The organism is Sorangium sp. So ce726 (assembly GCF_051521405.1).
GTDB lineage: Bacteria > Myxococcota_A > Polyangia > Polyangiales > Polyangiaceae > Sorangium.
Genome location: NZ_CP150349.1, coordinates 7541641 through 8003013, shown reverse-complemented (window position 1 = coordinate 8003013; position 461373 = coordinate 7541641). Strand labels below are relative to the sequence as shown.

General features: G+C 71.1%; 315 protein-coding genes (2 of these 315 cut by a window edge). 177 read left to right on the top strand and 138 right to left on the bottom strand.

All coding sequences use genetic code 11. The features are described from left to right. Window positions 1-128, top strand: partial view of a helix-turn-helix domain-containing protein gene (locus tag WME79_RS29660; RefSeq protein WP_437521675.1) — the 3' portion only. It extends 772 nt beyond the left edge of the window; the window shows 128 of its 900 coding nt (coding positions 773-900); the start codon falls outside the window, past its left edge; the stop codon is at window positions 126-128. On the opposite strand, the gene WME79_RS29655 is transcribed toward WME79_RS29660, so the two are convergent. After that, window positions 94-834, bottom strand: a complete 741-nt coding sequence (locus WME79_RS29655) for a methyltransferase domain-containing protein (protein ID WP_437539979.1) — start codon at window positions 832-834, stop codon at window positions 94-96. The two genes, WME79_RS29660 and WME79_RS29655, sit on opposite strands and share 35 nt — an antisense overlap. A 560-nt stretch (window positions 835-1394) precedes the next feature. Between WME79_RS29655 and WME79_RS29650 the strand changes: the two genes are divergently transcribed. The 3 genes from WME79_RS29650 (at window position 1395) to WME79_RS29640 (ending at window position 8997) form a co-directional block, all read left to right on the top strand. After that, entirely contained in the window at window positions 1395-2705 is a 1311-nt protein-coding gene (locus tag WME79_RS29650; protein WP_437521673.1) for an efflux RND transporter periplasmic adaptor subunit, read from the top strand. Beyond that, a complete protein-coding gene (locus tag WME79_RS29645; RefSeq protein ID WP_437521670.1) occupies window positions 2702-5884 on the top strand; it encodes an efflux RND transporter permease subunit in 3183 nt (1060 codons plus the stop codon). The genes WME79_RS29650 and WME79_RS29645 overlap by 4 nt, the downstream gene beginning before the upstream one ends. Before the next feature lie 113 nt (window positions 5885-5997). After that, on the top strand, window positions 5998-8997 hold the full coding sequence (locus WME79_RS29640) for a myxococcus cysteine-rich repeat containing protein (RefSeq protein ID WP_437521667.1): 3000 nt from the start codon (window positions 5998-6000) through the stop codon (window positions 8995-8997). A gap of 131 nt (window positions 8998-9128) precedes the next feature. On the opposite strand, the gene WME79_RS29635 is transcribed toward WME79_RS29640, so the two are convergent. Continuing rightward, the gene (locus WME79_RS29635; RefSeq protein ID WP_437521664.1) at window positions 9129-10490 is read right to left on the bottom strand and encodes a Vgb family protein; all 1362 of its coding nucleotides are present in this window, start codon (window positions 10488-10490) and stop codon (window positions 9129-9131) included. On the opposite strand from WME79_RS29635, the gene WME79_RS29630 reads away from it, so the two are divergent. After that, window positions 10489-10626: a hypothetical protein gene (locus WME79_RS29630; RefSeq protein WP_437540120.1), complete on the top strand. Its 138-nt coding sequence runs from the start codon at window positions 10489-10491 to the stop codon at window positions 10624-10626. The two genes, WME79_RS29635 and WME79_RS29630, sit on opposite strands and share 2 nt — an antisense overlap. Here WME79_RS29630 and WME79_RS29625 read toward each other — a convergent pair. Next, window positions 10610-12118, bottom strand: coding sequence for a DUF1552 domain-containing protein (locus WME79_RS29625; protein WP_437521661.1), 1509 nt, complete (start codon window positions 12116-12118; stop codon window positions 10610-10612). The two genes, WME79_RS29630 and WME79_RS29625, sit on opposite strands and share 17 nt — an antisense overlap. Window positions 12119-12674: 556 nt before the next feature. On the opposite strand from WME79_RS29625, the gene WME79_RS29620 reads away from it, so the two are divergent. Both WME79_RS29620 and ribA read left to right on the top strand, forming a co-directional pair. After that, on the top strand, window positions 12675-14477 hold the full coding sequence (locus tag WME79_RS29620; protein WP_437521658.1) for an acyl-CoA dehydrogenase: 1803 nt from the start codon (window positions 12675-12677) through the stop codon (window positions 14475-14477). Between the two features lie 392 nt (window positions 14478-14869). Continuing rightward, a complete protein-coding gene (gene ribA / locus WME79_RS29615; protein ID WP_437521655.1) occupies window positions 14870-15547 on the top strand; it encodes a GTP cyclohydrolase II in 678 nt (225 codons plus the stop codon). A 17-nt stretch (window positions 15548-15564) separates the two neighbouring features. Here the strand turns inward: ribA and WME79_RS29610 are convergent, their stop codons facing one another. The 4 genes from WME79_RS29610 to glmU form a co-directional block, all read right to left on the bottom strand. Continuing rightward, window positions 15565-16368, bottom strand: coding sequence for a family 1 encapsulin nanocompartment shell protein (locus WME79_RS29610; protein WP_437521652.1), 804 nt, complete (start codon window positions 16366-16368; stop codon window positions 15565-15567). A 2-nt stretch (window positions 16369-16370) separates the two neighbouring features. After that, a complete protein-coding gene (locus WME79_RS29605; protein WP_437521649.1) occupies window positions 16371-16754 on the bottom strand; it encodes an encapsulin-associated ferritin-like protein in 384 nt (127 codons plus the stop codon). 18 nt (window positions 16755-16772) lie between these two features. Continuing rightward, complete coding sequence (locus WME79_RS29600) at window positions 16773-16952, bottom strand: FmdB family zinc ribbon protein (protein WP_437293213.1); 180 nt, start codon at window positions 16950-16952, stop codon at window positions 16773-16775. 301 nt (window positions 16953-17253) lie between these two features. Continuing rightward, complete coding sequence (gene glmU / locus WME79_RS29595; protein WP_437521646.1) at window positions 17254-18675, bottom strand: bifunctional UDP-N-acetylglucosamine diphosphorylase/glucosamine-1-phosphate N-acetyltransferase GlmU; 1422 nt, start codon at window positions 18673-18675, stop codon at window positions 17254-17256. 168 nt (window positions 18676-18843) lie between these two features. Between glmU and WME79_RS29590 the strand changes: the two genes are divergently transcribed. After that, window positions 18844-22710, top strand: a complete 3867-nt coding sequence (locus WME79_RS29590; RefSeq protein ID WP_437521644.1) for a hypothetical protein — start codon at window positions 18844-18846, stop codon at window positions 22708-22710. A gap of 5 nt (window positions 22711-22715) precedes the next feature. Beyond that, the gene (locus WME79_RS29585; protein WP_437521641.1) at window positions 22716-24212 is read left to right on the top strand and encodes an OmpP1/FadL family transporter; all 1497 of its coding nucleotides are present in this window, start codon (window positions 22716-22718) and stop codon (window positions 24210-24212) included. Here WME79_RS29585 and WME79_RS29580 read toward each other — a convergent pair. The 3 genes from WME79_RS29580 to WME79_RS29570 all read right to left on the bottom strand — a co-directional run bounded on the left by WME79_RS29580 (window position 24178) and on the right by WME79_RS29570 (window position 27872). Beyond that, entirely contained in the window at window positions 24178-24678 is a 501-nt protein-coding gene (locus WME79_RS29580; protein ID WP_437521638.1) for a host attachment protein, read from the bottom strand. The two genes, WME79_RS29585 and WME79_RS29580, sit on opposite strands and share 35 nt — an antisense overlap. Before the next feature lie 284 nt (window positions 24679-24962). Further along, entirely contained in the window at window positions 24963-25925 is a 963-nt protein-coding gene (pip, locus tag WME79_RS29575) for a prolyl aminopeptidase (RefSeq protein ID WP_437521635.1), read from the bottom strand. A gap of 111 nt (window positions 25926-26036) precedes the next feature. After that, window positions 26037-27872 (bottom strand): AMP-dependent synthetase/ligase, encoded by a 1836-nt coding sequence (locus tag WME79_RS29570; RefSeq protein WP_437521632.1) that lies wholly within the window; start codon window positions 27870-27872, stop codon window positions 26037-26039. A 260-nt stretch (window positions 27873-28132) separates the two neighbouring features. On the opposite strand from WME79_RS29570, the gene miaB reads away from it, so the two are divergent. From miaB to WME79_RS29545, 5 genes are all read left to right on the top strand, one after another. After that, window positions 28133-29629 carry a tRNA (N6-isopentenyl adenosine(37)-C2)-methylthiotransferase MiaB gene (gene miaB, locus WME79_RS29565; protein ID WP_437521629.1) on the top strand — a complete coding sequence of 499 codons (1497 nt, stop codon included), beginning with the start codon at window positions 28133-28135 and terminating at the stop codon, window positions 29627-29629. 1 nt (window position 29630) lies between these two features. Continuing rightward, entirely contained in the window at window positions 29631-30215 is a 585-nt protein-coding gene (locus WME79_RS29560; protein ID WP_437521626.1) for a gamma carbonic anhydrase family protein, read from the top strand. Next, entirely contained in the window at window positions 30212-30412 is a 201-nt protein-coding gene (gene thiS / locus WME79_RS29555; RefSeq protein ID WP_437521623.1) for a sulfur carrier protein ThiS, read from the top strand. Before WME79_RS29560 ends, thiS begins: the two co-directional genes overlap by 4 nt. 278 nt (window positions 30413-30690) lie before the next feature. After that, window positions 30691-32130, top strand: coding sequence for a VanW family protein (locus WME79_RS29550; RefSeq protein WP_437521620.1), 1440 nt, complete (start codon window positions 30691-30693; stop codon window positions 32128-32130). A gap of 453 nt (window positions 32131-32583) precedes the next feature. Further along, a complete protein-coding gene (locus tag WME79_RS29545; protein WP_437521618.1) occupies window positions 32584-33192 on the top strand; it encodes a transposase in 609 nt (202 codons plus the stop codon). A gap of 118 nt (window positions 33193-33310) precedes the next feature. Here WME79_RS29545 and phhA read toward each other — a convergent pair whose 3' ends face one another. The 6 genes from phhA to WME79_RS29515 all read right to left on the bottom strand — a co-directional run bounded on the left by phhA (window position 33311) and on the right by WME79_RS29515 (window position 39537). Further along, complete coding sequence (gene phhA, locus WME79_RS29540; RefSeq protein ID WP_437521615.1) at window positions 33311-34189, bottom strand: phenylalanine 4-monooxygenase; 879 nt, start codon at window positions 34187-34189, stop codon at window positions 33311-33313. Between the two features lie 158 nt (window positions 34190-34347). Further along, complete coding sequence (locus WME79_RS29535; RefSeq protein WP_437521612.1) at window positions 34348-34749, bottom strand: hypothetical protein; 402 nt, start codon at window positions 34747-34749, stop codon at window positions 34348-34350. A 22-nt stretch (window positions 34750-34771) separates the two neighbouring features. Further along, window positions 34772-35989: an MFS transporter gene (locus WME79_RS29530; protein WP_437521609.1), complete on the bottom strand. Its 1218-nt coding sequence runs from the start codon at window positions 35987-35989 to the stop codon at window positions 34772-34774. A gap of 44 nt (window positions 35990-36033) precedes the next feature. Then, window positions 36034-36240, bottom strand: a complete 207-nt coding sequence (locus WME79_RS29525) for an SDR family oxidoreductase (RefSeq protein ID WP_437521607.1) — start codon at window positions 36238-36240, stop codon at window positions 36034-36036. A gap of 456 nt (window positions 36241-36696) precedes the next feature. After that, complete coding sequence (locus tag WME79_RS29520; RefSeq protein ID WP_437521604.1) at window positions 36697-38280, bottom strand: DHA2 family efflux MFS transporter permease subunit; 1584 nt, start codon at window positions 38278-38280, stop codon at window positions 36697-36699. A 15-nt stretch (window positions 38281-38295) separates the two neighbouring features. Continuing rightward, window positions 38296-39537: an HlyD family secretion protein gene (locus WME79_RS29515; protein WP_437521601.1), complete on the bottom strand. Its 1242-nt coding sequence runs from the start codon at window positions 39535-39537 to the stop codon at window positions 38296-38298. Window positions 39538-39717: 180 nt separating this feature from the next. Between WME79_RS29515 and WME79_RS29510 the strand changes: the two genes are divergently transcribed. Beyond that, window positions 39718-40449 carry a TetR/AcrR family transcriptional regulator gene (locus tag WME79_RS29510; protein ID WP_437521598.1) on the top strand — a complete coding sequence of 244 codons (732 nt, stop codon included), beginning with the start codon at window positions 39718-39720 and terminating at the stop codon, window positions 40447-40449. Between the two features lie 492 nt (window positions 40450-40941). Here WME79_RS29510 and WME79_RS29505 read toward each other — a convergent pair whose 3' ends face one another. After that, window positions 40942-41904 (bottom strand): MBL fold metallo-hydrolase, encoded by a 963-nt coding sequence (locus WME79_RS29505; RefSeq protein WP_437521595.1) that lies wholly within the window; start codon window positions 41902-41904, stop codon window positions 40942-40944. A gap of 280 nt (window positions 41905-42184) precedes the next feature. Further along, window positions 42185-43156: an aldo/keto reductase gene (locus WME79_RS29500; RefSeq protein WP_437521592.1), complete on the bottom strand. Its 972-nt coding sequence runs from the start codon at window positions 43154-43156 to the stop codon at window positions 42185-42187. Between the two features lie 262 nt (window positions 43157-43418). Between WME79_RS29500 and WME79_RS29495 the strand changes: the two genes are divergently transcribed. Then, complete coding sequence (locus tag WME79_RS29495; RefSeq protein ID WP_437521589.1) at window positions 43419-43988, top strand: hypothetical protein; 570 nt, start codon at window positions 43419-43421, stop codon at window positions 43986-43988. A gap of 54 nt (window positions 43989-44042) precedes the next feature. Here WME79_RS29495 and WME79_RS29490 read toward each other — a convergent pair whose 3' ends face one another. After that, complete coding sequence (locus WME79_RS29490; RefSeq protein ID WP_437521586.1) at window positions 44043-45002, bottom strand: LysR family transcriptional regulator; 960 nt, start codon at window positions 45000-45002, stop codon at window positions 44043-44045. 252 nt (window positions 45003-45254) lie between these two features. Between WME79_RS29490 and WME79_RS29485 the strand changes: the two genes are divergently transcribed. Continuing rightward, window positions 45255-45803, top strand: a complete 549-nt coding sequence (locus tag WME79_RS29485; protein WP_437521584.1) for an ester cyclase — start codon at window positions 45255-45257, stop codon at window positions 45801-45803. Window positions 45804-45824: 21 nt separating this feature from the next. Here the strand turns inward: WME79_RS29485 and WME79_RS29480 are convergent, their stop codons facing one another. The 3 genes from WME79_RS29480 to WME79_RS29470 form a co-directional block, all read right to left on the bottom strand. Further along, on the bottom strand, window positions 45825-46859 hold the full coding sequence (locus WME79_RS29480) for a methyltransferase (protein ID WP_437521581.1): 1035 nt from the start codon (window positions 46857-46859) through the stop codon (window positions 45825-45827). Window positions 46860-47032: 173 nt separating this feature from the next. After that, window positions 47033-48019, bottom strand: a complete 987-nt coding sequence (locus WME79_RS29475; RefSeq protein ID WP_437521579.1) for a serine/threonine-protein kinase — start codon at window positions 48017-48019, stop codon at window positions 47033-47035. Window positions 48020-48538: 519 nt separating this feature from the next. Next, window positions 48539-49834: a hypothetical protein gene (locus tag WME79_RS29470; protein ID WP_437521577.1), complete on the bottom strand. Its 1296-nt coding sequence runs from the start codon at window positions 49832-49834 to the stop codon at window positions 48539-48541. 316 nt (window positions 49835-50150) lie between these two features. Between WME79_RS29470 and WME79_RS29465 the strand changes: the two genes are divergently transcribed. Further along, entirely contained in the window at window positions 50151-50834 is a 684-nt protein-coding gene (locus WME79_RS29465) for a hypothetical protein (RefSeq protein WP_437521574.1), read from the top strand. A 191-nt stretch (window positions 50835-51025) separates the two neighbouring features. Here WME79_RS29465 and WME79_RS29460 read toward each other — a convergent pair whose 3' ends face one another. Then, window positions 51026-52345 (bottom strand): expansin EXLX1 family cellulose-binding protein, encoded by a 1320-nt coding sequence (locus tag WME79_RS29460; protein WP_437521571.1) that lies wholly within the window; start codon window positions 52343-52345, stop codon window positions 51026-51028. Window positions 52346-52729: 384 nt separating this feature from the next. Then, window positions 52730-53473, bottom strand: a complete 744-nt coding sequence (locus tag WME79_RS29455; protein WP_437521569.1) for a formylglycine-generating enzyme family protein — start codon at window positions 53471-53473, stop codon at window positions 52730-52732. Window positions 53474-53598: 125 nt separating this feature from the next. Here WME79_RS29455 and WME79_RS29450 point away from each other — a divergent pair, with 125 nt between their 5' ends. The 3 genes from WME79_RS29450 (at window position 53599) to WME79_RS29440 (ending at window position 57183) form a co-directional block, all read left to right on the top strand. Then, window positions 53599-54402 carry a hypothetical protein gene (locus WME79_RS29450; protein WP_437521566.1) on the top strand — a complete coding sequence of 268 codons (804 nt, stop codon included), beginning with the start codon at window positions 53599-53601 and terminating at the stop codon, window positions 54400-54402. A 216-nt stretch (window positions 54403-54618) separates the two neighbouring features. Next, on the top strand, window positions 54619-55437 hold the full coding sequence (locus WME79_RS29445; protein ID WP_437521563.1) for a hypothetical protein: 819 nt from the start codon (window positions 54619-54621) through the stop codon (window positions 55435-55437). Between the two features lie 678 nt (window positions 55438-56115). After that, on the top strand, window positions 56116-57183 hold the full coding sequence (locus WME79_RS29440; RefSeq protein ID WP_437521560.1) for an NFACT RNA binding domain-containing protein: 1068 nt from the start codon (window positions 56116-56118) through the stop codon (window positions 57181-57183). An 85-nt stretch (window positions 57184-57268) separates the two neighbouring features. Here the strand turns inward: WME79_RS29440 and WME79_RS29435 are convergent, their stop codons facing one another. From WME79_RS29435 to WME79_RS29415, 5 genes are all read right to left on the bottom strand, one after another. Next, entirely contained in the window at window positions 57269-57727 is a 459-nt protein-coding gene (locus WME79_RS29435; RefSeq protein ID WP_012237886.1) for a tellurite resistance TerB family protein, read from the bottom strand. A gap of 25 nt (window positions 57728-57752) precedes the next feature. After that, complete coding sequence (locus tag WME79_RS29430; RefSeq protein ID WP_437521557.1) at window positions 57753-58532, bottom strand: sensor histidine kinase; 780 nt, start codon at window positions 58530-58532, stop codon at window positions 57753-57755. Between the two features lie 477 nt (window positions 58533-59009). After that, window positions 59010-60272, bottom strand: a complete 1263-nt coding sequence (locus WME79_RS29425) for a lamin tail domain-containing protein (RefSeq protein ID WP_437521554.1) — start codon at window positions 60270-60272, stop codon at window positions 59010-59012. Next, complete coding sequence (locus tag WME79_RS29420) at window positions 60269-62125, bottom strand: HEAT repeat domain-containing protein (RefSeq protein WP_437521551.1); 1857 nt, start codon at window positions 62123-62125, stop codon at window positions 60269-60271. The genes WME79_RS29425 and WME79_RS29420 overlap by 4 nt, the downstream gene beginning before the upstream one ends. Window positions 62126-62262: 137 nt before the next feature. After that, window positions 62263-63957 (bottom strand): hypothetical protein, encoded by a 1695-nt coding sequence (locus WME79_RS29415; RefSeq protein ID WP_437521548.1) that lies wholly within the window; start codon window positions 63955-63957, stop codon window positions 62263-62265. Between the two features lie 696 nt (window positions 63958-64653). Here WME79_RS29415 and WME79_RS29410 point away from each other — a divergent pair. From WME79_RS29410 to WME79_RS29400, 3 genes are read left to right on the top strand one after another with little or no spacing between them, the layout of a single operon-like run. Next, window positions 64654-64905: an MAPEG family protein gene (locus WME79_RS29410; protein WP_437521545.1), complete on the top strand. Its 252-nt coding sequence runs from the start codon at window positions 64654-64656 to the stop codon at window positions 64903-64905. After that, window positions 64902-65591 carry an SDR family NAD(P)-dependent oxidoreductase gene (locus WME79_RS29405; protein ID WP_437521542.1) on the top strand — a complete coding sequence of 230 codons (690 nt, stop codon included), beginning with the start codon at window positions 64902-64904 and terminating at the stop codon, window positions 65589-65591. Before WME79_RS29410 ends, WME79_RS29405 begins: the two co-directional genes overlap by 4 nt. Before the next feature lie 2 nt (window positions 65592-65593). Next, window positions 65594-66244, top strand: a complete 651-nt coding sequence (locus WME79_RS29400) for a cupin domain-containing protein (RefSeq protein ID WP_437521540.1) — start codon at window positions 65594-65596, stop codon at window positions 66242-66244. A gap of 19 nt (window positions 66245-66263) precedes the next feature. On the opposite strand, the gene WME79_RS29395 is transcribed toward WME79_RS29400, so the two are convergent. The 4 genes from WME79_RS29395 to WME79_RS29380 form a co-directional block, all read right to left on the bottom strand. Continuing rightward, the gene (locus tag WME79_RS29395) at window positions 66264-66917 is read right to left on the bottom strand and encodes a Crp/Fnr family transcriptional regulator (RefSeq protein ID WP_437521538.1); all 654 of its coding nucleotides are present in this window, start codon (window positions 66915-66917) and stop codon (window positions 66264-66266) included. Between the two features lie 175 nt (window positions 66918-67092). Then, window positions 67093-67779, bottom strand: coding sequence for a translation initiation factor IF-2 (locus WME79_RS29390; protein ID WP_437521535.1), 687 nt, complete (start codon window positions 67777-67779; stop codon window positions 67093-67095). Window positions 67780-68486: 707 nt separating this feature from the next. After that, a complete protein-coding gene (locus WME79_RS29385) occupies window positions 68487-68990 on the bottom strand; it encodes a DUF1801 domain-containing protein (RefSeq protein ID WP_437521532.1) in 504 nt (167 codons plus the stop codon). 306 nt (window positions 68991-69296) lie between these two features. Further along, window positions 69297-70607, bottom strand: a complete 1311-nt coding sequence (locus WME79_RS29380; protein ID WP_437521529.1) for a cytochrome P450 — start codon at window positions 70605-70607, stop codon at window positions 69297-69299. 423 nt (window positions 70608-71030) lie between these two features. Between WME79_RS29380 and WME79_RS29375 the strand changes: the two genes are divergently transcribed. Beyond that, window positions 71031-71405 (top strand): molecular chaperone DnaJ, encoded by a 375-nt coding sequence (locus tag WME79_RS29375; RefSeq protein ID WP_437521527.1) that lies wholly within the window; start codon window positions 71031-71033, stop codon window positions 71403-71405. A gap of 25 nt (window positions 71406-71430) precedes the next feature. Further along, window positions 71431-71790 (top strand): hypothetical protein, encoded by a 360-nt coding sequence (locus WME79_RS29370; RefSeq protein ID WP_437521524.1) that lies wholly within the window; start codon window positions 71431-71433, stop codon window positions 71788-71790. Window positions 71791-71864: 74 nt separating this feature from the next. Here WME79_RS29370 and WME79_RS29365 read toward each other — a convergent pair whose 3' ends face one another. Next, complete coding sequence (locus WME79_RS29365; RefSeq protein ID WP_437521521.1) at window positions 71865-72902, bottom strand: PA0069 family radical SAM protein; 1038 nt, start codon at window positions 72900-72902, stop codon at window positions 71865-71867. 221 nt (window positions 72903-73123) lie between these two features. Here WME79_RS29365 and WME79_RS29360 point away from each other — a divergent pair, with 221 nt between their 5' ends. Further along, window positions 73124-73546, top strand: coding sequence for a cupin domain-containing protein (locus WME79_RS29360; RefSeq protein ID WP_437521519.1), 423 nt, complete (start codon window positions 73124-73126; stop codon window positions 73544-73546). A gap of 104 nt (window positions 73547-73650) precedes the next feature. Here WME79_RS29360 and WME79_RS29355 read toward each other — a convergent pair whose 3' ends face one another. Both WME79_RS29355 and WME79_RS29350 read right to left on the bottom strand, forming a co-directional pair. After that, a complete protein-coding gene (locus WME79_RS29355; protein ID WP_437521516.1) occupies window positions 73651-75687 on the bottom strand; it encodes a M57 family metalloprotease in 2037 nt (678 codons plus the stop codon). Between the two features lie 697 nt (window positions 75688-76384). Beyond that, window positions 76385-76831: a CoA-binding protein gene (locus WME79_RS29350; protein WP_437521514.1), complete on the bottom strand. Its 447-nt coding sequence runs from the start codon at window positions 76829-76831 to the stop codon at window positions 76385-76387. An 83-nt stretch (window positions 76832-76914) separates the two neighbouring features. Between WME79_RS29350 and WME79_RS29345 the strand changes: the two genes are divergently transcribed. Beyond that, window positions 76915-78123 carry a mechanosensitive ion channel family protein gene (locus tag WME79_RS29345; protein WP_437521511.1) on the top strand — a complete coding sequence of 403 codons (1209 nt, stop codon included), beginning with the start codon at window positions 76915-76917 and terminating at the stop codon, window positions 78121-78123. A 65-nt stretch (window positions 78124-78188) separates the two neighbouring features. Next, window positions 78189-79151, top strand: a complete 963-nt coding sequence (locus WME79_RS29340; protein WP_437521508.1) for an L-lactate dehydrogenase — start codon at window positions 78189-78191, stop codon at window positions 79149-79151. A 60-nt stretch (window positions 79152-79211) separates the two neighbouring features. On the opposite strand, the gene WME79_RS29335 is transcribed toward WME79_RS29340, so the two are convergent. The 3 genes from WME79_RS29335 to WME79_RS29325 form a co-directional block, all read right to left on the bottom strand. Further along, window positions 79212-80600, bottom strand: a complete 1389-nt coding sequence (locus WME79_RS29335) for a hypothetical protein (protein WP_437521506.1) — start codon at window positions 80598-80600, stop codon at window positions 79212-79214. Between the two features lie 925 nt (window positions 80601-81525). After that, the gene (locus tag WME79_RS29330; protein WP_437521504.1) at window positions 81526-82728 is read right to left on the bottom strand and encodes an FIST signal transduction protein; all 1203 of its coding nucleotides are present in this window, start codon (window positions 82726-82728) and stop codon (window positions 81526-81528) included. 272 nt (window positions 82729-83000) lie between these two features. Beyond that, a complete protein-coding gene (locus WME79_RS29325) occupies window positions 83001-88607 on the bottom strand; it encodes a DNA repair ATPase (protein ID WP_437521501.1) in 5607 nt (1868 codons plus the stop codon). A 592-nt stretch (window positions 88608-89199) separates the two neighbouring features. Here WME79_RS29325 and WME79_RS29320 point away from each other — a divergent pair. Both WME79_RS29320 and WME79_RS29315 read left to right on the top strand, forming a co-directional pair. After that, on the top strand, window positions 89200-92133 hold the full coding sequence (locus WME79_RS29320) for a DUF4215 domain-containing protein (RefSeq protein ID WP_437521498.1): 2934 nt from the start codon (window positions 89200-89202) through the stop codon (window positions 92131-92133). A 429-nt stretch (window positions 92134-92562) separates the two neighbouring features. Then, complete coding sequence (locus tag WME79_RS29315; protein WP_437521496.1) at window positions 92563-93954, top strand: hypothetical protein; 1392 nt, start codon at window positions 92563-92565, stop codon at window positions 93952-93954. A 190-nt stretch (window positions 93955-94144) separates the two neighbouring features. Here the strand turns inward: WME79_RS29315 and WME79_RS29310 are convergent, their stop codons facing one another. The 5 genes from WME79_RS29310 to WME79_RS29290 all read right to left on the bottom strand — a co-directional run bounded on the left by WME79_RS29310 (window position 94145) and on the right by WME79_RS29290 (window position 103676). Beyond that, window positions 94145-96358 (bottom strand): hypothetical protein, encoded by a 2214-nt coding sequence (locus tag WME79_RS29310; RefSeq protein WP_437521493.1) that lies wholly within the window; start codon window positions 96356-96358, stop codon window positions 94145-94147. Window positions 96359-96541: 183 nt separating this feature from the next. Beyond that, window positions 96542-97411, bottom strand: a complete 870-nt coding sequence (locus WME79_RS29305) for a glycine zipper family protein (RefSeq protein WP_437521490.1) — start codon at window positions 97409-97411, stop codon at window positions 96542-96544. 251 nt (window positions 97412-97662) lie between these two features. Then, a complete protein-coding gene (locus WME79_RS29300) occupies window positions 97663-98628 on the bottom strand; it encodes a hypothetical protein (RefSeq protein WP_437521487.1) in 966 nt (321 codons plus the stop codon). Then, window positions 98625-99896 carry a radical SAM protein gene (locus tag WME79_RS29295; protein WP_437521484.1) on the bottom strand — a complete coding sequence of 424 codons (1272 nt, stop codon included), beginning with the start codon at window positions 99894-99896 and terminating at the stop codon, window positions 98625-98627. The genes WME79_RS29300 and WME79_RS29295 overlap by 4 nt, the downstream gene beginning before the upstream one ends. A 189-nt stretch (window positions 99897-100085) precedes the next feature. Further along, window positions 100086-103676, bottom strand: coding sequence for a Kelch repeat-containing protein (locus WME79_RS29290; RefSeq protein ID WP_437521481.1), 3591 nt, complete (start codon window positions 103674-103676; stop codon window positions 100086-100088). A gap of 369 nt (window positions 103677-104045) precedes the next feature. Here WME79_RS29290 and WME79_RS29285 point away from each other — a divergent pair, with 369 nt between their 5' ends. Next, window positions 104046-104630, top strand: coding sequence for a hypothetical protein (locus tag WME79_RS29285; protein WP_437521478.1), 585 nt, complete (start codon window positions 104046-104048; stop codon window positions 104628-104630). Window positions 104631-104730: 100 nt separating this feature from the next. Here WME79_RS29285 and WME79_RS29280 read toward each other — a convergent pair whose 3' ends face one another. Further along, the gene (locus WME79_RS29280) at window positions 104731-105084 is read right to left on the bottom strand and encodes a BON domain-containing protein (protein ID WP_437539977.1); all 354 of its coding nucleotides are present in this window, start codon (window positions 105082-105084) and stop codon (window positions 104731-104733) included. A 141-nt stretch (window positions 105085-105225) separates the two neighbouring features. On the opposite strand from WME79_RS29280, the gene WME79_RS29275 reads away from it, so the two are divergent. Together WME79_RS29275 and WME79_RS29270 are read left to right on the top strand one after the other, a co-directional pair. Then, window positions 105226-106407 (top strand): hypothetical protein, encoded by a 1182-nt coding sequence (locus tag WME79_RS29275; protein ID WP_437540118.1) that lies wholly within the window; start codon window positions 105226-105228, stop codon window positions 106405-106407. An 894-nt stretch (window positions 106408-107301) separates the two neighbouring features. Further along, the gene (locus WME79_RS29270) at window positions 107302-108621 is read left to right on the top strand and encodes a DUF5690 family protein (RefSeq protein ID WP_437521475.1); all 1320 of its coding nucleotides are present in this window, start codon (window positions 107302-107304) and stop codon (window positions 108619-108621) included. Window positions 108622-108694: 73 nt separating this feature from the next. Here WME79_RS29270 and WME79_RS29265 read toward each other — a convergent pair whose 3' ends face one another. Together WME79_RS29265 and WME79_RS29260 are read right to left on the bottom strand one after the other, a co-directional pair. Further along, window positions 108695-110182, bottom strand: coding sequence for a hypothetical protein (locus tag WME79_RS29265; RefSeq protein WP_437521473.1), 1488 nt, complete (start codon window positions 110180-110182; stop codon window positions 108695-108697). Window positions 110183-110517: 335 nt separating this feature from the next. Beyond that, on the bottom strand, window positions 110518-111030 hold the full coding sequence (locus tag WME79_RS29260; RefSeq protein ID WP_437521470.1) for a hotdog fold domain-containing protein: 513 nt from the start codon (window positions 111028-111030) through the stop codon (window positions 110518-110520). A 426-nt stretch (window positions 111031-111456) separates the two neighbouring features. Between WME79_RS29260 and WME79_RS29255 the strand changes: the two genes are divergently transcribed. Further along, window positions 111457-112770: an RNA polymerase sigma factor gene (locus WME79_RS29255; RefSeq protein ID WP_437521468.1), complete on the top strand. Its 1314-nt coding sequence runs from the start codon at window positions 111457-111459 to the stop codon at window positions 112768-112770. 44 nt (window positions 112771-112814) lie between these two features. On the opposite strand, the gene WME79_RS29250 is transcribed toward WME79_RS29255, so the two are convergent. The 6 genes from WME79_RS29250 to WME79_RS29225 form a co-directional block, all read right to left on the bottom strand. Continuing rightward, window positions 112815-115061, bottom strand: coding sequence for a hypothetical protein (locus tag WME79_RS29250; protein WP_437521465.1), 2247 nt, complete (start codon window positions 115059-115061; stop codon window positions 112815-112817). Beyond that, a complete protein-coding gene (locus WME79_RS29245) occupies window positions 115058-116443 on the bottom strand; it encodes a hypothetical protein (protein WP_437521462.1) in 1386 nt (461 codons plus the stop codon). The genes WME79_RS29250 and WME79_RS29245 overlap by 4 nt, the downstream gene beginning before the upstream one ends. Further along, window positions 116440-116754 carry a hypothetical protein gene (locus tag WME79_RS29240; RefSeq protein WP_012237857.1) on the bottom strand — a complete coding sequence of 105 codons (315 nt, stop codon included), beginning with the start codon at window positions 116752-116754 and terminating at the stop codon, window positions 116440-116442. The genes WME79_RS29245 and WME79_RS29240 overlap by 4 nt, the downstream gene beginning before the upstream one ends. A 176-nt stretch (window positions 116755-116930) precedes the next feature. Next, window positions 116931-117314: a hypothetical protein gene (locus tag WME79_RS29235; RefSeq protein WP_437521459.1), complete on the bottom strand. Its 384-nt coding sequence runs from the start codon at window positions 117312-117314 to the stop codon at window positions 116931-116933. Beyond that, window positions 117311-118018 (bottom strand): SCO family protein, encoded by a 708-nt coding sequence (locus tag WME79_RS29230; RefSeq protein WP_437521456.1) that lies wholly within the window; start codon window positions 118016-118018, stop codon window positions 117311-117313. Before WME79_RS29230 ends, WME79_RS29235 begins: the two co-directional genes overlap by 4 nt. Before the next feature lie 19 nt (window positions 118019-118037). Continuing rightward, the gene (locus WME79_RS29225) at window positions 118038-119759 is read right to left on the bottom strand and encodes a multicopper oxidase family protein (RefSeq protein WP_437521453.1); all 1722 of its coding nucleotides are present in this window, start codon (window positions 119757-119759) and stop codon (window positions 118038-118040) included. Window positions 119760-120289: 530 nt separating this feature from the next. On the opposite strand from WME79_RS29225, the gene WME79_RS29220 reads away from it, so the two are divergent. Next, window positions 120290-123754, top strand: coding sequence for a protein kinase domain-containing protein (locus tag WME79_RS29220; protein WP_437521450.1), 3465 nt, complete (start codon window positions 120290-120292; stop codon window positions 123752-123754). A gap of 179 nt (window positions 123755-123933) precedes the next feature. Further along, on the top strand, window positions 123934-124569 hold the full coding sequence (locus tag WME79_RS29215) for a hypothetical protein (RefSeq protein WP_437521447.1): 636 nt from the start codon (window positions 123934-123936) through the stop codon (window positions 124567-124569). A gap of 251 nt (window positions 124570-124820) precedes the next feature. On the opposite strand, the gene WME79_RS29210 is transcribed toward WME79_RS29215, so the two are convergent. Continuing rightward, on the bottom strand, window positions 124821-125810 hold the full coding sequence (locus WME79_RS29210; RefSeq protein WP_437521445.1) for a helix-turn-helix transcriptional regulator: 990 nt from the start codon (window positions 125808-125810) through the stop codon (window positions 124821-124823). A gap of 135 nt (window positions 125811-125945) precedes the next feature. Between WME79_RS29210 and WME79_RS29205 the strand changes: the two genes are divergently transcribed. Continuing rightward, window positions 125946-126401, top strand: a complete 456-nt coding sequence (locus WME79_RS29205) for a GFA family protein (protein ID WP_437521442.1) — start codon at window positions 125946-125948, stop codon at window positions 126399-126401. A gap of 66 nt (window positions 126402-126467) precedes the next feature. Here WME79_RS29205 and WME79_RS29200 read toward each other — a convergent pair whose 3' ends face one another. The 3 genes from WME79_RS29200 to WME79_RS29190 all read right to left on the bottom strand — a co-directional run bounded on the left by WME79_RS29200 (window position 126468) and on the right by WME79_RS29190 (window position 131938). Beyond that, window positions 126468-128393, bottom strand: a complete 1926-nt coding sequence (locus WME79_RS29200) for a PAS domain-containing hybrid sensor histidine kinase/response regulator (protein WP_437521439.1) — start codon at window positions 128391-128393, stop codon at window positions 126468-126470. A 353-nt stretch (window positions 128394-128746) separates the two neighbouring features. Continuing rightward, window positions 128747-130108, bottom strand: a complete 1362-nt coding sequence (locus WME79_RS29195) for an SGNH/GDSL hydrolase family protein (RefSeq protein ID WP_437521437.1) — start codon at window positions 130106-130108, stop codon at window positions 128747-128749. A gap of 279 nt (window positions 130109-130387) precedes the next feature. After that, a complete protein-coding gene (locus WME79_RS29190) occupies window positions 130388-131938 on the bottom strand; it encodes a serine/threonine protein kinase (RefSeq protein ID WP_437521435.1) in 1551 nt (516 codons plus the stop codon). Window positions 131939-132411: 473 nt separating this feature from the next. Between WME79_RS29190 and WME79_RS29185 the strand changes: the two genes are divergently transcribed. After that, window positions 132412-134757 (top strand): hypothetical protein, encoded by a 2346-nt coding sequence (locus WME79_RS29185; protein WP_437521432.1) that lies wholly within the window; start codon window positions 132412-132414, stop codon window positions 134755-134757. A gap of 109 nt (window positions 134758-134866) precedes the next feature. Here WME79_RS29185 and WME79_RS29180 read toward each other — a convergent pair whose 3' ends face one another. Beyond that, window positions 134867-135349, bottom strand: coding sequence for a hypothetical protein (locus WME79_RS29180; RefSeq protein WP_437521430.1), 483 nt, complete (start codon window positions 135347-135349; stop codon window positions 134867-134869). 1062 nt (window positions 135350-136411) lie between these two features. Between WME79_RS29180 and WME79_RS29175 the strand changes: the two genes are divergently transcribed. The 4 genes from WME79_RS29175 (at window position 136412) to WME79_RS29160 (ending at window position 146112) form a co-directional block, all read left to right on the top strand. Beyond that, a complete protein-coding gene (locus WME79_RS29175; RefSeq protein WP_437521428.1) occupies window positions 136412-137065 on the top strand; it encodes a Uma2 family endonuclease in 654 nt (217 codons plus the stop codon). 555 nt (window positions 137066-137620) lie between these two features. Beyond that, entirely contained in the window at window positions 137621-140155 is a 2535-nt protein-coding gene (locus tag WME79_RS29170) for a DNRLRE domain-containing protein (protein ID WP_437521425.1), read from the top strand. A 139-nt stretch (window positions 140156-140294) separates the two neighbouring features. Continuing rightward, the gene (locus WME79_RS29165) at window positions 140295-144629 is read left to right on the top strand and encodes a protein kinase domain-containing protein (protein WP_437521423.1); all 4335 of its coding nucleotides are present in this window, start codon (window positions 140295-140297) and stop codon (window positions 144627-144629) included. Between the two features lie 67 nt (window positions 144630-144696). Continuing rightward, the gene (locus WME79_RS29160; RefSeq protein WP_437521421.1) at window positions 144697-146112 is read left to right on the top strand and encodes a right-handed parallel beta-helix repeat-containing protein; all 1416 of its coding nucleotides are present in this window, start codon (window positions 144697-144699) and stop codon (window positions 146110-146112) included. Between the two features lie 86 nt (window positions 146113-146198). Here the strand turns inward: WME79_RS29160 and WME79_RS29155 are convergent, their stop codons facing one another. The 3 genes from WME79_RS29155 to WME79_RS29145 all read right to left on the bottom strand — a co-directional run bounded on the left by WME79_RS29155 (window position 146199) and on the right by WME79_RS29145 (window position 155093). After that, entirely contained in the window at window positions 146199-148739 is a 2541-nt protein-coding gene (locus WME79_RS29155; protein ID WP_437521418.1) for a right-handed parallel beta-helix repeat-containing protein, read from the bottom strand. 118 nt (window positions 148740-148857) lie between these two features. Next, window positions 148858-151710: a right-handed parallel beta-helix repeat-containing protein gene (locus WME79_RS29150; protein ID WP_437521417.1), complete on the bottom strand. Its 2853-nt coding sequence runs from the start codon at window positions 151708-151710 to the stop codon at window positions 148858-148860. Between the two features lie 143 nt (window positions 151711-151853). Continuing rightward, complete coding sequence (locus WME79_RS29145) at window positions 151854-155093, bottom strand: right-handed parallel beta-helix repeat-containing protein (protein ID WP_437521414.1); 3240 nt, start codon at window positions 155091-155093, stop codon at window positions 151854-151856. A 681-nt stretch (window positions 155094-155774) separates the two neighbouring features. Between WME79_RS29145 and WME79_RS29140 the strand changes: the two genes are divergently transcribed. Further along, on the top strand, window positions 155775-157013 hold the full coding sequence (locus tag WME79_RS29140; RefSeq protein WP_437521411.1) for a hypothetical protein: 1239 nt from the start codon (window positions 155775-155777) through the stop codon (window positions 157011-157013). Window positions 157014-157238: 225 nt separating this feature from the next. Here WME79_RS29140 and WME79_RS29135 read toward each other — a convergent pair whose 3' ends face one another. Continuing rightward, entirely contained in the window at window positions 157239-158750 is a 1512-nt protein-coding gene (locus tag WME79_RS29135) for a sigma 54-interacting transcriptional regulator (RefSeq protein WP_437521408.1), read from the bottom strand. Between the two features lie 871 nt (window positions 158751-159621). Here WME79_RS29135 and WME79_RS29130 point away from each other — a divergent pair. Beyond that, window positions 159622-159891 carry a hypothetical protein gene (locus WME79_RS29130; protein ID WP_437521405.1) on the top strand — a complete coding sequence of 90 codons (270 nt, stop codon included), beginning with the start codon at window positions 159622-159624 and terminating at the stop codon, window positions 159889-159891. Between the two features lie 40 nt (window positions 159892-159931). On the opposite strand, the gene WME79_RS29125 is transcribed toward WME79_RS29130, so the two are convergent. Continuing rightward, a complete protein-coding gene (locus tag WME79_RS29125; RefSeq protein WP_437521402.1) occupies window positions 159932-162748 on the bottom strand; it encodes a protein kinase domain-containing protein in 2817 nt (938 codons plus the stop codon). Between the two features lie 304 nt (window positions 162749-163052). Continuing rightward, window positions 163053-163541: a hypothetical protein gene (locus WME79_RS29120; RefSeq protein WP_437521399.1), complete on the bottom strand. Its 489-nt coding sequence runs from the start codon at window positions 163539-163541 to the stop codon at window positions 163053-163055. 206 nt (window positions 163542-163747) lie between these two features. On the opposite strand from WME79_RS29120, the gene WME79_RS29115 reads away from it, so the two are divergent. From WME79_RS29115 to WME79_RS29080, 8 genes are all read left to right on the top strand, one after another. After that, entirely contained in the window at window positions 163748-163873 is a 126-nt protein-coding gene (locus tag WME79_RS29115) for a hypothetical protein (RefSeq protein ID WP_437521397.1), read from the top strand. 404 nt (window positions 163874-164277) lie between these two features. Beyond that, entirely contained in the window at window positions 164278-165339 is a 1062-nt protein-coding gene (locus tag WME79_RS29110; protein ID WP_437521395.1) for a hypothetical protein, read from the top strand. 211 nt (window positions 165340-165550) lie between these two features. Then, window positions 165551-167377 carry a sigma 54-interacting transcriptional regulator gene (locus tag WME79_RS29105; protein WP_437521392.1) on the top strand — a complete coding sequence of 609 codons (1827 nt, stop codon included), beginning with the start codon at window positions 165551-165553 and terminating at the stop codon, window positions 167375-167377. A gap of 311 nt (window positions 167378-167688) precedes the next feature. After that, window positions 167689-167817: a hypothetical protein gene (locus WME79_RS29100; protein ID WP_437521389.1), complete on the top strand. Its 129-nt coding sequence runs from the start codon at window positions 167689-167691 to the stop codon at window positions 167815-167817. Window positions 167818-168335: 518 nt separating this feature from the next. After that, a complete protein-coding gene (locus WME79_RS29095; RefSeq protein ID WP_437521387.1) occupies window positions 168336-173840 on the top strand; it encodes a CHAT domain-containing protein in 5505 nt (1834 codons plus the stop codon). Between the two features lie 42 nt (window positions 173841-173882). Continuing rightward, entirely contained in the window at window positions 173883-175520 is a 1638-nt protein-coding gene (locus WME79_RS29090) for a serine/threonine-protein kinase (RefSeq protein ID WP_437521384.1), read from the top strand. A 655-nt stretch (window positions 175521-176175) separates the two neighbouring features. Continuing rightward, complete coding sequence (locus WME79_RS29085) at window positions 176176-177957, top strand: DUF1592 domain-containing protein (RefSeq protein ID WP_437521381.1); 1782 nt, start codon at window positions 176176-176178, stop codon at window positions 177955-177957. Beyond that, complete coding sequence (locus WME79_RS29080; RefSeq protein ID WP_437521379.1) at window positions 177954-179564, top strand: DUF1552 domain-containing protein; 1611 nt, start codon at window positions 177954-177956, stop codon at window positions 179562-179564. Before WME79_RS29085 ends, WME79_RS29080 begins: the two co-directional genes overlap by 4 nt. Before the next feature lie 101 nt (window positions 179565-179665). On the opposite strand, the gene WME79_RS29075 is transcribed toward WME79_RS29080, so the two are convergent. Together WME79_RS29075 and WME79_RS29070 are read right to left on the bottom strand one after the other, a co-directional pair. After that, complete coding sequence (locus WME79_RS29075; protein ID WP_437521377.1) at window positions 179666-184801, bottom strand: AAA family ATPase; 5136 nt, start codon at window positions 184799-184801, stop codon at window positions 179666-179668. A 334-nt stretch (window positions 184802-185135) separates the two neighbouring features. After that, the gene (locus WME79_RS29070) at window positions 185136-185717 is read right to left on the bottom strand and encodes a Uma2 family endonuclease (protein WP_437521375.1); all 582 of its coding nucleotides are present in this window, start codon (window positions 185715-185717) and stop codon (window positions 185136-185138) included. A 111-nt stretch (window positions 185718-185828) separates the two neighbouring features. Between WME79_RS29070 and WME79_RS29065 the strand changes: the two genes are divergently transcribed. The 11 genes from WME79_RS29065 (at window position 185829) to WME79_RS29015 (ending at window position 202715) form a co-directional block, all read left to right on the top strand. After that, entirely contained in the window at window positions 185829-190412 is a 4584-nt protein-coding gene (locus tag WME79_RS29065; protein ID WP_437521373.1) for an nSTAND1 domain-containing NTPase, read from the top strand. A 138-nt stretch (window positions 190413-190550) separates the two neighbouring features. Continuing rightward, on the top strand, window positions 190551-191084 hold the full coding sequence (locus WME79_RS29060) for a hypothetical protein (protein ID WP_437521370.1): 534 nt from the start codon (window positions 190551-190553) through the stop codon (window positions 191082-191084). Then, window positions 191065-191442 (top strand): hypothetical protein, encoded by a 378-nt coding sequence (locus tag WME79_RS29055; protein ID WP_437521367.1) that lies wholly within the window; start codon window positions 191065-191067, stop codon window positions 191440-191442. The genes WME79_RS29060 and WME79_RS29055 overlap by 20 nt, the downstream gene beginning before the upstream one ends. Window positions 191443-191458: 16 nt before the next feature. Then, window positions 191459-193939, top strand: coding sequence for a SpoIIE family protein phosphatase (locus WME79_RS29050; RefSeq protein ID WP_437521364.1), 2481 nt, complete (start codon window positions 191459-191461; stop codon window positions 193937-193939). A gap of 183 nt (window positions 193940-194122) precedes the next feature. Further along, the gene (locus WME79_RS29045) at window positions 194123-194578 is read left to right on the top strand and encodes a hypothetical protein (protein ID WP_437521361.1); all 456 of its coding nucleotides are present in this window, start codon (window positions 194123-194125) and stop codon (window positions 194576-194578) included. Continuing rightward, window positions 194559-194936 (top strand): hypothetical protein, encoded by a 378-nt coding sequence (locus tag WME79_RS29040; RefSeq protein WP_437521359.1) that lies wholly within the window; start codon window positions 194559-194561, stop codon window positions 194934-194936. Before WME79_RS29045 ends, WME79_RS29040 begins: the two co-directional genes overlap by 20 nt. Window positions 194937-194953: 17 nt before the next feature. Next, on the top strand, window positions 194954-197443 hold the full coding sequence (locus WME79_RS29035) for a SpoIIE family protein phosphatase (protein WP_437521357.1): 2490 nt from the start codon (window positions 194954-194956) through the stop codon (window positions 197441-197443). 283 nt (window positions 197444-197726) lie between these two features. Next, complete coding sequence (locus WME79_RS29030; RefSeq protein WP_437521354.1) at window positions 197727-198140, top strand: hypothetical protein; 414 nt, start codon at window positions 197727-197729, stop codon at window positions 198138-198140. Then, window positions 198121-198498: a hypothetical protein gene (locus WME79_RS29025; protein WP_437521351.1), complete on the top strand. Its 378-nt coding sequence runs from the start codon at window positions 198121-198123 to the stop codon at window positions 198496-198498. Before WME79_RS29030 ends, WME79_RS29025 begins: the two co-directional genes overlap by 20 nt. Before the next feature lie 20 nt (window positions 198499-198518). Beyond that, window positions 198519-200987 (top strand): SpoIIE family protein phosphatase, encoded by a 2469-nt coding sequence (locus WME79_RS29020; protein WP_437521348.1) that lies wholly within the window; start codon window positions 198519-198521, stop codon window positions 200985-200987. A 225-nt stretch (window positions 200988-201212) separates the two neighbouring features. Beyond that, window positions 201213-202715, top strand: coding sequence for a pyruvate kinase (locus tag WME79_RS29015; RefSeq protein ID WP_437521345.1), 1503 nt, complete (start codon window positions 201213-201215; stop codon window positions 202713-202715). 446 nt (window positions 202716-203161) lie between these two features. Here WME79_RS29015 and WME79_RS29010 read toward each other — a convergent pair whose 3' ends face one another. After that, on the bottom strand, window positions 203162-203836 hold the full coding sequence (locus WME79_RS29010; RefSeq protein WP_437521342.1) for a hypothetical protein: 675 nt from the start codon (window positions 203834-203836) through the stop codon (window positions 203162-203164). A gap of 18 nt (window positions 203837-203854) precedes the next feature. Between WME79_RS29010 and WME79_RS29005 the strand changes: the two genes are divergently transcribed. Further along, window positions 203855-205879, top strand: a complete 2025-nt coding sequence (locus tag WME79_RS29005; protein ID WP_437521340.1) for an ATP-binding cassette domain-containing protein — start codon at window positions 203855-203857, stop codon at window positions 205877-205879. A 37-nt stretch (window positions 205880-205916) separates the two neighbouring features. Here WME79_RS29005 and WME79_RS29000 read toward each other — a convergent pair whose 3' ends face one another. Further along, entirely contained in the window at window positions 205917-206522 is a 606-nt protein-coding gene (locus WME79_RS29000) for a hypothetical protein (RefSeq protein WP_437521337.1), read from the bottom strand. Between the two features lie 206 nt (window positions 206523-206728). Between WME79_RS29000 and WME79_RS28995 the strand changes: the two genes are divergently transcribed. From WME79_RS28995 to WME79_RS28985, 3 genes are all read left to right on the top strand, one after another. Next, window positions 206729-207679, top strand: coding sequence for a hypothetical protein (locus WME79_RS28995; RefSeq protein ID WP_437521334.1), 951 nt, complete (start codon window positions 206729-206731; stop codon window positions 207677-207679). 74 nt (window positions 207680-207753) lie between these two features. Then, window positions 207754-208503, top strand: a complete 750-nt coding sequence (locus WME79_RS28990) for a S8 family peptidase (protein WP_437521331.1) — start codon at window positions 207754-207756, stop codon at window positions 208501-208503. Beyond that, complete coding sequence (locus tag WME79_RS28985) at window positions 208490-210277, top strand: hypothetical protein (RefSeq protein ID WP_437521328.1); 1788 nt, start codon at window positions 208490-208492, stop codon at window positions 210275-210277. The genes WME79_RS28990 and WME79_RS28985 overlap by 14 nt, the downstream gene beginning before the upstream one ends. A gap of 60 nt (window positions 210278-210337) precedes the next feature. Here WME79_RS28985 and WME79_RS28980 read toward each other — a convergent pair whose 3' ends face one another. After that, window positions 210338-211258, bottom strand: coding sequence for a transposase (locus tag WME79_RS28980; protein WP_437521325.1), 921 nt, complete (start codon window positions 211256-211258; stop codon window positions 210338-210340). Window positions 211259-211377: 119 nt separating this feature from the next. Continuing rightward, entirely contained in the window at window positions 211378-212358 is a 981-nt protein-coding gene (locus WME79_RS28975; RefSeq protein ID WP_437521322.1) for a LysR family transcriptional regulator, read from the bottom strand. 124 nt (window positions 212359-212482) lie between these two features. Between WME79_RS28975 and WME79_RS28970 the strand changes: the two genes are divergently transcribed. Next, window positions 212483-213703 (top strand): Acg family FMN-binding oxidoreductase, encoded by a 1221-nt coding sequence (locus tag WME79_RS28970; RefSeq protein WP_437521319.1) that lies wholly within the window; start codon window positions 212483-212485, stop codon window positions 213701-213703. A 63-nt stretch (window positions 213704-213766) separates the two neighbouring features. Here the strand turns inward: WME79_RS28970 and WME79_RS28965 are convergent, their stop codons facing one another. Together WME79_RS28965 and WME79_RS28960 are read right to left on the bottom strand one after the other, a co-directional pair. Further along, window positions 213767-214942, bottom strand: a complete 1176-nt coding sequence (locus tag WME79_RS28965; RefSeq protein WP_437521316.1) for a lactonase family protein — start codon at window positions 214940-214942, stop codon at window positions 213767-213769. A gap of 222 nt (window positions 214943-215164) precedes the next feature. Further along, a complete protein-coding gene (locus tag WME79_RS28960; protein WP_437521313.1) occupies window positions 215165-215935 on the bottom strand; it encodes a MerR family transcriptional regulator in 771 nt (256 codons plus the stop codon). 75 nt (window positions 215936-216010) lie between these two features. Between WME79_RS28960 and WME79_RS28955 the strand changes: the two genes are divergently transcribed. The 4 genes from WME79_RS28955 (at window position 216011) to WME79_RS28940 (ending at window position 221472) form a co-directional block, all read left to right on the top strand. Then, window positions 216011-216499 carry a GyrI-like domain-containing protein gene (locus tag WME79_RS28955; protein WP_437521310.1) on the top strand — a complete coding sequence of 163 codons (489 nt, stop codon included), beginning with the start codon at window positions 216011-216013 and terminating at the stop codon, window positions 216497-216499. A gap of 651 nt (window positions 216500-217150) precedes the next feature. Further along, window positions 217151-217948 carry a sensor histidine kinase gene (locus WME79_RS28950; RefSeq protein ID WP_437521307.1) on the top strand — a complete coding sequence of 266 codons (798 nt, stop codon included), beginning with the start codon at window positions 217151-217153 and terminating at the stop codon, window positions 217946-217948. Window positions 217949-218464: 516 nt separating this feature from the next. Beyond that, window positions 218465-219913, top strand: a complete 1449-nt coding sequence (locus WME79_RS28945) for a hypothetical protein (RefSeq protein WP_437521304.1) — start codon at window positions 218465-218467, stop codon at window positions 219911-219913. A gap of 65 nt (window positions 219914-219978) precedes the next feature. Continuing rightward, on the top strand, window positions 219979-221472 hold the full coding sequence (locus WME79_RS28940) for a flavin monoamine oxidase family protein (RefSeq protein WP_437521301.1): 1494 nt from the start codon (window positions 219979-219981) through the stop codon (window positions 221470-221472). 18 nt (window positions 221473-221490) lie between these two features. Here WME79_RS28940 and WME79_RS28935 read toward each other — a convergent pair whose 3' ends face one another. After that, window positions 221491-223344, bottom strand: coding sequence for a sigma 54-interacting transcriptional regulator (locus WME79_RS28935; RefSeq protein WP_437521298.1), 1854 nt, complete (start codon window positions 223342-223344; stop codon window positions 221491-221493). 259 nt (window positions 223345-223603) lie between these two features. Here WME79_RS28935 and WME79_RS28930 point away from each other — a divergent pair, with 259 nt between their 5' ends. Both WME79_RS28930 and WME79_RS28925 read left to right on the top strand, forming a co-directional pair. Next, the gene (locus WME79_RS28930) at window positions 223604-225859 is read left to right on the top strand and encodes a TOMM precursor leader peptide-binding protein (RefSeq protein ID WP_437521295.1); all 2256 of its coding nucleotides are present in this window, start codon (window positions 223604-223606) and stop codon (window positions 225857-225859) included. A gap of 232 nt (window positions 225860-226091) precedes the next feature. Continuing rightward, window positions 226092-227264, top strand: a complete 1173-nt coding sequence (locus WME79_RS28925; RefSeq protein ID WP_437521292.1) for an amidohydrolase family protein — start codon at window positions 226092-226094, stop codon at window positions 227262-227264. A 1-nt stretch (window position 227265) separates the two neighbouring features. Here the strand turns inward: WME79_RS28925 and WME79_RS28920 are convergent, their stop codons facing one another. Next, entirely contained in the window at window positions 227266-227715 is a 450-nt protein-coding gene (locus tag WME79_RS28920; RefSeq protein ID WP_437521290.1) for a BMA_0021/BMA_0022 family TOMM bacteriocin, read from the bottom strand. A gap of 145 nt (window positions 227716-227860) precedes the next feature. After that, the gene (locus WME79_RS28915; RefSeq protein ID WP_437521287.1) at window positions 227861-232090 is read right to left on the bottom strand and encodes a TOMM system kinase/cyclase fusion protein; all 4230 of its coding nucleotides are present in this window, start codon (window positions 232088-232090) and stop codon (window positions 227861-227863) included. Window positions 232091-232651: 561 nt separating this feature from the next. Between WME79_RS28915 and WME79_RS28910 the strand changes: the two genes are divergently transcribed. Beyond that, complete coding sequence (locus WME79_RS28910; protein ID WP_437521284.1) at window positions 232652-233530, top strand: hypothetical protein; 879 nt, start codon at window positions 232652-232654, stop codon at window positions 233528-233530. Between the two features lie 103 nt (window positions 233531-233633). Here WME79_RS28910 and WME79_RS28905 read toward each other — a convergent pair whose 3' ends face one another. Further along, window positions 233634-234509 (bottom strand): hypothetical protein, encoded by an 876-nt coding sequence (locus WME79_RS28905; protein WP_437521281.1) that lies wholly within the window; start codon window positions 234507-234509, stop codon window positions 233634-233636. A 122-nt stretch (window positions 234510-234631) separates the two neighbouring features. On the opposite strand from WME79_RS28905, the gene WME79_RS28900 reads away from it, so the two are divergent. Further along, complete coding sequence (locus WME79_RS28900; RefSeq protein WP_437521279.1) at window positions 234632-237370, top strand: pentapeptide repeat-containing protein; 2739 nt, start codon at window positions 234632-234634, stop codon at window positions 237368-237370. Between the two features lie 152 nt (window positions 237371-237522). Further along, window positions 237523-238419: a LysR family transcriptional regulator gene (locus WME79_RS28895; RefSeq protein WP_437521277.1), complete on the top strand. Its 897-nt coding sequence runs from the start codon at window positions 237523-237525 to the stop codon at window positions 238417-238419. Window positions 238420-238660: 241 nt separating this feature from the next. On the opposite strand, the gene WME79_RS28890 is transcribed toward WME79_RS28895, so the two are convergent. Beyond that, window positions 238661-239740, bottom strand: coding sequence for a GDSL-type esterase/lipase family protein (locus WME79_RS28890; RefSeq protein WP_437521274.1), 1080 nt, complete (start codon window positions 239738-239740; stop codon window positions 238661-238663). Between the two features lie 1001 nt (window positions 239741-240741). On the opposite strand from WME79_RS28890, the gene WME79_RS28885 reads away from it, so the two are divergent. The 4 genes from WME79_RS28885 (at window position 240742) to WME79_RS28870 (ending at window position 244686) form a co-directional block, all read left to right on the top strand. After that, window positions 240742-241473: a sensor histidine kinase gene (locus tag WME79_RS28885; RefSeq protein WP_437521273.1), complete on the top strand. Its 732-nt coding sequence runs from the start codon at window positions 240742-240744 to the stop codon at window positions 241471-241473. 80 nt (window positions 241474-241553) lie between these two features. Beyond that, window positions 241554-242378 carry a hypothetical protein gene (locus WME79_RS28880; protein ID WP_437521271.1) on the top strand — a complete coding sequence of 275 codons (825 nt, stop codon included), beginning with the start codon at window positions 241554-241556 and terminating at the stop codon, window positions 242376-242378. After that, window positions 242375-243910, top strand: a complete 1536-nt coding sequence (locus WME79_RS28875) for a sensor histidine kinase (protein WP_437521268.1) — start codon at window positions 242375-242377, stop codon at window positions 243908-243910. Before WME79_RS28880 ends, WME79_RS28875 begins: the two co-directional genes overlap by 4 nt. Next, window positions 243907-244686, top strand: coding sequence for a response regulator (locus WME79_RS28870; protein WP_437521265.1), 780 nt, complete (start codon window positions 243907-243909; stop codon window positions 244684-244686). The genes WME79_RS28875 and WME79_RS28870 overlap by 4 nt, the downstream gene beginning before the upstream one ends. 27 nt (window positions 244687-244713) lie before the next feature. On the opposite strand, the gene WME79_RS28865 is transcribed toward WME79_RS28870, so the two are convergent. The 3 genes from WME79_RS28865 to WME79_RS28855 all read right to left on the bottom strand — a co-directional run bounded on the left by WME79_RS28865 (window position 244714) and on the right by WME79_RS28855 (window position 250213). After that, window positions 244714-248658, bottom strand: coding sequence for a protein kinase domain-containing protein (locus WME79_RS28865; protein WP_437521262.1), 3945 nt, complete (start codon window positions 248656-248658; stop codon window positions 244714-244716). Window positions 248659-248878: 220 nt separating this feature from the next. Then, window positions 248879-249565, bottom strand: coding sequence for a GNAT family N-acetyltransferase (locus tag WME79_RS28860; protein ID WP_437521259.1), 687 nt, complete (start codon window positions 249563-249565; stop codon window positions 248879-248881). Window positions 249566-249676: 111 nt separating this feature from the next. Next, window positions 249677-250213 (bottom strand): GNAT family N-acetyltransferase, encoded by a 537-nt coding sequence (locus WME79_RS28855; protein WP_437521256.1) that lies wholly within the window; start codon window positions 250211-250213, stop codon window positions 249677-249679. A gap of 271 nt (window positions 250214-250484) precedes the next feature. On the opposite strand from WME79_RS28855, the gene WME79_RS28850 reads away from it, so the two are divergent. Then, a complete protein-coding gene (locus WME79_RS28850; RefSeq protein WP_437521253.1) occupies window positions 250485-250925 on the top strand; it encodes a hypothetical protein in 441 nt (146 codons plus the stop codon). A 56-nt stretch (window positions 250926-250981) separates the two neighbouring features. Beyond that, window positions 250982-251593: an antibiotic biosynthesis monooxygenase family protein gene (locus WME79_RS28845; RefSeq protein WP_437521250.1), complete on the top strand. Its 612-nt coding sequence runs from the start codon at window positions 250982-250984 to the stop codon at window positions 251591-251593. 90 nt (window positions 251594-251683) lie between these two features. Here the strand turns inward: WME79_RS28845 and WME79_RS28840 are convergent, their stop codons facing one another. Then, window positions 251684-252544: a PAS domain-containing protein gene (locus WME79_RS28840; protein WP_437521247.1), complete on the bottom strand. Its 861-nt coding sequence runs from the start codon at window positions 252542-252544 to the stop codon at window positions 251684-251686. Between the two features lie 390 nt (window positions 252545-252934). On the opposite strand from WME79_RS28840, the gene WME79_RS28835 reads away from it, so the two are divergent. From WME79_RS28835 to WME79_RS28775, 13 genes are all read left to right on the top strand, one after another. Continuing rightward, on the top strand, window positions 252935-253225 hold the full coding sequence (locus tag WME79_RS28835; RefSeq protein WP_437521244.1) for an aldo/keto reductase: 291 nt from the start codon (window positions 252935-252937) through the stop codon (window positions 253223-253225). A 320-nt stretch (window positions 253226-253545) separates the two neighbouring features. Beyond that, on the top strand, window positions 253546-254787 hold the full coding sequence (locus WME79_RS28830; RefSeq protein ID WP_437521241.1) for an enolase C-terminal domain-like protein: 1242 nt from the start codon (window positions 253546-253548) through the stop codon (window positions 254785-254787). Then, a complete protein-coding gene (locus tag WME79_RS28825) occupies window positions 254784-255902 on the top strand; it encodes a hypothetical protein (RefSeq protein ID WP_437521238.1) in 1119 nt (372 codons plus the stop codon). The genes WME79_RS28830 and WME79_RS28825 overlap by 4 nt, the downstream gene beginning before the upstream one ends. Beyond that, window positions 255899-256672: an SDR family NAD(P)-dependent oxidoreductase gene (locus tag WME79_RS28820; RefSeq protein WP_437521236.1), complete on the top strand. Its 774-nt coding sequence runs from the start codon at window positions 255899-255901 to the stop codon at window positions 256670-256672. The genes WME79_RS28825 and WME79_RS28820 overlap by 4 nt, the downstream gene beginning before the upstream one ends. Before the next feature lie 38 nt (window positions 256673-256710). Further along, window positions 256711-258333, top strand: coding sequence for an MFS transporter (locus tag WME79_RS28815; protein ID WP_437521234.1), 1623 nt, complete (start codon window positions 256711-256713; stop codon window positions 258331-258333). Window positions 258334-258443: 110 nt separating this feature from the next. Beyond that, window positions 258444-259541 (top strand): PfkB family carbohydrate kinase, encoded by a 1098-nt coding sequence (locus WME79_RS28810; protein ID WP_437521231.1) that lies wholly within the window; start codon window positions 258444-258446, stop codon window positions 259539-259541. Then, window positions 259538-260179, top strand: a complete 642-nt coding sequence (locus WME79_RS28805) for a bifunctional 4-hydroxy-2-oxoglutarate aldolase/2-dehydro-3-deoxy-phosphogluconate aldolase (protein WP_437521228.1) — start codon at window positions 259538-259540, stop codon at window positions 260177-260179. Before WME79_RS28810 ends, WME79_RS28805 begins: the two co-directional genes overlap by 4 nt. 179 nt (window positions 260180-260358) lie before the next feature. Continuing rightward, a complete protein-coding gene (locus WME79_RS28800; RefSeq protein ID WP_437521225.1) occupies window positions 260359-261822 on the top strand; it encodes a hypothetical protein in 1464 nt (487 codons plus the stop codon). Between the two features lie 44 nt (window positions 261823-261866). Further along, window positions 261867-262793 (top strand): type I pantothenate kinase, encoded by a 927-nt coding sequence (coaA, locus tag WME79_RS28795; RefSeq protein WP_437521223.1) that lies wholly within the window; start codon window positions 261867-261869, stop codon window positions 262791-262793. Window positions 262794-262814: 21 nt separating this feature from the next. After that, a complete protein-coding gene (locus WME79_RS28790) occupies window positions 262815-263684 on the top strand; it encodes a hypothetical protein (RefSeq protein ID WP_437521220.1) in 870 nt (289 codons plus the stop codon). A gap of 126 nt (window positions 263685-263810) precedes the next feature. Further along, window positions 263811-265130, top strand: a complete 1320-nt coding sequence (locus WME79_RS28785; RefSeq protein ID WP_437521217.1) for a cytochrome P450 — start codon at window positions 263811-263813, stop codon at window positions 265128-265130. A gap of 307 nt (window positions 265131-265437) precedes the next feature. Further along, on the top strand, window positions 265438-265887 hold the full coding sequence (locus WME79_RS28780; protein WP_437521215.1) for a hypothetical protein: 450 nt from the start codon (window positions 265438-265440) through the stop codon (window positions 265885-265887). Window positions 265888-265932: 45 nt separating this feature from the next. Beyond that, the gene (locus WME79_RS28775) at window positions 265933-266526 is read left to right on the top strand and encodes a hypothetical protein (protein ID WP_437521213.1); all 594 of its coding nucleotides are present in this window, start codon (window positions 265933-265935) and stop codon (window positions 266524-266526) included. Between the two features lie 63 nt (window positions 266527-266589). Here WME79_RS28775 and WME79_RS28770 read toward each other — a convergent pair whose 3' ends face one another. Together WME79_RS28770 and WME79_RS28765 are read right to left on the bottom strand one after the other, a co-directional pair. Next, entirely contained in the window at window positions 266590-267672 is a 1083-nt protein-coding gene (locus WME79_RS28770; protein WP_437521210.1) for an AraC family transcriptional regulator, read from the bottom strand. A gap of 15 nt (window positions 267673-267687) precedes the next feature. Continuing rightward, on the bottom strand, window positions 267688-268662 hold the full coding sequence (locus WME79_RS28765; protein ID WP_437521207.1) for a sigma-54 interaction domain-containing protein: 975 nt from the start codon (window positions 268660-268662) through the stop codon (window positions 267688-267690). A gap of 209 nt (window positions 268663-268871) precedes the next feature. On the opposite strand from WME79_RS28765, the gene dauA reads away from it, so the two are divergent. Then, window positions 268872-270665, top strand: a complete 1794-nt coding sequence (dauA, locus tag WME79_RS28760) for a C4-dicarboxylic acid transporter DauA (RefSeq protein WP_437521204.1) — start codon at window positions 268872-268874, stop codon at window positions 270663-270665. A gap of 105 nt (window positions 270666-270770) precedes the next feature. Here dauA and WME79_RS28755 read toward each other — a convergent pair whose 3' ends face one another. Further along, on the bottom strand, window positions 270771-272033 hold the full coding sequence (locus WME79_RS28755) for an RNA polymerase sigma factor (RefSeq protein ID WP_437521201.1): 1263 nt from the start codon (window positions 272031-272033) through the stop codon (window positions 270771-270773). Next, window positions 272033-272425, bottom strand: a complete 393-nt coding sequence (locus WME79_RS28750; protein ID WP_437521198.1) for a YciI family protein — start codon at window positions 272423-272425, stop codon at window positions 272033-272035. The genes WME79_RS28755 and WME79_RS28750 overlap by 1 nt, the downstream gene beginning before the upstream one ends. Before the next feature lie 511 nt (window positions 272426-272936). Between WME79_RS28750 and WME79_RS28745 the strand changes: the two genes are divergently transcribed. The 3 genes from WME79_RS28745 to WME79_RS28735 all read left to right on the top strand — a co-directional run bounded on the left by WME79_RS28745 (window position 272937) and on the right by WME79_RS28735 (window position 276059). Continuing rightward, window positions 272937-273869: a DUF2935 domain-containing protein gene (locus tag WME79_RS28745; RefSeq protein ID WP_437521195.1), complete on the top strand. Its 933-nt coding sequence runs from the start codon at window positions 272937-272939 to the stop codon at window positions 273867-273869. 157 nt (window positions 273870-274026) lie between these two features. Next, complete coding sequence (locus WME79_RS28740) at window positions 274027-274392, top strand: DUF4180 domain-containing protein (protein ID WP_437521192.1); 366 nt, start codon at window positions 274027-274029, stop codon at window positions 274390-274392. A gap of 2 nt (window positions 274393-274394) precedes the next feature. After that, window positions 274395-276059, top strand: coding sequence for a hypothetical protein (locus WME79_RS28735; RefSeq protein ID WP_437521189.1), 1665 nt, complete (start codon window positions 274395-274397; stop codon window positions 276057-276059). A gap of 62 nt (window positions 276060-276121) precedes the next feature. Here the strand turns inward: WME79_RS28735 and WME79_RS28730 are convergent, their stop codons facing one another. Then, entirely contained in the window at window positions 276122-277330 is a 1209-nt protein-coding gene (locus WME79_RS28730) for an endo-1,4-beta-xylanase (protein ID WP_437521187.1), read from the bottom strand. A 91-nt stretch (window positions 277331-277421) separates the two neighbouring features. Further along, window positions 277422-277688 (bottom strand): DUF6289 family protein, encoded by a 267-nt coding sequence (locus tag WME79_RS28725; RefSeq protein WP_437521185.1) that lies wholly within the window; start codon window positions 277686-277688, stop codon window positions 277422-277424. Between the two features lie 386 nt (window positions 277689-278074). On the opposite strand from WME79_RS28725, the gene WME79_RS28720 reads away from it, so the two are divergent. Then, window positions 278075-282007 carry an ATP-binding protein gene (locus tag WME79_RS28720; RefSeq protein WP_437521183.1) on the top strand — a complete coding sequence of 1311 codons (3933 nt, stop codon included), beginning with the start codon at window positions 278075-278077 and terminating at the stop codon, window positions 282005-282007. Window positions 282008-282056: 49 nt separating this feature from the next. Here the strand turns inward: WME79_RS28720 and WME79_RS28715 are convergent, their stop codons facing one another. The 3 genes from WME79_RS28715 to WME79_RS28705 all read right to left on the bottom strand — a co-directional run bounded on the left by WME79_RS28715 (window position 282057) and on the right by WME79_RS28705 (window position 284125). After that, on the bottom strand, window positions 282057-282560 hold the full coding sequence (locus tag WME79_RS28715; RefSeq protein ID WP_437521181.1) for an SRPBCC family protein: 504 nt from the start codon (window positions 282558-282560) through the stop codon (window positions 282057-282059). 33 nt (window positions 282561-282593) lie between these two features. Continuing rightward, entirely contained in the window at window positions 282594-283010 is a 417-nt protein-coding gene (locus WME79_RS28710) for a VOC family protein (protein ID WP_437521179.1), read from the bottom strand. A gap of 164 nt (window positions 283011-283174) precedes the next feature. Further along, on the bottom strand, window positions 283175-284125 hold the full coding sequence (locus WME79_RS28705) for a sigma-70 family RNA polymerase sigma factor (protein ID WP_437521176.1): 951 nt from the start codon (window positions 284123-284125) through the stop codon (window positions 283175-283177). Between the two features lie 223 nt (window positions 284126-284348). Between WME79_RS28705 and WME79_RS28700 the strand changes: the two genes are divergently transcribed. After that, entirely contained in the window at window positions 284349-286013 is a 1665-nt protein-coding gene (locus WME79_RS28700; RefSeq protein ID WP_437521173.1) for a serine/threonine protein kinase, read from the top strand. A 20-nt stretch (window positions 286014-286033) separates the two neighbouring features. On the opposite strand, the gene WME79_RS28695 is transcribed toward WME79_RS28700, so the two are convergent. Then, window positions 286034-287167: a serine/threonine-protein kinase gene (locus tag WME79_RS28695; protein ID WP_437521171.1), complete on the bottom strand. Its 1134-nt coding sequence runs from the start codon at window positions 287165-287167 to the stop codon at window positions 286034-286036. A gap of 421 nt (window positions 287168-287588) precedes the next feature. Next, window positions 287589-289058 carry a serine/threonine protein kinase gene (locus WME79_RS28690; RefSeq protein WP_437521169.1) on the bottom strand — a complete coding sequence of 490 codons (1470 nt, stop codon included), beginning with the start codon at window positions 289056-289058 and terminating at the stop codon, window positions 287589-287591. 268 nt (window positions 289059-289326) lie between these two features. On the opposite strand from WME79_RS28690, the gene WME79_RS28685 reads away from it, so the two are divergent. From WME79_RS28685 to WME79_RS28650, 8 genes are all read left to right on the top strand, one after another. Then, window positions 289327-290652, top strand: a complete 1326-nt coding sequence (locus WME79_RS28685) for a flavohemoglobin expression-modulating QEGLA motif protein (protein WP_437521167.1) — start codon at window positions 289327-289329, stop codon at window positions 290650-290652. A gap of 134 nt (window positions 290653-290786) precedes the next feature. Further along, complete coding sequence (locus WME79_RS28680) at window positions 290787-291491, top strand: hypothetical protein (protein ID WP_437521165.1); 705 nt, start codon at window positions 290787-290789, stop codon at window positions 291489-291491. 779 nt (window positions 291492-292270) lie between these two features. After that, window positions 292271-292480: a hypothetical protein gene (locus WME79_RS28675; RefSeq protein ID WP_437521162.1), complete on the top strand. Its 210-nt coding sequence runs from the start codon at window positions 292271-292273 to the stop codon at window positions 292478-292480. A gap of 214 nt (window positions 292481-292694) precedes the next feature. Further along, window positions 292695-293429 (top strand): ferredoxin--NADP reductase, encoded by a 735-nt coding sequence (locus WME79_RS28670; protein ID WP_437521161.1) that lies wholly within the window; start codon window positions 292695-292697, stop codon window positions 293427-293429. A gap of 202 nt (window positions 293430-293631) precedes the next feature. Further along, the gene (gene valS, locus WME79_RS28665; RefSeq protein ID WP_437521158.1) at window positions 293632-296337 is read left to right on the top strand and encodes a valine--tRNA ligase; all 2706 of its coding nucleotides are present in this window, start codon (window positions 293632-293634) and stop codon (window positions 296335-296337) included. 357 nt (window positions 296338-296694) lie between these two features. Continuing rightward, complete coding sequence (locus WME79_RS28660) at window positions 296695-300561, top strand: protein kinase domain-containing protein (RefSeq protein ID WP_437521155.1); 3867 nt, start codon at window positions 296695-296697, stop codon at window positions 300559-300561. Between the two features lie 81 nt (window positions 300562-300642). Beyond that, a complete protein-coding gene (locus WME79_RS28655; protein ID WP_437521152.1) occupies window positions 300643-301008 on the top strand; it encodes a hypothetical protein in 366 nt (121 codons plus the stop codon). 164 nt (window positions 301009-301172) lie between these two features. Next, entirely contained in the window at window positions 301173-305054 is a 3882-nt protein-coding gene (locus WME79_RS28650; protein WP_437521150.1) for a protein kinase domain-containing protein, read from the top strand. Window positions 305055-305513: 459 nt separating this feature from the next. Here the strand turns inward: WME79_RS28650 and WME79_RS28645 are convergent, their stop codons facing one another. Further along, window positions 305514-307214 carry an ATP-binding protein gene (locus WME79_RS28645; protein ID WP_437521147.1) on the bottom strand — a complete coding sequence of 567 codons (1701 nt, stop codon included), beginning with the start codon at window positions 307212-307214 and terminating at the stop codon, window positions 305514-305516. A gap of 106 nt (window positions 307215-307320) precedes the next feature. Beyond that, window positions 307321-308199 (bottom strand): response regulator, encoded by an 879-nt coding sequence (locus WME79_RS28640; RefSeq protein WP_437521144.1) that lies wholly within the window; start codon window positions 308197-308199, stop codon window positions 307321-307323. 885 nt (window positions 308200-309084) lie between these two features. On the opposite strand from WME79_RS28640, the gene WME79_RS28635 reads away from it, so the two are divergent. After that, on the top strand, window positions 309085-312012 hold the full coding sequence (locus tag WME79_RS28635; RefSeq protein WP_437521141.1) for a protein kinase domain-containing protein: 2928 nt from the start codon (window positions 309085-309087) through the stop codon (window positions 312010-312012). Here WME79_RS28635 and WME79_RS28630 read toward each other — a convergent pair. The 4 genes from WME79_RS28630 to WME79_RS28615 all read right to left on the bottom strand — a co-directional run bounded on the left by WME79_RS28630 (window position 312009) and on the right by WME79_RS28615 (window position 314605). Continuing rightward, window positions 312009-312593: an IS630 family transposase gene (locus WME79_RS28630; RefSeq protein ID WP_437521138.1), complete on the bottom strand. Its 585-nt coding sequence runs from the start codon at window positions 312591-312593 to the stop codon at window positions 312009-312011. The two genes, WME79_RS28635 and WME79_RS28630, sit on opposite strands and share 4 nt — an antisense overlap. Then, window positions 312590-312976 carry a helix-turn-helix domain-containing protein gene (locus WME79_RS28625; RefSeq protein ID WP_437521135.1) on the bottom strand — a complete coding sequence of 129 codons (387 nt, stop codon included), beginning with the start codon at window positions 312974-312976 and terminating at the stop codon, window positions 312590-312592. The genes WME79_RS28630 and WME79_RS28625 overlap by 4 nt, the downstream gene beginning before the upstream one ends. Window positions 312977-313348: 372 nt before the next feature. Further along, complete coding sequence (locus WME79_RS28620) at window positions 313349-314140, bottom strand: OmpA family protein (protein ID WP_012237759.1); 792 nt, start codon at window positions 314138-314140, stop codon at window positions 313349-313351. Window positions 314141-314278: 138 nt separating this feature from the next. Next, window positions 314279-314605 carry a hypothetical protein gene (locus WME79_RS28615; RefSeq protein WP_437521131.1) on the bottom strand — a complete coding sequence of 109 codons (327 nt, stop codon included), beginning with the start codon at window positions 314603-314605 and terminating at the stop codon, window positions 314279-314281. A gap of 337 nt (window positions 314606-314942) precedes the next feature. Here WME79_RS28615 and WME79_RS28610 point away from each other — a divergent pair, with 337 nt between their 5' ends. The 3 genes from WME79_RS28610 (at window position 314943) to alaS (ending at window position 321215) form a co-directional block, all read left to right on the top strand. Then, a complete protein-coding gene (locus WME79_RS28610; RefSeq protein ID WP_437521129.1) occupies window positions 314943-317138 on the top strand; it encodes a TIGR04551 family protein in 2196 nt (731 codons plus the stop codon). 303 nt (window positions 317139-317441) lie between these two features. Beyond that, window positions 317442-318281: a HEAT repeat domain-containing protein gene (locus WME79_RS28605; protein ID WP_437521127.1), complete on the top strand. Its 840-nt coding sequence runs from the start codon at window positions 317442-317444 to the stop codon at window positions 318279-318281. 180 nt (window positions 318282-318461) lie between these two features. After that, window positions 318462-321215: an alanine--tRNA ligase gene (gene alaS / locus WME79_RS28600; RefSeq protein WP_437521124.1), complete on the top strand. Its 2754-nt coding sequence runs from the start codon at window positions 318462-318464 to the stop codon at window positions 321213-321215. Between the two features lie 33 nt (window positions 321216-321248). On the opposite strand, the gene WME79_RS28595 is transcribed toward alaS, so the two are convergent. Continuing rightward, the gene (locus WME79_RS28595) at window positions 321249-321641 is read right to left on the bottom strand and encodes a hypothetical protein (protein WP_272094039.1); all 393 of its coding nucleotides are present in this window, start codon (window positions 321639-321641) and stop codon (window positions 321249-321251) included. Window positions 321642-322502: 861 nt separating this feature from the next. On the opposite strand from WME79_RS28595, the gene WME79_RS28590 reads away from it, so the two are divergent. The 3 genes from WME79_RS28590 (at window position 322503) to WME79_RS28580 (ending at window position 327138) form a co-directional block, all read left to right on the top strand. Next, on the top strand, window positions 322503-324413 hold the full coding sequence (locus WME79_RS28590) for an HTH domain-containing protein (protein ID WP_437521121.1): 1911 nt from the start codon (window positions 322503-322505) through the stop codon (window positions 324411-324413). Between the two features lie 197 nt (window positions 324414-324610). Beyond that, the gene (locus WME79_RS28585; RefSeq protein WP_437521118.1) at window positions 324611-325498 is read left to right on the top strand and encodes a LolA family protein; all 888 of its coding nucleotides are present in this window, start codon (window positions 324611-324613) and stop codon (window positions 325496-325498) included. A gap of 161 nt (window positions 325499-325659) precedes the next feature. After that, complete coding sequence (locus tag WME79_RS28580; protein ID WP_437521116.1) at window positions 325660-327138, top strand: protein kinase domain-containing protein; 1479 nt, start codon at window positions 325660-325662, stop codon at window positions 327136-327138. Between the two features lie 26 nt (window positions 327139-327164). On the opposite strand, the gene WME79_RS28575 is transcribed toward WME79_RS28580, so the two are convergent. Both WME79_RS28575 and WME79_RS28570 read right to left on the bottom strand, forming a co-directional pair. Beyond that, on the bottom strand, window positions 327165-327971 hold the full coding sequence (locus WME79_RS28575) for a glycerophosphodiester phosphodiesterase (RefSeq protein WP_437521114.1): 807 nt from the start codon (window positions 327969-327971) through the stop codon (window positions 327165-327167). Continuing rightward, window positions 327968-328972 carry a hypothetical protein gene (locus tag WME79_RS28570; RefSeq protein WP_437521111.1) on the bottom strand — a complete coding sequence of 335 codons (1005 nt, stop codon included), beginning with the start codon at window positions 328970-328972 and terminating at the stop codon, window positions 327968-327970. The genes WME79_RS28575 and WME79_RS28570 overlap by 4 nt, the downstream gene beginning before the upstream one ends. Window positions 328973-329051: 79 nt before the next feature. On the opposite strand from WME79_RS28570, the gene WME79_RS28565 reads away from it, so the two are divergent. From WME79_RS28565 to WME79_RS28545, 5 genes are all read left to right on the top strand, one after another. Then, window positions 329052-329816: a hypothetical protein gene (locus WME79_RS28565; protein ID WP_437521109.1), complete on the top strand. Its 765-nt coding sequence runs from the start codon at window positions 329052-329054 to the stop codon at window positions 329814-329816. Between the two features lie 96 nt (window positions 329817-329912). Beyond that, entirely contained in the window at window positions 329913-330884 is a 972-nt protein-coding gene (locus WME79_RS28560) for a DNA-processing protein DprA (RefSeq protein ID WP_437521106.1), read from the top strand. A 127-nt stretch (window positions 330885-331011) separates the two neighbouring features. Beyond that, a complete protein-coding gene (topA, locus tag WME79_RS28555) occupies window positions 331012-333600 on the top strand; it encodes a type I DNA topoisomerase (RefSeq protein WP_437521103.1) in 2589 nt (862 codons plus the stop codon). Window positions 333601-333637: 37 nt separating this feature from the next. Beyond that, window positions 333638-335071 (top strand): methylenetetrahydrofolate--tRNA-(uracil(54)-C(5))-methyltransferase (FADH(2)-oxidizing) TrmFO, encoded by a 1434-nt coding sequence (gene trmFO, locus WME79_RS28550; RefSeq protein ID WP_437521100.1) that lies wholly within the window; start codon window positions 333638-333640, stop codon window positions 335069-335071. 150 nt (window positions 335072-335221) lie between these two features. After that, entirely contained in the window at window positions 335222-336709 is a 1488-nt protein-coding gene (locus tag WME79_RS28545) for a DUF2330 domain-containing protein (protein WP_437521098.1), read from the top strand. A 7-nt stretch (window positions 336710-336716) separates the two neighbouring features. Here the strand turns inward: WME79_RS28545 and WME79_RS28540 are convergent, their stop codons facing one another. Together WME79_RS28540 and WME79_RS28535 are read right to left on the bottom strand one after the other, a co-directional pair. After that, window positions 336717-337202, bottom strand: a complete 486-nt coding sequence (locus WME79_RS28540) for a DUF421 domain-containing protein (RefSeq protein ID WP_437521095.1) — start codon at window positions 337200-337202, stop codon at window positions 336717-336719. A 7-nt stretch (window positions 337203-337209) separates the two neighbouring features. After that, a complete protein-coding gene (locus tag WME79_RS28535) occupies window positions 337210-337908 on the bottom strand; it encodes a hypothetical protein (protein WP_437521092.1) in 699 nt (232 codons plus the stop codon). A 242-nt stretch (window positions 337909-338150) separates the two neighbouring features. Between WME79_RS28535 and WME79_RS28530 the strand changes: the two genes are divergently transcribed. Further along, window positions 338151-339284, top strand: a complete 1134-nt coding sequence (locus WME79_RS28530) for a phospholipase D-like domain-containing protein (RefSeq protein ID WP_437521090.1) — start codon at window positions 338151-338153, stop codon at window positions 339282-339284. Between the two features lie 30 nt (window positions 339285-339314). On the opposite strand, the gene WME79_RS28525 is transcribed toward WME79_RS28530, so the two are convergent. From WME79_RS28525 to WME79_RS28510, 4 genes are all read right to left on the bottom strand, one after another. Further along, complete coding sequence (locus WME79_RS28525) at window positions 339315-341219, bottom strand: serine/threonine-protein kinase (protein WP_437521087.1); 1905 nt, start codon at window positions 341217-341219, stop codon at window positions 339315-339317. A gap of 185 nt (window positions 341220-341404) precedes the next feature. Further along, complete coding sequence (locus tag WME79_RS28520; RefSeq protein WP_437521084.1) at window positions 341405-341932, bottom strand: hypothetical protein; 528 nt, start codon at window positions 341930-341932, stop codon at window positions 341405-341407. Between the two features lie 273 nt (window positions 341933-342205). Next, complete coding sequence (locus WME79_RS28515; protein WP_437521081.1) at window positions 342206-347233, bottom strand: HAMP domain-containing protein; 5028 nt, start codon at window positions 347231-347233, stop codon at window positions 342206-342208. A gap of 532 nt (window positions 347234-347765) precedes the next feature. Then, window positions 347766-348362, bottom strand: a complete 597-nt coding sequence (locus WME79_RS28510; protein WP_437521078.1) for a hypothetical protein — start codon at window positions 348360-348362, stop codon at window positions 347766-347768. Window positions 348363-348769: 407 nt separating this feature from the next. On the opposite strand from WME79_RS28510, the gene WME79_RS28505 reads away from it, so the two are divergent. Continuing rightward, a complete protein-coding gene (locus WME79_RS28505; protein WP_437521075.1) occupies window positions 348770-349951 on the top strand; it encodes a mechanosensitive ion channel family protein in 1182 nt (393 codons plus the stop codon). Between the two features lie 434 nt (window positions 349952-350385). Continuing rightward, a complete protein-coding gene (locus WME79_RS28500) occupies window positions 350386-351504 on the top strand; it encodes a CBS domain-containing protein (protein ID WP_437521072.1) in 1119 nt (372 codons plus the stop codon). 422 nt (window positions 351505-351926) lie between these two features. On the opposite strand, the gene WME79_RS28495 is transcribed toward WME79_RS28500, so the two are convergent. The 4 genes from WME79_RS28495 to WME79_RS28480 form a co-directional block, all read right to left on the bottom strand. Further along, window positions 351927-352475, bottom strand: a complete 549-nt coding sequence (locus tag WME79_RS28495) for a hypothetical protein (RefSeq protein WP_437521069.1) — start codon at window positions 352473-352475, stop codon at window positions 351927-351929. Window positions 352476-352485: 10 nt separating this feature from the next. Then, complete coding sequence (locus WME79_RS28490; protein WP_437521066.1) at window positions 352486-352992, bottom strand: YtxH domain-containing protein; 507 nt, start codon at window positions 352990-352992, stop codon at window positions 352486-352488. Window positions 352993-353344: 352 nt separating this feature from the next. Continuing rightward, a complete protein-coding gene (locus WME79_RS28485) occupies window positions 353345-353917 on the bottom strand; it encodes an OmpA family protein (protein WP_437521063.1) in 573 nt (190 codons plus the stop codon). Between the two features lie 129 nt (window positions 353918-354046). Further along, entirely contained in the window at window positions 354047-356500 is a 2454-nt protein-coding gene (locus tag WME79_RS28480; protein ID WP_437521061.1) for a PAS domain S-box protein, read from the bottom strand. Between the two features lie 380 nt (window positions 356501-356880). Between WME79_RS28480 and WME79_RS28475 the strand changes: the two genes are divergently transcribed. Then, the gene (locus WME79_RS28475) at window positions 356881-357387 is read left to right on the top strand and encodes a hypothetical protein (RefSeq protein WP_437521059.1); all 507 of its coding nucleotides are present in this window, start codon (window positions 356881-356883) and stop codon (window positions 357385-357387) included. A 176-nt stretch (window positions 357388-357563) separates the two neighbouring features. Here the strand turns inward: WME79_RS28475 and mug are convergent, their stop codons facing one another. Beyond that, window positions 357564-358076, bottom strand: coding sequence for a G/U mismatch-specific DNA glycosylase (mug, locus tag WME79_RS28470; protein ID WP_437539975.1), 513 nt, complete (start codon window positions 358074-358076; stop codon window positions 357564-357566). A 250-nt stretch (window positions 358077-358326) separates the two neighbouring features. Here mug and WME79_RS28465 point away from each other — a divergent pair, with 250 nt between their 5' ends. The 9 genes from WME79_RS28465 (at window position 358327) to WME79_RS28425 (ending at window position 374779) form a co-directional block, all read left to right on the top strand. Then, window positions 358327-361512, top strand: a complete 3186-nt coding sequence (locus WME79_RS28465) for a hypothetical protein (protein WP_437521056.1) — start codon at window positions 358327-358329, stop codon at window positions 361510-361512. 161 nt (window positions 361513-361673) lie between these two features. Then, window positions 361674-363116 (top strand): sigma 54-interacting transcriptional regulator, encoded by a 1443-nt coding sequence (locus WME79_RS28460; protein WP_437521054.1) that lies wholly within the window; start codon window positions 361674-361676, stop codon window positions 363114-363116. Window positions 363117-363175: 59 nt separating this feature from the next. After that, entirely contained in the window at window positions 363176-363829 is a 654-nt protein-coding gene (locus tag WME79_RS28455; protein ID WP_437521051.1) for a YdeI/OmpD-associated family protein, read from the top strand. A 66-nt stretch (window positions 363830-363895) separates the two neighbouring features. Further along, window positions 363896-367063: a hypothetical protein gene (locus tag WME79_RS28450; protein ID WP_437521049.1), complete on the top strand. Its 3168-nt coding sequence runs from the start codon at window positions 363896-363898 to the stop codon at window positions 367061-367063. Between the two features lie 147 nt (window positions 367064-367210). Continuing rightward, window positions 367211-370519: a hypothetical protein gene (locus tag WME79_RS28445; RefSeq protein WP_437521046.1), complete on the top strand. Its 3309-nt coding sequence runs from the start codon at window positions 367211-367213 to the stop codon at window positions 370517-370519. 58 nt (window positions 370520-370577) lie between these two features. Then, the gene (locus tag WME79_RS28440) at window positions 370578-371180 is read left to right on the top strand and encodes a hypothetical protein (RefSeq protein ID WP_437521043.1); all 603 of its coding nucleotides are present in this window, start codon (window positions 370578-370580) and stop codon (window positions 371178-371180) included. A 139-nt stretch (window positions 371181-371319) separates the two neighbouring features. Continuing rightward, window positions 371320-372231: an MYXO-CTERM sorting domain-containing protein gene (locus tag WME79_RS28435; RefSeq protein ID WP_437521040.1), complete on the top strand. Its 912-nt coding sequence runs from the start codon at window positions 371320-371322 to the stop codon at window positions 372229-372231. A 193-nt stretch (window positions 372232-372424) separates the two neighbouring features. Continuing rightward, complete coding sequence (locus WME79_RS28430; protein ID WP_437521037.1) at window positions 372425-373894, top strand: alpha-amylase family glycosyl hydrolase; 1470 nt, start codon at window positions 372425-372427, stop codon at window positions 373892-373894. Window positions 373895-373936: 42 nt separating this feature from the next. After that, window positions 373937-374779: a glutathione S-transferase family protein gene (locus WME79_RS28425; protein ID WP_437521034.1), complete on the top strand. Its 843-nt coding sequence runs from the start codon at window positions 373937-373939 to the stop codon at window positions 374777-374779. A gap of 83 nt (window positions 374780-374862) precedes the next feature. On the opposite strand, the gene WME79_RS28420 is transcribed toward WME79_RS28425, so the two are convergent. After that, entirely contained in the window at window positions 374863-375903 is a 1041-nt protein-coding gene (locus WME79_RS28420) for a phosphatase domain-containing protein (RefSeq protein ID WP_437521031.1), read from the bottom strand. A gap of 529 nt (window positions 375904-376432) precedes the next feature. Here WME79_RS28420 and WME79_RS28415 point away from each other — a divergent pair. Together WME79_RS28415 and thpR are read left to right on the top strand one after the other, a co-directional pair. Then, a complete protein-coding gene (locus tag WME79_RS28415) occupies window positions 376433-378370 on the top strand; it encodes a M2 family metallopeptidase (protein ID WP_437539973.1) in 1938 nt (645 codons plus the stop codon). A gap of 27 nt (window positions 378371-378397) precedes the next feature. Continuing rightward, a complete protein-coding gene (gene thpR / locus WME79_RS28410) occupies window positions 378398-378985 on the top strand; it encodes an RNA 2',3'-cyclic phosphodiesterase (protein WP_437521029.1) in 588 nt (195 codons plus the stop codon). A gap of 64 nt (window positions 378986-379049) precedes the next feature. Here the strand turns inward: thpR and norR are convergent, their stop codons facing one another. Then, window positions 379050-380627: a nitric oxide reductase transcriptional regulator NorR gene (gene norR / locus WME79_RS28405; protein ID WP_437521026.1), complete on the bottom strand. Its 1578-nt coding sequence runs from the start codon at window positions 380625-380627 to the stop codon at window positions 379050-379052. Window positions 380628-380954: 327 nt separating this feature from the next. On the opposite strand from norR, the gene WME79_RS28400 reads away from it, so the two are divergent. After that, the gene (locus tag WME79_RS28400) at window positions 380955-381413 is read left to right on the top strand and encodes a globin domain-containing protein (protein ID WP_437521023.1); all 459 of its coding nucleotides are present in this window, start codon (window positions 380955-380957) and stop codon (window positions 381411-381413) included. A 53-nt stretch (window positions 381414-381466) separates the two neighbouring features. Here the strand turns inward: WME79_RS28400 and WME79_RS28395 are convergent, their stop codons facing one another. Next, the gene (locus tag WME79_RS28395; RefSeq protein ID WP_437521020.1) at window positions 381467-381880 is read right to left on the bottom strand and encodes a secondary thiamine-phosphate synthase enzyme YjbQ; all 414 of its coding nucleotides are present in this window, start codon (window positions 381878-381880) and stop codon (window positions 381467-381469) included. Window positions 381881-382030: 150 nt separating this feature from the next. On the opposite strand from WME79_RS28395, the gene WME79_RS28390 reads away from it, so the two are divergent. After that, entirely contained in the window at window positions 382031-382405 is a 375-nt protein-coding gene (locus WME79_RS28390) for an HNH endonuclease (RefSeq protein ID WP_437521017.1), read from the top strand. Between the two features lie 89 nt (window positions 382406-382494). Here WME79_RS28390 and pdxH read toward each other — a convergent pair whose 3' ends face one another. Beyond that, on the bottom strand, window positions 382495-383115 hold the full coding sequence (gene pdxH, locus WME79_RS28385; RefSeq protein ID WP_437521014.1) for a pyridoxamine 5'-phosphate oxidase: 621 nt from the start codon (window positions 383113-383115) through the stop codon (window positions 382495-382497). Window positions 383116-383301: 186 nt separating this feature from the next. Between pdxH and WME79_RS28380 the strand changes: the two genes are divergently transcribed. Together WME79_RS28380 and WME79_RS28375 are read left to right on the top strand one after the other, a co-directional pair. Then, a complete protein-coding gene (locus WME79_RS28380; RefSeq protein ID WP_437521012.1) occupies window positions 383302-384849 on the top strand; it encodes a protein kinase domain-containing protein in 1548 nt (515 codons plus the stop codon). Window positions 384850-384878: 29 nt separating this feature from the next. Continuing rightward, on the top strand, window positions 384879-386039 hold the full coding sequence (locus tag WME79_RS28375) for a hypothetical protein (protein ID WP_437521009.1): 1161 nt from the start codon (window positions 384879-384881) through the stop codon (window positions 386037-386039). A 517-nt stretch (window positions 386040-386556) separates the two neighbouring features. Here WME79_RS28375 and WME79_RS28370 read toward each other — a convergent pair. Then, window positions 386557-386817 (bottom strand): hypothetical protein, encoded by a 261-nt coding sequence (locus WME79_RS28370; protein WP_437521007.1) that lies wholly within the window; start codon window positions 386815-386817, stop codon window positions 386557-386559. A 133-nt stretch (window positions 386818-386950) separates the two neighbouring features. Between WME79_RS28370 and WME79_RS28365 the strand changes: the two genes are divergently transcribed. The 7 genes from WME79_RS28365 (at window position 386951) to WME79_RS28335 (ending at window position 396269) form a co-directional block, all read left to right on the top strand. Continuing rightward, a complete protein-coding gene (locus WME79_RS28365; RefSeq protein ID WP_437521004.1) occupies window positions 386951-388459 on the top strand; it encodes a PQQ-dependent sugar dehydrogenase in 1509 nt (502 codons plus the stop codon). Between the two features lie 234 nt (window positions 388460-388693). Continuing rightward, window positions 388694-388885: a hypothetical protein gene (locus WME79_RS28360; protein ID WP_437521001.1), complete on the top strand. Its 192-nt coding sequence runs from the start codon at window positions 388694-388696 to the stop codon at window positions 388883-388885. Between the two features lie 41 nt (window positions 388886-388926). Continuing rightward, window positions 388927-391101 carry a hypothetical protein gene (locus WME79_RS28355; protein WP_437520998.1) on the top strand — a complete coding sequence of 725 codons (2175 nt, stop codon included), beginning with the start codon at window positions 388927-388929 and terminating at the stop codon, window positions 391099-391101. Between the two features lie 157 nt (window positions 391102-391258). Next, on the top strand, window positions 391259-392767 hold the full coding sequence (locus WME79_RS28350) for an FAD-binding oxidoreductase (protein WP_044969192.1): 1509 nt from the start codon (window positions 391259-391261) through the stop codon (window positions 392765-392767). Between the two features lie 4 nt (window positions 392768-392771). Beyond that, window positions 392772-393311 carry a crossover junction endodeoxyribonuclease RuvC gene (gene ruvC, locus WME79_RS28345; protein WP_437292967.1) on the top strand — a complete coding sequence of 180 codons (540 nt, stop codon included), beginning with the start codon at window positions 392772-392774 and terminating at the stop codon, window positions 393309-393311. A gap of 296 nt (window positions 393312-393607) precedes the next feature. Further along, window positions 393608-394306 carry a LolA family protein gene (locus tag WME79_RS28340; protein WP_437520994.1) on the top strand — a complete coding sequence of 233 codons (699 nt, stop codon included), beginning with the start codon at window positions 393608-393610 and terminating at the stop codon, window positions 394304-394306. Between the two features lie 469 nt (window positions 394307-394775). Beyond that, window positions 394776-396269 carry a PrsW family glutamic-type intramembrane protease gene (locus WME79_RS28335; protein ID WP_437520991.1) on the top strand — a complete coding sequence of 498 codons (1494 nt, stop codon included), beginning with the start codon at window positions 394776-394778 and terminating at the stop codon, window positions 396267-396269. 153 nt (window positions 396270-396422) lie between these two features. Here WME79_RS28335 and WME79_RS28330 read toward each other — a convergent pair whose 3' ends face one another. Continuing rightward, a complete protein-coding gene (locus WME79_RS28330) occupies window positions 396423-397004 on the bottom strand; it encodes a serine O-acetyltransferase (protein ID WP_437520988.1) in 582 nt (193 codons plus the stop codon). Between the two features lie 264 nt (window positions 397005-397268). Between WME79_RS28330 and WME79_RS28325 the strand changes: the two genes are divergently transcribed. The 7 genes from WME79_RS28325 to WME79_RS28295 all read left to right on the top strand — a co-directional run bounded on the left by WME79_RS28325 (window position 397269) and on the right by WME79_RS28295 (window position 405198). Beyond that, window positions 397269-397976, top strand: a complete 708-nt coding sequence (locus WME79_RS28325; RefSeq protein ID WP_437520985.1) for a response regulator — start codon at window positions 397269-397271, stop codon at window positions 397974-397976. Between the two features lie 177 nt (window positions 397977-398153). Further along, window positions 398154-398927 (top strand): energy transducer TonB, encoded by a 774-nt coding sequence (locus tag WME79_RS28320; RefSeq protein ID WP_437520982.1) that lies wholly within the window; start codon window positions 398154-398156, stop codon window positions 398925-398927. Between the two features lie 57 nt (window positions 398928-398984). Continuing rightward, window positions 398985-399695 carry a MotA/TolQ/ExbB proton channel family protein gene (locus tag WME79_RS28315; protein WP_437323078.1) on the top strand — a complete coding sequence of 237 codons (711 nt, stop codon included), beginning with the start codon at window positions 398985-398987 and terminating at the stop codon, window positions 399693-399695. Further along, the gene (locus WME79_RS28310; protein WP_437520979.1) at window positions 399646-400107 is read left to right on the top strand and encodes an ExbD/TolR family protein; all 462 of its coding nucleotides are present in this window, start codon (window positions 399646-399648) and stop codon (window positions 400105-400107) included. Before WME79_RS28315 ends, WME79_RS28310 begins: the two co-directional genes overlap by 50 nt. A 10-nt stretch (window positions 400108-400117) precedes the next feature. Next, on the top strand, window positions 400118-400549 hold the full coding sequence (locus WME79_RS28305; protein ID WP_437520976.1) for an ExbD/TolR family protein: 432 nt from the start codon (window positions 400118-400120) through the stop codon (window positions 400547-400549). A gap of 198 nt (window positions 400550-400747) precedes the next feature. Beyond that, window positions 400748-403684, top strand: a complete 2937-nt coding sequence (locus WME79_RS28300; protein ID WP_437520973.1) for a carboxypeptidase regulatory-like domain-containing protein — start codon at window positions 400748-400750, stop codon at window positions 403682-403684. 101 nt (window positions 403685-403785) lie between these two features. Continuing rightward, complete coding sequence (locus WME79_RS28295; RefSeq protein ID WP_437520971.1) at window positions 403786-405198, top strand: hypothetical protein; 1413 nt, start codon at window positions 403786-403788, stop codon at window positions 405196-405198. Window positions 405199-405326: 128 nt separating this feature from the next. Here WME79_RS28295 and WME79_RS28290 read toward each other — a convergent pair whose 3' ends face one another. Then, a complete protein-coding gene (locus tag WME79_RS28290) occupies window positions 405327-405923 on the bottom strand; it encodes a hypothetical protein (RefSeq protein ID WP_437520968.1) in 597 nt (198 codons plus the stop codon). A 257-nt stretch (window positions 405924-406180) separates the two neighbouring features. Between WME79_RS28290 and WME79_RS28285 the strand changes: the two genes are divergently transcribed. Together WME79_RS28285 and WME79_RS28280 are read left to right on the top strand one after the other, a co-directional pair. Beyond that, on the top strand, window positions 406181-407569 hold the full coding sequence (locus WME79_RS28285; protein WP_437520965.1) for a sigma 54-interacting transcriptional regulator: 1389 nt from the start codon (window positions 406181-406183) through the stop codon (window positions 407567-407569). Between the two features lie 958 nt (window positions 407570-408527). Further along, a complete protein-coding gene (locus tag WME79_RS28280; RefSeq protein WP_437520963.1) occupies window positions 408528-409832 on the top strand; it encodes a GRAS family protein in 1305 nt (434 codons plus the stop codon). Between the two features lie 105 nt (window positions 409833-409937). On the opposite strand, the gene WME79_RS28275 is transcribed toward WME79_RS28280, so the two are convergent. The 4 genes from WME79_RS28275 to gltB all read right to left on the bottom strand — a co-directional run bounded on the left by WME79_RS28275 (window position 409938) and on the right by gltB (window position 417544). Next, window positions 409938-410348, bottom strand: coding sequence for a hypothetical protein (locus tag WME79_RS28275; RefSeq protein ID WP_437520960.1), 411 nt, complete (start codon window positions 410346-410348; stop codon window positions 409938-409940). A 151-nt stretch (window positions 410349-410499) separates the two neighbouring features. Further along, complete coding sequence (locus WME79_RS28270; RefSeq protein ID WP_437520957.1) at window positions 410500-411495, bottom strand: MDR/zinc-dependent alcohol dehydrogenase-like family protein; 996 nt, start codon at window positions 411493-411495, stop codon at window positions 410500-410502. Between the two features lie 9 nt (window positions 411496-411504). Further along, window positions 411505-412944: a glutamate synthase subunit beta gene (locus WME79_RS28265; protein ID WP_437520954.1), complete on the bottom strand. Its 1440-nt coding sequence runs from the start codon at window positions 412942-412944 to the stop codon at window positions 411505-411507. Next, window positions 412937-417544 carry a glutamate synthase large subunit gene (gene gltB / locus WME79_RS28260; RefSeq protein ID WP_437520952.1) on the bottom strand — a complete coding sequence of 1536 codons (4608 nt, stop codon included), beginning with the start codon at window positions 417542-417544 and terminating at the stop codon, window positions 412937-412939. The genes WME79_RS28265 and gltB overlap by 8 nt, the downstream gene beginning before the upstream one ends. A 230-nt stretch (window positions 417545-417774) precedes the next feature. Here gltB and WME79_RS28255 point away from each other — a divergent pair, with 230 nt between their 5' ends. Next, complete coding sequence (locus tag WME79_RS28255) at window positions 417775-418614, top strand: metallophosphoesterase family protein (protein WP_437520949.1); 840 nt, start codon at window positions 417775-417777, stop codon at window positions 418612-418614. Then, window positions 418615-419355 carry a 4'-phosphopantetheinyl transferase family protein gene (locus tag WME79_RS28250; RefSeq protein WP_437520946.1) on the top strand — a complete coding sequence of 247 codons (741 nt, stop codon included), beginning with the start codon at window positions 418615-418617 and terminating at the stop codon, window positions 419353-419355. Window positions 419356-419491: 136 nt separating this feature from the next. On the opposite strand, the gene WME79_RS28245 is transcribed toward WME79_RS28250, so the two are convergent. Then, the gene (locus WME79_RS28245) at window positions 419492-421111 is read right to left on the bottom strand and encodes a metallophosphoesterase (RefSeq protein ID WP_437520943.1); all 1620 of its coding nucleotides are present in this window, start codon (window positions 421109-421111) and stop codon (window positions 419492-419494) included. Window positions 421112-421377: 266 nt separating this feature from the next. Here WME79_RS28245 and WME79_RS28240 point away from each other — a divergent pair, with 266 nt between their 5' ends. From WME79_RS28240 to WME79_RS28220, 5 genes are all read left to right on the top strand, one after another. Beyond that, on the top strand, window positions 421378-422616 hold the full coding sequence (locus tag WME79_RS28240; RefSeq protein WP_437520941.1) for a YncE family protein: 1239 nt from the start codon (window positions 421378-421380) through the stop codon (window positions 422614-422616). After that, entirely contained in the window at window positions 422613-423368 is a 756-nt protein-coding gene (locus WME79_RS28235) for a c-type cytochrome (RefSeq protein ID WP_437520938.1), read from the top strand. The genes WME79_RS28240 and WME79_RS28235 overlap by 4 nt, the downstream gene beginning before the upstream one ends. Further along, entirely contained in the window at window positions 423365-423991 is a 627-nt protein-coding gene (locus WME79_RS28230) for an endonuclease III domain-containing protein (protein WP_437520935.1), read from the top strand. Before WME79_RS28235 ends, WME79_RS28230 begins: the two co-directional genes overlap by 4 nt. Window positions 423992-424217: 226 nt before the next feature. After that, window positions 424218-425279: a 3-oxoacyl-ACP synthase III family protein gene (locus tag WME79_RS28225; RefSeq protein WP_437520933.1), complete on the top strand. Its 1062-nt coding sequence runs from the start codon at window positions 424218-424220 to the stop codon at window positions 425277-425279. A 552-nt stretch (window positions 425280-425831) separates the two neighbouring features. After that, complete coding sequence (locus WME79_RS28220) at window positions 425832-427487, top strand: protein kinase domain-containing protein (RefSeq protein ID WP_437520930.1); 1656 nt, start codon at window positions 425832-425834, stop codon at window positions 427485-427487. 228 nt (window positions 427488-427715) lie between these two features. On the opposite strand, the gene WME79_RS28215 is transcribed toward WME79_RS28220, so the two are convergent. Beyond that, window positions 427716-428624 carry a BON domain-containing protein gene (locus WME79_RS28215; RefSeq protein ID WP_437520928.1) on the bottom strand — a complete coding sequence of 303 codons (909 nt, stop codon included), beginning with the start codon at window positions 428622-428624 and terminating at the stop codon, window positions 427716-427718. Window positions 428625-428814: 190 nt separating this feature from the next. Between WME79_RS28215 and WME79_RS28210 the strand changes: the two genes are divergently transcribed. Together WME79_RS28210 and WME79_RS28205 are read left to right on the top strand one after the other, a co-directional pair. Further along, window positions 428815-430530 carry a MutS-related protein gene (locus tag WME79_RS28210; protein ID WP_437520925.1) on the top strand — a complete coding sequence of 572 codons (1716 nt, stop codon included), beginning with the start codon at window positions 428815-428817 and terminating at the stop codon, window positions 430528-430530. 49 nt (window positions 430531-430579) lie between these two features. Next, window positions 430580-431563, top strand: a complete 984-nt coding sequence (locus tag WME79_RS28205; RefSeq protein ID WP_437520922.1) for an aldo/keto reductase — start codon at window positions 430580-430582, stop codon at window positions 431561-431563. Between the two features lie 16 nt (window positions 431564-431579). On the opposite strand, the gene WME79_RS28200 is transcribed toward WME79_RS28205, so the two are convergent. Both WME79_RS28200 and argG read right to left on the bottom strand, forming a co-directional pair. Further along, window positions 431580-431939 carry a phage holin family protein gene (locus WME79_RS28200; RefSeq protein WP_437520919.1) on the bottom strand — a complete coding sequence of 120 codons (360 nt, stop codon included), beginning with the start codon at window positions 431937-431939 and terminating at the stop codon, window positions 431580-431582. 110 nt (window positions 431940-432049) lie between these two features. Beyond that, a complete protein-coding gene (gene argG / locus WME79_RS28195) occupies window positions 432050-433402 on the bottom strand; it encodes an argininosuccinate synthase (RefSeq protein ID WP_437274770.1) in 1353 nt (450 codons plus the stop codon). A 289-nt stretch (window positions 433403-433691) separates the two neighbouring features. Here argG and WME79_RS28190 point away from each other — a divergent pair, with 289 nt between their 5' ends. Then, a complete protein-coding gene (locus tag WME79_RS28190) occupies window positions 433692-434519 on the top strand; it encodes a GNAT family N-acetyltransferase (RefSeq protein ID WP_437520915.1) in 828 nt (275 codons plus the stop codon). A gap of 488 nt (window positions 434520-435007) precedes the next feature. On the opposite strand, the gene WME79_RS28185 is transcribed toward WME79_RS28190, so the two are convergent. From WME79_RS28185 to WME79_RS28175, 3 genes are all read right to left on the bottom strand, one after another. After that, the gene (locus tag WME79_RS28185) at window positions 435008-437221 is read right to left on the bottom strand and encodes an anthranilate synthase component I (protein ID WP_437520912.1); all 2214 of its coding nucleotides are present in this window, start codon (window positions 437219-437221) and stop codon (window positions 435008-435010) included. 31 nt (window positions 437222-437252) lie between these two features. After that, window positions 437253-439445 carry a chorismate-binding protein gene (locus tag WME79_RS28180; RefSeq protein WP_437520909.1) on the bottom strand — a complete coding sequence of 731 codons (2193 nt, stop codon included), beginning with the start codon at window positions 439443-439445 and terminating at the stop codon, window positions 437253-437255. A gap of 95 nt (window positions 439446-439540) precedes the next feature. Further along, on the bottom strand, window positions 439541-440821 hold the full coding sequence (locus tag WME79_RS28175) for an isochorismate synthase (protein ID WP_437520907.1): 1281 nt from the start codon (window positions 440819-440821) through the stop codon (window positions 439541-439543). Window positions 440822-441559: 738 nt separating this feature from the next. Between WME79_RS28175 and WME79_RS28170 the strand changes: the two genes are divergently transcribed. The 3 genes from WME79_RS28170 (at window position 441560) to WME79_RS28160 (ending at window position 444884) form a co-directional block, all read left to right on the top strand. Beyond that, window positions 441560-442963, top strand: coding sequence for an ABC transporter substrate-binding protein (locus tag WME79_RS28170; protein WP_437520905.1), 1404 nt, complete (start codon window positions 441560-441562; stop codon window positions 442961-442963). A gap of 108 nt (window positions 442964-443071) precedes the next feature. Beyond that, window positions 443072-444004: a carbohydrate ABC transporter permease gene (locus WME79_RS28165; protein ID WP_437520903.1), complete on the top strand. Its 933-nt coding sequence runs from the start codon at window positions 443072-443074 to the stop codon at window positions 444002-444004. Window position 444005: 1 nt separating this feature from the next. Beyond that, the gene (locus WME79_RS28160) at window positions 444006-444884 is read left to right on the top strand and encodes a carbohydrate ABC transporter permease (protein WP_437520900.1); all 879 of its coding nucleotides are present in this window, start codon (window positions 444006-444008) and stop codon (window positions 444882-444884) included. A 28-nt stretch (window positions 444885-444912) separates the two neighbouring features. On the opposite strand, the gene WME79_RS28155 is transcribed toward WME79_RS28160, so the two are convergent. From WME79_RS28155 to WME79_RS28145, 3 genes are read right to left on the bottom strand one after another with little or no spacing between them, the layout of a single operon-like run. Then, window positions 444913-445449 carry a hypothetical protein gene (locus tag WME79_RS28155; RefSeq protein ID WP_437520897.1) on the bottom strand — a complete coding sequence of 179 codons (537 nt, stop codon included), beginning with the start codon at window positions 445447-445449 and terminating at the stop codon, window positions 444913-444915. Further along, window positions 445446-446138: a DUF4166 domain-containing protein gene (locus WME79_RS28150; protein ID WP_437520894.1), complete on the bottom strand. Its 693-nt coding sequence runs from the start codon at window positions 446136-446138 to the stop codon at window positions 445446-445448. The genes WME79_RS28155 and WME79_RS28150 overlap by 4 nt, the downstream gene beginning before the upstream one ends. Further along, on the bottom strand, window positions 446138-446515 hold the full coding sequence (locus WME79_RS28145) for a hypothetical protein (protein ID WP_437520892.1): 378 nt from the start codon (window positions 446513-446515) through the stop codon (window positions 446138-446140). The genes WME79_RS28150 and WME79_RS28145 overlap by 1 nt, the downstream gene beginning before the upstream one ends. A gap of 273 nt (window positions 446516-446788) precedes the next feature. Here WME79_RS28145 and WME79_RS28140 point away from each other — a divergent pair, with 273 nt between their 5' ends. The 5 genes from WME79_RS28140 (at window position 446789) to WME79_RS28120 (ending at window position 453152) form a co-directional block, all read left to right on the top strand. Continuing rightward, window positions 446789-447973: a hypothetical protein gene (locus WME79_RS28140; protein ID WP_437520890.1), complete on the top strand. Its 1185-nt coding sequence runs from the start codon at window positions 446789-446791 to the stop codon at window positions 447971-447973. Beyond that, window positions 447973-448698, top strand: coding sequence for an RNA polymerase sigma factor (locus tag WME79_RS28135; protein ID WP_437520887.1), 726 nt, complete (start codon window positions 447973-447975; stop codon window positions 448696-448698). The genes WME79_RS28140 and WME79_RS28135 overlap by 1 nt, the downstream gene beginning before the upstream one ends. Continuing rightward, window positions 448695-449831: a hypothetical protein gene (locus tag WME79_RS28130; RefSeq protein ID WP_437520884.1), complete on the top strand. Its 1137-nt coding sequence runs from the start codon at window positions 448695-448697 to the stop codon at window positions 449829-449831. Before WME79_RS28135 ends, WME79_RS28130 begins: the two co-directional genes overlap by 4 nt. Window positions 449832-450285: 454 nt before the next feature. Beyond that, window positions 450286-452259 carry a hypothetical protein gene (locus tag WME79_RS28125; RefSeq protein WP_437520882.1) on the top strand — a complete coding sequence of 658 codons (1974 nt, stop codon included), beginning with the start codon at window positions 450286-450288 and terminating at the stop codon, window positions 452257-452259. A 278-nt stretch (window positions 452260-452537) separates the two neighbouring features. Next, window positions 452538-453152 (top strand): hypothetical protein, encoded by a 615-nt coding sequence (locus WME79_RS28120; protein ID WP_437520879.1) that lies wholly within the window; start codon window positions 452538-452540, stop codon window positions 453150-453152. A 71-nt stretch (window positions 453153-453223) separates the two neighbouring features. Here the strand turns inward: WME79_RS28120 and WME79_RS28115 are convergent, their stop codons facing one another. The 3 genes from WME79_RS28115 to WME79_RS28105 are packed head-to-tail and all read right to left on the bottom strand — an operon-like array spanning window position 453224 to window position 458669. After that, entirely contained in the window at window positions 453224-458140 is a 4917-nt protein-coding gene (locus tag WME79_RS28115) for a translocation/assembly module TamB domain-containing protein (RefSeq protein WP_437520876.1), read from the bottom strand. A 5-nt stretch (window positions 458141-458145) separates the two neighbouring features. After that, window positions 458146-458484: a hypothetical protein gene (locus WME79_RS28110; protein ID WP_437520873.1), complete on the bottom strand. Its 339-nt coding sequence runs from the start codon at window positions 458482-458484 to the stop codon at window positions 458146-458148. Window positions 458485-458504: 20 nt separating this feature from the next. Beyond that, window positions 458505-458669, bottom strand: a complete 165-nt coding sequence (locus WME79_RS28105; RefSeq protein WP_012237660.1) for a DUF1328 family protein — start codon at window positions 458667-458669, stop codon at window positions 458505-458507. A 451-nt stretch (window positions 458670-459120) separates the two neighbouring features. Between WME79_RS28105 and WME79_RS28100 the strand changes: the two genes are divergently transcribed. Continuing rightward, complete coding sequence (locus WME79_RS28100) at window positions 459121-460428, top strand: DUF362 domain-containing protein (RefSeq protein WP_437520870.1); 1308 nt, start codon at window positions 459121-459123, stop codon at window positions 460426-460428. A gap of 47 nt (window positions 460429-460475) precedes the next feature. Here the strand turns inward: WME79_RS28100 and WME79_RS28095 are convergent, their stop codons facing one another. Both WME79_RS28095 and WME79_RS28090 read right to left on the bottom strand, forming a co-directional pair. Beyond that, the gene (locus WME79_RS28095) at window positions 460476-461060 is read right to left on the bottom strand and encodes a Uma2 family endonuclease (protein ID WP_437520866.1); all 585 of its coding nucleotides are present in this window, start codon (window positions 461058-461060) and stop codon (window positions 460476-460478) included. A gap of 123 nt (window positions 461061-461183) precedes the next feature. Further along, a protein-coding gene (locus WME79_RS28090; protein ID WP_437520864.1) for a hypothetical protein crosses the window boundary here: on the bottom strand, window positions 461184-461373 show its 3' end. 245 nt of this gene lie beyond the right edge of the window; the window shows 190 of its 435 coding nt (coding positions 246-435); its start codon lies off the right edge, out of view; it ends in the stop codon at window positions 461184-461186.

The following is a 461373-nucleotide window of genomic DNA, read 5'->3' as shown; positions in this document are numbered from 1 at the left end:
CGGACGCGACGCACTTCATCCGCATGTTCCGTAGAGAACACGGGGCGACGCCGGCGGCGTGGCGCGCCGAAGCGCGGAGCAAGGGCCGCGCGCTCAACCAGGAGACGGTGTTCGACCGCACACGCTGAAGACGAGGTCGCCGACGAAGGTGGTATTGGCCTTCGTCCATTCGCCGGCGAGACGTTCTTCCAGGGTGTCCACGTCGACCTCGGCCTCCGACGCCACGCCTTGCTGCACGATGCGCGGGAGCATCACGCGAACGATGAACGCGAGCTGATGATGGATCTTCGGCGTCTGCACGATGGCCTCTGCCCTGACGAACTGCACGGTCAGGCCCGCTTCTTCGAATACGCCCGGCATCTGGAATCCCATGTGGAGGCTCGCGCCCTCACGCTCGACGGTCCGCCAGATCCACTGGTGCACCTGGCGGTGCAGCTCCATGGGGTTAAGGCTGCCCTGGCCCATCGTCGGGTCGTTCTCCTGAAGCAGGATCAGGCCGCCGGCGCGCACGGCGCCGGCCATGGCACGGACCGCAGCGACAGGATCCGGCTGGTACATGAGCACCCTCCGGCCGACGGCGGCATCGAAGCGCTCGGCGGTGGGGGAGAGCGCGCCGAGGTCCCGCTCTTCGAAGGCGACTCGGTGGAGTCCCAGCTCGGCGGCTCGCCGGCGAGCGATCGCGATGGGCGCCGGATCACGGTCTACCCCGAGCACACAACCCCCTTCGCCGACGATGCGGGCGACCATGAAGCTCACGTCGCCTCGGCCGCACCCCACGTCGAGGACGCGCATGCCGGGAGCGATGCCGGCATCGCGCAGAAATCGTTCGGTCATGTCGTTGACCAGGTCTGTCATCGTCGTCTCCGCCAGCTCGTGTCAGCTCGCCCGCCGCTGCTGGTTTCACGCCGGGCTCGTGGCTCAGCATCCTTGCTGTCTGCGATCCCGAGGACATCGCAGAACATCTCGATGCCCTTCCTCGGACCAGGCGCGTTCTGACCGACGCCTCGCGCGCCCTCGGCGGTCGCATACCGAGAGTGACGGCTGAGCTTGGGTACTCTCGTCCAGCGATGTTGGTCGAGCCGCGCATCGGCGCGGCACGCCAGGAATGTACGTCCTGTCCGTCCTGTGCGGCAGTGCGCGTCTTTGTGCTGGATCGGCGGGCTTTGCGATCGGTGGGCAGCGGAAGTCATGGGCGCCCGTCGCGAGCTCGGCGGTGCGCGCAGGCGGCGAGATCGGGCCGCGCGTACCCTGCTCCCCGGCGCCGCGCCGCTACGCCCCACAGGCCCCGCCGCGCGCACGCCCCGCTGCTCGGCCTGTGGCCGGCGTGACGCTGCCCGGTGACCCCCGCTCGGGCCCGCGCACAGCGGCTCAAGTTGCGCTACTCCTCCACCTAGATGGTGCTCCAACCGATTCGCGTGGCCGCGCTCGCCCTGGTGGCGGGGCTTGTCTTCCTCGGATCTCCGGCATGCAAGAAGGGCGAGGAGGCCTCGCCCGAGCAGGGGCGCAAGCCCGCGAAGCAGGGGCTCAGCTTCCCGGTCGAGGTCGTGCCCGTCGCGGCGGAGCGGGTCGAGTATGCCGTGCCGGCCGTCGGCGCGGTCGAGGCGTTCGAGCAGGTGCAGCTCACCGCGCGCGTCGCGGGCGTCGTCGAGGCAGTGCGGTTCATGGAGGGCGCCGAGGTCAAGGCGGGGCAGGTGCTCGTCGAGATCGATCCGGCCCGGTACAACCTCGCCGTCCGCGCGGCGCGCGCGACGCTCGAGCGGATGACCGCCACCCAGGCCGAGGCCGCCGCGGGGCTCGAGCGGCGCGAGGCCGAGGGCGCCGACGGCGTCTTCAGCAAGGAAGACGTCGCGTCCTGGCGATCGAGGGCGGCGACGACCGCCGCGCAGGTCGCCGAGGCCAAGGTCGCCGTCGACCAGGCGCTCCTGAACCTCCGCGACGCCTACGTGCGCGCCCCCATCCAGGGAAAGATCCAGACGCGCACCGTGCAGACTGGCCAGCACGTGCCTGTCGGCACCGTGCTCGCGACGCTCCTGCGCCGCGACCCGCTCCTGCTCCGCTTCCAGATCCCCGCCGCCGACGCACCGCGGGTCAGGCCCGACATGGAGGCGCGCTTCACCGTGAAGGGCGACGCGCGGACCTACAGCGCCAGGCTGACGCACGTCGCCGACGCGGCGGATCCGGCGACGCGCATGGTCGCCGTGACCGGCGAGGTGCAGGGCGAGGGCAAGGAGCTGCTCCGCCCCGGCACCTTCGCCGAGGTGACCGTGCCTGTGGGTGCGAGCGGCGACGCTCCCGTGATCCCACTCACGTCCGTGCGGCCGAGCGAGCGGGGGTTCCTCGCGTACGTGATCGACGGCACCGCCGCGCGTGAGCGCGTGCTCTCGCTGGGGCTGCGCACGCCCGACGGGCGCGTCGAGGTCAAGTCGGGCCTCTCTGTGGGAGAGCTGCTCGTGGTGCGCGGCGCGGAGGCGCTGCGCGAGGGGGCGCAGGTCCGCATCGCGGCGCCCGGCAGCGTGCCGGGAGGCCAGGCTACGGGGCACCGCTCCGAGGGAGGCGCAGACGCCAGCGCGTCCGCGGCCGGCGCGTCGCCGCCCGCTGCCTCGACCGGCGCGTCACCGCCAGCCTCTGCCGGCGCGTCACCACCCGCCTCGGCCGGCGCGTCGCCGCTGACCTCTCCCGCCAGCTCGTCGCGGAGCGTGCCGTGAGCCTCACCGAAGCCTGCCTCAGGAAGCCGGTCTTCGCCTGGATGCTGATGGCCGCGACCATCGTCTTCGGCCTCGTCGCCGTGTCGCGCATCGGCATCAGCCAGTTCCCCGACGTCGACTTCCCCACCATCACCATCTCCGCCACGCTGGAGGGCGCCGCCCCCGAGATCATGGAGCACGACGTGGTCGAGCCGCTCGAGGAGGCGGCCGTTCAGGTCGAGGGGATCCGATCGATCACGTCGACGTCGCGCCAGGGGAGCGCCTCGGTCACCATCGAGCTCGACCTGTCGCGCGACGTCGACGTCGCGCTCCAGGACGTTCAGACGAAGATCTCCCAGGCGCAGCGGCGGCTGCCGCTCGACCTCGACCCGCCCGTCGTCTCCAAGACGAACCCGGAGGACCAGCCGATCATGTGGGTCGGGCTCTCCGGCCCGTTCTCTCCCCAGCTCGTCGCCGACATCGCGCGTTACCGGCTGAAGGAGAAGCTCCAGACGGTGCCCGGCGTCGGAGAGCTCACGCTCGGCGGCTACCTCGAGCGCAACGTCCGCATCTGGCTCGACGCCGATCGACTCGCCGAGAAGGGGCTCACCGTCGCCGAGGTCACCGAGGCCCTGCGCCGCCAGCACATCGAGCTCCCCGCGGGCCGCATCGAGACCGAAGGTCGGGAGCTCAACGTGCGGGTGATGGGGGAGGCGCTCGATCTCGCGACCTTCAAGCGGATCGTCCTCCGCGAGGGCAACCCAGGCGCGGCCGCCCAGCCGGGCGCGGCCGCTCAGGCGGCGGGGCCGCCGTCGTCGGCGCGCGCCACGGTGTACCTGGAGGACGTCGCGCTCGTCGAGGACGGCTTCGAGGACGTCCGACGGCTCGCCCGGGTGAACGGGGAGCCGGCCCAGGGCCTCGGCGTGAGGAAGCAGCGCGGCTCGAACGCGGTCGAGGTCGCCCGGGGAGTCCGGGCCGCGCTCGCCGAGGTCCAGAAGTCCCTGCCCGAGGGGATGGAGGTCGGCGTCAACTTTGACTCGACGAGGTTTATCGAAGAGTCGGTGCACGAGATCGAGCTCGAGCTCGGCATGGCCATCGCGCTCACGGCCCTCGTCTGCTGGATGTTCCTCGGCTCGCTCTCGAGCACGATCAACGTCGTCCTGGCCATCCCGATGTCGCTGCTCGGCACGGTCGCCGCGATCTACTTCCTCGGCTTCACGCTGAACACCTTCACGCTGCTCGGGCTCTCGCTCGCCGTCGGCATCGTCGTCGACGACGCGATCATGGTGCTCGAGAACATCCACCGGCACGCCGAAGGGGGAAAGGACCGCGTCCGCGCCGCCCGCGAGGGCACGGCCGAGATCACCTTCGCGGCGCTTGCCGCGACGCTCGCCGTCGTCGCGATCTTCCTCCCGATCATCTTCATGGAGGGGGTCGTCGGCCGGTTCTTCCTCCAGTTCGGCGTGACCCTCTGCATCGCCGTGCTCCTCTCGTACCTGGAGGCGATCACCCTCGCGCCCGCCCGCTGCGCGCAGATCCTCGACGTCTCCCGCGAGGGCCGGGGCCGCCTCGGGCGGCTCGTCGATCGCGGCTTCGAGGCGCTCTCCCGCGGCTATGGCTGGCTGCTCGCCCGGGCGCTCCGGTTCCCGGTCGCGGTCGTGCTGCTCGGCGCGATCCTCTTCGCTGGCGCGATCGTCGCCATGCAGCGCCTCCCGACGGAGTTCGTTCCGTCGCAGGACCAGGGGAGGCTCCTTGTCCGCCTGCAGACCGCGGTCGGCTCGGACATCGAGGAGACCGACCGGCTCTTCCGCCGCGCCGAGGCGGCCGTGGGCGCGAACCCGGCGGTGGCGCGGGTGTTCGCCGTGGTCGGCGGCTTCGGCGGAGGGGGCGGCGTGAACACGGGCATCCTGTTCGTCACGATGAAGCCGGCAGAGGAGCGGGCGCTCTCGCAGGCCGACCTCCAGGGCGTGCTCCGCAAGGAGCTGAACGGCTACCCCGGCTTGCGCGCCGTGGTCCAGGACCTCTCGCAGTCGGGCTTCACGGCCCAGCGCGGGTTCCCTGTCGAGTTCTCGATCCGCGGCCCCGATTGGGACGAGCTCACGAAGCACAGCGAGCGCATCCGGGCCGAGCTCGCGCAGAGCGGCCTCGTCGTGGATCTCGACTCTGACTATCAGCTCGGCATGCCCGAGCTCCGCATCGTGCCCGACCGGGCGCGCGCGGCGGATCTCGGCGTGAGCGTCGAGGCCATCGCGACGACGCTGAACACGCTGATCGGCGGCGGGCGCGTCGCCAAGTACAACGACAGCGGGCGCCGCGTGGACGTGCGCGCGCGGCTCCTGGCGGAGCAGCGGAGCCGGCCCGAGGATCTCGCGCGCATCCAGGTGAGGAGCGCGTCGGGCGCGCTGGTCCCGCTGACGTCGGTCGTCACCTACGAGGAGCGCCCCGCGCTCCAGGCGATCACGCGCCGCGACCGCGAGCGCGCGATCTCGGTCTTCGGCAACGTCGCGCCGGGGCGCTCGCAGGGCGAGGCGGTGGCCCGCGTCGAGGAGCTCGGCCGGGATCTGCCCGCTGGCTACCGCCTGGTGCTGGGCGGCGCGAGCGTGACGTTCCGCGAGTCGATGGGCGGCCTCCTGTTCGCGCTGGTGCTCGGGATCCTGGTCGCCTACATGGTGCTCGCGTCTCAGTTCAACTCGTTCCTGCACCCGGTCACGGTGCTGACGATCCTGCCGCTGTCGATCGCGGGCGCCGCCTTCGCGCTGCTGCTGACGGGGCACACGCTCAACATCTTCAGCATGATCGGGATCCTCCTGCTGATGGGGATCGTGAAGAAGAACTCGATCATCCTCGTGGATCATGCGATCGAGGTGAGGCGCGGGCACGGCGAGGGGGAAGGGGAGGGGATGGACGCCCGCGAGGCGATGCTCCGCGCCGGTCCGGTGCGGCTGCGCCCTATCCTGATGACCTCGATCGCGACGCTGATGGCCGCTGTCCCGTCGGCGCTGGCGCTCGGCCCCGGCGCCGAGATCCGAGCCCCGATGGCCGCGGCGGTGATCGGCGGCCTCGTCGTCTCGACGGCGCTCAGCCTCCTCGTCGTGCCGGCGTTCTACGTGGTCGCGGACGACCTGCGGGCGCGCCTTGCGCGGCTCCGGCGGTCTGGCTCCACGGCCCCCACATCGACCAGATCGTCGGCCCTGCCCTGAGGGCCTCTCACCGGGCCACGCAGGCACCGCAACCCGCGTGAGCGCGCCGGCTCACGACCGTTCAGGCCTTGCGTTGTGGGACAATCGGCAGCTCAGCTGGAGACTGGACGATCATGTCGACCAAACATCGCGCCACGTTGGCCATCGTCGTTGCCGCGTCGATCCTCATTGCGTGTGGGGATGACGAGGATTCCTCGAACCCGCCGTCGGGTGCTTCCACCAGCGCGGGTGCGAGCGGAGGGGTTGGCGCCTCGGGCGGCGACGGTGGCTCGGGTGGGAACGGCGGCGCTGGTGGCGAAGGAGGCGCGGGCGGCAGCGAAGGAAGCGCGGTCTCTTCGGGCGGCGCAGGCGGCGAGGGCGGTGCAGGCGGTGCCGGCGGCACGGGCGGCGCAAACGGCACGGGCGGCGAGGGCGGTGCAGGCGGCACGGGCGGTGCTGGCGGCACAGGCGGCGCAAACGGCACGGGCGGCGAGGGCGGCGTGGGCGGCGCGGGCGGTGCCAGCGGCACGGGCGGCGCAAACGGCGCAGGCGGCGAGGGCGGTGCAGGCGGCACGGGCGGCGCAGGCGGCGAGGGCGGTGCAGGCGGCGAGGGCGGTGCAGGCGGCACGGGCGGCGTAGGCGGCGCAGGCGGACAGGGCGGCGCAGTACCTGCGTGTGGCGACGGCGAATTCGACGGCGCCGAAGAGTGCGACGACGACAACACGACCCCAGGCGACGGTTGTGACGATGGTTGCTTCGTCGAGCCCGGGTTCTCGTGCGCCGGCGTTCCTAGCGTCTGCACGGCGATCTGCGGCGACGGCATCGTCGTGGGGGCCGAGGGCTGCGACGACAGCGACACCCTCGGGGGCGACGGATGCAGCGCCGCTTGCATGCCCGAGCTCGGCTACGCGTGCTCGGGGCAGCCGAGCGCGTGCGCCACCGTGTGCGGCGACAGCATCATCGCGGGGCTCGAAGCGTGCGACGACGGCAACATCGTGAGCGGCGACGGGTGCAGCGACGCGTGCACGCCCAACACCGGCGAGAGCTGCGACGATCCGCTCGTCATCTCGCAGGCCGCGCAGGCCGGGCCCGACCACGTGTGGAGCATCGACGCGGGCAGCGTCACGCAGGCCGAAGGCACCTTCGCGTGCGACGTGAACACGCTGGGTCCCGACGTGGTGTTGCGCTTCGTGAAATCGAGCGACACCGTCGAGAACGGGGGCAAGCTCCTGCACGTGAGAGCCGACACCGCGAGCACGGCCACGGCCGACTACCTGAACGTCGAGGTGGTGGGCGGAGACTGCGCGGTGAGCCCGGGGACGTCGCTGAAGTGCCTCTGGTACAAGCAGGACTGGGACGTGTACCTCGACGTGCCCGCGGGCACCTACCACGTGTGGGTGGGAAAGAACTCGCCGGCGACCGCGCAGTTCCCGTTCCCGGCGACGACCGTCACCATCGCGGAGATCGACGCGGACGACGCCGAAGGCGAAGGGTGCTTCTCGCCGTACACCGAGGCGAGCGCCATCTACGTGCCGTCCGCCGGGCCGGGCATGCCGCACACGTGGAACGTACCGGCCGAGATCAACTCGTTCGACATGGCTCCCGCCTGGGGCGAGCCGGGCTCGATCTCGTGCGACAACACCGCGCCGTACGGCGACATCCACGGCGTGGACACGGTCATCGAATACGAGAAGGCCTCCGCCTCGAGCGTGCTCAAGGTCGACGTGCAGAACATCGGCCCCTCGGCCTCCGACCTCGACGTGGAGCTGCTCAGCGTGTGCGATCCGACGAGCGCCGCGAAGGTGTCGCGCAACTGCCGCGCGAACAAGGACGTCATCTCGTTCACCGCGCCGTCGCCCGCGGGTCCCGTCTGGTTGTGGGTGAGCACGGAGGCCACGGGCGAGGAGTTCGGCGGCGCACAGGTCCAGGTGACGGAGATCTTCCCCGGCCCAGGCGAGAGCTGGCCCACGGCAGAGCCGATCGCGAGCTCGAGCGCGATCGCGCCCTCGTCGGGCCAGCGCCTGGACGCGCCGAGCTGCTTCGCGGCGGCCGGCAACATCCACTGGTACGCGTACACGGTCGTCCACGATGTCGTATCGATCCAGGCGAACGCCGCCGGCACCTTCGCGGTCTACGACGAAGGCGGGCAGGAGCTCGCCTGCTCCACGGATGCGTTCGCGTCGCCGTTCGGCAAGGTCGTCCCTTCGGGCACGACGCTCTACCTGGCGGTCCCGGTCGGCGGCGCCATCACGGCGCTCAGCATCAACGACGTCGTGTACGACGGCGTCGCGGGGAACGTGACGGATCTCGCGGTGACGTTCCCGACGAGCGCGGTCGGTGATCAGGGCATGGCCATCAACGACGGCGAGCTCTTCCTCGGGACGACGACGAAGGTGTTCTCGTTCGCCAAGGCGACCGGCGCGCTCGCCGTCGAGCACGGGGCGGCGGACGGGATCACGGGCACGCACCTCGGCTACGACCTCGTGCACGCGGGCGATCGGCTGTTCAGCGTCGACAACGTGACGACGACGGACGCAACGCGTCTCTTCTCGATCTACGACGGCGCGACCTGGGCGCCGACCTCGTGGGACCTCGGGCCCGCCTACCCCGCGTCGTCGCCGTCGCACGCGATCGCGACCGACGGCACCCTCCTCTTCATGTCGACGCGGCGGACCAGCGAGAGCGCCAGCTTCTACGCCTTCGATGCGAACGCTCCGGGGGCGCCCGTGCTGCTCGGCACGAACACGGGCGTCTGGTACGTGACCGGCCTCGCCGCCGACGATCAGTTCCTCTACGTCGCGTCGAACGGCGCCGCGGGGGAAGGCGTCTATCGACTCTCGCGTGCGTCGATCGCGTCGCCCGCGGTCAAGCTCGCGAGCATCGACGTGCATACGTTGACGACGAACATCGAAATCGACGCGTTCGTGAGCCCGAACCACCTCTACGTGCGCGACGCGCTCGGCGACGTGCACGCGGTCGTCGCTCCGGCCTCAGGCAGCTTCGCCCACCTCGGGGCGATCAGCACGCTCGGCACGACGGGCGACTTCGCGATGACCTACGACAAGACGACGCGCGTCATCTACTTGTTCGAGACCGAGACGGACGCGGCCGGGCGCGTGGTGATGCTCGACTGAGCGCCGGGCAATGCGACGAAGGCGCGCGATCCTCGACGGCGCTCAGCCTCCTCGTCGTGCCGGCGCTCCACGTGGTCGCGGGCGGCGCCAGGGCGCGCCTTGCGCGGCTCCGGCGGCCGGGGCCCACGGGCTCACTGGGGGCCGTAGATCGGTGACCAGTCGGGGGGCGGGTTGAAGGCGAGGTCGATGAGCGATCCGAACGCCTCGCTCGTCAGGACGGTGGCTCCCGCTTCCACGTCTCCGCCCGCGACGAGCTCGGCCTTGGCGATCGCCGCCGCCGAACCGACCTGCGAGGGCAACCACAGGTTCCCCTGCTGATCGAAGGCGATGCTCTCCGGAAGCGCCAGCACCCCCACTTCGAGTTGAACCTCGGGGGTGAGCTCCGCTGAAGCTGCGAGATCGCCCGGCTCGAACCTGGCGATGGTGTTCGAGCCCCAGTAACCCACCCAGAGCGCGCCCTGCTCGTCGAACGCGAGCCCCGTCGGGTGGCCCAGCGGCCCGATCACCGGCTCGGGGGTGAGCGCCTTCAGCACCACGTCGGCAGGATCCCCGTCATCTGCGGCGAGCCGCTCGGCCGCGTACATCAGCACCGCGTCCTGCTCGGCGCTCGCCACCCACAGGTTGCCCGACTCGTCGAACGCAAGCGCTTGAACGTCCTCGATCTCGTCGCCGGTGATGGTCACGGAGGGCTCCACCACGCCGGAGCCTTCGAGATCGGCCGCGTCGATCCTCAGCAAATGGTCGCGGATCCCGACCCAGAGGTTGCCGGCGGCGTCGAACGCCAGACCGCCCGCGGCGCAGGGGGTGACGCCCGCGCACGCCTCGGACACGTCGAGCACGCGATCAGGGGCGGCCTCGCTGCTCTCGCCCAGCGTGTCGACGAGCCGCACGGTGATCTGGCCCGCGTTGGCCGAAACCCACAGGTTGCCGGCCCCGTCGAAGGCGATCGCGCCCTGGTTGATGATCTCGGCGCTCCCCTGGAACGCGACGCTTGGAGAGACCTCGCCCGACTCGAGCAGCGCCTCGCCGTCGAGCGCGCCGACCAGCTGGTCGCCGTTCTGCGCGGTGAACCAGAGCTGGTGGCTCCCGGGCGTGAGCTCGTAGTTGAAGGTGACCTCGGTGGTCGCGCCGTCGGCGACGCAGGCGCTCTGCTCCGGGTCTTCGGGCCGATAGACGAAGCCGACGCGTTCGTCGCTCGGGTAGTCGGCCACGCTGCCTGCGCGCAGCGTGTACTCACCCGCCGGCGTGTCGAGGGACGCGCTCGAGATCACGCGCTCGTCCGGCACTCCCGGCGAGGTCACGGCGACGTCGCCGGTGTCGTTCGGGCTCACGATCTCGACGTCGAGCGTGCCGTCGCCTTCGGCTTCGCAAGCCGCGCCACCACCTGCGCCGCCGCCGCCGTCACCGCCCGAACCCGTCTCCGACGGGTCGTCGTTGTCCCCACAGCCCACGGAAACCAACGCCGCGAGCAGCACCCAGGAAAGTCGTTTCATGGGGTACGAGTCTATCCTGCACCCGGTCACGGTGCTGGCGATCCTGCCGCTGTCGATCGCGGGCGCGGCCTTCGCGCTGCTGCTGACGGGGCACACGCTCAACATCTTCAGCACGATCGTCAGGCGCTCGCTCTGAGTTCTTTGAACTCGCCCGGGTTGTGGATTGTCGCGTCGGCGACAGCGCCCTTTCCGCCGATGAAATCTTCCGTCTTGTCGGAATAGCCGTACCTGGTCACCTCCGCGGAGCCCCCCTTCGCGGGGTAGCCATCCGCCCCCGCCTTCACGCCCATGGCGTTCATGATGTTGCAGTAGTACTTGTTGATCGGCGCGTTGCCCATCTCCGGATCGCTCCCGGTGGCTTGCGTGACCCCATCGGCCTTGCCGGTCCCGTCGGCGCACTGCGCCAGGCTGTTGCCGTTCGTGAGGGCGGTGGTCGACGCGCTGTCGAGGTTGATGATCTGACCGGTCTTGAAGTAGCCGCCGGCGCTGCCTGCTTGAAGGATCGGAGCGTTGTTGAGGTTGTGCGCGTTGCCGTCCGACATTTCGTTGAACCAGATAGCCGCGCTGTTGTCGAGGGCCGTCGTCCCATTCCCCTCGGGGATGCTGTCGAGCATCTGGACGAGGTTCGCGAACTTCTGTGCGTAATAAGCGTCAATCTGCAGGAGCATCGCGATCGCGTCGGGCAGGCAGGGGCCCTGCATGCCTGCATTGTCAAGGCGGTGAGAGAGGGAATGCGCCTCGGTATTGATGCCAAGCCCCTTGAAAATGTAATTCCCAGGGTACTTCATGAAAATCACGGGGTTTTGGTTGCAGGTGACCGAGAGCGCTGCGATGGCCGAATAGATGTCCGCTCCGTCCAGCGCGCCGCTGACCTTGGTCGTGAGGATGTCCGTGCCCAGGCCTCCCGCCCCCGCTTTTTGAGCGTTCGCCTGCGTCGCACCGAGCACCGCGCCGAAATCCGCGCTGCACTGCGCGGAGACCATCACATTGGATGTGGAGTCGAGGAGCTCCTTCCAGGCAGAGAGCTTCAGCTTGTCGTCCTTGCTCATGTCGAACCGCTCGAGCGTGCTCAGATCATCCTTGACGAGGTCGAGGATGCTCTTGCCGCGCACCGCCGCGTAGGTGTCCGGAGACATCGGGGCCCCCGTCTGGAAGAGGCCCGTGAGACCGCTGAACGCCTGCGAAGCGTTGAGGCCCCTGTAGAGGGTCTCGGAGGCGGAGTAGGAAATCGCCGACTGAGCGCTGTCATTCTGGCCAGCCGTGTTCAAGAGTAACGGAGCGCCGTTCGGGCTGATCTGCTGGGCCATGACGTGATCCAGCGAAGGACCGACCGCCTTGGGTGTGAACCTGGTGGACGTCTGGAAGCTGAACGGCTCGTTTTTGTTCGGAGTGACCGGCTGACAGGTGAAGTACGACGCCACGACCTGCAGGTGGGGGTCGTTCCCCTGCCCGCGCTTCAGGTTGGCGGTCCACTCGTTCATCGTGCGGATGCCGCGCGGCATGAGGAGCTTCCTTGCGTACGGCGCGAGGGGCGCGAGGCTCGTCGGCGTGAGGTCTGCCGCCGTGAGCTCTCCCTGCGTCTTCGTGGGAAACCACCTGTTCGTGATGCACCCATAGTGCGTGAACATCACAATCAGTGATTTCCCGCCTGCAGCGGAGGTCTGGGCCTTTGCGCCGCGTTCCCACATGGAGCTGAGGAACGGCGCAGCCAGGACGGCTCCCCCCAGGCCACGGAGGAAAATTCTTCGGTTCAACGGCTTGCTCATGTTCGGATCCCCTTTGGACGGGCTCCCGCAGGCTGCGGTTGTGGAGTGACGGCGGCGGATTCAATGCGTGGATAATAAGCAGGTGTCGAGGATCTCATTCACGCGCGGGCCGAGCAAGTTCGATCCACACCCGTGGGGCGCCGCGAGGTGGCCCAGCACGGTTCCGGCAGCGAGGCGCGAAGGGGGGTAGTGCTCAACCTTGCCCCGAGAGAGCTCACATGAAGGCGGGAGGGTAGGAAGGTAATTTTCTCTTCCCGCCTTCCCCCCCTTGCCGCCTTCATGTTCAGAGCTGCGTCCGGGAAGCGGGCGGCTGCGGCCAGGAGCGCCGGAACTCGGGGGATCCCACCTCGCGTGACCCGCGCTATCCTCGGGCGAGGGCCTCACCCCAGCGTACCGGACGGATCCGGCGAAGCACTCCATGACCCCTGCGCAGAACCCCCTCATCAACGACCGCGACGTCGAATTCCTCCTCTACGAGGTGCTCGACGCGCCGCGCCTCTGCGAGCTCCCCTATTTCGCCGATCACTCGCGCGACACGTTCGACCTCTACCTCCAGAGCTGCCGGCGCTTCGCGCGGGAGGTGCTGTTCCCGACCTACAGGTCGGTCGACGAGGCGCCGCCGCGCTTCCAGGCGGGCGCCATCACGGTGCACCCTGCCGTCAAGCGGGTCTTCCGGCCGATGGTCGAGCTCGGGGTGCTCACCGCGGCGCGGCCGGCCGCGGTGGGGGGCCAGCAGCTCCCGCTCGTCGTCGCCACGCTCGCCGGCGCCTACCTGCAGGCGGCGAACCTGAGCGCGTGCGGCTACCTGAGCCTGACGGCCGGCGCCGCGCACCTCATCGAGACGTTCGGCGACGACGCCCTGCGGTCCGCCTTCATGACCCGGATGTACGCCGGCGAGTGGACCGGGACGATGGCGCTCACCGAGCCCCAGGCCGGATCGAGCCTCGCCGACGTGCAGGCGAGCGCCGTGAAGACCGACGCGGGCCACTACCTCGTCCGCGGGTCGAAGATCTTCATCTCGGGCGGCGACCACGACCTCACCGAGAACATCGTCCACCTCACGCTCGCGCGCATCGAGGGCGCGCCTCGGGGCATCAAGGGCGTGAGCCTGTTCGCCGTCCCCAAGCGGCGGATCGAGGACGGGCAGCTCGTCCCGAACGACGTCGAGGTCGCCGGCATGATCCACAAGCTCGGCTGGCGCGGGCTCCCCAGCCTGTCGCTCAGCTTCGGCGAGAAGGGGGACTGCCACGGTTACCTCGTGGGCAGCCCCCACCAGGGCGTCGCCTGCATGTTCCAGATGATGAACGAGGCCCGCATCCTGGTCGGCGCGAACGCGGTGGCGACCGCCTCCGCGGCCTACCACGAGGCGCTCGGCTACGCGCTCGTCCGGCCGCAGGGCCGGCCGCTCGGCGCCAGGGACCCGGGGGCGCCGCAGGTGCCGATCATCGAGCACGCCGACGTGCGCCGGATGCTGCTCCGGCAGAAGGCCATCGTCGAGGGGGGCCTCGCGCTCGTCTCCACGACCGCGCTGTACGCCGATCTCGCGGCGCACGCCGCGGACGCGGCGGATCGAGAGCGCGCGCAGCGGCTCCTCGACCTGCTCACCCCCATCGCCAAGACCTTCCCCGCCGAGAAGGGCTTCGAGTCGAACGCCCTCGCGCTCCAGGTCCACGGCGGCTACGGCTACTCGAGCGAGTACCTCCCGGAAGCCTGGCTCCGGGATCAGAAGCTCAACTCGATCCACGAGGGCACGACGGGGATCCAGGGCATGGACCTCCTCGGCCGCAAGGTCGTGGCCGGGAACGGCGCCGCGCTCATCGCGCTCGGCGGCGAGATCCAGCAGACGATCGTCCGGGCGCAGCGGGCCGGCGTCGAGCCCGAGTGGGGCGAGCGCTTCGGTGCGGCGCTCGCGCTGCTCGGCGAGGTGACGGTGCAGCTCGCCGAGGTGGGGATACGCGGCGACACCGAGCGGATGCTGCGGCACAGCGCGGATTACATGGAGCTCGTCTCCGTGGTCGTGGTGGCCTGGCAATGGCTCGCGATGGCCGCGGCCGCCCGCGAAGGGCTGGCCAGGGGCGCCGCTCCGGCCGGCTTCTACGAAGGCAAGCTCTGCGCGGCGCAGTACTGGCTCTCGACGGAGCTGCCCCGGGTCGAGGCGCTCGCAGCGCTCTGCCGCTCCGGCGAGGACTCGTACGCCAGGATGCAACCCGGGTGGTTCTGAGGCGGGCGCGGCGGCTCTGGTGTCGCCGGCGCGTTCGGGGGCTTCCGAGGCGAGCGCCGCAGCTCACCGGCTTCCTCAGCGCTCCGCAGCCCGCCGGCTTCCTCGCCGCTCCGGCGGTCCGACGGCGTCTCGATGGTGAGTTCGCTCACGGCCGGCGGTCCCGGCGGATCGCGCGGGGACGAAGCAGATCGGCCGCTCCAGACAGCTGATCGGCTGCTCCAGGTATGTCCTAGGAGCAACATCTTGGAGAGCTTACCTTGTTCCTGCCGGGTGCTTACGCTACCTGATTGACGCCACCTTCAGGGGTGGCCGGACAAGGGCAGGGCAGCGGGTTACCCAGGCGCGCTCCTTGCTTGACAGGCGACCCAGGATTCCTCCACCAGGAGAGCGAGATGCACGTCCCGACGACGGCGATCCGGCCTCAGCTCGATATTCGCGCCCAGGCGCCCGTGCCCACGAAGCACGGCGTCTTTCAGATGTTGGTGTTCCACTTCGGTGGGACGACGAGCCCCGAGCAGGGGCTCTCTCCCGATCACGTCGCGCTCGTCATGGGCGACGTGCGCGGCCGGTCGGACGTGACCCTCCGCGTCCACTCCGAGTGCCTGACGAGCGAGGTGTTCGGCTCCCTCAAGTGCGACTGCCGCGAGCAGCTCGAGGCGGCCCAGGCCGAGATCGGGCGCCGCGGGCTCGGCGTGGTGCTCTACCTCCGGCAGGAGGGGCGCGGCATCGGGCTCGCCAACAAGATCCGGGCGTACCAGCTCCAGGCGTTCGGCCACGACACGGTCGACGCGAACCGCATCCTCGGCCTGCCCGACGACGCCCGCGGCTACGAGCCCGCGGCCGCGATGATCGAGCACCTCGGCATCGAGTCGATCCGGCTCCTCACGAACAACCCGGACAAGGTCGACGCGCTCCGCGCGCTCGGCGTCCGGATCGCCTCGCGCTCGGCGGCCATCGTCCCGGCCAACCCGTTCTCCGCGCCCTACCTCGAGGCGAAGCGCCTCCGGATGGGCCACGCCATCCCGTCGCTGCGCGACGGCGAGGGCGCCGCGGTCGGCGACGCCGAGTAGCCCCACTGGGGCTGATCTCAGCCCCGCCGCAGCGCCACGGCCGCGGCGCGCTCGAGCACGCGGAACGTGAAGCTCTCGGTGAGGAAGAGCTCGACGACCTGTCTGTCGTGCCCGTCGTAGCCGATGGACAGGTCCTCCCCGACGGTCAGCTCGAAGTCGCCGCCTCGCGTGCTCAGGAGCACGCCGCCTTCGAGCGCGGGCGCCCACACGATCGGCCCGTCGACGAGCTGGCGCTCGATGTGCTTGAGGAGCGGATAGCCGTCCTCCGCGGCCGCGGACACCTCGTCGTACGCCTTCGGGCCGAGCGCGAGCGCATAAGGACCGTCGATACCCGCAGCGCGGAGCACCTCCTTCGCCTCCACCACGGCGCGCGGCCACGCCTCTGGCGCGGGGATCCCCACGGGCTTGTGCGGCGCGACCTCCAGGACCCCTTCGATCCCGGCGGCCGCGAGCCCGTTGAAGATGGCGCCGTCCTCGAAGCGCGCGGCGTGCTCGGCGGCGCGCACGACGTCCTCGATGTTGGGCTCCTGCGCGCCGCGCCCGACGGCGTCGAGCTCCGCGAGATCGAGGCGGATGGGCGCGCGGAACTCGACGAGCGGCCGCACGAGGCGGACGCCCGCGCTCACCGAGGACGCCTCCTTCCGCTCGATCGCGCGCAGGCGGCCCGTGTTGACGGCGGCGACCTCCCAGCCGAACGGACCGCGGAAGTCGACGACCTTGCGGCCGGCGAGGTGGAGCTTGAGCACGCGCGTCGCCTCGCGATCGATGAGGTCCCAGGCGGCGGGGAGGATGGGAGCGAGCTCGCGCTTGAGAAGATCCATGATCATGCCCCCTTCAGGCTCCCGATGCCGAGCGCACCGCTCGGCGCCATGGCGCCGGTCTTCGCCGTGGCGCCGATCTTCGCCGCCTCCTCGGCCGCTTCCACCTCGGTGATCGGTCCCTGGCTGTTGAGATAGATGTCGATCTTCTCCTGGAAGACGCGATCATTCCGGCGGAGCCACTCGAGGTTCATCATCGCGTGCTCCACCTCCTCCTCCATGTGGTGGAGCAGCACGGCTCGCAGCTCCGCGTCCGAGCACGCCTCGGCGCGCTGCTGGTACCAGTCGATCGCCTCGAGCTCCTCGATCAACGAGACGATCGCGCGGTGCCGTTCCTTGGTCGCCTCTGACAGGAGCTCCGGCAGCTCGTGGTAGTTCTCGCTCGACACGCTGCTGTGTCCTTCTGCCTAGGCGCTCTTTCGCGCCGTTTGCACCTGGAACGCCACGATCTCCGGCTCGACGTTCGAGCGGCCGCAGGCCGTGCACTGGACCGTGCGCTCCCGCTTCAGGCGCTCGAACTCGGAGAGCGACGCGACCACCTCGAACTCAGCGCCGCAGTCGTTGCACTTGAACTCGTACGTCGGCATGGAACCCTTGCCTTGCAAATGTGAACTGAATCACATACGCGGGCACAGGCGAGATCCGTGCCCTCCCGGGATTCGAGCCGACCCAGGTTGCAGCCGGGCGACCGCGGCTGCCTTCGGCGTCACGCGAAAATGACCCTGCGCGGTCGTTGTTGGAGGCCGAGCTGCAGCCGCGGCCGGGAGGCCCGGGCGGGAGCGCCGATGCGCCCGCCGCATGCCTCCCGGCGCTGGGAGGTGTGATCTCGACGGGTCGGCCGGTCGCCTCGCTACTGCCCCCTACCGTGCGTGAACAGCACGGCGCTCGCTACTTCTTCGCCGCGTCCTTCAGCCGCGCCTTGAGTCGCGTCGCGTAGCCTTCCTTGTTCTCCTGCTTCACCCGGCCGATCGCCAGCGCCTCGTCCGGCACGTCGCGGGTCACGGTCGTGCCCGTCGCCACGTAGGCGCCCGCGCCGATCTTCACCGGGGCGACGATCTGCGAGTCGCTGCCGATGAAGGCGCCGGCGCCGATCTCGGTCCGGTGCTTCCGGAAGCCGTCGTAGTTGCAGAAGATCGTCCCGGCGCCGACGTTCGCGCCCTCGCCGATGTCGCCGTCGCCGAGGTAGGCGAGGTGGTTCGCCTTCGCGCCCTTCCGGACCACCGTCTTCTTGGTCTCGACGAAGTTGCCGATGTGCGCGTCGGCCTCGATCTGGCTCTCCGGGCGGAGGTGCGAGAACGGCCCGATCTGCGCGCCGGCGCCGATCGACGACTGCGAGGCGACCGTGTACGGCTTCACGGAGGCGCCCGCCTCGACGACCACGTCGGTGAGTACCGAGCCCACGTCGATCCGCGCCCCCGCGCCCACGCGCGTCCGGCCCCGCAGGACCACGGCGTGCTCGATCACCGCGTCCGGCTCGACGGCCACGCCCGCGTCGATGCGGGCGCTCGTGCGGATCGTGACCCCGCTCTTGCGCAGCCGGTCGGCGATGCGGCCGTAGAGCACCTCCTCGGCGGCGGCGAGCTGCGCTCGGTCGTTGATGCCTACGAGCGAGCCGACGTCCCTGGCCACGACCGCCGCGGCGCCGCCGGCCTTCGCCGCCTGCGCGACGATGTCGGTCAGGTAGAGCTCTCCCTGCGCGTTGTCCGTCGTCAGCCCGGCCAGCGCGCGCCCGAGGAACCCGCTGCGGGCGAGGTACACGCCGGGGTTCACCTCGGTGATCGCGCGCTCCTCGGGGGTCGCGTCCTTGTGCTCGCGGATGCCGATCACGCGGCCCGACGCGTCGCGCAGGATCCTGCCGTAGCCCGTCGGATCGGAGACCTCCGCGGTGAGCATCGCGATCGGCGCGTCGCCCGCGCGGTCGAGCGCCCCGCGGAGCTGCGTGAGCTGCTCCGGATCGAGCAGCGGTGTGTCGCCGCACAGGATCAGGATCGCCTCGGAGGTCGCGTCGATGTGCGGCATGGCGCAGCGCACCGCGTCGCCCGTGCCACGCTGCTGGGGCTGGAGCGCGGTGCGGACCTTCTTCCCCTGGGCGCCGAACGCCTTGTCCAGGGCCGCCGAGACCTCGTCGCGGCCGTGGCCGACGACGACCACGACGTCCGAGGCGCCGGCGGCCAGCGCCGCGTCGACGACGTAATGGAGCATCGGCCGGCCGCAGAGCTCGTGGAGCACCTTCGGTCGGGCGCTCTTCATCCGAGTCCCTTGTCCAGCAGCGAGAACGACAGCGGTGAGCGGGGTGGGTTGGGTCGCCATCGCTCCGCAGCCTATACCCACGAGCCCGCCGCCGTCCCTGTCGCAGCGCAGTGAGCCTGGAGAACACGCGCTCCGGCGTCGCCCACCTAACCCTCGCAGGGGCGCCAAGCCCCTACGCACCTGGAGTGGAATCGTCTACCCTGGGGGCAACTGGGGGAGGTTGTCGTCATGCGCATGCGCGCGCTGGATTCCTCGGCCGCTGTCGTGCTCCGGCTGGTCGCGCTCGTCGCGGCCGGCGGGGCGATCGCTTCGTGTCACGAGCCGCTCGACACGACGCGGATGGCGCCTCCCAAGGTCACGGAGGGCGGCGGGCTGGGCGACGACGTCTTCGGCATGCTCTGCGACCGCGTGGGCGCGTCGAGCCTTCACGAGGACCACACGGGCGCCTCGTACCAGCGCGTCTGTCACTACGACCGCGAGGGCCGGTACGAGGACGAGGTCGACGTCTCGCTCCTCCCACCGGTCTCGGGCGAGCGGGCGGAGCAGGCGCGCAGGCTGGGCGTGGCGAAGGTGGAGGCCATGGCGCGGTGGCGCAACGCCCTCATCGACGCCGTCAACGCCGCGGTGCCGGACATCGAGATCGACAACGTCGCGCCCGGCGAGGGGGGCGGCAAGATCCGGCTGCACGATGCCGTCCTGAGCCTCTCGCAGACCCTCGCGCCGCTCTACGAGACGAACCCGTTCGACGCGGCGGGGCCGGCGGTCCTGCCCGCGTCGACCCGGGGGATCGCGCGGCTCCTGGATGCGCTCATCCACGGCGGCGAGGAGAGCGCGAGCCTGCAGGAGGGCGACCAGAAGAGGCAGCGGGAGCGGGCGCCGATCGCCTGCGACCGGGCAGAGGGGCAGGGAGCGCCGGTCTGTGCCCTCGCGAGCATCTGGGGGCGCCAGGGCTATCGCCCGGCGGAGGTGGGGCTCGGCATGGTGGGCGCGGCGCTCGCGTACCCCGGGCTGCGCCCGATGACCGTGGCGGCGCTCGACGCGCTCGGCCCCGGCGGCCCGGGGGCGCCCGCGCTCCAGGCGCTGCTCGCGGCCGGCGAGCAGGAGCTGGCCACGCTCTCGCTGCCGGAGCGGGCGCCGCTCGCGGTCGACGCCGCCACCGCGCAGCCGAGCCGCCCGCGCACCACCCTGGAGCTCGCGCAGGCGGCGCTGCTCGCAGAGCACCCCGAGCTCGCCGCGCCGCCGTCGATCTTCATCGCCCGCCGCGATGGGCGCGGGTGGGTCCTCCCCCAGGGCGAGGGGGTCCCCGCGCCGTTCGCCGACGCCGACCGCGACGGCCTCGCCGACGTCGACGCGTCCGGCAGGTTCGTGGACCGGAGCGGCGCGCCGCTCGCGATCGAACCGCCGTTCGCCATCCCCGGCGTCACCGAACCGCCGCGGGACCAGTTCGGGGGCCTCTCGCCGGAGCTCTACGCCTACGTCGACACCTCCCGCACCGTCCTCGGCGCGGCGCTGCGGTCGATCGTGCCGCTCGTCGATGGGACCCGGTACGCAGGCAAGGGCGATCCGGAGCCGTGGAAGACCGAGCACGAAGGGCTCATGTACGCGCTCTCCGGCGCGTACCTGCTCTTCGGCGACCGCGAGGAGGCCCGCTACGACGTCCGCCGGGGCAGGATCGTGCCCGCGGACGAGCGGTGCGACGGCTGCCTGTCGTACCGCCGCTTCCGTGGCGAGGACTCGCCGCTCGCCGACCTCGCGCACGCGGTCGGCCAGGTGCTCGCCGACAAGGACTCGGACGTCCTCCTGCTCACGCTCATCGATCTGCTCGAGAACCGCGAGGCGGAGCTCGCCCGCATGACCGCCGCAGCGCTGCGCATCCGGGATGTCGCGCGCGAGCACGACCGGCTGGCCTCCCAGGGCAAGGAGGCGCCTGCGCAGATCGACGACAAGGCGCCGCTCTGGGACGAGCTCTCGGCGGTGCTCGGCAGGGCCGTCGAGCAGCCGGGGCTCGTGGCGCGCTTGCTCGAGGCGCTCGGGAGCGACGCGCTCCTCGCCTCGCGCGGCGGCGCGCGGCACGCGGGCGACGCGATCGCGGCGATGCTCACGAGCCGCGACCAGTACGCGTACAACCCGTCGGACCTGAACGGCCCAGCGATCAACCTCACGGTCGGGGCGCCGTCGACGGCGGCCCCGAAGACGCCCGTGGACCAGAAGAAGCCCAAGGTTGGCGACAACCGCTCGGGCATGGAGCGGCTGATGCAGCTCATGCACGACACCGCCGGCGTCAGGCAGTGCAACAAGGAGGGCGCGGTGGTCAGCGTCTTCGAGGTCACGGTGCCCTTCGTCGAGTACGCCGAGTGCGAGCTGTTCCAGATCGACAACCTGGCGGCCTTCTACCTCGACTCCCTCCTCCCGGAGGGGCACGACAAGAAGGCGGTGCTCGAGGTCAAGCCCACGGTCCTCGCGCTCGCCGTGACGGACTCGGTGCTCGAGTCCTCGAGCGGCATCCACGGCTTGACGAGCCACCCCACCCCGGCCGCGCTGAACCGCCTCATCTATTTCGGAGCCGACTCGGACAGGTTCCCGGCGCTGCAGGATCTGGATCCCTTCCGTGCGCTGTCGGGAACGGGCGGGAACCTGACAACGAACCTGTTCATCTCGGGGACGCTCGAGCCGGCCGGCACGATCCATTGCCCGAGGAACGCGCTGGGCGTGAACGAGTGCAGCTCCCCCGAGGGCCTGATCCGGGTGCGCCATCCGGGGACGGCCTTCTTGCTGGAGCAGCGCGGGCTCGGCGAGTACCTGAGCCCCATCGTGACGGCGTTCGCCGACGTCGCCCCGGATTCCACGGGGGAGGACATCCTGATCGATCTCTTCAGCACGGCGTACCGTCACTGGCCGGGCAAGCAGCACGGACCGGAGTGCATCAAGGCCGGCTCGCCCAAGACCAACACCGCATACTGCTCGGAGGCAGGGGCCAACGCCTACGAGCCGCTCATGGCCGACGCGCTCCGGGCCGAGGACGTCCTCGCGTCGTCGGTGGCGTTCGCCCGGATGGCGCGCGACTCGTCCGTGACCGTGCGGCGCGGCCCCGCGGCAGATCAGCCGCTGACGAAGGCCCAGGTCCTCGAGAAGCTCGCACGCATCCTCTTCAGCACCCGCTACGCCGCTGGCGTGGGCATGGTCGACCGCTGGGGGAAGAAGAAGACCACGTGGGCGGATGGTCGGGTCCAGGACCAGCTCACCGTGTTCACTCTCCTCGCCGGCGCTCTGAACAGCATCGACGCACGCTTTGCGCAGCGCAATGCGCCCGACGCCGCCGAGCGAGAGGGCCAGTGGAAGCGCGGCGTGGACGAGCTCGTCGATGCGCTGCTCGCGGTCGAGGGGTCGGGGCCTGAGGCCCGGTTCAAGAACCGCGCGCTCCCGAGGATGGGCGCCCTCGTCCTGCGCGTCCTCCGCGAGCAGCTGAACGCCCACTGCCCCGATCGCGAGACGACGAGGCGGTGCGCCTGGGCGCAGAAGGAGCTCGGCGCGACGGTGAGCGACCTCCTGAGCCACCCGCTGTTCGCCGCCGCCGTCGACGTCATGGAGGCGGTCCGCGCCCACGAGCCGGCGCGGCGGGAGATCGAGCGGTTCCTCACCTACCTGCTCGACACGGACGCAGCCGGCGCCCCGCTCCAGGCGCTGCCGACGACGCTCGCCGACGGCCTCCAGCTCCTCGCCGACGACGACGCCTTGCGCCGGATCCTGAAGGCCGCGTCGACCGCGCTGACCCCGGCGGGGGGCGCCGGCGGCCCAGGCGCCGCCGACGCGGGGCTCAAGGCGCTGAAGGCGCTCAACGACGATCGCTACGACAGATACCACGCGATGGATCGCGTGCTCCCGGCGCTCGTGACGCCGATGGCGGACGGCCGAGCGCCGCTCGACGTGTTCCTCGACGCGTTCGCGGACGTGAACCGCATCGAGGCCGGGAGCGGCGCGCCGCTGACGGCCGAGGACTACCGGCAGCTGTTTGTCTCGGCCAGGGACTTCCTGACGGACGAGACCCGCGGGCTCGAGCAGATCTACGCCATCGTCAAGAACCGGCCGCACGAGTGATCCACGTGCAAAAGCCCACGATCTGCGCCGTGCTCTCCGTGGCGTCCGCCGCGGGGGCGCTCCTCCTGTCCGCGGGCGACGCCGGCGCCGCCGGGCTGTACTTCACCGATCGCGGCGTCCGCCCGTCGTCCCGCGGCGGGGCGTACATCGCCGGCGGCGACGATCTCGGGGCGATCGCCTACAACCCCGCGGGCGTCTACGAGGCCGGCACCCAGGTCCTGTTCGACGTCGGGCTCTTCGAGTGGCGCAGCCGGCACACGCGCCAGGCGATCGTACGGCAGGTCGACCCGAACACCGGCGAGCCGACGGGCGCGAGCTTCGTGCAGACGATGGATCCGGTGACCGGCAGCGCGCCGGTGCTGCCGATCCCCACGCTGGCGGCGTCGTTCAAGGTCGACCCGCGATGGGTCGTCTGGGGCGGGATGTGGGCGCCGTACGCGGCCCTCTCCAGCTATCCGGAGCAGGTGAACGGCACGCCGGCGCCCCAGCGCTACGCGCTGCTCACGCTCGAGGGCTCCGCGCTCGCGCTCCTTGGGGTCGGGGCGGCGTACGCGCCGTCGCCCGAGTGGCGCTTCGGCGCCGGGCTCAGCGCGCTGGTCGGCACATTCAACAGCCGGATGGTGGTCTCCGGGTGCCTCCCGGAGCGGATGTTCTGCGCGCCCGAAGATCCGGAGTGGGACATCCATTCCGAGCTCAGCGTCGCGCCCATCGTCGCGCCCACGGGCCAGCTCGGGGCGCTCTTCGTCCCGACGCCGCGCTGGCGCGTCGGCCTGGCCTTCCAGCTGCCCATCTGGGTGCGCGCGCCGGCCAAATTCAGGGCGCGGCTCCCCGCGGCGCCCGTCTTCGAGCGCGCCGTCCAGGAGGGCGAGGACGCCGACGTCGCGTTCGACCTGCCGTGGGTCCTCCGCGCCGGCGTGGAGGCGCGGATCGTCGACGACCTGCGCGTGGAGCTCGGGCTCGGCGTCGAGGGCTGGAGCATGCACGACGACATCCTTGTCGAGCCCGACGGCGTGGTGCTCCGGAACGTCGCCGGCTTCCCGGAGGAGTTCCGCGTGCCAGCCGTCTCGTTCCCGCGGCGCTTCGAGAGCTCGCTCTCGGCGAGGCTCGGGGGCGAGTATTCCTTCGATCTCGCGGGCGCGCGGTGGGATCTGCGCGCCGGCGTGAGCCTCGAGCAGAGCGCCGTCCCGCCCGAGTACCTGTCGGTCCTCACGATCGACGCGACGAAGCTGACGACGGCGGCCGGCCTCGGCGTCCACCTCGGCCGGTGGCGCCTCGACGCGAGCTACGCGCACGCCTTCGCTGCGGACGTGAGGGTCGATCCGAGGGAAGCGCGGCTCCCGCAGGTGAGCCCGGTGCGGGCCAATCCGCCGGAGAGCCCGAACACGATCAACGGCGGCGCCTACAGCGCCCGGGCGAACGTCGTCGGGCTCGGCGTCGCTTACACGTTCGAGGCAGCCGGGAGCGGCGTTATCCGGCCCGCAGCTCGCGCAGCCGCTCGGTGAGCCGTGGGCCGTCCAGCCAGCTCAGGTCCTTGTCCACGCTCGTCTCGATGTGGTTACTGACCTGCTTGCTCACCGTGCCGCGGAGCAGGCCGAGGAAGTGCGGCGGCGCGATGAGCACCAGCGTCTCGTAGGCGTGCTCGTTCAGCCCCTTCTCCAGCACCTCCGCGAGCTCCTGGGCGAACTTCTGCTTCTCGACCTCCTTGGGATCGGTGTCCGGGGCCGCGCCGGGACGGCCCAGGTTCTGACCCCCCGCGGCGCTGCCGAGGCTGCCGTTCCCGTTGGAGGTGCCGTTCGGCTTGCGGCCGTGCGCGTCGGCCATCAGATCCCGCACGCGCGCCCTACTCTCGTCGTGGTTGTACGACTCGAGCAGGGTGAAGCCCTTGCCCGCAGGCTCTTCTCGATAGAGCTGGGCACGGCTTGCGTCGGAGACCAGGATCCATGTCTTCCGTGCTGCCTTTTTCGCCATAAGCCTCCACGGGGGGAATCAACCCTTCCCTTGGTTTACGTTAAAGACCGACCCCACGCGGCGCAAGCGGCCGGAGAGCCAAGTCCGACGCAATTCGGCCGGATCGCACCCCGAGAGGCAGGCTCCAGCAGACTCGACAACCTGCGCGCGGCCTGAATTCGTGGAGAGCGAGAGGGGGCGAGCGGCGCTCGGGAGGTGGTTGACTGCGAAATACGGTGTTTGGTGTACCGGGCGTATCCACCGAGCTCGGCCGCGCCGCCGCGGCCGCGCTCGTTGACCGACGGTCAACGGAACCGGTCGGTCGCCTCGACCAGCTCGTGCAGGATGCCCGGCTCCATCGCCGAGTGCCCTGCGTCTGCCACGATGCGCAGATCGGACTCGGGGAACGCGCGGTGGAGCGCCCACGCGCTCTCCGGCGGACAGACGACATCGTAGCGGCCCTGCACGATGACGGTCGGGATATGGCGGATCCGGTGCACGTCGTCGAGCAGCTGCGTCTCCGCCGTGAAGAACCCCTTGTTCATGAAATAGTGGCACTCGATCCGGGCGAACGCGAGGGCGAACTCATCACCTGATGTCTTCGCGACGAGCTCATGGTTCGTGAACAGGCAGCTCGTCCGCCCTTCCCAGACGCTCCACGCGCGCGCCGCCCGCTGCTGCAGCCCGGGGTCCGGGCTCGTGAGGCGCCGGTGGTACGCCGTGAGCAGGTCTTCCCGCTCGGCCTCGGGGATGAACGCGAGGTACTCCTCCCACGCGTCGGGGAAGATGGCGCTCGCGCCCCGCTGATAGAACCAGTCGAGCTCCTGCTTCCGCAGGAGGAAGATGCCGCGCAGCACGAGCTCCGTCACCCGCTCCGGGTGCCGCTCGGCGTAGGCCAGCGACAGCGTGCTCCCCCACGAGCCGCCGAACACCAGCCAGCGCTCGATCCCGAGGTGCTCGCGGAGCGCCTCCATGTCCGCGACGAGGTGCCAGGTGGTGTTCTCCTCCAGGCTCGCGTACGGCGTGCTCCTGCCGCAGCCCCGCTGGTCGAAGAGCACGATCCGGTAGGCGGCCGGGTCGAAGAAGCGCCGCTGCTTCGGCTCCGTGCCGCCCCCGGGGCCGCCGTGCACGAAGACCGCCGGTTTGCCGCGCGGATTGCCTGACTCCTCGAAATAGATCTCGTGAAGATCGGAGACGCGCAGCCTCCCGGCGCGGTACGGCTCGATCTCGGGATACAGCGTTCGCCTCTGGGTGCCTATTGTTGTCATGCCGCTCCCGTTCGTCGGTCGACGTCGCGCGTCGCGCGCGCCGGCGCGTCCAGGCTACGCGAAGGCGCGCCGGGAGGGGAGAGGGACCGCCGGGCGGGAGGCGCGGGAGGCTCAGCCGGGCTGCGCTGCCTCGCGCGCCGCGGTCTTCCCCACGCCGCCGTAGAGCGCCTCGATCGCGGGCCCGTACTTCTGGAGCGCCACGCGCCGCTTCAGCTTCAGGGTCGGCGTCAGCATCCCGTTCTCCGCCGTGAAATCCTCGGCCGCGAGGGCGATCTGCTTGATCTTCTCGAAGGACTTGAAATCAGACGCGTACCTGTCGACCTCTGCCTGGACGTGCGCGACCACCCGCGGGTGCTTCAGCATCGCGTCCGTCGACTCGAACGAGATCCCCTCGGCCCGCGCCCATTCCGTGAGCGCCGCCATCTCGGGCGCGATCACCGCCACGTTGAAGGGGCGGTTGTCGCCGTAGATCATCGCGCCGTTGATCAGCGGAGACAGCTTGATCTTCTCCTCGAGCGGGGCCGGCGCGACGTACTTGCCGTTCTCCAGCTTGTACTGCTCCTTGATGCGGCCCGTGACGAAGAGGTAGCCGTCGTCGTCGAGGTAGCCCAGATCGCCTGTGCGGAAGCCGCCATCCTCCGTGAAGACGGCCTTGTTCTCCTCGTCGCGCTTGTAATAGCCCACCATGACGTTCGGGCCGTAGACCACGATTTCCCCCTGCTTCGGGTCGTGCGTCTCCGACCTGTCGATGACGATCTTCACGCCTGGGATCGGCTTGCCCACGCTGCCGAGGCGGCGGGCTCCCGGGTAGTTCACGGTGGCGACGGGCGATGTCTCCGTGAGGCCGTAGCCCTCGAAGACGGTGATGCCGAGCGCGTCGACGAACTCGGCCACCTGATAGGCGAGCGCCGCCCCGCCGCTGATGGCGTACTTCAGCTTGCCGCCGAACTTGGCGCGAATCTTCGAGAAGATGACGCGGTCCGCCACGGCGAGCGCGAGCCGCTCGACGAGGCCGAGGGGCTCGCCCTTCTGCTTCTTCGTCGCGGCGCGCATCCCGGCGCGGAACAGCGCCTGGATGACGGCGGGCTTCTCCGCCATCTGCTTCTGCACGCCCTCGTAGATGCGGTTGAAGATCCGCGGGACGCTCATCAGCACGGTGGGGTGCACCTCGGCGAGGTTCGCGACGATCTTGTCGACCGACTCGCTCAGCGCCATCGACGCGCCCACCGTGATCATCACGTGGAGCTCGCCGGTGTGGCCGAACGAGTGGGCCCACGGGAGGAACGACAGGCTCCGATCGCCGCCCCCGAAGGGGATGAGATCCAGCACCGCGCAGACGTTGGAGGCGATGTTGGCGTGCGACAGGATCACCCCCTTGGGGTTGCCGGTCGTGCCCGACGTGTAGATGAGGCACGCCGTGTCCTTCGATGCCGGCATGATGGCCGGGGCCGGGCTCCGCTCGCCCGCGGCGAGGAGCTCCTTGTACGAGCTGGTCTTCGCCCCGGGGACGCCGTCACTCGCCCCGTCGGGGTCGAACAGACAGACAACGTGCTTCAGCGAGGGCGCCTTCCCGGGGAGATCTTTGCATTTACCGTAGATCTGCGGTGTCGCGACGATCGCTGCCACGGCCTCGCAATCGTTGATGATGAACGCCCACTCGCTCGGGAGCTGCGCCTCGTACATCGGCACGACGGCGACTCCCATGCTGAAGCAGGCGTACGCCGAGACCGCCCACTCGACGCGGTTGTTGGAGATGAGGGCCACCCGATCCCCCCGCTGGACGCCGAGCGACGCCAGCCCACCGCGGAATCTGGCGACGAGCTGCCCGAACTCTGCGTACGTGATCCAGTCCCAGCGGCCATCGGTCTTCGTGCCGAACAGCGGCCGGTGGCCATGAAGCTTCAGCGCGCGATCGAGCAGGTCTACCAGGTTTTCCAGTTTCGCCATCGGTCTCCTCCCGAGCCGATTGTTAACATGGTACTGCGCCGCGTCAGCGTCCTTTTGGCGGTGCGTGGCGCCGCTTGTTGTCGCGCCGACGCCGGGGCTGCTGGAGACGGAGGGCGACCGTGGGGCGGGGGCGGCGGCTGGAGAGGGCGAGGGGAGCGGCGCGCGGCGCGCGGCGTGCGGCGTGCGCCGTCGATGAGCGGGGCTCCTGGCGCGCGAGGTGGCGGCCTCGGGCCCCTTCTGTTAGAGCGTGCATCGCTTCAATGCCCCGGTATTCGATCACGACGTTCGGCTGCCAGATGAACGTGCACGACTCCGAGCGGATGCACGACGTGCTCCGCTGCGCCGGCTACACGGAGGCCGGCAGCGCCGACGAGGCGGACGTGCTCGTGCTCAACACGTGCAGCGTGCGGGAGAAGGCCGAGCAGAAGCTGCGGAGCGAGGTCGGTCGGCTCGCGCGCTGGAAGCGGGAGCGCGCGGACCGGGTGCTCGTCGTGGCGGGCTGCGTGGCGCAGCAGGAGGGGGAGCGCCTCCTCAAGCAGATGCGCGCGATCGACGTCGTGGTGGGGCCCGACAACATCCCCGAGCTGCCCGGCCTGCTCGGCGACCTCGCGATCGGCGGGCTGCCGATCGCGCGCACGGTGTTCGACCTCGACGCGCCCCGGTTCCTCGTCGCGTCGCCGCCGTCGCCCTCGTCCTCCTCCTCGCCGCGCGCCGCGCCGACGGCGTTCGTGACCGTCATGAAGGGCTGCGACGAGCGCTGCTCGTTCTGCATCGTCCCTCACACCCGCGGGCCGGAGCGGTACCGGCCGAGCGACGAGATCGTGGCCGAGATCGCGGCGCTCGTGGCCGCGGGGACGCGCGAGGTCACGCTGCTCGGCCAGACGGTGAACAGCTACCGCGACCCGCTCGGCGCGCTGCCGCGGGCCCCGGGCGCGAGCGCGGACGACCCGGACGAGAGCGAGTTCGCGGCGCTGCTCCGGCGCGTCGCGGCCGACGTCCCCGGCCTCGCGCGCCTGCGCTACACGAGCCCGCACCCGCGGCACCTCACGCCCTCGCTCGTCCTCGCCCACGCCGAGCTCCCGGTGCTGCCGCGCCACGTGCACATGCCGGTGCAGTCGGGCAGCGATCGGGTCCTCCGGCGGATGATCCGCCGCTACACGCGCGCCGAGTACGTCGCGAGGACGCGGGCGCTCGTGGAGGCGGTCCCGGGGCTGACGCTCTCGACCGACATCATCGTCGGCTTCCCGGGCGAGACGGAGGACGACTTCGCGGCGACGCTGTCGCTCGTGCGCGAGGTGGGGTTCAAGGGGCTGTTCGGCTTCAAGTACTCGCGCCGGCCGCACACGCCTGCGCTGAAGCTGCCGGACGACGTGCCCGAGGGCGTGAAGGGCGAGCGGCTCGCGCGCCTGTTCGAGGAGAGCGAGGCGCTGCTCGCCGCCCACCTGTCGGCCCTCGTGGGGACGACGCAGGAGGTGCTCGTCGAGGGGCGTGACAAGGAGCGGGGTCACGGCGGACCCGGCGGCGCGCTCTGGTCCGGCCGGACGGGGCGCCACGAGATCGCGCACATCGACGGCGCCGGGGAGCTCGATCTGCTCGGCGAGGTCGTCGAGGTCTCGATCGCGCGGGCGAACAAGCACTCGCTGCAGGCCGAGCTCACCGAGGCGGCGCGCGCCGCGGCCCGGCCGCGGCAGCGGGGCGGCCTGGAGGCGCGGCCCGCCCGGCGCTCGCTGCCGGTGGTCGCCGCCGAGGGCGGCTGAGGTGGCGCTCATCCTGGACCTCGGCGGGGTGTCCCCGCGGCTCGGGCGCGACGTGTTCCTCGCGCCGAACGCGACGGTGATCGGCGACGTCGAGCTCGGCGACGAGGCGAGCGTGTGGTTCGGCGCGGTGCTGCGCGGGGACATCGGCGCGATCCGCGTCGGCCCGCGGACCAACGTGCAGGATCTCGCGTGCCTGCACCTGACGGGCGGCGTCTCGCAGACGATCGTCGGCGCCGACGTGACCATCGGGCACAGCGCGATCCTGCACGGCTGCCTCGTCGGGGACGGGTGCCTGATCGGGATGGGCAGCATCGTGCTCGACAACGTCGAGATCGGCGAGTGCTCGGTGATCGCGGCGGGCGCGGTGGTGCCGCCGGGGCGTGTGATCCCGCCGCGGTCGATGGTGCGCGGCAACCCGGCCCGGGTGGTGGGCGAGGTGCGGCCGGACCAGGCCGAGCTCGGGAAGCTGGGCGCCGCGGGCTACGTGGAGAACGCGCGGCGCTTCCGGGCGGCGCTCGCCGGCGAGGCCGTCGAGCCGCCGGAGGTCGCGGCGCGCTTGGTGATGCGAGAGGTGAGGAAGCCATGAACATCACGGTGAACGGGGAAGCGCGCGACGTGCCGGCGGCGCTCACGGTGCGGAGGCTCGTCGAGCTGCTCGGGCTGACCGAGGGGCCGGTGGCGGTGGAGCGCAACGGCCAGGTGGTGCCGCGCGCCGAGCACACGGCCGCCGAGCTCGCCGAGGGGGACGTGGTCGAGATCGTCCATTTCGTCGGCGGCGGTTGAGGCTGTTCGGCTTGCGGCGCGGCTGCTGAAGCAGAGAAGAAACGCAAAGGCGCGAAGGCGCAAAGGCGCAAAAAGGCGCGAGAAAAGGGAAGAAAATCTCCCTGCATTTTTGCGACTTTGCGCCTTCGCGCCTTTGCGTTTTTTTCTTCTCTTTTCTCACGGCGCCCTTGGCGTCCTTGGCGTCCTTGGCGTCCTTGGCGCCATGGCGGTTTTTTCTCTTCTCGACGGTTTAGCGATCTTCCAGATCGTTCGCGATCCGGCTACCATGGCCAGCTGCCGTGGATACGAGGGCCCTCGTTCTGGTCTTGGCGCTCGGCGGGTCGGCCGGCGTGGGCGCCGCCATCGGGGTGCGCCATGCGCTGCCGGCCTCTCCGGTGGTCCGCGGCCTCTCGGTCGGCGAGCGCTTCCTGCCGGACGGCGCCGCGCCCGCGGCCTGGCTCACGGCGCGGCGTGACGCGCTTCGCGAGCGCATGGTCCGGCTGCGCCACGACGACGTGGAGCTCACCGCGACGCTCGGTGAGGCGGGCGTCGAGGTCGACGTCGACGAGACGCTCGCGGCGGCGCAGCGCGTCGGCCACGAGGGGCCCTGGGCGCGGCGGCTCCGCGAGGCCCGGGGGGCGCGGCGCGGCGAGATCGACGTGCCGCTCACCTGGGCCGTCGACGAGCAGCGGGCGCGGGCGTTCCTCGAGCGGCTCGCTCCGCAGATCTACCGGGCGCCGGTGGATGCGCGGCTCGACCTCGCGAACCGGCGCAAGATCCCGGAGCAGGCTGGCCGGGCGCTCGACGTCGACGCCTCGATCGCGGCGCTGCGGGCCGGGGAGCACGGCGACGAGGAGCTCATCGAGCTCGCCGTCCGGCAGATCTTGCCGCACGTCGTCGTCGCCGACCTGGTGAGCGTCGACGTCACCAGGGTCGTCGCGGCCTACGAGACGAAGTTCAAGCAGCACGGCAAGGAGGCGGGGCGCGCCCGCAACATCAGGAACGCGGCGTCCAAGATCGACGGCACCATCCTGGCTCCGGGCGATACCTTCTCGTTCAACGCCCATGTCGGCCCCCGGACGGCCAAGAACGGGTTCACGATCGCCCCGGAGATCCTGGGTGACGAGACTGTCCCCGGCTACGGCGGGGGGACGTGTCAGGTCTCGAGCACGCTCTACGCCGCGTCGCTCTTCGGCGCGCTCGACACGCCGGACCGCCAGAGCCACTCCCGCCCGAGCGCCTACATCCCCATGGGGCTCGACGCGATGGTGACCTACCCGGAGTCGGACCTGAAGATCAAGAACACGCTCCCGTTCCCGATCATGATCCACGCATATCTCCCCGAGCCGACGGTGCTCCGCGTCGAGATCCTGGGCGGAGACCCCGTGGCGGACGTCGAACACCACATCTCGGCCGAGCACACCGACGATTTCATCCGGCGCATCTACGTGAAGTCCGAGCTCGCCGAGGGCAAGGTGAAGCGCCACCAGAAGGGCTCGTGCGGATACGACGTGAGGTCCTTTGTCTCGGTCCGTTACAAGGACGGCAGGGCCTCGGAGCGCAGCTATTCGAGCGAGTACAGGCCCGCGCCAGAGGTCTTCTGGGTCGCGCCCGACTACGACCCGCAGGCGCTGCCGGCGCTCCCCGAGCACGCGAAGGCGGTGGAAGAGTTCCGCGAGGGCGAGTCCCCCGCCGAGGCCCCCGCTGCGACGGGGCAGGGCGGCGCCTACTCGATGTGAGCCCGGTCGAGGGCGCCGGACCCGTGGGCGAGCGCTGGCTCGGAGGCGCCCTCCCTGCTGGGTGCAGACGAGGCGGCAGGCCTCCTCGAACATCAAGCGTGGCCCCCGCGGGCGGAGGTTCGTGGCGTCGCCGTACCCGAGGGTGCAGATGAAGTTCGAGCGCCAGCTGCTGCCTTTGAAGAAGGCCTCGTCGAGGACCTGGTTGTCGAAGCCCGACACGGGGCACACGTCCAGGCCCAGGGCGCGCGCCGCGATGATCAGGTAAGCCCCTTGCATGGAGCTGTTCCGAAACGCCGTGTCGTAGCTCAGCCGCGCGTTCTGCGCGAACAGAGGCTTCGCGTTGTATGCCGGGAAGAGCCTGGGCATGATGGAGCAGGCCGTACGCGATGGGATTGCCGGAGACCTCCTGCTGGCCGACAGCGGCTACGGTGATCGCATGCGTTCCGCGACGCAGTGCGCCTGGTCGGCTTCGACTATGCCGTCGGGCTCCACGGGCCCACCCAGGTGTGGCTTCTGGACACGCAGGAACGCCGGCGCGGAGTCGCTATCGGCGTTCAGGAGCTCGGCGTGCAGCTCGGCCCGCGAGCGTTTCGACGCGTGACCTGGCGGGAGGGTACCGGCGGCAAGCTCTCCTCGCGTTTCTGCTTTCGACGCGTGAAAACAGCGCAGGACGATGGGCTGACGCCTGCGGCCAAGGAACCCGTAGGGCTCATGATGGAATGGCTCGACGGAGAATCGAAACCTACGAAGTTTATCCTGACGACGCTGCTGCGAAGAATGAGCAAGAAGCAAATCGTCCGCGTCGCCAAGGAGCGTTGGGGAACGGAACGTGTCTACGAAGAGCTCAAGGGGGAGCTGGGCCTCGACCACTTCGAAGGTTGCTCCTTGGTGGGTTGGCACCATCACGTCTCCGTTGTCCTCTGCTGCTACGCGTTCGTCGTCGCCGAACGTGTGCGGCATTTTCGCCCCCTCGCAAGGATGGCGAGCTGCAGCCCACGCGATCGACGTCGCGGCCTGAGCGGCACTTCGTCGATTCATTCAATACGGTCCGACTCGCTATAGCGCGCATTCTCGTTCGGTGGCTACCCCGCTGCCCTTGCTGTTATCGACCCCATCGAAACCGTCGTCACCGGAGCGGCGCAAGCTCTGGCGTCTCGGAGGGAAATCTGCGGCAGTAGTGCTAACCGGACGCCCTTGCCGCCACCGCTTTCTCGAGCGCGTAGGCCTGCGTGCCGCGTGTGTAGATCCGATCCTCGGGCAGCACGTCGGCCGGCACAAGGTCCGTCAGCTGGGCGACCTGTTCGTAGAGGGGCGCGAAGTCGGTCTCGAGTGTCTGGCGGAGCACATCCTCGAAGCTGTCGATCACGAAATAGCTCTGCTGGTAATCGTCGATTCGATAGCCGGTGCGCATCAGCCGCAGCAGATCGAAGCCGATCCGATTGGGCGAGGGATCGTCGAGCGCAAAGATCGATTCGCCGTGCGAGGAAACGATCCCTGCGCCATAGATGCGCAGGCCCTCTGCGCTCCGCACCAGCCCGAACTCGACGGTGTACCAGTAGAGCCGCGCCAGCCGCTGGATCGCGCCGAGCGCGTTCGCCCGCTGGCCGCCCTGGCCATAGGCCTGCATGTAATCGGCGAAGACGGGGTTCGCGAGCAGGGGGACATGGCCGAACACGTCGTGGAAGACGTCCGGCTCCTGCAGATAGTCGAGCTGCTCGGGCGTGCGGATGAAGTTGCCGGCGACGAAGCGGCGGTTCGCCAGATGTTCGAAGAACACATCGTCGGGAATCAGGCCCGGCACCGCCACCACCTGCCAGCCGGTCGCCTTCATCAGGCGATCGGAGAGCGCATCGAAGTTCGGGATTCCGCCGTCGCCTATACGCAACCCATCGAGCCCGGCCAGGAACTCGGGCGCGGCGCGGGCCGGGAGTAGCTTGGCCTGCCGATCGAACAGCCGGTCCCACATCGCGTGCTCGGCCGCGCTGTAATGCTCCCAACGCTGGGGAGTCGTCCAATCCGCTGCCGCGCCTTCGGGCGGGCAGCCGTCTGCATAGCTCATGGTGGGGGAGAGGGAAGTCCAAACGTTTCGGGGGAGAAGGAAATCCAAACGTTTCGGCAACGTCAAGCCCCAACTGCACGACCTGCCGCGGGTTGACAGAATCGTCTCTTTTGTGCGATCCGCCCATGCTCCGGGAAAAGGGACGCCATATCAACGACTTACCTACCCATCGAACGGGCCACCTCAACGCCACGGCCTGCGGGGTGTTGGGACGGGCACCAGGACAGAAACACCGTGTTCAACCCGAAGCCCATCACCACCAGCACTGCGAAGGTCAGGGACAGACGCAGCGGTCCGACCTGCGTCCACACGGCAAACAGTCCGGCCGACGCCGTCCTGCGTGGTCGCCGCGGGACCCGTGGCAGAAGCATGCCTGCCGCGGCCAGCACAGCGAACAGGACCATGTGCAGGAGGTAGCTGCCCCGCCAGTGCCCGGTGCCGGCAAAGCGTGCCGCCATCAGCAGACCCAGCGCGATACCCACCGGGGTGTATCTGGACCAGAAAGCCACCACGCCAAACAGGTAGATCCGCGCGATGGACGGCCAGCTGCCCGGCTTCATGGGCTGGGCGCGATACGTGCGCTCATGCGGCGGGCTTGCACCGCGCCAGCGCAGCGGGGGCCGTTTCCCGCAGGAGCTGCGCCAGAACGATGATTGCGAGGGTGATCCCGGTGAGTATCCAAAGCGTGGCTTCCAGTCCCTGCGCATCGGCCAGTCGTCCGGCAATTCCGGGCGCGAACACGCCGCCGACGATCTCGCTGATACCCATGGTCAGCGACATCGCCGTGGTGGTGCCGGCGGGTCCCGCGACTTCCGATGGAATGGTGGCCATGACCATGGGGAACACCCCGCTCAGCGAGGCTCCCAGCGCGATGCAGGCCATGGTGGCCGACCTCGACATGCCGGCCACGAACAACATTCCCAGCGGCATGCCCAGCCCGATCAGCGACGCGATGATGATGACCGGCTTGCGGCCGAAGTGGTCCGAGGAACCCGGCACCAGGAAGGCTACTGCCATGGACGCGATGCCGAATGAGGACATGATGACGCTCATCTGGTGCGGGCGGAAGCCGCGCACGTTCAGCAGGTAGAGCGGAGTGAAGGTGAAGAAGACCAGCAGGAACGCCACCAGCAGCGTCGAAATGAGTATGCACAGCACGATGTTCCGGTCGCGCAGCATGCGCCCGACAGCGCCGGGCTCGGGCCTGGCACGTACCGCCTCGATGGCCGGCTCGCGCACCAGCCATGCGATGAGCGCGGCAGTGATCACGCCGGGGATGGCCGACAGAAAGAATGCGTTGCGCCATCCGTAGCGCGTGCCCATCCAGACGATGACCAGGGGCCCGAGGAAATTGGCGAGCAGGTTGGTGCCGAGATTCTGCGCCAAGCCCTGGGCGAGGCCGCGGCGCTCGTGCGGCACGTCGGAGGCGATGAGGGTCTGGGTGATCGGTATGATGCCGCCCTCGGCCACGCCCATCAGCAGGCGCGCACCCAGCAGCGCCACGAAACCCGAGGCGAAACCGGAGAGCACGGAGGCGAGCGAAAATACCAGGGTGGTGATGACCAGCATCAGCTTGCGCCGGCCGAAGCGGTCCACCAGCATGCCCATGAGCACGCCTGCAATCGCCCAGGCGAAGGAGAGCGCGGCGGCGATGTCGCCGATCTGCGTGTTGGTCAGCCCCAGATCCTGCTGGATGAACGAGGCCAGGTAGCTCATGGCGTTCCGGTCGAAGAACACGACGCCGAAATTGGCGCTGAGCAGCGCGATCAGCAGCCACTGGTAGCGGGTCATCTTCGTCATGCCTTACCCCTGCGGATTGCTGTTGTGCGTCAGGAAGCCGGACGTCAGTGACGGATGGTGCACAATGCGCCGCCGTCCATTGCCCAGACGGCACCATCGGCGAAGCTGGCGGCGTCGGACAGCAGGAAGGCCACCACCTCGCTCACGTCGCGCGGCAGGCCTATACGCTTCTGCGGAGCCACCACCTTCACGTCGAGGCGACCCTTCTCGAGATCGAGTGTGCCAGTCGTCAAGGCGTCGTCCAGCTTCATGCCCCGGCAGAGGCGCTTGTCGCCGCGGACGCACGGACGCGACGGATGCGCGGGTCGTCCCCACGATCGCGAAATGAACGCATGGAATGGAAGCGGCCCGGCGCGCCGTCCGCCTCGATCGCGCGATCGAGCTGCTCGACGAGCGCCGGATGATCGGGCGAGGTCTTGCGCGAGGCGTCTAGTTCCGCCCGCTCGAAGTCCGGCCATGGATGGCCGAACTTCGGCGCCGCTTCGCGCGGGCGGCCCTGGCTTTGTTTCCTCGGGGCTCCGCCCCGAACCCCCGCGTCCGCTTCGCGACCGCGCTGAAGGGGCTTCGTTGCTCGCCCCTCAACGCCGCACGCGCGCCAGGCGAACCGCCTGCGCTGGCGGGGCGGCGGCGGAACACTGGTGCAGGTGCCGCGACAGCGTCGTCTCGTGGAAGCCGTGCTCTCTCGCGAAGGCACGACCGGTCTTGGCTCAGTGCCCCGCGGACGCGGGGCCGCCCCGCCCCTTCCCCAGCAGGAGCACCAGGGGGAGCGTGGCGATGACGAGCACCGCCGTGACCCAGAACGTGTCGTTGAACGACATGACGGCGGCCTGCAGGTTCACGATCCCGTCGAGGACGTGGAGCGCCTTGTCGCGCGCGTCCGCCAGATCGAACCCCTTCGCGGCGAAGCCCGCAGTGTACGCGGCGACGCGCTCCAGGGTCTTCGGGTCGCTCGCCCCCATGTCGCTCACCAGGACCGCCCGGTGAAACGCTTGCCGGTCGGCGAGCACGGTGGTGAGCAAGGCGACCCCGACGCTGCCCCCGAGCTGCCGCGTCAGGCTGTAGAGGCCGGTCGCGGCGGCGATGTCCTTCTTGGGGAGCGGCCCCAGCGTGGCCATGCTCAGCGGCAGGAACATCAGCGTCGTGCCGAACGACCGGATGATCAGCGGCCAGAACAGGTCGCCCGAGCCCGTCATCGGGGTGAGCGTCTGGAGCTGGAAGAGCGCGGCGAGCAGGATGAGCCCCCCGACCACGAGGAGGACGCGCGGGTCGAACCGGTTCAGGAGCCGCGCCACGAGCGGCATCGAGAAGGCGGAGGCCAGCGCGCCGGGGAGCAGGAGCAGGCCGGTCTGCTGCGACGTGTAGCCAAGGATCGACTGGGCGAAGATGGGCACCGCGAAGAGCGCGCCGTAGAGGCCCATGCCGATGACCGCGGACAGGAGGCTCCCCGCCCAGAGCGAGCGGTACCGGAGCACGCGCAGGTCGACGATCGGGCTCTTCGACGAGAGCTCGCGGTGGATGAACAGGGCGAGGCTCACGACCGCCACCGCGGAGAACACGAGGATGAACGGCGAGTCGAACCACCCTTCGGAGTGCCCCTCCTCGAGCACCGTCTGAAGCGAGCCGACGCCGGCCGCGAGCAGGGCGATCGCGAGCCAGTCGACGCCGCCGCGCTCCCGCTCGCCCGCGGCGTCCGGCGGCAGGAAGGCCAGGCACATGAGCACGGCCGCGATGCCGAGCGGGACGTTGATGAAGAAGATCCAGCGCCAGTCGATGTTCGTGACGATGTAGCCGCCGAGCGTCGGCCCGATCGTGGGGCCGGCGATGACGATGGCGGAGAAGAAGCCCTGCGCCATCGCCTGCTCGTGCTTCGGGAACGTCTCGAACAGGATCGACTGCGCCTTCGCGAGCAGGCCGCCGCCGCCGAGCCCCTGGAGCACGCGGGCGACGATGAGCATCGGGAGGCTGTGAGCGACGCCGCAGAGCACCGACGCCGCGGTGAAGGCGATGAGCGAGAAGACGAAATAACGCTTCTTGCCGAAGCGGTGCCCGAGCCACGCGGTGAGCGGCAGGATGATGACGTTCGCGATGGCGTAGCTGGAGACGACCCAGCTCACCTGGGTGAGCGTGGCGCCGAGCGAGTTCTGCATCTCCGTGAGCGCCACGTTGACGATGCTCGTATCGACGATCTCGAGGAGCGCGCCGAGGGCCACCGCCACGGCCACGAGCCACCTGTTCGCGTTGGCGGGCGCGTCGGCGTACGCCGGCGGGGCCGCGATAGCCACCTCTGCCATGGCTCCCTCCTCATCCTATTGGCTCGTGTCGACCGCCAGCTCGACGCTCATCCCCGGGCGCAGCACGACGTCGGGCGGCGCGTCGTGGACGTGGATCCGCACCGGCACCCGCTGGACGACCTTCGTGAAGTTGCCGGTCGCGTTGTCCGGCGGCAGCAGGCTGAAGCGCGCGCCCGTGGCGGCGGAGAAGCTCTCGACCTCGCCGTGCACGGTCACGCCAGGGTAGGCGTCGATCGACACACGCGCGGGCTGCCCGACGTGCATGTGCGCGAGCTGCGTCTCCTTGAAGTTGCCGGTCACCCAGACCTGCCGCGCCGGGACCAGCACGCCCACGGCCTGGCCCGCCGAGACCATCTGCCCGACCGAGAGGGTCTTCTTCGACACGGCGCCGTCCTGGGGCGCGACGATGCGCGTGTACGAGAGCTCGAGCGCGGCCAGGTCCCGCGCGGCCTGCGCGGTCTCCACCTGGGCGTGGGCCACGCGAGCGCGGGCGCGCGCTTGCGCGATGAACGCGTCGACGTTGCTGGCTTGCTGGACCTTCGCGTTCGCCTCCTCGACCCGGCTCCACGCCTGCGTGGTCGTCGCCCGGAGCGCCGCGAGGCGCGCCTTCGCCTGCTCGAGCGACGCGCGGGCGACGTCGACGGACGCCTGCAGCTGGTCGAGCTGGGCCTGCGCGAGCGCCCCGGTCTCCACGAGCTTCCTCGCGCGGTCCCGCTCGAGCGTCGCCTGCTCCAGGGTCGCCGTCGTCGAGGCGACCTGCGCCTCGCCCTCGGCGATCTGCTGCTTCGACGCGCTCGCGCTGCTCGCCGCGCCGTGCAGCGAGGCCTCGGCCACCGACTTGTTGCTGCGTGCGTTGGTCTCGGCGATGCGCTCGTCGGCGTCGGCCGCGTCGGCGCTCGCCCTGGCCGCCGAGAGGCTCGCCTCCGCCTGCACGAGCCGCGCGCGCGCAGGCTCGGCGTCGAGCTCGGCGAGCACGTCGCCCGCCTTCACCGCCTGGTTCTCCGAGAAGAGGACCTTCACCACCACGCCGGCCGCGCGCGCGGGGACCGACACCACCTCCGCGTCGATCTGCGCGTCGTCCGTCGCCTCGACCCCGCGGTGGGTGACGTACCAGCCCGCGCCCGCCGCGACCGCGAGCGCGGCGACCGCCGCCGTGATGCCGGCCGCCTTGCTCGGCTTCCCCGCCTTGACCGCCCCGGAGATCGCCTCCGGGGCCGCCCCCGGTTCTCGAGGGAGAGCGCTCGTCGTCGTGGACATGGTCGCCGCCAGCTCCTCGTCGCCCCCGACAGCGGCGATCGATCGCCGCGTCTCTAAGGCAACCTATTGTTGCGATAGTGGTACCACGGGGGCTACCAAAGGCAACCGATTGTTGCCATAGTTCCGTCGAAGCCTCCGCCACCCACCTGCGTGGTCGTGGTTCAATGGAGCGCCCTCCCGATGCGGAGCGTGATGCCGGTCACCCCGAGAGAACCGTCGCCGGCCGAGCCGGTCCCTGAACTGGAGCGCCGTCGCACCGGCGCGCGTGGCGCGCGGCGCGGCGGCCGGAGCGAGCGCGTCGTGCGCGCCGTGATGCACGCGGCCGCCGCGGAGATCGCGCGCGCGGGCTACGCGGCGCTCCGGGTGGAGGACGTGGCCGCGCGGGCGGGCGTGAACAAGACGACGATCTACCGCCGCTGGCCGACCAAGGCCGAGCTCGTCAAGGCGACGCTGCGCTCGCTCCTCGACGATGGCGGCGCGCCGCCGGACACCGGGGCGGTGCGGCTCGACCTGCTCGAGCTCGTGCGTCGCTTCGTCGCCTCCGCGTCCACGCCGGAGGGGCAGGGCATCTACCGCATGCTCCTCGCCGAGCTGCACGTGCCCGAGGTCGGCGCGTTCGCTCGCGCGCTCCGCGACGAGCGCCTCGCCCCGTGGCGGGAGGTGCTCGAGCGCGGCGTCGCGCGCGGCGAGCTGCCGCCGGGCTCCGACCTCGACCTCCTGGTGGAGATGATCCGCGGCGTCGTGACGAACCGCCTGTTCCGCCTGCGCGGGCCCGTCGACGACGGGGTCCTGGAGGCTGTCGTCGACATCGTGGTGCTCGGCGCGAAGGGCGGCGGCGCTCTCCGTCGCGCCGCCAGCTCGCCGGCCGCGCCGCAGGCGACCGCGCGGCCGCGCCGTCCGGCCCCGCGTTGACCGGGGCGCGCCCGCGCGCGCGCCGAGGCGCCAGGCGTGCCGGCCTGTCGCGACTCACCCTCTTGGCGCGCCCGTGTCGCCGATGATCCCGTGTCCTTGGTGACCCGATGGATCAACTCTCTCCCTCATCAACAGAAGAGAAGGGGATGAGCGCTAGAAAATTGTACTGCCTCTGTCGGCTTCGCTCCGGGGCGCCGCTCGCATCGGCCTGAAGGGGTGTTCGGCGTCACGACGGGGATGTCCTGCCGAATGGAGAATGCCGGCGCGACGGCAAGGACATTGGCTGTCCGCGCGCCCCTGGCGTCGCTTGACCAGGAATCGTCCTCAGGGGAAACTCTGTGTCCATGACGGCGGGCGGCGCCCCTCTGTGCGCGGCCGAGGCGCCGAGGATCGCCTGCTGCCAGGGATGACGACGGGCGTTGTCTTGGCTTAGCTTAACTTCGCTGCTCGCGACGACAGACTCATGATGACCGTCATCTTCTTCTGGCTCGCTCAACGTGGCCGGCGCGCGAGCTCGGCCATGAGGCCGAAGAGCTCGATCGGGCCCGGCAGGGCGAGCTGCCCGCCGCTGAACTCGCGGTAGAGCGTGTGCACGTTGACGACGATGCGCTCGGCATCGCCCCAGCTCGCGTAGTCGTTGAGCGCGATGTCGCGGGCGGCGTCCACCGGGGGCATGCCGGCGTCGTAGCGGCGCCGGGCCTCGTCGCGGATGTACACGAGGTAGTCGCGGACCGCGCGCACGCCCGCGCGATCCGTGATGGATCCGTGTCCCGGTACGATGACGTCGGCGTCGGCCGCGAGGAGGATGTCGCAGGCCTTGAGCCAGTTGCCGACGGGCCCAGCCCACATGATCGGCGTCACGTCGATGAAGAGGACGTCTCCCGTGTAGATCACCCGGTCCGCCGGTATGTGCACGAGCAGATCGCCCTTCGTGTGCGAGGGGCCCACCTCGATGAGGCGGACCTCCTTGCCCCCCACCGCGACGGTCAGCTCCCCGTCGAACACCCGGGTCGGCGGCGTGGGGGCGATCCCGTCGAAGTCGAAGGCGCCGAAGCAATGCACGAGGTACTCGCCCAGCGCGCCGGCGGCGCCGCTGCGCGCCTGTCGCATCAGCATGGCCAGCATCGGCGCGGGGACCTCGTCCATCTCGGCGGCGCCGGCGCGCGTGGCGATGATGGTCGCGCCCTCGACGAGCGCATTGCCGTAGCAATGGTCGCCGTTCGCGTGGGTGTTCACGACGGTGCCTATCCGCGCCGCGGCGGGGGTCGCCGCGCGCATGGCGTCGAGCATCTCGCGCGTGCGCTTCAGGTCGAAGAGCGTGTCGACGAGCAGGGCCTCGCCGTCCGAGGTGACGAGCCCCGCGTTGCTGAGCCCCCAGGTGCCGGCCGGCTGGAGATAGGCAAAGCAGCCATTGCCGATGTCCTCCAGCCCTCGTTCATACCGCCATCGGCCCATGTCCACTCCCTTGTTCCCGGGCGCTGCCGGGGGTGTGGGGGAATTCCCCCACCTTACCAGAGTGATGGAACCGCCAAGGCACCATAAGACGCCAAGATTTTTTTGTGTTTTTCTTGGCGTCTTATGGCGCCTTGGCGGTTCAAAAGACCCCACCTTCTCGCAGGGCGCGTCTCCGAGCCTCGAAGGCTAGGCCATCCGCTGGCCGCCATGGAATCGAAATCAACCCCCGCACGCCGCCGCAAGCGAGGGGCCCGGGGGATCTGTCAGGAGGTGGGCGCAGTCACCACGCGTAGGCCTCCGGCGCCTCGCCGCCGGGGCCGGGGAACATCGCGTCGAGCCGCCCGAGGTGCTCCGGCGTCAGCGTGATCTCGAGGGCGCGCAGGCTCCCGTCGAGCTGCTCGGCGGTGCGCGGGCCGAGGATGGGCGACGTCACGACGGGGTTCCGGAGCAGCCAGGCCACGGCCACGTCGGCGGGCCGCTCTCCGATCTCGGCGCAGAACGCTTCGTACGCCTCCAGCTTGGCGCGGTTCTTCTCGATGCGCGCCTGCGCGTCGGCGGAGGAGCGCCGGCCCTCGCGCGCCTTCTGGAGGGCGCCGCCGAGCAGCCCGCCTGCGAGCGGACTCCAGGGCAGGACGCCGAGGCCGAGCGCGCGGCACGCGGGGAGGACCTCCAGCTCGACGGTGCGCGCATTGAGGTTGTACAGGCTCTGCTCCGAGACGAGGCCGAGGAAGCGCCGCTGCGCGGCGAGGCCGTTCGCCTGCGCGATCTGCCATCCAGCGAAGTTGCTGCTGCCGACATAGAGGACCTTCCCCTCGCGGACGAGCTGCTCCATCGCCTGCCAGATCTCGTCCCAGGGCGTCTCGCGGTCGATGTGGTGCATCTGGTAGAGGTCGATATGGTCTGTCTGCAGGCGGCGCAGGCTCGCCTCGCAGGCGCGCCGGATGTGATAGGCCGAGAGCCTCCTGTCGTTCGGCCCTTCGCCCATGAGGCCGTAGACCTTCGTGGCGAGCACGATGCGGTCCCGGCGCCCATCGCCCTGGGCGAGCCAGCGCCCGACGATCTGCTCGGTGATCCCCTCACCGCGCTTCCGCCCGTAGACGTTGGCTGTGTCGAAGAAGTTGATCCCGTGTCCGAGCGCTCGGTCCATGATGGCGAAGCTGTCGGGCTCGCTGGTCTCCGGGCCGAAGTTCATCGTGCCGAGGCACAGGGGGCTGACCTTCAGGCCGGTGCGTCCGAGATTGCGGTAGTTCATGGCGCCGGGGAGGGTAGCAACGCGCTCCGCGGGCCGTCCACGCCCCAGGGCTGAACGCGTCGTAGGGTTTCGCCGGAGTCGCGCCGTCATGAGCCGGCCCGGCGGGCGGCGGCGCGCGGCGCGTGGCGCGCGACAGGCACCGCGCGCCGCACCGGGGGCCTTGTCGCGGTGTGGCGGCGGCGCGGATCCAGCGCGGAGGGCCGCTTCCTTGATGCGCAACGGTGCTTCACTTATGCTCGCTCGCCGGGGCGAGGAGACGACCATGTGGCAGCAAGAAGACACGGAGATCGCGCACGCCGAGAGCGTCCACGACGAGGCGCGAGGCATGCGCGGCGTCCGATTCGTCATCGATATCGGGGACATCGACCCGCTCGACGCTGCCGCCGTGTGGTGGGATCAGCAGGGCTGCGCGCGGGAGCTCTTCCCCGGGACCGCGTGCGAGATGCAGTCAGGATCGTACCGCGAGCCGCGCTTCGTCGTCCGGATGAGCGTGCCTCTCCCGGGCGTCGGGCATTTCACGCAGACGTTGCGCTTCTCTGCAGAGCGCGTCTCACCCGAGGTCTTCATCCTCGTCGTCGATGCGTTCGAGGAGAACGTGCTGTGGACGCGGGGGCTCGGGACTTACCGTTTCTCGCCGGGCTCGGGCGGCACGACGCTGATCGAGGTGACGAGCCTGTATGCGCCCAAGGTGCCGATAACAGTCCTGAATCAGGCGTCGCTGGCGGCGGCCCGCGCGCACCAGCGGCGCTACCTCTCGGGCCGGCGCCCGACGGACGAGGAGAGAGAGCAGTTCCTGTCGGCGATCGGCGCTGGCCCGCAGGCCGACGCCTGAAGCGCGCCGCTCATCTCGGCAGCGGCCCCGCCGTGCCCGCCGCGGGGGGGCTCCTCAGGCGCGTTGCTTGCCACGAGGCGATGGCGGCTCCGCGCGCGGCGCCGACGCGGCCAGCACCGCGGCCTCGTGCGCGGCGAAGCGCTGCTGGAGGAAGTCGACGAACAGCCGCGCCCTTGCGGGCAGGAAGCGCCGGCTGGGGTAGATGACGTTCACGGCCGAGCCCGGCGCGGGCAGGTCGGTGAGCAGCGGGACGAGGCGCCCGGCGTCGAGGTCGGCGGCGACGTCCCAGATCGACTTGAAGGCGAGGCCATGGCCGGCCACGGCCCAGTCGCGCACCAGGTCGCCGCTGTCGGCCACGAGCCGTCCGGAGGGCCGGACGGTGTGGAGCCCCTGCTCGGTGCGGAAGGTCCACGAGAGGGCGCGCATGCCCGGGCGCTGCAGCACGATGCACTCGTGGTCGGCCAGGTCTGCGATCGTGCGCGGCCGCCCGCGCCGCGAGAGGTAGGCCGGCGCGCCGCAGACCACGCGGCGGCTCCGGGCCAGCCGGCGCGAGACGAGGCGGGAGTCGGCCAGCGCGCCGATGCGCACGGCCACGTCGACGCCGGCCTCGAACAGGTCCACCACGCGGTCCGAGAGGCTGACGCGCACGCTGAGCCGCGGGTGCGCCGCCGCGAAGTCGGCCGCGGCCGGCCCCACCCACTGGCGGCCGAGATCCACCGGCGCCGACACGTGCAGGACGCCGCGCGCCTCGGCCTTTCCGGCGGTCACCGCGAGCTCCGCCTCGCTCACGTCGGCGAGGATGGCCATGCAGCGCTCGTGGTACGTCGCGCCCTCGCTGGTGAGCGTGAGCCGCCGCGAGCTGCGCTGCAGGAGGCGCACGCCGAGCGCCGCCTCCAGCCGTGTCATGCGCTTGCTCGCCACCGCCGGCGAGAACCCGAGCTCGCGCCCCGCCGCCGACAGGCTGCCGCTCGCGACGGCGCACACGAACAGCTGCATGTCCTCGAGCTCGACCATCGCGCGCGCCCTCGGCGAAGCCCGGAAGGGTAGGCGCGCCGGCGAGCATCTTCAACTTTTTCGAAAAGCTGGTTCCGTCAATGCCGTCATTCTCCTTCGTGGAGGAAAGGATCAAGGTGTCCCTGTCGCCGCGCCAGGGCGGGCCCCGGGCCCGCCGCGCTCGGCGCTGCGCCCCGCCGTGCCGGCGGCGCCTCCGGTCGGCTCGTGCGCGCTGACCGGCTGCCCGAGATCGCCGTTCGAAGGAGACACATCATGAGAAAGCCCTTGTTGATCAGCGCCCTCTCCCTCTCGCTCTTCGCCGCCGCGAGCGCCTGCTACGTGCAGGGCGCCGGCGCGGAGGACCTGCCTGCGCCGCGGTCGACGGTCGTCGACGCGAGCCTGCCCAGGGCGCAGGCCGACGCGGAGATCCTCGCGGCGCGCCGCTTTTACGCGTTCTGGAGCACCGGCGACACGCGCTACCTCGACGCGGCGATCGCGCCGACGTTCACCGACCGCACCTTGCCCAAGGGGCGCCCGCAGGGCCCCGAGGGCCCGGCGTTCGCGTCGAAGAGCTTCCGCGCCGCGGTGCCGGACCTGAGCTGCGAGGTGGAGCAGCTGATCGTCGCCGGCGATCGCGTGGTCGCGCACCTGCGCTTTCGAGGCCACTTCACCGGCGCCTTCGGCGACAGGAAGGGCGCCGGGCAGGCCGTGGACTTCATCGCCACAGACATCCTGCGCGTGCAGGACGGTCGCATCACCGACAACTGGCACATCGAGGACAACCTGACGCTGTTCCAGCAGCTCGGCGTCGTGGCGCAGTGACCGCTGAGGGGGGAGCGGGTCTCAGCGATCGAGGGGCTTCCTCGCGCTGATGAGCGAGTATCCGGCGTACGACGGCGTGACCGATACGTCGTCGAATCCGCACCCGCGGAGGAGCTCGTCGAGCTCGCCGGCCGTGAACTGCTTGCCGGGGGTCAGAGCCACCATGTTCATGGAGCTCAACGCCGCCGTGAGCGGGCCGTCCTGCGCGTCCGAGAGCAAGAGCTCGAAGACGAGGACGCGGCCGCCCGGCGGCAGCGCCTCGAAGCTGTGCCGGATCAGCTGCTGCCGGCGCGCGCTGTCCCAGTCATGGAGGACGTTGGCGAAGAAGATCACGTCGTGACCCGGAGGCCACATGTCGCGGAACATGTCGAGCTCCAGCACGTCGACGCGATGCTCGAGGCTGTGCTCCGCGACGTACTGCCTCGTCGCCTTGCACACGGGCGGCAGCTCGGCGACCGTGAACCGCACCTCCGGGTTGCGCCGCGCCAGGGCGATGCTGAAGCAGCCGGAGCCGCCGGCGACGTCGAGCAGGCGGCGGGCGCCCGTGAGGTCCGCCCTCTGCGCGAGCCCGACCGCGGTCGCGAAGGAGTGGCTGTGCATCGCGCGGGTGAAGGCGAACGCCTGCTCCTCCGGCAGGTCCGCCTGCGCCCACTCGTCCGTGATGACCTTGCCCTGGTCCCACGCGAACGCCCCGTCCCGCCGCAGGATCTCCAGCAAGGCGCCGTGCGAGAGCGGGGCGTGGCCGAGCAGCCGCACCATGTGACCCCAGTAGAACGGCTTCGTCGGGAGCAAGAAGTTGCGGGACACCTCGGTGAGATGGAAGGTGCCCCGAGACTGCACAAGGAGCCCCATCCCGGCCAGGGAGGCCAGGAGGGCCTCGGTCGCGCGGAGGCTGAGAGACAGCTTTCCGGCAAGCGCCGCGATGCTCGCGGGCTCTCGTTCGAGGAGCGGAAACACACCGAGCTCGTCGGCGACGCTGATGATGGGCAGCTGATAGGCGGATAGACAGAGCTGCCGCATCAGCGAGTCGTCACAGGTGGGTTTCTCGAGATCCATGGGCATCGATGGTTCCTCCTCTCTGTTCGAAAAGGGATGCGCACGCCGGCGCGGCCTGCGATCGAGCTCCCATCCATAGCCGAGCTCGGTCGCTCCTGCCCAGGTGTCGCGTCTCTCTGAACCCTGGATCCGCCCTTTCTCGCCGGTCAAGACGAGCGCACGCCCTCCGGGGGTCACCGGGCCGAGCTGCTCTGCGGCTGCTCGGCGGCTCGCCACCCCATGGCCTCGTTCGGCACGGTGGGCGCCACGGCGTGCAGCGGAGCGCCCTCGGGCTCGCCGCGCGCCTCCGCCAGCGGCGGCGGTGGCCGCCAGGATACCTTGGCGAGCGCCACGAACGCCCGGGCCAGCTCGTCGGCCGTCTGAAATCTCAGCGCGGGATCCACCTTCAGCGCGTAGTCGAAGAAGCCATCCAGGTCGGCGGGCAGGTGCGGCGCGATCTCGGCGATGCGGGGCGCTTTGCCGTCGAAGAGCACCATCAGGTGCTCTCCCACGGTCTTCCCCTGGAACGGGAGCCGCCCCGTGAGCGCGCGGTAGATCACGAGGCCGAGCGACCAGAGATCGGTGCGGTGATCCAGCGGCTTGCCGTCGAGCTGCTCCGGGCTCATGTACCAGAGCGTGCCGAGGATCTTGCCGGACGTGGAGATCGCCCCCGGCCCGAGCTCCTTCACGATGCCGAGATCCAGGAGCTTGATCCTCTCCTCCTCGTCCCGGGAGGAGATGAAGATGTTCGCCGGCTTGATGTCCCGGTGCACGAGCCTGATCGCGTGCGCCTTCCGCAGCGCACAGGCGATCTGGGGCAGGAACGCGGCCACCTCCTGAACGGACAGCGTGCCGCGCCGCTCGAGCCGCGCTTCGAGATCTTCCCCGTTCAGGAGCTCCATCACGATGTACGGCGTCGCGGCGTCGACGCCGAAATCCAGGATCCGCACGACATAGTCCGTCTCCGTGCCGAGCCGAACCGCCGCCCTCGCCTCGCGCGCGAAGCGCTCGCGCGCGCCTGCGTCCGAGGCATAGGTATCCAGCATCAACTTCAGGGCTACCGGGCGCTCCAGGGCGAGATCCTGAGCTTGCCAGATGGTCCCCATGCCGCCTGCCGAGATCCGTCGCTCCATCCTGTAGCGGCCGGCGACGAGTCCTGGAATCACGCTGTTACGGGTCATGGTGCCTCTCTCTCGCTCTGGCGAACAACTCGAGCCAGATGCATGTGAACCAAAGCCACGGGCGCCTGCGCGCGGCAGGCGCAAGGAAAGCAAAGCAGCGCCATCGAAGGGGTGTGCGTTCTGTTCTCGGACGTGATGGCATGGATGCGCCTCAGCGCGCTCCACGCCGCTCGAGGGGGCGAGTTCGCCGCCTCTGTCGTGGAGAGCGCGCTGGGCCGGGGAGGATCGGCGGGGGATGGAGAGCTGGTGATTCCGTCGCGCCGACCGATGCGAGAGATTCGGAGCGAGCCGAATCGGTGGTCGCCGTCGATATCAGCAAGGAACAGCAAGGAGTGTGCCCCGGCGCGCGCGTGGCGGCCGAGGGCATGGTTCTACCTACGTGGGATCCTTAGGCCGTTGAGGAGCTTCGCATGTGGCGCGTCGGCGTGAGGATGGTGTGCGGCGCGGCTACGAGGTATTTCGTCACATCGTGGCAAAACCATCGTGGCAACTTCGCCGGGAGCGCGATCGGGGCGCGGCTCACTTGGCCAGCTTGATCACCGACGCTGGCCACTCGTCGGTGGCCCAGGTCGTCCAGTAGAGGGCGCCGCAGTCCTGGGCGAGATCTCGAATGTCCGCGCTGTCGGCGAGCGGCTCTGGGGCGCCGCCCGAGGTGCGCACCCGCTGGAGCTGCCCCTCGCGGCTGTACCAATAGACAAAGGTGGAGTCTGCCAGCAGGCGCGTGGGGAAGTCCGTCGCCACGAGCGCCCCTGCGTCGGTACCGTCCTTGTTCACGGCGTAGATGGCGTAGCCGCTGATCCAGAAGATCCGCTCGCCGACCGCGATGTCTCCGGGGAGATCGCCGTCGTGGATGGGGATCGACGCGACGATCTCGTTCTGGCCGGGCTCTCCGAGCGCCATCCGCCGAACGGTGGTGTGCGTCCCGCCGGGCTCCAGCTCGGTCCAGTAGAGATGGGTGGCGTCGAGCGCGAGGCCTCCGACGTACGTGTCCCGGTCGAAGACGGAGAGGCCTGTCTGAGCGGTCGCGTCGTCCCGCGCCGCCCAGATGCGCTTCGGTACATCGCGCGCGTCGGGATCTTGCTCCGGATCCTCGATCATTCCGGTGATCCAGTAGACCCAGCCGCCGCCGGCCACGGGCCGCCGGTAGCCCGCCGCTCCCTGGGCGCTGGCGACCGTCGAGACGGTGACGTTCCCCGTGAGCGGCATCCGGTACACGTCCGGCTCGGTCTCGTCGGTGATGAGCAGCGAGCTCTCCGAGCGCGCGAGCAAGGTCGCGAGCGAGTCGAGCACCACCAGCGGCTCGGTCGAGCCGGAAGCCGCCTTCTCGGTCGCGAAGATCGTGTTCCCGTAGCCGCTCGCCCAGAGCACGCGCCCATCGTCCCCGTCCCCGTCCACCACGAGGCCGATCGCTTCGTGCTCCTCGTCGTTGGCCGTGGTGAGGACGACCGGCAGACACCTGCCCTCCTCGCAGGCGCCGCCGAGGCAGCTCCTGCCGGGCACACAGCAGTTCTCCGGATCGGAGAGGTAATCGTGGGCGCCGTCGGCGGCCTGGCACGCGCCCGGCGCGCGCCCTGTGAACGGCTCGATCGGGCACTCCGCGGAGGGCCAGCCGCCTGCGCCACCCCCGCCCCCGCCGGCCCCTGAGCCTGCGCTTGCGGTGGCCCCTGCGCCCCCTGAGCTCCCCGAGCTCCCTGCGCCGCTTGCCGCGGGATCCCCGCTGGCTTCTCCGTCGGGGATCCCCCAGATCGCGTTGCAGCCAGGCGCCGTGCTCAGGGCGGCGCACACCGCCAGGCCGGTCCAATAGGTTTGTCGCATCGCGGTACTCTAGCGCCGCGTGCTTCCGGTGGAGAAGCCGGACGCGCGCGCGCTGTCGGTTTCTGATCGACACGCGTCGACTCCCATCGGCTGGCAGACGCTCAAGGCGCCAGCCCCGCTGCCACGGTTGGAATTTCGCGACCACCTCGTCCACCATCACGCGATTGCGTCGCGTGCGTTCACATGCTTTCTAGTCTCCTCGTGAATCGCTCGCGCGGCGAACGCCGCGTGACCAACACCATCATGAAGAGGTACCTTGCTTCATCACAACAATTCACTTCGATTGGTTCTTTGCCTGGCTCTCGGGCTCTCGGCGGTGGCTTGCTCCGATGACGATTCCACGGGCACTGGCGGCGGCGCCGCCTCCAGCACGAACAGCAGCGGCAGCGGCTCCAGCCCGGCCAGCAGCGGCAGCGGCTCCAACCAGGGTGGCGGCGGCGCTGGCGAGGGCGGCGGCGGTGCGCCGGCCGGCACCGGGGGCGAGGGCGGCGGCGGCGCGCCGGCCGGCACCGGGGGCGAGGGCGGCGGCGGTGCGCCGGCTGGCACCGGGGGCGAGGGCGGCGGCGGTACGCCGGCTGGCACCGGAGGCGAGGGCGGCGGCGGTGCGGCGGCCGGGACGGGGGGCGAGGGCGGCAGCGCGCCTCCGAGCGATCCCGCCTGCGGCGCGGCCACGGCGACGTTCGCCGATGTGGAGCCCATCCTGACGAGGAGCTGCGCAAACCAGTACTGCCATGGCAGCGCCGGCGCGCCGTCCGGCGGGCTCGACCTCCGCGCGAGCGCGGCCGCGGGCAAGCTCGTGAATCAGGACAGCGCGTCCTGCTCCCGCGAGCAGGCGCTCGTCGTGCCGTTCAAGCCGAGCAGCAGCTATCTCATGAACAAGCTGAAGGACGTCAGCCTGTGCGACCCTGACGAGAGCAGGATGCCGCCGGGGGCGCCGCTGCCCGAGGCCGATATCAAGAAGATCAACGACTGGATCTGCGCGGGCGCTCCCTCCCGCTGATCTCTGCCTCGTTCAGCGCACGTTGGTCCAGCCCTCCCGGCAATCGTCCGGGAGGGCTCAGCAGCTACAGCCGCAGTCCAGGAGCCTCGCAGCAGCGAAGCCCGATCTCGCGGAACCGGAGATCGAGCTCGCTGCCACGGAGCGCCCTCGTCAAGATCGTTGATGCGACCGCGCCTGCCGAGCCGCGCCGATCACTGGCAGACCGGGAACTGCGATGAGGTGAATTGCTCGGCGGTGGTGGTATTGATCGAGGTCTCGATCGTCTTGCCGAGGACGTCGGTCACACGGACACGCCAGGGCCCTTGCCCCATGTTGCCGCTGCCGACGCGCCAGTAGTTGTACGGCTGCCGCGTGGCCTCCGTCCAGCGCCCGCCGACGTACACCTCGAGCTTGCGCACCGGGGTGCGATGGCCTTGCACGCGGAACTCGTTCCACCAGGCGTTGCCCGGCTCCTTCAACACGATGGATACGTTCTCCTCAACGGGACACGGGACGTATTTCCACGAGATCTTGCCCTTGACTCCGCCGTTGCCGGTCCCCAGATACCCCTCGTCGAGCGAGCCGATCTGCGCAAAGGCGTCCTTGCTCAGATCGATGTGCCCGGCCTTGCATTTGGGGTTGCTCGCCGTCGGGCATTGATCGACGACCGTCGCCACGACCTTGCGCCCATCGTCGCGGCTCACCTCGACGCAGGCGCCGCACGCGGCCGCGGTGTTGTAGTCCGCGGTGTTCAGGGCGGCGAAATACCGCCCTCCGCCGGTCGCGACGTGGCCGATCTTGTCCGGATTGCGCTGCTGGATGGGCAAGCTGCAGTTCACCTGCGCGCTGCCCTGGTCGAGGGAGTACCAGGTCGTCGAGCCGTTGCCGCTCGTGTAGCTCGGCAGCGGCATCGAGCAGGTAGCGCTGCTTCCGCCGGCGCCCGTGGATCCTCCGCTGCCGCCGGTTCCACCGGCCCCGGTGCCACCACTGCCGCCGCTTCCACCTGCACCGCCAGCGCCGCCGGCGCTGCCGGTGCTGCTTGAGCTGCTCGAAGTGCTCGAAGTGCTCGAAGTGCTCGAAGTGCTCGATCCCCCTCCTGTCTTGGTCACCGACACCAGCGTCGGCCGGTAGTTGCCTCCGGTCCCGTTCGCGCAGAACCCGAAGCTGACAGAGCCTCCCACCGGGATCGAGGGGCTGCCGGAGCGCGGGCTCACCGTCAGGGTCGAGCCGCTCTGGCTCGACGTCGCGTTCCACAAACTGCTCACGGCGGACTGATTGAGATTGATCACGACGGTCCACGACGTCACCGGGGCGGTCCCATCGTTCGCGACGATCACGTTGGCGCAGTAGCCGCTCCCCCAGTCCGACGACATCGCCAGCGCTGCAGGCGTGAGCCCGTCGGTCGTCACCACAGCCCCGTACAGCGCGTCGGCCTCCTCCTCCTCCTCGCCCCCTGTCGCGACGGTGCACGCGGCGGCGACCAGACCGAAGAAAGATAGCGCAACAGCGGAACGATAAGCTCCCAATCGCATCCTGACTCTCCAAGTCATCGGGGCGCCGAGAGGGCGCACCTGACGATGTAATAGACACGGATTGGCCATCTGGCTATCGCCTGATGGTCAATCAGATCGTTTTGACAGACAATAACTCTGAAATGTTCGTCTGCGACCGGAGAGCACCCGCAGATCTGTCGAACATTTCACCTCAAGCACAACTGCCTGCGCTGGCGCCAATTGTCTACATCAGGCGCCATGTACTCCCACGATGCCACCAGTGCGACAAGTGTGCATGCATCGAAGGGGCCGCGTTCGCTCCACAGCAAACGGGGCTTCGCCCGGCGTGACCTCCATCCGGTCTCCTCCGCTCTGCGCAATTCGGCGACCGATCTCTCGCCGATCGCCCTCGGGGACCCTGTGTTACGGCCCTGGCCGCGGATCCTTGCAGCAGCGAAACCCGATCTCGTAGAACCGGAACATCGGTCCATGCGAGTCGTTGGTCCCTCGGCACCCCGCCCACGGCTTGGACCAGTAGCCGCCCTTCAGCGACGAGCGGTGTGGCCACTCGGGGCGCGAGGTCGACACCCACTCTTCGACGTTGCCGACCAGGTCGACCACGCCGTACGGGCTCACACACGCCGGATACGAGCCCGACGGCTCCCCCTGCCAGAGCCGCTGCGTCTCGGCGGCCCGCACCGCCGGGTCGTCGGACGCGAGCCGCCGCTCGCTGATCCCTCGGTACGGCTTGCTGACGTTGCAGGCGGCCGGATCGTGCGCGTGACCGTAGGGGAAGGGGAGCGCGGAAGGCCCCTCGCAGGCGAGCTCCCACTCGAACTCGGTGCAGAGGCGCTTGCCGACGGCGGCGCACTCCCGCTCGGCCTCGATGAAGCGGAGCATCACGACCGGCAGCGCGCCGGCCCGGTTCGGCCACTCGTGGCGGTCCATGCACGTGCGCACCGGCGTGAAGCGCGGCTCGGCGGCGAACAGGCCGGGGAAGAAGTCGAAGCAGTGGGCGCCGCGGTAGCTCGTGCAGATCCGCTGCACGTTCTCGGCGTGGGTGCCCTCGACGAGCACCATGTCGGGCGGGCAGGACGCGGCGGATCCGGGCCGGGGCGGCGCGTCGGCCTGGGCGAGCAGCGGGGCGAGCAGGAGGTCGAGGAGCACGCGGCGGGTCTCTATCGCAAAGCCGCGCGGCGGACGAGAGGTCGCGCGGCGGCTCGCCTCGATCCGCCCGTCGCGCTCGTGCCGCGCTCGCGCTGAGGCGCGGACCTGGGGTATTCTCGCGGTCCATGAGAATGGCGCTGCTCAGGATGCGCGCCGCTGCGCTCGCCGCCCTGGCCTGGGGAAGCGCTTGCGGTGGTAACGTCGTCGTCGATGGGATGCCCGACGGGTCAGGAGGCGCCGGCGCGACGAGCTCCAGCGCGGTCACCTCAGGCGTGACGACCAACGGCGCGACCGGCGTCGGCGCTGTCGGCGTCGGCGGGAGCAGCGGGAGCGCCGTCGGCGTCGGCGGTAGCAGCGTGAGCGCTGTCAGCGTCGGCGTGACCGGCGTGAGCGCTGTCAGCGTCGGCTCGACCACCGCCGGCGGGGGCGGGATGGGCACATCCGGGAGCTCGTCCACCGGCGCGGGCGGCAGCGACGTCTGGTCGAAGTGCGTGGGCTTCTGCGAGCGCTACGAGGAGGCGTGCGGGGGGCTGGAGCCGGGCCAGTGCGGGACGATGTGTGACACGGAGCTCGACCGGGCGCCCCGGTGCAACGAGCGGCTCATCCCGTACTTCGACTGCATGAACGACAGGTTCGACTGCGACCTCGACGCGCCCCGGTGCCAGCGGTTCCTGAACGAGTTCAACGCGTGCGTGGACCGCGACGGCTGCGCGGAGGTCGAGTGCGCCGGCGATCCCAACGGGGCCTGCACTTGCAAGGGAGCGTGCCAGGGCTTCGTCGTCACGGCCGAGTGCCGCTCCCAGGGCTTTGGCAGGACCCTGTGCTCCTGCTTCGTCAACGGTGAAGAGATGGCCTCGTGCGAGGACCGCGGCGAGACGTGCGAGCTCGGGCTTCGCTGCTGCGGGGCGTACTTCGAAGCGTTGCGCTGAGGGGCACGAGCGGCGTTCGCCATGGAGGACCACCCGGGGGGCGCAGGGCGGGGCGTCGGCGTGGGTGAGCTGCGGGGCGAGCAGGAGGTCGAGGAGCAGGCGGCGGCTCTCTGTCGCAAAGCCGCGCGGCGCACGAGAGGCCCCGCGTCGATTCGTGCCCGTCGCGTCCGTGCCGCGCTCGCGTTGGGGCGCGCACCTGGGGTATTCTCGCGGTCCATGAGAATGGCGCTGCTCAGGATGCGCGCCGCTGCGCTTGCCGCCCTGGCCTGGGGAAGCGCTTGCGGTGGGAACGTCGTCGTCGACGGGATGCCCGACGGGTCAGGAGGCGCCGGCGCGACGAGCTCCGTCGCCATCACCACGGGCGCGTTCGGCTCCAGTGCGATCAGCACGGGCACGTCCGCTACAAGCGCGGTCAGCGTGGGCGTGGGCGTGGGCGGCTCCAGCGCGGTCGGCACCGGCGTGGGCGGCTCCAGCGCGGTCGGCACCGGCGTGGGCGGCTCCAGCGCGGTCAGCAGCAGCGCGACCTCGATGGCCACGTCGGGGATAGGGAGCTCCTCCTCCGGAGCGGGCGGCGGCGATGCCTGGTCGAGGTGCGTGGGCTTCTGCGAGCGCTATGAGGAGGCGTGCGGGGCGTTTGGACCGGGGCAGTGCGAGGCGAGCTGTGAGGCGCAGCTGAGCGAGGCGCCCCAGTGCAACGACCTGCTCGCCCAGTTCTTCGACTGCGCGACGCACGGCAGCATCGACTGCACCTTCGGCTTTCAACGGTGCCAGCCGTTCCTGGACAAGTACGACGAGTGCTGGGTCAACACCGGCTGTACGGGGCTTGAGTGCGTCGAGGATCGCGACCGGGCCTGCTCCTGCAAAGGCTCGTGCCCGAACGCGGCGTTCGCGGTCGAGTGCCGCCCCGACAGGAGGGGCAACACGATCTCCTGCTCCTGCTTCGTCAACGGCGAGCTGCTGTCCACGTGCCAGGATGTCGGTCCGGCGTGCGACCTCGCCTATGGCTGTTGCGGGCCGCTCTTCGAGTTTCGCTGAAGGGCATCCGCGGCGTTCGCCATGGAGGATCACCCGGGGAGCGCGGCGCAGGGCGGTGCGCTCGCCGAGGCGCTCGCGCGCTGCGTGGGGGCGCGGATCGACGCGGCGCACGCGAATCCGGCGACGGGGCTCGTCGCGCTCGCCGTCTATGACGGGACGCGGCGCGTGCTCGGCGCCGGCATCGGGCCGCGCGTTTCAGGGGCAGGGATCCTGCCGCGGTTGCCGCGGCTCCGCGCCGGCGCGTCGCACCCGCTCGTCGCCGCCATGAGGGCGCACCTGGTCGGCCGCCGCGTGCTGGCGATCGAGGTGCGGGGCGACGGCATCGTGATCGTCGCGGGGGATGACGATGCGGTCACGGTGGAAAATGACCGAGGGGGTGCGTGGGGCGCACCCAGGTTGGGGTTGGCCGCATCCGAACCCGGGTTGAGGCCGGCGGCTGCACCCGAACCCGGGTTGGGGTTGGCCGCATCCGAACCCGGGTTGGGGTTGGCCGTACCCGAACCCGGGTTGGGGCCGGCGGCTGCACCCGAACCCGGCGGCACCGCATCCGAACCCGGGTTGGGGTTGGCGGCAGTACCCGAACCCGGGTTGGGGCCGACGGCCGCAGCCGAACCCGGGTTGGGGCCGGTGGCGCCCCCACCCAGGTTGGGGTCATCCCCGGGGGCGCGGCTGGAGCTCATGCCGGGACGCCGCGGCGAGGCGCGGCTGCTCGACGCCGCCGGCCACCTGATCCTCCGCTGGCCGCCTCAGGGGGGCGCTCCACCGGCAGCCATCGCCTACCCGGCGGATCCGCTGGCCGCCGGCGCAGCGCTGGTCGAGGCGAGCGACGATGCCGCCGCCGGGCAGGAGAAGGCGGCGCTCGCGCGCGCGGTGAAGGCGCGGCGCGCGGCGCTCGAGCGCAGGGCCGAAGCGGTGCGCGGTGATCTCGGGCGGCTGGGCAGCGTCGCGCGCCTGCAGAAGACGGGGCAGCTCCTGCTCGCGCAGGGCGCCCGTGTGCCGCGGGGCGCCGCGAAGGCGCTCCTCGACGACTGGGAGACCGGCGGCAAGATCGAGGTCGCCCTCGACCCGGCGCGCCCCGCCAAGGCGCAGGCCGAGGCCTTCTTCACCAAGGCGCGGCGCTACCAGCGCGGCGAGGCGGTGATGCGCGCGCGCCTCGCCGAGACCGAGCGCGCCCTCTCGGCGATCGCCGCGCTCGAGGCGGACGTCGCCGCGGCCGAGGCGCGGCCCGAGTCGCTCGATCCGCTCGCGCAGCGCGCCCGCGCCCTCGGCGTCTCGCGCGCGGAGCCCGCCGGCGCCGGCGAGCCCGGGACGTCCGGCGCCCGCGCCCTCGGGGCCGGGCGGCCCGCGCCGCGGCGGCCGTTCCACGCGTACCGCAGCGCGGCCGGCGCGGCGATCCTCGTCGGCCGGGGCGCCGAGGACAACGACGCGCTCACGACGAAGCACGCGCGGCCGCACGACCTCTGGCTTCACGCGAAGGGCGTCACGGGCTCGCACGTCGTCGTGCCGCTCGCGAAGGGGGCGAGCTGCCCCGCGGACGTGCTGGTGGACGCCGCGACCCTGGCGGCGCACTTCAGCGACGCGCGCGGCGAGGCCGTGTGCGAGGTGAGCTACGTCCAGCGCCGCTACGTGCGCAAGCCGCGCGGCGCGGCCCCGGGCGCGGTGCTCTTCGACCGGGAGAAGGTCATCGCCGTCCGCATCGAGGAAGGCCGCCTCTCGCGGCTGCTCGCGACCAAGGAAGAGGGTTGACGCCGCGCACGGCCGGCGGAGGCCACGCCCGGCGGCGCAGGTCTTCGCCCGCCGGTGGAGCCCGCACCGCCGGTGGAGGCCGCCGTCAGGTCGCGAACGCCGCCCGGACCTGCTCGTTCAGCTGATCGAGCCGGCGCGCAGGGAGCTCGGCCGCGCGGGCGAGCGACTCGATGACCGCGCGCTCCGCGTCGGAGATCCCCTCGCTCGCGTGGGCGACCGCCAGCGCGATGATGATGCCCTCCTCCACCGCGTCGCAGTCCATGAGGATCTCCGCGAGCAGGCGCACCCGCGGCTCGACGCCCGCCGCGGCGATCACCTTCAGGCTCGCCTCGATGAGGTAGCGGACGAGCTCGACGTTGAGCTGGGCGCCGAGCATCGGCTCGATGAGCTGGCGCAGGGCGTCGATCTCCTCGGCGTCGACGGTGCCATCGGCGTTCGCCACGAGCGCGCCGAGGTCGACGATCGGGGTCGGGTTGTACTCGTTGAGATCGAAGCGGGCGCGGAGCAATCCGGCCGCCTGCTGGACCAGCTCGGGAGGCTTCATGTCCCCACCGCCCCGGCGATTCGCCTCATGACTCACCACCTTTCGGGCCGCGGCGCCGCACCGTCTCGGATTCGCTGAGTCCGAGGCAGAGCTGCGCCCGGAGCGCGCGCAGCCGCGCGAGCACCTCGGCCGAGGCGGACTCGGCCTCGGCTCGCTCGATGGTCGCGTCGAGCGTCGCGAGCCTGCCTGTCTGGAGCGCCTTGAGCGAGTAGGTCATCTGCACGAATGTGTCGAACAGGTCCCCTAGCTCATCGCCCTTCCGCAGCCCGTCTCCGATGGTGAGCCGTGTCGTGCCGACCTGGCGGCACAGGCGCTTCAGCTGGTGGACCGGCCCCACGATGCGCTGGGTGATGAAGACCCCGAGCACGCCGAGGACGGCGAGGAGGAACGCGCCGCCTCCGACGAGGATGCCGAGGAGGCGACCTTGCAGCGCCTCGACGTCGGCGCGCCGCTTGGCGACCTCTGCCAGGTTGCGCTCGTACTCGCGGTTCGTCTTCTCGAGCTCCTCGTCGAGGGTGCTGCCGAGGTCGGCGCCGTCGCCGCCCAGGGCGGCGGTGCTCATCCTGAGGATCTTGGCGCTGTTCGCCGCCTCTTTGAGCGCGAGCTCCGCCTGGGTCGCCGCGTAACGCGCCTGTTCGTTCGCGACGCTCGCGGTCTGCCAGATGACGAGTCCGAGCGCCACCATGACGGCGAGCACCACCGAGACGAGGAGCCCGGTGTATTTGAGCTGGAATCGCGGGTTCAGGAGCAGCTTGCGGCGGGATGCCGGGCGGGCCGTGGCGCGATCCTGGGCAGGTGAGGTCATGAGGGCTCGTCAGCGGGCGCGCGGCGTCGCCGCGTGTCCAGGATAGACCAGGAGCGGGCCGCGCCGGTGCGACCCCCCACGAAAACGCACTGCGGTCTCCGTGGTACAGCATTCCGTGCGCCGGTCGCAAGGCCCAATCCGCGGGCGGGGCTCCGACGCGGGTCGCGGCTTGTGAGGGCCATGAGGCCGCGGCGCTGGTTATCCGGGGCCGGCGCGGCACCGTCGCAGCGGCGCGCGTGATGGCGGCGCACCCGGCCGGGGTGTCGTGTGCGCTCCTGTCGGGCCCAGTCGGGGCACAGGAGGGCGTCGGAGTCACGCAAGGCGTCGTTTGGCCCCGCCCAGCTCAGGGAGAGCAGCGGCGCGGGTGCCCCGGTGACTCTCCATCTCATCGTCATGAGCGATGAGCTCGACAGCGACTCAGGGGGCGTTCGTTCCGGCGCCCGAGGCGCTGCCGCTCTACCACACGGCCTTCAGTCGCTAGAGGCACCCGCAAGCGAGCGAGCCTTCGCGCACCGAAAACCCGTCGGCGTCGGCGTCGTCGGTCCAGAAGAACGGCTTGACGCCCCCGCTGCACTCCGCGTCCGGCGCGAGCGCGATGCCTTCGTTGTTGGAGTCCGGCAGGCCGCTGGGGGGCGTGAAACGCCGCTCCAACACGAAGCGCCCGAGCGCGTCGTCGATACCGAACACGGCGGATTGGTTGTCGCACGTATTGTCGCAGGTTGCCCACAAGCTCCCGGTGTCACGGTCGAGCTCGAGCCCCATCACGCCCGCGAGCGGCGTCGAGATGCTGGCCACCAACGTGGCCGCGCCGCTCTCGTGGTTCAGCGCGAAAGCGTACACCTTCCCGGTCTCTTCCACGCCCACCAGAAACAGGCCGGCGCCGTGCTCGCCGTAGTCGCTCGGGGCGTAAGATCGAGCCTTGCTCTCGTCGAAGAAGTGGTGCGCCGTGAGCAAGCTGTCAGCCGCCCACGTGACCGCTTCCAGACCCGCGTTCGCGTCGACCTCGGGCAAGAGGGCGGTGAGGTTCCACTCGTGAGTCGCGATCAGAGTCGCTCCGGCGGCCGTCACGTCGTAGCGCAACACGGACAGCCGGCTCACAGACGAATCGTCCGTGTCGCGCTCGGCGCACACGTAGACGCCCGCGGCGCTCGTGGCGGCGAGCGTCACTCCCTCCGCGTCGGGCGTGCCCCTGCCGTTCGGGTAACGTAGCCGTTTGCCGGAGGCCCAGTCACTGGACGTGTCCGGCGCGTAGCTCCCTCCGCTCTTCAACAACCGAAACAGCTTGGCGGAGAGGTTGTTGGTCGCCCACAGCACGCCGGGCGCCTCGTAGGTCAGCCCGCTCAGATCGCTCTCGAACGCGTCCTCGCTGTCGAGCGTGCGCACCTCGGCCTTGCCGGGCCACGGTGACAGCTGCGTCGAGCCCGCCGGGCACGCGCCGGCACCGCCCGCCCCCGCGCTCGAACCACCGGCTCCGGCACCGTCGGCGCCGCCAGCGTTCGGGGTGCCGGCCACGCCGGTCGAGCCCGCGACAGCCGCAGCGCCGCCGCCCGCTCCCGCACCGCCTGCTTGTGCTGCGCTCCCGCCTGAGCCTCCTGCCGCGGACGAGGTGCCGGCCGCCGACGTACCGCTTGCCCCGCCCGACGGCGTTGGCAGAGGCGGCTCGCTCGAGCCGCTGCCGCACGCGGCCAGCCATACCATTGCGACGACGGTCGCGTGAGACCGGAGGTTCATCGCGCTCACGGCGCTTTCTTCTGAGGCGCCTGCAGCCGAGAGCCGAGCTCGTCGAGCGCCTTGGCCACGGCGTATCGCACCTCGGCACGTTCGTCCGTCAGCAGCGCCCTGACAGGTTCCATCGCACGCGCATCTCCGAGCCGCCCCAGCGCGTTCACGACGGACGGCCGTACATCCAGCCGCTCCCACTGGAGCGCGGAGATCAGCGGTTCCACCGCCCTGGCATCGCCCAGCTGCGCCAATGCATTCGCGGCATAAGCTATTTTCCAGCCCCCGGACCGAACGAGGGCGATGAGCGGTTCCACCGCGCGCGCGTCGTTGAGCTGCGCCAGCGCGCTGGCGGCGGCGTCGGCCTCCTTCCGGCTCGTGCAGGAGTGAATCGCGATGATGAGAGGTTTGAGCGCTGGTGCCTCGTCAAGCGCACCTAATTGGGCAGCCGTCGCCCAGTCTCCGTGTTCGATGGCATGGCTCAGCGCGCTTTCACTTCGCTTTTCGGCATGCTTCTGGATGGCTGCCTCGAACCGGTTGGCCTGCTCATGCCCAAGCAATCCACTGAGAGTGTCCATGAGATGTCCATCTCCCGCGATCCTCTGACCGCTGATGCTCGCCAGGATCCCCAGGACGTCGTCAGGAACTCCTTCCAGCTTCAAATCGATCAGTGACTGCTTGGTTATCTCGAATTCTTTTTGTCCCTCGGAGCGAGGTTCGCCCAGATCGCCCCTGATTCGATCCGAGCGATATGTTTGCAACTCGATCCGTGAATCCCATCGCTCGGGCCAGATAGCGGTAGACAGCTCGTGTAACGGCAATGCAATATTGACCGGCTTGGATCCCGGGTAAACTCCGGCATATCTTTCAGGCATGTCAAGGGGACGCCTGTAGCTGGCTCCGCGGTCGGCTTGCGATGCCCAGAATATGTCTCCGTGCTGGATCCATAGCAACGTATGTATATCTTTGACCAATTCGTGGGCAAATGTCAGCTGTCCGCGTCCAATGGCTCGGATGTGTTCTTCGTGCAGCTCCAGGAACTTCTGCCGGATAGCGCCGAGCCGCTCCAGCAGCTCGGCTTCGGATGAATAGCCCTTACCGGATCGTATGGAGGCCAGGCCCTCTCGCTTCTGGTCTTCCATGTGTTCCAGGACACGCGCGGCGCGTTGCTTCAGGAGAGAGAGCAGCTCCTCGGTGGAGTCGATGAGGCGAGATTCGGATCTCTCCGATGCTCTGTCGCCCTCTCCGTGGGTTTCAAAGGTATCGCCCTTCGACCGACGAGCAGCCGACAGCAGCGTCTCGCGGCCCTCGACCCCCTCTCGCAACAGGAGCCGCGGTGCGTCAGCGTTCTTCATCCCGGCCAAGTCGATCTGTAGGCACCCGAGGTCAAACGCGGTCCGTACGTCCTCGCCATAGCCGAGCGCCTGATAGAATGCGCCTGCAAATGCGATCGCGGAGTCGTCGTTGATCGCCGTGTTCATCCCGATCACGCAGTCGATATGCGTCGAGATGGCGCGCGCCTGCGCTTCCGAGAAGCACGCGTTGAGCACGACGCAGCGGATGTCGCGGCGCAGGACGTGAAATAGCCGGGTGAGCACCTCGTTCTTGACGGGCGTCGCTTGCCCAGCAGCGTTGTCCAGGCACAGCTCACCTAGAGAGCTTCCGTGTCCACTGAAATGGACGATGGTCGGGCGATATCGGAGAAGGCATTCTTGAAGATCTGTCGCACGAACCGCCCATGCCTGTTCGAGCCGAAACGCATCACGCAGCTCGGAGGCGCGAAGGCGCTGTCCTATCTCGCGTGCCTCCCGGTCGAGCGCGAGGCGTGTGGTGCTCGAAGGATTCGCTCCGAGGAAAAGTAGGGTTGCGGGCATGGAACGCCGACCAGTCGACAGGAGAAGCTAGAACTTCGTCTGAGTCAAGGCCGGCGTGGGCACGGGAGGACGCCCGGCGAGGGCGGCTTCGCCTGCGTTGGAGACCGAGCTGGTCGTCACCGACCCACGAAGCAGCGTCATGGCAGCTCTTCGCCGCCGCCACCGTCCTCGCTGCCGCTGCTCGCCGGCGGATTGAACACGGCGACGAAGAAATCCATGCCTCCTGCAAAGGCGATCGGGCCGGTCCCCAAGTCCACCGGTCCAATCATGACGCCGGTGGCCGCGACCGCGCCGTTCGGGGAGATGGCGATATTCCATACGCCGGCCCCGGAGTGTGGGACCTCCCAGCGCGGCGTGCCGTCACGGTCAAGCATGGTGAGCATGCCCCCGTGGACGAAGATGTTGCCGGCAGGGTCGACGACGGGGTCGCTGCCGCCATAGAGGTGGCGGCTGAAGACAGGCTTGCCGTCCTCATTTAGCCTCGTGAATGTGGAGTCCATATCACCGTGGGTCGTCACGACGATCTCGTCCGCTGGGGTGACCGCCACCCCGACATAATGCGCTCCTTCGAACATGCGCCGCCTCCATAACAGATCACCCGCCGGAGAGAACTTGGAGAGGATCACCGCGTCAACGTCGTAGGTACCTAGGGTTGCCGTCACCACGTTGCCGGCGCTGTCGAGCGCGAGGTCCGCGCCGGAGCTCTTGACCGCGTCCACCTCCAGATTGCGTTGCCAGGCGGCGTGGCCCGCGGCGTCCACCTTCATGACGCTGGTGTCCTCGTCGTAAGGCGTGTCGTCGATGTCGATGGCGATGTACGCGCTGCCGAGCGCATCGACGGCCAGCTCCCACACGGCGAGGTAACCCCACGGGAAGCCAAGGCTGAACCCATCGCTCCAGATGTGGTTGCCGTCCGCGTCGAGCTTGGCCACGAATATCGCCTGGTCGCCGTCCGGATCGCGGATTGCGCCCCCGCCGAAGTCCATGCCTGTGGCCCCGTCCAACGGCCTGTCGTAGGTGCCGACGAGCAGGACGTCACCGTTCCCATCGACGGCCACGGCCCATCCGATCTCGTTGAAGGGGGTGCCGAAGCGCTTGCTCCAGAGCAACGCGCCCGAGGGGTCGAGCTTGAGAAGGAAGACGTCCTGTCCACCCGCGCTCGTCAGAGGGCCGGTGCCGAAGTCGGCCGTTTCGACGAAGGAGCCGGTGACGTAATAGTTTCCCATGGCGTCGCTGGCGATGGCCCGTCCGTCATCGTGGCCGGGGCCGCCGAACCCGCGCGCCCAGGGCGCCGGCCTCGGGCAATGGGGGTCGCCGTCGCAGCTCTCGTCCTCCGGTGTGGCGCAGACCTCCGCTGCAGGGGTCACCTCACCCGTGCAGGGCCCGTAGCCGGAGCCGTCGGGACGACAGGTCTGCGCTCCGGCCGCGCAGCGCCCGACGCCGCTTGTCCCCGCGGGGCCGGAGTAGCACGCGATGACCGAGTCCGGCACGCAGGTCCCTGGCGAGCCGCCGCTCCCGGTCGAGGTGCTATCACCGCCGCCGTCGCCCGCGGAACCACCGCTGCCGGTCGCGCTGCCGCTGCCGCCGTCGCCAGCGGAACCACCGCTGCCGGTCGCGCCGCCGCTGCCGCCGCTACCGGTCGCGCCGCCGCTGCCGCCGTCGCCAGCGGAGCCGCCGCTGCCGGTCACGCCGCCGCTGCCGCCGTCGCCAGCGGAGCCGCCGCTGCCGGTCGCGCCGCCGCTGCCGCCGCTGCCGGTCGCGCCGCCGCTACCGGTCGCGCCGCCGCTGCCGCCGCTGCCGCCATCGCGCTCGATGGGGTCGCACGCGGTCATGGGAATGAGAACCGCGAGTGAGCAGGCGGTATGAGCCCACTGGCGGAGCCTGGATGCTGAAACGAGCACCTCCGAGGATCTGGCCATGGCCCCTCCGATGCACGGCACGGTCGCGGCATTCAGCGCGCGACCGTGTGACCGCTCGCGAGCAGCACCTTGCCCCGGTAGTAACCGACCATGGCGGGCAACCGCCCCCCTCGGGGTATGGGCGACCTCGGCAACCTCGGCAACCACGGCGCCCCGAGGCGACGGGTCGGCCGTCAATCCATAGCCACCGCCAGACTCTACATTCCAAGCCCGACCGGCGGAGTCCCAACGCTGCAGTTCGAGGGCTTTATCGTAACACCGTAGGCGTGTTGTGAGAGGAAGGGCGGCGAAGCGCGCGCGCAAGGCCGCCGAGCGAGCGAAGCACGAAGCATGGAAGGCGGCAGGACAGAACACGAAGAGCCGGCGCGCGAAGCTCCGAGCGAGGCGGCCGCGAAAGGCGACCGTCTCTCGAGTCGCGCCGGTGAGCTGGTCCCGGGACGAAGCGCGGCGCGGTCCGAAAGTCGCCGCGAAAAGTCCCCACAAAGTGACTCCGGTTCCAGAAGGCCGGAGGCGCGCCGCCTAGGTTTCAAGCACGCGACGACGCGTCGGCCCGTTCGCGCCGCCCGCGCGGCGGCCACGTGGGAGCTCGCGAACTCGAGGAGTGCACGAATGAACACGATCTTCTGGCTATTTGCGACCGTGGCGCTCACAGCGTGTCTGTGGGTGCCGTATGTCCTGGACCGCATGGTGCGCTTGGGACCTGCGCGCACGTTCGCCAATCCGGCGCCCGGCAACGACGCCGAGCAATCCGCGTGGGCGCTCCGGGCCAGAGCCGCGCACGCCAGCGCGGTCGAGGGCCTGGTGCTGTTTGCGCCGCTCGCGCTGCTGCTCGCGGCCGTGAACGCGGGAGCGCTCGCGTGACGCGCGCGCGGGCACTCATCGCGGGCGGCGGGGGCGCCGTGGGCGTCGCGCTCGGCCGCGAGCTCCGCGCGCGCGGCTACCAGGTCGTGAGCGCGGCGCGCGATCGGGCAGGGCTCGAAGCCGAGCTCGGAGCCACGGGATGCGAGCTGCTCGAGGTCGAGCTCACGTCGGAAGAGTCCGTTCGCGAGCGCTTCGGTCCGCTCGAAGACGTGGAGGTGTTCGTCTACAACGCCGGTCGCATCGAGCTCGCGCCGCTCGCGGAGACGACCGCCGCGATGTTCCTCGCGAGCCTCCAGGTCAACGCGCTGGGGGCGTTTCATTGCGCGCGGGTCGTCGCTTCCTCCATGCTGGCGCGGGGCCGTGGCACCATGATCTTCATGGGAGCGACGGCCTCGGTGCGCGGTGGCGCACGCACCTCTGCGTTCGCGGCGGGAAAACACGCCTTGCGCGGCCTCGCGGCGTCGCTCGCCAAGGAGCTCGGCCCGCAGGGGGTCCACGTGGCTCACCTCGTCCTCGACGGCAAGGTCTGGGGCGAGCGCACACGCCAGCGCTTTCCGGACGCACGGCGCGATGCGTGCCTGGAAGCGGACGCCGTGGCAAGAACGGTCATTGGGTTGATCGAGCAGCCGCGCTCGGCTTGGACATTCGAGCTGGATCTGCGGCCGTTCACGGAGCGGTGGAGTTGAGCATGAAGGTCCGCGCCAATCTGAACGAACGCGCGCTCGTCGATACGACCACGGCTCCGTGGGTGGCGAGCCCCGAGCCAGGCGTGGAGCGTATCCTCCTGGACCGCGAGGGCGGTGAGGTCGCGCGCGCCACCTCCGTGGTGCGCTACGCAGCAGGATCGCGCTTCGGCCTGCACGTCCACGAGCGCGGCGAGGAGTTCTTGGTGCTCGAGGGCGACTTCCGCGACGCGCACGGCGTGTACCCGCGCGGCACGTACGTGCGCAATCCCTGGGGGACCTCGCACGCGCCTGAGTCGCTCGGCGGATGCCGGTTGTTCGTGAAGCTACGCCAGATCCCGGAAGAGGACGCGGCGCGCGTGTGCGTGCCGTCCGCGCTCGACGCGTGCCAGCTCTCGAGCGACGAGCCGGAGCGCACGGTCGTGGTTCACGCGACGGACGCGGAGTGGGTCGCGCTCGTTCGGCTGCGCGCCGGCCACGACGGCGCTCTCCACGCGCACCCGCGTGGCGAGGAGATCTTCGTGATCGAGGGCGAGCTCCGCGACGAACACGGCGTGTATCCCGCGGGGACGTGGCTACGCCAACCGCCCGGGAGCCAGCACCGCCCGCGATCCACGCTGGGCTGCCTGTTCTACGTGAAGCGCGGGCTGCTCTGAAGGGACGCGGGGACAGCCATCACGCGCGGGCGACGTCCGCGAGCGCGCGCGCGTCGACGATGCGCACGCGCCCGCGCGCGGTCGTGATCAAGCCGCGCGCCGCAAGCGTCCGCAGGGCGCGGAAGATCACCTCGCGCGCAGTGCCGAGCTCCGAGGCGATCCCGATCTGCGTGGCAGCGACCTCGCCGGCCGCGTCGGCGTGGCGGACGAGGTACGCGGACACGCGCTGTATCATCGTCGAGGTCGCGAGCCGCTCGAGCGTGGCCATGAGCTCGAAGATGCGCTCCGTCATGGAGCTCAACACGAAGTCGCGAAACGCCGGCTCCGCGTCCATCAGGCGCTGGAAGGCCGGGTTCAAGACGCGCGTGAACGTGGCGCCGACCCCGGCCGCCTGCACCCACGCCGGGTACGGGTGGGCGCGCAGCGCCGAGCTCATGGCCAGCACGCAGGTCTCACCAGCCTCCACGCGATAGAGCGTTGCCTCGCGTCCGTCGTCCGTGACGTAGTAGACGCGCAGCGCACCCTGTAGGATGAGATACGCCCCGGCGGCCGTATCGCCGCGACGCAGCAGCTGCTCGTGCGCCGCGACGTGCGTGGCCGGGAGCGCGCCGAGCTCCGCGCGGCCGCGATCGGAGAGAGCGGCGATGAACGGAAAGAGCTTGGCGGGGTTCATGGCCGAAGCATAGTTGCGGCGCTTCGGCGGAGCACAGAAAGCCGAACGCCCCAGCGCAGGCGCACCGCGAGCCCGGCGACGCCGCGCCCGCTCACGGCGCACGATCGCGGACAGGCCGGTCCTCGTCGAGGCAAGGATGTCGGCGATCTTCACGAGAAAAGCGCCCAAGTCGAGACTAGCGCAGCGGGGCCATGTCCCGCATCAGATAGTCGATGCAGGACTTCCAGGTGGAGGGCTCGAGGAGCTGCGCGAGCTCGTCGGATGAGCCGTCGAGCGCCGCTTCTTCAGTCGTGCCCATCGCATCCATGAGCCTCCGCAACCTGGCGTTGTCGCCGCGAACGAAGCAGCGGACCATGCTGGCCGCTTGAACATAGAACATCAGGGCATCGTCCGTACGGAGCGTGTATGGGACCGCCTGCTCCATCACCTGCAGGGGCATCGGAGCGTCCCCCACCTGCTCGAGCCTGAGCGGGTCGAGCCACCATGTCTCTTGCGCGACATACATAGCAATGCCCTCTTGCGCCCAGGCCGGCCCCAGCATGCCATGGCTCATCAGCACGTGATGCGTGTACTCGTGCAGGACGCTGGCCCGAATGTCCGCGCGCGTCGTGACCACGTGCAGCGCGCCGTCGTAATAGGCGACCACGCCGCGGTTGGTGCAGGCAGCAGCCACGAGCAGCTCCGTATCGAGGTACGCGAAGACGTCAGGGCGCTGGGCTTTGAGCTCCAGCCGGTAGAACACCTCCCGTTCCGCATGCTCGAGGTGATCGAGGAGGGGCAGGTGCGCGTTGTCTGGCAGCCTGGGGTCGACGTACAGGCGCCCGGCATCTCCCCACGTCTCGTCGCGGAAGCGGGAGATCAACGTCTCTCGCGCTCGGGCTGCCTCTCTGGGGTCCGTGCACAGCCCGGGCTGCAACCTTCGCCGGAACGCGGACTGCTCGCGCCGGCGCGCGCGGCGCGGCGCGGCGGCTGGCTTCGTGGGGGCATCGTCGCGCGGCTCCTCTTCGAGGCGGGGATGCGGGGGCTCCTGGGCGGCTTGGTCTTCCGGACCGCGCGCCGGCGCCCGCAGCGATGTCGGCTCGGTGGGAGGCCTGCCGGGCGCCGGCCGGCTCGGGACGGAGATGGCGCTGGGCTGGAGCGCGCGAGGGGAGGGTGGCTCGGGCGCGGAGGTGCCAGCTGGGACCGCCGGCGGGCGCGGCCGCTGCGGGGTGGGGGTGCCCACGATACCCGAGCGCTGCGCCATCCACGCGATCCCCGCAATGACCATCACCAGCCCGAGGCCGAGCGCGAGGCGGCGAGTAAGTGTCACGGTGCGGTGATAGCAATCATTGCGCCGTGTAGATTCACGTGATTCGAGGTACTGCACGCGGCTCGTGCTGCGTTATGGTGGACAAATCGTCGAACGCAAGCAGCATTATCGACGAACTGTCGCGACCCACCCTGGTTTGCGCATCGCTACTGGGTCAGTAGCGGCGGCCGAGACCGCTCGCCGGTCATCCAGGGGGCTCTCGCGCTGCACCGCTGCGGACAGACACGCTCGGCCACGCTCGCCCGCTATCAGCGCAGCGGTCAGATCCATCGGAGCCACGCGCGCAGCACGGACTCCAGCGCCGCCCGCTTCGCCAGGACGTCCTCTCCGTCGCTGAACGTCACGAGGCAACGATCCTTGGCAAGCCACTCCAGCAGGCCAGCCGGGTCCGCGATCTCGAGCCCCTTCGCCGGTGTGTCCTTCACCTTGGCTCCGAGGTGAAGGATGAGCCGGACGCGGTCCTTTGCGCGCAAGTTGAACGTGGCGAAATGCTCGGTTGTCCGGAAGCTCGGCGCGTTCCACTTGATCTCCTCGCGGATCGCCGGGCTGACGCCGAGGATGATCTGCCGGAGGGCCACGATCGCCTCCTTCAGCGGATGATCCAGCTCGCGCAGGAACGCGACGACGGCCGGGCTCTCCTGCGCGTCGGCGGGCGTGGCGGGCGCGGCGGGCGCTCCGGGGGCCTCCCGAGGCTCGCGCCTTTCGGGCGACCCCTTCTGCGCCTTCGCGCGCGGCTTGCTCGGCTTCTCGGTTGTGCGCTTCATGATGTGTTGTACTCCTGACTCGACGGCCCGAGCTCCAGCGCCCTTTCACGGGATCTCGCGTGACCGGACAGCCATGATCGGACGCGCTCAGGGTTAGAAAAGACGAGCCGACTCGAGGATGTCAAGGTGAAACCGCCGCACCATTGTCCAAGGAGAACCAGAGAAGGAGGCTCGCAGTGTCAAGGAAGACCCGCAATGTCACGTCGTTCCGCTGCGCGCTCGCGCTCGGCCTGGCTGCGTCGGCGCAGCCTCTCCCCGCGGTGAGAGGGACGTCGGCGCAACTCAGTAGAATTCGCTGCGCATGAATCAACGGACGATCACGCGCACCGGAGAGCCGGGCAGACCCTGCAGCCCCACCCGCACCGGCTTCTTGGACACGAGCTCGAAGCTGTAGCGCCGCAGCAGCGTGCCCAGGATCAGCTTCATCTCGTACAGCGCAAAGGCGGCCCCGATGCAGCGCCGATTCCCGCCGCCGAACGGCAGGAATTCGAAGGGGGAATAGGTCCGTTCCAGGAATCGCTCGGGACGAAACACCGCCGACTCCGGAAATACCGCAGGATCGTGGTGGGCCCAGATGATTTGCGCGAACACGCCTGCTCCGGCCGGCAACTCGCAGCCCGCGATCTGCATCGGCGCATTCAGCTTGCGCCCCACCCCCGGGCTGGGCGGGCGCAGGCGCAGCGTCTCGTTACACACCGCTTCCAGATACGGCGCCTTGGCCAGCGCCTCGGGGTCCGGATCCGCGCCCAGCGCCGTCAGCTCGTCCTGCAGCCGGCGCAACACGGCTGGCGCGTGTCCGAGAAAATCGAGCGCCCAGGTGAGCGCGCCCGCGGTCGTGCTGTACCCCGCGAAGAGCAGCGTGTGCAGCTGCTCGAAGATCTCCTGGTCGTTGAGCGCCGTCCCGTCTTCCTGGCGGGCTTCCAGGAGCAGACTCAGGACATCGGTGCGCTCGGCGGGGTCGGCGCGGCGGCGGGCGAGCTCCGGATCGAGGAAGCTGCGCAGGTTCCGGGTCGCGTGCTGCCTGCGCGCCCACGGGCCGAAGCCCCGGAACTCCCGGCGCAGCCACGGAATCATGAGGGTGACGGTCAGGCCGAGGGAGAAGCTCTTGCGCAGATCCTCGAGCAGCTTCTCGAGGCGCGCCGCTTCCGCCGGCGCAGTGACTCCGAACACGAGGTGGATGATCGTCTGCAGCGAGATCGTCTGCATGAGGTCCTGCGCCACCAGCTCCAGACCCGGCTTGAGGTCCCGGGAGTGCTGCAGGGCCAGGTCGCAGATCTGCTTCCCATACAGGCGCATGCGCTGCCCGTGAAACGGCGGCATGAGCAGCTTGCGCATGGCCGTGTGCCGCGCGCCCGAGAGCGCGAACAGCGACGACTCTCCCATCGCCGCGGTGAAGCTCTTGCTCAGCATCTGGTCCAGGGTCTCCGGCGGCACCGCGAACAGGGCGCGCAGACCCTCCACGCTGCCGGTGGCCAGCACCGGTTTGCCGTCCATCTTCGGGAGCGACATCGGATCGCCGTAGCGCTCCCGCATGCGCAGCGTGTAGCCGATCGGGTCGAGGAGCCCCTGCACGTTCATCAGGATGCTGTTGGTGGGGCCTTTGGGCAACGTGGTCATGGGGCGGGTTCCTTCGATTGCACTGCGAGCTTGGGCTCTCTAAATTGGCATGGTTGTGTGGGGATAGGACATCCAAACGGCTTCGCAGATGGCAAGTCTCTCGTGGCCCGTTCCATTCGAGTCGACGTGATCGGCGCGCCACGCAGGCGCAGGTGGCCGAGCGGCTGGGCAAGGATAGCCCGCGCAAAGCCATTCCGACCTGTCAGGAATTTCCCTTCAACGACCGGCGGTTGACATAACGCACAAAAGTACGATCCGCTGATCAAACGACGCGGATCACGCTCACGCCGCGCGACGCGGCGCACAGCCGCGACGCACAAAATGGAGGACAGCCCCAGGCGAAGCTTCCACGAGCCACGATCGGCTGTATGCTCTCGGGCATGAAGGACCCGAAGCACCTGGCCCGACCCGAGGGCCAGGCTCATGGCTGGTGAATCCTGCGGCATCTGCGGCGGCGACGGCCGCATCGCCAACTCGTTCTCCGGCACCACCGCCACCTGCCCGGGCTGCCACGGCACCGGCCGGCGCTCGGACGACACCGGCTTCCGCGACGTCACCAAGACGAAGCCTTCCCACTTCCGGCAGCCGAACAAGCCGGCGGCCGTCGAGAAGCCGCAGGGACCCGTGTCGCTGGAAGGCATCCAACTCGCCAGGGAGGTGAGCTCGGCCGCACATCTCTCCAGCGGGACGAAGGCCAAGCTCACGCTCGAGATCATGGAGCATGAGGCCACCCACGGAAAGTGCACCCAGACCTTCATCAAGAAGGTCCGCAAGCAGCTCCGTCCGCCCGGATCGTGATCGGCGAAGGGCAGCCGCGTGCACCATGTCATGCATCTGGTGTCGCGATCATTCGGTAGGAGTTTTTCCGGCGCAGAACCTGATCGACAAGACCAACGGTCTCGACGAAAACGGCGCTCAGGTCCCCGGCCGCGGCGACATGCCGAATCAGCACGACATCCTCACCGGCTCTGACGTCAACGGCATGTCGATGGGGCTGCATTGCAACAACTGGACAAGCTCCGCCGAGACGGGCGCGACCGCTCGGGTCGGCCACCACGACCGCATGGGCGGCGGCGAGATGCCGACCTCGTGGGTCTCGGCTCACACCACCAGCGGATGCTCTGCCGAACGCTTCGTCCAGACCGGCGGCGCCGGTCGGATCTACTGCTTCGTGGCGCGCTGAGCGTCAGCAGCGAATCCGTCGGCAAGCACCGCGCTGCTCGTGGTGCACGATCACGACGAGCCCGCAGGCTACGCTCAGAGGTCGAACAACGTCCCCTGCCGGCTCGGCCTCCTGAACGTCGACTCGCCCTCTCCCTCGCGCGCCTCGTCGCCCACGCGCGCCCGGTTCAGCCCGAGCCGCTGGCAGTGGACCTCGAACAGCCGCTGGATCGCCGCCCAGCGCGGGCCCGCGCCCTGGAAGCGCGCCCCGAAGGCGGCCTCGTTCATCTTGCCGCCGCGCATCTCCTGGATGCCGCGGCGGACCTTGGCGGCGCGGTCCGGGAAGGCCTCCTCGAGGCGCTCGTCGAAGACCGGGAGCACCTCGCGCGGCAGGCGCAGCGGCATCATGAACGCGCTCTCCGCGCCGGCGTCCCGGGCGCGCTCCAGGAGCTCCGGGACATCGCTGTCGTTCAGGCCGGGGATCATCGGCGACAGCGAGATCCCCGTCGGCACCCCCGCGTCGGAGAGCGCCCGCATCGCCGCGAAGCGCAGCGACGAGCGGCTCGCATACGGCTCCATCTTGCGCGCTACCCCGTCGTCGGCGAACGGGATGCTGAAGTGGACCCGAGCGCGGGCCCGGCGCGCCAGCTCACCGAGCAACGCGGCGTCGCGCTGCACGAGCGCGCCCTTCGTGATGAGCCCGACCGGGTTCCTGAACGCGAGGCACACCTCGAGGCAGCGGCGGGTGAGCTCGTAGCTCGCCTCGAGCGGCTGGTAGCAATCGACGTTGCCGGAGAACACGATCGTGTCTCCCTGCCAGCTCGGCTTGTTGAGCTCCTTCTCGAGCAGCTCGGGCGCATTCGCCTTGACCACGATCTTGCGGTCGAAATCTGTCCCGGCGCCCCACCCGAGGTACTGGTGCGACGGCCGGGCATAGCAGTAGGCGCACGCGTGGAGGCAGCCCCGGTACGGGTTGACGCTGTACCGGAATGGAAGATCGGGGCTGTCGTTCGCGGTCACGATGGAGCGGGCCTGCTCCTCGAAGATCTGCAGCGTCGCCGCGGGCGCCTCTTCGAGGTACTCCACCTGCGTCGATGACCACGGGTTCGGAGGGTTGTTCACGGGGCGCGGCATGGTGCGGAGTGCTCCGGGCGAAGGGGCGAACGCTGCGAGCGCAGTGTAGCGCGTCCCGGTCAGGATGGGAGCATTTGTTCAGTAGAGCCCGGCGGGCTCCGTCGGGGCGCCTGGGACGCACCGGCCGCGTCGGCGGGCGGCGACAGCGGGAAGAGCGGATTGACGCGGTAGGGGAGCCCTGCTGGCATGGATGGCCTCCGTCGAGACGTGGGGAGGGCAAGATGGCCGAGTCGAGACAGCCTGGGTTTGATCTCCGCAGCACCTACCTGCACCTCGCGGACGGGGGGGATGCGCTGCCGATCGAGGTGAAGCCGACGTTCTGGCAAGAGCTGATGTCCGACGCGCCTACGGACGCGGAGATCCAGCGGGTCAAGCACGTGGATGGCTGGCTCGTGACGAGATTTCACATGGCCGAGGACACGCTCCGGTGGGAGATGCACCCGGCCGGAGACGAGATCCTGTATCTCCTCTCGGGCGCGGTCGACGTCGTGCTGTACGAGCATGGAGGCGAGCGAGCCGTCTCGCTGCGCGCAGGGACGGCGTGCAAGGTGCCGCAAGGGGCGTGGCACCGGATGGTCGTCCACGAGCCGGGGGATTTCCTGGCGATCACCTACGGCAAGGGGACACAGCACCGAGCGGTGTAGTCGCCGCACGGCGGGCCCGCCGTCCGACATGCCGGACGAGCTCATCCGGCCTGGCCGGAACGGCGGGCGCCTGTAGCTGAACGAACTCCAGCCCGTCCGGCCCGCTAGGGGTTGGCGAGCGAAACGTAAGTGCCGGCGTTACCGAACCCGACGATATCCTGGAAGCCGTCGTTGTTGACGTCCGCCATGATGCGGGGGTGCCGCTCGACGCGCCAGCCCCCGGCGCTGACATCGTAGCCGAAGTTGTCCATCCAGAGCTCGACTCGGCCGAACGACGTACCCGTCGAGAGCGACGTGTAGGCCCCTGCATTGCCGAAGCCGACGATGTCCTGACGACCGTCGCCGTTCACGTCCGCCATGAGGCGGGGGTGTTGTGTGACGCGCCAGCCCCCGGCGTCGTAGCCGAAATTGGCGACCCACAGCGAGGGCGCCGAGAAACTCGACCCGGTGGAGAGCGACACGTAAGCGCCTGCGTTGCCGAAGCCGACCACGTCATCGCGGCCGTCGTTGTTGACGTCCGCCATGAAGCGCGGATGCTGCTCGACGCGCCAGCCCCCGGCGTTGTAGCCGAAGTTGGCGACCCACAGCGAGGGCGCCGAGAAGCTCGACCCGGTGGAGAGCGACACGTAGGCGCCTGCGTTGCCGAAGCCGACCACGTCATCGCGGCCGTCGTTGTTGACGTCTGCCATGAGGCGCGGGTGCTGCTCGACGCGCCAGCCCCCGGCGTTGTAGCCGAAGTTGGCGACCCACAGAGAGGGCGCCGAGAAGCCCGACCCGGTGGAGAGCGACACGTAGACGCCGGCATTGCCGAAGCCAACCACGTCGGCGCGGCCATCGTTGTTGACGTCCGCCATGAAGCGCGGGTGCTGCTCGACGCGCCAGCCCCCGGCGCTGGCGTCGTAGCCGAAATTGGTGACCCACAGAGAGGGCGCGGAGAAGCTCGACCCCGTGGAGAGCGACACATAGACGCCGGCGTTGCCGAAGCCGACCACGTCGGCGCGGCCGTCGTTGTTGACGTCCGCCATGAAGCGCGGGTGCTGTGTGACGCGCCAGCCCCCGGCGCCGGCGTCGTAGCCGAAGTTGTTGACCCACAGAGAGGGAGCCGAGAAGCCCGACCCGGTGGAGAGCGACACGGAGGCGCCTGAATTGCCGAAGCCGATCACGTCATCGCGGCCGTCGTTGTTGACGTCGGCCATGAAGCGCGGATGCTGCTCGACGCGCCAGCCCCCGGCGCTGGCGTCGTAGCCGAAGTTGTTGACCCACAGGCTCGGTGCGCTGAAATTGGGGCCGTACAGCTTGCGGGCGCCCAGCGCATCGTACGCGGTGACACGCAGATCGGAGGTGAGCACCCCGTTGCACCACGGGTAGTGCATCGTGGAGCCCGCATCGTACGTGGTCAGCGCGCGCCAGGAGCTGTCCTCGAAGCAAGTTCCGCTCTCCGGACGCGTATGCTCGTGGCGCATGCCGAGCACATGCCCGAGCTCGTGCGTGAGGACGCCGGTGGTGGTCATGTTGGGCGCGTTGGTGTCGTACGCCGGGTTGGTGTCAAGGTCGTTGTAGTCGATGACCACGGTTCGCGCGATGCAGGCGCCGCCCGAAGGGAAGAACCCGCAAGCGCCCCCGCTGTTCCAGGGCCTCACCGCGAACACGACGTTCGCGTTCGCGTTGCTGCAGCTGCCGTTCTGCGCCGGAACATAGACGAAGTCGACGTCCGCTTCCGTCTCCCAGGCGGCGGCCGCCGCCGCCATCTCCGCGATGGCTCGCGCCTGGTTCGCGCCGAAGGCGTCGCTCACACAATAGGTGAGGTTCGTCTGCTGACCCGTCCAGATGTCGTCCCGCGAACCCACGGTGTTGACGGTGCTCTTCGGCTCGATGCGGATCTCGTTCGTGGAGATGCCGTGAGCCACATGCTCGTCGTAATAGACCCTGAGCTCCGCTTCGCTCAGCGCGAGGTCCCACTCGACGACATGGATGGCCTTGCCATCGACGACCTTCGTTGTCCTCTGCTTGAACTCCTCCCAGCTGACGGTCGGACGAGACATCTCGTCGGTGTCTGCAACCTCCGAGGTGCACGCTTGCCCTGCGAGGGCGAGCGCCGCCAGGGTGAACATGTAAACCAGGTCATGACGCGATGAAAGCATGAACCGTTGCCTCCGTGATGTTCCTGTAGACGAAGCGATGAGAAGACCGAGCGTGAGGACGAGCGGCGACTCCGGCTTCGCCGCTCGCGTGCACGTGCACGTGCGCTCGCGCGCCCGCGCGGATCGCTGCTCGTGGCCGAGACGCAGGTCGCCTGAGCCCCACGTCGATGGGACATGAAAAGGAAACTATGAATTCGTGATCTGTGAGCTCATGTGCCGCTGATTCATCTCAGGCCGCGACCACGCCGCGCTGGGGAGACGGCGCTCCGCGAGCGTGGGACCGGCGATGGTTGTCAAGCCGAATCGGCCAGCGCGCGAGCCGGCGCGCGGGAGAATGAAATGAATCGTTGCAGCCAGCGTGCCACGGCTCCTCGGGGTCACGAGGCGAGTCGATTGTTTGCACGATGACGCCTGCTGGGCGCGATTCTGTGGTTGATAGGGGGCACGTGTGGCCTCGCACCCCAGGGCGCGCGTTGTTCGTGGGCGCTCCCTCGCGCAACGGGTTGCTTCGTTGAGCAATGCGCGCTGGGCGCTCACACGGCGATCGTGGGCGCGGTCACCGCGGTCGCCGCGCGCCGCTGCTCAGAGGCGCCGAGCTAGCCGAAGACTCTTGAGGAGCATGAGGGCGATTCCCCCCGGAGCGCCCTCATGACCGCCGCCGGGGGATGACCGGACCGCCGGGCGCCTGCGCGGCGCCTCAGCCCCGCCCTGCGTGGCGGCGGTGCTCCACCATCAGGCAGCGGTCCTGCACGACCAGGATGCCTGCCTCGACCAGCCGCTCGGCCACCTGGTCGTTCCGGATGCCGCTCTGGAGCCAGACGGCGCGCGGCCGGGCGGCGAGCAGGTCGTCGAGGTGCCCGGTGACGTCCTGGCCCCGCCGGAAGACATCGACGATGTCGATGGGGCCCGGGACGTCGGCCACCCGGCGATAGACCTGCTGGCCGAGGATGGTCTTCACGTCAGGGTAGTAGACAGGGACCGGGATCACCTCCACACCCGCGCCCTGCAGATAGCTGGGCACGTAGAACGCTGGTTGATCCGACTGCGCCTCGGTCTTGATGCCGAGCACGGCGACGCGCCGCGCCGAGCGCACCAGCTCCGCCACCCGGGCCTCGTCGTCGCTGATATCGCGAATGTCGTCCATGGAGGGAGTCTACGCCCCCGGGCGCCGCTCGGCGACAGATCCCCGCGCTCGGATTGTGGCAGAGTTGTGGCAGACTCGGCCGCGTGAACCTCGACCGGCTCCCCGCGCTCTGGGCCGACCTCATCCGCTCTCCTGCCTCGCTGCCCGTCGCGCTGGCGATCTCGGCCTCCGTCCTCGCGCTCGGCTTCTTCGCCTACCGCCTGGTCTTCGCCTCGCTCTCGCGCCTCGCGCGCGCCACGCACACGTCGCTGGACGACCTCCTGGTCCGCCGCATGCGGCTGCCGGCGCGCATGCTCGTCGCGCTGCTCGCGCTGCACGCGTTCATCTCCCTTCGCGGGGGAGAGCTGCCCACGCTCCACAAGGGCGTGCTCCTCCTGGAGCTCGCCCTCGCCGCGTACCTCGCCATCGAGATCGCCGAGACCCTGGTCATCGACTACTGGCTCGCCGAGCGCCGGAAGGTGCTGCTCCCGGCGCTGGTGCGGCACCTCCTGCTGACGATCCTCTACCTGGTCGCCGGCCTCTCGATCGTCGGCGCGGTCACCGGGGTCGACCTCGTGCCGCTGCTCGCGACCTCGACCGTCATCACGGTGGTCCTCGGCCTCGCGCTGCAGGACACGCTGGGCAACCTCTTCGCCGGGCTCGCCCTGCACTCCGAGCGCTCGTTCGGCGTCGGGGACTGGATCCTCGTCGACGGGGTCGAGGGGCAGGTGATCTACGTGGGATGGCGCTCCACGCGCATGAGGACGTTCTCCGGAGACGTCGTGATCCTGCCGAACTCGATCATCGCCAAGGCGCGCGTCCAGAACTTCTGCGCGCCGGACCGGAACTGCGCGCGCAACATCGAGATGCTCGTCGCGCTCGCCGCCGCCCCCGAGGCCGTGGAGCGCGCCGCCCAGCGCGCCTGCAGCGAGGTGCCCGAGGTGCTCCGCGAGCCCGCGCCCAGGCTCTGGCTCGCCGCCGTCACGCCGCTCTTCCAGCGCTACGTCATCAAGTTCTGGATCGCCGACTTCGAGCGCCACGATCTGCTGGAGTCCGAGGTCATGAAGGCGTTCTTCCGCGCGTGCCGCGACGAGGGCGTGGCGCTCAGCCCCGCCGCGGCGCACCCGGCCCTCGCCGTCGAGATACGGCCCCCCGCTGGCGCCCCAGGGCCCGCCGAGGGCACCGCAGGGCCCGCCGGCGCCGCAGGGCCCGCCGGCGCCGCAGGACCCGCCGCCGACCCGAGGGCGGCGCCGGCGGTCCTGCCAGCGATCATCGTGGCGCCGGCTGCCCCGCCGCCGGACGGTCACGGCTGACCTCGCGCGGGCCAAGCGGCCCGATTTGCCTTGGTGCAGCCGTCCCGCCGCGGTACCCCGGCGGTATGCCTGATCACCCGTCCGTCTCTCCCAGCAAGGTCGCGATCGTGGGTGCTGGCAGCGTCGGCGCGACGATCGCCTATGCGTGCCTGCTCCGCGGCGTGGGGAAGCAGATCGCCCTGTTCGACGTGAACCGGGCCAAGGTCGACGCCGAGGTGCTCGACCTCAACCATGGGCTGCAGTTCGTCCCGGCGGCCACGCTCGACGGCAGCGATGATGTCGAGGTCTGTCGCGGGGCGGACGTTGTCGTGATCACCGCCGGTGCGAAGCAGAAGCCCGGGCAGAGCAGGATGGACCTCGCCACCGCGAACGTCGCGATATGCCGCGAGCTCCTGCCGAGGCTCCAGGCCGTCGCGCCGGACGCGCTCTACCTGCTCGTCACCAACCCGGTTGACGTGATCACGTATGTCACGCTCAAGCTGACAGGCCTCCCGCCCGCCCGCGTGATCGGCAGCGGCACGGTGCTCGACAGCAGCCGGTTCAGGTTCCTCATCGCAAGGCGGCTCGACGTGGCCGTGCAGAACGTCCACGCGTACATCGCGGGAGAGCACGGGGACAGCGAGGTGCCGCTGTGGAGCAGCGCCAGCGTGGCGAACATCCCGCTCGACGCGTGGTCCGTGCCCGGCCACGGCGCGCTCGGCGCGAGCGACCGGGCGGAGATCTTCTCCAGTGTGAAGAACGCCGCCGCCCAGGTGATCTCCGGCAAGGGCGCGACGAACTACGCTATCGGCCTCGCGACCGCCAAGATCCTGGAAGCCCTGCTCCGCGACGAGAACCGCGTGCTGCCCGTCAGCAGCCTGCTGAGCGGCTATCGCGGGATCGACGATGTCTGCCTGAGCGTGCCGTGCATCGTGAACCGGTCCGGCGTCGAATCGCGGCTGCCCATACCGATGAGCCCCGAGGAGGAGGCCGGCGTCCGGGCCAGCGCGGACACGATCCGCAAGGCGATCCGATCGCTCGGATTCTGAGGCGACCCCATCTTCAAACAGGCCTTCCTCGAGGTGTGCTGCGTGGCGACAGGCCGCGGCTCACGGCGCGCAGCGCGTCCCTGTCTTGAAGCTCCAGCATGCGGCGTTGACGCCGGCGTGGCCTGCGTTGGATGAAGACTCAAGTCCTCCCAGACCGCCTTCACCCGGCGCTCCAGGGATGAACTCCTTCAACGACGGCACGGCAGCAGGGGCGGCGTCGTAGGCGATGCCGATCGCATGTCCGCCGCGCCCGCCGCCTCCGGGGCCGCCATTGCCGCCACGACCGCCCTTCCCACCAGCCCCGTTATCGGACGCACTCGCGTCGTTCCGGTTCGTGCCGCCCGGTGCACCTTGCCCCCCTTCTCCGCCGCTCTGTCCTGCGGCGCCGATTCCTCCATTGCCGCCATGACCCACCGTGACGGTCACATCGGCCAGGCCCAGCCTCGTCCCGATGCTCACGATTCCGAGGCTGGACCCGCCGGCTCTCCCGCCTGCGCCGCCCTTGCCGCCGCATCCCCCTGCGCCTCCACCCCCACCGCCCGGGGCAGCGCCGTCTGCCGGACGTCCGTCGACGAAGGTACAAACGATGCCCAGCACGCGTGCGCCAGCTCCCCCTCCGCCTCCCTGGCCCGGCTTGCCAGCCTGGCCGGGGGCGCCGTCGCCGTCCGTGATGCCGGCGAGGGTCAGCCTCCCGTCATGGCCGCCGTCGCCAGGCGTCCCGCTGGCGCCAGTGGCACCGGCGATGCCTGCTTGGCGGCTCCCCGTGGCGTCGACCGTGCCTCCATACCCGTCCGGGGGTGTGCTCGCGAGCGGCTTGCCGCCCTCACCGGGTTGCGCGGGCGTGGAGGGCAGACTCACGGAAAGGGGCGACGTCTCCCCGATCCCGCCCGCGCCACCATCGGTGACCACGTCACCGCACGTCATCCGTCCGGACTCACCACCGCGCGCGGGAACTGCGCAGGCATTCGTCGGCGCGTCCGCGCCCTCTGCCGGAGCGTCCCCCCCAGCGTCTGCCGCGGTCGCCTCCGGCTCACCGTCGGTGCCGGGCATGCCGTCGCCGGCGCGCACATCGAGGTGGCTCAGCTCGGCGGCGATGTCCGCCACGGCGACCGCGATGGACGACCCGCCGGGCTCCGTCGCGCTCGCCGCGGAGATCACGAATCCATGCACCTTCGCCCCGTCCGCGTCGCCGGTCAGGGTCAGCGCGACCTGTCCCGCCGGCCCCGCGATCGTGCTCTTCGCATCCGAGCTCTGCTTCCACTCTCCATCGCACGTGAAGTCCCCGCGCACCTCGATCCCCGCGGGCAGCGTCACGGCCTCGGCGAACGGCTGGCTGGCGCATGCGCACACCGTCCCGCCCTTCGCGTTGTCGATCGCATCTTGCAGGCGCGCGTAGGGAGCGTCGCGCGTCCCGGCGCCTCCAGACGCAGCGCGCGAGCTCGCGAACACGTCGCATCCGACGACCGGCCTCGGTCCTACAGGCTCCTCGTACAGTCGCGCCTGCTGGCACGCGCTCGCGCACAATGCCACCGCGAGCACAGCGGCGCATCGGAATCGATGAGTCTTCTCCAACGGATTGCATCGCATGAAGTCACTCCTCCGTGTCACTGTCGTAGGCTCAGCGAACGACGTGCGCCGGGCTCATGCACGACGAGGACCCGACGCTCCGCTCGGTAGGATGGGGGGGTAACTTCGACAGGGGCGTCGCTCGCGGCGTGATGACGGGACGAGCGTCCAGATATCGGTGCGATGGCCGATATCGCTGTCCGCCCTGGCCTGTTCCGGGCTCATGTACAGCGGAGACCCGACCGCCCCGCCTGGCATTGTGTGGAATCCGTCGTTGATCGAGAGGTTCTCCAGAAACGGCTCGCCGTCGGCCGTCTTGACCATGTCGTAGACGTCGACGACGTTCCGGTGCCGAAGGGTAGGCCGCGCCGGACGCAGCTCGACGTCCAGCGGTGTTGTTCCCCTGCAGGTCTCTCGCGATCGATGGTGGTCCGGTGCCACGCTCGCCGCGGTGCAAACATGCCGCGTGCCACGAACGGCCGTGCATCGACATCGCACCTTCGTGAACGTCGAGGGCGTCTATCGTCCGTCCGCTGGCCAAACCCAGCTCGTCTGCCCATCCGTGGCAAACCAGCGCGTTTGCCCCCATGGGCAAGGCCGTAGGCCCGAGGAGAGGCAGCTCGTTGCGCGGTGTGGGGGACGGGCCGATGTTCGAGCCCAATGGCCATCTTTCATCCGGCTTCGCCGGATGAAAGATGGCTCAGGCGAGTTCGGCGGGGCCCCCACACCGCGCAACGAGCTGCCTCTCCTCGGGCCGGTCAGTTCAGCAAAGCCCCCGCACCGAGCGACACACCGCCTCTTCCAAAGCTCACCCGCCAGCCGTCGCCTGGTCCGACTCCCCCCACGCCACCATGACCGCGCTCGTGTTGTAGAAGCCCTCGACGCTCCCCCCGAACTTCGCGATCTGCCCGTAGCACGCCATCCCGAACATCGGGTTCGACGCCGCGTTCGGCGAGAGGAACGCCCGCACCTCCTCGCGGTACCGCTCGCCCAGCATCCGGAACCGCGCCGCGCAGTCGAACACCAGCGAGCCGGCCACCCCGGGCAGCGGCCCCAGCACCTTCGTCGACAGGCTCTTCGCCGCCTGGAGCACCGCGTCGGTCGCCGCGTTCACGACGCGCACCACCTGCCCGCGCGCCAGCCCCCCGGTCAGCACCACCGCGCCGTCCCCACGGATCGCGATCGGCGACCTGATCTTCAGCGACTCGCCGAACGGCGTCTTCGCCCCGAGCGCGTGCTTCGCCATCGTCTGGAGGAGCCCCTCGCCGCTCGACCGGAAGCCGAGCCGCGAGAGCTCCTCCTCGTACACCCGCGCCGCCGGCTGCCCGTCCAGCGTCCTGAGCACGTTCCGCTCGATGTCCGTGATCGTGAAATCCCGCCCGCCCTCGGCGGCGCGGAACCCGTGCACCACGTCGATGTTCACCCGCTGCCGGTGCGTCAGGCGCACGAGGACCGCCGCGTCCGTCAGCACCTTGCGGCCGAGGAACACCCGCGCCCCCTCGAACGTCCACCCGTCGCCCGCCGTCCCGCCGAAGACGCGCGTGTGCGGCGGCACGCCCTGGCGGAGCGCGGCCACCAGATCGTCGCCGTCACACGCGAACGCGTCCGCCAGCACCAGGATCGAGCTCGTCGCCCCGCTCCGGCCGCTGCCGCTCGAGACGGCCTCGTCCATGTCGCTCAGCGCCGCCCTGATGCTCTTGCCGTGATCCGAGCGCAGCTCGCGCGCCGCTGTGCACGCCACCTCGACGTTCGCTCCCCCGAGGAACGCGCACGACACCCCGCTCCTGCTGAAGCCGCGCTCCGTGAACGACGCCCCGCCGGTGGTGGCTCCGACCACCGGAACGCCCGTCGCGTCCTCGACCGCGGCGAGGTACTCCTCGTGCTTCGTCCCGCTCGGCATGGCCACGATCGCGAGCCGCGCGGGCTCCTTCCACTCCGCGACCGTTCGCTCGATCTTCCGGCCGAGCAGCCACGCGTTCCCGTCAAAGGGTCCGAGGGTCATCATCTTCATGCGCTGAAGCTCCTGCGTGCCCGGTGCCGGAGCGCGGGCTTCGGATCCAGGCCATCGCCGACGAACCGCGTCGTGACGGTGATATCACGCACGAGGGAGGCCGCTCTACTCCTCATAGAGGGACGCCCGCCGCGCGCGACCGCTCGCTCGGGTGACGCGCATCGCGCAGCATCGGCTCAGCTCGGATGCTGTGTTCGGGCCGCATACCTCCGCGCCGGAGCACCGCGCCCTGCTCCGCCCTGCGCGCGCGAGCGCCGTCTCTGCAAGCACGCTCACATGCCGAGCAGCATCGGCTCCCGCTGCCGCACGAACCCCTCCACGAGCTCCCGCTGCTCGCCGGAGAGCCGCACGAAGCGCGCCCCGAACCCAGGCGGGCCCTCCTCCTCTGCCTCGCGCGTCCATTCGACCACCCCCACCGCGTCGATCTCGCCGCCCTCCGCGAACGGGATCTTGAGCGCCACCGTCGTCCCGCGCGCCGGCGGCGGCCGGAAGGTCGGCACGAAGATGCCGCCGTGGTCGACGACGTCGGCCGCGGGCGCCGTCCGGTAGAAGTTCGCCGGCGACGCCGCCCCGACCCGCGCCTCGAAGCGCGGCGGCGGCGGCTGGCTCTGCGGGCGCGCCGCCGCGCGGACCTTCTCCTCGAGCGACCGGAGCGCCTGCGCGAGCTCCGAGACCTGCGCCTCGATCGCCCGGATGCCGAACGCGCTCTGCGTCGTCGCCTTCGCGAGCGGCGCCACGAGCCGCTCCACCAGCGACAGGTGGTGCCCCACGAACTCCGACACCGAGCGGTCCGTCTCGACCTTCACGTCGACCCTCGGCTGCGCCACCCCCTTGAGCGCCGTGGAGAGCCGCTCCATCTCGGGCGCGAGCCACTGCTTCATCTCCCGCGCCCGCGCGTCCCCCGCCTGCGCCACCGCGGCCGCCTTCCCGATCGCACCGCGGATGCCCTCCAGCTGCTCGCCCAGCATCGACAGCGTGCCGGTCACGCGCACGACCGGGTCGTCCTCCTTGCCGCCCATGCGCTTGATCCGCACGAAGCCCTTCTTGATGTCGTCCCACCGCGCCGCTTGCTCCGGCGTCATCCGGCCGCGCAGCTCGGCGAGCTTGAGGAGGTTCTGCTCGGCGCCCGTCGTCAGCGTCTGCGACTCGCTCACGTAGTGATCGTCGATGAGCCGATCGACCTCGTCGGGCGTGTGCGCCGCCACGACCTTCTCGGCCAGCTTGTTCATGTTCCGGTAGCTGCCCTGCAGCTTGAACGGCGGCTCCGTCCGGAAGCTGTCGTCTTGCGACGCGCTCCGGATGTACTCGAGGTTCACGGACAGGAGCACCTTCTGCACCCGGAAGAGCCGCTCGAACACGGCGACGATCTCCGAGACCTCCGCCGCGGAGTAGGCGTGCTCGAGCTCCGTCGCCGCGATGGCCTCGCCCTGCGCCATCCGGATGAGCTTGTGCGTGTCGCCCGGTGCCCGCCCGGAGAGCGGCGCGAGCGTCGGGTTCGACGTGAGCGCGTTCTCCAGGTAGCTCAGCGCGAACAGCGCCTCCTTGCCATCGAGGACGTCGCCGAGGTTGTACGTGTCGGCCCGGTTCGACAGCATGTCGGGGATCTGGAACCGCGCGCCCGACTCCGTGTACGGGTTGCCCGCCATCACCACGCAGAACTTCTTGCCGCGCAGGTCGTACGTCCTCGTCCGGCCTCGCCACACGCCCTCGATCCGGCGCTGCCCGTCGCAGAGCGAGATGAACTTCTGGAGCAGCTCCGTGTTCGTGTGCTGGATGTCGTCCAGGTACAGCATCACGTTGTTGCCCATCTCGAACGCCAGGTTGATCTTCTCGACCTCCTGGCGCGCCGTCGCGTTCGGGGCCTCGGCCGGGTCGAGCGACGTCACCTCGTGGCCGAGCGACGGCCCGTTCACCTTCATGAACACGAGGCCGAGCTTGCTCGCGACGTACTCCATGAGCGTCGTCTTGCCGTAGCCCGGCGGCGAGATGAGCAGCAGCATGCCCATCAGGTCGGTGCGCTTCACGTCGCCCGCCGCGCCGAGCTGCTTCGCCAGGTTCGCGCCGACGAGGTGGAGGTACACCTCGTCGATGAGCCGGTTGCGCACGAACGACGTGAGCACCCGCGGCGCGAACTCCTCGAGGCGCAGCCGCTTCCGCTCCCGCTCCGCGATCTCGCTCCGCACCTTCCTGTAGGCGCGGTAACGCGGCGCCCTCTCGTGCAGGAAGTCCTCGATCCTGCTCAGGAATTCGTCGAGCCGGAGCGCGATCGCGCGCTCCTTGATGCGCGGGTGCTGCCCGAGCAGCCCCTCCACGCGGGCCTCGGTGACGGCCCCGCTCGGCTCCCGCTCGATGTGCCGCTCCGTCACGACGACGACCGCCGCCTCGAGCGCGAGGTGGGCCTGCGCGGCATTTTTTGATGCGAACCCCCTCAGCCATGCGAGCGCGAGCTCCAGCCGCTCGGCCGGGTGCTTCTCGAGCTGGCGCAGGTCCTCCTCGAACGCCGCGCGGCCCCCCGCGAGGTCGAGGCGCGCGAGCAGCGCGTCGCGCAGCGCGAGCGCCGCGTCGCTCGTCACGAACCGGGGGCGCTCCGCCGCCAGCTCCTCCACGAGGTACCGCGCCGCGACGCGAACGTCCGCCGCGCTCGCCTCGATCCGGTGCGCCGCCGCCGCCGCGGCCACGCCCTGCGCGAGCTCGGCCGCGAGCGCCGCCCGCGCCTCGCTCTCGCCGAGCTGCGCCGCGAGCCGGCCGAGGCTCCGCGACCGCCGGTGCGCGAGGTCCCGGGCGCGCGCTTCGAGCCCCGCCCAGTACAGGCACGCGAGGGCCCGCGGCGCGCTCCCGAAGCGCAGGAGCCCCGCCGTGGACCGCAGCGCGAGCAGCTTGTCCAGGAGCAGCGCGGCGTCCGCGTCGTGGACGCCGCGCTCGTAGCCCTCGTCGTGCCGGCCCTCCGCGTAGGCGCGCACCGCGCCGAGCAGCCCGCCCGGGCCGAGCGACGCCTCGCGCAGCCGCTCGATCGAGAGCCCGCCCCGCCCCGCCTCCGCGTCCGCGAGCATCGAGCCCGCGAGGAACTCGCCCCGGTAGACCTCGGCGGTCTCGCTCGCGAGCTCCTGGCCCCAGAGATCGCGCGCGCTCTCGAGCGCCGGGTCCTCGATCGGCTCGAAGAAGTCGGTCCCGGTGAGGTGCAGCGCGAGCCCCTCGCCGCGCGGGACCAGCGTGAGCTCCAGGGCCTGCGTGCTCACGTTGAAGCGGTGGCGGCCGAGCTTGATGACGTCGCCGCCGCCCTCGAACAGGTCCTCGCGGTCGCGCAGCGCCCGGAGCGCGTCCTGCCGCGCCGACTTGAGCCGCGCCTCGACCTCGTCCCCCTTCACGCTGTCGCCGAGCGCGTGGAGATCGGCCGCGAGATCGCGGAGCTTCGCGACCATGGCGTCGGACGCGAAGTACGTGTTGAGCTCGTCCACGCCCGCGAAGGTGCGCGCCCGCCGCGCCACCCCCTGGACGATCCGGTCCGCCGCGGCGACGAGGTTCGAGACGCGCCGCTGCCGCTCGTCGAGCAGCGCCTGTCTACGCGCCGCGATCGCGTCGTTCACCTCCTCGCGCTTGGCCGCGAGCTCGCCCAAGAACTCGTCGAACTCGCCGAACTTCCCCTCGAGCTCCTCGAGCTGGACGAGCAGCTTCGACAGCTCGGCGTCGCAGCGCTCGGGCGTGTCGCACACCGCGATCGCGCTCGAGACGCTCTGGCCGAACACCTTGAACTGCGCGCCGAACTCGGCGCGCCCCTCCGCGCCCCGCAGGTCCTTGCCGCGGGCGCTCAGCGTCGCGCGCGCGCGGTTCAGCTGCGCGTAGACCTCGCTGATCCCCTCCAGGATCCGGGTCCGCGCCGTGGGGTCGTCGACCTTGAGGCTCGCCACGATCTCGGCGAGGACCGAGAGCCCCTCGTTCACGGCGTCGAGATCCGCGGCGAACGGCGCGAGCTCGGGCGACTTCGCGACGGCCTCGATCTTCGCGATGAGGCCCGCGAGCCGGTCGGCCAGCGGGCGGAACGCCTGCTCGCCGAGGAGGAACGTCACGCACGCCTGGCTCACCTCGTCGGCGCGCGCGACGATCTCGGCCTCGAGCGCGTCGACGCGGCCGAGGTCCATGTACTTGAGCTCGCGGAGCGTGATGAGGTGCCCCCGCTGCCGCCGCAGCGCGGTCAGGGCCTTCAGGAACGCGTCGACGCTCGCCGCGTCCTCGGGCCGCACCCCGGAGAGCAGCTGCCGCTGCGCCGCCTCGGCCTCCGCGAGCGCGGCCCCGGCGCGCGCCTTGATGCCCTCGACCTTCTCGAACTCGTCGACGATGCTCTCGGAGACGCCCCGGAGCTCGTTCACGATCGACAGCAGATCGCCCGCCTCGGCGTGGCCGAGCCAGTAGTAGGCGTCGGTCATCCGCTCGGCGGTCTTGATGAGATCCTCGTACGTCTGCCGGGTCGGCGACCCGTCCAGCGCCGCGCGCCGCATGCTGAGCGCGTCCGAGATCCCCCGGACGAGGTCGGCGTTGCCCACCTTCGCGAGGTACGAGCCGTCGGTCGGCGCCGACGCCGCGAACTCCGCGGTCATGAACGGCGTCTGCCAGATCTGCATCGGGTGGACGCGGGTCGCCTCGTCGCTCGACGCCCGGAAGATCACCATCTTGCCGTCGTCGAAGAGGCTGTACCCGTGGCACTGGATCGGCGTCGCGATCTCCTTGCGGATCAGGTTGTACGGGAAGAGCACGTAGCGCCCCTCCACGACCTGGTGGAACACGTAGAGCACGTCTTCGCCGTTCGGAGAGCGGATGACCCGCTCGAAGACGAGGCTCTCGGTGCTGCCCTCGAAGCGCTTCGTCTCGCCGGTGATGAGGTAGTAGCCGTTCGGGAAGACGATGCCCTGGTCCTCGGGGAGGCTCAGGCAGGCGAGGCCGATCGCGTCGATGCGCGTGACCTTCCGGGTGCGGCCGTTGTAGACGAGGTAGCGGTACGCGGGCTCGCGGAACGGCTTGATCTTGAGCAGGATGAGCGGCCCGAGCCGGGCGTACTGGATGTCGGCGTCGTCGAGCGCCTGGCCCGCGTCGTCGACCGGCTCGCGGTAGATGCCGAGCCCTGTTGTCGTGTTGTTCTCGATCTTGACCGTGAGATCGCCGCCGACCGTCTCGACGAAGATCTCGCCGAGGATCGCGACGTGCGGGTGCTTGCCCTGCACGTGGTTGTCGCGGGTGGCCTGGGTCCAGGCGAAGTCGTGGGCGCGCGGCCGGACGTTGTCCTCATCGCCGCGCGCGTCGAGGTACCGGATGCGCCCGGTCGCGTCGATGCTCCACCGGAACACCTTGGTGTCGCGCTCGGTCGCGCCGACCTGGAAGATGGCGAGCAGCCGCGTGTCGCTGCTGCGCCGCAGCTGGAGCAGCCGGGGCTCCTTGACGTAGCGGTGGAGATCCTTGAATTCCTTGACGAAGTTGGGGTCACCGAGGAACGCGTCGCCCTCGTCGAGCGGTACGTGGGACAGGTCGAAGGCGCCGCCGTCCTTCGCGAAGCGGTGGAGGCTGAAGACGTCGCCGACGTTGACCTCCTTCAGCCCCATGAACACGAGGTAGCCGACGAGCAGCTTGCCCCGGATGCTCACGATGTCGCGCGGCACGCAGTTGTTCTCGGTCCTGACGCGGGCGTTCTCGAGGAGCGCGAGGTCCGTGCCGCCGAACACCTCTTTTCGCCGCGCGTTGAGCGCTTCGGCGCGGCGGGCGAGCTCCTCGGCGCGCTCGACGAGCCTCCGCCGGATGACCTCGTAATTCCCCCCATCCAGCGGCTCCGCCGCCTGCGGCGGGGACGCCCCCGCCGCCCGGGCCGCGCCGTCCAAGGCCCCTGTCGACACCATGCATGCTCCGTGTGGTCAGCCGAAAGGCCCGCCCCCGCGTCGAATCCGCGCGGGCCTCGGCCTGCCCGCGGCCAGGTTACAGCCGTTCGCCGCGTCCGGGGGGCGAGATGGCGACCGCGCGGCGAAGCGGCGCGGGGCTGGGATCTGAAGCTTCCCCTCGAGCTTTTCGGGAAGATTCACAGGGAGGCGGGGAGACGGGGAGTGAAATCCCACCAAATCTCCCCGTCTCCCCGCCTCCCTGTTCAATTTCTCGCCAAAAATGCCGACCAAATCGGAGCATCTGTCAGGGCCGGGATGTCAAGCCCGAGCGCCACCGCCGCCTTCGCGTGCCGCCGCGCCGCCCGCAGATTCGTCGCGCCTCGACGGGCGGCGCGTCGGGAACCCGCTATAGACGCGAAATCCGCTTGCTCCACGGGGGTGGTTGCGTTGCGATGGGTCGGGAACGAGGGCGACCCACATGTCGATGCAAGCGCGTGCCTGTGTGACGCGCGCTCACGTCGCCTCCAGCGGCGCACCTCGTTGCTCGAGGCGCCTCGCGGCGTGGCTTGGACAGCGTGACGACCTTCTGAAGGAAGTTGGGATGGTGGCGTCGATGGGCTTGGGCAAGAGACTTACTTCCGTGCTCCTCGTCGTGCTCGCCGGTCCGCTCGTCGCCTGCGGCGGTGGCGGCGAGGGGGGCGGCGGCGAGGGCGGCACGGGCAGCGGCGTGGGCGGCGAGGGCGGGGCGGGCGGCGGCGGGGCTGCGGGCACCGGCGGCGAGGACAGCAGCGGGGGCTTCGGCGGGTTCATGACGGTCGGCTCGGGCGGGAGCGGGGGCGCCGGGGGTGATCCCTGCGAATCGCCGGATCCTCCGCCGGAGTGCGACGCGGTGGAGCCGGCGTGCGGCGACGGCGAGATCAACCAGGGGAGCGAGCAGTGCGACGACGGGAACAGCCTTCCCGGGGACTGCTGCTCTGGCGCCTGCAAGGTGGAGCCGTACTGCGTCTGCGAGCCCGGGGAGCTCTGTCACACGACGATCGCCTGCGGCAACGGGGCGGTGGAGCCCGGCGAGAGCTGCGAGGACGGGAACACCGCCTCGGGCGACGGCTGCGACGATCGGTGCCAGAGGGAGCCGGGCGACTGGGTCTGCCGGACGCCGGGGGAGCCGTGTTACCGGCTCCACTCGTGCGGCGACGCGCGCGTCTCGGGCGGGGAGAGCTGCGACGACGGGAACGCCGTGTCCGGAGACGGGTGCTCCGAGGTCTGCGCGCTGGAGGACCCCGGCAGCGTCACGTGCCCTGTCCCCGGGCAGCCTTGCAAGCCGGTCGAGCGTTGCGGCGATGGCCGCCTGCGGCCGACCGAGCGGTGCGACGACGGGAACACGGAGCCGGGCGACGGCTGCTCGCCGAGCTGCCTTGTGGAGGCCGGCTGGATATGCCCGGACGGCGTGCACTGCACGTTCACGGTCGTGTGCGGCGACGGCCAGATCGGGGTGGGTGAGGCGTGCGACGACCGCAACACGGTCTCGGGCGACGGCTGCTCGTCGACCTGCGGGCTCGAGGCCGGGTTCGACTGCGCGCGCGCGGGGAGCCGCTGCACGGCGGTCTGCGGTGACGGGCGCGTCGTCGCGAGCGAGGACTGCGACGACGGCGATACGAGGAATGGCGACGGGTGCGACGCCAGCTGCAAGTGGGAGCCTGGCCTCGTGTGCCAGTCCGCGCCTGGCGGCTACATCTGCCGCGATACCCTCTGCAACGACGGCAAGAGGGAGGGCTCGGAGCCGTGTGATGACGGCAATGCCAACCTCGGCGACGGCTGCACGCCGTTCTGCCAGGTCGAGCCGGATTGCGACGACAGCGGGTGCTCGTCGGCCTGCGGTGACGGGCTGCGCCTCGGCGACGAGGCGTGCGACGACGGCAACACGAGGAGCGGCGACGGCTGCTCGAGCGCGTGCACGATCGAGCCGGGGTACAGCTGCAGGAACGATTCGGCCCTGGGCGACGAGCTCCGCGTGCCGATCGTGTTCCGCGACTTCAAGGAGGACGCGCCCAATTTCGAGCCCGGGACCAACCCCCCGGACGCCATCGTCACGGGCATCGTGCAGAACGCGCTCGGGGCCAACGGCAAGCCCCAGTTCGCGGCGGCGCGGCCGAACGCCTTCCTCACGAACGCCACGGATTTCAACCGCTGGTACAACGACTCGTCCCTCTCGAAGACGGTCGTGGACTGGCTCCCGCTCGCGCGTGTCGGGACGTCGGACGTCTTCCTCTTCGAGGATCACCTGTTCTTCCCGCTCGACGGCAAGGGCTGGCAGGACCCATCGGTGCCGGCGGCGCAGCGCGAGGCGAGCCACGAGGCCCTCGACCCGTTCAACGACTGGGCCGTGGCGGGCAATCACAACTTCTACTTCACGAGCGAGGTCCGCACCTGGTTCGAGTACCACGGCGGTGAGCGGCTCGATTTCTACGGGGACGACGACGTCTGGGTGTTCATCAACAACCGGCTCCGCATCGACCTCGGCGGCATCCACACCCCGATGGGGACCGGCGAGGTCGACGGCATCGAGGACGATCGCGGGACGGTGCTCATGGATGACCTCGGCCTCACGGCGGGGCGCGTCTACGAGGTCGTCGTGTTCCAGGCGGAGCGCCACACCACGGCGTCGAGCTACAAGCTGACGCTCGGCGGCTTCAACGCGGCCTCGTCCGTCTGCGAGCCCGTGTGCGGCGACGGCATCGTCACGCCCGACGAGCAGTGCGACGACGAGGACGACAACGGCTCGGGGTACGGGAAATGCTCCACGAGCTGCACGCTGGGGCTCTACTGCGGCGACGGGGTGCCGACCTCGCCGTACGAGATCTGCGACGACGGCACCAACCTGGGCGGCTATGGCTCCGAGGCTTGCGCGCCGGGCTGCGTGGCGGCTCCACGCTGCGGGGACGAGGAGATCGACAGCCAGTTCGGCGAGGAGTGCGACGACGGCGTGAACGACGGCCGCTACGGCGGGTGCACGTCGGAGTGCCTGATCGGGCCGCGGTGCGGCGACGCGGTCGTCCAGGAGCCCAACGAGACGTGCGACGACGGCGTGAACGACGGCCGCTACGGCGGGTGCACGCCGGAGTGCGGCGACGCGGCGAAGTGCGGTGACGGGGTCACCCAGGACGCGTGGGGCGAGGAGTGCGATGACGGCGTGAACGACGGCAGCATGGGCTGCCTCGGTTGCCGGATCGGCGCCGTCTGCGGCGACGGGAGCGTGCAGCGGGAGCTCGGCGAGGAGTGCGACGACGGCGAGAACGACGGCGGCTACGGCGAGTGCGCTCCGGGCTGCGTGTACGGCCCGCGCTGCGGTGACGGCGTGACCCAGGCGCCGCCCGAGCAGTGCGACGACGGCGAGAACGACGGCGGCTACGGCGAGTGCGCTCCGGGCTGCGTGTTCGGCCCGCACTGCGGCGACGGCGTGCGGCAGATGGCGTTCGAGGAGTGCGACGACGGCAACACCGCGAGCGGCGACGACTGCAGCGCCACGTGCCACAACGAGGTCCACTGATCCAGCGCGAGCCCTGACGGCGTCGGGAGCGCGGCGGCTCGCCTGGGCCGTCGCGGTCCGCCTGGGCCGTCGCGCGTCACCACGGCGGCCCGCCTGGGTCGCCGCGCTTGCGCGGGGCCCGATGGGGGCGCCGCGCTGCCCTCTCGACAGATCCGAATACGTTGCCCGAGGCGCCCGCCGAGCCGGCGTCGCCCAGGGCGGTACCGCCCGGGCCCCGGGCCGTGCGCGACGACGTTGCCCGTGAGCGACACCGACGTGCTGACCCTCCACCTCCGGACACCTGTGCTGTAGGGTGAACCGTGTTACCGTATCTTTGTGATCATGCTGTCGGTGCCTGGCGAGCCGTGTTGCGCCGGGGCATTCGTGCTCTCGGCGCCGCGTCGGCGCGACGGGGGCTATTGAACACGCGGGCTATCGAAAAGGGGTACCATGCGAAATTCGACATCTGGCGTGCTCACGTTGCTTGTGCTCCTTCCGGGGTTCCTTCTCGGGTGCTCCGGTGAGGAAGCGCCGGGCTCCACGGCGGCATCTCCGACGTTCCATCGAGACGTCGAGCCGCTGCTGCAGAAGCACTGCATGAGCTGCCATTCTCCCGGCAACATCGCCCCGTTCAGCCTGACGGCGTACGACGCTGCGCACAGCGTGGCCAGCCTGCTCGCGCGCTCGGCGCGAGAGCGCACGATGCCGCCGTGGGGTGCGATGGAGACGGACGAGTGCCAGCCTCCTCACAGCTGGAAGGACGATCTCCGGTTGACGGAGGAGGAGATAGCGGTCTTCGAGGCGTGGGCCGCCTCGGGCGCTCCCGAGGGGGATCCGGCGGACGCGCCGCCCCCGTTCGTCGCCGAGGCGCCGGGGCTGCCCGGCGTCGAGCTGGAGGTCGCGCCGAAGGAGCCGTTCATCGCGAGCGGCGATGCCGACCAGTTCCGGTGTTTCGTGATGGATCCTGGGCTCACGGAGGCGCGGTACATCAACGGCGTGCACCTCATGCCGGGCAACCGCAAGGTCGTGCACCACGCGCTCGTGTTCATCGACAAGGATGGCGCGACCGATGCGCTCGTGGATGAGCACGGCGGATACGACTGCTTTGGCGGCCCCGGGTTCTCGGGCGAGCTCGTCGCCGCGTGGGCGCCGGGGGGCGTCCCCATCGAGCTCGAACCGAACATCGGCGCTGAGCTCCCCGCGGGGGCGCGGCTGGTGATGCAGGTCCACTATCACCCGGCCGGGACGACCGCCGAGCCCGACGCGACGCGCCTCCAGCTGCGCTTCACCCAGGGCGTGCCGGAGTGGCTCATGGGTATCGCGCTGATCGGCAACTTCGAGTCTCCCTTCGCCCAGGGGCGCGGCCTCCTCCCCGGGCCGAACGACGCGGATGGCGTGGAGTTCATGATCCCCGCCGGGGTGCCGGATCATGTCGAGACCATGCAGTTCAGGCTGCCCGCTGCGGTGTCTCTCTCGGAGACGTACCTCTATGGCGCCGGCACGCACATGCACTATGTCGGCACGGACATGAAGGTCACCCTCGAGCGCGAGGAGGGCGCCGCCGGCGCGCCTGAGGACCAGTGCCTGGTGCAGACGCCGAGGTGGGACTTCTCGTGGCAGCGCGGGTTCTACTACGACGCTCCCATCGAGCAGCTCCCGCGCCTCCGCGGCGGCGATCTGCTGACGATGCGCTGCACGTACGACAACTCGAACAGCAATCCATTCCTCGCGAAGGCGCTCAAGGAGCAGCACCTCCCCGCGCCGGTGGACGTGCACCTCGGCGAGAGCACCCTCGACGAGATGTGCCTCGCCGCCGTGATCCACGTGACGAGGAAGCAGTAGCGATCATGGCTCGATGACCTCGGGAGATCGGTAGCGATCGACGACTCCCGAGCATCTCACCGTCTCCGAGCGGTGCTCTCCCGCACAGGAGACGGGCCCAGATCGGCGTTTTCGGCGCGCAGGCGTACTCAAGTACGCCGAGCACCGAAAACGTCGAGATGGGCCCGTATCCGAAGCGGGAGAGCGCCGCTCAGGCGCGAGGGGGGCGGGACTTTACGAGCTCGTCGATGCCGAGCTCACGCGCCTTCTGGGCCAGCGCCTCGATCTTCTTCTTCCCGTCGGCGTCGGCGCTCGGCAGGAGCGACGTCAAGAGCCCTGAAAGCGTGCCGTCCGAGGGCTTTCCTCCGGGCGTGACGAGCTGCTTCAGGTCCTCCGTGACGCTCGCGTTGCCGTTCAGGTAGTCGCCGGCCAGGGCGCGCACCGTCGCGCTCTGGTCGACAAGCCCGTCGAGCGACTGGCCCAGGGTGACCGCCTTGACGAAGCGATCGAAGAACGCCCCGTCGCCGCCGACGATGTTGATCTTCGCGTGCTCGAACGCCCCGTGCAGGATCTCGGCCTGCGCCTTGGCGATCTCGGCCCGGATGCGCAGCGACTCGAGCTCCACCGCCCGCTCCTTCTCGAGCCGGAGGCGGAACTCCTCGTGCTCGCGCCCGACGCCGTCGAGCGCCTTCATCGCCGCCGCCTTCTCCGCCGTGCCGGCCGCCTCGGCCAGGAGCCGCTGCTTGATCGCGGTCGCCTCGGCGAGGCCCGTCTTCTCCAGGGCGAGCGCCTCGGCCTCGCGCGTCCGCGCGACCGCGAGCCCCTTCTGCTCGATGCCCGCCGCCTCGGCGAGGAGCCGCTCCTTCGCGACCGTCGCCTCGGCGCGCCCCTGCTTCTCGATCGCCATCGCCTCGGCCTCCTTGACCATCACCCGCGCGAGGCCCTGCTTCTCCTCGCCGGCGGCGGCGGCGTTCATCTTCTCGAGCGCCACGCGCGCCTCGGCGAAGCCCTGCTTCTCGATCGCCTGCGCGTCGGCCTCCTTCACCCGGATGCGCGCCAGCCCCTCGGCCGCGGACTCGGCCTGGTGGCCCTCGGCGAGGCGGATCTTCGCGCGCGCCGCCTTGTCGCTCGCCTCGAGCTCGGCGTCGGCCGTGATGAGCTTCTCCCGCGCCCGGAACTTCGCCGCCTCCTCGCTCGCCTCGGCGCCCTTGAGCTGCTTGACGAGCTGCTCCTGCGCCTCGGCCTCCGCGTTGATGCGCGTCACGTCCTTGAGGCGCGTCGCCTCGGCCACAGCGCGCACGTCCTTGATGCGCTCCTCCTCCTCGGCCACCGTCTTCTCGACCGCGATCCGCGCCCGGACCACGTCGGCGATGTCCTTCCTCTGGACCTCGAGCTCCTTCTCGCGCGCGATCTGCTGGAGCGTCACATCGCGCTCGCGGCTCACGATCTCGAGCTGACGCGCCTTCTCGACGCGCTCGGTCTCGACCGCGACCTCCCGCTCCTTGTTCTTCTGGGCGACCGAGACGCCGCGCTCCTTCGCCTCGCGGGCGACGAAGGCCTCCTCATCGTTCTTCTCCTGGAGGAGCACCGTCTTCTTGCGCTCGTCGCTCAGGATGCGCGCGGCCTCGTTCTGCTCGCGCGCCTGCGCCACCGCGATCTCCTTGGCCTTCTTCGCCTCGGCCTCGGCCCGGCGCTGCTCGAAGCGGAAGATGGCCTCGTCGGAGTTCAGGTTCTGGCTGCCGATCTCCATCCGCTCCTTCTGGCGGAGCTCGTTCGTCAGCACGTTCTGCGCGACCGTGAGCTCGGTGATCTTCCGGATGCCCTCGGCATCCATGATGTTGTCCTTGTCGAGCAGCTCGATGGGCGTCTGCTCCAGGTAATCGATCGCCGCGTCGGCCAGCACGAACCCGCTCAGGTCCTTGCCGATGACGTCGATGATGTCGTCCTTGAACTTCTGACGCTCCTTGTAGAGGTCCTCGAAGTTCAGGCGCTTGCCGACCGTCTTGAGCGCCTCGGAGAACTTCGCGGCGAAGAGCTGCTCGAGCGTCTCCGGGTTCGACGCGCGGGCGCAGCCGATGGTCCGCCCGACCGTGCGCACGTCGTCCTGCGTCTTGTTCACCTGCACGAAGAAGGTGACCTTGATGTCCGCGCGGATGTTGTCCTTGCAGATGAGGCCTTCCTTGCCGCGCCGGTCGATCTCGATCGTCTTGACCGAGATATCCATGTACTCGGCGCGGTGGATGATCGGCAGCACCAGCGTCCCTGTGAAGGTGACGATGGGGTCCTGCCCTCTCGTGTTGATGATCAGCGCCTTGCCCTGATCCACCTGGCGGTAGAACTTGGCGTACATCACCAGCATCCCGAGGGCGACGAAGGCGAGGACGCCGACGAGGACGATGACTAGGGGGACGGTCACAGGGGGCACGCGGAGCTCCTTCGCGTTTCGGTGGAGGGGAGAGCGCCGGCCCCCGCGTTTGCGTCGGTGAGGGTCGGACGCCCAGGCCCGCTCAGAGCCGGGTCGGGGGCCGAATGACGCCCCCTCGGGGACGAGCGTACACGAAACCGCCCGCCCGACAGCGGTGTTCAGCCGCGGCGCCCGCGCCGGCGTTCAGCTGCGGCGCTGCCGCTCGTCCGCTGCGCGCGCCGCGGGCGCGTCGTCCTCCTCGACATCGGCCGGGCGTGCTTCCACGCGGGACGCACCCCGCTCCGCCAGGGGAGGGGGAGGGCCCAGGAGGGCGTCGAGCGGCTCGACGCTGAAGACCTCTCGGTCCGGGTCCCAGCTCACGAGCAGCGCGCGGTCGCCCCGGCGGAGCGCGCCGGGCGTGTCGCATCGGACGTCGAGGATGTGGCTCGCCCCGCCCTCGTCGATCGTCGCCTGACCGAAGCGGTCGTCGACGCGCCCGGTGGAGATGACGCACACGCGGCCCACGAGATCCTTCTTCGACTGGGCGTGCCGGGTCACGAACAGGGGGCCGAGCGGCCGTACCGCGAGCGAGGTCGAGAGCACTGCCACGACGAGCGAGCCGGCGAGCACCGCGGCGCCGAGCGTCCAGTGAGGCAGCCCCGAGCCGAGCCAGAGCGGCTCGACGAGCACCGTCGACAGGGCGCTCGTGAACCAGCCGAACGCCGCGATCAGCGTGAGCGACACGGTCGCCGGCACGCGGTGGAGCTGGAGCGCGGCGAGGAGCGAGCCGGCATCCTCCGCGCCGTCGGCCCCGTCCGCCGTGCCCTTGGCAGCCCCTTCGAGCGAACCCTTGGCGGCGCCTTCGAGCGAGCCCTTGACGGCGCCTTCAAGGGCGCCCTTGGCAGCGCCTTCGAGCCCGCCGAGGTGGGGCGCCGCGTCGCCATGGGCGCCGCCGAGCAGATCGAGGTCGACCGCGCCCAGGAGGACGAAGAGCCAGTAGATGAGCGCGAGCGCGAGCGCGACCGTGAAGATCACGGCAGGGAACGCGAGCGATGCGGCGAGCACCTCGGCCATAGGCAGACGCGGGCAGGGCGCAGGATGCGGCGCCCGCGACAGGTGTCTCCGATAGGATCACAAGGAGGGGAGGGATGGGGCCAAATTCGGTCGCACAGGATGTTGCCGAAAAGACTTGACAGGCACGGACTGGCGCCTGTCGCGAGGTGCCCTACAGGAGGCCTACCGGGATCGCACAACCAAGATGCGATCAGCCCCTCATGAAAAGGCGACGCCAACTCAATAAGTGTTCATGCACCGAGCGCCGTGGCTCAGCGAGCTTCTTGGCTTTCGAGGCTCGAGAGCACGCTGAGGTCCTCGGGACCGCCGAAGACCGGCGCAGGCACGCCGAGGATCCCGAGCTCCAGCAATTCGCCGAACGACCTCGCCGAGATCGCGAAGTAGCCGCTGCACCGGGAGGCTTTCAGATCGGGCCTCGCGCTCGTCAGCGCGTCGAGCCTGCGCGCGCGGTCGCTCAAGATCGCGCCGACCTCCCGCGGGCGCGAGGCATGTTCGGTGAGCGCCGCGTACCCGATTTGGACCCGCGGCTCGTCCTTCGGCAGCTTCGCGAAGGCGTCCCGCGCCTCCTTCTGAAAACGCTCGGGCACGATGCAGAGCCCCGCGTGATCCGGGATGAGCCAGCCCTTCGACAGCGAGGCGAGGAGAATCGCGCTCTCGTCGTCGAGCAGCGCCCGCGCCTGCTCTGTCGGCGGCGTCGCATAGGCCGAATCGAGGATCAGCATCCGCCGCTCGTCCGCGCGCGCCCAGCGCCGGAGCTGGGCCGCTTCGAGAGGCGACAGGTGCGAGCCCCACGGCTTGAGGGGCTCGCAGATCAACACCGCGTCGAGCTCGTCGAGGACAGGTAACCCGAGGCGCGCATTCCACGGGACGAGGGTCGCTCCCGCCTCGGCCGCGAGCTGCTGGTAGACGGGGTAGACGTCGGCGGGGACACCGACGCGCGCGTCCCGCTTCGCGAGGAGCTCGAACAACGCGCGAAGCGAGCGACGGATACCGTGGCTGACCTGCGTGCGCGGCTTGAATGCCTGCGGTAGCTCGAGGTGCGCGAGGAACCGCTCCGCGAGGTGACAGCGATACGACGCCTCCGGGTGGGTCGAGGGCGCGATGGCCGGGAAGAAACGCGCGAGGCTCCGGTAAACGTTGAGCTCCGAGAGATCGACGAGCGAAGGACGCGTGGCCCTGAGCTCCGCGCGGCGCGCGAGAAATGCTTCGTGCTTCATAAGGTGGAGCTCGGATCTTCCAGGGAGGCGAGGCAAGACCCGTCAGCCATCACGTTCCACGAGCGGACGAGACCATGAGTCCGTTCCCAGCCGACCGATGGCTCGGTGTAGGCGGCCACGCGGAGCATGCGGCCGCCCATGGTTCCTTCGAACACCGGGCTCCCCCAGGGGAGCTCAGCGCATCTCTCGAAGCCGAGGTCCGCGAGCGTGTGGAGCACGAGCGAGAGGGGTACCTGGTTTGCCTCGCAATACCGGTTGGCCGCGCTCGGCGCCCACGGGTTCTCCGAGAGGCTCGAGATGTAGAGCTCCTTGAAGCACACCTCCTGAAACCCCTCTTCGGCGCTCCGTTCGAGGTAGGCGCGCACCTTCGCGGCGTCATCGACGCCGCCGCGCTGGAGGACGCAAATGGCCCGCGTGCGAAGGCCCGCCGCGCTCCCCAGCGCGCCGGAGTCGACCTCGATTCCCATGATGCGCGCGTCGTCTTCGCGCGTCACGCCGTGTCGGCTCACCGCGAGGGTGGTGAGCCCTGCGTCCCGGAGCTCTTCGACCTGCGCGAGGTCGAGGCGCGCGCCGTTCGTGATGAGGAGGGACCTCGGGAAGAGCTCGGAGAGGCCACGAACGAGCGCGCGGAGTCGTTCGGGCTCGAGCAACGTCGGCTCGCCGCCGCCGGTGATGACGGCGCGCTCGGCGCCGCGCTCCTTCGCGCGCTTCGCCCAGTCGAGGTAGCGCTCCAGCGTGGCGCCCCGCTGGCGCGCGAGATCGGAGACGCTCGCCTTCGAGAAGCAGAATGCGCAATGCGCCTGGCAAGCATTCGCGACGGGCAGCACCGAGATGCTCCGCGGCCGGCAACTCGCCCAGTCGATGAGGCCGGCGCCATCGAGGCGAAAGGCCTCCGCGGTGATCTCCTCGTGCCGGGTGGGCACGAGGGCGCCATGCGCATCGACCCACGCCACGCCGCTCAAGGGGATCTCGCTCGACGGCCAGCGCCAGCCGATGCCCGTGCCCGTCACGTCGTTCGGGCGCATCGCGTCGGGCCCGACGGGGAGCCGCGCCCGCAGCGCCACGACGCGATCCTTCGGCCGCCCGAGCCTCGTCACGAGCCTCCGCGCCTTCTCGAGCCCGGGCGCAAAGGGCTCGTCTTCCTTCATCATGTAGAAAGCGTCCGGGAAGGTCGATTCGCGGATCAACGCCTTCGAGTAACGCATCCCGTAGCGGTCGAAGCCCCGCAGCCAGTTCGACAGGGGAATGAAGGCAACGAAGGGGACCATGGACGACATGGTCGATGAGTCACAGAGTCGAGTCAACCGGACTCGAGGGGGCCGACGCGAGGCTCACGACCCTGCGGGCGCGTGCCCGAGATCGGCCCTCGCCACGCCCCTGGCTCTTGCGAGGACGAAATGATCCGCGAGCGTGGTGACGAGCCAGGGGGGGCGATTGGCAGACGTGCTCTCGAGAACTTAGGCGTTGCGGCGGGGCCTTACGAGGCGCCGGCGCAGCCGCGCGGCGGCGAGCGCTCCGAGGGCGAGCAGCCAGGCCGGTGTCTCTTGCGGGCCATTCGCCGTGCGGCAGGCGCAGCCCCCTGCTGCGCTCGGGAGATCGCCTCCACTGCTGCTCTGCGTGCCCGTCGTGCTGGCGCCGGTGGTCGTGGGGTCATCTCCGCCCGCGCTGGTCGTGGTGGATGTGGCGCCTCCTTGATGGCTGGCGTCACCGCCGTTGCCGCCTGCGGCCGTGCCGCCAGCGCCCCCGTTGTCCCCGCCGCTGGTTCCGCCGCCTGCGTTGCCACCGGTGCCACTGCCAGCGTCGCCGCCGCCGGCGCCTGGATTGCCACCAACACCACTGCTGGCATCGCCGCCGCCGCCGTCCGGATGACCACCGACACCGCTGCTGGCGCCGCCGCCGATGCCACTGCTGGTGTCGCCGCCGCCTGGATTGCCACCGACACCGGCGCCGCCGATGCCGCTGCTGGCGTTGCCACCGATGCCACTGCTGGTATCGCCGCCGCCTGGATTGCCACCGACACCGGCGCTGGCGTCGCCACCGATGCCACTGCTGGCATTGCCACCGATGCCACTGCTGGCATCGCCGCCGCCGCCGTCCGGATGACCACCGACACCGCTGCTGGCGGCGCCGCCGATGCCACTGCTGGTGTCGCCGCCGCCTACGCCGTTGCTGGCGCCTCCGATGCCACTACTGGTGTCGCCGCCGCCTACGCCGTTGCTGGCGGCGCCGCCGATGCCACTGCTGGTGTCGCCGCCGCCGTGGCCGCCCGCCGCCGTGCCGTCTGCACCGCCGCTGCCGCTCACGGCCCCGCCGCCTTCGCCCGTGGTGCTGCCGCCGACGCCGTCGCTGCCGCCCCCCGCGCCAGCGCTCTCGCTCCCGCCTCCGCCCGGCACGCAGGCGCCACTCTGGCACATCCCGGGCGACGCCGGCTGCGCTGTGACATAGAGCCACGCATTGTCGAGACGTTGATACGTCGTACCGCCGCCGGCGATCAGGATACGGCCGTCGTGGAGCCGCTCCATCACGGCGCTCTGATCCCTCACGTCCAGCGCCGGCGCGAGCGTCCAGGTGTCGCTCGCTGGGTCGTAGATCTCGGCCGTGAAGGCACCGTCATTGGCTCTGGATGCGGACGGGAGGCCCGTCACCAGGACCCTGCCATCGGGGAGGAGCGCCGCGCTGGGGGAGTTCCGTGGCTCGACCGTCTCTCTCGTCGAGGTCCAGGTGTCGCTCGCCGGATCGTAGATCTCGGCCATCTCCGTGTTGCTTCTGCTGCTCCCTCCTCGTCCCCCGACGACGAGCACCCGGCCGTCCAGAAGCCGCGTTGCCGCGTGCTGGTGGCGGCTCCAGTGCATCGAGGCGACGCGCGTCCACGTGTTGGTCGCCGCGTCGTAGATCTCCGCGCTCACCTCCGGGGAATCCTCGTCTCCGCCCGCGACGAGGACCCTGCCGTCCTGCAGCAATGTCGCCGTGGCGAGGCTTCGCGGGACGTTCATGGGCGCCGCCTGGGTCCACGTGTTCGTGACGGAGTCGTAGATCTCGACCATTTCTCCGCCGGCGTCGATGATGTTGTCGCCGCCGGCGACGAGTAGCCGGCCGTCTGCGAGCGGCGTGATCGTCGCGCGGGCCATAAGGCGCGGCCCGATGCTGGTCGCAGCCGGCGTCCACACGCCCGCCTCAGGGTCGAATCGCATCGTCGGCGAGGGGCGCCGGCGCGGGCGATCGGGGAGCCCCAGGGCCGTCCCGTCAGGAAGCGATGCGAGCCTCGACGGCAGCTTCAGCCCGTCCAGCTTCTCGGGGGGCTGCCACGAGCCCGTGCTCGGGTCGTAGCGGAGCCAGACACTGCCCGCCTGCGGCGGATTGCCTGTCTCGCCGAACCCGATCATGAGCAGCGTTCCATCCTGGAGCAGGGTGGCCGCAGGCTGGTTGAGGAGGACGCCCATCCGCCCCGTCGCCTCCCAACCCTCTGCGGAACCGGCGAAGTCGCAGGGCGTACCGTCCGGCTTCGCGGACGCGGGCGCCGCACACCCCGCCGCGGGGTCACACACCGGCGCTTCATGGCAGTCATCGACGGGCAAGCACACCGCGAGGCTCGACCCCGTACAGGCGCCTCCTACGCACGCGCTCGCCGCCGAGCAGACGTCGCCGTCGCTGCACGGGGTCCCGTCCGGCGCAGCCGCGCCGTCGACGCACGCGCCCGCCTCGCAAACACCTCCGACGACGCACGCGTCCGCGTCGTCGCAGGCGACGCCGGAGAGCGGGGTGCAGGCGCCATCCTGCGACGCTCCCGAGGCCGCCGCGCAGGCGTCGCAAGGCCCGGCGCAGGGCGCGTCGCAGCAGACCGAATCCGCGCAGGAGCCGCTCCCGCAGTCGCTGTCCGTCTCGCAGGCCGCGCCGAGCTGCGAGCGCTCGCGGAAGAGCACCGCCGATGCCGTCGCGGTCGAGGCATCGATGTAACCGCCGGCGATCAGCACGCTCCCGTCGTTGAGCCGCGTCGACGAATGGTGGGCGCGCGCCATGGTGGCGGGCGGCTCCAGCGCGAGGCTCGACCAGGAGAGCGTCGCCTCGTCGAAGATCGCCCGGGTCGCGTGGAAGGGAAAGATGAGGTCTGTCGTCCCCTGCGCAAAACAGGGCTCCACACCTCCCGTGAGCAGCACCTTTCCGCTCGGGAGCAGCGATGTGCGCATTCCCTGGCTGCCCGAGCTGCCCGCAGCGCACGGCGTCGAGGCCGGAGCATACGACCCGGAAGTCGGCGCCCATCGATCGTCCTGCGGGAAATAGACCTGCGAGAAGGCAGGATCAGCCGGGCCCGGACCGGCGGAGATGCCTCCCAGGACCAGGACCCCGCCGCCCGGGAGCGTCGTCGCGCTGGGAGCCTCGTATTCGGTCGTCGGCCTTACGGCCCCGTTCTCCCAGGTCCAGATCTGGGTCTCCAGATCATAGAGGCTGCAGCCGGCTCCGGTCACCATGACCCGGCCGTCCTGGAGCAGCGTTGCGCTCAGGGGATTGGGCCCGTACGTCGTGTACCGGTCCACGGATTTGCAGAACGGCAATTCCGTCCAGCCGCGCGACTCCGGGTTGTAGATGGCCGAATTCATGTAATAGCGCAGCTCGGCCACGCCGTCCATATTGCGATCCGCGTAGTCCCAGCCCTGGCCGAAGAGCACCGGTCTGCCGCCGGCGAGCATCATCGAGGGCGCGGGATGGGGTATCGACAGCGATCCTGCAGGCGTCCAGGTGTCGCTCATCGGGTCGTAGATCTCGGCCGAAGGCAGGGACGTTCCCAGCGCCGCTGCGTTCCTCGTCCTGCCGCCGGCCACGAGGACATGGCCGTCTGGCAGAAGGACGGCCGCGTGTCCGCTGCGGGCCTGGAGGAGCGGCGCCGCCGGCGTCCATGTCCTGGTCGCCGGGTCGTAGATCTCGACTGCCTGGAGGCTCGTCGCCTCGCTGTTCGTGAGCGGTGGTCTGTCCAGCTCCGGGTATCCACCCGCGACGAGCACCCTGCCGTCCTGGAGCACCGTGGCCGTATGCTCGCCCCGCGGGGTGATCATGGGCGGCACGCTCTCCCACGACGGCGCGCTGGCTGCCGACGCAACGCCCGCGCACAGCGTCACGAACCCGCAGGCAGCGGCGCTCCCTAGCCTTCCGATCGATCGCATGTCCTGATGGCCTCCGCCGCCTTCCGTTGCCTACGGTGGCGCGAGCATTCAGCGTCCTGCGCGCCGAGGACCGGCGTACGGGGCACGGCGTCGAGTTCTCCCACGTTTGCGCCGCGGTCCGGATGCGCGGGGGCGAGGCACAGGATGCGCCATGCCTGTGTGCCGATGACGGAATGGGGTGCGGCTCACTCTGGCGCACATCATCGTTTCGCGCTCAAAAATCCGCTGTTGTGCTGGCACATCCGTTGCTGAGGGGGCGGCATGAAGACCTTTATCCGATGGCTCATTCCCGTCGCGCTCGTTCCTGTGTTCGCTTGCTCGGACGCGGTCGAGCCGCCTTCCGGCGGCGGTTCGGGGGGCAGCACGCCCGACGAGACCCTGTCATCCAGCGTATCGAGCGGTACTGGCGACACGCCCGAGGAGACCACGTCGTCCAGCGCATCGACCGGTGGCAACGCCCCCGTCGCATGTGATTCCTTCGGAGGGGGCGCTCCGCCGGGAGCGCCCTGCGCAGTTGAGGGCGAGTCTTGCGACTACGCCTGCACCTCCTGCGGCGTCGTCTGTACCGACGGCGTGTGGGTCGAGCGCTGCACCGCGTGTCCCGTGGTGGAAGTGCCTGAGAACGGAACGGACTGCAGTGCCTATTACGGCGTGGGGCCGTGCAGTTATAAGCTCGAATGCGGCACAGTGAGCGCCACTTGCGACGGACCGACCGGGTTGTGGGAGGTCAGCTGCGGTAACGAGAGCGACGGGAGCGGCGGGGCCAACGAAGGCGGCGGCGGGGGCAACGAAGGCGGCGGCGGGGACGCCGAGGGGGGCGGCGAGCACGAAGGCGGTTGCGGCTAGGCGTGGCTGGGGCGGCTCCCGCCGCCCCATGGGCCACGCGCTCGGCCTGCAATCGACCGCTGCGCGGCGGTCCGCCCACCTCGGCCATTCGCGCCGGAGCTCAGGAGGCGTTCCGGCGCGACTCGTTGTTCTTTGTCTCCGGGGGCGACGTCGCGCCGATGGAGGTCGCGGAGCCCGCCGCAACGCCGGTCGTGCTCGCGGCGGCGCGCTCGCTCGACGACAGCCCCGCGCTCGTCCTCGCCTCGCCCTGCTGCTGCTCGCGATAGAGTCGGATCTCGTTCCGCACGTCGCTCACGCCCGAGATCCGCTCGGCGAGCACCTCCAGCTGGTGCTTGAAGCGACGCTCGCGGACGGTCCCGGAGAGGATGACCTCGCCGTTCTGCACCTTCACCTCGACGTCGCTCGCGTCGAGGTCCGGCTGATCGGAGATCTGGTCGCAGATATCCTCGCGGATCCGCTCGTCCGAGCGCTTGTACCCCTTGGGCGGGCGGCCACGCGAGCCGCTGAGCCCACCGCCCTGTCGAACGGTCTGGAGGAAGCTGCGGCCGCCTGAGGCCTGTCCGGCGAACCCCTGTCCTCCGTAGGGGGAAGGGCCTTGATCGCCGCCGGAGGACGACTCGTGCCCTTCGTACCCGCGTTGCTGTCCTGGCCGCTCGTTCCAGCCGCGTTCGTCGTCGGCCCACTGCCGGAGGCCGCCGCGGGCTCCGTATCCTTCGTGCTGGCCTCCGTCCAGGCCTCCCGGGCGACCGAAGCGGCCCTGGCCGCCACCAGATCCACCCTGGCCACCGAATCCACCCTGGCCTCCGAAGCCGCCCTCACTGCCCTGGCCGCCGCCGAATCCACCCTGGCCACCGAAGCTGCCCTGGCTGCCCTGGCCGCCGCCGAATCCACCCTGGCCACCGAAGCTGCCCTGGCCGCCGCCGAATCCACCCTGGCCACCGAAGCTGCCCTGGCCGCCGCCGAATCCACCCTGGCCACCGAAGTGGCCCTGACCGGCGCCATAACCGCCCTGGCTGCCACCGAAGCCACCCTGTCCGCCGAAGTGGCCCTGTCCGCCGAAGCCACCCTGTTCGCCCAAGCGGCCCTGTCCGCCGAAGCGGCCCTGTCCGCCCTCATCGCCATAGACGCCCTGGCCACCGGCGAAACCGACACGGCCGCTGCCGAATCCCTCTCCGCCGTAGCCGCCGAGTCGACTCTGTCCACCGAAGCCGCCCTGGCCGCCACCGAAGCCGCCCTGGCCGCCGCCGAATCCGCCCTGGCCGCCGCCGTAACCGCCTTGGCCGCCGCCGAAGCCGCCTTGGCCGCCGTAGCCGCCCTGGCCGCCGCCGAAGTGACCTTGGCCGCCGTGACCGCCCTGGCCGCCACCGAAGCCGCCCTGGCCGCCGCCGAAGCCGCCCTGGCCGCCGCCGTAGCCGCGCCTGGCGTCAAGATCGTCGCGACCTCCTCGCTGGAAGTCATCACGCTGGCCGCCCGAGGCCTGGCGCTGGGCGTCTTCGCGCTGCCCCCAGCCGCGATCCTGTCGGCCATCCCAGCCGCGTTCGCCGCCGTGGCCGCGCCAGCTCGGGTCGCCCTCGCCGCCGCTCTCGCCCTCGTGGCCGCGTCCGACAGACTCTCGCTGATCGGAGCGACCGCGGAAATCATCGTGACCTCCGCGGGAATGGCGCCGATCGTCTCGCTGGAGGACTTGCTCGTAGTTGCCACGATGCCCGTAACTAGCATCCCCGCTGGCTCCGCGCTCGCCACGATATCGCTCATCGCCTCGCTGCCCCTGGGTTGACCCAAAACGCTCGTCGTCGCGCCCCGGCCCGTCGTTATGTTCCTCGTCGATCCATCCCTGACGATTCGGCATGACTCCTCCGCCTTTCTTGCGAGGAGAGCGGCACGGCAGCGAAACTGGGCCGCTCCTCTCCGGTGATCCAGCCGACGCTCGGTCCACATTCGGGCGACGTTCGGGCGACGCACGAGCGTGCGAGAAGACAGCCGTATCGAGCCGCCTGTCGTGCGTGCCTGTCCGGCGCCGCGTGGCCTGAAGATCCAGGGCCCCGACGCCCCGGCGCGATCCGGCATCGCAAGGGGTGTTCCAGGACGGCGAGGGCGGTATTTCGCTCCGTTTTCAGGGAGATTTCGCCTCGTCAGGCCCGCTGCGAGGTGCAATGCGCCCCAGGCCGGAGCGACCAAAGCGTCTCACAGAGACGTTGTGCCACAGTGACGACATCATGACTTAGGGCCTCCCCTGAGCGTGGCTCGGGAGCCGACGGACGAGCTCACATGACTTTCCGGGCCGCGCGCCGGCGTTGCTCACCGAGGTGTTGACTTCCGGACATCCGATCTCGACCATGGCCACGCGGATGAGCCCGCCTCATCGATTGCCGATGAGCTTCCCCGAACGCCGCACGCTCGCGGGCGCCCCACGAAAGGCGCGAGAGGCGAAGAGCGAGGACCGAAAAACGGAGCGACGAGGGGCGAGTCGCGACACGAGCCGGGAGAAGAGAGCGGGGCGGAAGGCGAAAAATGTGACCATCGCGGTATACCGGCCGGACGCTCGGCAGGGCACGGCGAGATCCGCGGTTCGCGTGTTCGTGTGCGGGCGGTCGCCCGGCCCGCTCCTCACCGAAAATCCATGCGCGCGCCGCGCGGCCGCGATTACCCTCGCGCCTTCCTCGGAGCTCCCATGCCGGCCCAGCGAAGCGTGACGAAATGGCTCGAGCGAGCCCCTCCGCCGGTGTTCACGGCCTTCGCCGTGATCGCCGCGTTCGCGACCTACTTCTGCATGTACGCCTTCCGCAAGCCGTTCGCGGTCGGCTCCTTCAAGGGGATGGTCGCGCTGCCGCTGCTCCCCGCGCTCGATCTGAAGAGCCTCTACATCATCGCCCAGGTGCTCGGGTACTGCGCCTCCAAGTTCCTTGGCATCAAGGTCGTCTCCGAGATGCCGCCCGAGCGGCGCGCGCTCGCCATCCTCGCGTGCATCGGGGTGAGCGAGGTCGCGCTCATCCTGTTCGGGCTCGCCCCGGCACCCTACGCCGCCGTCTTCCTGGTGCTGAACGGCCTGCCGCTCGGCATGGTCTGGGGGCTCGTCTTCGGCTTCCTCGAGGGGCGCCGCGTGAGCGATCTGCTCGGCGCCGGCCTCTGCGCCAGCTTCATCGTCGCGAGCGGCTTCGTGAAGACCGTTGGCAAAATCACGCTCGGCTGGGGGGTCCCGGAGGTCTGGATGCCCGCGGTGACAGGCGCCCTCTTCTTCCCGCCGCTGCTCCTCTCGGTGTGGATGCTCGCGCAGATCCCGCCGCCCTCGGTGGACGATGAAGCGCTCCGGACCCGGCGCGCGCCGATGGACCGCGCCGCGCGGCGCGCGTTCGTCCTCGCGAACGCGGGCGGGCTCGCGACCCTCGTCCTCGGCTACGTCGTCCTCACCGCCTACCGCGATTTCCGGGACAACTTTGCCCGCGAGATCTGGGACGCCCTCGGCTACACCGACCAGCCGGCCATCCTGACCACGGCCGAGATCCCGGTGGCCGTCGGCGCGCTCCTCTCGGTCGCGGTGATGATCGGCATCCGCAACAACCGCACGGCGCTCGTCGCGATCCACGGGGTCATGATCGCCGGGGCGGCGCTCGCGGGGCTGAGCACCGCGCTCTACCAGGCGGGCGTCATCGGCCCTGTCGCCTGGATGATCAGCGTCGGGCTCGGGCTCTATGTGGGGTACGTCCCGTACAACTGCGTCCTCTTCGACCGGCTCATCGCGGCCGTGGGCTCGGTGGCGACGGCGGGCTTCCTGATCACCGCGGCCGACGCCTTCGGCTATCTCGGGAGCGTGGCGCTCCTGCTCTACAAGAGCTTTGGCCACGCGAAGCGCTCGTGGCTCGAGTTCTTCCTCGGCTTCAGCTACGCGACCGCGTTCGTTTGCGGGGCCCTCTTCGCTGTATCCGGAGCGTACTTCTGGCTGCGCACCCGCGGACCGTCCGCCGCCGCGCGGCCCGCGGCGCTCGACGCCTGACGCGCGGCGCGCCGCCGGCCGCGCGGGCGAGCCATGGGGGGCGCGCGGCGCCGGCGGGCGTGGGGGGAAGGGCTCAGTTGATCGGCGGGATCTCGGTCTTGCAGCCGACCTGGAGCTGGACCTGCCCGCCCGCCTGGAAGTGGGTGCAGGTCGCGGGGCACATCACGATCTTCGTCGGCGTGCCGCCGGTCGTGGGGTCGACGTCGTAGTACCAGCCGCCGGCGGTCGCGTCGCAGCGCGCCTCGCTGGCCACGTAGAAGATGGTCGACGGGTCGCTGCTCTGCGGCGGCGTGTGCTGGACGTTGAGCGTCCCGTAATCGAGCGTCTGCCCGGCGGACGGCGCCGGGACCTGGTACTCGCACGCGAGGCTCGTCCCGCGGATCTCGCTGAGCGCGTCGAGGAACGCCTGCGTGACGTCGGAGTTCGTGTCGATGAAGTAGGCCGTCGTCGTCCCGCCGCCCTCGGCGATGCGGTTCATCGTGTCCTGGGCGCCGTCGTCGTCCCTGCCGAAGACACCGATGACGAAGGTCGAGATGCTCGGCGAGCCGCTCAGCCCCGCCGCCGCGATCTCCGCGATGCCGTCGGCGGACGTGGGATTGCACTCCGTGGGCATCCCGTCGGTGGCCAGCACGGTGACGACCCTGTGGGTCGGATTCGCCTGGGCGTGGGCCTGGGCCTGGGCGATCGCGCCGGACAGGGCGCCGGCGGTGGGCGTGCCCCCGTCGGGGAAGGTCTGGCCGATCGACCCGATGAGCTCGTCGGCCCAGGCGGCGTCGAGCGGCGCGATCGAGACGGCGGGCGTCGCGTAGTCCTCGGTGACGCACGAGTACGGGTGAGCGCAGGTGCTCCGGGACAGCTTGTTGCACGTGCCCGCGCGGTTGGGACAGCGCTCGCCGATGTCACCGCAGATGGTGTTGCTGCTCTGGGAGCACACGCCGATGTCGATGCACGCGTCGCCGTCCGGGCAGTCCGCGTCGGCGACGCAGACCTGGATGCCCGTGCGGGCGTCGAACGAGTCGCGACAGGCCCGGAGCGCGCACGGCCCGCTGACGCCGCACTCCTCGTTGGTCCTGCAGCTCGTGGGCAGGTCGGCGTTCAGCAGAGGGAAGTACTGGAGCCCGACGCCGAGCCCCTCCGACTTGGGGTCGGTGAAGAAGGCCTCGAGCGCGTCGGTCACGGCGTCCCACTTGGTGCCGCCCGTCGCGAGGCGATCTCTCATCGACCCCGACGAGTCGAGCATGATGTAGAGGTCGAGCGGCACGAGCTCCGCCGTTTTCGTCTCCCCGGCGCACGACGCCTCGCCGCCGGCGCCTTCGCCGGCGCCGCTGCTGGGCCCGGTGGTGATCTCTCCAGGCCCGTCGGTGCCATATCCGGTGCTCGTCGCTCCGCCTGTCCCCGTGCCATTCCCCGAGCCCGTCCCCGGGCCTGTCCCCGAGCCGGCCCCGGCACCCGCTCCGCCGGCTCCGCCGGCGGAGACCGAGCCATCGGACCCCCCGCACGCCGCGAAGATCACGCTGATCCCCGTCGCGGCGAGCGCCACCATCGTTGACCGGTTCCTCATGAGAAGAATCGAAACACCCTGGAAGCGCTTTGTCGAGCGTGTTGACTCGAACCCTCTGTCCGCGCTCTGGCTCGATGTGGGACGGGGTGAGACGCTTCAAGGAGGTCAGGCGATAGCTGAGCTCCCCGTGTGCTTGCGGGTACAGGATTGCGCCGAAGCACAGGATTGCTCCGGACCACAAGGTGCTTTGGAGCACAGGGCTGCTCCGGAGCGTAGGGCTCCGCCGGAGCGCTGGGGGCTTTGGAGTACAGGGGGAGGCTCCGGCGCGTGGAGCTTTGCCGGAATGCAGGGGGCGGGAGCGCCCGGGGGCTCCGGGGGGCGGCGCGTCGCCGAGCTCAGGGCTGCTTCTTCGGACCGACGAGGCTGCGGAGGACGGCGCGGGCGACCTCGGCCCCCGTCGCGTCGCGCAGGCTCACCGGGATATCGTACTCCCTGCGCTCGCTGGTCTCCGGGAGGGGGCACTCGCAGACGGCGCGGATCGTCCCGCGGGCCTTCTTCACGTACTCGATCGAGAGGCCCGCGACGATGAACCGGGCATCATCGGGCAGCGCATAAGACAGCGCCGTGTTGCCGGTGAGCTCGGCGAGGTTGACGAGCGCGACGGCGTGCACCGAGCGGAGGTGGTTGCGCAGCCCCGGCCGGTCGCGCATCGACACCTCCGCGCGGCCGCGCTCGAGGACCTCGACCTCGGCGCGGATCGTCCCCGTGTAGGGGGCCATCGAGCCGATGAGCCGGCTGAACAGGCGCTTGCCCCCTGGCAAGGGGCTCAGCTTGTCCCAGACGTCGCGGATGGTGTTGCGGCGCGAGGTCGCCGCGAGCGATGCGAGTGAGAAGTCGGTGAGCTTCATGCGCTGGATCCGCGGGGCGGGGGCGGCAGCCTGCCTCGAGTCGCGCGCGGGCGCACCCGGAATCCCCGGCCAGCCGGTGCGTCCCGGCGCCTCCTCAGAGCCGCAACCTGGGTGCAGAACGATTCATTCTCCGTATGAATTGTACTTGAGAATGACATTCGAAATTCGGATGGGACCGGAGCGCCCGCGCGCCCCGTTCTCGCGAGGATTTCGCGGCATTTCCGGCCTCCAGGCGCCCGCGAGCGGCCGTCCGGCCCCCCGTCCGTCGCGCGTGGCCTGCCTCGGCCGGCAATCTCGCGTCCGTGCCCGGAACTGGACTTGTGTATGACAAGACCTCGACGCCCGGGCCAAGGCGGTCCACCCGAGAAAGAGCGCGCTTTCGAGCTTCTCTTTCGTGAGAAAACATCCGCGCTCGTAGGGCGCTGGTTGACGGGCCTGGGGGTCCCGCTGCGCGATCGCAAGGACCTCGCGCAGGAGGTCCTGTTCGCGGCGTACCTGAGCTTCAACAAATACAATCCCGAGATCTCCCGGCCCGAGCGCTGGCTGAACAGGATCACGGTCCACACGGCCTCGCACTACCTGCAGAAGGCCCAGCACCGCTACGAAGAGCTCCTGCCCGACGAGGAGATCCCTCCCCTCGTCGACCCCGCCAAGACCTCGGAAGAGCTGCTGATCTCGGATCAGGAGCGGCTCGTCGTGCTGGAGCTCATGCAACAGCTCGACGCCGATGCGCACTGGATCCTGGTCGGGCACGATCTCCACAGCACTCCGATGGCGGATCTCGCGCAGCAGCGCGGCATTCCGCTGTCCACGGCGTACAAGTGGCGCGCGCGCGCCCTCCGCCTGTTCCACGACATCGTCGTGAAGCGCCGGCGCGAGGACCGGAAGAGGGAGGGCTCGCGCCTCGTGCTGCCCCTGGATCTGGCGGCGCTCCTCGCCACCGCGCGGATCTCGCCGCGCGTGCCCGACGACGTCCGGGTCTCGATCCTCCGCGGCGTGCAGGAGTCGGTGGGGGCGCTCAAGGCGGGCAGCGCCGGGAATGCCGTCGGCGGCGTCGGCCAGGCGCTGAGCGACGCCGCGACGTGGCTCAAGGGCCTCGTGAAGCTCGTCCAGGCGCCGGCCCTGGGCGCCGCGCGCCTCGTCGCCGCGCCCGCCGCGGCCACGGCGGCGGCGGCCACGGGGGCGGCCTGGCTCGCGCTCCAGGCCCCAGAGCCGCCGCCTCCGCCGGAGGTGAGGCACGTCGTGCCCGCCCTCGTCGCCGCCATGCCGCCGCGCCGGCCCGCCGAGCCGCCGGCGCCGCTCGTCGAGCCGCCGGCGCCGCCGGAGGCCCCGGCGCCCGTCGAGGCGCCGCGGCGGAGCCCCCCGGCCCAGCGGCGCGCGCGCGTGCCGGCGCCCGACCGGGGGGAGCGCGCGCCGGCGCCGGTCGCGGCCGAGACGATCGAGAAGCTCAAGATCGAGATCGACGGGCCCGGCAGCAACCACGACATCGCCCTGTTCGACGCGGTCACCGAGGCGCTGCAGGCGCGCGATCCGGACCGGGCGATCGCGGCGCTCCAGCGCTACGAGCGCGAGATGCCGAACAGCCTCTTCGCGTCGGAGCGCAAGGTGCTCTGGATCCGGGCGTTCGTGATCGCGAGGCGCTACCCCGAGGCGCGCGCCCTGCTCGAGGAGGCGCGGCTCGATACCGTGATCGATCCGCGGTTGATCAAGGAGCTGGAGACGATCCTGAACCGCCGGTGAGCGGGCGGCCGGCCGCCGCGCGCCCCGCGCCGCGGCGGCTCGGCTCAGTCGCCGGCGTAGGTGCCGAAGCTCGCCCGGCCGCTCGTGGAGACCTGCGGGGCGGCCTGGCCCACCTGCACGACCGCGGACACGAACGCGGCGGGCTTGAGCCCCTCGTCGGGCCCCGCCTCGTTGGTGATGTACTCCAGCCCGAGCCCCGCCAGGAAGCCGAACGACGTGGTGTTGCCGCCCGAGCCGAGGATGGGGATCGTCGGCGCGACGCCGACGTAGCCGAGGAGGCCGACCCGCCCCTCGCCGAGCGTCTGCACGAAGCCGCCGAGCTGCGCCGCGATCGGGAAGGCCCGGCGCTCCACCGGGTCATAGCGGTCGATCGCGAGCGCGACGCCGACGGCGCTGAGCACGCTCCGCGTGACGAGGGGCTTCTCCACCCACGGCGCGCGGGTGACCTGCAGCGTCGCCAGCATCGCCGGGACGGTGAGGTACGCGCGGAAGCAGGTCCCCGCGGCCTCGAGCGTCTGGAAGTTGTCCTCGCCGCACAGCGGGACCGAGTGGATCGCCACCGATCCGACGAGGCGCCGGGCGCGCTCCGGCTCGCCGGGCTCGTTCGAGCGCAGCGAGCTCGCGACGCGGCCCGCGTCGGAGACGAGCACCACCTTGCCCTGCGGGCTCAGCGGATCGCTGTAGACGGCCAGCCGGAGCCGCGCGTCCCCGTCGAAGTCCTCCGCGAGCGGCGGGAGCGGGAACTCCGCGCTGCTCGGCGTGACGATCCACGTGCCGTTCTGGAGGAGCTCGATCGGCGTGCCGCCCCGCATCTGATCGGTGCGCGTCAGCGAGACGTAGAGCGCGAGCGGCGCGACGAGCCGGTGCTTGGCCTGGCCCGTCAGCCGGATCCGGCAGTTGCCCAGCCGGAGCGGCGCCGGCGAGATGACGACCGCGCCGTGCGCGAGCGGTTGCGGCCCGGGGCGCGATGGATCCACGTCGGGCGCCCGGCGAGGAGGCGGCAGCGCGGGCGGCTGCGGGGCCTGCGCCGCCGCGCCGGGCTGCGCCGTCGGACCTGCCTGCGCCGCCGTCGGGGGCCGCCGGCCGGCGCCTGCGCCGCCCTGGACTTGTCCGGCCGCGCGGGGAGGGGTTCGGCCGCCCGGCGGGGCAGGGGACGGCGCCCGCGGCCCGGGCGAACGGGCGCTCCCGGGCGGCGGGATGCTCCCGGCATCGGTGCGGGGCGCGATCGGCGTGGGGCCGCAGTCGACCTTCAGGTCGTCGGCGAGCGGATCGGGGAAGAGGAGCCGCGCGGGGTTCGACTCGACAAGGTTCTCGAGCGGCGGGACGGTGACCCGGTACGTCGCGTTGACGACGTTGCCCGCCGCGGGCGCGTGGAGGTTGAAGGCGGTGACCCGGAGCCAGCCGCCGCCCGGGAAGACGCGGAGGATCTTGCCATCGGGGCGCCCGCAGCCGCCCGAGGCGACCTCGAGGACCGGCACGGTGAACGTGCGCTGGAACGGCTGTACCCGCGCGTTGCCGCAGCTGTCGACGATGGCGAGGTAGTGGAAATCGGCCATCTCCGACTGCTTCGGCCACTGCATGCCCAGCGTGAGCTCGCCCGCGTCGGCCGGCGGCGGCTCGGGCCGGCCGTCGCGGCAGACGTCCACGCGCTCGGGTGATAGCGGCGACGGCGCGGCGGGGGCGGACGGCGCGCCCACGGGAGACCGCGGGGTGTCGGCGACCGGGCGGTAGGCGCAGACGTGCCGGTACGAGCGGCGGCCGAGCAGCACCGGGTCGAAGTCGAGCAGGCGCTGGCCGTCCTCGGTGAGCCGCCCCCACACCGTGAGCGGCAGGGGCAGCGTCGGGGTCTGGAGCTTGATCGAGCGCAGCATCTGGTCGCCGATCGGGCTCTGCCCGGGATCGCCGGTCTGCGCGGCGCAGCCGCCGCCGCTGCACAGCCAGCGACCGCCGCGGCGCGCGGCCTCGATCGGGACCGGATCGGTGTCGCGGACGCTCATCCAGACGCGGCGCGCGTCCGGGAAGATCTCCGGCCCGCCGGCCGACGACGCGGCGGCGCTGGCCGTGCCCGCCGGCGCGCGCACGACCTGCAGGCTGCCGCCGAAGTCGGCGGGGACGGCCATCGGCGCCGCGTCGGTCGGGCGCCTCAGGGTGGTGGCCGGCTCCGGCGTCTCTTCTTCGGTCTCCCCGGTCTCCGTCTCGGGATCGTCCTGCGCCGGCGCGGTGGCGGGCGCGGCGATCGCGAGCGCGAGCGCCACGGCCGACAGGAACATGGCGGATCTGCGTGCGCTCACGGCGAGCCTCCCCCTCCTCCGGCGCCCGGCTCAGGCTCCGGCTCTGTCTCCGTTTCGGTGTCCGCGTCCGGCTCTGGCTCCGGCGTGACCCTGATGGGCTCGGAGGAACACTCCGGGCTCGCGAGCAGGCGGGGCGTCACACGGAGCGTGGTCGTCCCCGGCGCGACCGCGACGCCCTGGATGATCGTCGCCTCGCTGTCCTCGCCGCGCAGGGTCACGGAGGCCTCGCCGAGCGCGATCACCTGGTCGTCACCGACGGTCAGGTCGACGGGGACGGCGATGCGCACGCGCTCGGCGTTGTAGGCGCTCACCTCGAAGAGATCGCCGGGCGTCCCCGCGGCGACGACGCTCCGGAGGGCGCGCACGCGGAGCAGGCGCGGCTCGGGGTCGACGGTGAGCGAGGGGATCGGCTCGAGCGCCTTCTGCCCTGAGCTCACGGCGATCTTCACCTCGCCGCCGAGATCGCTGAAGCACAGGATGAAGGGCGGGCTCTCCCCGGTCGCGCCGAGCAGCACGCGCAGGCGTGAGGTCCGCTCGAGGCAATCGGGGGTGAGCGAGAGGGCGGCCTCGCTGTGCAGCGACTCGATGATCACGGGCGCGTGCTCCACGACGCCCGGCGCGTCCAGAGGAGGCGACGCGCGGACGCGCGCCTCGCGCGCCCGGATCGCGCCCGGCCGCCAGGTGGCGCCGAGATCGTCCGGCAGGGGGCCGATCGTGCACATGAGGGGGACGTAGGTCGCGAGGACCCTGTCGCTGTCGCCGAGGCCCCCCGCGATGAGCGCGAAGTTGGTGGCGTCCTCCGGCAAGCCTGCGGGGAGGACCGTGATCGGGAGCTCCTCGGTGCGGTCGGCCCACGAGACGACGAGCCGCGCCTCGCCGGACCAGTCGCCCTCCGAGGCGGCGGTGAAGCGGGCGTAGCCCTGGGTTCCGGCGGTGCAGCGGAACGCGCCGTCCTTCACGCCGCACGAGGCCCCATTTTCCTGGTCGCGTTCCACGGGGTGCAGCGCGAGCGCCTCGCTCGGGACGGCGCGGACCTCGACGTAGCCGCCGTACGCCGGCTCGTTCGCCTCGGTGAGCTTGAGCGAGACCGCGGTGTGCCAGGGGCTCTGGCGGGGCAGCACCGGCTTGCCCGCCTCGTCGAGCGTGTCGGCGGCGAACAGCGGCCCGGCGACGTCGGCGCGGAGCTCGACCTGCCCGCTCCCGGCGAGCGGGTAGCCGCGCTCGATGCACGCCGAGGCGAGCGAGGCGAGGAGGAGCGCGCCGGCGACCGCCGCGAGGAGCGGCGCACTCCGTCGGCGCGGGCGGCGCGGGCGAGCTTTCGCGTGGAGCGCGCGCGGCGCGCGCGGGCAGGAGAGGGGCACGGCCGGCCGGGGCGCGCTCACTTCTGGTAGATCTCGGTGTACTCGGTCCCGAGCGGGTGGCGGTGCCAGGCGTAGGCGCTCTGCGGGAACCCGCTCTCGTCGGTGTAGTCGCAAGGGCCGAGCTCCCATTCGGTGTGCCAGACGCTCGCGCCCGTCGCGGGGTCGACGGACATCCCATGGGCGGTCACGTCGCTCTCCGGCTCGGCCGGGTCGTGCACGACGCGCGTGGCCTCGTCGAGGTAGCGCTCGAGGACCGCGACGGGGATGCGCGCCACGCGCTTGCCGGGCATCGGGATGAGGAACACGTCGCTCTTGTCAACGGTGCTGGTCATGGAGCTCTCTCCTGGCGAGCAGCGGGGGGCGGCGTTCCGGGCCGCGGAGCGCCGGCTCCGTGGCCGCGGGTCGCGCCGGAGCGCGGGCTCTCGCTGGTGCTCGGCGCCATCCCTCCAACGCGGCGCCGAGCATACCTGCTTCCCGCAACGCGAGGGAGCGCTTCGCGCGGCGCATGTCAGGGAGGCGATGTCTGCAGCGGCGTGCCGGGCGGCAGCTCCTTGAGGTCGGTGACGAGCGACGTCGGGTACCGCTCCCAGTCGACGACGAACGTGAACTCGATGGTGTCGTCGAGCGCCAGGCCATCGAGCGACACCTCTCGGGCGACGCCGAACGGCATCGCCATCGAGGCCATGCCCTTCTTGCGGCCGTCGCGGCTCACGAAGTCGGGGATCGGCTCGTGATGGATGAGCAAGACCCGCTGACCGTCTGGATGCGCGATGTTGCGGAGCACGCCCCGGCTGTGATAGCGGGCGCCGTCCTCGCCTCCGCCGCGGCAGGCGAGGACGGTCATCAGCGGGGCGAGCGCGAGCCTCGCGAGCGCGCGTCGGGGCGGCGTCACGGGTGGACCGGCGGCAGCTGGCTGACCTCGGCGGGCGCGCGGGGCGCGACGCCGATGCCGGGGCGCTTTTCTTGCGGGAGCATCCAGAGGATCTGCTCCAGCATGACGTCGGGGTTCGTCAGGCAGGGGCACGCGGCCCACTGCTGGTGAGCCACGTTCCCGTACAGGACCACGCCGATATGCGACGATGCGCTCCCGTCGATCTCCGGATCGGGGTCGACGAAGCCGAGCTTGCGCCGCACGAGCTCGAGATCGCTGGCGCTCCCTGTCAGGAAGAGCCAGCCTGGCTTGACGCCGTGGGCCGCCGCGTACGTGCGCAGCACGTCGGGCGTGTCTTCTTCGGGCTTGAGGGTGAACGAGTACATGAAGACGTCGCGGCCGACCGCGCCCCCGAGCCTGTTTTGCACCCTGCGCAGGTTGGCGGTGGTGCCCGGGCAGATCCCCTCGCAGCGCGCATACATGAAGTTGATGACGACGACTTTGTCCTTGAGGAGGTCGTCATAGAGGCGAACCTCCTTTCCCTCGTGGGTGCGCAGCGTCACGTCGGGAAAGTAGTCGGCGCCGAAGCCGCCCGGGCTCGGCGCGAAGCGCGCCGCCGCCCGCGGCTTCGCAGGGAGCCCCTCGCTCGCCATGACATAGGCCGCCGGGGCGAGCGCGCACAGCGCATACAGGCCCCAGCGGAGCATCCGGACACGGTTCGACATACGGCGTCTCCGGCTCCGGTCAGGGGATGATGTCCCAGCGGAGCATCATCGCGTGGTCCTCGTGGAGCGTGTTGTGACAGTGCATCACGTAACGCCCGACATAGTCGCGGAACCGCAGGAAGATCTGGATCTCTGAGCCCGTGAGTCGACCCACGTCGATGACGTCCTTCCGTCCGGCGAGGCGCGGCGGCGGTGGCGCGCCGTCGATGCTGAGGATCCGGAACTCTTCGTGGTGAATGTGGAGCGGGTGCGACCATCCGCCCGACGAGTTTCTCAGGGTCCAGATCTCGGCGGTGCCTCGGGTCGGGTTCGCCCGGACGACGTTCGGGTCGTAGAACTGGCCGTTGATGGCCCACGCGCCGTTCGTTCGCTCCAGCTCCCAGGTGCGCGTCGCGGCGACCTCGCTCAGGGTGACAGGCGGCAGCTGGCGCAGCGTGGCGGGCACCTGGCTCGGGTCGGGGGCGTTGCGGTCGACCTCGAAGCGCAGGACGGCATTGCCCTGTCCTGCGGGCAGGATGTCTTCATCCGGCCCGCGCCCGTCGTCCTGCTCCTGGCGGTTCTCGAGGATGATCTTGTCGCCTATGGCCGTGTTCGTGAAATCGATGATGACGTCGACCCGCTCTGCCACGGCGAGCAGCACGCTCTGCGCGGTGATGGGCGCCGGCAGCAGGTTGCCGTCGCTCGAGATGATCTTGAAGCTGGCCCCGTTGCTCAGAAAGAACCGGTAGTAACGCGACGGCCCGCCGTTGAGCAGGCGGAATCGGTACTTCCGCCGGGCCACCTTGAAGAATGGCTGAACCTTGCCATTGACGAGGAACTTGTCGCCCAGGATGCCGTCGAAGTTGAACATATCGAAGTAGATCTGGCCGTCCTCGTCGAAGACCCGATCGGTGAACAGGAGCGGCACGTCGTACTCGCCGCTCGGGAGCCGGAGCGCCGTCGGGCTCGTGTCTCCCTCGTCGCCCGAGTCGACGTCGTCGAAGAGCAGATAGAAGCCGGCGAGGCCACGGTAGACGTTCTGCGACGTGAAATCGGCGCGGTGGTCGTGGTACCAGAGCGTGCCGAGCGCCTCGCGCGGGTCGCCGAGCGGGAAGTACGCGGGCGTGTCGAAGCCGGCGTACGCGTTGATGTAATGGTGATCCTTGAACAGGCCCGTGGCGTAGAAATCGTTGGGGAAGCCGTCGCTCGGCGGCGCCGTGTGCAGGTTGTGCAGGTGGGTCGAGACCTCGGGCCGGCCGAAACCTGAGTGCGCCGAGAGCGCCGGCAATTCGTTGCGAAAGCGCACGGAGATCGGCTCGCCATAACGCGCCATGATCGTCGTGCCCGGCAGCGTGCCGCCCCAACCCCACGCCGTGTTCAAGGGCAGCTCAGGGTGGTAGCTGTGCTGGAACACCTGGGCCCGGAGCTCATGCTTCTTCTGGGGCAAGAAGCGGGTCCAGAACGGGTGCGCCGCCCGCGGCGCCTCCCCGGTCACGGCGAGCTCCGCCGGCGCCGGCGTCAAGGTGACGTTGGAGGCAGCGGGCGGAACGACCAGCGGCTGAGACCAAGGCGTCGTGGGCGGGCTCTCGGGCTCGTCGCTGGCGCGCGCGCTCAGCCCGCTCTTGGTGACCAGGTAACCGCTGCCCGCCATGAGCCCCATCTTGACGAGATCGCGCCGGGTGAGCCCGGCCTGGATGAGCTCCTGTCGGTTCCTCCGGGCGGTGACGGCCAGCTTGCTAGGTTTGTATTTCAGCAGTCGCATCCATTTCTCCTGAGCGGATGACACGAGCGATCCACGCGCTGCCGCAGATCCCGGCCAGGCGCGGCGATGACGGGCCAGGAGCGCGCAGCGGCGCACGCCCGGCGGCCGAGCGCGGGCCCGCCAGCGTGCGAATGCGATCGCCCCGCCTCCTCGTGATTCGACGCTTTGAAGCGCGCGCTTCCTATACCGCCAATCGATGCTCCTGGAGAAGCGTTATTCGCAATCTGATTGCAGATAACATTCAAGTGACACAAGTGTGCGGCGCTGATGAAATGACGCGATGCGTTGCTGTGGGACTTGCGCCGATCCGAAGGAACGGCTTTGCCCAAGCCGGTCTCCGCCGCGGAGACCACGTGAGAGCCCCGGGCGAACATGCCGAGCGGGAGCTCGGGCGCCGCTCTCTCTCCCGAGGACACCCGCGGACATGTCACGGTGGGACGGAAGCCGCCGATGGCGGGGCGTTGGCGCCCCCTGTGGTAAGCTGCCGCCGCCGTGGCCCCTCCCGAGCTCGTCCCGGTCGCGGCCGCCTCATGCTCTCTCCGGATTGCCCGCTCGTCCTTGGTGGCCGCTACCGTCTCCTGAGCGAGATCGGCCGCGGCGGCGCGGGCGTGGTGTACATGGCTGACGACCTCGACGGAGGCGGTCAGGTCGCGGTGAAGGTCCTGCTCCGGACGCACGCGGCCGGCACGGCGGCAGCCTCCCGGTTCGAGCGCGAGATCCGGGCCATGCGGCTCCTCGACGCGCCCGGGTTCGTGCGCATGCTCGACGCCGGCTTCGCCCGCGAGCTCGACGACGCCCCCTTCCTGGTGATGGAGCTGCTCCGGGGGCACGACCTGGAGCAGCTCGTCATCACCCAGGGCAGGCGCTCGCCCGGCGAGGTGCAGCGCTGGCTCGGCGAGGTCGCCGAGACCCTCGAGCTCGCCCACACTCGGGGCCTCTCCCACCGCGATCTCAAGCCCGCGAACCTCTTCCTCGCGATCGGCGACGACGGGCGGGAGCGCGTGAAGATCCTCGACCTCGGCCTGGTCAAGGCGGTCGACCCGGGCGCGCTCGGCGCGTCGGGCGGGATCACCGCCACGGGCACGGCGATCGGCACGCCCATCTACATGGCCCCCGAGCAGGCGCGCGGGCGCTCGGACCAGATCGGGCCCGCCGCGGACATATGGGCGATCGGCCTCATCGCCGTCCGCCTCCTGACCGGCGACATCTACTGGACCGCGAACAGCATGGCCGAGCTGATGGCGGCGCTCCTCGTGATGCGGCTCTACCCGCCGTCGACGCGCTGGCGGTGGCTCCCGCCCGCGTTCGACGCGTGGTTCTTGCGGTCGTGCGACCGCGACCCGGCCGGGCGTTTCCCTTCGGTCCGCCAGCAGAGCCTCGCGCTGCGCGCAGCGCTGGAGGGCTCCTCGGCGGCCGCCGAGCCGCCCGGCGCCGGCCTGCCAGCGTCGCCCGGGGGCGGCGTGCCCGTGGACATGCTCAGCACCGACACCATCGAGCTCGCAGGCACGGTCGAGGCCCCGCCCCAGGCGCTCCCCGGCGGCGCGCACCGCGACTCGGACCGCTTCTTGCCGCCGCTCGGCCCCCACGGCACCTCGCCGCCCGGCCTCCACGGCGCTCCGCCGCTCGGCCCCCACGGCACCTCGCCGGCCGGCACCTCGCCGGCCGGCACCTCGCCGCCGCTCGGTTCCTACAGCACGCCGCCGCGCGGCACCTCGCCGCCGCCGCCCGGCTCCTACAGCACGCCGCCGCTCGGCCTGTTCGGCTCGCCGGAGGCCGAGCGGCCGCGCCACAACCTGCCGGTCCAGCGCACGCCGTTCGTGGGCCGCGCCCGCGAGCGCGCCGAGATCGCCGCGCTCCTGCTCGAACCCAACGCCGGCCTGCTCACGCTCACCGGCGTCGGCGGCACCGGCAAGACCCGGCTCGCGCTCCAGGTCGCCGAGGAGCTCGTCCCCGCGTTCCCCGGCGGCGTCTGCTTCGTGCCCCTCGCATCGCTGCGCGAGGCGGCGCTGGTGCCCTCGGCGATCGCGCAGGCGCTCTGCCTCGGTGAGGGCGGCGCGCGGCCGGAGCTCGAGCGCGTTGTCCAGTTCCTCCGCGACCGCCGCCTGCTGCTCCTGCTCGACAACCTCGAGCACCTGACGGCCGCGGCGCCGGCGATCGCGCACCTCGCCGCGAGCTGTCCGCACCTCTCGCTCCTCGTGACGAGCCGCGCCGCGCTGAACCTCTCGGGCGAGCGGCGCTACGTCGTGCCGCCGCTGGAGGTGCCAGAGCCGCGCGAGGTCACGGTCTCTGCCGCGCTGGCGAGCTCGGCGGTGAGCCTGTTCTGCCGCCGTGCCGCCGCGATCAAGCCCGGCTTCCAGCTCGGCCCCGACAACGCCGCGGAGATCGTGGAGATCTGCGCGCGCCTCGACGGCCTGCCGCTCGCGATCGAGCTCGCCGCGTCGCGCCTCCGGGTCCTCACCCCCGCGGCGCTGCTCTCGCGCTTCGGCGACCGCGGGGCCGCCGGGCGCGCCTCCGCGCCCGCGGGCTCATTCCGCCTGCTCACGGGCGGCGCGCGCGATCTGCCCGAGCGCCAGCAGACCATGCGCGCCGCCATCGACTGGAGCTACGGCCTCCTCGATCCGGAGGAGCAGCTCGCCTTCCGCACGCTCGCCGTGTTCGCGGGCGGCTTCTCCCTGGCCATGGCGGACCAGCTGTGCGCCTTCCGCGATCCGGCGCTCGACACGCTCGGGATCCTCGAATCGCTGATCGACAAGAGCCTCCTGCTCCAGGTCGCGGGCGAGGAGCCGCGGTTCCAGATGCTCACGATCCTCCGCGAGTACGGCCTCGATCGGCTCGTGGAGGAGGGCGCCGCCGAGGCGTGCAACCGGCGGTTCGTGGAGCTCTCGCTGGAGCTCGCCGATCGCGCGGCCGAGGCGCTCCGCGGGCCCGAGCAGGCCGCGTGGCTCGCGGCGCTCGATCTCGAGCACGACAACCTCCGCCTCGCCCTGGAGCTCGCGCTCGCGGGCGCCGACGCGGGCGCCGCGGTGCGCCTCGCCGCCGCGCTCTCGCGGTTCTGGTACATCCACGGGCACTACCAGGAAGGCCGCGCGTGGCTGGGCCGGGCGCTCGCGGGCGCCGCGGGCGTGGCGCCCGAGCACGTGGCCTCGGCGCTCCGGGGCGCGGGGAGGCTCGCGCTCCTCCAGTGCGACTACCGCGAGGCGCGCGCGCTGCTCGAGCGGGGCGCGACGCTCTACCGCGAGCTCGGGGACGAGGGCGGGCTCGCCTCGGTGATCCAGATCCTCGGGAGCGTCGCCCGCGAGCAGGGCGACTACGAGCGCGCGCTGACGCTGCACGGCGAGAGCCTCGCGCTGGCCACGCGCCGCGGCGACACGCTCGAGGCGGCGCGCGCGCTCGGCTATTCGGGCTTCGCGGCGTGGCTCTCGGGCGACACAGCGCGCGCGGAGGGCGCGTGCCGCCTCGCCCTGCCGGAGCTCCGCCGCGCGGGCGATCGTGAGGGGACCGCGACGGCGCTGCTCTACCTCGGCTGCGCGGCGCTCTACCGCGGGGAGCTCGGCGAGGCGGTCCGCCTCTGCGAGGAGAGCGAGGGCCTGTCGCGGCAGGTCAAATTCAAGGAGGGGATCGCCTGGACGAGCAACATCCTGGGCCTCATCGCGATCGAGCGCGGCGATCTCGCCCTCGCGGAGCGGCGCCTGCGGGCGAGCCTGCGGCTGCACCGGGAGCTCGGCGATCTCTGGCGCTCCGCGAGCGTCCTGGAGGCGCTGGCGCGCGCGTCGGTGCGGGCGGGTAAAGCGGAGCGCGGCGCGCGCCTGCTCGGCGGCGCCGCGGCGCTCCGCGAGGCCATCGGCACGCCGGTGCCGCCCATCGAGCTGCCGGCGCTCGAGGCGTGCGTCGAGGCCGCGCGCGCGGCGCTGGGAGAGGCGGTCGACAATGCGCGCTTCCTCGAGGGCCGGGGCGCTGGGCTCGACGCGACGATCGCGGCGGCGCTCTCGGAGTGAGCCCGTTCGCGTCGCGTGAGGGAACAGGTCTTCAACATGAGTGAACGGGGCGGATCGAGCAGGATTTCGCGCCCTGGAAACAGTGCGGTTCGCTTCCGTTGTCGAGCGCGCTGTGCTCGATAGTGGATATGAAGAGCGCACGATGGTTGTTCGCAGGGGTGGTTGCAATGATGCTGGCCTTGCCCGCATGCTCCGATGACGAGCAGGAAGGCTCGGGCGGCAGCACGGGAGAGGGCGGTGGCGGCAGCGCGGGAGAGGGGGGTGGTGGTAGCGCGGGAGAGGGCGGCGGCGGCAGCACGGGAGAGGGCGGCGGCGGGACAGGTGGATTCACGGTCACCGGACCGATCACCGGGGAGACGGCTCCAGAGGACGCCGTGGTGGCCGTCGTCTGGGTGGTGAGCTCGTCCAGCCCCGACTACGGCTTCAACTTCGGCGATGGAAGCGTCTCCGGCGCGACGTTCACCGTCGGCTTCGGGTCGGCGCCGCCGCGCGAGGCGATCAACAGCAACGGTGTCGGCATGGGCTTCGTCATGCTCCTCGCGCCGGGCACCCAGATGTCCGAGGGCGAGATCGACTCCGATGCGCTCGATGCAGCGCTCCTCGGGGTGAGCTCGCGACACGTCATCGTCTGGCACGAGATCTCCGGCCAGGGATTCGGCTGGTCCGAGAGCTTCCCGGCCGGCTTCGGCTGCGGCAAGTGCGTCGCGGCGCCGCAGGGCGAGGGGTTCGACTCCTACGAGCCGGTCGACTGCTCTGAAGTGGAAGTTCAGGTCGCATCGGACCCGGATTCGCTCGAGTTCTGCAACTGGACCTGACGTCGCGACCCTGAGGCATCCCCTCAAATTCTTCGGAAAATTCACAGGGAGGCGGGGAGGCGGGGAGGGAAATCTTCAAATACTCCCTGTCTCCCCGCCTCCCTTTTTAAATTTATTTTCCCTGAAAAGGGCTGCAAAATAAGGGGATTCCTTAGGTCGCGGCCTGCTCGCGGCGCGCTTCGCCGCCGGAAGATCCCGCCTCTTCAGGAGGCCTCTCGCCCGCGCAGGCGCGGCGTGGCGACTCCGGTCGTTCACCGCGCGCCTGAGCCTTCTCCCGCCGTCCCGCTCCGCCCCGCGGCCCGGCCGAGGCGCTCGGCCAGGCGGCGGAGCTGCTCGATGAGCTCCTCGGGCTCGTGCACCTCGAACTCGAACCCCATGAACCCGAGGTGGAACGCGAGCGCATCGAGGCTCCCGCCGCCGGTGTGGACCACACAGCGGTCCGGCGCCAGCGCCTCGATGCGCCCCGCCACGCCCGAGAGCCGCTCCGAGACGGCCTGCGCGGGGGCGTGCACGGTCACGCGCGCGCGGATCGGGTAGGCGTCCGTGGAGACCGATTTCGACACGTAGGCGGCCACGTCCTCCGCGGGCAGCGGGCGCGGCTTGAAGCGGCCCGCGGCCTTCGGCCTGCCCTGGATGCGATCGACGCGGAACGTCCGCCAGGCGTCTCGGTGGAGATCGTACGCGAGCAGGTACCAGCGGCGGCTCGTGTGCACGAGCCGGTACGGCTCGACGGCGCGCGTGCTCGCGGCGCCGCTGTGGCTGCTGTAGTCGAAGCGCAGGACCTCGGCGTCGCGGCACGCGTTCGCCATGGCGGCGAGCGCGTCCGCGTCGACGGTGGGGCCGCCGTCACCCAGCCGCACGCTCACGGCGCCCAGCGCGGTCACCTTGCGCCGGAGCCGCTTGGGGAGCACCTGCTCGAGCTTCCCGAGCGCGCGGACCGACGCCTCCTCCAGCCCCCTCACGGGTCCGGTCGCCGCCGCGCGCAGCCCCACGGCGACGGCGACGGCCTCGTCGTCCTCGAGCGGCAGCGGCGGCAGCTCCTTCCCGGCGCCGAGCTGGTATCCGCCGCCGATGCCGGTGGCCGCGTGGACCGGGTACCCGAGGCTCCGGAGCCGGTCCACGTCGCGCCGGACGCTGCGCTCGGTGATCGCGAGCTCGCGGGCCAGCTCGCCGCCCGTCCAGAAGCGCCGGGATTGCAGCAGCGACAGGAGCCTCAGCAGCCGCGCGGACGTCTGGACCATGTGCCGCCTCTCTCCTTGCGGACCGAATCTGTCCGCAATCCAGTCTAGCTTCCTCTCATCCCGCGGGCGAGGCGCCCGAAGGCGCGTCTCGACGAGCCCTACGGCCCCCGCCCCCAATCCCTGGAGCCACCGCCCATGAGCAACGCCGCTACCGAGCACACAACGACGACCCCCGGCCTCCGGACCTACAAGGGCAGCTGCGCTTGCCGCGCCGTCCGCTTCGAGGCCGACTTGGACCCGAGCGCCGGGACGGGGCAGTGCAACTGCACGATCTGCGCGAAGACAAGGTGGTGGGGCATCATCGTGAAGCCGAGCGCCGTCCGTCTGCTCGCCGGCGAGGAGGTCCTCGGCGACCACTCGCGATCGGAGGCCGGCCATGCCCGGTTCTGCAAGACCTGCGGCGTCCGCGTGTTCGCGCACGGGCACCTCCCGATGCTCGGCGGCGATTACTGCTCCGTGAACCTGAACTGCCTCGACGACGCGGACCTCACCGGCGTTCCGGTGGCGTACCTCGACGGGCTCCACAACACGTGGGCGCCGATCGGCTCCACGACGTACGTCAGTCCGTTCTCCGCCGCCAAGGGGGCTTGAGCCGGAGCACGCCGCGGTTCGGCCTCGCCGCCGCGATGGCGACGGCGCTCTCGGTGTGAGCGGCGCTCAGCGCCCGCCGGCGTCGTCGGGGAGCCCGTCGAGCAGCGGAACGAGCACCCTGGCGTCGATCGGCTTGACGAGGTGCAGCCGGAAGCCCGCTGCGTCGCTGCTGCGCTTGTCGCTGTCCTGGCCGTAACCGCTCAGGGCGATCAGGATCGGCGGGGCGTCCTGGAGGCGCGTGTGGAGCTCGCGCCCGAGCGTGTAGCCATCCATCACGGGCAAGCCGATGTCGAGGATGGCGACCTGGGGCCGGAAAGCGTCCACGAGCGACAGCGCGCGTGACGCGTCGTGCGCGATGCGCACCTCGTGGCCGCTCTTGCTCAACATCTCGGCGATCAGCTCGGCGCCGTCTCGGTTGTCGTCCACGACAAGGACGCGCCGGCGCCGCGTCTGCGGCGGCCGCGATTGAGGTGGGCGAGCCTCGGGCGCCGCCGAGGGCGGGGCCGCCGCCGCCGGGAGACGCACCGTGAACTCGCTGCCTCGACCGACGCCGGCGCTCTTCGCGCTCACGACGCCCCCGTGCATCATCGTCAGCGTTCGCACGAGGGACAGCCCGAGACCGAGCCCGCCCAGGGCTCGGTCCGAGCCACGCTCTCCTTGCACGAACATCTCGAACACGTGGGGCAGCAGGTTCGAATCGATACCCTCGCCGTCGTCCCGGACGCGCAGCACGACGTCGCCGCCCTCGCGGCGGGCGGTCACCTCGATGTGGCCTCCGGGCGGGGTGTAGCGCGCGGCGTTCGTGAGCAGGTTGTTGACCACCTGGGTGAGGCGGACCTCGTCGCCCTCGATCGCGAGGCCCTCGGTGGGCACCGACAAGGTGAGCGTGTGCCTTCGCTGCGCCAGGAGCGGCTCCGTCGCCTCGACCGCCTGCTCCACGACCCTCGCCAGCTCGAGCCACTTCTTCGAGAGCGTGACCTTGCCGCGCGCCACCCGCGCGACGTCGAGCAGGTCGTCGACGAGCCGTATCAGGTGCTGCGCCTGGCGCGCGATCACCTCGCGTTCGCGCGGCGTCGCGACGTTGCCGCGCAGCTCCATCAGCTGGACCGCCGTGAGGATGGGGGCGAGCGGATTGCGGAGCTCGTGCGACAGGAGCGCCAGGAACTCGTCCTTCTGGCGCGCCACCTCGTGGAGCTGGGCCTCTGTCTCCTTGAGCCGCGTCACGTCGACGAGCGCGCCGATAGCGCCCCGCGGCTCGCCGCTCGGCTCGCGCAGCGTCACCGCCCCGCCGTACAGGTGGATCGCGCGCCCGTCCGGGAACTCGAGCACGATCTCGTGGTGCTTCACGTCGTCGCCGCGCGCCGCCCGCTGGAGGGGCAGCTCCCCCGGGGGCACGTTCACGCCGTCGACCAGCACCTTGAACCTGCGATCGTCTCCCGCGCCCAGGGCCGTCTGTGCCAGGTTCTGCCCCGGATCGCTCCCGAGGAGCGCGTGCAAGGCGCGGTTGCCGTGCAGCTCCTGGCAGCCAGGGTCGCGGGCGACGAGCACCGCGGCCGGCACGGCATCCATGAGGACCGAGAGATCGTCCGCGCGCGCTCGCGCGAGCGCTTCGGCCTCCTTTCGATCATGCATGTCGAACACGGCGGCCACCCATCGCGTGACCTTGCCGTCGTCGCCCCGAATTGGCGCCACCCGGCCGAGGTGGAAGCGATAGACACCCGCCCGGGTGCGGAGCCTGTATTCCATCTCGCAGGTGCTGGAGGTGGAGAGGGCCTCGGCGAAGCTCCGCTGCACGTGCTCCCGATCGTCGGGGTGCACGGCGGCGAGCGCGCCCTTGTCCCGGAGCGACTCCTCGCGACCGAGGCCGGTGAGCTCCGTCCATCGATCGTTGACCCAATCCAGGCGTCCCTCGGCGTCGCACGTCCAGATGATCTGAGGCAGCGCGTTGGCGAGCTTCCTGTAGTCCCCTTGATCGCCGTCGTCAGAGCTCATATTCCCTCGCCTTCCTCGACGCGTGGGACCGGCCTTTCACGCCCAGATGACCTCCGACCAGGACAATCTCGTTCGTCTCGGGCGGCTTGATCGGCGTGCGGACGGGCATGATAAGGCCACTTATCATTTGTAGGACCGACAGACAATCATCGCATCTTCAATGCCCGCCCCGGCGAAGGCACGGGCGCGCGGGGGCTCGAATGCGTGCGTGCCGGAGGCGTCGGGTATGCGCACCTTGGGCGGATTCGCCGCGCTCGGCGTGCCAGCGGAGGACGGCGGCGGAGCGACGAGCCACCGCGAGCTCCGCGGTGCGCACGCGATCGCGACGGATCGCCGCCGCCCTTGGTTCTTGGTTACGGGGAGGTCGCTTTGACGGCGGCGTTGATGATCGCGTCCAGGTCCACGGCGTTCGCCATCGCCTGGTACCCGGCGTCGTTCGGGTGCAGCTTGTCCGCGTCGTACGCCGGGAGAAGGCGGCTCGGATCGGCCGGATCGCGCAGGGCCTTGTCGAAGTCGATCACCCCGTCGAAGGCGCCGCTCGTGCGGATCCAGGTGTTCAGCTTCTGCCGCTCCTGCTCGCCCTTGGCCGTCCCGTAGTCGCCCTTGTAGGTGCCGTTTGAGCCGGCGAACGGCACCAGGGTGCCGCCGTAGATCTTGAGCCCGGCGGCGCGGGCAGACTGGATGATCTGCTGGATCGCCGGGATCAGATCCGCTGCCTTGGCGGAGCGATCGCCGATGTCGTTGATGCCTGCGAGCAAGATGATCGCGCGGGCGCCGGGCTGGGTCAGCACGTCGCGCGCGATGCGGGCAGGGACCGGATACCCGAACTGGAGCTGGGGACGGACGGTGAGCAGCTCGTTCCCGATGATCCCGGCGTTCGCCACGGCGAGGGTCGGCCCCTTCCGGCTGGCGAGGCGCTGCGCGAGGTAATCGGGGTAGCGATGGTTATCGTTCTTGGTCGACAGATATCCATCCGTGATCGAATCACCGAGCGTGATCAGGGTGCCGACGACGTCCGGCGAGGCCTTGACGTCGACGCCTGACACCGCCATCCAGCACGAGATCTTCCGTGTGAACTGCTTGTCGGCGCCGTTCCCTGTCTGGTTGCCCGAAGCGAGGAAGTTGTCCTGCGCCGCAAAGTAGTGTTGCGTGATCGGTCCTGTCTTGACCGGGAGGTAGACGTTCACCGCCAGCGTCTGCAGCGGCGGGACCTTCAGCGCCACGGGGTCGCTCACCGCCTCGCCGCCCGCGGCGATGACGATCGATGTCTGGCCTCCGAAGCGCAGCGGCAGTGAGCTCCCCGCGACCGTGGCGGCTCCGCCCGCCGAGAGCGCGACCGACGCCGAGCCCACCTTGAGCGGCTCGCCGCCGCCGGCGTTGGAGATGCGCACGCGCACCGAGCTCCCGCCGGCGCTCACGCGGACGATGTTCCGGACCGTCTGGTCGGCGAGGCCGACATCCGAGGGACAATCCTGCGAGTTGAACGTGCCGCCGGGCGTCGGGCTGCTGTGCCATCCAGCGACCCATCGCCCCTCAGGCGCCTTGTCGGCGGCCAGCGCGGGGCGCCCCAGCGCGGCGGTCATCAGCGTGATCACCGCGGCGAGGAGGGGAATTCGCGGTGAGCGACCGTGCTTCGGCTTGGGCGACTCGAGCAAGGAGCGCAGGGCGCCACGGCGCCCTGCGGTGATTCCGTGAGGTCTCTGGTTCTTTGCCATCGGTTCTCTCCGAGTTGTTCGCGCGGAACGCGGAAAAATCGCCTGGCTCTCGGGGGCTGCGCGCTCGTTTCGCCCGAGTCTGTCCTCGAATCTGCACAGGCTGAATCGTCGCTTTCGCCATGGGTGCGCCCGGGGGCAGGATGCCAGCGCGGGGCGAAGGAAATGCAAACGTTTCGGAGGAGTCAAGCCCGGGCTGCGCGCTGCTTTGCGTGGACCGCGTATTTTTCTACGAACCGGCCTCCCTTCCGGGAAGCTGGCCGTGGGGCCGGCGCCGCCGTTTCACGGGTGGTCCAAGGCGTGGCGCAGCCCGTCGAGCGATGCGGTGAACATGTCGTCGCTCACGTCGATGCCTGTCGCGGTGGGCAAGATCTCGGCGAACATCAGCTCGGCCTCCCGCAAGTCGCAGACCTTGTGCGGGTATCGCTGGCGGGCGACGAGGGAGAGCCCTGTCACGACGCTGCGCACCGCCGCCGCTCGGAAGCCTGTTCCTTCGACGACGACCGCCGAGCACCTGGTGAACGCGCTCGCGTCCGCGAGGAAGGCCGAGAGCGCATCGCGCACATGTCCCGGGGGCAACGACGCCCGGCTCTCGATGATGGTGAGCAGCCCTATGCCGCGCGGATGCTGCTTTGCGAACTCCGTGCACGAGTCGCCTATGCGACGCACGCCGTCATCGGTCGTCTCCTGGCGCCAGATGATGCAGAAGATCTGGCGCCAGCTCGCCAAGACGTAGTCCGGTTGCTTGACGATCAGCTGCCACGGTTCGAGGAGCGAAGTCGTGCCGGCGTCAGGGCGGGGGGCCTCCGTGGGGATCGTCTCCTCTGTGTCGCCGAGCTCCCCTTGCACGACGGTGGTCGCGGGCGGCCGGTGAGCGCCGTTCACCGCATCGACCATCGGCAGCGTCGCCGCCATCGTGGCGCGGGTCGCCGCGCTGACGGGGACCAGGAGCTCGTCGCGGAGGGCAAAGCCGTCGGGCAGGAGCGGGCGGATGGCGTCGAGCATCGCCGCCGCGCTGGAGAATCGCTCGCCAGCGTCGCGCCTGAGCGCGCCATGCACCACGGCCGCCGCCTCCGGCGGGATCCAGGGCGCGAGCGCCTGGATGGAGCGCGGCGGCTGCGAGCAGATCGCGATGATCAAGTCACCGAAGCCGGCGATGTGCTCGTACGGGAGCTTCCCCGCGAGCGCGCGATAGAGCACCATGCCGAGCGACCAGAGATCGGTCCGGTGGTCGATGTCGCTGAGTCCCCGGGCCTGCTCGGGCGACATGTAGAGCGGCGAGCCAAGGATCCCGCCGGTATGGGTGAGGCCCGAGGTCGGGCCGTCCTGGCTCGGCTCTGGCTTGATCTTGGCGATCCCGAAATCGAGGATCTTGACGACGAGCCCGCCCTCCCTGCGCCGGGCGAGGAAGAGGTTGGCCGGCTTGATGTCCCGGTGCACGACGCGCGCTTCGTGCGCCTTCTGGAGGCCTATGCAGGCCTGCGCCGCGATCCGAAGGGCGGTGTCGGGCTCGAGGCTGCCGATCCTGTCGAACAGCTGCTGGAGGTCTTCGCCTTCCAGGAGCTCCATGACGATGTAGGGCGCCTTGGTCTCCGAATCCGTTCCTGCGTCGAGCACCCGGACCATGTGATCGGTATCGATTGCACCCATGGCCTTCGCCTCGCGGTGGAAGCGCGCCGTGCTTCTCCTGCCCGGAGCCAGGGATGCACTCATGCACTTCAGCGCCACATACCCACCGGCCTCGACGTGCTCGGCCTCGTAGACGGCGCCCATCCCCCCTTGCCCGAGCAAGCGGATGACCCGGTACTTGCCGTCGTAGAGGTGTCCGATCAAGGCATCGAGAGCGTAGAGGAGGCGGGCGGCCCGGCGCAACATCGCTCCGCCCTGGCCAGGTCCGCGTCCGCTGACCTTGCTGCTCTACAGCGGCTCCTGCTTCCTTGTACATCCACGTTCAAATCCAGGCCGACAGAACGCCTGCGGCGCACCGGCACGGCGAGTCGCCGAGATGGGCGTGGGCTCCCTGCGGCCGGTCGGCTTGCACCGTGGGGGCGTCCTGGCCCTGCGAGGCCGCGTCGGGGAGGTCGTCGGGGCGCTGCCGGCCGCGTGTGGCCGTCGACCGACGACCGGGGACGACGCGGGGCGAGGCGAGGCGAGGCGGGAGAGGCGCGAAGGGGCGGCCGGCGCGCGAGGAATGCGCCCCAGCGCATTTGCGTTGAATTTGCTGTGGCGCGGTGCGGTAATCGCCCAAGGAGCCCCCCGGATGCTCGGGGGACGCGGCTCGCAGGCATCAGCATGGACAGGGACGCGTGACGGGCGGACGAGACAGCGGCGGGGACCTTCCGGCGGGCGAGAGCGTCCCGCCCGCGCCGGTCGAGCCGGGCGGCTGCGAGGGCGCGCCCGGGGCCGAGCTGCGGTCGGTCGCGGCGGGCGGCGCCACGCTCTGGCTCACGCAGGCGCCCGGGTTCTCGCTGTGGCGAGGCGAGGTGGCCGCGCCGGATCGGCTGCGGATCGAGGGGCGCGACGGCTACCTCCACGAGCTCCGGCTCGAGCCGGTCGGCGCGCTGCGGCTCGGCCGCGTGGAGCGCGTGGGCGACGAGCGGAACGAGCTCGTCTACCCCGACGTGGCGTCGCGGCTGGCGGCCTCGCTGCGCCACGACGGCGTGCGCTGGTGGCTGCGCCGCCGCGAGGAGTGCAGCGTGCCCGTGCAGGTCGGCGCGCGGCACCTGGCGCGCGGGGAGGAGTCGCCGCTCGTGCACGGCACCTTCGTCTGCGTCGGCGGCATGCGCGCGACGTTCTTCGACCGCCGCTACGCCGCGCTGTCGGTCCCTGCCGGGGCGGTGGACCCGGCGACGGGCCTGCTCGCGCGCGCCGGGCTGGAGCAGGAGTGCGCGTCGCTCCTCGCGCGGAAGGGCCAGGGCGCGCTCGTCTTGCTGCGGCCGATCGAGGCGGGCGCGCCCTCGCGCGCGGCGGCCGCGCTGGTCGCTGTGCACCGGCTGTGGCCGGATCTGCCGGTCGGCGACGCGGACGGCACGGCGGTGGTGCTCGTGCGGGGCGGCGCCGCGGAGGCGGCCGCCGCGGCCCGGCAGGCCCTGGAGGCCGCGGAGGCGGCGGGGCTCGGGGCGTTCGCGTGCGGCTACTTCACGGTCGCCGGCGAGGCGGACGTCGCCGGCCGCGAGGTCGAGCTCGGCCTGCACGCGATCGCGTCGCTCGCGGCGGAGCGCGAGCGGGGCGCCTCGCTGGCGGCGGAGCGCGAGCGCGGCGCGGCGGGCGCGGACGGCGCGTCCACCCCCGTGGCGGAGCTCCGCGATGGGGCGGCCAGCGCGCGCTTCGCAGCGCCGTTCGAGGTGCTCGAGGCGTCGCGGAGCGGGCGCCGGGCGACGATCCTGTTCGGCATCGAGGAGCAGAGCGCGCTCGGCGGCGTCGGGCCGCACGTCATCGGGGCGCTCGCGCAGGAGCTCGCGGCGGTCGTCGCGACCCACGCGGGCGCCGGCGCGCTGATCGCGCCGCTCGCGCACGGCGTCGTCGCCGCGTGTGTGCCCCGCAAGGCGGATCCGGCGGTGATGGCGAGCGCGGTGCAGTGCGACTGGCACGGCCGGCCGCCCATCCTGGACGGGAGGGTCGAGCACGCGCGGACCCTGTCGTGGGAGCTCCTGCACGACGCCGACGCGGGCGCGCGGGCGGCGGAGATCTCGCGCGAGTGCGGCGATCCGCACGGGGTGCTCTCGGCGCTGAGCGGCGGCCTGCCCTATCCCATCGCGGGGAGGGTGCGGGCGGCGATCGGGGCGTCGAGCGCGATCGAGCGGGTGAAGATGCTGTTCGACGTGCTCGAGGGCACGTGGCGCTTCATCGCGACGGTGCTCGTCTCGGCCTTCTTCAGCGGCGGCAGCGCGTCCCCGACCTCGGCGCGCAGCGGCGTCGCGAGCGGTCCGGGCGCGGGCGGTCCGGGCGCTGGCGGGGCGCCTCCCGGGTGGGGCGCGTTGCTCGATTTCCACGGCCGCACGCGCACGCGCGACGGCCTGGCGCTCGGCGCGTGGCGCGAGCTCGCGCGCACGGCGGCGCGGGCGTTCGGCGATCGCGACGATCCGATCGGCTCGATGGCGAGGGAGGTGCTCGACGTCAAGCTGTCGCACAACCAGACGTTCGAGACGCTCTCGAACCTGATGCAGGCCGAGCGCAACCAGTTCGCGCATGGCCACTACACCGAGGCGCGGGCGGCCGCCGATCTGCCCGACTTCGAGCAGATGACGCGCGCGCTCCTGCGGGCGCAGCGGCCGCTCTGCGCGTGGACGCTGGTGACGGTCGAGAAGACGGAGCCGGACCTTTACGGCGATCTCCAGACGGTGGAGTTCATCGATCACACGGGCCCGTACGCGTCCGGGACGCGGCGGCGCATCGGGCTGAACTCTCCTGTTCGCCTGTCGAACGTGGTCTATCTGGCCCGCTTCCGCGAGGGGCTGATGCTGCCGCTCGAGCCGATGGTGCGGCGGCTCGCGCCCGACGACCGGTTCGATCTCTACTGGATGGATCACCTGCCGCGGCCGGGGACATGCCATATGAGCGCGGTCGTCGCGGGCCGGGCGGTGAAGGCGCCTTGCGATCCGCGGCGCACGCCGCCGCTCCTGCGGGCGATGCTGGACGCCGCGGGCGGCTGAGGGGTTGAGCGCAGCGCGGTCGCGCAGCGCGCTTTGATGTCGGCCGCTCCTATCCACCGCGCGCGCCTCCGTGCGCGTGCTCGTCCCCCCATCTACCTGCCTCGGCGCTCTACTTCCTCGTGGCGGAGCCGAGCACGACGAAGTTCGGCTGCGGGATATCAGGCACCGGCGTACGAATGAAGAGAACCCCGTTCCCCTGGCGTTCCAGGACGAAATCGTACAATTCTCTCATCCCATCGTTGGTGGTGCAGTCGGCGCTGCCGGTGCCATCGGGTTCGACGTCATACGTACACATGAACGTCTGTCGAAGAATGGTCCCCCCGACGCTGCTCGTTCGCCTCGCCAAGGTGATGTTCCCAGTGCCGTCGGCGACGAAGAATCCCTCGGCCGCGACCTGAAAGGGGCCGGCCTGTCCCTGGAAAGAGGCCGCATAGCGTCCTCGGAAATCGGCGTTCGTGAACCTGAACCTCGGATTGTCTTCGTCGTGGTCGGCGCTCGCCCTGGACGCGAAGGCGAGAGCCCCCGCGACGAGAAGGATGCTCGTGATCGCCAGACGACGAGGCCCCGGCCTCTTCCATGCGTGTTGCTCCACGTCGTTCCTCCTTGTCCGTCCCACCTACTCGCGGACCTTGAAGCGTGTCAGCGTCTTGAAGCGCGCATGGTAGCCAGGAGTATCCTTCGGGCAAGCCAATCCCCGTAGTGGCTCATCCCCCTCCGAGCGTTGGATGGAGGCCCGATACAGCCCATCGCGCGGGCCGCTGTTGTTCCCGCTCCGTGCGGGTCACTTTGGGGCTCGCCTCATCCCGGGCGAGGTCTATCGTGTCCTCCGCCGGGGCGTGATGAGGCCGGCGTACGGAGATAGACGCCGCGCGCACCCTGGCGGTCTTCCGTCGCAACACCATCGTCCAGCGGGCGGGCGTGCGAGGCGGATCGGGAGCGACGCTCGCGCGCGCGACGGCATGGAATACTCGTCACCTCATGACGCTGTCCGCAGCTTTCATCAACCGAGAAGTGAACCGCCAAGCGCGCCAAGGACGCGAAGAAGATGACAAAGGCTTGGCGTCCTTGGCGCGCTTGGCGGTTCGAAGTTCTGCCCTATTCAGGAGGCTTCGATCCGTTTGTCACCCCAGGTCTCTGGCGCCACCTCAGGGAAAGAGGACGAGCCGCGCGCCGAGGCTCAGCCATGCGTGAAGCGCTGTCTCGGGGATCAGGCCGCTTGCGCGGAGTACCTCCACGCCAATCAGCGGTCCGCGCACCAGCGCTTCACGCCAGGGCCACGTCGAGAGGGTCGCCCGGCTGTCGCCGCGTCGCGCGGACGCGTGGACGCGCGGGGGGGCCCAAAGGGCCGATGAGCTCACCGTCAGGCGCGCCCTCTTCCTTCGAGGGGTTACTTCCACCGCTCGCTCGGTTCACGCCAGGGTTCGACGGAGCCGCGGGGCGCGTTCCCTCGCCTGGCAGCCGCTGCCTCGGCCTGTCGATGTCACAGCGGTGGCGGCCGTGGTATCCTCCGACGCAGGCCATGTCAGCCGTCGAATCCACGGCCCGTCCGCCCGCTGCACCTCGTCCGGGCGTCGCACCCCGCCGCCGGATTGGAGCCCACGTCTACAGCCGCCCGCCCGAGCCGGTGTACTTCCCAGAGGCGGAAGAAGTGCCCGTGACGAACCGCCACCTGGAGCTCCGCACGGCGCTGTACCTCATCCTCAAGCGCGAGCTCGCGCACTCGGCGACCCTCGGGTCGAACCAGTTCGTCTACTGGGACCCGAGGACCTCGAAGAAGCGCCTCGCCCCCGACGCCTTCGTCCGGCTGGGTATGCCTCATCGGACCTTCCGCACCTGGAAGATCTGGCTGCACGGGGCGCCTGACCTCGGGGTCGAGATCGTGAGCGACTCGGACGAGGGCGAGCCCGACTGGGACGAGAAGCTCGAGCGCTACCGCGCCGCGGGCATCCCGGAGGTCGTGCGCTTCGATCCCGAGGATCGAGAGCGACCGATCCGCATCTGGGACGCCCTGGAGGGCGATCTCGTGGAGCGGGCGTCCGACGACCCCGATCTGCGCGCTTGCGAGACGCTGGGCCTCTGGTGGACCGTCGTGCAGGACCCGTCGCTCGGCCCCATGCTCCGGCTGGCGCGCGACCGCGAAGGCCACGATCTGCTGCCGACGCCGGACGAGGCGGAGGCCAAGGCGCGCGAGGCGGAGGCCAAGACGCGCGAAGCGAACGGAAAGCTGGAGGCTGAGGTGCAGGCGCTGCGGGAAGAGCTGGCGCAAGCCCTAGGGAAGCGGAAGACGCGGCGACGCTCCCCGGGATGAGGCGCCCGCTCGGCCGGAAGGCGTCCAGGGCCATCTCGAAAGCCCGGCAGACCGCGCCGGAGGTGGTCCAGGACCATCCCGCTCCATCGCCGGCGAGTCGCCGCTAGAGGCGCGTCCCCCGGCCCGCAGCCCGCTGAAATATCCTCGGTTTTTCCGGGGATTTCGCCGCCTTTCCCGTGGCACGCGCCTCGGACCCTCCGCGTCCAGGCTCGCGGCGGCCTCTGGTACGGCGCGCGCGATATCCGCTCCGAGCGCGTGGCCCGCCGGTAGCGGCGCGGCAGGCGCTCTGTCGCCCCGCGGCACAGGAAACGGCACCGGATGTCGCGTGGCTCGCGGGATTGGATCGTTTGATCAAAGGGATCGATCCGTTCGATCGAGACGCCTGGACTGCTCGACCGTGAGCCCACCGCGCGCAGGCCGGACAGGATGCCTTCCGGAACGCCGTTCGCTCCTGCCCATCTCCCAGCGGCAGGGGCGGCGGCCACGCCTCGGCGCGGGTCACCTGCGGCGGCTGAGTGGGGCTGGCTCGCCGGTTGCTCTCCTCTGCGCCATCGTATGAGAAACAAGACAACCCTCTTCAAGACCATATGCGCTGGAGTTGCCCTCACCTCAGTCGCCGGCTGCGGCGTCGATCTCGGCGGCGCTGCCCCCGAGGGCGCTGACGGCGCCGGCCGCGCCGCGCAGGCGCTTTCACCCGGCGAACCGGTGTGCATCACCGTGCAGCGCGGCGCTGACCCGGGGGGCGTGGCCGACGCGGTGCTCTGGCGCCGCGCGCCCCGCTGGAACGACGGCTCGAACACGAACCTCAGCACGGGGACGAGCGCGGCCGGGGGGCTCCGGCGCAGCGTGCTCCGGTTCGATCTCCCGGTGATCCCCGCGGGCGCCGAGGTGGTGTCAGCGAGCCTGTCGCTCGCCCAGACGTACAAGACGGTGGACAGCACGGTCCGCGTCCACCGCGTAACGGCCGCATGGGACGAGTTGACGGTGACCTGGTCGAGCTTCGGCGATGCCTTCGACCCCACGGTCGCCGCGTCGTTCACCGCCGGCGCGGGCGTCGGCCTCCGCTCCGCCGACATCACGGCGCTCGCGCAGGCGTGGGTGAGCGGAGAGTCCGCCAACCACGGTGTGCTCCTCGAGGAGGATCCGGTCCAGAGCACCGACTACCGGAGCAGCGAGAAGCCCCTCATCGAGCAGCGCCCGCGGCTGGACCTCTGCTACGTGCCGCGCGACGACGCTGGCGGCGGCGATGCGGGCTCTGGCGGCGGCGGTGCGGGCGCGCCGGTGGTTGTCACCACGCCAGCGGCCGGCGCCGAGAGCAGCTATCGCAGGTCGACCATCCGCTGGGAGCCCATCGCCGGCGCGTCGTCGTACCACCTCGAGATCGACGACGATCCGAACTTCCGCTCTCCCGAGGTCGACACGCTGGTGACTGGCACATCGTTCGCGCTGGGCGGCACGGCGCTCGCGCTGAACGGCGAGCGCTCCTGGCCGGCCTATGTGCGCATCAACGGCGAGCGCTGGAATGCCGGGACCTTCGCGCCCGCGACCGTGCGCTGGTCGAACGACAACTCGAGCCTCGCAGTGGGCAGCAACGGCACCGTCTACTGGGCCCTCGTCGACGAGGGGGCGATGAGCCTCCGCACGTCCGACGACTGGGGCGCGTCCCGCCGGCTCTCCTGGCCCGGGTCCTTCAACCCGGGTCAATCGGCCCTCGGGCTCGCGCCGGACGGCGAGCCGTGGGTGGTGTGGACCGAGCAGATCGACTTCGCATGGGGAGGCTTCTACGCCCGGCAGGACGACGGCTATGCGCCTCATCTGATCCAGGACCAGCGCGATTACTGGTGGTCCACGCCGCCGCTCTTCCCCGCCGACGGGACGGTGCGCTGGGCCGCGGCGAACGTCGGGTCGAGGAGCGGTTACCTCTACACGCTCGACGGCGTGGGCGGAGCTGTCGAGGAGGTGATCGACGACCCCTGGGACGGGAGGATCGTTGGTCTCGACGTGGCGGTCGGCCTTGACGGTGGGCTGCTCGCTGTCTTCGCGCTCTACACCGGCTGGCCAGAGCAGGCCATCGTGCTCGTGGACCTTGACGACCCGGGCGCCGCTCCGACGACGGTCGGTACCGGATACCGCCCTTCCCTCGACGTCGCGCCCGACGGGACGATCCACGTCCTCTGGAGCTCTGACCAGGAGCAGTTCCACGCCAGCTCCGCGGACGGCTTCACGACGGTCACGACGCTGCCCTGCCATGACGAGGGGGTCGCATACCGCAAGGCCTCTCGCGTCGACGCCCACGGGACGCTGTGGTTCCTCGGTGGCGGCGAATCCGAGGTCCGCCTTTGCAAGAGCACCGACGCGGGGCGGACGTGGACCTACTCGGCGCTGCCTATCGGCAACTTCTTCGCGCTGGCCGTCGGCCCAGATGACCTGGTCCACATCGCGTACGGGCGCACCGGCGGGGGCGGGGGCTCCTATGCGAACTCCCTGGGAGCGTTCCTCGCGACGAACTTGACCCCCGCGGTCTCCCTTGGATCGCCCGCGATCACCGGCCAGGAGGTCATCATTCCCGCAGGCGCTGATGATCCTGACGGCGACGAGCTCTCCGGCGAGGCCGTCATCGGCTCTTACCGGCCGGGCGCGATGGTCGAGGCTGGCGGGTCGTTCGATGTGCTCGACTCACCGGTCTACAACAGCTGGGGATCCCTCGTCTCGGGGTGGGGAAACCTCTCGTTCCGGCTCGCGGGAGAGGATAGCTGGAGCGGGTATATCAGCTGGTATAGCGTGTCACAGCTGACGTTTCCGGTGACCGTCGAGGTCCACGCCTGGCAGGGCGCGTACGATGCGTTCGTCATCGACGCGTGGGACTCCCCGGATGCCCCCGCGCAGATCCGGGTCTTCGAGGAGGCCGCGCGCGCATCCTGGACCGGCCAGCCGGCGCTCTCGATCCCGCTCACGGGCGTTCCGTCGGACGTCTCCGCCGTCCTCCGGCTCAGCGCGACCGACGGGACGAACACTATCAGCCGAGAGCAAAGCTTCGGGCATACCGGGCAGCAAACGCTCGTCCTCGGCGCGCCGGGCGCGCCGGACTGAGGCGCGAGACCGGGCGAGCGCCGGGACATGCTCCTCCGAGAGGAGCGCGTGCACGGCGAACTCCACCGCATCGAACGGCCCGGCCGGGAGCACGGCCTCGTCCACTTCGGCCGGGTTCGGGGATACGCTGTCCGCTGGAATGCAACCGACCGATCCGTTCGGCTGGGTGGGAGCGACCCTCGACCACAAGGTCGCGATCGAATCCGTCGCGGGGGAGGGCGGCTTCGGCGTCGTCTACCGCGGCGTGCACCTCGGCTTCGAGCTCCCGGTCGCGGTCAAGTGCCTCCGGATCCCTCCGGGCGTCGGCGCTGAGGAGCGAAAGCGGCTCCTCTCGCAGTTCCGCGCGGAAGCGCGGCTCCTGCACCGGCTCTCGCAACGGACCGCGAGCATCGTCCAGGCGCTCGACATCGGGGCCGCCACCGCGCCGAGCGGCCAGTGGACGCCGTACATCGTGATGGAGTGGCTGGAGGGCGAGACGCTCGCCAGCGATCTCAGGCGCCGCTACACCGCTGGCGAGGGGCCGCGGGGTGTCGGTGAGGCGATCCGCCTCCTCGCGCCCGCCGCGGCCGCGCTCGCGATCGCCCACGAAGAGAAGGTGTCCCACCGGGACGTCAAGCCGGCCAACCTGTTCCTCGCGCGCTCCGGGAGCAGCGCCACCCTCAAGATCCTCGATTTCGGGATCGCCAAGGTGATCTCGGAAGCCACCCTGCAGGGCGGCCTGGGCACGCAGCCCGGCACGGCGATGCCGCCGTTCACCCCGCAGTACGGCGCCCCCGAGCAGTTCAGCGGGCGCTTCGGCCCCACCGGGCCGTGGACCGACGTCTTCGCGATGGCGCTGGTCTTCCTCGAGGTCGCCTCGGGGCAGGCGGGCCTCGCCGGCGACGACGTGATCCAGCTCTACACCGCCGCCGTCGAGGCGAGCAGCCGGCCGAGCCTCGCGGCGCGTGGCGTGGGCGCGAGCCCCGCCCTGGAGGCCGTCCTCTCGCGCGCGCTCGCGCCCAGCCCGAGGCTCCGGTTCCGCGACGTGGGCGAGATGTGGGCTGCCCTCACGGCCGCGCTCGGCGCGCAGGCATCTCCCTCCGGGGCGGCCTCGGCGCCGGGCGAGCCGCCGAGCTGGGAGCTGCAGCGCACGGCGCTCGCCGCGCCCGCGGCGGGCGAGAACCGCGTCTGCACCGTGATGTTCGTCGATCTGGCGGAAGCGACCGCGCTCTCGGCGCGCCTCGCCCCGGAGGACGTCAAAGAGATCGTCGACCGCTGCTTCGCCGCGGTGAGGGAGCAGGTGGAGGCCATGGGCGGCCTCGTCGAGGAGCTGCCCGGCGGCGACAGGGCGATGGCGCTCTTCGGCGTCCCGCGCGCCACCGACAACGACGCCGAGCGCGCCGTCCACGCCGCGCTGCGCGTGCAAGCCGCGATCGGGCGCGTCGCGCTCCCGAGGGCGCTCCGGGGCGCGCGGCTCTCGGCGCGGATCGGGATCACGACCGGGCGCGTCTTCGCCGAGCCGGCGGGCGGCGGGACGCGCCCGCGGTTCACGGTGCTCGGCGAGGCCGTCAACACCGCGAGGAGCCTCCAGCAGACGGCGCCGAAGGGGGCGATCGCGATCGGGCGGGACACGTACCGGCAGGTGGTGAACCTGTTCGAGGTCGAGCCGCTCGCACCGATCGAGGTCGCAGGTCGGGGCGAGATGCTCCCTGTCTACAAGGTGCGCGGCGCCGTCGCCTTCCGGCCGGTCATGGCGCTCTCGGATTTCCACGGGGTCGACACGAAGCTCGTGGGTCGCGCCGCCGAGATGCAGCGGCTCAACGACGCGCTCGAGACGATGCTCTCCGAGCGCAGGGCCTGCCTCGTGACGCTGATCGGCGCCCCCGGGGTCGGCCGGAGCCGGATGCTCGCGGGCCTGTTCTCGAGCGTGATCCTCCGCCGAGAAGAGGACTTCGTGGTGATGGTGGCGCAGTCCTCGCCGCTCCTCAGGAGCACGAGCTACGGGCTCGTCGCGTCGATGATCCGGCGGCGCTTCGAGATCGCGGAGACCGACGCGCCCGCCGCGGTGATGCGCAAGCTCCGCCGCGGCATGCGGTGGCTCCGGAGGCGCGGGGCGATGCGGAGGAGCGGGGAGGGGCAGGAGAGGGGGCGCGAGCGGGAGATGGCCTGGGAGGCGCCGCCGGCCCGCGCCTTCACGGAGGGGCTCGATGCCGCGGACCTCGAGGACGCGCTGCGCCAGGTCGCGGCCATCCTCGGGGCGCGCTCGGCGGACGAGACCGCGCCGGTGGGGCTCGACGACGCGGGCAACCCGGCGAGGCAGCGCATCTTCGCGGCCGTCGCGCGGCTGCTCCGCTTCGTGGCGGACGCGGCGCCGATCGTGATCCTCTGCGACGACATCCAGTGGGCGGACGGCGCGAGCCTCGATCTGATGGACGAGCTGCTCGTCCGCGCGGAGGACCTGCCGGTGCTGGCGGTGTGCGCGGCGCGGCCAGAGCTCCTCGAGCGCCTGCCCGCCTGGGGGCAGGGGAAGGCGGGGCACCTCCGCGTCGACCTGGCGCCGCTGGCGCGCCGGCACACGGAGGAGATGGTCCGCGACTGGCTCCGGCGCGCGCCGGCGCTGTCGACGTCCATGCTACGCACGCTGGCCGACCGGGCCGAGGGGCACCCGCTGACGCTCGCGGAGACGCTCCACCTGCTGGTGGACGCGGGCGTGATCGAGCCGCGCGGCGAGGAGGCGTGGTTCGTCCGGGAGGAGCAGCTCGGCGAGCTCGCGCTGCCGGCGACGGTGCAGGGGATCGTCCAGGCGCGCCTCGATCGGCTCGAGGCGGAGCCGCGCAGCATGCTGGCGCAGGCCGCCGTTGTCGGGCGGACCTTCTGGGAGGGGGCGCTCGAGCGCCTGCATCGGCCGGAGCCGAGCGGCGCGCCGGGGAGCGCGCCAGAGGCGGCGCCGGCCGAGCTGCTCGCGCAGCTGCGACACCGGCAGCTCATCCGGCCGCGCGAGTCGGCGATGTTCCCGGGAGAGCGGGAGTACGTCTTCGCCGAGTCGGCGATGTACGAGGTGGCGTACGAGATGCTGAGCGTGAAGGTGCGGCGGCCGCTGCACCTCGTGATCGCGCGGTGGCTCGAGGAGCGCGCGTCCGGCAGCGCGGGGGACGCGCTCTTGGCGCTGCACTACGACCGCGGCGGGGACGCGAGGAGGGCCGCGGCGGCGTACGCGCGGGCGGCCGCGCACGCGGCGTCGCTCGGGGAGAACGCCGAGGCGCTGCGGCAGCTGGAGAGGGCGCGTGAGCTGCACGACGAGGTGCTGGAGGAGTGCGCCGCGGCAGGCAGCGGGCGCGGCGGGGGCGAGGAGACCCAGGCAGAGAGGGAGGGGGCGGGGATCCCCTGGCGGGAGAGCGCGCGCCTGCGGCTCGACCTCGGCGATGTGCTGCGGCGGCTCGGGCGGCTCGACGAGGCGGAGCGCGCGTACGAGGAGGCGCGGGCGAGGATCGCGCGGCCGGCAGGGCGGGGCGGCGGCGCGGGGGCGCAGGCCGAGCGGGCCGACGCGCTGCGGTTCGAGGCGCGCGTGGATCACCGGCTCGCGCTCGTGCAGAAGGTGCGGGGGGCGACGAAGGCGGCGCGGCCGCTCGTTGAGCGCGCGATCGCGCGCGCCACGGAGGCTGGAGCCCTGGAGGAGACGCCGGCGATGTACGCGCTCTTGGCGTTCCTGCACCGGCGCGAGCGGCGGCCGGACGAGAGCTGGAAGGCCGCACGAGAAGGGCTGCGGGTGTGCCGCAGGATCGAGCGGCACGACGAGCGGTGGCAGGAGAACGTGACGCAGCTGTTGTTCGGGGTGGCGGCGGCGCTGTTCGGGCGCGGCAGAATGGTGGGCGCGGAGCGGAGCTACCGGCAGGCGTCGCGGATGATCTCGGAGAGCGCGAGCCCGTACCTCGCGGGGATTGCCCTGAACGGCGTGGGGGCCATGCGCTTCATGAGGGGCGACGCGACCGGCTCGCGGGCGATCTACCTCCGGGCGCTGCGGCTCAAGGAGCGCGCCGGCGATCTGCACCAGATCGCGGTCACGTGCAGCAACCTGGCGGAGGTGGAGCTCCTGTTGAAAGAGTTCCCCGCGGCGCTGGAGCACGCCAGACGGGCCGTGCGCCTGAGCGAGCAGGCTGGCGCTGGATCGGACCTTGCAGCGATGTACCGCAACTTGGCGGACGTCTTGCTTGCCGCCGGGGAGCTCGAGGAGGCTCTCACTGCAGGGAGCAAGGCGCTCGCGACCGCGGAGGTCTCCGGGCGCGTCTATCTTGGCGAGGCAGCGTTGACCTTCGCCCGAGCCTGCGCGCGCGCGGCGAATGACCCTTCGTCGGACGCCGCCCTGCGCACCCGGGCCGTGGAGGCTACGGAGGCGCTGCGAGCGTCGCTGTCAGCGCACTTCACCGAGGGAGATCTCCGCCAGAAGGCGGAGGAGTGCGGGCGGATCCTCGCGCAGGGGCTCGCGAGAGCCGAGTAGGCAGAACGGTCGTGTCAACAGGCGGTTGCCGGCCGTGGGCAGGCAATCCATGGAGAGGACTGTCATCATGCAGTGCTGTGCTTTGGTTGCGAGGGGTATGGTGCTCGTCGGGTTGCTCGGCGTCCTGGCCGGCTGCGGCGATGATGGGCCGAAGGGGTGTCCGACCGAGGACGAGATCCGAGGCGTTTGCGCCGGCGTGCCCCAGGCTGCGGTCTGCGATGACGATCTGTGCGTGGACGATGTCACCTGTGCAGGGATCGAGCGCGTGGGCAGCGACGCGGAGCTCCAGGCGGCCGCCGCCGCGGCTGTGCCCGGAACGTGCATCGCGCTCGCGCCGGGCACGTACGGCGCGGTGGCGCTCCCTGGCGGCGTGAGCCTCCTGGGGAGGGCGGCCGGCAGCGTCACGGTCCGGGAGGTCGCGCTCGAGGCGGGGGAGGGCGCCGTCGTTCGAGGACTGACCACCTCGATGATTCGCGTCCGGGGTGCCACTGGCGCGAAGGTCGAGTCGGTTCGCGTGCGGGGCAGCGCGGAGAGCGGCATGCTCGTGGACCCGGGATCCTCCGTCGCCGTGAGCGCCTCGCGCATCGAGGGGGCGGCCATTTATGGCCTCTTCGCGACAGACCCGCTCGCGGTGACTCTCGAACGGGTCGTGATCGCCGGCTCGGGCGGGCCGGGGCTCTGGGTCGAGAGCAGCGCCGACTGCGCCGAACCATCCGTGCAGCCCGCGCTCGAGGTGAAGCGCTCGATCGTGCGCGGCAGCCACATCGTGGGCGTCGCCCTGTTCGGTGCCAGGGCGGCGATCTCGGGGCTCGACATCCTCGCGACGCGCCCTGGCGATGAATTCCAGACCGGCCGGTATGGCGGCGGCCTCTCCATCGCGAGCTGCTCGGACGTGGAGGCGAAGGGGCTGCGCGTGCACGACAGCAAGTCGTACGGCGTGCTGGTCGACGGGTCGAAGGCGACGATCGGCGGCAACGGTCCCGACGAGGACATCGAGATCCACCGCAACGTGATCGGGGTGTCGATCCAAAATGTGCCGGAGTCGTTCCGGCTCGAGAACGCGCGGCTCGACGAGAATCAGGGGCTCGGGATCGGGCTCGCCGGCGAGTCGAGGGGCGTCATCATCTGTCGAACGAGCGTGACGAGGACCAGGGGCAGGACGCTGCCCACGCTCGGCGCCGGCGCCGAGGACGTCGGGCACGGGATCGCGTGGACCGACGGGGCCGAGGCGACGATCACGGACGCCAGCCTCAGCGGCAACGCGCTCGCCAGCGTGCTCATCGACGGTGAGGCCACTGGCACGCTCCATCACATCACCTTGAGCGACGGCGATGAGGCGCTCGGGATCGTCCAGCAGAACTTCACGGGTGGCATGCAGCCCACGGTGGAGGCCGGCACGCCAGCGCTGCGGGCGGACGAGGCGGCGCTATACCCGGTGCCGGCGGCGCCGGACGTGCTCCCGAAGGACGTGGTGGAGCGCTGAGCGGATGGCGCGGCGCGCGGCGTCCGGAAGGATCGGTTGAGCCACACGAGTCTCCCCTCCGCACGCCGCCGAATTGAGTCGTTGCATCATCGCCCAGATCGGATAGGGGCGATGGGCTCAGGCGGGCTGAGGTCCGCGCTCAGCACCGAGCAGACGGTGTCTGGGGCCTCACAGCCGAACACGTTTCCTCTGGTGCAGTCGAAGGTGAACGGCTGGGCCTTCACTTCGTCCTCGCCGTTGAGATCGATGCGATTGCACTGGACGGTGCTCGAGACGAGCGTGACGGCCGCGCTGAAGTTCGAGATGCCGGCGCGGCCGTTGCCTTCGACCCTGGTCCAGGCGATGGTGGCCGAGGTCGGCTCGCCGTGGGACGTGACCACGATCCCGTCGCCGCGCTTGCCGTCGCCGTCCGTCCGCGTGTCGCGCACGACCGTCGACGCGATCGTCGCGTCCGAAGCCAGGACGAGCACGCCGGCCTCGCGGTTCTCCTCCAGGAGCGAGCTGCGGAGCGTCAGCGCCCCGTGCTCTTGGGTCGCGAAGTTAGCTTCCACGCTGATGCCAACTCCGCCCGTTCTGTCGCTCCCCGACCGGGTGTCGCGTACGACGGTCGACTCGATCGTCGCGTCCGAGCCGACGACGACCAGGCCGGTATTGCGATTTTGCTCCACGAGCGCGGCGCGAAGCGCGAGCCGCGCGCGCTCGCGCGCCGTGGGGATGCCGGTGATCGTGACTCCCTCGTCCTGAACGACCATCCCCATCCCGCCGTACCCCTCGCTGTTCGGCTGGGTGCCGCGCACGACTATCCCCTCGATCGTCGCTTCGGATGCCTGAATCAACACGCCGGCCTCATGGTTCCGCTCGACGAGCGAGCTGCGAAGCGAGAGCTTGGCGTGCCCGGCCGCGCCCTCCGTCCCGATGATCTCAACCCCCTCGCCACCGGTCCCGTGGCTGTTCGGCTGGGTGCCGCGCACGACGGTCCCCTCGATCGTCGCTTCGGAGGCCCGGACATACACGCCGGCCTGGTGATTTCGCTCGATGAGCGACGCGCGCAGCGATAGCGACCCACGCTCGTGCGTGGTACCGTTCCCGCTAACGGCGACGCCAGAGCCATTGACACCATCGCCAGTGGGCTGCGTATCGCGCACGATGGTCGCCTCGATCGTCGCGTCCGAACGCTGGACAAACACACCTGTGAAATGATTGTCTTCGACGAGCGAGGCTCGGAGCAGCAGCGTACCACGCTCGTGCCTCGCGTCATCATCCTGAACTTGGATACCTTTCCCTGTCATCCCGTGGCTGCGACTCTGGGTGGTGCGCACGACGGTGGACTCCACCGTCGCGTCCGAGCCGACGACGAGCAGGCCGGCGTCGTGGTTCCGCTCCAGGAGGGAGGCGCGCAGCCGGAGCGTCGCACCTCTGTTCGCCTCGCGCTCGCCTGCGGCTGAAACCTGGATCCCGAGGCCCGAGTTCCCGTCGCCGTAGGGTCGGGTGTCGCGCACGACGGTGGACTCGACCCTCGCGTCCGAGCCGACCACGTCCAGGCCGACTCCGAGGTTCTGATCGAGGAGCGAGGTGTCGAGCGAGAGCGTCCCACGCCTGTGCGTGTCGCGACCCTCCGCGACCCGGACGCCGAACCCACCCATCCCATTGCTGTGAGGCTGGGTGTCGCGCACGACGGTCGCCTCGATCGTCACGTCCGCGCCCCAGATGAATACGCCGAATTCGCTGGCTCCCTCGATGAGGGAAGCGTTCATCCTGAGGCTCGTCGGGCCGAGCAGGTCATCCGCCCCAAGCCCCCAGCCCGTCGGAACATATACCCACACGCGATCGATGAGCAGCTCGCTGGCCCCGCTCGCGCCGATGCCCACGGCTGGCCCCGTGATCGCCAGCCCATGAACCTCGGACCGGCTCGCATCCCCCCGCAGGATGTCGATCGTCGCGGTCGCTGCCCCGATGCCCACCACGTAGACCAAGGCCGGGCACCTTCCCCATAGCCGGACGGGCTTCCCCAGGATCAGGACGTTCTCGACGTAGCGCCCGGCCGCCACGGCCACGATCGCCCCCGGGAGGGCGTGGTCGACGCCTTCCTGGATGCGCTTCCAGGGCCTCGCCATCGTTCCGTCGCTGTCCGTCCCTGGATAGGATCCATTCACGAACTGCGTCATCGGGTTGACCGGAATCGCCCCGTAATCACCGTTGCCGCACGGCGCCACGTCGTGGCACTCGGTGTCGCCAGGGACGGCCGTCTGCCCGGTCGGGCACCGGCCCTCGGGAAGGATCGGCTCGCAGCCGCCTCGCCCGTCAGGCTCAAAGCCCCGGCCGCACGCGTCTGGCGGCACGCCCGCCGGCTGGCACGCGCTGTCGTCGAGCGGCGTCTCTCCGGGAGGACACTGCATGTCCGGCGGCAGCCCCGCCGTGACCCCCGGCGGTAGCCCGGCCGGCTGACAGCCGCCGCCTGGGAGCGGCATCTCCCCGGGACGACACGCCTCTGGTTCGAGGGCCGTGAGCTCGGCGCCGGGCGCGCTCTCGTCGGCTCTGCAGCCGGCGATCACGAGGGCGAGCGCGAGCCCCGCGAGCGCGCTCCGGGAACGTCGACGATCTCGCAGAGAGGAGGAGAGCGGTTGCATGGCGCCTTTCAGGGTCTCGCGAGCGCGCGCAGGTGAGGGCGCCACGCCGGCGCAGGGGCCGGCGCGGCCGCTGAGAGGCGACGTGCGCCGGGCGAGAGGGGGCGAGCAACGACGGCCATCACCGAGGCTCGACAGGGTGGATCGGCTCCGGCGGGCTGAGAAGGGCGCCCAGCACCGGGCACGTGGGCTCTGGCGTGTCGCCGCAGCCGCAGATGTTTCCCGTGCTGCCATCGAAGGAGAACGGTTGATCAGCCAGGAACGACTCGCCCACGAGGTCGATCCTGTTGCACTGAACGGTGCTCGAGGTGAGGAGGACCTGCGCGCTGAAGTTCGCGACACCAGCGCGGGCGTTGGATTCGACGTGCGTCGAGGTGATCGTCGCCGCGCTCGGACCCTCGCGCGAGATCAAGACGATGCCGTCACCGAACGTCCCGTCGCGCCTGTTTGGGCGGGTGTCATGCACGACGGCCGTTTCGACCGTCGCGTCTGAGCTGAAGGCGATCACGCCGGCGATATGGTTCCGCTCCACGAGCGAGCGCCGGAGTGTCATGCCTGCACGCTCATCCGTGGCGGGATCGTCTTCGACGTAGATGCCGTACCCGCCCCTCTCATCGCTCACCGGCTGGGTTTCGCTCACGACGGTATCCTCCACCGTCGCGTCCGAATCGAAGACGACCATGCCGGCCATGTGGTTCTGCTCGAGGCGACAGCCTCGCAGCGCCACGCTAGCCGGATCGCGTGTCTCAGTGATATTTTCGACCAGGATGCCGTAGCCTGCCAGTCCATCGCTCTCTCTTGACTCGGTATCACGAATGATGGTCGTCTCGATCGTCGCATCCGAGGAGGACACGCTGATGCCCATGTCCCGATTCCGCTCAAGGATCGAGGCGCGGACGGTGACGCTCGCCCGCTCGTGCGTGGTGAGGTTCCGGTCGAGCGCAATGCCGCGTCCCGCGATGCCCTTGCCCCGGCGCGGCTGGGTGTCGCGCACCACGGTCGCCTCGACCGTCGCGTCCGAGCCCACCAGCAGCACCCCGGCGTCATGGTTGCGTTCGATGAGCGAGCTACGGAGCGTCACGTTCGCCCGCTCGTGCAGGTCCTGCACAGCGAGGCCGTGTCCGCTCACTCCGTCGGTCCTGAGCGGCTGGGTGTCGCGCACGACGGTCGACTCGATCGTCGCGTCCGAGCCGAGGACGAGCACGCCAGCGCTGTGGTTCCGATCCACGAGCGACGCGCGGAGCGCAAGCGTCGCGCGCGACTGCGCCTCGACATCCGCCCAATCGGCAGCAATGCCGTACCCTCTCGAGCCGTCGAGCTGCGGTTGGGTGTCGCGCACGACGGTCCCCTCGATCGCCGCATCCGAGGCGGAGACGAACACGCCGACGTCGTGGTTTTCTATGACGAGCGAGGAGCGGAGCGTCATGTTCGCTCGCTCGTGCGTGTCGAGGTCATCTTGAACCACGACGCCGTGTCCGTTCGTCCCATCGCTGGTGGGCTGGGTGCCGCGCACGACGGTCGCCTCGACCGTCGCGTCCGAGCCCCGGACGATCATGCCAATGCCGCGATTTTGCTCCAGCAGCGACGAGCGGAGCGCGACGCTCGCCCGTTCGCCGTCATCCTGGATCGCGACGCCGGCTCCTGAGGTCCCGTCGCCGTTCTCTCGGGTGTCGCGCACCACCGTGGCTTCGATCGTCGCATCCGACCCGTGCACCGCCACGCCGTGGACGTGGTTCCCTTCCAGGAACGAGGAGTGGAGCGTCACGTCGGAGCGTTCTCTCGTGGCGTGATCGTACTCGATCGAGATACCGTATCCGTGCAGCGCATCGCTCTGTCTCGGTTGGGTGTCGCGCACGACGGTCGCCTCGATCGTGGCGTCTGAACCGAGGACGACCATGCCGGCATCGTGGTTTCGCTCCAGGAGCGTGGTGCGCAGGGTCAGCGCCGATCGTCGATGGTCGCTGTGCTCGACCTGGATGCCGCGCCCGAACATTCCATCGACATTCGGCTGGGTGTCGCGCACGACGGTGGCCTCGATCGTCGCTTCCGTGGCGAAGAGCGTCACGCCTATGTCCGTCGCCGCCTCGATCAGCGAACCAAAGACCGTGAAGGTCGTGGTGCCGAGGTCGCTCGCCGAGTCGATTCCTCGTCCCTGCGTGTCGTGGATCCAGACGCGATCGATGACCGTGTCGATGGCGCCGCTCGTCCCGATACCGATGCTCGCCCCGGTGATCGCGATCGCGTGGATCTCGGACGCGTTCGCGCTGCGCCCGAGGATCAGGACCGTCGCGAGCTCCGCTCCGGTGCCGACCACCTCGACCAGCCCCGGGCATCTGCCCCAGAGCCGCACCGGTCTCCGCTGGATCAGGATGTCCTCCGCGTAGGTCCCCGCGGCCACCGCGACGATCGCTCCTGTCGCGGCGTGGTCGATCCCTTCCTGGATGCGCTTCCAGGGCCTCGCGCCTGTCCCATCGCTGTCGCTTCCGGGATAGGCTCCGTTCACGAACTGCGTCGTCGCCTCCACCGGAATCGACCCGTAGTCGCCGCTGCCGCAGGGGGCGACCTCATAGCACCGGGTGTCTCCGGGCGCCGCCATCCGACCCGGAGGGCACGTGTCCTCGGGGAGGATGGGAGTACAGCCACCTCGCCCATCCGGACCGAAGCTCTGGCCACACGCTTCGGGCGGCACCCCTGCTGGTTGGCAGCCGCCGCCGTCGAGCGGCATCTCCCCCGGCGCGCACGGCATGTCCGGCGGGAGCCCCGCCGTGTGGCCTGGAGGCAGCCCGGCCGGCTGGCAGCCGCCGCCGTCGAGTGGCATCTCGCCTGGTGCGCACGCCTCGGTTGGACCGGGGTCCGGCGGCACCGGCGCGCGGTCGTCGGCTCCACAGCCCGCCGTCGTGAAGGCGAGCGCGAGGAGCGCGAGCGCGCTCCGACAACACAGAAGATGTCGCACGGAGAGGCAGGGAGGGTGCATGAGTTCCTCTTTTTGCCCGGCAAGCGCGCCATGGTGGGCACACCACGCAGGGATTGGGAGCCGAGAGAGCGCGAGATCGCGGTACCGCTGGCGAGGACGATCCGCGGCGCGGGCGCCCTCCCCGCGCTTCAGGGGCCGGCGTCTCATCTCGACGGGTCGACGGGAGAGATGGGCTCAGGCGGGCTCAGATTCCGGCTCAGCACCGCGCAGGTGGGATCTGCCTCACCCCCGCAGCCGCAGCGGTTCTCCGTGCTGCCGTCGAACGAGAAAGGCTGGCCCTCTACCAAGTCCTCGCCGTTCAGGTCGATTCGATTGCACTGGACGGTGCTCGACACGAGGACGACGGCCGCGCTGAAGTTCGAGATGCCGGCGCGGGCGTTTGCTTCCACGGCTGTCGAGGTGATGGTGGCCGTCGCTGGCTGAGTGTCGAACTGCACGGCGATCCCGTCGCCTCGCGTCCCGTCGCCGCCCGCCTGGGTATCGCGCACGACGCTCGCCTCGATCGTCGCGTCTGAGCTGAAGACGGTCACGCCGAAGGCATGATTTTGCTCCACGAGCACGCTGCGGAGCGTCGCCGTCGCCCGCTGGAGCGTCTCGTCGTTGTCCTGGATATGGATACCGTGTCCCCTCCACCCTTTGCGGGACGGCTGCGTGTCGCGCACGACGGTGGCCTCGACGGTTGCGTCCGAGCCGAGGACCAGGACGCCAGAATTATGGTTGCGTTCCACGAGCGAGGCGCGGAGCATCACGTTCGCCCGCTCGCGCGTGTCGCCGTTGTCCTGGATGGCGATGCCGCTCCCATCTTCATCATCGCCTGGTTGTGTGTCGCGTACGACCGTCGCCTCGATCGTCGTGTCCGAGCCGGACATGAGCACGCCGATCTCGTGGTTGCGCTCCACGACCGAGCTGCGGAGTGTCATTTTCGCCCGTTCGCCCGTGTCGCCATCGTTATGAATCTCGATACCATATCCTGCGCCTCCATTGCTCGCGGGTCGGGTATCGCGCACGATGGTCGCCTCGAACGTGGCATCTGAGCCCGAGACGAGCGCACCGAGGTCATGATTTCGATCGAGGAGCGAGGTGCGGAGCGTCACGTTCGACCGCTCCTGCGTGTCGGGGTCCACGAAAGCGGCCATGCCGCGTCCGAACGCCCCATCGCGGTTGGGCTGTGTGTCGCGCACGACGGTCGCCTCGAGCGTCGCGTCCGAGCCGACGACGCTGATGCCGAACGCTCGGTTCTTCTCCACGACCGAGCTGCGGAGCGTCACGTTCGACCGCCCGTGCTGATGCTCAATCGCGATGCCAAATCCCATTGTGCCGTCGCGGTTCTGCTGTGTGTCGCGCACGACGGTCGCCTCGAGCGTGGCGTCGGAGCCGTCCACGAGCACGCCGAGCTCATGGTTCTGCGAGAGGAGCACGGCGCGGAGCGAGGCGTTCGCCCGCTCACGCAGGTACTCTTGAATCACGATGCCGTCTCCTCCTATCCCCTCGCTATCCGGCTGTGTATCGCGCACGATGGTCGTCTCGATCGTCGCGTCCGAGCCGAGGATAAACGCGCCGACGTATTGGTTCTGTTCCAGCAGCGATGCTCGGAGCGCCAGCTGGGCCCGTTCGCCGGTGTCGGCGTCGCCGGCGACCGTGATCCCGACCGCGTCCCGCGCCTGATCCTCCGGTTGAGTGCCGCGCAGCGTGGTCGCCTCGATGTCGGCGATCGCGCCCACGATCACCACCCCAGAGTTGTGATTGTTCTCCACAAGCGACGCTCGCAGCGCTAGCGTCGCTTGTTCTTTTCTCGCGTTGAAGACCTCGACGCCACGCCCAGGTGTTGCGTCGCTGGTTGGCTTTGTGCCGCGCACGGCCGTCGCCTCGACCGTCGCATCGGAACCCTCGACACGCAGCCCTACCCCGTGGTTGTTCTCCAGGAGCGAAGCGCGCAGCGCGAGCGTGGCGCGCGCTCCACGACCATCGTTCTCGATCTCGATCCCTGCTCCGCCCGTCCCATCGCTCTCGGGTTGGGTGTCCCGCACGACGGTGGCCTCGATCGTCGTTTCCGAGCCGGTGACCAGTATGCCGAACTCGTGGTTGTGCGAGAGGAAGGAGGCAAGAACCGTCACGTTCGATCGCTCCAGCGTATCGGGATCGTCTCCGATCGAGAGGCCACGTCCGAACCTCCCGCGACCGTCCGGCTGCGTGTCGCGCACGACGGTGGCCTCGATCGTCGCGTCCGAGCCGGTCACGATCACGCCGGTGTCATGGTTGTGCTCCACGACCGAGCGCCGCAGCGTGAGGGTCGCGCGCTTCCGGGCGCTGTTCTGGGCGATGATGCCAGCGCCGTACTCCCCCCCGCTGTCTGGCTGGGTGCCGCGCACGACGGTCGTGTCGATCGTCGCTTCCGCGCTGATGACGAAGACGGCGATTCTCTTCGTGGCCTCAATCAGCGAGGCTTTCACCTCGACGCTCGTCGGACCCAGCGAGTCTTCGACGAGGATCCCCTCGCTCTGGGTATCGTGGATCCAGGCATGATCGACGAGCACATCGCTGGCTCCGCTCATGCCTATGCCGAAGCCCGGCCCCGTGATCGCCAGCGCCCGGACCTCGGAGCCGCTCGCATTTCCGTCGAGGATCGCGAGCGTCTCGACCCTTGCCCCGGTTCCGATCACCTCGACGAGAGCAGGACAGCGGCCCCAGAGTCGTACTCGCCTCGATCGGATCACGAGATCCTCTGCATAACGCCCCGCCGCGACAGCCACGATCGCGCCCAATCGAGCGCGGTCGATGCCGTCCTGAATGCGCTTCCAGGGCTTGTCCCGCGTGCCGTCGCTGTCCGTTCCGGTATAGGCCGCGTTGACGAACTGCGTCGTCTCGTCGACGGGGATCGGCCCGTAATCGCCTTCGCCGCACGGCGCCACCTCATGGCACTCGGACTCACCCGGAATCGCCATCTGTCCTGGCGGACAAGGGCCTTCGGGGAGGACGGGCGTGCATCCGCGTTGCCCATCCGGCTCGAACCCCTGGCCACAGGCCACCGGCGGCACGCCGGCGCGCTGGCAGCTGCCGCCCGGGAGCGGCATCTCGCCGGGGGCGCACGGCATGTCCGGCGGCAGCCCCGCCGGCTGGCATCCGCCGCCTTCGAGCGGCATCTCGCCGGGGGCGCAGGGCATGTCCGGTGGTAGCCCGGCCGGCTGGCAGCCGCCGCCCTCGAGCGGCATCTCGCCGGGAGGACACGGCATGTCCAGCGGCAGGCCGGCTGGCTGGCAGCGTCCGTCGTCGAGCGGCATCTCCCCGGGAGCACAGTTGGCCTCGCTGGTGCTTGTAGTTGAAGCGTCGAGCCCGCCGTCGTCGGCGCCGCACCCTGCCACCACCAAGGCGAGCGCGAAGAGCACGAGCGCGCTCGGGGAACATAGACGAGCTCGTGCCGAGGTGGAGAGAGGATGCATAGTACCTTTCATGACCCACGAGTATGTTGGTGAAGAGAGCACCTCACCCGGGGACGGGGGACCGAGACGGCTCGTTCTCTGAGCGCGCGACGTCTGGCGCCGACGGGCAGGCCTCGTCGACGAGCGGACGCCGTCACAGAGGAATCAAGTTTGAGGCCAGGCTACGTACCCGTGCTGGAGCCCCGCGGAGCACGAGCCGCGCCCCTGGGGCGGCCGTGGATCCGTTGATACCATCGTCAGGAGGCGATTGGAACCCGATCGAGGTGAAGCCGCCGAGCTCGCTGACGGCAGTCTGGATCGCGCGCAGCAACGTTGGTGCTTCCCGGGGCGGCCGCTGACCGAGCGTCCGTGGCGTGGACGTCGAGGGAGCTCCTGGATGTGATCGTCTGATCAAACGGATCGATCCGTTCGATCCATCCGCGCAGGGGCGCGCGGCCGCGATCCCGGTTCAGCCACGGGCTTCCCGCCGCTGCCCGGGCGACGCCGCCCTGGTACGCGCCGTGCTGAAGCTCGGAGATCGGAGAGGCTCACGGCAGCCGCACAGCGCACCAGCAGCGATCGAGCCCGAAGAGCGGATGTCAGGAGGTGGCGATGCGTCCAGGGATCTTGTCCACATCATGTGTGATTGTGCTCTGCGCTCTGTGCGCAACCGCTTGCGCGAGCTCTGCGTCGAACCTCAGGCCGGGAGCGCTCGACAAGGGGCAGGGGGCCATCTTCGGGCGCGTCCTCGTCGCCAACAGAGGAAAAGACATCACCAGCGACTGTGAGATCTACATCGGCGGTGACGACAGCGCCCAGGGGGCTCAGGCGGGCCAGGGCTCAGGGAGCAACGGCTCCTCCGGGGGGCGCGGCTACAGCTCCGCCAATCCCTACGCGTCTCCCGGGGACACCAGTTCTTCGAGGGTCGTTTCGCTCGACGAGACGGGCTGGATCTTCACCGCCGTCCGTGTCGGGCAGGTTTACCTCAAGCAAGTCTCTTGCTCGCTCGGCGGCGTCGCCAAAACTCCTGTTTACATCGCCAAAGATCTCGGATTTTCTGTCCATGGCGGGGACGAGATCGCTTACTTTGGCGATATCGTTATTGAGTCCGACCACGAGGACCGATCGGGCGCCGTCGCTGCGGGCGTGCTGCTCGGTGGCGCCATCGGCGGCTTGATCGCCGGCATCGCAGTCACGAGCGAGCAGAAGCCCGCAGAGGTGGAGGTGGCCAACCGCTTCGACGAGGCCCTGCGCGAGTACCAGACCCGGTATGGCAGGGAGGGTGGGGCGCTCAGGCCCTATTTTTCGCTCGCCGGCATGGGTTCGTTCGGGGTTGAGGACTCCCGCCCGAGCCCACCACCTGGCGCCGACCCGCCCGCGGCCGCGGCCGGATTCACGCTTGGCGAGGACATCGGAGCAGCGCAGGGGCGTTGCAGCGGTGCCGGCTTCGAGTGGCAAGACCTCGGCGAGGGGCGGTTCTCGTGCAGCGGCGCGCCGGCCGACGTCGGCGCGCCGGCCACGGTGAAGGTCACCGCGTGCACGGGGACCGTTTGCGAGATCGCCGTGAACGCGAGCTCCGACAGCGCGGCGTGGAGCACGCTCGCTCAGCGGTTCAACCGGCTCTCCCGGATCTTCGACGCCACCTACGGGAGCCCGTCTCAGCGCCGGCTCGAGCCGCTCGGCGACTGCACCGATGGGATCAAGGCATGCTTCGATGCCGGCCGCGCGCGCCGGCGCGTGATATGGTACTGGCCAGGCGGGCGGATCGTCGCGCTTTCGCTCGACGGCGGCGCACCTGGGGACGCGCCGCGGCTCCGCGTCGTCTACGGCACGGCCACGCCTCCCGAGGGGCAGCAGCAAGAGCCACGAGCGCAGCCCGTCCCGTGAACGCGGTCCAGGTCCACGATGGCGGAGCGCCCGACTTGGACACAGCTGCCTGACACCGGACAGCTGTGCCCAAGTCGAGACTAGGACACCGATCACGTTGATCGAGCGAGAAATGAACCGCCAAGACACCAAGGACGCCAAGATAATTCTCCGTTCTTGGCGTCCTTGGCGACTTGGCGGTTCGAAATTCTGCGCTTTTCAGGCAGTTTCAACCCGTTTGTCGCTCTAGCGGGTCTCTTTTGGCTTTCGCGGCCGTGGGAGGTTGTACTTCTCGATCTTGCTGACGAGCGTGCGCCGCGAGATGCCGAGCATCTTCGCGGCATACGTCTGGTTCCCCACGCACTTCTCGAGCGCCTCGACGATGCGCTGCCTCTCGTCCGGATCCGACGCGAGCGCCTGCGGCGCGCTCCGCTCTTTCCCGCGTGGAACCATCGGCTCCTCTGGGTGCCTCTTTGCCTCGCGGTCCTGCATGGCTGCGCCCGGCGCAGGGGCCGCAGGTGCGGCGGGGGCCGTCATCTTGGGCGGCAGGTGCTCCGGGAGCAGGCGATCGCCGGCGCAGAGCATGACGGCGCGCTCCATCACATTGCGCAGCTCCCGGATGTTGCCCGGCCAAGCATATCGCTCGAGCAGCGCGATGGCCTCGCCCGAGAGCGCGGGGATCTGCGATCGCTCGAACGCTTTGCAGGCCCTCGCCGCGAAGAGCTCGGCGAGAGGGGCGATGTCGGCGGCGCGCTGGCGCAGCGGCGGAATCGTGAGCGTCACCCCGTTGAGCCGAAAATAGAGATCTTGCCGGAAAGCCCCGCGCGCGACGTCGGCCTCGAGATCGCGGTGGGTGGCGGAGAGGAAGCGGACATCGATGCTGCGCGGGACCCGGCCGCCGACGCGGAGCACCTGGTGCTCTTCGAGCACGCGCAGGAGCTTGACCTGAATCGTCTGCGGCAGCTCGCCCACCTCGTCGAGGAACACCGTGCCCCCGTCGGCCGCCTCGAACAACCCCGGCCGCGCCTGCACCGCCCCGGTGAAGGCGCCCTTCTCGTGACCGAAGAGCTCGCTCTCCAGGAGCGACTCCGACAGAGCAGCGCAGTTGAGCCCGAGGAAGGGCCCTCGCGCACGGGCGGCGGAAGAGCGGCGATGGATGGCCTGAGCCAGCACCTCCTTGCCAGTGCCGGTCTCCCCGAGCAGGAGGACGCTGATGCGGCCCGGGGCGGCAAGATAGGCCTGCTCGTAGAGAGCCCGCATGGCGGGATCCCGCAGGACGACATCGCTGCTCCCGTGAGATGCGGAGGGCAAGCGCCCGCCGGCGGAAGGCGCGCCCTCGGCGGGCTCGGTCCGGCGGACAACCACGAAGACAGAACCCAGGGTGATGTATTCGCCGGGCGCGATATCGATGATCTGCTTCGAGACCTGCCGCAGCTCTTCTGTCTTCACCGTGTCGACGGTCATGCCCGAAGCCCGGACGAAGGTCGCGTTCGTGCCGCCGAGGTCTTCGAGCCGCAGCTGGGGTCCGACGTGCAGGATCGCGTGCCGGCGCGAGACGGAACGGTGGTTGATGCAGATGTCGTTGTCGGAAGCGCGGCCGATCGAGACGGAGCCGCTCTCGGGCAGGGGATGGGCCACGACCCCGTCGCTGGCGAACACCGCGAGCTCTCGGATCACCTTCGCCCCGGAGAGGCGTGCCTCGGCGTGACCATTCGGGGGCACCTCCCTGGCCGGCTGGATCCTGTGTGAACGATCCATGCTCACCGATCCTTTCTACACCTCGAGGGTGCTCCCAGGGAAGGTGCGTGCGCGGAGCTCAACGCGCTCGAGTGCCCCACGTGCAACGCCAGGATGGAGCTCGTCGCCGTGGCCACGGAGCCGGAGAGCCGTCGCCAGCTCTTTCGGCGCCCTCGGCGGGCCGGTCAACGCTCCAGAACGCTCGCTCGTCATGGGGTAGTGGGGTGAAAAAATGCTGTTGTGCTGGATGAGTGCCGGCCTGCTCTGCGGGACGCTCGGTCACACGCCCCGGCAGCGCGCTGCGCTCCGCCGGTGGCGGTGAACCACGTTCCCTCCACATCGAGGGCCATCACGGCGACGGGGCTCCCCTCGGGATCTCGTGGAGCCGCGCTCCGTGGCTCTACATCACCCTCTCTCTCGCTCACTCCCCTGACGAGGAGCGCGCACGGTCGCGTGCGCAGCGGTGCTTCTCACTTTGTGCAAGTCGTTAGCTCAGTTTGTGCACGGCTTGTGTAACAGCCTCTCTCCGCAGTCGGCGAGTCGCCGGCGGATTCGCCTCTCCCGGTCCGCAGCCCGCTGAAAGATCCTCGTTTTTTCCGAGGATCTCGCCGCTCTTCCCGTGACACGCACCTCGGAAGCTCCGCGCCCGGGGCCCGCGGCGACCCCTGGTACGGCGCGTGCGATATCCCCCTGGCGAACGGACGACGCCGCTCTCACGAGGGGTCCGGCGAGCGCTCACGAGGAGCCCATCCTCGATGACGCTCGCCGACGGCCAGCGTGGGTCCTGATTGCCACTCATGATCTCATGAGCGGCAGTCCGGCCATCGAGCGGATCGCCCGCGGAAATCCCTGCAAGAGCAGCTCTCCGGCTGCTCGATGGAGAGGTGCGATCATGGCTCGTCACATCCTGAAGTCTCTTGGTCTGTCTTCGCTCTTCCTCGCTGGCCTCCTCTCGATGCTGTCCGCGACCGCGTGTGTTGCGTCGAGCGAGGACAGCCCCTGTGGGCTCGGCGATGGGGCCGGCAGCGAGCACGGCGAGGGCGCCTGTGATGAGGAGGGCGCGGACGAGGAGGCGCCCGCAGGCGAGGAGGACGCCCCGAGCGTGAAGGCGCCCTCGATCACGCCTCAGGTGATGTGCCAGCCGTTCTGCGGTCGCATCTGACGCGGAGGGCGAGGAGACCGGTACGCGCGCGCCGCCGCGCTCAGAGGGACAGCTGCGATCGCAGCCACGTCGCGCAGGTTCGCTCCCACTGCTCCGACGGCGCGCGTGTCTCCAGCGACGCGCGCGCCGCGGCGTGCTTGCCAGCCATCCGGTAGGCGAGCGCGCGCTGAAACGCCTCCGTGAACGAGCCCGGGGCGCCCACCTTCCCGAGCCAGCCCACGGCGGCGTCGGGATCCGTCCACAGGTACGCGCCGGCCACCGCGGTGGCCACGTACGGGTTCTTCTCCGCGCCCTCCTGGAACTGCCGCTCCAGCACGGCGAGGCGCTGCTCCAGCCGGGCGTTGCCCGGCTCCCCCTTCTGACGCGCGATGCGCAGGAGCCCCCGGATCGAGGTGGCCTCGAACGGCCTGTCGGCCTTCGCCCCGGTGTCGGCGGCGAGCTCCTCCGAGAGCTCCTGCCGCGCCTCGTCCAGCCGATCCTGGCGCAGCAGGACCGCGGCGCGGAGCAGGTGGGCGCCCGGCTCCGGCAGCACCCCCATCCGCCGCGTGATGCCGCGCGCTCCGAGCGCCCGCTGCTCCTCCTCGAAGGCGAGGAGTCGGAGCGACACCCGATCTGCGACCTCCCACCTGTCCTCTTGCATGGCGAGCATGATGCGATGTCGCAGGACCCTGCCCGACAGGCTGCGATCCAGCTCGATCGCCTGCTCGGCGACCTGATCGACCAGGTCGCTCTGGCACGTGTCGTCATAGAGCCGCGCGAACACGAGGAGCACGTCCGCCGACCCGGGATCGGCGTGGCGCGCGGCCTCGCAGGCGTCGAGCGCGGCCTTGTTGTCGGCGTCCGTCGCGTGGTCCTGGGCCTGGCGCTTCACCTGGAGGACGCGGCAGCGCATGACCAGCGCCTGCGCGTCGTCCGGCGCGCGCGAGAGGGCGCGATCCAGGTCGCCGAGCGCCGACGCGTACAGCGAGGGCTCGTCCTGCGCGTAGGCGTGCAACGACTGGAGATAGGCCCGCTCCGCGAGCGCCGGCACGTAGCCGGGATCGGCGGCGAGCGCCTCGTCGAGCAGGCGCTCGCCTTCCGCGTGGTGCTGCGGGCGCGGCGCGGGGCCGATCAGCTTGTAGTACTGGAGCAGCCTCGCGCTGGCCGTGGCGTCGCTCGTCCCGCGGACCGCGCGATCCCGGCGGTGATGGTCCCGGAAGAGGAGGCGGACCTCGTCGATGGCGCGATCCCGCAGCGCCTCGAGCAGCCGCGGCAGAGCGCTCGGGTCGCCGTCGATGTCGATCGGCTCGCCCGCGACCGGGCCGTCGGTCGCTCGGAGCTGCGCCGAGAGACGGAGGCTCGCCCCCACGCGCTGAAGGGTGCCCGTGAGGACCCAGGTCGCGCCGCGCCGCGTCGCCTCGGCCGCCGGATCGCCGGGCCGAGCCGAGCCGACCGCGCGCACCTGCGGCATGGTGCGGAGCCCGCCGAGGATCGCCTCCGCCGCCCCCTGGCCGAGCCCATCCCACGCGGCGTCCTCGGTGAGGTTGTCGAAGGGCATCACCACGACCGAGGGGCGAGCGTCCTCGGGAGGCGCCGAGAGCGCGCTCTGCGCCCGCTCCTCGGGCGCGGTGAGCTGAAGGGAGGCCGCCTGCCCGCCGCCGGCGGCGCGCCAGGCGATGGCGGCGAGCCCGATCGCCGACGCCGCAGCGACGGCCGCGCTCCACCGCCGCCTGCGGGGCGGCTGCGACCTCCCGCCGCCGGGGGGCGTCCCGCCGACCGCCGCCGGCAACGGGACGCCTGGCGTCGTCGCGTCGAGCGTGGTCGACAGCGATGCGCGGGCGTCCGGGAGCGTCGCGTCCATCGCGGCGCCAGCCGGCATCGACGGGCCGCGGCTCGGGATCGCCTCGCCCGTCGCGCTGGCCTTGTCGTTCGCCCTGCCCAGGTCGGCGATGATCGCCGCGAGCGCGGCCTCGAAGCCGACAGCCGAGGGGAATCGCTCGTCCGGGCGCTTGGCCATGGCGCGCGCGAGCAGCGCGTCGAGCGCGCCGACGGTGCTCGCTGGCAGCGCCGGCAGCTCGAGGCGCTGCGGCGGATCTTGCAGGATGCCGCTCGCGATCACGAGGGGGGCGCCGCTGCCGAAGGGGGAGCGGCCGGTGAGCAGCTCGAAGCCGAGGATGCCGAGCGCGAAGATGTCGCTGGCCGGGCTCAGGGGTTCGCCGCGCAGCTGCTCCGGAGACATGTACGCGGGCGTGCCGGCGATGCTGTCGACGGTCGACGCCTGGGCGAGCGCGCCCCGCGCCAGGCCGAAATCCGCGACGATCGCCCGCCCATCGCGCCGCACCAGCACGTTCTCCGGCTTGAGATCGCGGTGGATGATCCCCTGCTCGTGCACCGCGGCGAGCCCGCTCGCCACCTCGTGGAGGAGCGAGAGCGCCCGCTTCGGATCGAGCGTGCGCTCGAGGAGGACGGCCCGCAGCGTCTGGCCCTCGACGAGCTCCATGGTCAGGAAGCGCAGCCCGTCGGCCTCGCCCAGGTCGTAGACGCGGCAGACGTTGGGATGGGAGATCTTGCGCGCGAGCTTCAGCTCACGGCGGAAGCGCGCCACCATGATCGGCTCGTTCGACCAGTCGGCGAGGAGGACCTTGACGGCGATCTCCTCGCCTTCCACCTCGCGATCCACGGCGCGCCACACGGAGCCCATACCGCCCGTGCCGAGCCGAGAGAGGATCTCGTACCGGCCGGCGATGACGCGCCCCGGGCCGAGGTCGGCGCCGGTGCAGGCGCGCAGGACGGGGGGCGCCTGGGGGGAAGTCGACGCACTGAGGACCCGCGGTGCGTCGGGCGCCGTCGGGATGTCTGGCGACTCGTGCTGCGTCATGCTCGACAACGCAGATTACCCGAAAAGCGAGCTGGACCGGCAATCGTCGCGCACCGCAGCGTGAAGCGCTGGGGACCGGGCGAGGCGGGGGAAGGAGTGAGAGGTGGGGTGAGCTGATGAACCTGGATCCATCGCTCCCCCGGGAGTGAGCCGTGTCCGGTCGGGGGCTGACCGGCCGCCGCCGCTGCACCGGTGCGCCGCTTGCGGGGTGCTGAGCCGGGGGCGACCTCGCTGCGCGGCGATTCGCGCGGACCGGGGGCGTTCCGGCGCGGGCGCGCTCGATGGGAAGAGCGGCGCTGGAGGGTCAGAACGCGCCGCCGACCGAGAGCCCCGGGGTGTCTGGCCGCCCTGCGAACTGGTGGGTGGGGGCGACGAAGAGGCTCCCTCGCAGGTCGTTCGACGGGCTCTTGTCCAGCGCTCCGCGCGATCCGGAGTTCGTCGCGATGCCCCAGAGCATGATCGGGAGGCCGATGCCCATCGGGAGAAAGACGCCTGTGCAGAAGGCCGCGCCCTCGGTCTCGCACTTCGGGAGCCCCACCGCGAGGTTGAGGGCGCCGTACGCGGTGACGATGCCGCCGAGCACGCCGGCGGTGGAGCCGGGATGATCGATGTCCTGGATGTCGCTTCGGGCGATGGTCGCCTGTTCGCCCGAAGGCGTCTCGACGTACACGTCGTAGCGGTCGCCGCCGACGATCTTGGCCTCCACCGCGGGGCCGCTGGCGCGCGTGATGGTGGCGGTGGTGCCGCAGCCGGTCAGGAACACGAGCCCGAGCATCGACAACTTGATCGTCATGAACAACTCCTTCGGTTGAGGGGCGGTTGAAGGGGTGGCATCCGAGCGCCGCTCTGCTGCGCTCTCCGGGAGAGGACCCATTCAACGATTCTGCTCGAGGGATTCAGCAATCCCCGGGCCACCGCGCTCGGAGGCCGGAGGCGGCCTGATCCCGGCCGACCGCGGCGCCGGGCTGGCGCGCGGATGGATCGATTGGATCAACCTGCTTGATCAAACGATCAACCCCGGCATCCTGCGCGATGTCGGCCGTCGTGTTCCTCGTCCTGCTCCGGAACGTCCTCGGCGGCAGCCCGCACACGGAGATCGAGGTCGTCCCGCTCGACGAGCTCTGAAAGTGATCGTTCGATCTGGGCGATCGATCGTTCGATCGATCGCCCGGCCCGCTGGACGCCACCACGCGGGGGCGAAGGCCCAGCGCAGCAGCGGGCGCCGGTGCTCGCCATCTCCCGCGGAGCCCTGCAAGCGCACGGCACGGGATCCCCGGGCCACTCCGCCGCGAAGACCGGCGCGTCCGCGATGGCATGGGCGTTGCGATGACGAGGACGAGGACGATGACGCCGACGCGCGACGCTCACGCGCATGTCGGCAGACGCCGCGGCGCACAGCGCGACCGCGGGCATCGACCACCACACGCAGGCCTGGCAGCGAGGAAGATGCCGCCGTCTCGACCGGCGCGATCAACCTCGACGCCAGGCTGCGCCCCCCGCGCCGAGCACGCAGAAGGATGGATGAACAGATGAAATTCAGGTGGTTTCCTCTCGGATTGGCGCTCCTCTTCTCCGCCGGAGCGATGACGACGATCGGCTGTACGTCGCCCGTGGGCTCGCAGGACGAGCAGGCGGTCGGGATGGTCAGCCTGCCTCTCGTGACGTCGGCGGGAGGCGAGTTCCGCCTCCACAACGCCGTGTTTGCCATCCACTCGACGAACGGCGCTCACGCTGCCACCCTCGATTCCGAGGGCGATCCCGGCGCGGAGATGCTGACGGCGGCCCTGTTCCAGGGGCCTTACACGGTCCGCCTGGCGGACGGCTGGGAGCTCGCCAAGATCGAGCCGGACGGCACGGAGTCTCCCGTCTCCGCGGCGCTGCTCTCGCCGAATCCCCAGGCGTTCGAGGTCAGCGCGTCCGCGACGACGGAACTCTCGTTCACGTTCACGACCGGACAGGGATCCATCACCCTCGGCGATGGCTCGGTCGGCATCAGCTTCGATGTCGCCCCGAACGAGGATCGGGGGGAGTGCAACCTGGTCCCTTCCTATTATTATTATAACTACTGCCCGTCGGGGCAGACGTGCCTCCTCGCGGACTCGAGCGGCCGTACCTTCTGTGCGTCCCCGGGATCGCTGCCGGTGGGCTCTCCGTGCACCTCGGATCAGTGCGTCGCGGGCGCTCAGTGCCTCAAGGTGGATCAGGCCAACCCGGACCAAGGCTCGTGCGTCAAGTTCTGCCGCGTGAGCAGCTCGGCGTTCGGCGTTAACTGCCTGAGCCTCGGCCTCCCGGACAGCGACATCGGCTTCGAGGGGCCCGCGCCCGAGGGCACGTGCGATCTCCTGACCCAGACGGGCTGCGCCGCGGGCGAAGCGTGCCAGTACGCCGGCGGCAGCTTCGCGAGCTGCGGCCAGCCGGGCTCGACACCTCCGGGCGGGGCCTGCTCCGGGGAGACCTGCGGGGCCGGATACCAGTGTTATGGCGGCACGTGCAGGAAGATCTGTGACGCGCGCACGTGGTATGTCGGCCAGCCGGGCTGCTACTACTGCGACAACGTGGGGACCGGCAACGCCGGGCGCTGCTACAACTAAGGCGTCTCGGCTTCATCGGCGCCGCGCCGCGCGTGCTCCGCGGCCGCCGACCGGCACGAGCGCCCCGCGAGGCCTCTCGTCGCCGGACGGCGAGCCGCGGGAGCCCCCCGGCGCGGTCAGGCCAAGGTCAGCGCGAGCGCGCCCCTCCCCGGGTCGTTGCGCCGCTCCGCCCTCGTGGGCGACAATGCCGCGGGCTCCGACGCCCGCGCCCATGCCCTACCTCGTCGTCCGTGAACCCGGCCAGGTGTCGTACACGCTCCCGCTCCGCGAAGGCCTGCGCCTCGGCCGGAGTGAGCAGAACGACGTCGTGCTCGACGATCATCAGGTCTCGCGCTTCCACGCCCGGTTCACCCGATTGGAGCAGGGCTGGCTCGTCGAGGACCTCGGGTCGACGCACGGCACGCTGGTCAACACCGTCAGGATCACGACCCACCTCCTCAACGCCGGCGACCGCATCCAGGCGGGCAACACCCTGCTCGCGTTCCGCGAGGACGGGGAGCCGGAGCTGGTCCACCAGCAGGCCACGGCGGCCTTCGCGCCCTTGCGCCACGACAGCGATCGCCGCCTCGAGCTCGTCTACGAGCTGAGCCGCGCCGCCTTCGGCCTCGCGGACCGCGACGAGCTGCTCGGCAGGATGCTCCAGTCCATCCTCGACGCGCTCGGCTGCGAGCGCGCCCTGGTCGGCCTCGCAGAGCCGGGCGCGCGCGGCTTTCGCCGCGTCGCGCGGACGCGCGCGGGCGTCCCGGGGGCCGACGACATCGCCGTGAGCCGAACGCTCCTCGAGGCGGTCACCGTGCGGCGCGAGGGCGTCATCTTCCACAACACCGGGGAGCGCGGCGCCCCGAAAACCCTCGTGCGGGAGGGGATCCTGACGGCGATGGCGGTCCCGCTCCAGGCGGGCTCGCTCCTCCTCGGCTTCCTCTACGTCGACGCGCGGCAGCGGCCGGCGCTCTTCACGCCGCAGGATCTCGATTTTCTCCTGGCGCTCGGGCACCTCGCCGCGGCGGCGCTCGAGAGCGCGCAGCGCTACCGGCAGATGGAAGCGCTCGCCGAGGCGCTCGGGCCAGGCGGCCCGGCCAGCGAGCTGATCGGCGCGAGCGAGCCGATGCAGCGGCTCAAGATCCAGATCCAGAAGTACGGCGCGTCCACGGCCCACGTGCTCATCCAGGGCGAGAGCGGGACGGGCAAGGAGCTCGTCGCGCGCACGCTCCACAGCGTATCCCCGCGCGCGGCGGGCCCGTTTGTGGCGCTGAACTGCGCCGCGATCCCGGAGTCGATGGTCGAGAGCGAGCTCTTCGGCCACGAGAAGGGCGCGTACACGGGCGCCGCCGCGAAGAAGCGCGGCAAATTCGCGCTGGCCGACGGCGGGACGCTGTTCCTCGACGAGATAGGCGATCTCCACCTCGCGGCGCAGGCCAAGGTCCTTCGCGCGCTCCAGGAGGGGGAGATCCACCCGCTCGGCGCCGAGAAGCCGGTGCACGTCAGCGTGCGTGTCGTGTCGGCCACGCACAAGGACCTCTCCGAGGAGATCGCGCACAAGCGATTCCGCGAGGACCTCTACTATCGGCTCAACGTGGTGGAGCTGTCGGTGCCCCCGCTGCGCGAGCGCGGCGACGACATCGAGCTCCTGGCGCGGGCGCTGCTCCGGGCGGCGGCGTCGGGCATGGGCAAGCGGGAGCTGGAGTTCACGCCGGCCGCCCTCGCGGCCCTGAAGGCCCACAGCTGGCCTGGCAACGTCCGGGAGCTCCGCAACGAGATGGAGCGCGCGGCCATCGAGGCCGAGCTCCCGATCGTCGACCTGTACCACCTGAGCGCGCGGATCCAGAAGGGGCGCCAGGGTGCGCCGGGGGCGGCGCGCGAGGGCATGTCGCTCGTCGAGCGGTACGCGGCGCTCGAGCCGATGGAGCGGCAGCTCGTCGAGGAGGCGCTCAAGGCGGCGTCCGGCAACCTGAGCGAGGCGGCGCGGCAGCTCGGGATCACCCGGGTCATGATCAAGCGGCGCATCGATCGGTTCGGGCTCGGCTTCCGCGACGAGTGAGCGGGAGCAGCTCTCCGACCGCGCCGCTCTGGTCGCGTCAGAGGGCCTCCATCTCGGGCGGGGCTCCTGCAGGGCTGCTTCGTCGCGCTCCAGCGAAGGTGCTCGCGGTTCGTCACGGTCCGAGCGTGGATGATGGCAGGCGGATGATGGCATGCGAAGTGCAGCGTGCGAGCTCGGCGCGCAGGCTCGCGTGAAAGGGCGCCGCGGCGAGCGGCGGATCGGTCAGGCGTGTTCGACGCGGCCGACCGCCGTGGCAGCGGCTGCCCGTCCGGATCGCGGTCGTATCGCGAGCAGCGCAGCGGAGGGAAGCCATGATCGATCGTTACGAGCCGTCGATTCACGATGTCGATGAGGAGCAGCTGGGCACCACCGAGGGGAAGCAGCTGGCCCAGGGCCAGAAGCGCCTGATACTCTCGATCGTGATAAGCTACGCAGGTTAGCGCGAAGGGGCAGAGATCTCCCCGGGGGTGCTCATGTGTGTGGCGACAGTCTCCGTGGTGCTCATGGTGGACGGTGTGCTGAAAATCGGGAAAGCCCTGCGCTGGCCGACGTCCACCACCGCCATCAGCCTCGCCCTCATGCTCATTCCCCTCGTGAACCTGATCACGCTTCTCTGGGTGAACTCGAAGGCTACCAGGGCGCTCCGGCGGGCCGGGTACAGGGTCGGTCTGTTCGGGGCATCCAGGTAGAGGCCCCGAGGAGGGCGCGCAACGGGGAGCGCGAGCCGCCGGGCGAGCTGACATGGCCAACACAGGGGCTGAAGTGATGGTGCGGTCATCGATTCTGCCGAGCGGCCGCGAGGGGAGCTGAGGACATGGATCGAGAGTGCGGATACGCGGAATCCATCGAGCTTGTCTGCGCGCGTTGCGGGCCGGTGAACGCATCGAGGCAACAACGGACATCGGGCTTGGACGAGTCCCCCGCGGAGCTCCTGGTGCCGCCGTCGATCCCGGAGCTCATGGAGGAATCCAAGCGCGCCGAGCAAGCCTATTTCAGCACAGGAGAGACCGAGGCGCTGGACAGCGTCTCGGCGCATTGGGAGCACCTGCTGTTCCATACCGAGCTGCCGATCGATCGCAGGGGTGATCATGGAACGCACGTCAGGGAGGACTGGCGGCTCAGCGTCCGGGATCTCGCAGGCCGCTTGTTTCTCTGCAGGTACTTGGCACGCGGCAGTACGGGTGACCTGGAGAGGGCCCTGACGCTGTGGGCACAGGTGCTGGAAGAGGTCCCGATGGACTCTCCAGCCCGGCCGGAGCACCTGTTCAACCTGGGCGTCGCTTACCGCAAGCGGCACGATCGCACCGGTCAGATGACGGATCTGGAGGAAGCGATCACGCTCTACCGCGAGGCCCTCAGCGCCACCTCCCCGGAGTCGCCAGGCGCTACAGCATTTCTCAGCGATCTGGGCGCTGCCATCCACATACGGTACGAGCGCACAGGGCGGATGGAGGATCTGGAGGAAGCGATCGCGCTTTATCGCAAAGCATTCGATGCTGTCTCTCCCGACGCACCGAACCGGTGGGACACCCTCACCGCACTCTGCGTGTGCCTTTTTGAGCGGTACGGCCGCACCGGGCGAATGGAGTGCCTGGACGAGACCATCGTGCTTTGCCGCGAAGTCCTTGATGCGATCCTTCCGGACTCCCCGGATTGGCATGGGATGGTCGACCGCTTGGGCGTCGGCCTCCTCACACGGCATCGGCGCACCGATCGAACGGAAGATCTGGAGGAAGCCATCGCCGTACTCCGTAAAGCTACCGAGGCACCTACGGATGACACCAGCTTGCTGGTACACTGCGGCCACCTCGGCACCTGCCTTCGTGTGCGATACGCGCGCACCGGGCGAATGGAGGACCTTGAAGAGGCCATTGCGCTCTTCCAGCGCGTTCGCGCTACCATCGCAATCGACGCGCCGCAGCGGGCGATGATCCTGAATAACCTGGCCGTTGCTCTTCGCAATCGGCACGAGCAGACCGGGCGGATGGAAGACCTGCAGGAGAGCATCGCCCTCTATCGGTACAACATCGAGGCGACTGCGCCAGACTCTCCCGACTTCCCCACTTGCGTCTTCAACCTGGGCTACAGCCTTGGCGCGCGGTACATGCAGAGCCGGCAGATGGAGGATCTGCAAGAGGCCATCGCGATCACGCGTCAAGCTCTGGACGCCATACCTGTGGATTCCCCGGTGAGGCCGGCGTGGCTGAAGGAGCTGGGCCGCTGGCTGGAGCTGCGATACGAGGCCACGGATCGGGTCGAGGACCTCATGGACGCCAACGCTGTCCACCGCGAGGCTGCCAGGCTGCAACGCGAGTTGGATTCGGCAGCGGGGATGGATTCCGCGGTGGGGATTCATAGTGGATACACCGTCCCCAGAGAGGTTGCCTGCGCGCGATGCGGGCCGGCGACCGTGAGCATCCAGTTGATCTTCGACCTCGAGGCCATCCAGCAGCGGCCCGAGGTGGTGGACGCGATCCGAGACGGCACGATCCACCAGGTGGTCTGTCCTACGTGCGGGATCGTCCTCGGAGCGTTCGATGAGCCGCTCCTGCTCTACTGCGCCAGACCGGAGCCGACGCTCATCTTTTCGCCCGCACAGCGGGGCGCTGCGGGTGACCAGTCAACGGATGAGCGCAATCAAGAGGTGGCCGAAGCGCTGGTTTCATGGTGGCGCACGTCCGCGGGGGAGCGCGCGGCGGGCGCGAACCCAAGCATGGTCGAGATGCCACGGCCGCTTCTTCCCGTGGTTGTGGACGACGGTGTGGAGGTCGCACGGGCCAGGCTCGCCGAGGCGCCCGTCGACCCTGTGGCGGCCGCGGTGTTGCGGCTCTTGGATGCATGCTCGCCGGAGCATTGTTATCGAGTTCTCCTGGAGCATCCCGAGCTCGCGGGCGAGCGAGCCGAAGCGTTGCTCGTCGCGCGGCGGGACCGGCTACTCGAAGACGGTGACGAGCGAGTCGCCAGGGCATACGACAACGTCATTCGACTGCTTCGCCGCTGCCGCGAAATCGGTATTGGGGCTGCGATCCAGGAAATGTTCGGCTCGACGCCGGATGACGTGGAAGAACTCGACGCGATGATACAGGCGCCCCAGTCCATTCGGGACGGTGTCCGCGAAGCCGAGAGGCAGAAACGGCGCTATGCCCGTACAGGGGACATGGAGGCGCTGGACATGGCTGCCGCCTGCTGGGAGCGCGTGTTGTCCGATCCCGGGCTGGATCAGGTTTCCTTGCACGTGAAGATGTTGCTTTCGTTCGATGCGCACTTTCTCTTTCTCAGGAGGGGCGAGGCACGCGGAGAGAGAGCCGATCTGGATCGCGCGGTGACCGGGTTGCGCCACATGCTGTTAGCGCTGCCGTCGGACTCCTCGGTCAGGCCCCTGGTTCTCGCGATTTTGCCTGCCGGCCTGAAGTCACGATACACCAGGACAGCGCAGTCAGAGGATCTCGAGGAGGCCATCGCGCTCTGCCGTCAGGCCATTGCCACCAGCACCCCGGGCTCTCCGTATCTGGCAAGATTCCTTTACAACCTGAGCGAAGGGTTGCTCATGCGGCGCGCGCGTACGGGCCAGGTGGAGGATCTCGAGGAGGCCGTCGCCGTTTGTCGCCGGTCCCTCGATATGAACCCCACGCATCCCCGCGCGGTCGCCGGTCTGGCCGGGGCTCTTCACATTCGTCACGATCAGACGGGCAATCTGGAGGATCTCGAGGAGAGCATCTCGATCACCCGTCAGGCCCGGGACCCCTCCTCGCCGGATCGAGCTGCTTGCCTCAGTACTCTGGGCACCGGTCTGGTCACGCGGTACAACCGGCTCGGGAAAGTCGAGGATCTCGAGGAGGCCATCGCGGTCTTTCGGCAGGACCTGGACGCCATCTCTCGGGACTCTCCGGAGGTCGCCAACCGCCTCAGCAATCTGGGCGGCGCCCTTCAAGTTTGGTACGAGTGGACGTGGAGGATCGAGGATCTGCAGGAGGCCGTCGCGCTCTTGCGCCGTGCCGTGGACGCGAACCCCCTCGACGCCTCGGCCCTCAGCGCCCTGGGCGCTGCCCTTCGCAAGCGGGCTGAACGCACCGGCCGGAGGGAGGATCTGCACGAACGCGTCGCGCTCTTTCGCCGGGCCCTCGCCGCCAGCACCCCGGACTCTCCGCAGCACGACGCGTTCCAGCACGCGGTGCTCCTCAGCAATCTGAGCGTCGCCCTCGCCGACCGACACGAGGACACCCACCGGAGGGAGGACCTGGACGAGGCCGTCACATGCTTCGTTCGGGCCCTGGAGGCCGTCCCCCAGAATTCCCCGTATCGACCGAAACTGCTCAGCAAGCTGGCTAATTGCCTGAACGCCGTATACGTGCACTCGGGCAGGACGGACGCCGTTGCCCTTCAAGTGGCCATCGATGGCGGCCGTCAAGCTGTGAACAGCGCGTCCATGGGTGACCCGAAGCGCACGCGAATTCTGGGAACGCTGGGCAACAGCCTCAGGCACCAGTACAATCATACGGGGAGGATGGAGGATCTGGAGGAAGCCATCGCCGTATACCGCCAAGCCTTGGCTGTCACGTCGCCGGATCGCCTTCACCGGCCGGAAGCCCTTCTGAGTCTGGCTCGGGCTCTTCATACACGCCATGAGGCCACCGGGAGTATGGAGGATCTGCAGGAGGCCGTCACCGTCTGCCGCGAGGCGCTGGAGCTGAGTCGCACGCGCGACCCCGGCATAGGCGTATACAGCGCGTGCGACCTCGGGCGCTGGGCATTCCAGCGGTCGGCCTGGGAGGAAGCGGTAGCCGCCTACGGCGAGGCCATGACGATCATGGATACGCTGTGCGAGGCTCAGCTGCTGCGCTCCGACAAGTACCGTTGGTTGAGCTCGGTACAGATGCTCTACACAGACGCCGCATACAGCAAGGCACGGCTGGGCGATCTCCCGGGAGCGGTGCTGGCCATGGAGACCGGCCGCGCGCGCGTCCTCACCGAGATGCTCGATCGCACTCGCTCCGATCTCGAAGAGATCGAGAAACGGGCCCCAGAGCTCGTCCACCGCTATCGACAGATGTTGGCCCAGCTCCGCCACCTGGAGGGGGTGGCGGCCAGCGAAGCGATCGAGCAGACATCGGCGAAGCCAGAGCACGATGGACGCCTTCCAGAGCAGCTCCGCGCGGCCCGTGTCGAGCTGCACGCGACGGTCGAGGCGATCCGGGCGGCTCCTGGCGGCGCATCGTTTCTGGCCCGGCCTTCCTTGGAGGCCCTCTCCGCGGCGCTCGAGCCGGGCGTGCCCGTGATCTACCTCGCGACGACGTGGATGGGCGGGATCGCGCTGGTGGTGTCTGACGTGGCCGGTGCGCTGGACGTGACGCCGCTTTGGCTCGACTCGCTGTCCACGCCGGCCCTGGTTGAGATGCTTCGGGGCTCCAGAGACGAGCCCACGCCCGGGAGCTGGCTCGGGGATTACATGCAATGGCAGCAACGTCCGGACGACCCGCATGCCCGCGGTGCGTGGCACGAGCGGATCGAGCGAACGGCTCGCGCGTTATGGGACATGGCCATGGGCCCCCTGGTCGGGCTGCTCAAAGAACGCTTTCCCGAGAGCGAGCGTGCCGTGCTCGTCCCGAATGGGCTCTTGGCGCTCTTGCCGCTCCACGCCGCATGGACCGACGAGGACGGCGATCGGCGTCGTTGGGCGCTCGACGCGATGGCGTTTCACTACGCGCCGTCGCTGCGCACGCTCGCGCACGCACGCGACCTCGCCGGGACGAGCGGGCAGACGAAGCTCCTCGTGGTGGACGAACCGAGACCCACGTCGGCCTCGCCGTTGCCGAACAGTCGATATGAGGTCGATGCGGCCGCTGCTCGCTTCGCTGAAGGCGACGTGACGCGAATGGCCGGCGAGCTATGCCGCAGAGACGACGTGCTGGCAGCGATCGCAGACGCACAGGTATGCCATTTCTCGTGTCACGGGAAGAACGATTGGAGCAATCCACTCCAGAGTGGGCTTTTGATGGCAGACGACGAGCTGCTCACGGTGAAGGATCTTCTGGCGTTACGAGGCAGGCAGGCACGGCTCGCTGTGCTATCGGCGTGCGAGACCGGGATCGTGGGCACCGAAGTGCCCGACGAGGTGGTGGCGCTGCCCGCGGCGTTCCTGCAGGCCGGCTTCGCATGTGCCGTTGCGTCGCTCTGGTCGGTCTACGATATCAGCGCTTCGCTCCTGATGGCGCGGTTCTACGAGTTCTGGCTCAAAGAGCACCTGACGCCCGCCGTCGCGCTGCGGCGCGCCCAGATTTGGCTTCGCGAGCTGACCTCTCGCGAGCTGGCGGCGCACCTGGAGCAGCTCGTGCCCGAACTCGCGCCGCGGATGTCGCTGGATACCGCGGCGGCGCTGCACCTCCGGGCGCTCTTGCAGGACCCGGGCACCCGCCCGTTCGCGGCGCCGGTGCACTGGGCAGCGTTTTATCTCACGGGATCGTGAAAGGAGAACCATGTTGACTCTTCGCGACTGCGAGGTGGCCAAGTGAGCGCCAAGCCCATGGAAGACGGACTGCCTGTTTCCGGCGACCATGTCGCGCATTACACCATTCTCCGCGAGCTGGGGCGCGGTGGCATGGGCGCCGTGTTTCTGGCCCGCGATACCAAGCTAGATCGTCTGGTCGCGATCAAGCTCATGCTGCAGACCCGGCCCGATTTCGTCCGCCGTTTCATGATCGAGGCCCGCGCCATGGCGCGCTGCCGCCACGAGAACATCGCCGTGGTCCACGCGGCGGATGAGCACCATGGGAATCCCTATATGGTGCTGGAGTACCACGAGGGGCAGACGCTGCGGGCGTGGATGCAGGAGCGGACCCTGCCGCTGCGGCCCGATCAGGCCATGACGATGATCTTGCCGGTGACGCGAGCTCTCGAGTACGCCCATGGCCGCGGGATCATCCACCGCGATCTCAAACCCGAGAACATCATGGTCACCGAGTCGGGGGCGGTAAAGATCCTCGATTTCGGCATCGCGAAGCTCTTGGCCGATGAATATGGGACGACCGAGCAGGTCCAGACGGACGCGCCAGAGCTCTCCGCGGAGACGCAGCCGGTACACATCATGGGTAGTGCGCCCTACATGTCCCCCGAGCAGTGGGGAGCCGACGCGATCGACCATCGTAGCGACCTGTGGGCGGTCGGCATCATGCTGTTTGAGCTGGTGGTCGGCCGGCACCCGCTCGCGCCGCTCAGCCCGGCCGCGTTGGGCATGGTGCGCGCGCTGCACGTACCCATGCCAAGCGCACGCGCCGCCGATCCGAGCCTCGGCGCTCTCGCAGACATCATCGACCTCTGCCTGCGCAAGCACAAGCTCGACCGCATTCCGACCGCTCGTGACCTCTCGTCTCGACTCGAGCAGCTCGGGATACGCGACTGCGCCACGATCGACCGGCCCGACGCCGCGATCACCGCAGCCGCACGAGAGAGCGCGGACGCTGGCGGTCGCGGGACCAGCGTTGTCGCGGGCGAGCTGGAGTTCGCGAGCGTCGGCCTGGCGCGGGGCGCGGCCCCGTGGAAGGTGGTACCCGACCGGCCGGACACGTCGCCGTTCCAGAGGCGTTGCTGTCTCCATCTCCAGCTGGAGGGGACCGCCACGGAGGCCGACCTGGCGTTCGACGTGACCGTGCTCAACCTGGCGAGCCGTCCGGTAACGCTGACTCACGTCGGCATCGAGATCGTCGAGATCCTACCGAGCTTCGAGCGGATATCGGAGGTCCTCATGCGTTCGAGCACGCGAGGCATCCCAGCGGCGCACAAGGTGACGAAGCAGGATGTGTACGTCGTCGAGGGGCAGCAGATATTCAATGTGCTCAGGACCCATGTCGTGAAAGCGCTGAGACAGTCGACCGTGCGCGGGGGCACGACCGTGCAGGAGGTGGGGGGTGCCGTGGACGGAGGCGCCGCTTCGAACAAGCTCGGCGTGGGGAACGTCACGATTGGAGAGACCGTGTGGTGCCAGCTGGAGGACCCGGTCTACCTCGAGTCTGGCGCGCCCTACCGGTTTGGCATGACTGTTGACAATGTCCGGGAGCATCTGCCGAAGAACCTGATCGTCCGTCTCGCGACCCGCACGCAGCTGGGTATCTATCATTCAAACCCAATCGAGACGTGCGTGCCTTTCTGAGGCGACGGCACCGCCGTTCGTCCTCGTGAGCCCGGCGCTCACTGGAGGTTCGGCGGCGTCCACGTCATCCACCGACCGAGGTCGGCCTTCGCACCGTCGCTCTCGAGCAGGTTGGTGTCGTCGGTGCCGCCCCCGACGAGGAGCTTGTTCACGTACGCCTCCAGAATCGCCCTCTGCTGCGCGGGGAACTGGCAGTGCTCATGGCCGCCGAGTGATGATCCAACGGGAGCGTCGTCACCTTGTTGCCGAAGTTCGAGCCGAAGCTCTCACGGAACCACGAAGAGCGCATGGGCTCGGGCGGCGCTGCCCGCAGCAAGACGCTACCCAGGAGATCGCGCGTTGATGCCATGCCCCTCACGCGCGATAATTACTGTACCACGAGATTGTTCGAAATTCTACTCTCCGTCGGGAGTTTTCCGTTCCGATCCATCACGCTGTGAAGTTCTCAACTGGTCGTTCCAGCCGTACGAGGGAGTTGCAGGCTACCCGGCTTCCAACGCCTTCAGGCGTCGGTCCCAACCCAACGAATTGCGGGGCGAAAGCAATCTTGCGCCAGCACGAAAATACGAGAAAACTCGTGATCTGCGGCCCATAACAAGGCATCCTATGTCTGGGCGATGTCCGATGTAAGAGCCCCTCGGATGAGGTGAGTGTTATGAACACGTGGGCGAGACGGTTCATCGTTCCTGCGCTGCTCACGGCGAGTTACGCAGCCATGGGCGGTTGCACCGCGATGATTGGCGGCGATGACCCGGAGGCGAGCAGCGGGTCTGGCGACGGGCCTGGGAGCGGCGCTGGCAACGGATCCGGCAACGGATCTGGAAGCGGGTCTGGAAGCGGAGCCGGCGCCGGAGGGAACGGCTCGGCGGGGGGCGGCCCCGGCGTGGAGCCGACGGAGTGCATTCCGGGCATCCCGCAAACGTCGGCGCTGCCGCGTCTGACGAGGGCGCAATACGACAACACGATTCGCGATCTGGTCGGCATCGACACCCAGCCGTCGTCGATGCTCGCACCGGACGGGGTCGGGAGCGTCGATCAGCGCGCGTGGGACGGGTACAAGACCGCCGCAGCGACGGTGGCGGCGGCGGTCATGGCAGACGCCAAGGCGCGCGCCAAGACCATCCCGTGCACGCCGGCAGGCGACGGCACCGCGTGCGCGAACCAGCTCATCGATACGCTGGGACGGCGCGCCTTCCGGCGCCCGCTCACCGACGAGGAGAGAGGGCTCTTCCAGGCCCTCTACACCCGCCGCCAGGCGCTCACGCCGACCGGCTCGTTCGAGGACGGCGCCCAGCTGATCATCGAAGGGTTCTTGCTCTCGCCCTCCTTCCTGATGCGCGCCGAGATCAGCGAGAAACCCGAGGGGGAGTACTTCGTGCTGAACAGCCACGAAGTGGCGTCGCGCCTCTCGTACCTGATCTGGGGAACCATGCCGGACGACGCGCTGTTCGCCGCAGCAGACGCCGACGCGCTGCAGACGCCGGAGCAGATCCTCGCGCAGGCGCAGCGAATGCTGGCGGATCCCAAGAGCCGGGGGATGGTCAAGGCCTTCCACGAGCTCTACCTCCACATGGGCCCCGGCACGCGATGGTCGGACATCCAGCGTGATCCGGCTGCCTTCCCGGACTTCAAAGCGTCGATGATCCCGTTGCTGTCGGAGGAGACCGATCGCTTCATCGAGCACGTGGTCTTCGACCAGGCCGGGACGTTCCAGGATCTGGTCACCACGCCGGTGGGCTTCGTCAACGCCTCGCTGGCGCCGCTCTATGGCCTGGATCCTGCGGATTTCAACGGCGCGGCGCTCGTGCCGGTCGAACTCGACCCGACGCAGCGCTCTGGTCTCTTCACTCGCCTGGGCTTCCTGGTGTCGCACTCGGGGTACGACCGGACGTCGCCCATCCTGCGCGGGGCGTTCTTGCAGAAGGAGGTCCTCTGCGCGGCCATCCCGCCGCCGCCGCCGATGGTGGAAGGCACGCCGCTGCCCACGGATGCCAACCTCACGACCAACCGCGCTCGGGTCGACGCGCAGACGGCGGGAGACTCCTGCAAGTTCTGCCATCACACGTACATCAACCCGGCAGGCTTCGCGTTCGAGTCGTACGACGCCGTGGGCGCCTACCAGCAGACCGAATCGTTCTCGGGCGCGCCCATCGACACACGGGTGGACGTCGGCGTGGGCGAGGACGTCGTGGCGGTCGACGGCCCGGTGGCGCTCTCCGAGGCCATCGCGAGCTCCCCGGAAGCGCAGAAGTGCTACGTGCAAAAGTGGGTCTCGTTCGCCTACCAGCGCGAGCTGAACAACGAGGACTCCTGCACCGTGGACGAGCTGACCGCCAAGCTCACCCAGGGCGGCTACACGGTGCTCGACCTCATCGCAGACCTCACACAGAGTCAATCGTTCCGAGTTCGTGCACTGCAGGCGGAGGTGGAGCCGTGAACCGAAGACTGTTCCTGCGTGGAATTGGTGGCGCGGCGCTCGCCGTCCCGTTGTTGAATTCGCTCGGCCGCTCCGCGCGAGCGCAGGAAGCGCCGTCGCCGCGCCGCCTGGTGATCTTCTACACCAACAACGGTTGCCTGACGAACCGGTGGTTCCCGACGGGGATCGAGAACGGGGCCGGGAACGTCACCGCGGCGTCCCTGGAGACGACGCAGACGGACGGGAAGCCCCGGACCCTCGCCGCGCTCGCGCCCTTCGCGTCGAAGCTGCTCTTCCCGCGCGGGCTCGCGATGCCGCTGAACGGCTTCAACAACAAGGTGGACGGCACGGCCTATTTCGATCCCCACGATCAGGGCATGGGCAGCAAGCTGACCTGCGCGCCCCTCGATCCCGCCGGAGATCACTGGGCGCTGTCGCACTCGCTCGACCACGAGATCGCGCAGCGCTTCAATCAGGGCACCAACAAGGTCCCGCTCGTGCTCTCCGTCGGCAATGCCTTCACGAACGTCAAGGGCATCGTGTCGTACTCGGCGCCGAAGACGCCGTACGCGCCCGTGACCAACGCGCGCACGGTGTACAGCAGCCTGACCGGGCTCTTCACGAGCGGCTCCCAGACCGAAGCCGATTATCGCGTGGCTCGCGGCGAGAGCATCATCGATCTGGTGAGCCGTGACCTGAACGCCTACAAGGCCCGCAAGATGAGCGGCGGCGATCGGAAGAAGATCGACGACTGGCTCGCCCTGCTCCGTGAGACCGAGCAGCGGGTCGTCCCCTCTGCGTGCACCGCGGAGTCGGCGACCGCCCTCGGCATCACGGACGCCGCCCTCACGCAGGCGGGCTACCCCGCTCGCGGCGGCTTCCCCAACAACGAGACGGTGTACACGCTCGGCAGCGAGATGATGATCCGACTCATCGCCCTCACGATGATGTGCGACAACAACCGCTCCATCGTGCTCCAGTGGCCGGGCTTCGTGACGTTCAAGTGGGACGGCATCGCGCACACCCACGATCATCACGGGCTCTCGCACCGGAACGGGAGCGCCGCCGTCGGCGGCCAGTGCGTGAGCGGCGTCATCGATCAGATCCACGAGATCGACCGCTGGTATGCGGGGCGCTACGCCAAGCTGGTGAAGACCATCGACAGCATCGAGGAGGGTGGCGGCACCATGCTCGATAACTGCGCGGTCATGTGGCTGCCGGAGCTCGCCGACGGCAACGCGCACAACAACAACAACCTGCCCATCGTGATCGCCGGCAGCGCCGGCGGTTACCTCAAGCAGGGCGTCTCGGTGAACGTCGCGGGCGGGAAGCTCGAGGCAGGCAACAGCGAAGCCTCCTGCTCGAGCGGAACAGAGGGCGAGGACAACAGCGGCAACACCGGCTCGTCGGGCGGGACCGTCCCGCTGAACAAGCTCTACACGACGTTGATCAACGCGCTCGGCGCCGGGATGCCCGACTGGGTTCCTGTCGATCGCTTCGGCGTCTCGGATGCGGTCGCGGTTGGCTTCGGTGGCAGCGGGCCGTCATTCACCACCGATGGCGCAGGCAAGGTCACCGACGGGCCTGGCATCAGCAATCCGGGAGAGCTCAGCGCCATCAAGGCGTGAGGCGACCGAAAGTACGCCGCAAGGCCGGGCCAGCACATGCACGAGAGCGCCGTCGGCGCTCTCTGACTCCCACGATCGGCTCGAGCGTACCCGCCTGGCCATCACCTCGCCGGCGGGCGCGTGCGGGCTGGCGCTGAGGACAGCTGTGCGCTGGTCCCGGTCGCCTGCCCGGCGCGGCGGAGCGCATAGGCGATACCGCTCTGAAGGGTGCCCATGGTGACGATGGACTTCAGCTCGATGTCCAGGCCCACCATCGCCTGGGCGACCTCGGCGCGTGTGCCGGTGAGCACGGCCTCCGTGCCGAGCAGCCGCAGCGCATTGGCGGTCCCCACGAGCGTCTGCGCGATCTGGGTATCGATGTGCTTCATCCCGGTGATGTCCAGGATCACGACGCGCGCCTGGTGGCGCTGGGCGCCGTCGAGCGCGACCTCCAGCACCTGGGCCGCCCGCGCGGCGTCCATGGTGCCGATGAGCGGCATCACCATGATCCGGTCGGTGATCGGGATGAGCGGCGTCGAGAGCTCCGCCAGCCTCGACTGCTGCGCCTCGAACATCTGCCGCTGCAGCGCGGCCCGCTCCCGCTCCGCCTGCTCGCGCTGCTCGAGCTCGATCTTCAGGCGCTCGTTGCTCGCGCTGAGCTGCATGTTGGAGCGCTGGAGCTCGTCGGTGCGCTGCTCGACCTCGGCCTCGAGCCGCCGGTTGGCGTGCAGGACCTGCTCCTTCACCACCCGCATGCCCGAGAGGAGCAACGCGTTCTCGATGGATATCGCGGCCTGGGACGACAGGAGGCCGAGCAGCTCCACGCGGCTCGCGTTGAAGGCCCTGCTCGCGGCGTTGTTCTCCAGGTAAAGGACGCCGTTCATGCGGCCCTGATGGAGCAGCGGCAGGCACAGCACAGATCGCGTGCCCTGACCGAGGATGCAGGGATCGTCGGAGAACCGGGCATCGGCGCTGGCGTCGTCGAGGACCAGCGGCTCGCGGGTGCGAGCGACGAACAGCGCCACTTTATGCGGCAGGTCGGGGCGTGCCTCGAGCGGCTCGCTCGGCCCGAGCGCGAGCGTCCCGGGCTCGACCCCGAAGGTCGCCTCGACGAAGAGCCGCCCGTCCCGCTCCAGGACCAGCGCCCCCCGCTGCGCGCCGGAGTTCCCGAGCACGAGCGTCACAAGGCGTTCGATCACCCGCTCGAGCTCCGTCTCGCCGGCGATGCCCTGCACGGCGCGCACGATCAGCGCAGCATCCCGCAGGTTGCCGACCGTCGTCCGGCCGAGGATGGTCCCCGCGTGCGCCGCGCCCGACGTCGCCGAGGGGATGGACGAGATCGGCACGCTGTCGCTCGAAGAGGGCAGCAGCGCGGCGTGCTCGCGCGCGAGCGCGTCCGCCTTGGCCGTCGCTCCCCAGTGCCGGTAGCCGAGGTACGCGTCGACCATGTACGCGCGCGCCACCTTCGGCCTGCCCTCGTGGAGGTGCAGCTTCGCGCACAGCTCGTTCGCGAGCGCCTCGTCGTGAGGAAACTCGTTCTCCCGGGCCAGGGAGATCGCCCGGTCGTAAAGGCCCATGGCCACGAGCTGATCGCCGGCGACGCGCGCCTCCTCGGCCTGGATGAGCAGCAGCAGGTGCTCGAAGTTCATGGGAGCGCTCGCCGCGAGGCCCGCGATCCGCTCCTTGTGGCGGGCGATGGTCCGCGCGCGGCGCTCCGCCTCGTCGGGCGAGGCCGCGGCGGGCAGCGCGAGGAACGCCATGCAAGCGTAGAAATGCAGCTTCGTCGGTTGATACAAACCGAGCATGCCCGCGCCGTAGGCCTCGGCGTCCGCGGCGTTCGCCGCGGCCTCCTCGAAGTCGCCGTACAGATAGGGAAGCTGCAGCTTGAGCAGCGCGTGAATGAAGAGGCCTGCGATCAAGTCCTTCTCTTTGAGGCGCGCGACGAACTCGTCCTCGTCGAAATGGTCGTCGCTGAGGCTGTCGGGGGCCCGCGTCCGCCCCTGAAGGCTCGCGATCGCCTGCCTCATGAGCGTCAGCACGGTCGTGCCGACGACGTCCCCGGTTCGCCGAAACACGACGAGGCCTCGCTCCGTCTCCTCGCGCAGCTCTTCGAGCGGATAGCCCGCGGTGAACATGTTGCTGATCACGCAGGTCCATGCGTTGCTGAGATGGGCGAAGTCGCCTGATTCCAGCAGTCCTTGCCGCGCCGTCAGGAAGCGAGAAATCCCGTCGCGCACGTCGTAGAACAGGTGGGAGTACGTGGCGAAGACGTAGTTCACCCTGGCGGCCAGGGCGGCGTTCGAGAACTTGTCGCTCAAGGTGATGGCGAGACGGCCGAACGCATGGCCATCCGCGGGTCGCCCCTGCAAGACCGCGAGCAGGAATCCGTACGACGTGTACGCGAGGGCGGACACGTCAGCGTGGCCGTACCGCAGGGAGATGTTGACCTGCTTGAGGACGATCAACGGGTAAAGCTCCGGCCTCAGGCAGAAGAGCGGCCCCATCATATCGCTGATGAGCTGCACCAGCGCCCTTTGCTCCGGGTCGTCCATCGCCGGCGCGTCGATCAGGTCCTCTATGCGCCGGCCCGCCAGGTTCGCGTCCACCTCTGCGAGCTCGGCCCCGACGCGCGCCTGCAGCTCCGCCTCGCTGCTCGGCAGCGTGAGGCCGAGGATGCCGATGCCCTCGCTGCCCAGGCGCACCACGTCCGCGAAGTTCCCCAGCGTCACGTGGAGCAGCACGCGGAGGCTGTAGATCTGCGCCCGCTCCACGTTCGATCGCGCTCGGGGCATGAGGGACGTGAAGAGCTCCTCGGCCCGCTCGGGCGCGCCGCTCAGGTACACGCACTCCGCGTTCTCGCGGCTGAGCGTGAAGCAGAGCTCCTCGTGGCGCGTCCAGCGCGCGTCCCCGAGGAGCTCGATCCCCGCGCTGAAGTGGTCTGCGGCCGCCTGATAGGCTGTCCTGAGCTTGGCCGCCCTGCCCGCCCGCTGGTTGAGCCGGGCCAGGGCCAGCCGCCCGGCCTCGTCGGCGATGCCCCGCGCGCCCAGGTTCAGGTGGCGGACGATCTCGATCAGGTCCTCGTCCGGCGGCGTCTCGCCGGCTCGCGCCCAGAGCAGCCGGCCGATCGCCAGGTGCAGCGCTTCCCTGCGCGAGGGCTCGACGAGCGAGTAGGCCGCGTGGCGCACCCGGTCGTGCAGGAACCGGTACGATACCTTGATCTCCTGGGGGGCCGAGGGCTCCGTGTCCGCGCTCTCCTCGAAGAAGCGATAATCGCTGTCACGCGGCACGATCAGGCCTCCGCGCAGCGCGTCCCACAGGTCGGCGGCCGTCGCGGCGGGCGATTTCTCGTGGACGGCCGCCAGCGTGGTGAGATCGAACGCGTGGCCCAGGCACGCGGCGAGCCTCAGCGCGCGCTGCGTCGCCGGCGGGAGGCGGTGCAGCCTGTCGAGCATGAGGTCGACCACGTTGTCTGCGGCGACCGCCTCCCGGACGCGCGCCACGTCCCATGCCCAGGCCTCCGAGGGCGCGTCGAACCACAGCGCCCCTGCGTCGTGGAGCACGCCGAGGAGCTGGCCCAGGAAGAACGGGTTGCCCTCGGTCTTCTCGAAGACCAGCGTCGCGAGCGGCGCGACCGCATCCGGCCGCGCGCTCAGCGTGTCGGCGATGACCTGTGTGACCGTGGGCATGTCGAGGGGCTTGAGCGTGAGCTCGGCGATCGCCACGCCCGCCTTGCGAAGCTCACCCAGCGTCGCGTGCAGCGGGTGGGCGGCGTCCACCTCGTTGTCCCGATAGGCGCCGACGATCAGGAGATGGTTGCCCTCCACGTCCGTGAGGAGGCGATCGAGGACCCTGAGCGACGCCGGATCGGCCCACTGCAGATCGTCGAGGAAGAGGGTCAGCGGGTGCGTCGAGGCAGCGAAGACCCGCACGAAGCGCTGCACCAGCAGATCGAAGCGGTTCCTGGCCTCGGTCGGCGCGAGCTCCGGCACGTCCGGCTGAGGCCCGAGGAGCAGCTCGAGCTCCGGGATCAGCTCGATGAGGAGCTGCCCGTTCGCGCCGACCGCGGCGAGCAGCTTGCGTTTCCACTCCTCGACGGCCGCCGCCGACTCCGTCAGGACCTGCCGGATGAGCTCGCGGAAGGCCTGCGCCACCGACGCGAGCGCGACATCCCGGTTGATCGGATCGAACTTCCCTTTCGCGAAATACCCCCCATGACGGGCGATGGGCTTGTGGATCTCGTTCACCAGCGTGGTCTTGCCGACGCCGGAGTAGCCCGAGATGAGCACCAGCCCGGCCGCGCCCCGGCGAGCCCGCTGAAAGGCGGACAGGAGCGCGTTCACCTCGTGATCCCGGCCATAGAGCCGCTGGGGAACGCGCAGATCCAGCGGCCGATCGTGCTGGCCCAGCGGAAACGGATCGGCGCGGCCCGTCGCCTCCCACCGCCGGAGGCACTCCTCCAGGTCGAGCTTGACCCCGCGCGCGCTCTGGTATCGGTCCTCCGGCATCTTGGCCAGGAGCTTCACGATCACCTCGGACAGCGCCTGGGGCACCCCCGGCGCGCGCTCGTGCGGCGGCGCCGGTATGCGCGCCATGTGGCTGTGAATGAGCGCGGTGGGGTCGCCCTCCTGGAAGGGGAGGGCCCCTGTCACCATCTCGTAGAGCGTGACGCCGAACGAGTAGAGATCGGCGCGCAGATCCACGCTCCGGTTCATGCGGCCAGTCTGCTCAGGGGCGATATACGACAAGGTGCCTTCGAGCGCGTCCGGCGGGACCGTCTCGGGTGTCTCCCTCGAGAGGCGCGCCGCGATGCCGAAGTCGACGAGCCGCGGGCTCTGCGTCTTCTCGTCGATCAGGATATTGTGCGGCTTGATGTCCTTGTGAATGATCCGGAGTCCGTGGAGCGTGTCGAGGGTGCCCGCGAGCGCGATGGCGGTGCGGAGCGCCGTGCCTACGTCGAGCCTGCGCGCCTTCAGCACGGCGTGCAGCGAGGAGGGGCCGAGGTCCTCCATGATGAGCGCGAGGCCTCTGCCGCACTTCTCGATGGCGTGCGCCTTGACGACGCCGGCCACCTCGCCCGCGTCCCGCAGGATGGCGAACTCGCGCCGCAGCCGCGCGAGATCCCTGGCGGTCGGGAACTCGGACCGAGGCACCTTGACCGCGACCGGGGCGCCGTCTTCATTCCGGCGGCCGCGGTACAGCACGCTCTCGGAGCCTTCGTATACCCTCTCGAACAGCGTATGACCTGATAGATCGATCATTGCAGCAAGGTTCCGTATTCCGCGTCAGCCATCCAAAGGAGCGTGGCGCCCCCCACACATCAGCTCGAGCATCCGCCGTCCCCCGGTCGGACAGAGACTCGCCCGCCGGCAGAATACGCGGCAAGGCATGGAAGTCCAGCCTGCCGGCGCTCAGCGCGCTCCGCACTCCTCGCGACCTCGGGCGGCCTCCTCGGGGCGTCTCCCCGGGCATTCCGTGGGGGAATAGAGTGAATTGGCGAACCTGGCGCCATGACAGTCTTCGTCCTGAACCGGGGCGACTCCCCGCTACAGCGCTGGTGGACCGGTTCGATGCGGTGTCGCTGAAACCGCGGATTCAGAGGTTGGCGGCCGCGAGCACGCCCCGGTACACGTCGTCCACGCCGATGTCGCACCCCACCGACGACAGCGCAGCCCGAGCGCCGGGGCCATAGATCCGGAGCACCCAGCTCCCGTCGTCCTGGCGCGCGAACACCTCGATGCGAGGCGCCTTCTGTGACGCCAGGACGACCTCTCGGATCGACGCCACGGTCTGGTAATGCGCGAACTTATCGCCGCGATCGTACGCCTCGCTTGAATCGGAGAGCACCTCGATCACGAGGACTGGGTTCAGGAGGGTGTCGCGCCGCTCGTCCTCGAATTCGGGGCGGCCGCAGACGACCGAGCCGTCCGGATACACGTAGCGATCCGCGGCGGGGATCTTGATGCGCATGTCGGAGTTGAGCGCCACGCATCCGCGCTCGCCCAGCGCGTTGCCGAGCTGTCGGCCGATGTTCGCGGCGATGGCGCTGTGCTCGAACGTGCCGCCAGACATCGCGAAGAGCTCGCCGCCGGCGTACTCGTGCCTCGCCTCCGATCCGCGCTCGAGATCGAGGTATTCTGCCGGCGAGAGCTTCCGTCGCGGCGCCGCTTCTCCCATGTGCGGCAGTGTCGCGCGCCGGGCTTCCGATGTCCACGCGGAGCCGGGCGAACTGCCGCGGCTTCGGGGACCGTCCACCTCTCGCCGCGCCGGTGATACCGTCGTTTCGCGATGGACCGCACGCTCGTCGACGAGGGGAGCTCCTCCCGCGATCCGGGCCCGGTGCCCATGCCCGCGGGCGGGCTCGCGCACGCGCCCGGCGACGTGCTCGACCGCCGCTACCGGCTCCGCGTCCGCCTCGGCCGCGGCGGCTTCGGCGACGTGTGGCGCGCCGAGGAGCTCCTGCCCGACGGCGCGCCGTTCCGCGAGGTCGCCCTCAAGCTCCTCGTCTCGGACTTCGCTGACGCCGCCGACTGGGCCGACGAGGCCAAGCTCCTCGCCTCGTTCCGCCACCCGTCGCTCGTCACCATCTACGCCGCGGGCATCCTCCACGGCGCGCCGAGGACCCCGTTCGTCTCGATGGAGCTCCTCGAGGGCCGGAACCTCGCCGACCTGATCCGCTTCCGCCGCCGCATCCCCTGGCGCCGCGTGGTCGCCTGGGCCCGCGACGTCGCCGGCGCGCTCGACGTCATCCACGCGCGCAGCGTCGTTCACCTCGACCTCAAGCCCGCCAACCTGTTCCTCACCCAGGACGGCGCCCTCAAGGTCCTCGATTTCGGCATCTCGCGGCGCGCAGGCGCCCCCGTCTCCTGCGCCCCCACGGTCGCGGTCGGCGGCGGCCATGACAGCGGCGGGAGCGACCTTGGCACCGCCGCCTTCCTCGCCGAGCGCGACGTCTACGCCTCCACGCGCCGCGCCTTCGCCGGCGCGGACAGCCCCGCCGTCGCGCGCAACGTCATCGGAACACCAGGCTTCATGGCGCCGGAGGTGCTCGAGATGGCCGAGCCGACCGCCGCCACCGACGCCTACGCGCTCGCCGTCTGCATCGCGCAGCTCGCCACCGGGCGCCTCCCGCACGCCGTGCCCGACGAGCCGGACGACTGCTCCGACCCCGCGAGCGTCTCCGCCTGGTGGACCGAGCTCCGCGCCGCGACCCTGCGCGGCACCATGCGCGACCTCGAGCGCGACCCCGCGCGGCTGCCGCGCGGCCTCATCGCGCTCCTCCAGCGGCTCCTGTCCGTCGATCCCGCGCACCGGCGCGTCACGCCAGGGAAGCTGACGCAGCTGCTCGACGAGGTCTGGGAGCGGCCCCACGGCGTCCCCGACCGGCCGTACAGGGGCTTCGCGCCGCTCTCGTCCACCGACGAGGGGCTCCTGTTCGGGCGCGACGACGACATCACGCGCCTCGGGCGCGAGCTCGAGTTCGAGCCGTGCATCGTGCTCCAGGGGCCGCGCGGTTCGGGCAAGACCTCGCTCGCCTCCGCGGGGCTCGTGCCCCACCTCGCGCGCCGCCACGTCGACCAGAAAGACGACTGGGTCGAGGCCCGCCTCACCCCCGGCGACGACCCCGACGGCGCCCTCGCCCGCGCGCTCGCCGCCGTCTCGCCGGAGCTCGAGTCCGCGGACCTCGACGCCCTCACCAGGTTCTGCATGGCGTCGGCCGTCGGCGTCGCGCTGATCGTCGACCCCATCGCGCCCCTCGGCGACGGGCGCCTCGCCGCCCTCGTGGGCGCGCTCGCGACCGGCGAGCCGCGGCGAGGCCTCCGGCTCATCGGCGTGCTCGACGAGGCGGACGACCGCACCGCGGCCCTCCTCGCCACCCCGGCCGGCGAGGGCCTCCGGGCCGCGCTGCGCTACGTGGGGCTGCCCGCCGCCGCCGCCGTGAAGGACCTCGTCGCAGGCCCGGCGAAGCTCGCCGGCGCTGAGGTGCGCGGGCTCTCCCAGGTCGCGGCCGAGGCGCAGCGCGAGCTCCGGAGCGGCGGGGCGGCGCTCTCGTTCATCGCGCTCGCCCTCGCGGAATGGTGGGAGCGCGCGCGCGACCCGCGCCGCGCGCTGACCGGCGAGGCCTGGCAGGAGCTCGGCGGCGTGCGCGGCGCCCTCGCGCGGCACGCCGACGCCGCCGTCGCCGCCCTCACCCCGGAGGACCGCGCGATCGCCGACGAGGCGCTGCTCCGGCTCGGCGCGATGGACGGGTCGCGCCTCCGCTGGGCCGAGGCAGAGCTCGCCGAGGCCGTCGCCGCGCCGCCCGACGACGTCGACCGCGTCCTCGGCGCCCTCGAGCGCGCGCGCCTCCTCGTCCGCCGCGACAGGTCCGTGGAGCTCGCCCACGAGTCGCTCGTCTCGAGCTGGCCGCACGCCGCCGCCACCCGCGCGCTGCACATGGAGCGGCTCATCCTGCTCGAGCGGCTCCGCGAGGCCGCCGACGTGTGGGATCGCTCCGGCGAGAGCCGCGATCTCCTCCTGCGGCGCGACCTGCTCGAGCAGGTGAGCAGGAGCGCGGCCTTCGCTTCGCGGCTGCCGCGGCGCGAGCAGGCGCTCGTGCGCGAGAGCCTCCGGCGCGCCCGCGCCCAGCGCGCCAAGAAGATCGGCGCGGCCGTGGCGCTCGGGCTCACCGTCGCCTCGGCGTTCGTGGCCGAGCGGTGGGTCGCGGCGCGCCAGGCGCAGACCGAGGCCAAGGCGCGCGAGGCCGAGGAGCGCGCCGAGCTCGCCGAGCTCATCGGCAAGGCGCGCCGCACGGAGGACCCGTACCACCGCGCCGCGTGGATCGCCGCGGCCCTCGCGCGGCGCGCGGACGACGCGGCGCTGCCGCTCGATCTCGCGTCCGCCGCGGTGGGCCTGCCGCGCGCGCGCTTCCTGACCGTCGACGGCGTGGTGGGGCCGGCGCTGCCGTGGGACGATCGGTGGGTCATCGCCGGCGGCCCCGGGGGCTCGCTGCTCGTCGCCGACCTGCGCCCGCCCGACCCGGAGGTCATCGACGACGTGGCCCTCGACGCCGATCCGGAGAGCATCGAGCGCGCCAAATCGCCGCGGGTCCTCGCGCTGCGGCCGCACGACGCCCCGCACGTGGAGCGCGTGCCGTTCGCGTTCGACACGGCGCTCGCGACGCGCTCGGTCACCGGCGAGGTCCGCGTCTTCCGGCTGCGCGAGGGCGGCACCGTCGCGCTGGCCGCGGTCGCGCCGGTGCGCTGCAGCAGCGCCGTCCACGCGGCCGAGGCGGCGCCCGTCCTTGCCTGCTCGACCGACGGCGGGATCGCGCGCTGGGACATGCGGCGCGGCGGCGGCGCCGAGGCGGTCGATCGGCACCCGTTCCGCGGCAACGTGCTCGGCGTCTCGCCCGACGGCGGGCACGTCGCAGCGGTGCTCGGGCGCAGGGCGCTGCTCTGGGGGCCCGGCGGCGGCGCGGGCGCCGAGATCACCCTCGGCGCGCCCGCCGTGCTCGGCCGCTTCAGCCCGCGCGATCCCGTGATCGCGCTCGTGCAGCAGAGCAGGACGGCGATCTACGCCCTCGACCGGCCCGAGGCGCCGCTCTTCGAGCTCGACACGGATCCGGCGCCCGCGTCGGCGCGCTGGGACGCGGGCGGGCTCGATCTGGGCGTGTGCGGCAGCGGCGGCAGCGTCTGGCACTACCTGCGGAAGGGCGGTCGCGCCGCGGGCGATCCGCCGCCCGAGGGCTCGCCGTGCGAGGCGACCCCGGGCAAGGGCGCGCCGCGGCCGCTGCGTACGCGCGGCGAGATGGCCGACATCGCCGAGCGCGACGTCGGCCCGCACGCGCTCCTCGGCGGGTGGCGGCTGCCGGACCGGCGCGTGCTCACGCGCGACCTCGTCCTGTTCAGCCCGGGCGCGCCCGCCGCGGAGCGCCTCCTCGGGTTCGAGGGGCTCGATCCGGAGGGGGCGCCTGAGGTGCGCGACGTGGCCGCCTCGGCCGCGGCCGCGCTGCGGCGCGGGGGCGTCGTGGCCTTCGAGGTCGGCGGCGAGGTGCGCCTGTACGACGAGGGCTCGCGGCGCCGCACGGCCGCGCGGCGGGGCCACCTGCTGCGCGCCTGCGACGACGGCCGGCTCATGGCGTACCGCCGGGACCAAGGGGTGTGGACGCTGTTCGACGCGACGACCGGCGCGACGGTGGAGGTGGTGCCGAGGGCGCCGGCGCTCGTGCTCGGCGTCGACGCCGCCTGCCGGACGCTGTTCACGCAAGAGCTCGACGGAAACCTCGTCGCGACGTCGCTCCGCGACCTGTCGTCCCGCACGATCGCGGTGACCGACGGCTATGTCTACGAGGCGCGCCCGAGCGCCGCGCGCGGCGACGTCGGCCCCGGGCTGTGGCTCGCGTTCAGCTCGGGCGCCCTGGCGCGCATCGACGAGGCGCGGGGTGAGGTGCGGGTCCTAGGGTACGCCACGCCGCGCGCGACCGCGATCGCGGACGGCCCCCTGCCGGGCGACGCGGCCTTCGCGGACGCGACGGGCGTGGTCGTGATCCGCCGCGCCGGCCTCACCGAGCGGGTGCTCGAGGGCGTGAGCGGGGCGGAATGGGAGGACATCGCCGCCGCGCCCGACGGCAAGACGTTGCTGCTCTCGTCGGCGGACCGGATCGCGGCGCTCGACCTGGAGCGCCACGAGCTCGTCGGCGCCATGCCGTCCGACGGCCGCGAGCGGCTCGCGCCGTGGGACGCCGACGGCTCGGTGCTCTCATGGTCCTTCGGCCGCGTGGGCGGCGCGACCGGCCTCGTGGTGCCCCGGGGGCTGCCGCTCGCCCAGCGCGTTGGAGAGGCGGTGTCGAACCTGAGGGCCCAGGGGAAGCGGCTCGTCCCGCGGCTGTGAGGCCGCGGCCGACGCGGGAGGTCAAAGCCAAAGCCCGCCGTCGCGCCGTATTGTAGGGTCCGCCCTCACCCGCGCGCTCGCGACCGCGCTCGCGCGAGAGCAGAAGGCGTTGGCTCCGCTGCGGGAACGACGTAGGCTGTGGCAATCGTGCCCGCGTCCGAACCGAACCTGAATGCATCGCTGTTCCTGTGCATCACGTTCTTCCCGAGCGACCGCATGGCGACCGCGGTGCTGAGGCTCGTGTCCAGTTTCTGCGCGATGATCCTGGACGACGCGAATGTGAGCTCGCGGTTCTACATGGCCGCGCACGAGCTCGCCGAGAACATCACCAAGTATTCGACGGGCCCCAAGGTCAGCCTGGAGCTCGCGCTGGAGGAGGCCGAGAGCTCCTGTATCCTGAAGATCCGCGCGCGAAACGAGGCCTCTGCCGATCGCCTACGCGAGGTGGAGAGGCGGCTGCTCGAGCTGAAGACGACGAGCGATCCGGTGAAGCACTACGACGAGCTTATCCATGAGACGGCGATGGTAGAAGGGGTGTCGGGGCTCGGCCTCGCGCGGCTGTGCGCGGAGGGCGGGCTCGACGTGGACTACAAGATCGAGGGGAACGAGCTGACGATCATCGCGCACGCGCCGGTTGGGAGGTGGAGGGGAGATGAGCAGCTTAAGGGTTGAGTCCGTCGTCACGGACAGCTTCGGGATCGAGCCGACCCTGAGGGAGGACACCCTCAGCGTCAAGCTCACCGGCACGGGCGACATGGCGGCGGCCGCGCCGCTCGGCTCCTATTGCAGGGCCCTCCAGGCAGAGGTGGTGCGCCTCTCCGTGAGCGCCGTCGAGTTCGACGTAAGGTCTCTTTACTTTCTCAACTCAAGCTGCCTGAAGGCATTCATCAGCTTCATTTGCGGTCTAGCCGCGCAGGGGCTGAAATGCAAGATACAGTTCGTCACGGACGCCAGGCTTGGGTGGCAACGGCGGAGCTTGACGGCGCTGGAGCGCATGTCCCCCGAGCTGGTCTCCATCGCTGACGCTTGAGCAGGAGCCGCAGGAGATGAGCAAGAGACGCCGGACGATCGCCCTCTTGATGGACTACGTACGAGGCGAGTACCAGTCCGAGGTGCGTTTCGGCGTCGAGCGCGCCGCCGAGGCGCACGACGTCAACCTCGTCATCGCCTTCGGGGAGACGCTCGCCCTCCCCGGGGCCGCCAGCACGGCCCAGAACAGCATCTATCACCTCATCGGCGCGGAGACGGTCGACGGCATCATCGTCGCCTCGACGACGCTCTGCCACCACGTCGGCATCGAGGGGATGAAGCGGTTCTGCCGGTCCTACGCGCCGCTGCCGATCTGCAGCCTCGGGATGGCGATCGACGGCATCCCGAGCCTCGTCGTCGACAACGGCCTCGGGCTCGATCTCTCGGTCGGGCACATCGTCGACGACCACGGGCGCCAGCGCGTCGCGTACATCGGCGGGCCGCCGAACAACGAGGAGGCGGAGGTCCGCGCCGACGCCTACAGGCGGGCGCTCGCGGACCGCTCGCTCCGCTTCGACGAGCGCCTCGTCGCGTTCGGCAGCTTCACGATCGACACCGGGCGCGCCGCGATGCGAGAGATCATCGGGCGCGGGGTCGCGTTTGACGCCGTGGTCGCCGCCAACGACAACATGGCGCTCGGGGCCATGGAGGAGCTCAAGGCGCACGGCCTGAGCGTCCCGAAGGACCTCCCCGTGTGCGGCTTCGACGACGCCGTCATCGCGCGCTTCGCGAAGCCGTCGCTGTCCACCATCCGCCAGCCCATCAAGCGCATCGGCGCGCGCGCCGTGGACTTGATCGTGCGCATGATCGAGGGCGAGCCGGTGCCCGAGTACAACCTGTTCCCGGTCGAGCTCACGCTGCGCGAGTCCTGCGGCTGCGGCTACCAGGTGGAGCCCGCGGGCGCGCCCCCGAGCAAGGCGTGGAGCGCGGCGCTCCCGTCCGCTGGCCAGCGGGACGACCTGGAGCGCCTGGTCGAGAAGAGCGTCGCGATCCCCGCCGGCTCGCTCGACGGCTGGGCCAGCATGCTCCTGTCGGCGCTGGAGGAGGAGCTGGAGGGGACCGAGGGCCGCTTCCTGCGCGCGATCGAGTCGCTCCTCGACGCGGCGGGGCGCGAGGGCGCGATCCTCGAGCACTTCCAGGGCATGATCACGCTGCTCCGCGAGCAGTTCCGCCGGGGCCACGGGGCCCTCCGGGACGCGGTCCTCGACGAGGCGCTCGAGCGGATCTGGCACGCCTCGCGCATCGTCATCGGGAGCGCGTCCGTGCGCGCCGAGGGGCAGCAGCGGCTCAACGTGGAGCTCGCGTCGCTCTACCTGAGCTGGAGCGCGCGGAGCTTCTCGACCTGCCTGAGCCTGCCCATCCTGCGGCGCATGATGGCGTCGGAGCTGCCGCGGATGCAGTTCTCGCGGGTCGCGGTGTCGCTCTATGACACCGCGCACGACCCGCAGCGCACCACCATGAAGGCGCTCTTCCTGATGGAGGACGGCCGCGAGATCGAGCCGCCGGCGGAGAGCTTCCCGGCGCGCCGCCTCGCGCCCGACGGGTTCCTGGAAGGCCGGGAGCGCAGGAGCGTGATCGCGCTCCCGGTCGCGTTCGGCGACGAGGAGAAATTCGGTGTCGCGGTGCTCAACAGCGGCGCCAACGAGATGGTCTATGACGCCCTCCGCCTCCAGATCGGCTCCGCGGTCAAGGCCGCGGCGCTGCACTGGGAGGTCGTGCGGCAGGTGGAGCTGCGCGAGCGGCTGGAGCAGGAGAAGGTCCGCCAGGAGAGCGTCGTCGCGGCGCGCATCCAGACGACGCTGGTGCCGGCGCAGCTCTCGGTCGAAGGCCTCGAGCTCTCCGCCGTCATGAAGCCGGCCGCGGAGGTCGGCGGCGATTACTACGACGTGCTCGCGACAGACGAGGGCGGGTGGCTCGGGATCGGCGACGTCGCGGGGCACGGGCTCGCGGCGGGGCTCGTGATGCTGATGATCCAGAGCATGATCTCGGCCCTGACGCGCAACGACCCGCGCTCCAGCCCGGGGGACATCCTCTCCGCGGTGAACGGGGCGGTGTACGAGAATGTCCGCAGTCGGCTGAAGCGGGACGAGCACGCGACGCTGCTCCTGCTCCGGTACGAGCGGAGCGGGCGGGTGACGTTCGCGGGAGCGCACGACGACATCATCGTATGCCGCGCGCGCACCCGCCGCTGCGTGTGCATCCCGAGCTCGGGCGTCTGGATCGGCGCGCTGCCCGCCATCGAGGCGATGACGCGAGACGCCGAGTTCGTCCTGGAGGACGGGGACGTCCTCGTGCTCTACAGCGACGGCGTGACGGAGGCGCGCAACGCGCACCATGAGCAGTTCGGCCTCGAGCGGCTGTGCGCCACCATCGAGTCCTCCCAGGGCGCGCCCGCCGAGGCGATCCGGGACCGGATCCTCAGGGAGGTCGAGGCCTGGTGCCCGAGCCCCGATGACGACATCACGGTCGTCGTGGCGAGGTACAGCGCGCCTCGATAACTGTAACTGTGGCAACTGTGGCCCGAGCCCGCCCGCTTTCCTACATGAGCGCTATCGCCGGTGTCAGCAGAAGGGATTGGATCCGGGTTGAGAACCACGTACGCTCCGCCAATCGTGTCAGTGTCCGAACCGAGTCAGAACGGGTCACTGTTTCTGTGCATCTCGTTCCACCCGAGCGAGCGTATGGCCAACAGCGTGCTTCGGCTGGTGTCCAGCTTCTGCAGCATGGTGCTGGATGACGCCAACGTGAGCTCGCGGTTCTACATGGCCGCGCACGAGCTCGCCGAGAACATCATCAAGTACTCCTCGGGCCCCAAGGTCAGCCTCGAGCTCGCGCTGGAGGAGCGCGAGAGTTCCTGCATCATGAAGATCTCCGCGCGGAACGAGGCGTCGCCGGAGCGGCTGCGCGAGGTGGAGAGGCGGCTCTTCGAGCTGAAGACGGCGAGCGATCCTGTGAAGCACTATGACGAACTCATCTGTGAGACAGCGATGGTAGAAGGGGTGTCGGGGCTCGGCCTCGCGCGGGTGCGCGCGGAGGGCGGGCTCGACGTGGACTACACGATCGAGGGCAACGAGCTGACGATCATCGCGCACGCGCCGGTGGGGAGGTGGAAGGTCGATGAGCAGCTTAAGGGTTGAGCCCGTCGTCACGGACAGCTTCGGGATCGAGCCGGCCCTGAGGGAGGACACCCTCAGCGTCAAGCTCACCGGCACGGGCGATATGGCGGCGGTCGCGCCGCTCGGTCTGTTCCTCAAGGACCTCCACGCCGAGGCGGCGCGCCTCCGCGTGAGCGCCATCGAGTTCGACGTGAGGGCCCTCTACTTCCTGAACTCGAGCTGCCTGAAGGCGTTCATCAGCTTCATCGCCAGCCTCATGAGCCAGGGGCCGAAGTGCAAGGTGGAGTTCCTCACCGACACGCGGCTGGGATGGCAACGGCGGAGCCTGACGGCCATCGAGCGCATGTCTCCGGAGCTGGTCTCCATCGCCGACGCCTGACGCGAGAGCCGCGGGCCATGAGCGAGAAGCGCCGGACGATCGCCTTCCTGATGGACTACGTCGGGGGAGACTACCAGTCCGAGGTGCGCTTCGGCATCGAGCGCGCCGCGGAGGCCCACGACGTCAATCTCGTGATCGCCTTCGGAGAGACGCTCGCGCTGCCCGGCGAGGGGGGGGCGGCCCAGAACAGCGTTTATCAGCTCATCGGCCCGGAGACGGTCGACGGCATCATCGTGGCGTCGGCGACCCTCTGCCACCACATCGGCATCGAGGGGATGCGGGAGTTCTTCCGGGCTTACGCGCCGCTGCCCGTCTTCAGCATCGGAATGGCGATCGACGGTCTCCCGAGCCTCATCGTGAACAACGGCCTCGGGATCGAGCTCTCGGTCGGGCACATGATCGATGTCCACGGGCGCCGGAACATCGCGTACGTCGGCGGACCGGCGAACAACGAAGAGGCCAAGGCGCGCGCCGACGCCTACTGGGGGGCGCTCGCGGCGCGCGGCCTCCCGCTCGACGAGCGCCTCTTCGCGGTGGGCGCGTTCACGATCGACAGCGGTCGCGTCGCGATACGCGACATCCTGGACCGCGGGGTCGAGGTCGACGCCGTGGTCGCCGCCAACGACAAGATGGCCCTCGGGGTGATCGAGCTGCTCGCGGAGCGGGGGATCCGCGTCCCGCAGGACATCCTCGTGTCCGGCTTCGACGACGCCTTCATCGCGCGCTTCTCCAAGCCTTCGCTGACCACCGTTCGCCAGCCGATGAAGCGGCTCGGGGCCCAGGCGATGGACACGATGATGCGCATGCTCGACGGCGAGGTCGTCCAGGACGTGGCGCTCCTCGACGTCGAGCTCACGTGCCGTGAGTCGTGCGGCTGCCGGGTTCAGGCGAGCGCCTCGCTCGCGCCGTCGGCCTCGGCGACGCGCGACGGGCCGTCCCTGGTCGCGGCGCGGCGGGAGTCGCTGGAGACCGCGCTCAGGAGGAGCGTGGCCATCCCGACGGGCTCGCTCGACGGCTGGCCTGGCGAGCTACTCTCGGCGCTGGAGGACGAGCTCGCGGGGCGGGAGGGCCGCTTCCGGCACGCGCTCGAGGCGCTCCTCGACGCGGCGGGGCGCGCGGGCGCGATCCTCGATCACTTCCAGGGCGTGATCGATGTGCTCCGGGAGCGGCTCGGCCGGCCGCCGTCGGGCGGCGGGGGCGTCGCTCTCTACGATGCCCTCGAGCGGCTCTGGCACGTGTCGCGGATCGTCATTTCGAGCGCGTCGATGCGCGTCGAGGGGGAGCGGCGGCTGACCGTGGAGCTCGCGGCGACGTACCTCAGCTGGAGCGCGCAGAGCTTCTCGACGTGCCTGAGCCTGCCCAGCCTGAAGCGCGTGCTCGCGTCGGAGCTGCCGGTCCTCGGGATATCGCGGGCCGCGGTGTCGCTGTATGACGACGCTCCCGAGGCGCCGCGAGGTGTCATGAGGTCGCTCTTCCTGATGGAGGACGGCCGCGAGGTGGACCCGCCGGCGGCGAGCTTCCCGGCGCGCCGCCTCGCGCCCGACGGGTTCCTGGAAGGCCGGGAGCGCACGACCATGATCGCGCTCCCCGCCGCGTTCGGCGATGAGGAGAAGTTTGGTGTCGCGGTGTTCAACAGCGGCGCGCACGAGCTGATCTACGACGCGCTCCGCCTCCAGATCGGCTCCGCGATCAAGGCCGCGGCGCTGCACCGGGAGATGGTCCGTCAGGTGGAGGCGCGCGAGCGGCTGGAGCAGGAGAGGGTCCGCCAGGAGAGCGTCGTCGCGGCGCGCATCCAGACGACGCTGGTCCCGGAGCGGCTGTCGGTCGCGGGCCTCTCGCTCTGCGCCGTCATGAAGCCGGCCGCCGAGGTGGGCGGCGACTACTACGACGTGCTCGCGACCGCCGACGGCGGTTGGCTCGGGATCGGCGACGTCGCGGGGCACGGGCTCGCGGCGGGGCTCGTGATGCTGATGATCCAGAGCATGGTCTCGGCGCTGACGCGCAGGGACCCGAGGGCGAGCCCCGCCAGGGTGATCTCGGCGATCAACGCGGCGCTGTACGAGAACGTCCGCGGCCGCCTGAAGCGGGACGAGCACGCGACGCTGCTCCTGCTCCGGTACGAGCGGAGCGGGCGGGTGACGTTCGCCGGGGCGCACGACGACATCCTCGTGTGCCGCGCGAAGACGCGCCGCTGCGTGTGCATCCCGAGCTCGGGGGTCTGGATCGGCGCGATGCCATCCATCCAGGAGATGACGCGAGACGACGAGTTCGTCCTGGAGGACGGCGACGTCCTCGTGCTCTACAGCGATGGAGTGACCGAGGCGCGCGACGCCCACCATGAGCAGTTCGGCCTCGAGCGGCTCTGCACCACCATCGAGGCCGTCCAGGCCGAATCCGTCGTGGTCATTCGTGACAGGATCCTGAAGGAGGTCGAGGGGTGGTGCCCGAGCCCTGACGACGACATCACGATCGTCGTGGCGAGGTACCGCGCCCCCCGGCAGCCCTGACGCATCGGTCGAGGCGCGGCCGACGCGCTCGGCGAAGCGGCGAGCGCGCGGTCGTGACGGACGGCGTGAACAGCGCGCCGGCGCGCTCACGATCGTTCGCTCGCCTACATGAGCACACGGCCGACCAAGGGGGATTGGATCCGGTGCAAGAATTACGTACGCTGCGTGAACCGTGTTAGCTTCCGGACTGAGCCAGGACGCTTCACCGTTCTTGTGCATCACGTTTTTTCCGAGTGAACGGATGGCTAGCGCGGTGTTACGGCTGGTGTCCAGCTTCTGTGGGATGGTGCTGGACGATGAGAGTGCGAGCTCGCGGTTCTACATGGCCGCGCACGAGCTCGTCGAGAACCTCATCAAGTACTCGTCCGGCCCGGAGGTCAGCCTCGAGCTCGCGCTGGAGGAGGGCGAGGGCGCGCGGGTCCTCGTGATTCGCGCGCGGAACGAGGCGTCGCCGGAGCGGCTGCGCGAGGTGGAGCGACGGCTCTCCGCGCTGAAGTCGGCGAGCGATCCTGTGAAGCACTATGACGAACTCATCTGTGAGACGGCGATGGTAGAAGGGGTATCCGGGCTCGGCCTCGCGCGGGTGCGCGCGGAGGGCGGGCTCGACGTGGACTACACGATCGAGGGGAACAGGCTGACGATCATCGCGCAGGCGCCGGTTGCGGGATGGAGGGGAGATGAGCGGTTTAAGGGTTGAGCCTGTCGTCACGGACAGCTTCGGGATCGAGCCGACACTGAGGGACGACACCCTCGGCGTCAAGCTCACCGGCACGGGCGACATGGCGGCGGCGCCGCCGCTCGGCCTTTGCCTCAAGGCCCTCCAGGGAGAGGTCCTGCGCCTCTCCATCAGCGCGGTGCAGTTCGATATAAGGGCTCTTTACTTTCTCAACTCGAGCTGCCTGAAAGCGTTCATCAGCTTCATCTGCGGGCTCGCAGGCCAGGGGCTGAAGTGCAAGGTGCAGTTCCGCACGGACGCGCGGCTAGGATGGCAAAGACGGAGCCTGGTGGCGCTCGAGCGCATGTCTCCGGAGCTGGTCTCGATCGAGGACACCTGACCGGAGAGCCGCAGGACAAGATGAAGAAGCGCCGGACGATCGCCCTCGTGATGGACTATGTGCGCGGCGAGTACCAATCCGCGGTGCGGATCGGGGTCGAGCGCGCCGCGGAGGCGCACGACGTCAACCTCGTGATCGCCGTCGGGGAGACGCTCTCTGCCCACGGCCCCTCCGAGGCCGCTCAGAACAGCATCTACCGCCTCGTCAGCGCGGACGCGGTCGACGGGATCGTGATCGCGTCGGCGACGCTGTGCAATTTCGTCGGCGCCGAGGGGGTGCAGCGCTTCTGCCGGGACTACGCGCCGATGCCCCTGTGCAGCATCGGGATCCCGCTGGAGGGCATCCCGAGCATCCTCGTGGACAACGGTCTCGGGATCGAGATGGCGACCGGCCACCTGCTCGACGATCACGCGTGCCGGCGCGTCGCGTACATCGGCGGGCCGGTCAACAACGGGGAGGCGAGGATCCGCGCCGACGCGTTCCGCAAGGCGCTCGACGCGCGCGCGATCCCGTACGACGAGCGCCTCGTCGCGAGCGGCCAGTTCACGATCGACACGGGCCGGACCGCGATGGCCGAGATCCTGGACCGCGGGGTCGAGATCGACGCCGTGGTCGCGGCGAACGACAACATGGCCCTCGGCGCGATCGAGCTCTTGAAGGCGCGGGGCCTCCACGTGCCGAGGGACATCCTGGTGTGCGGCTTCGACGACGTGGGCGTGGCGCGCTACGCGAAGCCGTCCTTGACCACGGTTCGCCAGCCGATCAAGCGGCTCGGGGAGATCGCGCTCGAGACGGTCGTGCGCATGCTCGACGGCGAGGCCGTCCCCGATCTGAACATGCAGCAGATCGAGCTCACGCGGCGCGAGTCCTGCGGCTGCGCGTACCAGGCGGTCGCGATGCGGCCGCTCACGAACCCGCCGCGCCTCGGGGCGATGTCGCTCGGCGGCCGGCGCGACGAGCTGGAGCGCGCGCTCGAGCACGCCGTGGGGATCCCGGCCGCGTCGCTCGACGGCTGGGCCAGCGGGCTCCTGTCGGCGCTGGAAGAGGAGCTCGAGGGCCACGAGGGGTGCTTCCTGCACGTGCTGGAGCGCGTGCTCGACACGGCCGGGCGCGAGGGGGTGTTCCTCGATCTGTTCCAGGGCGTGGTGACGCTCCTGCGCGCGAGGCTCCGGCGGCCGGTCGAGGAGGGGGGCGACGCCGCCGTCAACGAGGCCCTGGAGCAGCTGTGGCATGCGTGCCGCGTCCTCATCGGGAGCGCGTCCGTGCGCGTCGAGGGGCGGCAGCGCCTCGACGTCGAGGTCGCCTCGATCGACCTGAGCTGGAGCGGGCGGTGGTTCTCGACGTGCCTGAGCTTGCCCCTCTTCCAGCGCATGCTGGCCTCGGAGATGCCCAGGCTGCACTTCACGCGCGCCGCCGTCTCGCTCTACGACGACGCCCAGCGAGCGACCCTGAAGACGCTGTTTCTGATGGAGAACGGCAGCGAGGTCACACCGCCCACCGAGAGCTTCCCGTCGCGCTCCCTGGCGCCTCCCGGGTTCCTGAGCTCGAGCGAGCGCAGGAGCGTCGTCGTGATGCCCCTCACGTTCGGTGACACCGAGTATTTCGGGGTGATGGCGCTGAACAGCGGCATGAACGAGATGGTCTACGACGCGCTGCGGCTCCAGATCGGCTCCGCGGTGAAGACGGTGGCGCTGCACCGGGAGATGGTGCGGCAGGTGGAGCTGCGCGAGCGGCTGGAGCAGGAGAGCGAGCGGCAGGAGACGGTGCTCGCGGCGCGCCTCCAGACGACGCTGGTGCCGGAGCAGCTGCACATCGAGGGGCTCGAGCTCTCCGCGGCCATGACGCCGGCGGCCGAGGTGGGCGGCGACTACTACGATGTCATCGCGACGCCCGAGGGGGGGTGGCTCGGGATCGGCGACGTGGCGGGGCACGGGCTCGCTGCGGGGCTCGTGATGCTGATGATCCAGAGCATGGTGTCGGCGCTGACGAGCAGGGACCCGGGCGCGAGCCCGAGCGAGCTGCTCGCGGCGCTCAACAAGGCGCTCTACAAGAACGTGCGCAGCCGCCTGAAGCGGGACGAGCACGCGACGCTGCTCCTGCTCCGGTACGAGCGGGGCGGGCGGGTGACGTTCGCCGGGGCGCACGACGACATCATCGTGTGCTCGGCGCGCACGCGGCGGTGCGTGTGCATCCCGAGCTCGGGCGTCTGGATCGGCGTGCTGCCCGTCATCGACGAGGTGACACGAGACGCCCAGTTCGTCCTGGAGGACGGGGATGTGCTCGTGCTCTACAGCGACGGGGTGACGGAGTCGCGCAACGCGCACCGCGAGCAGTTCGGGCTGGAGCGGCTCTGCACCGCCATCGAGGCCGTGCAGACCGCGCCGGTCGACGCGATCCGCGACCGGATCCTGAGGGAGGTCGAGGGGTGGTGCCCGAGCCCGGACGACGACATCACGGTCGTCGTGTCGCGGTACCGCGCGCCGGCGTAGCGCGCGAGGCTCGAGGCTGCCCTTGCCGTCGCGTTGTCTCAGCAGGGCGGCGCTCGATGACGCCGCTGTGGAGGAATGGAGACGTTCTGTCCTCGCCGGCGATCTTCCGGCGTGGGGCGCTGGACTGGCCTTGCGCGCGGTGCTGGACTCGTCGGCGCGCGCCGCGCGCGGCGGGGCGCTGCGGCGGATGCGAGGGTCCGCGCGCCGGAGCCCGGAGATCGCGCCATGGTTTACCCCGACCTGCAGGTTGTCGAGCGCGCCCTCGCCGCCGTCGAGGCGCTGCGGGCCAGCGCCATCGAGCACGAGCAGCGCAACCGGCAGCTGATCGATGCGGTGCACCCGAAGCACCGGGCGGGAGCGACGAACCTGCTGCATTACCTCGCTGTCCGGCAGCAGGACATCCGCGAGCTGCAACGGCAGCTCGCCTCGCTCGGGCTGAGCTCGCTGGGGCGCCTGGAGCCCTGTGCGCTGGCCTCCCTCGACGCCGTGCGCGGCGCGCTCGACGCGCTCGCGCGGCGCGCCGAGGTGCGGCCTCCTGGCGAGTCGCCCACCACGTTCGCGTCGGGGGGCGCGCTGCTCGAGGAGCACGCGCGGGCGCTGCTCGGGGAGGGGCGCCAGGGGCGAACGACGCGGGTGATGGTGACGCTGCCCGGGGACGCGCGGAAGGGGGAGCTGAAGCGGCTGCTCGAGGGAGGGATGGACGTCGCGCGGATCAACTGCGCGAAGGAGGACGCGGGCGCGTGGGCCGGGCTCATCGAGCGGCTCCGGGAGGCGGGACGGGAGACCGGGGTCCGGTGCAAGGTCCTCTGCGACATCGCCGGGCCCAACCCGCGCGTGAGCAAGATCGACGGGGATTCGGCGCGCGTCACGCTGTCCGAGTCGGGTGAGCGGCCCTGGCTCTGGCTCTGCAAGGACGTGAAGCGGGCGCGCCCCTCGGCTGGCAGCACCGGCGCAGGGGAGGTGCTCGCGCTCGGTTGCACCATCCCGGAGATCGTCGACGACCTCCGGCCCGGGCACCGGGTGTTCTACGACGACGGGCGGCTCGGCGGCACGGTCAAGCTCGTGGCCGGAGGCGCTGCGCTCGTGGAGGTGGATTTCGCGCGCCAGGGCTCCGTGAAGCTGAAGCCAGGAAAGGGCCTGAACTTTCCGGACACCGAGCTCGGGATTCCGTCGCTCACGCCGAAGGATCTCGAGGATCTGGACTTCATCGCGCGCCACGCGGACATGGTGGGGCTCTCGTTCGTTCGGTCTCCTTCCGATGTGGAGCGCCTCCAGGCGGAGCTCGCCGCGCGCGAGGCCGGGCACCTCGGGATCGTCCTCAAGATCGAGACGACGCCTGCGTTCGCGCGGTTTCCGAGGCTGCTGCTCACGGCGATGCGCAGCGAGCATGTGGGGGTGATGCTCGCGCGCGGCGATATGGCGGTCGAGATGGGGTTCATGCGGCTGGCGGAGGTCCAGGAGGAGCTCCTGTGGCTCTGCGAGGCCGGGCTGGTCCCCGCGATCTGGGCGACACAGGTGCTCGAGAGCCTGAACAAGACCGGCGTGCCGACCCGCGGGGAGGTGACGGACGCGGCGATGAGCTCGCGCGCGGAGTGCGTGATGCTCAACCAGGGTGAGAACATCGTCGCGACGGTCGCGTTCGTGGTCGACGTCCTCCGCCGGATGCACGAGCACCAGGACAAGAAGCGGGCGCTCATGCGATCGCTCGGGGTCTCACGCCTGGACTGAGGCGTCGACCCAACCTCGGTCGACCCAACCCCGGTCGACCCAACCCCGGTCGACCCAACCCCGGTCGACCCAACCCCGGTCGGTCGAGCCAACCTACCCAACCCGGGTGGGCGGCCCGGATGACCCAACCCGGGTGGGTAGCCGCGGATGACCCAACCCGGGTGGGTAGCCGGATGACCCAACCCGGGTGGGTAGCCGGATGACCCAACCCGGGTGGGTAGCCGGATGACCCAACCCGGGTGGGTAGCCGGATGACCCAACCCGGGTGGGTAGCCGGATGACCCAACCCGGGTGGGTAGCCGGATGACCCAACCCGGGTGGGTAGCCGGATGACCCAACCCGGGTGGGTAGCCGGTGACCCAACCCGGGTATGCAGCCCGGGTTGGCGCCCCCCGAGTGGGCAGCACGGAGTTGGCAGGCAGCACGCCCGCCGAATCCGCTCCGGCTCAGTCGACCGAGGGGACGGTGGCGTCGACCCGGGTTGGGAGCCCGCGCGCGCCCGCCGGTGCGCGGAACGCTGCGCCCGACAGCTCTCGCCGCATGCAGGTGGCCGCCTCGTCGTAGCGGGGGTCGGACGCGCTCCCGATGATCGTCGGCACCACGATATAGCCCTCGGCGTCGACGTTGAACTCCACCCGGATGGCGTCAGGCGGCAGCAGGCTCCCGCCCGGGCCGCGGCAGCGCTGAACGAGGTCCCAGTAGAGCTGCGCCCGCGCCGCCTTCTCGATCGCCGGGCTCGACATGTTGGCCTGCACCATGGGCGCGCCGATCTCGACGCGCGAGCGGGGGGCAGGGGCGGGGGCGGGGGCGGGCTCCGGCGGGAGCGCGGAGGGCGCCGGGAGGCCGGTGCTCGTGCCGATCTTCGCGACGCTCACGCCATCGGCCGGCCTGGGGGCGGCCTCCCGCGCGGCGGCGAGGATCTCCTCGAGCGCATCGGGCTCGACGGAGCCCACCGCCGGCGCGCTGTCCGTCCGGAGGCGGGCGCCGCGGTCGTCCAGCGACGCGGCGCCGCCGCGCGCCCAGGGGGTGAGCGCCCCGGCGTCGACCCCCACTGGCGGCGCAGGCGGCGGGCGCTCGCAGGTCACGAGCAGCGGGAGCAGGGCCACGAGCGCGGTGCGCACGAGGAGAGGGTCGATCGAATGCGCGTCGCGCGCAACGGCGTTGGCAGTGTACCGTGGCATCGCACGTCGATGCGCGCGCTCCTCGCGATCCTGCGGATCGGTCTTCGCTCGCTGCGCGAGGGGGGCGTGTCGCCCATGTCGTCGTCATCGGGAGGCCTGCGCGGCGGCTCTTCCAGCGCCGCCGCGCGCCTCGCCCTCGTCGTGGCGTTGTCGTCGCTCGCGGGCGCGCTGTCCGGCCTGCTCCCGGCGATCGCCGGCGTGGCCCTCGGCGCCGTCTCCGGGCGCGAGGCGCCGCCCTCGGCTGGCATCGGCGGCGTGCTCGCCCGGCTGCTCGTGGGAGCACCTCCGGCGGCCGTGGTCCTCGCCGCGCTCGGCGCTACGCTCGTGTCCGCCTCCCTGGCGGTGCTCTCGGGCCGGAAGAGCTCGGAGCTCGGCGGCGACCTCACCGCCGCGCTCCGCGTCGCGCTCTTCCGGGCGGCGCTCTCCGCCTCGCCCCGCGACGTGGACGCCGCCGGGCGTGCGCTCATCGCGGCGCAGGCGGCGGGGCCCGCGCCGCGGCCGCCGAGCGCCGGGCCCGCGCCGCCCGTCCGGGGCGCGGAGGTCGTGCGGCTCGCGATCGCGCGCGACGCAGGCCTCGTCGCCGATTTCGCGATCGCCGTCGCGACCGGCTTGCCCCAGGCGCTCGCGACGCTCGTGGTCCTCGCCGGGTCGCTGGTCTCGAGCGGCATGGCGCTCGTCCTCGCGGGCGGCGCCGCGCTGTTCGCGGCCTCGCGCCTCGCGGCGGACAGGGCCTCGGGCCGCGTGGCGCGCGCGATGCGGGAGATGCAGCACGCCGACACGGCCGTCTTCGGCGCGGTGGGCGAGGCGCTGGCGGGCGCGGAGGACCTTCGCCTGCTCGGCGCGCGCGCCCAGGCCGAGGGAGAGCTCGCTGTGGCCGCGCGCCGGGTCGCGGACGCGCGCCGCCGCTTCGGCCAGGCGCTCGCCGTCTCCGGCCAGATCAAGGGCACGCTCGCGGCGCTCTCGCCGCTCGTCATCGTCGCCGCGCTCGCGGCCTCTCGCGGGGGCGCCGGCGCGGGCGAGGTCGGAGAGCTCCTGCTCGTGGTGCCGCTGCTGATGGCGCGCCTCGAGGCGCTCGACGCCCTCCGCGCCGGCTTCATCGAGCGCGCCCCCCTGCTGCGCGCGACGCTCGCGCTGCTGCGCCTGCCCGAGCACCCGCCGCGCCCCTCCGGCGGCCTCGCGGTGCACCTGGACGGCGAGGCGAGGCGCCCCCTGTCGATCGCCTTCGAGGGGGTCACGTTCACGCCGCCGGGCGCGAGCCGCCCCGTCCTCGATGGCGTGTCGCTCTCGATCCCCGCCGGAGCGGTGGTCGGCGTCTGCGGTCGCTCCGGCAGCGGCAAGTCGATGCTCCTGCGCCTGCTCCTGCGCCTCGATGAGCCGTCGTCGGGCGCGATCGCCGTGGGCGGCGTGGATCTGCGGCAGATCCCGCCCGAGGAGCTCCCGGGGCTGTTCGGGGTGGTGGGGCAGTCGGCGCGGCTGTTCGAGCGGAGCATCGCGGACAACCTGGCGCTCGGCCTCGAGCCCGCGCCCACGGAGGAGCGCATGCGCGAGGCGCTCCGCCGTGTGGAGCTCGACGAGCTCGCAGGCGCGCCGCCGGCGGAGGGCGAGGCGCGGCCCGCGCGCGGCCTCGCGACGGAGGTGCGCGCGTCACCGCCGAGCCTGTCGGGCGGTGAGGCGCGGCGGCTGCTGCTCGCGCGGGTGCTGCTGCGCGAGCCGCGGGTCTTCGTGCTGGACGAGCCGGAGGCGGGCCTGCCGGGCGCCACCGCCGAGGCGGTCCTCCGCACGGCGTGCGAGGTCGCTGCCGGGCGCACGGCCATCGTCGTGACCCACGCGCCGCACCTCCTCAGCTCGACGTTCAACGTGTTGCTCGACGGCGGTCGGGTCGCGGCGGTGGGCACGCACGAATCCCTCCGCGAGAGCTCGCCGCTCTATCGGTCGCTTCTGGCCGAGGCGCTGCAGCGATCCGCGAAGTCGGCGGCGGGCTGACGACGACGCGCGCGCGGTCGCCCCGCTCGCGCGGAGATCACGGATCGCAGGGACCGCCTGCCCGCGCGGCCTGGCGGGCGAGATGCTCGGCGTCGATGGCAGCGCGGTGCGCCTCCTCGGGCACGTCCGCCGAGATTCCCGGCGGGCGGCCCGCGAGCCCCCGCGCGAGGCAGACGAGGATGGATACGGCCCCCCAGGCGAGCGCGAAGGCGACGCCTGCGTCGACGATCGCGCGGTAGGGCGGGGGCATCTGCCGCACGAGCAGGATGAGCGCCACGATGCCTGCGACGAGCGCCCACGTCGCGATCAGCCGGCGGCGCGTCGCGTGGAGGAGCGCCATGCAGTAGAGCGGCGCCAGCGCCACGTGGAGGGGCCGCCCGTGCTCGGCGAGGTGGAGCGCGCGCGCGACGACCCGCGGCGAGAAGCGCTGCTGAAAGCCGCGGTACCCCTCGAAGTAGGCGATCGTGACCGTCCAGGCCGCGAGCAGGACCAGCTGTCCCGTCGTGAGCGTGTGCCCCGTCAAGATGCGCGCCGCCGTCGCACCGAGACGACAGATCGCCTCGACCAGGACGGCCACGACACCAAGGACACCCCACAGGACGACGGCGAGGCGACGCCGCCCCTCGCGGACGGGCGGGCTCATCGCGCCCGCGCCGGATCGAGGGGCCTCGCGGCCGTGGATCGCGCTCGATCGGCCGCGCGCACGGACGAACGCTTCGGACGGTGCGCCGGACAGCCGAATCGCCGCATGTCGCTGCATGCTAGGAGAGGAGCTGGGTACGTCAACCGGATCTCACGGGCGTCATGGCGGTTCGCTCCGGCGCGGTCCGGCGGTAGCATCGGCGGCCCATGCCGCTCGCCGACCGCTCCGCGCCGGGTGTCCCGCCCGCCCCGGCGCGGGCCCTCCCGCCCCACCCGCACGCGCTGCGCTCGCCGCTCGCGCCCTTCACAGCGCGCCTCCGCGACCTGCTCTCGACCGTCGAGTCGGCGGCGCTCCTCGGCGCGGTGGAGGCGCGGGTGCGCGGGCTCGGGGAGCACCTGCGCTTCGCGTGCCTCGCGATGCCGTGCTCGGAGGCGCTCGTCGCGCTCGAGATGGAAACGCTCGGGCGGCTCACGGTCCCTGTCGTCGCTGATGCGGTCGGCTTCCGCGCCTCGGGCGCGGAGCTGCCGCCGAGCGGTACCCCGTTCGCGTACCTGCTCGGTGGCGGCGGTGGACACGCGGTGGAGCTGTACGACGGCGATCCGATGATCGCGCCGCTCCGGCCGCTCCTGGCCGCCGCGCCAGTGTCCGCGATCTTCGTGCCGATCCGCGTCGGCGCAGTGATCGTGGGCGGCGCCGCGCTGTTCTCGCACGAGGCGCCCCTCGCAGGGCGGGAGCTCGACCTCGCCGAGCGGCTCGCCGAGGTCCTCGCGCTCACCGTAGAGTCGTTCCGCACCGAGCGCGTCGTGTTCGAGCTCTTCGCGCGCGCGATGCCGGACCTACTCGCGCAGGCGCCAGGCCAGACGGCGGCGGATGCGGGCCGGCGGGCAGCATCGGGCGCGGAACCTCCTATCGCGGAAGGAGCGGCCCCGCCGCCGACCTCGCTCCGCGCCGCGCTGGAGCGGCACATCCACGCGCTGCGCCTCACGCCCGAGTACCGCCGCCGCCTGGAGCTCGCTGCGGTGGTGGGGAGGCTCGCCGAGCGCGGCGAGGCGGAGGCCCGCTTGGCCCTCGACCTCCTCGCGCGGATCGACGCCTATGCGAGCGGCGCCGGCGATGCAGGGGAGCCGGCCTCTGCAGGAGAGGGGAGCTCCGCGTGACCACGGATTCTCCGGGAGGACCGGGCGGCGAACTCCACGGTGCGCCACGCCCGAGCGCGCGAAGCGGCGCCGGTGTGCGCGTCGCGCTGATCGACTCCGGCGTTGATGCCTCGCACCCAGCGCTGCGCGCAGCGGCGCTGCGGCACGTCGCCCTGGTTCAGCGCGGCGCGTACGGGGTCGCGCCATGCGCGCCGGGAGATCTCAGCGGGCACGGGACGGCGTGCGCGGGGATCGTCCACCGCATGGCGCCCGCGGCCGAGATCACGAGCGTCCGCGCGCTCGGCGACGACGGGCGGTGCTCGCGTGACGGGCTCGTCGCCGCGCTGCGCTTCTGCGTCCGCGAGCGATTCTCCGTGGTCAACCTGAGCCTCGGCATCGACATCCCGAAGAACGCGCCGCTCCGCCCGGGCGACTACCGCTCGCTGGTCGAGCTCTACGAGGTCGCGGACGCCGCCTACACCGCGGAGGTCGTGCTCGTGGCCGCCGGCCCGAACGCGGCGGCGTTCCGCACCTATCCAGGGCGCTTCAAGTCGTTGATCGGCGTCGGCAGAGGCGCCTTCCAGGACCCGGAGGCGCTCCGGAGCGAGCTCACGCTCGACCACGAGATCCTCGCGCCCGGCGACGACGTGCTCGCGCCCGCGCCCGGCGGCGGCGAGCGGCGCTGGACCGGCACGTCGTTCGCGGCGCCCCATGTGACCGCGCACATCGCGCGGATCCGCGCCGCCTGGCCGGAGCTCTCGATCGAGGCGGTGAAGGCGGCGCTGCACGGGCTCGCGCGCGGGGCGCGCGGCGAGGGGGTGGAGGAGCGCGGTGCTCCCGCTTGATCCGATCGACAGCGTGTCGCCGCTGTCGCGGCTGCTGCGGAGCGCGCCGGGCGCGGAGGTCCGCGCCGAGCTCGACCGCGTCGAGGCGCTCCTCGGTGTCGGCCGCGATCCTGCGGCGGTGGCGCTTCCTGGCGGCCCGCTCGTCGCGGCGGCGCTCGGCTTTGGGCGCGGCGCGCTCGCGTTGCGCGAGGGGGCGCTGGACGCCGCCGTGCTGCACCTCGAGGGCGCTGTCGCCGCGTTCGACCGGGAAGGTGCCACCGAGGCCCGGGACCTCGCGCGGTGCGAAGCGGCGCTCGCGCGCTTGCGCCGCGACGTGCGATCGGCCTGTGCGTCCGCCATCGCGGAGCTCGACGCCATCGCCGCCGCAGGCGATCCCGGGCGCCGCGCCGCCGTTGTCGCCGCCCACTACCGCGGTACAGCCGAGCGGCTCCTCGGCGATGCAGCGGCTGCGCAGCGCACGCTGCTGTCCGCGCTGCGCCGCTCGGAGCCGTTCCTCGGCGAGCGCGCGCAGATCCTGAACTCGCTCGGCACACTCTACGTGACGCTCGGCGCGCACGGCGCGGCCGAGGCGCTGCTCGAGCACGCGGCCGAGCTCCACCGCCGCCGTGGCGACTCCGTGGGCGAGGCGATTGCCTGCGGCCAGCTCGGCGCGGCGGCGCTCGGCCTCGGCGCCCTGGAGCGCGCCCGAGCCCCGCTCCAGCGACAGGAGTGGCTGTGCGCGCGCCTCGGCGACGCGTTCGGCCGCGCGCGCGCCCTCACGTTCCTCTCCGAGCTCGCGCTCGAGCTCGGCCGCGCCGACGACGCCCTCGCGCTCGCGACGTCCGCCCGTGACATTGCCGAGCGCGCCGCGCCGCCACTCCGAACCTGGGTCGCTTACGCTTCTAGGGCGATCGGGCGCGCGCGGCGGGATCTCGGCGATCCGGGAGCGGCGGCGGCGCTCGACGAGGCGGGCGCGCTCTTCCGCGCGCTCGGCCTTCCGCTCGGAGAGGCGCTTGCCGCCTGGGATCGCGCCTCGGCCGAGGCGCTCGCGCTCGCGGAGCCGGCGGACTGGTTCTCCGCCGCCTGGTCGCTCGGCTCCCTGGGTCTGTCCTCGAGGGTGGCGCAGCTCCTCCGGGAGCGTCTGGAAATCGAGAAAGCCGCCCCGCTCCCGGAGAAGGGAGGGCCAACGTGGGACGGCGAGGCCCGCGAGCGGGCGCTTGCCGCGGCGGCGCAGACCTCGCCTCACGTGGCAATGCAGCGCGAGGTCGAGCTCGTTTACGATCGTCCCGACCACCTTGCCGCGATCGCCGCTCGCCGGACGGCGGCTCAGCGCAACCTCGGTCGGCTTGCGGCGTTGACGCTCGCCCGGCCGGGGCTCATCGTCGCCGCGATCGCGGCATCGCCCCTCGGCGCCCGTGGCCGCGCGCTCCCCCCCGAGCGCGCGATGGCGGTCTGCGTGGCCGACCTGCCCGGCCTCACCGTATGGATCTGGCCGGCGACCGCCACGCCTGCCGCCATCGGCAACGATCTAGCCGTGCTGCGCGCGACGCTGGGCGAGCCGCTGCGCGCAGCGCTGGCGCTTGCGCCGGCAGGGCGCGTGCTGTGTCCGCCGTTCGCGGGCGACACTGGCGCGGAGCTCGAAGCGGTCGAGCTCGTTGGTCTGATGGCGCTGCCCGCCGTGCTCGCGCCGGGTGAGCTTCGCCTGGATCCGCAGCTCGCCTGGGACGGCGACGCTCGCGCGAGCGTGGAGGCACTGGGATTTGTCGTCACGAACAGCCCGTGCCACCCAGGTTGACCCGCGAGCTGTGCGCGCTACCTCACCGAGGTTGTCCCTACCTTCTTGCCCTCGAAGTACCTATACCGTGAGCACGACATCGGCCATGTTGGCGCCGTGAAACGTGCGCATCCACCACGTCCCTGCCGGGAATACCACGCTGCGCACACCGGCACGCCACCGCTCGAGCGCCGCGCGGTACAAGGCGCGAAACCCGCGTACAGCGGCACGAGCCGCGCGCCACGCGTCACCCTGCTTGCGGCCGACAGCGAACGTCGGATTACCAGAGCGCGCCGCCTCGAGGCTCGTGACACGCTCATGGGGCGAGACCTTGCCGGCTTGCTCGGCGCCAAGGAAGCGGCGCCCTTGCTGCTTCACCTCCGCTTGCGCCTGCAATTCTTGCCTCTCGAGCTCGGCGGCGATGGCATGGCGAAAGTCCTCCGCGCTGTCATGCTCGATGGTCGGCGGCAGCGCGAGTGACAGTGTTGCTTCCTCCGGCCACTGTGGATTTTTCGGGTCGAAGTATGCGGCGGGACGTGCCGCGCACAACACGCCCCGGCCGATCTCGCGCACCTTCACCTTGGCGCCCGGCCACTCATGCGCATGCGGGACGAGCCCAGCGGCCACAGGGTTTGCGAGGACATAGGCGATCTTCTCCACGACCGCCGCGCGTGTCAGCAGCCGCACCACGCTCGTGGCTTCATGATCCCATACCGGCCCTTCCCATGCACGGAGCACCTTCGTGCCGAGCGCGACGATGCGATGGAAGAACTGCAGGAAGCGCGGAAGAACGCCGTTCGTGTCGGTCACGACGAGGTGCAGGTGCGTCGACATCGCGCAAAGCGCATGGACCTCGATGCTGTAGCGGCGGGTCGAGACCGCGAGGGCGTAGACCAAAAGCTGAGTGATGGCTGCATCCGGGCGGAAGAGGAGATGCCGACGCAGGACGCGACGGGTGATCAGGTAGGTCGCGCCGGGCGCGATCTGGCGGGGCTGGCTCATGGCCGGGCAGAATTCCAAATGCCGTGCCGGCGATCGTGGTGAACGATCTCAAGTACTTACCCGTGCCTGCAGGTGGCGGCGCCATGGCGGACCGTGCTCCCTCACCCCTGCGGGTCGGGTCAACCTGGTGGGTCGAGTTCCCCCTTCCGGTCAACCTGGGTCGGGTCAACCTGGTTGGGTTGGTCGGGTGGGGTCCTCGCGCCCGCGCGGATCGCCTTGCTGAGCCAGGAGCGCAGCCAGCGATGGCCTGGATCGTCGTGCACGCGCTCGTGCCAGACAGCCGAAGATCGGTCCACGCCGAGCTCGACGGGGGGCCGGACCGCGCGTAGGCCGAAGGGCGTCGACAATGCCGCGACCGTCGCTGGACACGTCACCACGAGATCCGAGGCCGCGATCAGGAAAGGCACCGTCACGAAGTGCTGGACCTGCGCGACGATCCGCCGGCGCCGCCCACGAGCTTCCAGCGCGCGATCGACCAGGCTGCCCGGCATGCCGTGCGGAGCGATCAAAACGTGCCCGAGCTCCAGATAGCGCTCCAGGGTCAGCCGCTGTGACGCTGCAGGGTGGCCCCTGCGCATCAGCGTCACGAATCGCTCCTCCGGCAAGCGCAGCTGTCGTGACGACGGGGGCACGAGGAACTCCGGGACGAACGCCAGATCCGCCGTTCCCCGCTCGAGCCGCCTCACGAAGTCCGCGTCGGCGCGGTCGACCTGAACCGTGACGTACGGCGCCTCGCGCGCCAGCATGGGCAAGAGCCGCGGCAGCGCAACCGCCTCCAGCAGGTCGTTGCCGAGCAGCACGAAGCGGCGCTCGGACGTCGCTGGGTCGAACGGCGCGCCGGCCTGGACCGCCGCTCGCAAGCTCGCGAGCGCCTGAGCCAGCGGATCGGCGAGCGCCTCGGCGCGCGGCGTGAGGGCGAGCAGCGGCCGCCCCGGAGCGAGCAGCGCATCGCCGAAGAACTCGCGCAGCCGTCCGAGCCGCTGGCTCGCGGCCGACTGCGTGATGCCGAGCCGCTTCGCCGCGCGCGTCACGTGCCGCTCGCGCAGCAGCACGTCAAGCGCGAGCAGGAGATTCAGGTCGTCGGGGAGAGCCTCGAGCATTAGCTATAATAATACATCATATTAGAGAGATATCCTGTACTAATCGTTAGAACCGCCTCAATCTCTGCGCATGGCCGTCGCTCGCGGAGCACGGTCAGACGTCCTCTGGAGGATGGAGCGCATCATGGAGAGGAAACTCAAGGTCTCGCGGCGGCGCCTGCTGGAAGGCGTCGCGACGCTCGCCGTGGCCGCGGGCGCTGGCTGGTACGCTGCCGGCCGGGGTGTGTTCGACGCTCGGACGGGCGAGCCGTTCGCGCCTTGGACCGCGTTCCGCGGGCAGCGCGGCGGCGAGCTCGCCGAGCTCGTGCGCGCGGCGGTGCTCGCCGCGAGCCCGCACAACACGCAACCCTGGCTCTTCGAGGTCCACCCGGATCGCATTGACGTGTTCTCGGACAGGTCCCGATCGCTCGGCACCATGGATCCGTTCCTGCGTGAGATGCACATCGGGCTCGGTTGCGCGATAGAGAACCTGGCGCTCGCGGCGGGTTCGATGGGATGGGCGCCCCGCGTTGAGCTCGAAGCCGGTACGCTGCTGGGCTCCGACCCGGCGGGATCTCGCGCTCTCGAGCGCGCCTCGCCGCGGGCGATCCGGGTGGCGAGCCTCCGGATCGGGCCAGGCGCAGCGGAGTCCCCGCTCGCGGAGGTCATCGCGCGGCGACACACGAACCGCGGCCCGTACCTGGCGCAGCGCGTGCCTGCGTCGGCGCTCCAGGAGCTCTCGCGCCTGAGCGAACCGGGCTCGGATGTCGACGTCGTCTGGCTGGAGCACCCGGGCCAGCGCGAGAGCTTCGCCGCTCATACGCTGCGCGCCACCGAGACCATCGTCCGCGACGCGGCGATGGTGAGGGACAGCGACGCGTGGTTCCGGCTGGCGCCGGAGGCGGTACCGAGCCATCGGGACGGGCTGACCCTCGATGTGATGGGGCTCGGTCCGCTGCTCACCGCGGCGGTCAAGCTGCTGCCGCGCCCGTCGGCGGAACAGATGCACGACGACTGGCTCCGCGTCACCCGCGAGGTCCATCTCGCCGGCGATCCCGCCATCGGCGTCATCGCGGTTCGCGACCGCTACGATCTGGGCGCGACGCTCCGCGCTGGGCGCCTGTGGCAACGCATGCATCTCTGGGCGACCGCGCGCGGCATCGCGATGCACCCGCTGAACCAGGTGCCGGAGGTCATCGACCGAGAGCGCATGCTTGGACGAGCGCCGGCGATGGAGCGTTCGTTCACCGAGGCGCTCGGTCTGGGCGACCGGCAGGTCACCTTCGCGTTCCGACTGGGCTTCCCGGAGCGAGAGGGCGTGTGCGGCCCGCGCCGCGCCGCGGAGGAAGTGATTCGCGCCGTGTGAGCGCCGCGCTTCTGCTCGCGTGCTGGCCGCGGGCGCCAAACCCTGGATGCCGAGGAACGAGCATTACCGCACGGCGATGCCCTGGGCGCCGCCGCCGGGCGTCAATCCACCCGCCTCCCCGCGTGGGATCAAGCTGCCGTCGTGGCTCACCTGGAATGCCGCGATCGTCCCGGTGCCGGCGTTGAGGGTGTACAGAAACCGGCCGTCGCGCGTCATCGTGAGGTCGATCGGCGCCGTTCCGGTGGGGAACGAGGCGGACACGCCGTCGTCGAGCAGCGTCAGCGCGCCACGCGCGTCGACCTGGAGCCCGGAGAGCGTGTTGCTGCCCGTGTTGGCCGTGAAGACATAGCGGCTCCCAGGGGCGCCGGCGATCCAGCAGGTCGCTCGCTGGAAGGTGTCGACCGTGTCGCTGATGACAGCGAGGCTCCCGTCGTGACCGATTTTGTACGAGGACACCACGCTCGTGTCGCCGGTCGCGGGCATGCCGTCGCCGCCGACCTCCGCCACGATGAGATGGCCGCGACGATCGAAGGCGAAATCGAACGGGACAAGGCCCCTGGAGATCGTCGTGACCGGCGAGTCGCTGGGCAGTCCGCGGCCGCTCATGGGGAACACATGGAGCTGATTGGACCCCTTGCCCGCCACGACCAGCACCTCGCCGTCGGGAGAAAATCCGATCTGACCCGGCGTCGCGCCGAGCGACGGTGGCGTCGTGCCGCCGAGGCCGAGACCGCGGCTCGACCGGTCGAGCGGGACGAGCTCGCCGCACGGGTTCACTTCAAAGCCGGCGATGTTGCCTTCTCCACCCACGTTGAGGACATAGAGAAGGTCGCCGTGCGAGGCGACGCTCACCGGGAAGTCGCCGCCCGAGTCGACCACGTCGAGCAGCGTCAGGCCGTGCGGGCCGACGCGGAACATCGACACCTCGCTGCTGCCCGCGTTCACGGCGAACAGGAGCTTCCCGTCCTCGCTGAGGACGAGCGAGCCCTGGGATCCGAGCGCGTTGATCGGCCGGGTCGGCGCGCCGAGCCCTCCGGTCGCGTACGTGCCGGCGTACGAGAGCGAGCCGTCCGCCGCCCGGTCATACGCCATCACAGAATTGCCGTCTCCGGCGTTGGTCATGACGAAGATCTGGCCGTGCCGGTGGACGCCGCTGCCGTGCGCCATGGCGTCGCCGGGCGCGCCCGCTGCGAAGAGACCGAAGCTCAGGGCCGTGATGCTCATCGTGCTGCGAAACATGAGAAAGCTCCTGGGGAATGGCGCCGCGAACCCAGCGGCGCGGGCTTGTCGGTGCGTCGATCGTCGAGGCGCATCTCCGTCGTGACGACGGGCACGGCGCGCCCCGAGCTCGCGGGCGTGCGGCTCTGCGCGCTCCGTCGGGCGGGTTCATCCGCTGCTACGCGGAAGCCCCTCCGCGGTTTCGCTGCAGTCGGCCGGTCCGCTCCAGCGCGCCTCAGCCCTTCACCCGGCCGCTGCGGCTGGCTGGATGCGCCGGACGGCGATCATCAGCAGGTAGCGGTCCGGGGCACCAGGCAGGTAGCGCTCCAGGTGGAGCTCCCCGGGCCGGAAGCCGAGTCCATGCAGCAGGCGGAACACGCGGTGTGCGGCCTTCTCGTCGCGAACGGAGCACTCGAGGGTAGCGAACACCGTCGGCGGCACATCCTGGCGCCGCGCCCCCTGGGGCAGCCGGCGCCCAGGTCGGATCCGGAACCCGACCTCTCCATGAAGATGACCGTCCACGAGGTCCAGCGTGCGGACGTACCCGCTGGTCAGCACCGGAACGCGCCTGCGAGCCAGCTCTCGCTTGCGCGCCGCCACGTCAGCGCGAAAGGCCAGCGGGCCCTCCGGCGCCGTCGCCGGGAACCAGAGCAGCGCCGAGGGCTCCTTCCAGTGCTCGAGGTGGATCGGGATCTGCGTCGACGTCACGCCGCGCAGATACTGATCCGCGATCTGGAGCGAGAGCAGGCGGGCCGTCATGTCCTGCTGCCACGTCGCGAGCATCGCCTCCCGCGCCCGGCCGCTCATGCGCAGGAACTCGCGGATCTCTGCGATGGGGAGCCCCGCCGCGCGCAGGCTGCTGATGAAGCGGGCCTCTTCGACCTGCCCTTCCGCGTACACGCGGTAGCCGTTCGCGCGCCGGCCGGCGGGCAGAAGGAGGCCCCTGCGTTGATAGAAGCGAAGCGCGCTCGGCGATAGCCCGCTGCGGTCCGCGAACTGGGAAATCGTGAGCATGCGGTGGATTTTTCCTTGAGCTTCAACCTGGTTCAAGGTGCAGGGTTCGGGCGTCGTTTCCAAGGAGAAGAGCGCGTGAACGTTTCCGTCGTGAGCCAGGGCGAGCTCCGGATGGCTGGCATCAAGGTGGTCGGTCGTCGCAGTGAGCTCAGTCACCGCGTGCCGCTCGCATGGCTCGAGCTCGTCGATCGCCTCGAATCTGCCCCCCACCGGCTCGACCGGAGCGTGCTGTACGGAGCCTTTCCGGAGAGCGATCACCAGAGGGCGAGCAACGACGGCGTTTACACGTACTGGGTGTGCATCGAGGTGAGCGCGGGCGGGGCGTGTCCGGAGGGGTTGCAGCCGCTGGTGATCCCGGCGCGGACCTACGCGATGGCCCGGGTCGAGGGGACCGCGGAGGCCATCGAAGCGACCTACCTGGGGCTGTCGCGCTGGATCGAGGCGCAGGGCAAGCGCGTCGATGCTGGGGCCTGGTGCCTCGAGCGCTACGACGAGCGTCGGCAAAGGGTGACACCCCCCTACGAGCGGTTCGACTACGAGGTGTGGAAACCGCTGGACGCATGACGCGCTGGACCGACGCGGCGCGCCGGATGGCTCAACCTCGGATTGGATTTCCCCAACCTTGGATTTCCCCACCCTGGGTAACCTGGGTCGAGGCCGGATTTCCCCCACCTGGGTCGTGGTGCGCGTCGCTGGATCGCCCAACCTGGGTCGGCATGCCGGTTGCCAACCCGAGTCGTAGCGCGCAATCCGGCTCGCTCGTTGCTCCAATCCCCGGTCGCCAGCCCCAGCCACCTCAACCTGGGTCGGGGTCGCCTGCCGCCCAACCTGGGTCGGGTCGCTGCCTCAACCTGGGTCGCTCCGCTCCGCTGCCTCAACCTGGGTCGCTCCGCTCCGCTGCCTCAACCTGGGTCGGGTCGCTGCCCCAACCTGGGTCGGGTCGCTGCTGCCCCAACCTGGGTCGGGTCGCTCCAGGGTCGGGTAGCTCCACCCCGGACGGGCGAGCCTGGCGTTGCCGCTCGCGGGCATCGGCTCTGCTTCTTGCGCACCTGAGCAACCGTTCGCCGGGCGCCACGACACACCCGCCCTCGGCGGCCCGGATCCTGCGCGAGATGCTGCGGAAACCGCGCTTTTCCGAGGGCGATGACGCGTGGCATCGCCGATGCTTCGGACGCGATCGCGAAAGTCCATCCACTCTCCAACGGGAGTTGAATCATGTCCGTCTCGAACGCCCCTCTCACTGGAACCCCCGAAGCTCGCCGGCTCGCCCGCGCCTGCGAGCCCGACGCAGGCGCCAGTGTTCGGGACGAGTTCCTCACGCTCGCGTCGCACGAGCTCCTGACGCCGCTGACCTCGCTCAACTTGCAGGTACAGCGGATGAAGCGGCTGAGCGAGCAGCGGGCGGAGGACGGATCAACCTGGGTCGCCTCGCTCGAGGTCGTCGGCCGGCAGGTCAACCGGCTCACCCGGCTCTGCGATGACATGCTCCAGGCGATCAGGCTCCGATCGGGCCCGCTCGATCCCGAGCGCGAGACCGTCGATCTCGGGGCGCTCGTCCGGGAGGTGATCGCCGGGCTCCCGGTAGAGCTCCGCTCCCCGTCCTCCACGATCTCCATCGACGCGCCGGAGGGCATCGTCGGCCGCTGGGACCGCGAGCAGATGGGGCGCCTCGTGTTCCACCTCGTCAAGAACGCCATCCAGTTCGGCGCGGGCCGGCCGATAGCCATCGAGGTGAAGGCCTGTCCCGGCGGGGCGGAGCTCCTCGTCCACGATCAGGGCGCGGGCATCGCGGAGGAGGACCAGGCCCGCATCTTCAGGTGCTTCGAGCGCGTGGGCGGCGTTGTGCACTTCGGCGGCCTCGGGCTCGGCCTCTACATCGCGCGCGAGATCGTGCGCGCTCACGGCGGAACCATCGGTGTGGAGAGCTCGCCGGGCTGCGGCTCGACGTTCATGGTCGAGCTCCCCCTCGAGCCCGAGCCCGCCAGTCGGGCCGCCATCTCGCTCGCTCCCTGATTCCGTCGCTCTGCGACGCCCGCCCACACGCCGTCACCCTCCCCATCCCCTCGTGGAGCGCCCTCCCACACCGCGAGGCGCCGTCTATCCCCCACCCTCAACGTGAGCTCACCGGTCACGCGCGGCGCGCCCGACGCTCGCCGCCACGCGAGGTCCGCCGCCGCCACGCGAGGTCCGCCGCGCGAGCACACGACGGCGCGAGTTGGCCGCTCGCCGCGAGATCTCGTGATCTCCCGCCTCGTCGAGGACTCCATCACCCGTCGACACGGGGCGCGCCCTCCCTGGTACGCAATCCCTTGCTCGATCGCGTAGCGGTCCGCGCGCTTCATCCCCGCTCGCGCGGCCAGCGCGCCGATCTCCCGGCGAATCTGCGTGGGCGCGGCCGGCACGAGGTGTGCTCTGGCTCACATGAGAGCTAGGGCCAGATAGGCAGTCCGCGTTCGACGAATGCTCGATCGAAGCGGAGCCGATCGATCGATGGGGCGTCATCGTGGCGCCCGCGTCGCAGGGAGAACCATGAAGATCGAAGCGACCAGCGACCTCATCAGCATTGTGCTCGGCAAAGGTCCCTCCACCATCGTCTCGGAGGCTGCGAAGAACACCGAGGCTCACAGCGGGCATCATCCGATGAGCGCGCGACCCGCCGCCCTCGCGGAGCTCGACGGAGAGAGGGAGGCTTCTGGCGGCACCGCCGCCCCTCGCTACCAGAGCGCCGTGACCCAGCCGGCCGCCGGCCTCGCGAAGGCGCCGGAGCTCCTCGCCGCGAAGCAGCGCGTGCTGTCCGGCAGCAGGCTACCTGAGGCCTCGGTCCGCTTCGCCGGGCCTGCCGAGATCGACGTCTTCCTCGGTGAGCTCGATCAGGCGATCCGTCCTTTCGAGGACTGCTTGCGAAAGGCAGGGGCCCGACACAACGACAGGGCCGCTCAGCTCAAGGCCATCATCAAGAAGGCCTCGATCCAGACCAGCAAGACCCGGTTCGAGTGCCCCCGGGAGATGGCGGAGTTCGACGCCCGGCTCGAGCGGATTGTGCGGACGGGTGAGCCCATTGTGCTGGCCATGCCGGAGGGCGGCGGCAAGGTGCCAGTGCCGCTCAAGACAGGCAGGTTCGGCAGGGGGCCCGATTTCGCGGAGTTCCTCGGCATCAAGATGCGCGCGGCGCTGGCGCGCGTCCTGCGCGAGTTCCACCCTGGCGGCGCCCACGTCATCGTCGTGCCGGATACGTGCCTTCACACCCGCGACATGGGCTTCTGCGCGGACGAGGTCCGGAGCCACCTCGAGCAGCTCTGGCGCGATCTACCCCGCCTCGGCATCCGTGACGAGGTGATCGTGGCCGATACGCTCGCGTACCTCCCCGCGGACTGGGGCAGCGTCATCGAGCGCAGCGTCGCGGAGGTGGTCGCCTCGATCGCGGAGGATGATGCGGTGAGGGAGGCGGCGGCCGCCCAGTCGAGGTCGCTGATGTTCATCAAGGATTGCGGCCTCTCCGACGAGGACGAGGCGGTGCTGTTCTATGCCGCCGTGGCCGGGCACCCGGACGGGATCCCCACCCGGCTCGCCGCCCAGGCCAGGGCCTTCCAGGCAGCGACAGACGAGGTGACGCCCCTCTACATGGCCATCAACCATCATGGCATCCGGGGCCTCGGCCTGATCGAGCGGGTGGTCGACGGGCTCGGCTTCTCGAGCGCGAGCTACCTCCGCGCGAGCGTCCACGCCAAGCCCGGCTGTCCGCGGCCCGCCCTCAGCGTCTTCCACGCCCTGGCGCCGGTCGCCCTCTTGCCGATGCACGCCCTCGGCGTGCGCGTGATCGACGAGACGCCTCGCTGGGGACTCTCGTTCGATGTCGTCGGGCGGATGCGTGGCTGGCAGGCCGTTTGCGAGACGACCACAGGGCGCTTCCTGTTCTATGAAACGACGCAGGAAGGTGTGGAGATGGGCGGCGCCTGTGCCGAGCGGGCAGCCGCGTGACAGCGCCGCGGAGGCCGGCGGGGGCGCCGGCCTCAACCCCTGTCCAGGAACCGAGGAGGACCCGCGTGCAAGAGTTCGATACGATCGTGGTCGGCGCCGGCATCACCGGCCTCTACTGCAGCTTTCGCCTGGCCCAGCGGGACCCCCGCCGCACCGTCGGGCTCTTCGAAGCCTCGGACCGGTTCGGGGGCCGGATCGAGACGGTCGACCTCGATGGGTTCCTCGCCGAGTGCGGCCCCATGCGCTTCGAGAAGCGCCGGCAGCGCTTGCTGATGGGGCTGCTCGACGAGCTCGACCTGAAGACCAGGCCGTTCACCCCGTATTCGGCCGAGCCCGTCCAGGGGCCGCGGTTCTCCCTCGCCCCCGACGAGGCCGGACCCGCTCATCGCCCCCATACGACGCTCGAGCTGATGAAGCTCGGTATCCTGAGGATCTTGAAGGACACCCGGTGGGCGAGCCCTGGTAACCCGGACGACCCCAGGGACGAGAAGCACCGGGAGTGGCTGAGGAGCCTCGCGGAGGACGACTATGCCAGCATGCGCCGCGGCGCCAGGCTGGGAGGCGCCTTCCTCTACGAACAGGGGTTCTGGAACGCGCTGAGCGACGTCCTCAGCCACGGTGCCGTGCTCGCGATCCGGGATCAGGGCACGTTCTTCCACCTGATTCCCGAGAACCCCAACGCCATGGACTGGATCGTCTTCTGGCTTCGCGCGCTGTCCAGCGAAGGGGAGGGGGAGGCCTCGCTCGTCAGCATCGAAGGCGGCTCCCGGGCGCTACCGCTCGCCCTGGTGCGGGAGCTCGAGCGGCGCCCCGAGCAGGTCGCCATCCACCTTCGCCACGCGCTCACGTCGCTCTCGGCAGCGGAAGGAGGGAAGATCCGCCTGCAGTTCGCCCGCGGCGAGGAGACGGTGGAGGCCGTCGCCAAGCACGTGATCCTCGCCTTGCCCCGCAGCCCCCTGATGCGGCTCGCCGGCTGCTTCCCCCGGGAGATCCAGCGGGATCTCGACGCGGTCTTCGGGTTTCCGCTCCTCAAGTGCTTCCTGGTCACGGACGCGCCGTGGTGGACGGGGCGCACGCCGCCCCACAGGAACGCGTCGCTGATGCCCGCCAGGGAGGTCCACACCACCTACCGCGAGAGCGACGGCAAGGGCATGATCATGCTCTACACCGATCGACCGGCCACGGAGTTCTGGAAGGTCTATGTCCAGGGCGAGGCCCACGATCGCGCGGAGATCGACGGCAGCGAGGCGCTGAAGCGGCAGCTCCTGAAATACCTCGGCGTGGACCTCCAGGATCCGGCCGGGCGGCAGCGCGCCGCCGGCACCGTGACGACGTGGGCCATCCGCGACTGGAGCCGGGAGCCCTACGGGGCGGGGGCCCATACCTGGCGGCCAGGCATCAGGTCGTGGGAGGTCCTCGAGAGGCTGAGGGCGTTCAACCTCCCCGGCAGCAACGCGCCTGTCGGCAGCGTCCATGTCTGCGGCGAGGCCTACTGCGATTATCAAGGGATCGAGGGCGCGCTCCGCTCGGCCGAGAGCGCGCTCCAGACCGTGCCCTGATCCTCGATGCGGCGCGCGCTACGGCTCCCGGGGGGGCGCGTACCCGAGCCGCTTGATGCCGAGCGCCTTGAGCTTGTACACGAGCGTGCGCAGCGGCATGCCGAGCGCGCGCGCCGCCTCCGTCTGGTTCCCGCTCGCCTTGCGGAGCGCCTCGACGATCAGCTCGGCCTCGCAGCGCTGCAGCCGCGTCTTCAGGTAGTCCCCGCCCGCGGGCGCGGCGGTGAGCTCTCCGACCTGGTACGGCAGCTCCCCCTCCACCGCCGGCTCGGAGGTGGGCGCCGCCCGGGCGCGCTCAGGCAGATCCTCCTCGGCGATCCACTCGCCCTCGGCGATGACCACGGCCCGCTCGATCGCGTTCCGCAGCTCCCGCGCGTTTCCCGGCCAGGAGTACGCCCGGAGCCGCGCCAGCGACTCGGCGTCGAAGCCGCGGATCGACCGGCCGTTCGCCTGGTTCGCCTGGTCGAGGAAGCGCAGCGCGAGCGGCTCGATGTCCTCCGGGCGCGCCCGGAGCGGCGGGATCGTCATCGTCATCGTGTTCAGGCGGTAGAACAGATCGCTGCGGAACGCGCCGGACGCGCACATGGCCTCGACGTCGCGGTGGGTCGCCGCGACGACGCGCGCGTCGACGTCGATCGGCTTGTTCGAGCCGACGCGGGTCACCTGCCGCGTCTCGAGGACGCGCAGGAGCGCGGCCTGCACCGCGGCCGGCAGCTCGCCGATCTCGTCGAGGAAGACCGTCCCGCCGTCCGCCCCCTCGAACACCCCTCGCTGCTGCTGCCACGCGCCGGTGAACGAGCCGCGCTCGTGGCCGAACAGCGTGCTCTCGACGAGCTGCTGCGGGATCGCCCCGCAGTTGACGCACACCATCGGCTTGCCGCTCCGCGGGCCGCTGTCGTGGATCGCCCGCGCCACGACCTCTTTGCCCGTCCCCGTCTCGCCCAGCAAGAGGACCGGGATCGACGAGCGCGAGACCCGCTTGACGATCTCGAAGACGCGGCGCATCGCGGAGCTCACGACGACCGGCTCGAAATTGCAGGCGCCCGGGCTGCTCTTCCAGGTCCCGCCCGGCGCCGAGCGCACCGGCTGCTCCACCGTCGCGCTGCGCACGGCGCTCCAGCACCGATCGAGCAGCTCCTCCGCGACGGTCCCCGCCTCCGGGAACGTCGCGAACCCCGCGAGAACAACGGGCGACCCGCCCCCTGGCGGCGCGGCGAGCGCGCGCGCCACGTCGAGCGCCACCTCTGTCCCGGCCTCGAGCAGCAGCGCCGCCACCACGTCCGAGCTGTAGAGCGCGATCCGATCCACGGGGCGCAGCAGCGCCCGCACGCGCGGGAACAGGTGGCTCACGTGGGCGCCGGGCTGGCGGGCGACCCGGGCCATCACGACGGCGAAGCTCCGCCCGAAGTACCGCGCGCGCTTCACCTCCTCTTCGAGGGCGACGCGGAGTTGCTCGTGGCTCATCAGCCCTGGCAGCTCGTCCTCGGCCGCCGTGATCGAGCGGACGGCGACCACGACCTTGCCGAGGATCACCTCCTCGCCCGGCTTCACCTCGCCTCGCGTGATGCGCTCGCCGCCGAGCCAGGTGCCGTTGGTCGAGCGCAGATCCTCGATGACGACCTTGTCGCCGGACTGGGTGAAGCGGGCGTGCTCGCGCGAGAGGCTGACGTCGCCGATCTGGACCTGCGACGGCGGCGCCCGGCCGATCACGACCGGCACGCCAGGGCTCAGCACGGCGCGCTCGGCGCCGTCGCGGTGGTAGACGAGCAGGGCGACGCGTCGATCGTCCTGCCTGACACCCTGGATCGCATCGATGAAGCTGCTGGACAGCGGCGTTGTCTCCGGGCCGATGTCCGTCTCGCGAATGACTGCCACGCTGCTCACCCCCTTCTCACACGACCTCGCCCCCGGGCTCGCGGGCGGCGCGTCGCGCGCGTCCGCGCGCTCCCGCGGCGTGCGCCGGCGAGCCCGCTCGCCCGCGTTCCAGGCAGGCGCTCGCTGACGCTGAATTGCGCACCAGCACGGGCGTCTCCGGCGGGCGGCGACGCACCAGCTTGTCCATCAGGGTCCGGTGTTCATGAAGCGCATCCCACGCACCCCGCGCCTCCAACGCGTCCAATGCACCCGGCGCACCTTGCAATTCAAGCACCACCTGGGCGTCGAGCTCGCTGGTGACAAGGAGACCGTGTTCCTGATCAGCGAGCGTGAGCGCACCATGCTCCGCGGCCGTGTCGTTCACCTCCTGGGGCCGCTCCTCGACGGCCGGCGGACGGCAGACGAGCTCGTCGCTGCGCTCGACGGCGAGGTCTCCGCGGCCGAGGTCCGCTACGCCCTGAGACGGCTGGAGCAGCGAGGCTACGTCACCGAGACCGCGCCTGCTCCCGAGGACGCGGGCTTCTGGCAGGCGCCGGGGGCGGACGCCGCGCGCGCCGCGCAGTGCCTGGCGTCGGCGCCCGAGGTTGAGGGCTTCTGGCAGGCGCTGGGGGCGGACGCCGCGCGCGCCGCGCAGCGCCTCGCGTCGACGCCCGTCGCCGTGCGGGCGGTGGGGGGCGAGGACCCGCAGGCGCTCGCCGGCGCGCTCGCCGAGGCGGGCATCGTTGTGCAGCCGGAGGCCGCGCTCGTCGTCCTGGCGACCGACGATTACCTGGACACCGCGCTCGACGCGTGGAACCGGCGCGCGCTCCGGGAGGCGCTCCGCTGGCTGCCGATCAAGCCTGGCGGGGTCGAGCCGTGGATCGGCCCGGTGTTCCGCCCGGGCGCTGGGCCGTGCTGGGCCTGCCTCGCGCACCGTGTACGGCACAACCGGCCGGTCGAGGTGTACCTGGAGCGGCGGCGTGGCGGTCGCGAGCCGCTCCTGCCGCCGCTCGTCGGCCTGCCTGCGGGCCGGCACGCGGCGCTCGGGCTCGCCGCCGTGCTCGTCTCGAGCTGGATCGCCGCGGGAGGCGCGGGGCCGCTCGACGATCGGCTCTATAGCCTCGACCTCTCGCGCGCGCGGATCGCGGAGCACCCGGTGGAGCGGCGGCCCCAGTGCCCGGCCTGCGGCGACCCCGAGGGCGCGCGGGCGCGCGCGCTCGCGCCTGTGGTGCTGGAGCCTCGCCCGAAGCGCTTCACCGACGACGGCGGCCACCGCGCCGTTCCGCCCGAGGAGACCCTGGAGCGCGTCCTCCGCCACGTGAGCCCGTCGACCGGGCTCGTCGCGAGCCTGGGCCCCGTGGAGGGGCGCGATCACCCGCTCCGTCCCGTCTACGGGGCCATCCACCGCGTCTGCCCGGCGGGAGACGCCCCTGCGTTCGGCGACTTCCACCGGGCGAGCGGCGGCAAGGGCCGCTCCCCCGCCCAGGCCAGGGCGAGCGCGCTGTGCGAGGCGATCGAGCGCTACAGCGCGACCTACCAGGGCGACGAGCCCCTGCGTCGCGCGCGCCTGGCCGAGCTCGGCGGCGACGGCATCCCTCCGGACGCCCTGCACCATTTCAGCGCGGCGCAGCTCGGCGCGAGGGAGGCCGGCGCCCCGCCGGGCGATCCCAGGCTGGCTGTCCCCCTGCCGTACGACCCGGGCGCCGTCATCGACTGGGCTCCTGCGTGGTCGCTGACCCACGGGAGGCGGCGCTACCTCCCGGCCGCGGCCTGTTATCTCCACGTGCCGGCGGCGTCCGGCGAGCCGTTCTGCTCGTTCAACCCGAGCGGGCACGCGGCGGGCAACTGCCTCGAGGAGGCGATCCTGCAAGGCTTCCTGGAGCTCGTGGAGCGGGATGCGGTCGCGCTCTGGTGGTACAACCGCGCCCGCCGCCCCGCGGTCGATCTCAAGAGCTTCGGAGATCCGTATTTCGACGCGCTCGAGGGGCACTACCGCGGTCTCGGCTGGCGCCTCTGGGTCCTCGACGTCACGAGCGATCTCGGCCTCCCGGCGTTCGCCGCCGTGGCGCGGGCGGCGGACTCCGCCCGGCTCACGCTCGGCTTCGGCTGTCATCACGACGCCCGCCTCGGCGTGCAGCGGGCGCTGACCGAGCTCAATCAGCTCTTTGACCCCCGCGACCTCGCACCGGCCCGCGGCTGGGATCGCGCCGCCCTGACCGCCGAGGCCTACCTGTTCCCCGACGGCGGGGCCCCGGCGCGGGCGCTCGGCGACTACCCCGTTGTCCGGAGCGACGACCTGCGAGACGACGTGATCGACTGCGTGGAGCGCGCGGCGCGCGTCGGCCTGGAGACCGTGGTGCTCGACCAGACGCGGCCCGATACCGGTCTGTGCGCCGTGAAGGTGGCGGTTCCCGGCCTCCGGCATTTCTGGCCCCGCTTCGGGCCGGGGCGCCTCTACGACGTTCCGGTCCGCCTCGGGTGGCTCGATCGGGCGAACCGGGAAGAAGACCTGAACCCGGTGCCGCTGGTCGTCTGATTCCGTTCCGTTCGCCAGAGATCCGGAGAGAGAGATTTTAACGCAAAGGCGCAAAGGCGCAAAGACGCAAAAGAAAGAATCAATATTTTAATTTTTTTTGCGCCTTTGCGTCTTTGCGTCTTTGCGTTGAAATCTCTCTCCGGATCCCTGGCAAGATTTCTAACCCGCGGCACCAGACCAGGTCCGGAGGATTCGGCAGCAGCAGAAGCAGCAGCAGAAGAGGAGATGTCCCGTGCGCGACGGCTATCGCATCCTCGACGCGGATCGTCACGTGATCGAGCCGCTCGATCTGTGGAAGACTCACCTCGATCCGGAGCTCCGCGCTCACGCGCCCTACCTCGCGTACGCCGGCGAGGGCGAACCCCTGGCCGACCGCGTGGCGCACCTCGGGCCGGAGGGGTTGCTCCGGCTCCCACCGCAGCCGATGGTGGATGGCCGGCCGGTCCATCACCGGATGAGCGCGCGGACCTGGCGCGCGATCGCCGCTGCCGGCCGCCGGCGGCTCGGAGCGCTCGCGTCGCTCGGGCCGCTCGAACAACCGCGGGCGCAGCTCGACGACATGGATCGCGAGGGCATCGACGTGGCGTTCCTCTACCCGACGCTCGCGCTGGCGCTCCTCGGCATGACCCCGCTGGATCCCGCGTTGGCGAGCGCATTTGCCAGCGCGTACAATACCTGGTTACGGGGCTTCTGCGATCACGACCCCTCGCGCCTCCGGGGCGTGGCCCTGATGAGCCCGCACGATCCGGCGCAGATGGTGCCCGAGCTCGCCCGCGCGGCCGCGCTCGGCTTCCGCGCCGTCGTGCTCCGGCCGAACCCCGTCGCGGGGCGGACGCTGGGCGACCCTGCTTATGAAGCGTTCTGGGCCGAGTGTGAGCGGCGTTCGATCGCTGTCGCCATCCACGAGGGCGCGCACGCCTCCCTGCCGGCGGCCGGCGCCGATCGCTTCCGCAGCCGCTTCGCCCTGCACGCCTGCTCGCACCCGATGGAGCAGATGATGGCCTTGCTCGCGCTCATCGAGGGCGGCGTGCTCGAGCGCCACCCCGGCCTGCGGGTGGCCTTCCTCGAGGCCGGCTGCGGGTGGCTGCCCTACTGGCTCTGGCGCCTCGACGAGATCGAGTACCGGGGCCTGGCCGAGGAGGTCGCGCCGCACGTCCTCCGCGAACCGTCCGCGTATTTCCGCCGCCAGTGCTTCGTCGAGATCGAGCCGGACGAGCCGTGTCTGGAGCAGGCGATCCCGTGGATCGGCGAGGACAGGGCGATCTTCGGGACGGACTTCCCCCACATCGATCACGACGCCGGCATGGTGGAGCGGGCGCTCGCGCTCCGCCGCAGGCTCCCCGGCGAGTGCCTCCGCAAGATCCTTTGGGACAACGCTGCCAGCTTCTACGGCATCGATGGATGACTCAGCAGATGACGCCGAACGACCCGGGGTCGCTCGCGAGCTCGGCCAGCGCGACGGGCTGATCGTCCAGCGCCGGCGGCGGTGGTACATAGAGCGTGATGGCGCCCGCCGAAGGGTCCCAGCCCCTGCGCTGCTCGCAGAAGCGCAGCGCGTCGCCGCCCGGCGAGCCTGGCTCCGGCGCGTCGCGGATGGTGAGGTCGAGCCCCGGCGGCAGCCCATAGCCGCAGCGAGCCATCAAGAAGCCCCGCGGATCGCGCTTCAGCCGATCGAGCTGCGTCGGATCTTCCCAGCAGATCGCGACGGCGCAGAGCCACGCTCCCTCCAGCTCCAAGAGACCTTCCGCCATCGCGCCTCGTTCGGGCGGGGGGCGCGCTTCCTCGTCGAGATGCGCGGGATGGCTGTCGGCCTCCGGCATCCTGGACATGTACTTGGATGACTGATGGGAAAACATGGCTACCTCCAATTGCCGGTGCCGCAGGCGCTGGCATGGGATATAGAGCTCATTGGACCGGCGCCGCGCGCCGTCGAGCCCCTCGCGCATCCAATGCAAAGCAACGCAAGCGCGATGAAAGCGCCCGAGGTGGCGCCGAGGCAGATCAATCGATCATCTCCTGGAGCAGCGCTCGCGCCTCGGCAAAATCGGGAAGATCGGTGCACTCTACAGGCCAGTCGGTGATCTCCCCGAGCAGACGGCGCGCCTCGTCGCGCCGGCCCTGCTGCGCCAGCATTCGGCAGAGCGCCAGCGTCGAGCGCAGCTCGAACATTCGCGCGCCCTGCTCGCGCGCGATAGCGATCGATCGCCGCAAGCACCGCTCGCTCTCCTGCTCAGCGTCGGCGCCGGAGGCGCGGAGAGACAGCGCCTTCAGGCGGTAGAGCTCCGGGAGGTAGTACACGTCTCCCGACTCCTCGGCGAGCAGCAGACAGCCCGCGAGCTGCTCGATTGCGGCCTCGTGCTGCCCGCGCTCGGCCTCGAGCTCCGCCACGAGGGAGAGCCAGTACGACAGGCCTGTCTGCTGGCCGGCGTCCCGGATCGCCTCCACGTGCTGCTTCAGCTGCTCGAGATCGCGCTGCGCCCAGCAGCGCAGGGCCCAGCAGTGCACCCTGAACCAGAGCTGCTGATGCTCCGTCAGCTGAAGGACGGAGTCGGTCACCGCGGCGACCTGCCCCCGTTCGCGGCCATAGTGGTAGACGCCGGCCAGGTGGAGCAGCGCCATCCCGAGGCTGCTCAGGTGATCGAGCTCGCGCGCCCACGCCACCGCGGCCTGCCCGTGGGCGAGGGCCTGGGCGGGACAGCCCATCAGATAGAGCACCACCGCGAGCGTGTACTGGCCCCAGACCTTGACATCGACGCCGTAGAAGAAAGCCTGCTCCCGATGTGCCTGAGGGTCGTAGAGCGCGATGCCGCTATCGAATTGCTGGCGGGCCTCTGCGAGCTTTCCTTCAAAGAACGAACACTGTCCCAGCAGCACCGTCGACGCGACCAGCTGCGCGGTGTCCTGCGACCGCCTGGCCAGGTCGAGCCACCGCTCTGCGATCGCCCGCGCCTCGCGGCGATGGCTCCGCATGTGGTGGTACCAGAACATCGCCCACAGCGTCGGCCGGGTCATCGAGCTCTCCCCGAGCTCGTCGCTCAGCTCCTCACAGCGGTGGACCGCGGCCTCGAGCTCCTTCGGCATGTACCCGCGCCGGACGATGAGCGCCAGGATCAGCAGGCTGTTCAGGCGCAGCTCCGCCAGCGCGCGCTCCCGCGCGTCCGGGATCGCTGACAGCCAGCCGAGCGCCTGCGTCACGTGGACGATCGCCTCGGTGTCGTCGGCGTTCGCGGGCCGCTTCAGCGCGCGCTCCGCCGCGATCTCCGCGTAGGCGATCGCCCGCTCCAGCTGCTCGGCGGCCGCGTGGTGGTGCGCGAGCAGGTTGGGCCGCGCCGCGACGATCTCGGGGAAGCGCGCCTCGAGCGTCCGGGCGATGATGGCGTGCACCTTCCGCCGGCTCCGCTTCGAGAGCGACTCGTAGGCCGCGTCCCGGAGGAGCACGTGCTTGAACTGGTACGTCGGGTTGTTCAGCCGCCGCTTCCTGTGGATGAGATCCGCGGCCAGCAGCCGATCGAGGTCCTCCTGGACCTGCTCCCCGTCGAGCGCGGACACGGCGCAGAGCACGTCCTGGCAGAACTCCCGGCCGAGCGCCGCGGCGATGCGGGCCGTCTCCTTCGCCCTGCCGAGCCGGTCGAGGCGCGCCACCAGGAGGCCCCGCAGCGTCGTGGGGATCGCGAGCGCCGAGAGCGGCTCGGCGAGGCGGTAGTGGTCCCCCTCCTCCACGAGCGCCCCGGACTCGAGCACCATCCGCGTCAGCTCCTCGACGTAGAGCGGGACGCCGTCGGTCCGGTCGACCACCTGCGCCAGCACGGGCCCAGGCAGGGCCCGGCCGCCGGCGAGGCGCGCCACCAGGTGCTCGACGTGCGATCGATCCAGGCGGCTCAGCTGGATCTGGAGCATGCCCGACATCGACCATGGCGGCGAGAACTCGGGCCGGGCGGTGAAGACCGCCATCAGCCGCGCCGAGGGCACGTCGGCGATCATCACGCCCAGCCACTCGAGGGTCGTCGGATCGGCCCACTGCAGATCCTCGACCAGGAACAGGACGGGCTGCTCCTCGGCCATGTCGAAGAGCATCGTCACGAGCGCGTTGAGCGTCCGCTCCTTCTGCCGCAGCGGCGGGCCCAGCGGGGCGGCGTAGCGCCCGTCGAGGGGGATCGACAGCAGCGCCGCCAGCAGCGGTACCATCTCCGAAAGGTCGAAGCCGCGGCGCGAGAGGAGCGCCTCGAGCCGGGCGAGCCGGCGCCCCGGCGCGTCGTCCCGGCCGGTCTCGATCAACCGCTCCAGGAGCTCGATCAACGGGTAGAGCGCGCTGCTCCGCTGATCGGGCACGCAGCGGCACTCCAGGCAGCTGTGCCGCTCGCCGTGGAGCCGCCGGACGAGCTCCCCGGTGAGGCGCGACTTGCCGATCCCGGGGCCGCCGGTGATGAGGATGCTCTGCCCGATGCCCTGCCGGACCTGGCCCCAGCGCTGGAGCAAGAGATCGAGCTCCTGGCTCCGCCCGATCAGCGGCTCGGTGTCGCGGCCGGCGATGTCCTGGTCCTGGGCCGGGGGAGGGATCTCCTGCCCCATGCGGTAAATCGCGAGCGGGCGCGCGACGGACGAGAGAGCGGGCGGCGCCATCGGCTCGAGCGCGAACCGGCTCCGGAGGAGCCGGAAGGTCTCTCCGCTGACCACGACGGTGCCCGGCGCCGCGACCGCGCTCAGCCGGGCCGCGATCTGCGGTGTCGTCCCGAGGTGCTGCGTGTACCGATGGAGCTGGCCGGCGACCACGAGGCCGGTGTGGAGCCCGATCCGGACCTCGAGCGCCACGCCCCGCGCCGCCGTGAGCTGCGCGCTGCGCGCCTTCACGTCCGCCACGACCTCCAGCGCCGCGCGGGCGGCGCGCCGGGCGTCGTCCTCCTGCGCGGAGGGATAGCCGAAGTGCAGCAGGACCTGATCCCCCAGCGCGCCCGCGAAGCGCCCTCGGTGGCGGCGGGCGATCTCGGCGCAGGCGTCCTGTTGCTCGTCGAGCAGATCGTCGATCTCCTCGACGTCGGTGGTCTTCAGCCCCGGGCCCGACGCCGTGAAGGTGCAGCAGACGACGGTGAGGGGCCGCCGTTCACCGTCGGGTCGCTCCAGCGCCGGTCCCTCTGTCCCCGGCGGGGCCGGCGCGTCCACGCGCCGGGGCGTGGCCGGAGACGGCATCGTCTCGGCCGCCGCGTGGTCGCTGGGCAGCGCCCGGGGCTCTTGCGGGGACGCGTCGAGCGGCGCCGTCTCGCTCGCGACGCGGCGCCACGGGCTCGCGTCCGCCGCGCTCTGGGTCGGGGCGGGCGGCGAGCGCGGCTCTCGCGCGGGCTCGGCGAGGTCCTCGACGCTCAGCGCATCCACGTCGCAGGCCTCGAGCTCGCGCAGCAGGCCCGAGGCCGTGACGACGCGCGCGGACATGTCCTTGAGGGTCGCGCGCCGGAGGAGGGCGCCGAGCGGGTGCCCGAGGAGCGCCGGAGGGATCGGGATCGGCTCGGGGCTGGCCTGCCGGAAGAGCACCTCTTGCACCGACCTGCCGGTGATCGACGGCCTGCCGGTGAGGCACTCGAGGAAGACGAGCCCCCAGGCGTACAGGTCCGAACGCACGCTCACCGGCTGCCCGAGGAGCTGCTCTGGCGCCGCATAAGCGGGCGTGCAGAGGATCTCGTTGCTCGGGGTGAGCTTGGGGTCCACGCCCTCCATGGCGCCGGCGATGACCGCGCCGATGCCGAAGTCGAGCACCAGCGCGTTTCTCCGCGCGCCGGTCGAGACGATCATGATGTTGCTGGGCTTGAGATCGCGGTGGACGACGTTCTGCCCGTGGGCGCAGCCGAGGGCGTCGAGGACCTGGAGCATCAGGTACCGCGCCTCGCGCGGATCGAGGGCGATCTCTTTGGCCAGCACCTCCGCCAGGTTGTGGCCGGGCACGAACTCGAAGATGGTGTAGAGGGTGCCGTCGTCCGTCTGTCCGGCGTCGATGAGCCGGACGATGTTGGGGTGGTGGAGCTGCGCGCAGAACCGCGCCTCCTGGTGGAAGCGGGCGCAGCGCCGCGCGACGTCGGCGGACTTGCTGCCCCGGATCGGGTGCATGACCTTGATGGCCACCGCCTGTCCGGTGGCGAGCTGACGCCCCTTGTAGACGTCGGCGAAGCCGCTCTCGCGCAGCGCGGAGACGATCTCGTACCGCTCCTGGAACACGGCGCCCGAGGCGATCGCGCTGTGGCTCATCCCATCTCCCTCCGCCGGGCGGCCCGGCGCGACCGAAGGAGCGGGCGTGATCCGGGGAGGGCGGCGCGCCGCGCCGATCGGCCCACCTCATCGAGGAAGCGTTTGGACAGAGCGGCTGTCGATCTCGTCAGCAGAGCTTGTCCACGGCCGACCTCGCTGCTCACGTTGGTGCATATAGGGTGGTACTCCGTCGACGTCCGTCGATGCCGAGCGAGTTCCGGCGCCATCGGCGAAGAAACCCCGGAAGACGCTCGCGTCCGGTCGGCTCCGTGGGGATCAGCTGCAGGGAGCCGGGCAGGCGTGCGCGGGCGCGCCTCTCGCGGGGCGGCGGCCGAGCTCCGCCTGCGTGTTCGATTCAGTTACAATCTTCTATCGTGGCTGGTGGCGCGACGACCGAGCAAGTCGCGGTGAACAGCAGCGAGTTGACCTCTGGCACGGCCGGTGAGAGGGCGGTGATGCGGACTTCGTCGGCGCTCGCCGCGCGCGGGGAGCCGAGAGCGTTCCTTGGGCGGTGCGCGACGATTCAATGCTTTTCAATCCTTTGTGGAAGGAGCACGAAACATGCTGAGGCAACTGGCGACCCACATCGTTCTGCTCGCGCTTGCGGCGGCTGGTCCGGTCGCGTGCGCGGGCTCGGATGACAGCCCCGCGGACGCCGGCAGCGTCGCCAGCGGGAGCGGCGGCGCCGCGGCTTCCGGCGGACACACCTCGGGAGGCGGCGCGACCGGCGGAGGCGGAGACGGTGGAACGGGCGGCAGCGCCTCGGGGAGCGGCGGCGCGGGCGCGGGCGAAACGGGCACCGGCGGCGCTGGCACCGGCGGCACGGGCGGCACGGGCGACGGCGGCGCGGGCGCGGGCGAAGCGGGCACGGGTGGCGCGGGCGCGGGCGAAGCGGGCACGGGTGGCGCGGGCGACGGCGGCGCGGGTGGCGCGGGCGCCGGCTGCCCGGGGACGGGGGGAATCACCTACACGCTCGCGAAGGTCGCCTCGCCGACAGCGGAGCAGCAGTCTGCGTACGACAAGATCACGAGCGCGATGGATGAGGCGCTGTCGTACTACAACTGTCAAACGAGCATCGAGAAGCGCCTGTCGGTGTCCTACGTGCCGTCGGTCGCGACGGCGGACGGCAACGTCAATGGCTCCATCAGGTTCGGCGCGACGAGCTCCATGAACTACATCACCGCGATGCACGAGATCGGTCACACCGTGGGGGTCGGCAGCCGCGAGTTCGGCGCGCTTGTGGTGGACGGCGTCTTCACGGGCGAGGCGGCGACGCGCCAGCTCAGGGCCATCACGGGCAACGAGAGCGACGTCGTGCACACGGACTCGACGCACTTCTGGCCGTATGGCCTCAACTACACGACCGAGGTCAAGACGACGGACGATCTCGTGAACCACTGCAAGATGGTGGTTGCCATCCGCGAGGACATCGGGTTCTGACGGAACGATTCTGCGGGAGCGAACCGTTGCGATCCGTCGGATCGCAAGAGCTCTCGCACCTGACACATGAGAAGAGCGCGTCCTCGGCGCAAGCGCGGGCGGGTCAGTACGTGAGCGAGGGCGTCGTGCAGCCCAGGCCGAAGGCGCCGATGGCTCCGCCCTCGACGACGGTCTGAACGAGGTTCGCGACCTGGTCTGCGCCGCAGAAGGTGTCCGGGAACTCGCTGCCGCCGTCGCCGCCCACGCCGTCCGGCCACGTGACGGGGCCGACCTCGACGCGGAGATCGCCGGGACGTCCCGTCACGAGGAGCGGCGCACAAGCGATGAAGAGGACATCGATGTACCTGCCAGACCAACCGCTGAAGCCCACCACCACCTCGTTCTCGGGGCACAGCATCTCCCAGGGCTCGGTTCCCTCGCTGCCCCGGAAAGGGGTCACGTCGCCGGGCATCCTGGTGATGGTGTACGGGCCGTCTCCCGTGAGCTCCAGGTGGCCGCACTGCGCCTGGATCTTGGCATGGATGAACGACTCCCCCAGCGGTCCCAGGGACCCTCGAAACCCGAGGAGCACCTGGCTCTCCGGGCACCTGTCCATGGCCGGGGTGGCCGTACCGGGGCTGCCGCGCAGCTCGGTGTAGGTCTGCCCCACGACGTCGACGCCTGTCGGCGTCGGGCACGGCTCCCCGTCGCACTCACCGCCGCCGCCCGCGCCGCCGGCCTCACCGCCACCGCCGGCCTCACCGCCGCCGCCCGCGCCGCCGGCCTCACCGCCGCCGCCCGCGCCGCCGGCCTCACCGCCGCCGCCCGCCTCACCGCCGTCGCCGCCCGACCCGCCACCCCCATCGCCAGGCGGGGCGCCGCCCCCTCCGCTCGCGCCCACGCCGTCGAAGGTCAGGCTGCCGATACCCGAGATCGCATTGCATCCGGCAAGGACGAGGCCGGAAATCAGCGCGGAGAGGCCGAGCAGATGGCGCGTCACCGAGACCAAGTACTCGATCCGCGGCCGGACCGGTAGCTGGTCGCCCGAATACCGCTTCGTCCTCGATCGCGGTGGGCTCGGCGGCGACATCAACGCCAGTCAAGCTCCGATGGCCACCCCATGTGCGCGCGCCGGCTTGCACGTCCGAAAATGACGGCCGGTGGAGCGCTGAAAGGCAACGGATTCGAATAAGATTCGATTCGATGATCCGACAGGTCTTCGGCGCCACCCGCTTCAACGCGCCCGGCAACTTCACTGGTCTCGATTTTTCTCCGGACTCAAAAACGCTCGTGGCTCTCGTGACCGGCGAGAAGCGCACGAAGGTGCATCGCTTCGCCGTCGACGACGGTCGCGCCCTCGACGAGCAGACGGTGACCGGTTGCTTCACTGGCGTCTTCGCGTTGCCTGACGGCGACCTTCTCCTGTGGGCGCGTGGCTCCATCGCGCGCCTCGGCCAGGACGGCGAGCTCTCGTGGAAGCTCGGAGAGAAGGCGACGAAGGAGTTCGCCTTCGCGACCGTGAGCGCCGACGGCGCGAGCGTCGCGACCTACGGCGGAGACTCCGTCGCCAACGTCTTCGACGCGCGTACCGGCAAACGACTTCACGACCTGAGCGAGCCTGCAGGCGAGATCTTCGCGTTCGCCTTCTCACCCGACGGAGCGACGTTCGCGACCGGCGGACAGAAGGGCATCGTCCGCGTCTTCGATCGCAAGTCGAAGAAGGAGCTCGCCCAACGAAAGAGCTCCAAGATCCTCGCACTCGCGTTCTCACCCGAGGGCAGCGTGCTCGCCGGCGGCCACGGACAAGGCGACGTCCACCTCTGGGACGGCGCATCGCTCGAGCCCGTCCGCCTCCTGGGCTCGCATCGCTTCCAGGAAGATTACGGCTCGGGCGAGCAGGACGCGGGGCCGGCCGGTTGTCGCTGGCTCGCGTTCCTGGCCGACGGCAAGACGGTGGTCTCGCAAGGCAACGATCGCTACTTTCGCTGGTGGAAGCGCAGCGGCGCGGAGATCCGTCGCGTCCGCACGCCTCGCCACCACGCGTACGGCCAGGGCCCCGCGATGGCGCTCTCGCGCGACGGGAAGTGGCTCGCCGCAGGCTCGACGGCGTCTGGCATCGGCATCTGGACCTCGGACGGTGAGCCGGCTTCGAGCGAGCTCGGGATCAACGCGCCACACGCGATCGCGCTGGGCCGCGAGCGCGTCGTCGTCGCCGGCTCGTCGGGGATCTGGTCCTGGCGAAGGACCGACGGCACAGTCAGCGAGCGGCGCGCGCGCGGCACCGCGGCGCTCGCGAACCTCCCGCAGGGAGAGCTGCTCATCGTCGAGCCCGAAAACGCCGTCGTGGTGCGCGAGATCACCGACAAGAGCGAGGCGATCTTCGCGAACGACGCGATCTCTCCCCAGGGCGTGGTGGCGGTCTCGCGCGACGGAAAGACGGTGATGCTCCCCGTCGGGTCAAACGTCGAGCTCTGGGACCGTGCGCGCGGCGTCCGCGCCGCGACGCTCTCGCACGACGCCAAGGTGTCGGCCTGCACGTTCGGGTCCGACGACACCTGGGCCGTTTCGGTGTCCGACGCGGTCCGGATCTGGCGGCTCGACGATCCGGAGACACCCGTCCATACGATCGAGCTGGAGAGCGGTGCGCCCGAGTACTGCGGCGGCGTCGCCGTCTCGCGCGTCGGATGGATCGCCGTCAGCATCGATCGTGTCATCAGCAATCATTCGTCGGACAGCGCGCTCGTCTTCATCGATCCGCGTTCGGGTGAGGTGACAGCTACCCTCTCCCATCCAGACAAGCGCCTCGGTCAGGTCGCGTTCATGGACGATGCCCGCGCGGTCGTCGTCGACTCCGCCGGTCGTACGAGGACGGCCGACGCCGAGAAGGGCAAATGGCTCGACGAGCCCGAGGCTCCGGAAGACGTTGAGTTCCACGGCTTCGAGATCCTCCCGCTCACCGCGTCCGAGGACGGGACCGAGATCGCGCACATCGACGGGCACGGCAACCTCGCCATCCGCACGATCGAAGGCACGAAGGAGCGTGTCGCTCCCTTCGATCTCGGCTTCACCCCGCTGGCGGAGAAGAAGCCGCAGGGCATGTTCGAGGAGCGCCTCGCCGGGAGTTGCATCCTCTACGCAGGCAAATTCCAGAGCTCGGCGATGGATGTGCGCACGTCGCGCGAGTTCCGCGAAGACATGCTGCTCGAGCTCGGCGGCGCGGTCGCGAAGAAGGCGAAGGACGCGACGCACTTCGTCGGCGCGCGTATTCCGTACGCGAAGCACGTCCCGTCGAAGGCGGAGACCGAGATCGACGCGCGCATCGCCAAGGGCGACAAAGTCATCAAGCTGAGCGAGAAGAAGCTCATCGAGATGCTGCTCCCTACGTTCGAAGAGTCGCGCGCGATGCTGCGAGGTGAGGTCAAAGACGGCATCGAGCGCTGGAACCGCTGGCGGTCGCGCTGGCGCACGTTGAGCGGCGGGTTCGTGCAGCTCTCGGGCATCGATCTCACGGGAGCCGACCTGCGAAAGGCAGACCTCATGGTGATCCCGTTCGAAGAGGCGAAGCTCTCGAACGCGCGCCTCGAGGGGGTCGATCTCTACGACTGCGTCTTCCGCCGCGCCGACCTCCGCGGGGCGGATCTCGAAGGCGCTCGCTGCGGCCGCGTCGTCTTCTCGAACGCCGACCTCCGCGAAGCGAAGTTGGCCGGCGCCGCGTTCTCCGGCGCCGAGTTCGACGGCGCCGACCTCCGCGGCGCCGACCTGCGCGACGCGGACCTGCAGTACGCGAAGCTCACTGGCGCCAAGCTCGACGGCGCCAAGCTCGACGGCGCCAAGCTCCCGCAGGGCTCCAAGCGCCCGTAGCAGCCTTTACTTCGGGCGGTGATGGCCCAGGCTCGAATGCGCGTGGCGCTCGTCTGCATCGTGGAAGTGAACCAGCTGGTACTGGTCGATAGCGGGTCGTCCGCATTCAAGTGCTGATTGAACTGGCAGACTCGCTGTGCAACGGTGCACAGGTGGACTGGGACGACCTGCGGCATGTGCTCGCCCTCTCGCGGCATCGGACGCTGAGCCGAGCTGGCGTCGCGCTGCGGACGACCCACACGACGGTGGCGCGCCGCATCAAAGCGCTCGAGGAGCGCCTGGGGGTTCGGCTCTTCGCGCAGATGCCCGACGGCTATGAGCCCACGGCGGCGGGCCAGGACGTGGTGGAGGTCGCCGAGCGGACCGAGGCCGAGCTGCTTGCGCTCGAGGCGCGGGTGCTCGGCCGGGACGCGCAGCTCCAGGGAAAGCTTCGCGTGTCCACGATGGACATGCTCTTTCGCGCGTACCAGCCGGCGTTCTCGTCGTTTACCGAGCGCTACCCGGGCATCGAGCTGACGGTCGCCGCCGGCGACAGCGAGGTCAGCCTGCCGCGCCGCGAGGCGGACGTCGTGCTGCGCATGACGAGCTCGCCCCCCGAGCACCTCGTGGGACGCAAGGTCGGCCGCATCCAGTTCGCGGTGTACGCGAGCAAGGCCCTCGTCGAGCGCGCGGGACCGCAGGCGAGCTACTCCGACTTCCCTTGGATTCACTGGGACGAGCGGCTCGACCCGCGCTGGCTCGACGCGTGGCTGGCGGCGAACGTTCCGGCCGCGCGCATCGCGATGCGGGTGGATTTCAGCTCGATGGCGATCCAGGAGGCGGTCGCCGCGGGCGTGGGCGCGCACTTCCTCGCCTGCATCGCGGCGGACAGCGACCCGCGGCTTTCGCGCGTCGGTCCGATCGACCCCGCGTACGACCGCGACCTCTGGCTCCTCACGCTCCCCGAAGTGAGGAACGTGAACCGCGTCCGCGCGTTCATGGATCACATGACCGAGGCCCTGTCGGTCTGCGCTTCCACCCCGCAAACTGACGGGGCGGCAAGGAAGTAGACATGGAGTTCAGGCATCCTGCGAGCTCAAAGAAGGTCGTGGAAGCCTTCGACAATTGGATCCCCTGGATCGGGAGGCGGGGAAACGGGGAGTAAAATCCCACCAATCTCCCCGTCTCCCCGCCTCCCTGTTCAATTTCTTTTCTCGCCAAAGCGCCAACAAAATGAGGGGATGTGTCAGGTCCTGAGGGGGCCCGCACCGCGAGGGCGGTGCGGCTCTGGCCGGCGCGCGCCGGCGCGGATCACTCGAGGTACGCGGCCAGGCCGAGCTTCTGATCGCGGACGGCGCCGGCCATGACCTTCGCGATCTGCTCGGCGCCGGAGCGCGAGAAGTGCGTGTGATCATCGCAGAAGAAATCGCCGACGGGGCCGCTGGTCGTCGCGCTGACGTCGCCCCCGGGGACCGGGCAGAAGCCCAGGGTGTCGTAGAGCGCGACGCTGAGCTCGTGCAGGTCGATCACCGGCGCGCCGTACTCCTCGCCCGCCTCGTGGGTCGCGGTCACGTAGCCGCCGCGCGTCCCCCGGGCCGTGCTCCCGCTGCAGGAGATCGCGCTCACAGGGGTCACGAACACGGGCTGGGCGCCTCGCTCCTCCGCGGCGCGGGCCATCATCCCGTAGCTCGACTTGAAGGCGTCGAGCCCCACGTGCCGATCGCACGTGCGCGAGCCGTCGTTGATGCCGAACTGGATGAACAGGTAATCGCCCCGCTTCATGCCGTCGAGCATCTGGACCCAGCGGGCCTGCAGCACCGGCTCGCCGCTCGAGTCGCGCGCGAGCTCGCACTCCCCCGCGCTATCCATGGTGGTCTGCACGTTGTAGAGCCACGTGCGCACGCTGCGGCCCCCGACGGCGCTGTTCACCACGGTGACCCGGTCGTCGAAGAGCGCCGCGAACTGGCCGCCCCAGCCCGCCGGGCAGGGGGTCTGCCCGTTGGCGACCGTCGAGTCTCCCGCGATCCAGATCGTGATGTCCGGCAGCGGCCCCGCGCCTCCCGCGCCGCCACCGCCGCCGTCGCCCGCGCCGCCGCTGCCGCTCGGCCCACCTGAAGCGCTCTCCGAGCCTCCCGAGCCGGCGGGCGCGTCGCCCCCGGCCCCCGCGCCGCCGGTGGAGCCCGCCGAGACCGCGGTGCTACCCGCGCTCGCGCTCGAGCTGCTCCCTTCTGGTTGCGAGCTCCCGCCCGCGCCGCCCGTCCCCCCGCCTCCGCCGGCGCCCCCCGCGGCCGCCTCCGGATCGGCGGAACAGGCGGCGGTGAGCAGCGCGAGACAGGACACCCGGGCAACCATCCGGCGCGCGGCCGATCGAACGTTCCAGTCCATCAACATGCCTTTCCTCCAGTCACGACATGAGCGTCAGCCCATCCACGCCGGATGGCGCTGGCCCTTCGCCTCCCGGTCCCGCAGGCCGTCAGGGCACGTCCGGTCGAGGTGCCGGGCCGGCGGCACGACGAGCGCGCACCGCTGCAGGGCGCAGGGCGCACCGCGAGCGGCAAGGCAACGCCGGCGAGGCGAGCGGCGGGGGCGACGGGGAGCGAGCACGGCTCGCGTCACTGTGTCGGGAACGGCTCCCAACCAATCACGGACAGGCGCTTTTTTTTTCGGATCTGCTTGCCGGGTGCGCTCCGAAGCACACCCATCGTAAATCTGAAGCAGTGGCAGAATCGAGGCCCACGCGAGCACTGGCGCGAGCGGCCGTCGCTTGGAGGCGTGGCGCTCGGCGCCCGCTCCTGGCCGCGTCACCCCGGGACGCGCCGTCGAGCGCGCCCGCCTGTCCACCCACCGCACCGACGCCACGCTCGTGGAGAGGAGACCCGCGGCGGTTCGTTCACGACACACGGCGATGTCCGGCGACGGATTGGCCAGCTGGCTGGGCAACCACGGCAATCACGGCAAGGCAGCGCAAGGAGCACGAGGACGGAAGGTGGACGGAAATCCGTTGAACGGAGATGTGGTGTGGAGGGCATTATTATGCCGTTGACTGACACAAACTTTGTCACGTATGTTTATCAAGGGTGACGCTGGTTGAGGGGTGGCGTCGCACCAGGCGTACAGGCGTTCAGACGTGCAGACGTGCAGACGTGGCCGATGGCACGGATCAGCCAGGCGTGCTCTTGTGCGCCCGCGACGCAGCGGCGCGAGGCTCGGGCGCGCGATGGCTTCAGGGAGACGGCGCTTGTGTCAGAGTCTTTAAGAACTCATCCCAAGCTCTCACACGGTCGAGGCGACGGCGGCGTCGGCGCGATGGTGCAGAGAAGGTATCGAGTGCTCCTCGTTGGCGGCGACAGGCGAGCCGCGCTGCTCGCGAGGGCCGAGGAGCGAGGAACGGCATGAACAGCTGGGATCCCCTGGGTGCGGCGGAGCAGGCCGCGGTCGCGGACGAGATCCTGTCCGTGCTGCGTCACGACCTGCGCAACCGCTTTGCGATCGTCCGGAATGCGTCGTTCTATATCAAGCGGAAGGTCGCGCGTGACGCGGCCTACACGGCGGATCCGAGGATCGAGGAGTTCTTCGGGATCATCGACGAGGAGGTGGTCGTGGCGAGCGCGCGGCTCGAGGAGTCGGTCGACGCCGCGAGGCTCTTCACCCGCAGGAGCGTGTGCGTGAGCGCGGCGGGCTGCGTGCGCCGCGCGGCGGCGTGCGCGCGCATCGGCGCGTCCGGGGCCCGCATCGTCCTCTCGGCTCAGGACGGCGACGTCGAGGCCGATCCGATCGAGCTCGCCGTCGCGGTGCGGTGCCTGATCGAGAGCGCCGTGGAGTCGACGCCGGGGGACGGCGTGGTCACGGTGCGGGGCACCGCGGGCAGCGCGCGGTACTGCATCGAGGTCACGGACGCGGCGGGTGTCCCCTGCGAGGCGGACAGAGAGGCGATCCTGCAGCCGTTCTACACGACCAAGGCGGGGCACCCCGGCCTGGGGCTGAACATCGCGAGGCGGGTCGCCCGTCGCTACAGCGGGACGCTCGCCGTCGAGCCTCGGGCGCACGGCAGGTCGGTCATCATCGCGCTGCCGCTCGCCGCCACGGCGGTGCTCAGCGACGCCGGATCGGAGCCGGCGCCGTGAGCGCGGGCGGTCAGCCCGCGGGGCGCTCGCGGTGCGCGCCGGCGGCTCGGGAGCCAGCGGCCGGGACCTCCGCGCGGCGTGTGCGCCCCCGGGCCTCGCTGGTCTCGCTCCTTGTCGCGTCGACGGCGGCCGCCCCCGCGGAGCCGGAGCGGACGGAGGCAGAGGACGAGCCGGCGCGGCCGCCGATCGAGGAGCTGTTCCTTGGCGAGACGGCCTTTCCGCAGGAGGCGCTCGAGCTGCAGATCACGAGCGCGCCGAGGTGGGAGCGCGACGGGCGCCAGGTCGGCTTCCGCATCCCGCTGCTGCTGGAGCTCGGTATCACCGATCGCCTGCAGCTCGGGGGAGAGCTTCCCCTGGAGCTCGCGCGCCAGGACAGCGGCGTTGTGGCAGGGCTCGGCTCTGTCGAGCTGGAGGCCCTGTACAACCTCGTCAACGAGCGGGGGCTCGGGCTCGCGCTGTCCGCGGGGCTCGGGGCCGGGTTCCCCGCCGGCGCGCGCGAGCTCGGCGCGCCGGGGTACGCGCTGGAGCCGTTCGTGAGCCTCGACAAGGCGATCGGGGGCGTCCACGTCGGCATCTCCGCGTCGGCCGAGATCCGGCTCCCAACCGCGGGGCGCGACGCCACGGAGCTCAGCCCCGGCGCCTCGCTGGGCGTGATCTTGCCGCTCGGCGACGTGGTCCCGACCGTGGAGCTCGCCGCCGAGCTCGAGGACACCACGTCGCTGCTCATCGCGCCCGGCGTGCTCTGGCACCCGACGCCCGGCCTGGAGCTCGGCGCCGCGCTCGAGCTCGGCCTCGCGGGGGAGACGCCCGACGCCGGGCTCATGCTCCTCGTCACGAGGGAGATCGAGCTCGCGGGCGACGGCGACGACCACGTGAAGCACGCAAGCAGGAGCCGCTCCCCATGAGCATTCGAGCCACACTGGCCGCCATCTTCGGCGTCGCGCTGGCGGCGGTCCTCGTCGCCGGCGGCGCCTTCTACGTCGCCATCGCGGAGATGCTCGTCTTTCAGCGGCGCGCCGAGGCGTCCTACGAGGACCTGAAGCTGCACGTCACCCTCGCCAGCAACGCCAGCCGCTACATGAACGAGGCGATCAAGTCGGTGCTCCACGGCAGCGCCAGCGCGGAGCTCACGAGCGCGGCCGAGGACACGGCGCGCGATCTGACCGCGATCGAGGCGCGCAAGAGGGAGATGATCGCCGACGAGGAGATCAGGGAGAGCGACGAGGAATCGGCGGAGGAGATCGAGCACATCCACTTCATGCGAGAGAGCTTCGAGCGCATCGCCGAAGGCGTGGCGACCACGATCCAGGTCGAGCGCGAGCGCACGAACGAGCGACACGAGATGTTCGTGCAGCTCTCCGACCGCGAGTACAAGGCGAGGTTCCTCCCGCACATCAGCGCGGCCGTGCACGACGCGGAGCGCGACGTCGCCAGGATCCTCGACGACGAGCGTCAGCTCCGGGCGCGGGTGGCGCTGCTCGGCGCGGCGGCGACCGGCGGCGCGCTGATCGTCCTCGTCGTGCTCCTCGGGCGGCTCCTCCGCTCGGTGGACCGCGGCTTCAACGCGCTGATCGAAGGCTCGCGGCGGATCGCCCAGGGGGATCTCGAGCTGCGCCTCTCGGTGCTCGATGATCACGAGTTCGGCCGCATGAGCGCGGCGTTCAACCACATGGCGTCCAGCCTCCGCGACGCCCAGGAGTCCAAGATGCGCATGGAGAAGCTCGCGGCGGTGGGGCAGCTCGCGGCGAGCGTCGGTCACGACCTGAGGAACCCGCTGGGCGCCGTCCGGAACGCGAACCATTACCTCAAGAAGCGCCTCGCCGGGACCGAGCTCGGGGCGGAGCCCCGCGTGACGCAGTTCCTCTCGATCATCGAGAAAGAGCTCGCGGCCTGCACCAAGATCATCGGCAACCTGCTCGACTTTGCGCGCGAGCGGCGGCCGCGCTTCGCTGCGTGCGCGCTGAGGCCCCTCGTGGACGACGCCATCTCGGTCGTCGAGATCCCGCCGCGCGTGCGCGTCGACAACGACGTACCGGACACGCTCCCTGTCGTGGAGATCGACAAGGACCAGTTCCGGCAGGTGCTCGTGAACCTGATCCAGAACGCGGCCGAGGCGATCCCGGCCGAGCGCGAGGGGCGCGTGCGCATCGCCGCGGAGCGGACGAGCGACGGGGTGACGCTCTCGGTCGTCGACGATGGGACGGGCATCTCCGAGGAGACGCTCGCGCGGATCTTCGAGCCGCTGTTCAGCACCAAGCTGAAGGGGACAGGCCTCGGCCTGGCGATCAGCGCCGGGATCGTGGAGCGGCACGGCGGCACCATCAAGGCGACGAGCGCGCTCGGCAACGGCACGACCTTCGTCGTGGGGCTGCCGGTGCGCGAGGAGCCGGAGGCCGCAGAGCCATCCCTTTCGCCGACCGGAACTCAGGGCTCATGACGGGGGGGCAAGCCATGCAGGTGCAGGAGCCCGCGCAGCGGGGCAAGCGGGTGCTCGTGATCGACGACGAGGAGGGCATGCGCATCACGCTCGCCGCCAGCCTCGAGCTCGAGGGCTACGAGGTGGTGGAGGCGAGGGACGGCATCCACGCGCTCGAGCTCGTCCGGCAGCAGGCGTTCACGCTGGTCATCAGCGACATCCGCATGCCCGGGCTCAACGGCGTCGAGACGTTCCGGGAGCTCAAGAGGATCCAGCCGGAGCTCACCGTCGTGCTGATGACCGCGTTCGCGCTCGAGAGGCTCATCGAGGAGGCGATCGCCGAGGGCGTGTACACGGTGATCCACAAGCCGTTCTCGATGGACCACCTCGCGCGCATCGTCGCCCGCGCGGTGGACTCGCCGGCCGTCCTCGTGGTGGACGACATCCCGAAGGTCGCCGACTCGATCGTGGCGGTGCTCCGGGCCGCGGGGCTGTCGGCCCTCGCCGTCCACGATGGGCGGGCCGCCGTCCAGCACGTCATCGAGCGGGGCGAGCGGGGGATCGACGTCTGCGTGCTCGATCTCGTCATGCCCGATCAGGACGGCGTGACGACGTGCGCGCAGATGCGGGGGCTGAAGAAGCGCGTCACGGTGATCGCCATGACCGGCCACGCGGTCCCGGAGATGGTCAGCGCGATCATGAGCAAGGGCGGGTACGCGTGCCTGCACAAGCCGTTCGACGCGCGCGAGCTCATCCACACGATTGCCCGCGCGCGCGGGGACGCGGCGCAGGGATGAGGGGCGGTCTTCGCCTGGGCATGAGCCCTACCAGCGCTGGGGTCGAGCCGAGGAGGGGCCTTCCACGAGCCACGCGCGGGCGAGCGCGAGCGTGTGGGCGTTGGCGGACACGTTCTCCAGGAAGCTCTTCCTGAACGCGGGATCGCCGATCTTGTCGGCTCTCGCGAGCAGCTCGTCGCGCGCCTCGCGGATGACCGCGTGGGCGGCCTCGACGTGGCCGCTCGCGTGGAGCGCCTCGGCATAGGTCGCGGCGAGCGCCCTCTGGCGAGGCGCGAAGACCGCGCCGGCGCGCCGGTCCCATGCGAGCGCCTCGCGGGCGAGCGCGGCGGCCTCTCCCGGGCGCCCCTGGCGGAGCCGGATCTCGGCCATCGAGGCCAGGTGCGTCGTCCGGAGCAGCGGCACCAGCGCGGCCGGGTCTCCCACCGCGCGGAGCTCCTCCTCCGCGTCGGCGAGCTCGCCCAGGAGGCAGTGCGCCTCGACGCGGAGCAGGCGCGTCGTCGCGCTGCGGCTCGCGGCGACGTGCCTCTCCGCTTCCTCCCGCAGCGCGGTGTCGGTCTGCTCGAGCGCCTCCGTGAGCCTCCGCCGCTCGAGGCGCGAGACGATCCGGAACGTGATCGCGGCGCGCAGGGCGAAGGCGGGCGTGGATTCGGAGGCGAGCACGCGCTCGATGCGCGCCTCGGCGGCGTCGAAGGCGCCGAGCCACACGCAGGTGATGGCCACGCGCTCCGACGCCAGGAGCGCGAAGATGCGATGACCGGAGGCCTCGAGGTGCCGTTCCGCGGCGAGGTGCGCGTTGAGCGCTCCCCAGGGATCTCGCGCTGCGTGGCACAGCCAGATGCCCCGGGCCATCTGCACACAGGTCTCGACGTAGGGATCCGCCTGCGGCGCTCTCTCGAGCTCGCCCTCGAGCCGCCTCAGGTAGCGCTCTGCCAGCGCTGGCACCCCTTCCCACAGCAGGGTGTTGATGAGCCGGCAAGCGAGCTCTGCCCCCTGGGCGTCGACGGGGAGATCCGCTGGATCGAGCTGCGGGAGCAGCGCGTCGAGCGCCCGCCGGTCGTCGGAGTTCGCGATGCAGCTCAGCGCGCCGGTCAGGGCGCGCCGGTAGGTGTGACTGCCGGGGGCGGCGGCCTCGATCGCCCGGAGCGCGGCCCTGTAGGCCTCGCCGCGGGCGTCGCTCCAGATGAGTCCGTCCATCCGGTGGACGTGGAGCGCGGCCAGCGTCTCCCCCGTGGCCCCGCAGTCGAGCCCCTTCTGCGCGCGCGTGAGCACCGCGGGCACGTCGGCGCCGCGCAGCGCCAGCTCGGCCGCGCGCAGGTACTGCTCCGCGGCGCGCGCGGGGTCGTCGCCCCGCGCCAAGTGGTCGGCCAGCACCATCGGATCCTGCTCGCCGGCCGCGAGCAGCCACTCGCCGGCGAGCCGGTGGCCGAGCGCCCGGTCGCGATCCGTCAGCATCGCGTAGGCCGCCTCCCGCAAGAGCGGGTGGCAGAAGGCGATCTCCTCCTCGCCCGCGAACCGGGAGCCCGGCCGGCGCTCGATGATCTCGCGCTCGACCAGCTCGGCCCACGCGTCGCGCTCGCTCGTCTCCGACGTCCAGGCGCCGAGCAGCGCGCGCACGCCGCCCACCCAGGCGACCTCCCCGAAGACGCTCGCCGCCCGCAGCTGCCGCCGCGCCTCGAGCCCGAGCGCCGCGAGGCGCGCCTCCGCCATGCCCAGCACCGTCTCCGGCAGCGCGCCGCCGCGCCCTTCCGCCAGGGCCCGGATGAGCTCCTCGAGATAGAAGGCGTTGCCCCCGGCCCGCTGGATGAGCGCGGAGATCTCCCCGGGCGCGAGCTGCCCGCCCGCGCCGCCGAGCGCGCTCCGCACGAGCTGCTCGGCCGCGCGGGCGGGCAGCTCGCGGAGCCGGAGCTCCGAGAGGCCCCGCTCGGCCCAGAGCCTCGGGAAGACCGAGTGAACCTCGGGCCGCGCGAAGGCGAGCAGCGCGTACGGCCGGTCGCCGAGCTCCCGCAGCGCCCGGTCGAAGATCCCCATCGAGGGCGCGTCTCCCCAGTGGAGATCCTCGAGCACGACGAGCACGGGGCGCGCGCCCGTCACGGCCCGCGCGTAGTCGAGGTACGCGCGCTGGATCCCCTCGGCCATCAGCGCCGGATTGTGCCGCGCGGCCCGCAGCGCCGGCAGGTCCTCGTCGGGGAGGGGGGCGACGCCGAGCAGCTCGCCCAGGAACCCGGCCACCCGTCGCCCTTCCTCGCCCGAGAAGAGCGGCGCGAGGGCCTGCGCGAGCTTCCGTCGCCGCACGTCGACGGCCTCGCCCGCGGCGATCCCGAGCGTGCCCCGCAGCGATCCGGCGAGCATCGCGAACGCGGCGCCCGTGCCGATGGAGTCGCCGCGGACGACGCTCAGGCTCACGTCGGGGTGGCGCTGGCGCAGCACCTCGACGGCCTCGTGGCGCAGGCGCGATTTGCCCATGCCCGCCGCGGCGGTCACCAGCGCCACCGCGGCGCGCCGCTCGGCGAAGCTCTCGTCGACGAGGTCGAGCAGGTGGCGCAGCTCCCGCTCGCGCCCGACATGGGGGCTCGGCTTGCCCAGGAGCTTGCGCGGCCCCTCGCCGATCTCGCGCTCCGCCCTGAGCCAGGAGAGCCCGCCCCGCTCCACGACCTCGAAGCGCACGTCGAGCAGGGCGCGCGTCACCGCGTCGACGTGGACGCCCTCGCTCCGGCGCTCCGCGCGGCCGGGCGCGGCGGCCTCGTCCAGCAGGGCGGCCGCCCTGTCCAGCACCTCGCTGAGCGGCGATCGACCCATCGGCTCGCCCCACCCGGTCACCAGCACGACCGCCGCGCTGGGGAGCTGCGCGCAGATCTGCAGCGCGCAGCGCGCCACGAGCGCCGCCTGGTCGGTCGCGCTGCCCGCGCTCACCACGAGCGTCACCACCATCCCGTCGCCGAGCTCCTCCACCTGCGCGCTCAGCGGCATGGCCGCGCGGCGCACCACGGCGAGCGTGTTCGGCGCTGACGCGTGCAGATCCAGCGACTCTGTCGACTCGAAGAACGACGCTTGCGCCGGCCGGACCGCCACGATCGAGACCAGGCGCTTCTCGCCCGTGGTGATGACCGCGCCGGGAAGGGGAGCCGAGGACACCTTGCTCCTCTTCCAGGCGCCGAGCGTGTCCAGGGTGCGCGCCACGGCCGCGCCGTCCTCGGGCCGCGCCGAGGGATCCTTGGCGAGCATCTGCGCGACAAGCTCGTCGAGCGCGTGAGGCACGTCGGGCCGCAGCTCCCGCACCCTCGGCGGCTCCTCCAGGAGCAGCTTCCACACGAGCGCCATCGGGTGTTGCTTGCGGAACGCCGGCTTCCCGGTCAGGCACTCGTACAACACACATCCGAGCGAGAAGATGTCCGCGCGCGCGTCCAGGCTGTCCCGCTCGCCCCGCGCCTGCTCCGGCGCCATGTAGCCCAGCGTGCCCAGCACCGCCTCCGTCCGCGTCAGCCGCGTCGAGGCGTCCGCCAGCTGCGCGATGCCGAAGTCGAGGAGCTTGACCCGATCGAGCGCGCCTTCGACCAGGAACAGGTTGCTGGGCTTGATGTCGCGGTGCACGATCCCGCGCGCGTGCGCCGCGCCGAGCGCATCTGCCACCGTCCTCACGAGGGCGATCGACTCGTCGATGCGCAGCTCCTGCCGCGGTAACCGATCCGAGAGGCTCTCGCCGGAGAGCCACTCCATCGCGAGGTACAGCTCCCCCGTCGGCGACATGCCGTGCGTCGCGTAGCGCACGATGTGGGGGTGCTCCAGCCGGGAGAGCGTCGCTGCCTCGCGGAGAAAGCGCGCCTGCGCGCGCGCGTCCGCCGCCTTGCGCAGCAGCTTGACGGCGACGACCGTCCCGCTCGAGCGATCGAAGGCCCGGTAAACGGTGCCCATGCCTCCGGATCCGGCGATCTCCGCCAGCTCGAAGCGGCCGTCCAGCAGCCTGCCAGGCAGCATGCGCGTGAAGGATGCACCGTCACTGGAGCATGAGGCAAGGCGGACAGACGGCGCGAATGTGCCGTGGCGCGCGCACGATGTGCGAAGGCGAGCTCGGCCTGCGCGGATGCGCGTCGTTCCGATTTCGACCGATTCCGAGCTCCGCGAGGACCCTGGCCCGATCTCGCTCTCTCGTTCACGACGCAGCCGGCCTGTCAGGAGGCTGGGTTGTCTCGATGCGTTATGTCTTCGGGTCGGCGCCCGACCCGCGCCGGAGCTGCTCCAGCAACAGCGGCATCGCGCCGGTGCCGGCCGCGAGGAGGCGCTCGTCGAGCGTGGCCAGGCCGCAGCGGAACTCATAGACCCTGAGGTGCGCCTCGTTGTGAAAATACCTGAGGTTCAGGCTGGTGCCCGTGGCGGCGTCGACATCCATGGCGACGATGCGGAACCCTGCTTTCAGCTTGGCGATGAGCACCGCGTTGTTGCCAGGGGCGTGCTCGCTGACCACGTAGTCGAAGCCGAGCTCTCGCGTGTAGGCGAGGACCCGGCGGAGAAAATCCCGGTACAGGCCGCGCCGGCGGTAGTCGGGGTGAACGGCCGAGTGCCACATGCGGTAGGTCTCTGCGTCCATCTGATGGCCCGAGAACATGGCCACGATCGCCTCGCCGTCGCGCACCGCCCAGAAGTCTGCGAGGCGTTGGGCCCCCTCCGACGCCGTGAGGCGGGCGCGGGCGCGCTCCCCCTCCTCGCCGGACAGCGCCCGGAGGTTGAAGAAGACCTCGGGCGGGAAATGGCGGAGCAGCTCGGCTTTGTGCAGCGCCCAGTAGGCCTCGCCGTCGGCGAGGCGCTCGAGCGGGTAGAGGCCTGCGAGCGGCTCGCCGAAGTGCTTCTGTCGAATCGGAACGACCCAGTCCCACGCGGTGCTCATGGGATCGAGCCCTATCATGGCGGCTCGCTCCACCCCAAGAAGGCTGTTTGCGGAGGCGCTCAGTCCGTTCAAAGGCCCGATCGCGGCGTGGACCGAGCTGGACAGGAGCCGTTACGAAGCGCTGTCACCGCGATGGAGGTCGAGCCGCATGGCGCAGCGCTGCGCCGGGTCGAGGCCATGGCGCGCCTCGCCCTCGAGGATCTCCGCGAGCCGCGGGGACGCCTCGGCCGGCGACAGCTCGCGGAAGCCCATGGAGGCGTAGAACGGCCCGTTCCAGGGGATGGTCCGAAAGGTGGTCAGCGTCAGCGCCTTCAGCCTCGCGGCCCGCGCCCACGCGATGACGTGGGCGAGCAGGCGTCGCCCCAGCCCTTGCCCCTGGCGGTCGAGGACGACGTCGAGCTCGCGGATGTGGAGCTCGTCGCCGGCCGCCTCGGCGCCCAGGAACGCGATCGGCTCGCCGGCGCCGTCGTCCATCACCCAGAGCGTCCCGGCCCGGAGCGCGCCGCGCCAGCCCTCCGCCGGCGTCACGTTCGCCAGGGCCTCGACGTCGAGGTCCGTCCTCCGGAACGCGTCGCTCGCCGAGCGCTCGATCTCGGGCAGGCGAGGCAGGTCGGACTCGATGGCAGGTCGAATGAACGTGGATGTCATCGGGGCTGCGCAGGCTAGGCAGCCACGGGCGCACCCGCAACCTCGGGGCGCGACGGCGCTCCGGGGGAGGGCGACCCCGGGGGGGGCTCGTCGACGCCGCACGCCGCACGCCGCACGCCGCACGCCGCACGCCGCGGCTGCTCGGGCCGTCGCGGACGAAAGAGCGGCGTCGATTGAACGTTCCGCGAGCGTCCGGGAACTGAGGTCCATCCAGTCACGCTGCGGCGCCCCCACGGAGGGAGGCCCGAGGCGTGCTCGCAAGGAGCCACAGATGACGCTCGTCTCCTCGGCCCGCGCGGCGCGGGGCTCCGCGCCGCGATCCGCCCGGCGCCGGCTCGTGAAGCCGCTCCTCGGCCTCGCGGTCTTCGCGGCGCTCTTCCTCGTGCTCGCGTGGCGCCTCGACAGGCCCTCTGTGGCCGCCGGTCCGCTCGACGCGGCCGCCGGGAACCCTCTCGGCCAGCTCTCCCGCGCCGCCGCCGACCGGGCGCCCATCGCCGGCCTCGTCGAGGAGCGACTCCCGGCCGGCTCGTACACCTATGTCGCCGTGCGCAGCGGCGAGAACCTCACATGGGCTGTCACCGTCGGCGACGCGCCGCCGCCCGGCACCCCGGTGCAGGTGCGGAGCATGGGTCGCAAGGCGAATTTCCACTCACGCCGCCTCGCGCGGACGTTCCCGGAGCTCGTCTTCGGGATCGTCTCGCGCGCCGACTGAGCCCCCGATAACGGACAGAGTCCCCGACAACGGACAGAGCAGAGAGGACCATGACCATGACGACACGTGGATTCGACAAGATGCTGAGCGCGACGATCGATCGCTCCTCGGGCGCGCTCGCCGCCGCCGTCATCGCGGCGCTCGGCGCGATCCTGTCGGGGTGCAGCTCCGATTCCGACGGGAAGACGACCGACACTCCCCTCGCCGAGTGCGCGGGGGGCGTGCTCGAAGCCGATCTGGAGGCAGACCCGCTGAGCGGGCCCGGCGTCGATCCGGAGACCGGAAAGCTCCGGCCGCCTCCGGAGGGGTCGTCGTACACGGTCAGCGCGACGTATGGGGTTCCACGGCCGGGCGACGCCGTGATGGAGCGATACGTGCCGATCTTCGGGGCGATCCAGGCGGATCTCGCGTCGCAGCCCGGCCTCCTGGCCCTCCAGCTGGGCACGTCGCCCTCCTGCGGCTCCGGGCGCACGCTGGCCGTGTGGGCCTCGACCGACGCGATGTACGAGTTCGTCATGGGCCCGGCCCACCTCGCGGCGATCGACGCCGCGAACGAGCTGCTCGAGCCCACCTATGTGGTCACCCACTGGGAGACGGCCGAGAGCGATGGCATCACGCTGGCCGACTCGGTCCGTCGCATCCGGGCGCTCGAAGCTGGGGCGCCATGAGCCGACGCGGCGGCGGCCGCGCCCTGTCCCTGTATACGCCGGCGACGCCAGCGCCGGCGACGCCTGAGCCGGCGGGGCGTGCCCCCGGGCTCAGCGGGCGGCTGCGCGCTGCGCGCTGAGGCGGCTCATCGCGTAAGCGAGCCCGCTCTGGAGCGTGCCTTGCGTGGTGATCCGGCCGAAGTCGATGCCCAGCCCGACCAGCGTCCTGGCGATCTCCGGGCCGATGCCCACCATCACGCTCCGGCAGCCGAGCAGCTCTGCCGCTTGCACGGCGCGCACCAGGTGGCGCGCCACGGCGGAGTCGATCACCGGCACGCCGGTGATGTCGAGGATCACGAACTCCGCGCGCCGCTGCCCGATGGCCGCGAGCAGGCTCTCCAGCGCCTGGGCCGCGCGCCGATCGCTCATCTCGCCGACCAGCGGGATGAGCAGGATCCCCTCCCAGACCTGGATGACCGGCATGGCCACGCGATCGAGCAGCTCCGCCTGCATCTGGATGATCGCGCGCTGCTCCCGGTTCTCGGCCGCCATCCGCTCGGCCTCCGTGTGCCGCTGTTTCAGGTCGGTGATGTCCGTGATGAGCCCGCAAAGGCCGACCACCTCCCCCTGAGCGTTCTTCATGGGGAACTTGCGCGTCCAGATCGTGCGCGCCACCCCGTCCGAGCCCGTGGCGCTCTCCTCGTTCTCGCTCGGCTCACCCGAGTTGAAGACGACGTCGTCGTAGCTCCAGAAGATCTCGGCCTGCTCCTTCGGCCAGTAATCCGGGTCGCTGCGGCCGATCAGATCCTCGTAGCGCTGTCCGATCAACCTGCAGAAGCCCGGGTTGCAGGCGATCCAGCGATGTTGTCGATCTTTGACGAAGATGGGATCCGGGATGGTGTCGATCACGAGCTGGAGCAGCCCGAAGGTCTTCCAGTCCGAGACGTCGATACAGCGGAGTGTGAACGCCATGCAGCCAATCCCATCTCCCCCGACCCCGACCAGCCTCCCTTTATCAGCCATCGTGGATGGCCATGCAAGGGCAGAAATGCGGGGGATCACCGCGGAGACCCGGAGACGTGCGCCCCGCTCCACGGAGCGCCCGAGTGTGCCTCGCCTTGCTAACTACCGTTACATGATGACGCGTGGGTTCGACGGGAGGCGCGCGCGAACTCGATGTCTATTCCGTGTCCGTGTGCTCGTTTGCTTCGTCTGCTGCTGCGCGCGTCGCGCGGCCGAGGGGCGACCCTGCCGGTGTCCTCTCGCGGAGTCTCCTCGCCGGCAGCAAGCCGAAGGGGGCGGCGACCTCCGCGCCCACCCCCCCGCTTCACCGGCGAGAACCGAGAGAAGAACGAGGACGCCGTGGTCGCCCTCCGGCGGGTCGCGGAGGAGCGCGTCATGACGGCCGGGCAGCTCGCGATCGCGTGGGCGCTCGCGCGGCAGCCGGCGTTCGTCCCCGTGATCGGCGCGAAGACCCCTGCGCAGCTCGACGATGCCCTTGCCGCGCTCGACCGTCCGCTCTCGAGGGACGACCTGGCGCCGCTCGAGGCGCTGGCGGCGATCTCCGACGATCGTCACGGCGCGGAGCCGATGCGGCAGCTGGACAGCGGACAGCGAGCGGCGGTGAGCCCCTCCAGCGCCGCTCAGGCGTGACAGCGCGGTGCGGCAGCGACCTTGGCGCGCCCTCCTGGAGGTCCCTCGTGCCGTCGTCGACGAAATCGAGCTCTCCGTCCAGATTCGACCGCGAGGCGTGATCAGTCCGGCACGGTCCGGGAATTCATCGAGGCCGTTCGGCAAGCCTCTTTCCAAAGGCGGCCTCTACATATAAAACTCGCCACCTCGCCGATCCATTCCCCGCGCTCTGCAAAAGGAAAGATCGAGCGACGGCGCCCCGAGGGCAGGTGTCACTGCCCGGTGGGATGCCTTTGTCAAGGCACATTGGACCGCTGGGGGCCCCTGGAGTCCCGTCCTGCATGAGAATCGTCGATATCCGCGCCACCACCGTCACCGTGCCGCTGGAGGCGCCCCTGCGCCACGCCAACGGCTGTCACTGGGGCCGCTTCGTGCGCACGATCGTCGAGATCGAGGCGGATAACGGGCTGATCGGCCTCGGTGAGATGGGCGGCGGCGGCGAGTCGGCCGAGGCCGTGTTCCGGGCGATGAAGGGCTACCTCGTCGGCCACGACCCCGCCCGCCTCGAGGAGATGCGGTTCAAGATCGCGAACCCGACGGCCTCTCTTTACAACAACCGCACCCAGGTCCTCGCCGCGCTGGAGTTCGCGTGCCTCGACCTGCTCGGACAGGCCTTCGGCGTGCCGGTCCACGATCTCCTCGGCGGGAAGCTGCAGGACGAGGTGCCGTTCGCGTCCTACCTCTTCTTCCGCTACGCGAACGCCGACGGGTCAGGCGAGGTGCGGACGCCGAAGCAGCTCGTCGAGCAGGCGAAGGCGCTGAAGAAGAAGTACGGGTTCACCTCGCACAAGCTCAAGGGCGGCGTGTTCCACCCGGACTACGAGCTCGAGTGTTACCGCGCGGTCGCCGACGCGGTCGGCGAGGATCGCGTCCGCTTCGATCCGAACGCGGTCTGGTCGACGGAGCAGGGCATCCGCTTCGGGCAGGCGATCGAGGACCTGAACAACGACTACCTCGAAGACCCCGTCTTCGGCCTCCACGCGATGCGGCGCACCCGCGAGAAGGTGCGGATGCCGCTCGCGACGAACACCGTCGTCGTGGGCTTCGAGCAGCTCGCCGCGAACGTCCTCGACACGGCGGTGGACGTCATCCTGCTCGACACGACGTTCTGGGGCGGCATCCGGCCGTGCGTGAAGGCGGCGGGGATCTGCGAGACGTTCGGCCTCGGCGTCGCCGTCCACTCCTCGGGCGAGCTCGGCGTGCAGCTCGCGACGATGCTGCACCTCGGCGCCGTCATCCCGAACCTCTCGTTCGCCGCTGACGCGCACTACCACCACCTGCGCGACGACGTGATCCAGGGCGGCCCGCTCCCGTACCGGAACGGCCGCATCCGCGTCCCCGCCGGTCCCGGCCTGGGCGTCCGCCTCGATCGCGACAAGCTCGCTCACTACGCCGAGGAGTACCGCCGGCTGGGCTCCTATCCCTACGACAAGGACCCGCTGCGACCGACCTGGTGCGCGACCGTGCCAAACGACCGCTGGGCCGATCCGAAGGACGACCGAATCCCGGAGGTGCCGAGATGACCCTCGCCGAGCGCGTGGCCGCGGCCGTCAACGCCGCGCCCATCATCGATCTTCACACCCACCTCTTCGCGCCCCAGTTCCCGGAGCTGAACCTCTGGGGTGTCGACGAGCTCCTGACGTACCATTACCTCGTCGCCGAGACGCTGCGCGCCGAGCCGAAGGTCACGCCCGAGGCGTTCTTCGCGCTCGACAAGAAGGCGCAGGCCGATCTCGTGTGGGCGTCGCTCTTCGTCCGCCGATCGCCGCTGTCCGAGGCCACCGCGGGCGTCGCGACGGTGCTCGCCGCGTTCGGGCTCGACCCCGCCGCGCCGGATCTTCGCGAGGCCCGCGCCTTCTTTGCCGAGCGCCGGGTCGAGGATCACCTGGAGGACGTGCTGCGGCTCTCGGGCGTGAGCGCGCTCGCGATGACGAACGATCCGACCGATCCGGTGGAGCGCGCGATCTGGGAGTCGGGCGCCACGCCCGATCCGCGGTTCTACACGGCGCTGCGCCTGGACCGGCTCATCCACACGAAGGATCTCGCGTCCGAGCTCGAGCGGTGGATCGCCCGCATGCGGCCGCGCTACCTGGCGATCTCGGTCAACGAGGTCTCGGCGCCGCCCCGGGCCGTGCTGAACGCGTGCCGCGACCACGGGCTGCCGTTCGCCATGATGATCGGCGTCCGGCGCGCGGTGAACCCCCGCCTCGGCGTGGCCGGCGACGGCGTGAGCACGGTCGACCTGACCCCGCTCGAGCGGCTCGCCGCGGAGAACCCCGACGTGCGCTTCCTCGTCACGACGCTCGCGCGCGAGAACACGCACCCTCTCTGCGTCGTGGCGCGCAAGTTCGCCAACGTCCTGCCGTTCGGCTGCTGGTGGTTCATGAACAACCCGAGCCTCATCGAGGAGACGACGATGATGCGCCTGGAGATGCTCGGGCCGACGTTCGTGCCGCAGCACTCCGACGCGCGCGTCCTCGATCAGCTGATCTACAAGTGGCGCCACTCGCGGCGGTCGATCGCTAACGCGCTGACCCGGCGCTACGGGGCGATGCCCGTCCCGCCGACCGACGCGCAGATCGAGCGCGACGCGCGGGCGCTCCTCGGGGGCATCGCGAAGGACTGGCTGGGAGCATGACGAACCGTTTCGACATCTCGGGCCGCACGGCCGTCGTGGTCGGTGGCACCTCGGGTATCGGGCGCGCGATCGCCCTCGGCCTCGCCGAGGCGGGCGCACACACCGTCGCCACGGGCACCCGCGCGGACCGCGTGCAGGCGGTCGCCGCCGAGATCCGTGAGCGCGGCGTGCGCTCGCTCGAGGCGGCGTGCGACGTCAGCGATCGCGCGACGCTCGACGCCCTGCGCGACCGCGTGCTCGAGGCGTTCGGCCGCGTCGACATCCTCGTCAACTGCGCCGGTCGGACCTTCCGGAAGCCCACCGCCGAGGTGGGAGAAGCCGAGTGGGCCAGCCTGCTCGACACGAACGTCACCGGCATGCTGCGCGCCTGCCAGGCCTTCCATGGCCCGTTGAAGGACAGCGGCCGGGGCCGCATCGTCAACATCGCCTCGCTGTCGAGCTTCGTCGCGTTCCACGAGGTCGCGGCCTACGGAGCGTCGAAAGCGGCGGTGCTGGCGCTCACCCGGAGCCTCGGCGCCGAGTGGGCGAAGCACGGTATCCGGACGAACGCGCTCGTGCCGGGCGTGTTCGTGACAGATCTCAACCGCGCCCTCCTCAACGGCACAGGGCGCGGGCAGGAGCTGCTCGCTCGCACGCCCCTCGGCCGCTTCGGCGACACGCAGGAGCTGGTCGGCGCGGCCCTCTTTCTCTGCTCTGACGCGGTGAGCTTCATCACCGGCACGAGCATCACAGTCGACGGTGGATTCCTCGCCTCCGGGGTGAACCAATGACCGCAGCGTCTCCCGCGGCCCCGGCTACCGCCGGCGCCATGTCCCGCACTCGCTGGACCATCTGTGCGCTCCTCTTTTTTGCGACGACGATCAACTACCTTGATCGGCAGCTGTTCTCCCTGCTGATCCCGTTCTTCGAGAACGAGCTGAAGCTCGGGCCGACGGACCTCGCGCTCATCAACGTGAGCTTCCTGCTCGCCTACGGCTTCGGCATGGTGTTCGTCGGTCGCTGGATCGACCGCGTCGGGCCGCGCAAGGGGCTCAGCGCGACGTTCCTGCTCTGGAACATCGCCTCGGCCGGCCACGCCATCGTCGGCAGCTTCGCCGGCTTCGCCGGCATTCGCTTCCTGCTCGGGGTCGGCGAGGCCGGCAACTTCCCGGCCGCCGTCCGCACCGTGGCCGAGTGGTTCCCCAAGAAGGAGAGGGCGCTCGCGACCGGGCTGTTCAACTGCGGCTCGAACGTCGGCGCCATCCTGGCCCCGCTGCTCGCGGTGCGCATCGCGGAGGCGTACGGATGGCGGACCTGCTTCCTCATCCTGGGCGGCGTCGGCGTCGTGTGGATCTTCTTCTGGACGCGCCTCTACCGGCGGCCCGAGGAGCACCCGAAGGTATCGCCCGAGGAGCTCGCGCACATCCGCTCCGATCCGAAGGAGGCGACAGAGTCCCTCGGCGTCGGCGAGGTGTTCGGGATGCGGCCCGTGTACGCGGTCGCGGCGGCGAAGTTCTTCACCGACGCCCCGTGGTGGTTCTACCTCACCTGGCTGCCGAAGTTCCTTGTCAGCGAGTTCAACCTGAAGCCGACCTTCATGGCCTACGCCATCCCCGTCGTGTTCCTCGTGGCCGACGGCGGCGCGATCGGCGGCGGCTGGTTGTCCTCCAGGCTCATCGCGAGCGGCCGGTCGGTCGGCACGGCGCGGAAGCTCGCGATGCTGGCGTGTGCGCTCTCCGCGGTGCCCGTCATGTCCGTCGGGCTCCTCGTCGATGTCCCGAGCGTCGCGGGCATCCCCACGATCTACGTCGCGGTCGCGATCCTGTCGCTCGCCGCGGCAGCGCACCAGGGCTGGAGCAGCAACCTCTACACGCTCGTCTCGGATGCCCTCCCGCGCCCGGCGATGGCCACGGTGGTCGGCGTCATGACCGCGTTCGGCGTCGTCGGCGGAGCGCTCTTCCAGGTCTTCGTCGGCTGGGCGCTCACGGCCACCGGCTCGTATGTCCTGCCGTTCCTGCTCGCGGGGACGCTGTACCTCGTCGGCCTGCTCGCGCTGCACGTCATCCTGCCGCGCGTCGAGCCGGTCGCGCCGAAGCGGCGCGTGCCGAACGCGGCGATCATCGCCGGCGGCCTGGCGATGCTCGCCAGCATCGCGGGGCTGCAATTCGCCCTCAACCGTCCTGCGTACACCTCTGTCGACCAGTACCGAACGACGCGGCCGGCCCAGCTGAAAGCGACGGGCGCGCCGGTCGAGGGCCCCGCCGCCCACGTGGGCTGGATGGACGCGCGCTGGTACCTCTGGCCGACGGCCGCGGGGACCAAGGCGGAGCTCGTCAAGTTCGACCGCGATGGGCGGCCCATCGTCGAGGGGAAGGGCGCTGCCGCCAAGGGCTACACAGGCCCATCTGCCGCGGAGGTCGAGTCGTCCCGCGCGCCAGGAGGCGATCGGTAATCACCGCCATCGGGGCGCCTCATCGCATCTCCGCGATGGCGGCTGCCCCTTTGAGCCCTGCTTGTCCACCAGCTCTTCGGCCATGCGGCCCGTACCCCTGCAAGTCATCCATGTCCTTCACGCTCCGTGATCCTTCCACCTGTCGCTGGGATCTCGTGTCCCTCGGCGAGGTCATGCTGCGCCTCGATCCCGGCGACGGGCGGATCTCCACCGCCCGCAGCTTCCACGCCTGGGAGGGAGGCGGCGAGTACAACGTCGCCCGCGGCCTGCGCCGCTGTTTCCGGCTCAGGTCGGCCATCGTGACCGCCCTCGCGGACAACCCCGTCGGCCGCCTGCTCGAGGACCTCATGCTGCAGGGCGGCGTGGACCTCACGCACGTTCGCTGGGCGACGCACGACGGCGTGGGGCGCCTCGTGCGCAACGGCCTGAACTTCACCGAGCGAGGCTTCGGCATTCGCGGTGCGGTCGGCCTCTCGGACCGTGGCCACACGGCCGCGTCGCAGCTGAAGCCCGGCGAGATCGACTGGGATGCGATCTTCGGCGCCGAGGGCGCGAGGTGGTTCCATACCGGCGGCATCTTCGCCGCGCTCTCCGAGACCACGCCTGGCGTGGCGAAGGAGGCGATGGAGGCGGCCAGGCGGCACGGCGTCGTCGTCTCCTACGATCTCAACTACCGTCCGTCGCTCTGGAAGTCGATCGGCGGTCAGGCCCGCGCGCAGGAGGTCAATCGAGCGCTCGCGCCGTACGTCGATGTGATGCTGGGCAACGAGGAAGATTTCACGGCTGCCCTGGGCTTCGAGGTCGAGGGCGTCGACGATGGGCACGCCAACCTGCGCGTCGGCGCGTTCGAGAGCATGATCGAGCGCGTCATCGGGGTGTTTCCGAACATCCAGGCGGTGGCGACGACGCTCCGTGTGGCGACCTCGGCGACGCGCAACGACTGGAGCGCGGTGCTGTACCAGGGCGGCCAGCTCTACAAGGCACCGGAGCGCAAGGATCTGGAGATCTTCGATCGCGTGGGCGGCGGCGACTCGTTCGCCTCGGGGCTCATCTACGGCTTCCTGACGGGCAAGGGGCCGCAGTGGGCGGTCGATTGCGGCGCGGCGCACGGGGCGCTCGCGATGACGACGCCCGGCGACACGACGATGGCGACCCTCGACGAGGTGCTCAAGGCGATGAAGATGGGCACGGCCCGGGTGGACCGATGAACAAGCAATCTGTGCTCGAGTGGATCGCGCGTGGGCGCATCGTCCCTGTGGTGCGCGCCGGCTCGGCCGACGAGGCGCTGCAGGCGGTCGAGGCCCTTCTCGAGGGGGGGATCGACGTGCTCGAGATCACGATGACCGTGCCCGGCGCGGTCGAGGTCGTGCGCGAGGTCGCCGCGCGCCACGGCGAGCGGGCGCTCGTCGGCGCGGGGACGGTGCTCGACGCCCGCACCGCCGAGGCGTGCGTCGAGGCCGGGGCGCGCTTCGTCGTCAGCCCTGCGCTCGACGAGGGGACGGTGAGGGCGTGCGTCGCGATGAACGTCGTCCACGCCCCTGGCGCGCTCACGCCCACCGAGGTCGTGGCGGCGCACCGGGCGGGCGGAGACGTCGTGAAGGTGTTCCCGTGCGACGCCCTCGGCGGCGCCTCGTACCTCAAGGCGCTCAAGGCGCCTCTGCCCCATATCCCGCTCATGCCCACGGGCGGCGTGACGCTGCAGAACGTGGGCGCCTTCTTCGCGGCGGGCGCGGTGGCGGTCGGCGTTGGTGGCAACCTCGTGGATCTCAAGCTCCTGCGCGACGGGCGGCGCGACGAGCTCGTCGCCCGCGCCCGTGCCTTCTGCGACGCGGGCCGCGCATCTTGAAGAAGCGCGCAGGCGGCGCGGACGCCGTTCGCCGCCTCGACCCCGGCTGCTCTGCCGGGGAGACGGCTGCGGCGCCCGGGCTGTGAGCTGCGCGGTGCGACGTAAAACTTGGCTGAACTCACAATTTGCGGCGTTTGCAGGGGATTCCCGGCGCCATGGATAACCCAGGGGCTTCGAACATGAATCAATCGAAGGTTGCGAACCTAGTCGGTGCGTCGATTTTCTTCGTGGCGGCGGTCGCGCACGCCCAGACTCCCCCGCCGGCGCCGGCGCCGGCGCCGGACGCGGCCGCTCCGCAGGCCGCTGCGCCGGCCCAGCCGGCGGACGCGCAGGCGCCGGCCACGCCGCCTGCGGACGTGGCTGCTCCGGCGGCTCCGCCGGTGGAGGCCGTCAAGAAGGATCCCGTTCCGGTGACCTCCAAGTGGAAGGCCACGATCTACGGGATGGCGGAGTTCGACATCATGCACGACTCCACCCAGAGCTTCGGCGAGTCGGTGGGTGCCACGGTGATCCAGCGCGATGACACCTACGCTGGCTCGCACGGCCGCACGCACTTCACGGCGCGGAACTCGCGGTTCGGCGTCAAGGTGAGCGCGCCCGAGGTGTCCGGCATCAAGGCCACGGCCATGCTGGAGCTCGACTTCTTCGGCAATCAGCCGCCCACCGTCTCGGAGGCCTCGCTGGTCAGCAGCGGCACCTTCCGTTTGCGTCAGGCCAACATCAAGGTCGAAACGGACTACGTCGACCTGTTGATTGGACAGGGCTATCACCTGTTCGGGTGGCAGCCGTACTTCTTCCCGGCCACGACGTCCTTCTTCCCGGTGATGAACCAGGTGTTCGGGCGGATGCCGCAGCTGCGCGTCGGCCACAACTTCAAGGGCGACGCCGCCAACGTGGAGCTCGCCGCTGCCGTCCTCAAGCCGCCGCAGCGCGACTCCGAGGTGCCGGACATGCAGGCGGGGTTGAAGGTCGGCTTCAACGGCTGGAAGGGGATCCACACGCTCGGCGCAGGCGGGATGCTGCACGATCCGCTGACGCTCGGCGTCTCGGGCATTTTCCGCAAGTTCAGGGTCAACGAGCACACCGCGGCCCCGGTCGAGTCGAGCTCGGCCAACGGCTACGGCATCTCCGTCGATGCGCTGCTCCCGATCATCCCGGCCAAGTCGCTGGAGGAGTCCGGCAACGCGCTGACGTTGACCGGCTCGTTCTTCACGGGCACGGGCATCTCGGACGTGGTCGGCGTCGCGAGCAACGTGCCGCACCCGGCGCTCCCTGAGGAGGGAGCGACCTATACGCCGAACATCGACAACGGCCTCGCGGTGTACGACGCGAACAACAACCTGAAGACGATCGGTTGGACGGGGTTCATGGTCGGGCTCCAGTACTACCTGCCGCCCTCGGGGCGCTTCTCCATCTCCGGCAACTACACCCAGGGTTCGAACGACCGGGTGACCGAGGAGAACGGCTACGGCGCGCTCCGCACGGCCTACCACAAGTCGCGCTACATCGACGCGAACCTGTTCGCCGACATCACGCCGGCCATCCGCGCGGGCCTCTCCTTCCAGCGCTCGGAGCAGACCTTCGCGGACGACGTGACCGCGACCAACGAGCGCATCAAGCTGTCCCTCTACAGCTTCTTCTGAGCGACGACGGTGGGCGGGAGGCGTACTATCGCTCCCGACCGACCATGGATGCCGTCACGACCTACGAGGTCTTCTCCGCCGCGCAGTGGGCCGGCCTGCGCGCGGCCACGCCGCTCCCCCTCACCGAGGCCGACCTCGTGGTCCTTCGGGGCCTCAACGATCGGCTCTCGCTCGACGAGGTCGCGACGATCTACTTGCCGCTCTCACGGCTGCTCAACCTGCACGTCGGCGCGGCGCAGCAGCTCCGCCGCGTGAAGGACACATTCCTCGGCCGCCCCGTCGGGCGGCGGCCTTTTGTGATCGGCATCGCGGGCTCAGTCGCGGTGGGCAAGAGCACGACCGCGCGCGTGCTGCAGGCGCTGCTAGCGCGGTGGCCCGATCACCCACGGGTGGATCTGGTGACCACCGACGGCTTCCTGTACCCCAACGCGGTGCTCGCCTCGCGCGCTGGCCTGCACCGCAAGGGCTTTCCCGAGAGCTATGATCTGCGGCGGCTCGTGCAGTTCCTCGCCGACCTGGAGGCCGGCGTCGAAGCGATTGACGTGCCGGTGTACTCGCACGCCACCTACGACGTGATCGCAGGGAACGTGCAGACCGTGAGGCAGCCCGACATCGTGATCCTCGAGGGGCTGAACGTCCTGCAGGGCCCCGACCGCGCCGCGGCGATCGCCGTCAGCGACTTCTTCGACCTCGGGATCTACGTCCACGCGGACGAGGCCGACCTCGAACGCTGGTACATCGAGCGCTTCCTCACGCTGCGGGCCACGGCGTTTCGCGACCCGTCCTCCTATTTTCACCGCTATGCCGCGATGGGCGACGACGAGGCGCGCGCCTTCGCGCTCCAGATCTGGCGCACGATCAACGGCCCCAACCTCACCGAGAACATCCTGCCGACGCGCGCGCGCGCGGACGTCGTGCTCGAGAAGGGGCCTGACCACACGGTGCGCGCCGTGCAGCTCCGCCGACTCTGATCCAAGAAGAGGATTGTTGCCATGGACTGGAAAGAGAGTTGTCGCTCCCGCCTTCGTCAGCACCTCGACGTGCACGGTGACATCGCTCCGCCGTGGGAGCGCTTCCCCGACTACGAGCGCTACACGATCGGCTGGCGCATGGGCTCTGGTGAAGACTGGTTGGGGATGTGGGGCGTCTTTCTCGAACAACTCGCGCCGGACCGCGAAACACGCATCGCCTACCTGCGACGCCACCCTCCCGCGCCGATCACCTGGGCAGAGGCCGTTCACAAGGTGTTGCACCCGACGGATGATCGGGCAGATGACGAGGACGGCGACGGGGAGGACGACGACGAGGAGGACGGCGACGAGGAGGACCCGATCGCGGCCGCCTCGCGTCGCTCGGCGCTTCTGGAGCAGGGGTTCATCGCGGTCGACGTCTCCTTCACCATCTGGCTCAGCCAGCAGGACGGCGTGCGTTGGCCATGGGAATCGTACGAGACGCCCGAGAAGGCGGCCCGCTACAACACCCGCGAATTCTGGTTCTGGTCGCGCCAGGTCGTCGAGCTCCGACGAGGCGACGGATGGATGCCTCCCGCCGTGCCGGAGGGTTGGCGAGCGTGCGCGACCGCGCTCGCGAGCGGCGACGCAGGTCCGATCGAGCCTCGCGACGGGCTCCTTTCGCTGGCTCGACTGCTCTGCGCCGGGTACGTCAAGGCGCCTTGGCAGCTCGGCCTGGAGCTCGCCGATTTCGCCGATTCTTTTGAGGACGACATGGGTTATGTCGACGCGTTTCGCTTGTGGGGAATGTCCGCCTTCGACGACGCCCACCAGCTGCGTCGCTACCTGGAGGCCACCCAAGTCCCGCCGGGCTGGGAGGCCTGGATCGCGGAACATTTCCCCGTGGATTGAGCGGCGGCGCCGGTCTGGCTGACTCGACCTGGATCCGCCGACCTGACAAATCCTCTCATTACGTTGTCATTCAGCGGAAAATTGAACAGGTAGGCGGGGAGACAGGGAGACTGGTATCCTCCGCCCATGCCCACCTTACCGCCGGGACCGCGCAGCCGGTTATGGAGCCTGATCGGCTACCTCCGGGATCCCATTGGCTGCATGGTGCCACTCGCGCGGAGGTACGGCGATCCCTTCTCGTTTCCCGGCAAGCCACCGATGGTGTGCACCGGGGATCCCGCCGGCATCAAGGCCATCTACGCGGCGGAACCCGACGCGTTCGCCCCTCTGTCGAAGCACATGGCCGTGTTCCTCGGCCGCACGTCGCTTCTCCTGATCGACGGCGCCGAGCACCGCCGGCTGCGCAAGCTCATGATGCCGCCGTTCCATGGGGCGCGCATGCGTGCCTACGGCGAGGCGATATGCCACCTGGCCGAGCGGCGCACCGCGGGCTGGGGGCCGGGCCAGCAGGTCACGGCGTACGAGGTCGCGCAGGAGATCTCGCTCGACGTCATTCTACAGGCCGTCTTCGGCGTGAGCGAGCCGGCGCGCAAGGCCGCGCTCGCCAGCCTGCTGCTGGAGCTCATCGACGGGCTCTCTCCTCTCCTCGTGCTCTTCCCGTCGTTACGGCGCGAGCTCCGTGGGGTCGGCCCCTTCGCGGCGTTCCTGCGGCGGCAGCGCCTCCTGCACGAGCAGCTCCGCGCTCTCATTGCGGCGGCGCGCGCGGCCGGGCCGCGCGAGGACATCCTGAGCCTGCTGGTCCAGGCGCGCGACGAAGACGGCCAGCCCATGACCGACGAGGAGGTCATGGATCAGCTGATCTTGCTGGTGATTGCCGGGCACGAGACCACGGCCATCTCGATCGCGTGGGCCCTCTATGCGTTGCACCGGCCCGAGAATGCCGCCGCTCTCGAGCGGCTTCGCGCCGAGCTGGGGGCGCTCGGGCCCGACCCGGAGGTAGAGAAGCTCGACAAGCAGCCGTACCTCGAGGCCGTATGCCATGAGACCCTGCGGCGCTTTCCGCTTGCGCCGGCGCCGAGCCCGCGCAGGCTGCTGCGTCCGCTGGAGCTGATGGGTTACACATTGCCAGCTGGCGTGGGGGTGAGCGTGGCCATCGGAGTCGCGCACTTCCGCGAGGACCTCTACCCCGAGCCACTGCGCTTCCGTCCCGAGCGTTTTCTTGAGCGCAAGTTCACGCCCTTCGAGTTTGTGCCGTTCGGCGGCGGGGCGCGGCGCTGTCTTGGCGCAGCTCTGGCTGGCTATGAGATGCGGTTGGTGCTCGGGACGATCCTGCGGCGCTTCCGGCTGCGGCTCGCGTCGCTGCGACCCGACACAGGGAAGGTGCGCGCCGCCAACGTCGGGCCGGCGCACGGAGTGCGGATGATCGTCGAGGAGCGGCTAGCGTAGGTCCCCGGAGCGGACCGGGGTAGCTGCAACCCGGGTCGGGTCGGCCAACCTGGGTCGGGTCGGCCAACCTGGGTCGGGCTGGCTCCAACCTGGGTCGGGCTGGCTCCAACCTGGGTCGGGCTGGCTCCAACCTGGGTCGGGTCGGCCAACCTGGGTCGGGTCGGCCAACCTGGGTCGGGTCGGCCAACCTGGGTCGGGTCGGCCAACCTGGGTCGGGTCGGTGGCGGCCGGCGGCGTGGCCGAGCGGGCCAACAACTTGGCCGTACGGGCAAAGGCCGGCGCCAGCCGCGGCGCGTAGCTTCCCGGCATGTTGCTCGCCGCTCACCGCACCTCGCGCTTCCTTCAGACCCGCGCCCTCGTGGCTGCTGCCCTGCTGGTCGGGCTCGTGGCCGCCGGCGGCTGGCTCGTAGTCCACCCCGCCGCGCATCCTCGGACGCACGCTGACCGGAACGTCGCGGGAGACGCGCCGCCCGGCAGCCCGCTCGGCGACCTATCGAGATCCCTCGGCGACCTCGCGCCCGTGGTCGGCATCGTCGAGGAGCGGCTCGCGGCAGGGAGTTACACCTACCTCGCCGTGCGGCCGGACGGCGGCAGCCCGATGTGGGCCGTGACCCTTGGCAGCGGACAGCCGGTGGGCGCGCGCGTCTCGGTCAGGAGCTTCGGCCGGCGCACGGAGTTCACGTCTCGCCGCCTGCAGCGGACCTTCCCCGTGCTCGTCTTCGGCGTCGTCTCGCCCGCGCGCGTCGACGAGCGCTGATTCGCACCCGACAACATCACCCTCTTTCCTGTCATGAGGTCCATCATGTCTCGAATCGACTTCTCCCTCTCTCGCGTCGCGCTTGTCCCGTTCCTCGTTGCGGTCGCCGCCCTCGTCCCGGCTTGCGGCGCGGACGACCAGGAAGCGACACAGGGCAACACGAGCGGCGGCTCGGGCACGCAGACCGCCGCCTCCGAGTTCACGTGCACCGATGACGATCTGCAGAGCGCGCCGTTCGGGGGGCCCGGGTTCGCGGACGGCGCGCTCACGGGCGCCGCGCAGGACGCCTATGTTGTCTCGTCGACCCTGCTCTGGCTCAAGCCCGACGAGGCGGCGCAGCGGAGGTTCGGCGAGCTCATGGGGCCCCTCCTCACCCAGCTGCCCGCGCAGGAAGGGCTGATCGGCTTCACGCTGGGAACGTCGGCGAAGTGCGGCTATGCGCGGACCATCACGGTGTGGAAGGACGAAGAGGCGATGGGGAAGTTCGTGATGTCGGACGCCCACCTCTCGGCGATGAGCGCGTCGAGCGCGGTCAGCGTCCACGGCGTCGTGACCCAGTGGACCGTCGGCGCTGCCGATCTCCCGCTGTCGTGGGAAGCGGCGAGAGAGAAGGTCGCCGCCGCCGAGATATCGTACTGAGGCCGGGCGCGCTGGACGGCCGCGGCCCCAGGCCCCGGGCCAGGTGGGCTATCGCCTCGGCGGTCACCCGTCGTCCACCTCGCCGTCCACGCCAGCTGCGGCGCGGCGCCCCCGGCCGCCGCGCGCCTCCTCACGGAACCGGCCGGGCGTCCTCCCTGACCAGCGCTTGAAGGCCCGCGCGAAGGCCGTCACCTCCGAGAACCCCAGCAAAAAGGCGATCTCCGACATCGACGTGTCGCTCTCGCGGAGCAGCTCCTCGGCGGTCTGACGGCGCACCTCGCTGACGATCTGCCGTAACGTCGTCCCCTCGTCCTCGAGGTGCCGCCGCAGCGTGCGCTCGCTCGCCCCGAGCCGCCGCGCGACGGCGGTCGCCGAAGGCTCGCCCGAGGCGAGGAGGTGCGCGATGACGTCACGCACCCGATCGGACATGGGCGACGCGTCGGCGACGCGACGGCGGCGGAGCTCCTCCGCGTGCTGGTGGAAGAACGCGCTCAGGGCAGGGTTCGCGTCGCGAGGCACGAGATCCAGCAACGACGCTGGGAAGGCGAAGCCATCGCGGGGCGCGTCGAACTCGACAGGACAGCGGAAGAAGTCCCGGTGCGCGGCGAGATCGCGCGGCGCTGCATGGCGGAAGTTGACCCGGAGCGGCGAGAACTCGACGCCAGCGCACTGGCGGAAGCAACGGAGGTGCACCGCCAGGCTGCACTCGGTCGCGATGCGTGCGCCGAGCGTGAAGCGGGGTGACCGGTGCAGCTCCGCAAACGGCGCGTCCCGGTCCGTCGCGTAATCGATCACCCAGCGCGGTGTATCCGCCAGGAGCACCATGTAGCGCTCGACTCGGTCGAGCGACTCACGGGCGCTCGTGCTCGTCATGACCGCGAAGCCCATGACGTGCATTTCCTCCATGCGCGTCCGCGCGGCGAGGTGGATGGGCGCTCCGGCATCGTCGAGCGCGCGTACCACGTGCGCCCACAGGGCGTCGAACGACGTCACCGGCAAGCGGCTGTCCGCGTCGCGCAGCGACTCGGCGGAGATGCCGGCGACCTCGAGAAGATCGCTGTGGCGGAGGCCGCGAGATGCGGCATACGAGACCACCCGGCCGGCGATGGCCGTGGACACCGTGGGCCGCGACGGGGAAGACGACATGGCCGAGCGACTCTATCACCCGACGTGGCCCGCGAGACGAGCGGGGTGAGCCCAGCGGGCGAGGTGCCGCTGGATCGTGCGAAGGCTGATACCGAGCCTCTCCGCCGCCCTGGAACGGTTGCCACGCTCCAGCGCCAGCGCCGCGTCAAGGATCTTCCGGATGGACTCGTCCAGCGTGGCGTCGAGCGAGATCTCCAGCACGTGATCACCTCCGGTCACCGACGCCGAGGGAGCTTCGCTGACCGGAGCCACCTCCCTGATCGGCCTTGGGAGGTCGCGCACCCGGACCTGCTTCCCCGCGCGCAGGAGCGTGACCAGCTCGATGACGCTCCGGAGCTCGCGGACATTGCCCGGCCAGTCGTGTCGGCGCAAGGCGTCCATCGCCGCCCTCGTCATCCGTGCCGGCGGCGTCCCGTGCTTGGCAGCGAGCTGCTTCAGGAACAGGCGGACGAGCGGCGGAAAATCCGCCTGTCGCTCCCGGAGGGGCGGCACATCGAGCGTGACGCCCTGGATACGATAATAGACATCGGCCCGGAAGCGCCCGGCCTTCACCTCCTCCTCCAGCGGCCGCAGCGTCGCGCAGACGATGCGCGCATCGACAGAGATCTTCTCGGTCCCACCCACGCGCATGAACTTTCGGTTCTCCAGGAAGCGCAGGAGCTTTGCCTGGACCGATATGGGCATCTCGCCGATCTCGTCGAGGAAGAGCGTACCGCCGTCCGCCGCCTGCAGCTTTCCGCGCGTCTTCTCGACCGCCCCGGTGAAGGCGCCTCTCTCGTGACCGAACAGCTCGCTCTCGAAGAGCGGCTCCGGCACGGCAGCGCAGTTGATGGGGATGAAGGGACCCGAGCGCCGGAGCGATAGATCATGAAGCTGGCGAGCGAGCACCTCCTTGCCAGTCCCGCTCTCTCCGACAAGCGAGATCCCCACCTCCCTCGGAGCGACCATCCGAAGAACGCGGCCGAGCTCCCGCATCGCAGATGAGCGCATGACGGGCTCGATGACCGCGTCAAGTTGTCGAGATCGCCTGGGCACAAGAATTTTATAGCGACAATTTGTCGTGAATCCAGTTCCATCCCGCAGTTCACCGTGAAACGGCGCGAATTGCGCGACCAACAGAGGACATCGTCGCGTGGCATCGATGTTGCTCATCATCCGATGTTGCTCAGCATCCAGGAGCATTCGATGGAGGTATGACGATGTCGTTCAGGTCCGAGCGCGTCGCTCCAGCGATCGACCGGCCGGGCCAGGGCGGCGACGCGCCCCGGCCGCCCGCCTCGCAGCCGGCTCCGGCGCGGCATCGGATCCCGGTGGCGTCGGCGCTCCGGCGCTGCCTTGGCAAGGGGTACGGCCTCGGGGATCTCCAGGCCGACCTCCTGGCAGGCACCGTCGTCGGCGTCGTGGCGCTCCCTCTCTCGATGGCCCTCGCCATCGCGGTGGGGGCTCCCCCTCAGCACGGGCTCTACACGGCGATCGTGGCCGGCGCGCTGGTGGCGCTGCTGGGCGGTTGCAAGTTCCAGGTGACCGGCCCGACGGCGGCCTTCGTGGTGATCCTCGCGCCGATCGTAACGGAGCATGGGCTGGCCGGCCTGATGACAGCGGGGCTCCTGGCCGGCGTGCTGCTCGTGATCATGGGGCTCGTGCGGCTCGGCCGGCTCATCGAATACATCCCGCATCCGGTGACCACGGGCTTCACCGCCGGGATAGCCACCGTGATCGCGACGCTTCAAGTGAAGGACGTCCTGGGCCTCCAGGCCGGGCCGCTCCCGGAGCACTACACCGCCAAGGTGGCGGCCTTGTGGGCGGCGCGCGGGACGGCCGATCTCTTCGAGCTGGCCGTCGCCGCCTCGACGCTCGCCCTGCTCTTGCTTGTCCCCCGCGTCATCAAGAAGGTGCCGGCGCCGCTCATCGCCATCACCGTCGTGTCGCTCGCCGCGGCGGTCGTCGACGCGGTTTACCCCGCGTTCTCCGTGGCGACGATCGGCAGCCGCTTTCGCTCCACCGTCGGTGGCGTGGAGATCGCCGGGATCCCGTCGATCCTCCCGACGCCCTCGCTGCCGTGGGGCGATGGGCTCTCGCTCGAGCTCGTGAGGGAGCTGCTCCCCGCCGCCTTCGCTATCGCCATGCTCGGCGCCATCGAATCGCTGCTGTCGGCGGTCATCGCCGACGGCATGACAGGGACCAAGCACGATCCGGATTCGGAGCTCATTGGCCTTGGTATCGGGAACATCGTTGCGCCGATCTTCGGTGGTATCGCGGCGACCGGAGCGCTCGCGCGGACGGCCACGAACATCCGGGCAGGCGCGCGCTCCCCGATCGCGTCCGCGACCCACGCCATGGTCGTCCTCCTGTCGATCCTCGTCTTCGCCCCGCTCGTGACCTACGTCCCCATGGCGTCGCTGGCGGCGCTGCTGCTGCTCGTCGCGTGGAACATGTCCGAGCTCCACCATTTCATTCGCATCGTGAAGCTCGCGCCGAGGAGCGATGTGTTCGTACTCCTGACCTGTTATGGGCTCACCGTCATCCTGGACATGGTGATCGCGGTGTCGGCCGGCGTGATCCTCGCTGCCATCCTCTTCATGCGCCGGATGGCCGAGCTGACGGGGAGCCGAACGGTGCTGGACGCCGCCGGCGGTTCGAGCGAAGTCGAGCTCCCGAGGCGGGTCGCCCTCTACGAGATCAATGGCCCGCTGTTCTTCGGCGCCGCCCAGAAGGCGATGGCGGCGCTGCACGCCATCCGTGGGGACAGCTACGAGGTGATGATCCTCCACCTCGGCAAGGTGCCGTTCATCGACAGCACAGGGTTCATCGCCCTCGAGAACGCGCTCGACGGGCTCGCGCGGCGCCAGAAGGCGGTGATCCTGGCCGGTCCGTTGCCCAGGCCTCGCGAGATCTTCGACAAGGCGCGCCTCCCGGAGCGGTCCCAGCGCGTGTACGTCACGGAGGATCTGGCGGCGGCGATCCGCCTCGCCGGCGAGCTGGTGAGCGGCTGAGCGGTCGCCCGGGCGTCACCTGCTGTCAGGCTTGCGGCATCTCTCCTTGTCTTGTCTTGATCTCGCTGCCCACGTTCGCGGCTCTTGCGCGCGTCGCGCGACTCGCTACTTCAGCGCGTCGTTCAGCCGGGCCGCCTGCGTCGTCAGGTAGTTCTGCTCCGGGATGCTCGTCGTGCGGCTGGCCGCACGCCTGTAGTGCGCGATCGCCGCCTCGCGATCACCGGCCCGCTCCAGGAGGTGCGCCCGGGCGGCGTCGAGGCGGTGATGACCCGAGAGGCGCGCGTCGGCGTCGAGCGCGTTCAGGAGATCGAGCCCCGCCTGAGGGCCGTGCACCATGGCCGTCGCGATCGCGTGGCTGAGCGCCACCATCGGGTTGTCGGACATCCGCATCAGCACGCCGTACAGCGCCAGGATCTGCGGCCAGTCCGTGTCCTCGGCCCGCGCCGCCTCGTCATGCACCGCCGCGATCGCGGCTTGCACCTGGTAGGCGCCGATCGAGCCCCGGGACAGCGCCGCCGTGACGAGCGCGACGCCCTCGGCGATCGCGCGCTGATCCCACAGGCGTCGATCCTGCTCCGCGAGCGGGATCAGCTCGCCCAGAGGCCCTGTCCGCGCCGCGCGCCGCGCGTCGGTCAGGAGCATGAGCGCGAGGAGGCCCGCGACCTCGCCGTCGTCCGGGAGCAGCGCCTGCACGGCGCGCGTCAGGCGGATCGCCTCGCCCGACAGATCGTCGCGGTGCAGCGCGGGGCCGGAGCTCGAGGTGTAACCCTCGTTGAAGATCAGGTAGAGCACGTGCAGGACGGCGCCGAGGCGCTCCGCGCGCGCCTCGGGCGTCGGCCGCTCGAACGGCACGCCGGACGCCTTGATGCTCTGCTTGGCCCGGCTGATCCGCTGCGCCATGGTCGCCTCCGGGACCAGGAACGCTCTTGCGATCTCGGCCGTCGTCAGGCCGCCGACGGCGCGCAGGGTCAGCGCGATCGCGGACGGCGCGGACAGCGCGGGGTGGCAGCACATGAACAGCAAGGTGAGCGTGTCGTCCTCGAGCGACGCCTCGTCGCTGTCGGCGGCGAGGGCGATCTGCAGCTCGGGCGGCACGAGGCTGACCACGATCGCCTCGCGGCGGCGGCGCGCCGCCTCGCTCCGGACGTGATCGGCGATGCGCCGCGACGCCACGTGGATCAGCCAGGCGCGCGGCTCGTCGGGCACGCCCTCGCGCGGCCACTGCGTGGCCGCCGCGATCAGCGCCTCCTGGACCGCGTCCTCCGCAGCGCCGAAATCTCGGAATCGCCGCATGACGGCGCCGAGCACCTGCGGCGCGAGGTCGCGCAGCAGGCGCTCGGCCGTGGCGCTGTGGGACGGAGAGGTCACTAGCGATCGACGGGCGGCGCGCTCATCACCTCTCGCACCTCGATCCCCATGTTGAGCGGCGCGCCGCCGGGGCCGGGCGCGGCGGACGCCTGCGCGGCGATCTCGTACGCGCGCTCGGGGCTCTCGACGTCCACGATCCAGTACCCGGCGAGGAACTCCTTGGTCTCCGGGAACACCCCGTCGGTGATCGGCTTGCCGTCCTTGCCAGCGCGCACGAGCTTGGCCTGGTCGGGCCCCGCCAGGCCCTCGGCCGCCACGAGCTCGCCCGACGCGCTGAGCTTCGTGTGGAAGCTCTTCATGAACGCGATGTGCGCCTGGAAGTCCTTCTGCTGCCAGTTGGCGACCTGGTACGGCCCCGCGCACGGGGTGTTCATCATCAGGATGTACTTCATGATCGGCTCCTTCTCTTCGCTGTCGCCCCGGGATCGGGCGCGCGTTCGTGGGGTTGTCGGAGCCGAGGGCGGGTCCTCGACATCCCGGGCGACGATAGCGAAGAAATCCGAAGCCCGACACAAGGGACGGCTGTATGTGGGTGTAGGTGCGCTCGCGGCGCCAGCGCGAGGTGTGCAGGTCTGTCGTCGCGGGCGTGTGTCCTCCGCGGTGCGATGTGCTCCGTGGTCGCAGGTGGTCGGTGGAGGAGGGTGAATGTGCGCTATCTTCGCAGGCCGGCGATCGCGGGGCGGCCCATCACGGGCGGATTCCGCGGGTGACGTCCGGCGCGCCCCCACGCGACCTCTCTGCTGACGAAGCGCTCGGGCGTGGTGATTCCGCGCGTCGCCGGCCGTCGTGATCGGTGAGGCGCGCGCCGGCGGACCGCCCTGCGAATCGACTCTTTGGCTCAGGCGCGGGACATGCACCTTCGCGCTCCGATTCTCACGGATGCATGAACCTGGAGGAGCGTCGATGGAGAAGCGTGTTCCGCAAGGGAAACTTGGACGCCGGCAATTCGCCGGCAGCGCGGTGGCCACCGCGGGTGTCTCGCTGCTCGCCACACCGAGCCTCGCGCTGCCCGACAAGAGCTACGCGATGTGCGAGTCGATCGGGCCCCTCGCACTACCGGAAGGGGCCGCCTATACGCCCGGCATCGCCGTCGACCGGCGCTCGAGGAAGCCGATCTTCCTGCCCGCCCCGGGCGCCGGCTATGCAGCGCACGCCGTCTCGGAGGTCCTCTTCTGGACGGACCAGATGATGGAACATGCGTTGTTCATGACGCTGCTCATGCCCGGCGATCACCTCCGCGGGCCCCGGGACGAGGCGCGGCAGTACCAGAACCTCTTCGCCAGGCACTTCCTCGCGGCGCGCGACCAGGGGTATGGCGATTACGGGATCTCCTCGCTCCTCGCCTCGACGCGGTCGAGCGTCCAGCGCTTCATCGAGTACAAGCGCCGCATGCAGCGCGCGCAGGAGAGCGGCTCGCTCCGGAGCCTCGTCTGGCCGCTCTTCTTCGACCACATCGCGCGGGAGGCCGAGCGCTTCGTCGCCCGGCTCGATCGGCTCGCGTACGGCGACATCGCGCTCCAGAGCGACGAAGTCTCGGCGTTCTGGACGAGGATCATGGCGGAGCACCTCGAGTTCATCGCGCACCTGCTCGACCCGCAGGAGCGCGCGCTCATCGACCAGGCGACCGCGCGCGCCGGGCAGATGTACCAGGCGCACGAGTTCCGCGTCGACAGCGGGCAGCTCGCGACGATGGCCGATGAGGTCATCGACTTCAAGACGGCCGCGGAACAGGGCATCGAGACGGGACAGATCAAGAGCATCATCGAGCCGACGCTCGCCGATCACGTGCTCCGCGAGGCGGTGAGGTTCTCCGACGAGGTCAGGCGCGCCCTGTGACGCCCTGGGCGCGGCGCGGCGGGGGGTGAGCCCGGCGCCTCCTCCGGCTCGCCGCGCGCTGCCTGTACAGCGGCCGCTCGCCGGGATTACCCTGGTCGCGGGTCGAGCGGAGCGCTCCGCCGAGCCCGCGGCGCAGAGGCCGTGTCGGAGGGAAGCCATGGATCTGGCGGTTGTCGATGAGGGGGGTGTGCAGTTCGTGGAAGGGCCGCCGGATCACGGGTTCATGTCGAGCGTCCGCGACGTCGACCGCGTGATCGAGGCCTGTTTCTCGAGCGGCGTGCGGTGTGCTCTCCTCCACCCGGCGAACCTGACGGCGGCCTTCTTCGACCTCAGCTCAGGGGAGGCAGGGGAGATCCTGCAGAAGCTGAGAAACTACTGGATCCGGCTGGCGGTGGTGTGCCCTCCGGGGGCCGCTGATTTCAGCAGCCGGTTCGGGGAGATGGTGATCGAGGAGCGCCGCGGCCAGCATTTCGGCGTGTTCGAGGCGCGTCACGCCGCGATCGAGTGGCTCCGCGGGGAGTAGCCGTGGCGGTCTGGCCGACAGCGCCTTTTGCGCCATCGCCGCCTCCGACGCAGGCAGACCTCGAGCGTTCGCTCGATGGGGTCACGGCGGCGTGGATCGTCGGCGAGGACCAGCGCCGCGTCCGCGTCGGCCGCTCCGCGCTCGGCCCGCTCCGCCAGCTGCTCCGCATCCGCGACGGGGCGCGCGCTGGTCTCGGGGCCTCTGCGCGGCCGGTGACCCTGGTGTTCGAGCGCGCTTGCCGGCCGTCTGGCGCGCTCCGGATCGACGGCGATTGCTCCGTGCAGCTGCTCTCGTGGAGCGACGCTGTCGACGTCGAGGAGCCGGCTGCGCTCGCGGCGTGGCTGGCCGCGCACGGCGCCGGGGAGCCGCTGCGGGCGCTTTCGCGGAGCCGCGCGCCGGACGCCGCGTTGGCCCTGAGCGCATGGCGCGCCGCCGCGCCGCCCGAGGTGGGCCCGCACGTGGACGCGCTTTCGCCCGGCGGGCGCGCCGTGCTCGACGCCGAGCGGCTCGACGCGGCCCTCTCGGCCGTACGCGCAGCGCGCGGCGGCGTGGCCGAGGCGGCCTGGGCGCTCGGCGCCTGGCACGGCGCGCGGCGAGGTCCGTGGGACGAGGCGTATGCCTTCGAGGCTGTGACCGACGCGATGCTCCGCCGCCTCGGCATCCACGAGGTGTTCGAGGCGGCGCTCGCGGGTGTGCCCGCCGCGTCGGTCGCCGGGATCGCGCGGTTTCTTGTCGAGCACATCACCTGGCGCGCGCGATGGGGGATAGAGCAGCGCATGCCCCTCCTCGCGCGCGAGGCGCTCCTGGCTGCGGCGCGGGACTCCGGCGCTCAGGAGAACGCCGTGCGCGCGCGGCGCCTGCTGTTCGGCGAGGGCGACCTCGCCCCGCCGGGAACGGAGCTCGTCGCCGCCTCGTCGGGGGGGCGGTTCAACCGCCTTTGCACGGATGGCGTCCACGCGTTCGGCGTCGACGGTCATGAGCTCATGCGGCTCACGCGGGGCCGCGGCGCGACAGCGCTGACCCAGCTCGTCGCCCCCGGGAGCCCGCTCGCCGCGCGCGCTGGCAGCCTGTTCTTTCTCAAGCGGAGCGGCGCGCACAGGGTCTCGGTCGAGGGCGGCGAGGTCCGCTCCGGCGCCGGCCCGCTCTTCCACCTGGCCCCCGGCCGCCTGCGCCGCGCGCTCTCGCGCTTCGTGGCGGCGCGCGACGCGGCGCTCGCCCGCCTTGTCCCGAGCGACGCCGACCTGCTCCCGCTCGACCCCGGCCACGACGCCTGCGACGCGTACGAGGCCTTCGGCGGCGCGCTGCCGGCCGCGCTGCGGCTGCGCTCGTTCTGGGGCTGCGACGCCGCCCGGGGGCTGCTGCACGAGGCGCCGGCGCGCGGCGCTGCCCGGACGATCGCGCTCGGCGGCCGCCCTGCATGGCTTGGCGCGACCGACACCGGCGTGCTCGCCGTGGTGGCCCGCGAGGCCGGAGAGGCGGCCGTGCTCGCGGTCGACGAGGGCGGCCCGGCTCGCCTGCTTGGCGTGTTCCGCGGCAGCGCGGGCGACGTGCTCGCCGCGCTGCGCGTGGGCAGCGGGGCGTGGCTCCGCCTCGCGGCGCCGCTCGGCGACGTCGTTGTGGCGCTGGCGGGGGCTGCGGAGGGAGATCGAGCGCCTTTGGCGACGTGAGGGCCCGAGATCTGCCCAGGATCACGCGCGAGCGCTCGCGAGCGCTCACCACGCAGGAGGGATCACTGGCCGCGACCGAGGAAGTCCATCAGCCAGGCCATGGCCGGCCGCATCGTGCTGTCCGGGTGCATGAGGCCCGTGTTGCTCCGCCAGGTGGAGCCGACGATGTAACCGTAGAAGGTGATGCCTTTGACGGCGGTGTGGTTGTAGAGCATCGTGAACTGCTCCTCCATCACCCTGCGCTGCTCGTCGTCGTCCGCGAGATCGATGTCGAGCTCTGTGATGTACACGGGCAGGCCCATGGCGGCGAACCTGTCGAGGAAGCCCTTCACGGTGCCGGCGTCCTTCTTGTACACGTCGTGGGCCTCCGCGCCGACGGCGTCGATCGGGGCGCCCGCTTTCAGCGCCGCGTTCAGCATCACCACGAAACGGTCGTGTTCGCTCTCGTACTCGATGATGTTGTAGTCGTTGAGGATCAGGGTCGCGCCCGGGCAGAACTCGCGAGCCCACTTGAAGGAGTTGACGATCCAGTCATGGCCGCTCTCGCCGTCGCCGCCGATCGCGTTCTTGAAGGAAGGCGTGGAGTTGGGCGGCGGCTCGTTCACGACGACGATGTACTTCGTTGCGGGGTACCGCTGACAGAACCCCTGCATCCAGTCCCTCACGGCCTGCCGTTGCTCCTCCGCGGGGAGACGCCCTAGCCAGCTCGGGGGCGTGGCTCCCCACACGAAGGAGGACTGCGTGAACGGGATGTCGTTGTCCTGTGCGTACTTGTAGATTGCGTCGAGCCTGCTCCAGTCTCGCTCGCCGCGGGACGCCTCGACGGCGCTCCACCTGCCCTCGATCTCGGGCGTGATCTGGTTCCAGTACCGGACGAAGCCGTCGCGCACGGCGCGGTCCGTCGTGATGTTGCCGACGAACTTGCCGGTGCTCGTGCTGCTCGATCCGCCCGACCCGTCGCCAGAGCCGCCGACCCCGGCGCTGATCGTCCCAGAGCCTCCGGAGCCGCCGTCACCTGAGCCGCCCGCGCTCGACGAGCTGCCTGCACCAGAGCCAACGGCGCTCGTGCTGCCCGTGCCAGCTCCGCCGGCGCCCGTCGTTCCAGCGTTGCCGCCATGGCCGCCCGCGCTCGACGAGCCGCCAGCGCTCGACGAGCCGCTCGGTGCATCGTCGCCCCCGTCCACTCGGCCAGAGCAGCCGGGGAGGGCCACGATTCCGAGCGCGATCCAGGCGGTGCCGTACAGCCATCGAGAAGAACGGTTCTTGTTCATGCCGACCTGAAGCATCCTCTCGGATCGATCACGGGCCGTGACATGGATAAGGCGGCCGTCGAGCCGGCCGCCCATCACCGGCGCGCTTCCCTCAGCGAGGAGGCGGGGTACAGCTGAAGCACCCGCCGCACTCGTAGTGCTGCGTCGTGGTGCCCCACGCGATCCGGTTGTTGCAGCAGTCGCGGCCGTACTGGCCGACGACGGTGGTGTAGCTCTCGTCGCTGTAATAGGTGCAGTTCCCCCCGGGCGCCGCCTCGCTCGAGGGGACTAGCAGGGCAGTGGTGCCCAACATCGCTGCGCCAGCGGTCAGGGCAGCGAAGAAGTACCGAACGCGGGCAGCAGGGCTGAGACGACGCATGGACGCTCCTTTTGCAATGGGAGGCCGGTTTCGGCCTCCGAAGTTATGCGAGATAGCTTAGACCGATTGTTTGGCTCGGGCAAGCGCTCCCGCCGGAGTTGCCTTTGCGGAGTTCTGTAAATATTCATTCGGCCATCGGAGGGCCGCGCATGATTTCAGAAGATGGTGAAAGCGGGCGCGAGCTTCTGCGAGGGGGCCACGGAGATGTCCCGCAGGCGGTGGAGTGATTGACGTGTCAAGGAAATTCACTCGCCCCGATGGGGCTGGGCCGGCGTATCTACGCGGTACGCATCGAGAGGGTCGTTGAGCCGAGCGGGCGACCGTCCCCAGCATGGCGGCGCGCAGGATGGCTGGACTCGGCTGTGGTAAGAAAGCAGGTGTTCGCCATGACGAGACAGCGCACCGGCCAGCGCGACCGCGTCAAGGAGCGGACCGGCGTGGGGCGCGTCGAGGAAGCGAGCGCCGGGGCTGGGCCGGATCCGGCCGGCGGCGCGCTCGCGGGCGGCGGGGAGATGGGGGCGCTGATACGCTCGATCGACTGGTCGCAGACGGCGCTCGGCCCGGTCGAAGCATGGCCCCAGTCGCTGCGGACGGCGCTGTCCATCCTGCTCTCGTCCGAACACCCCATGTTCCTCTGGTGGGGTCGGGAGCTGATCCAGTTTTACAACGACGCCTACCGCCCGATCCTCGGGTCCAAGAAGCACCCGGCCGCCATGGGCCAAGCGGGCCGCGAGTGCTGGAAGGAGATCTGGGAGATCATCGAGCCGATGATCGAGAAGGTCTTCGCGGGAGGGGCCACCTACGTCCGCGATGGCCTGCTCGTCCTCGATCGGCACGGCTTCATGGAGGAGTGCTACTTCAGCTACGGTCAGAGCCCCATCCGGGACGAGAGGGGCGCTGTCGCGGGTATCCTCGTCGCGTGCTCCGAGAGCACAGGGTACATCCTTGGACAGCGACGGCTGCAGGTCCTCGGGACGCTGGCGGCCAGGGCGGCTGATGCCAGGAGCGTTCAGGATGTCTGTCGGGTGATGATGGAGACGCTGGCAGAGGCCGGGCGCGACGTGCCCTTCGCCCTGCTCTATCTCGTCGACAACGGCGCGCCCGCGCGCCTCGCAGGGACCGCCGGGCTCGACCCAGGCCACGCGGCGGCGCCGGCGGTGGTGGGGCTCGGCGCGGCGGCCGGCGCGGTGTGGCCGCTGCACCGCGCGCTGCGCGAGGACGTGGAGGTGGATCTGTCGGAGCTGCCCGCAGGTATCGGCTCCCTTCCAGGAGGGCCATGGCCGGACGCCCCTCGCCAGGCGGTGGTGCTGCCGCTCCCCCGCGCCGGCGCCGGCGGCCGGCCGGCAGGCTTCCTCATCGCGGGCGCCAGCCCCCGGCTGGTGCTGGACGACGACTACCGCCGCTTCCTGCGGCTCCTGGCCGGCCACGGCGCGGCGGCCCTCCAGAACGCCCGGGCCAGCGAGGAGGAGCGGCACAGGCTGGATGCGCTCGCCGAGCTCGACCGCGCCAAGACGGTGTTCTTCAGCAACATCAGCCACGAGTTCCGCACGCCGCTCACGCTGATCCTGGGCCCCGTCGAGGACGGCCTCTCGGACGCCGAGCACCCCTTGCCCGCGCCGCAGCGCGACCGCCTCGCGATCATCCACCGCAACAGCCTCCGGCTCCTCCGGCTCGTCAACACGCTGCTCGACTTCTCGCGCATCGAGGCGGGCCGCATCCAGGCGAGCTACCAGCCTACCGACCTCGGCTCCTTCACCGCGGAGCTCGCGAGCTCGTTCCGCTCGCTCATGGATCGGGCCGGCCTCGCCCTCACGGTGGAGTGCCCGCCCCTCTCCGAGCCGGCCTACGTCGACCGCGAGCTCTGGGAGAAGATCGTGCTCAACCTCATCTCGAACGCCTACAAGTTCACCTTCGCGGGGGGCGTCCGGGTAACGCTGGAAGACGCCGGCGGGCGGGTCGTCCTGTCGGTCGAGGACACGGGCACCGGCATCCCGGAGGCGGAGCTGCCGCGCGTGTTCGATCGGTTCTACCGCGTCGAGGGGGCCAGGGGCCGCAGCTACGAGGGCAGCGGCATCGGCCTCGCGCTGGTGCGGGAGCTCGCGAAGCTCCACGGCGGCAGCGTGGCCGTGGAGAGCCGCCTCGGCGCGGGCAGCCGCTTCTCGGTCGCGATCCCGCTCGGGAAGGCGCACCTGCCCGCGGATCGCATCGACCTCGCCCCCGCGCCGGCCACGGAGGCGCGCGGCGCGGCGCCCTTCCTCGACGAGGCCGCGCAGTGGGGGCGCGACGGGCGGGCGCCGGATGCGCTGCCGGCGGAGGAGCGCCCGGCCCCGAAGCAGCCAGGGCACATCCTCGTCGCGGACGACAACGCGGACATGCGCGACTACGTGCTTCGGCTGCTCCTCGCCGAGGGGTGGACGGTGGAGACCGTGGCCGACGGTCAGTCCGCGCTGGAGAGCGCCCGCGCCCACGTCCCGGACCTCGTGCTCACCGACGTGATGATGCCGCGGCTCGACGGCTTCGGCCTGCTCAAGGCGCTGCGCGCCGACGAGCGCACCCGCGGCGTCGCCGTGATGATGCTCTCCGCGCGCGCGGGCGAGGAGGTGCGCGTCGACAGCCTCGGGGCCGGCGCCGACGACTTCCTCGTGAAGCCGTTCTCCGCGAAGGAGCTCCTCGCGCGGGTCCGCATCCACGTGGAGCTCGCGCGCCGGCGGCGGGAAGCCGAGGGGCAGCGCCAGTACCTGAACGACCTCTTCATGCAGGCCCCGGGTCCCATCGCCATCCTCCGCGGGCCGGAGCACGTCTTCGAGGTGGTCAACCCGCTCTACCAGCAGCTCGTCGGCGGGCGAGCGCAAGTGGGCAAGCCCATCCTGGCCGCCCTGCCCGAGCTCGAGGGTCAATCCATCCCGGATCTCCTCGACACCGTGACCCGCACCGGTGAGCCCTTCGTGGGAAAGGAGCTCGCCGTGCGGCTCGACCGCCAGGGCAATGGCACGACGGAGGAGTGCTTCTTCAACTTCGTCTTCCAGCCGATGCGCGACCGCGACAGGGCGATCGAGGGCATCTTCGTGTTCGCCTTCGAGGTGACCGACCAGGTGAGCGCCCGCCGGCGCGTGGAGGCGCTCGTCAAGGCGCTGAGGCTCGCCGATCAGCGCAAGGACGAGTTCCTCGCGATGCTCGCGCACGAGCTCCGCAACCCCCTGGCCGCCATCAGCCTGTCGCTCACGCTGCTCGGCGATCTGGCGGGCGAAGCGCCCAGATCGGCGCGTTACCGCGAGATCGCCCGGCGGCAGGTGGGCAACCTCGTGCGCCTGGTGGACGATCTCCTCGACGTGTCGCGCATCACGCGCGGCACGGTGGAGCTGCGCCTGGAGGACGTCGATCTCGCGGCGGCGGTGCGGAACGCCGCCGCCGCGGTGAGACCGGCCGTGGAGGCGCGGCGCCACGCGCTCTCGGTCGAGGTCGGGCCGGGGGACTTCGGCATGCAGGCCGACGCCACGCGGCTGGAGCAGGTGGTCACGAACCTCCTGACGAACGCCGCGAAGTACACGCCGCCGGAGGGGGCCATCGCGGTGCGGCTGACCCGCGAGGCGGCGGGCGGCGCGCCCGAGGCCGTGCTGCGGGTGCGCGACACGGGCCGCGGCATCCCGGCGGCGATGCTCGAGCGGGTGTTCGAGCTCTTCACGCAGGTCGATCAGACCATCGACCGCAGCACGGGCGGGCTGGGCCTCGGGCTCACGCTGGTGCGGCGGCTGGTGGAGATGCACGGCGGCAGCGTCGTCGCGGAGAGCGCCGGACCGGGCCAGGGCAGCGAGTTCATCGTGCGCCTTCCGCTCGGCCGGGGCGCGGCGCTGCCGCTCGCGCCGGGCGCGGCGCCCCCGCTCGCGCCGGCCGCGGCGCTGCCGCTCGCGCCGGGCGCCGGGCCGCCCGCCGCCCCGCCGCCAGCGGAGACCGCCGAGCGGCGCCGGGTGCTCGTCGTGGAGGACGTGGAGGACGTGCGCCGGGTGATGTGCGAGTTCATCGAGGCCCTGGGGCACGAGGTGACGGTGGCGGTGGACGGGCTGGACGGCGTGACGAAGCTGCTGGAGCTGCGCCCCGATGTGGCCTTCATTGACATCGGCTTGCCGGGCATCGATGGCCACGAGGTCGCCCGCCGGGCGCGGGCCGCGCCCGGGGGCGACGCGCTCTACCTGGTGGCGATCTCGGGCTACGGTGGACCCGAGGACCAGGCCAGGTCGAGGCAGGCCGGCTTCGACCTGCACCTCACGAAGCCCGTGGGCGGCGCGACGCTGCGGCAGGTGCTCGCCGAGCGCCGCGCGTGAGCGAGCGCAGGCTGGCAGCGCCGCGCCCGCTCACCGCCGGCCGGTCGGCTCATCGCTGCTGCAGCTGCGCAACGAGCGCTTCGAGGCGGTCGTAGCTGATGCCCGCGCCCTTGGGCATCCCGGACGCGAGGACGATGTCGCGCACTTCCGTCGACGGATAGCGCACCGTGGCCGTGAGCCGCGTCTTTTCGCCCTCGTCGGTGAAGACCGCCGTCACCACCGAGACGGTGTCCGGAAACTGCTCGAAGATCTCGGTGAACACGAGCCGGCTCGCCGGCGAGATCTCCTGGTTCTCGCCGTGGAAGGCGGCCTCGCCCCCGGGGTGGCGGTTCACGAAGCGCCACTTGCCGCCCGGCCGGAGGTCCATCTCGCAGACGGGCACCGAGTAGCCCTCGCCCAGACAGCCCCACCACCGCTTGATGTGCTCGGGCTTCGTCATCGCCTCGAACACGAGGTGCCTCGGCGCGTTGAACAGGCGCGTCATGCGGACCTCGTCCGCCGACGGCGTCGTGACCTGGAAGCTATCGCTGTTCGCTGTTTGGCTCTCGACCATGGCTCTCCTCCTTCTCCTTCGTCGAGGCGCCGGCTACGACTGGATCGCCTCGGGGGCCATCCAGACGACCTCCCAGTGGTGACCATCGATGTCGTAGAAGCTCCAGCCGTACATGAAGCCGTGATCCTGCGGATCCATGGCGTGCGACCCGCCCGCCGCGATCGCCTTCTTCACGATCTCGTCGACCTCGGCCCGGCTGCTGCACGAGAGCGCGAACATCCCCTCCGTGTGCGTGCTCGTGTTGCAGATCTCCCTCTTCGTGAAACCCTTGAAGAACGGCTCCACGAGGAGCATCACGAAGGCTTCCTGGCTGACGATCATGCAGGCGGCGTTGTTGTCCGTGAACTGCGGGTTGAACTCGAAGCCGAGCTTCGCGAAGAACTCCATCGACCGCTTCAGGTCGCGGACGGCCAGGTTGACGAAGATCTTGCGAGCGCTGTTCGTTGTCATGGTCCTCTTCTCCTGTTCGAGCATGGACATCGGGTGATGCCGGCCACGATCGCGTCCATGAGGGCCGTCGTGCCGGAGTTCACCCCATAGACCCCCGCCTGCGCCGGGACTCATCGGTCGACCGGAAAAAAAGATCGCCGCCCCGATCCGGCCGGGCGCGGGGGCTACGCGGGGAGCTCGAGAGGCAGGCCGAACCGCGGGAAGAGCGTCTCGGTGTCGAGGAAGGACGTCATGCTGGCGATGCGGTCCCCCGTGAGCTCGAGCACGATGAGCGCCCAGGCCCGGTGGCCGCCCTCCGGCGCTGGGCGGTACTGGCCGAACGCCGGCGAGCCGCAGGCGGCCGTCGGCACGAGCCGCGACCCGCGGCAGCCCGCGCCCCGGCCCAGCAGCCACGCGCGGATGGCGTCGGGGCCGCGGAGCCAGAGGGTGAACGGCGGCATCGACAGGGTCGCGTCCTCGTGCAGCAGCGCCGCGAGCCGGTCCACGTCGTACTGCTCGAAGGCGGTGACGTAGCGGTCGACCAGCGCCGACTGCGGCTCCGGCAGCGTGGCGCGCACGTCGTCGAGATCGCGGCTCGCGAGCGTCGCCCGCGCGCGCTGGAGCGCGCTGTTGATCGCGGCGACCGAGGTGCTGAGGCTGTCGGCGACCTCCGCGGCGGACCACCCGAGCACCTCCGTGAGCAGCAGCGCGGCGCGCTGCTTCGGCGGCAGGTGCTGGAGCGCCGCGACGAACGCGAGGCGGATGCTCTGGCGGAGCACCACCCGCTCCGCGGCGTCGATGTCCGCCGGGAGGGCGTGCGCGTCGGGGACGGGCTCCAGCCAGTGCGCGCGCGGGCGCGTCTGGAGCTCGTCGTCCACGGTGCCGACAGGGCCTTCCTCGAGCGGGCGCGCCCGGCGCGCGCGATCGGCCCGCGCGTCGAGGCAGACGTTCGTCGCGATGCGGTACAGCCAGGTGCGCAGCGACGATCGCCCGTCGAACTTGTCGAGGCTCCGCCAGGCGCGCACCATGGTCTCCTGGACGGCGTCGTCGGCGTCGACCACGGAACCGAGCATCCTGTAGCAGTGCCCGGTGAGCGCCGCGCGGTGTTCCTCGAGCTGGTCCACGCTCCCCGACATCGCGGCGACGGTACCATCGGCTTTCGGGCGGATCCACGGTCACGCTCCCTCGCGGCGCGGCACGCGCGGCGAGGGCAGGGCGCTGGTGTCGACTCGGGCACGTTGGGTCGGCCTGGTCGGTCTGCGGCCGAGCTCGGCCGGCGACACACCCGGGACGGCACGCCGAGTGTCGCGCGGTCACGACAACGTCGCGCGGTCACGACGCCACGGCCCATCGGATAGGATGGGCGACGGGCGGTGCTGGGGCGCCGCGAGGACTCCGTTCGGCGAATTAGCAAACCTGAACCCGGATATGGACGACCAGGAACTGCAGCGCAGAGTCGGCACAGTGCTGTGCGGGAAGTGGACGATCGAGCGGTTGTTGGGCTCGGGCGGCATGGCCGCTGTCTACGTCGGCGCGCACAAGATCGGGCGGCGAGATGCCATCAAGATCCTCCACCCCGAGATCGCGCGCATGCCCGAGCTGCGTGCGCGGTTCGATCAGGAAGCGCAAGCCGTCAATCGATTCGTCCATCCCGGCGCGGTGGAAATACGCGATATCGACACGACAGCGGACGGCTGCCCGTTCCTCGTCATGGAGCTGCTCGATGGTGAGTCGCTCGCCTCGTACGCCAGGCGCCTGGGCAGGATGGACATGGCCGAGCTGCTGGCCATGGTGGACGGGCTGCTGGACGTGCTGGTCGCGGCCCATGCGCACGGCATCATCCACCGCGACATCAAGCCAGACAACCTGTTCCGCCTCCGCGACGGGCGCCTGAAGGTGCTCGACTTCGGCGTCGCCCGTGTCAGGCAGGCCGCGGCCGACTACGTTCGGACGCGCACGGGAACGACGCTCGGCACGGTCGCCTACATGCCACCGGAGCAAGTCAGAGGCGACGAGATCGATGCGCGTGCCGACCTGTTCGCGGTCGGAGCGACGATGTTTCGCCTGATCACGAAGCGGCGCATCCATGACGCGAGCTCTGACACCGATCTGGTCGTCAAGATGGCCACGCTGCCTGCGCCGCCGCTCGCGAGCGTCGCTCCGGAGACCCCGCAGTGGGTGTGCGCCGTCGTCGATCGCGCGCTCGCGTTCGATCGAGGCGAGCGCTACCCGAGCGCGACGGTCATGCAGCAGGACGTGCGCGCGGTCCTGGCCGGTCAACCGCCCGCTTTTGCCCTGCGGTTCGGCGCGGCCGGGGCCCCCGCGGCAGATCCGCTCAGCACCGCCACGACGGTGTGGATGCCCCAGGGGCTCGCCCCTTCCTCGGCCGCATCGGCGTTCACCCAGGCGACGCAGTGGACGGCGACCACGGTACGTGGACGGAGGCTGCGGTGGGCCGTGCTGGCGTTCCCGCTGCTCGCCGCAGGCGTGCTCGCCGCCGTGGTTCTCCGTGCGGTGCACGTCGAGCCCGACGCGAGATCGCCGGGGGCGACCGGCGCGCAGCGACCGGCGGCCTCACCGCCCGCCAAGGCTCCCGGTGGCCCGGCGGCGGATCGCCTCCTGGCAAAGGCTCCGGATCCCGGCCCCGAGAAGAAGGGCGACACAAGAGCTCGCCTCCCTGGCCCATCGAGCCGCGGCCCCGAGGAAGGGCGCGGCGCGTCGCAGCGGACCAGCTGCATGCAGACAAACGACTGCGATCACGTGTGCGATGAACCGTGCCAGATCGCTTGTCAGGAGGGAAGCGTCTGCGACATCGGGGCGCGCCGAGACGCGCTGGTGAACTGCATGGGATCGGGGATGCACAAGATCTGGTGCGAAGGTGATTGCTCGGTCAATTGCATGACGAGCGCTCCCTGTTTGGTGTACTGCACGCCTGGCTCCGATTGCGTCATCGGCACGTGTCTCGGGCCGATAGAAGCCTGTCCTGGCAACGTCATGGCGTGCGGAGCCCCTTGCCCCGGCTGAGTGGCCTTTTTGAGTCTCTGTCAGCTGAGCAGGATGGCGATCAAGAGCGCGACGCTGAGCAAGAGCGATACGACGATGGACGCAATGAGCCACGGCTTCATCGCCGGCGAGGTCCACCTGGACGCGAGCGATGTCGCGCTCGTCTGGTGCCCCGGAGCACCGGGGTGCATCGCAACGGTCGGCTCGATCTGCCTCGACGCACCCTCCATCACCGCAATGGCCCCGTCGATGGCCGCGATCACGCTGGTAGCCGTCGGATAGCGTTGGATCGGGTCTCGCTGGACGAGCCGCATCACGAACGCCTCCACTTCGGGGCGGATACCTGATCCCGGAGCACGCTGGCGGAGCGGGGGCGCATCCTCGATGAGCCGCCGCCGGAAGGAAGATTGGCCGTCGCTCGCGTCGAACGGGCTTCTCCCGGACAGCATTTCGTACAAGATGATTCCAAGCGCATAAAGATCTGCGCGAGCATCGACGGCATCCATGCCGCGCACGGCCTCCGGCGCGAGATAACTGAGCGTGCCGAGGACCTGGTCGGCAGCGGTGAGGTCCTGGCCTTTGCCCGCGGCCTCGCGGCTTTCGGTGGACAGGAGCTCTACGTTCACCTTGGCGAGGCCGAAATCGATGAGCTTCACCTGATCACGGGCGCCGAGGAGGATGTTCTGCGGCTTCACATCGCGGTGCACGATCCCCTTCGCGTGCACCGCCTCCAGGGCAGACGCGATCTGCCTCGCGATGTGGAGCGCGCGTCGCGCGGGGAGCGGTGCCGAGGCGAGCACGTCCTGGAGCGGGGTGCCCTCGACATACTCGAGGACGAGAAAATGCGACCGATCCGCGAGCTGACCGAAGTCGCTTGCCGAGACCACGTTCGGATGCTGGATATGCGCCCCCGCGATCGCCTCCCGCTCGAACCGCGCCACGATCTGGGGGAGGTTCCGGGCGCTCGGCTGGAGGACTTTGATCGCGACCTGCTTGCGGAGGTGCACCTGCTCGCCGCGGTACACGGCTCCCATGCCGCCCTCCCCGATGAGCTCGTGGACGCGGTACCGCTCCGAGATCAAGCTCCCGATCAGCGCTGGCGCATTGTTGTCCGAGCGCACCAACGTGGGTGCGTCGTCCGACCACGGCCGCGCCGCAGTCTCGATTTCTTCCACCAGCGCTGAGCTTGTCAGCTCAACGACGGATGCGTCGCGTTGTTTCCCGAGCATCGGCACCGTGACGTCGTCGGTGCTCGCGCGCCCCTTGGGAGGGATTGTCCCTGGCATGCCGAGGAGTGTACACGCACGAAGGTGCTGAGAGCGGAGGAACCGCACCGCCGTCCGAGTGGACATCCTGCTCAATCCACCCTCCGCACGGAAAAACTGTGCAATTTCGCGATGTTCGTGGATCTGGATCCGTGCGCCGACCTCAGCCTACAAGGATGTCCACAGCGCATTGAGCCATAGCTCGCTAACCTCCAGCCCCGCCCCGAAGGCGCGATGACGGCATCGAGGGCGGGTGATCGAAGAGTCGGGCGGCGGCGTGCTCTTCGGCATGCCGGCACCGTACAAGATAGGGCCGCAGCTCCTCACAGAGCTATTGCCATTGAAGCTCGGAGGGGTGGTAGGCTTTGAGGCCGTCAATCGGAATGGGCCCATCGGGGGTGCCGCTGCACACTTTGACGCCCTCGTCATTCGTGCGTACGGGATAGGCATGTTTCAGCTTTGACGTGACGCAAAATGGATATTTGCCGTCTTTGATGAGGAGGCGATACTTGCCATCGGAGGCGGGCCGGCGCGTCGATGGGGGCGCAGCGGTCGAGGATGGCGTGGATGGCGTGGATGGCGTGCTGGTACTGGAAGACGTGGCCATCGTGAGAGAGCTGCCGCTCGCCTTGCCCTCTTGAGATGCCTCAGCGTCCGCGCGCTCACGAGTGTCTTCGGCGGAGTCTTGCGAGCGAACAACGAAGAAGACGGCGGCGAGGCAAACGGCGACAGCAAACGAGCCAATCACTGCAATTATCAAAAGTGGCGAATTCGAGCTCGCTCGTGGGCTGGTTGCAGCAGATTGAGGCGGCACGGGTACGACCATCGGTGCCTGCATCGCTCGGCCGGGAGCAGGAGCGGCCATCGTCGGGGCATCGACGCTGATTGGAGACGACACGTCGGCTCGGATCGACACTGGGGCTGGCGCGTGGGGGGTAGCATTGGCGCCCAAGACTCGCTCGATGTCTTCGCGCATGGCGCGGGCCGTTGGATAGCGGCGCGGTAGATCGAAGGCGAGCGCGCGATCGACGATGGCGCAAACCTCGGGGCTGACGGAGGGGGCAACGGTGCGCAGGGCCGGCGCAGGCTGTGTCGCCATTTTGATGAGGAGGTCGCTCTCCGTGGAGCCCTCGTGCACATGGCGTTTTGCAAGGATTCGAAACATCGTCGCGCCGACGGCGAAGACGTCAGCCCGCCCATCGATCTGGCCACCAACGATTTGCTCGGGCGGCATGTAAGGTGTAGTCCCGAGCATCGCGCCGGTGCGTGTATGAACATTGGAGCCGCCCTGCTTCATTCGAGCGATCCCGAAGTCGAGGACTTTGACGCCGCCTGGAGAGGTCAAGAACAGATTGTCAGGCTTGATGTCTCGATGGACGATGCCGAGCCCGTGCGCGACATCGAGCACTTCGAGCACGGTTGAGATAATGCGGAGCAGCTCGCGCTCCTCGATGCCGCCGGAGCCGCGGGCGCGCTTGCCGAGCGATTCACCATCGAGCAGCTCCATCACCAAGAACGGCGAGCCATCTTCGCTCGTATCGATGTCGAGGACATTGACGGCCGCGGGGTGACCGAGCTGGTTCACTGCGAGCGCCTCTTGCTCGAACCTGGCTCGAAGCTCCTTCGAGACCGCGATTTCCGGATGGAGGATCTTGATCGCGCAGCGCCGGCCGATCCTGTGTGTCGCCTCGTAAACCGCTGCCATCCCGCCGACGCCGATGAGCGAATCGATGCGCCATTTGCCCCGGAGGACCGTTCCGATTCGTGCTGTACAGTGTGCTAGCTGGGGATCATCATTCATCGAGGTTCAGGCTCCAATGTATCCCGGATGCGAGGAGCTGAACAACATGCTCGGCGTGGCCACGGGGAGCGCCGGCGCACGCCCTCGCGCTTGCCTCCCCGGCACAGGCCTGCTGGTTGCCGACAACACGTTGCCGGAGGCCTCCGGGGCGCTTCGGCACGCAACCACTGCGCACGGGCGATCTCAGCAGAGCCCGCGGGCGCTGGCGAGCCGCAAGTTCCCGAGCCGGCTGCTTCCCGCGCCCCGCGGTTCGCGCGAGCATCGCGCCATGAGCATCGACCGCGCCGTGCTGGAGCAGCTCGATCGGGTGGGCGCCCGCCTCTCCGAGGGCAAGGCGCTCCGGCTGCTCGAGGACATCGCCTGGCCTCGCGAGGTCGAGGAGCGCTTCTTCGCCGCCGGCGAGGATCACCTCCCCGAGGTCGAGCACCGCGTCGACCGCGACGGGCTCGCGCGGCGCATCGCCGAGCTGCGCGAGCTCCTCGGCTCGATCGACGGCGACGCGCCCGCGCTCGACTGGCTGCGGGACAACGTCCGCGCGCAGATCCAGGCCGCGGAGCTGCTCGAGGCGGCGGGGACCCGCGAGTTCGCCGAGCGGTCGCGGGCGCTCTACGGCGGCGCGCGCTCGCGGTTCTTCGGCGGCGAGCTCAGCAACATCGACCTCGCCGAGCACCTCACCGCGCGCCTGCGCGTCCACGGCTGGGACGAGGCCAGCGATCCCGAAGAGGAGCCGCTCGACGCCGGCGCGCTCCGGGATCTGCTCGCCGCCCGCGTCGCCGCGCGGACGCCGCCGCTCGACATCGAGATCGTGCTCGACCCGCGGATCACGGCCAAGGTGGTGGCGGGCATGAGCCGCGTCCGCATCCGCCCGGAGGCCACGTTCGCGTCCTGGGAGGCCGAGGGGCTGTGGCACCACGAGGTGGAGACGCACGCGCTCACCGCGCACAACGGCGCGGCGCAGCCGCGGTGCGCGTTCCTGCGGTCGGGCGGCCCCCGCACCACCCGCACGCAGGAGGGACTCGCGATCTTCGCCGAGCTGTACAGCCGCTCGCTCTCCATCGCCCGCCTCACCCGGCTCGCGGAGCGGGTGCGGCTCGTGGACATGGCCGAGCAGGGCGCGAGCTTCCTCGATCTCTACCGGTACCTGCGCGAGCGCGGCGCCGGGCGCCGCGACGCCTATTTCGACGCCCAGCGCGTCTGCCGCGGCGGGCTCGTCGAGGGCGGCGCGCCCTTTACCAAGGACGCCTGTTACCTGGCCGGCCTGCTCGAGGTCTATGCCTTCCTGGCCGCGGTCCTGCGCGGCGGCCTGCGCGACGAGGTGGAGCTGCTCGTCTGCGGCCGGATCGCGCTCGACGACATCGCGGTGCTGGCGGAGCTGCGCGCGGCGGGCGTGCTGGAGCGGCCGCGCTACCTGCCGGGCTGGCTGCGCGCCTGGCAGACGCTGCTGCCCTATTTCGCGTTCACCTCGTTCATGGATGGCATCGACCTCGGCCCGGTGGAGCGGCACTTCCAGGAGCTGCTCCGCGTGGCCGCCGAGGCGCGGCCGGTCGGGGACGGGGAGGGGAGCAAGCGCGAACGCCAGCCGCGGGAGGGGTGAGCGCGCCGCGATCGTGCGCGTACGCCGGACGAGCGGGACGCGACGGATGTCCCTGCGCCACGGTTGAGGTATGTCGCTCGCTGATGGGACGAGTCCATTCCCGTTTCGCGCATCCCCCCGCGCCCCTGGCGCGCGTGTCTTCCACCTCCGCGGCCGCGGTGCGTCGCCGCCTCGTCGCGTGGGCGCTCGCCCTTGCCGGCGCGGTGCTCGCCTCGAGCGCGGCCGCGCAGACGCCGGCGGAGGGCGCGGCGCACACGCCGCCCCCGCCGTTCGCTCCCCCCGCGCCCCCTGCCGCGCCGGCCGTGGAGAGGCTCCCGCCGGAGGCGATGTGGGAGGCGACTGTCGCTGCGTACGAGGCGAGGATCGAGGCACTCAAGTACGAGGCGGACTCCATCCACGATTTCGTTGACTCCGAGGACATGCGAGACGCCCACGGGCGCCAGATCGAGCTGGAGATCGAGGCGACGAAGAGAGAGCTCCGCGACTTCGTGGAGCGGACGACCGAGCGGAAGAGCACTGTCATGATGGTCTCGGGGATCGTCCTCGCGAGCCTCGGAGCAGCCGCCCTCGTCACCGGCGCCGTGCTGATCCCCGCGAACCACGACGAGGCCGCCACGAAGCACCGTGACACGTACACGGCGGCCCTGGCGACGGCGGCCGGGGGCGTGGTCGCCGTTGGCGTCGGCCTGCCGCTCTATGTGATCGGCAAGAAGCGGGTGCTGCGGAAAGGACTCGATCCGCGCGGGCCGGCCGCCGCGCGCCTCCTCGTCGGTCCGGGCGCCGTCGCCGCGTCGCCTGGAGCGATCCCCCTCGGCGTGGGGCTGCGCATCGCGTTCTGAGCTGCGGCTCGGCGCCTCGGCGCGCCCGCATGAGCTCCTGTGGCTCGTGAGGCGGAGAAGAAGCGGAAGCAAAAGAGGACACGAACGCTCTGCCAGGACAGCGCGAGATCAGCACGCGTACGGCTCTCCTCCACAGACGCAGAAAGTGCTGGGCGACCTCTGGCTCCGGTGCTAGCGTTGCTGTCGACGCGTCGCCCGCGTCAATCATGGACACTTTCGTCTGATACCACCGCTCCGTCACGCGGCCCCGTGGGGTGAGCGCCTGATGCCCAGGTAGGCACGGCGCCCCTCTGCTGCCGCGCGTGAGCAGCCACGACGGCCGCCCGTAGCCTTTCCGCGCGGGCGTGGGTCGTGTGCTCGTGGGACGGAGCGTGGCCAAACTGCGAACGAGTCCGATGCGCTGGAGGTCGTTGACCTCGCGGTCGCAGCCCCTCGCTCGCTGGCCGCTCGCGCGAAGCACCGAGCCGGATGGTTCGTGGCGCGGCGGGCCGACTCGCCATCTCTCCTGACGGCGAGGCGCTGAGGCGCCTCGCGAGGGGGCGTGTGGCGATGCGGACCGCCCTGCCCCGGCGATGCGTGGAGGTGCGTCCATCGCTCGAGAGCGCCAGTCGAGCGGCCTTTGGGCGGCGTCCGGAGCCAGCGTCCGTCGCGGCATCGGTGTGCCTGCAATCCTGGGTCGTACGATGAATGGAGGGTGTATGAGAGCCGGTTCTTCGAAGGGTTCGTTCAGCCTTGGTGCTCTTTCTGCTGTGGTGATGAGTGATCGAATGGAGGATTCTATGACGGAGCGACCCGCGCCTCTCCCCGAGCGCACACTGCAGCTCGGCTCGGCCAAGGCGCCCGAGCGGCGCCCGCCGCAGACGGGGCCTGTCCCTGCGCCGAAGCCCGCGCACCGGGAGCCTCGCCCGCCGAGCAAGCTCCCCCACCAGGACCGCTCCCGGCCGGCGCTGAACATCCCGCAGCGCCGACGCATGGGTGTGCAGCGGTAGATCCGCCGCCGTTCCGGCGCCGGGGCGCCGTGAACGGGCGGCGGCCCGGCCGTGCGCGCCGGCGGCGTGGAGCCGGAAGGCCTAGACTTCCGCGACTCCACGCCGTCCGGCTGCGCCATGACGGCTCCGATCGTGATTGGGCCAGGGCGAGGGCTGCGGTAAGACCTCGCCACCCGCGCGGCCCAGCAGCTGCTGGCCCCGCAGAGGCCCGATCATGATCCAAGCCGAACCGTTCGAAGCCCGCCTCGTCGCCGTCCGGCCTCTCAGCCCCTTCGTGCGAGAGCTCTCGTTCGAGCGCGCTGACGGCAGGGCGTTCCTGTTCGAGGCCGGGCAATGGGTCAACCTCGTCCTCCCGCTCCCGGGTGGTGAGGTGAAGCGCGCCTACTCGATCGCTTCTGCCCCCGACGGCTCGCCTCGCTTCGATCTGGCGGTCACCCGGGTGGAGGGCGGGGCCGGCTCGGAGTACCTGCACCGGCTGGAGCCCGGCGCGACGCTCCGCGCCGTCGGCCCGCACGGGCTCTTCACGCGCGATCCCGAGAGCCCTGCGCCCTCGCTGTTCGTCGCCACCGGCACCGGCGTCACGCCGCTCCGGAGCATGCTGCACGCGTCGCTGCGCGCCGGGGTAGCCGCGCACCTGTGGATCCTGTTCGGCGCGCGCTTCGAGGAGGACATCATCTACCGCGACGAGCTCGAGGCGCTCGCGCGCGGCTCGGACCGGATCCGCTACGAGATCACGCTCTCGCGCGGCGGCCCGTCCTGGTCGGGCCGCCGCGGCTACGTGCAGGCGCACGTGCCCGAGCTCTACCGGGAGCTGGCCGGGGTGAGCGGGGATCCGGCCCCGCACGTCTTCATCTGCGGCCTCGATCGGATGGTCTCGCTCGTGCGCGAGCTCGCCCGTGGCGAGCTCGGCGTCCCCCGCAAGCACGTCCACGTCGAGCGCTACGACTGACCCGCCGCCCCGGCGAGCGCGTCCACGTCGAGCGCCGCGGCGGAGCCGGCGGCCTCTCCAGGACGGAGCCGCCGATCTCTGGCGGACGCGAGCGCCGATCGCCCTCCGGTGACGCGGCGCGCCTTGAGCGTTACCCTGGGTACGACGTAGGATGCGCGCCCCCGCGGGCGGTACCTGCGGGGTCAGTTCTGCAGGTGATCACGTGACGACCAAGAAGACGTTCCGCACCATCGATCCAGCGACGCTCCCGAAGCATTTCGACTCGCCCGTCGCCGAGCAGCGCCTGGCCGACGCGTGGGAGGCCGACGGGACGTACCGTTATGACCCCTCGCGCCCCCGCGAGGAGACCTTCGTGGTCGACACGCCTCCGCCGACCGCCTCGGGCTCGCTGCACATCGGCCACGTCTTCAGCTACACGCACACGGACGTCATCGTCCGGCAGCGCCGGATGCTCGGGTTCAACATCTTCTACCCCATGGGCTGGGACGACAACGGCCTGCCCACCGAGCGGCGCGTGCAGAACTATTTCCACGTCCGCACGGACGTGCGCACGCCGTACGAGCGCGGCCTCTCGCTGCCGCAGGCGGCGCCGGAGGCGCTCAAGAAGGAGCAGCCGCGCATCGTGTCGCGGCCGAACTTCATCGAGCTCTGCCACAAGGTCACGCGCGAGGACGAGCAGGTCTTCAAGGCGCTCTTCCGCCGGGTGGGCCTCTCGGTCGACTGGCAGTACGAGTATGCCACCATCGATGATCACTGCCGCAGGACGGCGCAGCTGTCGTTCCTGGATCTGCACGAGAAGGGCCACCTCTACTCGGTCTTCGCGCCCACGATGTGGGACGTCGATTTCCAGACCGCGGTCGCCCAGGCGGAGGTCGAGGATCGCCCGCAGTCCGGCGCGTTCCACGACATCGCGTTCGCGGTGGAGGGCACGGGCGAGCAGCTCGTCATCGCGACGACGCGCCCGGAGCTGCTCGCGGCCTGCGTGGGCGTGACGGCGCACCCCGAGGATCCGCGGTATCAGCACCTCTTCGGCAAGACGGCGCTCACGCCGATCTTCCGCGCGCCGGTGCCCATCTTCCCGAGCACGCTCGTGGATCGCGAGAAGGGCACGGGCATCCTGATGGTCTGTACCTTCGGCGACGCGACGGACGTGATCTGGTGGCGGGAGCAGAAGCTCCCGCTCCGGCAGATGCTCGGCAAGAACGGCCGTATCCTCCCCGTGACGTTCGGGGAGGGCGACTTTCAGAGCCGCGATCCGGCCGCCGCGAACGCCGCGTATGCCCCGCTCCAGGGCAAGGGGGTGAAGCAGGCGCGCACGGCCGTGGTCGAGCTCCTCCGCCGCGAGGAGCACGCGGCGGTGGTGGGCACAGGCCCGGCGCTGCGGGGCGAGCCGAAGCCGATCGAGCGGGCGGTGAAGTTCTTCGAGAAGGGCGATCAGCCGCTCGAGTTCGTGCCCACGCGGCAGTGGTTCGTCCGGCTCGCCGACAAGAAGGAGAAGCTCCTCGAGTTCGGCGACAAGATCGAGTGGCACCCGGATTTCATGCGCCTCAGGTACCGCAACTGGACCGAGGGGCTCCAGGGCGACTGGTGCATCAGCCGCCAGCGGTATTTCGGCGTGCAGTTCCCGGTCTGGTATCCGCTCGACGCCGAGGGCAACCCGGATCACGGTCGGCCGCTGCTCGCGACGCGCGAGATGCTCCCGGTCGATCCGACGGTCGACGTGCCGCCCGGGTACGATGCGTCTCAGCGGGACAAGCCGGGCGGCTTCACGGCGGAGTCCGACGTGTTCGACACGTGGTTCACGAGCTCGCTCACGCCGCAGATCAGCTCGCACTGGGGCCTCGACGAGGGGCGCCACGCGCGGCTGTTCCCGGCCGATCTGCGCCCGCAGGCGCACGACATCATCCGGACGTGGGCGTTCTACACGATCGCGAAGGCGATGCTGCACGAGGCGTCGGTGCCGTGGCGTCATATCGCGATCTCGGGGTGGATCCTCGACCCCGATCGCAAGAAGATGTCGAAGAGCAAGGGCAATGTCGTGACGCCGATGCACCTGCTGGACAACTACTCGTCGGATGCGGTCCGCTACTGGTCGGCGAGCGCGCGGCTCGGCACGGACACGGCCTTTGACGAGAAGGTGCTGAAGATCGGCAAGCGCCTGGTGACGAAGATCTGGAATGCGGGCAAGTACGTGCTCAGCCAGTCTGCGGAGGTCCATCCGGTCTCCGAGGAGCTGGATCGGGCGTTCTTGCACAAGCTGTCGGCGGTGGTGGCGGACGCGACGCGCTCGTTCGAGGCGCAGGAGTTCGCGGCGGCGCTCGAGCGGACGGAGGATTTCTTCTGGCGCTGGTTCACCGACGCTTATCTGGAGCTGGCAAAGGCGCGGGCGCGCGGCGAGGGCGGTGCTGGTGATGCGGCGCGGGGCTCGGCGGTGGCTGCGCTGAGGCTCGGGCTCTCGGTGCTGCTGCGGTTGTTCGCGCCGGTGCTTCCGTACATCACCGACGAGGTCTGGGCCTGGGTGTATGCGGAGGAGACGGGGCAGCGGTCGATTCACCGGGCGAAGTGGCCGGCGGCGGGGGATTTCGCGGAGATCGCGGCGCCGGCGGACGCGGGGCTCCTGGAGCTTGCGGCTGCGGCGATGGCGGCGGTCAACAAGCGAAAGAGCGAGCTCGGCGCGAGCGTGGGGCGCGTGGTGACGGATCTGGCGTTCGGCGCGAATGCGGCGACGCTGGCGCGGCTGAAGCCGGCGCTGGGGGATGTGCTCGCGGCGGTGCGGGCGGGGGGGGCGCACGAGCTCGTGGAGCGGGCGGAGCTCGCGGACGGTGAGGTCCAGGTGGTGCGCTGCGAGCTGGAGGCGGTGGCGGCGCCGGCGGCGGCCGGGGCAGGGGAGGCGGCGGCCACGGAGTAACACGGCATCGAGATCGGCCCGGCCCTCGTGGAGGGAGCACGCCGCGCGGCGCGCGCACGGGCTGAACTCGCCGGAGACGTCCTGTGCCCGTCGCGCTGCGCGCGCCGGACACAGGACGTTAATTGGGCTCAGACAACAGCCCGTGCGCACGCCGCGCGGCGTGCTCCCTCCACGAGGGCCTACGGCTTTGCTGAGGGGATGAGAGTGCGTCGTGGCATCAGGGCACGCGGACCCCGGGGCATCGCGGGGAACCCAACGCTCAGATGATGGAAATCACCTCGCTTTTGTGGTGATCTGTTCCGGTCGCGCGCGAGAAGCAGGCACCCCGGGGTTCGCGCGAAGTACATAGGAACGGTGATGCGCGCTTCGGACGTGGTCGAGGATCGGTTCGAGATCGAGCGGCTCGCCGGATCCGGTGGGATGGGCGACGTCTACCGTGCGCGTGACCTGCGGTCGGGGGAGGCGGTCGCGCTGAAGGTGCTGCAGAGCACGAACGTACGCGACCTGACCCGGCTCTCGCGGGAGGCAGAGGCGCTCGTCACGCTCCGGCTGCCAGGGGTCGTGCAGTACGTGGCGCACGGAATGACCGCCACCGGGCGACCCTACCTTGCCATGGAGTGGCTCGACGGCATTACCCTGGAAGAGAGGCTCGCTCAAGGACCTCTCTCGATGGCCGAGAGCGTGATCCTGGCAGCACGGGTGGCGACAACGCTCGGCGCGGTCCACCAGCTCGGCATCGTTCACCGCGACCTCAAGCCGAGCAACCTGATGCTGGTAGATGGCGCCGTCGAGCGCGCCACGCTCCTCGACTTCGGCATTGCTCGGGATATCCGGCTCGCGCGGAGCCTCACGGCGCCCGGCGCGGTCCTCGGCACACCCGGGTACATGGCCCCCGAGCAGGCGCGCGGCGAGTCGACGGTCGACGCCCGCGCCGATGTATTCGCGCTCGGCTGCATGCTGTTCGAATGCATCGCGGGGCGCCCGCCGTTCCTTGGCGATAACGCGCTCTCGCTCCTCGTGAAGGTCGTCCTGGAAGATCCGCCACGGCTCGGGGAGCTCCGCGACGGTCTTCCGGAGCCTCTGGAGCGCCTCGTGGCCCGGATGTTGTCGAAGTCGGCGGAGCGCCGGCCGCGCGACGGCACCGCTGTCGCCGAGGAGCTTGCAACTCTGGCGCGCGCAGCGCTCCCCAGCGGAGAGGGCGAGACCGCGGACCCGCCTGCGCCGAGCGTGGAGATCACGACGGCTGAGCGCCGGGTTATGTGCGTCATCCTGGCCGCTGATGGAAGCGCGGACGCGGACGCCACGCTTTCCGAGGCCGAGTGCGCCTCTCGCACCGAGGCGTTGCGTCAGATTGCCGCGCGTCACGGTGGGCGCCTCGAACTTCTTCAGTCGAACTGGCTGCTCATCGCGTTGTTCGGCGCCGAGGCCCCGACCGATCTGGCCGCGCGTGCGGCCCACTGCGCGTTTGCGCTGCGGGATGAGCTCGGTGGCGTGCCCATGGCCATCGCCACGGGAATGGCCGAGGTCGCCGGGCGGCTGCCGGTCGGGGCGCTGATCGATCGCGTCGTGCAGCTTTTCCCGCAGCGCGCTCGGTTGCCAGAGTCGGGCATCCGGCTCGACAGCGCGACGGCAGGCCTGCTCGCCAGGTCCTTCGAGATCGCGCAGGCGGACGACGGTGCCTGGCTCCGCGGCTCGAAGGAGGAGCCGGACACCGTCCCCCGGCTCCTCGGCAAACCGACGCCGTGCGTGGGCCGCGAGCGCGAGCTTTTGCAGCTCGCGGCCGAGTGGCGCCATTGCGTGGACGAGCCCGCCGCGAGCGCCGTGGTCGTCGTTGGCGCCCCCGGTCTTGGCAAATCGCGCCTCGCCTGGGAGTTCCTCCATGAGAGGAGCGAGGCCGCCGAGATCTGGATTGGCAGGGCCGATCCGATGGCGGCGGGCTCTGCGTTCGGCCTCCTCGCCCAGGCGCTGCGCCGCGCGATGGGCATCCTCGACGGCGAGCCGCTGGAGGTGCGGCGTCGCAAGGTGCTCGCCCGGGTGGAGCGGCTCGGCGAACTCGGGGCCAAGGCCCCACACGTCGCGGCGTTCCTCGGCGAGCTGGTGGGGGCGCCCTTCCCCGACGAGGGCGATGTGCAGCTCCAGGCGGCGCGCCAGAGCCCCGTGCTGATGGGGGACCGCCTCCGCGAGGCGTTCGAGGATTTCGTACAGGCCGAGTGCCAACAGCAGCCGGTGCTCCTCGTGCTCGAGGATCTGCACTGGGGCGACCTGCCCACGGTGACACTCATCGACGCCGCGCTCCAGCGTGCCGGGAATCTGCCGTTCTTCGTGCTGGCGCTCGCCCGCCCGGAGGTCCACGAGCTCTTCCCGACGCTCTGGAGCGAGCGTCACGGGCTCCGGATCCGCCTTGCGCCGCTGTCCCGGCGTGAGAGCGAGCGGCTCGTGCGGGAGGTGCTCGGCGATGGCGTCGGGCCCGAGCAGGTGGAAGCGCTTGTCGCGCGCGCCGAGGGCAATGCGTTCGTGCTGGAGGAGCAGATTCGTGCCGTGGCCGAGGGCAGGGGTGAGGGCATGCCCGAGACGGCGCTCGCGCTGGTGCAGGCGCGGCTCGCGGCGCTAGGCGTCGAGGAGCGTCGCGTGTTGCGCGCGGCGAGCGTCTTTGGCGAGACGTTCTGGGAAGGCGGGGTAGTCGCTCTGGTGGGTGGTGCGCCCGTGGCGCGGCAGCTCACCGAGCTCGCCCGTCGAGAGCTCATCCGGCGGCAGCGCGAGGCGCGCGTCGCGGGTGAGGTGGAGTACGAGTTCCGGCACGCGCTGGTGCGAGAAGCAGCTTACGAGATGCTCACCGAGCGCGACCGCCGCGTCGGACACGGCCTTGCGGGCGACTGGCTGGATCGAGGTGGAGCTGCGGACGCCATGGCGTTGGCGGAGCACTTCGAGATGGGCGGCGCGCCGTCGCGAGCGGCCGATGCCTACCTGCGCGCGGCCGAGGAGGCGCTCCGGGGCGGCGACCTCCCTGCGGTGATCGAGCGGGCCGAGCGTGGTATCGGCTGCGGGGCGGCTCCGGAAGTCGCCGGCAGGCTTCGCCGGGTTCAGGCTGAGGCACACCTCTGGCGCGGTGACGTCTCCAAGGCACTGGAGCGGGGTCTCGAAGCGATTGAGCGGCTCGAGTACGGTTCGACGGAATGGTACTCGGCGACCTCGCACGTGGTCTTCGCGTCATTCAAGCTGGGCCGGTTCGATGAAACCGTGCGCTGGACCAATGTGGCAGCGGGCACTGTGCCCATGGTCGACGCGCAAAGCGTCAAGCTTATCTGTCTTGCTGGCGCCGCAACTGTACTGACGCTGGTGGGTCGCTATGCAGAGGGGCGCGCTCTGATCGAAACTGTCGAGCGCGGCTATGGGAACACCGATACGCTCGACGTCGAGGCGGTCGCGCACCTTCACGAGGCGCGCGCTACTCATGCCGTCTGCACGGGCGATCTGGTCGCTGGTTTGGATGGCATGGAAGCCGCAAACCGCGCCTACGAGCAGGCCGGTGATCGTCGTAACGCTTGCAGTACACGCGTCGGCATGGGCGTCATCTACGCAGAGCTCGGCGATTTCACGATGTCGCACTCGATGCTGCGCGCCGCGCTGGTGGAGGCTGACCGGATGCATTTGCAGGATCTGAAGCTCGGCACTGGAGCTAACCTCGCGCATGTCCTGGCGTCTCGTGGTCAGTTGACCGAGGCGCGGGCGCTCGCCGAGTCCGCTGCGTCGGCGAGCCGGTCAGCGGGCCTGGTACACGTGGAGCTATTTGCTCGCAGCTATCTTGCAAAGATCGTCCTCACCGCCGGCGAGTTCGATGCCGCCGAGCGCGAGGCGCGCGCCGCAGTGACGCTCTCGCAGAGCGCCCCGACGCTCGGCGTACTCGCCTCTGCTGTCCTCGCCCGTGCGCTGCTCGGGCTCGGACGTATCGACGAGGCGATGCGGGCTGCCGCCGAGGCGAGCTTGCAGCTGGCAGAGTTCGGTACGCTGGAAGCAGGTGAGTCATTCGTCCGGCTGACCTATGCCGAGGTGCTCGCCGCGAGTGGAAGGCGCGCCGAGGCTACCGCCGCGATCGCGTCAGCCAGGACGGCGCTGCTCACGCGCGCCGAGAAGCTCAGTGACCCGACCTGGCGCGAGCGCTTCCTCCGCGACGTGCCGGACAACGCCCGCACGCTCGAACTCGCGTGGCAGTGGCTCGGTAGCTGAGCGATCGGGTGATGGCCGAGATGGATGCACCCTGCTCACATGCCATGTCCCGGTGCACCACGAACGTCATCGGACCCGCCGGTGCTTCCGCACATCACCGATGAGGTCTGGGCCTGGGTGTACGCGGAGGGGACGGGGCAGCGGTCGATCCACCGGGCGAAGTGGCCTGCGGCGGGGGATTTCGCGGAGGTCGCGGCGCCGGCGGACGCGGGGCTCCTGGAGCTGGCGGCTGCGGCGATGGCGGCAGTCAACAAACGGAAGAGCGAGCTCGGCGCGAGCGTGGGGCGCGTGGTGACGGATCTGGCGCTGGGGGCGAACGCGGCGACGCTGGCGCGGCTGAAGCCGGCGCTGGGGGACGTGCTCGCGGCGGTGCGGGCGGGGGCGCACGAGCTCGTGGAGCGGGCGGTGCTGGCGGACGGTGGGGGCCAGGTGGTGCGCTTTTGCTGAGGGACGTGAGAGCGTTGCGGTATCCCGGGACATGCGGCGTCTGGGGCATCGACAGGAATCCAACGCTCGGATGATGAAAATTACCTCGGTTTTGTGGTGACCTGCGCCGGTCGCGCGCGAGAAGCAGGCACCCCGGGGCTCGCGTGAACTACATTGCAGCTGCAATGCGCGATTTGGACGTGCTCGAGGAACGGTTCGAGATCGAGCGGTTCGCCGGAAGTGGCGGGATGGGGGAGGTCTATCGCGCGCGGGACCGGCGGTCGGGGGAGGCGGTCGCGCTCAAGGTGCTGCACAGCGCGAGCGAGGGCGATCTGCGCCGGTTTGCACGGGAGGCGGAGGTTCTGGTCACGCTCCGGCTGCCCGGGGTGGTGCGGTACGTGGCGCACGGGACGACGGGCGCAGGACAGCCATACCTGGCGATGGAGTGGCTGGACGGCGTGACGCTGGAAGAGAGGCTCGCTCAAGGACCGCTGTCCATGGCGGAGAGCGTGACCCTGGCGGCGCAGGTGGCGACGACGCTCGGCGCGGTCCACCAGCAGGGCATCATCCACCGCGACCTGAAGCCGAGCAACCTGATGCTGGTGGGCGGCGCGGTGGAGCGAGCGACGCTGCTCGACTTCGGCGTCGCGCACGAGATCTGGCTCACACGGAGCCTGACGGCGCCCGGAGCGATCCTTGGAACGCCCGGGTACATGGCCCCCGAGCAGGCGCGCGGTGACTCGGCCATCGACGCCCGTGTCGACGTGTTCGCGCTCGGATGCGTGCTGTTCGAGTGCCTCGCGGGGCGCCAGCCGTTCCTGGGCGACAACGTGCTGTCGCTCCTCGTGAAGGTCGTGCTGGAAGAGCCGCCGCGGCTCGGGGAGCTGCGTGACGGCATCCCCGAGCCGCTCGATCGCCTCGTGGCCCGGATGCTGTCGAAGTCGGCGGAGCACCGGCCGCGCGACGGCGCCGCCGTCGCAGCGGAGCTCGCCGCCTTCGCCGGCGCCGACGAGGGGCTCGCCGCAGGAAGGAGCGCGGTTGCGGCGCCGCGCGCGCCCGGCGAGGAGATCACGACGTCGGAGCGGCGGGTCATGTGCGTCATCCTGGCCGCCAGCGGCAGCGAGGAGACCGACGCCACGCTGTCGGAGGCCGATGGCGCCGCGCGGGCCCAGGCGCTGCGGGACATCGCTGCGCGCCACGGCGGGAGCCTCGATTTCCTGCAGTCGAAGTGGCTGCTCATCGCGCTGTCGGGCGCCGAGTCGCCGACGGACCTCGCGGTGCGAGCGGCCCATTGCGCGCTCGCGCTCCGGACGGTGCTTGGCGGCGCACCCATGTCGGTCGCGACAGGGCTGGCGGAGATCGAGGGGAGGCTGCCAGTCGGCGAGCTCGTCGATCGCGTGGCCCAGCTGATCGTCGGGCGCGACGGCCCAGCATCCAGGGGTATCCGGCTCGACAGCGCGACGGCAAGCCTGCTCGCGAGCCGCTTCGAGACCGTCCAGGGGTTGGACGGGTGCTGGCTTCGCGGCCGGAAGGAGGAGCCGGACACGGTGCCGAGGCTGCTCGGGAAGCCGACGCCGTGCGTGGGGCGCGAGCGCGAGCTCTCCCAGCTCGCGGCCGAGTGGCGCCATTGCGTGGACGAGCCCGCCGCGAGCGCGGTGGTCGTCGTGGGGGCCGCGGGCATGGGCAAGTCGCGCCTCGCGTGGGAGTTCTTGCGCGCCATCAAGGAGCAGCGCGAGGCCGCCGAGGTCTGGATCGGCAGGGCGGATCCGATGGCGGCCGGCTCCGCGTTCGGCCTCGTTGCCCAGGCGCTCCGCCGCGCCATGCACATCCTCGACGGCGAGGCGCTGGAGGTGCGGCGGAGCAAGGTGCTGGCCCGGGTCGAACGGCTCGACGGGCTCGGGAGCAAGGGGTCGCACGTCGCGGCGTTCCTCGGTGAGCTGGTGGGGGCGCCCTTCCCCGACGAGGGCGATGTGCAGTTGCAGGCGGCTCGCCAGAGCCCGGTGCTGATGGGGGATCGGATCCGCCAGGCGTTCGAGGACTTCGTTCGGGCCGAGTGCCAGCGGCAGCCAGTGCTGCTGGTGCTGGAGGATCTGCACTGGGGCGACCTGCCGACGGTGCGGCTGATCGACGCGGCGCTCCAGCACGCGAGGGACTTGCCGCTGCTGGTGCTGGCGCTCGCGCGCCCCGAGGTGGACGAGCTGTTTCCAGAGCTCTGGCGCCAGCGGGTCGGGCTTCGGCTGCGGCTCGGGGCGCTGCCCCGGCGCGCGAGTGAGCGGCTCGTGCGGGAGGTGCTGGGCGACGGCGTGAGCGCAGCGCAGGTGGACGAGCTGCTGGCGCGCGCCGAGGGCAACGCGTTCGTACTGGAGGAGCAGATCCGCGCGGTAGCCGAGGGCCGTGGTGAGGGCATGCCGGAGACGGCGCTTGCGATGGTGCAGGCGCGGCTGGAGGCGCTGGGCGTGGAGGAGCGGCGGGTGCTGCGCGCGGCGAGCGTGTTCGGCGAGACGTCGTGGGAAGGTGCGGTGGCTGCGCTGGTGGGCAACACGCCTGTGGCGCAGCCGCTCGCGGAGCTGGCGCGGCGGGAGCTGCTGGTGCGGCGGCGCGAGGCGCGGATCGCGGGCGAGGTGGAATACGAGTTCCGGCACGCGCTGGTGCGGGAAGCGGCCTATGGCATGCTGACCGAGCGCGACCGCCGCGTTGGGCACAGCCTTGCGGGCGATTGGCTGGCGCGGGCCGGCGGGGCGGACGCGATGGTGCTGGCGGAGCACTTCGAGATCGGCGGGGCTCCAGCGCGTGCGGCGGAGGCGTACCTGCGCGCGGCGGAGGGGGCGCTCCGCGGTGGCGATCTCGAAGCGGCGATCGCGCGCGCCGACCGGGGTATCGGCTGCGACGTGGCCGGCGAGGCCGCGGGCAGGCTGCGCTGGGTCCAGGCGGAGGCCCATGTGTGGCGCGGCGATCTCGCGCTCTCCGTGGAGCGGGGGAGCGAGGCGCTGGCCCTGGTGGAGCGCGGCTCGGCAGCGTGGTTCTCGGCCATGACCCCCCTGGTATGGGCCGCGTCCAAGCTGGGGCGGCTGGACGAGGTCGAACGCTGGATGACCGAGGCGGTGGACATGGCCGCTTCGGACGACGCGCAGAGCGCGAAGCTCCGCTGCCTGTCTGCGGGTACGATCGTGCTGTCGGTGGGGGGGCGGTACACCCAAGGCGCCGCGTTGCTCGATGGGGTCCAGCGCGCCCTCGCGGACATGGAAGCGCGAGAGTTCGAGGTGGTCGCGCACCTCCATGAAGCGCGCTCGGCTTACGCGATCTGCACCGGCGATCTAGGCGCCGGCGCTGTCAGCCTGGAAGCCGCGTTGCTCGCCTTCGAGCAGGCTGGCGATCGTCGCAACGCGTGCAGCATCCGGGCGTGCCTGGGCTCCACGTGCACGGAGCTCGGCGATTTCGAGACGGCCCAATCGATGCTGCGGACAGCTGTGGAGGCGGCCGACCGGATGCACCTGGACGAGGCGAAGTTCAGCGCGCAGGCCAACCTCGCGCAGGTCCTCGGGTACCGCGGGCGGCTCGCCGAGGGGCGCGTGCTCGCCGAGGAGGCGGTCGCGTCGAGCCAGGGAGCGGGCATGGTGCGCACGGAGCTCTTCGCTCGCTGCTACCTGGCGAAGATCGCCCTCGCCATGGACGATGTCGAGGCCGCCGAGCGCGAGGCGCGCGCCTCCATCGCGCTCTTCGAGAGCGCGCCGACGCTCGGCGTGCAGGCCTTCTCCGTCCTCGCGCGCACGCTGCTCCGGCTCGGGCGCACCGACGAGGCGATGCGGGCTGCTGCCGAGGCGAGCTCGCGGTTGGCAGAGTTCGGCACGCTGGAAGAGGGCGAGTCGCTCGTCCGCTTGACCTATGCCGAGGCGCTCGCTGCGAGCAACAGGCGCTCCGAGGCCGAGGTCGCGATCGCGTCGGCCAGGGCTGCGTTGCTCGCGCGCGCCGAGAAGCTCAGCGACTCGACCTGGCGCGAGCGCTTCCTCCGCGACGTGCCGGACAACGCCCGCACGCTCGAGCTCGCGCGGCAGTGGCTCGGCAGCTGATGATCGTGTGCTGGCCGAGACGGATGCACCCTGCTCACATGTCATGTCCCGGTGCACCATGAACGTCATCGGAGCGCCAGCGGTGCCCCGCGCAGCAGTACGACGGCGACTCGGTGGCGCGATGGGGCGTACGGGCGTGGAGAAAGACGCAGGGCGCCGCTGGCGCGCAACTCTTCGGAGCCGACTCGCCGGTTGAGGTCGAGGCCAAGCGGGGTGCGTTCCGCGGGGCTCGGGCGTTGACCGCGCGGCCATCTGGACATGCGCGGGGGCCATCTGGACAGGTGCGGCGGTCATCTGGACATCCTCGGGGCCATCAGGACATGCCAGGCGCCCATCAGGACATGCAGGCGCCCATCAGGACATGCCAGCCTCCCATCAGGACACGCCGGCGCCCATCGGGACACGCTGATGCCCATCTGGACACCTCGCGCGTTCCTCTGCGCGGGGGACGCCTGCCGCTCAGGCCTCGGACGAGGGCTCGTCGTCGCGCAGCGGCACCACCGCGGGCAGCTCGATGACGAAACGCGAGCCGCCGCCCTCGGGGTCTTCGAGCTCGATGCGCCCCTTCAGCACGTTGACGACGATGTTGTGGACGATGGCCAGCCCGAGCCCCGTGCCACCCTGGCCGATGCCGGTGGTGACGAAGGGCTGGAAGAGCCTCTTGCGCACCGCAGGCGCCACGCCCGGCCCATGATCGCGCACCGCGATCCGCAGGAAGATCCCCCGGTTGTCCACGACACGCTCGACGCGGACGTCGATCGTGCCCCCTTGGACGTCGGGGTAGGCGTAGCGCGCGGAGTTCTGGAACAGGTTGATCAACACCTGCGATAGGTGCCCGGGGAAGCCGTCCCAGGTGAGCTCTTCGCCGGCCGTCGCGGTGGTCGTCACCTCGATCTTCTTGGCCCGGAACTCGGGCGACAAGCTGTCGATGCAGTCGCGCACCACCGTGGTCACGTCGACCTTCACGCGCCGGTCGGTCAGCTGTCCCACCGAGAGCTGCTTGAAGCTCTTGATCAGGTTGTGGGCCCGGAGGATGTTCTTCGAGAGCAGCGCGCAGGCCTCGTTGAGGTCGGCGTCGAGGCCCTCGGCCTCTGCGCCCTCGGCCGAGCGCAGCTGTCTCACCAGCATCTGGATCATCGAGTTGGCGGCGGTGGCGACGCCGAGGGGCGTGTTGATCTCGTGCGACATGCTCGCGACCATGTGGGCGATGCCCTCGAGCCGCTCGACGTACATTTTCTCGCGGAGTATCCGATCGGCGGCCACCTGCTGCTGCAGCCGGAGGGTGCTGTGGGCGATGACCCAGTTCTCGAGGAAGATGCGCGCGTCGCTGGCGATGTCGACCGACGCCGTGGCCGAGAGCGCGCCCGCGCTCATCGCCATGTAAAGCCCGCCCTGCACCGTCGGCAAATCGGCCTGGGCCGGCAGGCTGAAGGACATCAGCGCGGTGTTCGGCGGCAGGCCGAGCTCGTCGCCACGCTGCAGCGTGAACGAGGGCACCCCGCGCGCGAACATCGCCTCGATCGCGGCGAGCACCGGGGGCGGCGCGGCGCCGTGCCGCAGCGACGTGTCCACGCCCTGCGGCTCGGCCGCCCGCATGTCGTGCACGAACACGATGCCGGCGTCGTGCTTCGCCTCGAGGAAGCCCAACGCTTCGTCCATGAACACGAGCAGATCGCGCACCGACGTGACGCTTTGCAGCGCCCGGGTGAAGTTGCGCAGCTGCCGGCCGAACGCCATCAAGGTCGAGATGTCCTGCGAGCTGCGCAGGCAAGCCCGTATCACCGCGAAGAGCTTCTCGGCGGTGACCTCGGGCTTGGACAGGTAGTAGTCGATGTCGTACTCGTTGAGCACCGAGTCTTCGAACGCCGAGCCGGGCTGGCCCGTGCGCAGCACGATGCGCAGTGAGCTCGGGCAGTTCGCGCGGATGTACCGGCACAGCTCGAGCCCAGCGGTCGGGGTCTCCATGACCACGTCGATCAGGGCCACATTGAAGGACGGGCAGTCGGGCGAGCGCAGCGTCGCGAGCGCCTGCGCGGCGCTGCGCGTGCTCGTCAAGTGGAAGGGCCTCTGGCGCCAGAGCCTCCGCTTGAGCGCTATCTGCGTGATTGTGTGCACATCCTCTTCATCATCGACGACAAGGATGTTCCAACCGGTGCTCATGGCGATCCTTCACGCGAAGGGGGGCGGGGGCTCGGTCCAACCTCGAGAGCCGGCCGAGCCTCCGGACGCCGCGCCGGGACGCTCGGCCGGCACACCGGCGCGCGGCTCAGCGCCGCCTTTCGGCCACGAGGATCAGGTCGGAGATGCATTGGGCGAACGTGGCCCACATGCGCACCGTGTAGTCGGGCATGGGATTGTAGTTGGTCTCGCCGACCAGGTCGAAGGCCGGTGTGTCGGCGGTGGCGGCGCGCGATATGAGCACGTGATTGCCCGCGTGCATGAACCGGTCGCCGTTGTGGTTGATCACCTGCGAGGGCTCCCTGGACAGCCGATCGCGCAAGGCGCGCGCCTCGGCCTCCTGGCCGGCGAATTTGCCAATGGCGATCGCGTCGCCATCGATCAGGAGGCAGAAGTGGCACCCATAGTATTCCAGGGGCGAGCCGTCGCGGCGGCGCAGGACCGAGCTGATGACCTCCGGGACGCCGCGTACGATGCGCTCACGGGTCTCGCTCACCGGGATGAACTGGGCCATGAACATGAAGAAGCCCTCGTTGAAGCGAACGAACTCGTGGTGGCGCACGGCGTTGACCACCGTCGCGTGCAGCTTCTCGTTCGTCGCCTCGACCTTGGTCAGGTACGTCGAGATGTCGTAGCGCTCGATCACCTCGCGCTCCGGCGCCTTGCCCGGCTGGCCCGTGCGCACCACGATCGGGGTGACCCGGTTGTTCATGTCCTCACGGATGAACTTGCAGACGTCGAGGCCCGCGTGCTCGGTCTCCATGACCACGTCGATGAGCGCGACCGACAGGTCCGAGAGCTCGGCGGTCGCCTTCAGAAATTTGATGGCGTCGGCCTTGTTCGTGCACTCGTGAACCTTGAGCGGGATGCCGAAGACCCGGACGTGCTTGAGGGCGAGGCGCGAGATGGCCAGCATGTCGGGGTCATCGTCGACAATCAACACATCCCAATGCGTTCGTACCATCATAGGTGATTCTCCGTGAAGAAAGACCGCGGTTGCGGCGTGGGGGACGTGAGGCTCTCGTCCATGTCAAGCCCCTCATGGAGCGCTTCCAGCGTCATCGAGGGTTGATGGGAAGCGAGCTTTTCACGAATTCAAAGCTCGATCCGCCACGCGCACGTCGTACAACCGGCGTGGTGCCGCTTCGATCGGGTGCTGGATGGTAATCCACGGGAACTGCAGACGTTGACGACTGCGAGATCGACGAGATCGGGTCCGTCAGGTGGCTCGGGTAGAGACAGCCAGATGCGATCCGGTGCGGGGCATCTGGTCACCGACATAGGGTTGAAGGCCGGACGGAAGCAAGAGCCCTCGGCCGCTGACGTCGAAACGTAACTGCTGCGTAAACACCGTCTCGCGCGGCGGTCACCGCATCGGCAGACTCGCTCCGTGTCCACGCTCGAGCACCACGGTGCGGAGTCGAGGCTGGGTTTCATGGAGATCGGCAGACGGAAACGGAAACCCCCTGAGTGAGCCATGTGCTCGAAGCCAGCGCTGTGATGTCCGCTGCGTTCGCCCGGCGGCGGCGACCGTCGATGAGACAGGGGGCACAGCGGATTCGTCATGGACTGCGCGTTCCTGCCCGACGGGCGCGGCGTGGTGAGCGGCGGCGCGGCTCTGCGCGGTGGACGAGGAGCTCGGGGCCCGGGCACCAGAACGCGCTGCTCGCGAATGTCCCCGGACGCCCGGGCATCAGAACGCGTCGTGGTCGCTCGGCGATCCAGGCGCCCAAGGTAGACCGCACGCTGGGTTTAAAGTGGTGTAAATTCTATTTTTTCTTCCGGCGGGGCACCGTGATCCTGCGGGTGAGGGCCGTGGCCAGTGGCCCGTGTGAACGACATCGCTGACCCAATGCGCGCTTTGGACGTGGTCGAGGATCGGTTCGAGATCGAGCGGCTCGCCGGATCCGGCGGGATGGGGGACGTCTATCGCGCGCGGGACCGGCGGTCGGGGGAGGCGGTGGCGCTCAAGGTGCTGCAGAGCGCGAGCGTGCGCGACCTGCGCCGGTTCGCGCGGGAGGCGGAGGCGCTGCTGATGCTCCGGCTACCCGGGGTCGTGCAGTACGTGGCGCACGGGACGACGGGAGCAGGACAGCCGTACCTGGCGATGGAGTGGCTCGAGGGCGTCACGCTGGAGCAGCGGCTCGCCGACGGACCGCTCTCCGTCGCCGAGAGCGTGACCCTGGTGGCGCAGGTGGCGACGACGCTGGGCGCGGTCCACCGGCATGGCATCGTCCACCGTGACCTGAAGCCTGGCAACCTGATGCTGGTGGGCGGCGCGGTCGAGCGAGCCACGCTGCTCGACTTCGGCATCGCGCGCGATATCCAGCTCACGCGGAGCCTGACGGCGCCCGGAGCGATCCTCGGAACGCCCGGGTACATGGCCCCGGAGCAGGCGAGCGGCGAGGCGCCTGTCGATGCCCGTGCGGATGTGTTCGCGCTCGGGTGCATCCTGTTCGCGTGCCTCGCGGGGCGCCGGCCATTCCTGGGCAACAACGTGCTGTCGCTCCTCGTGAAGGTCGTGCTGGAAGAGCCGCCGCGGCTCGGGGAGCTGCGCGGCGACATCCCCGCGCCGCTCGATCGCCTCGTGGCCCGGATGCTGTCGAAGTCGGCGGAGCGCCGGCCGCGCGACGGTGCCGCCGTCGCAGCGGAGCTCGTCGCCTTCGTCGGCGAGGGCCTCGCCGCGGTAGGGGGCGCGGTCGCGGCGCCGCGCGCGCCCGGCGAGGAGATCACGACGTCGGAGCGGCGGGTCATGTGCGTCATCCTGGCCGCCAACGGCAGCGATGAGGCCGGCGCCACGCTGTCGGAGGCCGACGGCGTCGCGCGGGCCCAGGCGCTGCGGGACATCGCGGCGTGCCACGGCGGGAGCCTCGATCTGCTGCAATCGCGCTGGCTGCTCGTCGCGCTGTCGGGCGCCGAGTCGCCGACGGACCTCGCGGTGCGAGCGGCCCATTGCGCGTTCGCGCTCCGGACGGTGCTTGGCGGCGCGCCCATGGCGGTCGCGACAGGGCTGGCGGAGATCGAGGGGAGGCTGCCAGTCGGCGAGCTCGTCGATCGCGTGGCCCAGCTCATCGCCGGGCGCGACGGCCCGCCGTCCGGGGGTATCCGGCTCGACAGCGCGACGGCCAGCCTGCTCGCGAGCCGCTTCGAGACCGTCTCGGGTCTGGATGGGTGCTGGCTGCTCGGCCGGAAGGAGGAGCCGGACACGGTGCCGAGGCTCCTTGGGAAGCCGACGCCGTGCGTGGGGCGCGAGCGAGAGCTCTCGCAGCTCGCGGCCGAGTGGCGTCATTGCGTGGACGAGCCTTCGGCGAGCGCCGTGGTCGTCGTGGGGGCCGCGGGCGTGGGCAAGTCGCGCCTCGCCTGGGAGTTCCTCCGCACCGTGAAGGAGCAGCGCGAGGGCGCCGAGATCTGGATCGGCAGGGCCGATCCGATGGCCGCCGGCTCGGCCTTCGGCCTGCTCGCGCAGGCGCTGCGCCGTGCCATGGGCATTCTTGATGGCGAGGCGCTGGAGGTGCGGCGGAGCAAGGTGCTGGCCCGGGTCGAGCGGCTCGACGGGCTCGGGAGCAAGGGGCCGCACGTCGCGGCGTTCCTCGGCGAGCTGGTGGGGGCGCCCTTCCCTGACGAAGGCGATGTGCCGCTGAAGGCGGCGCGGCAGAGCCCGGTGCTGATGGGGGACCGCATCCGCCAGGCGTTCGAGGACTTTGTTCGGGCCGAGTGCCAGCGGCAGCCGGTGCTGCTGGTGCTGGAGGATCTGCACTGGGGCGACCTGCCGACGGTGAGGCTGATCGACGCGGCGCTCCAGCACGCGAGGGACCTGCCGCTGCTGGTGCTGGCGCTCGCGCGTCCCGAGGTGGACGAGCTGTTTCCCGAGCTCTGGGGCCGGCGGATCGGGCTGCGGCTACGGCTGCGCCTGGCGCCGCTGCCCCGGCGCGCGAGCGAGCGGCTGGTGCGAGAGGTGCTCGGCGAAAGCGTGAGCGCGGTGCAGGTGGACGAGCTGCTTGCGCGCGCCGAGGGCAACGCGTTCGTGCTGGAGGAGCAGATCCGCGCGGTGGCCGAGGGCCGGAGCGAGGGCATCCCGGAGACGGTGCTCGCGATGGTGCAGGCGCGGCTGGAGGCGCTGGGCGTGGAGGAGCGGCGGGTGCTGCGTGCGGCGAGCGTGTTCGGCGAGACATCGTGGGAGGGCGCAGTCGCGGCCCTGGTGGGCGGCGCGCCGGTGGCGCAGCCGCTCGCCGAGCTGACGCGGCAGGAGCTCCTGGTGCGGCGGCGCGAGGCGCGGATCGCGGGCGAAGTGGAGTACGAGTTCCGGCACGCGCTGGTGCGGGAGGCCGCCTACGGCATGCTGACCGAGCGCGACCGCCGCGTCGGGCACGGCCTTGCGGGCGACTGGCTGGCGCGGGCCGGCGGGGCGGACGCGATGGTGCTGGCGGAGCACTTCGAGATCGGCGGGGCTCCAGCGCGTGCGGCGGAGGCGTACCTGCGTGCGGCGGAGGAGGCGCTGCGCGGCGGAGAGCTCGGCGTGGCGATCATGCGGGCTGACCGGGGCATCGGCTGCGGCGCGGCCGGGGACACCGCCGGCAGGCTGCGCTGGGTCCAGGCGGAGGCCCAGGTGTGGCGCGGCGATCTCGCGCTCTCCGTGGAGCGGGGGAGCGAGGCGCTGGCCCTGGTCGAGCGCGGCTCGGCCGCATGGTTCTCGGCCATCATCCGGGACGGTACGCCGGAGGCGCCGCGCTGCTCGACGCTGCGCAGCGCGCCATCGCGGGCATGGAAGCGCCCCATCTAGAGCGGGGAGCAGGTCCGAGGGATACAGTACCCGCAGTGGTTGAACCAGCCGCGAGCGTCCACCGGAGTGATCGCGCCGATCGCATGTCCCATCGACTTGTAGACGGCTGAGGGCGATCGAGGCGCATCCGCTCGGATCGACTCTTTGATCTTGGAACCACAATTCTCGACCGGAGAAAAGTCCGGGGAGTAGGGCGGCAGGTACATCAGCTTCGCGCCAGCACCTTCGATCGCTTCGCGAACGCCCCGCGTGCGGTGCGACCCGAGGTTGTCTGCGATGACGACTTGGCCTGGCCTCAGCGCCGGGACGAGCTGTCCCTCGACGTACGCGCGGAAGGCTACGCCGTCCGTCGTGCCTTCGAACGCGAAGGGAGCGACGGCACCATCGAGGGCCAGCCCGATCGTGAGCGTGATCGTGGGGTCGGTGTTGATCGGCACCGCACCGTGGGCACGGACTCCCCGTGGCGCCCATGCGTACCTCCGTGTCATACCCAGATTGGTCCCAAATTCGTCAATAAAAACCAGCTCTTGTGGATCGAGTCGAGCGAGCTTCTTCGCGAAGGCCTTGCGAGCCGCTGTCACACCTTCCGTGTCGCGCTCGGCTGCGTGGAGCGCTTTTTTTTCCGGGTGATGTTCAGCCGCCGCAACGCCCGGCCGACGGTATGGCGGCTGGCTACGATGTGATCACGGCGCGCGAGCTGGTCAGCCAAATCGTCCAGGGTCGCGTCGGAGGACGTCGCCACGAGCGACCTCAGGTCATCCAGGGCTTGCCCGTCGATCCTCGGTCGCGGCCCGTTGGCGCGAGGACGCGGCGCAACGCTGCCGGTCGTCCGGTAGAGCGTGAGATAGGACTGCACGGTTTTCGGTGCGACTTCGAACTGCTCGGCCAGGTCGCGTACCGATCCTGCCCCATTCTCGTACGCCTTGACGATGCGCTCTCGAAGGTCGAGTCCGCAGGGTCGCATCCTTGCTGCCCTCCCGCCATGGGGATGCAAGCAGCGTGCACCTCGGACCTGCTCCCCGCTCTAGAGCGGCGGTCACCCGCTTCGGATACGGGCCCACCTCGACGTTTTCGGTGCTCAGCGCACCGGAGTGCGCTTGCGCGCCGAAAACGTCGATCTGGGCCCGTCTCCTGTGCGGGTGACCGCCGCTCTGCTCGGCATGGTGCAGAGGTGGGCGGAAACCGCTGTAGAGGGGGTCGCGCACCTTGCGCGGGGCGGGTGAGGCGTACGCGAAAGGCGAACGTACGCCGCGGAACGCCGGACGATGCGGGTGAGCCCGTCGCGCACGACGAGGCACCCCGCTGTCGGCGTCCCGGGTCCGTCGCTTGTCGGCGCTTACTTCGTGGCGAGCTTCGTCAGGTCGAGCATTTCGTCGACGTCCGGCAGCACGATCAGGTCGCACCGGCGGTTCTTCTGCTTGCCGGCCGGCGTGTTGTTGCTCGCGATCGGGTCCGTGTCCGCGAACCCTGCCGCGCTCCAGTGCCTCGTCGGCAGCTGGCCCTCCTTGCCGATCAGGAACAGCAGCACGGCGCGGGCGCGCATCAGCGACAGCCCCCAGTTGTCCTGGAACGGGCCGCTCTTGTACGGCTGGCTGTCGGTGTGCCCGGCGACCTGGTAGTCGCGGTCCACGAGCGATTTGTCGCCCCGGATGACGTCCGAGATCTTCTTCAGGATCTGCTGGCCGTCCTTGCTGAGCGTGTCCTTGCCCGAGTCGAACAGGACGTCGCCGGGCAGCGAGATGACCATCCGGTTCCTGCGGACCTGGACCTCCAGGCCGAGCTTGACGAGCTCCTCGAGCTTCTTCCGGAGCAGGTCGAACCGCGCCTGGATCGCCTCGAGCTGCTTCGCGCGCGCCTTGTACTCGGCCAGCGCCTTCTCGCGGTCCTCCAGCGTCGAGCTCATCTTCGAGATGTCGGCGCCCTGGTCCGCGAGCTTCTTCTCGAGCTCCTCGACGCGCTGCTTCGCGTCGGCGAGCTCCTTCTCGAGCTCGGCCTCCCTCTTCTGGCTCCGGTTCTGGAGCTGGTTGTACTTGTCGAGCTGCGACTTCCACTCCTGCTCGGAGTGGCCGCAGCCCGCGGCGAGCAGCGACGACAGCGCGAGGGGTAGTGCAATGAGTGTCCGGTTCATGAGCGCTTTCTCCATGGCTCCGTCGGCGGGAGCGGGATGCTGCGGGCGAGAGCGTCGCTCAGCTCGGGCGAGAGATCCAGAGGGGAGGACGGCGAGATCCGCCCGTCGGCGCGGCCGTGCGCTGCAGGTGAGGAGGGATCAGGGCATCGGCGGCGCGGGCGAGAGCGGCCGCGGCGCGGCCGGCGACGCCGCTGGCGGGGCCTGGGCGGCCGGGGACGCCGGCGGCGGCGCTGCCGCCGGCGATGGCGCGGGACCCGCGGGCGTTGCAGGCGCATGTTGCGGCTTCTTCAGCGAGTGCACGATGATGAACTCGACGCGCCGGTTCTTCTGGCGCGCCAGGGCGCGCTTGTTGTCGTCGATCGGCCTGTCCGGCCCGTCGCCCCTCGCTGCCAGCTGCTTCGCGTCGATGCCCTTGCTTGAGGTTGCCCACCCCGACCGAGGTTGAGGTGGCCGAGGTGGCCTCATCACCCCGACCGCCCTGACCGAGGTTGAGGCGGCCCCGACCGAGGTTGAGGCGGCCCCGACCGAGGTTGAGGCGGCCCCGACCGAGGTTGAGGCGGCCCCGACCGAGGTTGAGGCGGCACCGTCCCCGCCCTGCCAGCCGACCGAGGTTGAGGTGGCCCCTGCTCCGATGCGTCCCGGGTGTGTATCCGTGACCGGGTTCCAGGGCCCGGGGCCGAGCGGTGCCTTGACCACACAGGCCGGGCGTGAGACATCGGCCCCCGGCCTCCGGGCCACCGAGAGCTCGGATCTTCAACCTCTTCCTGCGCGCGGGGCGAAACGCGCGAACGAAACCAAGCAGATGCCCATCTCGTCGCGGTCTCCGGGTACGTCGTGCCGCCCTGGCACCCCTCGCCGTCGCCTCCGGTCGGGCCTCGCGCTCGCGCTCGTGCTGGGCGCGTCTTCCGCGTCCGCCCAGCCGGTACGCCGGCCGGCCCAGCCGCCGGCGGCCCCAGCGCAGCCGCCCGCCGGGCAGGCCGGCGCCCCCGCTGCGCAGCCCGCCGCGCCGGCCCAGCCCGGCGCAGCGCCCGCCGCTCCGGCCCAACCCGCCGCGACGCCCGCGCAGCCCGGCGCGGCGCCGGCCGGCGCCGAGACGCCCGAACCCCCGGCGGCGCGCGAGCCGCTCCTGCCGCCGGCCGACACGGCCGCTTCCTCCGCCCCGCAGCCGGCCACGCCCGCGGCCTCGGAAGGGCCCGCAGCCGCTGCGGCGGCCGAGCAGCCCGAGCGGCAGGCGATCCAGGCGGAGATCGGCGCCCGGCCCAGCGAGGTCTATGCCGAGGACTGGTGGTCCCACGCGCGACCGACGTTCGAGTTCCACGGCTACTACCGGCTCCGTTGGGAGCTCTTCAACAGCTTCGCCCTCGGCCGCAACGACCTGCGCAATGAGGCGCTCTGGCCGCAGCCGGCCGACAACTCCTACCAGCGGAGCGTGCTCTCGCTCTGCAACCCGAGCGAGACCACGAGCGGCGGCACCCGCTCGTTCGAGTCGTGCAAGAACGACACCCAGGCCGGCGCGAACATGCGGTTCCGGCTCAATCCCGAGCTGCACATCAGCGACAACCTGCGCATCCTCACCCAGGTCGATCTCCTCGACAACGTGGTGCTCGGCTCGACCCCGGACGGCTACGCGAACCAGCCGGCGGCGGGCGGCGGCTACCAGGTCGCCCGCCGGGGCGGCTACTCGCCGCTCGGGGCCTTCTCCAGCACCCAGTGGGCGCCCAGCGCCGGCATCAACTCGACGAAGGACTCGATCTCCGTCAAGCGGATCTGGGGAGAGTACATGACCCCCGTCGGTCTCCTCCGCTTCGGCCGCATGCCGAACCACTGGGGCCTCGGTATGGTGGCGAACAGCGGTGACGGGTACGATTCCGACTACCAGTCGACCGTCGACCGGCTGATGTTCGTCACGGGCATCAAGAAATACGACATCTACTTCGCCGGTGCGTGGGACTGGGCCAACGAGGGCGCGACGAGCGCATCGATCCAGGACCTCGAGGGCCAGCCGTACGACCTCGCCCAGTCCGATGACGTCGATCAGTACGTGTTCGTCGCCGTCCGCCGCAAGAATCCCGAGCTCCAGAAGCTCGAGCTCGCCCGCGGCAACATGGTCATGAACGGCGGCGTCTACTTCGCTTACCGGCAGCAGACGCTGGCGAACGACCTCACAGCCGGCGACACCAACGACGACTTGTCCGCGTCGCTCGGCCAGAGCGCCGACAACGTCGCGGCGGGGTACGTGCATCGGGGGGCGGAGATGATCATCCCCGACGTGTGGTTCCAGCTCCTTTACAAGAAGTTCCGCTTCGAGCTCGAGGCGGCGATGATCTACGGATCCCTCGATCTGCGCGGGCAGAACGAGAGCGATTATACGAACGTCCTCTCGCCGAAGGACACCGGCTGGGGCGTCCGGCAGTTCGGGCTCGCCACGCAGGCCGAGCTCACCGAGATGGAGGGCCGGCTGCGCGTCCATTTCGGCTTCGGGTACGCGACCGGCGACGACGACGCGCCCGGCCTCGAGCCGCAGGGGACGACGCTCGGGGCCATGGATCCCCAGAACTCGACCGATCGCACCTACTCGACATTCCGCTTCCACCCCGATTACCGGGTCGACCAGATCCTCTTCAGGAACATCCTCTCTCGGGTCCAGGGCGCGTATTATTTCCGCCCTGGCGTCGACTGGGACTTCGCCCGCGACAAGAACGGCCAGCGCGCCGGCGTCGGCGCCGCGGCCATCTGGAGCCGCGCCTCCGAGTTCCTCCAGGCACCCGGCAACTCCCGGGATCTCGGCATCGAGCTGAACGGGCAGCTGTACTTCCAGTCCAAGGACGGGACGCTCAACGACGACCCCGACAAGATGGGCGGCTTCTACACGGCGGTGCAGTACGGCGTGCTGTTTCCTCTCGGCGGGCTCGGCCAGCTCAGGGGTGAAGACGCGGTCCATAAGATCGACCTCGAGACCGCACAGACGGTGCGCTGGTATCTCGGTATCCTCTTCTGAGCCGAACCCGCCCGACGCTCAGCCAGCCTCGCGCGCCGCCGCGTGTCTGGAAATGAGCGCTCGGGGCGGCGAAGCGGTGCGAAACCGTGCGCGACGGCGCGCAACAGCGCGCAACAGCGCGAAACGGCGACGTCGTCGCTCTCGTCATGAGTCCTGCATGAGCCATCCGGGGCCAAACAGCCCTTGATCTCGCGACCGTCCTGGCCAAGGATAGGATTGTCTGGACGCCAAGCGCGTCGCGATACTTCCGTGGTTCACCGAGGAGAATGGGTGGCGTGAGCCGCCGTTCTCCGGAGGGACGTGATGGTTCGTCGTCTCTTTATTGCGATGTTCTTGGCGGCGTCGATGGTGCTCGGGTCGACCGCCCTGTCCGTCGCCGAGGACGGAGACACGTCCGCGTTCCGCGACATCGCGGTCGGCAAGGACTATCGGCTCCGTGTCGCGGCGGCGCTGTCGCTCAGCAGGTCGAAGAGCCCCGGCGCCCGCCCTGCCCTCGAGAAGGCGCTCAGGGATCCGCACCCGGCGGTGCGCGCGTCGGCCGCGGCGGCGCTCGGCGCGCTGGGTAACCCCGCGGCGGTCCCGGCGCTCAGGGCGGCGCTCAACCTCGAGCCTGCCCCCAACCTGAAGCGCCCGATCGAGGCCGCCATCGAGAAGCTGTCGCGCTCGTCGTCCAAGGCGCGCTTCCTGGTCAGCCTGGGCAAGTTCGAGAACCGCTCCAGCGTGAAGGACGCGAAGCTCGGACTGCAGCTGAAGCAGCAGACGCGCAACCGCGTGGCGCAGTTCGCCGACATCGAAATCGTGGCCGACGGCATGGACGTGGCGGCGGAAGGCAAGACCCGCAAGCTGCCGGCCTTCACGCTGGACGGCTCGGTCACGCACCTGAGCAAGCGCCATGGGACGGAGGGGGTCGGCTTCGCCGCCAAGGTCGAGTACGTGATCCGCGAGATGCCGAGCCAGACGCTGAAGGGCTCGATGACCGGCTCGGCCCAGGCGCTCGCCGAGGCGAAGCGCGCCCAGGGCCTGAGGGAGCTCGCCCAGCTGCAGAGCGACGCCGTCGCGGGCGCGATCGAGAGCGCGCTCCAGAGGGCACCGCTCGCCCTCGAGGCCGCCTCCGGCACCAGCGTCGTCGCCTCCGGCCGCTGACCCCGCGCTCCGGTCTCGCCGGCGTGAGCCGGCGCGCCCAGCGGGCCCGGCGCGAGCCGGCTCGCACACCGGCCCGGCGCAAACCGGCCCGACGCGCGCGTCTTCCGCGGCCGGGCGTCGCGGGCGCGCGTCGAGCAGGCGGAAGCCGCTCTCCGGTCGTGCTAGACCGCGCGTCCTCCTATGTCCATCGCAACGCCTGCCAGCTCCGACCTGCTCCGCCGCACATTCCTCGAGTTCTTCGCCCAGCGCGGGCACGAGATCGTCCCGAGCGCGCCGCTCGTGCCTCAGAACGATCCGACGCTGATGTTCGTGAACGCGGGCATGGTGCAGTTCAAGGACGTCTTCACGGGCAAGGACAGGCGCCCGTACCAGCGCGCTGCCTCGAGCCAGAAGTGCATCCGGATCAGCGGCAAGCACAACGATCTCGAGAACGTCGGCGTCACCGCGCGCCACCAGACGTTCTTCGAGATGCTCGGCAACTTCAGCTTTGGCGATTACTTCAAGGAAGACGCGATCGCCTTCGCCTGGGAGCTCCTGACGAAGGTCTACGATATCTCGCCGTCGCGGCTCGTGGTCACCATCTACAACGGTGAGGGGGGCTTCCCGGCCGACGACGAGGCCGCGGCGATCTGGCGCAAGGTCACGGGCTTCGGCGACGACCGCATCCTCCGGCTCGGCCTGGCCGACAACTTCTGGACGATGGGTGACGTCGGCCCGTGCGGCCCCTGCTCGGAGATCCACTTCTTCCACGGGAAGGAGCCCGACGTCGCGCGCTTCGGCGAGGAGCCGCGCATCGACGGCACGGGCTGGACCGAGATCTGGAACAACGTGTTCATGCAGTACGAGCGCGCCGAGAAGGACGGCCCGGTCGTGCCGCTGCCGGCGCCGAGCATCGACACCGGCATGGGCCTGGAGCGGCTCGCGAGCGTGCTCCAGGGCGTGACGTCGAACTACGACACGGACCTGCTCCGCGGGCTCGTCGACAAGGCCGCCGAGCTCAGCGGCAAGCCGTACACGGGAGGCGGCGCTGACGACGACGTGTCGATGCGGGTCATCGCGGATCACGCGCGGACGGCCGCGTTCCTGATCGCCGAGGGCGTGATGCCCGAGAAGCAGCGGCGCGAGTACGTGCTCCGCCGGGTGATGCGCCGCGCGATCCGCCACGGACACCGGCTCGGGATCGATCGGCCCTTCCTGCACGAGATCGCGCTCGAGGTGGTCCGCCGGATGGGTGAGACGTACCCGGAGCTCCGCGATCGGCGAGAGCTCATCGCCCGCGTCACCGAGGACGAGGAGGTCCGCTTCCGCGCCACGCTGAAGCGCGGGATGAAGATCCTCGACGAGCGCTTCGACGAGATGCGCTCGTCCGGCGAGCGGACGCTCCCGGCCGCCGCCGCGGCCGATCTCTACACCACCTATGGCTTCCCGCTCGATCTGACCCAGGTCATCTCCGCCGAGTCGAACTTCGGCGTCGACGTCCAGGGGGCCGAGGCGATCATCAAGGGCGCTGGCGAGGCGGACGGCCCGATCGATCCGACCGCCGCGGTGGACCCCGCGCACCGCGAGGCCCGCGCCAAGCTCGCGCAGCCGGTGGTGTTCAGGGGCTACGAGCACGAGGAAGGTGACAGCGAGATCGTCGCGATCGTCCGGGTCGAGGTCCAGGGCGAAGGCGACCGGGCGCGCAAGGTCCGGGCGCTGGTCGAGCGCGCGGAGGCGGGGGCGACGGTCGAGATCGTCGTGCGCGAGACGCCGTTCTACGCCGAGTCGGGCGGTCAGGTCGGCGACGTCGGCGAGGTGACGGCGGACGGGGCGCGCGTCGAGGTGAAGGACACGCAGAAGCCGCTCGCCGGGCTGGTCGTGCACGAGGGCGTGGTCCGCGAGGGGGCGCTCGCCGTGGGGCAGCGCGTCCACCTGGCGGTGGACCACGCGGCGCGCTCGGCGACGCGGCGCAACCACTCGGCCACGCACGTCCTGCACTGGGCGCTGCGCAAGGTGCTCGGCGAGCACGCGCAGCAGAAGGGCTCGCGGGTCGGCCCGGACGTCCTCCGCTTCGACTTCACGCACAACCGGCCCCTCACCCGCGAGGAGATCTCGCGGATCGAGGATCTGGTGAACGAGAAGGTCCTGACGAACGCGAAGGTGACGACCGAGATCCTGCCGATGGACGAGGCGCGGCGGCGGGGCGCGATGGCGATCTTCGAGGAGAAGTACGGCGACACGGTGCGGATGCTCACGATGACGCCCGAGGTGGTGGAGCTCTGCGGCGGCACACACGCGTGCGCGCTGGGGGACATCGGGCTGTTCAAGATCACGAGCGAAGGCGGCGTGGCCGCGGGCGTGCGGCGGCTCCTTGCGTCGACGGGGCTGAACGCGCTCGCGTACACGCGGGGCGTCGAGGCCGAGCTCGCCCGGGCGCGCCAGGTCGCGAAGGCGCAGGGCGGCGATCTCGCAGAGAAGATCGGGAAGATCGTGGCGCACGAGCGGGAGCTCGAGAAGAAGGTCACGGATCTCGAGCGGCGGATCCTGGAGGGGGCGGGCCCCGCACAGGGCGGCGGTGGCGGCGGCATCGACGCGATGCTGGACGGCGCCCGGGAGATCGGCGGGATCAAGGTGCTCGCGCGCCGGGTGCCGGACGGCACCAACCCGGGCGCGCTGCGCGATCTCGCGGAGAAGCTGCGCGACAAGCTCGGCGATCGCTCGGCGGTGCTGCTCGGCGCGGCCGTGGGCGACAAGGCGCAGCTCGCCGTGATGCTCTCGAAGTCGGCCACCGAGCGGCTCAAGGCCGGCGAGCTCATCAAGCCGATCGCCCGCATCGTGGGCGGCTCCGGCGGCGGCCGCCCGGACATGGCGCAGGCCGGCGGGACCGACGTGGCGCAGCTCGACGCGGCGATCGCGGCTCTCTACACCGAGGTCGAGCGAACGCTCGCGTCGTAGCGCGCGCTGCCTGCGCCCTTCCGGGACAGTCGTTCAGGCGTCACGCCACTTGGTGCGGGCGAGCGGGAGCAGCTTCGGGGCCTTCCCGCCCCGCGCGGGGCGCGCTGGCAGCCGCGCTGGTTCGCCCGGCGCGGCCGCCCGGGGCCGCGCGCCGCGGGCGTGAGCGCCGATGGTCGCGCGCACGATCGGCGGCAGGAACACGGACTCCAGGTCGACGCGCGCGAGCGCGCCCGCCACCGTCGCGATGCGATCCGGCAGCGACGCGTTGGCGTCGACCAGGATGATCCGCCGGCCGAGCACCGTGCAGAGCCCGCCCCGCGGATTGCGCGCGTCCGACAGGTGCGGATCGAACGCTTCCATCCTGACGGCGATGCCGACCTTGTCCGCCGCCAGGGTGAGCTCGTCGAGCAACCGCGAAAGCTCCACCCACAGAGCGTAACCCTCCTGTCCGGCAGATGGCAAAGCGCAAAAGCGCTGTTCCCCGCGCCGCGCCGCGCAACCGCTGGCCGGGCGAGCCGCGGCCGTGACGACCGCGTGACGACCGCGGCGCGCCGTCCGGGAGCGCCCTTCCGCGCCCGGTTACACGCGGTTACGGGCGATTGCGCATGATTACGCGTGATTACACGTGGTTACGCGTGGTTACGGATGATTGCGCGTGGTTACGCACGGTGATGCCCGGTCCGTCCGGCGCGCTCCGGCCAATCGCGTCTTCCATCCTCGTATAGCGCTCCTCGGCCGCGCGGTGGTGGTGCGGTCGTGCGGCGATGCCGTGAGTTGAGGGAGAGCCTTCGACTCCTGGACTCCCGGACATATCGACGCACTCACCACCTCAACAGACCAGCGCATCAACGCATCTTCCCCCTTCGTCTTCTCCCGTGCTTCGGACTGGCCGACATCCGCTCACGAGCCACATCGATGCTCGTGCAGGGGCCCGCGCGCCGTTGGCTGCGCGCCGCGCGTTCATCCAGGCTGCTGTTGTCGGCCGCCGTGCGCTCGCCTCGGCGCGGCGCGCGGTCGATCCGGGCCTCGCGCCGCACGCCCCCCGGTTCCGTGCCCTAGAGGTCGGTCAGCGGCTTCTCTTGAGCCGGATCGCGCGTTCCGTTGACCGCCGTTTCCGAGCATGCTACGAGCAGGCCGTTCCGCGCGTCGTGGCCGAGTGGGAGCGAATGTGCGTTTCCCGGCTGCGGTGGGGTATCCCGCGCGCTTCGTCAGCCACTTTGGACGGGGCGGCCGCGATGGGGACGACGAGGGCGCCCGCCGGGCGGCGCGCCCGAAGGGCGAACAAAGATGACGTTCACGGATGCAGCCGCCGAGGTGCTTCGCCTCATCGGTAGACCGCTTCACTATAAAGAGATCACCGATATCGCGATCGAGAAGAACCTCCTTAGCCACGTTGGAAAGAGCCCAGAGGTGACGATGGGCGCCCGCCTGGCGGCGACGTTGAAGAAGGACACGGCGGACAACCCCCTGGTGCGGGTGAAGCCGGGCGTGTTCGCGCTGCGCGAGTGGGACGAGAAGACCATCAAGTCTGGGCTCGACGGCAAGAAGGCGAAGCGCGGCGGAAAGCCCGAGGCGGCCAAGGCGCGCAAGGACGAGGAGCAGGCGACCCTCTTCGATGCGAGCGCCGACGAGGACGCGGTGGAGGAGAGCGAGCTTGGCGCTCCCGCGGAGCTCGAGGCGGAGAGCGGAGCGGTCGAGGTCGGAGCCGCAGACGAGGCGGCGCAGGCCGCGCCTGCGATCGACGATGAGGACGAGGACGACGAGGAGGTCGTGGCCGGCGCGACGAGCGCGGCGGGGCTGAACGGCGTGGAGATCGCGGCAGCGCGCGAGCCCGTGCCGCCGCCGACGCCGTCGTCCCCGCGCGCCGCGAGCACCTACGTCGAAGAGGAAGAGGGCGAGCTCGACGACGCGGAGCCGCCGGGCCCGGACGAGGCGATGCGGGCCGAGGCCGTGGCCGGCGCCGCGGAGCTCTTCGACGAAGAGGACGACGACGATCAGCCGATCCTCGGCGGCGAGGACCGCGCGACGCCCGGCTCGTCGGGCGAGCAGGGCGAGGGCCGTCGTCGCCGCCGCCGGCGCCGCCGCGGCCGCGGGACCGCGGAGGCCAACCCGAGCACCGGTGGGCTGCCTTCCTATGTCGCGACGCCTGTGTTCGAGGCGCGGCGCGAGAACGGCCGCGAGCCGCCGCGCTCCGACCGGACCGAGCGCTTCGATCGTCCCGAGCGTGGCGAGCGCACCGACCGGGTCGAGCGCACCGACCGGGTCGAGCGCACCGACCGGGCTGAGCGCACCGACCGGGCTGAGCGCACCGACCGAGCGGACCGTCCCGACAGCTTCGGCGCCGAGCCGGTCTACCGCGGTCCGCAGGTGATCGAGCTCACGGGCGGCGAAGGGCACGCGCTCGACGACCTGGCCGGCCGTGATCTCGCCGATGCGGTCGCCGGCATCCTGTCGACCTTCGATCGGAACGCGGGCGCGGTCTCGCTCCGGCAGATCGCGGAGACGGCGCAGCGCCGCGGCCGCCTCGCCGGCGACGTGCAGCTCGTGCAGTCCCAGGTCGCGGCCGCCGTGCGCGCCGACAACGCGCGCCGCACCGCCGCGGGGCAGCGGCCTCGCTTCCGCTTCGCCGGCGGCAGGATCGCGCTGACGGACTGGCTGCTGCCGGGCGATCTGGCGCGGCTGGAGCAGGAGGCGCTCGCCGCGGTGGAGCGCTACCGCGACGCCGCGCGGCGCGCCTTCGTGCGCAAGCTCTCCGAGCTCCCGGGCCATGCCTTCGTCGAGATCTGCGTCCTCGCCCTCGAGCGCATCGGCATCGGCCAGCTGCGCGCGGTGCGCCGCGCCGGGGCGCCGGGCGGCGAGAGCCACTTCTCCGGCGCGCTCCGCACGGCGGGTGATGAGATCAAGATCGCGCTGGTCATCCGGCGGGACGGCCGCGAGGTCGGCCGCGAGCGGGTCACCGAGCTGCGCGGCTCGCTCCACCACTACGGCCCCGCGACCGCTGGCTGGATCCTGACCGCCGGTCAGATGCTCTCCGGTGCGCGCGAAGAGGCCGCGATCGTGGGGACCGCGCCCATCTCCCTCTTTGACGGGCTCGCGGTGGCTCGCCTCTGCGAGGACAACGACGTCGCCGTCCTCCGCGCCCGCCTCCCGGTCGCGATCCCCGACGTCGATCTGCTCGAGGCGCTCCGGGCGTCCTGATCCCGCTCGCGCGCGTCCGGCCGGGGGCTCGCTCCGGGCCGGACGCGCGGCTCTCCGCGCCGCCGTCTCCTGGCCCTAGGCCCTCCCTCGACAGCCCTCCTCCACGGCCACGCTCCTCACGCCGCTCCGGCGGTGGATGGGCTCGGCGCCGCTTCCGCGGTTGACGGGCTCGGCGATCCTTGCCAGCGTCCGCGCCCATGCGCCATCGCGCGATCGCCTGGGCCGCGCCCCTCGCCGTGCTCGTGACCGGCTGTGCCTCCGTGGATCCGCCCGCGTCCCGGTTCCCGACCGCCGACGCGGCGCTCGACCGGATGAAGGCCTCCTATGCCTGCGTGAACGGCGTCCAGGGCACCGCCAAGGTCGACCATTTCTCGCGCCAGGGGCGGCTCCGCGGGGACATGTACATCCTCGCCGTCAATCCGGATCGGGTGCGCTTCGACGTGGTGAGCCCGTTCGGCGCGACGCTCTTCACGCTCACGTCGAATGGCACCCAGTTCCAGATGCTCGATGTCGGGGAGAAGCAGCTCCTGCACGGGCCCGCGAGCGCGTGCAACCTGGCGCGGCTCACCCAGGTGCCCATCCCCGGGCACGCCCTTGTCTCGCTGCTCCGCGGCGAGGCGCCGGTGCTCGCTCACGAGCCGCACGGCGCCTCGATCACCTGGGACGGCGACGGGTTCTACCGTGTGCTGATCCAGGGCTCCCGCGACGCGGTGGAGGAGATCCACCTCGAGCCACACCCCCGCGACTTTCTCGCGCCGTGGAGCCAGCAGCGCATGCGCGTCCGCGAGGTCCGCGTCGCGCAGCGCGGGACAGACCTCTATCACGTGGAGCTGAGCCATCACGAGGCCATCCGCACCGCGCCGCCGCGCGTCGATCCGGAGGGGATCGACGATCCGATCCCGCCGAGCGGCGGCGCCTGCCTGGCCGAGATCCCCCGATCGATCCGCATGCGGGTGCCCAACACCGCGGACGACGTGATCTTTCAGTACAAAGAGGCGAAGTGGAATCCGCCCCTCATCTCCGGGGCGTTCACGCAGCCGGTCCCGGGCGGCGTCGTCCGCCGTCATGTCGACTGCCAGGACTAAGGTGCTCTGAGCAGGCGCGCTCAGGCGGCTCCTGAAAGGGCAAAGGCCATCTCGGGTGGCCCCGGCTGGCGTACGGCAGCGCTCGCCTGATGGCGTGGACGCCGCTCGCTCGAACGTCTAGACAGACGCAATCCACCTCGCCGTGGCGGGAGGAGTCGGCGATGGACGTCGAGCCGGGAACGATCGTCGGCGATAAATACCGCCTGGAGGGGCCGCTCTCGCGGGGCGGGATGGGCTCGGTGTGGCTGGCCCGGCACCTCCAGCTGGGGGCGCCGGCGGCGATCAAGTTCATGGATCCGGAGCACGCGGCCTCGCCGGAGTTCCGCGCGCGCTTCTACCGCGAGGCGCGGACCGCGGCGAACCTCGATAGCCCGCACGTGGTGAGCGTGCAGGACTACGGGATCTGGGGGACCGTCCCGTACCTCGTCATGGAGCTGCTGCGGGGCGAGGATCTCAGCCGTCGCCTGAGGCGGGTCCGCCGCATCTCCCTCACCGAGGCGGCGCGCATCGCGATCCAGACCGGCAAGGCGCTGCGCCGCGCGCACGAGTCCGGGCTCGTCCACCGCGATCTCAAGCCCGGCAACCTGTTCCTCTCGCGCGTCGACGAGGACGAGGAGATCGTCAAGGTCCTCGACTTCGGCATCGCCAAGCAGCTCACCGGCAAGCTCCTCACCGACGAGACCACGAGGACCGGCGAGCTCCTGGGCTCGCCGTTCTACATGAGCCCGGAGCAGGCGCGCGGCGACAGGAACCTCGACGCGCGGAGCGATCTGTGGTCGCTCGGGGTGATCCTCTTCCGCGCGGTCACGGGCAAGCTCCCGTTCGAGGGCGACGTGCTCGGCGCGGTCCTGTCGCGCATCCTCGTCGAGCCGATCCCGCTCGCGACGCACCTCGCGCCCGACGTGCCGGCCGATCTCGACGGCTTCTTCCTGCGCGCGCTCTCGCGCGACAGGGCCCAGCGGTTCCAGTCGGCGCAGGAGATGGTGCACGCCTTCGTCGTCGCGGCGGGCGATCCGGGCATCCCGCTGCCCGTGCCCTCGGCGCCGGCGCCCGTGACATCGAGGCCCCCGCCTGTGACGTCGCGCACGGGGACGCTGCTCGGGCTGTCGCCGGGAGGCACCGGCGAGTTCGAGGGCTCAGGGGAGCTCGCCCTGCTCTCCCGATCCGGGGACGAGGGCCCGCGCCCGCGGCAGGACACGCTCGCCTCGCTGGCCGAGCCGTCCCAGCCCGGCACGCTGACGGCGGCAGCGGCCGGCGAGGTCCGCGCCGACCGCAGGCCTCACGCGAGCGCGACGCTGCGCTGGCTCGTGGCGTGCGGCGCGCTGGCCGCGATCAGCGGGACGGTCGCGGTCACGGCGCTACGGCCCGTCGGCGAGGAGGACGCTGCCCCCGTGGCCGCGCCGATCGAGCCCGAGAGCGTGAGCTCGGCTGCGCCGGCGCTGGAGGTGGTCCGCGCCGCGACCCCCGTGGTGGCACGCCTGCCCTTGCCCGAGGACGTGCCCGCCGCGGACGCCGCGCTGCCCGCGGCCACGGCGGAGCCGACGGCGTCCGCCGAGCGAAAGGCCCCGCCGGCTTCGTCTGCCCCGCGCCGGAGCCCGCGCCGCTCGCGCGAGATTATCGACCCCTGGAAGCGACGGTAGCCCCAGGTCGCGCCGGGCGACGCTGGCTACTCGAGCGCGTCGCGGATGCGGCGTGGCGCGTCGGTGATGAGCCCGTCGACGCCGAGCGCCGCGAGGTCCTGCGCTTCCCGCGGGTCGTTCACGGTCCACACGTTGATCACGCGGCCCTGCCGCTTCAGGAGCGCGATGCGCTCGGGGGACGCGATCGTCCGCTCGATGTGCGCGGCGAGCGCCCCGAGCGCCGGCGCGAGGCGCACGGCCGCGTCGTGGTAGCGGCTCCGGTGCACGAGGAGCGCGCGCGGGACGGCCGGCACCATGGCGCCGAAGGAGGCGATCATGACCGGATCGAACGACGAGACGAGCAAGGCGTGGCGGGGATCCCAGGCGCGCACGAGGCGCGCTGTCGCGAGCACGACGGCGGTGCGATCGGGTACGTCCCGCTTCATCTCGATGTTGACGGCGAGCCGAAGGCCGCGCGCGAACGCGAGCACCTCGGACAGGAGCGGCACCCGGTCGCCGCGGAGGTCGACCCGCCGGAGCTCGTCCCAGGGGAGCGCCGCGGCGGCGCGCGGGTCCGCGCCCTCGGTCACCCGCGCGAGGTCCGGGTCGTGCAGCGCCACGAGCTCGCCCGAGCCGCACACCCGCACGTCGAGCTCGATCCCGTCGGCCCCCTGCGCCGCGGCTTCCTCGAAGGCGGCGAGGGTGTTCTCCGCGGGGGCGCCCTCGCCGCGCACGCCCCGGTGCCCGAAGAGGAGCGGCGCGCGCGTGGCCGCCGCCCCGGCCTGCGCGCGTGATGACGCTGCCCGCCCCGGCTCGCGCGCGCTCCTGCGGAAGCGCTGCTCGGCCCAGGTCACCGCGCGGGCTCCCCGTCGAGCTCCTCGGCGACGGCGCGGGCCGCCTCGCGCGCGCGCTCCAGCGCGGAGAGCGGGAAGGACGCCGCGCCGACCGCAGGGTGCCCGCCCCCCTCGTAGCGGCGGCAGATGGGGGCGATGTCGCGATCGCGGGGGACGCCGCACCAGGGGTTGTAGCCGACCGAGAGCTTGTAGTGCTGCTTCTGCCGGGAGAGCGTGACCGAGTACACGCAGTCCGGGTACATCGCGTACGTCATGAACTTGCCGACCGCCTCGAGCGGTGCGTCGGAGAGGTCGACAAGCACCACGCGGCCGAGCTTCCGCGCGCCGCGCTCGATGCGCGTGACGAACGTCTGCCGCGAGACGGAGAGGGGACGCCAGAGCTCCTGGATGTCGGTCTCGCGCGCCACCTCGCTCACGGGACGCTCGACGAGGCGGGGCACCACGGAGGCGAGGAACGGCCCGTCCCCGTGGTGCTCCACCACGGAGGCGAGCTGCATGATCGGCTCCTCCCGGCTCACGGCGGCTTCGGCCGAGGGGAAGCGCGCGGTGTCGATGAGGTCGGCCCACCGGATGAGCTCATCGGCGCCGGGCATCTCGACGCCAAAGTGATCGCGGGCGACGTCCGCGATGAGCTTCGTGCACGAGCCGTACGCGGCGTCGTAGAAGACCTGGGGCGTGTCGCCCGCGACCTTCGCGCGCGACGCGCCGGCGAGCGCCGCGTCGCGCTCCTCGTCCGATCCGAACCCGGTGACGTGGTGGTCGAAGTACCAGGTCAGCTTCTTCGTCGGCGTGTAGCGGAAGTCGAGGATCGCGTTCTCGTCGCCGTCGAGCCACGAAGGCGGGATCATCGTCATGCCCGGGCCGTACCCGCAGGAGCGGTACCGCAGCGCGAGCGGCTCGCCGGGGCGGAGCGCCTGCATCAGGCGGGTGAACAGCGCCGCGCTCGCCATGCCGTCGAAGCAGTGACCGTGCGTCGCGACGACGATGTCCCTGGGTTTCATCGGGCGAGGGGGTAGCACGACCCACGGCCGGCCGCTCGCAGACCGAGCGCGGCGTGGCGGTTCTGGTAGGCTCCGCGCGGTGCGGCGCGCTCTCGCTCTCGTCGAACTGCATCCGTTCGGGCCGGCGCGCCGCCTGCTCGCTACGTCGCTCGCGCTTGCGGTGGCGGCTTGCGGCGGAGGCGGCGCCGAGGTCCTGCACCCTAGCCCGCCGCCTCCGCCGGCCTCCGCGCCCGCGCCCGACATGCCGCGGAACCCGCCGCCTCCGCGCGATGCGCCCGAGCCGGACCCGGAGGCGTCGCGCCTGTTCCTGAGCCGCGCGGCGCAGCAGCGGCCCGCGGCGAGCGCGCCGGTGCCGCGCGTGACGGCGCTCGCGCTCGCCAACACCGCGCGCGGGGAGGCGACGGGCATGGCGCCCCTCGGCGACGTCGTGTCGCTCGCGATCGCGGAAGGGGAGAGCGCCGCGATCCCCGTGCGCGTCCCGCGCGGTGTTGACGAGTGCGCGGTGTTCATCGCGCAGGGCGGGCTCGGCGTGATCGAGGTCGACCTCTTCGTCACGAAGGGCGCGCCGCCCGCGCTCGAGATCGTCGACCAGGACGCGGATCGCGGCCCCGTCGCGGTGATCGGCGGGCGCGGAGCGTGCCTCTCCGCGCCCGCCGCCGCGCCGCTCGCCGTGGAGCTCCACGCGCAGGTGCGGCGCGGCGCGGGCGTCGTGCTCGTCCAGGGCTTCCGGGGCGCGCGCCCCGCCGCGCCGCCCGGCGCCGCGCCGCCCGGCGCGACCCCGCCAGACACGGCGCCGCCGAGCGCCGCGCCGCCCGGCGCCCCGCATCGCGTGCCGCCCCGGTAGCGCGGCGACCGCGCCGGGAGCGGGCGGCCGCGCGCTCCTCGTGTCGCGGTCCTCATTTCGCGCAACTCGTCCCGGGCGTCGGTCGACACGCCGCGTATGGCGTCGATCGAGATCCAGCCCGCAGATCCCTCCTACCCCGCGCAGCTCTGGGCCCTCGTGACGGAGACCGAGGCCGCGCCGCCGACGCTCTACCTGCGCGGCGCGCTCCCGGCGTGCCCGGGCGTCGCGATCGTCGGGACGCGCGCCGCGAGCGACGAGGCGCTCCGGTTCACCCGCGCGCTCGCCGCGGCGCTCGGCGAGGCGGGCTTCTCGATCTGGTCGGGCGGCGCGCGCGGAATCGACGCGGCCGCGCACGAGGGCGCGCTCGACGCGCGCGCGCCGACGGTCGTCGTCGGCGGCGGCGGCCACGCGCACCCGTACCCGCGCGAGCACGCGGGGCTGTTCGCGCGCGTCCTCGCCGCGGGCGGCGCGCTGCTCGCGCGCGTCCCCGACGACACGCCGCCGCTGCCGGCGCTGTTCCTCCAGCGCAACGCAGTCCTCGCTGCGCTCACGCTCGCGACCGTCGTGGTCGAGGCGGGCGTCGAGAGCGGCGCCCGCTCCGCCGCGGCGGCCGCCCGCCGCCTCGGCCGCCACCTCTGCGTCGTCCCCCACGCCCCGTGGAGCCCGCGCGGCGTGGGCTGCGCGCTGGAGCTCGTTTCCGGCGCGCGCCCCATCACGCGCGCGGCCGACGTCGTCGAGGTCCTCGGCGGGCAGGCGCCGCCGCCCCGCCGGCGAGCTCGGCGCTCGGCGCGGAGCAGGTCGCCCGGCGGCGGGACGCTGCCGCTCCCGGAGGCCGCCTTCGGGGCGCGGACGAGCGCTTTGCCCGAGAAAAGCGAGCCATCGCCGTCGATGAGCGCGGCCGAATGCGCCGTCCTCGACGCCCTGGACGCCCGGCCGGCGCACGTGGATGAGGTCTGCGAGAGGACGGGGCTTCCGCCCAGACGCGCCGTGGAGGCACTCTTGACGTTGACGCTCCAGGCCGTAGTAGTAGAGGGGCCCGCCGGGTTGTTTCGGCGGGCTCTTCGTTGAAGGGGCGCGCCGGCTCACCCTGCCCAGTGCGGTTTCGGGTGGCCGCCTCCTCGCGGGGGGGCCTCCCCCGCACCGAAGGGCGCCCTTCAATCCACACAAGCCCGATCTCGTTGCTCAGAAGGTGGTGATGGCCAAGACGCTCGTCATCGTGGAGTCGCCGGCGAAGGCGAAGACCATCAAGAAATATCTCGGCAACGGGTACGAGGTGTTCGCCTCGAAGGGGCACGTCAAAGACCTGCCCAAGAAGCAGAACGCCGTCGACGTGCAGAACGATTTTGCCGAGACCTACGAGGTCATCGAGGGCAAGGAGAAGGTCCTGGAGGAGCTGAAGTCCGCCGCGAAGAAGGCGGACGAGGTGCTCCTGGCGACCGACCCCGATCGCGAAGGGGAGGCGATCGCGTTCCACATCTCGGAGGAGATCAAGAACCCGAAGCTGAAGGTGGCGCGGGTCGAGTTCCACGAGATCACGAAGAAGGGGGTCGACCACGGCGTCCACAACCCCCGCAAGCTCGACGAGAACCTGTACGACGCGCAGCGGGCGCGGCGCGTGCTCGACCGTATCGTCGGCTACGACGTCTCGGCGCTCGTCTGGTCGAAGCTCGCGTTCGGCCTGTCGGCGGGGCGGGTGCAGTCGGTCGCGCTGCGGCTCATCGTGGACCGCGAGCGCGAGGTCGAGGCGTTCGTCCCGGAGGAGTACTGGAACATCGCGGTCGGCCTCGGCGCCGCGAGCCCGCCGCAGCGCGCCCCGTTCGTCGCGAAGCTCGCGTCCGCCGACGGCAAGAAGCTCGAGGTGACGAACGGCGAGGTCGCCGGGAAGGTGCGCGCCGACCTCGAGACCGCCCGCTACAAGGTGGCGAAGGTCGTGCGGCGCGAGCAGAAGCGCAACCCGCCGGCCCCGTACACCACCTCGAAGCTCCAGCAGGACGCGACGAACTACCTGCACTTCGGCGCCAAGCGGACGATGCAGATCGCCCAGGCGCTCTACGAGGGCATCGACCTCAAGCGCGACGGCGGCCCGGTCGGCCTCATCACGTACATGCGTACCGACTCGACGCGCGTCAGCGACGACGCGATCGCCGAGGTGCGCGGCGTGGTCGCGAAGCGGTACGGCAAGGAGTTCGTCCCCGAGCGCCCGAACATCTTCAAGTCGAAGAAGAACGCGCAGGACGCGCACGAGGCGATCCGGCCGACGAGCGTCGAGATCCACCCGGACTCGATCAAGAAGCACCTCAAGGACGAGCAGTACAAGCTGTACAAGCTCATCTGGAACCGCTTCGTCGCCTCGCAGATGACCCCGGCGGTGTACGACCGCACGACGGTCGAGATCGACGTCGCGCCGACGGTCGCGGCGCCCGCGTACCGGAGCTACCTCGCCCGGGCGACCGGGCGGATCCTCAAGTTCGCCGGCTGGCTGCAGGTGACCGAAGGCCAGCAGGAGTTCGCCGGCGAGGAGGAGAGCGCAGGCGCAGCCGCGGACGGCGGCGCCGCCGCGCCGGCGCCCGAGGCGACCGCCGCCGAGGCGGAGCGCGCGGCGCCGGGGCCCTCGGCCGAGGAGGACTCGGAGGCGCTCCTGCCCGACATGAAGGAGGGCGAGGCGCTCTCCGTGTCGCCCCCGGGGGTCATCACCGACCAGAAGTTCACGCAGCCGCCGCCCCGCTACAACGAGGGCTCGCTCGTGCGTGAGCTGGAGAAGCGCGGCATCGGCCGCCCGTCGACGTACGCGGAGATCATCAGCAAGGTGCAGCAGCGCGCCTACGTCGAGAAGCGGGACGGCGGCGCGTTCCAGCCGACGCTCCTCGGGAAATTCGTGGTCGACGGCCTCGTCCGGTCGAACCTCGACATCATGGATCCGAACTTCACGGCCCAGATGGAGGAGGAGCTCGACGCGGTCGGCGCCGGCAGCCTGAAGCGCGAGCAGCTGCTCAAGAGCTTCTACAAGAAGTTCAGGGAGCAGCTCGACAAGTCGAAGAAGCTCGCGCCGTGGAAGCCCGAGGCCGAGAAGACCGACATCGTCTGCGACGAGTGCGGCTCGATGATGCTCAAGAAGTGGGGCAAGAACGGCTGGTTCTTGAGCTGCGAGCGCTACCCGAAGTGCAAGGCGACGCGCGACCTGTCCGACGCGCGGGGGACCGCCGCCGTCCGCGAGACCGACATCTCGTGCGACAAGTGCGGGAAGCCGATGATCATCAAGACGGGCCGCTTCGGCGACTTCCTGTCGTGCACCGGGTACCCGGCCTGCAAGAACACGCGCCCGGTGCCGCTCGGCGTCGCGTGCCCGAGCTGCGGCGGCGATCTCATCGAGATCCGGCCCCGCAAGAAGGGCGGGCGCACCTTCTACGGCTGCTCCAACTGGAACGCCGAGCAGAAGTGCGAGTTCAAGCTCTGGCAGAAGCCGGTGCCGGTCCCGTGCCCGCAGTGCGGCGCGAAGTTCGTCACCCGTACCGGCGGCAAGAAGGCGATGCTCGTCTGCGCGACGAAGGACTGCGGCTTCAAGCAGGAGATCGTCGAGGGGGAAGGGGAGGACGGCGCCGCGGACGGCACCGCCACCCCGGACGCCGCGGCGGTCGTCGCGAGCGCCGCGCCGGCCGCCCGGCCCGCGCCGGCGGAGCCCACGCCGGCCGGCCGGCCCGAGGCCGCACCGCAAGGGGCTGGTGCGGCCCAGGGGGCCGCCGAAAAGCCCGCGCGGGCCGTGCGCGCCCGCCGCACGGCGAGCTAAGAAGCCCGCGAGACCCCCCCCAACCCAGGTGAGCTGTATGAGCGGAGCGGAGAGCCAGCACGACGTCGTCGTCGTCGGAGGCGGCCTGGCCGGTTGCGAGGCGGCGTACCAGCTCGCGCAGCGCGGGCTGCGCGTGCGCCTCGTCGAGATGAAGCCTCACAAGCGCACGCCGGCGCAGACGAGCGATCGGATGGCCGAGCTCGTGTGCTCGAACTCGATGCGCGGCGCCGCGCTGAGCAACGCGGTGGGGCTCCTCAAGGAAGAGCTCCGCCGCGTGGGCTCGCTCGCCCTGCAGTGCGCCGACGAGACCTCGGTGCCGGCCGGGGGCGCGCTGGCGGTCGACCGCGAGCGGTTCGCCGAGGCGATGACGCGGGAGATCGAGGCTCACCCCCGGATCACCGTCGAGCACCGGGAGGTGACGGAGATCCCCGCCGAGCGGCCCGTGATCCTCGCGACGGGGCCGCTCACCTCGGACGCCCTCGCGGCGAGCCTCGCCGCGGCCGTCGGCGCCGAGCACCTCGCCTACTACGACGCGATCGCGCCGATCGTCAGCGCCGACTCGATCGACTGGTCGCGCGTGTGGAAGCAGTCGCGCTACGGCAAGGGGGGCGCGGTCCGCGGCGACCGGGCCGCGCAGCGGGAGCAAACCGCGCAGCCGGAGCCGGCCGCGCCGCCGGAGGATGCGGCCGAGCGCCGCGACGACACCGAGGCCGGCGACGAGGCGTACGTGAACTGCCCCTTCGACGAGGCGCAGTACAAGGCGTTCGTCCAGGCCCTCGTCGCGTCGGAGAAGGTGGAGGCCCGCGCCTTCGAGGAGGTGCGCTACTTCGAGGGGTGCCTGCCCTGCGAGGTGATGGCGGCGCGCGGCGAGCAGACGCTCTCGTTCGGGCCGATGAAGCCGGTGGGGCTCACCGATCCGCGCACCGGCCGGCGCCCCTACGCGGTGCTCCAGCTGCGCCCGGAGGACGAGGCGGCGACGGCGTACAACCTGGTCGGCTTCCAGACGCGCATGAAGTACGCCGAGCAGCTGCGGGTGTTCCGGATGGTGCCCGGCCTCGAGGAGGCCGAGTTCCTCCGCATGGGCTCCGTGCACCGGAACACCTTCGTCGACGCGCCGGCGCTCCTCGGCCCCGCGATGGAGCTCCGCGCGCTGCCGGGCGTGCACCTGGCCGGCCAGATCTCGGGCGTCGAGGGCTACGTGGAGAGCGCCGCGGCCGGGTTCGTGTGCGCGATCCTCCTCGCGCAGCAGCTGCGGAACGAGCCGCTCCGGCCGCCGCCGCCCACGACGGCGCTCGGCGGCATCCTCACGCACCTCGGCCGGAAGCAGCCCACGTATCAGCCGTCCAACATCACCTGGGCGCACATCGCGCCGCTCGATCCAGCGAACGGCAAGCTGCGCAAGCGCGCCCGCTACGAGGTGATGGCCGAGCGCGCCCTCCGCGACGTCGGCGCGTGGTGGGCCGCGGGCTGACGGCGGCGCGCCGCGCGGCAGGCGGCGCGCCAATCGTGCGCGGGCTGCCCGCCGCGCGCAGGCTTGGATAGCCTGGCGGTGGTGCGCCGCGCGCCGCCCGCGCGCTCCCGAGAGCCCGCCCGCGCGGACCCGCGCCCATGGAGGTAGCCGATGAAACTTCGCTTGTTCGCGCTCCTTGCGCTCGCCGTTCCTTCCGCGACGCTCCTGTCGCCGCGCGAGGCGCTCGCCTGCGGCGGGTGCTTCGCCCCGCCTACCGAGACGACGGTCGTCAACGCGCACCGGATGGTGCTCTCCGTGTCGCCCGTCCAGTCGGTGCTCTGGGATCAGATCCAGTACTCCGGCGATCCGAGCGCGTTCGGGTGGGTGCTCCCGGTGAAGCGCGGGGCGTTCCTCGAGATCGGCTCGGACGCCTGGTTCGAGACGCTCGACGCGGCCACGTCGGTGCGCATCACCGCGCCGAGCTCCACCTGCGCCCGGAGCGGCGGGGGCTGCGGCTCGAGCCTCGGCTCCGCGGACGGAGCGGGGAGGGCATTCGGCGGCGATGACGTGGTGGTGCTTCACCGCGGCACCGTCGGTCCGTACGACACCGTGACGCTCGCGACCGACACGCCCGGCGTGCTGAACGCGTGGTTCGACAAGAACGGCTTCAACGTCGACGAGTCGACACAGCCGATCATCGATGCCTATGTCGACGAGGGCTTCGACTTCATCGCCATCAGGCTCCAGCCGGGCAAGGACGTGAAGGAGATGACGCCGGTGCGGGTCGTCACGCCGGGGGCGAACCCCGCGCTCCCGCTCCGGATGGTCGCCGCCGGGACGGGCGCGAACGTCGCGATCACCCTCTTCACCATCAGCGAGGCGCGGCTCGCCCCCGAGGGGTTCGCGGCAGCGGCTGTCCCCATCGATCTCCTCGCGTGGGACTTCGCCTCGCAGGAGTCGAACTACAGCGTGCTCCGCGAGAAGGCGATCGCCGCGGCCGACGGCGGCCGCGCGTTCCTCACGCCGTACGCGCAGCAGGGCTCGCTGTTCTCGCCGGTGTCGAGCCCCGCGGCGCCGTTCGGCGTGCGCTACACAACGAGCGGCTCGACCGCCCCGGTCGACACGATCGCCGCCGCGTTCGCCCAGCAGGGGCTCGCCAACGGTGAGACCGGCGAGGTCCAGGACTCCGCGTGCGCCGTGCGCTTCGCCGAGATCGCGACCGAGAGCCGCGCCGTGGCGAACCCGTGCCCGGCCGGCGTCCCGCTGTCCGATCCGAGCTGCGGGGAGGTCGCCTCTGACCAGATCGACGCGCGCGAGCTCGCGTGCGGGGCGCTCGACGACCTCGCGATCGCGATGGTCGGCCTGCACCCGAAGGACGTCTGGCTGACCCGCCTGGAGGCGAACCTGCCGCGCGCCGCGCTCGACACGGACCTCGTCCTGAGCCCCGCGCCGCAGGAGCGGGTCGACAACTGGCTGCGCGCCCGCGTCAGCGTCCACGCCGACGTGCTCTGCGGCGCGGCGACCCCGGTCCTCGACGGCGACCGCCCCTCGCGGACCCGCGGGCAGGGCACGCTCGTCGGCATGACGCTCGGCGCCCTCGCCCTCGCGGCGGCGATCGCCCGGCGCGGCGCGCGCCGCCTCGCCTCCCGCCCGGCCTGAGCAGCGCTCACACGCCTTCGTCCTGCGTCCTCGCCGGGGAGACGGGCAGGCCGTGCCCCTGCTCCGGGACGATCGTGAGATCGCCGTCCGCCTCCAGGATGGCCCATCGCACCTGGGAGAGGTGCTCCAGCCCGCTCTTGTGCATCTCGGAGAGGATCTCGTCCGGCTGGATCCGCTCGCGATTGCATGCTGCCTCCAGGATACGGCCCTTCGCGACCAGCACCGTGGGCGAGCCGTCGATGACCTTGGACGCCTTCGGGAAGAGGTGCGTCAGGACGGACGTCAGGAACACGAGCACGAGCACGGTGGACACGCCCGCGAGCGCGTTCGCGAGCGACGCCTCGCGGACGAGGGCCTGAGAGACGATCTCGGGGATCAGCATGAGCGTGACGAGCTCGAAGGGGGACATCGAGCTGAGCTCGCGCTTGCCGAGCACGCGGAACGCGGCGGCGAGGAACACGTAAACGAAGGCGACGCGGGCGACGGTCTCCATGGTGATCTCAGGGGAAGATGAACGTGCGGAGCGGCACGTGGACGCCGCGCCCCCCGCCGCACGACAGGGTCGCGTTGCCCGAGGCGAGCCAGCTGCGCTCGCCGCGGAGCTCGATGTCGATCCGGCGCCGCTCGCCGGGCGCGAGATCGCCCAGCTCGAAGCGCCCGAACGCCGCCTCTGCAGGCGTGCTGTGGTGCTCCTCGAAGCTGTCCAGGTAAGCCTCGTCGATCGTGAGCGCGGCCCCCCGGCAGGGGTCGCCCGCCGTGTTCTCCACGTCGAACGTGACCCGCTCCATGTCGCGGAAGCGCATCCGTTCGGGGTAGGCGACGCGCAGGGTGAGCCCCTGCGCTGTCGCCTCGTGCGTCCCCCGCGCGTGCATGAACAAGGCGCTTGCGGCCACGCAGGCGAGCGCGAACGCGCCGATCGCGTGCAGGGGATCCAGGGCGAGCCGGCGCCGCAGGGGCGGCGCGGACGGCGGTGAGGGGTCGGGCTCGGCCGGCGCCCTGCGCGACCTGGTGCGCGTCCGGGCGGGCCGAGGAGCGGAGAGCTCGCGGGCGGCGGGGATCATCGCGCCCACGCCGTTCAAGACTGGTGCCGCGGCCCGCTCGCGCAGGCGCGGCCCGCTCGCGAGGACAGCCGCTGCGCCGGAGAGACCGCTCGCCTCGCCGGCGCGGCGGACCGCGCTGCGAGCGTGGCGCTTTGCCACGTGGTGAGCCCCCTCCTGCTGGCATTCCTGCGCGAACGCGCCTTGGCGATGTGGCACACGGGCTGCTTGAGCCACGGTGGTGAGGACGCGCGGGCCGCTGTGGCAATCGAGCTGCAGCCGCCCGGCGTTCGGGACTCGACATGACCTGCTCGGCGCCGACGTTTCCAGGCTCCAGGGCGGACTCCAGCACCGGTCGCGCTGCGGCAGGGGGCGCTCTTCACACGACGCGCCTCCTCCCGGGGATGAAATGGGTGCTCGAGTCGCTCCTCGATGACATCGCGCTCGCCCGGGAGCGGATCTGGATCTCCACGTACATCTACCGCGACGATCTCATGGGTCATCGCTTCGCCGACGCCTTCGCGAACGCCGCGCGGCGCGGCGTCGATGTCCGGCTCCTGTACGACGCGCTCGGCAGCCACACGACGCCGGCGGCGTTCTTCGAGGACATGAGGGCCCGCGGCATCCGCGCCCGCGCCTACAGGCCGCTGGGCGCCGTCCTCCGCGGGGGCGCCCTGTTCCCGCGGGAGCACTCGCGCATCGTGGTGATCGACGGCGCCGGGTACGTCGGCGGCGCTGCGTGGGCCGACGAGTGGCTGCCGCGCGACGAGGGCGGCGACGGCTGGCACGAGGTCTGTAGCCGGGTGATGGGGCCCTGCGTGACCGACATGGCGCGGGCGTTCGAGTGCCGCTGGATGCTCGCCGACGAGGCCGCGGGGCGCTCCTTCGATTACTGGACGGGCGGCGTCTACGACGACGTGGAGTTCATCACCGACGCGCCCACGCCGCCCGCGGTCATCTACGAGCGGCACCTCGCGCGGGTGCGCGCGGCGAGGCGGCGGGTGTGGATCGAGAACGCGTATTTCTGTCCTCCGCGCGGGCTCGAGCGCGAGCTCGTCGACGCCGCGCGCCGCGGGATCGACGTGAAGATCATCGTGCCGCGCGACTCCGACCTTCCGGCCATCCGCCACGCGAGCCTCGCGCGGTACACGTCATGGCTGGAGAACGGGCTCCAGATCCACGAGTTCCTCCCGTCGATGCTCCACGCGAAGTTCGCGGTGATCGACGACGACTGGGCGACGGTGGGGACCTTCAACGCGAACCCCACGAGCCTGAGGTGGGTGAGCGAGGCGAACCTCATCGTCAAGCAACCTGCCTTCGTGAGGGACGCGGCCCGCCTGTTCGAGCAGGACCTCGGGCGGAGCGAGGCTGTACGCCTCGACAACCTGCCCAGGCAGGGACCCTTCGCGCAGGCGCGCAACGCGCTGTGGAGCTTCGGCCTCGACGTGATCGAGCCTCGCACCGCGGGCGTGCGCCGTGGAGGCGCGCTCTCCGAGGCCGAGCGCGAGGGCGGGTTCCTGCGGGCGCTCGGCGTCTAGCCGCGCCCGCCGGATCGGTATCCGGGTCCGCTACGGCGCGGCCGGAGCGCTCGAAGAGCCCTCCGCCGCGCCGGCATCCGCGGACGGCGGCGCCTCCTCGGTGGTCGCCGGACGGTGGACGCCCGGCTCCTTCTCGGCTGTCCCGGCGTCATCGTAGACCTCGACAGCGCTCTTCGATGCCTCGGCGGCCGGTGGGCAGGCGGCTTCCCCGCCTTCCCGGCCTCCACCAGCCGGACAGGCGGCGCTCCCTGGCTCCTGCGTCGAGCCGGCGGAGACCGGCTGCGCAGGCGGGGCCGGCGCCTCCGCGCCCGCGTTGGGGCCGGACGACCCGGGCGGCGCGCTCGCCGCTGGCGCCGGCGGCTTCCCGGTCGCGGCCGGCGCGCTCGCTGCCGGCGCGGCGCTCGCAGCCCGCGCGGCCGTCGCGGCCGGCGCCGCAGGCGCGGGGACCGTGGCCTTCATCGCGCGCGCCGGGCGCGGCGTCGTTGGCCCGGCCGCCGGCGCCGCGCTCCCGTGCGGCGCGCCGGCCGGACGGGAGCTCACCTCGAACGCTGGCTGCGCCGGAGACGGCGCCGCGGCGACCATCGCCACGGGCTGGGCCGGCGGCGCTGGCGTCGACTCGCCCGCGAGACCCGTCGTGCCCAGCGCAACGCTCCACACCGCCGCTCCCGCCAGGGCCACGAGCCCGGCCGCCGCGACGCCGCGGAGCGGAAAGCGCTCCCGCCACGACGACCGCGGCGACGGAGACGCCGCCCCCGGCAGATTCACCATCGCGGTCGCCTCGGACCACGCGCGCTCCCCGCTCTCCTCGATCCCCTTGCGCTCCATCACCACCGGCGCGCTGTGAGCGGCCGCAGCCGCCGCCTCTAGCGCCCTCTGCGCGGCCGTCATGGGCAGCTGCAGCTCCAGGGAGTCGTCCGCGCGGCGCGAGTGCAGCGTCGGCGCGGAGCTCACCATCATCGGCCGCGGCGACGGCGACGGGATCTGGCTGGCCCGCTCGTCCAGCCACTGCGCGCGGAGCGACGCGCCGCACACGTCCTCCGAGACACCCCTCGAGACAAGCCACGTCGCGAGCGCGCCGCCGAGCTCGCGCATGCTCCCCCAGCGATCCGCCGGATCCTTGCGCAGCCCGCGCTCGATGATCGACCACAGCGCCGGATCCGAGCCGCACCGCTCGACGAGCGAGCGCACCGGATCCTGGATGATCGCGCGCAGCGTCCCGAACCCGTGCTCCCCGGCATACGGCGTCTCGCCCGCGATCGCCTCGTACAGCATCGTGCAGAGCGCCCAGATGTCCGCGCGATGATCGATGTGGCCCTGCCCCAGCGCCTGCTCCGGCGGCATGTACTGCGGAGTCCCGATCACGGCCGCGCCCGTCGATCCGGACTCGGGCTCGGTCCACGTCACCTTCGCGATCCCGAAATCGACGACCTTGGGCCGTATCCGCCCGTCGCCCTGATTCGCGAGCATCACGTTGTCCGGCTTGAGATCCCGGTGAACGACGCCCCGCTCGTGGGCCGCGTGCATCGCGCTCGCGACCGGCAGCAGGATCGCGAGCGCCAGCTCGGGAGTGAGCCGGCGCTCGCGGCAGAGCAAGTCCCGGAGGGCCTCGCCCTCGAGGAGCTCCATCACGATGTACGGGGTGCCGCCCGCGGTCTTGCCGAGATCGAAGACACGCACGATCCCGGGGTGACTGAGCTTCGCCGCGGCCCTCGCCTCGCGCAGCAGCCGCTCCGCGATCGCGGGAGAGCGCATCTCCGGCCGCAGCACCTTGATGGCCACATTGGCCTCGAGCGCTGTGTTCGTGGCGACCCAGACAGACCCCATCGCGCCCTCTCCAGCTTTACGGAGGAGCTGGTATTTCTCGCCCACCACCGTATCGACCTCGAAGCATTCCCCTGAGGTGTGCTCGAACGCCTGGGTCATGTTGCTCGACATGCGCTCTCCTGCCGTCTGCTCCGGCCATCCGCCGCTCGCCACGCGACGGCACGCGCCGAGTCTGGAGCATCGCGTGTGCCAGGCGAACCGCTCGGGGAGCTCCTGAAACCCTGCACGGGCGCGTCAGCGGCAGCGCGCCTCAGCGAGGCAAGTTGCCACGTGCCTGTCGCCTTCCCCGCGAGCGCTCAGATGAAGCTGTCGTAAGGACGCCGCTGCGAGCTCTCGCTCCGGACGTCCTCTGCGCCGGCATACTCGAGGATCAATTCCAGGATCTCTGCATCTCGCTCGGAGGAAGCATTTACGCCCACGAGGATCGCACCTTGTCGTAGGCCGCTGTCGTAGATGCTCGCCCTGTGCTCGGGGATGCCGGCGCTGACGAGCGCGTCGACGAGCCCGCCGGCCGGGCTGCCCGCGGCCGCGCCCGCGCCCGCGCCAGCGAGCGCGGCCTCGATGGGCCCCGCCGCCACGAGCCCCAGGCCAGGGAACGCCACGCCCGCGCCGAGCACCGCGAGCGCGGCCGAGGCCGCTCCCGCTTCCCCGCCGACGTCCGCAGCCGCGCCCGCGGTTCCGCCCACAGCGCGATGGTCGCGCCCCGCATCGCTCATGACAAGGCTGATGGCGTCACGCGTGTATCCGCAGCTCATCACGCGCTCAACCGACCTCTCGGCGTCCGACCATGTCCTGACAAGACCGGTCACCAGCTTTGCCCTCACCTACAGCTCCTTTCCCGACGAACGGCCTCGCGCGCGCCCCGCCTGTATTCTGGAATCCCACATCGTCAGCGCAGGCGACAGCAGGCGGCATGCCAAAAGAAAATGCGGGGAATGCTCGGCACTCTGCGCGGTCGATCGCCCGCGTGCCGCGCAAGAGCTTGCGCAGGTGCGCCACACTGAGGCGCCGTTGCAGTGCAGACGAACCGCCGGACGTGCTCAGGAGTGATGGCGCGGCGTGGTGTGGGAGCGGTGGTGATGTGAGATGAAGCGAGCTCAGCGATGCAGCCAGATGCGGAGCTGCGCCAGCAGCTGCTCCGTGTCGACCGGCTTCGAGGTGTAGTCGGTCGCGCCCGCCTCCAGGCACTTCTCGCGGTCGCCTTTCATCGCCCTCGCCGTGACGGCGATGATCGGTAGCGTCTGGAATGCCGGCTGTTTGCGGATTGCGCGGATCGTGTCGTATCCGTCCATCTCCGGCATCATGATGTCCATGAGCACGACGTCGATCCCGCTCGTGCTCCCCAGGCGCTCGATGGCGGCCTTCCCTGTGTCGGCGGTGAGGGTGGTCATCCCGTAGCTCTCGAGGACGGTCTTCAGCGCATAGATGTTGCGGAAATCGTCGTCGACGATCAGCGCACACTTGCCGGAGAGCGTGGCGGCCGACTCGTGGAGCTGCTCCACGATGAGCCGCGTCGGCTCCGGCAGATCCGAGAGCCGGCGGTGCAGCGCGAGCGTAACCTCGTCGATCAGGCGCTCTCTCGATTGGACATGCTTCACCGGCAGCTTCTGCGCCAGCCGGGAGAGCTGCGCCTCGTCGTCCCCGGCGACGCCGGCCGGCGCGTACACGATGGCCGTGAGATCGACGAAGCGCCCCACGCGATCGAGGCGCTCGATGAGCTCGAGGCCGGGCATGTCCGGCAGGTGCAGCTCGATCACGATCGCGTCGAACGCCTCGCGATCGAGCGCGTCGAGCGCCTCCTGGGCCGTCGTCGCGCTGGCGACAGTGACCTCTTCGTCCCCGAGCAGCTCGGTCACCGGGGCGAAGGAGGCCTCGTCCGGCGCGACGACGAGCAGCCGGCGCAGCGGTGAGCTGATCAGCCCGGCGAGCCGCGAGAACGCCTCGTCGAGCGCCGTCCTGCTGCTGAGCGGCTTGTTGAGCAGGCCCACCGCGCCCATCCGCCGCGCGCGGCTCCGCTCCTCCTCCGTCTCTGTCGTGATCACCTGGACCGGGATGTGCCGCGCCGAGAGGTCGCGCTTCAGGCAGTCGAGCACGCGCCACCCGTCGACGTCGGGCATGTTGATGTCCAGCGTGATCGCCACGGGCTCGATCTCTCGCACCAGCGAGAGCGCGGTCGCGCTGCGGAGCGCGACGACCGCCTTGAAGCCGTGCTCCCGCGCGACATCCACGAGGAAGCGGGCGAACACGGTGTCGTTCTCCACGATCAGGATCGCGCGGTCGCCAGGGCGGACGCTCTCGCTGTCGTCGATGATCTGGACGTCCGCGCTCGCGGACGTGCGATCCGACGGCCGGCTGCTGTGGACGGCATCATCGATGGACGGCGGCGCGTCGAGGACGTGTGTCGGCTGCCGTCGCGCCGCCCGCACGGGCCGGAAGGTGCGCGGCAGGTAGAGCGTGAACGTGCTGCCGCGCCCCGGCGCGCTGACCAGCGTGAGATCGCCGCCGAGCATCCCCGCGATCTCCCGGCTGATCGCGAGCCCGAGCCCGGTGCCGCCGTACTTGCGGCTCGTGCTGCCGTCCGCCTGCTGGAACGCCTCGAAGACGATCTGCTGTTTGTCCGGGGCAATCCCGATCCCTGTGTCGTGGACGGAGAGGGCGATCACCGCGTCGGCCCGGTTGAGCACTTCGTTCTCACGGCTCCAGCCGCTGCGGGCCACTGTCACCTCCAGGACCACCTTGCCGCGCTCGGTGAACTTGAAGGCGTTGGAGAGCAGGTTCTTGATCACCTGCTGCAGCCGCTTCGCGTCGGTGAACATCGACGTCGGCAGCGTCGACGAGAAGGAGAGCTCGAAATCGAGCTTCTTCGCCTCGGCGACGTGCCGGAACGTGCGGCGCACATAGTCCGAGAGGTCCGTGAAGCCGATCTCTCCGACGTCGACAACGACGGTGCCCGACTCGATCTTCGTGAGATCGAGGATGTCGTTGATGAGCCCCAGCAGATCGGTGCCTGACGCGTGGATCGTCTTCGCGTACTCGACCTGCCTCGCGCTGAGGTTCTGGTCGTTGTTCCTGGAGAGCTGGTCCGACAGGATGAGCAGGCTGTTCAGCGGGGTCCTGAGCTCATGGGACATGTTGGCCATGAACTCCGACTTGTACTTGGAGGTGAGGGCGAGCTGACGCGCCTTCTCCTCGAGGGCCTGGCGGGCCTGCTCGACCTCGTGGTTCTTCCGCTCGACCTCCACGTTCTGCTCCGCCAGGAGCCGCGCCTTCTCGCCGAGCGCGGCGTTCGTCTCCTGGAGCTCCTCCTGCTGGCTCTGGAGCTCGCGCGCCAGCGACTGGGACTGCTTGAGCAGGTCCTCGGTGCGCATGTTGGCCTCGATCGTGTTGAGCACGATGCCGATCGACTCGGTGAGCTGGTCGAGGAACGCCTGGTGGGTCGGGCTGAAGCGCTCGAGCGACGCGAGCTCGATGACGGCCTTCACCTGCCCCTCGAAGAGCACGGGCATCACGATGATGTTGACCGGGGGCGCGTCGCCGAGGCCGCTCGTGATCGTGATGTAATCAGGGGGCGCGTTGATGAGGAGGATCTTCTCCTTCTCGAGCGCGCACTGCCCGACGAGCCCCTCGCCCAGCTTGAACTGGTTGTCGACGTGCTTGCGCTCCTTGAACGCGTAGCTCGCGAGCAGCTTCAGGACGGGCTCCTCGCGGGAGGCATCCATGATGTAAAAGACGCCCTGCTGCGCCGTGACGACGGTGGCGAGCTCGGACAGGATCCTCCGGCCGACGGTGAGGAGATCCTTCTGCCCCTGGAGCATGCGCGAGAACTTGGCGAGGTTGCTCTTGAGCCAGTCCGTCTCGCTGTTCTTCAGCGTCGTGTCCTTGAGGTTCCGGATCATCTCATTGATGTTGTCCTTCAGCGCGGCGACCTCGCCCTGCGCCTCGACCTTGATGGACCGGGTGAGATCGCCCTTCGTCACGGCGGTGGCGACCTCGGCGATCGCGCGCACCTGCGTGGTGAGGTTCGCCGCGAGCTGGTTCACGTTGTCGGTGAGGTCCTTCCACGTGCCGGCCGCGCCGGGCACGCTCGCCTGCCCGCCGAGCTTGCCCTCGACGCCGACCTCGCGCGCCACCGTCGTCACCTGATCCGCGAACGTCGCGAGCGTCTCGATCATGCCGTTGATCGTGTCCGCGAGCGCGGCGATCTCCCCCTTGGCGTCGACGACCAGCTTGCGCTTGAGATCGCCGTTGGCGACCGCGGTCACGACCTTGGCGATGCCGCGCACCTGGTTCGTCAGGTTGCCGGCCATCGAGTTCACGTTGTCGGTGAGGTCCTTCCAGGTGCCGGCGACGCCGCGGACGTCGGCCTGCCCGCCGAGCTTGCCCTCCGTGCCGACCTCGCGGGCGACGCGGGTGACCTCGGAGGCGAAGGAGCGGAGCTGATCGACCATCGTGTTGATGGTGTTCTTGAGCTCCAGGATCTCGCCCTTCACGTCGACCGTGATCTTCTCGGAGAGATCGCCGTTGGCGACGGCGGTGGTGACAGCGGCGATGTTGCGCACCTGGGAGGTGAGGTTGCCGGCCATCGAGTTGACGGAGTCGGTGAGGTCCTTCCAGGTGCCGGCGACGCCGCGGACGTCGGCCTGCCCGCCGAGCTTGCCCTCCGTGCCGACCTCGCGGGCGACGCGGGTGACCTCGGAGGCGAAGGAGTTGAGCTGATCGACCATCGTGTTGATGGTGTTCTTGAGCTCCAGGATCTCGCCCTTGACGTCGACGGTGATCTTCTTCGAGAGATCGCCCTTGGCGACGGCGGTGGTGACGGTCGCGATGTTGCGCACCTGGGCCGTGAGGTTCGACGCCATCGAGTTGACGGAGTCGGTGAGGTCCTTCCAGGTGCCGGCGACGCCGCGGACGTCGGCCTGCCCGCCGAGCTTTCCCTCGGTTCCGACCTCGCGGGCGACGCGGGTGACCTCGGAGGCGAAGGAGTTGAGCTGGTCGACCATCGTGTTGATGGTGTTCTTGAGCTCGAGGATCTCGCCCTTGACGTCGACGGTGATCTTCTTCGAGAGATCGCCGTTGGCGACGGCGGTGGTGACGGCGGCGATGTTGCGCACCTGGGAGGTGAGGTTGCCGGCCATCGAGTTGACGGAGTCGGTGAGGTCCTTCCAGGTGCCGGCGACGCCGCGGACGTCGGCCTGTCCGCCGAGCTTCCCCTCGGTGCCGACCTCGCGGGCGACGCGGGTGACCTCGGAGGCGAAGGAGCGGAGCTGATCGACCATCGTGTTGATGGTGTCCTTGAGCTCGAGGATCTCGCCCTTCACGTCGACGGTGATCTTCTTCGAGAGATCGCCCGTGGCGACGGCGGTGGTGACGGCGGCGATGTTGCGCACCTGGGAGGTGAGGTTGCCGGCCATCGAGTTGACGGAGTCGGTGAGGTCCTTCCAGCTGCCGGCGACGCCGCGGACGTCGGCCTGCCCGCCGAGCTTGCCCTCGGTGCCGACCTCGCGCGCCACGCGGATGACCTCGGAGGCGAAGGAGCCGAGCTGCTCGACCATCGTGTTGACGGTCTTGGCGGTCCGGAGGAACTCGCCGTCGAGCGGCCTGCCGTCCACCTCGAGGGCCATCGTCTGCGAGAGATCGCCCTTGGCCACGGCGCCGATGACGCGCGCCGTCTCGGCGGTGGGGTGGACGAGATCGCTGATCAGCGCGTTGATGCACCCGATCTCGTCGGCCCATGCGCCGCTCACCTCGCCGATGAAGGCGCGCTGCGAGAGCTTGCCCTCCTTGCCCACCGCGCGGCTCAGGCGGGCGAGCTCCTTCGCGAGCTTCTCGTTGCGCTCGACGACGTCGTTGAACGTGTCGGCGATCTTCCCGTCGAGCCCGAGCCAGTGGACGGGCAGCCGCACCGAGAAATCGCCCTTCTTCAGGCCCGTCAGCGACATCAGCAGCGTCCGCCGGTCGAGCTCGTCGCTCTCCAGCGGCGCGGCGGCGCGGAGGCGCTCGGCCGGGCCGCCCTTCCTCGCGCGCGCGGCGCCGTGCAGCCCGTCCCCGGACGCGCCCTTCTTGCTCTTGCCATTGCCGGCCCTCGCCTTGCGGGCTGTCTTGTCGAGGTCGCTTCGCTGCTCCATGCCGCTGTTCTCCAGGTCCCGCCTGCGGGCAGGACCGATCGGTCAGTGAGGGAAATGAGCGCGCGCCCCGGGCGCGGAGGGGCCCAGGGGCGCTGGAGGCCGTCGGACCGGGTGCCCCGGCGTGATCCCAGGGCGCCGCGCGAGAGGACGGCAGGAGGACAGGCCCTCTCGCCTGGACGACGGTGTCATCGATCGACGCTGCGCTCGGGCTCCGCGGGACGCTTCCCGCCGACGAGCGGGGCCCTCGCGGCCCGGCCGCGAGGACGCCGTCGGGGTCCCCTCGGGTTCAGGCTTCATGGCACGTTGGCCATGCGCTTCTGCTCCCACCGCGCAGCAGCATGGGCTTGTATTACTACGCAGGCGCTCGGCCGGGCAAGCTTCGCGCCACGCTCAGCCCGCCGCCCGCGCGTGCGGCGCGCAAGGCGCGCGTGCTCGCTGCGCGCGCTCGGCCCGAGCGCGCGCGTGAAGCCGCGGCGGCACACCGGGGCAAGGGGCCCCCCGCGCCAGCGCGGCGACCCTCCGAGTCGGCGCCTCAGGCCACGTCGGACTTGGGCGAGCGGCGCCTCGTCGGGAGATCGCCGGGCTTGTTGCGCGGCGTGATGATGCTGTAACGCCCTGCCTCTCCCACCCTCTCATGGACGCCAGATTCCATGGCATCTCTCGTCGTCCTGAGCGGCGGCAGCCACCGCGACACGTTCGCGAGGCACGAGGTGCGCTCGGGAAAGGGAGAGTGGCGGGGGGGCGGCCTGTCCGTCGCTCCGCGGAGCGGCCGCTCCGATGCCGCCTCGTGCGTCCGCTCTTCGGCGGCGTCAACCGGCCGCTCCGCGGCGGCGTCATACGGCCGTTCCACGGCGGCGTCATACGGCCGCTCCGCGGCGGCGACGCACGGCCGCTCCTGGGTCGCGCTGTGCGCCCGCTCGGAGGGGGACGCGTGCGGCGGCGCGAACGAGGCGGCGCTCTGCGCAGGGAGCGTCCCGGAGGACGCGCGCCGCTTCGCGGTCGTCGCGGCGATCCGGTGCCGGAGGTCCTCAACGTGCTTGGCGAGCCGCTCCGTCTCCTCGGTGAGCCGCGTGAAATCCTCCTCGGTGAGCCGAGTGAAATCATCGACCTGGCTTCTGCGCTCTGACATAAACGAGTCCTTTGCCGCGTTTCTTCAGCCGATCTCGACGCCCCGTCGGCTCCGCTGCTCATCCCGTTTGCACACCGCATGCCGCGCCGCTCGGGTCGGTCGCACGCACCCGGCGGGGGTCGAGCGACGCTGGTGCGGATTGCCGCAATGGGGCGCACCTGCCTCCATCCGTCCTCGCGATCTCTGCTCGGCGAGCGGCGGAGATCCGGCTGGACACGCGGGGGCGGGGTCGGCGGCACGCCCTGTGCCGTGGGGACGCCGCACACACGATGGATGAGCCCGCCGCGCCTCACTCGGGCACAGCCCTCCCCGCCGCTCTCCAGAGCGCGGCGGGGAGGCCCGTGTCCCCGGGGCTCCAGGCCACAGAGGCGCGCGCGGCGCTGGTGCGCTGGTGAAGGAGCGGACGCATGCAGAACTCGAACTTTGAATCGCTCGGGGCCCGGCTGGGGATCCCGGGTGATGGATTGTGGCCCTGGGTGATCGTCGCGGCGAGCGTTCCGGTCGGCTTCGGCCTCGCTCGGATCGCCGCGGGCGTCTTCCGGCGCGCCGGTTCGGTCGTCGCGCGACGGACCGCGACGCCCTGGGACGAAAAGACACTCGACGCGGCAATCGGCCCCGTGACCCTTTGTCTCGGGGTCGTCCTGACAGCGGGCCTCGCCAAGCTCACGCGGCTCGGCCAGGGCCTCGTGACCGATCTGAGGTCGCTCCTCTCGGCGCTGTTCATCGCCGGGGTGGCGTGGCTCCTTCTGCGCATCGTGGGGATCCTCACCGAGGTGCTGGACGCGCGCGCCCTGCGTCATCTCGAGGAGGGGAGCGAGTCGTCCCGCGGGCTCCGCACCCAGGCTCGCGTGCTCGAGCGGGTCGCGCGGGTGCTCATCGTGATCGTGGCGGGCGCGCTCGTGCTCCTGAACTTCGAGGCGGTGAGGAACGTCGGTGTCTCGTTGCTGGCGTCGGCCGGCATCGCGGGCGTCGTGCTCGGCCTCGCGGCGCAAAAGCCGGTCGGCGCGATCCTGTCGGGCCTCCACATCCTGTTCACCCGCCCCATCGACCTCGGCGACAAGGTCGTGGTGGACGGTGAGTTCGGGACGATCGAGGAGATCCGGCTGACCCACGTGGTCGTGAAGATCTGGGACGAGCGGCGGCTCATCGTCCCGACGGCGAGGCTCCTGGACCAGTCGTTTCAGAACTGGACGAAGCACGGGGCGGAGAAGCTGGGCACCGTCGAGATCTACGTGGATTACCGGACCCCGGTGGACGCCCTGCGGCGGCACTTCGAGTCGATCCTCCCGAGCAGCAAGCTCTGGGACGAGCGCGTGAAGGCCGTTCAGGTCACGAATGTGACAGAGCGCACGATCGAGGTGCGTCTCCTCGTCTCGGCGCGCGATCCTGGGCAGCTGTTCGATCTGCGGTGCTGGCTTCGCGAGGAGATGCTCCGCTGGGTCCAGGAGCTCGAGGGCGGTGCGTACCTGCCGCAGGAGCGTTTGACCCGGAGCGCCTCGCTCTCGGAAGCGGCAGAGGGTCGTGGTCCGGCCTCGGGCCGCACACGCCGGGCTGGAGCGGGCGACAGGCTGCCCGATGTGGCGCCGTGACGGTGTGCGCCCACCATGTCGCGGAACGCCACACCGCGGCATTCAGGCGAGGTGCGATGAGCCCGGCGCATCTGCTGCGCCCCTCGGGGGTGTCGCAGGCCAGTCCAGGCGCAGCCGCAGCCGCTTCGGCGCGGCGAGGACGCGATGGCGACGTGATGGCGACCAGCGCCGCGGAATAGCCCTTCAGGCCAGTCGCGCCCTCCTTGACCGCCAGGAACGGCTCCGCTCGCCGCTCTCTCGCAAGCGAGACGCAGGAAATCGGCATGTGATTTGCAGTGGAGTCAGAAAGATCTGGGACTGTAGCCCGTCAGCCGAGCCGTCGATCGCGCGACGAGGTGTTCGCCACGCCCCGGGGGGAAGGAGGCAGTGGCACGTCGGAACTGCGCCTCCCGGCATGGGCAGGTGCCTGCGCGGGAACCCAGGAGCAAGACACCATGAAGTCGGTCATCAGGATCACGCGGCTCGGCGGTGTTGATGTGTTTGCGCATGCGGCGTTCGGCCTGCTGCTCCCGATCGGGGCGCTCCAGTGGGGAGCGCGGTACGGGTGGAGCGGCGCGCTCTTCGGCTGCGCGCTGGGCGCGGCGCTGCTCGGGTGCGTGGCGCTGCAGGCGCTCGTGCGTGGGATCGTGGCGAGGCTGCTCGGGCTGAGGCTGCGGGAGATCCTGCTCTCGCCGCTCGGCCCGGTCGTCACCCGACCGCGTCCCGCTGCCGGGCGGGCGCAGGGCGGCGCGCTCGGCCTCGCCGCGAACGTGGCCTTCGCGGCGCTCTTCGTCCTGGCCGTCGCGGCCGAGCGCGGGGGGGGCGAGCTCGGGTGGGCCTCGGTTCTTCAGGCCACCGACGCGCCCTCGCGCGAGGCCGCGATCGTGTGGATCGCCAGCGCAAACCTGGGGATCGCCCTGCTCGGCCTGCTGCCGGCGTTGCCGCTCGAGGGGGGGCGCGCGCTGCGCGAGGCGCTCTCGCCGCTCACCGGCGCCTGGCTCGCGACGTCGATGACGGCGGCGCTCGGGCAAGCGACGGCGACGGTGCTGTTCTTCATGGGCCTGTTCGGCGGTCAGCTCGTCGTGGCCGCGCTGTCGGCGTTCCTCTTCGTGGAGGCGCGGCGCGAGTGGAGCGCGGCGCAGGCGGTGATGGCGCCCGTGGCGCCGCCCGAAGAGCCTCCGAGCGAGGGCAGGGCCGTCCAGCTGTGGCCTGGCGAGCTCGTGGGCGACGCCGCGCGGCGGATCCTCGCGAGCCACGAGCCGGACTTCCCGGTCGTCTACGAGGACCGCGTGATCGGGATCGTGACGCGCACGGATGTCATGCGCGCGCTGGCCGCCGGCCAGGAGGGGTCGTTCATCGCGTGGATCATGCGCTGCGATGTGCCCCGGGTGGCGGCGGACGTGTCGCTCGACGAGGTGGGGCGGCAGATGATCGCGAAGAACACGCCGGTGGTCGCCGTCTTCGATGGAGAGAGCTATCTCGGGCTCGTCAAGCACTCGGATATCGCGGGCGCGCTCACGCGCGGGCGCGGGGTGCGGCTCGGGAGGATTCAGCTGGCTCCTCAGGTTGGATAGGCATAGGCGTTAACCAAGTTTCGCGCCGCGTCCTCCTACATCCGAACGTGAACGTTTACGTGGACGTGGACGTGAACGTGGTCGTGGTCGTGGTCGTTCACGGCTTAACGTTGACGACCACGACCACGACCACGTAAACGTTCACGTCCACGTAAACGTTCACGTTCACGTTCACGCTCACATTCACGTTGGTGACCGATGGTGGGGTGAACGGGGGCGGGCTTCGTGCCCTGAGCGTGACCGAACGAGCTTGGTTAACGCCCAGGAGAGGGGATCGGCGGGATGCTCGGCCGCTCCGGGATCGGGAGGAAGAGGGGGGTAGGTGGGTGTTGGTCGAGCGTGGTTCCGGACACACGGACGCTCGAGCAACGCGCCCCGCCACCCGGAGAGGGGGGCGGGGCGCTTGTCGGGAACCGCGACGCTCAATCGCCTCGAACGAAATTGAGCTTGAAGGAGACCACGAGCACGAGCGCGTCCTGACTGATGCGGCGCTTGCCCCAGGCGACCCCGATGTGCAGCCCCTCGATGGGATCGAGGTTGGAGGGGAGACCCACGGTGTGCGTGAGCGTCTTCGTGAAGTTCCACTCAGGCCGCTTGTTCGCGAGGGCCGCGTTGACCGCCTTCATGACGGTGTGGTCGAGGATCGAGGGGAGGCCGCGGATGTCCGCCTCCTCGAGCTCGACGTTGAACGCAAGGACGTTCCCCTTGTTCCTCTCGATGATCTCGGGGCAAATCAGCACCTTGAGCTCATCGAGACGGATGGTGGGGTTGACGCCCGCGATGGACCACTGGAGCTCCGCGGGGCAGGTGACCCGTAAGCCCAGGTCATCGGCCAGGGCAATCTCGGTCGCCTTGCCCAGGTACAGCCAGCGATCGGTCGTCTCATCGTCGTCCAGGTGGATCTTCACCGGGAGGAACTCGCCCAGGATCTGCGCGAGATCCTCCCGCGTGATGATGGCTTCGAGCCACACGGCCAGCGCCTCAGCTCAGGTGATGGCCGCTCTCGCCGCCATGGGACCGCCCAGCTCCCTCGACGCTGTAATGCGAGTTCGCGGAGCTCGTGTCGGACGGCGCGACCGCGCCCTTCACCGCGTCGACCGCGCTGCCGACCTTGTCCTGGACCTTGCGCTCGGCCTGCTCGACCCCGCGGGTCGCCTGGCGCTTCAGGCCGTCGAGGCGGGTCAGGAGCTCGCGGCGCAGCGCCTCGCCCGACGTCGGCGAGAGCAACAGGGCCACGCCCGCGCCCACCGCGACACCAGCGCCGAAGAGGCCGAGCGCCGTGAGCGGGCTCCGCTTGCGCGCGAGCCCGACCCAGCCGAGCACGTCGTCGAAGCCGAGCGCTCCGACCGTGGCGGCGACGCCGGCGATCGCCTTCGCGACGTCGAACGCCGTCGTCCTGGCCGCCGTCGCGGCGACGCCCGCGCCAGAAGCCGCCGACTCGACCACACCCTTCGCTGTCCCCACCGCGTTGTTCATTCGGTTCGTCATGGCTCTTGTCTCCTCGTGACGGACATGACATCCGCCGGTTCGTGTCGGGAAACCATTGCAGGGCCCGGACCAACCGAGGGCTTGCGCCCAGAGCGCCTGTCCCCGAGGCCGCAGAACTCCGCCGTGGCGCCTGCGTGACGAAACGCCACAGCTGTCGTGACGCGCCTCGGGCGCACCACGCGCCGTGAGGCGAGCGCCATGAAACAAGGGCCGCGAAGCGGGGCGCCGTCGCCAACGGAAGAGGGGAGATCGGGAGGGAGGAGAGCAGGCCCGCCGAGAGCGGGAGATCCAGCGGCTGCGCCGCTGCGGCAGGGGCTTGGAGCCGCGCCCGCCGAGCGGGCGAGCGCGCGCGTCACCGAGGGGCATGGGCGACGCCGATCAGCGCGACGTCGACCCTGCGATCATAGCCATAGGAATACATCGGTTGAGCTCCGACCGCCTCGGCGGCGCCCGTCGCGCGCGTCGTGATGCGATCCGCAGGGATGCCCTCCTTCACGAGGATCTCCTTCACCCGCGCGGCGCGGCGGATCGAGAGATCCTGGTTGTACGCCGGGGTGCCGCGCGGATCGGCGCGGCCGACGAGCTCTATCCTCGCGCCCTGGAGGCTCGATGAGCGCAGGCAGTCGACGAGCGCCCGGAGCTCCACGTGCTCCTGCGGGAGCGGCTCGGCGGAGTCGAAGGCGAAGCTCGTCTTGGGCAGGCGGCAGACGTCGGCGATGTCGGCCCCGAGGGTGAGGCCGATGAACCGATCTTCGCCTTCCCTGAGATCGGGCCATTCGACCTTGTAGACTCCATCCGGGCCCGGGTTGGGCAACCTCGGCTCAGGCCGCGCCTGCTGCGGGGGTGGGGCCGCGGCGCACGCGGTGAACAGCGAGAGCGCAAGCGCGCCCAGGCAGAGCCTGGGCAGGTTGGACATCGACAGCATGAGAACCCTCCTTTCGAGGTCGGCCGTGACAAGCCGCCTTGTGTTCGGAGGAGGTTGTTCAAGCTTCGTGCCTGTCCGGCGATCCAGGCGTGTCGCCGCGCGCCACGCCCCGCGCTCAAGGCGAGGTCATCAGGGGGAGGAGGGCTCTCTGGCCTCGAGCTTGGGCCAGGTGAACCGGAAGGTGGCGCCGGCGCCGACGGCGGACTCGACCCAGGCGCGCCCGCCCTTGCTCTGGACGATCTTCTGCACGACCGACAGGCCGATGCCGGTGCCCTCGACCTTGTCGCGCGCCTTCAGCGTCTGAAAGATGCCCCAGATGCGGTCGTGGTACTCGGGGGCTATGCCCGCCCCGTTGTCGGAGACCGAGAACTCCCAGAACGGGCCGGCGTCGCGCGCGCTGATCCGGACCTCCGGATCGGCGCCCCCGGCGTGCTTCAGCGCGTTGCCGATCAGGTTCAGGAACGTTTGCTGGAGCGGAGCGCGCTCCGTGAGGAGGACGGGCATGTCGGGGGCGATCTCGACGAGCGTCTCCGGCGGGGGCGCGAGCAGCTCGATGACCTCCCGGAGGAGCTTGCCGACGTCGATCGCCTCGGGCTTCTCGCGGGCGCGGCCCGCCCGGGAGTAGCTCAGGATCCCATCGATGAGGTTCTCGAGCCGGTGGACGCGCCCGCGCAGCAGATCGAGCTGCTTGCGGCTCTCCGCCGTCATCTTGTCGTTCAGGTCCTCCTCGATCCACTGCGAGAGGTTGGCGATGCCCCTGAGCGGCGCCTTGAGGTCGTGGCTCGTGACGTACGCGAACTGATCGAGCTCCTTGTTGCTGCGCTCCAGCGCCTGGACGAGCCGCTGCCGCTCCTCCTCGGCGCGCTTCTGATCGTCGATGTCCGTGTACGTGCCGAACCAGCGGACGATGCGGCCCGACCCGTCGCGCGCGGCGACCGCCCGGCCGATGAACCAGCGGTACACGCCGTCCGCGCGCCGGAGCCGGCACTGGCTCTCGTACGGCTCGCCCGTGCGGAGCGCCTCCCGGAAGGCCTCGATCGCCCGCTCGTGCTCGTCGGAGTGGATGATCCGGCTCCAGCCCTCGCCGCCGGTGTCCTCCGCGGTGAGCCCCGTGTAGTCGTACCAGCGCCGGTTGAAGTACTCGTGGTGGCCGTCCGGGCGGTTGGTCCATACGAGCTGCGGCATCGTCTCGGCGAGCAGCCGGAACTGCGCCTCGCTGTGCTTCAGCTCCTCCGCGAGCGTCTCGACCTCCTTGCGCACGGTGACCTCGCGCTCGAAGAGGAGGGCGTTGTCGACGCTGAGGGCGGCGCGCCGGGCGAGCTCCTCGGCGAACTGCACGTCGACCTTCGTGTAGTGCCGGCCCGACTCGGCGTGCGCGAGCGTGATCGCGCCGAGGACGCGGCCGCGCGCCGCCAGCGGCACGACAAGGTACGACCGGAGGCCGAGCTCGCGCGCCATCCGGAGGTGCTCCTCGTCCCGCGCGTTCTCGACGAGCAGGGAGTCCGGGATCTCGGAGGCCCACTCGGCCTCGCCCGTCCGGAGCACCTTCGGCACGCCGCGGCTCGCCGCGGGATCGACAGGATAGCTCTGCTCGATCTGGCGGACGAGCTCCACCTTCTGCGGGTCGGTGTGCTGGACGGCGACGCGCTGGATCGCGCCGTCCTGGCCCTGGATGTCCACGGCGCACCAGTCGGCGAGGAGCGGGACGACGAGCCGGGCGAGCTGCCCGAGGGTCTCGCGGAAGTTGAGCGAGGACGAGAGGATCTCACCCGCGCCGGCGAGGAGGCTGACGTTGGCCTCGGCGCGCTTGCGCTCGCTGATGTCGAGCACGTAGGTGAGGTTGCGCCGCTGCGTCTCGATGCGGGCGGACCCGACAAGAACCGCCACGCGCTTGCCGTCCTTGCGGATGTACTCCTTCTCGAACTGCTTCGTGACCCCGTGGAGGCTCAGCTCGTTGACCGCGTCGTGGTGGACGTGCTCGTACTCCGGCGGGGAGAGCTCCTGCCATCGGAGCAGGCCCGCCTTGAGGTCCTCGCGGGTGTAGCCGACCATCGAGAGGAAGCAGTCGTTCGCCTCGAGGACGCGCCCTTCGTAGTCGCTGAAGAGCAGGCCCATCATGCTGGTGTCCATGAAGCGCCGGAACACCTCGTCGCTCGCCTGGCGCTCCAGCTGGCGGAGCGCGGCCTCCTGCCGCTTGATCTGCTCGGCCCTCCGGTGCAGCTCGACGAAGACCGCCACCTTGGCGCGGAGGATGTCGGGATTGAACGGCTTGAGGACGTAATCGACCGCGCCCTCGCGATAGCCGCGATACCGTCGGTCCTCGTCCTCCGGCAGCCCCGAGATGAAGATAATCGGCGTGTGCCTCGCCCGATCGAGCCCCCTCACGCGGGCGGCCGTCTCGAAGCCGTCGATTCCGCGCATCTTCACGTCCATGAGGATCAACGCGAACTCCTCGCGGAGGAGGTGTTCCAGCGCCTCCTCGCCGGATTGCGCGGAGACGAGCCGCTGGCGCAGCGGATCGAGCACGGCCTCGAGGGCGAGGAGGTTCGCGCGGTGATCGTCGACGAGCAGAATGCTCGCCACGGGCTCGGAAGGAGCGGACGGGAGGGGAGCACCCGGCTGGACAGAGGACTTCACCTGAAGCGGGCTCAGCCCTGGCTTTCGGTCGGGCATGACGAAGACGGTTAACGGCGACAGGGCCTTCTGGCAAGCGAAAGCGGCGCTCGCGCGGCGAGGGCCATTCTCCTGCTCGACGCGCGCGAAGCGGGCATCTCCGGCTCGCCGCGGCATCTCCAGCGCGCAGCGACGAGGGCCGCGCGGGATCGGGCTCCGCGCGCCACGCTGTGGCGATCCGTCACGCGCGCCGAACGGAGCGGACCGTCGTGGATGTGGCGCCGCGACGGGGCGGCCGGCCGTGTGTGGCTGGCATGGGGCCTGCTGGATGCGCCGCAGAGGGAGCACGTATGCGATTCGGACTCAAGCTGGCTTCATTCGTGGGAGCGCTTGCGGGCGCGCTGCCGAGTTCGCCGGCGGCGGCGGCCGACGGAGCGGGGCTCTTCGCGCTCCCGCCGAGCCGGCTGGACGCGACGGACCGCGCGGGGATGCCGACGTCCGAGCCGCCTGCGATGTCTGGAGGGACGTTCGTCGAGCTGATGGCGCGCACGATGATGGCCGTGCTGTCGCCGCCACCGGCGGAGCTCCGCGTGGCGCCTCTCGTGAGCCGAGGTGGCGGCGGAGGGCTCCGCCTCGTCTTGCCCGTGTGCGAGGACGGCTGTTCGCGTTACGCGTCCCGCGCCGTCTTCCTCGTCGCGCAGAGCGCGCCCGACTCGCCGTTTGCGTGGCTCGCCGCGGTGACCAACCGCGGCGGGCGATCATCCGGGGGGCCGCCCGGCCTCGCGGCCGTCCGTGAAGAGGCCCGCAGCGCGCGCGCGAAGGTGCCTCAGGAGGAGGCGAGCGCGCTGCCCGAGTAGGCGCTGGCGAGACAGGCCGCGACGCGCCGCGAGACCGCCTGTCTGTCCGCCGTGGCCGCTGCTGAGCTTGCCTGAAGCGGAAGAGCCGAGTCGGCGCCGGACGCATGTCGCGCGGGGCGGCGGCGGTGGGCTGGACCCTGCCTTTCAGGGGATCGGCGTCGGCGCGCGCTCGCCGCTCACCGCGAGGCCCGGGTCGACGTGACCGCCTCGTGGAGGGCGCGGAACATCGCCGCGAGCCTGTCCGGCTGGTAGCTGGCGTTGAGCCCGCTGGGGTTCGGCAGCACCCAGAGCCGCGTCGCGCCGAGCGTCTCTGTCTGGGGGCCGGGCACGGCGCGGGGCCTGCCGAAGGCGCCTCGATAGGCGCCAATCCCGAGCACGGCCAGGAAGCGAGGGCGGTAGCGTCGCACCGTGGTCTCGAGCCGCCGCCCGCCCGCGGCGAGCTCCTCGGCGGACAGCTCGTCCGCCGACGCGGTCGCGCGCTCGACCACGTTGGTGATCCCATACCCCAGCTTCAGCAGCTCGCGCTCCTCGAACGGGGAGAGCACGCGATCGGTGAATCCGCCGGCGTGCAGCGCCGGCCAGAACCGGTTGCCGGGGCGGGCGAAGTTGTGCCCGACGGCGGCGGTGTAGAGGCCCGGGTTGATGCCGCAGAAGAGGACGTGGAGGTCCGGGGCGATGACGTCCGGCAACGTCTTGCCGGCGGCGGCGAGGAGCTCGTCGCGGGTGGGTCGTCGGGGTCGGGGAGGGGAGTGCACAGGCTTTCCGGGCGAGCGCCGAGGGCGCCGCGGCTGCAGCTTACGACGGCGCTGCACGAAGGAGCGCGGGAGCCAGCGGCGAGGAGCACGGGAGCCGGGGACGACGGGCGCGACCGCCGGGGGCGAGGAGGTGGATCGACGCTGGACGGGGGCGCGACAACGGATACCGTCGTGCTTTCCCCAGATGCTGGTGCGCTCGCTCGGTCTGATCTCGGCTCTCCTCGCGGCTGCCTGCGCGCGTGCGCCCGAGCCGAGCCCGGCGAGCGGCGCGGGGGCTGCTCGGGCCGCGCGCGCGTCGGGCGCGACCGGCGCCGCCAGCGCTGCCCCGGCGGGGGCGCGCTATTTCCAGGCGCTCTCCGAGGGCGTGTTCCGGGCAACGCACGACGGACCGGCAGCGGCCGTCGCGGCTCGCGTCGTCACGGAGGGCGCGCGGATCGAGCTCGGCGGAGATGGGCGCGTCGCCGCGGCGGCGTGGGAGGCCGATCTGTGGGCGTCCGGCGATCCCGTCGTCGGATCGCTCGCGATCGCGCCCCACCTCGGCGGGGGCTTCCTGCACTGGACCCGGCGCAGGGCGTTCCGCTCGCGCGGCTTCACGGGGCCGCTGGCGGAGGTGGCGCTCGGCGGCGGCGGCGCGGTGCGGGGCGCCCGCAACGGCCTGCGAGGCGTCGTGGTCTTCACGGAGCAGGGGCCGCGGGAGCTCCTGCCGGGCGAGGATCGGGGCCGGGCGCTCGACACGCCGGCCATCCACGATCTGGCCGCGCTGGACGCCGCGCGCGCGGCGCGCCTCGACGTCTTCGGCCGCGCCGCGACGACGGCGGACGGCGGACGGACGTGGATCGATGTCGGCCAGCGGCTCGGGCTCGCCGTGCGCGCCCTGAGCGTCGCCCCGGACGCGCTCTCGCTCGACACGGCGCTCGGGCGCGTGGCCGTCCTCCCGGACGGCTCGCTCGGCCGGCCCGACGGCGATCCCCGTGCGATCTGGCAGCCGAGCGGCTCGTTCCAGCTGCTCTTCGCGGGCGTCCAGGCCGCCTCGCGCGACGCCCCCGTCCTCGACGATCTCGCGCCGCTCGCGGCGGCCGTCTCCGCGGGCGCGCTCTTGCCCGACGGGACCGCGCTCGGGGCGTTCGAGGGCGGCGTCGCGCGGATCGACGTGAGCACGGGCGCGGTGCGCGAGCGGTTCTCGGGCTGGCTCCCGGACGGGCTGGGCTGCGCGCCGGTGCCCGCGGAGGACGGGCCGCTCTTCCTCTGCGTGTGGGACGATTACGACGGCTACGGCAGCTACGTCCTGCGCTCCGAGCGCGGCGAGGCGCCGCGGATGGAGCGCTCCTTCAGCGACGAGGGGTTCTTCGTGGCCGACGACGGCGGCGCGCTCGGCTACGTCGGCGGCTGCGCGGCGTCGCCGCGGGTCGCCAGCGACGAGGAGCGCGATCGCCGCTACGGCGAGGTCGTGATCCACCCGAGGATCTGCGTGCGGCGCGGCCCGGGCGACTGGGTCGAGCATGCGGTCGAGCTCGGCGAGTCGCAGACGCTGGTCGGCTGGGCGCCGCGCCGGGACGGGAGCGCTGTCGCGCTGCTGAGGGGCGAGCGCGATGCGCGGCTGCCAGCGCCCGCCGGGGCGCCACGGGGCCGCGACGAGGGGGGCGCGCGGGTCGTGCAGCTCCGCGGGCACCTCTCCGGCTGGTACTGGACGCCGCCCCTGCGCGACGGGACACGGGCGCTCGTCGACAGGCGCTTCCGCGCGCGCGAGGACGGCGGGGTCGACGGGTGGCTGTCGTCGGTCGAGTGGCCTGATCCCGTCGGGCAGGCGAGCCTGGGCGTCACGATCGCGGAGGACGGGACGGTCTCGCCGCACGCCCTGCCGCCGGAGCCGGCGGGGATGGTGGTGACCGGCGACCATGGCGTGCTCGTCACGGCGGGCGCGGAGCTCTACGAGACGCTCGATCACGGCCGGACGTGGCGCGCCGCCGGGCGCTCGCCGGTGCCGCCGCCGTTGTTCCAGGGCGGGTGCTCCGCGCTCGGCTGTGCGTTGAACGGCGTGGTGCGGCTCGGCTGGGGCGCGGGCGAGCTGTCGCCGGCCGTCGCCGCCGCGCCGGGCCTCGGCTGCGGGGGGCCGGAGGCGAGCCGCGCGGGCGCCGCCGGGGTGGACGCGGCGGCTTGCGTGGGCGGCGTCGGCCGGATCGAGGAGCCGCCGGCAGCGCTGCCGTCGCTCTCCTGTGCGCCGATCGAGCTGCCGGCGCTGCGCCCGCGCGCCGCGCCCGAGGCTGGCTCGGAGCGATGGACCGTGCCGACGTCGTATGGCGAGGCGCTCGATATTGTCGCCGACACGCCGGCGCCTGGGCGCGCCGCGCGGCCCTCCGAGGAGCCGTCGCCCGCCGAGGAGGCCGCGCCCGAGGAGGCGCCGCCCAGCGGCGCGGCGCCGGGCAAGGGCGGCGCCGCGCCGGGAAAGGGAGGCCCGAAGATCGCGACGGTCCGGACGCACAGCGTGCTCTACCTCCCGCCGTTCGATCTGCGCGGCGAGGCGCTGCGGCTGAACGCGACCGAGCTCGCGCTGAGCGGCGGGCACGGCGGGAAGCGCAGCGCGTCGATGCCGCTGCTCGCTGCGAGCGGCGAGATCGGGCTGCTCGTCCTCGCCGAGGCGGGCGAGCTGCTGCTCGGCCCGCAGGGCGCGCGGGCGCTCCCGGCGTTCGAGCCGCGCCGAGGTTACGCGGACACCGCGCCGGGGCGGGCCCCGGGTCTCCTGCTCGGTCCGGGCCGCGCGCTCGTGCTCGGCGAGCTCCGGCGCCGCGTGGCCCTCGAGGAGCACACGCCGGAGCCCCGGCGGCCTGCGCGCCTCGTGGCGCTCGACCGCGAGGAGCTCCGGGGCCGGCCGATGACCCTCGCGTGGCGCGACGACGGCGAGGCCGGCGTGCTGGTGCTGGACGGCTCGGCCCTCGAGATCGCGGGCGCGGCGGCGCTGGACCGCATGGGGGGCACCGTGGGCGAGGTGGTCGCGCTCGCGCCCTGGGCGACGCTGACCGCCGCCAGCGACGCGCGCTGCCGCGCCCAGAGGGGCGCGTGGCGCGCGCTCGTGGTGCTCGATCCGGAGCGCGCCCTGCGCCTCGATCGGAGGGCGCTGCCCGCGATCGCGCTCGGGAACCAGGGCCTCGCGCAAGTGCGCTGGGGGCGCGAGCGCGTCTGCCTCGAAGCGCTGCACCTCGCGGCCTCCGACTCGAGGCGGCGCGGCGAGCGGGCGGAGGGCGCGGCGCTGATCGCGCGGTGGACGGCCGCGCGCGGGCAGGAGAGTCGCGGCGCAGGACAAGGCGTGCTGCGAGCACAGGCGACGACGCAGCGCCTCGTGTGCTCCGTGGGCGAGCGTCCCAAGGACGGCTAAGGCGCGGTGTCATGTGGGTCAGCTGCTCCGAAGCCCCCTCCGCGAGCACGATCGGCTCGGACGAATGATGCGCCTGGCGGACGGATAGGTTGGTACCATCACCATTTCCAATGCACGGCGACGGGACAGAACGCTCGAAGGACATCGACAGTACAGCGTCAATGCAATTTCGTGCTCCGTTCTCTCGGCAGACCAGCGCCGGGGCGGGGCTCGTGTTGCTCTACGCCGACAACTACGAGCAATTCCGTCCCGCGTACCCCGTGCTCGAGCAAGGCTCGGTCCTTGGCCGCGATCCGACCGCGGATGTGTCCGTGCCGACGCGGAGCGCTTCGCGCCATCATGCCCGGATCGAGCGGCGGGGCGGCGCCTGGCGGCTGACCGACCTCGGCGGCCGCAACGGCACGCTCTGCAACGGCGAGTTCGTCACGGAGGCGCACATCGCGCACCTCGACCAGGTCCGGGTCGGCGACGCCATCTTCAAGTTCGTCGAGCGCGACGTCGAGAGCTACGCCCGCTACCGCATCGACGGCGCCTACGTCGAGGCGCCGGGCTCGTCGGAGGGGCCGCCGCGCTTCTCGATGGGGCGGATCGTGGGCGGATACCAGACCCGGAGCCTCGCTCGCAGCCTGTACGAGATCGCTCGCAGCGAGCTCTCGGTGCTGATTCGCGGTGAGAGCGGGACTGGCAAGGAGATCTTCGCCCAGCAGCTCCACGACTGGAGCGGCCGGCGCGGCCCGTTCCTGGCCGTCAACTGCGCCGCCATCCCCGCCGCCCTCGTCGAGGGGGAGCTCTTCGGGCACCGGCGCGGCGCGTTCTCGGGCGCCGACCGCGACAGGGCGGGCATCCTCCGCGCGGCCCACGAGGGCACGCTCTTCCTCGACGAGATCGGGGACATGCCGGTGGAAGCCCAGGCGAAGCTCCTCCGGGTGATCCAGTCGAAGGAGTTCACGCCGCTCGGCGGGACGCAGGCCGAGCGGATCGACGTGCGGATCGTCGCCGCCACGCACCGCGATCTCGACAAGCTCCAGCAGACGGGCGCCTTCCGCGCCGATCTGTTCGGTCGCCTGAACGAGCACAGCGTGACCCTGCCCCCCCTCCGCGAGCGCAAGGAAGACATGTTCTTGCTCTGCACCGCGCTCGCGGCGCGCCACGGTCGGTCCGAGATCCGGCCCAGCATGGTCTCCATGGCGGCGCTGCTCCACCACAATTTCCCCTACAATGTGCGGGAGCTCGAGGCGCTCCTGAAGCGCTGGGCCGCCGCGGATCGCGGCGCCGAGTTCGGCGTCCAGGATCTCAGCGACAGCATCCGCGATCGGATGAAGACGTACGGGGCCCGGGGCGCTGCCCTCGCGAGCCCGCTCGCGGAGGATTCGCGCGCCACGGTCTACCCGCTGTACGACGAGGAGCCCGCGGAGGACGGAGCGTCCGCGCCGGGCGGGCCGCTGCCGCCGAGGACTACCCCCGAGGAGAGCGTGCTTCGGGAGCTCCTGGCGCGGCACCAGGGAAACGTCGCCGCCGTGGCGCGCGTGCTGGGGAGAGATCGCGTGCAGGTGCACCGCTGGATGAGGCGGTACAACCTCAAGGCCGACGCGTTTCGCGGGTAGCATCGCTCTCGGCGCCGCGCAGAGCGGCTACACTCGCGCCCGCCGAGGCGCGCACCCGCATGGCCACCGAAAACCCGCTCACCCGCAAGCTCCAGATCAAGCCCGATCACCGCCTCTTGCTCCTCGGCGCGCCCGACGGCTTCGCGGCCGCGCTCGATCCGCTTCCTGCGCGGGTCACGGTCGCCACGGCCGCGCGCGGGCAGTTCGACGTGGTCCACCTCTTCGTGCGCCGCGCGAAGGATCTCGAGAGGGACGCGCCGAAGGCCATCGGCGCGGTGCGCGACGGCGGCGTCCTCTGGATCTCCTATCCGAAGCGGTCGTCGGGGGTGGAAACCGACCTGACGCGCGACGTCGGCTGGCAGGTCGTCGCGGACGCGGGCTGGGGCGGCGTCGCGCAGGTCGCCATCGACGAGACCTGGTCCGCGCTGCGCTTCAAGCCCGGGGGCGCCGTGAATCGTAAGCCGGGCTCGGCCGCCGCCCCGAAGCCGAAGCAGGCTGCGGCGGCCACCCCGCCCGAGGATCTCGCCGCGGCCCTCCGGGGCAACGAGGTGGCGCGCGCCACCTGGGACGCCATGGCGCCGTCGCACCGGAAGGAGTACGCGCGCTGGATCGAGGAGGCGAAGACGGCCGGCACCCGCGCGCGCCGCGTCGACAAGAGCGTCGAGATGATGGCCGCCGGCGTGAAGGACAGGAACGAGAAGCACAGGCGCTGAGCGGCCTGCCCTCGATCGCGCCGAGCACCGCACGGGATGGATCCTGCCCGCCTGAGACTGGATGTCGTGGCTCCTCTCCTCGCCGCGCTCGCGCTCGCGGCGTGCGGTGCGGCCGAGCCGGCGGTCGCGCCGCCCGGCGCGCTGGATCCGCCTCCCCGCGCCTCCTCGACCGTCGCGCTCGGCCCGGCCCGGTACGTCGCGCAGGCCGACCTCGGCCTGGTCGAGCGCGTGGTCATCGACGGGCAGGAGGTCGACAGGGCGATCCTCAACGGCCAGCGCGCCGAGCTGCGTGGCCTCGATCGGATCGAGCCGCTGGGCGCGGGCGGCGTGGTGCTTTCCGGCGGCGCGACGTTCCCCGCGTGGGCCCGGCCCGGCGCGGCGGCCATCGACGCCGCGCGCTACCTGTTCTGGAGCGGCGGCGAGATCTACGCCGCCGAGAGCTTCGGCGGAGAGCTGCGCAAGCTCGCGACCCTCCCGGGCGACATCGTCACCGCGTTCCCATGGCTGGACGGCATCGGGCTGATCACGGCGGCCGGGGGCTTCGTCGTCCAGGGCGCGAGCGGCGCGCTGCGACCGCTCGGGTTGCCGTCCATCGTCGCGGCCGCGGCGGCCAGCGAGCGCCGCGCGCTCGGCCTCACCGTCTTCGGGCGCGCGCTCCTCACGCTGGACGCGGGCGCGTCGTACCGCGACGTCACGGCGGAGCTCGGCGATGCGGTCGCGCTCGACGTCCGCGGCGAGGAGATCGTCGCCTCGATGGCCTTCGGCCTCGAGCGCGCCGTCGATCTGAGCGGTCGCCTCGGCGAGCCCCGCGCGCGGCGCGCGCCGCCGGCGGCCGGCGTCGATCCCGGGTGGCTCGGCCGCGCGCCCTTCGAGCAGCTCGCGGACGCCGTCGCCTCGGGCCTGCCGCTCGCCGATGGCGGGGCCGCGCTCGCCGTGGACGGCCTCATCGGCCGCATCGACCTCGCCTCCGGCCGCGCCTCGTCGGTCGCGCCGCTCCCGCCCGGCAGCGGCGAGTGCGCGCCGTTCCGCGCGGGCGACGCGCTGCTCGCCGTCTGCGCCGGCCCGGAGCGCGCGAGCGTCGTCGACCTCTCCAGCGACGCGCGCGCGCTCCGCATCGAGCGCTCGTTCGAGCTCCTGCCCGAGCCGGCGCGGGAGACCGATCGCTTCGTCGGGGTCGACGGCGAGGCGCTCGGTTACGTGGGGCCGTGCGAGGGGCCGCCGAGGCCGCGGATCGATCTCCGCGCGCTCTCTCAGGGGGCGCTCGCCGGCGATTCGACGCAACAGAGCGCGGTGTTCTGCGTGCGGCGGGGGCCGGGAGACTGGGTCGAGCACCGCCTTGACGCGGCGGACGCGACCGACGTCCTCGCCTGGATACCGCGCCGCGGCGGGGGCGCGGTCGCCCTCATCGCGCGCCCCGGCACGTTCCTGCCGGACGGCGAGCGCGTCGAGGTGCGCGGCGCGCTGCGCGTCGTGCGGCTCGCGCGGGGCGAGCCGCCGCTCCTCCTGCCTCCGTACGGCGACGAGCGGGCGGAGCTGCTCTCGCGCGCGCTCGCCGCGCGGGCGGACGGCGCCATCGAGGGCTGGCTCCCCGTGCACGGCTACGCGGCCGACCCCGCGCCGATCACGATCGACCCCGCCGGCCGGCTGCGCCGCCACGCCGTGCCGGCGCGCGCGAGCTCGATCGCGGCGTCGGGCCCCTTCGCGCTCGCCGAGACCGAGGACGGCGGGCTCTTCGAGACGATCGATCGAGGGCAGCGCTGGACGCCCATCGCGCCGCCGCCGGGCGGCGTGGCCGCGCGCCTCAACGGCTGCTCGGCGGTGGGCTGCCGCGTCGGTCCCTTCCTCCGGCTCGGGTGGGCGTCAGCACCGCGCTCCGGCGCGGCGAGCGCCGAGCCGACACCCGGCGCGGCGATGGCGGAGCCGCCCCCCGCGCGACCCCGGCCCGACCGCGACAGGGCGGCGCGGCCTCCGGCGCTGCCGCCCCTCGCGCGGCTCGCCTGCACCTTCGCAGGGCCGCTCGACGCCGCGCGCGTGCCGGAGTCGTCTGGGTTCGGCGCCGTCGCCGCGCCGCCCTCGCGCATGGCGGGCACGATGCGGCTCGGCACCCTCGGGATGCTGACGCTGCCGTCGTTCAGCGTTGGCAGCGTTGGCCTGTCGGGCAGCGGCGGCCTGCCGGGCCCCTCCTTTGCCGACGCGGAGCTCGCGTGGATCGCGCCGTTCGACCTGCGCGCCGAGATCCACCGCGCCACCGTGCCGCTCGCGAGCGCCGGGCCGCTCCAGCTCGCCTACCGGCCGTACGAGGCGCCGATCGGGCTCGTCATCGATCGCGACGGTCGTGTGGCCCCGGTCGCGGCCGGCCCGCCGGAGGCGTGCCTCGCCGGCCTGCTGGACGCCGCGCGCGTCACGCGGCCGGTCGGCGGCTGCGCCCCCCAGCCCGCGATCGGCGTCGATCTCGGCGATCGCGCGGTGTTCCTGAGCCCTCGGCACGACGGCCTGGCGGTGAGCTCGGTCGACTTCCGCGGCGCGCGTGGCGAGGCTCCCCTCGCGCGGCCCGCGGGCGGCGGGCCGCCTCCGGCGATCCGGGAGCTCCACGTGCAGCGCACCGCGCGCGCGACGGCGGCGCAGCGGGCGCGCTTCGCCTTCGGCGCAGGCGCGCGTTCGGGCGCGCCCGTCTTCGTGGCGGTCGCCGGAGACGGCGGCGCGGTGCTCTCGCCTGTCGACCCCGTGCTCGGCACCCTGGGCCTCGAGGAAGCCCTCGCCCCGCTCGGCGCGCTCGGCGCGGGCGGCGACCCCGCCTGCGCGCCGCGCGCCGGAGAGGCGCGCGTGGTCCTGCCGTTCGATACGGAGATCGGCCTCGTGCCCGGCTCGTTGCCGGGGATCACCGCGGCCGGGACAGCCGGCGTCGCTGTGATCCGGTGGTCGCGCGAGCGCGCGTGCCTCGACGCCGTGGAGCTCGTCGTGCGCGACGAGCGCTACGAGGGCGGCCTCGGCTTCTACGAGCCGCCTGGCGTCGTGAAGAAGCTCATCGCGCGCTTCGCGGGGCCCTCACCCGCGGCGCCGCTCGGCGCGCACGGCGGGCTCGTTGATCGGCGCGGGCGCGGCGGGCCGAGCCCCACGGCGGCGCGGCGGAGCGAGCCGGCGCAGGGCGCTGGCGGCGGCACGCTCGCGCTCGTCCTGTACGGCCAGGAGAGCCGGCAGCCGGTGCAGTGCAAGGCGGTCGTGGGCGCGCGCTGAGCTGAGCGCGCGCTCGCGGTCCTCTCGACCGCGGTGCGCGGAGTGCCGCGGATGGCGCGGCGTTCGCGGCGCGCCGTCTGCCCGTCCAGGAGCACGCTGCAGCGGATTTCCAGATGGTCTACACTGCGCCGCGTGCGCGCCGCCGCGATGCCCTCCCGCGCAGGCGTTCTCCTCGCGCTCTCCCTCGCCGCCGCGTGCAGCGCCGCCCCGGAGCGCCCTCCGCGGCCTGCGCAGCCGCGGGCCGCCGCGCTCGCAGACCCGCTGCCGCTCTCCCCTGCGCGCTACGTCCTCACCGAGGACATCGGTGTCTTCCTTGACGCCGCCGTCGGGGATGGCGAACGCACGCTCGCGGCTGCGCAGGCCGCGCTCTTCGAAGGGCGCCGTGTGCGCCTCGACGGCGGCGTCGTGCTCGCCGACGCCCCCGCGGCCGAGCTGCTCCGCGGGTTCCGGTCGATCCCGGCGCGCCTCGGGGGCGGGTTCCTCCTGTGGTCCGAGGGCCGCGTCTACCGCGCCGCCGACTTCCTCGGCGAGCTCGCGCCCATCGCCGACGTCGGCGCCCCCGGCGGCGCGCGTCCGTACCTCGACGCGATCCTCCTGCGCAGCGATCGCGGGCTCCTCGAGATCGATCCGTCCACGCTCGCCGTTCGCCGCTTCGGCGCTGCGGGCGTGGTCGACGCGGTGGCCGTCGACACGCGCCGCGCGGCGCGCCTCGATCTGCTCGGCCGCGCCTCGGTCACCCTCGACGGGGGCGCCAGCTGGATCGACGTGCTCGAGACGCGCGGGCTCGCCACGTCGCTCCTCGAGGAGCAGGACGGCGGCAGAGCGGTCGCGCTCCTCGGTCCGCTGGGCGGCGCCACGCTCCACGTGAGCGCCGCCGGCCTCGTACCCGTGGCGCCCGCTCCGCCGCGGGCCGGGCCGAGCGCTTCGCTCTATCTGCCGCCAGCGCGGGATCCTCCGCTCGGCGCCTCCTCGGGCCGCGGGCTCGCCCCGGCAGGGCTCGCGCTGGCCGCGGCCACCGGCGCTCTCCTCCCTGGCGGCAGGTTGCTCGTCGCTCGCGACGGCGGCCTCACGGTGCTCGCGGCGGCGACCGCCCAGCCCCTCGCAGAGGCGGAGATCGAGAGCCTCGACCCGAGCTATGCGCGCTGCCAGCCGTTCCGGTCGGGCGATGACGTCTTGCTCGCGTGCGCGCACGAGGCCGCCCAGGTGCTCCGGCTCGAGACGACGCTCTCCGCGCCACGACTGGAGGCCACGTTCCCGCCCCGCAGCCGAGGCCCTGACCCGCTCGCGAGCCCGCAGGGCGCGTTCGTCGGCGACGATCGCGGTCGCCTCGCCTTCATCGGCAGGTGCGGCAGCGTCCCCCCTGGGCTCCACGATTTTCCGGAGAGCCCGGGCGACGTCGTCCCGACAGACGACGAGGCTCCATCGCCCCGGCGCTTCGCGCGGCTGGCGCCGGACGAGCCGCAAGAGGACGCCGCGAGCCGCGAGCCCGCAGGGGAGGGCGTTGCGCGCGTGTGCGTGCGCGTCGGCGGCGGCAGCTGGGTCGAGCGCCGGATCGAGGGCGAGGACGCCGACCGCCTCTACCGCTGGATCGTTGGCGAGCGCGGGACCGTCACCGCGCTCGTGCTGGAGGCGCCGAAGGGGCCGCGGCCGCGGCCCTCCGAGGAGGATGAGGAGGAAGGGCGCCGGACCTCCGAGGGCGAGGAGGAGGACGGCGCGCCGCGGAGGTCACCTCCCGGGCCCCCCGTGCGCGGGCGCGAACGTCGTCCTGCGGGCCCGCCCGAGGGCGTCCGCGTGGTCCGCGTGCGCGAGCGCGACCCGGCGCTCGCGGGCGGCGCGTTCCCGGCGCTCGCGGGCGGCGCGTTCCCGGGGTCCGCCGACGTCGCATCGCCGCGCCTCGTCGACACCGACTTCTGGGAGGACGACGACGGCGCCGTGCGCGGCTGGCTGCACTTGCTCGAGGAGGCCGACAGCGTCTCGCCCGCCCGCGCTGCGCTGCCGGAGGCGGGCTCTCTCGTGCCCGTCGAGCGGCTGCTCTCGCGCAGCCGCGGCGGCCGCACCGCCGGCCTGCGCATCGACGCGCGCGGCGGCGTCACGGTCTTTCCCCTGCCGACCGGCGTCGAGCACGTCGTCGTCGGCGGGCGGTTCGCGCTCGCCGCCACCGGCGACGACCCGCCGGCCTTCTTCGAGTCGACCGACGGCGGCCGCTCGTGGCGCCCCGCCGAGGGCCCGCCCGCGCGCCAGATCGAGCCGCCATTCGACGAGAGCGCCGCCTTCGCGTGCTCCCCGATCGGCTGCGCGATGGGTGAGCACGGCCTCGTCCGCCTCGGCTGGGGCGGCCCTCCGCCCTCGCCGCGCAGCGCGCCGCCGCCCTTCGCTCCTGCGGCGAACCCGGCGCTCCGCGCCGCTCCTCCACCGCTCGTCTCCTGCCGCCTCGACGACGACCCCTCGTCCTTCCCGCCGCCGGCCGCCCCGGCGCCGCCTCCCTCGGGTCGCCTCCTCGCTCGCCGCGCTCCTCGGGGCACGCCCGCGGCAGGGGGCGAGCCCGCGACGGCCCGTCTGACCGGCGGCGCGCCCCCGGTCGTCTCGCTGTCGACCGCCCCGTCCTCTCCCCTGGGCGCGCTCCGCGACGGCACCTTCACCGCGAGCGTGCTCCTGCCGTTCGCGCGCGCCGAAGCGCCGCGCCGCCTGTCGCTCCGCGACGGCTCGCTCGGCGCGGCGTCCGGAGATGTTGTCCCCGTGCTGCTCGCGCCCGGCGCCAGGGCGCCCGCGGATCTGCTGCTGCTGCTCGACGGGAGCGGCCCGCACGGGCGGCGCGGCCTCCGCGTGCGCGCGGGCGCCGAGCCCCCGGCGCTCCTGCCGTTCGACCACGCCGGCACGATCACCGCCGCGGTCGAGCTGCCGGGCGGCGAGCTGCTCGCCCTCGACGCCGGGATGCGCAGCTTCGTCGTCGCGGTGCGGCAGGGCACCTTCCCGGCCTTCGGGCTCGCGCGTGTCCCCGAGCTCGCGGGCGCCCGCCTCACCCTGGGCCGCCGGCTCGACGCTCCTGGCGTGGCCCTCATCGGCTACTCCGTCGCTTCGGGGGAGGTGGTCGCGGGGCCGATCGACGTCGCCCGTGGCCAGGTTGGCCCGCTCGAGCCGCTCGGGCCCCTCGCGTCGCTCGCGGAGATGGGCGCCAGCGGCTGCGGCGGCGCGCGGCCGTCGCACCGGTTCATCGCCGAGCTGCCCGCCACGCTCCAGGTGGCCTCGAGGAGCGGGGCGCCGCTGTTCGAGGGGGACGCCCCGGCGTCCGCGCTGCTCTCCGGCGGCCGCGGCGCCCTGTGCGTCGAGGCGATCGACGTCCGCGCCGCGGCCCGGGGCGGGCTGGACCTCGGCGTGGTCTTCGGCCCCGACGGCGCCGCCGCCCCCCGCGGCGGCGGCGTGAGACTCCGCTGCGAGCTTCTACCAAACCGGCCATGACGGGCGGCGAGCATCCGGAGATTCCGCGTCGGCGGACCTCTCGTGCTAGGGTCCGCCCATGCCCGCCCTTCGATCCTTGGCCCTGCCGATCGCGGTGGCCGCGTCGATGCTCGCGCTGAACGCATGCTCTGAGCGGCCCACCAGCTTCCCCGATCGCGATGGTGTCATCGCCGCCCAGGCCGAGTGGTGCGCCGCGCTCGCCAAGCTCCAGCGCGCCGGTGCATCCTGGGAGCACCTCAACGCGTGCAAGGCCGCCTACCCGACCTCGTCGCCCACGTACCTCCGCGCGATGACGAGCTGCTTCTCGCGCCGCATGGAGGCCGCCACCGAGAGCTCGCCGGACCGGAGCCAGATCATCCTGGAGTGCAACGACGAGGTGGCCGTCAAGCTGAACCCGGACGAGCCCACGGCGGCGCAGGTCATCGAGTCCCGCTGCGCGCGAATGGCCCGCTGCGAGAGGGTGCCCGTCCCCGCGTGCAAGAGCGCGTTCAGCAAGCTCGAGGGGGCCCAGCGCGCGATGTTCACCACCATCTACAACGCCACTGGCCGCTACGAGATCATCGACTGCCTCGAGAACGCGAGCTGCACCGACAACGAGGAGGCGGGCCGCCAGGCCTGTTACAAGCCCACCTCCGACGCGCTGCTCTGGTTCCCGGACTGAGCCCCGCGCGCTGGCGGTCGCCGCCTCGTCCACGCTGGCGGTGATCTTCTCGTCCACGCTGCCAGTCCTCTCCGCGTCCGCGCCGCCAGCCTTCTCGTCCGCGCCTCGTTGCCACGAAATCCCTGGTAGCGTGCCGCGTATGCGAACCGCCCGATCTCGAACCGGTCCCCTGTCTCAGCTCGGCGCGCGGCGCCCGCGCGCCGAGCGTCCTCACGCCCGCCCCGTCGCGACCCAGCCCGGCGCGGCGCGCCGCCTCTTCCTCGCGCGCGTCATCGCCGCCGCGCTCGCGCTGATCGGGGCGTGGCTGCCCGCGAGCGCCGCGCACGCGGCGGGCACCGTCACCATCGTCGACCGCTCGCCCAAGGAGGACAGCGGCCGATGGAAGCTCAAGATGACGATGAACTACGGAGGGATGCCGCACCTCGGGCACATCCCGATGCTGTTCTCGTTCACGCCGACGGTGCACTACGAGCGAGCGCTCACCGACAAATCGCCCGAGACCCCGATCCTCGTTCGCATCCCGCTCCAGAACCAGCAGGGGATCAACGAGAGCATGGACGTCGGCTTCTCCGACAGCAGCGGCAAGGTCTTTGCGATCACCAAGTTCGACTTCGTCCTCCGGCGCGATCGGGGCTTCGAGGCCGGCGAGTACGAGCTCGTGATCAAGCGCGCGAGCGACGGCGTGCAGATGGGGCAGAAGCAGAAGATCACCCTGCAGGGCGACAACCCCGTCATCGATCGCCGCGCGATCGTCTTCAGCGGCGAGAAGAAAAAGAAGGACGACAAGGCGGACAAGGCCGAGGCCGAGAAGAGCGACGAGCCCGCCAAGGACGAGGCGTCCGAGGGCGCGCCCGCGGAGGGCGCCGCCGAGTCGGAGGCGCCCGTCGACGACGCGCCGCCGGCCGAGGCGCCGCCGCCCGTGGAGCCCAAGCAGGGCGGCTGCGGCTGCCGGCTCTCGCCTGACGAGGCCGCGACGCCCCTCGCCCTGCCGCTCGTCGCCCTCGGCGCGGCCGCCGCGCTCGCGCGAAGGCGCCGCGCGCGCCGCGCCTGACAGCGCCCGCGCCGCGAGCGCCTGGGATCGAGCGAGACAGCCTCTGTGCTGGACGTTGCGCGCGGCCTCGACCGGCCGCGCCTGCAGCACATCGTGATCGCGCTTGCAGGGACCACCCGAGCCCGCAGACAATCCCCGGCCGACGCCCGCTGTCCGCGACTCCCTCGCGGGCCCGCCGTCCCCAATCCAATCGATGAGCTCCCTAGTCCCTGCCCACCAGCACCCCCTGCTGTACGCGATCTTCGTGCGTGTCTGGCTCCACGAGCTCTCGCGCGCCGCCAAGGCCAGGGTGACGCTCGCCAGCGTGCCCGACGCGGCGCTCGACCGGCTCGCCGCGCTCGGGGTCGACTACGTGCACCTGATGGGCGTCTGGACGCTCGGCGAGGAGGGCCCGCGCCGCTCGCTCAAGGATCCCGACCTGCGCGCCGAGTACGACCGCGTGCTGCCGGACTGGACCGAGGCCGACGTGGCTGGCTCCCCGTTCGCGGTCGCGCGCTACGAGGTGAACCCCGCGTTCGGCGGCGACGCCGGCCTCGCGGATCTGCGCCGGCGCCTCGCGGCGCGCGGCATCGGGGTCATCCTCGACTTCGTGCCCAACCACGTCGCGCGCGATCACCACTGGGTGACGGAGAAGCCCGAGTACTTCATCGCCGGCGACGACGGCGCCCCGCTCAACGGGCGCGATCCCTACATCCCGCCGTGGCCCGACACGGCCCAGCTCGACTACCGCCTCACGGCGACGCGCGCCGCGTCCGTCGAGGCGCTCCGCAGCGTCGCGTCGCGCTGCGACGGTGTCCGCTGCGACATGGCGATGCTGGTGCTCGACGACGTCTTCCGGCGCACGTGGTCCAAGCGCCCGCCGGCGGAGCGAAAGGCCGAGGCCACCGGCGAGTTCTGGGCCGAGGCCATCGACGCCGTCCGCCGCGACCACCCGAGCTTCGTCTTCATCGCCGAGGCCTTCTGGGACCTCGAGTGGCGCCTGCAGATGCTCGGGTTCGACTACACATTCGACAAGAGCCTTTACGATCGGCTGAGCCACGCCTCCGCGTCGTCGGTCCGCGGCCACCTCGCGGCGACGCCCGACTACCAGCGGCGGAGCGTCCGCTTCATCGAGCACCATGACGAGCCGCGCATCGCGGCCGTGCTCCCCCCGGATCGGCGCCGGGCCGCCGAGTTCATCGCGGCGACGGTGCCCGGGATGCGGTTCATCCACCACGGCCAGCTCGAGGGGCGGACGGTGCGCGCCTCGCTCCACCTCGCCCGCGCCCCGGAGGAGCCGGTCGATCAGGCCTGCCTCGCCTTCCACGAGCGGCTGCTCGCGGCCGTGCGCCGCCCCATCCTGCGCACCGGGAGCTTCGCCACGCTCACCGCGCGCGGGCCGGGCGCCGACGCGTTCGTCGCCTACCGGTGGGAGCCGCTCCCGGCCTGCGGCGCGCCCCGGAGCGCGGCGCCCCTCGTGGCCGTGATCAACTTCGCCCCGTCGCGCAGCGGGTGCCGCATCCCGCTCGACATCGCCGGCATCGCCGGCCGCAAGGTCCTGCTCGCGGACCTCATGACCGGCAACGAGCACCCGCGCGACGGCGACGAGCTCGTCGATCTATCGCGCGGCCTCGGCGTCGAGCTCCCCGCGTACGGCATCCACCTCTTCGAGATCCGGCGCTGAGGCGCGTCGCACTCGGGTCGTCCAGGGCCCTTGGAGATCCCGATGTCTGATCGTGGCGCGGACGCGCCCCTCCGCCTCATCACCATTCCCTGGAGCCACTTCTGCGAGAAGGCGCGGTGGGCGCTCGATCGCGCCGGCGCGGCTTACCGGGAGGACGCGTACCTCCCGCTCGCCCACGCGCTCCCGGCGCTGCGAGCGGGCGGGCGCCGCTCCGTCCCGGTGCTCGTCTCGCCGGCGGGCGTGCTCCGCGACTCGACCGACATCCTGCGCTACGCCGACACGCTCGTGCCGCCGGAGCGCGCGCTCTTCTTCCAAGGTTCCCGCGAGCCCGACGCGGGCCGCGCCGAGGTCGAGGCGCTCGAGGAGCGCTTCGACGCCGACCTCGGCCCCGCGACCCGCCGCGTCGCGTACTTTCACCTCCTGCCCGACGCGGAGGGCGCGTTCGCGTTCATGGGCGGGTCGTTCCGCTCGCTCGAGGGCGCTGGCGCGGCGCCGCCCTGGTGGTTCGGGCGCGGCACCTTCCGCGCTTACTACCCGGTCGCGCGGGCGGTCATGAAGCGCGTCATGCGCATCGACGTCGCCTCCGCCGAGCGCTCGCGGAGCAAGCTCCGCGCGGTCTTCGACGCGGTGAACGAACGCCTGCGCGATGGGCGCCCGTTCCTCGTCGGCGACCGCTTCTCGGCCGCCGATCTCACGTTCTCCGCGCTCGCCGCGCCGCTGCTCGCGCCCGAGCACCACCCGTCGCCGCTCCCGCCGTCCTCCGAGCTGCCGTCCGAGCTCCGCGCGCTCGCCGAAGGGCTCCGCGGCGAGCCGGCCGGCGCGTTTGCCCTGCGCATGTACCGCGAGCACCGGCGCGCGAGGCCCGCGCGAAGCGCCGTCGGTTGACGCTCGACGAGCACCGGCGCGCCAGGCCCGAGCGAAGCGCTAGCGGGTGACGCTCGACGCCGCCCGGCCGCGGGCCGGCGCGCTCACGCGAGCGCCGGCACGCCCGCGATGAGATCCCGCGCCGCCGGCCCTGCCTTCAGCGGGTCGCGGTGCGCGCCGAAGTGCCGCGCGTGATCCCGGACCGCGGCGATCGCCGCCTCGGGGGCGAGGCCGTGCCGGGCGCGCAGCCACGCTGCCAGCACGACGCCCGCGCGGCCCGCGCCGGATGCGCAGTGCACGACGGCGGGCGCGCCGCTGGACTCGGCGCGCCTGAGCGCGTCGAGCGCGCGCTCCAGCGCGTCGGGGGAGGGGAGCGCGCCTCCATCGAGCGGCACGTGCGTCACCCGGAGGAACTCGCGCTGGTAGCGGCCGAGGAGCGGGATCCGGTGGAGCGCCAGCTCTCCCTCGTCGAGCAAGCAGAGCACCTCGCGCATACCGTGCCGCGCCATGAAGGCGAGCCACGCCTCGACGGGCGCGTCGCTCGGATCCGGCTGTGCTGCCGAGCTCGGAGGCGCGACCACGGACGAGCGGATCCCGGAAGCCGACCAGAGCGCCATCCCGAAGCCGGGCCGCTCCGCGCCATGGACGATCCGGTCGAGCGGCGACGCGGGCGCGAAGTTGAACGGGGCCGGCGTCATCTGCTCGTGCGCGCTCCGGTAGAACAGCTCGAACTCCGCGACCGACGCCTCGAGCTCGGGGTCATCGATGGAGCCTGGCCGCACGCGCCGCACCTCGGCGATGGCCTCGGCCGGCGACCTGCCCAGCGACACGAGGCGGCACGCCAGCACGACGCCGGTGCGCCCGACGCCGCCCTCCCCGTGAACGGCGATCGGCCGCGGCGCCCGGCCGAGGAACGCCACGGCGCGGAGGAGGTCCACGCTCGGGATGCGCGTGAAATCGGCGAGCGGGCAATGCAGGTGGATGAGCGGGCCCACCGCCGCAGGCGGTGGCGCCCGACGCGAGAGCGACACCAGGCTGCGGAAGCCGAGCTCCGCGAGCTCCTCGACCGCCTGGGGCGCGTGGGGGTAGGCCATGCCGGCGAGCTCGCCGGGGATCACGAACGAGAAATTTTCGAGCTCACTCATGGCCGTCGCTCGGTGCGCAGGAGGTCGTGGCTTGCGTCTCGGGGTGGGGTATTGGCCTGCACCTGACCTCGAGGTCGCAGCTCGTCGCAGCGCTTCGCCGCCTCGCGCTGCGAGGCAACCGGGAGCAGCTGCACCGGGCCGTCGGGCGGCGGCCGCTCGCCCGTCTTGCGGGCGAGCGGGGCGCCGGGCGGGCGGCGGCGGCGAGGCCGAGGACCGCCGAGAGCGTGGGCCTGGGCGCGAGGGCATTCCTCATGGTGGGTGCACATTGTAACGGCAGTTCACCGCCGCATGGCAGCCGTCACCGCGGGGGGGTTCGTCCAGGTCGCGCCGACCCGTGCGAATCGTGGACGGCGCGGGTGAATCGCGGACGGTGCGGGTCGGGTGGTGCGGGTGAATCCGGAGGGGCGACGCGGCGGGGCCGCGCCCCGACGATCGCACGTCGCTCCTGGTTCCCTCGGCACGGTCCGGCGTGTATGAAGGGCCCGTGGTCCGCTTTGCCCTCGCCCGGACGGCCATCGGGCGTCCGCTGATGCTCATCGCGCTCGGGCTGGGCGCGGCGTGCAGCGGCGCCGCTTCGCCGACGACGGCGCCAGCGCCGCCGCGCCAAGGTGAGGAGGCGCCCGCGACCACGGCGCCCGTGGCGGTCCGGCCGGAGGCCGCCCCCCCGCAGGCGGCGCCGCCCAGCCCGGCCGAGGCGCAGTCCTTCGTGGCCGCCGTCGACCAAGAGCTGCGCAGGCTGCGGATCCAGTCCGCTCGCGCGTCCTGGGTCAACCAGACCTACCTCACGGACGACACCGACGCGCTCGCCGCCTCCGCCGAGGAGGCGAGCATGGAGTACCTGAACCGCGCGATCAAGGCGGCGGCGCGCTTCGACGGGCTCGCGTTGCCCGCGGACGTCGCCCGCCAGCTGGCGCTCCTCAAGATCTCGACCTCCCTTCCGGCTCCGAGCGACCCGGCGGAGCGCGCCGAGCTCGCCGCGCTCTCGGTCGAGATGACGAGCCTGTACGGCAAGGGCAAGCACTGCCCGAAGGCCAGGCCAGGGCGGGCGACGACGGCAGCCCGGGGCGCTGCGCCCGCGGGCGCTGGGGCCGAGCCGAAGTGCCTCGCGCTCGACGAGCTCTCCAACCTCCTGAAGACCAGCCGCGACTGGGATGAGCTGCTGGATGCGTGGGCGGGCTGGCACGCGATCGCCCCGCCGCTCCGGCCGAAGTTCGAGCGTTACGTAGCCCTTGGCAACAAGGGGGCGGCGGAGCTCGGCCTCCCGGACGTCGGCGCGCTCTGGCGAGCCGGATACGACATGTCCCCCGCTGCGTTCGAGGCCGAGACCGAGCGGCTCTGGGGCAAGCTGAAGCCGCTCTACGACGAGCTGCACTGCTATGTGCGCGCCAGGCTGCGCGCGATCTACGGCAAGGACAGGATCGGCGAGAAGGCCCCGATCCCGGCGCACCTCCTCGGCAACATGTGGGCGCAGGAGTGGTCGAACGTCTACGCGCTCATGGAGCCGTACAAGGGCCAGCCCTCGCTCGACGTGACGCGGAAGATCAAGGCGAAGAAGCTCGACGGGAAGCAGATGGTCTCGCTCGGCGAGCGGTTCTTCACCTCGCTCGGGTTCGACCCGCTGCCGGCGACCTTCTGGGAGCGATCGCTGCTCAAGAAGCCGGCCGACCGCGAGGTCGTCTGCCACGCGAACGCCTGGGACGTGGGCGACCGGGACGATCTCCGCCTCAAGATGTGCATCGAGCCGAGCGAGGAGGATCTCATCACGATCCACCACGAGCTCGGGCACATCTATTACTACCACCAGTACTACAAGCTCCCGATCCTGTTCCAGTCGGGCGCGAACGAAGGCTTCCACGAGGGGATCGGGGACACGCTGGCCCTCTCCGTGACGCCGAGCTACCTGAGGTCGGTGGGGCTGCTCGACAGGGTGTCCGGGGACGAGAAGGGGCTCATCAACTTCCTCTTCAAGAAGGCGCTCGACAAGATCGCGTTCCTCCCGTTCGGCAAGCTCATCGACCAGTGGCGGTGGGATGTCTTCTCGGGCAGGACGAAGCCGGCCGACTACAACGCGGCGTGGTGGGCGCTGCGGCTGAAGTACCAGGGCGTCGCGCCGCCGGTGCAGCGCAGCGAGGCCGATTTCGACCCGGGGGCGAAGTTCCACGTCGCGGCGGGCGTCCCCTACATGCGCTACTTCCTCGCGCACATCTACCAGTTCCAGTTCCACCGCGCGCTGTGCAAGGCGGCCGGGCACACGGGGCCACTCCACGCGTGCTCGATCTACGGCAGCGCGGCCGCGGGCGAGAAGCTGCGCGCCATGCTCTCGCTCGGCGCGAGCCGCCCGTGGCAGGAGGCGATGCAGGCGGTGACGGGGGAGACCGCAGCCGATCCGGGCGCGGTGCTCGAGTACTTCGAGCCGCTCCGGAGGTGGCTCAAGGAGCAGAACAAGGGTGAAGTCTGTGGGTGGTAATTGAGCGTGGGTGAGCGTAGGTGAGCTGTGCGCGTCTTCGTCGCCGTTGATCCAGGAGCCGAGCTCCTCGCCAAGGTCGGAGATCTCCTGCGGGAGATCTCGCCACGGGCTCCGTCCGCCAAGTGGGTGGAGCCTGCTGGGCTGCATATCACGCTCGCCTTCATGGGCGAGATCGGAGAGGAGCGCCTGCCGCTCGTCATCGCTGCTGCCGGGAGCGTCGCCGCATTCCACAGGCCGCTCACGTTGCGCATCGAGAAGGGCGGCGCGTTCGGAACGCGGCGTCGCCCGCGCGTGCTCTGGCTCGGCGTGGGCGGCGCGGTCAGCGCCCTCACCGCGATCCACCGCGATCTGGAGCAGACGCTCTCGATGTCGACGGGCTACGTGCCCGAGGACCGGCCGTTCGAGCCGCACCTCACCCTCGCCCGCTCGCGCGATCCGCGCGGCGATCCGGCGCTCGACGCCTGTGCTCAGGCGGTCGGCAGCGTCGACTTCGGCGAGACGCGGGTCGAGGAGATCATCGTCTACCAGAGCGAGCTGACGCCGAAGGGGGCGCGCTACACGGCGCTCGCGCGCGTGCCGCTCGAAGGGATCGGCACCCCCGAGCAGGCGCGCTGAGCGTCGTCCTCCGTGGAGGTGCTGCGCTCCGTCCTTCGAGCGGACGGCGGCTCGCTCGGGCTCCTCAGCGCTTGCGCGGCCCGGCCGGAGGGATGAGCCCGAGGCGCACCGCCTCCTTGTAGGCGAACGATCGGCTCAGCCCGAGCAGCCGTCCGGCCGTCGCGGCGTTGCCGCCTGCTGCCCGGAACGCTCGGGCGAACGCCTCGCGGCGGGCCCTCTCGAGCGCCTCTGCCAGCGGCTCCACGGGCTGCCCCAGCGGCGCGTCCGCGAGCCGCAGCCGCTCCCCGGGGAGCTCGATCCGCGGGGCGAGCGAGCGCTCCGGCGCGTCGCCATCGATCGCGTCGAGATCCTCGCTCCGCACGACGAGCGTCCTGCCGGCCGCGCTCTGGCCCTCCGCGATCGTCCGGCGAAGCACGGCGCGCTCCACGGTGTTCTTCAGCTCGCGGACGTTGCCCGGCCACGCTCCCTGCGCGAGCGCGCTCAGCGCCGGCTCGGTGAAGTCCACCCGCCCCGCGCCAAGCTCGGCCGCGAGCTCGGCGGCGAAGCGCTCACAGAGCGCGGGGATGTCCTCGCGCCGCTCGCGCAGGGGCGGCACGCAGATCGGGTAGACCCAGAGCCGATGGAACAGATCGGCGCGAAAGCGCCCCTCGGCGACCTCCCGCCGGAGATCGCGGTTCGTGGCCGCGACGACCCGCGCGTCGACGCGGCGCGCCCGGTCCTCGCCCACAGGCTGGATCTCCCCCTCCTGCAGCGCGCGCAGGAGCTGCGCCTGCGCCGAGAGCGGGAGCTCGCCGATCTCGTCGAGGAAGATCGTCCCGCCGTGCGCCGCCTCGAACCTGCCGGCGCGCGCGGCCGTGGCGCCGGTGAACGCGCCTCTCCTGTGGCCGAAGAGCTCCGATTCGACCAGCTGCGCGGGGATCGCCGCGCAGTTGACGATCACGAGCGCCCGGCTCGCCCTGGGCGATCGCTCGTGCAGCGCGCGGGCGACGAGCTCCTTCCCCACGCCCGTCTCGCCCGTGACGAGCACCGGCACCGACAGCGGGGCGAGCACCGCGATCTCGCGCTCGATCCGCTGCATCCCGGCCGAGCGGCTCGCCGGCGCCGGGCCCCTTGACGCCGGGCCGATCGCGCGGCGCGCCACCGGGCCGGCGTCAGGGGGCCCAGCGCCGGCGTCGAGCCGCAGCGCGCCGGCGCAGAGCCCAGCGAACACGCGCGCGTCCTCGTCGCGCAGGCCGCGGAGGCCGTGGGGATCGCAGGCGTCCAGCGTCAGCAGCCCGGCGAGGCGGCCCTGCACGTGCAGCGGCACGGCCATGCAGGCGTGGATCGGATGGATCTCTCCAGGGCTACCGAGCAGCCAGCCGCTGTAGGGGTCAGGCTCGCTCGGGTCGAGGAACCGGATCGGCCCGGCCGCCTGCGTCGCCCTGCGTAGCCGCGGGTGCTCCGCGGGCCGGAAGCTCATCCCCAGGGCGGCCGGCGACAGCCCGATCTGCGCGGCGACGCCGACCGAGCCGTCCTCCGCCGCCGTGAGCACCGAGAGCGCGTCCGCCGCCGTCACCTGCGCGAGCGCGCGCAGGATCCGCTGCAGCGCCTCGTCGCGGGCGGGCGCTTCGGACAGGCTGAGCACGGCGTCGAGCAGGGTCACGCGGGTTCCTCGAGGAGACGGAGGCGACGGAGGTTTCCTGTCGGAGACTCCGGCAGGAAACACCGTGGGGTGCAGCGGGGCAAGGCGCGCGGCCGGGCGGCGCGCGGGTGGGCGCCGCCGGAGCGGCCGCCCTCGGCAGCTGGCCGGGTTTCCCATGGGAAACCGCCGCCGGTCGCCGGGCGCGCCGACCCGGCGAGATCGACGCGATCCGCAGAGAAACGCCTCTGGCACGGCCCATGCGAGCGCGTCCGGCCAGCGCGCGCCGACGGGCGAATCGACCGCCGAAGACGGCTAGCACGGGCGCAGCGCCCGGCCTGGAGGTTTGTCATGGGATTGAACGTTGGCTTGCTGCGGGAGAGCTTCGAGCTCGTGATCGAGAGGGAGCCCAACCTCACGCACCGTTTCTACGGGATCCTGTTCTCTCGGTATCCGCAGGTGAAGCCGCTCTTCGGGCGCAATAGCCAGGAGCAGCAAGAGAAGATGCTCACGGAGGCGCTCGCCGCGGTCATCGATCGGCTGGAGGACGCGTCGTGGCTCGAGGAGAAGCTCATGGCGATGGGGGCAAAGCACGTTGACTACGGCGTCACGGACGCGATGTACCCCTGGGTCGCCGACGCGTTGATCTCCGCGATGGCCGAGGTCGCGGCCGCAGACTGGTCCCCGGCGCACCAGAAGGCCTGGACCGAGGCGCTCGGCGCGATCGCCTCGCTCATGCAGCGCGGGGCGAGGGAGTACGGCGCCGCGGGGCCCCACGCGCCGCCGCCCGCGGCGCAGGCGGGCGGCTAGGGAGACGACCCCTCGGCCTTGCCGGCCGCGAGCCCGCGCGCCGGCCGGAGGCGTCACTCCCCCATCGCCTTCACGACGGCGCGCTTGCGCCGGCCGCCATCGAACTCCGCGTAGAAGATCTGCTGCCACGGCCCGAGATCGAGCTTCCCCGCGGTGATGGGCACGATCACCTGGTGGTGCACGAGGATCGATTTGAGGTGAGCGTCGCCGTTGTCCTCGCCGGTCCTGTGGTGCTTGTAGTCGGGCCCTTCGGGGGCGAGCTGCTGGAGCCACGCCCAGATGTCCTCCCAGAGGCCCGGCTCGTGGTCGTTCACGAACACGCCGGCGGTGATGTGCATGGCGCTCACGAGGACCATGCCTTCCTGGATGCCGCTGGCGGTGACGACGGCCGCGACGCGTTCGGTGACGTTGATGAGCTCGCGCTTGGCCTTCGTCTCGAAGTAGAAATAGTCGGTCTTCGACTTCATGGCTTCTCCCCCGCGCGGGTCACGGAGCGTGACGGAGCGCGCGTGATCGACGATCGCGCCGCGGCCGCCTGCCGCCGCGGGCGCGCGCCGACTCCGGGGCTCCATAGCCCACCTCCAGGCCTTTCGCGAACCGCGTGCGGGCGCCGCGCCGTGGGACTACGATCGAGCGCCGTGAAGGCGGCGCGGCGGCGGCTCATCCTCGACATCGTGGCGACCGACGCGACGTTCGAGCGCACCGAGATCCGGGGTCAGGCGGCGTGGGTGGGCAAGTGCATCCATTGCCTCTCGCACGTCGTCGTGGGCCTCGACGGCGAGCCGATCCAGCGCGCGACGATCGAGCACATCGTCCCGCGCACGCACGGCGGGACGGACGCGCTCGACAACCTGGCGCTCGCGTGCGGCCGGTGCAACGCGCTGAAGGGGATGCGGCTCGACGTCCGGCGCCGCGACGACCCGAGGCTCGTCGCGGTGATCGAGCGGCTCAGGGAGCGCAAGGCGAGCCGCCTCCGCGGCGCCGGGACGTAGCGCCGCTCCGCCGTGGCGCTGCAGGCCTGGCCCCTGCGCAAGGGAGCCGGACGCACGACCGCGAGGGCTCCCTCCTCGCGGCGCCGCGCTCAGGGGTAGAGCCGCTCGACGCGCCAGCTGTCGCCGTGGCGGACGTACACCACGCGGTCGTGCAGGCGGTTCTCCTGGCCGTACCAGAACTCGACGCGCTCCGGCACCACCCGGTAGCCGCCCCAGAACTCCGGCCGGGGCACCGGCCGGCCCTCGAAGCGGCGCTCGATCTCGCGCACCCGATCGAGGAGCGCCTCGCGCGAGGGCAGCAGCGCGCTCTGCCGGGACGCCCACGCGCCGATCTGGCTGCCCCGCGCGCGGGTCTCGAAGTAGGCGTCCGACTCCGCGTCGCTGACCCGCTCGATGCGCCCCTCGACGCGGATCTGCTCGGCGGCCTTCGCCCAGTGGATGCACAGCGCGGCGAACGGGTTCGCCTCGAGATCCATCGACTTGCGGCTCTCGTAGTTGGTGAAGAACACGAACCCGCGATCGTCGATGCCCTTCAGCAGCACCATCCGCGCCGAGGGGCGTCCCGACGCGTCCGCCGTGGCCAGCGTCATGGCGGTCGCGTCGGTCGGTTCCGTGGTTTGCCGCTGCTCCAGGAGCTCGCGCGCGAGGACGAACGGATCGGTCGGCTCGGTGATCATGGTGAACCGGTGCTCATGGTGAAATTGCGTCATGCATATACAAGCAGAGCGCGCCGCTGGCGAACCCGCGATGCGCGCGAGCAACGCGCGCGAGCTCGGGTGGCCGGGTGGCTATGGCGGCGCGGCGGCTTCCCTTCCCCCTCGCTGATTTCCGGGAAAGCTCGCGTTGTCGCGCACGCGCTGTTTTGATACTAGCGGAGGGGCGGAGCGAGGGCGTGCATGGTCGTACCGGTGAGCGTGGGGGACGTCCTCGCGGAGAAATACGAGGTCGAGCGCGTCCTCGGTGAAGGCGGGATGGGCGTGGTCGTCGCCGCCCGCCATCTCCTGCTCGGCGAGCGGGTGGCCATCAAGTTCCTGCGGCCCCAGGCCCGCGAGCGCGCGGACCTCGTCGCCCGCTTCCTGCGCGAGGGGCAGGTCGCGGCGCGCATCCGGAGCGAGCACGTGACGCGCGTGTACGACGTCGGCACGCTCGCGCGCGGCGAGCCTTACCTCGTCATGGAGTACCTCGAGGGGACCGACCTGAAGGCCGTCCTGCGCGAGCGCGGGCCGCTCCCGGTCGCGCTCGCCTGCGACTACCTGCTCCAGGCGTGCGACGCGCTCGCGGAGGCGCACGCGCTCGGCATCATCCATCGGGACCTGAAGCCGGGCAACCTGTTCCTGACCCAGCGGGCCGACGGCAGCCCGCTCATCAAGGTCATCGACTTCGGCATCTCCAAGATGGCCCTCGCGGCGGAGGCGACCGCGCCCAAGGCGAACGACATGACCGAGAGCTCGGCGATGCTGGGCTCGCCGTTCTACATGGCGCCCGAGCAGATGGTCTCCTCGAAGAGCGTCGACGCGCGGGCCGACGTCTGGTCGATGGGCGCCATGCTCTATCAGCTGCTCACGGGCGCCGTCCCCTTCCGGGGCGACTCCGCGATGGCCATCTACGACCGCATCCTGGAGGGACCGCCGCGGCTCGGCGCGCAGCGGTCCGACGTGCCCGAGCGCCTCGACTGGGTGGTCCAGCGCTGCCTCCAGAAGAGCCCTGCCGATCGCTTCGGCAACATCGCCGAGCTCGCTGCCGAGCTCGCTCAGTTCGCGCCGCCGCACGCGCAGCACCTGGCCGACCGCGCCGCGCGCGTGCTGCAGATCCGCCTCGACGCGAGCGCCGAGGCGGGCCGCGCGCCCGGGCCGCCCCGGCGCTCGAACTCCACGTCGCCCGGGCCCGCCGGCGCGAAGCCGTCGTCCAGCGACTCGGATGGGAAGGGCGTGGCGGCCGGCTCCGCGTGGGCTGGCGCGCCCACGGCGCTCCTCTCGGACGGCGCGGCGACGGACCGCTCCTGGGGCGGCACGCGCGCCTCGTCGGGCCAGGGCGGCGGGGCGCGCACCCTCGGGATCGCGGCGGCCCTCGCGGCGGCGCTCGTGGGCGCCGCGGGGCTCGCCTGGCTCGTGTGGTTCGCGCTCCGCGCCCCCGCGTCGGATGTGGCGCCGCTCGCCGCGTCGGCGCCCTCGGAGGCGCCGCTGGCGCCGGAGGCACCCTCGCGCGACGCGGCGGTACCCGCGGCCGATCTGGCTGCGGGCAAGGAGGCCGAGCTCCTCGACGGCGGCCCTGCGCCGCCGCCTGAAGCGCCCGTCTCCGAGGTCGCGACCGCGCGGCCGGCCGCGAGCGGGTCTGCGGCGCCGCGGCCGTCGGCGTCGTCGAAGGGCGCGCGGCCGTCGGTGCGGACCCCGCCGCCCCGGCCCACATCGACTGCGCCGCAAGACTTCTTTTCCGATCCGCGATGACATCCCGTGAGCCCAGGAGAGGTGCCGTCTTGCTTTGCCATCGTCGTCTCTCGAGCCCCTGTCCGGAGTCCGGCTGCCCTGCTGCGGTCTCCCGCGCGCCGCTGGGCGGGGCCGGTCGCCGTCGAGCGGTAGCGCTCCTGTCGACGCTCGCTGCGCTCGCCTCGCTCGAGCCGGCCGCGCGTGCCGCCGAGCCGACCCGGGAGGAGCGCGCCGCTGCGGTCGCGCTGTTCGACGAGGGCCGCGCGCTGATGGCCGCGGGGAAGCACACCGAGGCCTGTCCGAAGTTCGCCGAGAGCCATGCGATCGACCCGGGCATCGGCACCCTCTTCAACCTCTCCGACTGCTACGAGCGCACCGGCAAGATCGCGACCGCGTGGATCGGCTTCCGCGATGTCGCGGCCGCGTCGCTCTCGGCCGGGCAGACGGAGCGCGAGCGGGTGGCGCGCGCCCGGGCCGCCGCGCTCGAGCCGCGGCTCTCCCGCCTGCAGATCGTGGTCCCGCCGGCGGCGGCGATCGCGGGGCTGGGCCTCACGCGGGACGGGGCCGCTGTCGGCAGGGCGCTCTGGGGGACGGCGGTGCCGCTCGACCCGGGCGAGCATCGGATCGCCGCCGCGGCGCCTGGGTACGAGCCCTGGGAGGTGAAGGTCACGATCGACAAGCCGGGCGTGGTGAGCGTCACGGTGCCGGCGCTCGAGCGCGCCACGGAGCCGGCCTCCGCCTCGGGATCGAGCGGCGCGTCGACGCCGGCGGTCGCGCCGCCGCCTCCGGTCCGTCCGCCGGCGAGCGACACGCCCTCGGCGCAGGGCGGGAGTATCCGCAAGCCGCTCGGCATGGTGGGGGTCGGGCTCGGCGTGGTCGGGCTCGGCGTCGGCACGGCGCTTGGGCTCATGGCCAAATCGACGTTCGACAAGGCCACCGAGGGCGGCCATTGCGACGAGGAGGGTCGCTGCGTTGATCAGACGGGCCTCGATCTGCGCGACGACGCGGTGGCGAAGGGCAACATCGGGACGGCGGTGTTCATCGCGGGGGCGGCCCTCGCCGTGGGCGGGGCGATCCTCTGGATCACCGCGCCGTCTGCGCCTGACGCCGCGGCGGCGTCCGCGCGCGGCCGCGGGCCGACGGCCGACGCCCCCTGGAGCGCGCGCGTCGGCTTGGGCCCCGGGAGCGTGTGGATCGCGGGCACTCTCTGAGCGGAGCGCCCCAGGAGCAAGAGGGGGCGTCGTCGCAGCGGGGGCGCTCGCGGGATGCCCCACGACGTCCGGCACCGAGCCGGGTGAGCCGATTGGCACCGATGGCAGGGGAGAGCCGGTGTGAGCGAGGGCGCCCCGAGATACCGGCGTTCAGCGCGGCGCCTCGATTGACACGGATCCTCTCCGGCGTGGCGCCGTGCGGCGAGCTGATCGATGATGCCGAGTCGGCCGGCATCGATTGCGGCGCACGCGTGAAACACAGCACGTCTCTCCCCCGGGGCTCGTCCGGCGCGGTGAGCCAGGCGCCGTCGCGTTATGGCGCGGTGCGGCTGGCCTGCTGGTGACGCCGCGCGCCGGCCAGCGAGCTCCGGCGGCGAGGGCGCGGCGAGCGATGATCCGTCGCAGGCGATGATCAGAAGGGTCCTGGACGGGAATATAGCCCCGGCCCCGAGCGGACCTCGGGGACGCGCACGTACCGCTCTGTTTCAAATATACACCTCGACGAGTGAGCAGCGCATCAATGGCCCACGTCGGCGTGCGCCAGGCGCATTTCATCTGAACGGCTGATCAAATCATGGGCAATGCTGCTCGACACCGGTCGAGGGGCGCTGTTCTCCCATTGCTTGATTGCGGTGGCGACCGGGCGAGCGAGCCTGTCGAATGCCGTTGAGCCCACAGGCCCTGGGGAGAGGAGCACCGCCGGCGTCTCCGAGCTCGCATCGCGCAAACGTACGCCGTCGGCCGGCCAGGCGAGCGCGTGTTGACGTTCTGCAGGCATGATCCGTCATCTGCTCACTCGGGGCACCGATGTCCTGTTCTTTTGCCCGGCAGTCGTTCATGAGTGCGCCACGGCGCTTGTCATGTATAGAATGCGTCCCATGACGAAACAGCGTTCAACCTTGGCTTTGTGGATGACCTTCGCGCTGGGTGGCGGCGCGTGTCTCGCGCTGGGCGCCGGTGCGTGCAGCGACGACGGGGCGACCAGCTCTGGCGACACCGTGACGAGCGGAGGGAACCAGGGCTCCTCTGGTACGCAGACGGGGACGGGGGCCGGCGCTGGCTCCGCCTCCAGCTCCGGCGCCGGCGCTGGCTCCAGCGCGGGTCCGGGCTCCGGCTCCGGCACAGGTTCGGGCTCAGGCACCGGCGGTGGCAGCAGCACCACGTCGTCGTCCGGGGCCACCACGGGACAGGGCGGCTCCGGCGCCGGCGGCGGCGACCCGGTGGAGTGCGATGCCAGCGCGGCGCCTGACGTCGGGAAGCTGGCGCTCGCTCCCGTGGTCACCGGCGTGGACAAGCTGGTTTACGCCGCTCAGCCGAAGGGGTCGAGCGACTGGTATCTCGTGCTGCAGACCGGGCAGATCCGCGTGTTCTCCGGCGGCCAGCTGCGCAGCGCGGCCTTCCTCGACGTGAGCAGTCAGATCTCGCTCAGCTCCGGGCCCTTCGACGACGAGCGCGGGCTCATCAGCATGGCGTTCCCGCCCGACTACGCGACGAGCGGCAAGTTCTACATCATGATGACGGCGACCACGGGCACGAACATGAACCGTGACCATGTGGTCGAGTACAAGCGGTCCAGCGGCGATCCTTTCGTGGCGGATGCAGGTTCGGCGAAGACGATCGTGCGGCTCGACGCGTCCGCCGTGAATCACAACGGCGGCCATATCGTGTTCGGGCCCGACGGCATGCTCTACGTCGGCACGGGCGACGGGGGCGGCTCCTGCAACAGCGACAAGCCTGGCGGGTCGCAGGACCCGGCCTCGCTGTTCGGCAAGATCCTGCGCCTCGATCCGAATGCTGCCGAGCCGTACGCCGCGGCCGGCAATCCCCTCGACGGCACGGCCTCGCGGACCTGGCACTATGGTCTGCGCAACCCGTATACCTTCACCTTCGACCGGGGGACGGGCGACCTCTTCATCGGCGATGTCGGCCAGGATGGCTACGAGGAGGTCGACTACGTTCCTGCCGGCACCTCGGGGCTGAACTTCGGCTGGCCGAAGTGGGAAGGTACCCACGCGGATACCTGCCAGGGGCGCACCCTGCGCGCGGGCGATACGCCCACCCCGCCCATCGCCGACATGGATCGGCGGCAGAGCGCGACAGGGCCGTACCGCGACTACAAGTCGGTCGTCAGCGGGTTCGTGTACCGGGGCAGCCAGGTGCCGCAGCTCCGGGGCATCTACCTGTTCGGCGACTACACCGGCGGGAAAATGGGCGCGCTCATGCAGTGCGGGGCGCAGACGTCGCCCATCACGATCATCAACAAGAACCCCGATCCGAACGCGCCGAACGCTCCGGCATTCGCGCGTCAGGGCAGCCTGCCGACCTTCAACGCGCTCACCGCGATCGTCGAGGACAACGACGGCGAGCAATACTTCGTCGCGAATCGTAACAGCCTGGTGAAGATCGTTCCCGGGACCTGACCAGGCCGCCCAGGGCGCGGGCGCCGGAATCCCGCGCCCGGCCCTGGATCCAGCGCGCGAGCTCCCGCACGCTCCTGCACGTGGGCGGCCACGCGCGCCCGCTCCGCCTCCGCCGACGCCGCCAACCCCGCGCAGCCGCCGTCGCGCCGCCTCCGATGGCAGCGGACGGCGCGCCCCCCTTCCGAGCGCCCAGCGGATGTGCTTCGCTTGCCCCGCTCGTTCAGGAGGAGTCCCATGAAGAATGTCTTGACAGTGCTTGGGGCGCTCGGCGCCATGTGTCTCTTCGGCTGCGAGGGCAAGCCCCAGGCGACGCCCGAGGCGAAGCCCGCGGCCACGACCGAGGCGGCGAAGCCCGCGCCCAAGGCCGAGCCGGAGAAGGCGGCGCCGGCCGAGACCGCGAAGCCGGCGAGCACCGGCGGCTGGTGATCGGCGCGGCGGCTCGGCCCGCTGCCCCGCGGCGCAGGCGCATGGCCGCGGTCCGCCTCGCGCTCGCGGTCTCGCTGGGCCTGGCCGCCGTGGCGTGCGACAGCCGCCCTGCGCCGCCGGTCCACGGCGGTGCCCCCGATCCGGACCCGCTCGATCCGTTGCGGCGCTTCGAGGCGGCGCGCCGAGCGGAGGCCGATTTCTCCCGCGCTCCCAGCTCCGACCGGCTGTTCGGCCCCGACCCGATCGCGCTCCGTCCCGTGGATCTGCTCGGCCGCCCCGCCGCGCCGGGCGCGCCCGCGCTGCTCTCTCCGCTCCGCGGTCGCGACGCGCTCGTCCTGCTCGACGCGTCGCTCCGCGAGCTCTCCCGCGCCCCCGCGCCGGCCTCGCCGACAGGGGTCGCGGTCACGCCCACCGGCGAGGTCTTCGCGAGCGGTGAGGCGTCGCCCTCGCTCTTCCGCTACGCCGTCCGCGGCGCCTCGCTCGAGCCCGCGGGGCGCATCGAGCTCGCGGGCCTCCACGGCATCCGAGACGTCGCTGCCGGCCCCGAGGGCCTCCTCTACGCGCTCGACGAGCGCGCCGGCACGCTCGTCACGCTGCGCCCCGGTCACACCGGCGCGGACGGACGCATCGAGGTCGAGCGCTGGGACGAGCCGATCGGCGCTGGCCCGTTCCGCGTCGTGCGCCTCGCGCATCACCTGATCGTCGATTGCCTCCTCGACCAGACGCTCGTCGTGCTCCCGGTCGGCGCCGACGGCCGCCCGCTCCCGGGCGGCGCGGCGCGCGTCCGTCACGACGGCCCCATCTGGAGCTTCGACGCGCTCGAGATGGGCGGCGCCGAGGGCGGGCTCCTGCTCGCCTCGGGTGGCGTCGAGGATCACCCGCTCGACCGGACCGGCGGCTCGTTCGGCTATATCGACTCGTTCGTCTTCCTCTACCGCGTCGCTGCCGGCGTCCGGCCCGAGGTGACGCGGCTCTCGGCCGTCAACGTCTCGGAGCTCGGCGTGCTCACCCCGAAGGCGATCGCGCTCTCGGCGATCCCCGGATCGAGCGGCGTGCGCGTGATCGCGACCGGCTACGGCGGCGATCGCCGGGCCGAGCTCCTCTTCCGCGCCACGGATGCCGGCATCGCGAGCGCGTCCGAGGTCTCCACCCGCCCGCTCGCCCCCGGCGTGGCCTCCATGGCCGCGCTCGGCGGCGGCGCCTTCGCCTATGCGAACCCGTTGCTCGACGCGTGGCTGCTCGACGCAGGCGACGGCGTGGTCGTGAAGCAGCCGGTCCGGGACGGCGGCGAGGACGCCCGCTCCGACGAGCTCCGTATCGGCGAGGCGCTCTTCTTCACCTCGCTGATGGCCCCGTGGAACAAGGCCGACGGCCCGCTCAGCCGGTTCACGTGCGAGACGTGTCACTTCGAGGGCTACGTCGACGGCCGCACGCACCACACGGGCCGCGGCGACGTGCGCGCCACGACCAAGCCGCTGCTCGGTCTGTTCAACAACCGCCCCCACTTCTCCCGCGCCCTCGATCCGGATCTCACCGCGGTGGCGGACAACGAGTTCCGCGTCGCCGGCGCGCTGAGCGGCCACGACCCATGGTTCTCGATCTCGAGCGAGGGCACGCCGTGGCTCGCCGATCTCGGGCTCGTCGACGCCGGGCGTGCCGCGCGCCCGCCCGAGGCGCTCCGCCGCGCGCTCATGAGCTTCCTCATGGCGTTTTCGCACCGCGCGAACCCCGCCGTCCTCGGCCGAACGAGCTTCACCCCGCTCGAGCGCGACGGCGCCCGGGTGTTCCGGGACCGCTGCGCTCGCTGCCACGCGCCGGTGCTCCGCAGCGACGATCCCGGCTCCGCGGCCCCGTTCGAGCGCTGGGAGGCGCTCGTGTTCGCGCCCGAGGGCGCGATCGTGTGGGGGAGGGCCGGATACGAGAAGACCGGCGTCGTGCCGTACGTGCACGAGGACGGCGCGCGGGTGCCGTCGCTCCGGCGCCTCTACAAGAAGCGGCCCTACTTCACGAACGGCTCCGCAAAGACGCTGCGCGAGGTGCTCGAGCGGGCGCGCTTCGAGGACACGGGCGGCCGCGCCGCCGGCGACCAGCGCGGCGCGGCCGCCGCCGCTGCGCCGGGCGCCTTCTTCCACGACGGCGCGCCCGCGGGCGAGGGCCTCGTCGCGCTGGACGCCGGCGCGATCGAGGCGCTCCTCGCCTTCCTCGATCTGCTCTGATCGCGCGGCGCGTCCGCGCGCCCGCGGGCAGGCAGACCGAGGGCACGCCGTGCGGAGCGCGCGTGTCCGCGTGGACCAGATCCCGGCGGCGGCCAGCCCTGAGGCCGCCCGCGCGGATCCCCCAGCATCGCCGCGCGATCCGCGGTAAATGGGGGAGATGCGACAGCACCCCACGTTCCCCCGCCCGTCGGCGTCGGCCATCGACAAGGCGCGCCGGCTGCTCGAGCGCGCGCTCGGCCCGTCGAAGGTCATCACGTCGGCCGACGGGTGCGCGGCCTACGCGGGCGACGAGTCGGATCAGCCGCCGGTGAGCCCGGATGCGGTCGTGCTCGCGTCCTCGGCCGCCGACATCGAGAAGGCGGTGCGGGCGGCGAGCGAGGCGGAGGTGCCGGTCGTGCCGCGCGCCGCTGGCAGCGGCAAGTCGGGCGGCGCGGTGCCGGTCGGGGGCGGCATCGTCATCGCCACGATCGGCATGAACTCCATCAAGGAGATCAGCCGCGAGGAGCAGATCGCGGTCGTCGAGCCGGGCGTCATCCTCGCCGACCTGCACGCGGCCGTCGAGGCCGAGGGGCTCTTCTACCCGCCCGATCCGAACTCGCTCAAGATGTGCGCGCTCGGCGGCAACATCGCCGAGAACGCGGCCGGCCCGCGCGCCTTCAAGTACGGCGTCACGCGCGAGTACGTGCTCGGGCTCGACGCGATCCTCATCGATGGCACGCGCCTCCGCACCGGCCGGCGCACGGTGAAGGGCGTGACGGGGTACGACGTCACGGCGCTGCTCGTCGGCAGCGAGGGCACCCTGGCGATCACGACGGAGGCGACGCTCCGGCTCATCGCGAAGCCCCCGTCGGTCATGACGCTTCTCTGCCTGTTCCCGGACGTGCGCGCCAGCGGGCGCGCGGTGAGCGCCCTGGTCGCCGCCGGCGTCGTCCCGCGCTGCCTCGAGCTGCTCGATCGCCCCACGCTCGACGCGGTCCGTGCGCGCGGCGTCGGGGTCGACGAGCGCGCGGGCGCGATGCTGATCATCGAGGTCGACGGCGAGCCCGCGGACTGCGAGGTCCAGGCCGAGCGGGTGGGGGAGGTCTGCATGGATGCCGGGGCGCTCGACGTGCTCGTCGCGCAGGACGAGGCGCAGCGCGAGCGGCTCTGGGAGGCGCGCCGCCAGCTGTCGCCCACGACGCGCGCCATGGCGCGCTACAAGATCTCGGAGGACGTCGTGGTCCCGCGCGACAAGATCCCGGCGCTGCTCGACGAGGTCGCGGAGATCTCGGCGGCGACCGGCGTCCGCATGCTGACGTACGGCCACGCCGGGGACGGCAACCTCCACGTCAACCTGCTCTGGAACGACCCGGACCTCGTCCCCCAGGTAGAGACGGCGCTGTCGCGCCTGTTCCGCGCGGTGATCGGGATGCGCGGCACGCTGAGCGGCGAGCACGGCATCGGGACGTCGAAGGCGGACTTCCTCGCGCTCGAGCAGTCGCCGGAGCTCATCGCGATCGAGCGCAAGATCAAGGCGCTGTTCGACCCGAAGGGCCTGCTCAACCCGCACAAGATCTTCCCGCGGCGAACGCTCGAGGCGGCCGAGCGGGGCGAGCGGGACGGGGGAGCCGAGCGCGCGCCGGGCTTCCCGACCCACGTCGTGGCGCCCTCGCACGGGGCCTGCTGAGCCGATGCGGGTCCTCGGCATCGATCCCGGCTCGCGCCACCTCGGCTGGGGCCTGCTCGTGCGGCAGGGCACGCGCATCGAGCACGTCGCGCACGGCGTCATCGACATCGACACGAGCGGGACGTTCGCCGCCCGGCTCGTGGAGATCGACGACGAGCTCGGCAAGGTGATCGCGTCGCTCGCGCCCGACGCGGCCGCGGTGGAGAGCCTGTTCTTCGCCAAGGACGCGCAGAGCGCCGCGAAGCTCGGCCACGCGCGCGGGGTCGTGCTGCTGCGGCTGGCGCGCGCGGGCGTGCCGATCTCGGAGTATCCGCCGGCGCTGGTGAAGCGGACCATCGTCGGCCGGGGCGCGGCCGAGAAGGCGCAGGTCGCGCAGGTGATGACCGCTGTGCTGCGCCTCGCCGCGCCCCCGCGGCCGGACGCGGCCGACGCGCTGGCCATCGCGATGACCCACCTCAGCGCCGCGGGCTTCGCGGCCGCGCTGGCGGCGTCGGGCGCGCCGGTCCCGCGCCGCGCCCGGCCGCGACGGGCGCGCCTCGGTTGAGCGTGGGCCGGCACGGCTCCCTGGTTGCGCATGGGGACGCCGGGCGCGGCGCCTCGGTGGACTGCGTGACTGGGGGGCCGGCGGGCTCGGCCCGGGCGGTCCGGGCGCACATCCCGTGTGCTATGGAGCCTGCATCGGACGCTCCCGCGCCGCGTCCAACATGAACACGTGCGGCGCGCCCCGGCTTCAGCGAGGGTGCAGCTGCCAGGGCACGGAACCGGCGGTGCATCGCCGGCGCCCCTGCCGCCGACGAGCGGGGGCGACACGCCTCTGGACATCAAAGGAGATCGGGAAGGATGACGCGAACCTCACTCAACCGCCTCGCCGCCGCGTGCCTCATCGGGCTGACGGCGCCCCTCACGGTCGTGCTCGCGACGCTCGCGACCGCCGGCGAGTCCCAGGCCGCGGGTCCCACCGCCGAAGAGCTCGGCAGGCGTGTCCAGCAGTTCTACGACTCCACGAAGACCTTCAAGGCGAGCTTCACCCAGACCTACACGATCAAGGTCCAGGACGTGAAGAAGGTCTCCACCGGCAAGGTGACCTTCGAGAAGCCGGGCAAGATGAGCTGGATCTACGACGCGCCGAACGGAAACCGGGTCGTCTCCGACGGCGTCACGATCAAGGTCTACGAGAAGGACAACGAGCAGATGTTCGAGACCCCGGTGAAGGGCTCTCAGTATCCGGCGGCGCTCGCGTTCTTGATGGGCAAGGGGCAGCTCACGAAGGATTTCTCGCTGCGCCTGCTCGATCCTGCGCAGATGAAGTTCGAGGGCGGCTATGTCCTCGAGGGGACGCCGAAGGAGGCGACCCCTGCGTATCAGAAGATGCTCCTCTACGTGGACGGGCAGACCAACCAGGTCCGCCGCGTGCTGATCCTCGACGCGCAGGGCAACCGGAACCGGTTCGATTTCACGTCGCCGATCGTGAATCAGGCGGTCGGGAAGACCGAGTTCGATTTCACGCCTCCACCGGGCACGCGCGTCGTCCGCCCCTGACGTTCTCCCGCCATGTTCCCGGCGCGGAGAAGCTGCTGCCGCGTTATCCCGCCGACCCCCGACAGCTCGTGGAACCCGTGGAAGCGGAGCGTCACAGCCTCCGCGCTCCTCGCCGGCAGCGCGCCGTGGCGAAGCTGCTGGGATATATGCCCGGCGCGTCCCTGCCGTGGTAGAAATATTGCGTGATACTTCGATCCCACGGGCGTGAGCGACAGCTCCGAGGCTGGCGTCGCCCGCCGCGGATCGTCACCGCTGCTTTCGGCTCCACGCGCGCGGCGGGGATTCGCCTCGGCTGAACGGTCACCCGCTGTCACGAGGCTTTCGCGAGAGCGCTCGATCCATGAACAATCCCCACGGACATCGTCCCGATTCCCCCGGCGTGCCGCAACAACCCCGGCCGGCGGAGCGCTTGAGCGAGCGCGCGCAGGGCCCTTCGGGGTATCCGGCGCAAGGCGCGGGGCAGAGCTCCATGGGGCAACCGCCGCACGGGCAGCAGGGCCACGGGCAGGCGCCGCAGGGGTACGCGCACGCGCAGCCAGCGCAGGGCTACGGGCAGGGGCACGTGTATCCGCAGGGGCCGCAGGGGCACGCGTATCCGCAGGGGCCGCAGGGCTATGCGCAGGGGCCGCAGGGCTATGCGCAGGGGCCGCAGGGGCACGCGTACCCGCAGGCGCCACAGGGCTACGCGCAGGCACCACAGGGCTACGCGCAGGCACCACAGGGCTACGCGCAGGGGCGGCAGGGGCACGCGTACCCGCAGGCACCACAGGGCTACGCGCAGGGGCGGCAGGGGCACGCGTACGCGCATCACCACGCAGGCTACCCGGCGGCCGTTCGGAGGTTCGACCCGGACCGGCGGCTGCGCATCGCCGGGCTGTGGCTGTGGGCCATCGGCCTCATCGCGGGCGCGGTCCTCAACGTGCTCTTCACGCTCCTCGGGGTCATCGAGTCCGGGGGGAGCATGCTGAGCGCCATGCTCGTCGGAGCGCTCTTCGCGTTCCCACCGCTCGTCCTCTACCTGTTCGTCCCGATGATCATCGATCGGTACGATCCCGAGCCGTGGTGGTGCCTGCTGATGGCGTTCCTCTGGGGCGCGCTCGCGGCGACCGGCTTCTCGATCCTGATCAACACTGGCGTTCACATCGGCGTCTCAAGCAACTTCGGCGAGCCGGCCGGCGAGCTCGTCAGCGCATCGGTCAGCGCGCCGTTCGCAGAGGAGCTCTTCAAGGGGCTCGGCGTGTTCGGCTTCTTCTACTTCCTGCGCCGGGAGTTCGACGGGATCGTCGACGGCATCATCTACGCCACGTTCTGCGCGCTCGGCTTCGCCGCGGTGGAGAACGTGCTCTATTACGCGCGCGCCTCGATGCAGGGCAGCGACGTTCTCGCCGGCACGTTCGTCCTGCGGGGTGTCTTCACGCCCTGGCTCCACCCGCTGTTCACGTCGATGACCGGCATCGGCTTCGGGCTCGCCCGGGAGTCGTCGAAGACGTGGGTGCGCGCGGCGGCCCCGATCGGCGGCTACCTGCTCGGCGTCGCGCTGCACGCGGTGTGGAACTTCCTTCCCACCGCGCTCGGGCGCGCGATGGGGGACATCTTCATGCCGTGGCTCCTGCTCTGGTTGTGCTTCGTCGCGTCGTTCTTCGGGATCATCGTGGCGCTCGTGATCCGCAAGGGCTGGGTGATCCGGGATCATCTGCGCGACGAGGTCGCGCTCGGCATGCTCACCCAGGACGAGCTCGAGCTCGTCTGCTCGCCGATCGGCCGGCTCCGGTGCACCCTGGGCTGGCGCGGCGCCACGGGGCGGAGCTTCATCCGCGCCGGCGCGCGGCTCGCGCTCAGCAAGTGGCACACGGCGCGCGCGCTGCAGGCGCGGAACCGCACCCTGAGCGCCGATTTCATCGGCCCGCTCCGGCAGGAGATCGCGCAGCTCAGGCAAGAGCTCCTCGCCCGAGCTCCCCGTTAGCGCAGCGGTCGTCTCGCGGCGGATACAGGCCCATCGCGACGTTTTCGGTGCTCAGCCCACAGGCGTGCGCTTCCGCGCCGAAAACGCCGCTCTGGACCCGTCTCCTGTGCGGGTGACCGCCGCTCTGGAACCCCAGAGCCGGCGTGGCACCGGTCAGCTCTGCGAGGTGTTCGTCCCGTCCGCGGGGGGGCGCGCGGCGGGCTGGGCAGCTCGGTCCTCGCGCCGCTGCACGGGCTTCGCGGGGATGCCCACGACCGTGGTGTTCGGCGCGACATCGTGCACGACAACGGCGTTGGCGCCGATCCTGGCGCCGTCACCGACCGTGACCCCGCCGACGATCTTCGCCCCCGCGCCGATGAAGAGGTCGCTCCCGAGCACCGGTGTCTGCCGCCGATCGGCGCCGATGGTCACCTGGTGCTCGATGAGCACGTTCGATCCGCCACGGACGTTGCCGTTGATGACAACGCCGTTCGAGTGGATGAGCACGAACCCGGGCCCGAAGTCCGCGCCGCGCCCGATCACGCAGCCGCCGGCCAGGTTGGTCGCCTTGTTGAGCAGCATCTCGAGCACCGGCATCCGGTGGACTCGCGCGGCCTGCGTGAACCTGTACAGGACCATCGCCGCCGTGCCGTCGGTCGCCAGCGTCTTCAGGAGAGTCGGCAGTGGATCGCTGCCGTAGCACCATGTGGCCTTCTGGCGCACGTCGGCCGCGATGAGTCGCAAAGTCCGCAGCATTCCGACGAGACTAGCGCATCTCGCCCCGCCCGTGCGACCTTTCGCCGCGCGCCCGCGGGGCACGTCGTCTCGTCTCGTCGCGCCGCGCCCGCGTGACCTTTCGCCGCGCCTCCGCTGCGCCTCCACTGCGCCTGCGCACCCCTGCTACATCTCGTCGTGGGTCCGCTCCGCCTGCGTGCTCGTGCGGTCTTTTCGCTGCCGCACCGCCCTGTTGCCATCCGGTCATCGGTCCGTCACATCGCTCGGGTACACGCGCTCTTCACCATGGCGCGGATTTTAGTCATCGAGGACGAGCCGGCGCTCCAGAAGGTGCTCGATTACAACCTCAGGCAAGCCGGGCATGAGGTGCTCCTCGCGGGGCAGGGCGGTGAGGGGGTCCGGCTGGCCGTGGACCAGCGGCCCGATCTCGTCTTGCTCGACCTCATGTTGCCCGATATCCCTGGGACCGAGGTGTGCCGTGCTCTCCAGCAGAGCGATGGCACCCAGCGGATCCCCGTGATGATCGTGTCGGCCCGCGGGGACGAGGTCGACCGCATCGTCGGCTTCGAGCTCGGCGCCGTCGATTACGTCGTCAAACCGTTCAGCGTGCGGGAGCTCGTGCTGCGCGTGCAAGCCGTGCTCCGCCGCGCGAAGTCCTCCGGAGAGGGGGAGCGGAGCATCGAGTTCGGGTGTCTGCGGATCGACGAGGGCGCTCACCGCGTGTGGGTCGAGCGCGAGGAGGTCGAGCTGACGCTCCTCGAGTTCAAGCTCCTCGTCGCGCTGTACGAGGCGCGCGAGCGCGTGCAGACGCGCACCGCGCTCCTCGACGGCGTCTGGGGCATCGACGTGAGCATCACGACGAGGACCGTGGACACCCACGTCAAGCGGCTTCGCGACAAGCTGCGCCGCGCTGGCGATTATATCCAGACCGTCCGCGGTATCGGCTATCGATTCGCCGCTTCGCCCGACGTCCCCGAGAGCCGCAGCGCCTGAGCGCCCTGCCGGGCGAGCACGACAATCGTTGCCCCACCGTCACCGGGTCGCAACGGCAGCCGATGTACCGTGCAGACGGTGATTCACATGCTGGGCGACATTGCTGAAGCCTGCCGGTCCTTCTCATGAGGCCCGGTGGAGCTCTGGTGTTGTCGCCAGCGTGTGCCGGGAGCCTCGATGCATCTTGAAACGTGGAATGCAGGGGAGGCCGATCCTGAGCGGGCCAAGCGCCTCGCGATCGGGGTTGCGGCTGGGCTCCTGCTGTTCGCGACCATCGCGCTCGCCGCCGCCCGCCTGAGCGGCGCGATCGCGCCTCCTCCGCCCGAGGAGGAGGTCGTCGAGGTCAAGCTCGCCACCCAGCTCCCCGAGGCGCCCCCCGTGGCTCCGGCGCCCGCGCCCCCGCCGCCGGCGGCGGAGGCTCCGGCGCCTCGCCCCGCGGCGCCCAGGCGCCCGGCGCTCGTCGCGCCGACCGCGGTGCCTACCGAGGCGCCGGCGGAGGCGGACCCGAGCCAGGCCAAGGCGAGCGACGACGATGCGTACGGAGAGCCGGGAGGCGTACCGGGCGGCGTGCCCGGCGGGGTCCCCGGCGGCACGGGAACGGCCGCCGTGGCTGCGCCCGCGCCGCCGCCGCCACCACCGCCTCCTCCTCCGCAGCCGAAAGGGCCGATTCACCTCCCCGAGAACGCCACGCCGCCTGTCGCGCTCTCCAATTCGCTCCCTCCCATCCCGGAGGCCGCGCGGAGCGCGGGGATAGAGGCCACCGTGGTCGTCAGGTTCGTGGTGACCGAGACCGGCGAGGTCACGAACGTCACCATCGTCCGCGGCCATCCGCTGTTCAACGACGTGGTGCTCGCGACGGTGAAGACGTGGCGCTACCGGCCGGCGATCCACGAGGGGAGGCCGGTGTCGACCTTCAAGACGGTCAGGATCCCGTTCAAGGCGAAGAGATGACGTCGAGCGCGCGGCCGTGGACGCGGCCTCTCGCGCGAGGAACGAAGGAGTTTAGCCATGATGCAGTTTGATCTCGGGCACATCTGGGCGACCATGGGGCTTTTGAGCAAGCTCGTCGCGTTCGCCCTCGTGCTCATGGCGCTGGCGAGCGTCGCCGTCGTGGTGGAGCGGCTCATCGCGCTCGCGCGTCAGGCGTCGGAGACCCGGCGCTTCGCGAGGGAGGCGCGCCCCGTGATGGAGGCCTGGGACACCGCGCGGCTCGTCTCGATCGCCGACGGGTACGGGCGCTCCGCGCTCGCCCGGCTCGTCGGTGCGGCCGTGCGCCGCTTCCAGCGCGCCGTCGAGGCCGGCGAGGGCGGCGTGCCCCCGGTGGAGCTCGCGCGCCGCGAGGTGTCGCGGCGACGCGAGGCGATCTCCGCGGACCTGCGCCGCGGCCTCTCGGTCCTCGCCACGGTCGGCTCGGTGGCCCCGTTCGTCGGGCTGCTCGGCACGGTCATCGGCATCATCACGGCCTTCCAGACCATCGCCTCGACCGGCTCCGGCGGCCTCGGCGCCGTGAGCGCCGGCATCTCCGAGGCGCTCATCGTCACCGCGCTCGGGCTCGCTGTCGCCATCCCGGCGGTGCTTTGCTTCAACTACCTCACCACCCGTATCGCCGCGGTAGAGCTCGCGCTCGAGCGCAGCGCGGGTGAGCTCATCGACGAGATGGAGAACGAACATGGGCGTTCGAGTGGAGAGCAGTCGCTCGGGTCGGCAGCCGCCGCCTGAGCCGGAGATCAACGTCACGCCGCTCGTCGACGTGGTGCTCGTGCTCCTCATCATCTTCATGGTGATCGCGCCCCAGATGGAGCATGGCGAGCGGGTCGAGCTCCCGGCGGTGTTTCAGCCGGATCCGAAGTCGAAATCAAAGCTCGACCCGATCTACGTGACGATCACCGGCGCAGGCACCGTGTTCCTCGAGAAGGAGGCCGTCGCCGACCTCGGTTCGCTCGGCGAGCGGCTGCGGGCCATCCGCGCTGCCGAGCCGGAGCGCCGGGTGGTCATCAAGGGCGACTCCTCGGTGAAGTACGGCCGGGTGCGGGAGGCCTTCGCGCTGTGCCAGGAGGTCGGGTTCGCCGGGATCTCGCTGCAGGTGAGCCAGCGGGGCGGCGGGGCGTCCGCGGAGCCGGAGGAGGGATAGCGCCGTGGGGATGAGCGTTCCGCAGGGCGGAGGCAAGAAGGGCGGTGTCGCGCCGAGCATGAACGTGACGCCGCTCGTCGACGTGGTGCTCGTGCTCCTCATCATCTTCATGGTCGTGACGCCGCTGCTCGCCAAGCAGTTCTGGCTGAATCTGCCCAAGAAGGACGACACCGCGAAGCTCGCGCCGCCTCCCATCGACGCCGACAAGCCCGTGGTGCTCACGGTGGATCAGCGCGGCGTCCTCCGCATCAATCAAGCCGAGGTGCAGCGCGGCGAGCTGAAGGAGCGGCTCGCGCGCATCTTCGCGGCGCGCTCGGACAACGTTCTTTACTTCGACGCGGATGACGAGGCCGTCTACGCGGTCGCCGTGGAGGCCATGGACGCCGCGCGCATGGGCGGGGCCAAGACGATCGCCGTCCTGACGGAGAAGCCCGCGCGCTGAGCCAGGTCAGAGGCCCGATGAGGTGAAGTCGAGGCGCGCGGGAGCCGCCGCCGCGTCGCTCGAGCGCGCGATCGCGGCGGGGTGCACGGGAGAGGGCGCGAGTTGGCCCTCCGCTCTCCTCATCAGACGGGCGCGCGTGCGCCCGGCCATCGAATCGAGAGTCGCGCCCGGGCTCGGAGCGCGCGAAGGGACAGGTGCATGAGTCGCAGAAGGATCTCGGGGGTAGTCGCAGCGCTGGTGACACCGCTTTGCTGGGGGGCCACGGCCCTCGCGCAGGGCGACCCCGGAGCCGCTGCGCCGCAGCCAGACGGCGCGGCGCCTCAGGCCGGCGGTCCTGCGGCAGAGGACGTCGCGGGGCTCGACGAGCCGAGCCCGTCGCGCCCGCCGCCCGCGGGGAAAGGCGTGGTGTGGGGCGTCGTCACGGACACCGCCACGAAGGAGCCCTTGCTCGACGCGCAGGTGTCCGTCGTGGGGACGAAGCTCAAGGCGATCGCGGACCTCGACGGGCGGTATCGCCTGGAGCTCCCGCCGGGCACCCATCAGCTGCGGGTCTGGTACGAGGCGTACAAGCCGCAGCGCGTGCAGGACGTACGGGTGACCGCCGGGCAGGTGGTGCAGGTCGATGTCGGCCTCGAGGGGGATCAGCAGACAGAGGAGGTCATCGAGGTCGAGTTCGAGCCGGAGCGGGCGAGCGTCGCGGCGCAGCTGCTCATCCGGAAGAACGCGGCCCACGTGGGCGACGCCGTCGGCGCGAAGGAGATCGCGAAGACCCCTGATCGCAACGCCGCCGAGGCCGCGAAGCGCATCGTCGGCGCGACCGTTGTCGACAGCAGGTACGTCTACGTCCGCGGCCTGGGCGAGCGCTACACGAACGCGCTCCTGAACGGCGCCCCGCTGCCGAGCCCCGAGCCCGACCGGCAGGCCGTCCCGCTGGACCTCTTCCCGTCGCTGGTCCTCAGCGACATCACCGTCGTGAAGACGTTCACGCCCGATCTCCCCGGCGACTTCGCTGGCGGCTCGGTCCAGATCAACACACGCGAGCTCCCGACGAAGTTCCTCTTCCAGGCATCGCTGTCGCTCGGGCTGAACAGCCAGGCGACGTTCCGCGATCGTCTGACCTACGCCGGATCGGGCACCGACTGGCTCGGGATCGACGGCGGCGCGCGCGCGCTTCCCAGCGAGATCCCCGACTACAAGGTGGTGCGGCTCGGCCCCAAGCCGGGCGGCGGCACCATCACCAGGGACGAGATGACGGCCTATGGGCGGGCGATCAACTCGTCGATGGCGACGACGCGGTCCTTCACCCCGCCGAACGGGAGCGGCAGCGTGGTCGTCGGCGACACCCTGAAGCTCGGCGGCGAGCAGCGCCTCGGTTACATCGCCACCCTGAGCTATGGCCGGAAGTTCGGTCCGCGCGCCAACGAGCGCGCCAGCACCTTCGAGCCCGATCCTGTGAGCGGCGAGCCCGTACGCAAGAGCGACACCAGCACCGGAAGCATCCGTGATCAGGTGTCCTGGGGCACCTTCGCCAGCGTCACATACAACCCGGATCAGAACCACAAGGTGACGATCACCGGACTCCACAGCCGCTCGTCCGAGGACGTGGCCAGCGAGATCAACGGGAACCCTACAGACGGCAGCAGCGCGTTTCGCGACACCCAGCAGCGGTTCATCTCTCGCGCCCTCTCCTTGGGTCAGCTCCAGGGAGAGCATCGCTTCGCAGCGCTGGACGGCGGTAGCGTCGACTGGAAGGCGTCCATTTCCCACGCTTCCTCGGACGAGCCCGATACGAGGGAGGCCGTCTACATCAGGGACGATACGAGCGGAGCCTACGCGTGGGACGAGGGCACGCTGAGCGGCGCCCATTTCTTCAGCGACATGACCGACACGAACTACGGTGGGCAGCTCTCCTATACCCAGCCTCTCGTCCGGGGGGACGCTCCGACCCGGCTGAAGGTGGGCGGTCTGTTCAACCTTCGAGAGCGCGAGTTCAACGCACGCCGGTTCCGGTTCAAGCAGCGCCCGGGCTCGGATCCGACGATCCTGCGCCAGGAGCCAGGCCAGCTGTTCTCCGATGAGAACATCGGCACGGCGCTCGAGCTGGAGGAGATCACGCGCGAGACCGACTCCTACACGGCGAACAGCGATCTCTATGCAGGCTACGTGATGACCGACGCCGCCATCACACGATGGCTCCGCGCGGTGCTCGGCGCCCGGATCGAGGCCTCCACGCTGTCGTTGAGGGCGTTCGACAGGTACTCCCCGGCGAACCCCGAGATCAAGGCCGAGAGCGACAAGGTCGATCTCCTGCCTGCGGCCAACGTCATCGTCAAGGCGAGCTCGATCTCGAATGTCAGGCTCGGCGTATCCAAGACGTTGGCTCGACCCCAGCTCCGCGAGCTCAGCCCGACCTTGTATCAGGAGGGATACAGCGGGAGAGAGGCGCAAGGCAATCCGGACCTCGGGCGGACGAGCATCGTGAACGCCGATCTCCGCTTCGAGATCTTTCCGACGGCCGGCGAGGTGGCCGCGGTCAGCGTCTTTTACAAGCACTTCCAGGATCCGATCGAGGAGATCATCTTCCCGAACGGCGGCAGAGGCAGGCTCAGCTACGTGAACGGAGACGCCGGTCATGTCGCCGGGGTCGAGCTCGAGGTCAGGAAGGGCCTGGGCTTCATCACCCCGCTCCTGAAGGAGGTCACGGCGCTTGGAAACCTCACGTTCGTGCAGTCGGAGGTGACGGTCGATCCCGAGGACAACGCGGGAGGGGTCACCATCCAGAGCAACCCGACGCACCCGCTCCAGGGGCAATCTCCCTTCGTCGTCAACCTGGGACTCGACTATGCCAGAGAGTCGAGCGGCACGAGCGCCCGGCTCCTCTACAACGTGTTTGGCGCCCGGCTCAAGCGGGTGGGCGCCAGAGGGCTGGAGGACGAGTACGAGCAGCCGCGACACCAGATCGACCTGACCGTGGCTCAGCGCCTCGGCGAGCACGTCGAGCTGAAGCTGGCCGGTGAGAACCTCATCGATGCGCCCGTCCGCGTCACCCAGGGGAAAGAGGACGATGAGGACAAGATCATCAGCCAGTACAGCGTTGGGACGACTGTGACGTTGAGCGCGGCGCTAACGTACTGAGCATCTGCCATTGAATCGTCACGCGGTGCTCGTCACAATTTCTCCTACATACGCCATGTTGGGGGAGGAGGTAGAATAAATTGCGTACATTCAAATTGGCCTTGGTTTGCGCCTCGGCGCTCTCCGTTGCGGCGTTTGCTGCGTGCGGCGATGACGACAATGTCTCCCCGTCCTCGACCAGCACCTCGTCCTCGAGCGCCTCTACCGGCGGTGGCGACGGCGGTGGCGGTGGCGACGGTGGCAGCGGCGGTGGCGACGGCGGTGGTGGTGGCGACGTCAGCGCCGATTGCTCCTCCCCGGTGGAGGTCAGCGAGGCGATCACCGCCAGCACGAAGTGGACCGCCGACAAGTGCTACCTCATGAAGGGGATCATCTTTGTCGAGCGCGGCGCGACCCTGACCATCGAGCCCGGCACGACGGTCATGGGCGAGAAGGTGAGCCTCGCCACGCTCGTCGTGAAGCCCGGCGCCAAGATCAACGCCAAGGGCACGGCGAGCAAGCCCATCGTGTTCACGAGCCAGGGCGAGGAGGGCGATCGCGCCGCCGGCGACTGGGGCGGCGTCATCCTGCTCGGCGAGGCGCCCGTCAACGTCGAAGGCGGCAAGGCCAGCGTCGAGGGCATCACCGGCGAAGGCACGGAGTACGGCGGCGACAAGCCCGCGGACAACAGCGGTGTCCTCGAGTACGTGCGTATCGAGTTCAGCGGGATCCTCCTCTCCCAGGACAACGAGGTCAACGGCCTCACCTTCGCCGGCGTGGGCTCCGGGACGACCGTCGATCACGTGATGGTGCACCACACGCTCGACGATTGCTTCGAGTTCTTCGGCGGCACCGTCAACGCGAAGCACCTCATCTGCGCGCAGAACGGCGACGACGGCTTCGACTTTGATCTCGGCTACACCGGCAAGCTCCAGTTCCTCGCGCTCCAGCAGGACCCGTCTGTTGCCGACGAGACGAACGGCTTCGAGGGCGACAACGACGCCGACTCGTCGGCCAACACGCCCGTCAGCGAGCCGACGATCTACAACGCGACCCTGTGCGGCAAGAACAAGGAGGTCGACAAGCAGCAGTACGGCATGCTGCTCCGACGCTCGACGAAGGCCCACATCTTCAACACCATCGTGACCGGCTTCGAGGCGGGGGTGGATCTGCGGAACGAGCTCACCGAGGTCGAGCTCGCGAGCTCGATCTTCTTCGGCAACCTCGAGGCGAACATCGCCTACGAGGAGACCGACACCGAGGCGGCGACCGAGTCGAAGCTCGACGACGACGACGACGCTGGCGCGGACGAGGTCGCGTGGTTCGAGGGCGAGGCGACCAACAGCGCCGAGGATCCTGGGCTCGCCGACTGCTTCGCCGCCACGCCCGACTTCCGGCCTGAGGCCACGCTCACCGAGAACGCGGCGACCCCGCCGGATGACGGCTTCTTCGACGCGGAGGCGAGCTACATCGGCGCCTTCAAGGCCGATGACACCTGGGCGACGGGCGCCTGGGTCTCGTTCGACGCGAACTGACGCGGCGCCGTCCGCGCCGGCCCTTCGCGATGCGGCGGGCGGACTGGATCCGTAGCGAGAGAAATGACGAAGGCCGGCTCTTCAGCCGGCCTTTATCGTCTCTGGCGTCACGACTCCGCCGCAGGCGCTCAGCGCACCCGCGGCGTAAACCCGGACACACTGCTGCGATGCTCGCTGCATACGCCTCGCGCGTCCGGGGTCTCTTTGAATGACACCCTTCCGCACACTTCGCAGATGCACAGGTGTGCGCGATAGAACTCCCGGTCGAGCAGGATGTCGGCGGCGAGCAAGCTGAGCACAATGTCGCCAAGGAAGTCGATCTCGCGCGGCGAGGCGACCCAGACGGGACGGCCTCCGACCGCCGCCCGGCGGACCCTGCCCCCGTAGATCGCCGCGTTCAGGAATCGGTCGTCGGCGACGGGCGCGATCAGCCCCCGGAGCGCCGTGATGACGCGCCCGCGGGCCTTGTGGATGAGCTCCTCGAGGTTGCTGCCGCCGTCGGCCCGGGGATCGAGCATGACGGGCGTCGCGCCGGGCTCGCGCACGATCTGGGGACGCTTCATGAGGCCCGGGGTCACCAGGTGGTCCACGAACCAGTCCTGGAGGTCCTTGGGCGTCCACTCGGACGCCGGCCACTCCAGGAACTCGAGCGCGCCGCGGAGGCCGGTGATGCTCTGGAGACCGGGGTGGGTGGAGAAGCTCGGCAGGGTGCGGGATGTGTGCATACGCCGGGGCGAGCGACGGCTCGCTTCGTCGATGTTGCGGCCGGATCCCATGTTCACCTCGAGGGCGGACCCCCGGTCCCGATGGATGCGAGCTCTTGCAGAGGCCACCATGCCGAGGGAACAAGCACAACTTGTGCCGAACCTGGCGAACGGGGCGACGTGGATTTGCTGGGAGTTCTGCCCAAAGAGCCCCCGCAGGCCGTTGGGATGGCCGGCCACTGGCCGGCCAGGTTCTTCAACGGGTAAGATTGCGCCCGATGGACCACTCCACCGTCCGCGTCTCGGTTCCACCTGAGCCCTCGGTCGCCGAGCCTGTTCCCGGCATCGTCCTGATCTTCTCGGGGGATCAGCCGCGCTGCGCGCCCATCCCGCTGGATCGTGGCTCCGTGGTGGTGGGTCGCGGAGGCGTCGGCGGCGTGCCCCTCATGGACGACTCACTCATGTCGCGGCGACACGCCCGCATCGCGTACGACGGCGGCGTTTGGACCGTGGAGGACCTCGGCAGCACCAACGGGACGTCGGTCAACGGCGAGCCCATCCGCGGCGAGGTGCGGAGGGACGCGATCCAGGTCGTCGGCGCGGGGACGTCGGTGTTCCTCGCGCTCAGCGACATCCGGAACTTCGCGCGCGGGGGCGTGCGCCTCGAAAAGGAGAGCGTCCTCGGGCCGAGGCTGCAGCTGATTTACGACACGATCATCCGCGCCGCGGCCGGGGGAGATAGCCTCCTCGTGACGGGCGAGAGCGGCACGGGCAAGGAGCTCGCGGCGCGCGCCTACCACGAGGCGGGGCCGCAGGCGCGCGGCCCGTTCGTCGCTGTCAACTGCGCGGCCATCCCGGAGGGCCTGGCGGAGCGGCTCCTCTTCGGCGCCAGGCGCGGCGCTTACTCCGGCGCGACGCACGACACCGACGGCTATGTGCAGGCCGCCCACGGAGGCACGCTCTTCCTCGACGAGGTGGCGGAGCTCGACGCGGCCGTCCAGGCGAAGCTGCTGCGGACGATCGACACCCGGCAGGTCCTCGAGCTCGGCGCGGTCGCGCCTCGCCCGGTGCAGATCCGGATCTGCGCGGCGACACACGACCTGCGCGCCCGCGTCGCCCAGGGCCGCTTTCGCGATGATCTCTACTACCGAATCGGTCGGCCCGAGGTCCGGCTCCCGCCCCTCCGGGAGCGGACCGAGGAGATCCCGTGGCTGCTCGCGCAATGCGCAAAGGCGGTCGGTGCGGCCGCGCACAGCGCGTCGCCGACGATTCACCATTCAATGATCATCGCGTGCGCGATGCGCCGCTGGCCGGGGAATCTGCGCGAGTTCGTCGGCGAGGCGCGGCGCGCGGCGACGCGCGCGCTCGACGAGGGGCGGCGCACGGTCGAGGCCAAGGATCTGGATCCGCTCGCCGGCGTCGGGCTGAGCCCGGAGGCGCTCGAGACGCACGCCCGGCCGACGGCGAGCGACGTTCGACCGGCGCGCGCAGGACAAGCGCCGCCCGAAGATGAGATCGCCGAGGCGCTTCGCCTCGAGCGAGGCAATGTGTCTCGCGCGGCCATCAGGCTCGGAGTGCACAGAAATCGAATTCGACGCTGGCTCGAGAAGAATGGCGTCGATCGCTCCCACTTCGCGGAGGGAAGCGACCTGTCCGATAACGACTGAACCGCTGGCGCCCGCCGTCGCATGCACAAGTGCAGGAGTGCGTCAATGGTGCCGCCGCGTCGCTGGAGAGCGCTCGTCTTTCGGCTGCGCTGCGATGACGAAGTCACTCCCGGCGTAGGCTGCTGAGCCCGATGGGGCGGTCGTTCCATACATCACCTCCAGCAAACGCTCTGCTCCTTCCGAAGGCCTGAAGACCGTCGCGGCGCTGTTTCTCGGGCGAAGCCGCGCCCGATCGTCGCAGGGTTGCCTCCATCTGGCGACGCAACGTGGGCTCGATCGACCGAACGCCCATGTATAGGGACTTTACAGAGCTGGTTATGCGGGTTGTAATGTGGTGTGTAAGCCCCGTCCCCAGCGAGGTGCTGTCACGACCACGGTCAACTCAACGAGTCCGGCGCGTGCTCGCCAGGTCGGAGCCCACGATGCGCCCTGAAGAGACCACTGGTGAAGTGTGCCGTGGCCGCGCGTCGCGCGCGGCCTGCGTCATCGAGGCCGCGCTCTTCGCGATCCGCGCGCCGTGGCCGCCGGGGCTTCCGCCTGCGGCGCGATCACGCTCGCCTCGCGGGACGCCTACGAGTGCCTACGTCTGTCGCCAAAAGACAGGCTCGGACGGCGCGCGGAACACGAGGACGGGGGCGCGACGCACAATGACGATCTTGGACTTGACCGGGCGGGCGGCTTCATCGATGTACAGAGAGTTGTCTGTCGGGTCTCCGTGCGAGCTCAGGCCCCGTCGCGTCACGGGCGGGCGCCACGCTTCGCGGCCTTGCCGCGGGCGCGCGGCCGCCGAGCGCCGGCCCCTTGCTCGCCGTCGGGCTCTCCCTCAACGACACCTGCAAACATTGAAACCCCTGGCTCCTGCGAGGTGGTCGACGTCATGCGTTCGCGCCTGAAATCGGTTGCCCGCGGAGAGCCCAGCCAGGACGGCGGGCTGCCTGGTTGAACAGCCCTGGACACCATGAACGCGATCCGTAGACACGTATCGGCCGAAGAGGCGCCTCTTAGCCTACGAGCGCACATCGAGGGGCCCACCAGCTCGACCGCGTCCAGCCCAGGGCAGCAGCCGAGCTCGGGGACCCGCCAGACCCACTCGCGTCGCCGCCCGTTCCTGAGCCGCCTCCTCGCGGCGGGCGAGGCGATCGACGCGGGGGATAGCGAGCGCGCGAGGGCCCTCATCGAGGGCATCCTGCGGGCTGAGCCCGATACGGGGGACGCGTCCGAACGCATTTCCGGCGTGTTTGGCCGGGCGCTGCTCGCTCGCCTGGACGGAGATCGCTCCGGCGACGGGAATCTGTACCTGCGCAGCGCTGGGCCGCGGGACATGCTCGCGGCGTTTCAGCTGCTCGTGCACGCGACGCCGCTCATCCGGTTCGGCTACCTCAGCGCGAACGCGGCCATCGTCGAGGCGTTCCAGGATGAAGGGGAGATCCATGTCATCGACATCGGCGTTGGCGGCGGTACGCAGTGGCCATTCCTGCTACACCGGCTGGCGACGCGGCCCGGCGGCCCGCCGCGGGTCCGGCTGACCGGCATCGACCTGCCGTGCCGGGGCCCCGATCCCGAGCAGCGGCTGCGCTGGGCGGGCGCGTTCATCGGGGGGTGGGCGGAGCGGCTGAAGGTCCCCTTCGAGTTCCACGGCGTCGCGTCCTCGGTGGAGCGCGTCGACTGGAGCCGTATCGCGTCCCGCTCCACGGCGCCCATTGCGGTCAATGCGGCGTTCGCATTGCACCACGTGCCGGATGCCTCGGTGCACGCCACGGCGAACCGCGACACCATCCTCACGAGGATCCGCGCGCTGTCGCCGCGCGTGCTGACGCTCGTCGAGCCGGATGTGGAGCACAACGCGCACCAGTTCCTCCCGCGGCTGTCGGAGGCGATCGGCCACTACTATGCGGTATTCCAGGCGCTCGAGGCGCTGCTCCCGCCGCACATCGCCGCGCGGGAGACCATCGAGCAGGTCTTCTTCGGGCAGGAGGTGATGAATGTGGTGGTGGGCGAGGGGGCCGCGCGGGTCGAGCGGCACGAGCGCCGGGGCGCCTGGCAGCGCCGCCTCCGCATGAACGGCTTCGAGCCGCTCCGCGTCTCGCCGCATGAGTCGCTGGTCCGCGGAGCGCTCCGCCTGAGCCAGGGGTTCGACGTCCGGAGCGACGAGCCCGCGCTCCTGCTCATGCGCAACGGCGTGTCCATCGTGGCCGCGTCGGCGTGGCGTCCGCGGCAGCTCCCGCCGCCATCCCGGTTCATGTCCGGGCTGTTCCGCCGCTAGGAGCGCTGAACAACGCAGGTGAGCCCATAACGCGCGATCTGCGCCCCTCTACCAACAACCGCTTCCCTGTCCAGATCACCTCCGGAGGCGAGCGGCTCCTCGCTCTCAGCGCCTCAGGACGGCGAATGCCACCCAGAGCACCAGCGCGCCGATCGCGAGGCCTGCGAGGGGGATCCACAGGGCGCGGCGCTTGTGCATTGCGATCTCCCAGAGGTCGCGCCGGTACTCCGGCGTGGGACCGCCCTCGGCAGCGGACCGGGGGTGGTGCAGGGGAAGAGGGCTCAGCCCTTCGCGCCTGACGAGCTCGAACAGCACCGAGCCGCGCGCCTGAGCCCGTGCGAGCTGCCCCAGCATCTCACGGCGACAATGAAGGCAAAACGTCGACGCATCCTCTTCGATGCCGACAAGGTCGAGCTCCCGTAGCTGCTGCTGCTCCCAGCTCTCCCTGGCTTGCCGGGCCTCGCTGTGCGCGTCCTCTCGGCGGTCGTCGTGGTGTGGGCTGTCCTTCGCGCTCATCGCAGCTCCTGATGGGGGCCGCGGCCTGCGGCTCCCTACGAGGATCTATTCCGGCCAGCCGCGAGAAATTCTCACGCAATGCGCCAGGCGGACATGCCGCGCTGGCCGCAGGCCACCCGGACGAGCAGCCGACAGTCAGCGAGCGGCGAGCTCAGCAGGTGACGAGCACCTTGAGGGCGCCAGGCGCCGCCGCGGCCGCCAGCGCCTCCGCGGCGCGCTCCAGCGGGAGTCGCGCTGACACGAGGGAGCGGACGTCGACGGTACGGGCCTCAAGGGCGCGCAGCGCTGGCTCGAACAGCCCGCAGCGCGACCCGACGACGGTGATCTCGTTGATGACGAGCTCCGCGAGGTGGACGCTGGAGAGCCCGGCCACCGTGCTCTTGAGCACGAGCGTGCCCCTGGGCCGGGTCGCGCGGACCGCCCTCACGAACCCCTCGGCGGTGCCGGTGGCCTCGACCACCAGCTCGGCCGGATCTCCGGCCCAGACGCCCGGAGGCGGAGAGGCGCCGGCGTCGGCCTGGCCCGCGGGCTCCGGGCGAACGAGCTCGGTCGCGATGCCCTGCGCGCGCAGCAGGGCGAGCTTCTCCTCGTGTTTGCCGACCGCGAGGACGCGGGCGCCAGCCTGGTGGAGCACCTGCGCGATGAGCAGGCCGAGCTTCCCGTCGCCGAACACGAGCGCGGACGTGCCCGGGGACACACGCACCTGCTCCAGGATCGCGAACGCCGCCGCGAGCGGCTCCGCGAACACCGCCTCCTCGTCGTCGACCCCGCCGGCCACGGCGTGGAGGTTCGCCACGGGCACCGCGACGCGCTCCGCCAGCGCGCCGTCGGCGCCGACGATGCCCATGACCGTGCGCGTCGGGCAGTGCCTGCCCAGCCCGCGCGCGCAGAGCTCGCAGCGGCCGCACGCGAAGTTGATCTCGCCCACCACGCGGCGGCCGCGCCAGGCGGCCGGGCCCTCCACGACGTCGCCGACGAACTCGTGGCCGAGCGTGCCGCGGAAGCCCATGTAACCTTTGATGATCTCGAGATCCGTGTTGCAGATCCCGGCGCACCGCACCTCGACCACGGCCATGCCGGCCGTGGTCGAGGGGGGGTCGCGGTCGATGACGCGCGCGGCCGTTCCGTCCCAGACCAGCGCTCGCACGGTCGAGCTCTAGCCCGCCGCGAGCGCCAGCCGGCGCTTCGCCGGCTGCATCAGGTACGCATCGACCGCCTCGGCGGCCTTGCGCCCCTCCGCGATGGCCCAGACGACGAGGCTCTGGCCGCGCGACATGTCGCCGGCGGCGAAGACGCCCTCCACGCTGGTGCGCCCGCCGTGGGCCTTCACGTTGCCGCGCTGGTCCATCTCGACGCCGAGCTGCTCGATCAGCCCCTCGCGCTCGGAGCCGACGAAGCCCATCGCGAGCAGGACGAGCTCGCACGGGATCTCGAACTCGCTCCCCGGGACCGGCACGAACTTCCCGCCTTCCAGCTTCACCCGCGTCGCCTGGAGCGCGCGGAGGTGACCGTGCTCGTCCCCGAGGAACGCGGTGGTCGACACCGACCAGTCGCGCTCGCCGCCCTCTTCGTGGGAGGACGAGGTGCGGAGGATGAGCGGCCACGCGGGCCACGGGTTCGTCAGCGAGCGCTGCTCGGGGGGGCGGGCGAGGAGCTCGAGCTGCGTCACGTGCGCCGCGCGGTGGCGGTGGCTCGTGCCCACGCAGTCGGAGCCGGTGTCGCCGCCGCCGATGACGACCACCCGCTTGTCCGTCGCGAAGATCGCCTCGTTGTCGGGGATCACGTCGCCGGCGACCCGCTTGTTCTGCTGGGTCAGGAAATCCATCGCGAAATGGACGCCCTTCAGCTCCCGGCCGGGCACCGGCAGGTCGCGCGGCCGGCGCGCCCCGCCGCACAGCACGATGGCGTCGTACTGCTCGCGCAGGGCGTCGCCGGTGATGTCGACGCCGCAGTGGACGCCCGTGCGGAACGTCACCCCCTCGGCCTGCATCTGCTCCATGCGCCGGTCGATGAGGTGCTTCTCCATCTTGAAGTCGGGGATGCCGTACCGGAGCAGGCCGCCGATGCGGTCGTCGCGCTCGAAGAGCGTGACGTCGTGCCCCTTGCGCGCGAGCTGCTGCGCGGCCGCGAGCCCGGCGGGCCCCGAGCCGATCACCGCGACCTTCTTGCCCGTGCGCTGCTTCGCGATGACCGGCGCCACCAGGTTCCGATCGAACGCGCGATCCGCGATGGCGCGCTCGACGTTCTTGATGGTGACCGGCTTGCTCTCGATGTTCAGCACGCACCCCGCCTCGCAAGGCGCGGGGCACACGCGCCCGGTGAACTCGGGGAAGTTGTTCGTCGCGTCGAGCGACGCGATCGCCTCGGGGAGGCGATCGCGGAACATGTGATCGTTCCAGTCGGGGATCAGGTTCCCGAGCGGACATCCGTCGTGACAGAACGGGATGCCGCAGTCCATGCACCGCGCTGCCTGATCGCGCAGCTCGGCGTCGGGGACCGGGAGCTCGAACTCCTGCCAGTCGTTCAAACGCTCGGAGACGGGCCGCTTCTTGATGTCGACCCGCTGGATCTCGAGGAAGCCTCGTACCTTACCCATGGGCGGCCGACCTCTCTCCCGTGCTCAGGGGACCCGCGTTGGCGGGGATGTAACGTCCAGTGGAAACATAGGGTGTTGAAGGAGAAAGGAGAGACACGAGCCTGTCCGACCCGTCCGCCCCGTTCGTCGCGGGCGACGCCGCGGCCTCCAGGGCGCGGCGGTACTCGCTCGGGACGACCTTCACGAACTTAGACAGGACGGCCTGCCAGGACTCGAGCAGCTCGATCGCCTTCCGGCTGCCCGTGCGCCGAACGTGCTCCTCGAGCAGCGCCCGCACCGACTCGGCGTCGGCTGCGGTCATCGTCTCGAGCTGCACCATCTCCTTGTTGCAGCGCGCCTCGAAGAGCGCGTCCTCATCGAAGACGTAGGCGAGCCCGCCGCTCATGCCGGCCCCGAAGTTGCGGCCGGTGGTGCCGAGGATGATCACGGTGCCGCCCGTCATGTACTCGCAGCCGTGGTCGCCCACGCCCTCGACGACGGTGGTGGCCCCGCTGTTCCTGACCGCGAAGCGCTCGCCGGCGCGGCCGTTGAAGAACGCGCGGCCGTTCGTCGCGCCGTACAGCACGACGTTGCCCACGATGACCTGATCGTCCGGCCGGAACGGCGCCTCGCGCGGCGGCCGCACCGCGACCACGCCGCCCGAGAGGCCCTTGCCGACGTAGTCGTTCGCGTCGCCTTCGAGCTCGAGCGTCATGCCCCGCGAGGCGAAGGCGCCGAAGCTCTGGCCGGCGCTGCCGGCGCACTTGACCACGATGCTGTCCTCGGGGAGCCCGGCGCTGCCGTGGCGGCGCGCGATCTCGCCGCTCAGCATCGCGCCGAGCGTCCGATCCGAGTTCCTTACGCGGGTCTCGATGACGACGGACGGCCCGCCGTCGATCGTCGCGCGCGCCTTCTCGATCAGCTTGAGGTCGAGCACCCGGTCGAGCTTGTGGTCCTGCAGCTCCACGCAGTGGGTCGGGCTCGTGAGGGCCTCCTTCGGGCGGTACAGCACCTCGGAGCAGTCGATCTTCCTCGCCTTCGGGTGGAGCCCGGTGCTCCGCTGCACGATGCAGTCGGAGCGCCCGACCATCTCGGTCAGCGTGCGGAAGCCCAGGCGCGCCATGATCTGCCGGAGCTCCTCGGCCACGTAGAAGAAGAAGTTGATGACGTGCTCCGGCGCGCCCGTGAACTTCTTGCGGAGCTCGGGGTCCTGCGTGGCGATGCCGACCGGGCAGGTGTTGAGGTGGCACTTGCGCATCATGATGCAGCCGGTCGCGACGAGCGGCGCCGTGGAGAACCCGAACTCCTCGGCGCCGAGCAGCGCGGCGAACGCGACGTCGCGGCCCGTCATCAGCTTGCCGTCGGTCTGCACGATGGCGCGGCCGCGGAGCCCGTTCATCACGAGCACCTGGTGCGCCTCGGCGAGGCCGAGCTCCCACGCGACGCCCGCGTGGTGGATCGACGTGAGCGGGGAGGCGCCGGTGCCGCCCGAGTCGCCGCTGATCAGCACCACGTCGGCGTGCGCCTTCACGACGCCCGCGGCGATGGTGCCGACGCCCGCCTCGGCGACGAGCTTCACGCTGATGCGCGCCTTCGAGTTGATGTTCTTCAGGTCGAAGATGAGCTGCGCGAGATCTTCGATCGAGTAGATGTCGTGGTGCGGCGGCGGCGAGATCAGGGTCACGCCGGGGGTCGAGTGGCGCACCTTCGCGATCACCGCGTCGACCTTGTGGCCCGGGAGCTGGCCGCCCTCGCCGGGCTTGGCCCCCTGCGCCATCTTGATCTGCAGCTCGTCGGCGTTCACGAGGTACTCGGCCGTGACGCCGAACCGCGCCGAGGCGACCTGCTTCACCGCGCTCCGCTTCGAGTCGCCGTTCGGCATCCGGAGGAAGCGCACCGGGTCCTCGCCGCCCTCGCCGGTGTTCGACCGCGCGCCGATCCGGTTCATCGCGATCGCGAGCGTCTCGTGCGCCTCCTTCGAGATGCTCCCGAAGGACATGGCGCCCGTGGCGAAGCGCTTGACGATCGAGGCGGCGGGCTCGACCTCCTCGATCGGCACCGGCGGGCCCGCGGGCCTGAAGTCCCACAGCCCGCGGAGCGACATCGGGTGCTCCTGCTGCTCGTTGATGATGGAGGCGTACTCGGCGTAGCTCTTCGCGTCGTCGAGGCGGACCGCCCGCTGGAGCGAGGCGATCGACTGCGGCGTCCAGAGGTGCCGCTCGCCGGACACGCGGAAGTGGTGGTGGCCGCCGACGTCGAGGTGCGCTCGCGCCCGCTCGCCGTACGCCGCGTGGTGGCGCGCGAGCGCCTCCTCCGCGATCTCGCGCAGCCCGACGCCGCGGACGCGCGACGCCGTGCCGGTGAAGTACGCGTTGATGACGAGCTGATCGATGCCGATCGCCTCGAAGATCTGCGCGCCCTGGTAGCTGGAGAGCGCGCTGATCCCCATCTTCGACATGATCTTCAGGATGCCCTTCTTGAGCCCCTTCACGTACCGCGAGCCCGCCGCGGTCGGCGAGAGGTCGGCGCCGAGGGTCTTGTCGCGGCACATCGCCGCGATCGACTCGAACGCGAGGTACGGGTTCACCGCGCCGGCGCCGTAGCCGATGAGCAGCGCCATGTGGCCGACCTCGCGCGCCTCGCCGGTCTCGACGATGATGCCCGCGCGCGTGCGCGCCCCCTCGTTGATGAGGTGGTGGTGCACGGCGCCCACCGCGAGCAGGCTCGGGATGGGGGCGAGCGTCTCGTCGATGCCGCGGTCGCTGAGGATGAGGATGCTCGCGCCGTCGGCGATCGCCCGGCTCGCGTCCTTGCAGAGCTTCGCGATCGCGGCGCGCAGGTTGTCCTCCGGGTCGCCGTCGACCGGGAAGTACATGGGCAGCGTGGCCGCGCGGAAGTCGGGGAAGACGTTCTTGCGCAGCTTCGACAGGTCGTCCTGCGTGAGGATCGGGTGCGGCAGCTCGAGCATCCGGCACTGGCGGGGCGTCTCCTCGAGGAGGTTGCCCTCGCCGCCGACGCAGCTCACGAGCGACATCACGATCTCCTCGCGGAGGGGGTCGACCGGCGGGTTCGTGACCTGCGCGAACAGCTGCTTGAAGTAGCGGAAGAGCAGCTGGGGCTTCTCGGAGAGGACGGCGAGCGGGATGTCGATGCCCATCGAGCCCACCGGCTCCTCGCCGAGGGTGGCCATCGGCCCGAGGATCATCCGCAGGTCCTCCTCGGTGTAGCCGAACGCCTGCTGCAGGCCCCGGAGGTCCGCGTGCGGGATGGTGTAGAGGCTCGGCACGTCCTCGAGGGCGCGCAGGTCGATCTTGTTCTCGGCGACCCATGCCGCGTACGGCTTCTGCGTCGCGACGCGGCGCTTGATCTCGTCGTCGCTGACGACGCGACCCTCGGTCGTGTCGACGAGGAACATCTTGCCCGGCTGGAGGCGCCCCTTCTGGATGACGCGCGCCGGCTCGATGTCGAGGACGCCGAACTCGCTCGCGAGCACGACGAGCCCGTCGCTCGTCACGACGTACTTCGCGGGGCGCAGCCCGTTCCGGTCGAGCGTCGCGCCGATCAGCCGTCCGTCCGTGAAGCACAGCGCCGCGGGGCCGTCCCACGGCTCGATCAGACAGCCGTGGTACTCGTAGAACGCCTTCTTCTCGGCCGACATGTCCGGGTCGAGCGCCCAGGCCTCGGGCACGAGCATCATCATCACGTGGGGCAGCGAGCGGCCGCTCGCGAGCAGGAAGTCGACCACGTTGTCGAGCGCGGACGAGTCGGAGCCGCCCGGCCGGATGATCGGCTTGAAGTCCTCGATCGCGTTCGCGAAGACATCGCTCTTCAGCAGCGCCTCGCGCGCCGACATCCACGCGGTGTTGCCGCGCACGGTGTTGATCTCGCCGTTGTGCGCGATGACCCGGTACGGGTGCGCGCGCTCCCACGTGGGGAAGGTGTTCGTGGAGAAGCGCGAGTGCACCATCGCGAGCCGCGACACGGTGCGCTTGTCGGACAGGTCGGGGTAGAACGCCGCGACCTGCTCGGCGAGCATCAGGCCCTTGTAGACGACCGTCCGCGACGAACAGGACGTGATGTAGAAGTCGTCGGCGTTGGCGGCGCGGCCAGCGCGCTTGCGGATCGCATAGAGGACCTGCTCGAAGGACTGGCGAGGCGCGACCCTGCCGATGAACAGCTGGCGGATCGCGGGGCGCGAGTCGCGCGCGATCGGGCCGAGCGCCGCGTCGTCGATGGGGACGTCACGCCAGCCGAGGACGCGCTGTCCGTGGTGCACGACCGCGGCCTCGAGGATCGCCTCGCACTGGCGGCGACGCGACGGGAGCTGGGAGAAGAACACCGTCGCGACGGCGTAGTCGCCAGGAGCAGGCAGCGCGATGCCAAGGGCGGCCAGGGACGCGGCGTACAGCTCGTGCGGGATCTGGAGGAGCACGCCCGCGCCATCGCCGGTGCAGGGGTCGCAGCCCGCGGCGCCGCGATGGGTTAGATTTTCGAGGATCTCGAGCGCTTGGCAAACGACCTCGTGCGTCGCTTCACGGCGGAGCGTGGCGACGAATCCGAGACCGCATGCGTCGTGTTCGAAAGCCGGATCGTAAAGACCTTGTCGTTGGGGCAGAGGCATGGTGCTGACTTCACACGCGCGTAGCACATGTGGCACAAGGATTGGAGCCCTAGTTTAATGCGGCGCGCCAGGAGCCGCGGAACTGGGCGCAAAATGGGGGAGAGGTGTCACCTTGCCCGGGGGGCCGCTCCGCCCGGCGGCGGCGCTCGGCAGTGGACGCCCGTCGTCGACCGTGGTGTGGGTGGGAGCGACCGGCCTGCCGGTCCGGCCTCCGGCGGCGCGGTATTCGGATGAAGCTCTTCGCACTCAGCGATCTCCACGTCGGGTATGCGGAGAACCGGTGGGCCATCGAGCGCATGACGCCGCGGCCGAGCGACTGGCTCATCCTCGCCGGTGATCTCGGGGAAACGGAGCAGCACCTCATCTACGTCCTCGAGACCCTGGGCCCGCGGTTCAAGCGGCTCGTGTGGACGCCGGGCAACCACGAGCTCTATACGATGCCGAGTGAGCGCGGCGGTCCGCGCGGCCAGGCCCGGTACGAGCGGTTGGTCGAGCTGTGTCGGAGCCGCGGCGTCCTCACGCCGGAAGACCCCTACGTGCTCTGGGACGGCGAGGGCGGACCGCACGTGCTGGCGCCGATGTTCTTGCTCTACGACTACAGCTTCCGGCCGGACGGCGTGGCCGAGGGCGACGCGGTGGCGTGGGCCATGGAGAGCGGCGTCCTCTGCAGCGACGAGGAGCTGCTCGACCCGGCGCCCTTCGCCAGCCTGCCCGAGTGGTGCCGGGCCCGCCTCGCCGCGACAGAGGCCCGTCTCAGCGCGATCGAGGGGCGCCCCACGGTGCTCATCAACCACTTCCCGCTGCGCGAAGAGCTCGTGCGGCTGCGGCACATCCCGCGTTTCTCGATCTGGTGCGGGACGCGGCGCACGCACGACTGGCATACGCGGTTCCGCGCGCGGGTGGTCGTGTCAGGGCACCTCCACATCCCCCGCACCGACTGGATCGACGGTGTTCGTTTCGAGGAGGTGTCGTTCGGATATCCGCGCCAGCGGCCCACCGAGCTCAGCGCCGACAGCTGCCTTCGGGAGATCCTACCGGGCCCTGCAGACGCGGCGCCGCCGAGGTTGTAGATGCTCACGATCGGTCCCGGCGCGGCGCACCTCTGGTACGTCTTCTGCGACGCGGCTCGCGACGAGGCGTTGCTCGAGGCGTACCACCGGCTGATGGCGCCTGACGAGGCGGCGCAGCAGGCGCGCTTCCTGTTCGCCGAGAACCGGCACGAGTACCTGCTCACCCGCGCCCTCGTGCGCACGGTCCTCTCAAAGTACGCGAACGTCGCGCCCGAGGCGTGGTCGTTCGTCCGGAACGAATTTGGCCGCCCACAGATCGCCGGACCTCCGGGGGTGCCGCCGATCCGGTTCAACCTGTCGAACACGCGGGGGCTGATCGCCTGCCTGGTCGCGCTGGATCGCGACGTGGGCGTCGACGTGGAGGACACCGAGCGCGCGAGCGGCGCGGTGGACATCGCCGATCGCTTCTTCTCGCCAGGCGAGGTGAGGGCGCTGCGCGCGCTGCCGCCGGAGAGGCAGCGCGCGCGCTTCTTCGAGTACTGGACGCTCAAGGAGTCGTACATCAAGGCGCGCGGGATGGGGCTCGCGATCCCGCTCGATCAGTTCTCGTTCCACCTGGACGATGGACCGGCGATCGGCATCTCGTTCGATCCGCGGCTTGGCGACGACCGCTCGGCCTGGCAGTTCGCGCTCTACCAGCCCTCGGCGAGGCACACGATGGCCGCCGCGATCCGCAGCGGGGGCGGACCTGCGCTGTCGATCGAGCTGAGGGAGACGGTGCCGCTGCGCGACGGCGGATGAGCGGCGGCTGGGGCCGCCCGTACGAGGCCGCCTCGCGGCGGCGCCGACGCGCATCCCTCCCTGGCTGGCCTCCGGCAAGCTGGGTCAGCGCAGGCTGGGCCGCGCGCCCGCGGCCCTGGCGCGTCGGGGCGCGAGGTCAGTCCGGCCGCGCGATCGAGAGCTCAACGTTGCGCCACGAGGGCTCTCCGCGGCCGTCGTCGCCGAAGCCCGAGGTGACGTCCACGACGGCCCGGCGGCGCCCCTCGGCGGCGATCGGGTCGTCGTCGACGGCGTAGTCGAGGGCGGCGCCCCGGATGGCGACGAAGCCGTTGTCCTCGTCCCAGATCTCGATGACGCGGACCTGATGGGGATAGTCGGCGAGCGCGGAGGTCTCGAGCTCCCAGTACGCGTGCCCGCCGGCTGGCGAGACCCGGGTCACCCGGTGCACGTGGGTGTGTCCGGCGAGGTGGAGCAGGACGTTGTCGTAGCCGCCGACGAGCGACTGCCACGCCTCGACGCCGATCGCGCCGGGCACGACGGGGGTGCCCGTCGCGGCGAAGGAGCCGTCTCCGAGCGAGCTCGACGCGTGGTGGGACGTGAGGATGACCCACCTGCGCTCGCGCTTCGCGCGGTCGAGCGCGGGACGGATGAACCGATCGACGTCGTCCTGGAGGATCACGCCGTTCGGCCCGCCCGTCTCGGCGGCCGTGTCGAGCACGATGACGCGAAGGGGGGTGTCCTTCATGTCGAACTCGTAGAACGCTTTCCCGTACGCGCGCTCGTCGGGCCCGATCCCGTGTCCATCGCCGGTCGCCGCGACCTGATCGAGCAGCTCGGGGCGGCTCAGGAGCGCTCTCCTCGGGTCGGGGACGACCTTGCCCGTGATCACCGGACCGCCGGGGAGAGACCAGTCGCGCGTCCCGCCGTCCGACCAGCTCCCCGTCGCGAGCTCGGCGCGCGTGTGCACCGGGAAGTTCCCCTGGTGCAGGACATCGTGGTTGCCGGTCACCCATCGCCAGGGCATGAGCAGCCCCTCGGCGAAGAACGGATCCTTGGGATCGTTGTCGGGGCCTGGCACGGGGTCGTCGTCAGCGCCCGAGTCGCACTCGACGCGCGCGGCGCCGTCGAGGATGGCCGAGAACCACGCGATCTCGTTCGTCTGCGCGCTGTCGGCGTTGTCTCCGCCGAGCAGGACGAAGTCGATCGGCGTGCTCCGATGGAGCGCGTTGATCGTGCGGACGGCGGCGTGGAGGATCCGGCACTCGTGCCCTTCCTGCGGGCGGAACGCCGACGCGAACGCGCCGGGCGAGTCGAAGATCGCCAGCCGGGCGGGCGACTCGTCGTCTGCGAGCTGGGTGTCGGCGAGGTGGACGAACCTCGTCAGGAGCCTCGGCCGCTTGCCGCGCGGCGGTGGAGGGGTGTCGTCGAGCGTCGCGGGGGCGAGCGGCTGCCCCGGCCCGCTCTCGAGCTCGCCGTAGCCCTCCGCGAGCATCTGCTCGATCTCCGCCGGGACAGCGGGGTTCCTGTCCGGTGGATCGGCCACCCCAACGCGCGGCGCCCAGGTGCGAGCGGTCGTCAGCGGCGGCGCGCCGCGGAGCGCTGGCAACGGTACCGGCGCAGGGAGCGGCGCCGGAGCGATGGACTCCTCCCCCGCGCACGCCGCGAGCGCAACAGACGCAAGGAAGAAGCGCGCCGCGGGGCGATCTCGGCGCGCTCGCGCGATCTGCCGCCGACCGGGCTCCAGCGCTGCGACGCCCACCGCTCGTGTCTGGCTCATCGCTTCCTTACATGACAACACCACCGCGCCTGATCAAGAAATGTTCACCCACGCGGTAGCGTTGCCGTTGAGGGCCGGTGCTGACGAGGAAGAGAGAGCGCAGAACGCGCGTAGTACGTCCCACACCGCGCAGCGTGGCGCCGCGGAGCGTCACGTCGAGGCGCACGAGCGAGCCGAGCCATGGTAGGGCGGAGCCGCGGCCGGTGCGCCGGCGGCTGCTAGGATGCGGCGCGTCCGAGCCAGGGGCGCTCGTCTCGAGGTCATCTATGGTCATTTCGCGATTCCTGGGTTGCGCGCTCGCGGCGGCGATGCTGGTGAGCTGCAGCGATCCCGAGCCCATCATCGAATACCGCTACAGCGCCTACGAGGGCGACGCGTATCCGGACCGACTTCCTGAGATCACGATTCCGGAGGGCGGAATGGGCGTGGTGAGCGATAGCCTCTCCGATACGATCTCTCTTATCTCGCTCTCGACCGGGGAGCGGTTCGGCGTCCACCCCGTGGGCCGCGATCCCGTGACGATCGACGGGCCTCACCACGTGGCCGTGGACGCCGAGGGCGGCGCGTTCTACGTCGCGCTGTCGTACCCTGACGTCGCCGGCGCGATCGGCCCCCACGCGGTGCACGGCGGGAGCGCGGTGGCGGGCTACGTCCAGAAGCTCGCGCTCGACGATCTACGCATCCTCGGGCAGGTGCGCGTCGAGGCCAACCCGGGCGATATCGTGATCTCGGAGGACGGCCGGCGCGTGGTCGTCTCTCATTTCGATCTGAAACGCGTGCTCGACAACCCCGGTGATGTCGAGGCGGCGCGCTCGTCCCTCGCCGTGATCGATCCCGAGAAGGTCCTGCTCTCGGGGTCGCCTGATCCGGAGTTCATCCCGGTCTGCATGGCCGCCCACGGAGTCGCCCTCTCGCGCCCGGACGGCGCCCGCGCCTACGTCGCTTGCTACGGCGAGGACGTGCTCGCGATCGTCGACCTGACGGACCCTTCCGCCGAGGTGAAGCGCGTGCCCGTGGGGTCTACCTCCAGCCCGTCGCCCCATGCCAACAACTACGGGCCCTACGCGGCCGTCATGTCGCCCGACGGGAAGACCATCGCCGTGAGCAGCACGGAGAGCAGGGACGTGCGCTTCTTCGATGTCGCGTCGGAGACGTTCGACGATTCACGGAAGGTCCTCACGATCGGCGCGCCCTACTTCCCCGCGTGGACCCCCGACGGGAGCGCCATCTATGTGCCGACCCAGGTGCCCGACACCCTCGTGCGGATCGGCGTGACCCCGGACGACAACGAGGTCGTCACCCGGAACATCGCCGACGAATGCATGAGGCCGCACGTCGCGCAGCTCGACGAGGAGCACGGGCTCTTCCTCGTCTGCGAGGGCGATCGGATCACGACGCCCGGCAGGGTGCTCCGGCTCGATCCAGAGACGCTGGAGACGCTCAGCGACACGGAGGTTGGCTTCTATCCCGACGGGCTCGTGCGCGTCGCGCCGGAGGCGCCGTGAGGGCGCCCTGCAGCCTTGCGGCCGCGCTCGCGTGCGCGTCGCTCCTCTGCGGCTGTCCGGGTGATCCCGAGACGAAGGTCGTCGACGCGACGGCCGTCGAGCACGGCGCGGCGCTCTTCCGGGACCCGACGATCGCGGAGACGCGCTTCAATCGCTATTCCTGCTCGACGTGCCATGAAGCTGTCGCCGGCGACGCAGGCGACGCCATGCTCCCGGGCGCCCCGCTGGCCGGCGCCGTCGAGCGCCCGCATTACTGGGGCGGGCAGGAGGTCGAGCTGCTCGGCGCGATCAACCATTGCCTCTATTACTTCATGACGAAGGACCTGCCCTGGACCGCGGACGACGACGCCGCGCAGGCCATCTATGCCTACCTGGAGTCGCTGCCCAGCGAGGGAGGCGCAGCCGAGGCCGTCCCCTTCACGCCGGTCTACGAGCTGAGCCAGATCCCGGCGGGCGACGCGGCCGCGGGCGGACGCATCCACGAGCGCGCCTGTGCCTCGTGTCACGGGGGCGTCCATTCGGGGGAAGGCCGGCTCGTGTCGCGGGCGCCGGCGCTGCCCGAGCAGACGCTCGAGGAGCACCCGCTCGGCGAGTACACCGAGGCCGATCGGCGGCTGGTCTTCATCGAGAAGGTCCGGCACGGCGGGTTCGTCGGCTACGGCGGGCAGATGCCGCCTTTCTCCCGCGAGGTCCTCTCCGACGAGGAGCTCGGCGATCTGCTCTCGTTCTACGGGCTGCCCTGGCCCCCGTGAAGCGCGCCGAGAAAGCCGCGAGGATCGCCGAGATCCTCGACCGATTGTACCCGGCCCCGCCCATTCCGCTGGTCCACGACGATCCGTATTCGCTGCTCGTCGCGGTGATGCTCAGCGCCCAGACGACGGACAAGATGGTCAACGCGGTGATGCCGGCGCTCCTCGAGCGCGCCCGGACGCCCGCGGCCATGGCGGCAGTGCCCGTCGAGGAGATCGCCCAGCTCATCCGGAGGATCGGGTTCGCGCCCACCAAGGCGCGGCACCTGAAGGCGCTGAGCGAGCGGATCGCGACCGAGCACGGCGGCGTCGTCCCCGCCTCGTTCGAGGCCCTGGAGGCCCTGCCGGGGGTCGGTCACAAGACGGCCTCTGTGGTCATGGCGCAGGCCTTCGGCCACCCCGCCTTCCCGGTCGATACCCACATTCACCGGCTCGCGTTCCGCTGGGGGCTGTCGTCCGGAAGGGACGTCGTCGAGACGGAGCGCGACCTGAAGCGCACGTTCCCACCCGAGCAGTGGAACAAGCTCCACCTGCAGCTCATCTACTTCGGTCGCGAGCACTGCCCAGCGCTGCGCCACGACATGACCGGCTGCCCCATCTGCAGCTGGGCCGCACGCCGACGATGATCGCGGCGCCCGGGGGCCGCCGAAGATGGGGGCGGACATAACGCCGCCATCGCGGCTGACAGGCTATCGAGGCAGCCGGTTTCCGTCAAGCAGGGTGCAACGTCCCGGCGATCTCATGAGCGCGAGCGCCGCTCGCCGCGCTGCGGCGCGAGGCTGCCGGGCGCGGTCGTGTGCGGGTGTGCGGTTCCGGGTCGCCGCGCGCCTGCGGTTCGAGTAAGGCACTTCTGTGACAAAGATTGGATTTGAGATCATCGGGACGGGCCACTACGTGCCCGGAGAACCTGTCACCAACGACGACCTCGCGCGGGTGATCACGACCTCCGACGAGTGGATCTACCAGCGCTCCGGTATCCGCCAGCGCCATTACGCGCCGGATGGCGTGGGGGTGAGCGATCTCGCCTGCGAGGCGGCGAAGCGCGCGATCGAGTCGGCGCGCATCGCGCCGTCGGAGATCGATTACATCCTCTTTGCCACGATGACGCCGGACTACATTTTTCCTGGCTCCGGGGCGCTGCTCGGCGCGAAGCTGGGCATTCCAGGCGTCCCCGCTCTCGACATCCGGCAGCAGTGTGCCGCGATGCTGTTCGGCCTCCAGACGATCGACGGGCTCATCCAGACCGGGGCCGCCAAGACCATCCTGTTCGTGGGCGCAGAGGCGCACGCCGGCTTCATGCCCTGGGAGGACTGGGGAGCGCTCGACCCGAAGAATGGCCGCTCCGCGACGCCCGAGGCGCGGGCGCACGCCGACCGCCACCGGAACCTCGCCGTCCTGTTCGGAGACGGATCGGGCGCGCTCGTCCTCCGCGCGACCGATCGTGACGCGGGCCTGCGCGGCAACAAGATCTGCTCCGATGGACGCTTCGCCGAGCTCCTCTTCGTGCCGGGCGGCGGCTTCCGCTCGCGCCCGTACTGGAAGCCGACGTCGTTCGACGAGGACCTGCATATCCCCCGCATGGATGGCCGCGAGCTCTTCAAGTTCGCGGTGACAAAGCTCCCGGCGACGGCGCGGGAGCTCTGCGCCTCTCAGGGCCTCGCGATCGAGCAGATCGACGTGTTCCTGGCGCACCAGGCGAACGGCCGGATCAACGAGCACATTCGCAAGGACCTCGGCGTGCCCGTCGAGAAGCTCCCGAGCAACATCGATCGATTCGGCAACACGAGCGGCGCCACCGTGCCCATCCTCATCGACGAGGAGATGCGCGCCGGAAGGCTGAAGAAAGGGCAACTCGCCATGGTGCTCGCGCTCGGGACCGGCGTCCACTGGGGCTGCGCGCTCTGGAAGCTCTGAGCGGCTGAGCGGCGGCGCCTCGCTCCCAGGCGTCATCCTCATCATCGTCATCGAGCCGCGGCGGACGCGCGTGGCGTGTTGCGTCCGGTGCGGAACGCTGCGGGAATTTCGTGCGATCGTCTCGTGACGGATTGCGCGTGGCGTATCCCTTGTTACGTTTATATCAACGCCCGCAGCGGACCCCGTGTTTCCAATGCGATCGACCTGGCGCGGGCGCTACCGGGAAGGGAGTCACCTCAGGGCTCGGCTGCACGGCCCCTCCCCGGCCAGCGGCGAATTGCGCACGCAGCACGTAACCCGCAGCGGCTAGTGCGCAGCAGGTAAAGCGCAGCAGGTAAAGCGCAGCAGGTAAAGCGCAGCGCGTGACCTACGTGCGGGGGTGCGGTGTTCGCGTGTGGGCGTGAGCGTGTGTGTTCGAATGTCGTCTCCTGCCGCTCTTGCTCATACGGTTGTGGGCCATTCACTTCATTGGAGCATGTTTTCTCTTGATGGCGAGGACGCAAACTCTTCGCATTGACTCGGGCGCACAATTATTGAATTTTGCACACTGAGGTGAGTGTGATCGGAGAACACGGAGCGTCGATCTTGAGAGACACGCCGACCCAGCTTGGGCTCGGCCGGTATCGTCCCATCGCGAAGCTAGGCCGCGGCGGGATGGCAGACGTCTTCCTCGCGATGGCTCACGGGCCCGCCTCGGTGAACAAGCTGGTCGTCGTTAAGCGTCTCCGCAGCTCCGGGGACGAGGAGGATCGCCAGGTCCTCATGTTCATGGACGAGGCCAAGCTCTCGGCTCGCATGAACCACCCGAATGTCGTCCAGACCTACGAGGTCGGCAGCGATCGGGACGGCTACTTCATTGTGATGGAGTACCTGGAGGGCCAGCCGCTGAAGCGCGTCATGAAGGCGGCTGTCGAGCGGGAGTCCGGCACGGGTGGGCTGGTCCGCGGCACGTGGATCCGCATCGTGGCCGAGGTGCTGCGCGGGCTCCATTACGCGCATGATCTCTGCGATTTCGACGGTCGGCCTCTCGGCATCGTGCATCGCGACGTCTCGCCGCACAACATCTTCGTCACGTACGACGGCGCGGTGAAGCTCGTGGACTTCGGCGTGGCCAAGGCCGTCGTCAACGCCTCCAGCACCGAGAGCGGGACCTTCAAGGGCAAGCTGACGTATATGGCGCCCGAGCAGGTCACGGCGGGCAAGACGGTGGACCGCCGGGCGGACATCTTCGCGGTCGGCGTCGTGCTCTGGGAGCTCCTCGCCGGGCGGCGGCTGTTCGAGGGCGATCAGATCACCGTGATGCACCAGCTCCTGCTGGGGAAGATACCGCGGCTCTCCACCGTCGTTCCGGGGATCCCCATCGCGCTCGATCAGATCGCCGCGAAGGCCCTCGAGCGCGAGCCATCGAAGCGCTTCGCGACGGCGCAGGAGATGTGCGATGTGCTCGAGAACTACCTTCAGTGGTCGGGCGAAGACGTCCGCAGCGAGTTCCTCGGCGCCTGCATGCGGGGGATCTTCGCCGAGAGCCGGGCCTCCATACGCCAGCAGATCAAGGCGCAGATCGAGCGGGTGGCCAGCGCGTCGCTGCTGAGCGACGCCTCCAGCCAGGTGACGATGAGCGGCATCGGCGTCGCGATGGCGCCCTCGAGCTCCGGCTCAGGCAGCAAGCTCCCCTATGTCGGTGAGTCCAGCCGGTCGGGCATCGAGCGCGTGTCGGGCGTCGAGCGGGCGTCGGGCGTCGAGCGGCCCAGGACCCCCGTGAGCGACTCGGTGAGCCTGCGAGCGACCACGTCCGGGCCCGCGTCGGCCTCGAAGCGCGGCTACCTGATCGGCGCGTCCGCCCTGACCGCGCTGGTCGCGCTGATCGGCGGCGCGGTTCACGTCGCGAACAGGGGCGCGCCCGCCCTCGAGGCTCCTGCGGTCGCGGTCGCTTCACGCGGCGCCGAGGCCGGGGAGACCGTCGAGAAGAAGCTCGAGGAGGGACCCAAGGCGAGCGTGATGATCACGAGCGATCCGCCCGACGCGACCGTGAGCTGGAAGGGAAAGACGCTCGGCAAGACGCCGCTCAAGACCGAGCTGCCCGTGGGCACGCAGGTCGTGGTCGTGTCGAGGTCCGACTGCTTCGATGAGACGCTCATGCTGGCGCTCTCACCCGCGGAGGCCGTGGCGCGCTCCGTCAAGCTGCGCCCCAAGGACTTCGCGCACTAGAGCGACGGTCACCCGCTTCGGATACGGGCCCACCTCGACGTTTTCGGTGCTCAGCGCACCGGAGTGCGCTTGCGCGCCGAAAACGCCGATCTGGGCCCGTCTCCTGTGCGGGAGCCCGCCGCTCTGCTCTGCATGGTGCAGAGGTGGGCGATCCGGGCGGTGCATCCGCGCGTCGTCAGCGACCGGATGCACCCCGAGACCGCGGCCAGGTCGACGACCTCACGGGCGTCATGAACCGTGATGGAGGTAGGCGATCACCTTGGTGACGCCATCGGCGTCCATGGCCTCCTTCACCGCCTCGGTCGCCTCCTTCACGCTGGCGACGTTGCCTTTCAGCGTGACCACGCCGTCGCGCACCGTGACGTGCAGCTTCTTCACCGCGTCGTGATCGCTGTCCGCGAGCTTGCCGCCGACCGCGTTGCGGAGCGTCTCGTCGGACGGGCGCGCGCCGGTCCGCTTCGCCTCCTTCGTGGCGATGACCGAGCCGTCGCGGCCGAAGGTGACCTGATAGTCGTCGTCCTTCGCTGCCTTCATCCAGGCGTCACGCTCCATGGCGGCGGCATGTTCGGCCTGCTTCTTGGCTCCCTCAGCCTGGCCCTGTTGCGCGGGCTGCGGCGCGGCCTTGTCCTTGGGAGCGGCAGGCGGCGCCGACTGCGGGCGCGCGCCCTGGTTGTCCTTGAGCGCACCGGTCTGCTCGCCGACCCTGTTCATCTGGTCGCTGACATCGCGGCCCGCCTGGTGCCCTCGCTCGGCGAGCTGCTCTGCCTTTTCGCCCACGCGCTCGGCCTTCTCGCGCGTCTCCTGGCCGAGCTGCTGACCCTCCCGGGCGAGCTGCTCTGCCTTGTCACCCACGCGCCCGGCCTGCTCTCGCGCCTCCTTGCCGAGCTCCTTGCCCTCCTGGGCGAGCTGCTCTGCCTTTTCGCCCACGCGCCCGGCCTGCTCGCGTAGATCTTTGCTGGGCGTCTGGTTCGGGCCCGGAGGCGGTTCGCCTCTCCTGATCGTCTGGTTACCGGGCTCGCGGACCGCTCCTTCAGCTCTCTCGCTCTCGCTCCTGCAGGCGGTGCCGGCGAGCGCGAGCGCGAGGACGGTTGGGCCGGAGAACCAGCGTATTCTGCTCATCGTGCAGCGATAGCTCATGGTGCATCTCCAGGTGCACACCGAGGCAGACGTCGTGCCAGGAACTCGGTCGTTCCCGGCCGCCCGGGAACAACGGCGCGCCGCGCGTGTCGATGGGGTCATGCCGAGACCCTCCCTGGCCACCGCGCAGCGGCGGCACCGGACACCGGACGAGCGCTCCGGCCCGACGCATCGTAGTAGGCTCGAGGTCGTGAGCGCGGCGCCGCCGGAACCCGCCCTGCCTGACGCCCCGCCCGGACAGCGCTCCGCGCCCGATCTCCTCTCGCACCGGCCGGCGCTCCGGGTCGACGCGCGGGCGGTCAAGGAGTCGCTGGCGTTCGCGTTCGCGGGCGGCGCGCCCGCGGGGGCGTTCGAGCGGCACGTCGAGTCGGCGTCGCTGCCCGCGTCGACGTGGGATCCAGCCCGCTTCGCGCAGCACGTCTTTCTGCGCGAGCTCGTCGTGGGCTGCCTCCATTTCACGAGCGAAGGTCGCACGTACATCCCGAGCCCGGCGCTGCTGGGCCGCGCCCTCTCCCAGCCTCCGAGCGATCGCGACACCGTCGAGCTCCGGCGCGCGATCTTCCGGGAGCTCACCGGGTCGGAGGCGCAGCGCCGCGATCTCGAGCGCGCCTACGCGGCGCTGCGCCGCTGGGTGGCCCAGCTCGAGACGATCCCCATCTCTCGCGGCGAAGGCAGCCGGCGCCGGCTGGACATCCTCGCCGCCGCCAAGGACGCGTTCGACGCGCTCGCCGGTGGGTTCGCGGGCGCTCGCTCGGGCCTGTCGCGGCTCGCGGCGTTCGGCGCGGCCGTGCGCGAGACCGAGGCGTACCGCCGCCTCGCGGATCTGCTCGCGTACGACGAGGAGATCGCGACGCTGGACGTCCGGATCCGCGTCGGCTCCGACGGCCATGTCCGCGATCTGCACGCCCTGTCGATCCGCGAGAACAGCGAGAACCGCTTCTACCAGTCGCCGCTCGGGCGCCTGGTCACGAAGCTCGTGATGCTGTGGAGGGGGTACCGGTTCAGCGACGACGAGCTGCTCACCCGCCACGTCAACAGCGTGTTCGACGGCATCGAGGACGATCTCGTCGCGCTCGTCCAGCTGCTCGGAGATCTCGAGTTCTACCTCGCCGGCCTCGCGCTGCGCGACCGCGCCCGCGCGGCCGGGCTCTCCGTCTGTCTGCCCGAGCTCGTCTCGCCGGGCTCCTCGGACGGCGCGCGCGGCGCGCGCGGCGAGAGCCCCGGGCGCGAGCTCAAGGGGCTGTTCAACCCGCTGCTTCTGGCGAGCTCGGTGAGCGCGATCCCGTGCGACATCGCGACCGATCACCACGACGCGACCGTCATCGTGACCGGGCCGAACTCGGGGGGGAAGACCCGGCTGCTCGAGGCGCTCTCGCTGGCCCAGATGATGGGGCAGGCGGGCTTCTTCGTGCCGGCCGCGGAGGCGCGCCTCTCGCCGTGCCACGGGCTCTTCGTGTCGCTGATCGAGCAGGCGCAGGCCGATCAGAGCGAGGGCCGCCTCGGGATGGAGCTGCTCCGCATCAGGTCGCTGTTCGAGGCGATGCAGGTCGGCGACATGGTGGTGCTCGACGAGCTCTGCTCCGGCACGAACCCATCGGAAGGCGAGGAGATCTTCCAGCTCGTGATCTCGCTGCTCTCGGAGCTCCGCCCTCAGGCCTTCATCACGACGCACTTCCTCGAGCTCGCGGCGCGGCTCGAGCGGGAGCGGCCGGTCGATCGGCTCGTGTTCCTGCAGGTCGAGCTCGACGCGCAGCAGTGGCCGACATACCAGTTCGTCGACGGGGTCGCCCGGACCTCGCTCGCGCACCGGACGGCGGCGCGGCTCGGGGTCACGCGCGAGGAGCTCGTCGCGCTCGTCGAGCGCAGCAAGCGCGCGCACCGCCGCCGCGGGGTCGAGCCCGCCTGAGCGCGGTCACGCTCGCCGTGGCGGGCGAAATCTGGTTGTATGCGCCGCCATGGAGTATCGATCTCTTGGCAGGACGGGTTTCCGCGTCTCCTCGGTGAGCTTCGGGGCCTGGGCGATCGGGGGCACCTGGGGCGACGTCGACGACAAGGAGTCGCTCGCGGCGTTGCACCGCGCCGCCGATCGCGGCGTGAATTTCTTCGACACCGCGGACGTGTATGGAGACGGCCGGAGCGAGCGGCTGCTCGCGCGCCTCAGGCGCGAGCGGCGCGAGGAGATCGTCGTCGCGACGAAGGCGGGCCGGCGCCTGAGCCCGCACACGGCGGCAGGCTACAACGAGGGGAACCTCACGGCCTTCATCGAGCGAAGCCTGAAGAACCTCGAGACGGACGCGCTCGACCTCGTCCAGCTGCACTGCCCGCCGACGGACGTCTACTATCGGCCCGAGGTGTTTGACGCCCTCGATAGGCTCGTGAAGGCGGGCAAGATCCGGTTTTACGGCGTCAGCGTCGAGCGGGTGGAAGAGGCGCTCAAGGCCATCGAGTACCCCGGCGTGCAGTCGGTGCAGATCATCTACAACGTCCTCCGGCAGCGCCCGGCCGAGCTCTTCTTCCCCGAGGCGAAGCGCCGGCAGGTCGGGATCCTGGCGCGACTGCCGCTCTCCTCGGGGCTGCTCACCGGAAAGATGAGCGCAGCGACCCGGTTCGCGGCCGACGATCACCGCAACTTCAACCGCGAGGGCGCCGCGTTTGACAAGGGCGAGACGTTCTCGGGCGTCGACTACAACCTGGGCCTCGAGGTCGTCGAGGAGCTCCGCCCGCTCGTGCCTGCCGGCGTGAGCATGGGCGCGTGGACGATGCGCTGGATCCTGATGCAGGACGCGGTGACGTGCGTGATCCCCGGCGCGAAGCGGCCCGATCAGGTGGATGAGAACGCGAGCGCGGCGGACCTGCCGCCCGTGCCGCCGGAGACGATGGCGAAGATCCGCGAGATCTACGACCGGCGGCTCCGGCCTCAGGTTCACCAGCTCTGGTAGGCGCCCGGGCGAGGGCTCACAGGATGCGCGGCAACAGCCATCCTGCGAACGAGATGAGGGCCGCCGTACCGAAGAGCGGCCCTAGCCCCCGGATCTCGAAATCGTCGATCAGCTTGTCGGTGGCGTAGAGCAGCACCGAGTTCACGACCAGGCCGAAGAAGAGATACGCCAGGCCCAGCGTGAGGACGGCGGCGGGCAGGAGCGCCACCGCGACCAGGAACTTCACGAGCCAGCCGAGCAGCAGGTTGAGGACGGTGAACACGGCGGCGACGACGAGCGCCGTCTGGGTCTTGCGGATCCGCACGCCGGGCAGGATCTTCGTTCCGACGAGGACCGCGAGGCCCGCGGCGAGTGCCTGGATGATGAGCGCCTTCATGACCACCTCCCTGGGCCGGCACCGCTCCAGGCGGGCCGGCGTTCGCACCTTCCTCGTGACCCAGGGAGGTGCCGGGCGCAACCTCGCGTCCGCTCAGCGGCCGCCCCGGCTCATTCCTTCGGCTTGTCGCCGCCGAGCAGCTCGCCGATGGCGGGGGCGCCGCCCGGGCCGAGGGCCTGCGTGCTCTCGATGAGGTGGATCAGGAACTGGCGGTTGTCCGTCACCGAGAGGTTCTGGAGCTCGAGCGCGCCGATGCGGTCCTCGGGGGTGAAATAGGCCTCCTCGACCTTCTCCATCGAGAGCTTGTGCGGCGCATAGGCCATGTAATCGGCGCGCGTGTTGAGGATGTTGTAGTCGTCGCCGCGGCGCAGCTCGAGCGTCACCTCGCCGGTCACGCCGGGGGCGATCCAGCGCGAGAGCGCGTCCTTCAGCATCATGGCCTCGGGGTCGTACCACTTGCCCTCGTAGAGCAGACGCCCGAGGCGCCTGCCCTGGGTGAAGTACACGTCGAGGGTGTTCTCGTTGTGAATGGCGGACAGGAGCCGCTCGTAGACGGCGTGGAGCAGGGCCATGCCCGGCGCCTCGTAGATGCCGCGGCTCTTCGCGTCGATCACCCGGTTCTCGATCTGGTCGCTCATGCCGAGCCCGTGGCGCCCGCCGATCCGGTTGCACTCGACGAACAGCTCGAACAGGGAGCCGAAGCGCTTGCCGTTGATCGTCGTCGGGACGCCGCGCTCGAACCCGAGGGTCACCGTCTCGGCCTCGATGGCGACCTCAGGCCGGAAGGAGGCGACGCCCATGATGGGCTGGACGATCTTGATCCCGGTGTTGAGGTGCTCGAGGTCCTTCGCCTCGTGCGTCGCGCCGAGCACGTTGGCATCGGTGCTGTACGCCTTCTCCGTCCCCATGCGGTAGGGCAGCCCGTGGCGCTCGAGGTACTCGCTCATCTCCTTGCGCCCGCCGAGCTCTCCCACGAACCTCGGATCGAGCCAGGGCTTGTAGATCTTGAGCGAGGGGTCGACGAAGATGCCATAACGGTAGAACCGCTGGATGTCGTTGCCCTTGTGCGTGCTGCCGTCGCCGAAGACGTGGACGTCGTCGTCGCGCATCGCGCGGACGATCGCGGTCGTGGTCACCGCGCGGCCGAGCGGCGTGGTGTTGAAGTACTTCTTGCCGCCCGTCGAAAGGTGGAAGGCGCCGCACTGGATGGCGAGGATGCCCTCGCGGACGAGCGCCTCGCGACAGTCCACCAGCTTGGCGGAGACCGCGCCGTGCTGCAGGGCGATCGGCGGGATGTCGCCGGGGGAGTCCTCGTCCGGCTGCGCCAGATCGGCGGTGTACGCGTGCACCTTGAGCCCGTTGCGCGAGAGCCACGCCACCGCGCAGCGCGTGTCGAGGCCGCCCGAGAACGCGATGCCGAGGTGGGTGCCCGCCGGGGGGAGTGAACGGAAGATCCTGCTCATGGCGGCGCAGCATAATCGCAACGCCCGCGAGCGCGCGAGCGGAGATCGCGGGGCAGCGGAGGCGCGCGCTTGAATGGCGCGCGCGCGCGAGCGCGACGTCAGAGGCTCCGCCCGCCCGCTCCGCCGGGATGGCGCGGCCGCGCGATCTCCGCCTGCCCGCGCGCGGGCAGTCTCGCGCCTCCGCCGGAAGCGCGCTGGCTTGCACGAAACGGCGCAGACCGGGCCTCATGGGACTAGGATGGAGGACATCGTGTCACGCGAGCTCTGCTCGCAGATGAGGTGCAAGGCCATGCCGAAGCTGTCGTACGCCGAGATCGCCCGGATCGAGGAGCGCCGGCTGGCGGTCGGCATCGCTGCCGTGGTCGCCTGCGCTGAGCCCATCGCGGGCGGGTGGATGGCCTTTGATGGAGAGGGTTCCTGGGGAAACTTCGCTGTCGGGCTCGGGCTCGATGGGCCTGTCTCCGGCGAGGATCTCGATCGCCTCGTGGCGTTCTACGCGGCGCGCGGCGCGGAGCCGCGGATAGAGGTCTGCCCCTTCGCGCATGGATCGCTGGTGCGCGGCCTCGCCGATCGAGGGTTCGTGCTGCGCGAGTTCGAGAACGTGCTGGCGCGCGAGCTCGCGCCGGACGAGGACCTCCGCGCGCTGGTGTCGTATGGCGGCCCCGGGGAGCTGGAGATCGTGCGCATCGATCCGGGCGACGAGGCGCAGGTCCGGGTGTTTATCGAGATCGCGACGAGCGGCTTCCGGCCCGCGGACGCGCCGATCTCGCCGGTGCTCTTCGAGATCACGCGCCGCGTGGTCGCGTACCCCGGATGCGACTCGTACCTGGCGCTCGTGAACGGCGAGCCCGCCGGCGGCGGCAGCGTGGAGATCTCTGGCGAGGGCGCCGCGCTCTTCGGCGCCTCGGTGCTCCCCCCGTTCCGCGAGCGCGGCATCCAGCAGGCGCTCATCGCCCGCCGCCTGGAGCGGGTGCGCGAGCAGGGTCGTCAGCTGGCGTGCATCAGCGCGCGCCCCGGTATCCCCACGGAGCGCAACGCGATGCGCCTCGGCTTCTTCATGGCGTACAGCAAGGGGATCTTCACGCGGCGGAGCGAGAGCCCAGAGGCGCCTGCCTGAGCCCCTCCCGGCGCCCCGGGCCTCGTCGTCGTCGGTGCGCCTTTCAGGCGTGCAGCGCTGCTCGTGCAGAACCGAAATGAACGCCCAGGACATCCATGCGAAATGCCCGACCATGACGGAAGTGCGCCATGGCACGCCTCATGCTGATATTCTGGTTCAGCGTCGCTGGCGTGGCCTTTCCCCCCCCGAGGCCCCGGCGGCGCTTTTTCATTTTGTGGCCTGACGCGAATCGGTCACGCCCTCATCGCCCTTCGGAAGATCGGCAATCCTCCGGCCAGGAAGCGCGGACTCCGACGCAACGCCCGGCTCCGAGCGAGGGAGTGCGCCCCACCGCGCGGGTGGGGGCGATGGTCCGTTGGATCATGAAGCAGACGTGAGGCCCGAGCGAGGGAGTGCGCCGTACCGCGCGGCGCGGCGCGTCCGACTCCCTCACCCGGGGCCGGGCGACCCGGATTTCGCCGCCAGGGCCCCGCTTTACCGTTCGACCGTCACCGCCGGCCGTCCCGCTGCAGCTCGGTCACCGCGTTCCTCACGAGCCGGAGCCCCACGTTGTCGTCCTGCGACAGGATCGACTCCGGATGGAACTGAACGGCCGCGAGCGGCAGCTCCGTGTGCTCGATCGCCATCACGACTCCATCCTCGGTCTCGGCCGTGACCTTCAACGATGCAGGGAGCGCGTCGCGCAACGCGTAGAGCGAGTGGTAGCGCCCCGCGCGGAACTCGGGCGGTAGCCCCTCGAAGAGGCGCCCGCCGAGCACGCGCACCTGCGAGGCCTTGCCGTGCATCGGGTAGTCGAGGACGCCGAGCTTGCCGCCGAAGTGCTCGACCATCCCCTGCAAGCCGAGGCAGACGCCGAAGACGGGCAGCCGCCGCTCGAGCAGCGCCGCGAGCGTGCCCGAGAGATCGAAATCGCTCGGCGTGCCAGGGCCGGGCGAGAGCACCACGAGGTCGGGAGCGTAGGCGTCGAGCTCCTCGTGAGGGAAGCCGGCGCGGAGCGTCACCACCTCGGCGCCCGTCTGCCGGAGGTAGTTGGCCAGCGTGTGCACGAAGGAGTCCTGGTGATCCACGAGGAGGACCTTGCGCGTGCCGCCTGGCACCGGGTGGATGGCCGCCGGAGGCGGCGTGGGGACGCCGCGCGGCCTCCGGATCGCGTCGAGGAGCGCCGACGCCTTCACCTGGGTCTCGCGCTCCTCCTCGTCAGGATCGGAGTCGAAGAGCAGCGTCGCGCCGACCCGGACCTGGGCCACGCCGTCCTTGACCCGGATCGTGCGCAGCGTGAGCCCCGTGTTCATGCTGCCGTCGAAGCCGACGATCCCGACCGCCGCCCCGTACCACGCGCGCGGCGAGCGCTCGTGATCCTCGATGAACTGCATGGCCCAGGCCTTTGGCGCCCCCGTGACCGTGACGGCCCACGTGTGGGCCAGGAACGCGTCGAGCGCGTCGAAGCCGTCGCGCAGGCGGCCCTCGATGTGATCGACCGTGTGGATCAGCCGCGAATACATCTCGATCTGCCGGCGCCCGATCACCCGGACGCTCCCCGGCACGCAGATGCGGGACTTGTCGTTGCGATCGACGTCGGTGCACATCGTGAGCTCCGACTCGTCCTTCGCGGACGCGAGCAGGCGCGCGATCTGCGCCGCGTCGGCGAGCGGGTCGCTGCCGCGCGGGATCGTGCCCGAGATGGGGCAGGTCTCGACGCGATTGCCCTCGACGCGGACGTACATCTCCGGCGAGGCGCCGATCAGGTACTCGGCGTTGCCGAGGTTCATCAGGAAGCCATAAGGCGCCGGGTTGCGCTCGCGCAGGCGGTAAAACAGCTCGGTGGGCGCGACCGGGCACGGCTCGTGGAGCGTCTGTCCCGGCACGACCTCGAAGAGATCGCCTCGCTTGAAGGACTCGCGCGCCACCCGGACGAGCTCGGCGTACTCGCCCGGCGCGTACTCGTTCTGGGGCGCGTGGTCGGCGCCGACGTAGGCGCGTGTCGCGCCCTCGCGCGGCAGCCCTTCGGTCGAGCGATCGCCGAACTTCAGCTCGTAGCGCGTGCGCGTCGCGCGCTCGCGGCGGTGGTCGACGGCGATGATCTCGTCGGGGAGGTAGAGCACGAGATCCCGCTGATCCGCCGGGCGCTCCAGGCGGAGCCGGATGGGCTCGAACTGGAAGGCGAGATCGTACGCGAACGCGCCGTAGAGCCCGAAGAGCGGATCACCGGGGACCCCGAAGAGCTCGATGAGCCGGCGCAGCACCGAGAAGATCGACGGCTGCCGGCTGCGCAGCTCCTCCGGCACCCGCTCGCCCGGCGGCCGGACCGCGCCGACCACCTCGTCGCTGCGCCGCTCGAGGGCCGCGACCGCGTCGAGATCCCGGAGGGCCTCGTCGATGGCCGGCAATAGCACGCGCCCGCGCTCGTTCAGCGCGGTGAACCGGAAGTCGCGGCCCCGGGAGATGAGCACGAGCGGCGGATCGACGAAGCCGATGTCCCAGCGCGTGTACCGGCCCGGGACCTCGTAGCTGGACGCCAGGACCACGCCGAGGTGGCTGTCGAGCGCCTCGACGATGGGCTGGATGGCGCCGTCGACGGCGAGGTCCTCGACCGTCCGCCGCACCGCGACGCCCCTCCGCGTAATGTTGCTCTCTCGTTTCACGACCGCGTCTCCTTTTGTGCGATGAGTATACGCGGTGCGGCATGCGCGCCGTACCGGCATCTTCGCCGCGTGCACGCCTCCGTCGGGCGCGTCATCCGTGCTGCGCGCTCGTCGCGCGCACTTCTTGCGCGGACGCCCGACCTCCGTCCGCGGCGCGCTCCGCGAGGTAGATGGCGCGGAGCAGGGGGAAGCTCTTGACGAGGACCTCCTCGTACTCGGCCTCAGCGCTCGACTCCGCGACCACCGCGCCGCCGCTGCCGAAGCTGAGCCCCCGGCCGTCGGCGACGAGGGTCCGTATGGCGATGTTCATGTCCATGGGGCCCTCGTACGCGAGGTACCCGATCGAGCCCGTGTACACGCCCCGCGTGCGCCGCTCCAGCGCGTCGATGATCGAGATCGTCCGGTGCTTCGGCGCGCCGGTGATGGACCCACCGGGGAAGCACGCCTCGAGCGCGTCGAGCGCGCCCTTCCCCTCGCGCAGCGCGCCCGTGACCACCGAGGAGAGCTGGAGCAGGGTCGCGTGCTCCGTGATCCGCTCGAGCGCCTCGACGTCGATCGAGCCCATGGCGCAGACCCGGCTGAGATCGTTGCGGACGAGGTCGGTGATCATGAGGAGCTCGGAGCGGTCCTTGTCGCTGGTCGCGAGATCGCGGCGCAGGGCCAGGGTCTCTTCCTCGGTGGCGCCCTTCGGTCGCGTCCCCTTGATGGGCTCGCTGCGCACCCGCCGCTCCCTGTCGACCGCCAGGAACCGCTCCGGCGAGGACGAGAGCACCGCGCCCTCCGGCAGCTTGAGGAAGGCCGAGAACTCCGCGGGGTTCGTGCGGCGCAGGACGCGGTAGAGGGCGAAAGGATCCAGCGAGATCGGCACGTGGAACTCGTTCGTGAGGCATACCTCGTACGTCTCGCCCTCGCGGATCTCGCGGAGGATGGCCTCGATGGCGTCGAGGTGCTCCCGGCGCGAGAGGCGCGGCGCGTGCGCGATCCGGTCGGCGAAGCCCTCCGGGGCGGGCGGGAGGAGCGGCTCCGAGAGCGCTGGGAGACCGTGCAGGCGCGCCGCGACCTCGTCCAGCCACGATCCGGACGGGGGCGACGCAGGCCACGCACGCTCGTCGTCGTCGATCGCGTCGATCGCGCACGCGTATACAGCGCGCTCGACGTGGTCGAAGGCCAGGATCCGCCGCGCGATCATCATCGCGCTGTCCGGGAGCGCGCGGCGCGGGTGGGCGGACGCGCCGAAGCCGAGGTGCTCCTTGAGCTCGTAGCCGAGGTAGCCCACGAGGCCGCCGGTGAAGTGGAAGGGCAGGCCGCTGGGATCGAGCGATGTCGAGGCGAGCTCCCGCCGGAGCGCGGCGAACGGGCTCCCGTCGGACAGGGTCGAGGTGAGGACGTCCCCAGGGCTTCCGGCGCTCCGCCGCGTCACGGCGGCGCCGCGGCTCTCGATCGCCTCGGTCGCGCTCCCCATGAACGAGAAGCGCCCGTCACGGCCGGCCGCGCTCGAGTCGAGCCAGAACGCGTAAGGGGCCGCGGCGAAGAGCCCGGCGAAGGCCCGCTCGGGATCGATCCACGGGAGCCGGAGATGACGCACGCGCCCGCGTTGCCGCGCGCGCGCGCCCGGCGCGCAAGCGCCCAGCGCGCCTGCGGAGAGGCCCGGCGCGCGTGCGCTCCGCTGAAGCGCCGCGCCCCTCCGGTCGCGCGGCGTGTTCATGGCTATGTTCTTGAAATTGCTGATGATTTTCTTGCCGTGCTCGGTGCCGATCGACTCGGGATGAAACTGCACGCCGTAGAACGGTCGGTCCTTGATCTGGAGGGCCATGATGAGCCCGTCGCCGCGCGTCCGCGCGGTCACCTGGATCTCCGCCGGCAGCTCGCCGTCGCCGACGATCAGCGAGTGGTAGCGCACCACCTGGAACGGGCTGGGCACGCCCTCGAAGAGCCCGGCGCCGTCGTGCTCGATCTCCACGATCTTGCCGTGCATGACCCGCGGGGCATGCTGGATGCGCCCGCCGAAGCGCGCCGCGAGCCCCTGGTGGCCAAGGCAGACACCGAGGATCGCCGTCCCGGCGAGCGCGTCGATCACCTCGGCGCAGACGCCGAAATCGGCCCGGCGCTCCGGGCGGCCGGGGCCGGGCGAGATGACGATGCTGTCGAGCTCCAGGCCCTCGATCTCGGCGAGCGAGAGGCTGTCGTTCCTGACGATGATCGGCTCCTCGCCGCTCACCTCCCAGAGGTACTGCCCGAGGATGTGGGTGTACGAGTCGTAGTTGTCGATGAGGAGTGTCTTCACGGCGAAGCTCGCCTTGGGGCCCGCATCGAGGCCGTCAATGCAGGCGAGCCGGCGCGGATCCGGCTCGGGTGAGGCGCCCCGGCGGCGGGCGCGGATCAGGGGCGGATGATGGCCGCGAGCATGGCCTGGAGCTTGAGCTGCGTCTCGACCAGCTCGGCCTCGGGGCTCGAGCCCGCGACGACCCCGACGCCCGCGACCATCCGCGCGCGCGCGCCGTCGACCGTGGCGCTGCGGATGCCGATGAACCAGTCGCCGTCGCCGCGGGCGTCGACCCAGCCCACGAGCCCCGCGTAGAGCCCGCGCCGGATGCCCTCGTGCGCGCCCAGCCAGGCCTCCGCCGCCTGGCGCGGCGTGCCGCACACGGCGGGCGTCGGGTGCAGGCGCGCGGCGAGCGTGAGGGCGTCCGGCGCCGCCTCCGCGAGCTGGCCGTGGATCGGGGTGCCGAGGTGCATCACGTTGCGGAGGCTCAGGATCGACGGCTCGCTGGGGACCTCGAGCGACGCGCACTCCGGCGCGAGCGCGGCGGCCACGGCGTCGACCACGAAGCGGTGCTCGCGCTGATCCTTGGCCGAGCGCCGCAGGACCTCGGCGAACCGGCGGTCGGCGTCGACGTCGGCGGAGACCGCGTAGGTGCCGGCGAGGGGGTGCGAGGAGACGGCGCGCCCGCGGCGCGAGAGCAGGAGCTCGGGGCTCGCGCCGAGGAAGCCGTCCACGTGGAAGATCGCGCACGAGGGGTAGAGCGCGGTCAGGCGGCGCAGGACCTCCTCGACGACGATGGGGCGGTTCGCCTCGACGTCGACCGCGCGGGCCAGCACGACCTTGGAGAGGGCCCCCTGCTGGATGTCGGCCACCGCGCGCGCGACGCGCCCGCACCACTCCTCGTGCGGGAGCGCCGAGCGGAGCGTGAAGCTGTCGGGCGAGCGCCGATGGCCCTCCGCCCGCTCCAGGTGCGGCGCGGGGGCGGCGCCCTCGCCGATGGTGGTGACCCACGCGGTCCCGTCGGGAGCCGCGCCGACGATCTGGGCCGGCACGACGAGCGCGGCCGGCTCCGCCCGGTCGAACGGCAGGGCGCCGAGCGCCACCGGGCCGCAGCCCGGGCGGCCCACGGCGTCGGCGGCCTCGATCGACGCGAGCGCCTCCTTGATCCACGCCACGCCGCCCTCGATGCCGTGCGGCAGCTCCAGGCGGGCGGCGACCCCGTGCGCGACCAGCTGGGTGCCGGGGTGCAGCCAGACGCGCGCGCCGTCGCCCATGAGCGACGAGACGCCGCCGGGCAGCTTCGCGAGCGTGTCGGCGTCGAGCCGGAAGGTGCGGGCGACGAGCCGCGCCGCCTGGCGGGGGGCGTCGGCCGAGGAGGAGAACGTCAGGGGAGTCATGCACCGCCGTGCGCAGGCCGGTTCGGGCTCGTCCTGCTCGGCAGGACCAGCCTGGAGCCAGCAGGCCACGAGCCCGCGGCACCGTGCCGGATCGCGAGCGCCGGCCACGCAGCATCGGCTCTACCGCCTCCGGAAAGGCTCCGCAAGCGCAAAGCAGCTCACGTTCTGGGCGCGTGCGACGCGCCTCTGCCGCTCAAATTGCCGCTGAAATTGCGCTTCGAGGCGAGGTGGTCGCGATCCGGCACGGTGCCGCGGGCGCGCACGCATTGCGCGCCTTGTCTCGCGCGACGCAGGCGCATCGCGTTTCCCCGCGATGCAGGCGCATCGCGTTTCGCCTCACCTCATCTCGCCGCCAGCGCGCGCCGTGTTGCGTCTCGCCGCCAGCGCTGGTGTCTCGTCTCACCTCACCTCGCCGCCAGCGCGCGTTGCGTCTCCGCGCGGAGCATCGCGCTTCGCGCCACGCGCTGTGCGCGGCGCTGTGCTGCGCTGCCCCGCGAGCAGCGAGCAGAGCAGTGCCGAGCAGCGCGCGCTCCGTCCCGTCTGTGATCGACGGCTCTTTCCTGGGCTTTTTACGCATGGAGAAGCGGCGCGATCCCTTGCCCCCGAGCGCGCATCTGGTCGATGCTGCCGCGGGCACTCGCCCTTCGCGGCGCGCGCGTGAGCGGCGTGTCTCGATAGCTCTGCCGGCCACCGGGAATGTGGAAATTCTCCAGAACAGAGCTCAGAAAGGATCCTGCGATGGACCCCACTCGGCAGCATGATCTCCGCGCATGGCGAACCGCAGCGCTGATCTTCTTCGTCGTCGGGCTGTGCGCCTGCCGTGGAGACAAGAGCCCGCCTGTCCGCGAGAACCGCCCTGGCGCCGCGGCCACGACGGCGGCCGCGGTGTCGGAGGCGCCGGGCGAGAAGGCCATCAAGGCGCAGCCCCCCGCCGTGCCGAACGCCGCCGAGGCGAAGCGATACGCCGGCAGCAAGCTCAAGTATTACAGCGAGCCGGTGGGCGTGGGCGCCGAGCTCGACAGGGTGATGATCCAGCAGTTCCAGAAGGACACCGGCATCGAGGTGACGATCATCCCCCGTCCCAAGGACGCGACCGAGACCTACTCCGTTTACCAGCGCCTCTTCCAGGCGCAGTCCGGGGACATCGACGTGATGATGCTGGACGTCATCTGGCCCGGCGCCTTCGCGCCGAACCTCGTCGATCTGAGCGAGAAGCTCGGCGAGGCGGCGAAGCAGCACATCGAGAGCATCGTCCAGAACAACACGGTCGACGGCAAGCTCGTGGCGATGCCGTGGTTCACCGACTTCGGGCTGCTCTACTACCGCACCGATCTTCTGGAGAAGTACGGGTATCAGAAGCCGCCGGAGACGTGGGACGAGCTGGAGCAGATGGCGAAGAAGATCCAGGACGGCGAGCGGGCGGCGAGCCCGAACTTCCTCGGCTTCGTCTGGCAGGGCAAGGCCTACGAGGGGCTGACCTGCAATGCGCTGGAGTGGATCGCTTCCCACGGCGGCGGCGCGATCATCGAGGGGGGCAAGATCACCGTGAACAACCCGGAAGCCCAGAAGGCGCTCGCGCGCGCCAGGGGCTGGGTGGGCTCGATCTCCTCCGCCGGCGTGACGAGCTACGAGGAGGAGGACGCGCGCAACACGTTCCAGGGCGGCAACGCCGCCTTCATGCGCAACTGGCCTTATGCCTACGCGGCGGGCAACGCCGAGCGGTCGCCGATCAAGGGCAAGTTCGCGGCGGGCCCGCTGCCGCACGAGCCCGGACAGAAGAGCGCGGGCGCCATCGGCGGATGGCAGCTCGCGGTCTCGAAGTTCTCGCCGAACAAGGACGCTGCGATCGAGCTCGTCCGCTACATGACGAGCCCCGAGGCGCAGCGGTTCCGCGCGACCGCGGGCTCTTTCCTCCCGACGATCCGATCGGTGCAGCAAGACCCGGAGGTGGTGAAGTCGCTGCCCTTCCTGGCGAGCGCGAAGGACATCGCGCTCGTGCCGCGCCCCTCGAACAGCACCGGCGCCCGGTACAACGAGGCGTCGATCGCCTTCTTCCAGGGGGTGAGCCAGGTCCTGCAGGGCAAGGAGCCGAAGGAGGTGCTCGGGCAGATGGAGCAGCGGCTCACGCGCGCGCTTCGCTGACGCCGCACACTGCACGCCGCACGCCGCCTTCGCGCGCCTCGCCCACCGCTCGCGCGGCGCGGCCCACGAGATCTCCCGGCCACACCACCTCGCGAGAACGGATATCCCATGAGCATGCCGGCGAACCCAGCGGCCACGAGCGCGGCGGCCCCGCTAGACCATCCATCGCTCGACGCGCGGCGACAGCGGCGCGCCTGGCTGTTCCTCCTGCCGACGCTCGCGGTCGTCGCGTTCATCGCCCTCTACCCCCTCGCCGAGACGTTCTACCTGAGCTTCACGAACGCGCGCCTCGGCACGGGGGAGCCGGCCAGGATCATCGGGGCGCAGAACTACGTCGATCTCGTGCAGGACAGCTACTTCCTCGACGCGGTCCTGCTCACGGTGCTCTTCACGGTCGTCACCGTGCTCGGCGAGCTCGCCCTCGGGCTCGGCGTCGCGCTCGTCGTCAACTCGCGCTTCAAGGGGCGCTCGGCGGTGCGCGCGGCCATGCTCATCCCCTGGGCCATACCGACCGTCATCTCGGCCCAGATGTGGAAGTGGATGTACAACGACGTTTACGGCGTCTTCAACGACCTGCTCGTCAACCAGCTCGGCGTCCTGGACCGCAACATCGCCTTCGTCGCCGATCCTGCGGTGTCGTTCTGGGCCGTGGCGCTCATCGACGTCTGGAAGACGACGCCGTTCATGGCGCTCCTCCTCCTCGCCGGGCTGCAGCTCATCCCGCACGATCTCTACGAGGCAGCGCGGGTCGACGGCGCGACGGCGCTCCAGCAGTTCACCCGGATCACGCTGCCGCTCCTCAAGCCCGCGATGCTGGTCGCGCTCATCTTCCGCACGCTCGACGCGCTCCGGGTGTTCGACGTCTTCTTTGTCATGTTCGGCAACCGGCCGGACATGCAGACCATGGCGACGTACGCTCAGCAGACCCTCGTCAGCGTCTCGAACATCGGCTACGGCTCGGCGATCTCCGTCGCGCTCTTCCTCATCATCGCGGTGTTCATCATGATCTATCTCGCGGTGTTCCGCGCCGAGGAGGCGTGAGATGAGCGGCGCTTCGCGAAGGGCAGCGCGGCGGCGTTCGCTGGGACAGGGCGCCTTGCGGGCCCTGTTCTACCTGCTCGTCGCCGCGGTGCTCGTGTTCACCGTCTTTCCGTTCGTCTGGGCGTTTGTCTCCTCCATCAAGCCCGACGACGAGCTCTTCACGACCCCGGTCCGCTACTGGCCCGGCCGCGCGACGCTCGACAACTACCGCCTCGTGCTGGCGAACGGCGAGTTCCAGACGGCGCTCCTGAACAGCGTGATCGTCGCCGTCTCGGTCACCGCGGTGTCGCTCGCCGTCGGCTCGCTGGCGGCCTACGCGCTGGGGAGGTTCCGCTTCCGCGGGCGCAGCCTCGTGCTCTACGTCGTCCTGGGGATGACCATCTTTCCGCAGATCGCCGTCCTCGGCGCGCTGTTCCAGATGATCAACTTCTTCAAGCTGTACAACCAGCTCCCCGCGCTGATCCTGACGTACCTCATCTTCACGCTCCCCTTCACGGTGTGGGTGCTCACGGGGTTCATGAAGGCGATCCCGCGCGAGATCGAGGAGGCGGCCTACGTCGACGGCGCGACGCACTGGCAGGTGTTCACCCGGGTCATGCTGCCGCTCTCGGTCCCCGGGATGGCGACGACGGGCATCCTCGCCTTCATCGCCGCCTGGAACGAGTTCCTGTTCGCGCTCTCCTTCACCCAGACGCCGGACAAGCGCACCGTGACCTACGCGATCCAGGCGTTCTCGACGACGAGCAGCGGGCTCTACGAGATCCCCTGGGGGCAGACCATGGCGGCCTCCATCGTCGTGACCGTGCCGCTCGTGGTGCTGACGCTGGTCTTCCAGCGGCGGATCCTCGCGGGGCTCACGGCGGGCGCGGTGAAGGGCTGAAGGTGCGTCGGGCGGCGCGGGCGGCGGCTCACGCGCGCCCCCACGGGAAGCGGAGCCAGCGAGGGCCGTAGGCGGCGCCGAGGTCACGCAGCCCCGAGAGCAGCACGCCTGCCGCCATGAGCGGCAGGATCACGCGGAGCGAGAGCGGCGCGTCCCAGCGGGAAAAGCCGGTGGGGCCGTGCGCCCAGCGCCAGATCTCGGGGACGAGGTGGGCCAGCGCGCCGCCGTAAATGATGCCCATCACGGCGTGCATCACCCGCTCTCCCGGGTAGACGCCGCCGAGCGGCCTCCGGACCGTGTCCTCGACGACGAAATCGCGGAGCGTGATCGCGATCTCCGCGAGGAGCAGCGCCGCGAGCGCCCACGCGGCGAGCCCCTCCCAGCGCACGAACGGCAAGGAGGCAAAGAGCGCCGCGTACAGGAGATCGCGCACGCCGTGGAGGACAAGCTCGGGCGCCGTGCCCGGTACGCCGCCGGGCAGGCGCGCCCGCCACTCGTGGTAATAGAGCGTGTCGAAGGCGCCGAGCGCGCCCTGCACGGCGAGGAGCACGAGCGCCGTGATCATGCGCGGGGCTCCGGCGCCGACAACGCGGCCGATTCCGGCGTGGACCCGCCGGCGCGAGCAGGGGGCGCCTCGCTGCTCGCATCGTTCGCCACGCGCCCCTCGTACGCGACGAGCAGCCCGGCGACCGGCGCGAAGATCCGCACGTCGACGTGGACCTCGTCACGGAGCGGCCCGGCCCGCCCCTCGATCCGCGGGGCGAGCCACCCGGGAAGCGGCAGGCCGAGGCGGCGGAGCCCGAGCGTCGACCGCACCTGCTCGAACACGAGCGCTCCGCCCTCGGCGCGGAGCCGGAACCAGCACTGGACGAGGCCGAGCCCCTCCACCAGGAGATCACCCGAGCGCCACTGCGAGGAGAAGAGCGGGCGAACCCCGAAGGTGCGGAGCCACCGTTCCCCGTCGCCCGCCGGCTCGACGGCGAGCGTCACGGCCACGTCCTCGGCCGCCTCCGGCATGCGCAGCAGGCCGGCGACCAGGCGCGCCGCGAGCCCCCGGCCGCGCCGCACGCGGAAGCGACCGCGAGCGCGCACGCCGCCCGCGTGGAGACGCTGGACCGGCGGCGCGAGCGCGGCCCACGCGGCGCCGAGGAGGGCAGGGTAGAGAGCAGGCGCTGGAACACCCTGCGCCGCGCTCGAGCAGGACGCGGGAGCTCCGCTGGGTCGACTGTCCGGCTCCCCGGCGGAGCCGGGCATCAGGCGTCCTCTGGGAGCATCTCTCGCGGCACCGCAGGGCTCCTCGGGGCGACGGCCGCGTCGGCGAGATCGCGGATCTTGACGATGATCGCGTCGTCAGTGTCGTTCCGCGCCTCCTCGCAGTACGACCGGATCTGCCAGAGCAGCTTGCGGGTGCGCCTCAGCTCGAAGACGAGCCATCGGGTCTCCGGCTTCGCCTCCTGGGGGTGGCGCTCCAGCTCGACCTCGATCTCGCGGATGCGCTCCTCGATCTGCTCTCCGGTCGGGAGGATGCGGCCGTTTCCGTGGCAGTCCTTGCACAGATAGGGGCCGGAGTCCGTGTTGATCTCGCCTTCGCCATAACAGCTCGCGCACGTCACCAGCTCGTAGGAGTTCATGCGGCGCACTCTATCCGATCCTGTGCCGTGCTCGCGACCGGCGTCGCCGTCGTTCCCCGCCGGTCGCGCCCCAGGCGGCGTCGCGCTCTCCGGCGTGGCAGGCGATGACGCCTCCGCCATGGAACGCGCGCGGTCGCGACCGGCGTCTCCCGCAGGCGCGGAGGGCCCGGCCGTCTGGCGGTCTCGCCCTCGCTGCGATTTCGCCCAAGCCCAGGGAGCGCTGCGCGTCCTAATTCCGCTTGCGCCGTTCCTTGCGGTAATGGGAGGCATCCTGTGACCTGCCCTCATCCTTCGCGCCGGGGCGCGCTGTGCGTCCTGGCCGTGTGCTCCTTCTCGCTCGGTTGGCCGAGCGTCGTCGTGGCCGCCCCGCTCCCGCGGCTCGCGGTCCAGCGGGCGCCCGCTGCGGCCGACTGCCCGGACGCGCCATCGCTGGCCATCGCGGTCGAACGCGTGATGGAGAGGCGGGCTCTCGACCCCGTGAGCACCGCCGGTCCTCCCACCGGCGCCGGCGATGCGCCGGCGAACGCGGGCGGCGCCCCTCCTGGAGATACGTCAACGAACGGGGGCGGCGCCCCTGCCGGCGAGACGCCGGCGAACGCGGCCGGCGCCCTGGCGAGCGCGGGCGGGGCGGCCGAGCTCGAGGTCCACTTTCTCTACGACGGCACCACCTACACCGCCGTCCTTCAGGCGGGGGGTCGCACCCGGCAGCTCTCGTCCGAGGTGGGGGCGTCCTGCAGCGAGCTCGTCGAGGCGGTGGCGCTGACCCTTGCCATCCTGCTCGACAGCGAGCCGCCTGCGCCGGCCCCGCTCGCGCCTACGCCGGCAGCGCCCGCGCGTGTACAGGCTCCTGTCGCGCCCGCGCCGGCTCCTGTCGCGCCGGCGCCGCCGCGTCCTCCGCCTCGGGCGGCGCGCGGGGACGTCTCGATGGAGCTCGGCGCCGCGCAGACCGTGGGCATGCTCGATCCCTTCCGGGCGGGCGCGATGGCCGATGTCTCCCTGCGGCGCCGCGCGTGGTCGGCAGGCGTCGGCGGGGTATGGCTGCCCCCTCAGGACACCGAGCTCGCGCCGGGCGTCGTCTCCCTCGGGCTCGGCGCCGCCACGGCGCGCGGCTGCGCGACGATCGCCGGCGCCCTCGACGGCCTCAGGCTCTCGGCCTGCGCGGCGGCGGTGCTGGGCGCCGTTTACGGCTCCGGCAAGGGGTTCGCCCCGGATCGCGAGGCCTCCGCGCCCTGGTTCGCCCTCGGCGGCTCGGCCGTCGCGGAAGGAACCCTCCTCGGCTCCAGCGCGCTGGGCTGGTCCGCGCGCGCGACGCTCCTCGCGCCGGTCGCGCGGGCGCGCTTCACGGTCGAGCGCCGCGAGGGCGACGAGGCCGGCGCGCCCCTGACGCAGGACGTGGCGCTCGACCCCTCCCCGGTGGGGCTGCTCGTCGGCCTGAGCGCCCGCGTGTCGATTTTCTGATGGCAAGCCACGGGACCCGCCACGGAGGCGATGGGCATGGCGAGAAGCGGCAGGACAGGATGACCTTCGGAGAGGTCTATGCGCAGCACTTCCGGTTCGTGTGGCGTTCGCTGCGGCGCCTCGGTGTGCCCGAGAGCGACGTCGCCGACGCGGTCCAGGACGTGTTCCTGGTCGTCCATCGGCGGTTGTCCGAATTCGAGGGTCGATCGAAGATTACGACCTGGCTCTACAGCATCTGTTTTCACGCCGCCCGTGACCGGCGCAAGCTCGCGCATATGAGGCGGCGCGCTCACGACGACGAGCCGCTGCTCGACTGCGCCGATGACCGGGCCGACGTCGGCGCGGAGGCGGAGCGGCGGCAGGCGATCACGCTGCTCGAGGCGATCCTCGACGAGCTGCCCCTCGAGCAGCGCGCCGTGTTCACGCTCTTCGAGCTCGACGGCATGGGCGGCGAGGAGGTCGCCGAGCTGCTCGACGTCCCGCTGGGGACCGTCTACTCGCGCCTCCGCCTCGCCCGCGATGCGTTTCGCCGCGCCGTCGCGCGCCTGAAGGCGCGCGACGAGTTCCATGTGGGCGGGGCGCGGGTCACCACGCGGTCGCAGCCCGTCTTGAAGGCGGCGGCCGTCGAGCGCGCGCCGGTGCCCGAGGGGCATCCTTCGGTCGTCCTTCCGCTGCCGGAGGTGGAGCGGCAACCCGTCTGGAAGCGCGCAGGAGGGGAGCGATGAGCGATCCGGTGCGCTGGCTCGACGCCGAGGCGAATGCGCTCGAGATGGAGTGCGAGCTCCTGCGAGCCGCGCCGTCGGCGGACCCGCCCGACGGGGCGCAGGAGCGGGTGTGGGCCGCGATGGCCGCGCAGATCGGCCTCGCCGGAGCCGCCGCGCTCGGAGGGGCTCAAGGCGCCGCGGGAGGAGCGCTGCCGGTGAACGCGGGCGGCGCGGCGAGCGCGGGCGGCGTGGCGAGCGCGAGCGCGAGCGGCGCAGCGAGCGCGGGCGCTGGCGAGATCGCCGCGGCTGTGTCCGCGGGCAAGGTGGTGTCCGCTGCTGCGGGCGCCGGCGCTGCTGGCGCGGCGGTCACCGGCGGCGTGGCCGCAGCGGCGGGCGCTGCGGGGATCCTGAAGGCGATGCTGTTCGGCGCCGCCTGCGGGGGCCTGATCGTCGCCGGCTATGTCGTCGTGGCCCCCTCGAGCGAGGCGCCGCCGGCTCGGATCGTCGAGGCCGCGGAGGCCGTCGCGGCGCCGGTATCCGCGCCGGTTTCGCCGCCGGAGGGCCGTGGGCCTGCCGCGCAGGCCGAGCCGGCACCTGCCAAGCCGCCGCCTGTCGAGCTGGCGCCGCCTGCCGAGCCGCCGCCGGTCGAGGCGCCGCTGCGATCCAGGCCGCTTCCGCCGGTCGAGGCGCCGCTGCCGGACAGGTCACCCGCGCGGAACGGCCCCCGCGCGACCGCGACGCCCGCGAGCCCGGGCGCGCCGCTATCGGAGCACGCCGCGAGCGCGCCGCCCGCGGCCGGGGTGGACGTCCCCGAAGCGGCGCCCGCGCCGGAGGCTACAGGCGCGGAGCTCGGCGCGGAGGGCGCGTCCAGCCCGGGGCTGCGGGAGAGCCGGCTGCGCGAGGAGCTGACGCTCCTCGGCGACGCGCGCGCGGCGCTCCGGCGCGGCGATGCCTCCGGCGCGCTGAGGATCGCCGAGCAGGCGCGGCTCCGCTTCCCCGGCGGCGCGCTGGCGCAGGAGCGCGAGGCGCTCACCATCGAGGCGCTCTGGCAGAGCGGCGATCGCGCGGCGGCCGCGCAGCGCGCGTCGGCGTTCCTCCTCGCCTATCCGTCGAGCCCGCACGTCCCTCGCCTCCGCTCTTTCACCGCTCACTAGACCGAGGGGCAGAAGTCCTGCCAGGGATCTGCCTCGCGAGCCGAGAGAGAGTTCAACGCAAAGGCGCCAAGAGCGCAAAGACGCAAACATGCCCAATAATTGTTCTTTTTTGCGCCTTTGCGTCTTTGCGCCTTTGCGTTGAACTCTCTCTCCGGACTTCTGGTGGGCGGCATTTGAGCGGAGCGCTCCCGCTTCAGAGACGGACCCATCGCGACGCTTTTGGTGCTCAGCGCGCTTGAGTGCGCTTCCGCGCCGAAAACGCCGAGATGGGCCCGTCTCCTGTGCGGGAGAGCCCCGCTCTACGATCTGCGGGGGGCGGGGCGGGGAAGGGGGGCTGTCCGCGTCGTTTGGGGCCAGATGCTTTTTTTGAAATGGGAAGCGAGGCGGGCGTCCCTTCACGTTCGGTCACTGCCGGTGTCGGACGGCGCGTCACGGCACCGCGCAAGGAGGAATTATGTCTTCGAGACTATCAAGAGCACTGTCGCCCTTTCTCGTCCTGAGCGCCGTCTCGCTCGTGGCATGTCAAGTCGATGTCTCCCTCGGCGGCGCCGGCGGGAGCTCCAACTCCAGCTCGGGAATCGGCGGCAGCGGCGGCAGCGATGGCACCGGGGGTGGCGGCGGCAGCGATGGTACCGGGGGTGGCGGCTGGGTTCCGCCGCAGTTCACGCCTGACAAGGTCGATCTCCTCTTCGTGGTCGACAACTCCGGGTCGATGGCGGACAAGCAGGAAGTGATGCGCCTGGCGCTCGCCGACTTCGTCGACGGCTTGACCAACCCGCTCTGCGTCGATCCGACCGGCGTTACTTCGAGCGTCCGGCCCCCGACCGGGTTGAGCATATGCCCCGCTGGCACATCGCGGGTGCGCACCCCGGTGCAGGACATGCACATCGGCGTCATCAGCAGCAGCCTCGGCGGCCACGGGTCGGGCGCCTGCCAGGGGACAACGTCCGCTTCGAACGTCGACATGGCCCGCCTCCTCGCGCGCTCCAATGAGGGGATGACCGAGAACGACCTGCCGACCTACGAGGACAAGGGCTTTCTCGTGTGGGACGCAGCCGGAACCCACGTCCCCGCGGGAGACTCCGATCCGGTCGCGCTCGCCGGAAAGCTCAGCGACATCGTGCAAGGGATCGGGCAAGCCGGGTGCGGCTTCGAGGCGCCCCTGGAGAGCTTCTATCGCTTCCTCGTCGATCCCGATCCGTACACGGAGATCATCGTGTCGCCGGCGACCGATGAAGTTTTGCTGGGAGGGACCGACTCGCGGCTCCTGGAGCAGCGGAAGGCCTTCCTCCGGCCGGACTCGCTCCTGCTCATCGTGATGCTCACCGACGAGAACGACTGCTCGATCAAGGACGAAGGCAGGAACTACCTTGTCGCCGAGACGGGACCGGGCTTCAGGTTGTGGCGGCCGCGGAGCGAGTGCGCCACCGACCCGAACGATCCGTGCTGCAAGTCCTGCGCACAGGCGCAGGACGGTTGCCCCGCGGATCCGGCCTGCACCGGCCCCGACGGCAACCCCGCCAGGCTCACCGCGGCGGAAGACCCGGTGAACAGCCGGTGCTGGGACCAGAAGCGCCGCTTCGGGGTCGACTTCCTCTACCCGGTCGATCGGTACACCCGGGCGCTCACGGAGCCCACCGTGGTGTCGCGGAGCGGAGAGCTCGTGCCGAACCCGATCTTCTCGGATCTGGACCCGAGCGACGACAACACCCGGACCCGAGGGCCGCAGCACATCGTGTTCACCGGCATCGTCGGCGTGCCGTGGCAGGACCTCGCGCGCCAGAACGCGGCCGGCGAGCCCGATCTCCTGGGCGGCCTGAACCCGTCCGGCCAGTCGATCGGCGGGCTGAAGAGCGCCGCCGAGCTCGCCGACCCGCCGTCCGGCACGACCCTCGGCAGCACCTGGGAAGCCATCCTCGGCGATCCGGCGAGCTACATCCCGCCCGCGGATCCGCTCATGGTCGAGTCGATGGCGCCCCGCTCGGGCATGAACCCGATCACCGGCGACGCGATCGTCCACCCGAGCTCCGCGGGCTGGAACCCGATCAACGGCCGGGAGTACACGATCCCATCGGGGAGCACCGGAGATCTCCAGTATGCCTGCATCTTTAACCTCCTCACCGAGCGTGTTTGCGACAGTGGGGCCCAGTCGTGCGATTGCAGGCCGATCGCCGGCGAGCCCAGCGACAACCCGCTGTGCAGGCCCGAAGGCACGAACGACCCGGCGGACCCCGGTGGGCGGTCCACGACGCAGGACCACGCCAAGGCCTACCCCGGCCTCCGCGAGCTGCAGCTGATCCGGAGCCTGGGAGAACGCGGGGTCGCAGGATCGATCTGCCCGGCGCAGGTGGCCGACACCTCGTCGCCCGACTACGGCTATCGGCCGATCATGAACGCCGTGCTCGACCGGCTCTCCACCGCGCTCTGACGCGTCGACGCCCCCATCGACGCGGCCCGCCCAGGGGCGGCGCGCAGAATGCATGCGCCGCCCCTGGGCTCGCGGAGGAGACGACTTCCTCGCGCGCCCGCGGATCCTCCCGTCAAGCCGTTGGCACAATCGCGACACAGCAAGACACCGCGATCGCGGTGCCCGCGCCGGGGACCGTGCGCTCCGCCCGAATTGCGTCCGCTTCCCGTGGCACCGAAGGTGCTTCAATGCGGCGTTCGGACAAACGCAACACGGAGGTTCTGATGCGCCACAAAGGGATGGCTCTCTTGCTGATCGTGATCGGGCTCGTGGGCTGCGACAGGGACGACGGCGGCGACACCGGAGAGCCGCCGGATCCGCCCGGATCAGAGACGTGCGGCGGGTTCCTCGGGACCAGCTGTCCCGACGGGCTCGCCTGCGTCGATGATCCGAGCGACGACTGCGACCCCGAGCACGGCGGGGCGGACTGCCCGGGCGTGTGCGTCGAGGAGCCGCGGCCGACGATGTGCGGGGGATTCGCGGGTTTCCCGTGCCCTGACGGGCTCGAGTGCATCGACGATCCGAGCGACGACTGCGACCCGAAGCGCGGCGGGGCGGACTGCGGCGGTATCTGCGTGGAGCCGAAGCCCAAACCGCCGATGTGCGGGGGGTTCGCAGGGTTCCAGTGCCCCGACGGGCTCGAGTGCATCGACGATCCGAGCGACGACTGCGATCCCGAGCACGGGGGGGCGGACTGCGGCGGCATCTGCGTGGTGGCCGAGCCCCGGCCGCCTGCGTGCGGCGGCATCGCGGCGCTCGAGTGCCCCAAGGGGCTCACGTGCATCGACGATCCGGGCGACGACTGCGCCCCGCCGATCGGCGCGGACTGCGGCGGCATCTGCGTCGCGCGCTGAGCCGGCGCGCAGCCGTTGCCGAAGGGGATGCGCCGTCCTGACGAACGGGCGCGCCCGCCGCGCGACGACGCTCAGTAGCGGTGCTTCCAGAGCAGGTCGAGGCTCGTCGCCGGGTTCGCGCCGGTGGCCATCGCCGCGCGCACGGACCAGTCCCGGCGGAAGCGCCACTCGAGGCTCACCTCGGTGCGCGCCTGCGCGCCGGTGTTGCCGCCCCCGGACCCTTGCCCCGTCGGCCCCTCCTCGAAGCTCGCGCTCGCGGTCACCTGCTGCCCGAGCTGGTAGCCGACGGTCGTCTTCAGCGCACCTTCTTCGGTCGTGCCCAGCTTCGTCTCGAAGTTCCGGAGAGGACCGATGCTCTGGAGGATCATGTTGATCTGCGCGGACGCGAGCCCGGTCCCCACGCCGGCCGCGACCCCGCTGGCGGCGCTGCCGCCGCCCGACCCGGGCGCCTCGGTGGAGGTGCCGCCCGCCAGCGTCCCTTCCGCGAACTCCCTGCCGAGCAGGAGCTCGGCGATCACCTCGTTCTCCGGGCGCGGCGGCTCCGAACGGAAGGTGATCTTGTCCTCGGTGATCGGGTTGAGCTGCCCCACGTAGTCGATGAAGATGCGCGTCCCCTCCCGCGTGTCGTGGAACGCCCTCACGTTCAGGAACGGATTCGACGGATCGCCCTGCAGCGCGACCACGCCAGGCTCGATCTCGAACTCCTTGCCGAGCACCTCGAGCCTGCCCGACACGATGTTCACGTTGCCCCGGATCTCGGTCTCCCCAGCGACCTTGATCCGGAGGGGGTGCGCCCGATCCCCTGACAGCGAGGCCCGCACCATGTCGCCCTCGACGCCGATCCTGCCCAGGTGGACCTCCATGGCGATCGGCGTGCCGCCCGCGCTCTCCTTCGCCTGCTCCGGCGGCTCGGCCGGCGCTCGCCGCGCCTCGTACTCTTGCTGACTGAGCGGCGCCGACGTCGTGATGTCGGCGTTCTCGCCGAGCGGCTGCACGCTCCGCCCGATCGTGGGCGGCAGCGTCAGATCGAGCGCGGGCACGTCGACGCGGACGGCGATCTCCTCGGCCCGCTTCTCCGCCGCGAGCGCTACCCTGCCGCGCACCTCGCCCATCGGGACGCCCTCCAGCGTGATCGGGAGGGCCCGGCCGCTCGGGATGGAGAGCTCGGCGCGGGCGTTCCGGAACGCGAAGCCTTCCATCTGGAGCGTCGCCTTCCCGCGGACCTGGCCGTTGCCTGCGTCGGCGCGGAGGTCGTCGATGCGGAGCTCGCCGGAGGGGCTCGCGGCGACGCGGAACGAGGCGTTCTCGAACGGCTGGCCGATCGTGGCCACCTGGACGACGCCGCCCTCGAGGCGCATCTCGCCGGAGAAGCCCGCCTGCGCGCCGAGCCCGAGCCGCACCTCGCCGTCGAGCGTGCCGTCGAGCCGGTTCACCGAGCCCTGCACGAACGGCTCGAGCGCCACCAGGCGGAAGCGGTCGACCGCGAGCGACACCGAGGCGTTCCGATCGTCGGTGAGCGCCGGGATCGCGTTCGCCTCCCACACCATGGGCGCCTCGGCCTTGGCCTCGAGCCGGCCGCCGTCGCGCCCCGCGAGCCGCACGCTGGCCACGGCCGCGGTGCGCCCCGCGCCGCCTGGCGGCGCGATGTCGAGCGACGCCTCGGCGGTCTCGTACCGGGCGTCAGGGCCGAGCGTGAGGCCCGGGAACTGAAGGTGCGCCCTGACCTCGGGTGCGGCCTCGAACAGCCCGCGCACGGAGATCTCGCCGCGCGCCTCGCCGCCGATCTTCATGTCGGCGAGGACGGGGACCTCCGCGAGCGGCAGATCCGCGATCTTCGCCTCGAGGCTGCCGTTGCTGAAGCGCCGAGCGGAAGGAGCCCCGCCGAGGAGGGCGGCGGCGTCCGCGCCCAGCTTCGCCTTCGCCGTCAGGTAGGTGATCGGCCCGCGGAACGCGTACGCGTCGAGCGCGGCGTCGCGCCCGTCATAGACGAGCAGCGTGTCGAGCCGGAGCTTGCCGAAGAGCGAGGGCTTCCCGTTGCCGCTCACGTTCGCGGCCGTCGCGCGGGCCACGAGCCGGGGCTCGGCGAGCTTCCCCGCGAAGTACACGTCGAGCCCTGCGGAGCCGGAGAGCACCGGCGTCCGCTTCCCGAAGGCGGCCAGCTCGGTGAGATCGTTGAGCCGGCGGCGCGGCACGCGGAGGTGCGCGGCGATCGCCGTCCGCGGGAGCGCCGCGGCCGGATCGGCGAGGAGCGCCGGCAGATCGGCGTCGAGCGCGGCCGAGAGCTCCGCCACGAGCTGGCGATCGAACACCGACACCGTGACGTGGGCGTCGCCGGTCTTCGCGTCGAGATCCCCGGCGATCCGCGCGTCGAGCTTCCTCGATACCCACGCCGGCGCGCCAGTCTGTGCGTCGATCGGCCCCGCCGCGCGCAGGCCCTCCGTGCGGACAAGGAGGCTCCGCACCGAGGGGAGCCGCTCTCCCGCCTCGCGCGCCACCGCGAGGCGCGCGGTGAGGCGGCCCGAGAGCTCGCTCAGGGCGAGCCGGACCGGCGACGCCTGCGCCAGGCACCCGAGCTGCCACGCGTCGGCGTCCATGCGGGCCGACCCGGTGACCGTCTGCCAGGTGCGCGCCGAGAGGAGCGGCCCGCGCAGCCTCGCCGCGCTCCCGTCGACCAGCACGCGCGCGATGGCGCCGTGACACACCGGCGGGGGCGGCGGTTTCTGCTGCGGCGCCGTGTCGAAGGCCGTGGTCCATGCCTGGTCGGGCGTCGCGCCCTGGCGCAGGGCCTCCTGCGCTTGCGCGGGCGGCGGCTCCGGCGGCGCGAGCAGCCGGACCAGACCGTCCGCCTTCAGCGCCTCGCCGTCGAGGCGCGCCGTCACGTTCATCGAGAGCCGCGGCGCCATGCCCGGGACCGAGCCGTCCTCGAGCTCGATCTGGACGCGCCCCGCGCGGCGCGTCCCCCGGCCGTGCACCGACACGTCGAGGTTGGCGAGGCCAGCTATCCCGAGCGGCGCCCCGGTGATGTCGGCGATGCGCGCGAGGTCGATCGCGGTGCCCCGGAGGTCGCCCTCGATCTCGTCTCCGGCGAGCGAGAGGCTCCCCTCGATCTCCCCCACGCCGTCGCCGCGCAGCGCGAGCCCGCGGAGGGCGATCCCGCGGTCCCACGCGACGCGGGCGGCCTGCGCGGTCACCTCGTCCTCCCCGCGCGCCACGTCCACGCGGACCTGCCGCGCCTCGCTCCGCGGCAGATCGAGGTGGGCCGAGGCCATGATCCGGCGCTCCGCGCTGGCCAGCGACACACGGACGCGCGGCGCCGTGACGGGCCCCGCGGCGCTCGCCGCCACGCTGCGGAACGCGTACTGCTGGGCGCGGAGGTCCGCTCCGCGGAACGCGCCCTCGATCGTGAGCTTGTCGATCGGCCCCGTGGCCTTGGCCCGGACCTCGCCGCGCCCGAGCTGAAGATCGGACCCGACGCGGAGCCCGGCGACGCGCACGGTCGCCTTGGCGTCGAGCGCCTCGTCCCGCAGCGCGCCCTCGACGTGGAGCGCAGCGCTGCCGTGGATGCCGCGCGGGACGCGCTGCACCGCGCTGAGCGACGGGATCTCGCTCTGCGCCTCGAACTGAAGCACCCCGTCCTTCGAGCGGACGACGCTGGCCTCGATGGGCGCGCCGGGCTCGTGGATCGTCGCCGCAGCACGCAGCGCGCCGCGCTCGAGGGTCGCGCGCGCCTCGGTCGCCGGCACGCGCTGCCCCGCGACGAGGAACGGCTCCGTCCTGGCCTCGGCGACGATGCGCGGCCCGCCCTCCTCGTCGAGGTGGATCTCCCCTCGGGCCTCCGCGCTCACCCGCGCGGCGGGCGCCGCCCCGACGAAGGCGCGCGGGTCGAGCTCGGCGATCCGCACCTCGGCGGTGATGCGCTTCGGATCGAGCGCGTCGAGCCGGGCGCTCGCGGTGACCTCGCCGGTCACGGCGTCGCCTGCGACGAGCGGATCGAGGACCGCGACGTGCGCGGTGACGGCCAGGTCCGAGAGCGCTCCGTCGGCCGTCACCAGCACCGAGAGCGGCCGGGCGAGCGGCGCGCTCGGATCGATCGCGAGGGCCGCCTCCGGCGTCACGCGCGTGGACGAGACCCGCGCCGTGAGGCGCTCGTCTTTCAGCGTCCCCTCGGCGGTGAGCGGGATCGCGCCGACGCTCCCTTCGAGCTTCGCGGTGAGCTCCATCGGCGCGTCCGTGGGCACGCTGACGCTCCCGGAGATGCTGGTCGCCTCGACCGGGACCGGCAGCAGGCGCCGCTCCATGATGCGCACGCGCTCGAGCGCGTACTGACTCCGGTCCGCGACGATGACGCCGCCGGCGAGGTCCTCGATCGTCGCGTCGATGGGGCTCCCTGGCGCGACCGTGCCGTGGACCGCCGCGCGATCGAGCACGACGCGCGACAGCTCGAGGCGGAGCGGCCGCGCAGGCTCGGCGGGCGGCTCCGAAGGCGGCTTCGGCGTGAAATCCTCGGCCAGGGTGAGCGCGCCTTGCTCGTCCTGCTCGAGCAAGACGTCCACGTCCGCGACCCGGACGAGCGGGATCGTGACGGCGAGGTCGCCGTCGCCGAGGAGGAGCTCCGTCGCGATCGAGAGCGCGTTGAACTCGGCGTGGACGCCGCTGACACGCAGGTGCTCGGTTCCGTTCGGGTGGCTCACCGTCACCCTGGAGACGTCGGCGGTGAAGAGGCCGAGGCGGTCGATGTGCTCGATCTCGATCCGTCCCTCGAGGCTGGACCGCAGGGTGTCGTTGACGAGCTGCCTTATCAGGTTGCGGGTCGACGAGGCGTTCAGGTGGATGACGGCGCCGACCGCCGTCGCAGCGACGAAGACGCCGCCCAGGCCGATCACGCTGGCCGACACCGCGGCCGCGCGGGCCAGCGCCCGGCGAAAGCGGCCTTGCCGGTGCGGGGCGCCGGCGCCGGGCGCGGGAGGGAGGGCGGGAGTCTCTGGCATATCGCCTAAGGACCGCTCCGAGCGCGCGGGAAATCGTGGCCGGGGACCTCGTGAGGCGGCGGCGCCGGGATCTCCTGCGTGTGCGCGGGCGCTGGCACCTCGGGCTGGTGCCTCGTCCCCGGATCTCCTCCGGGCTGTGCCGTCCCCGGGAGCTGGATCTCGCGGTCCGGCGACGTGCGGCCGGGCGAGCCGGGCGAGTCGGGGGTCGCTGGCGTTTCGCCGGGGGGGCTCGCCGCCGGCTTCGGCGCGCCGGGCTTCCAGGGCTCGCCGTTCGGCGCGATGTTCGACGCGCTGTTCGACGCACCCTTCCTCTCACCATTCCGCTGTTGCGACGCGTTCTTCATGGCCTCCACCCTGTCTCCGGTCATGCCGGCATGCGGCGCCCGAGCGCGAGCGAGATCACCGCGAGCACCAGGAACGCGACGAACAGGATCTTCGCGATCGACGCGGCGCTGGCGGCGATCCCGCCGAAGCCGAAGATTGCGGCGATGATCGCGATGATGAAGAAGGTGACAGTCCAGCCGAGCATGATGTCCTCCAAGGGGGTGTCTGGGGTCGATCCGTTGTCTTCGTGGAGACGACCTCAACGTGGTTCCTGATGGCGGCTGTTCGCCGCGGTTCCTTGCTGTTCCCTGACCGTTGACTGTTGACCGTTGCAGCCCCCGTGCCGGCTGGCGGCAGAGGCTGTCGGCCGGCGCGTTCTCGGCGGCGCGAGGCGGGTAGCGTCGAGATCGGCCCAGTCGCTTCCGTCCGGGCGCGCGTGCGGCGCCTCGCGCCTGGGGCAAGATGCCTCGATCGTGACAGGGTGGACCTGCGCGTACGCGGAGCGCCGAGCGCCGAGCGCGGAACGCGGGCGTCGGGCGAGCGCGCGCGCCTGCGCCGCGCTGCTCCGTGTCGACAGCGTCTGCACGGAGGCTCCACGCGGACGCCCTGCAACTTCCCGGAACGGGCGACTCCGGACGGGCTATAAGGACCCGGCCATGCCGAAATCGAAGGTCGCTGTGATCCGCACGTCGCCTGCGACGGTGCTCTCGGACTACCACCGGCTGATGAACCTGGCCGGTTACCAGGATGTGGTCGCCAAGGACGCCGACACCGCGCTCAAGGTGAACATCTCCTGGCACTTCTTCTACCCGAGCTCATCCACGACGCCCTGGCAGCTCGAGGGGGTCATCCGGGCGATGACGCAGGACGGGTACTCGAAGGACCTGATCCACGCCTGCCACAACCGCACGGTCGTCATCGACGCCCACCTCGGCGAGCGCGAGAACAAGCAGATCGACGTCGTGCAGGCGCACGGCCTGCGCAACGTCCACCTCTACGAAGGGGAGGAGTGGATCCCGATCGGGGACGCGGTCGGCGATCTGCGGAAGAAGTTCCTCTGTCTGAACGAGGTGTACCCGAAGGGGTTCTCGATCCCGAAGCGCTTCATCGGGGAGAACATCATCCACCTGCCGACGGTGAAGACCCACATCTTCACGACGACGACGGGCGCGATGAAGAACGCGTTCGGCGGCCTCTTGAACGAGCACCGGCACTGGACGCACCCGGTGATCCACGAGACGCTCGTGGATCTCCTGATGATCCAGAAGAAGATCCACCGCGGGGTCTTCGCGGTGATGGACGGGACGTTCGCGGGCGACGGCCCGGGGCCGCGCTGTATGGTGCCGCACGTGAAGAACGTGCTGCTCGCGTCCTCGGACCAGGTGGCGATCGACGCCGTGGCGGCGAAGCTGATGGGGTTCGACCCGCTGCGCGATCTCAAGTTCGTGCGGCTGGCGCACGATCTCGGCCTCGGGACGGGCGACGTGCGCGACATCGAGCTCGTGGGCGACGTGGACGCGGCGAACGAGCAGTGGAACTTCGATGGACCGTTCAAGGAGATGACGTTCGCCTCGCGCAACCAGCACCGCATCTACTGGGGTCCTCTGAAGAAGCCGATTGAGTGGTCGCTCAAGACGTGGCTCGCCCCCTGGGCTTACGTGGCGTCGGTCACGTATCACGACATGTTCTGGTACCCGCGCTACGCGAAGGAGAAGATGGCCCCCGTGCTGGAGAGCCCGTGGGGGCGCCTCTTCGCGAACTGGGGCAAGGTGCAGCCCGACGCGGCAGGGCAGGGGTACCCGGAGGTCGGCGAGGCGAGCCACGAGCTCGTCCGGAGCGGGGTGAAGCACTTCCTGGAGGGCATGCGCCTCGTGGGGATGGCGGTCGCGGAGTCGCCGGAGATCATGGTCCGCAAGCGGGCGCGCGCGCAGGCGGCCGGCGGGGGCGGGGCGGCGGCGGTGTAGTCCTGGAGCGGCGGCTCCGCTTCGGGCCGAGAGCCGAGCGGAGCCGCTCAACCGCCCGTGGGCCGAGCGAAGACCTTGAGGTAGAGCTCGTCCACTGCCAGATCGCAGCCGATCGACGCGATCTGGAGTCGCTCGCCCGGTCCGAGCACGCGGAGCAGCCAGGTCCCGTCCGGCTGGCGGCGGAAGTGCTCGACCTCCACCTGCTTCTGGGACAGCAGGACGTAATCGGCGATCGATGGAATGCCCCGATACAGGGCGAATTTACCGCCGCGGTCGTAGCTCTCCGAGGAGTCGGAGAGCACCTCGAAGACGGCTGTGGGGTTGAGCAGGGTGTCGCGGTGTTCGTCCTCGAACAGGGGCTGGCCGCAGACGACCGAGGCGTCCGGGTAGACGTAGCGGCCCGTCGTCACGTTCTTGATCCGCAGGTCGGACGCGTGCGCCTCGCAGGGACGCGCTCTCAGCGAACTGCGGAGCTCACCCACCACGTTGGCGGCGATGAGGCTGTGCTCGCGCGTGCCACCCGACATCGCGAACACCTCGCCGCCAGCGTACTCATGCTTCACCTCGGAGGAGCGCTCGAGCGCGAGGTACTCCTCCGGAGACAGCTTCGCGTGGGGCGCCTTCTGGGCCATGCCGGATTCTACCATGCCCTCCCGAGCGCAGGCGGCCGTCGACGGGAGGGCGGGGCGGCGTCGGCGGTAGTAGAGTTCGGGGTGGGCGGCCCCCGGAGCGCCGCCTGCGACCCGACGCGCCGGTCAGCCGACGCCGCCGCCCATGATCGTCCCGTCCGCTCGATAACACGCGTAGTTGTAGCCGAGCTGCCCCGGTGTCCCCCTCTCCGTGTAGCTCGCCGTCAGGTAGTACGTCATCGCCCAGCCCCATCGGCCGAGCGAGTACGAGTAGCCGTAGGACCAGCTCCCGCTCGTCGACTGCACGTAGAACTTC

Excerpts from the sequence above, each read along its gene's own strand:
- WME79_RS28840 (WP_437521247.1), bottom strand. The coding sequence starts at position 252,544 with ATGGCGTTCACACTCCGCTGTATCGACGTCTCGGACTGGAAGACCTTC.
- WME79_RS28700 (WP_437521173.1), top strand. The coding sequence starts at position 284,349 with ATGGGCGACGGGCGGTGCTGGGGCGCCGCGAGGACTCCGTTCGGCGAA.
- WME79_RS29430 (WP_437521557.1), bottom strand. The coding sequence starts at position 58,532 with ATGACCTCACCTGCCCAGGATCGCGCCACGGCCCGCCCGGCATCCCGC.
- WME79_RS28580 (WP_437521116.1), top strand. The coding sequence starts at position 325,660 with ATGGACGTCGAGCCGGGAACGATCGTCGGCGATAAATACCGCCTGGAG.
- WME79_RS29475 (WP_437521579.1), bottom strand. The coding sequence starts at position 48,019 with ATGACCCGTAACAGCGTGATTCCAGGACTCGTCGCCGGCCGCTACAGG.
- WME79_RS28490 (WP_437521066.1), bottom strand. The coding sequence starts at position 352,992 with ATGACGAACCGAATGAACAACGCGGTGGGGACAGCGAAGGGTGTGGTC.
- WME79_RS29300 (WP_437521487.1), bottom strand. The coding sequence starts at position 98,628 with ATGAAGCACGAAGCATTTCTCGCGCGCCGCGCGGAGCTCAGGGCCACG.
- WME79_RS28430 (WP_437521037.1), top strand. The coding sequence starts at position 372,425 with ATGAGCTCCCTAGTCCCTGCCCACCAGCACCCCCTGCTGTACGCGATC.
- WME79_RS28915 (WP_437521287.1), bottom strand. The coding sequence starts at position 232,090 with ATGAGCCACAGCGCGATCGCCTCGGGCGCCGTGTTCCAGGAGCGGTAC.
- WME79_RS28620 (WP_012237759.1), bottom strand. The coding sequence starts at position 314,140 with ATGAACCGGACACTCATTGCACTACCCCTCGCGCTGTCGTCGCTGCTC.
- WME79_RS28105 (WP_012237660.1), bottom strand. The coding sequence starts at position 458,669 with ATGCTCGGCTGGACTGTCACCTTCTTCATCATCGCGATCATCGCCGCA.
- WME79_RS29065 (WP_437521373.1), top strand. The coding sequence starts at position 185,829 with ATGGACCGCACGCTCGTCGACGAGGGGAGCTCCTCCCGCGATCCGGGC.
- WME79_RS29640 (WP_437521667.1), top strand. The coding sequence starts at position 5,998 with ATGTCGACCAAACATCGCGCCACGTTGGCCATCGTCGTTGCCGCGTCG.
- WME79_RS28625 (WP_437521135.1), bottom strand. The coding sequence starts at position 312,976 with ATGCGACCCTGCGGACTCGACCTTCGAGAGCGCATCGTCAAGGCGTAC.
- WME79_RS28130 (WP_437520884.1), top strand. The coding sequence starts at position 448,695 with ATGAGCGATCCGGTGCGCTGGCTCGACGCCGAGGCGAATGCGCTCGAG.
- WME79_RS28425 (WP_437521034.1), top strand. The coding sequence starts at position 373,937 with ATGTCTGATCGTGGCGCGGACGCGCCCCTCCGCCTCATCACCATTCCC.
- WME79_RS28310 (WP_437520979.1), top strand. The coding sequence starts at position 399,646 with ATGGGCGTTCGAGTGGAGAGCAGTCGCTCGGGTCGGCAGCCGCCGCCT.
- WME79_RS28805 (WP_437521228.1), top strand. The coding sequence starts at position 259,538 with ATGAACAAGCAATCTGTGCTCGAGTGGATCGCGCGTGGGCGCATCGTC.
- WME79_RS28845 (WP_437521250.1), top strand. The coding sequence starts at position 250,982 with ATGACGACACGTGGATTCGACAAGATGCTGAGCGCGACGATCGATCGC.
- WME79_RS29495 (WP_437521589.1), top strand. The coding sequence starts at position 43,419 with ATGTGGCAGCAAGAAGACACGGAGATCGCGCACGCCGAGAGCGTCCAC.
- WME79_RS28830 (WP_437521241.1), top strand. The coding sequence starts at position 253,546 with ATGAGAATCGTCGATATCCGCGCCACCACCGTCACCGTGCCGCTGGAG.
- WME79_RS28570 (WP_437521111.1), bottom strand. The coding sequence starts at position 328,972 with ATGAAACCCAGGGACATCGTCGTCGCGACGCACGGTCACTGCTTCGAC.
- WME79_RS29450 (WP_437521566.1), top strand. The coding sequence starts at position 53,599 with ATGAGAATGGCGCTGCTCAGGATGCGCGCCGCTGCGCTCGCCGCCCTG.
- WME79_RS28445 (WP_437521046.1), top strand. The coding sequence starts at position 367,211 with ATGCCCTCCCGCGCAGGCGTTCTCCTCGCGCTCTCCCTCGCCGCCGCG.
- WME79_RS28685 (WP_437521167.1), top strand. The coding sequence starts at position 289,327 with ATGAGCATCGACCGCGCCGTGCTGGAGCAGCTCGATCGGGTGGGCGCC.
- WME79_RS29195 (WP_437521437.1), bottom strand. The coding sequence starts at position 130,108 with ATGGCAAAGAACCAGAGACCTCACGGAATCACCGCAGGGCGCCGTGGC.
- WME79_RS28100 (WP_437520870.1), top strand. The coding sequence starts at position 459,121 with ATGCCGAAATCGAAGGTCGCTGTGATCCGCACGTCGCCTGCGACGGTG.
- WME79_RS28285 (WP_437520965.1), top strand. The coding sequence starts at position 406,181 with ATGGACCACTCCACCGTCCGCGTCTCGGTTCCACCTGAGCCCTCGGTC.
- WME79_RS29395 (WP_437521538.1), bottom strand. The coding sequence starts at position 66,917 with ATGAACCCCGCCAAGCTCTTTCCGTTCATCGCCGCTCTCTCCGATCGC.
- WME79_RS28515 (WP_437521081.1), bottom strand. The coding sequence starts at position 347,233 with ATGGAGCAGCGAAGCGACCTCGACAAGACAGCCCGCAAGGCGAGGGCC.
- pip (WP_437521635.1), bottom strand. The coding sequence starts at position 25,925 with ATGACAACAATAGGCACCCAGAGGCGAACGCTGTATCCCGAGATCGAG.
- WME79_RS28365 (WP_437521004.1), top strand. The coding sequence starts at position 386,951 with ATGACCTTCGCGCTGGGTGGCGGCGCGTGTCTCGCGCTGGGCGCCGGT.
- WME79_RS28890 (WP_437521274.1), bottom strand. The coding sequence starts at position 239,740 with ATGTTGATGGACTGGAACGTTCGATCGGCCGCGCGCCGGATGGTTGCC.
- WME79_RS28850 (WP_437521253.1), top strand. The coding sequence starts at position 250,485 with ATGACGCTCGTCTCCTCGGCCCGCGCGGCGCGGGGCTCCGCGCCGCGA.
- WME79_RS29340 (WP_437521508.1), top strand. The coding sequence starts at position 78,189 with ATGCCTGATCACCCGTCCGTCTCTCCCAGCAAGGTCGCGATCGTGGGT.
- WME79_RS28205 (WP_437520922.1), top strand. The coding sequence starts at position 430,580 with ATGGAGTATCGATCTCTTGGCAGGACGGGTTTCCGCGTCTCCTCGGTG.
- WME79_RS28970 (WP_437521319.1), top strand. The coding sequence starts at position 212,483 with ATGGAGAGGAAACTCAAGGTCTCGCGGCGGCGCCTGCTGGAAGGCGTC.
- WME79_RS28715 (WP_437521181.1), bottom strand. The coding sequence starts at position 282,560 with ATGGTCGAGAGCCAAACAGCGAACAGCGATAGCTTCCAGGTCACGACG.
- WME79_RS29630 (WP_437540120.1), top strand. The coding sequence starts at position 10,489 with ATGGGGTACGAGTCTATCCTGCACCCGGTCACGGTGCTGGCGATCCTG.
- WME79_RS28360 (WP_437521001.1), top strand. The coding sequence starts at position 388,694 with ATGAAGAATGTCTTGACAGTGCTTGGGGCGCTCGGCGCCATGTGTCTC.
- WME79_RS29205 (WP_437521442.1), top strand. The coding sequence starts at position 125,946 with ATGAGCAACGCCGCTACCGAGCACACAACGACGACCCCCGGCCTCCGG.
- WME79_RS28115 (WP_437520876.1), bottom strand. The coding sequence starts at position 458,140 with ATGCCAGAGACTCCCGCCCTCCCTCCCGCGCCCGGCGCCGGCGCCCCG.
- WME79_RS29220 (WP_437521450.1), top strand. The coding sequence starts at position 120,290 with ATGCTCTCTCCGGATTGCCCGCTCGTCCTTGGTGGCCGCTACCGTCTC.
- WME79_RS29485 (WP_437521584.1), top strand. The coding sequence starts at position 45,255 with ATGAGAAAGCCCTTGTTGATCAGCGCCCTCTCCCTCTCGCTCTTCGCC.
- WME79_RS29210 (WP_437521445.1), bottom strand. The coding sequence starts at position 125,810 with ATGGTCCAGACGTCCGCGCGGCTGCTGAGGCTCCTGTCGCTGCTGCAA.
- WME79_RS28485 (WP_437521063.1), bottom strand. The coding sequence starts at position 353,917 with ATGCTGTCGATGTCCAACCTGCCCAGGCTCTGCCTGGGCGCGCTTGCG.
- WME79_RS29015 (WP_437521345.1), top strand. The coding sequence starts at position 201,213 with ATGGTTTACCCCGACCTGCAGGTTGTCGAGCGCGCCCTCGCCGCCGTC.
- WME79_RS28980 (WP_437521325.1), bottom strand. The coding sequence starts at position 211,258 with ATGAGCCAGCCCCGCCAGATCGCGCCCGGCGCGACCTACCTGATCACC.
- WME79_RS29320 (WP_437521498.1), top strand. The coding sequence starts at position 89,200 with ATGGGCTTGGGCAAGAGACTTACTTCCGTGCTCCTCGTCGTGCTCGCC.
- WME79_RS29500 (WP_437521592.1), bottom strand. The coding sequence starts at position 43,156 with ATGAACTACCGCAATCTCGGACGCACCGGCCTGAAGGTCAGCCCCCTG.
- WME79_RS28530 (WP_437521090.1), top strand. The coding sequence starts at position 338,151 with ATGAAATGGGTGCTCGAGTCGCTCCTCGATGACATCGCGCTCGCCCGG.
- WME79_RS28885 (WP_437521273.1), top strand. The coding sequence starts at position 240,742 with ATGAACAGCTGGGATCCCCTGGGTGCGGCGGAGCAGGCCGCGGTCGCG.
- WME79_RS28545 (WP_437521098.1), top strand. The coding sequence starts at position 335,222 with ATGAAACTTCGCTTGTTCGCGCTCCTTGCGCTCGCCGTTCCTTCCGCG.
- WME79_RS28320 (WP_437520982.1), top strand. The coding sequence starts at position 398,154 with ATGCATCTTGAAACGTGGAATGCAGGGGAGGCCGATCCTGAGCGGGCC.
- WME79_RS29480 (WP_437521581.1), bottom strand. The coding sequence starts at position 46,859 with ATGGATCTCGAGAAACCCACCTGTGACGACTCGCTGATGCGGCAGCTC.
- WME79_RS29445 (WP_437521563.1), top strand. The coding sequence starts at position 54,619 with ATGAGAATGGCGCTGCTCAGGATGCGCGCCGCTGCGCTTGCCGCCCTG.
- WME79_RS28920 (WP_437521290.1), bottom strand. The coding sequence starts at position 227,715 with ATGTTTTCCCATCAGTCATCCAAGTACATGTCCAGGATGCCGGAGGCC.
- WME79_RS29505 (WP_437521595.1), bottom strand. The coding sequence starts at position 41,904 with ATGGGCCGATGGCGGTATGAACGAGGGCTGGAGGACATCGGCAATGGC.
- WME79_RS29225 (WP_437521453.1), bottom strand. The coding sequence starts at position 119,759 with ATGCGACTGCTGAAATACAAACCTAGCAAGCTGGCCGTCACCGCCCGG.
- WME79_RS28650 (WP_437521150.1), top strand. The coding sequence starts at position 301,173 with ATGCGCGATTTGGACGTGCTCGAGGAACGGTTCGAGATCGAGCGGTTC.
- WME79_RS28965 (WP_437521316.1), bottom strand. The coding sequence starts at position 214,942 with ATGTTTCGCAGCACGATGAGCATCACGGCCCTGAGCTTCGGTCTCTTC.
- WME79_RS28255 (WP_437520949.1), top strand. The coding sequence starts at position 417,775 with ATGAAGCTCTTCGCACTCAGCGATCTCCACGTCGGGTATGCGGAGAAC.
- WME79_RS28400 (WP_437521023.1), top strand. The coding sequence starts at position 380,955 with ATGGGATTGAACGTTGGCTTGCTGCGGGAGAGCTTCGAGCTCGTGATC.
- WME79_RS28855 (WP_437521256.1), bottom strand. The coding sequence starts at position 250,213 with ATGACATCCACGTTCATTCGACCTGCCATCGAGTCCGACCTGCCTCGC.
- WME79_RS28820 (WP_437521236.1), top strand. The coding sequence starts at position 255,899 with ATGACGAACCGTTTCGACATCTCGGGCCGCACGGCCGTCGTGGTCGGT.
- WME79_RS28710 (WP_437521179.1), bottom strand. The coding sequence starts at position 283,010 with ATGACAACGAACAGCGCTCGCAAGATCTTCGTCAACCTGGCCGTCCGC.
- coaA (WP_437521223.1), top strand. The coding sequence starts at position 261,867 with ATGGATGCCGTCACGACCTACGAGGTCTTCTCCGCCGCGCAGTGGGCC.
- WME79_RS28465 (WP_437521056.1), top strand. The coding sequence starts at position 358,327 with ATGCTGGTGCGCTCGCTCGGTCTGATCTCGGCTCTCCTCGCGGCTGCC.
- WME79_RS28330 (WP_437520988.1), bottom strand. The coding sequence starts at position 397,004 with ATGCTGCGGACTTTGCGACTCATCGCGGCCGACGTGCGCCAGAAGGCC.
- WME79_RS28305 (WP_437520976.1), top strand. The coding sequence starts at position 400,118 with ATGAGCGTTCCGCAGGGCGGAGGCAAGAAGGGCGGTGTCGCGCCGAGC.
- WME79_RS28335 (WP_437520991.1), top strand. The coding sequence starts at position 394,776 with ATGGGGCAACCGCCGCACGGGCAGCAGGGCCACGGGCAGGCGCCGCAG.
- WME79_RS28190 (WP_437520915.1), top strand. The coding sequence starts at position 433,692 with ATGCCGAAGCTGTCGTACGCCGAGATCGCCCGGATCGAGGAGCGCCGG.
- WME79_RS29285 (WP_437521478.1), top strand. The coding sequence starts at position 104,046 with ATGAAGACCTTTATCCGATGGCTCATTCCCGTCGCGCTCGTTCCTGTG.
- WME79_RS28245 (WP_437520943.1), bottom strand. The coding sequence starts at position 421,111 with ATGAGCCAGACACGAGCGGTGGGCGTCGCAGCGCTGGAGCCCGGTCGG.
- WME79_RS29260 (WP_437521470.1), bottom strand. The coding sequence starts at position 111,030 with ATGAAGCTCACCGACTTCTCACTCGCATCGCTCGCGGCGACCTCGCGC.
- WME79_RS29380 (WP_437521529.1), bottom strand. The coding sequence starts at position 70,607 with ATGACCACGTTGCCCAAAGGCCCCACCAACAGCATCCTGATGAACGTG.
- WME79_RS28540 (WP_437521095.1), bottom strand. The coding sequence starts at position 337,202 with ATGGAGACCGTCGCCCGCGTCGCCTTCGTTTACGTGTTCCTCGCCGCC.
- WME79_RS29165 (WP_437521423.1), top strand. The coding sequence starts at position 140,295 with ATGCAACCGACCGATCCGTTCGGCTGGGTGGGAGCGACCCTCGACCAC.
- WME79_RS29160 (WP_437521421.1), top strand. The coding sequence starts at position 144,697 with ATGCAGTGCTGTGCTTTGGTTGCGAGGGGTATGGTGCTCGTCGGGTTG.
- WME79_RS28265 (WP_437520954.1), bottom strand. The coding sequence starts at position 412,944 with ATGGGTAAGGTACGAGGCTTCCTCGAGATCCAGCGGGTCGACATCAAG.
- WME79_RS29265 (WP_437521473.1), bottom strand. The coding sequence starts at position 110,182 with ATGAGGAACCGGTCAACGATGGTGGCGCTCGCCGCGACGGGGATCAGC.
- WME79_RS28720 (WP_437521183.1), top strand. The coding sequence starts at position 278,075 with ATGACGAGACAGCGCACCGGCCAGCGCGACCGCGTCAAGGAGCGGACC.
- WME79_RS29470 (WP_437521577.1), bottom strand. The coding sequence starts at position 49,834 with ATGCGACAAACCTATTGGACCGGCCTGGCGGTGTGCGCCGCCCTGAGC.
- glmU (WP_437521646.1), bottom strand. The coding sequence starts at position 18,675 with ATGGCGACCCAACCCACCCCGCTCACCGCTGTCGTTCTCGCTGCTGGA.
- WME79_RS29400 (WP_437521540.1), top strand. The coding sequence starts at position 65,594 with ATGAAGGTCCGCGCCAATCTGAACGAACGCGCGCTCGTCGATACGACC.
- WME79_RS28615 (WP_437521131.1), bottom strand. The coding sequence starts at position 314,605 with ATGAGGCCACCTCGGCCACCTCAACCTCGGTCGGGGTGGGCAACCTCA.
- WME79_RS28160 (WP_437520900.1), top strand. The coding sequence starts at position 444,006 with ATGAGCGGCGCTTCGCGAAGGGCAGCGCGGCGGCGTTCGCTGGGACAG.
- WME79_RS28790 (WP_437521220.1), top strand. The coding sequence starts at position 262,815 with ATGGACTGGAAAGAGAGTTGTCGCTCCCGCCTTCGTCAGCACCTCGAC.
- WME79_RS29570 (WP_437521632.1), bottom strand. The coding sequence starts at position 27,872 with ATGGCGAAACTGGAAAACCTGGTAGACCTGCTCGATCGCGCGCTGAAG.
- WME79_RS29375 (WP_437521527.1), top strand. The coding sequence starts at position 71,031 with ATGGCTGGTGAATCCTGCGGCATCTGCGGCGGCGACGGCCGCATCGCC.
- WME79_RS28340 (WP_437520994.1), top strand. The coding sequence starts at position 393,608 with ATGACGCGAACCTCACTCAACCGCCTCGCCGCCGCGTGCCTCATCGGG.
- WME79_RS28275 (WP_437520960.1), bottom strand. The coding sequence starts at position 410,348 with ATGAGCGCGAAGGACAGCCCACACCACGACGACCGCCGAGAGGACGCG.
- WME79_RS29135 (WP_437521408.1), bottom strand. The coding sequence starts at position 158,750 with ATGGATCGTTCACACAGGATCCAGCCGGCCAGGGAGGTGCCCCCGAAT.
- WME79_RS29410 (WP_437521545.1), top strand. The coding sequence starts at position 64,654 with ATGAACACGATCTTCTGGCTATTTGCGACCGTGGCGCTCACAGCGTGT.
- WME79_RS28135 (WP_437520887.1), top strand. The coding sequence starts at position 447,973 with ATGGCAAGCCACGGGACCCGCCACGGAGGCGATGGGCATGGCGAGAAG.
- WME79_RS28945 (WP_437521304.1), top strand. The coding sequence starts at position 218,465 with ATGAAGATCGAAGCGACCAGCGACCTCATCAGCATTGTGCTCGGCAAA.
- WME79_RS28560 (WP_437521106.1), top strand. The coding sequence starts at position 329,913 with ATGGCGTCGATCGAGATCCAGCCCGCAGATCCCTCCTACCCCGCGCAG.
- WME79_RS29035 (WP_437521357.1), top strand. The coding sequence starts at position 194,954 with ATGAGCGAGAAGCGCCGGACGATCGCCTTCCTGATGGACTACGTCGGG.
- WME79_RS28605 (WP_437521127.1), top strand. The coding sequence starts at position 317,442 with ATGGTTCGTCGTCTCTTTATTGCGATGTTCTTGGCGGCGTCGATGGTG.
- WME79_RS28420 (WP_437521031.1), bottom strand. The coding sequence starts at position 375,903 with ATGAGTGAGCTCGAAAATTTCTCGTTCGTGATCCCCGGCGAGCTCGCC.
- WME79_RS29125 (WP_437521402.1), bottom strand. The coding sequence starts at position 162,748 with ATGACGCAGCACGAGTCGCCAGACATCCCGACGGCGCCCGACGCACCG.
- WME79_RS29105 (WP_437521392.1), top strand. The coding sequence starts at position 165,551 with ATGCCCTACCTCGTCGTCCGTGAACCCGGCCAGGTGTCGTACACGCTC.
- WME79_RS28875 (WP_437521268.1), top strand. The coding sequence starts at position 242,375 with ATGAGCATTCGAGCCACACTGGCCGCCATCTTCGGCGTCGCGCTGGCG.
- WME79_RS29490 (WP_437521586.1), bottom strand. The coding sequence starts at position 45,002 with ATGGTCGAGCTCGAGGACATGCAGCTGTTCGTGTGCGCCGTCGCGAGC.
- WME79_RS28660 (WP_437521155.1), top strand. The coding sequence starts at position 296,695 with ATGCGCGCTTCGGACGTGGTCGAGGATCGGTTCGAGATCGAGCGGCTC.
- WME79_RS28110 (WP_437520873.1), bottom strand. The coding sequence starts at position 458,484 with ATGAAGAACGCGTCGCAACAGCGGAATGGTGAGAGGAAGGGTGCGTCG.
- WME79_RS28910 (WP_437521284.1), top strand. The coding sequence starts at position 232,652 with ATGCTGAGGCAACTGGCGACCCACATCGTTCTGCTCGCGCTTGCGGCG.
- WME79_RS29200 (WP_437521439.1), bottom strand. The coding sequence starts at position 128,393 with ATGAGCTCTGACGACGGCGATCAAGGGGACTACAGGAAGCTCGCCAAC.
- WME79_RS28475 (WP_437521059.1), top strand. The coding sequence starts at position 356,881 with ATGCGATTCGGACTCAAGCTGGCTTCATTCGTGGGAGCGCTTGCGGGC.
- WME79_RS29420 (WP_437521551.1), bottom strand. The coding sequence starts at position 62,125 with ATGCCCGCAACCCTACTTTTCCTCGGAGCGAATCCTTCGAGCACCACA.
- WME79_RS28950 (WP_437521307.1), top strand. The coding sequence starts at position 217,151 with ATGTCCGTCTCGAACGCCCCTCTCACTGGAACCCCCGAAGCTCGCCGG.
- WME79_RS28675 (WP_437521162.1), top strand. The coding sequence starts at position 292,271 with ATGACGGAGCGACCCGCGCCTCTCCCCGAGCGCACACTGCAGCTCGGC.
- WME79_RS28290 (WP_437520968.1), bottom strand. The coding sequence starts at position 405,923 with ATGCACACATCCCGCACCCTGCCGAGCTTCTCCACCCACCCCGGTCTC.
- WME79_RS29525 (WP_437521607.1), bottom strand. The coding sequence starts at position 36,240 with ATGAAGCTGGACGACGCCTTGACGACTGGCACACTCGATCTCGAGAAG.
- WME79_RS29360 (WP_437521519.1), top strand. The coding sequence starts at position 73,124 with ATGGCCGAGTCGAGACAGCCTGGGTTTGATCTCCGCAGCACCTACCTG.
- WME79_RS29055 (WP_437521367.1), top strand. The coding sequence starts at position 191,065 with ATGAGCAGCTTAAGGGTTGAGTCCGTCGTCACGGACAGCTTCGGGATC.
- WME79_RS28145 (WP_437520892.1), bottom strand. The coding sequence starts at position 446,515 with ATGAACTCCTACGAGCTGGTGACGTGCGCGAGCTGTTATGGCGAAGGC.
- WME79_RS28870 (WP_437521265.1), top strand. The coding sequence starts at position 243,907 with ATGACGGGGGGGCAAGCCATGCAGGTGCAGGAGCCCGCGCAGCGGGGC.
- WME79_RS28730 (WP_437521187.1), bottom strand. The coding sequence starts at position 277,330 with ATGAACAAGAACCGTTCTTCTCGATGGCTGTACGGCACCGCCTGGATC.
- WME79_RS29020 (WP_437521348.1), top strand. The coding sequence starts at position 198,519 with ATGAAGAAGCGCCGGACGATCGCCCTCGTGATGGACTATGTGCGCGGC.
- WME79_RS29240 (WP_012237857.1), bottom strand. The coding sequence starts at position 116,754 with ATGACCAGCACCGTTGACAAGAGCGACGTGTTCCTCATCCCGATGCCC.
- pdxH (WP_437521014.1), bottom strand. The coding sequence starts at position 383,115 with ATGACGCAATTTCACCATGAGCACCGGTTCACCATGATCACCGAGCCG.
- WME79_RS29270 (WP_437521475.1), top strand. The coding sequence starts at position 107,302 with ATGCCGGCCCAGCGAAGCGTGACGAAATGGCTCGAGCGAGCCCCTCCG.
- WME79_RS28350 (WP_044969192.1), top strand. The coding sequence starts at position 391,259 with ATGCGACAGCACCCCACGTTCCCCCGCCCGTCGGCGTCGGCCATCGAC.
- WME79_RS28370 (WP_437521007.1), bottom strand. The coding sequence starts at position 386,817 with ATGCCTGCAGAACGTCAACACGCGCTCGCCTGGCCGGCCGACGGCGTA.
- dauA (WP_437521204.1), top strand. The coding sequence starts at position 268,872 with ATGTCGTTCAGGTCCGAGCGCGTCGCTCCAGCGATCGACCGGCCGGGC.
- WME79_RS29130 (WP_437521405.1), top strand. The coding sequence starts at position 159,622 with ATGGCTCGTCACATCCTGAAGTCTCTTGGTCTGTCTTCGCTCTTCCTC.
- miaB (WP_437521629.1), top strand. The coding sequence starts at position 28,133 with ATGCCCCGGTATTCGATCACGACGTTCGGCTGCCAGATGAACGTGCAC.
- WME79_RS28315 (WP_437323078.1), top strand. The coding sequence starts at position 398,985 with ATGATGCAGTTTGATCTCGGGCACATCTGGGCGACCATGGGGCTTTTG.
- ribA (WP_437521655.1), top strand. The coding sequence starts at position 14,870 with ATGCACGTCCCGACGACGGCGATCCGGCCTCAGCTCGATATTCGCGCC.
- WME79_RS28215 (WP_437520928.1), bottom strand. The coding sequence starts at position 428,624 with ATGAGCTATCGCTGCACGATGAGCAGAATACGCTGGTTCTCCGGCCCA.
- WME79_RS28740 (WP_437521192.1), top strand. The coding sequence starts at position 274,027 with ATGGATCTGGCGGTTGTCGATGAGGGGGGTGTGCAGTTCGTGGAAGGG.
- WME79_RS29415 (WP_437521548.1), bottom strand. The coding sequence starts at position 63,957 with ATGACCGCGTGCGACCCCATCGAGCGCGATGGCGGCAGCGGCGGCAGC.
- WME79_RS29295 (WP_437521484.1), bottom strand. The coding sequence starts at position 99,896 with ATGGTCCCCTTCGTTGCCTTCATTCCCCTGTCGAACTGGCTGCGGGGC.
- WME79_RS28435 (WP_437521040.1), top strand. The coding sequence starts at position 371,320 with ATGCGAACCGCCCGATCTCGAACCGGTCCCCTGTCTCAGCTCGGCGCG.
- WME79_RS29005 (WP_437521340.1), top strand. The coding sequence starts at position 203,855 with ATGCGCGTCGCGCGCAACGGCGTTGGCAGTGTACCGTGGCATCGCACG.
- WME79_RS29350 (WP_437521514.1), bottom strand. The coding sequence starts at position 76,831 with ATGGACGACATTCGCGATATCAGCGACGACGAGGCCCGGGTGGCGGAG.
- WME79_RS28765 (WP_437521207.1), bottom strand. The coding sequence starts at position 268,662 with ATGCGCTCATCTGCGATGCGGGAGCTCGGCCGCGTTCTTCGGATGGTC.
- WME79_RS29580 (WP_437521638.1), bottom strand. The coding sequence starts at position 24,678 with ATGGCGAAAAAGGCAGCACGGAAGACATGGATCCTGGTCTCCGACGCA.
- WME79_RS28300 (WP_437520973.1), top strand. The coding sequence starts at position 400,748 with ATGAGTCGCAGAAGGATCTCGGGGGTAGTCGCAGCGCTGGTGACACCG.
- WME79_RS28525 (WP_437521087.1), bottom strand. The coding sequence starts at position 341,219 with ATGTCGAGCAACATGACCCAGGCGTTCGAGCACACCTCAGGGGAATGC.
- WME79_RS29000 (WP_437521337.1), bottom strand. The coding sequence starts at position 206,522 with ATGAGCCCGCCCGTCCGCGAGGGGCGGCGTCGCCTCGCCGTCGTCCTG.
- gltB (WP_437520952.1), bottom strand. The coding sequence starts at position 417,544 with ATGCCTCTGCCCCAACGACAAGGTCTTTACGATCCGGCTTTCGAACAC.
- WME79_RS29385 (WP_437521532.1), bottom strand. The coding sequence starts at position 68,990 with ATGAAGCGCACAACCGAGAAGCCGAGCAAGCCGCGCGCGAAGGCGCAG.
- argG (WP_437274770.1), bottom strand. The coding sequence starts at position 433,402 with ATGAGCAGGATCTTCCGTTCACTCCCCCCGGCGGGCACCCACCTCGGC.
- trmFO (WP_437521100.1), top strand. The coding sequence starts at position 333,638 with ATGAGCGGAGCGGAGAGCCAGCACGACGTCGTCGTCGTCGGAGGCGGC.
- WME79_RS28355 (WP_437520998.1), top strand. The coding sequence starts at position 388,927 with ATGGCCGCGGTCCGCCTCGCGCTCGCGGTCTCGCTGGGCCTGGCCGCC.
- WME79_RS28250 (WP_437520946.1), top strand. The coding sequence starts at position 418,615 with ATGCTCACGATCGGTCCCGGCGCGGCGCACCTCTGGTACGTCTTCTGC.
- alaS (WP_437521124.1), top strand. The coding sequence starts at position 318,462 with ATGTCCATCGCAACGCCTGCCAGCTCCGACCTGCTCCGCCGCACATTC.
- WME79_RS28780 (WP_437521215.1), top strand. The coding sequence starts at position 265,438 with ATGTTGCTCGCCGCTCACCGCACCTCGCGCTTCCTTCAGACCCGCGCC.
- thiS (WP_437521623.1), top strand. The coding sequence starts at position 30,212 with ATGAACATCACGGTGAACGGGGAAGCGCGCGACGTGCCGGCGGCGCTC.
- WME79_RS29150 (WP_437521417.1), bottom strand. The coding sequence starts at position 151,710 with ATGCACCCTCCCTGCCTCTCCGTGCGACATCTTCTGTGTTGTCGGAGC.
- WME79_RS28750 (WP_437521198.1), bottom strand. The coding sequence starts at position 272,425 with ATGAAGTACATCCTGATGATGAACACCCCGTGCGCGGGGCCGTACCAG.
- WME79_RS28150 (WP_437520894.1), bottom strand. The coding sequence starts at position 446,138 with ATGCCCGGCTCCGCCGGGGAGCCGGACAGTCGACCCAGCGGAGCTCCC.
- WME79_RS28975 (WP_437521322.1), bottom strand. The coding sequence starts at position 212,358 with ATGCTCGAGGCTCTCCCCGACGACCTGAATCTCCTGCTCGCGCTTGAC.
- WME79_RS28745 (WP_437521195.1), top strand. The coding sequence starts at position 272,937 with ATGGAGAAGCGTGTTCCGCAAGGGAAACTTGGACGCCGGCAATTCGCC.
- WME79_RS28690 (WP_437521169.1), bottom strand. The coding sequence starts at position 289,058 with ATGAATGATGATCCCCAGCTAGCACACTGTACAGCACGAATCGGAACG.
- WME79_RS29315 (WP_437521496.1), top strand. The coding sequence starts at position 92,563 with ATGCGAAATTCGACATCTGGCGTGCTCACGTTGCTTGTGCTCCTTCCG.
- WME79_RS28395 (WP_437521020.1), bottom strand. The coding sequence starts at position 381,880 with ATGAAGTCGAAGACCGACTATTTCTACTTCGAGACGAAGGCCAAGCGC.
- WME79_RS29070 (WP_437521375.1), bottom strand. The coding sequence starts at position 185,717 with ATGGGAGAAGCGGCGCCGCGACGGAAGCTCTCGCCGGCAGAATACCTC.
- WME79_RS28200 (WP_437520919.1), bottom strand. The coding sequence starts at position 431,939 with ATGAAGGCGCTCATCATCCAGGCACTCGCCGCGGGCCTCGCGGTCCTC.
- WME79_RS28505 (WP_437521075.1), top strand. The coding sequence starts at position 348,770 with ATGCAGAACTCGAACTTTGAATCGCTCGGGGCCCGGCTGGGGATCCCG.
- WME79_RS28095 (WP_437520866.1), bottom strand. The coding sequence starts at position 461,060 with ATGGCCCAGAAGGCGCCCCACGCGAAGCTGTCTCCGGAGGAGTACCTC.
- topA (WP_437521103.1), top strand. The coding sequence starts at position 331,012 with ATGGCCAAGACGCTCGTCATCGTGGAGTCGCCGGCGAAGGCGAAGACC.
- WME79_RS28635 (WP_437521141.1), top strand. The coding sequence starts at position 309,085 with ATGCGCGCTTTGGACGTGGTCGAGGATCGGTTCGAGATCGAGCGGCTC.
- WME79_RS29155 (WP_437521418.1), bottom strand. The coding sequence starts at position 148,739 with ATGCAACCGCTCTCCTCCTCTCTGCGAGATCGTCGACGTTCCCGGAGC.
- WME79_RS28645 (WP_437521147.1), bottom strand. The coding sequence starts at position 307,214 with ATGAGCACCGGTTGGAACATCCTTGTCGTCGATGATGAAGAGGATGTG.
- WME79_RS28455 (WP_437521051.1), top strand. The coding sequence starts at position 363,176 with ATGGCCACCGAAAACCCGCTCACCCGCAAGCTCCAGATCAAGCCCGAT.
- WME79_RS29535 (WP_437521612.1), bottom strand. The coding sequence starts at position 34,749 with ATGAAGCCGGGCAGCTGGCCGTCCATCGCGCGGATCTACCTGTTTGGC.
- WME79_RS28800 (WP_437521225.1), top strand. The coding sequence starts at position 260,359 with ATGAATCAATCGAAGGTTGCGAACCTAGTCGGTGCGTCGATTTTCTTC.
- WME79_RS28640 (WP_437521144.1), bottom strand. The coding sequence starts at position 308,199 with ATGATGGTACGAACGCATTGGGATGTGTTGATTGTCGACGATGACCCC.
- WME79_RS29625 (WP_437521661.1), bottom strand. The coding sequence starts at position 12,118 with ATGTTCACGCACTATGGGTGCATCACGAACAGGTGGTTTCCCACGAAG.
- WME79_RS28960 (WP_437521313.1), bottom strand. The coding sequence starts at position 215,935 with ATGCTCACGATTTCCCAGTTCGCGGACCGCAGCGGGCTATCGCCGAGC.
- WME79_RS28120 (WP_437520879.1), top strand. The coding sequence starts at position 452,538 with ATGGCTCTCTTGCTGATCGTGATCGGGCTCGTGGGCTGCGACAGGGAC.
- WME79_RS28240 (WP_437520941.1), top strand. The coding sequence starts at position 421,378 with ATGGTCATTTCGCGATTCCTGGGTTGCGCGCTCGCGGCGGCGATGCTG.
- WME79_RS28670 (WP_437521161.1), top strand. The coding sequence starts at position 292,695 with ATGATCCAAGCCGAACCGTTCGAAGCCCGCCTCGTCGCCGTCCGGCCT.
- WME79_RS28585 (WP_437521118.1), top strand. The coding sequence starts at position 324,611 with ATGCGCCATCGCGCGATCGCCTGGGCCGCGCCCCTCGCCGTGCTCGTG.
- WME79_RS29355 (WP_437521516.1), bottom strand. The coding sequence starts at position 75,687 with ATGCTTTCATCGCGTCATGACCTGGTTTACATGTTCACCCTGGCGGCG.
- WME79_RS28785 (WP_437521217.1), top strand. The coding sequence starts at position 263,811 with ATGCCCACCTTACCGCCGGGACCGCGCAGCCGGTTATGGAGCCTGATC.
- WME79_RS29305 (WP_437521490.1), bottom strand. The coding sequence starts at position 97,411 with ATGGCCGAGGTGCTCGCCGCATCGCTCGCGTTCCCTGCCGTGATCTTC.
- WME79_RS28610 (WP_437521129.1), top strand. The coding sequence starts at position 314,943 with ATGCCCATCTCGTCGCGGTCTCCGGGTACGTCGTGCCGCCCTGGCACC.
- WME79_RS28125 (WP_437520882.1), top strand. The coding sequence starts at position 450,286 with ATGTCTTCGAGACTATCAAGAGCACTGTCGCCCTTTCTCGTCCTGAGC.
- WME79_RS28175 (WP_437520907.1), bottom strand. The coding sequence starts at position 440,821 with ATGACTCCCCTGACGTTCTCCTCCTCGGCCGACGCCCCCCGCCAGGCG.
- WME79_RS28510 (WP_437521078.1), bottom strand. The coding sequence starts at position 348,362 with ATGTCAGAGCGCAGAAGCCAGGTCGATGATTTCACTCGGCTCACCGAG.
- WME79_RS28500 (WP_437521072.1), top strand. The coding sequence starts at position 350,386 with ATGAAGTCGGTCATCAGGATCACGCGGCTCGGCGGTGTTGATGTGTTT.
- WME79_RS28185 (WP_437520912.1), bottom strand. The coding sequence starts at position 437,221 with ATGCCGGTACGGCGCGCATGCCGCACCGCGTATACTCATCGCACAAAA.
- WME79_RS29040 (WP_437521359.1), top strand. The coding sequence starts at position 194,559 with ATGAGCAGCTTAAGGGTTGAGCCCGTCGTCACGGACAGCTTCGGGATC.
- WME79_RS29330 (WP_437521504.1), bottom strand. The coding sequence starts at position 82,728 with ATGAAGATGATGACCCTCGGACCCTTTGACGGGAACGCGTGGCTGCTC.
- WME79_RS29085 (WP_437521381.1), top strand. The coding sequence starts at position 176,176 with ATGAACACGTGGGCGAGACGGTTCATCGTTCCTGCGCTGCTCACGGCG.
- WME79_RS28815 (WP_437521234.1), top strand. The coding sequence starts at position 256,711 with ATGTCCCGCACTCGCTGGACCATCTGTGCGCTCCTCTTTTTTGCGACG.
- WME79_RS29635 (WP_437521664.1), bottom strand. The coding sequence starts at position 10,490 with ATGAAACGACTTTCCTGGGTGCTGCTCGCGGCGTTGGTTTCCGTGGGC.
- WME79_RS28440 (WP_437521043.1), top strand. The coding sequence starts at position 370,578 with ATGCCCGCCCTTCGATCCTTGGCCCTGCCGATCGCGGTGGCCGCGTCG.
- WME79_RS28775 (WP_437521213.1), top strand. The coding sequence starts at position 265,933 with ATGTCTCGAATCGACTTCTCCCTCTCTCGCGTCGCGCTTGTCCCGTTC.
- WME79_RS29230 (WP_437521456.1), bottom strand. The coding sequence starts at position 118,018 with ATGTCGAACCGTGTCCGGATGCTCCGCTGGGGCCTGTATGCGCTGTGC.
- WME79_RS28165 (WP_437520903.1), top strand. The coding sequence starts at position 443,072 with ATGAGCATGCCGGCGAACCCAGCGGCCACGAGCGCGGCGGCCCCGCTA.
- WME79_RS29460 (WP_437521571.1), bottom strand. The coding sequence starts at position 52,345 with ATGCGATTGGGAGCTTATCGTTCCGCTGTTGCGCTATCTTTCTTCGGT.
- ruvC (WP_437292967.1), top strand. The coding sequence starts at position 392,772 with ATGCGGGTCCTCGGCATCGATCCCGGCTCGCGCCACCTCGGCTGGGGC.
- WME79_RS28155 (WP_437520897.1), bottom strand. The coding sequence starts at position 445,449 with ATGATCACGGCGCTCGTGCTCCTCGCCGTGCAGGGCGCGCTCGGCGCC.
- WME79_RS29050 (WP_437521364.1), top strand. The coding sequence starts at position 191,459 with ATGAGCAAGAGACGCCGGACGATCGCCCTCTTGATGGACTACGTACGA.
- WME79_RS29030 (WP_437521354.1), top strand. The coding sequence starts at position 197,727 with ATGGTGCTGGACGATGAGAGTGCGAGCTCGCGGTTCTACATGGCCGCG.
- WME79_RS28325 (WP_437520985.1), top strand. The coding sequence starts at position 397,269 with ATGGCGCGGATTTTAGTCATCGAGGACGAGCCGGCGCTCCAGAAGGTG.
- WME79_RS28590 (WP_437521121.1), top strand. The coding sequence starts at position 322,503 with ATGACGTTCACGGATGCAGCCGCCGAGGTGCTTCGCCTCATCGGTAGA.
- WME79_RS29530 (WP_437521609.1), bottom strand. The coding sequence starts at position 35,989 with ATGACGAAGATGACCCGCTACCAGTGGCTGCTGATCGCGCTGCTCAGC.
- WME79_RS28810 (WP_437521231.1), top strand. The coding sequence starts at position 258,444 with ATGTCCTTCACGCTCCGTGATCCTTCCACCTGTCGCTGGGATCTCGTG.
- WME79_RS29290 (WP_437521481.1), bottom strand. The coding sequence starts at position 103,676 with ATGATCACCCCGCGGGGCGAGCATACGGCCACGGTGCTCCAGGACGGC.
- WME79_RS28825 (WP_437521238.1), top strand. The coding sequence starts at position 254,784 with ATGACCCTCGCCGAGCGCGTGGCCGCGGCCGTCAACGCCGCGCCCATC.
- WME79_RS29100 (WP_437521389.1), top strand. The coding sequence starts at position 167,689 with ATGATCGATCGTTACGAGCCGTCGATTCACGATGTCGATGAGGAGCAG.
- WME79_RS29120 (WP_437521399.1), bottom strand. The coding sequence starts at position 163,541 with ATGACGATCAAGTTGTCGATGCTCGGGCTCGTGTTCCTGACCGGCTGC.
- WME79_RS29325 (WP_437521501.1), bottom strand. The coding sequence starts at position 88,607 with ATGGTGTCGACAGGGGCCTTGGACGGCGCGGCCCGGGCGGCGGGGGCG.
- WME79_RS28705 (WP_437521176.1), bottom strand. The coding sequence starts at position 284,125 with ATGTCGGGGAGCGTGGACCAGCTCGAGGAACACCGCGCGGCGCTCACC.
- WME79_RS29110 (WP_437521395.1), top strand. The coding sequence starts at position 164,278 with ATGAAATTCAGGTGGTTTCCTCTCGGATTGGCGCTCCTCTTCTCCGCC.
- WME79_RS29435 (WP_012237886.1), bottom strand. The coding sequence starts at position 57,727 with ATGAAGCCTCCCGAGCTGGTCCAGCAGGCGGCCGGATTGCTCCGCGCC.
- WME79_RS29045 (WP_437521361.1), top strand. The coding sequence starts at position 194,123 with ATGGCCAACAGCGTGCTTCGGCTGGTGTCCAGCTTCTGCAGCATGGTG.
- WME79_RS28380 (WP_437521012.1), top strand. The coding sequence starts at position 383,302 with ATGGTCGTACCGGTGAGCGTGGGGGACGTCCTCGCGGAGAAATACGAG.
- WME79_RS29075 (WP_437521377.1), bottom strand. The coding sequence starts at position 184,801 with ATGATCGATCTATCAGGTCATACGCTGTTCGAGAGGGTATACGAAGGC.
- WME79_RS29170 (WP_437521425.1), top strand. The coding sequence starts at position 137,621 with ATGAGAAACAAGACAACCCTCTTCAAGACCATATGCGCTGGAGTTGCC.
- WME79_RS28770 (WP_437521210.1), bottom strand. The coding sequence starts at position 267,672 with ATGTCGTCTTCCCCGTCGCGGCCCACGGTGTCCACGGCCATCGCCGGC.
- WME79_RS28415 (WP_437539973.1), top strand. The coding sequence starts at position 376,433 with ATGCTCATCGCGCTCGGGCTGGGCGCGGCGTGCAGCGGCGCCGCTTCG.
- WME79_RS29025 (WP_437521351.1), top strand. The coding sequence starts at position 198,121 with ATGAGCGGTTTAAGGGTTGAGCCTGTCGTCACGGACAGCTTCGGGATC.
- WME79_RS28865 (WP_437521262.1), bottom strand. The coding sequence starts at position 248,658 with ATGCTGCCTGGCAGGCTGCTGGACGGCCGCTTCGAGCTGGCGGAGATC.
- WME79_RS28460 (WP_437521054.1), top strand. The coding sequence starts at position 361,674 with ATGCAATTTCGTGCTCCGTTCTCTCGGCAGACCAGCGCCGGGGCGGGG.
- WME79_RS29440 (WP_437521560.1), top strand. The coding sequence starts at position 56,116 with ATGCCGGGACGCCGCGGCGAGGCGCGGCTGCTCGACGCCGCCGGCCAC.
- WME79_RS29520 (WP_437521604.1), bottom strand. The coding sequence starts at position 38,280 with ATGGCAGAGGTGGCTATCGCGGCCCCGCCGGCGTACGCCGACGCGCCC.
- WME79_RS28995 (WP_437521334.1), top strand. The coding sequence starts at position 206,729 with ATGCCGCTCGCCGACCGCTCCGCGCCGGGTGTCCCGCCCGCCCCGGCG.
- WME79_RS29370 (WP_437521524.1), top strand. The coding sequence starts at position 71,431 with ATGTCATGCATCTGGTGTCGCGATCATTCGGTAGGAGTTTTTCCGGCG.
- WME79_RS29510 (WP_437521598.1), top strand. The coding sequence starts at position 39,718 with ATGCGGAGCGTGATGCCGGTCACCCCGAGAGAACCGTCGCCGGCCGAG.
- WME79_RS28280 (WP_437520963.1), top strand. The coding sequence starts at position 408,528 with ATGAACGCGATCCGTAGACACGTATCGGCCGAAGAGGCGCCTCTTAGC.
- WME79_RS29590 (WP_437521644.1), top strand. The coding sequence starts at position 18,844 with ATGCGCATGCGCGCGCTGGATTCCTCGGCCGCTGTCGTGCTCCGGCTG.
- WME79_RS29655 (WP_437539979.1), bottom strand. The coding sequence starts at position 834 with ATGACCGAACGATTTCTGCGCGATGCCGGCATCGCTCCCGGCATGCGC.
- WME79_RS28725 (WP_437521185.1), bottom strand. The coding sequence starts at position 277,688 with ATGCGTCGTCTCAGCCCTGCTGCCCGCGTTCGGTACTTCTTCGCTGCC.
- WME79_RS29095 (WP_437521387.1), top strand. The coding sequence starts at position 168,336 with ATGGAGGAATCCAAGCGCGCCGAGCAAGCCTATTTCAGCACAGGAGAG.
- WME79_RS29610 (WP_437521652.1), bottom strand. The coding sequence starts at position 16,368 with ATGGATCTTCTCAAGCGCGAGCTCGCTCCCATCCTCCCCGCCGCCTGG.
- WME79_RS29620 (WP_437521658.1), top strand. The coding sequence starts at position 12,675 with ATGACCCCTGCGCAGAACCCCCTCATCAACGACCGCGACGTCGAATTC.
- WME79_RS28860 (WP_437521259.1), bottom strand. The coding sequence starts at position 249,565 with ATGAGCACCGCGTGGGACTGGGTCGTTCCGATTCGACAGAAGCACTTC.
- WME79_RS29600 (WP_437293213.1), bottom strand. The coding sequence starts at position 16,952 with ATGCCGACGTACGAGTTCAAGTGCAACGACTGCGGCGCTGAGTTCGAG.
- phhA (WP_437521615.1), bottom strand. The coding sequence starts at position 34,189 with ATGAGCTATGCAGACGGCTGCCCGCCCGAAGGCGCGGCAGCGGATTGG.
- WME79_RS29365 (WP_437521521.1), bottom strand. The coding sequence starts at position 72,902 with ATGCCGCGCCCCGTGAACAACCCTCCGAACCCGTGGTCATCGACGCAG.
- WME79_RS29650 (WP_437521673.1), top strand. The coding sequence starts at position 1,395 with ATGGTGCTCCAACCGATTCGCGTGGCCGCGCTCGCCCTGGTGGCGGGG.
- WME79_RS29515 (WP_437521601.1), bottom strand. The coding sequence starts at position 39,537 with ATGTCCACGACGACGAGCGCTCTCCCTCGAGAACCGGGGGCGGCCCCG.
- WME79_RS28170 (WP_437520905.1), top strand. The coding sequence starts at position 441,560 with ATGGACCCCACTCGGCAGCATGATCTCCGCGCATGGCGAACCGCAGCG.